This window comes from Photobacterium sp. ABD4_091, from assembly GCF_056160145.1.
The window spans coordinates 2,740,039-3,138,232 of record NZ_JBSWWQ010000001.1 but is presented as its reverse complement, the minus strand read 5'-3'; the positions used below and the strand labels follow the sequence as shown (position 1 = coordinate 3,138,232).

At 47.6% G+C, this 398,194-nt stretch carries 345 protein-coding genes, 7 tRNA genes, 3 pseudogenes and 1 riboswitch (1 of these 356 cut by a window edge); of the genes and pseudogenes, 169 read left to right on the top strand and 186 right to left on the bottom strand.

Annotated elements, in window-relative coordinates:
- Positions 1-115: 115 nt before the first annotated feature.
- Entirely contained in the window at positions 116-442 is a 327-nt protein-coding gene (locus ACXAGQ_RS14385) for an HI1450 family dsDNA-mimic protein (protein ID WP_107298386.1), read from the top strand.
- 72 nt (positions 443-514) lie between these two features.
- Here ACXAGQ_RS14385 and emrD read toward each other — a convergent pair whose 3' ends face one another.
- The 3 genes from emrD to ACXAGQ_RS14370 all read right to left on the bottom strand — a co-directional run bounded on the left by emrD (position 515) and on the right by ACXAGQ_RS14370 (position 3,370).
- Positions 515-1,696, bottom strand: coding sequence for a multidrug efflux MFS transporter EmrD (gene emrD, locus ACXAGQ_RS14380; RefSeq protein ID WP_475254767.1), 1,182 nt, complete (start codon positions 1,694-1,696; stop codon positions 515-517).
- 417 nt (positions 1,697-2,113) lie between these two features.
- Entirely contained in the window at positions 2,114-2,713 is a 600-nt protein-coding gene (locus ACXAGQ_RS14375) for a GTP cyclohydrolase II (RefSeq protein WP_187462193.1), read from the bottom strand.
- 309 nt (positions 2,714-3,022) lie between these two features.
- Complete coding sequence (locus tag ACXAGQ_RS14370) at positions 3,023-3,370, bottom strand: hypothetical protein (protein WP_475254620.1); 348 nt, start codon at positions 3,368-3,370, stop codon at positions 3,023-3,025.
- Between the two features lie 208 nt (positions 3,371-3,578).
- On the opposite strand from ACXAGQ_RS14370, the gene ACXAGQ_RS14365 reads away from it, so the two are divergent.
- Together ACXAGQ_RS14365 and ACXAGQ_RS14360 are read left to right on the top strand one after the other, a co-directional pair.
- Entirely contained in the window at positions 3,579-5,108 is a 1,530-nt protein-coding gene (locus ACXAGQ_RS14365; protein ID WP_475254618.1) for an EAL domain-containing protein, read from the top strand.
- 176 nt (positions 5,109-5,284) lie between these two features.
- Complete coding sequence (locus ACXAGQ_RS14360; RefSeq protein ID WP_475254617.1) at positions 5,285-6,190, top strand: manganese-dependent inorganic pyrophosphatase; 906 nt, start codon at positions 5,285-5,287, stop codon at positions 6,188-6,190.
- Between the two features lie 73 nt (positions 6,191-6,263).
- On the opposite strand, the gene ACXAGQ_RS14355 is transcribed toward ACXAGQ_RS14360, so the two are convergent.
- Both ACXAGQ_RS14355 and cydH read right to left on the bottom strand, forming a co-directional pair.
- Complete coding sequence (locus ACXAGQ_RS14355; RefSeq protein ID WP_475254616.1) at positions 6,264-7,475, bottom strand: patatin-like phospholipase family protein; 1,212 nt, start codon at positions 7,473-7,475, stop codon at positions 6,264-6,266.
- Between the two features lie 101 nt (positions 7,476-7,576).
- Positions 7,577-7,666 carry a cytochrome bd-I oxidase subunit CydH gene (cydH, locus tag ACXAGQ_RS14350; RefSeq protein WP_475254615.1) on the bottom strand — a complete coding sequence of 30 codons (90 nt, stop codon included), beginning with the start codon at positions 7,664-7,666 and terminating at the stop codon, positions 7,577-7,579.
- A gap of 141 nt (positions 7,667-7,807) precedes the next feature.
- Between cydH and ACXAGQ_RS14345 the strand changes: the two genes are divergently transcribed.
- The 6 genes from ACXAGQ_RS14345 to panP all read left to right on the top strand — a co-directional run bounded on the left by ACXAGQ_RS14345 (position 7,808) and on the right by panP (position 14,041).
- Positions 7,808-8,401, top strand: a complete 594-nt coding sequence (locus tag ACXAGQ_RS14345) for a hypothetical protein (protein ID WP_475254614.1) — start codon at positions 7,808-7,810, stop codon at positions 8,399-8,401.
- A gap of 414 nt (positions 8,402-8,815) precedes the next feature.
- Positions 8,816-10,303, top strand: a complete 1,488-nt coding sequence (locus ACXAGQ_RS14340) for a sodium-dependent transporter (protein ID WP_475254613.1) — start codon at positions 8,816-8,818, stop codon at positions 10,301-10,303.
- Positions 10,300-10,395: a MetS family NSS transporter small subunit gene (locus ACXAGQ_RS14335; protein ID WP_475254612.1), complete on the top strand. Its 96-nt coding sequence runs from the start codon at positions 10,300-10,302 to the stop codon at positions 10,393-10,395. The genes ACXAGQ_RS14340 and ACXAGQ_RS14335 overlap by 4 nt, the downstream gene beginning before the upstream one ends.
- Positions 10,396-10,632: 237 nt before the next feature.
- Positions 10,633-11,145, top strand: coding sequence for a hypothetical protein (locus ACXAGQ_RS14330; RefSeq protein WP_475254611.1), 513 nt, complete (start codon positions 10,633-10,635; stop codon positions 11,143-11,145).
- Between the two features lie 160 nt (positions 11,146-11,305).
- A complete protein-coding gene (locus tag ACXAGQ_RS14325; RefSeq protein ID WP_475254609.1) occupies positions 11,306-12,304 on the top strand; it encodes a DUF2860 domain-containing protein in 999 nt (332 codons plus the stop codon).
- Between the two features lie 75 nt (positions 12,305-12,379).
- Positions 12,380-14,041: a pyridoxal-dependent aspartate 1-decarboxylase PanP gene (gene panP / locus ACXAGQ_RS14320; RefSeq protein WP_475254608.1), complete on the top strand. Its 1,662-nt coding sequence runs from the start codon at positions 12,380-12,382 to the stop codon at positions 14,039-14,041.
- Between the two features lie 474 nt (positions 14,042-14,515).
- Here panP and torR read toward each other — a convergent pair whose 3' ends face one another.
- The gene (gene torR, locus ACXAGQ_RS14315; protein WP_475241346.1) at positions 14,516-15,229 is read right to left on the bottom strand and encodes a two-component system response regulator TorR; all 714 of its coding nucleotides are present in this window, start codon (positions 15,227-15,229) and stop codon (positions 14,516-14,518) included.
- A gap of 201 nt (positions 15,230-15,430) precedes the next feature.
- Here torR and torC (ACXAGQ_RS14310) point away from each other — a divergent pair, with 201 nt between their 5' ends.
- The 4 genes from torC (ACXAGQ_RS14310) to ACXAGQ_RS14295 all read left to right on the top strand — a co-directional run bounded on the left by torC (ACXAGQ_RS14310) (position 15,431) and on the right by ACXAGQ_RS14295 (position 20,816).
- The gene (torC, locus tag ACXAGQ_RS14310) at positions 15,431-16,597 is read left to right on the top strand and encodes a pentaheme c-type cytochrome TorC (RefSeq protein WP_475254606.1); all 1,167 of its coding nucleotides are present in this window, start codon (positions 15,431-15,433) and stop codon (positions 16,595-16,597) included.
- Between the two features lie 71 nt (positions 16,598-16,668).
- Positions 16,669-19,200 carry a trimethylamine-N-oxide reductase TorA gene (torA, locus tag ACXAGQ_RS14305; RefSeq protein WP_475254604.1) on the top strand — a complete coding sequence of 844 codons (2,532 nt, stop codon included), beginning with the start codon at positions 16,669-16,671 and terminating at the stop codon, positions 19,198-19,200.
- A gap of 170 nt (positions 19,201-19,370) precedes the next feature.
- Complete coding sequence (gene torD / locus ACXAGQ_RS14300; protein ID WP_475254603.1) at positions 19,371-20,024, top strand: molecular chaperone TorD; 654 nt, start codon at positions 19,371-19,373, stop codon at positions 20,022-20,024.
- Between the two features lie 225 nt (positions 20,025-20,249).
- Complete coding sequence (locus tag ACXAGQ_RS14295) at positions 20,250-20,816, top strand: hypothetical protein (RefSeq protein WP_475254601.1); 567 nt, start codon at positions 20,250-20,252, stop codon at positions 20,814-20,816.
- 82 nt (positions 20,817-20,898) lie between these two features.
- Here ACXAGQ_RS14295 and ACXAGQ_RS14290 read toward each other — a convergent pair whose 3' ends face one another.
- From ACXAGQ_RS14290 to hutW, 5 genes are all read right to left on the bottom strand, one after another.
- Positions 20,899-21,090 (bottom strand): hypothetical protein, encoded by a 192-nt coding sequence (locus tag ACXAGQ_RS14290; protein ID WP_475254600.1) that lies wholly within the window; start codon positions 21,088-21,090, stop codon positions 20,899-20,901.
- Between the two features lie 165 nt (positions 21,091-21,255).
- Complete coding sequence (locus ACXAGQ_RS14285) at positions 21,256-21,651, bottom strand: hypothetical protein (protein ID WP_475254599.1); 396 nt, start codon at positions 21,649-21,651, stop codon at positions 21,256-21,258.
- A 191-nt stretch (positions 21,652-21,842) separates the two neighbouring features.
- Complete coding sequence (gene hutZ / locus ACXAGQ_RS14280) at positions 21,843-22,400, bottom strand: heme utilization protein HutZ (protein ID WP_475254598.1); 558 nt, start codon at positions 22,398-22,400, stop codon at positions 21,843-21,845.
- 21 nt (positions 22,401-22,421) lie between these two features.
- Positions 22,422-22,940 carry a heme utilization cystosolic carrier protein HutX gene (hutX, locus tag ACXAGQ_RS14275; protein ID WP_475254596.1) on the bottom strand — a complete coding sequence of 173 codons (519 nt, stop codon included), beginning with the start codon at positions 22,938-22,940 and terminating at the stop codon, positions 22,422-22,424.
- Between the two features lie 57 nt (positions 22,941-22,997).
- The gene (gene hutW / locus ACXAGQ_RS14270; RefSeq protein ID WP_475254594.1) at positions 22,998-24,383 is read right to left on the bottom strand and encodes a heme anaerobic degradation radical SAM methyltransferase ChuW/HutW; all 1,386 of its coding nucleotides are present in this window, start codon (positions 24,381-24,383) and stop codon (positions 22,998-23,000) included.
- A 358-nt stretch (positions 24,384-24,741) separates the two neighbouring features.
- Here hutW and ACXAGQ_RS14265 point away from each other — a divergent pair, with 358 nt between their 5' ends.
- The 15 genes from ACXAGQ_RS14265 (at position 24,742) to ACXAGQ_RS14195 (ending at position 39,618) form a co-directional block, all read left to right on the top strand.
- Positions 24,742-25,488 (top strand): energy transducer TonB, encoded by a 747-nt coding sequence (locus ACXAGQ_RS14265; protein ID WP_475254593.1) that lies wholly within the window; start codon positions 24,742-24,744, stop codon positions 25,486-25,488.
- 18 nt (positions 25,489-25,506) lie between these two features.
- Positions 25,507-26,181 (top strand): MotA/TolQ/ExbB proton channel family protein, encoded by a 675-nt coding sequence (locus ACXAGQ_RS14260; protein WP_475254592.1) that lies wholly within the window; start codon positions 25,507-25,509, stop codon positions 26,179-26,181.
- Positions 26,178-26,600, top strand: a complete 423-nt coding sequence (locus ACXAGQ_RS14255) for an ExbD/TolR family protein (RefSeq protein WP_475254591.1) — start codon at positions 26,178-26,180, stop codon at positions 26,598-26,600. The genes ACXAGQ_RS14260 and ACXAGQ_RS14255 overlap by 4 nt, the downstream gene beginning before the upstream one ends.
- The gene (locus ACXAGQ_RS14250) at positions 26,597-27,433 is read left to right on the top strand and encodes a heme/hemin ABC transporter substrate-binding protein (protein ID WP_475254590.1); all 837 of its coding nucleotides are present in this window, start codon (positions 26,597-26,599) and stop codon (positions 27,431-27,433) included. The genes ACXAGQ_RS14255 and ACXAGQ_RS14250 overlap by 4 nt, the downstream gene beginning before the upstream one ends.
- A 33-nt stretch (positions 27,434-27,466) precedes the next feature.
- A complete protein-coding gene (locus tag ACXAGQ_RS14245) occupies positions 27,467-28,504 on the top strand; it encodes a FecCD family ABC transporter permease (RefSeq protein WP_475254766.1) in 1,038 nt (345 codons plus the stop codon).
- On the top strand, positions 28,501-29,322 hold the full coding sequence (locus tag ACXAGQ_RS14240; RefSeq protein WP_475254589.1) for a heme ABC transporter ATP-binding protein: 822 nt from the start codon (positions 28,501-28,503) through the stop codon (positions 29,320-29,322). Before ACXAGQ_RS14245 ends, ACXAGQ_RS14240 begins: the two co-directional genes overlap by 4 nt.
- A gap of 381 nt (positions 29,323-29,703) precedes the next feature.
- Entirely contained in the window at positions 29,704-30,708 is a 1,005-nt protein-coding gene (locus ACXAGQ_RS14235; protein ID WP_475254588.1) for a substrate-binding domain-containing protein, read from the top strand.
- A 203-nt stretch (positions 30,709-30,911) separates the two neighbouring features.
- A riboswitch (cyclic di-GMP riboswitch) is annotated at positions 30,912-31,016 on the top strand.
- Positions 31,017-31,140: 124 nt separating this feature from the next.
- Positions 31,141-31,731 carry a TfoX/Sxy family DNA transformation protein gene (locus ACXAGQ_RS14230; RefSeq protein ID WP_475254587.1) on the top strand — a complete coding sequence of 197 codons (591 nt, stop codon included), beginning with the start codon at positions 31,141-31,143 and terminating at the stop codon, positions 31,729-31,731.
- A gap of 219 nt (positions 31,732-31,950) precedes the next feature.
- Complete coding sequence (locus tag ACXAGQ_RS14225; RefSeq protein ID WP_475254586.1) at positions 31,951-32,343, top strand: hypothetical protein; 393 nt, start codon at positions 31,951-31,953, stop codon at positions 32,341-32,343.
- A 140-nt stretch (positions 32,344-32,483) separates the two neighbouring features.
- On the top strand, positions 32,484-33,071 hold the full coding sequence (locus tag ACXAGQ_RS14220) for a carboxymuconolactone decarboxylase family protein (RefSeq protein WP_475254584.1): 588 nt from the start codon (positions 32,484-32,486) through the stop codon (positions 33,069-33,071).
- A gap of 11 nt (positions 33,072-33,082) precedes the next feature.
- Positions 33,083-35,341: a dihydrolipoyl dehydrogenase gene (lpdA, locus tag ACXAGQ_RS14215; protein ID WP_475254582.1), complete on the top strand. Its 2,259-nt coding sequence runs from the start codon at positions 33,083-33,085 to the stop codon at positions 35,339-35,341.
- A gap of 38 nt (positions 35,342-35,379) precedes the next feature.
- Entirely contained in the window at positions 35,380-36,555 is a 1,176-nt protein-coding gene (locus ACXAGQ_RS14210) for an ABC transporter substrate-binding protein (RefSeq protein WP_475254581.1), read from the top strand.
- A 55-nt stretch (positions 36,556-36,610) separates the two neighbouring features.
- Positions 36,611-38,320, top strand: a complete 1,710-nt coding sequence (locus ACXAGQ_RS14205; protein ID WP_475254579.1) for an ABC transporter permease — start codon at positions 36,611-36,613, stop codon at positions 38,318-38,320.
- A 33-nt stretch (positions 38,321-38,353) separates the two neighbouring features.
- Positions 38,354-39,013 carry an ATP-binding cassette domain-containing protein gene (locus ACXAGQ_RS14200; RefSeq protein WP_475254578.1) on the top strand — a complete coding sequence of 220 codons (660 nt, stop codon included), beginning with the start codon at positions 38,354-38,356 and terminating at the stop codon, positions 39,011-39,013.
- Positions 39,007-39,618: a CDP-alcohol phosphatidyltransferase family protein gene (locus ACXAGQ_RS14195; RefSeq protein WP_475254577.1), complete on the top strand. Its 612-nt coding sequence runs from the start codon at positions 39,007-39,009 to the stop codon at positions 39,616-39,618. The genes ACXAGQ_RS14200 and ACXAGQ_RS14195 overlap by 7 nt, the downstream gene beginning before the upstream one ends.
- Positions 39,619-39,743: 125 nt before the next feature.
- Here the strand turns inward: ACXAGQ_RS14195 and melB are convergent, their stop codons facing one another.
- The 5 genes from melB to ACXAGQ_RS14170 form a co-directional block, all read right to left on the bottom strand.
- On the bottom strand, positions 39,744-41,114 hold the full coding sequence (gene melB / locus ACXAGQ_RS14190) for a melibiose:sodium transporter MelB (protein WP_475254576.1): 1,371 nt from the start codon (positions 41,112-41,114) through the stop codon (positions 39,744-39,746).
- Positions 41,115-41,424: 310 nt separating this feature from the next.
- Complete coding sequence (locus ACXAGQ_RS14185) at positions 41,425-43,548, bottom strand: alpha-galactosidase (protein WP_475254574.1); 2,124 nt, start codon at positions 43,546-43,548, stop codon at positions 41,425-41,427.
- A gap of 238 nt (positions 43,549-43,786) precedes the next feature.
- Positions 43,787-43,984, bottom strand: a complete 198-nt coding sequence (locus tag ACXAGQ_RS14180; RefSeq protein WP_475254573.1) for a hypothetical protein — start codon at positions 43,982-43,984, stop codon at positions 43,787-43,789.
- A 46-nt stretch (positions 43,985-44,030) separates the two neighbouring features.
- Positions 44,031-44,777, bottom strand: a complete 747-nt coding sequence (locus ACXAGQ_RS14175) for a MipA/OmpV family protein (protein WP_475254571.1) — start codon at positions 44,775-44,777, stop codon at positions 44,031-44,033.
- 147 nt (positions 44,778-44,924) lie between these two features.
- Positions 44,925-46,058 (bottom strand): ABC transporter ATP-binding protein, encoded by a 1,134-nt coding sequence (locus ACXAGQ_RS14170; RefSeq protein WP_475254569.1) that lies wholly within the window; start codon positions 46,056-46,058, stop codon positions 44,925-44,927.
- Between the two features lie 499 nt (positions 46,059-46,557).
- On the opposite strand from ACXAGQ_RS14170, the gene ACXAGQ_RS14165 reads away from it, so the two are divergent.
- The 10 genes from ACXAGQ_RS14165 (at position 46,558) to ACXAGQ_RS14120 (ending at position 60,360) form a co-directional block, all read left to right on the top strand.
- Entirely contained in the window at positions 46,558-47,484 is a 927-nt protein-coding gene (locus ACXAGQ_RS14165) for a carbohydrate ABC transporter permease (RefSeq protein WP_475254568.1), read from the top strand.
- The gene (locus ACXAGQ_RS14160) at positions 47,484-48,335 is read left to right on the top strand and encodes a carbohydrate ABC transporter permease (protein WP_475254566.1); all 852 of its coding nucleotides are present in this window, start codon (positions 47,484-47,486) and stop codon (positions 48,333-48,335) included. Before ACXAGQ_RS14165 ends, ACXAGQ_RS14160 begins: the two co-directional genes overlap by 1 nt.
- A 36-nt stretch (positions 48,336-48,371) precedes the next feature.
- A complete protein-coding gene (locus ACXAGQ_RS14155) occupies positions 48,372-49,601 on the top strand; it encodes an ABC transporter substrate-binding protein (protein WP_475254564.1) in 1,230 nt (409 codons plus the stop codon).
- 525 nt (positions 49,602-50,126) lie between these two features.
- Positions 50,127-51,410: a carbohydrate porin gene (locus ACXAGQ_RS14150; protein ID WP_475254563.1), complete on the top strand. Its 1,284-nt coding sequence runs from the start codon at positions 50,127-50,129 to the stop codon at positions 51,408-51,410.
- 69 nt (positions 51,411-51,479) lie between these two features.
- Positions 51,480-52,364 (top strand): MalM family protein, encoded by an 885-nt coding sequence (locus ACXAGQ_RS14145; RefSeq protein ID WP_475254562.1) that lies wholly within the window; start codon positions 51,480-51,482, stop codon positions 52,362-52,364.
- 114 nt (positions 52,365-52,478) lie between these two features.
- Positions 52,479-55,595, top strand: a complete 3,117-nt coding sequence (locus ACXAGQ_RS14140) for a beta-galactosidase (protein ID WP_475254561.1) — start codon at positions 52,479-52,481, stop codon at positions 55,593-55,595.
- Positions 55,596-55,961: 366 nt separating this feature from the next.
- Positions 55,962-57,566: a BCCT family transporter gene (locus ACXAGQ_RS14135; RefSeq protein ID WP_475254559.1), complete on the top strand. Its 1,605-nt coding sequence runs from the start codon at positions 55,962-55,964 to the stop codon at positions 57,564-57,566.
- 380 nt (positions 57,567-57,946) lie between these two features.
- On the top strand, positions 57,947-58,768 hold the full coding sequence (locus ACXAGQ_RS14130; protein WP_475254557.1) for a DUF4437 domain-containing protein: 822 nt from the start codon (positions 57,947-57,949) through the stop codon (positions 58,766-58,768).
- Positions 58,769-58,967: 199 nt separating this feature from the next.
- Positions 58,968-59,972 carry a substrate-binding domain-containing protein gene (locus tag ACXAGQ_RS14125; protein WP_475254556.1) on the top strand — a complete coding sequence of 335 codons (1,005 nt, stop codon included), beginning with the start codon at positions 58,968-58,970 and terminating at the stop codon, positions 59,970-59,972.
- Positions 59,973-60,108: 136 nt separating this feature from the next.
- Positions 60,109-60,360 (top strand): DUF2986 domain-containing protein, encoded by a 252-nt coding sequence (locus tag ACXAGQ_RS14120; RefSeq protein WP_475254555.1) that lies wholly within the window; start codon positions 60,109-60,111, stop codon positions 60,358-60,360.
- Positions 60,361-60,382: 22 nt separating this feature from the next.
- Here ACXAGQ_RS14120 and punR read toward each other — a convergent pair whose 3' ends face one another.
- Entirely contained in the window at positions 60,383-61,285 is a 903-nt protein-coding gene (gene punR, locus ACXAGQ_RS14115; RefSeq protein WP_317521880.1) for a DNA-binding transcriptional activator PunR, read from the bottom strand.
- 271 nt (positions 61,286-61,556) lie between these two features.
- Between punR and punC the strand changes: the two genes are divergently transcribed.
- The 10 genes from punC (at position 61,557) to ACXAGQ_RS14065 (ending at position 72,296) form a co-directional block, all read left to right on the top strand.
- Entirely contained in the window at positions 61,557-62,768 is a 1,212-nt protein-coding gene (gene punC / locus ACXAGQ_RS14110) for a purine nucleoside transporter PunC (protein WP_475254554.1), read from the top strand.
- Between the two features lie 283 nt (positions 62,769-63,051).
- Positions 63,052-63,780: an arginine ABC transporter ATP-binding protein ArtP gene (gene artP, locus ACXAGQ_RS14105; protein ID WP_475254552.1), complete on the top strand. Its 729-nt coding sequence runs from the start codon at positions 63,052-63,054 to the stop codon at positions 63,778-63,780.
- 91 nt (positions 63,781-63,871) lie between these two features.
- The gene (locus ACXAGQ_RS14100) at positions 63,872-64,603 is read left to right on the top strand and encodes a lysine/arginine/ornithine ABC transporter substrate-binding protein (RefSeq protein ID WP_475254550.1); all 732 of its coding nucleotides are present in this window, start codon (positions 63,872-63,874) and stop codon (positions 64,601-64,603) included.
- 3 nt (positions 64,604-64,606) lie between these two features.
- Positions 64,607-65,341 (top strand): arginine ABC transporter permease ArtQ, encoded by a 735-nt coding sequence (artQ, locus tag ACXAGQ_RS14095; protein WP_475254548.1) that lies wholly within the window; start codon positions 64,607-64,609, stop codon positions 65,339-65,341.
- Positions 65,338-66,009, top strand: coding sequence for an arginine ABC transporter permease ArtM (gene artM / locus ACXAGQ_RS14090; protein WP_475254547.1), 672 nt, complete (start codon positions 65,338-65,340; stop codon positions 66,007-66,009). The genes artQ and artM overlap by 4 nt, the downstream gene beginning before the upstream one ends.
- Positions 66,010-66,557: 548 nt before the next feature.
- On the top strand, positions 66,558-66,734 hold the full coding sequence (gene torE, locus ACXAGQ_RS14085; protein ID WP_475241425.1) for a trimethylamine N-oxide reductase system protein TorE: 177 nt from the start codon (positions 66,558-66,560) through the stop codon (positions 66,732-66,734).
- A 45-nt stretch (positions 66,735-66,779) separates the two neighbouring features.
- Positions 66,780-67,964, top strand: coding sequence for a pentaheme c-type cytochrome TorC (torC, locus tag ACXAGQ_RS14080; protein ID WP_475254545.1), 1,185 nt, complete (start codon positions 66,780-66,782; stop codon positions 67,962-67,964).
- A gap of 22 nt (positions 67,965-67,986) precedes the next feature.
- A complete protein-coding gene (gene torA / locus ACXAGQ_RS14075) occupies positions 67,987-70,449 on the top strand; it encodes a trimethylamine-N-oxide reductase TorA (RefSeq protein ID WP_475254543.1) in 2,463 nt (820 codons plus the stop codon).
- A 235-nt stretch (positions 70,450-70,684) separates the two neighbouring features.
- Positions 70,685-71,683, top strand: coding sequence for a substrate-binding domain-containing protein (locus tag ACXAGQ_RS14070; RefSeq protein WP_475254542.1), 999 nt, complete (start codon positions 70,685-70,687; stop codon positions 71,681-71,683).
- Positions 71,684-71,702: 19 nt separating this feature from the next.
- The gene (locus tag ACXAGQ_RS14065) at positions 71,703-72,296 is read left to right on the top strand and encodes an HD domain-containing protein (RefSeq protein ID WP_475254541.1); all 594 of its coding nucleotides are present in this window, start codon (positions 71,703-71,705) and stop codon (positions 72,294-72,296) included.
- Positions 72,297-72,462: 166 nt separating this feature from the next.
- On the opposite strand, the gene ACXAGQ_RS14060 is transcribed toward ACXAGQ_RS14065, so the two are convergent.
- The 5 genes from ACXAGQ_RS14060 to ACXAGQ_RS14040 all read right to left on the bottom strand — a co-directional run bounded on the left by ACXAGQ_RS14060 (position 72,463) and on the right by ACXAGQ_RS14040 (position 75,232).
- Positions 72,463-72,771, bottom strand: coding sequence for a hypothetical protein (locus tag ACXAGQ_RS14060; protein WP_107300471.1), 309 nt, complete (start codon positions 72,769-72,771; stop codon positions 72,463-72,465).
- A 434-nt stretch (positions 72,772-73,205) separates the two neighbouring features.
- Positions 73,206-73,952 (bottom strand): DUF481 domain-containing protein, encoded by a 747-nt coding sequence (locus ACXAGQ_RS14055; RefSeq protein ID WP_475254540.1) that lies wholly within the window; start codon positions 73,950-73,952, stop codon positions 73,206-73,208.
- A 240-nt stretch (positions 73,953-74,192) separates the two neighbouring features.
- Positions 74,193-74,339, bottom strand: a complete 147-nt coding sequence (locus tag ACXAGQ_RS14050; RefSeq protein WP_475254539.1) for a DUF3565 domain-containing protein — start codon at positions 74,337-74,339, stop codon at positions 74,193-74,195.
- 9 nt (positions 74,340-74,348) lie between these two features.
- Positions 74,349-74,747: a GFA family protein gene (locus ACXAGQ_RS14045; protein ID WP_475254538.1), complete on the bottom strand. Its 399-nt coding sequence runs from the start codon at positions 74,745-74,747 to the stop codon at positions 74,349-74,351.
- 56 nt (positions 74,748-74,803) lie between these two features.
- The gene (locus ACXAGQ_RS14040) at positions 74,804-75,232 is read right to left on the bottom strand and encodes a VOC family protein (protein WP_475254537.1); all 429 of its coding nucleotides are present in this window, start codon (positions 75,230-75,232) and stop codon (positions 74,804-74,806) included.
- Positions 75,233-75,360: 128 nt separating this feature from the next.
- Between ACXAGQ_RS14040 and ACXAGQ_RS14035 the strand changes: the two genes are divergently transcribed.
- The 3 genes from ACXAGQ_RS14035 to ACXAGQ_RS14025 all read left to right on the top strand — a co-directional run bounded on the left by ACXAGQ_RS14035 (position 75,361) and on the right by ACXAGQ_RS14025 (position 77,881).
- Positions 75,361-75,741: a DUF3316 domain-containing protein gene (locus ACXAGQ_RS14035; protein WP_475254536.1), complete on the top strand. Its 381-nt coding sequence runs from the start codon at positions 75,361-75,363 to the stop codon at positions 75,739-75,741.
- Positions 75,742-75,855: 114 nt separating this feature from the next.
- Entirely contained in the window at positions 75,856-76,536 is a 681-nt protein-coding gene (locus tag ACXAGQ_RS14030) for a heavy metal response regulator transcription factor (RefSeq protein WP_475254535.1), read from the top strand.
- A 10-nt stretch (positions 76,537-76,546) separates the two neighbouring features.
- A complete protein-coding gene (locus ACXAGQ_RS14025) occupies positions 76,547-77,881 on the top strand; it encodes a heavy metal sensor histidine kinase (protein WP_475254534.1) in 1,335 nt (444 codons plus the stop codon).
- A gap of 65 nt (positions 77,882-77,946) precedes the next feature.
- On the opposite strand, the gene ACXAGQ_RS14020 is transcribed toward ACXAGQ_RS14025, so the two are convergent.
- Positions 77,947-79,371 carry a glycoside hydrolase family 1 protein gene (locus tag ACXAGQ_RS14020; protein ID WP_475254533.1) on the bottom strand — a complete coding sequence of 475 codons (1,425 nt, stop codon included), beginning with the start codon at positions 79,369-79,371 and terminating at the stop codon, positions 77,947-77,949.
- 215 nt (positions 79,372-79,586) lie between these two features.
- Between ACXAGQ_RS14020 and ACXAGQ_RS14015 the strand changes: the two genes are divergently transcribed.
- From ACXAGQ_RS14015 to ACXAGQ_RS14005, 3 genes are all read left to right on the top strand, one after another.
- Positions 79,587-80,303: a GntR family transcriptional regulator gene (locus tag ACXAGQ_RS14015; RefSeq protein WP_475254532.1), complete on the top strand. Its 717-nt coding sequence runs from the start codon at positions 79,587-79,589 to the stop codon at positions 80,301-80,303.
- A gap of 581 nt (positions 80,304-80,884) precedes the next feature.
- On the top strand, positions 80,885-82,516 hold the full coding sequence (locus ACXAGQ_RS14010; protein ID WP_475254531.1) for a methyl-accepting chemotaxis protein: 1,632 nt from the start codon (positions 80,885-80,887) through the stop codon (positions 82,514-82,516).
- A gap of 314 nt (positions 82,517-82,830) precedes the next feature.
- The gene (locus tag ACXAGQ_RS14005) at positions 82,831-83,019 is read left to right on the top strand and encodes a hypothetical protein (RefSeq protein ID WP_475254530.1); all 189 of its coding nucleotides are present in this window, start codon (positions 82,831-82,833) and stop codon (positions 83,017-83,019) included.
- 86 nt (positions 83,020-83,105) lie between these two features.
- Here the strand turns inward: ACXAGQ_RS14005 and ACXAGQ_RS14000 are convergent, their stop codons facing one another.
- From ACXAGQ_RS14000 to galE, 6 genes are all read right to left on the bottom strand, one after another.
- Positions 83,106-83,291, bottom strand: a complete 186-nt coding sequence (locus ACXAGQ_RS14000; RefSeq protein WP_475254529.1) for a hypothetical protein — start codon at positions 83,289-83,291, stop codon at positions 83,106-83,108.
- 261 nt (positions 83,292-83,552) lie between these two features.
- On the bottom strand, positions 83,553-84,017 hold the full coding sequence (locus ACXAGQ_RS13995) for a DUF2846 domain-containing protein (protein WP_475254528.1): 465 nt from the start codon (positions 84,015-84,017) through the stop codon (positions 83,553-83,555).
- 410 nt (positions 84,018-84,427) lie between these two features.
- Complete coding sequence (gene galM / locus ACXAGQ_RS13990; protein WP_475254527.1) at positions 84,428-85,495, bottom strand: galactose-1-epimerase; 1,068 nt, start codon at positions 85,493-85,495, stop codon at positions 84,428-84,430.
- A gap of 33 nt (positions 85,496-85,528) precedes the next feature.
- A complete protein-coding gene (gene galK / locus ACXAGQ_RS13985; RefSeq protein ID WP_475254526.1) occupies positions 85,529-86,692 on the bottom strand; it encodes a galactokinase in 1,164 nt (387 codons plus the stop codon).
- Positions 86,693-86,725: 33 nt separating this feature from the next.
- Positions 86,726-87,787 (bottom strand): UDP-glucose--hexose-1-phosphate uridylyltransferase, encoded by a 1,062-nt coding sequence (locus ACXAGQ_RS13980; RefSeq protein ID WP_475254525.1) that lies wholly within the window; start codon positions 87,785-87,787, stop codon positions 86,726-86,728.
- 104 nt (positions 87,788-87,891) lie between these two features.
- Positions 87,892-88,902, bottom strand: a complete 1,011-nt coding sequence (gene galE / locus ACXAGQ_RS13975; protein WP_475254524.1) for a UDP-glucose 4-epimerase GalE — start codon at positions 88,900-88,902, stop codon at positions 87,892-87,894.
- A 383-nt stretch (positions 88,903-89,285) separates the two neighbouring features.
- Between galE and ACXAGQ_RS13970 the strand changes: the two genes are divergently transcribed.
- The 10 genes from ACXAGQ_RS13970 to tusE all read left to right on the top strand — a co-directional run bounded on the left by ACXAGQ_RS13970 (position 89,286) and on the right by tusE (position 102,267).
- Entirely contained in the window at positions 89,286-92,420 is a 3,135-nt protein-coding gene (locus ACXAGQ_RS13970) for a sensor domain-containing protein (protein WP_475254523.1), read from the top strand.
- A gap of 569 nt (positions 92,421-92,989) precedes the next feature.
- Positions 92,990-94,213, top strand: a complete 1,224-nt coding sequence (gene gltS / locus ACXAGQ_RS13965; RefSeq protein WP_475254522.1) for a sodium/glutamate symporter — start codon at positions 92,990-92,992, stop codon at positions 94,211-94,213.
- Positions 94,214-94,426: 213 nt separating this feature from the next.
- Entirely contained in the window at positions 94,427-94,663 is a 237-nt protein-coding gene (locus ACXAGQ_RS13960) for an HP1242/YdcH family protein (RefSeq protein WP_475254521.1), read from the top strand.
- Between the two features lie 334 nt (positions 94,664-94,997).
- Entirely contained in the window at positions 94,998-96,221 is a 1,224-nt protein-coding gene (locus ACXAGQ_RS13955; RefSeq protein WP_475254519.1) for an L-lactate MFS transporter, read from the top strand.
- A gap of 335 nt (positions 96,222-96,556) precedes the next feature.
- A complete protein-coding gene (locus ACXAGQ_RS13950) occupies positions 96,557-97,714 on the top strand; it encodes an amino acid ABC transporter substrate-binding protein (protein WP_475254518.1) in 1,158 nt (385 codons plus the stop codon).
- 85 nt (positions 97,715-97,799) lie between these two features.
- Positions 97,800-98,966: an amino acid ABC transporter permease gene (locus ACXAGQ_RS13945; protein ID WP_475254516.1), complete on the top strand. Its 1,167-nt coding sequence runs from the start codon at positions 97,800-97,802 to the stop codon at positions 98,964-98,966.
- A gap of 11 nt (positions 98,967-98,977) precedes the next feature.
- Positions 98,978-100,075, top strand: coding sequence for an amino acid ABC transporter permease (locus tag ACXAGQ_RS13940; RefSeq protein WP_475254515.1), 1,098 nt, complete (start codon positions 98,978-98,980; stop codon positions 100,073-100,075).
- Positions 100,076-100,195: 120 nt separating this feature from the next.
- Entirely contained in the window at positions 100,196-100,921 is a 726-nt protein-coding gene (locus ACXAGQ_RS13935; protein ID WP_475254764.1) for an amino acid ABC transporter ATP-binding protein, read from the top strand.
- A gap of 235 nt (positions 100,922-101,156) precedes the next feature.
- Complete coding sequence (locus ACXAGQ_RS13930) at positions 101,157-101,822, top strand: Bax inhibitor-1/YccA family protein (RefSeq protein ID WP_475254513.1); 666 nt, start codon at positions 101,157-101,159, stop codon at positions 101,820-101,822.
- Between the two features lie 115 nt (positions 101,823-101,937).
- Positions 101,938-102,267, top strand: a complete 330-nt coding sequence (tusE, locus tag ACXAGQ_RS13925; protein ID WP_475254511.1) for a sulfurtransferase TusE — start codon at positions 101,938-101,940, stop codon at positions 102,265-102,267.
- Between the two features lie 134 nt (positions 102,268-102,401).
- On the opposite strand, the gene yccX is transcribed toward tusE, so the two are convergent.
- Positions 102,402-102,674, bottom strand: coding sequence for an acylphosphatase (yccX, locus tag ACXAGQ_RS13920; protein ID WP_475254510.1), 273 nt, complete (start codon positions 102,672-102,674; stop codon positions 102,402-102,404).
- Between the two features lie 91 nt (positions 102,675-102,765).
- Here yccX and ACXAGQ_RS13915 point away from each other — a divergent pair.
- Positions 102,766-104,162: pseudogene (locus ACXAGQ_RS13915) on the top strand (methyl-accepting chemotaxis protein).
- Positions 104,163-104,286: 124 nt separating this feature from the next.
- Positions 104,287-105,477 carry a class I SAM-dependent methyltransferase gene (locus ACXAGQ_RS13910; RefSeq protein WP_475254509.1) on the top strand — a complete coding sequence of 397 codons (1,191 nt, stop codon included), beginning with the start codon at positions 104,287-104,289 and terminating at the stop codon, positions 105,475-105,477.
- A 92-nt stretch (positions 105,478-105,569) separates the two neighbouring features.
- On the opposite strand, the gene ACXAGQ_RS13905 is transcribed toward ACXAGQ_RS13910, so the two are convergent.
- Positions 105,570-106,331: a sulfite exporter TauE/SafE family protein gene (locus ACXAGQ_RS13905; RefSeq protein WP_475254507.1), complete on the bottom strand. Its 762-nt coding sequence runs from the start codon at positions 106,329-106,331 to the stop codon at positions 105,570-105,572.
- Between the two features lie 202 nt (positions 106,332-106,533).
- Here ACXAGQ_RS13905 and ACXAGQ_RS13900 point away from each other — a divergent pair, with 202 nt between their 5' ends.
- The 4 genes from ACXAGQ_RS13900 (at position 106,534) to ACXAGQ_RS13885 (ending at position 112,152) form a co-directional block, all read left to right on the top strand.
- Positions 106,534-107,205, top strand: a complete 672-nt coding sequence (locus tag ACXAGQ_RS13900; protein ID WP_475254506.1) for a YccT family protein — start codon at positions 106,534-106,536, stop codon at positions 107,203-107,205.
- A 362-nt stretch (positions 107,206-107,567) separates the two neighbouring features.
- Positions 107,568-110,717, top strand: a complete 3,150-nt coding sequence (locus tag ACXAGQ_RS13895) for a chitinase C-terminal domain-containing protein (protein ID WP_475254505.1) — start codon at positions 107,568-107,570, stop codon at positions 110,715-110,717.
- A 532-nt stretch (positions 110,718-111,249) separates the two neighbouring features.
- Positions 111,250-111,897 (top strand): murein L,D-transpeptidase catalytic domain family protein, encoded by a 648-nt coding sequence (locus tag ACXAGQ_RS13890; RefSeq protein ID WP_475254503.1) that lies wholly within the window; start codon positions 111,250-111,252, stop codon positions 111,895-111,897.
- Positions 111,898-111,987: 90 nt separating this feature from the next.
- A complete protein-coding gene (locus ACXAGQ_RS13885; RefSeq protein ID WP_475254502.1) occupies positions 111,988-112,152 on the top strand; it encodes a hypothetical protein in 165 nt (54 codons plus the stop codon).
- A gap of 281 nt (positions 112,153-112,433) precedes the next feature.
- Here ACXAGQ_RS13885 and ald read toward each other — a convergent pair whose 3' ends face one another.
- The 14 genes from ald to ACXAGQ_RS13815 form a co-directional block, all read right to left on the bottom strand.
- Positions 112,434-113,549, bottom strand: a complete 1,116-nt coding sequence (ald, locus tag ACXAGQ_RS13880) for an alanine dehydrogenase (RefSeq protein ID WP_475254501.1) — start codon at positions 113,547-113,549, stop codon at positions 112,434-112,436.
- A 476-nt stretch (positions 113,550-114,025) separates the two neighbouring features.
- Positions 114,026-114,292, bottom strand: coding sequence for a hypothetical protein (locus ACXAGQ_RS13875; RefSeq protein ID WP_475254500.1), 267 nt, complete (start codon positions 114,290-114,292; stop codon positions 114,026-114,028).
- Between the two features lie 85 nt (positions 114,293-114,377).
- The gene (locus tag ACXAGQ_RS13870) at positions 114,378-115,025 is read right to left on the bottom strand and encodes an HAD family hydrolase (protein WP_475254499.1); all 648 of its coding nucleotides are present in this window, start codon (positions 115,023-115,025) and stop codon (positions 114,378-114,380) included.
- 66 nt (positions 115,026-115,091) lie between these two features.
- Positions 115,092-118,049 carry a sensor domain-containing protein gene (locus ACXAGQ_RS13865; protein WP_475254498.1) on the bottom strand — a complete coding sequence of 986 codons (2,958 nt, stop codon included), beginning with the start codon at positions 118,047-118,049 and terminating at the stop codon, positions 115,092-115,094.
- A 260-nt stretch (positions 118,050-118,309) separates the two neighbouring features.
- Positions 118,310-120,241 carry a methyl-accepting chemotaxis protein gene (locus ACXAGQ_RS13860; RefSeq protein ID WP_475254497.1) on the bottom strand — a complete coding sequence of 644 codons (1,932 nt, stop codon included), beginning with the start codon at positions 120,239-120,241 and terminating at the stop codon, positions 118,310-118,312.
- 137 nt (positions 120,242-120,378) lie between these two features.
- A complete protein-coding gene (locus ACXAGQ_RS13855; RefSeq protein WP_475254496.1) occupies positions 120,379-121,260 on the bottom strand; it encodes a LysR substrate-binding domain-containing protein in 882 nt (293 codons plus the stop codon).
- Positions 121,261-121,468: 208 nt separating this feature from the next.
- On the bottom strand, positions 121,469-123,187 hold the full coding sequence (locus ACXAGQ_RS13850) for a putative 2-aminoethylphosphonate ABC transporter permease subunit (RefSeq protein WP_475254495.1): 1,719 nt from the start codon (positions 123,185-123,187) through the stop codon (positions 121,469-121,471).
- Position 123,188: 1 nt separating this feature from the next.
- Positions 123,189-124,211, bottom strand: coding sequence for a putative 2-aminoethylphosphonate ABC transporter ATP-binding protein (locus ACXAGQ_RS13845; protein ID WP_475254494.1), 1,023 nt, complete (start codon positions 124,209-124,211; stop codon positions 123,189-123,191).
- Between the two features lie 124 nt (positions 124,212-124,335).
- A complete protein-coding gene (locus ACXAGQ_RS13840) occupies positions 124,336-125,343 on the bottom strand; it encodes a putative 2-aminoethylphosphonate ABC transporter substrate-binding protein (RefSeq protein WP_475254492.1) in 1,008 nt (335 codons plus the stop codon).
- Between the two features lie 340 nt (positions 125,344-125,683).
- On the bottom strand, positions 125,684-126,487 hold the full coding sequence (locus tag ACXAGQ_RS13835) for a MetQ/NlpA family ABC transporter substrate-binding protein (protein ID WP_475254490.1): 804 nt from the start codon (positions 126,485-126,487) through the stop codon (positions 125,684-125,686).
- Between the two features lie 174 nt (positions 126,488-126,661).
- On the bottom strand, positions 126,662-128,485 hold the full coding sequence (locus ACXAGQ_RS13830) for an ABC transporter ATP-binding protein/permease (protein ID WP_475254488.1): 1,824 nt from the start codon (positions 128,483-128,485) through the stop codon (positions 126,662-126,664).
- 119 nt (positions 128,486-128,604) lie between these two features.
- Complete coding sequence (locus ACXAGQ_RS13825) at positions 128,605-129,282, bottom strand: SDR family oxidoreductase (RefSeq protein WP_475254487.1); 678 nt, start codon at positions 129,280-129,282, stop codon at positions 128,605-128,607.
- 102 nt (positions 129,283-129,384) lie between these two features.
- A complete protein-coding gene (locus tag ACXAGQ_RS13820; RefSeq protein ID WP_475254485.1) occupies positions 129,385-131,001 on the bottom strand; it encodes a sulfatase-like hydrolase/transferase in 1,617 nt (538 codons plus the stop codon).
- A 75-nt stretch (positions 131,002-131,076) separates the two neighbouring features.
- The gene (locus ACXAGQ_RS13815) at positions 131,077-132,852 is read right to left on the bottom strand and encodes a solute:sodium symporter family transporter (protein ID WP_475254483.1); all 1,776 of its coding nucleotides are present in this window, start codon (positions 132,850-132,852) and stop codon (positions 131,077-131,079) included.
- 209 nt (positions 132,853-133,061) lie between these two features.
- Here ACXAGQ_RS13815 and ACXAGQ_RS13810 point away from each other — a divergent pair, with 209 nt between their 5' ends.
- Entirely contained in the window at positions 133,062-133,919 is an 858-nt protein-coding gene (locus tag ACXAGQ_RS13810) for a helix-turn-helix transcriptional regulator (RefSeq protein ID WP_475254482.1), read from the top strand.
- A gap of 19 nt (positions 133,920-133,938) precedes the next feature.
- Here the strand turns inward: ACXAGQ_RS13810 and ACXAGQ_RS13805 are convergent, their stop codons facing one another.
- The 9 genes from ACXAGQ_RS13805 to ACXAGQ_RS13765 all read right to left on the bottom strand — a co-directional run bounded on the left by ACXAGQ_RS13805 (position 133,939) and on the right by ACXAGQ_RS13765 (position 145,756).
- Positions 133,939-134,688, bottom strand: a complete 750-nt coding sequence (locus tag ACXAGQ_RS13805; protein WP_475254480.1) for a helix-turn-helix domain-containing protein — start codon at positions 134,686-134,688, stop codon at positions 133,939-133,941.
- Between the two features lie 146 nt (positions 134,689-134,834).
- Positions 134,835-137,003, bottom strand: a complete 2,169-nt coding sequence (locus ACXAGQ_RS13800) for a glycoside hydrolase family 3 N-terminal domain-containing protein (RefSeq protein ID WP_475254478.1) — start codon at positions 137,001-137,003, stop codon at positions 134,835-134,837.
- 60 nt (positions 137,004-137,063) lie between these two features.
- Positions 137,064-138,485 (bottom strand): MFS transporter, encoded by a 1,422-nt coding sequence (locus ACXAGQ_RS13795; protein ID WP_475254476.1) that lies wholly within the window; start codon positions 138,483-138,485, stop codon positions 137,064-137,066.
- 90 nt (positions 138,486-138,575) lie between these two features.
- The gene (locus tag ACXAGQ_RS13790) at positions 138,576-140,048 is read right to left on the bottom strand and encodes a sulfatase family protein (RefSeq protein ID WP_475254475.1); all 1,473 of its coding nucleotides are present in this window, start codon (positions 140,046-140,048) and stop codon (positions 138,576-138,578) included.
- A 341-nt stretch (positions 140,049-140,389) separates the two neighbouring features.
- A complete protein-coding gene (locus ACXAGQ_RS13785; protein WP_475254473.1) occupies positions 140,390-141,670 on the bottom strand; it encodes a glucose-6-phosphate isomerase in 1,281 nt (426 codons plus the stop codon).
- The gene (manA, locus tag ACXAGQ_RS13780) at positions 141,657-142,874 is read right to left on the bottom strand and encodes a mannose-6-phosphate isomerase, class I (RefSeq protein ID WP_475254471.1); all 1,218 of its coding nucleotides are present in this window, start codon (positions 142,872-142,874) and stop codon (positions 141,657-141,659) included. Before manA ends, ACXAGQ_RS13785 begins: the two co-directional genes overlap by 14 nt.
- A 4-nt stretch (positions 142,875-142,878) precedes the next feature.
- Positions 142,879-144,156 carry a TRAP transporter large permease gene (locus ACXAGQ_RS13775; RefSeq protein WP_475254469.1) on the bottom strand — a complete coding sequence of 426 codons (1,278 nt, stop codon included), beginning with the start codon at positions 144,154-144,156 and terminating at the stop codon, positions 142,879-142,881.
- Between the two features lie 3 nt (positions 144,157-144,159).
- Positions 144,160-144,678, bottom strand: coding sequence for a TRAP transporter small permease (locus ACXAGQ_RS13770; protein ID WP_475254467.1), 519 nt, complete (start codon positions 144,676-144,678; stop codon positions 144,160-144,162).
- 55 nt (positions 144,679-144,733) lie between these two features.
- Positions 144,734-145,756, bottom strand: a complete 1,023-nt coding sequence (locus ACXAGQ_RS13765; protein ID WP_475254465.1) for a TRAP transporter substrate-binding protein — start codon at positions 145,754-145,756, stop codon at positions 144,734-144,736.
- Between the two features lie 354 nt (positions 145,757-146,110).
- Between ACXAGQ_RS13765 and ACXAGQ_RS13760 the strand changes: the two genes are divergently transcribed.
- From ACXAGQ_RS13760 to ACXAGQ_RS13730, 7 genes are all read left to right on the top strand, one after another.
- On the top strand, positions 146,111-147,001 hold the full coding sequence (locus tag ACXAGQ_RS13760; protein WP_475254463.1) for a PfkB family carbohydrate kinase: 891 nt from the start codon (positions 146,111-146,113) through the stop codon (positions 146,999-147,001).
- 14 nt (positions 147,002-147,015) lie between these two features.
- The gene (locus tag ACXAGQ_RS13755; protein ID WP_475254461.1) at positions 147,016-147,891 is read left to right on the top strand and encodes a class II fructose-bisphosphate aldolase; all 876 of its coding nucleotides are present in this window, start codon (positions 147,016-147,018) and stop codon (positions 147,889-147,891) included.
- A gap of 36 nt (positions 147,892-147,927) precedes the next feature.
- A complete protein-coding gene (locus ACXAGQ_RS13750) occupies positions 147,928-149,364 on the top strand; it encodes a lactate racemase domain-containing protein (protein ID WP_475254460.1) in 1,437 nt (478 codons plus the stop codon).
- Positions 149,365-149,445: 81 nt separating this feature from the next.
- Positions 149,446-150,768: a nickel pincer cofactor biosynthesis protein LarC gene (gene larC, locus ACXAGQ_RS13745; RefSeq protein WP_475254458.1), complete on the top strand. Its 1,323-nt coding sequence runs from the start codon at positions 149,446-149,448 to the stop codon at positions 150,766-150,768.
- The gene (larE, locus tag ACXAGQ_RS13740) at positions 150,765-151,571 is read left to right on the top strand and encodes an ATP-dependent sacrificial sulfur transferase LarE (RefSeq protein ID WP_475254457.1); all 807 of its coding nucleotides are present in this window, start codon (positions 150,765-150,767) and stop codon (positions 151,569-151,571) included. Before larC ends, larE begins: the two co-directional genes overlap by 4 nt.
- On the top strand, positions 151,571-152,227 hold the full coding sequence (larB, locus tag ACXAGQ_RS13735) for a nickel pincer cofactor biosynthesis protein LarB (RefSeq protein ID WP_475254455.1): 657 nt from the start codon (positions 151,571-151,573) through the stop codon (positions 152,225-152,227). The genes larE and larB overlap by 1 nt, the downstream gene beginning before the upstream one ends.
- A gap of 184 nt (positions 152,228-152,411) precedes the next feature.
- Complete coding sequence (locus ACXAGQ_RS13730) at positions 152,412-153,302, top strand: PfkB family carbohydrate kinase (RefSeq protein ID WP_475254453.1); 891 nt, start codon at positions 152,412-152,414, stop codon at positions 153,300-153,302.
- Positions 153,303-153,461: 159 nt separating this feature from the next.
- Here ACXAGQ_RS13730 and ACXAGQ_RS13725 read toward each other — a convergent pair whose 3' ends face one another.
- Genes ACXAGQ_RS13725 through ACXAGQ_RS13705 form a run of 5 tightly spaced genes read right to left on the bottom strand, consistent with a single transcriptional unit; the run spans position 153,462 to position 158,003 of the window.
- Positions 153,462-154,091, bottom strand: coding sequence for an ATP-binding cassette domain-containing protein (locus ACXAGQ_RS13725; protein WP_475254451.1), 630 nt, complete (start codon positions 154,089-154,091; stop codon positions 153,462-153,464).
- Complete coding sequence (locus ACXAGQ_RS13720; RefSeq protein WP_475254449.1) at positions 154,075-154,785, bottom strand: ATP-binding cassette domain-containing protein; 711 nt, start codon at positions 154,783-154,785, stop codon at positions 154,075-154,077. The genes ACXAGQ_RS13725 and ACXAGQ_RS13720 overlap by 17 nt, the downstream gene beginning before the upstream one ends.
- Positions 154,785-155,606, bottom strand: coding sequence for an ABC transporter permease (locus ACXAGQ_RS13715; protein WP_475254447.1), 822 nt, complete (start codon positions 155,604-155,606; stop codon positions 154,785-154,787). Before ACXAGQ_RS13715 ends, ACXAGQ_RS13720 begins: the two co-directional genes overlap by 1 nt.
- Positions 155,599-156,576, bottom strand: coding sequence for an ABC transporter permease (locus ACXAGQ_RS13710; protein WP_475254445.1), 978 nt, complete (start codon positions 156,574-156,576; stop codon positions 155,599-155,601). Before ACXAGQ_RS13710 ends, ACXAGQ_RS13715 begins: the two co-directional genes overlap by 8 nt.
- Positions 156,576-158,003 (bottom strand): ABC transporter substrate-binding protein, encoded by a 1,428-nt coding sequence (locus ACXAGQ_RS13705; protein ID WP_475254444.1) that lies wholly within the window; start codon positions 158,001-158,003, stop codon positions 156,576-156,578. Before ACXAGQ_RS13705 ends, ACXAGQ_RS13710 begins: the two co-directional genes overlap by 1 nt.
- Positions 158,004-158,227: 224 nt before the next feature.
- Here ACXAGQ_RS13705 and nikR point away from each other — a divergent pair, with 224 nt between their 5' ends.
- Entirely contained in the window at positions 158,228-158,647 is a 420-nt protein-coding gene (gene nikR / locus ACXAGQ_RS13700; protein ID WP_475254442.1) for a nickel-responsive transcriptional regulator NikR, read from the top strand.
- A gap of 106 nt (positions 158,648-158,753) precedes the next feature.
- Entirely contained in the window at positions 158,754-159,680 is a 927-nt protein-coding gene (locus ACXAGQ_RS13695) for a triose-phosphate isomerase (RefSeq protein WP_475254440.1), read from the top strand.
- Positions 159,681-159,772: 92 nt separating this feature from the next.
- On the opposite strand, the gene ACXAGQ_RS13690 is transcribed toward ACXAGQ_RS13695, so the two are convergent.
- Complete coding sequence (locus ACXAGQ_RS13690; protein WP_475254439.1) at positions 159,773-160,588, bottom strand: sulfite exporter TauE/SafE family protein; 816 nt, start codon at positions 160,586-160,588, stop codon at positions 159,773-159,775.
- A gap of 166 nt (positions 160,589-160,754) precedes the next feature.
- Between ACXAGQ_RS13690 and ACXAGQ_RS13685 the strand changes: the two genes are divergently transcribed.
- The 5 genes from ACXAGQ_RS13685 to ACXAGQ_RS13665 all read left to right on the top strand — a co-directional run bounded on the left by ACXAGQ_RS13685 (position 160,755) and on the right by ACXAGQ_RS13665 (position 163,980).
- Positions 160,755-161,378: a Crp/Fnr family transcriptional regulator gene (locus ACXAGQ_RS13685; protein WP_475254438.1), complete on the top strand. Its 624-nt coding sequence runs from the start codon at positions 160,755-160,757 to the stop codon at positions 161,376-161,378.
- A 7-nt stretch (positions 161,379-161,385) separates the two neighbouring features.
- On the top strand, positions 161,386-161,754 hold the full coding sequence (locus ACXAGQ_RS13680; RefSeq protein WP_475254436.1) for a YidH family protein: 369 nt from the start codon (positions 161,386-161,388) through the stop codon (positions 161,752-161,754).
- Positions 161,751-162,071, top strand: a complete 321-nt coding sequence (locus ACXAGQ_RS13675) for a DUF202 domain-containing protein (protein WP_475254434.1) — start codon at positions 161,751-161,753, stop codon at positions 162,069-162,071. The genes ACXAGQ_RS13680 and ACXAGQ_RS13675 overlap by 4 nt, the downstream gene beginning before the upstream one ends.
- 8 nt (positions 162,072-162,079) lie before the next feature.
- Positions 162,080-163,375 carry an anaerobic sulfatase maturase gene (locus ACXAGQ_RS13670; RefSeq protein WP_475254433.1) on the top strand — a complete coding sequence of 432 codons (1,296 nt, stop codon included), beginning with the start codon at positions 162,080-162,082 and terminating at the stop codon, positions 163,373-163,375.
- A gap of 137 nt (positions 163,376-163,512) precedes the next feature.
- Positions 163,513-163,980, top strand: a complete 468-nt coding sequence (locus tag ACXAGQ_RS13665; protein WP_475254431.1) for a hypothetical protein — start codon at positions 163,513-163,515, stop codon at positions 163,978-163,980.
- A gap of 537 nt (positions 163,981-164,517) precedes the next feature.
- Here the strand turns inward: ACXAGQ_RS13665 and ACXAGQ_RS13660 are convergent.
- From ACXAGQ_RS13660 to ACXAGQ_RS13645, 4 genes are all read right to left on the bottom strand, one after another.
- The gene (locus ACXAGQ_RS13660) at positions 164,518-165,291 is read right to left on the bottom strand and encodes a hypothetical protein (RefSeq protein WP_475254429.1); all 774 of its coding nucleotides are present in this window, start codon (positions 165,289-165,291) and stop codon (positions 164,518-164,520) included.
- 12 nt (positions 165,292-165,303) lie between these two features.
- Entirely contained in the window at positions 165,304-167,325 is a 2,022-nt protein-coding gene (locus ACXAGQ_RS13655; protein WP_475254427.1) for an oxidoreductase, read from the bottom strand.
- A gap of 315 nt (positions 167,326-167,640) precedes the next feature.
- Positions 167,641-168,486, bottom strand: coding sequence for a hypothetical protein (locus ACXAGQ_RS13650; protein WP_475254425.1), 846 nt, complete (start codon positions 168,484-168,486; stop codon positions 167,641-167,643).
- 312 nt (positions 168,487-168,798) lie between these two features.
- A complete protein-coding gene (locus tag ACXAGQ_RS13645) occupies positions 168,799-169,827 on the bottom strand; it encodes a helix-turn-helix domain-containing protein (RefSeq protein ID WP_475254423.1) in 1,029 nt (342 codons plus the stop codon).
- 325 nt (positions 169,828-170,152) lie between these two features.
- Between ACXAGQ_RS13645 and ACXAGQ_RS13640 the strand changes: the two genes are divergently transcribed.
- The 3 genes from ACXAGQ_RS13640 (at position 170,153) to ACXAGQ_RS13630 (ending at position 173,700) form a co-directional block, all read left to right on the top strand.
- On the top strand, positions 170,153-171,526 hold the full coding sequence (locus ACXAGQ_RS13640; protein ID WP_475254421.1) for a serine hydrolase domain-containing protein: 1,374 nt from the start codon (positions 170,153-170,155) through the stop codon (positions 171,524-171,526).
- Between the two features lie 499 nt (positions 171,527-172,025).
- Complete coding sequence (locus tag ACXAGQ_RS13635; protein WP_475254419.1) at positions 172,026-172,829, top strand: hypothetical protein; 804 nt, start codon at positions 172,026-172,028, stop codon at positions 172,827-172,829.
- 331 nt (positions 172,830-173,160) lie between these two features.
- Positions 173,161-173,700, top strand: coding sequence for an acyltransferase (locus ACXAGQ_RS13630; protein WP_475254418.1), 540 nt, complete (start codon positions 173,161-173,163; stop codon positions 173,698-173,700).
- Positions 173,701-174,047: 347 nt separating this feature from the next.
- Here the strand turns inward: ACXAGQ_RS13630 and ACXAGQ_RS13625 are convergent, their stop codons facing one another.
- Genes ACXAGQ_RS13625 through ACXAGQ_RS13615 form a run of 3 tightly spaced genes read right to left on the bottom strand, consistent with a single transcriptional unit; the run spans position 174,048 to position 179,640 of the window.
- Complete coding sequence (locus ACXAGQ_RS13625; RefSeq protein ID WP_475254416.1) at positions 174,048-177,158, bottom strand: efflux RND transporter permease subunit; 3,111 nt, start codon at positions 177,156-177,158, stop codon at positions 174,048-174,050.
- A gap of 4 nt (positions 177,159-177,162) precedes the next feature.
- Entirely contained in the window at positions 177,163-178,242 is a 1,080-nt protein-coding gene (locus ACXAGQ_RS13620; RefSeq protein ID WP_475254414.1) for an efflux RND transporter periplasmic adaptor subunit, read from the bottom strand.
- 48 nt (positions 178,243-178,290) lie between these two features.
- Positions 178,291-179,640: a TolC family outer membrane protein gene (locus ACXAGQ_RS13615; RefSeq protein ID WP_475254412.1), complete on the bottom strand. Its 1,350-nt coding sequence runs from the start codon at positions 179,638-179,640 to the stop codon at positions 178,291-178,293.
- 209 nt (positions 179,641-179,849) lie between these two features.
- Between ACXAGQ_RS13615 and ACXAGQ_RS13610 the strand changes: the two genes are divergently transcribed.
- Complete coding sequence (locus ACXAGQ_RS13610; protein ID WP_475254411.1) at positions 179,850-180,059, top strand: cold-shock protein; 210 nt, start codon at positions 179,850-179,852, stop codon at positions 180,057-180,059.
- A 5-nt stretch (positions 180,060-180,064) separates the two neighbouring features.
- A complete protein-coding gene (locus ACXAGQ_RS13605) occupies positions 180,065-181,069 on the top strand; it encodes a hypothetical protein (RefSeq protein ID WP_475254410.1) in 1,005 nt (334 codons plus the stop codon).
- A 14-nt stretch (positions 181,070-181,083) separates the two neighbouring features.
- Here the strand turns inward: ACXAGQ_RS13605 and ACXAGQ_RS13600 are convergent, their stop codons facing one another.
- Positions 181,084-181,968: a helix-turn-helix transcriptional regulator gene (locus ACXAGQ_RS13600; protein ID WP_475254408.1), complete on the bottom strand. Its 885-nt coding sequence runs from the start codon at positions 181,966-181,968 to the stop codon at positions 181,084-181,086.
- A 389-nt stretch (positions 181,969-182,357) separates the two neighbouring features.
- Here ACXAGQ_RS13600 and ACXAGQ_RS13595 point away from each other — a divergent pair, with 389 nt between their 5' ends.
- The 4 genes from ACXAGQ_RS13595 to ACXAGQ_RS13580 all read left to right on the top strand — a co-directional run bounded on the left by ACXAGQ_RS13595 (position 182,358) and on the right by ACXAGQ_RS13580 (position 188,130).
- Positions 182,358-183,680 (top strand): acetyl-CoA hydrolase/transferase family protein, encoded by a 1,323-nt coding sequence (locus tag ACXAGQ_RS13595; protein WP_475254406.1) that lies wholly within the window; start codon positions 182,358-182,360, stop codon positions 183,678-183,680.
- Position 183,681: 1 nt separating this feature from the next.
- The gene (fadB, locus tag ACXAGQ_RS13590; RefSeq protein WP_475254404.1) at positions 183,682-185,823 is read left to right on the top strand and encodes a fatty acid oxidation complex subunit alpha FadB; all 2,142 of its coding nucleotides are present in this window, start codon (positions 183,682-183,684) and stop codon (positions 185,821-185,823) included.
- 16 nt (positions 185,824-185,839) lie between these two features.
- Entirely contained in the window at positions 185,840-187,003 is a 1,164-nt protein-coding gene (gene fadA / locus ACXAGQ_RS13585; RefSeq protein WP_475254402.1) for an acetyl-CoA C-acyltransferase FadA, read from the top strand.
- Positions 187,004-187,239: 236 nt separating this feature from the next.
- Positions 187,240-188,130: a LysR family transcriptional regulator gene (locus ACXAGQ_RS13580; protein ID WP_475254400.1), complete on the top strand. Its 891-nt coding sequence runs from the start codon at positions 187,240-187,242 to the stop codon at positions 188,128-188,130.
- Positions 188,131-188,137: 7 nt separating this feature from the next.
- On the opposite strand, the gene ACXAGQ_RS13575 is transcribed toward ACXAGQ_RS13580, so the two are convergent.
- Positions 188,138-189,028 (bottom strand): LysR family transcriptional regulator, encoded by an 891-nt coding sequence (locus tag ACXAGQ_RS13575; protein ID WP_475254398.1) that lies wholly within the window; start codon positions 189,026-189,028, stop codon positions 188,138-188,140.
- Between the two features lie 124 nt (positions 189,029-189,152).
- Here ACXAGQ_RS13575 and ACXAGQ_RS13570 point away from each other — a divergent pair, with 124 nt between their 5' ends.
- On the top strand, positions 189,153-190,478 hold the full coding sequence (locus ACXAGQ_RS13570; RefSeq protein WP_475254397.1) for an amidohydrolase: 1,326 nt from the start codon (positions 189,153-189,155) through the stop codon (positions 190,476-190,478).
- 151 nt (positions 190,479-190,629) lie between these two features.
- Here the strand turns inward: ACXAGQ_RS13570 and ACXAGQ_RS13565 are convergent.
- From ACXAGQ_RS13565 to ACXAGQ_RS13525, 9 genes and pseudogenes are all read right to left on the bottom strand, one after another.
- Positions 190,630-191,521 (bottom strand): annotated as a pseudogene (locus tag ACXAGQ_RS13565) (IS1595 family transposase).
- 277 nt (positions 191,522-191,798) lie between these two features.
- A tRNA-Leu gene (locus ACXAGQ_RS13560) sits at positions 191,799-191,885 on the bottom strand.
- Positions 191,886-191,960: 75 nt separating this feature from the next.
- Positions 191,961-192,036, bottom strand: a tRNA-Gly gene (locus ACXAGQ_RS13555).
- Positions 192,037-192,279: 243 nt separating this feature from the next.
- Positions 192,280-193,509 (bottom strand): organoarsenical effux MFS transporter ArsJ, encoded by a 1,230-nt coding sequence (gene arsJ / locus ACXAGQ_RS13550; protein ID WP_475254395.1) that lies wholly within the window; start codon positions 193,507-193,509, stop codon positions 192,280-192,282.
- Positions 193,510-193,603: 94 nt separating this feature from the next.
- Positions 193,604-194,605, bottom strand: coding sequence for an ArsJ-associated glyceraldehyde-3-phosphate dehydrogenase (locus ACXAGQ_RS13545; protein ID WP_107300419.1), 1,002 nt, complete (start codon positions 194,603-194,605; stop codon positions 193,604-193,606).
- A gap of 331 nt (positions 194,606-194,936) precedes the next feature.
- On the bottom strand, positions 194,937-195,431 hold the full coding sequence (locus ACXAGQ_RS13540; RefSeq protein WP_475254393.1) for a phosphatase domain-containing putative toxin: 495 nt from the start codon (positions 195,429-195,431) through the stop codon (positions 194,937-194,939).
- A 53-nt stretch (positions 195,432-195,484) separates the two neighbouring features.
- Complete coding sequence (locus ACXAGQ_RS13535) at positions 195,485-196,246, bottom strand: metalloregulator ArsR/SmtB family transcription factor (RefSeq protein WP_475254392.1); 762 nt, start codon at positions 196,244-196,246, stop codon at positions 195,485-195,487.
- Between the two features lie 137 nt (positions 196,247-196,383).
- Positions 196,384-197,481 (bottom strand): PGAP1-like alpha/beta domain-containing protein, encoded by a 1,098-nt coding sequence (locus ACXAGQ_RS13530; protein WP_475254391.1) that lies wholly within the window; start codon positions 197,479-197,481, stop codon positions 196,384-196,386.
- 250 nt (positions 197,482-197,731) lie between these two features.
- Positions 197,732-199,369 carry a GMC family oxidoreductase gene (locus ACXAGQ_RS13525; RefSeq protein WP_475254389.1) on the bottom strand — a complete coding sequence of 546 codons (1,638 nt, stop codon included), beginning with the start codon at positions 199,367-199,369 and terminating at the stop codon, positions 197,732-197,734.
- 361 nt (positions 199,370-199,730) lie between these two features.
- On the opposite strand from ACXAGQ_RS13525, the gene ACXAGQ_RS13520 reads away from it, so the two are divergent.
- Complete coding sequence (locus ACXAGQ_RS13520) at positions 199,731-199,997, top strand: acyl-CoA-binding protein (protein WP_107348625.1); 267 nt, start codon at positions 199,731-199,733, stop codon at positions 199,995-199,997.
- 182 nt (positions 199,998-200,179) lie between these two features.
- Here ACXAGQ_RS13520 and ACXAGQ_RS13515 read toward each other — a convergent pair whose 3' ends face one another.
- Together ACXAGQ_RS13515 and ACXAGQ_RS13510 are read right to left on the bottom strand one after the other, a co-directional pair.
- Positions 200,180-201,856, bottom strand: coding sequence for a wax ester/triacylglycerol synthase family O-acyltransferase (locus ACXAGQ_RS13515; protein WP_475254387.1), 1,677 nt, complete (start codon positions 201,854-201,856; stop codon positions 200,180-200,182).
- Between the two features lie 132 nt (positions 201,857-201,988).
- Complete coding sequence (locus ACXAGQ_RS13510; RefSeq protein WP_475254386.1) at positions 201,989-202,354, bottom strand: phasin-related domain-containing protein; 366 nt, start codon at positions 202,352-202,354, stop codon at positions 201,989-201,991.
- Positions 202,355-202,682: 328 nt separating this feature from the next.
- Between ACXAGQ_RS13510 and ACXAGQ_RS13505 the strand changes: the two genes are divergently transcribed.
- The 3 genes from ACXAGQ_RS13505 to ACXAGQ_RS13495 all read left to right on the top strand — a co-directional run bounded on the left by ACXAGQ_RS13505 (position 202,683) and on the right by ACXAGQ_RS13495 (position 205,996).
- On the top strand, positions 202,683-204,926 hold the full coding sequence (locus ACXAGQ_RS13505) for an acetyl-CoA hydrolase/transferase C-terminal domain-containing protein (RefSeq protein ID WP_475254385.1): 2,244 nt from the start codon (positions 202,683-202,685) through the stop codon (positions 204,924-204,926).
- A gap of 84 nt (positions 204,927-205,010) precedes the next feature.
- Positions 205,011-205,166, top strand: coding sequence for a hypothetical protein (locus ACXAGQ_RS13500; RefSeq protein ID WP_475254383.1), 156 nt, complete (start codon positions 205,011-205,013; stop codon positions 205,164-205,166).
- Positions 205,167-205,390: 224 nt separating this feature from the next.
- Complete coding sequence (locus ACXAGQ_RS13495) at positions 205,391-205,996, top strand: LysE family transporter (protein WP_475254382.1); 606 nt, start codon at positions 205,391-205,393, stop codon at positions 205,994-205,996.
- A gap of 44 nt (positions 205,997-206,040) precedes the next feature.
- On the opposite strand, the gene ACXAGQ_RS13490 is transcribed toward ACXAGQ_RS13495, so the two are convergent.
- The 11 genes from ACXAGQ_RS13490 to ACXAGQ_RS13440 form a co-directional block, all read right to left on the bottom strand.
- Positions 206,041-206,114, bottom strand: a tRNA-Cys gene (locus tag ACXAGQ_RS13490).
- A gap of 71 nt (positions 206,115-206,185) precedes the next feature.
- Positions 206,186-206,259, bottom strand: a tRNA-Cys gene (locus tag ACXAGQ_RS13485).
- Between the two features lie 71 nt (positions 206,260-206,330).
- Positions 206,331-206,404: transfer RNA gene (locus ACXAGQ_RS13480), tRNA-Cys, on the bottom strand.
- 71 nt (positions 206,405-206,475) lie between these two features.
- Positions 206,476-206,549 (bottom strand) — tRNA-Cys (locus ACXAGQ_RS13475).
- A 72-nt stretch (positions 206,550-206,621) separates the two neighbouring features.
- Positions 206,622-206,695 (bottom strand) — tRNA-Cys (locus ACXAGQ_RS13470).
- A gap of 355 nt (positions 206,696-207,050) precedes the next feature.
- A complete protein-coding gene (locus ACXAGQ_RS13465) occupies positions 207,051-207,683 on the bottom strand; it encodes a bifunctional 4-hydroxy-2-oxoglutarate aldolase/2-dehydro-3-deoxy-phosphogluconate aldolase (protein ID WP_475254380.1) in 633 nt (210 codons plus the stop codon).
- Positions 207,684-207,711: 28 nt separating this feature from the next.
- Positions 207,712-208,605, bottom strand: a complete 894-nt coding sequence (locus ACXAGQ_RS13460; protein WP_475254762.1) for a sugar kinase — start codon at positions 208,603-208,605, stop codon at positions 207,712-207,714.
- Between the two features lie 127 nt (positions 208,606-208,732).
- On the bottom strand, positions 208,733-210,223 hold the full coding sequence (locus ACXAGQ_RS13455; RefSeq protein ID WP_475254379.1) for a sodium:solute symporter family protein: 1,491 nt from the start codon (positions 210,221-210,223) through the stop codon (positions 208,733-208,735).
- 527 nt (positions 210,224-210,750) lie between these two features.
- Positions 210,751-211,143, bottom strand: a complete 393-nt coding sequence (locus ACXAGQ_RS13450) for a RidA family protein (protein ID WP_107299851.1) — start codon at positions 211,141-211,143, stop codon at positions 210,751-210,753.
- A gap of 51 nt (positions 211,144-211,194) precedes the next feature.
- Entirely contained in the window at positions 211,195-212,634 is a 1,440-nt protein-coding gene (locus ACXAGQ_RS13445; protein WP_475254378.1) for an N-acyl-D-amino-acid deacylase family protein, read from the bottom strand.
- Between the two features lie 66 nt (positions 212,635-212,700).
- Complete coding sequence (locus ACXAGQ_RS13440; protein WP_475254377.1) at positions 212,701-213,564, bottom strand: MurR/RpiR family transcriptional regulator; 864 nt, start codon at positions 213,562-213,564, stop codon at positions 212,701-212,703.
- A 173-nt stretch (positions 213,565-213,737) separates the two neighbouring features.
- On the opposite strand from ACXAGQ_RS13440, the gene ACXAGQ_RS13435 reads away from it, so the two are divergent.
- Both ACXAGQ_RS13435 and ACXAGQ_RS13430 read left to right on the top strand, forming a co-directional pair.
- Complete coding sequence (locus tag ACXAGQ_RS13435; RefSeq protein ID WP_475254375.1) at positions 213,738-215,012, top strand: amino acid deaminase; 1,275 nt, start codon at positions 213,738-213,740, stop codon at positions 215,010-215,012.
- Between the two features lie 243 nt (positions 215,013-215,255).
- Positions 215,256-215,456 (top strand): hypothetical protein, encoded by a 201-nt coding sequence (locus tag ACXAGQ_RS13430; protein ID WP_107299847.1) that lies wholly within the window; start codon positions 215,256-215,258, stop codon positions 215,454-215,456.
- A gap of 44 nt (positions 215,457-215,500) precedes the next feature.
- Here ACXAGQ_RS13430 and gloA2 read toward each other — a convergent pair whose 3' ends face one another.
- Entirely contained in the window at positions 215,501-215,884 is a 384-nt protein-coding gene (gene gloA2 / locus ACXAGQ_RS13425) for an SMU1112c/YaeR family gloxylase I-like metalloprotein (protein ID WP_475254374.1), read from the bottom strand.
- Between the two features lie 447 nt (positions 215,885-216,331).
- On the opposite strand from gloA2, the gene brnQ (ACXAGQ_RS13420) reads away from it, so the two are divergent.
- A complete protein-coding gene (gene brnQ / locus ACXAGQ_RS13420) occupies positions 216,332-217,666 on the top strand; it encodes a branched-chain amino acid transport system II carrier protein (protein WP_475254373.1) in 1,335 nt (444 codons plus the stop codon).
- 565 nt (positions 217,667-218,231) lie between these two features.
- Positions 218,232-219,539 carry a branched-chain amino acid transport system II carrier protein gene (gene brnQ, locus ACXAGQ_RS13415; protein WP_475254371.1) on the top strand — a complete coding sequence of 436 codons (1,308 nt, stop codon included), beginning with the start codon at positions 218,232-218,234 and terminating at the stop codon, positions 219,537-219,539.
- Between the two features lie 94 nt (positions 219,540-219,633).
- Here brnQ (ACXAGQ_RS13415) and nrfF read toward each other — a convergent pair whose 3' ends face one another.
- The 6 genes from nrfF to nrfB form a co-directional block, all read right to left on the bottom strand.
- Positions 219,634-220,107 carry a heme lyase NrfEFG subunit NrfF gene (gene nrfF, locus ACXAGQ_RS13410; protein WP_475254370.1) on the bottom strand — a complete coding sequence of 158 codons (474 nt, stop codon included), beginning with the start codon at positions 220,105-220,107 and terminating at the stop codon, positions 219,634-219,636.
- On the bottom strand, positions 220,100-220,645 hold the full coding sequence (locus ACXAGQ_RS13405) for a DsbE family thiol:disulfide interchange protein (protein WP_475254368.1): 546 nt from the start codon (positions 220,643-220,645) through the stop codon (positions 220,100-220,102). The genes nrfF and ACXAGQ_RS13405 overlap by 8 nt, the downstream gene beginning before the upstream one ends.
- Positions 220,646-220,665: 20 nt before the next feature.
- Complete coding sequence (locus tag ACXAGQ_RS13400; protein ID WP_475254367.1) at positions 220,666-222,651, bottom strand: heme lyase CcmF/NrfE family subunit; 1,986 nt, start codon at positions 222,649-222,651, stop codon at positions 220,666-220,668.
- Between the two features lie 65 nt (positions 222,652-222,716).
- On the bottom strand, positions 222,717-223,676 hold the full coding sequence (nrfD, locus tag ACXAGQ_RS13395) for a cytochrome c nitrite reductase subunit NrfD (protein WP_475254366.1): 960 nt from the start codon (positions 223,674-223,676) through the stop codon (positions 222,717-222,719).
- Positions 223,673-224,365: a cytochrome c nitrite reductase Fe-S protein gene (gene nrfC, locus ACXAGQ_RS13390; protein WP_475254364.1), complete on the bottom strand. Its 693-nt coding sequence runs from the start codon at positions 224,363-224,365 to the stop codon at positions 223,673-223,675. The genes nrfD and nrfC overlap by 4 nt, the downstream gene beginning before the upstream one ends.
- Before the next feature lie 10 nt (positions 224,366-224,375).
- Complete coding sequence (gene nrfB, locus ACXAGQ_RS13385) at positions 224,376-224,981, bottom strand: cytochrome c nitrite reductase pentaheme subunit (RefSeq protein ID WP_475254363.1); 606 nt, start codon at positions 224,979-224,981, stop codon at positions 224,376-224,378.
- Positions 224,982-225,532: 551 nt separating this feature from the next.
- Between nrfB and nrfA the strand changes: the two genes are divergently transcribed.
- A complete protein-coding gene (gene nrfA, locus ACXAGQ_RS13380; RefSeq protein WP_475241607.1) occupies positions 225,533-226,978 on the top strand; it encodes an ammonia-forming nitrite reductase cytochrome c552 subunit in 1,446 nt (481 codons plus the stop codon).
- A 106-nt stretch (positions 226,979-227,084) separates the two neighbouring features.
- On the opposite strand, the gene ACXAGQ_RS13375 is transcribed toward nrfA, so the two are convergent.
- Positions 227,085-228,032 (bottom strand): MBL fold metallo-hydrolase, encoded by a 948-nt coding sequence (locus ACXAGQ_RS13375; protein ID WP_475254361.1) that lies wholly within the window; start codon positions 228,030-228,032, stop codon positions 227,085-227,087.
- Between the two features lie 378 nt (positions 228,033-228,410).
- Between ACXAGQ_RS13375 and ACXAGQ_RS13370 the strand changes: the two genes are divergently transcribed.
- From ACXAGQ_RS13370 to ACXAGQ_RS13360, 3 genes are all read left to right on the top strand, one after another.
- A complete protein-coding gene (locus ACXAGQ_RS13370; protein ID WP_475254359.1) occupies positions 228,411-229,301 on the top strand; it encodes a LysR family transcriptional regulator in 891 nt (296 codons plus the stop codon).
- 155 nt (positions 229,302-229,456) lie between these two features.
- The gene (locus ACXAGQ_RS13365) at positions 229,457-230,203 is read left to right on the top strand and encodes an amidohydrolase family protein (protein WP_475254358.1); all 747 of its coding nucleotides are present in this window, start codon (positions 229,457-229,459) and stop codon (positions 230,201-230,203) included.
- The gene (locus ACXAGQ_RS13360) at positions 230,163-230,693 is read left to right on the top strand and encodes an amidohydrolase family protein (RefSeq protein ID WP_475254356.1); all 531 of its coding nucleotides are present in this window, start codon (positions 230,163-230,165) and stop codon (positions 230,691-230,693) included. Before ACXAGQ_RS13365 ends, ACXAGQ_RS13360 begins: the two co-directional genes overlap by 41 nt.
- Positions 230,694-230,831: 138 nt before the next feature.
- Here the strand turns inward: ACXAGQ_RS13360 and ACXAGQ_RS13355 are convergent, their stop codons facing one another.
- The 3 genes from ACXAGQ_RS13355 to amrS form a co-directional block, all read right to left on the bottom strand.
- Positions 230,832-231,500, bottom strand: coding sequence for a TPR domain-containing protein (locus tag ACXAGQ_RS13355; protein ID WP_475254354.1), 669 nt, complete (start codon positions 231,498-231,500; stop codon positions 230,832-230,834).
- A gap of 166 nt (positions 231,501-231,666) precedes the next feature.
- Complete coding sequence (locus tag ACXAGQ_RS13350) at positions 231,667-231,975, bottom strand: glutaredoxin domain-containing protein (protein WP_317521962.1); 309 nt, start codon at positions 231,973-231,975, stop codon at positions 231,667-231,669.
- Between the two features lie 97 nt (positions 231,976-232,072).
- On the bottom strand, positions 232,073-233,158 hold the full coding sequence (gene amrS, locus ACXAGQ_RS13345) for an AmmeMemoRadiSam system radical SAM enzyme (protein ID WP_475254352.1): 1,086 nt from the start codon (positions 233,156-233,158) through the stop codon (positions 232,073-232,075).
- A 139-nt stretch (positions 233,159-233,297) separates the two neighbouring features.
- Between amrS and amrB the strand changes: the two genes are divergently transcribed.
- Both amrB and amrA read left to right on the top strand, forming a co-directional pair.
- A complete protein-coding gene (amrB, locus tag ACXAGQ_RS13340; protein WP_475254351.1) occupies positions 233,298-234,086 on the top strand; it encodes an AmmeMemoRadiSam system protein B in 789 nt (262 codons plus the stop codon).
- Entirely contained in the window at positions 234,055-234,645 is a 591-nt protein-coding gene (gene amrA, locus ACXAGQ_RS13335; protein WP_475254350.1) for an AmmeMemoRadiSam system protein A, read from the top strand. The genes amrB and amrA overlap by 32 nt, the downstream gene beginning before the upstream one ends.
- Positions 234,646-234,822: 177 nt before the next feature.
- On the opposite strand, the gene ACXAGQ_RS13330 is transcribed toward amrA, so the two are convergent.
- The 5 genes from ACXAGQ_RS13330 to ACXAGQ_RS13310 form a co-directional block, all read right to left on the bottom strand.
- A complete protein-coding gene (locus tag ACXAGQ_RS13330; protein WP_475254761.1) occupies positions 234,823-235,923 on the bottom strand; it encodes a DUF3541 domain-containing protein in 1,101 nt (366 codons plus the stop codon).
- Between the two features lie 244 nt (positions 235,924-236,167).
- On the bottom strand, positions 236,168-236,773 hold the full coding sequence (locus ACXAGQ_RS13325) for an alpha-ketoglutarate-dependent dioxygenase AlkB family protein (protein WP_475254349.1): 606 nt from the start codon (positions 236,771-236,773) through the stop codon (positions 236,168-236,170).
- Positions 236,760-237,893 (bottom strand): bifunctional 2-methylcitrate synthase/citrate synthase, encoded by a 1,134-nt coding sequence (gene prpC, locus ACXAGQ_RS13320; protein ID WP_475254348.1) that lies wholly within the window; start codon positions 237,891-237,893, stop codon positions 236,760-236,762. Before prpC ends, ACXAGQ_RS13325 begins: the two co-directional genes overlap by 14 nt.
- Positions 237,894-238,007: 114 nt before the next feature.
- Positions 238,008-239,075 carry an endonuclease/exonuclease/phosphatase family protein gene (locus tag ACXAGQ_RS13315; RefSeq protein ID WP_475254347.1) on the bottom strand — a complete coding sequence of 356 codons (1,068 nt, stop codon included), beginning with the start codon at positions 239,073-239,075 and terminating at the stop codon, positions 238,008-238,010.
- A 168-nt stretch (positions 239,076-239,243) separates the two neighbouring features.
- Complete coding sequence (locus ACXAGQ_RS13310; RefSeq protein WP_475254345.1) at positions 239,244-239,729, bottom strand: hypothetical protein; 486 nt, start codon at positions 239,727-239,729, stop codon at positions 239,244-239,246.
- Between the two features lie 325 nt (positions 239,730-240,054).
- Between ACXAGQ_RS13310 and mobB the strand changes: the two genes are divergently transcribed.
- Positions 240,055-240,570 (top strand): molybdopterin-guanine dinucleotide biosynthesis protein B, encoded by a 516-nt coding sequence (gene mobB, locus ACXAGQ_RS13305; protein ID WP_475254343.1) that lies wholly within the window; start codon positions 240,055-240,057, stop codon positions 240,568-240,570.
- A gap of 23 nt (positions 240,571-240,593) precedes the next feature.
- Here the strand turns inward: mobB and ACXAGQ_RS13300 are convergent, their stop codons facing one another.
- Positions 240,594-241,166 (bottom strand): NAD(P)H-dependent oxidoreductase, encoded by a 573-nt coding sequence (locus ACXAGQ_RS13300; protein ID WP_475254341.1) that lies wholly within the window; start codon positions 241,164-241,166, stop codon positions 240,594-240,596.
- A gap of 64 nt (positions 241,167-241,230) precedes the next feature.
- Positions 241,231-241,605, bottom strand: a complete 375-nt coding sequence (locus ACXAGQ_RS13295) for a MerR family transcriptional regulator (protein WP_475254340.1) — start codon at positions 241,603-241,605, stop codon at positions 241,231-241,233.
- A gap of 161 nt (positions 241,606-241,766) precedes the next feature.
- Here ACXAGQ_RS13295 and ACXAGQ_RS13290 point away from each other — a divergent pair, with 161 nt between their 5' ends.
- Entirely contained in the window at positions 241,767-242,237 is a 471-nt protein-coding gene (locus ACXAGQ_RS13290; RefSeq protein WP_475254338.1) for a DUF302 domain-containing protein, read from the top strand.
- Between the two features lie 18 nt (positions 242,238-242,255).
- Here the strand turns inward: ACXAGQ_RS13290 and ACXAGQ_RS13285 are convergent, their stop codons facing one another.
- From ACXAGQ_RS13285 to ygfM, 7 genes are all read right to left on the bottom strand, one after another.
- Complete coding sequence (locus tag ACXAGQ_RS13285) at positions 242,256-242,678, bottom strand: hypothetical protein (RefSeq protein WP_475254337.1); 423 nt, start codon at positions 242,676-242,678, stop codon at positions 242,256-242,258.
- Between the two features lie 17 nt (positions 242,679-242,695).
- On the bottom strand, positions 242,696-243,874 hold the full coding sequence (locus ACXAGQ_RS13280; RefSeq protein WP_475254336.1) for a serine hydrolase domain-containing protein: 1,179 nt from the start codon (positions 243,872-243,874) through the stop codon (positions 242,696-242,698).
- Positions 243,875-244,177: 303 nt separating this feature from the next.
- Positions 244,178-245,560 (bottom strand): NCS2 family permease, encoded by a 1,383-nt coding sequence (locus ACXAGQ_RS13275; protein ID WP_475241653.1) that lies wholly within the window; start codon positions 245,558-245,560, stop codon positions 244,178-244,180.
- A 307-nt stretch (positions 245,561-245,867) separates the two neighbouring features.
- Positions 245,868-247,184, bottom strand: a complete 1,317-nt coding sequence (gene guaD / locus ACXAGQ_RS13270) for a guanine deaminase (protein WP_475254335.1) — start codon at positions 247,182-247,184, stop codon at positions 245,868-245,870.
- A gap of 89 nt (positions 247,185-247,273) precedes the next feature.
- Positions 247,274-248,680 carry a nucleobase:cation symporter-2 family protein gene (locus ACXAGQ_RS13265; RefSeq protein WP_475254334.1) on the bottom strand — a complete coding sequence of 469 codons (1,407 nt, stop codon included), beginning with the start codon at positions 248,678-248,680 and terminating at the stop codon, positions 247,274-247,276.
- 253 nt (positions 248,681-248,933) lie between these two features.
- Positions 248,934-251,804 carry a molybdopterin-dependent oxidoreductase Mo/Fe-S-binding subunit gene (locus ACXAGQ_RS13260; protein ID WP_475254333.1) on the bottom strand — a complete coding sequence of 957 codons (2,871 nt, stop codon included), beginning with the start codon at positions 251,802-251,804 and terminating at the stop codon, positions 248,934-248,936.
- Between the two features lie 2 nt (positions 251,805-251,806).
- On the bottom strand, positions 251,807-252,601 hold the full coding sequence (gene ygfM, locus ACXAGQ_RS13255; protein WP_475254331.1) for a molybdopterin-dependent oxidoreductase FAD-binding subunit: 795 nt from the start codon (positions 252,599-252,601) through the stop codon (positions 251,807-251,809).
- A 421-nt stretch (positions 252,602-253,022) separates the two neighbouring features.
- Between ygfM and ACXAGQ_RS13250 the strand changes: the two genes are divergently transcribed.
- Positions 253,023-253,583 (top strand): hypothetical protein, encoded by a 561-nt coding sequence (locus ACXAGQ_RS13250; protein WP_475254329.1) that lies wholly within the window; start codon positions 253,023-253,025, stop codon positions 253,581-253,583.
- Between the two features lie 137 nt (positions 253,584-253,720).
- Here the strand turns inward: ACXAGQ_RS13250 and ACXAGQ_RS13245 are convergent, their stop codons facing one another.
- From ACXAGQ_RS13245 to ACXAGQ_RS13225, 5 genes are all read right to left on the bottom strand, one after another.
- A complete protein-coding gene (locus ACXAGQ_RS13245; protein WP_475254327.1) occupies positions 253,721-255,217 on the bottom strand; it encodes a sodium:solute symporter family protein in 1,497 nt (498 codons plus the stop codon).
- Between the two features lie 328 nt (positions 255,218-255,545).
- Entirely contained in the window at positions 255,546-256,007 is a 462-nt protein-coding gene (locus tag ACXAGQ_RS13240) for a hypothetical protein (protein WP_475254326.1), read from the bottom strand.
- A gap of 53 nt (positions 256,008-256,060) precedes the next feature.
- On the bottom strand, positions 256,061-256,516 hold the full coding sequence (locus ACXAGQ_RS13235) for a hypothetical protein (RefSeq protein ID WP_475254324.1): 456 nt from the start codon (positions 256,514-256,516) through the stop codon (positions 256,061-256,063).
- A gap of 166 nt (positions 256,517-256,682) precedes the next feature.
- A complete protein-coding gene (locus ACXAGQ_RS13230; RefSeq protein WP_475254323.1) occupies positions 256,683-256,856 on the bottom strand; it encodes a GNAT family N-acetyltransferase in 174 nt (57 codons plus the stop codon).
- Between the two features lie 11 nt (positions 256,857-256,867).
- The gene (locus ACXAGQ_RS13225) at positions 256,868-257,095 is read right to left on the bottom strand and encodes a hypothetical protein (RefSeq protein ID WP_475254322.1); all 228 of its coding nucleotides are present in this window, start codon (positions 257,093-257,095) and stop codon (positions 256,868-256,870) included.
- Positions 257,096-257,345: 250 nt separating this feature from the next.
- Between ACXAGQ_RS13225 and ACXAGQ_RS13220 the strand changes: the two genes are divergently transcribed.
- Positions 257,346-258,611 carry an SGNH/GDSL hydrolase family protein gene (locus ACXAGQ_RS13220; RefSeq protein WP_475254321.1) on the top strand — a complete coding sequence of 422 codons (1,266 nt, stop codon included), beginning with the start codon at positions 257,346-257,348 and terminating at the stop codon, positions 258,609-258,611.
- A 125-nt stretch (positions 258,612-258,736) separates the two neighbouring features.
- On the opposite strand, the gene ACXAGQ_RS13215 is transcribed toward ACXAGQ_RS13220, so the two are convergent.
- Complete coding sequence (locus tag ACXAGQ_RS13215; RefSeq protein ID WP_475254320.1) at positions 258,737-259,675, bottom strand: hypothetical protein; 939 nt, start codon at positions 259,673-259,675, stop codon at positions 258,737-258,739.
- Positions 259,676-259,719: 44 nt separating this feature from the next.
- Positions 259,720-260,376, bottom strand: a complete 657-nt coding sequence (locus tag ACXAGQ_RS13210) for a hypothetical protein (protein WP_475254319.1) — start codon at positions 260,374-260,376, stop codon at positions 259,720-259,722.
- Positions 260,377-260,657: 281 nt separating this feature from the next.
- Between ACXAGQ_RS13210 and ACXAGQ_RS13205 the strand changes: the two genes are divergently transcribed.
- The gene (locus ACXAGQ_RS13205) at positions 260,658-261,389 is read left to right on the top strand and encodes a prephenate dehydratase domain-containing protein (RefSeq protein ID WP_475241668.1); all 732 of its coding nucleotides are present in this window, start codon (positions 260,658-260,660) and stop codon (positions 261,387-261,389) included.
- Between the two features lie 128 nt (positions 261,390-261,517).
- Here ACXAGQ_RS13205 and ACXAGQ_RS13200 read toward each other — a convergent pair whose 3' ends face one another.
- From ACXAGQ_RS13200 to ACXAGQ_RS13175, 6 genes are all read right to left on the bottom strand, one after another.
- Entirely contained in the window at positions 261,518-262,141 is a 624-nt protein-coding gene (locus tag ACXAGQ_RS13200; RefSeq protein ID WP_475254317.1) for a cytochrome b/b6 domain-containing protein, read from the bottom strand.
- A 3-nt stretch (positions 262,142-262,144) separates the two neighbouring features.
- A complete protein-coding gene (locus ACXAGQ_RS13195; RefSeq protein WP_475254315.1) occupies positions 262,145-263,725 on the bottom strand; it encodes a tetrathionate reductase family octaheme c-type cytochrome in 1,581 nt (526 codons plus the stop codon).
- 479 nt (positions 263,726-264,204) lie between these two features.
- Positions 264,205-264,618 (bottom strand): hypothetical protein, encoded by a 414-nt coding sequence (locus ACXAGQ_RS13190; protein WP_475254313.1) that lies wholly within the window; start codon positions 264,616-264,618, stop codon positions 264,205-264,207.
- A 146-nt stretch (positions 264,619-264,764) separates the two neighbouring features.
- A complete protein-coding gene (locus ACXAGQ_RS13185) occupies positions 264,765-265,529 on the bottom strand; it encodes a hypothetical protein (RefSeq protein ID WP_475254311.1) in 765 nt (254 codons plus the stop codon).
- 140 nt (positions 265,530-265,669) lie between these two features.
- Positions 265,670-266,350: a hypothetical protein gene (locus ACXAGQ_RS13180; RefSeq protein ID WP_475254310.1), complete on the bottom strand. Its 681-nt coding sequence runs from the start codon at positions 266,348-266,350 to the stop codon at positions 265,670-265,672.
- Positions 266,351-266,718: 368 nt separating this feature from the next.
- Positions 266,719-267,216, bottom strand: a complete 498-nt coding sequence (locus ACXAGQ_RS13175; RefSeq protein WP_475254308.1) for a GNAT family N-acetyltransferase — start codon at positions 267,214-267,216, stop codon at positions 266,719-266,721.
- 476 nt (positions 267,217-267,692) lie between these two features.
- Between ACXAGQ_RS13175 and manD the strand changes: the two genes are divergently transcribed.
- Both manD and ACXAGQ_RS13165 read left to right on the top strand, forming a co-directional pair.
- Entirely contained in the window at positions 267,693-268,913 is a 1,221-nt protein-coding gene (gene manD / locus ACXAGQ_RS13170; protein ID WP_475254306.1) for a D-mannonate dehydratase ManD, read from the top strand.
- 106 nt (positions 268,914-269,019) lie between these two features.
- Positions 269,020-270,786 (top strand): sodium:solute symporter family protein, encoded by a 1,767-nt coding sequence (locus ACXAGQ_RS13165; RefSeq protein WP_475254305.1) that lies wholly within the window; start codon positions 269,020-269,022, stop codon positions 270,784-270,786.
- Positions 270,787-270,884: 98 nt separating this feature from the next.
- Here ACXAGQ_RS13165 and ACXAGQ_RS13160 read toward each other — a convergent pair whose 3' ends face one another.
- Positions 270,885-271,892: a LacI family DNA-binding transcriptional regulator gene (locus ACXAGQ_RS13160; RefSeq protein ID WP_475254304.1), complete on the bottom strand. Its 1,008-nt coding sequence runs from the start codon at positions 271,890-271,892 to the stop codon at positions 270,885-270,887.
- 275 nt (positions 271,893-272,167) lie between these two features.
- On the opposite strand from ACXAGQ_RS13160, the gene ACXAGQ_RS13155 reads away from it, so the two are divergent.
- The gene (locus ACXAGQ_RS13155) at positions 272,168-272,350 is read left to right on the top strand and encodes a hypothetical protein (RefSeq protein WP_475254302.1); all 183 of its coding nucleotides are present in this window, start codon (positions 272,168-272,170) and stop codon (positions 272,348-272,350) included.
- A 462-nt stretch (positions 272,351-272,812) separates the two neighbouring features.
- Here ACXAGQ_RS13155 and ACXAGQ_RS13150 read toward each other — a convergent pair whose 3' ends face one another.
- The 6 genes from ACXAGQ_RS13150 to mocA form a co-directional block, all read right to left on the bottom strand.
- Positions 272,813-273,712: an FAD binding domain-containing protein gene (locus tag ACXAGQ_RS13150; RefSeq protein WP_475254301.1), complete on the bottom strand. Its 900-nt coding sequence runs from the start codon at positions 273,710-273,712 to the stop codon at positions 272,813-272,815.
- Positions 273,706-274,176 (bottom strand): (2Fe-2S)-binding protein, encoded by a 471-nt coding sequence (locus ACXAGQ_RS13145; protein WP_475241675.1) that lies wholly within the window; start codon positions 274,174-274,176, stop codon positions 273,706-273,708. The genes ACXAGQ_RS13150 and ACXAGQ_RS13145 overlap by 7 nt, the downstream gene beginning before the upstream one ends.
- Positions 274,166-276,337 (bottom strand): xanthine dehydrogenase family protein molybdopterin-binding subunit, encoded by a 2,172-nt coding sequence (locus ACXAGQ_RS13140; protein WP_475254299.1) that lies wholly within the window; start codon positions 276,335-276,337, stop codon positions 274,166-274,168. Before ACXAGQ_RS13140 ends, ACXAGQ_RS13145 begins: the two co-directional genes overlap by 11 nt.
- A 14-nt stretch (positions 276,338-276,351) precedes the next feature.
- Positions 276,352-277,680 (bottom strand): putative aminohydrolase SsnA, encoded by a 1,329-nt coding sequence (gene ssnA / locus ACXAGQ_RS13135; RefSeq protein WP_475254297.1) that lies wholly within the window; start codon positions 277,678-277,680, stop codon positions 276,352-276,354.
- 14 nt (positions 277,681-277,694) lie between these two features.
- Entirely contained in the window at positions 277,695-280,811 is a 3,117-nt protein-coding gene (gene ygfK, locus ACXAGQ_RS13130) for a putative selenate reductase subunit YgfK (RefSeq protein ID WP_475254295.1), read from the bottom strand.
- 460 nt (positions 280,812-281,271) lie between these two features.
- Complete coding sequence (gene mocA / locus ACXAGQ_RS13125; RefSeq protein WP_475254294.1) at positions 281,272-281,862, bottom strand: molybdenum cofactor cytidylyltransferase; 591 nt, start codon at positions 281,860-281,862, stop codon at positions 281,272-281,274.
- Positions 281,863-281,901: 39 nt separating this feature from the next.
- On the opposite strand from mocA, the gene yqeC reads away from it, so the two are divergent.
- From yqeC to ACXAGQ_RS13105, 4 genes are all read left to right on the top strand, one after another.
- Positions 281,902-282,825, top strand: coding sequence for a selenium cofactor biosynthesis protein YqeC (yqeC, locus tag ACXAGQ_RS13120; protein WP_475254293.1), 924 nt, complete (start codon positions 281,902-281,904; stop codon positions 282,823-282,825).
- Between the two features lie 44 nt (positions 282,826-282,869).
- Positions 282,870-284,468, top strand: a complete 1,599-nt coding sequence (yqeB, locus tag ACXAGQ_RS13115; protein ID WP_475254291.1) for a selenium-dependent molybdenum cofactor biosynthesis protein YqeB — start codon at positions 282,870-282,872, stop codon at positions 284,466-284,468.
- Positions 284,469-284,644: 176 nt separating this feature from the next.
- Positions 284,645-285,091, top strand: a complete 447-nt coding sequence (locus ACXAGQ_RS13110) for a MauE/DoxX family redox-associated membrane protein (protein WP_475254289.1) — start codon at positions 284,645-284,647, stop codon at positions 285,089-285,091.
- A gap of 36 nt (positions 285,092-285,127) precedes the next feature.
- On the top strand, positions 285,128-285,676 hold the full coding sequence (locus tag ACXAGQ_RS13105; protein ID WP_475254288.1) for a rhodanese-like domain-containing protein: 549 nt from the start codon (positions 285,128-285,130) through the stop codon (positions 285,674-285,676).
- A gap of 116 nt (positions 285,677-285,792) precedes the next feature.
- Here ACXAGQ_RS13105 and ACXAGQ_RS13100 read toward each other — a convergent pair whose 3' ends face one another.
- Positions 285,793-287,166 (bottom strand): 8-oxoguanine deaminase, encoded by a 1,374-nt coding sequence (locus ACXAGQ_RS13100; protein ID WP_475254287.1) that lies wholly within the window; start codon positions 287,164-287,166, stop codon positions 285,793-285,795.
- A 581-nt stretch (positions 287,167-287,747) separates the two neighbouring features.
- Here ACXAGQ_RS13100 and ACXAGQ_RS13095 point away from each other — a divergent pair.
- The 4 genes from ACXAGQ_RS13095 (at position 287,748) to ACXAGQ_RS13080 (ending at position 293,448) form a co-directional block, all read left to right on the top strand.
- A complete protein-coding gene (locus tag ACXAGQ_RS13095; RefSeq protein WP_475254286.1) occupies positions 287,748-291,005 on the top strand; it encodes a molybdopterin cofactor-binding domain-containing protein in 3,258 nt (1,085 codons plus the stop codon).
- Positions 291,002-291,490, top strand: coding sequence for a (2Fe-2S)-binding protein (locus ACXAGQ_RS13090; RefSeq protein WP_475254285.1), 489 nt, complete (start codon positions 291,002-291,004; stop codon positions 291,488-291,490). The genes ACXAGQ_RS13095 and ACXAGQ_RS13090 overlap by 4 nt, the downstream gene beginning before the upstream one ends.
- Before the next feature lie 76 nt (positions 291,491-291,566).
- Positions 291,567-292,967 carry a nucleobase:cation symporter-2 family protein gene (locus ACXAGQ_RS13085; RefSeq protein WP_475254283.1) on the top strand — a complete coding sequence of 467 codons (1,401 nt, stop codon included), beginning with the start codon at positions 291,567-291,569 and terminating at the stop codon, positions 292,965-292,967.
- Between the two features lie 250 nt (positions 292,968-293,217).
- Positions 293,218-293,448, top strand: a complete 231-nt coding sequence (locus tag ACXAGQ_RS13080; protein WP_317522002.1) for a hypothetical protein — start codon at positions 293,218-293,220, stop codon at positions 293,446-293,448.
- A 30-nt stretch (positions 293,449-293,478) separates the two neighbouring features.
- Here the strand turns inward: ACXAGQ_RS13080 and ACXAGQ_RS13075 are convergent, their stop codons facing one another.
- Positions 293,479-294,189: a DUF3157 family protein gene (locus tag ACXAGQ_RS13075; RefSeq protein WP_475254281.1), complete on the bottom strand. Its 711-nt coding sequence runs from the start codon at positions 294,187-294,189 to the stop codon at positions 293,479-293,481.
- 68 nt (positions 294,190-294,257) lie between these two features.
- On the bottom strand, positions 294,258-294,884 hold the full coding sequence (locus tag ACXAGQ_RS13070) for an MliC family protein (protein WP_475254280.1): 627 nt from the start codon (positions 294,882-294,884) through the stop codon (positions 294,258-294,260).
- A 214-nt stretch (positions 294,885-295,098) separates the two neighbouring features.
- Here ACXAGQ_RS13070 and ACXAGQ_RS13065 point away from each other — a divergent pair, with 214 nt between their 5' ends.
- Positions 295,099-295,674 (top strand): cytochrome b, encoded by a 576-nt coding sequence (locus ACXAGQ_RS13065; RefSeq protein ID WP_475254279.1) that lies wholly within the window; start codon positions 295,099-295,101, stop codon positions 295,672-295,674.
- Between the two features lie 103 nt (positions 295,675-295,777).
- On the opposite strand, the gene ACXAGQ_RS13060 is transcribed toward ACXAGQ_RS13065, so the two are convergent.
- From ACXAGQ_RS13060 to yddG, 5 genes are all read right to left on the bottom strand, one after another.
- Complete coding sequence (locus tag ACXAGQ_RS13060) at positions 295,778-296,815, bottom strand: nickel/cobalt transporter (protein WP_475254759.1); 1,038 nt, start codon at positions 296,813-296,815, stop codon at positions 295,778-295,780.
- 74 nt (positions 296,816-296,889) lie between these two features.
- A complete protein-coding gene (locus ACXAGQ_RS13055) occupies positions 296,890-297,585 on the bottom strand; it encodes a DUF1007 family protein (RefSeq protein ID WP_475254277.1) in 696 nt (231 codons plus the stop codon).
- Positions 297,586-297,734: 149 nt separating this feature from the next.
- Entirely contained in the window at positions 297,735-298,727 is a 993-nt protein-coding gene (locus ACXAGQ_RS13050) for an arginase family protein (RefSeq protein WP_475254276.1), read from the bottom strand.
- Positions 298,728-298,746: 19 nt separating this feature from the next.
- A complete protein-coding gene (locus ACXAGQ_RS13045; RefSeq protein ID WP_475254757.1) occupies positions 298,747-299,445 on the bottom strand; it encodes an IclR family transcriptional regulator in 699 nt (232 codons plus the stop codon).
- A 280-nt stretch (positions 299,446-299,725) separates the two neighbouring features.
- The gene (gene yddG / locus ACXAGQ_RS13040; RefSeq protein WP_475254274.1) at positions 299,726-300,613 is read right to left on the bottom strand and encodes an aromatic amino acid DMT transporter YddG; all 888 of its coding nucleotides are present in this window, start codon (positions 300,611-300,613) and stop codon (positions 299,726-299,728) included.
- Between the two features lie 422 nt (positions 300,614-301,035).
- On the opposite strand from yddG, the gene ACXAGQ_RS13035 reads away from it, so the two are divergent.
- The 3 genes from ACXAGQ_RS13035 to ACXAGQ_RS13025 all read left to right on the top strand — a co-directional run bounded on the left by ACXAGQ_RS13035 (position 301,036) and on the right by ACXAGQ_RS13025 (position 309,233).
- Positions 301,036-306,051 carry a 2-oxoacid:acceptor oxidoreductase family protein gene (locus tag ACXAGQ_RS13035; protein WP_475254273.1) on the top strand — a complete coding sequence of 1,672 codons (5,016 nt, stop codon included), beginning with the start codon at positions 301,036-301,038 and terminating at the stop codon, positions 306,049-306,051.
- Positions 306,052-306,053: 2 nt separating this feature from the next.
- Entirely contained in the window at positions 306,054-308,822 is a 2,769-nt protein-coding gene (locus ACXAGQ_RS13030; RefSeq protein ID WP_475254272.1) for a sulfide/dihydroorotate dehydrogenase-like FAD/NAD-binding protein, read from the top strand.
- Between the two features lie 192 nt (positions 308,823-309,014).
- The gene (locus ACXAGQ_RS13025; RefSeq protein WP_475241717.1) at positions 309,015-309,233 is read left to right on the top strand and encodes a dodecin; all 219 of its coding nucleotides are present in this window, start codon (positions 309,015-309,017) and stop codon (positions 309,231-309,233) included.
- 341 nt (positions 309,234-309,574) lie between these two features.
- Here ACXAGQ_RS13025 and ACXAGQ_RS13020 read toward each other — a convergent pair whose 3' ends face one another.
- A complete protein-coding gene (locus ACXAGQ_RS13020; RefSeq protein WP_475254271.1) occupies positions 309,575-311,338 on the bottom strand; it encodes a glycerophosphodiester phosphodiesterase in 1,764 nt (587 codons plus the stop codon).
- A gap of 262 nt (positions 311,339-311,600) precedes the next feature.
- Here ACXAGQ_RS13020 and ACXAGQ_RS13015 point away from each other — a divergent pair, with 262 nt between their 5' ends.
- Positions 311,601-312,230, top strand: coding sequence for a DUF1349 domain-containing protein (locus ACXAGQ_RS13015; protein WP_475254270.1), 630 nt, complete (start codon positions 311,601-311,603; stop codon positions 312,228-312,230).
- Between the two features lie 81 nt (positions 312,231-312,311).
- Here ACXAGQ_RS13015 and ACXAGQ_RS13010 read toward each other — a convergent pair whose 3' ends face one another.
- The gene (locus ACXAGQ_RS13010) at positions 312,312-312,704 is read right to left on the bottom strand and encodes a hypothetical protein (protein WP_475254269.1); all 393 of its coding nucleotides are present in this window, start codon (positions 312,702-312,704) and stop codon (positions 312,312-312,314) included.
- Positions 312,705-313,229: 525 nt separating this feature from the next.
- Here ACXAGQ_RS13010 and ACXAGQ_RS13005 point away from each other — a divergent pair.
- Both ACXAGQ_RS13005 and ACXAGQ_RS13000 read left to right on the top strand, forming a co-directional pair.
- The gene (locus ACXAGQ_RS13005; protein ID WP_475254267.1) at positions 313,230-314,342 is read left to right on the top strand and encodes an ankyrin repeat domain-containing protein; all 1,113 of its coding nucleotides are present in this window, start codon (positions 313,230-313,232) and stop codon (positions 314,340-314,342) included.
- Positions 314,342-314,494 carry a hypothetical protein gene (locus ACXAGQ_RS13000; RefSeq protein ID WP_475254265.1) on the top strand — a complete coding sequence of 51 codons (153 nt, stop codon included), beginning with the start codon at positions 314,342-314,344 and terminating at the stop codon, positions 314,492-314,494. The genes ACXAGQ_RS13005 and ACXAGQ_RS13000 overlap by 1 nt, the downstream gene beginning before the upstream one ends.
- Before the next feature lie 560 nt (positions 314,495-315,054).
- Here the strand turns inward: ACXAGQ_RS13000 and ACXAGQ_RS12995 are convergent.
- Positions 315,055-316,326 (bottom strand): transposase-like zinc-binding domain-containing protein, encoded by a 1,272-nt coding sequence (locus tag ACXAGQ_RS12995; RefSeq protein ID WP_475254264.1) that lies wholly within the window; start codon positions 316,324-316,326, stop codon positions 315,055-315,057.
- A gap of 255 nt (positions 316,327-316,581) precedes the next feature.
- Here ACXAGQ_RS12995 and ACXAGQ_RS12990 point away from each other — a divergent pair, with 255 nt between their 5' ends.
- On the top strand, positions 316,582-318,150 hold the full coding sequence (locus ACXAGQ_RS12990; RefSeq protein ID WP_475254262.1) for a bifunctional metallophosphatase/5'-nucleotidase: 1,569 nt from the start codon (positions 316,582-316,584) through the stop codon (positions 318,148-318,150).
- Between the two features lie 212 nt (positions 318,151-318,362).
- On the opposite strand, the gene ACXAGQ_RS12985 is transcribed toward ACXAGQ_RS12990, so the two are convergent.
- Positions 318,363-318,968, bottom strand: coding sequence for a short chain dehydrogenase (locus tag ACXAGQ_RS12985; RefSeq protein ID WP_475254261.1), 606 nt, complete (start codon positions 318,966-318,968; stop codon positions 318,363-318,365).
- A 149-nt stretch (positions 318,969-319,117) separates the two neighbouring features.
- Between ACXAGQ_RS12985 and ACXAGQ_RS12980 the strand changes: the two genes are divergently transcribed.
- Complete coding sequence (locus tag ACXAGQ_RS12980) at positions 319,118-320,002, top strand: LysR family transcriptional regulator (RefSeq protein ID WP_475254259.1); 885 nt, start codon at positions 319,118-319,120, stop codon at positions 320,000-320,002.
- Positions 320,003-320,118: 116 nt separating this feature from the next.
- Here ACXAGQ_RS12980 and arcC read toward each other — a convergent pair whose 3' ends face one another.
- The 5 genes from arcC to ygeW all read right to left on the bottom strand — a co-directional run bounded on the left by arcC (position 320,119) and on the right by ygeW (position 326,821).
- On the bottom strand, positions 320,119-321,036 hold the full coding sequence (gene arcC, locus ACXAGQ_RS12975) for a carbamate kinase (protein ID WP_187462024.1): 918 nt from the start codon (positions 321,034-321,036) through the stop codon (positions 320,119-320,121).
- Positions 321,037-321,097: 61 nt separating this feature from the next.
- A complete protein-coding gene (gene hydA / locus ACXAGQ_RS12970) occupies positions 321,098-322,555 on the bottom strand; it encodes a dihydropyrimidinase (protein WP_475254258.1) in 1,458 nt (485 codons plus the stop codon).
- A gap of 330 nt (positions 322,556-322,885) precedes the next feature.
- Positions 322,886-324,097, bottom strand: a complete 1,212-nt coding sequence (locus ACXAGQ_RS12965; protein ID WP_475254256.1) for a YgeY family selenium metabolism-linked hydrolase — start codon at positions 324,095-324,097, stop codon at positions 322,886-322,888.
- 194 nt (positions 324,098-324,291) lie between these two features.
- Complete coding sequence (dpaL, locus tag ACXAGQ_RS12960; RefSeq protein WP_475254254.1) at positions 324,292-325,494, bottom strand: diaminopropionate ammonia-lyase; 1,203 nt, start codon at positions 325,492-325,494, stop codon at positions 324,292-324,294.
- A gap of 139 nt (positions 325,495-325,633) precedes the next feature.
- The gene (gene ygeW, locus ACXAGQ_RS12955; protein WP_475241740.1) at positions 325,634-326,821 is read right to left on the bottom strand and encodes a knotted carbamoyltransferase YgeW; all 1,188 of its coding nucleotides are present in this window, start codon (positions 326,819-326,821) and stop codon (positions 325,634-325,636) included.
- Positions 326,822-327,425: 604 nt separating this feature from the next.
- Between ygeW and ACXAGQ_RS12950 the strand changes: the two genes are divergently transcribed.
- Positions 327,426-329,150 (top strand): sigma 54-interacting transcriptional regulator, encoded by a 1,725-nt coding sequence (locus tag ACXAGQ_RS12950; RefSeq protein ID WP_475254253.1) that lies wholly within the window; start codon positions 327,426-327,428, stop codon positions 329,148-329,150.
- A gap of 81 nt (positions 329,151-329,231) precedes the next feature.
- On the opposite strand, the gene ACXAGQ_RS12945 is transcribed toward ACXAGQ_RS12950, so the two are convergent.
- Positions 329,232-329,720 carry an RNA-binding S4 domain-containing protein gene (locus ACXAGQ_RS12945; protein ID WP_475254252.1) on the bottom strand — a complete coding sequence of 163 codons (489 nt, stop codon included), beginning with the start codon at positions 329,718-329,720 and terminating at the stop codon, positions 329,232-329,234.
- A 176-nt stretch (positions 329,721-329,896) separates the two neighbouring features.
- On the opposite strand from ACXAGQ_RS12945, the gene ACXAGQ_RS12940 reads away from it, so the two are divergent.
- The 11 genes from ACXAGQ_RS12940 to ACXAGQ_RS12890 all read left to right on the top strand — a co-directional run bounded on the left by ACXAGQ_RS12940 (position 329,897) and on the right by ACXAGQ_RS12890 (position 340,058).
- Positions 329,897-330,388, top strand: a complete 492-nt coding sequence (locus ACXAGQ_RS12940) for an NUDIX hydrolase (RefSeq protein WP_475254250.1) — start codon at positions 329,897-329,899, stop codon at positions 330,386-330,388.
- Positions 330,389-330,544: 156 nt separating this feature from the next.
- On the top strand, positions 330,545-330,700 hold the full coding sequence (locus tag ACXAGQ_RS12935; protein WP_187462028.1) for a hypothetical protein: 156 nt from the start codon (positions 330,545-330,547) through the stop codon (positions 330,698-330,700).
- A 279-nt stretch (positions 330,701-330,979) separates the two neighbouring features.
- Positions 330,980-331,852 (top strand): TPR end-of-group domain-containing protein, encoded by an 873-nt coding sequence (locus ACXAGQ_RS12930; RefSeq protein ID WP_475254248.1) that lies wholly within the window; start codon positions 330,980-330,982, stop codon positions 331,850-331,852.
- A gap of 154 nt (positions 331,853-332,006) precedes the next feature.
- Positions 332,007-333,548, top strand: a complete 1,542-nt coding sequence (locus ACXAGQ_RS12925) for a DEAD/DEAH box helicase (protein ID WP_475254246.1) — start codon at positions 332,007-332,009, stop codon at positions 333,546-333,548.
- A gap of 84 nt (positions 333,549-333,632) precedes the next feature.
- Positions 333,633-334,943 (top strand): rhodanese-like domain-containing protein, encoded by a 1,311-nt coding sequence (locus ACXAGQ_RS12920; RefSeq protein ID WP_475254245.1) that lies wholly within the window; start codon positions 333,633-333,635, stop codon positions 334,941-334,943.
- Between the two features lie 198 nt (positions 334,944-335,141).
- Complete coding sequence (locus tag ACXAGQ_RS12915; RefSeq protein ID WP_475254243.1) at positions 335,142-335,744, top strand: hypothetical protein; 603 nt, start codon at positions 335,142-335,144, stop codon at positions 335,742-335,744.
- Between the two features lie 21 nt (positions 335,745-335,765).
- Positions 335,766-336,653 (top strand): sterol desaturase family protein, encoded by an 888-nt coding sequence (locus ACXAGQ_RS12910; protein ID WP_475254241.1) that lies wholly within the window; start codon positions 335,766-335,768, stop codon positions 336,651-336,653.
- A 6-nt stretch (positions 336,654-336,659) separates the two neighbouring features.
- The gene (locus tag ACXAGQ_RS12905; RefSeq protein WP_475254239.1) at positions 336,660-337,337 is read left to right on the top strand and encodes a response regulator transcription factor; all 678 of its coding nucleotides are present in this window, start codon (positions 336,660-336,662) and stop codon (positions 337,335-337,337) included.
- Entirely contained in the window at positions 337,334-338,629 is a 1,296-nt protein-coding gene (locus ACXAGQ_RS12900; RefSeq protein ID WP_475254237.1) for a sensor histidine kinase, read from the top strand. The genes ACXAGQ_RS12905 and ACXAGQ_RS12900 overlap by 4 nt, the downstream gene beginning before the upstream one ends.
- Before the next feature lie 59 nt (positions 338,630-338,688).
- Positions 338,689-338,841, top strand: coding sequence for a hypothetical protein (locus ACXAGQ_RS12895; protein WP_475254236.1), 153 nt, complete (start codon positions 338,689-338,691; stop codon positions 338,839-338,841).
- Between the two features lie 2 nt (positions 338,842-338,843).
- Positions 338,844-340,058 (top strand): B12-binding domain-containing radical SAM protein, encoded by a 1,215-nt coding sequence (locus tag ACXAGQ_RS12890; RefSeq protein WP_475254234.1) that lies wholly within the window; start codon positions 338,844-338,846, stop codon positions 340,056-340,058.
- 257 nt (positions 340,059-340,315) lie between these two features.
- On the opposite strand, the gene ACXAGQ_RS12885 is transcribed toward ACXAGQ_RS12890, so the two are convergent.
- From ACXAGQ_RS12885 to torS, 3 genes are all read right to left on the bottom strand, one after another.
- Complete coding sequence (locus ACXAGQ_RS12885) at positions 340,316-340,738, bottom strand: hypothetical protein (RefSeq protein ID WP_475254232.1); 423 nt, start codon at positions 340,736-340,738, stop codon at positions 340,316-340,318.
- A gap of 409 nt (positions 340,739-341,147) precedes the next feature.
- Positions 341,148-341,504: a phosphate-starvation-inducible PsiE family protein gene (locus ACXAGQ_RS12880; protein ID WP_475254231.1), complete on the bottom strand. Its 357-nt coding sequence runs from the start codon at positions 341,502-341,504 to the stop codon at positions 341,148-341,150.
- Entirely contained in the window at positions 341,501-344,500 is a 3,000-nt protein-coding gene (torS, locus tag ACXAGQ_RS12875) for a TMAO reductase system sensor histidine kinase/response regulator TorS (RefSeq protein ID WP_475254229.1), read from the bottom strand. The genes ACXAGQ_RS12880 and torS overlap by 4 nt, the downstream gene beginning before the upstream one ends.
- 103 nt (positions 344,501-344,603) lie before the next feature.
- Here torS and torT point away from each other — a divergent pair, with 103 nt between their 5' ends.
- From torT to ACXAGQ_RS12835, 8 genes are all read left to right on the top strand, one after another.
- Entirely contained in the window at positions 344,604-345,674 is a 1,071-nt protein-coding gene (gene torT, locus ACXAGQ_RS12870; protein ID WP_475254228.1) for a TMAO reductase system periplasmic protein TorT, read from the top strand.
- Between the two features lie 292 nt (positions 345,675-345,966).
- Positions 345,967-346,425: a methylglyoxal synthase gene (locus ACXAGQ_RS12865; RefSeq protein WP_475254226.1), complete on the top strand. Its 459-nt coding sequence runs from the start codon at positions 345,967-345,969 to the stop codon at positions 346,423-346,425.
- A 198-nt stretch (positions 346,426-346,623) separates the two neighbouring features.
- Positions 346,624-347,604, top strand: a complete 981-nt coding sequence (locus ACXAGQ_RS12860; protein ID WP_475254225.1) for a zinc-binding dehydrogenase — start codon at positions 346,624-346,626, stop codon at positions 347,602-347,604.
- A 104-nt stretch (positions 347,605-347,708) separates the two neighbouring features.
- Positions 347,709-348,356: a recombinase family protein gene (locus ACXAGQ_RS12855; protein WP_475254224.1), complete on the top strand. Its 648-nt coding sequence runs from the start codon at positions 347,709-347,711 to the stop codon at positions 348,354-348,356.
- Positions 348,353-349,540 carry a multidrug effflux MFS transporter gene (locus tag ACXAGQ_RS12850; RefSeq protein WP_475254223.1) on the top strand — a complete coding sequence of 396 codons (1,188 nt, stop codon included), beginning with the start codon at positions 348,353-348,355 and terminating at the stop codon, positions 349,538-349,540. Before ACXAGQ_RS12855 ends, ACXAGQ_RS12850 begins: the two co-directional genes overlap by 4 nt.
- A gap of 44 nt (positions 349,541-349,584) precedes the next feature.
- The gene (locus ACXAGQ_RS12845; RefSeq protein ID WP_475254222.1) at positions 349,585-350,016 is read left to right on the top strand and encodes an EamA family transporter; all 432 of its coding nucleotides are present in this window, start codon (positions 349,585-349,587) and stop codon (positions 350,014-350,016) included.
- Between the two features lie 165 nt (positions 350,017-350,181).
- Positions 350,182-351,597, top strand: coding sequence for an MATE family efflux transporter (locus tag ACXAGQ_RS12840; RefSeq protein ID WP_475254221.1), 1,416 nt, complete (start codon positions 350,182-350,184; stop codon positions 351,595-351,597).
- A 282-nt stretch (positions 351,598-351,879) separates the two neighbouring features.
- A complete protein-coding gene (locus tag ACXAGQ_RS12835) occupies positions 351,880-353,367 on the top strand; it encodes a ferredoxin reductase family protein (RefSeq protein ID WP_475254220.1) in 1,488 nt (495 codons plus the stop codon).
- 66 nt (positions 353,368-353,433) lie between these two features.
- On the opposite strand, the gene ACXAGQ_RS12830 is transcribed toward ACXAGQ_RS12835, so the two are convergent.
- The gene (locus ACXAGQ_RS12830) at positions 353,434-354,342 is read right to left on the bottom strand and encodes a LysR family transcriptional regulator (protein ID WP_475254218.1); all 909 of its coding nucleotides are present in this window, start codon (positions 354,340-354,342) and stop codon (positions 353,434-353,436) included.
- Between the two features lie 304 nt (positions 354,343-354,646).
- Here ACXAGQ_RS12830 and ACXAGQ_RS12825 point away from each other — a divergent pair, with 304 nt between their 5' ends.
- On the top strand, positions 354,647-355,192 hold the full coding sequence (locus ACXAGQ_RS12825) for a hypothetical protein (protein WP_475254216.1): 546 nt from the start codon (positions 354,647-354,649) through the stop codon (positions 355,190-355,192).
- A 23-nt stretch (positions 355,193-355,215) separates the two neighbouring features.
- Here the strand turns inward: ACXAGQ_RS12825 and ACXAGQ_RS12820 are convergent, their stop codons facing one another.
- On the bottom strand, positions 355,216-356,580 hold the full coding sequence (locus tag ACXAGQ_RS12820; RefSeq protein ID WP_475254215.1) for an MATE family efflux transporter: 1,365 nt from the start codon (positions 356,578-356,580) through the stop codon (positions 355,216-355,218).
- 135 nt (positions 356,581-356,715) lie between these two features.
- A complete protein-coding gene (locus ACXAGQ_RS12815) occupies positions 356,716-357,705 on the bottom strand; it encodes a zinc-dependent alcohol dehydrogenase family protein (protein WP_475254213.1) in 990 nt (329 codons plus the stop codon).
- A gap of 225 nt (positions 357,706-357,930) precedes the next feature.
- Here ACXAGQ_RS12815 and ACXAGQ_RS12810 point away from each other — a divergent pair, with 225 nt between their 5' ends.
- The gene (locus tag ACXAGQ_RS12810; RefSeq protein WP_475254212.1) at positions 357,931-358,806 is read left to right on the top strand and encodes a radical SAM protein; all 876 of its coding nucleotides are present in this window, start codon (positions 357,931-357,933) and stop codon (positions 358,804-358,806) included.
- Between the two features lie 63 nt (positions 358,807-358,869).
- Here the strand turns inward: ACXAGQ_RS12810 and ACXAGQ_RS12805 are convergent, their stop codons facing one another.
- Positions 358,870-359,448, bottom strand: coding sequence for a hypothetical protein (locus tag ACXAGQ_RS12805; RefSeq protein WP_475254210.1), 579 nt, complete (start codon positions 359,446-359,448; stop codon positions 358,870-358,872).
- Between the two features lie 253 nt (positions 359,449-359,701).
- Here ACXAGQ_RS12805 and ACXAGQ_RS12800 point away from each other — a divergent pair, with 253 nt between their 5' ends.
- Positions 359,702-359,941 (top strand): RNA recognition motif domain-containing protein, encoded by a 240-nt coding sequence (locus tag ACXAGQ_RS12800; RefSeq protein WP_475254209.1) that lies wholly within the window; start codon positions 359,702-359,704, stop codon positions 359,939-359,941.
- Positions 359,942-360,015: 74 nt separating this feature from the next.
- On the opposite strand, the gene ACXAGQ_RS12795 is transcribed toward ACXAGQ_RS12800, so the two are convergent.
- The 6 genes from ACXAGQ_RS12795 to helD all read right to left on the bottom strand — a co-directional run bounded on the left by ACXAGQ_RS12795 (position 360,016) and on the right by helD (position 367,049).
- Entirely contained in the window at positions 360,016-360,792 is a 777-nt protein-coding gene (locus ACXAGQ_RS12795; RefSeq protein ID WP_475254208.1) for a ribonuclease H1 domain-containing protein, read from the bottom strand.
- A 107-nt stretch (positions 360,793-360,899) separates the two neighbouring features.
- The gene (locus ACXAGQ_RS12790; protein ID WP_475254206.1) at positions 360,900-361,580 is read right to left on the bottom strand and encodes an ABC transporter ATP-binding protein; all 681 of its coding nucleotides are present in this window, start codon (positions 361,578-361,580) and stop codon (positions 360,900-360,902) included.
- A 10-nt stretch (positions 361,581-361,590) separates the two neighbouring features.
- Complete coding sequence (locus tag ACXAGQ_RS12785; RefSeq protein WP_475254205.1) at positions 361,591-362,820, bottom strand: ABC transporter permease; 1,230 nt, start codon at positions 362,818-362,820, stop codon at positions 361,591-361,593.
- Between the two features lie 12 nt (positions 362,821-362,832).
- Positions 362,833-363,849 (bottom strand): efflux RND transporter periplasmic adaptor subunit, encoded by a 1,017-nt coding sequence (locus ACXAGQ_RS12780; protein WP_475254203.1) that lies wholly within the window; start codon positions 363,847-363,849, stop codon positions 362,833-362,835.
- Positions 363,850-363,955: 106 nt separating this feature from the next.
- A complete protein-coding gene (locus tag ACXAGQ_RS12775) occupies positions 363,956-364,219 on the bottom strand; it encodes a hypothetical protein (RefSeq protein ID WP_475254202.1) in 264 nt (87 codons plus the stop codon).
- Positions 364,220-364,961: 742 nt separating this feature from the next.
- Positions 364,962-367,049: a DNA helicase IV gene (helD, locus tag ACXAGQ_RS12770; protein WP_475254201.1), complete on the bottom strand. Its 2,088-nt coding sequence runs from the start codon at positions 367,047-367,049 to the stop codon at positions 364,962-364,964.
- A gap of 401 nt (positions 367,050-367,450) precedes the next feature.
- Here helD and yccS point away from each other — a divergent pair, with 401 nt between their 5' ends.
- Complete coding sequence (gene yccS / locus ACXAGQ_RS12765) at positions 367,451-369,649, top strand: YccS family putative transporter (RefSeq protein ID WP_475254200.1); 2,199 nt, start codon at positions 367,451-367,453, stop codon at positions 369,647-369,649.
- A 107-nt stretch (positions 369,650-369,756) separates the two neighbouring features.
- On the opposite strand, the gene ACXAGQ_RS12760 is transcribed toward yccS, so the two are convergent.
- The 7 genes from ACXAGQ_RS12760 to ACXAGQ_RS12730 all read right to left on the bottom strand — a co-directional run bounded on the left by ACXAGQ_RS12760 (position 369,757) and on the right by ACXAGQ_RS12730 (position 376,292).
- On the bottom strand, positions 369,757-370,152 hold the full coding sequence (locus tag ACXAGQ_RS12760; protein WP_222550404.1) for a DUF2391 family protein: 396 nt from the start codon (positions 370,150-370,152) through the stop codon (positions 369,757-369,759).
- 93 nt (positions 370,153-370,245) lie between these two features.
- Positions 370,246-370,596: a RidA family protein gene (locus tag ACXAGQ_RS12755; protein WP_475241804.1), complete on the bottom strand. Its 351-nt coding sequence runs from the start codon at positions 370,594-370,596 to the stop codon at positions 370,246-370,248.
- Between the two features lie 208 nt (positions 370,597-370,804).
- Positions 370,805-371,656, bottom strand: coding sequence for a MaoC family dehydratase (locus ACXAGQ_RS12750; protein ID WP_475254198.1), 852 nt, complete (start codon positions 371,654-371,656; stop codon positions 370,805-370,807).
- A gap of 82 nt (positions 371,657-371,738) precedes the next feature.
- A complete protein-coding gene (locus tag ACXAGQ_RS12745) occupies positions 371,739-372,356 on the bottom strand; it encodes a molecular chaperone TorD family protein (protein ID WP_475254197.1) in 618 nt (205 codons plus the stop codon).
- A 93-nt stretch (positions 372,357-372,449) separates the two neighbouring features.
- Positions 372,450-373,226 carry a dimethyl sulfoxide reductase anchor subunit family protein gene (locus ACXAGQ_RS12740; RefSeq protein ID WP_475254195.1) on the bottom strand — a complete coding sequence of 259 codons (777 nt, stop codon included), beginning with the start codon at positions 373,224-373,226 and terminating at the stop codon, positions 372,450-372,452.
- A 3-nt stretch (positions 373,227-373,229) separates the two neighbouring features.
- The gene (locus ACXAGQ_RS12735; protein WP_107300087.1) at positions 373,230-373,847 is read right to left on the bottom strand and encodes a DMSO/selenate family reductase complex B subunit; all 618 of its coding nucleotides are present in this window, start codon (positions 373,845-373,847) and stop codon (positions 373,230-373,232) included.
- Positions 373,848-373,859: 12 nt separating this feature from the next.
- On the bottom strand, positions 373,860-376,292 hold the full coding sequence (locus ACXAGQ_RS12730) for a DMSO/selenate family reductase complex A subunit (RefSeq protein ID WP_475254755.1): 2,433 nt from the start codon (positions 376,290-376,292) through the stop codon (positions 373,860-373,862).
- A gap of 631 nt (positions 376,293-376,923) precedes the next feature.
- On the opposite strand from ACXAGQ_RS12730, the gene ACXAGQ_RS12725 reads away from it, so the two are divergent.
- Positions 376,924-377,562, top strand: a complete 639-nt coding sequence (locus ACXAGQ_RS12725; protein ID WP_475254194.1) for a LysE family translocator — start codon at positions 376,924-376,926, stop codon at positions 377,560-377,562.
- A 127-nt stretch (positions 377,563-377,689) separates the two neighbouring features.
- The gene (locus ACXAGQ_RS12720) at positions 377,690-379,126 is read left to right on the top strand and encodes an IS1182 family transposase (protein ID WP_475251115.1); all 1,437 of its coding nucleotides are present in this window, start codon (positions 377,690-377,692) and stop codon (positions 379,124-379,126) included.
- Between the two features lie 121 nt (positions 379,127-379,247).
- Here ACXAGQ_RS12720 and treC read toward each other — a convergent pair whose 3' ends face one another.
- From treC to treR, 3 genes are all read right to left on the bottom strand, one after another.
- Positions 379,248-380,927: an alpha,alpha-phosphotrehalase gene (treC, locus tag ACXAGQ_RS12715; protein WP_475254192.1), complete on the bottom strand. Its 1,680-nt coding sequence runs from the start codon at positions 380,925-380,927 to the stop codon at positions 379,248-379,250.
- 113 nt (positions 380,928-381,040) lie between these two features.
- Positions 381,041-382,465 carry a PTS trehalose transporter subunit IIBC gene (treB, locus tag ACXAGQ_RS12710; RefSeq protein ID WP_475254191.1) on the bottom strand — a complete coding sequence of 475 codons (1,425 nt, stop codon included), beginning with the start codon at positions 382,463-382,465 and terminating at the stop codon, positions 381,041-381,043.
- 260 nt (positions 382,466-382,725) lie between these two features.
- The gene (gene treR / locus ACXAGQ_RS12705) at positions 382,726-383,670 is read right to left on the bottom strand and encodes a trehalose operon repressor TreR (RefSeq protein ID WP_475254190.1); all 945 of its coding nucleotides are present in this window, start codon (positions 383,668-383,670) and stop codon (positions 382,726-382,728) included.
- A 462-nt stretch (positions 383,671-384,132) separates the two neighbouring features.
- On the opposite strand from treR, the gene ACXAGQ_RS12700 reads away from it, so the two are divergent.
- The 5 genes and pseudogenes from ACXAGQ_RS12700 (at position 384,133) to ACXAGQ_RS12680 (ending at position 388,202) form a co-directional block, all read left to right on the top strand.
- Positions 384,133-385,299, top strand: a complete 1,167-nt coding sequence (locus ACXAGQ_RS12700) for a Card1-like endonuclease domain-containing protein (RefSeq protein WP_475254189.1) — start codon at positions 384,133-384,135, stop codon at positions 385,297-385,299.
- A gap of 348 nt (positions 385,300-385,647) precedes the next feature.
- Positions 385,648-385,944 (top strand): annotated as a pseudogene (locus tag ACXAGQ_RS12695) (isoamylase early set domain-containing protein); the annotation flags it as partial.
- Positions 385,927-387,099, top strand: a complete 1,173-nt coding sequence (locus tag ACXAGQ_RS12690) for an FMN-binding protein (protein ID WP_475254754.1) — start codon at positions 385,927-385,929, stop codon at positions 387,097-387,099. The pseudogene ACXAGQ_RS12695 and the gene ACXAGQ_RS12690, both read left to right, overlap by 18 nt.
- Entirely contained in the window at positions 387,096-387,320 is a 225-nt protein-coding gene (locus tag ACXAGQ_RS12685) for a hypothetical protein (RefSeq protein ID WP_475254188.1), read from the top strand. The genes ACXAGQ_RS12690 and ACXAGQ_RS12685 overlap by 4 nt, the downstream gene beginning before the upstream one ends.
- Positions 387,321-387,329: 9 nt before the next feature.
- Positions 387,330-388,202 (top strand): AraC family transcriptional regulator, encoded by an 873-nt coding sequence (locus tag ACXAGQ_RS12680; RefSeq protein WP_475254187.1) that lies wholly within the window; start codon positions 387,330-387,332, stop codon positions 388,200-388,202.
- Positions 388,203-388,218: 16 nt separating this feature from the next.
- Here ACXAGQ_RS12680 and ACXAGQ_RS12675 read toward each other — a convergent pair whose 3' ends face one another.
- On the bottom strand, positions 388,219-389,157 hold the full coding sequence (locus ACXAGQ_RS12675; RefSeq protein WP_475254186.1) for a LysR substrate-binding domain-containing protein: 939 nt from the start codon (positions 389,155-389,157) through the stop codon (positions 388,219-388,221).
- A gap of 130 nt (positions 389,158-389,287) precedes the next feature.
- Between ACXAGQ_RS12675 and ACXAGQ_RS12670 the strand changes: the two genes are divergently transcribed.
- A complete protein-coding gene (locus ACXAGQ_RS12670; protein ID WP_475254185.1) occupies positions 389,288-389,851 on the top strand; it encodes a sugar O-acetyltransferase in 564 nt (187 codons plus the stop codon).
- Between the two features lie 22 nt (positions 389,852-389,873).
- Positions 389,874-390,428, top strand: a complete 555-nt coding sequence (locus tag ACXAGQ_RS12665; protein ID WP_475254183.1) for a class IV adenylate cyclase — start codon at positions 389,874-389,876, stop codon at positions 390,426-390,428.
- 13 nt (positions 390,429-390,441) lie between these two features.
- Here ACXAGQ_RS12665 and ACXAGQ_RS12660 read toward each other — a convergent pair whose 3' ends face one another.
- The 7 genes from ACXAGQ_RS12660 to ACXAGQ_RS12630 form a co-directional block, all read right to left on the bottom strand.
- Positions 390,442-390,846, bottom strand: coding sequence for a VOC family protein (locus ACXAGQ_RS12660; protein ID WP_475254182.1), 405 nt, complete (start codon positions 390,844-390,846; stop codon positions 390,442-390,444).
- Between the two features lie 92 nt (positions 390,847-390,938).
- Positions 390,939-392,111 (bottom strand): hypothetical protein, encoded by a 1,173-nt coding sequence (locus tag ACXAGQ_RS12655; protein ID WP_475254752.1) that lies wholly within the window; start codon positions 392,109-392,111, stop codon positions 390,939-390,941.
- Between the two features lie 107 nt (positions 392,112-392,218).
- Entirely contained in the window at positions 392,219-392,902 is a 684-nt protein-coding gene (locus ACXAGQ_RS12650) for an ABC transporter ATP-binding protein (RefSeq protein ID WP_475254181.1), read from the bottom strand.
- Between the two features lie 74 nt (positions 392,903-392,976).
- Positions 392,977-394,239, bottom strand: coding sequence for an ABC transporter permease (locus ACXAGQ_RS12645; RefSeq protein ID WP_475254750.1), 1,263 nt, complete (start codon positions 394,237-394,239; stop codon positions 392,977-392,979).
- 13 nt (positions 394,240-394,252) lie between these two features.
- Positions 394,253-395,482, bottom strand: a complete 1,230-nt coding sequence (locus tag ACXAGQ_RS12640) for an ABC transporter permease (protein WP_475254180.1) — start codon at positions 395,480-395,482, stop codon at positions 394,253-394,255.
- Positions 395,483-395,512: 30 nt separating this feature from the next.
- Complete coding sequence (locus tag ACXAGQ_RS12635; protein WP_475254749.1) at positions 395,513-396,208, bottom strand: outer membrane lipoprotein-sorting protein; 696 nt, start codon at positions 396,206-396,208, stop codon at positions 395,513-395,515.
- Between the two features lie 64 nt (positions 396,209-396,272).
- Complete coding sequence (locus tag ACXAGQ_RS12630; RefSeq protein ID WP_475254179.1) at positions 396,273-396,953, bottom strand: TetR/AcrR family transcriptional regulator; 681 nt, start codon at positions 396,951-396,953, stop codon at positions 396,273-396,275.
- A gap of 241 nt (positions 396,954-397,194) precedes the next feature.
- Here ACXAGQ_RS12630 and ACXAGQ_RS12625 point away from each other — a divergent pair, with 241 nt between their 5' ends.
- Together ACXAGQ_RS12625 and ACXAGQ_RS12620 are read left to right on the top strand one after the other, a co-directional pair.
- Positions 397,195-397,467 carry a hypothetical protein gene (locus tag ACXAGQ_RS12625; RefSeq protein ID WP_475254178.1) on the top strand — a complete coding sequence of 91 codons (273 nt, stop codon included), beginning with the start codon at positions 397,195-397,197 and terminating at the stop codon, positions 397,465-397,467.
- An 18-nt stretch (positions 397,468-397,485) separates the two neighbouring features.
- Positions 397,486-397,797, top strand: coding sequence for a hypothetical protein (locus ACXAGQ_RS12620; RefSeq protein WP_475254177.1), 312 nt, complete (start codon positions 397,486-397,488; stop codon positions 397,795-397,797).
- A gap of 100 nt (positions 397,798-397,897) precedes the next feature.
- On the opposite strand, the gene ygjK is transcribed toward ACXAGQ_RS12620, so the two are convergent.
- Positions 397,898-398,194, bottom strand: partial view of an alpha-glucosidase gene (gene ygjK, locus ACXAGQ_RS12615; RefSeq protein ID WP_475254176.1) — the 3' end only. 2,280 nt of this gene lie beyond the right edge of the window; 297 of the gene's 2,577 nt are visible here — the last part of the coding sequence; its start codon lies off the right edge, out of view — the gene reads right to left on this strand; it ends in the stop codon at positions 397,898-397,900.

Genomic DNA, 398,194 nt, shown 5'->3' with positions numbered 1-398,194 from the left:
AACAGGCCTCGAGCTTCCCTTTTTTATTGAGAGCCTTAACTAAAAAGCTGAAACTTGCACCTTGATATTGCTTGGGTATACTTCAGTTTCAATTTACAAATGACAGATAGAGTTCATGGACACACCTAACCTAATTTCTTATGACGACGTTATCGATGCCGCTTACGACATCTTCCTAGAGATGGCAGCTGATAACCTTGAGCCTGCCGACGTCTTGCTGTTCACCATGCAATTCGACGAGCGCGGTGCTGCAGAACTGGTTGAAACGAAAGATGACTGGGCTGAGCACGTAGGCTTTGACGTTGACAAAGAAGTGTATGCCGAAGTGCGTGTTGGTCTGGTCAATGAAGAAAATGACGAGTTGGACGATGTCTTCGCTCGCCTTCTTGTGAGCCGTGATCCTGACAACAAGTTCTGCCACATCTTGTGGAAGCGTGACTAAGTCAGAAGCAAAGTTGAAGATCAAAAAAGGCGGAGCCCATCAATGGGTTCCGCCTTTTTCTTTAATGACAGATTACGCCAGAACCGGGGTATCATGGCGGCTACTATGGCGAACCCACAGTAAGCTAAGCACAACCAGAATAGCCATAACAGTCATTACCGCACCTAGAGTATATTGGTCTTCAGCTCGCATCATAGATGCTGCCAGCGTCGCCAGGCCCGCTCCAAGGTTCTGTAACCCACCCAGTACGGCCCCAGCCGTACCCGCATGATTTGGAAAAGGCTGAATCGCAGCGGTGGTTGCAGCAGGAAATAGCACGCCAGCACCAATGAAATAGACAAATGCACCGCCAATCAACGAGCTCACAGTCACCAAGCCCGCCATACCCGGAATAAAGATAGCCAGCGCACCTGCAATAATTGCTAGCATTCCCAAGTACATCACGCGCGCATTGCCAATCTGCTTGGCCAGTACCGCCGACAACCAAGACCCCGCCAAATAACCAGGCAATGGCAAGATAAACAACAAACTCACCGTTTTTGGATCCAGCTTAAGCACGCTGCCTAGCAACACACCGGCTGCCGCTTCGAACACAGCAATACCCGCGAAAGTCGCAATCAAGCACAGCACATAGCCCTGGAAGCGTCGGTTACCAAGTACATAGCGGTAGCTTACCCAAACACGCTCATTACGGCGGTTTTCTTTCGGTAATGTCTCTGTGAACTTAAACATCATTGCAATCGTCACTAAGGTACCGAAGATCAACAAGAACCAGTAACTCGCCTGCCACTCGAACGTTGAAGATAGGTAGCCGCCCAGCACTGGAGCAAGCAAAGGTGAAAAAATAACCCCCATGCTCACCAGGCTATTGGCTCGGTGAAGTTGCTCACCGTCAAAACAATCCCGGGTGACTGTACGGCACATTGCACCACTACAGCCTGTTCCCATCCCCTGTACAAAGGTGGCGACAAGGAACCACTCAAAGCTCGGTGAAAACAATGCTGCCATCGAGCCTACAAGGAAAATCACCATCCCTACAATAATCACTGGCCTACGCCCGATTCTGTCGGACAAAGGGCCGTAGATAAACTGCGATAAGCCATAAGGGATCAGGTACGCAGCCATCACCGCTTGTAGGTATGCCGATTTAACTGAGAAAAAATCCGCCATCGCCGGAATAGAAGGCACATACATTGTTTGGGTCATTTGACCCACAGCTGCAAGAATGATTATTAGAAATAACAATCTTGCCATGCTTGAAGAAGTTGATTGCTGTTTCACAGCCAATATCCCCGTTACAGAATAATATTTTGAGAAACTACGCCAGCTTTGATGAATTTCATTAACAAATAAAATTTAATGCTATTTTTTGGAGGTGACGCGGAGTATATGCTCGGGTAGTTGACAATTATTAGATTCAACCCCTGATTTGATGATCGGAATATTATAGCTGAACACTAATCTTAGCAAGCAGTTAGCATCCGGTGTAGCACGATAGTTTATTATCAATTGCATTAGAAAAACTAATGCCAAGTTATATGGTTTCGCTAGTCTTTCTGCTTTATTCCAAACAATGACAGAACACCATAACTGCAGCACTTGCATAATTTGGCAAATTTTAAGCAAAAAAAACCCTGCAAAAGCAGGGTTTAGAAATCGTTGATACTTTGATTAATCAAAGTGGAAACGGTGCTTGCCGTGAGCCGCTTTGGTTTTTAGGTAATTTTCATTACCATCTTTAAGGTGTGCCTTGGTGCCCACCACCTCTGTGATCACAATACCCAACGCTTCGAGCTCTCGGATCTTTTTCGGATTATTGGTGATCAAGCGAATTTCTTTCAAGCCTAACGCCGTTAGCATGTATGCCGCTTCAGAGAAATCACGAAGATCATCTCCAAAACCTAGATGATTATTCGCTTCATAGGTATTCATGCCTTGGCTTTGAAGCTCATAGGCATCAATCTTGTTATATAGGCCAATTCCACGACCTTCTTGGCGGAGATACAGCAGTACACCGCCCTGCTCACCCATCTTTTCGATGGTTTCATCCAGCTGTTCGCCACAATCGCAACGTGAAGAATGGAAAACATCGCCCGTTAGGCATTCAGAATGCATACGCACAAGTGGCGGTATAGAGCGCTGATCGGCATTTTGGAAAATCACAGCAACGTGTTCTTTGCCTGACTCTAACCCGTTAAATGAAAGTAGTTCAGCAGGAATATCACTTCTTTGACCGACTTTAAAAGGCACACGGGCCCTTACTTTAACCATGTTGTTCCTAAGTACTTCTACAGTCAAACCAGTAGCAGCAATCAACTCGATACAAGCCTAACGGTTAAGGCTACAGGCTTACTGTTTGACTGATTATTCTTTACACAACACCCAGCGGTGGAATACTCGATAGTAAAGCTATCGCTAAGGCATTACTCTTTGACTCGGGTTGATAGCCCATAATGATATCTAAAATTATCGCACTAAAACAGCGTAAAGGCACAGGTTGCTGGTTATCAGAGCAATATTGGCCTCACCTGATGAGTTATGTTATAACATAACAAGCATAAGGGTAAAACCATAAATTTCCTAAGGATTAGATGAACTAAAGCCATAGAGCGCTTTTAGTTTCCGGCTTTGGAAAAGACTAATCGACATTAAGGTAAAGCACACCACCCCAGCCATAATCATAGACATCCGCAACCAGTCATCGCCCATCATCAGTCTCACGGTAATCATCTCGTATGTCACCATCAGCCATTTGAGCGCGACAAAGCCCAGGCTTAGCGACATCACATAGGGAATCCAACGATGACGAATAAGCAGTAATAAAGGATAAACGAGTAAAATCAAGCAAGGCAACATGGCACCAAAGCGCAAGAAATGCGCTGCAAGTAGCCAAAAACTCACAACAATAGGGAATATCCGAAGTATCATAATACACCTCCCACAAAGAAGTATTATATATACACCTTAAACTGTCAGATATAAAGTTATATCCGCTTATCAAGCAGTTGACGACAAGCTACAACGCGGGTTAATACCAAGGGGCAATTTTTTTCACCAAGCCTATACATTCACCCTGTAATATCTAACTGAGTTATGTTTCAATAGCGGCCTTTTTGACCAACTCATGACTATTTAGATGGACACAACCCTTTGGCTGCGCTGGCGATCCCCTATCCTAGTTTTCGTACTGGGCGCGTTAGCTATTGTCAGTTCATCACAATCAATCAGCCATTTCTTGTTCAAAAACGAAGTGGAAAAGCGGCTTGAAAACATCCATATCTTCTATCAGGAAAGATATATTAATCTTGGCCGAGAGCTCTATGAACTCATTAGTACATTGCAGTTCAACTGCACGCAGCAGGACATTTCCTTACTCCGTGATACCATTGAGGAATCTACTGGCATTCAGCTGCTTGAATTGCAAACTATGCATTCAAATTGCTCTGTCTATGGCAAGAACGTACCATTAATTAAAGACTTCGATGATGACAAGGCTTTTATCGATCATGAAAATGATGATTTTAGCTATAACGTCACTCCTTATCATAACCATCGACTAAAAGTTGATTACCGCTTAGCAGATGCAAATTTAATTCTTATCACCGAGCCTGTTCAGAATGTCTTTACCCAGAGTGAGGTATGCCTAAACTGCACGGCGATGACCTTGAGCCGAGGCGAAAAAGAAATCCAGGTCTACCCTAAGCACCAGGGCAAAGAGTATATTCATATTGCAAGCAAAGGGTTCGGCCCCAACTATGCCTTCAACGTTTACGCCACTGAAAAAGGTGTAACCTATGTGACCGAAAATGACCTTTTCATCACCCAGCTTTTACTTTTCTTTATGTTGCTCTCAGTATGTTTAGCAATCGGCCTGTATCGCACTCCAGAACGCACGTTGAAAGAGATGATCACTTATGGGCTGATGAAGAAAGAATTTATCCCATACTATCAACCGATTATCGATAGCAAAACAGGCACAATGACCTGCTGTGAAGTATTGATCCGCTGGCAGCGATCTGATGGCGAGCTCATCTCACCGAATCAGTTTATTCCAATCGCTGAGCATAATGGCCAAATCAAGTTGCTTACCAACTATATGCTTGAGCAGGTTATCGACCAGTTCGAAGACGAGCTGATTGCAGACAGTGATTTCTATGTCAGCATTAATGTCACACCACAGCAATTGGAAGACGATGAGTTCCTCACCACAACCACCAACTTGCTCAAACAAAGAAATGTGCCAGCCAACCGACTCGCGTTCGAAGTCACAGAACGGATCCCGTTCAGTGATCTCACCAAAGCCAGGCGCATAATCCAGCACCTGACAGATTTTGGTATCTCGATAAAGCTTGACGATGCGGGTACGGGCTACGGTGGCTTTAGCTACCTGCAAAACCTGCCGATTGATACGCTAAAAATCGACAAAATGTTTGTCGATACCATAGGCACGAATGATCTGAAATCCAATATTCTTGATTCCATCATCCTTTTTGCCAAGCATGCTGGGTTAAAAGTTATTGCTGAAGGGGTTGAAACCCAGGCTCAGGTAGACTATTTGCACCAAAGAGACATCCACTTGATGCAAGGCTTCCATTTTGCCCGGCCAATGCCATTCAATGAATTTCGGCAGTATTTACAACAAGATCTGAAGATATCTGACGGCTAATTTAGCTGCGATATTAATCAACCAAACATTTTTTGCGCAACTTCAATTGTTATTTTTGACAGAAACTCTAAAATTGCGCGGTTACATTCCTAAAACACCTGTCATATTGCAGGCTCAGGATACATTAATTAGTCTTGCTGCTTAGAAGCAGTGATTGACGCAGTAAAGGAAATGACATGATTCAAGTAGTTGGTCACAAAAACCCTGATAGCGATAGCATCTGTTCAGCACTTGTTGGTGCGGCTCTTCTTAAAGCTCGTGGCCTTGAAGCTAAGGCTGTTCGTCAAGGTGAAATTAACCGCGAAACTCAGCACATCCTAGAAACCGCAGGCGTAGATCAGCCTGAGATGTGTACTGGCGTAGCTGGCGAGAAAGTTTGGTTGGTTGACTACACTGACTTGGCGCAAGCACCAGACGACATCGCAGAAGCTGAAATCGTAGGTATTGTTGACCACCACCGCCTAGGCGACGTGATGACAGTTAACCCACTTGAAGCATGGATCTGGCCTGTTGGTTGTACTTGTACCATCATGTTCAACCTATTCAAGATGGAAAACACAGAGATCACTCGTGAACTAGCGACACTTATGATGTCTGCAATCCTGAGCGACACTGTTGGTTTTGCTTCTCCAACTTGTACTCAGAAAGACAAAGATGCAGTTGCTGAGCTAGCACCGCTTGCTGGCGTTGAAGATCTAGACCAGTTCATCAAAGATCTATTGATCGCTAAGACTGACATCAAAGGCCTATCTGCTGCTGAGCTAGTAGAGAAAGACCTGAAAGCTTACCCGTTCAAAGAGCGTAACGTTGTTGTTGGCCAGATCGAGCTTGCTACTCTAGAGCAAGTTGAAGACATGATCGCTGACCTTGAAGCTGACCTTCAGCGTCGTTGTGACGAAGAAGGCCTAGCTATGGCAGCGCTAATGCTGACAGACATCACTACCAGCACAACTCGCCTACTTTACAAAGGTGAGTGGAACGAAGTACTGGATACGCACGCTAAAGATGGCATGCTAATGATGGAAAACACGCTAAGCCGCAAGAAACAAGGCTGGCCGTGGCTTCAGACTGTACTGGCTTAATTGCCCGTTAGTCATAAAAAAGGAACGCAGTTGCGTTCCTTTTTTTTGCCTGTAACGTAAAGAAATACTTAGGCTATCGATGCTTAAGCGCCGAAGTCTCATTCAGAATGTCGGCAAAATGAGAAACAAACTCCCGCCCTATCAACTTCCCTTCCCGGTAGTCTATTTCCAAATCATCCTTACTGCTCAGTAACGCACGGCTTCTCAAGCTTTTCTCCGGTGCTATCTGAATGATTTGCAACCCTTCTGGCGGGGAGATCATAAATTCATGGGCATCTTGGTAGGTGGTGTAATAACGGTTGAGCATATCAATCACTTCTAACCGCTTATTGGTACCAGTCAGTGACAGAAACCGCTCTATATTATCTGCAGAGAGCAAGCTCCAACCTCTGCTCTTGCTGGCTGGGTCGGTGCCTCCGGTGGCCTCAGCTTCCTCGCAATGCAATGGCTCCTCTTTATCACGCCAGTTCAGCTTCCAGCTTTCGAACTTGGTGGTGAGTTCACCATGCAGCGCCTTCACTCGATCCAACGACTGATTGAGGCTAAGCCTTTCGATATATTCAGGTAACACTGTCTCCACCTTACCCCGCCAGTCATCAAAACGGCTGGCTCCATCTTGTGGCAGAGCAACAGGCTCGGTTCTAACGACAATAACCAAGTCAGCACCACGCAATTGTGCCTGCCGGACTGGCACAGCTGCACTTACCCCGCCATCAACCCATTCTAAGTCATTAATATTGACAGGCTGATTGTAGATAACAGGAATGGCACAGGATGCCCTCAATACCTCGCACCAGTTTTCCTCGTACATCGGCATATAAATATCTTGCAAGGTATCTTTACGGGTTGCGCAAGCTAATGCTGTCCTGCGTCTCAGTACTTCACGGGCGGTGACAATATCCAACGGGGTAGAACCACGTGGACAGACTTCTTCCAGTGCCCAATCGAGGTTCATAGATTTCTGTTGGCTCAGGTATTTATACAGATTGAAAAATTCATTGTCCGTGGTGTAGTTGACAATGAAGTTATAGCCGAACCGGGGTTGACGGCTGATAAATGAAGAAAGGTTTAAGGCGCCGGCGGAAGTGCCGATGTATAGCTCGAAGGGATCAAAACCGCTTTCCAAAAAAGCATCAAACACGCCAGCTGTGAAAATACCGCGTTGCCCGCCTCCCTGTACAACCAGCGCTATTTTTTTCTTTTTCGCACTCAACAGCTGGCGCGAGAAATTGTTAATTAAAGGTAAATCGAAAGCTTTTAAGCTAAACGGTAAATGATTTGTCATACCCCTGTCTCTCAGACTACAGAATCCATTTCAGGCAGTATACCGTCCTTAGTTTGATAAAACCTTAATCTTGTCTACAATTTTACTGCTGTATTAATAACTTACATAGTAACTGAAACTAGGCCAAAACCCATAATTACAGTCATGGTGATGATTGCAGTTAAGACAGCGAACTTCAAATCAGAATCCATAATAATACCCCTACTCCATCAAGGTGCTTAACAAGTTGTTAACTCTATTTTAGGGAGAGTTCAAGATTCTGGCTAATGAAAAAGCAATAATATACGAAAGCTGTCACACTAAATATTATGTTTGCGCTATTGGATAATGGTATGAAAGCAGGACACTTATTGATATTTTGCACAGGGTTAGTAGCAGCATCGAATGCAGTGGCTGCCAATGCTATCTACGTGACTCCCTATGTTGGATATACTTTTTCTAATTCAATCACTGACGACAATGGGACAAAAATAGAGCCTGAAAACGATCCTCATTACGCTATCAGTATTGAGACAGACCTAGATAAAGGTCGCGTAGGGTTATTTGTTAGCCACCAGCCTACAGACTATGAAACGTTCTCTGGCTCAGGCTCTTTTACCTATGTTCACTTCCAAAGCTCATTGCGTTTTGAGACTTTCCAGCACTTTAACACCTTTGCTGGCGCGAGTGTCGGTACCACGATTGTCGATGCCGATTGGAGCGATCAAGACCTTGTTTTCTCAGGCAGTTTCTTAGGTGGCTTAGAGTACAAAATCAGTCCAAACTTTTCCGTTTTGTTTGAAGGGCGCTGGCTAGTTAACTTGATGGAAAGTGATACCACTACTGTTTGTAACTTACCGGAAGGCAACCAAACATGTAACATTAAAGTGAACTCTGAATGGTTAACCCAATTCCAAACCAACTTAGGTTTCACCTACTCATTCTGATCCCGTTAACTTTCTGCAAACTGGTACTCTACCCAAGTTACCTCAAGGTGCTTGGGTAAAATAATTTCTAGTGTGCATTTCCACTACCCATAGCCCTTTTCACCACCTTAACCTTCGGGTTTTGTAAAATAATATTTCCAACCTGCCTTTTTTGCCCACAGTAGTTGTTTTAACCATCTGAAGAAAGATCACAGTTTTCTTGACTAGCTAAAGAACAAATTCCAAAAACTAACAACTATAAAGCAACCCCTTCGCAACAATAGGCTCTATTGCTTTACATAATAACTCTAGTTAATCTCATTCCATCAGCGTGGTCTTACCTTTCAATTCTCACGCTAAGTATTGATATTAATTGGAATAATTCTCTGACTAATCCTATTTCTATAGTGATTTGCAGTACATAAGGAGATGTATATGAAACGTGAACAATGGGGCTCACGAGCAGGATTTATCCTTGCTGCAGTAGGCTCTGCAATCGGCCTTGGGAACATCTGGCGCTTCCCATATATGGCTTATGAAAATGGTGGTGGCGCCTTTTTTATCCCTTACCTTTTCGCCATGCTCACCGCCGGTATCCCATTTATGATCATGGAGTTCAGTCTTGGTCATAAACTACGTGGTGCCGCACCGAGAGCCTTTTCAAAACTAGGTACAAAATTTGAGTGGCTTGGCTGGTTCCAAGTATTTATTGCAGCCATCATTGCTGTTTACTACGTCGCGATTATCGGCTGGGCTATCTCGTACTTGAGTTATTCGTTCACCCAAAGCTGGGGCTCAGACACCAACGGCTTCTTCTTCGGCGAATACTTGAAGCTGGGTGACAACACACCTAGCCAGCTAGGTAGCCTACAGAGCCATATTGCCATTCCGATGGCTATTGCGTGGGCCATTACATTTGCTGCCGTGTTTACCGGCGTAAAAGGCGGCATTGAGCGCGCCAGTAAAATCATGATGCCACTTCTATTTATCATGGTGCTTGCACTGATTGGTCGCGTGGTCTTCCTTCCTGGTGCTCTTGACGGTTTGAACTACCTGTTCCAGCCAGATTTCAGCAAGATCATGGATGCCAAAGTATGGTCAGCAGCATACGGCCAGATCTTCTTCACCCTGAGTGTCGGCTTTGCCATCATGATTGCTTACTCAAGCTACTTGCCTGAGAAATCGGATATCAACAACAACGCCTTTATGACGGTACTGATCAACTGTGGTTTCTCTATCACGGCTGGTGTATTGATCTTCGGTGTGTTGGGTTACATGGCGCAAGAACAGGCCAAACCGATCACAGAAGTTGTTTCTGCTGGTGTTGGTTTGGCATTCGTGACTATACCGGCAGCAATCAACCTGCTACCGGCTCCGTTTATCCTTGGCCCACTATTTTTCTTGGCCCTGGTTGTAGCAGGCCTTAGCTCGCACATTTCAATCATCGAAGCGGTTACGTCAGCCATCATCGATAAGTTGAAGATCTCGCGTAAGCTTGCTGCCTCTTTGGTATGTGGAACCGGCTTTGTCGTATCGATGGCCTTTGCCACCAATGGCGGCCTGCTGCTCCTAGACTTGGTTGACTACTTCATTAACAACGTTGCACTGCTTGCGAGCTGTTTGGTTGAACTTGTCGTTATCGCATGGTTGTTGAAAGTGTCTGACATCCGTAACTACGTAAACAGCATTTCGGAATTCAGCATCGGTAAATGGTTTGAGATTTGTATCCGCTTCCTAAGCCCTGCAATGCTGGCGGTGATCCTAGGCACAAACCTAGTGAATACCTTCAATGATGGCTACGGCGGTTATGCTACATCAGACCTACTGATGTTGGGCTGGGGCTTGGTTGCAGCTATGTTTGTTGTTGCCGTTATCATCAACCTTTCATCTAAACCACAACTTCAGCAAGAGGCCAAACTATGACCACAGGTGCAATTATTATGATGTTGTTCGGCTTGGGCATTACATGGGGCGGCGCGGCATACTGCATCTCCGTTGCGATGAACAAGCAATAGAAAAACACTGACTAAGACCAAGGGGGCGTTTCGCCTCCTTGGTCTTTGTACCCAGCCAAAAGTAATTATGTTAACGATGATGCATTCTTATAAAGAATTCTTTTCTTTATGGCAATCAGATAGCTACAATCGGAAGTTATGAGATGGCAGCTTAAAAATAACGGCAAGAAAGCCTTACAAGCCATCAGGCCAGATTTATCTGTTGAGCCCAGTAGAAATAAGAATCAAGGATTTGAAATGAAGTTAGCAGCATTAGTACTCTCAACGGCACTCGTCCCATCCTTCGCTTTGGCGTCTACATCCAGTTGCGAAAGTGAAAAGTACCATCAATATATCGACGCTTCGCTCAACTGGTATGAAAACCTCGTCGAGCTAGCCGTAGAAAAAGAACCCGATCTCAAAGAAGTGGGCGATTGGTTCCTAGAAGGGCGTAAACACCATTTCGAGTTAAACCGAGATGCCTTCGATTGGTATCTAACCAACGACAAAGAAAGGCTCGCCCTATCCCAACCTGTTGAGTCTTGGCTAAGCCTCACTCAACAAGATGTTAAAGCGCTCTCTGAGCAAGACTCAAAATTAGGCAAAGCGGCAAAACTGGCCTTCGATGATCGCCAAACTAAGCCTCATCCGCAGAACTATGCACTACGCAGTGCTTTCGCCGAGCTGCTAACCCACCCGGGTAACATTGAAGAGCCACTCAATGCCTATAACCAAAAAATGACGGCGATTGCTGAAATGGAATGTAAGTAATCACCTGGTCGCTGGCTCAATAAAAATTTTATATAAATTGAGCCAGTTTCTTATTTCTTTCAATTGCATACATCGGTTGATTCATACAAGATTAACGGTTTTTTGCTACTGTCAATCCACCTTTTTCACCATGAATCCCTTTGATTAGGAAGGATCCCAAATGACAAACCGGTACGCGAACGCATTCATCGTTCTTCTTCCAGCTGCTTGCTTATCGACTCAAGCGTTAGCCAACCAACCACAGCCTTGGTCTGCAGGCTTCAATGCCGACATATCTATTTTGGCTGGTTATTCTGAAAGCCGTTCTCCTTTCAACACTGATGACAGCACGATCAATGATTACGGCAAAGCAGATAAAGAAAGTGATTTTCTTATCGCCCCGCTAGGCACCATCAGCTATACCAACGAAGCACTCGACAAGCAGGTTTACTTTGGTACCAGCCGTTCAGACTTAGCATTCGGTCGCTTCCATGTTGAACTGGGCTATAAACACAAACTCGAAGACAACGGCACCTTGGTTTTTAGTTATGTCCCGGGCCTTCTGACCAGTGAAACCTGGCAAGACCCTTACTTGCTAAATGAAGCACGTTCAAAGACAGACAGTAAAATTAGAGGCCTGCGTTTTCAATACAACCAGATCCTCGGCAGTAATTTCTCTCTAGAGCTATCTGGCGGTAACCAAGATCTTGATGAGGAAGCCAGCGGAGCCAGCCAGAGCGATCTCACTGATGCTCAGAAGCAATCACTGGATCGCCAATCTGATATCTACTTTGCCCAGCTAAGCCACTTTTTGCCAATTAGCCGCACGCAGGTCATCCGCTCAGCGGTTAGCTATACCCGTAATGACGCACAGGGGTCAGCAATGGCCAGTGATAGCTACGGTGCAGAGCTAGGTGTGGTACAGCGAGTCAATAAAGCCAGTTTTGCATTGACGTTCAGCTATAACTACGTTGACTTTGATTCGCAGAACCCAATCTTCGAACGTACCCAACAAGATGATAAGTGGGGTATGTTCCTCGCCACGCAATATGACGAGCCTATGGGCTGGGAAAACTGGAACTTAGTATCGCTTATAGGCTATAACCAAAGTAACTCTAACATCACTTTTTATGATGAAGAAAGCTTACTATTTACCGTGGGTATGAACTACCGTTTCTAATTTTTTTCGACAGCGGCGGCAAATTGCATTAAATTAACTGCAATTTGCCGAAATAGTTACAAGTTATCAATCGTTATGGCAGTAGTGGATCACAAAAAAGCCGATGCAACCCAAGAGTCGCTGCATCGCATTTTTACAGTGCCGGAAGCACCAGAGTCGACGTTAGGTCGGATCGAAAAAGACATTTCAGAAAACCTCAATGTGTTTTTGCAGACGCATATTGCTGCCCGTGAAAAACCTCTGGCAGAAATCGAGAAGGACTTTTCGTCCGCCGATATCCCAGAGACCCCGAGCTTTGTTTCTGATCATACCCATTTCCTATTGGACAAGTTGGTTGCGCAGTCTGTGCATACCTCTGCCCCGACGTTTATCGGGCATATGACATCAGCCCTGCCCTACTTCTTGATGCCGCTGTCCAAAATCATGATCGGTTTGAACCAGAATCTGGTGAAAATCGAAACCTCCAAAGCGTTTACGCCACTGGAGCGTCAGGTGCTGGGCATGCTTCACAACCTGATTTATAGCGAGCAAGAAGCCTTCTACCAGCAGTGGATGCACAGTGCCAACCATTCGCTCGGGGCTTTCTGCTCAGGCGGTACCATTGCAAACATCACTGCACTTTGGGTTGCGCGCAATAGTGCCCTCAAACCAGACGGTGAGTTCAAAGGTGTCGCACAGGAAGGGCTTTTCAAAGCAATGAAGCATTATGGCTACGAAGACCTCGTGGTACTGGTTTCTGAGCGTGGGCATTACTCACTCAAGAAAGCCGCTGACGTATTGGGCCTGGGCAGAGACTGCTTGATACCTATCAAGACTGACAGCCAAAACCGTGTGCGTGTTGATGAAATGCGCGCCAAGCTAGAAGAGCTCAAGCAAGACAATATCAAAGCCTTTGCGATTGTCGGTGTAGCTGGAACGACAGAGACCGGTAACATCGACCCGCTTGAAGAGCTGGCTGACTTGGCGCAGGAATACGGTTGTCATTTCCATGTCGATGCTGCTTGGGGCGGTGCGACACTGATGTCCAACACCTATCGCCCGCTACTGAAAGGGATCGAGCGTGCTGACTCTGTCACCATTGATGCCCACAAACAGCTGTATGTGCCGATGGGTGCTGGTATGGTCATTTTCAAGAACCCAGCCCTAATGACGGCCATTGAGCACCATGCTGAGTATATTCTGCGTAAGGGCTCCAAAGACTTAGGTAGCCATACTTTGGAAGGCTCAAGGAGCGGTATGGCGATGCTGCTGTACGCCAGCCTCAATATCATCAGCCGCCCAGGCTATGAAATGCTGATCAACACCAGTATCGAGAAGGCCAAGTACTTTGCCTCTTTGATTAATCAAGATCCGGATTTTGAGCTGATTTCAGAGCCCGAGCTGTGCTTGCTGACCTACCGCTATGCCCCGGCTCGAACCCAGGAAGCGCTGCGCTTGGCAGATACCGCTCAACGGGAAGAGCTGTTAGCAGCCCTTGATGATATGACCAAATTCATCCAGAAGCGCCAGCGTGAATCAGGTAAGTCTTTTGTTTCTCGTACCCGTATCACACCAGAGGCATGGGACCGCAGGCTAACAACCGTTTTCCGCGTCGTACTTGCCAACCCACTCACAACGGAGCAGATACTCAAGGAAGTATTGCAAGAGCAAAAAGATATTGCCAAGCAGAGCCTGATCAGTTTCCCTAAAATCAACACACTCACTGACAGTATTCTCAATCAGCAAGTTGCTCTCTAAATTAGCATCATTCAAGTGAGTAAACGGTTAGAAAGCCTGGCAAAAGCCAGGCTTTTTTGCATCAAAAGGCGCGAAAAATGATTTCATATTTCTTCACAGCTTGCTGTAAAAATCATCAATTGCCATAAAATAATTATCACAAAGCAATTAACCGCTTGATAAAACACCTCTAAAGCGCTCAAATTCCAACCAAACAGTCATTTCATCTAAAAGTAATCTCCAATACAGGGCTTTGAAATGACAACAAACCCACCCCACACACGCAACCAAACCTTAACTTTTAGCCATTGAATGCAAAATTAAAAGTGTACGTCTTACTATTGATACTCTTCGGACCGTTCACAACACGCAACAATAATTGATCAAGATCAACAAAAACGCCGATTAAAACGGACAAAATAGGCCGATATCCAGTGGATATCGGCCTATTTATTACAATTTATTTCAGCGGTTCAGTACATCAATGCCGGGTAATTAGTCACCCGCAAACATGTAACCTTCACCGTGTACCGTAACAAAAATCTGCGGGTTTTTCGGGTCAACCTCCATCTTTGAGCGCATACGGCGGATCAGCACATCGATGGTGCGATCATTTGGCGCTTCAACACGGTGGCTGAGCATATTCAAGATACGCTCACGACTCAGGACCACGTTCGGGTGGGAAGAAAATGCCACCAACAACTCGTATTCAGCCTTGGTCAGTTTAACCGGCACACCATTGTGAGTTAGCGCACGCTTATTGATATCAAACTGCCAATCACCAAAGCGAATAATGCTATCTTCCTGCATCTCAACAATGGTTTCATCACGTGCTTTTTCGACAAGGGAGATGCGCCACAGCAGGTTTTTTACCCGAACCAAAAGCTCTCGCAATTCAAAGGGTTTGGTCACGTAATCGTCGGCACCCATCTCTAATCCGACGATACGGTCAATGCTGTCTGTACGCCCTGTCACCAGGATGATGCCGACTTCTGAACGGCTTCTCAGCTCACGTGCCAGCATTAGGCCGTCTTCACCCGGCAGGTTGATATCGAGCATAACCAGATCGATCTTTTCACTGGCCATCACTTCGCGCATCTGGGCGCCGCTTTCGGCCTGACTGACTTTATATCCCTCATTCTCGAAGTACCCAACCAATTTGGTACGGGTAACAATTTCATCCTCTACTACAAGTACGTGATGACTCATTTTTTTCTCTTTATGTCTTATTTACTGTTCTATAAAACGTTAGCACAGGAGGCGGCTATTCACAATTTGTCATAAACCAGCAAATCCTGTTCACCGCCGCCATTAACCTTATTCACATCGTGGAATTAAGATTACCCCATAAAAATTTATACGTCACCGTAGTTTACGGCAGGCATTCATTCTAAATTGGAATCTTCCACTATGAAAAAACTTTGGCAAATGTTGACTAAGCCTAGCAGCAAGTATTCGATTCTTGCGCTGGTCTTGGTTGGTATTGGTATCACTTTGGCGGGCGTTTTGACCGTTCACAAGAGTTTTGAATTCGCTTCAACAACAGAATTCTGTGTTTCTTGCCACACCATGGAACAGAACTACGAAGAATACAAACAAAGCATCCACTTCAAAAATGCCTCTGGTGTTCGTGCCGAGTGTGTAGATTGCCACCAGCCAAAAGATTTCCCAGGTAAGCTAGAACGTAAGCTTGGCGCATGGAAAGACGTATACAACCACTTCATCACCAAGAAGATCGATACCCCTGAGCTTCTGGAAGAACACCGCCTCGAACTGGCAACTGCCGTTTGGGACCGAATGAAGAGCCAGAACTCCAAAACCTGTAAGAGCTGTCACTCTTACGATGCGATGGATCACAGCAAACAGTCTGCTCAAGCTGCATTCGAGATGAACAAAGCAGCCGCTGAAGACATGAACTGTATCGAGTGTCACAAAGGTATTGCCCACGAATTGCCAAACATGGCTGGCGGCTTCCAGAAAGACTTCGAAGAGCTTCAGGCAACGGCTAACTCACAAGGTGCGGTTGCAGAGACCCTGTACTCACTAAGCGAGAAGAATATCTTTGCCGTTGCTGATGCAAACAGCACCGTATCAGGCAGCCTACTTCCAGCTTCTGAAGTTACTGTACTGGAGCGCGACGGTGACATGATGAAAGTGAAGATTGATGGCTGGCTTGAGAAAGAAGGCCGTGGCCGAGTGCTTACAGAATACATGGGCAAACGTGTTTTCAAAGCGACCATTCGTGGCGATGTGAAAGAATCTGAACAGCTTATCGAAGAGCAGACTGATGCATCAACCAACATTGTATGGCAGCACGTTTCTGTTGAAGGCTGGATCACCAAAGATGACATGATTGATGACATCCAACCTATCTGGAACTACGCAGAAGGTATGTACGGTTCGACCTGTACCGCTTGTCACGCAGCCCCAGCACCAGGCCATTTTACTGCAAACGGCTGGATCTCAAGCCTGAACGGCATGAGCGCCTACTACCGTCTAAGCAAAACTGAAGAGCGCACCCTTCTGAAGTACCTTCAGAACCACGGTAGTGATACTGGCGGCGCTGGCGCACATTAATTCCTATTAGCAGAGGGGGGAGTCCACTCCCCCCTCCCAAGCAAAAGAATTCAAATTTAAGGAATTGCTCAATGGCAACTCAAATTCTAAACAAAGGCGTTTCACGCCGCCGCTTCCTTTCTGGCATGGTGGCAGCAAGTGCTGCATCAGTGGTGGGTACAAGCCTACTTGCACCACGTAGCGCCATGGCTGCAACCGACACTAAAGCGACTTTCACTGGTGAAGTGCTTTCTGGCTCCCACTGGGGTGCTTTCCGCGCCAAAGTCGAGAACGGTGTATGGGTTGATACCGTACCGTTCGAAAAAGACAAGCATCCAACCACAATGATCGACGGTGTGCGTGAAGTGGTTTACAACCCTGCACGTGTTAAGTACCCGATGGTTCGCCTAGATTGGCTGAAGCACGGTTATAAGTCAGACACTACACAGCGTGGTGACAACCGCTTCGTTCGTGTGCCTTGGTCTCAGGCTTTGGACTTTTTCTACCATGAAATGGAGCGTGTCCAGAACAACTACGGCCCAAGCGCACTTTACGCCGGCCATACTGGTTGGCAGTCAGTAGGTAAACTGCACTCTGCAGGTACCATGATGATGCGTGCAATCGGCCTGCACGGTACTTTCCTTGCTAAGATGGGTGACTACTCAACAGGTGCGGCGCAGGTGGTACTACCTTACGTTGCCGGTGCAATGGAAGTATACGAGCAGCAGACATCTTGGCCGCTGGTTCTTGAGCACTCAGATACCATCGTAATCTGGGGTTCTGACCCAATTAAGAACCTGCAAGTAGGTTGGTTGGTTCCAGACCATAGCCCATACGCTTACTTTGATAAGCTTGCAGAGAAAGTGAAGAACAACGAAATCAAAGTTATCTACGTTGATCCAGTTGTTTCTGATACCCAAAAATTTGTTGGCGGCGAGCAGGTTAAAGTAAACCCGCAAACTGATGTTCCTTTGATGCTGGCGATTGCGCACACGCTATACACTGAGAACCTATACAACAAAGAATTCCTTGCTGACTACACCACTGGTTTCGACAAATTCCTGCCTTACCTATTGGGCGAGAAAGACGGCACGCCAAAAACACCTGAGTGGGCAGCGAAGATCTGTGGCATTGACGCTGATACTATCCGTGAACTTGCTCGCCAGATGGCTTCAGGCCGTACCCAGATCATCGGTGGCTGGTGTCTACAGCGCATGCAGCACGGTGAGCAATACGCGTGGATGCTGGTTGTTGTTGCCGCTATGCTGGGTCAAATTGGCCTACCAGGTGGTGGCTTCGGCTTCGGCTGGCACTACAACGATGCTGGCTCGGTAACGTCAGCAGGCCCACTGATGTCTGGCTTCAGCGGTGTAACCGGTGTCGACCCAATCCACAACGGCTCATACAAGGGTTACTCTAACTTTATCCCTGTAGCACGTTTCGTAGACTGTATCGAAAACCCAGGCAAAACCATCGACTGGAACGGCCACCCAGTGAAGTTCCCAGAAATGAAAATGGCGATCTTCTGTGGTAACAACCCGTTCCACCACCACCAAGATCGCAACAAGATGATCAAGACCTGGCGTAAGCTGGAAACGGTTGTCTCTGTTGACCACCAGTGGACTGCGACTTGTCGCTTTGCCGATATCGTTCTACCTGCGACGACTACGCATGAGCGTAACGATATCGAGCAGTATGGTAACCACTCCAACGCCGGTATCATTGCCCTGCCGAAAGTGGTAGAGCCAATGTACGAAGCAAAAGATGATTTCGACATCTTCCGCGAACTGTGCCGCCGCTATGATCGTGAAGAAGCCTTTACTGAAGGCAAATCACAGATGGAATGGATTGAACAGTTCTACAACGGTGCCCGCCTGCAAGGCCGTGGTATCGGTGTGCGTATGTCCAACTTCAAGAAGTTCTGGGAAGAAGAAGGCTTCATCGAATTCCCTGCGGGCACTGAGTGGGTTCGTCACGAATCATTCCGTAATGAACCAGACCTAGAGCCACTGGGTACTGCGACAGGTCTTATCGAGATCTACTGTAAGACTATCGCCGACATGAATTACGATGACTGTCAGGGCCACCCAATGTGGTTCGAGAAGACAGAGCGTAGTCACGGTGGTCCTCGTTCAGATAAATTCCCGCTGAACATGCAGAGTACTCACCCGAAACATCGCCTGCACTCGCAGCTATGTTCTTCTACTGAGCACCGTGCAACTTACTCGGTAGCCGACCGTGAGCCGGTATATCTGAGCATTGAAGATGCCAAAGCCCGTGGTATCAAGTCAGGTGATATTGTCCGCGTATTCAACGACCGTGGTGAAGTATTGGCAGGTGCTGTTGTTTCTGAAGACTACATGGCAGGCGTTTGCCGTATCCATGAAGGTGCATGGTACAGCCCGCTAGAAGGCGGTAAGCCAGGTACAATTTGTACTTACGGTGATCCAAACGTACTGACCCAAGATATCGGCTCATCGAAACTTGCTCAGGCAACATCAGCTGCATCTGCACAGGTAGAAATCGAGAAATACACAGGCACAGTACCAGCTGTGACCGGTTTCCATGGCCCAACCGCCGTCACTGACATTAACCCACTATTCCCAGCAATGGATCTAGACTAAGTTAATACCAGCTAATACCCAGTCAGGGGCTTAAGCCCCTGACTGATTTTTACTTTTATAACAGTGTGTTTAAAGAACCTATTCACGTATAATAAATGCACCATTTATTTTATCTGAATATGTTTTTAATACGGTCAGCACAGCACCGTATGCCTTGATTTGGAGTGATCATGAAAGAGTTTATTGCTTTCAACGAACAGCGCGCAGAAATTTATTGGTGGATGTCATCCCTTTTCGCTCGTGAGCTGACCGAGCAGGACATCGAACAATACCGTGGTGGCGATATGGTCACTTTCTTGTCAGGCTTGGCAATGACACCTGAGCTAAAACAGCCAGTGGAAGCCTTCCGCGATGCCCTGAACCGTTTGGAAAGCCGTGAAGACGCCCAACTAGAGCTTGCTGCGGATTTCTGTGGCTTGTTCCTGAGCACACCGAAATCCGGTGCCCTACCCTATGCGTCTATGTATGTCGGCGAAAGCGGCCTGATGAATGACAAGCCCGCGCAAGACATGAACAAGCTGATGGAAGAGTACGGCATAGCCCAGCGCAAAGAGTTTAACGAGCCAGCCGATCACCTGGCTGTCGAGCTCGACTTCATGGGCAACCTAATCATTATGGCTAACCAGCAAGGCTCACAAGAGCAAGCTGAACCGGTTATGCAGGCGCAGCTCGATTTCATCAACACTATGCTGCTTAACTGGCTGCCAGCATTTGCCGCTGAAGCCAAACAGCGAGACCAGTTTGGTTTCTACGCAGCAGCAGCACAAGTGCTCATCGCATTCTGCCATTTGGACGTGCAGTTCCTAAAAGGCGAAGAACAATAAACCTGACTGGCAGTAGCCAGCGACTCAAAAACACTATCTTCATTTGCCGGCACATGGATTGCCGGCTTTTTTATACTTCGCCTTCCATGCAACGCCCACTTTCAAAGGCAGGCTTCTGCTTGTTCAGTTCGTATCCAGCATACATGACACAATACTGACAATCCGCTTTGGGAGCTTTTATACATTGCAGCCATAGCGATGATAACCACCAATAAAGGTTAATTTATGCAAAACAGCAAAACGCGTACCCTGCAACAATCAAATTCAGTATTCAGCCTAATGAAATACGCCCTTCCTTTGATGCTTGTGACTTTGTTCGCATTCAGCCCAGCATCGAAGGCCAGTGATGCTGCAACCGATACGGTTGCTAGCCAGAAAGAAGTGACACACCGTATTAATGCAATCCAGCGTGATTTGACCAGCATCCGCCAGCAAACGCTACAAGCGCACCCAGAGCTGGTCGAGCAGGCAAAAGATTTTGAAGCGGCCTACAAAGAAAAAGCCAAAGAGGTAGGTTACAACCCAGACGAGTTTGTTAGCCAGGCACAAGAGATCCAAGAGAAAGTCCGCAATGCTGAGACCAGCGAAGCAGAGCGCGAAACCTTGATTCAAGAGTTCGCCGCTGCCAAACGCCAACTAGCCGAACAACGCGAGAGTATCCTTGCCGATGAAAAGTTGATGGCAATGCAGGAAAAGCTGCAGGCTGATACATTTGCAGCAATGAAAGCAAACAACCCTGAAACTGAAAGCTTGATCCAAGAGCTTAATGGCCTATTGGAATCTCTTCAGTAATCCAGAGACTTCCCCAGTTATATTCATTGGCAGGTGAACCACGTATTCGTGGCTTCCCTGCCATTTTCATATCTAGCCAAACTTAGCGACCATCTTCATAGTCACTCATGTTAATTCCCATTTCTTCTGCGACTTCCAACCAATAGGGTTCAGCTTCGCAGATGCAGCAGTCACACCAGTTAGCCACACCTTCGTGCATACTTAGCTTTTCACTTGATTCTGACGACTTTTGAACAACTTGAGGGGATTCTGGGTTTTGTGTTTTATCCGACATAGAAAGACTCCTTTTTCACCAACCTGAGTCCCTATTATTATAGTGAACCAAGAACGAAACCACGGACCGCGACTTGCTAACCTGGCCGCAAAACCAAATGTAATACATAAAAAACCCGCTATAAATAGCGGGTTCTCAATCACTTCATTAACGCGTACTGCCTAATTACAGCTCGATCGGCTGGTTCGCCTTTAGCAGCTTCATGCCTTGGATATGCTGGATAAACCATTTTACAATCGCAAGCAATGCTATTATGAGACCTACAAAAGGAATGACCTGCAAAATCTTATGCAGTACAGGGCTGTACACCCAGTACTCTGCCCCGGCAATGATGCCCGTGGTGGTTGCTGCAGTTACTCCTAACACTACAAAGAAGGTGAAGAAATAAAAGAAGGTTCGGATGATGGTGTAGTAATGGCTGTAGCTCAGCTCATCTGTCCCCTTGTTCAGCTTGTAAGCCGAGTAGATAACCGCAATGATGCCTGAAAGCATCAAAGTCAAAGGGGTAAGGAAACTGGCAATATAGGCAAATCGCACTTCGCGGCGTGGATCAGTAGACATGACTTTATCCGTTGATAATTATCTTTATCCTAATTATCACAGGTATTTTTGTGCTATCAAGTTTGGATAATCAAGACGCTGATCACGATCAAGCCTATCCGCTATAGTCTGTTATAGTCACTTATAATGACAGATAAAAAACAGCCTAGATTGAGCGGTCTAGGCTGTTGGAAGGTATAGCTTTTTACAGATTAAAGCTCTTCAGTCGGTTGCGTTACTTCGCTACCGTCTTTGATACGGCGGTGACCTTCTTGGAGGTGAACAAAGTCCACCAAGTCATCACCACCAACCTGGAAGGCTTGGCCGAAACCTTTAACGAAGAGACCTTGAGTCGGCTCGAAACGGAACATTTTGAAATCTTCCAAGCCGCTAAGGCCATCGATGATCTCGCCAAAACGTGACTTCAGCTCTTCTACTGCCGCCAGCCACTTCTCGGTTTCACGCTCTACCACAACCACATTGGCTTCGAACGTAAGGCGTTTGCGTGCATAAATGGTTTTAGACGATGCTTCATCTTCAATCATCATCAAAGAAACCTGTGGGTTTTCCAGCAGGTTACGTGCATGCTTGGCAATTTGGCTGATTAGCACGTAGTAGCCGTCATCCAACAGCGCAAAAGGTGCGTAGCTCACGTTTGGCTTACCGTCAGCATCCACTGTCGCCAACTGGATAGTCTGGCAAGACTGGCGGAATTCTTTAATTTCTGGACCTAGGCGGTTTTGAAGGCGCTCTTGCTTTACAGCATTCATTCTGACTTTCTCCGGATATTATTATTTGAATTTAGTTTTAAGTTCTTGGAATTTTTCAATTTGCTCTGGGAACAGCTGACGTTTCTTGTCGCGTCCCAGGTAAACCTTGAATACACACTCACCGCCTTTCGCGAAGAAGCCGATGAAGTAGCTTTCCTGGCCCATAAATGGCTTGCTTACCAAAGCAATGTCAGTCACAAGGTCGAGGCGCAAGTGGCCATGCAATTCACCCTCTTTACCCATTAGATTGTAGTAACCACGTGCTTCTTTACCTTTAGGGAAAGGCGCTTTTACTTCAAAAATAGATGCCATTGAGTGAACAATGGTAGTAACTGGGCCCCATGCAGGTAGCTGTTCAAGAATTGTTTGGGCATGTTCGCCTGGAAGGGCAACCACTAACTCTTCAGGAAAAGCCATCACAACTTCACCTTCAGTAACACCTAGGGTTTCGGCAATAGCCATGGCATGCAGTTTAGGCTCTGCGGCTAGTTGTTCTGCAACTTGTGCTTTTAGCGATTCAAATGAAATTTTCTCAAACACGATTTTTCTCCAGGTACTTCAATGTACAGGTTTTTAATAAGTTATATTTTGACTCTGTTAAGCTGCGATTTTATTCATCGCATGCTGTTGTAGAACTTGAATCATCGACTGGGCCAAAGTGACAGACCAAAACGTTCCAGCTAACGTCAAGGATAGATACTGGCCTTCCAGTTTGACCAGCCCGTTCTTTTGCCATGCTTCGAACAATGGTTTACACAGGCCAAAAATGTCTTGCTCAAACTTCTGCTGGAAATCCCTTGCAGACAAGAATCCACGGTCAAAACTGGCTTTGATCTCAGCATGCAGCGCTGCCTGCGGGCTAGACCTAGTCATCATGGCAAGCGGAAACTGCTCAGCCTTGATCGCTTCGATATAAGCTTCCAAGGTACGGTGCTGCATAAAACCGAAGCCGCCTACGTTACCGCCCGCACCAGCGCCCAATGGCAGGACTTCGGCTGAGGTTTTCGCAAGGCTGTTATAAATACTGCGCTCTCGGTTATCTCGAGCCCAATGGTTTCCGCTAAGTCGACGTAAATGGTGCTCCGCCATGAAGTTAACACCGTACTCAAACATAGATGCTTTGGTCGGCGTATCAGCAGGCTCAGGCAGGCGCCCTTTCTCAATCATGCCTTTCATTGGTGTGCCACCCATCTCGATCAACTGGTAAAGGTCGACGCCATGAGCTCCACTGTCCAAGAAGTCATTCAAATCTTGCTGCCATACCGCCATATCTTGATAAGGCAAGCCAAACAACAAGTCGATAACGATTGGCGCAGCATTGGTCGCACTCAGAGACTGGATGCGTTCTAACACCGGTTCGCGGTCATCAAGGCGCTTAGCCTTGCGGCGTACCGTTGTGTCAAAGCTTTGTACACCAAAAGAGAAACGATTAAAGCCGCCTTCTAGGGCACCTTCGAACATTTGATCATCGAAGCGGTTAATACGGCCTTCAAGGGTAATTTCGCAATCTGTGGTCAATGGAAAGTGAGCTTTCACCATTTTACCCAGGCGTGTCACTTGCTCTGCCGTTAAGTCGGTTGGCGTACCGCCACCAACATAGACCGCCCGAAACGGGGCTGCTTGTGTCCAAGGCATTGCCGCTTTTGCTTTAAGCTCAACCATCAGTGCATCGAAATAATCATCAATTAGAGACTGGCTGGAAGCATACTGGAAGAAATTACAGTACGTGCAACGCACACGGCAGAATGGAATATGAATATAAAGACATCGACTGTTAGGACTTTCTGGCACAGTCGCTAGCGCCTTGAGCGCTAAACCCTGTCGCTCTTCCTCTGCGATCATTGCCGACATACCACCGGCATGCGCTGAACGCTTATTGGCGAATGCATAGCGAAGTGGGTCAGGCGTGTGCTTTCCTACCACCGCTTCAGTCAGTAGTTCCGGCGCCAACACAGCAGATTGTAATGCTTGTTCTTCAATCATCTACTTTTTCGTCGAGCTAGATACCTAGCCCCTCCTCAACAGGCTGATACCTGTCAGTTTTACTCACTAGAGCAACAGTTCATTGCTGTTTACTTCTAGCACCACGTTGAGCAAACGTGCATGACTACTTTCTTTTGGGCTATGCCCTAGTTATTGAGTGGAATGATAACCACTCTTATTTGCAGGCAATCATAAGCACCCCTAAATAATATTGCAAATGATAATTGATATTATTTAGATTACATGGATAATGATAACCATTCTTGATTCGAAGGGCTAATTGATAAATTACTGTTTATACGATTTATCAATAGTTACAAACACATAAAGCATTATTTTGCATGGTTGGAGTTAAACAGTGAACGCAAAGAGATATGCCATAGCGGGTGTTGTATCAGTACTTGCCCACAGCCTATTGCTTTCCGCTGTGCCTAACAAAATGGTGATGGCGATGCCGGTAGGTACAGACTCAACCAAAGTCTCGCTGAATCTTGTCTCGGCACCGGCTCCTCAGCCAGCTGAACCTGTTGCTGCAGAACCACCACCTCCAGCGCCAATCGAAGCGCCAAAAAAAGTCGTTAAAGAAGACACTGCGGTTAAAAAGTTGGTAAAGAAAAAGCAGCCCGAGCCTAAACCCGAGGTAAAAAAGGTCACTAAAGCTGCACCGAAAAAACCAGTTGAGAAGAAGGCCGAACAAAAGGTCGACAAGAAACCAACACCTGTTCAGAAGCCCGTTGAGAACGATAAGCCTAAAGCTATTGAAGAAGTGGCGAAGACAGCTGCACCTACTCCGGCACAAGCCGCTTCTGGGGTGAACAGTGAGCCTCAGCTCGTGACCAAACCAACCTTCGCCACAAGGCCTAGCCCTGTAAAGTACCCTCGCATTGCTAAGCGTCGCGGTATTGAAGGCCAAGTCTTGGTTGAAATTTGGATTGATGAGTCTGGCAAGCAGGTAAAACAGAATCTATTGAAATCATCGGGCACAGAGATCCTTGATGATGCTGCGCTAGAAGCCATCAAACGCTGGCGGTTTTCATCCCATATTGTTGATGGTCAAGCCATTGCCCATCGCGTACAAGTTCCTGTCCGCTTTAAGCTGGACTAGCAATTATTGGAATCACCCATGGAAATGTTTCACTCCCTACAAAACCAATTTGGCCTAATGACGGCACCCCTGCTGCTGTGTTCAGCACTGACGCTAATGATCCTAATTGAACGATGCATACAGGTGCTGTTATGCACGGGTGTAGGCCGCAGTAAAATTGATGCCATTTTGGCTAAACAAAGCCGTAGCGATGAAGCTGGGCTCGACCAGTTAGCGACATCGCTAAAAGAAAAACGCCCTTTGCTTTTCAAAGGCGTTTCCATGCTCATTTCACACCGTCATTTTGCCAAGCCTTTGCGTGAAGATGCAGCGGGAATATGGCTACAGCAAAAGCGCTCTCAGCTTCGTTCAGGCCTACGCCTATTAAGCCTGATTGGCGTGATCAGCCCTCTACTTGGTCTATTGGGTACCGTTCTTGGCTTGATTGAAATGTTCAAGGGCATTGCGATGAGCTCAGGTTCAGTGACCCCTAACGACCTTGCTGACGGCCTGGGTCTGGCCATGCGCACAACGGCAGCTGGCTTGATCATTGCGCTACCTGCTATCACCGGTTCACAACTACTCGGCTTATGGGCTGATAAAGTCACCGCCAAGCTTGAGCATAGCCTTAACCATTGCAACCTATGGTTAGAAGGTTTAGCTCTTGATGGCAACTACCAGCCAAAAGCCGTACAGTCAGAGGCCACATCATGATCCGAACTCATCAAAGCTTCACTGGCGATGATGAGCTGAAGCCGGATCTAACCCCCCTGCTCGATATCATCTTTATCGTTATGGTGTTTCTTCTTTTGACAGCCAGCGTGAAGCTAGAGTCTTTAGATGTTGAACTGCCGCAAACTGAAACGCAGGTTCTGCAAGAAACAGAATCAGATCCTATTACTGTCAACATTACCGCAACAGCCCCCTACTGGGCGCTGCAAGGCTCAGAAATCGACAGTTGGGATGCCTTCAAGACCGCACTTCTCAAGGAAGTAAAAGCCAATCCTGATAAGCCCGTTGTGATCGGTGCCGATAAGGCAGGCTCGGTTGAAAACATGCTAAAACTTCTCGCTTTTCTTCAACAAAATGAAATCAAGGCGACACAGTTATTAATGGAAGAGGATAAATCATGAAGCGTATTGCTCTGGCTAGCGCATTACTACTCGCTGCTAACTCATCTTATGCCAGTGAGCGCATCATCAGTGCAGGGGCCGCTATCACTGAGCTCATCAATGCAATGGGAGCACAACAGCAACTTGTTGCCGTTGATGTCACCAGTAAAACAATGGCCAATGATGACACGCCGGTACTGGGCTACCACCGCCAGCTTTCAGCCGAAAGCTTGATCGCCCTGAACCCTACTCGTCTGGTTGGTTCAAGTGAGATGGGGCCAAAGACAACCTTGGATCTGATTAAGCAAGCAGGTATCGAAGTGGATGTGGTCAACTCGGGTGAAACCGTCGATGATCTGCTGGCTCGAATTCAGCAAGTGGGTGCATTGACCAACACGGAAAAAGAAGCACGCGTACTTCAAGAGCAAGTGCAGGCAAAAGTGGATACCATCAACCAAAACCTAGCAAAGCACACACACAAGAAGAAAGTCTTGTTCCTGATGATCCACGAAGGTCGCCCAGCCAATGTCTCTGGCCGTAATACCACCGCTGACAGTGTGATTCGTCTTGCAGGTGGCATTAACCCAGCCGCAGGCGCCGTCGAGTCTTACAAGCCAATATCACTCGAATCCATGGTTGAAATGCAGCCTGATATCATCTTGCTAAGCTCTCGCACACTCAGCCAAATTGGCTCTGCTGATGATTTGTTGAAGAAGATGCCTTTGCTTGCTGCAACGCCTGCAGCCCAGAACAAAGCAGTTGTAACCATTGATGGTACAGCGCTTATTGGTGGACTTGGCCTGAAAAGCCTGAGTGAAGCAGAACGCCTGAACCAAGTGTTTTACAACAAATAACCGTTTGCCGTTCATCAAAGCAGTATATTTATGATGCAGTTACAACGAACCCCTGCCAGCATCGTTTTTCCTGTTGGCCTGACATTACTGGTATTGGCTCTCACCTCATCGATTGCGGTGGGCCCAATGAATATCAGTTTTGCTGACAGCTTCAAAGCGCTACTACCTATTCAGCTGGATTTACCAGCTCATATTGAGATCGTTATTCACCAAATACGCCTCCCCCGGACTTTACTGGGCATGGCCATCGGTGCCATTTTGGCACTATGTGGTGCTGTTATGCAGGGGCTATTCCGCAACCCCCTCGCCGATCCTGGTATCATCGGTGTTTCTGGCGGTGCTAGCCTTGGGGCAGCGCTGTCCATTGTGATATTCGCACCTTTGGCAGCAAGCTTTCCGCTATTGCTAACACTGGGGACAGTACCTGTTTTCGCCTTCATTGGCGGTGCCGTCAGTACTTTTTTGGTCTACCAGCTCGGCACAGATAAAAACGGCACATCCGTGACCATTATGTTGCTCGCCGGTGTCGCCATCGGCGCCCTATCAGGCGCTGCGCTTGGCTTAATGAACTATTATGCGGATGACCAAGCCCTGCGTGATTTGTCGTTATGGACAATGGGGTCCCTAGCTGGCGCTACTTGGCCAGGAATTGGCCTTGCCTATATAACCCTGTTCGCCTTGCTGTTCTCTTTTGATCGCAATGCAAACGCGCTAAACGCCTTTTTACTCGGCGAAGCGGAAGCCAAGCACCTTGGGGTGAATGTCCAACGCTTGAAGCGCATGTTGATCTTGCTGTGTGCCGCAGGTGTCGGGATTGCCGTATCGCTAACCGGGGTTATTGGCTTTGTCGGACTTATCGTACCACATATCGGCCGTATGATTTCAGGGCCGAACCATAAAACCTTGTTACCTCTGTCCGCTATGCTTGGCGCTCTGATCTTGCTTGTTGCTGATATGCTTGCCCGTGTTGTGGCTGCGCCAGCAGAGCTGCCTGTCGGTATCATTACCGCCCTATTAGGCGCACCATTCTTCATTTACTTACTGATCAAGCAAAGAGGCAGATTGTCATGAGCCAGCAAGCCAACTCAGCCCAATTACAGGGCGCTAACCGTGACATTGCCATTGAAGCACGTAGCTTGTCACTCAGCCTAGGGGGTAAAAAACTGCTTGATGATTTCTCGCTGCAAATCAAACGTGGTCAATTGACTGCACTGCTAGGCCCTAATGGGGCTGGCAAAAGTACCTTGCTAAAAGTACTGTGCGGTGAAGTCGAAGCAGAAGGTAATGTCGACCTGTTCGGCTACCCCCGGCAGGATTGGCCGCCCGCTCAACTGGCCAAACATCTTGGTGTCCTGCCTCAACACAGCTCATTAACGTTTGCTTTCTCGGCACAGGAAGTCGTTGAGCTTGGTGCACTTCCGCTTGAGTTACCAAATGCCCAGACTAAGCAAATTGCGCATGAAAAGATGGATATGGTCGGTGTGACCGATCTTGCTCCCCGGCTCTATCCAACCATGTCTGGTGGTGAGAAACAACGTGTGCACTTTGCCAGGGTACTCACCCAGCTAAGTCAAGCAGGTGAAAACTGCATACTGATGTTGGATGAACCCACTTCAGCGCTTGACCTTGCCCACCAGCACAACGCTTTGCTTGTTGCTAAGCAAATGGCAGAGGCTGGAGCCGCCGTGATTATCGTTATTCACGACCTTAACCTAGCAGCCCAGTATGCAGACCGGCTTGTTATCATTAACCATGGCAAGATACAAGCCGATGGTACACCGCAGCAGGCACTGACGGCCGAAACCATAGAGTCTGTCTATGGCTGGCCAGTATGCATCACCCAGCACCCCGTCGATGGCTACCCTATTGTCTTGCCGGCAGCGGCCTAGTCAGCTTAACCAAATTGCATAGAAATAATTATCAGCAGGGCTAATTTTTGGTCCTATTGCCTTCCTATCGAGCAAAAAATCGAATGCAAGCAACGAAAAATGCAATTTGAGATAACAAGCATTGCACTCTCGGTCACACTAAGTAAAATGTGAACGCAAGCGATTAAACCATGCAACATGTGCGATATGCATATCATGCATGCAGCAAAAATGTCAGTTCAGAGCCGCCCATTTGAGATGCGGCCTTTTGCCGTTTCTGCTTTTCGTACCCAACAGAACAATGAGCTACTCGAATAGAAGACCGTGACCTAGTTCATTTTTCTGTTGAGTAAATGATTAATTTATAAGGTTCTCTGACCTTTCATTATTAGAAGAATAACTATGGCAACGATTAAAGATGTTGCACGTATGGCTGGTGTATCAACAACCACAGTCTCTCACGTGATAAACAAAACTCGCTTCGTCGCAGAAGCAACCCAAAAGAAAGTGCTGGCTGCGGTAGACGAGTTGAATTACGCACCAAGCGCAGTTGCGCGAAGCCTTAAATGCAACTCAACCAAAACCATTGGCATGCTGGTGACCAAGTCAACCAATCCCTTCTTTGCGGAAGTTGTCCACGGCGTTGAGGAGTTCTGCTACGGAGCAGGCTACACCCTGATCCTGTGTAATACAGAAGGGAACCTGTCTAAACAGCGTGATTACCTACGCATGCTGGCCGAAAAGCGTGTAGATGGCTTGCTTGTTATGTGTTCAGACCTAGATGAGCAGCTTTTGGGCTTGCTAGAGCGCCAGAAAGACACCCCGATGGTGATCATGGACTGGGGCCCAGAGAGCCCGCACACGGATAAAATCCAAGACAACGCCGAGCTTGGTGGCTATGTCGCGACCAAATTCTTTATCGAACATGGTCACAAGGCCATTGGCTGCCTTACTGGACACAGTGAAAAAACCGCTTGTCGCGAACGCCTGAAAGGCTTCCGCAAAGCCATGGGCGAAGCGGGCCTAGAGGTCAATGAGGACTGGATCATCGAAGGTGACTTTGAGTGTGAGTCCGCAGTTGACGCTGCCAAGAATATTATTGCGATGGAAGAGCGCCCCAGCGCGATTTTCTGCTTTAATGACATCATGGCTATGGCGATGATCAGTACCTTCCAGCAAGCAGGCATCAACGTGCCGGAAGATATCTCTATCATTGGCTATGACAATATTGATCTGGCACCTTACTTTTCGCCGCCGCTCACCACGATTCACCAGCCAAAACGCCGCCTAGGCAAGAGTGCAATTGAAATTTTGATGCACCGCGTGAAAAACAAAGAGCACGCCACCCAGGTTTTCGAGATGGTGCCTGAGCTGGTGATCCGCCACTCAGTGAAAAAATTAAACTAAGTAGCCGCCAGCGTTTACTTTTTTAACTTTCAAACGGAGGAATTTTCCTCCGTTTTTTTATATCTATTGCAACGCAGATAAAGTCATTTTGAGACAAAAATATTCCTTCAACAGCAAAATTTAGCGCAAATTTATGGAATCAACATCACACTTCCAAAGTTGCGATCAAGTTCAAAAATATCATCTGGGATATTCTTAAATTGTCACGAACAAGGCAAACCTATCGAAAGATAGGGACGCAAAGCTTCCGGCCTAAGAGTCGTCGGGTTTTATTAACTCAGTCAACTTATGGTAGCGGGGTTGCCGATGGATATAGCAACTAATGTCAAGAAAGTCTTACTTTTTCCTGACAGTGTAATGTATTGATATTTGCTATTCTTCAATCCTCGCTCTGTTGTTAGGTGACCCAAGAAATTTTCACCGAGAAGAAGCATGGACAAACCAATTTTAAAAGAATCTTTACGCCTGTTTAGTTGTTTCGATAACGTTAAGTCACGCTCAATGTTTGGTGGTTTTGGGATTTTTGCGGGTGAAACAATGTTTGCACTCGTAGTAAATGACAAACTCCATCTTCGAGCCAACGCACAAAACGAACAAGACTATAAAAAGGCGGGGCTTAAACCATATATCTATAAAAAACGCGGCTTTCCAGTTGTAACCAAACATTACGCGATACCCGATGAATGGTGGAATGACACTGGCAAGATTATCGAACAAGCCTCTCGCTCTCTTGATGCCGCAAAAGTCGATAAAGAGACCAAAGAAAAAGCATCACCAGATCGAATAAAAGACCTACCAAACCTTCGCCTTGCGAATGAAAGAATGCTTAAGAAAGCAGGTATTTGTTCGGTTGATGAATTAATGGAAGCGGGCTCTATCAATGCCTTTAAAGCATTACAAGATACTCACCAAGGGACTGTGAGCATTGATTTGCTCTGGGCTCTAGAAGGGGCAATTAGCGGGAAACACTGGTCCGTTATTCCAAAAGACAGGCGATCTGAGTTGCTAGCAAAATTAAGCTAGCGAGATAAGTTGCATATATATAAAGAGGCCATTACGGTCTCTTTTTTGTATTTTTTCGACACTTACACGTGTCAATATTCAATCATTTCATTGACAACTTTTTGTCAATTTTCGTTAAAAATTGAATCATCTCACAACGCTGTTTATAAAACGCTCAACACCCTTTTATTGGACACTCACCCTAGTAAAATATGTTTCAAAATAGCACCGGGGGTAATTATGAACTGTTCCAAACCTTTTCCAGGGCAAAGCGATCAAATGTTCAAGGATAAGTTTGGCAAGTGGCCACGAATTATGCGCCTACTTGTTTTGTTCAGCCTGCTTCCTCCTCTTGTCGCTTTTATTCTTGTTCAGAATAACATCACTACATATCAGTCACTTCACAGCTTACTGGTATCTATCGCTAGCTTAAATGCGTTGTTGCTTTTTTGGGGCCTACTGTTAAAAATCAGGGCTCGCAAGTACTGGTATCGCAATTACCACATAGGTAAAACCATGCTGCTGGCCTTCGTGCCTCTAATGGCATGTGGCTATATTGTTCTGACGGAACTCTCTTCAGAGAAAGTGATCACCCAGTCCAAAGCTCAAACTGTACAAATATCGGTCAACTAAACACTTATTTCTGTCCACGAGTGAAATAATTTACTTCCTAGTAAGGTCTTTGTCTCATAACTATCTGATAATTTCGGTAATAATTACCACCGCTATCCTGATAGGCTCACAGTAGCATAACAAAGAGACAAGGGGTCACCGTGCGCATTTCCGCCAAAGAAAACTACTCACTATTTATCAAGCCACTTCTGTGGCTGCAAAAACGCCATTACGGCAAAGTTTTGAATCCCGCTAAGCTGTGGGGTCGCCGCCCTACGTTATTTTGGCTTGTCGCTGGTTTCTTCGGCTACCTGGATCGCCGCTCATCCCCATTAAGCCCTGTGACTCGCTCACTGGTTTGTGTCAGGGTTTCCCAGCTAAACGACTGCGCATTTTGTGTCGATGCCAATGGCATGAAGCTTGCCGAGCGTTGTGATTCTGTCGAGAAAATCAAAGCGCTTGCCAACTGGCAGCAAAGTGAACTCTTCAATGAGCAAGAGCGGGCAGTATTGGGTTATGTAGAAGCGATGACCATCACAGGGCAGCGCGTTACCGATGAAATGCTTTCAGATTTAAAACAATGGTTTGATGAAGATGCTATTGTTGATTTAACCGCGCTGGTTGCATTTCAAAACCTGTCGGCAAAATTTAACACTGCACTTGATGTACCTGAGCAAGGATTTTGTTCACTCCCGATCCAACCTGGTGGACAGCAATCCGCTGATGCCCCTACTCATACGGACAAATAAAGGAGCAAATTATGGACAGAAAAAAACTGCTGGTTGTCAGCGTAGTTGTGTCATTGATTGCTGTTTGGTTTGCATTTGATCTTGGCCAGTACTTTACCCTTGAACAAGCCAAGGCACAGCAAATCGCACTGACTGACACCATCCATGCCAAGCCTTTCCTCTCAAGCATGGTCTACTTTGTTCTTTACATTGTTGTCACCGCACTGTCTTTACCGGGTGCAGCGATTATGACTTTGCTCGGTGCAGCGCTATTCGGTTTCTGGTGGAGCCTACTACTGGTTTCTTTTGCCAGCACGATTGGTGCTACCCTCGCCTTCTTGTTTAGTCGCTTCATCCTGCGTGACTGGGTACAGGCTAAATTCGGCCACCGCCTATCCGCAATTAACCGGGGCATTGAGAAAGACGGTCCGTTTTACCTGTTCACACTGCGTTTAATACCAGTATTCCCGTTTTTCATCGTTAACTTGCTGATGGGTTTGACGCCAATTTCTACCCGCATGTTCTATCTAGTCAGTCAGCTGGGTATGCTAGCCGGTACTGCTGTCTACATTAACGCCGGTACCCAGTTAGGCCAGATAGACAGCCTAAGCGGCATAATCTCTGCGCCCGTATTGGTATCGCTGGCACTACTGGGTATCTTCCCGCTGATCGCCAAATCCGTCATGCAAATTCTCAACAAGCGCCGTGTTTACGCTGAATGGGACAAGCCAAATCATTTTGACCAGAACATGATCGTCATTGGTGCAGGCGCAGGTGGTTTGGTTAGCGCGTATATCGCGGCGGCGGTAAAAGCCAAGGTGACTCTTATTGAGCGCCATAAAATGGGGGGTGACTGCCTCAATACCGGTTGCGTTCCATCCAAAGCCATTATCCGCGCAGCCCACACCATGGCTGAAATAACCCGTGCCAAGGATTTTGGTATCGAGACCGGCGAAGCCAAAGTGGATTTTTCCAAGGTGATGCAACGTGTTCACAACGTAATTGGTAAAATCGAACCCCATGACAGCGTAGAGCGTTACAGCAAACTGGGCGTAAACTGTATCTCTGGTGAAGCGACTATTCTCTCGCCTTGGGAAGTCGAAGTGAACGGTGAACGTATCACGACCCGTAATATCGTGATTGCTACGGGTGCTCACCCGCTGGTACCGGGTATCCCTGGTTTAGATAAAGTTAACTACCTAACTTCAGATTCTATCTGGTCTTTGACTGAACAACCCCAGCGCCTATTAGTACTGGGTGGTGGCCCAATCGGTTGTGAACTGGCGCAAAGCTTCCAGCGCCTAGGCAGCGATGTCACCTTAGTCGAAATGGCTGAACAGCTGCTCATTCGTGAAGATAGTGACGCTGCCGCTTTGGTCAAGTCCAGCCTTGAGCAAGACGGTGTAGACATTAAAGCTGGCCATAAAGCGGTGAAATTCGAACGTGTTACCGATGAGCAAGGTAACGAGCAGCAGCGTGTGTTGTTGGAAACCGCTAACGGTGAGTCACTAACCGTTGAATTTGACGCCGTGATGCTGGCCCTGGGGCGTGTTGCTAATGTACAAGGTTTCGGCCTTGAGAAACTTGGCATTACCACATCTGAACGTGGCACAGTCGAGGTTAATGAATACCTTCAAACCAAGTACCCGAACATCTTTGCCGTTGGCGATGTTGCCGGTCCGTTCCAGTTGACCCATGCTGCCGCTCACCAGGCATGGTACGCAGCTGTGAATGGTTTATTTGGCCAGTTCAAGAAATTCAAAGCTGATTACTCGGTACTACCAGCAGCGACCTATACTTCACCAGAAGTGGCCCGTGTCGGTATTAATGAGAAAGAAGCCAAGCAACAAGGTATTGATTTTGATATTGTTACCTACGGAATTGATGACTTGGACCGGGCGATTACCGACGGTGAGGATCATGGCTTTATCAAAGTGATCACGCCAAAAGGCAAGGACAAAATCCTTGGAGCAACCATTGTTGGCCATAATGCTGGCGAATTACTTGCCGAATTTACCCTTGCAATGCGCCACGGCCTAGGCCTGAACAAGATATTGGGTACCGTCCACCCTTACCCAACAATGAGTGAAGCCGCAAAATACACGGCTGGGGTATGGAAACAAGCCAATGCACCACAAGGGCTGCTTACACTGGTTGAGAAATACCATGGCTGGATGCGCAAAGACGAGCAAGCTGCTGCTAGCGAGCGTGAAGCTGAATCAGCGAGCGCTGTTGAAATAAGCAGGGTTGAAAATAGACACCGTAGAAACAGCACCAAAGCGCAGCAATGAAGGTGCGCTAAGCGAAAAATAGGGATGAGAAAAGGATCATGAAAAAAACACTCCTGGGGCTGGCGCTTGCGCTGGCCTCTGGCCTTAGCACGGCACAAGCAGCTCCCGCACCAGAACAAAACTGGGATGACATCGTTAAACAGGCTGAAGGGCAAACTGTCTATTTCAATGCCTGGGGTGGCAGCCAAGAAATCAATGATTACCTACGCTGGGCAGGTCGCCAGCTACAAGCCCAGTATGGTGTCAGCCTCAAACACGTCAAAGTCGCCGACATCGCTGAAACTACCCAGCGCCTGCTGGCAGAAAAAGCCGCAGGTAAAAACGAAGGCGGCAGTGTTGACCTGGTTTGGATCAATGGTGAAAACTTCCGCTCGATGAAGGAAAGTAACCTGCTGCACGGCCCATTTACCCAGCAACTGCCTAACTGGCAATATGTGGACACTCGCCTGCCAATCGATGAAGACTTCACCGAGCCAACGGTCGGCTTGGAGGCTCCATGGGGCGTCGGCCAGTTAGTCTTTATCCATGACAAAGAAACTCTCAACAACCCGCCGAAGAATTTCGCCGAGCTGCTGAGTTTAGCAAAAGCCTTCCCGGGCAAGGTAAGCTACCCGCAACCACCTGAGTTTCACGGCAGCAGCTTTTTGAAAGCCGCTTTGCTGGAGCTAACCAATGAACCGGATTCACTCTACTCTGCAATTGACAGCCAGAAGGAACGCCAGCGATTTGAGCAGGTAACGGCACCGTTGTGGCAATACCTCGACCAGCTCCACCCTGTTGCCTGGCAACAAGGCAAGCGCTTCCCGTCGGGCACCAGTGAGACTATCCAGCTACTTGATGATCAGCAACTGCTGCTAGCTATTACGTTCAACCCAAACGCCGCCAATGCCGCGATAGAAAATGGTAACTTGGTCGATACGGCGCAAACCTATGCTTTTGAACAAGGTGCATTGTCTAATATCCACTTTTTGGCGATACCCTGGAATGCCCAAGCGAAAGCAGGCGCTCTGGTCACCATCAATTTCTTGATGAGCCCGGAGGCACAAGCACGCAAGGCGGATGCAAAAATCTGGGGGGACCCATCTGTTTTGAAACCAGAATCTCTGGCCAATAGCGGCGCGCACGGCTTTTCATTGTTCAAATCGATTCCTGAGCCACACCCAAGCTGGCTGACCGCCATTGAGCTTGAATGGCAAAAGCGCTACGGCAGCTAAAATTAAAAGGCTAAGCCTAACGGGTGGGAGTTAACTCCCACCCAATGAGTAATTTATGGTTCATCTATTTTTTATTTTCGCCCTTATTCTTTGTTTTTTGCCCCTCTTGCCAGGCATTATCGGGCTGTTACTGCCTTCGCTATCTTGGATCCCGACCTTAGGCTTTGATAGTGTTTCCGTTACGGCATTTATTGATGTAGGTACATGGCCTAACCTTGCCGTATCTATCGCGTTAAGCTTGCTCACAGGGCTTGGCAGCACCGCTCTTGCATTGTTATTTACCTACTCCATTCTCAAGCGCTATTGGGGAACAGCGCGTTGGCAGAAGCTTGAGCGCACACTTTCCCCCATGCTGGCGCTGCCGCATGTTGCCTTTGCAATTGGATTTGCGTTGCTGTTTTCGCCAACTGGCTGGGTTTTCAGGCTTATTGATTTTTTGGGGCTCTCGGATTTTTCGGGGGTAAGCCATCTTCAGAGCAGCCTTATCCAAGATAACTACGGGATCGGGCTTATGTTGGCCCTGGCGATTAAAGAAACGCCTTTCCTGCTGATCATGAGCATTCCTGTCCTCAAACAACTCAACGTGGACCAGCTCAGCAAGGTGTCGGCCAGCTTAGGCTACAGCCATTTTGAAACATGGCGGAAAGTGATCCTGCCACAATGGCTGCCAAAATTGCGCCTATCCCTGTTTGCTGTTGCCGCTTATGGCTTGTCGGTCGTGGATGTCGCATTAATCTTGGGGCCAACACGCCCTTCCACCCTGTCGGTGTTGGTATGGCAATGGTTTAACGACCCCGATCTCCAGCAGCTTCCCCGTGCTGCTGCAAGCGCATGCCTGTTACTTATTATTACCGCAGCCAGCCTGGGTTTTATCCGCTTGATCGAGTGGTTTAGTTTCAAGCTCCAGCGGGGCTGGTTAACCAAAGGGGCAAAAACGACCACAAACACCAAGCTAAAACCTAAGCGCCACCTAGCGTTATACAGCCCGTTCATCGCCATTCCCGTCCTGATCGTCCCGCTGCTGTTTGTATGGTCTTTTGCCCAGCGATGGCGCTTTCCTGACTTGCTGCCGAGCCGCTACAGCGACCGGTTCTGGCAACAAGAGCTGCCAACCTTGGGCGATCTCATGGGTACCAGCCTATCGCTGGCAATCATCTCCAGCACAGTCGCGTTACTATTGGTAATTTCGTGCCTTGAATATCGCCAAAAATACCAGCGAGCTATCCCTGCTTGGCTTATTGCGATACCGCTGGTCACGCCACAACTCTCTCTGCTATTTGGCATCCAGATCGTGACGTACATGATCCCCGGCCAGCACTACTGGCTTTGGGTCGGTTGGAGCCACTTAATCTTTGTCTTCCCGTATATGTACCTAGCCCTAGACGGGGCATGGCGAAGCTATGACGTTCGCCTTGATCAATGCAGTCGGAGCTTAGGTATGAACGCATGGCAAACCTGGTGGCGGGTCAAGCGCCCTCAGGTTCAGCCCGCTATTATATTTGGCCTGGCCATTGGCATCAGTGTCAGCCTTGCGCAATACCTCCCAACCCAAATGCTTGGCGCAGGGCGGATCAGTACAATCACGACAGAAGCTGTTGCCCTTGCCAGCGGCCAGGACCGCAGGGTGATGGCGATATATGGCTTGCTGCAAGGCATATTGCCTTTCGTTTTCTTTACTCTGGCGATAGTAATAAACCGCCTGAGCTATCGCTGGCGGCACTATCGCCAATATTCATTACAAAACACGCATATCCAACAAACCTAATAAACCTAAAAAACTAAGGGAGTACACTCACGGATGACATTATCTGTGAAAAACCTAGCCATCCAGCACGGTGAAAAAGCCCTTTTCTCACCGGTTAGCTTTGATATTCGCCCCGGCGAGGTATTCACCTTGATGGGGCCAAGTGGATGCGGCAAATCAACCTTATTAAGTGCGATTGCCGGGCATCTCGTTGCTGATTTCTCTTGTTCTGGTGACGTAACCCTCAGCGAGGCTAGTGTAATGGCGCTGGCACCAGACCAACGTAAAATCGGCCTGCTATTTCAAGATGATTTACTCTTTCCCCATCTCAGTGTGCTGGAAAACCTCATGTTTGGCATTCCCCGGCACTACAAGGGGAAAGCGCGTATCGAGCATGCTGAGGAGACATTGGCAGCTATTGGCTTATCCCAACTGGCTAGTAAGCAGCCTAATGAGATATCTGGCGGCCAACGTGCAAGAATCAGTTTAATGCGGATGCTGCTATCAGAGCCTAAGGCTGTACTTCTAGACGAGCCATTTAGCAAACTGGATAAAGCCTTGCGCAATGAGTTTCGCCAGTTTGTATTCGATCAAATCCAAAGCCGCCAGATCCCCGCGATCATGGTTACCCATGACCATGATGATATTCCACCACAAGGCCGGGTCTTGGACTGGCCTTGGACAAACGCTGTTCAGGAACAACCAACATGCTAGATAGATACGCGATCAAGGTGATCCGCTGGCCGCTAACGACATTTTCTGCACTACCGGACAAACTCGGTATTACTGCCAACCAAGTAACATTGGCGGGTTTTGTCATTGGATTATTTGCCCTGCCCGCTTTGGCACTGGAAGCTTACCATTGGGCGTTGGGCTTTATTATCGTCAATAGGATCTTTGATGGCCTAGATGGCGCTATCGCCCGACGCCAAGGGATCACCGACTGCGGTGGCTTTCTCGATATCACTTTGGATTTTCTTTTCTATTCCATGGTGCCGTTCGGTTTTGTCTTGGCTAACCCAGACGCCAACGCAGTGGCTGGTGCCTTCCTGATTTTCTCATTTATCGGCACCGGTTCGAGCTTCCTCAGCTTCGCCATCATGGCTGGCAAACGTAACATTGAAAGCCCAGTGTACAAGCAGAAGTCGCTTTACTACATCGGTGGTTTGACCGAAGGAACTGAAACGATTGCCTGTTTTGTGCTGTTCTGCCTGCTCCCTGCCCACTTCGCTACCATTGCTTGGGTATTCGGCACATTGTGCTGGATCACCACAACGACACGTATTTGGGCGGGCTATCAAACCCTGAAAGAGGCTTAACCTCCCTGTTGGTTACGCCCCAAACCAGATAAATACAAGACAAATACGAGGCAAACAAAAACAGCTACCCAAAGGTAGCTGTTTTATTTCGACCTAATCTAGATCCTTGCCTTTCCGGCCAATAATTATGCTTCTACAGGTTGGGCATTCACTGCCGCTGTTTCCACTTCATCCTTATTAAAGCCATCGTGCAGGCGGTAGTAGCGCTGGTAAACAAAGCCACTCACTGCCATCAGGATTGCAGGTAGACCCACCATCATAAAGTGAAGACCCATAATCGTATCTGCAGTCTGCTCTACGTTTGGTACATAACCTACTACTGACAAGCCTACACCAACAATGAAGCCACCAGCTGCACCGGCAAACTTAACCAGCATTGTCTGAACCGAGAAGATCACACTCTCGCTACGGCGGCCAGTTTTGTACTCACCGTAGTCCACTACATCAGCAAGCATTACAGTCTGAAGTGCGTTCGCAATACCCACACCGAACTTGATTGCAGCACCAGCAAGGCCGATAAGGAAAGCGTTGCCAGGGAACATTACGGCCATGACAAGAAGAACGATACAAGACAGAATTGGGAAGCCACACGCCATTTTCCACAGGTGCTTACGAGGCAGTTTAGCTGCGATACGAGGGAACAAGAACACACCAGCGACTTCCGCTGCACCTGCGACCATCATGTAAACAGGGAACAACTCAGGGTTACCCAGTGCGTAAGAGAAGTAGTAGATTGCAAAGCCGCCCACAAGCAGGTTAGCAATCTGGAATGACAGCACGGTACCGATCAACGCTTTAAGCTGGTCGTTCTTACCAATAATAACCAGTACATCTTTGAAGCTGAATTTCTCTGCTGGTTTCGCATTGGCTGGCGCCGCTTTTTCTTTAACGTTACGGGCAATCAGGAATGCACTCATCACGAACAGGACAGCAATCAGCATTGCCACGTTGAAGAAACCGTCACCTTGGTTGCCATCACCCAGCACACCAACAATGTGCAGGCCGTAAGTACCAGTGATAAACCATGCAAGGCTAGCAAACAAACGCGGCCAGACCACCAACTTTTCACGCTCTTGGCGCTCGCTTGATAGCGCAGGGATCATTGACCAGTAAGGGATATCCATAATGGTGTATGTCAGACCCCAAAGGATGTAAGCAGCAGCAGCGTATAGATACAGGGCCGGGCCTTCGAACATATGGGTACTGAACAAGCCAACCAATACGATAGCGTTAAGTAGCGTACCGATGACAATCCATGGGCGGAATTTACCAAACTTAGAACGGGTGTTATCAACAATCACACCCATCATAGGGTCAGTAATTGCATCAAGAATTCGGGCTGCAAGGAAGATAGTACCCACGAAGGCAGCAGACAGGCCGGCTACATCCGTAAAGTAGAACATCAAGAAAATATAGATGGGTGCACACGCGAAATCTTTACCGAGTGCGCCAAGGCCATATGATAACTTGGTTTGTAGTGTGATTTTATCAGACATGTTTTATCCTTCAGTCTGTTCCACACCCCTTCCCTAACTAAAAGGGTGCGTACAGCATTTATTTAATTTTTTTGTATCCGTGAAGCTCTGGGCTCAAAAGGTATATTAAGGATCTACAGAAGGATAACTGTGATCTAAACCCCACCCATGGAAACGTTTCCATGGGTTCCATGAATAGAATGCCAAAGTGCGATTTCGATCACTTAACGCACTGTAGCAGCAAATATTAGCAACATGACATACTGCAAAAGGATAAAAATAATGGGACCTTATCGGTCCCATTATGTTGGTAAGGTCTTACTGACAAAGATTACTCAACAACCATCCAAATTAAAATCGCACTCTCGGCATCAAGAATAGGCATGGCTAACCCGGCCTTCTGACACCATTCCCCGCTCAATGATACCGGCTGTTTCGTCCATGCAGGCTGTTGGTTGACCAAGCCTTCGTGGAAGTTAACTGGGTGATCAATCACAGATATCTTATAGATTTTGCTGGTATTCAATCCTGGTATCCTCAAGGCGCCACTGAGGGAGTTTGTCGGCATTGCCAGCTGAGCAACCATAACTAGTGCCTCGTTGCCATCTTGGCTGATCACCGCCTTAGCTAACTGACCGTCACTGTCATCAACCGGAATACGCACCGATTTACCACTATGAAGGATACGGCGGTACTCTTTGTGCAGCTCGATGTAGCGCTCGAATCCAGCCTTTTCCTCGGCGCCCTCTTTTACTGGGTCTAACTCAATCCCCATATGGCCGAACAGGGCTGTCAGGCCACGGAAGCGGATATCATGGGTACGGCGGGTACTGTGGCAATGGCGCGCACCGATGTGGCTTCCCATTACCTCTGGCGGGAAGAAGTAACTGAAGCCGCGCTGGATCTGCTGCCGCTCCAATGCATCATTGTTATCCGATGTCCAGAAGCGGTGGGTACGCTTAAGTACCTCGTAATCAATTCGGCCGCCACCAGCAGCACACGACTCGATTTCTACCCCAGGATGGCGCTCGCGGATCTTCTCGACCAATTCATAATATCGCATCACCTGGTTGTTACCTGCAGCCCGCCCCTGATGGCCGGGCTGGACAATCTCACGGTTCATGTCCCACTTGATGTAAGCGATGTTAAGGGTAGACAGGAAATGATCAAGCCTTGCCAGTAAGTATGCAAAAGCCTCATCATTTTGCAGGTTTATCGCATACTGGTTGCGACCAGTTGGCTGGTCATAACCCTCGACGGCAAGCAGCCATTCCGGGTGAGTGCGATATAGATCCGAGTCCTTGTTGATCATCTCTGGCTCAAACCACAAGCCGAATTCCATGCCTAGCTCATTCACATGGTTGACGATACCCTCAAGCCCCTCGGGGTACTTAGTTTCATCAAGGTACCAGTCACCCAGGGCAGCTTTATCACCATTGCGCCCTTTAAACCAACCGTCATCAATAATAAAGCGTTCAACACCCATTTTTGCTGACTCTGTCGCCATCTCTTTGATGTAATCAGGATCATGGCCGAAATAGATCCCCTCCCATGTATTTAGGTGGATTGGGCGGGCTTTCTCACTGATTTGCGGTGCTAAAATAGACTCACGTACATGGCCATGGAACTGCTGACTCATCTGATTCAAACCATTCGCACTGTGCGTTGCATACAGAACAGGCGTGGCTAGGCTCTCTCCCGGTTGAAGCGATACCTCACCAGGCAGGTACAACGCCTCTGCCTGGACAACCCGGCGCCCGTCTGCTTTCACATCAACACGCATCCGGTGGTTGCCGCTCCAGGCCAAATGGAAGCCCCAGACATCACCGTCACACTCGCCAAAACCTTTGGTACCTGCAATGAAGGCCGGGTAATGTTCATGTGATGTGCGGCCACGGCGGTTTTCTTGCTGGTAGCCCCCTTGCAACAAAGGCTGGCGTACCTGCTGGAACTCTTTTACCCAGCGGCCATAGTAGGTCAGAAGCTCATTTACGCGCTCTGGCAAAGGAAGCGTATTGGCCAGGCGGTTCACCTGATACTCTCCTTCGCCAATATTGGTCAGAGTCTGCTTGAGTTGGACAACATCGTTGTTATCGACTTCCAGGCTCACTGTTAATGACAGTCCAGCAATTGGGTCTTTGCTTTCTATCTCTAGGCTTCCACCCTCATTTTTAACCGAGCAAATCGTAAAGGCTGGTGACCAATGTTGTCCGTTGCGGTGGCCCTCAAGGGCTGGGCTACCAAACAAGCCCCGAGCCAGCTCAGGGTGCAATGACACAGGCACATCATTATCTAATCGGCCATAAGGCACTGGGCGTTTCAAGGCAATATCTGCCCCTTGGGGTAGCGAAGTTAAAGATTCACCCCAGTAGATCACTTCAGCAACCTCTCCGATCGCAACGATCAATTCAGACTGCCGACCTTTCAGACGAATGATTTGCTTATCCATTGTCATGGTTTCCTATTAAGCATGAAATTTCACCTGATCATAATGAAATACCCAGTAGATACTGTGAGCAAGCCCGCACACTGGAAACGTTTCCATGCATTCAACCAAAACTATCTAGCCATAACGTTGCTTTATGTAAGATAGTGCTTTCAAAAGGAAAGGCGCGTTAATAGAAGCAATATTTGAATTAGGTGAGAATCAAACGGGATCATACGTGACCCCGTAACTAAGCCTGTAACCAAACCTAATAGGTTGAGGAAGCCTTCTTGTCGGCAGCTTCCTTCTTCATTTCGTTACACTCTGTTATCAGGACATGCTTGTGAATGAGCTTGCCATCAATCACACAGGGGGGGCTTGGGATGCCGCCCGTACCAGAACTTCCTCCAGCTTGAACAAAAATGCTAAACAACATGATACCTATCAAACCTAGTAGCTTTTTCATGTTCGGATCCTACAAATGTAAAAAGGCACTTATAAGGATAGAAGACTTAAAAGCGATAAGCCGCCCCGACACTGAGCTTCCACCCGAGATCGTTTTGTACCAGTGGGCTATTACTATCATGGTATTCCAGCTCCAACTTGGACACGCCAAGCACATGACGGCTTATATCATAGAGCGTAGTAAACCCGCCCTTATAAACCCATGTATCATCTGCACTAAATTCCGATAGCCCTGAAGCACTGGCTTCCCTAGCAGAAACACTGTAAATGTGTTCAGACAGTTTATCATCGCGGTAATTCAGCTCGACATAAGGAGCTACTGTCAGCCTATCCAAAGGAGTCTCAAAGGCCCTACCTAAATGCAGTTGAAGCTCATAGCCATTGTGCTTGTCAGTAACATCATGCAAATAAGTCAGCCTGGCACCTACAGTGCCTAAGGTGATCCCTAGCTCCCCGCTGCTATCCCTGTTATCTATGCCGCTTGGAATATCAGTGAAGTCATCAGACACTTCTGACAAGCGTATGTTGCCAGACAGGCCAAACCAAGGTGTCAGGGCCAAGTTGGCCAGGCTACCGTCTATAAAGCCGTAATCACTCTGATGGAAAATATAGGGCTTAACACTGAACTCGCTGCCGTCGCTGGCAAAAACCGACTCCCCTATCGCAGCCCCAGCGCCTAAGAAGGTGTAGTGCTTGTATTTATCCTGAGGTTGAAAGATTTCTTGCGAATAGGCCGCTGCAGATGACACCAAAGCCCCAAAAGCTGTAACCAACAGCACTACTGAGTTATGCATAGCGCTTCTCCTCTTTAGAGATAGAAGAAACGGCCTAGGGTGAATTTATTACAAAAGATGGAGGGAATTTATTACAAATGATGAGTGGAAACAGCACACCAAGTGCCGCTTCCACAAAAAGAACTAATGGCTTCTACCCTGAAAATATCATGCACAAATCTGGGTAGGTACATCAGCATCACTGTACTGACGAATAGAAAGGCCACTTTCGTTGAACAGGTGCAAGTTGTGGTTATCCATATACACCTTCACAGCATTACCGGTAACGACAGGCTCATCGGTCGGTAGATGAATCTTGAAGCCATCGACACCTGCATATTGGCCAAACAAATAGGTACTGTTACCCAACCTTTCAACCACATCAGATTGAAACTTAATACCAATAGTATTTTCCTCACTACTTTGTGGTTTGAGGAAGATGTGTTCAGGACGGATCCCCACTTTCACCGCCTGGCCGACGTCAACTCCGTCAGTATGGGCGGCAATAGAAACAGACTGGCCATCAGGCAAAGTGAGCGTCAGCGATTGTGCCTCTTTCTTCGCTATCATCGCCGGGATGAAATTCATTTTCGGCGAGCCGATAAAACCGGCGACAAACTCATTGGCAGGCTGATAATAAAGCTGCAAAGGTGAACCTACCTGCTCTACCCTGCCTTCACGCAATACCACAATCTTGTCGGCCAGCGTCATCGCCTCGACTTGATCATGGGTCACATACACCATGGTATTCCCCAGCTGTTTGTGCAGCCTGGCAATTTGGATCCGCATTTCGACCCGCAGCTCGGCGTCAAGGTTAGATAGCGGCTCATCGAACAGGAAGACTTCTGGATCGCGGACAATCGCACGGCCTATAGCCACGCGCTGCCGTTGCCCGCCAGATAGCTCCTTTGGCTTGCGTTTAAGCAGGGCTTCAAGCTGGAGGATATCACTGGCATGTTTTACACGCTGCTGGATCACCTGTGGTTTCTCCCCCACCATCTTGAGGCCAAAGCCCATGTTTTCTTCCACTGTCATATGCGGGTAGAGCGCATATGACTGAAACACCATTGCGACACCACGTTCTGAGGGCTCAACGTCATTCATGTTTACCCCGCCTATGCAGATATCGCCTTCAGTAATGTCTTCCAAACCAGCAATGAGCCTGAGAAGGGTAGATTTACCACAACCCGACGGACCAACGAAAACAGTGAACTCGCCATCTTCGATAGTCAGATCAATACCGTGGATAGTTTGTACTTTTCCAAATCGTTTCACTGCGCGATTTAGGGATATACCAGCCATATAATTTCATCCTCTGAGATTACGGGACGTCAGCAAGGCTACTAATCAAACAACTAGAACGTTATTTACGCTACCCGATTGTAACGCCACAGTAAACGTTTCCAGAGAAAAAAGACTCATCTTTTTAACATAGTGTGAGCTGAGTACACCTTGAAGCATTCACATAAGTTAAGAGTGATAGAGCACACAATTCATCTAATATAAACAGGGTATTAGATTGAAAAATCTACATTAAAGACTTATACGCGAGAGAGTTACCACGCTTTAAATTGCCAATAGCATCCAGATCCATGTCACACATTGCGAGCAATATCACGATCATTTATGGAAACGTTTCCTTGATCACGTTTTATTAACACCATTGTCGATATCGTAACCACGCAAATCACTTTGCGTCATCAAACAGCTATCAAAACAACACCTAGAACATACAGAACAACTTGGTAAGCACGTTTACCAATGAACCGAGATCTCTGCATACATGGAATCGGAGCCTAGTATGATTCATTCTTCTTCAGCAGAAGCGACATTAAATAGAACCAGTGACGCTAAACAAAAAAGGAAGCGGGTTATTCCTATTTCTTTAGTACCTTGGGTATTTCTCGCCCCGGCATTGGTGCTTTTTTCTATCTATGTCCTTTACCCCATTATTAATAGTTTCAACCTCAGTTTGTACCAGTGGGATGGTATGGGCGAAAAAGTCTGGGTGGGTTTTGAAAACTACGTAGAGTTATTTGACTCAGAAACCTTTTATACCGCACTGACCAATAATTTGTTGTGGCTGGTTATGTTTATGCTTGCTCCACCAATTGGTCTGGCTATCGCTTTATTTCTGAATCAGGAAGTGAAAGGAATACGTTTGATTAAAGCGTTGTTCTTCTTCCCATTTGTTATATCACAAGTCATTGTCGGTTTAGTCTTTACTTGGTTTTATGACCCTAGCTTGGGCCTATTAAATAGTATCCTTGCCTTTTTCGGTGCAGAGCCTATTGCGCTGTTATCGAGCGATCAATACGTCACCTACGGCATTATTGCTGCAGGGCTATGGCCGCAAATTGCCTATTGCATGATCCTCTACCTCACTGGGCTCAACAACCTTAACCCGGAGCTTATTGAGGCCGCCCGACTTGATAACGCTAAGGGGTTCAAGCTCCTCAGGCACATTATACTGCCTCAGCTATCACCGGCGACATTCATCGCTGTGGTAGTAACGGTGATTGGCGCCCTGCGCTCATTCGACCTGGTTGCCACCATGACAGCTGGCGGCCCATGGGGGAGCTCGACGGTGCTCGCTTACATGATGTATGAGCAGTCAATATTCAACTACCGGATGGGTTACGGTGCCGCCATTGCTGTCGTGCTATTCCTGATCATGGCTATCTATATCGCCTTTTTCTTAACTCGCATGTTAAGGAGTGAGAAATAATGTTTCCGACACCTATTAATAAATCCTCCCGGACCATCAATATTGCCTACCGGGTCGCATTGCCTTTTTCAATAATATTATGGCTATTACCTCTTCTGGCTATATTGCTAACTTCGGTTCGCTCAATAGAAGATATCAACCAAGGAAACTATTGGGGCTGGCCCACCAGCTTTAATTTAATCGAAAACTATCAAATGGTTTTCCAAACCACCGATATGGGGCAATATCTTCTTAGCTCGTTGATTATTACGCTGCCAGCTGTAGCCGGCGCCGTTGCCCTTTCAACACTTGCTGGTTTTGCATTGGCAAAATACAAATTCAAAGGCAGTATTTGGCTACTTGCCATCTTTATTGCGGGTAACTTTGTCCCGTTTCAAATATTGATGATCCCTGTTCGCGACCTCACCATCAGTGCAGGCTTATATGACACCCACCTTGGGTTAATTATTTTCCATGTCGCTTTCCAGACGGGTTTCTGCACCTTGTTTATGCGCAACTTCATCGTCAGCCTTCCCAATGAATTACTTGAGGCAGCGCGCGTTGAAGGCGTCAGCGAGTTCAAGATTTTCTGGTACATCATCTTGCCATTAGTCCGACCTGCCTTGGCAGCGCTATCGGTACTGGTCTTTACCTTCATCTGGAACGACTACTTCTGGGCATTGGTATTGGTGCAAAGCGAAGAGGTACGCCCTGTTACCGCAGGGATCAGCGCTTTGCGTGGCCAATGGTTGGCCTCTTGGAACCTGATCTCCGCAGGTGCCGTACTGGCAGCGCTTCCGCCTGTCGCTTTGTTCTTCGCGATGCAGAAACACTTCATTGCTGGGTTAACCCTAGGCGCGACCAAAGGTTAAACGGAAATACAACTACCCTACTAATAAGGATAAATGATGAAAAAACTACATAAAATCATCACCGCTACCACCCTAGCGATGAGCATGGCATCAACTGCTTTCGCCTCGGAGCTGATTATCAACTCAGATCAAGCCGATCCGGCACCAAAGGCCGTCTTTGACAATATGGTTGCCCAGTTCAAGCAGGAGAATCCGGATATTACCGTTAAATACAACCTGTATGACAAAGAAGCCTATAAAACAACACTGCGTAACTGGTTGGTCACCTCTCCACCCGATGTCGTATTCTGGCATGCTGGTAACCGAATGAAGACTTTTGTCGACCGCGGTTTGCTGGAAGATGTCAGTGACGTGTGGCAAGCCAACAACATGTATGAAGATTTCACCAGTACCATCCCTGCTATGACGGTTGATGACAAGCAATGGGGCGTACCGTTTACCTATTATCAGTGGGGCATTTATTACCGCAAAGATATCTTCGACAAATACGACATCAGCGAACCTAAAACCTGGGAAGAGTTCCTGGCCGCGTCAGAAACGCTGAAACAAAACAACATCGCCCCTATCGCCATCGGGACGAAATACCTCTGGACGGCGGCTGGCTGGTTTGACTATATCAACCTGCGCGTCAATGGGCTGGACTTCCACCTCGATCTAATGGATGGCAAAGTCCCTTACACCGATGAGCGGGTGCGCAATACCTTCAATACTTGGCGTGAGCTGATCGACAAAGGCTACTTCCTGGAAAACCATGCGGGCTACTCTTGGCAGGAAGCCCAACCGTTCTTGTACCGCGGCGAAGCAGCCATGTACTTAATTGGTAATTTCATCACTCCTAACTTCCCAGAGGAGCTAGAAGGTAAAATGGGCTTTATTCAATTCCCAGCCATTAATCCAGAGATTGCAATGGCCGAAGAAGCCCCGATTGATACCATTCACATCCCAAGCAAGGCGAAAAACAAAGACAACGCCCGTAAATTCCTAGCCTTTATTGCACGCGCTGAGAACCAAACCAAAATGAATGAGGCACTGCTTCAGATCCCGACCAACAATAAATCTACGGTCACTGACGATGTGTTCCTCAACAAAGGCATTGCCATGCTAAACAGCGCATCCGGTACGTCACAGTTCTACGACCGCGATACCGATCCGGCGATGGCACAGGAAGGAATGAAAGCGTTCCAGGAGTTCATGGTTCATCCTGACCGCCTGGACCGAATCCTCAAGCGCTTAGAGCGAACCCGTGCTCGTACTTTCGATAAGTAATTGATAGTAGTGAAATCGATACCACTCCAGTAAAAATGCAGTGTTTTGGGTTTTGATTCCATTCAAGGTGTTTCACATATTACTTGAATTCACACCAATAGCTGACGTATTCTGTGACTATTGTGATTCAAAGTGAAACGTTATCCTTGGGTTCCTAACTCAAAACACTCATAGATAGCTTCTTTGCTTGTCTTACCGAGCAATCTGTACGGCTTGGGAAGAAGTTTGTTTCTATTGATCAAAAAGCCCAACCCATTGTTTTGTTGGGCTTTTATTTCCCTTCGCTTATACCCACCCTCGCTTTGCGTAATCGTTTCCGGATTATAAAAACCACTTACTGTGCATTTTTCCATCAAAAACCGCCAAAATACGCCGTTATTGTGAGCTAAATTACAATTTTATTAATTGTTTTGCCTTTAATGAATAAAATACGCCACGGCTCACTGTAAACGTTTCCAGAGCGGTGCTAGGATCGCTCTTGAGTTAGGACCCATACATAAAAAAACAAAATGATGGAGACGTTTCATGAAACAGAAGATGCTAGCAAAAGCAGTCGGCATAGCACTGATAATGGCCCCACTAGCCAGCCAAGCAGCCGTAGAGAATATTCAATATTTTGGCTATGCCAAATGGGGAAATATCTACACAGACAATGACGACCATAATAATGGCAAAGGTGAGCGAAGCGATGTGATCCGCGCCAGTGAAGGTTATGGTAACTACCGTTTGGGTAACGAGCTGAACTGGTGGGAAGCCGGCCTGAAAGCCGATGTGTGGCAAGACGGTGATGCTTATTTCGATACGACCCTCTACCTAGGGAGCGGCGAAAGCTGGGGTGATGTCAGCATCATCCAGATGTGGTCAGCCGGTCATGGGTTAATCGCTTCTCAGCCAAATGCCATTCTTTGGGGTGGTGAACGTTTTTACCGCCGCCATGAAGTCCACATGGTTGATATTAAATACTGGGATACATCGAGCACAGGTATTGGTGTTGAAAACTGGGATCTTGGTTTCGGTAATGGCCATTTTGCCTGGATGGCACCAGATTCAACGTCTGATGGCCGTAGCTTGCATAACATTGACGCCCGAATCAGTGACATTGTAATCAGTGACACCGCTGATCTGACTTTTGGTGTCAACTACGTTTTCACTCAAAACTCTAGCTATGATGAATCAGATATCACCACTTCTGGTGCCATGCTATCAGCGCTTTACCGCCAAGCCTGGGACTACGGTTCAAACACCTTGGCCTTCCAGTATGGTACCGATGCCCTTGCCGGTGGCTTGATGAGTGCTGAAGGTGGCCCAGCGAATGGCAAAGCGACCAAATACAGCACCGGCGTTGACCACGACGGTTACAGCTGGCGAGTGTTCAATCATGGCGATCTGAACATCAGTGAAGACTTCCAGGTTATGTATAACATTGCTTATCAAGACAAAAATCTCGATAACAACAATGGTGATAAATGGTTCAGTGTGGGTGCCCGCCCTCAGTACAGCTGGACAGACTATATGGCAACGGCCCTGGAAGTCGGCTACGAAACAGTCGAAGCACAGAACGGTGCCGGTACCAATGACATGTTCAAAGTCACGGTTGCTCAGATGTTCCAAGCCGGTAAAGGCGTCTGGGCTCGCCCGACACTTCGTGTATTCGCAACGTACTCTGAAACGAATGATGAGTGGCAACGGGAAACTGGTTTAGATTCTGACGGGAATGCGACTCGAAATGCTTACGGCAATGCACAAAGCATAGGTAAAAAGTCGACTGATGAGTTCACCTTTGGCTTCAATATTGAAACTTGGTGGTAATCACCCGCTCTCACAAACCTGACTAAAAATGGTACGGGCCTATTTGGGCCTGTACCCTAAGGACAAAGCATGAAGAAGAAACAGTTGGCGACCATTCTGCTTGGGCTGAGCCTAACCGCTTGCAGCAGTTTTCCAGACACAACACTCAATACCGATCTTAACCAATCGGCATGCTGTGAATCTATTGCTGCGCTATCGATCCAACCGCTGGCATTGGATAGCCAGCAGTATGTCATTCTCGATGGCAACGGCCAGACCCTCCCTCTTGCCTATACAGGCAATGAGGGATCAGGCCGCACGCCTGCCAAGGCTTATGGCCTGCCGCAAACGGCTTCACCTTTCATGCTTTCAGTCAGTGCGCCGATTAAAAACAACCAAGTGTTCGCCCCGGCCATAACCATCTATGACAACCAATGGCAGTTGGTCGAACAATACACGACTGAAGATTTTCATTACTTCACCAGTAGCCTAAGCGGTACCGAGCGCATTGAAGGTAAATTTATCCTCAGCACCCAGCTCAACAACATGGCCTACTTGATGATCCAGCATGATCCCCAGCAAATTGGCAATCAGCTGGAACGTATCCACCCTGAACAGGAATTTGCCGAGTCACAGAACATTATCGGCAGCAAACGTCTTCCACTCTATGCCACCTTGGCACCTGTCGGCGTGGTTGAAATCACCACGCAACAACACTTCGGCAACCCGGTGGTAGACATGCTCTCTAGCTTAACCGCAAAAGAGGCCTCGGCAGCTGCTGTATCAAAAACAGCCCCTGCCAATGAATCAAAGACGGCATCCGCTGACACACACAGCTGGCACTATTTCAAACAGCAAATTGATGAAGCCATGAGCAGCGGAAAACTCAAGCAAGCGGTTGATTGGGCAAACAAAGCCGAATCAGCCGGCCATGAGCAGGCTAAAGATTACCTGCTCGATACCTTGGCCCAATAACAGCCAACCCAAAAAACACAAAGAATAACTAGCCGCAGGGCAACAAGCTATCGCCGTGCGGCACAGCAACTAAAATTTTCAAGATTACGTAAGATCACTATAAGTAGGATAACGATGACGGCATTTTCTAACATTATTCAGCGCCGAGACTGGGAAAACCCTCAGTCAGTGAACATCCATTGTTTGTCTGCGCACAGCCCACTGGCCAGCTTCCGTGACATCGACAGTGCACGAGATGCAAAAAATGCCCAGCGCCAGTCTTTGAACGGCGAATGGAAATTCAAGCTTTTCGATGCCCCGGAGCAAGTGGACGGCGAGTTCGTGACTCCTAGCTTCAATGACCAGGCTTGGGACAATATTCCGGTACCTTCCAACTGGCAGCTGCAAGGCTATGACAAACCGATTTATGCCAACGTCAAATACCCGTTCGAAGTAAACCCGCCTTTCGTCCCGAAAGACAACCCAACAGGCTGCTACCGTACCAGCTTTACGGTAGAAGAAAGCCAACTGGCAGACACCCACCGTATTATCTTCGATGGTGTTAACTCTGCTTTTCATTTGTGGTGTAACGGCCATTGGGTCGGTTACAGCCAGGACAGCCGCCTGCCTGCAGAATTCGACCTTTCCCAGTACCTTGTTGCTGGCGGCAATACCCTTGCAGTGATGGTGATCCGCTGGAGTGACGGCAGCTACCTAGAAGATCAGGATATGTGGTGGCTGAGCGGCATCTTCCGTGATGTCACCCTGCTGGCCAAGCCTTCTCAGTGCATTGAAGACGTCTTTATCACACCGGATCTAGATGCCTGCTACCGTGATGGCACCTTGTCCGTTGTTACCCATATCAATGCCACTGCAGAGCACCAGGTTCAGATCCAACTGTTTGACGGCGAGCAGGCAATCACCGAGCCTGTTATTGACCGCCCTAATAACCGCCGTATCGACGAGCGTGGCAGCTACAACGATGTCGTATTCCAAACTGTGTCGGTACGTGAGCCGAAAAAGTGGAGTGCCGAGGCACCCAACCTATACCGCTGTGTAGTCTCTTTGCTTGATGCCGATGGCAACCATATCGAAAGTGAAGCCTACCAGGTTGGCTTCCGTAAAGTCGAAACCATCGACGGCCAACTTTGCCTCAACGGCAAGCCTCTGCTGATCCGGGGCGTCAACCGCCACGAGCACCACCCAGAGCTTGGCCATGTGATGACAGAAGCAGATATGATCAAAGATATCTGCCTGATGAAGCAGTATAACTTCAATGCGGTGCGTACCGCCCACTACCCTAACCACCCGCGTTGGTACGAGCTGTGTGACGAGTACGGTTTGTATGTGTGTGACGAAGCCAACATCGAAACCCACGGCATGGAGCCGATGAACCGCCTGTCTGCCGACCCGATGTGGGCACATGCTTACATGAGCCGCTATACCCAAATGGTCCAGCGCGACAAGAACCACCCTTCTATTATCATTTGGTCACTAGGCAATGAATCCGGCCATGGCAGCAACCACAACGCCATGTATGCCTGGTCGAAGAACTTTGACCCATCTCGCCCGGTGCAGTATGAGGGCGGCGGCTCAGATACAACCGCAACGGATATCATTGCCCCTATGTATGCCCGTGTGAATACCACTATTGAAGATGAAGCTGTGCCGAAATGGTCAATCAAGAAGTGGGTGTCCCTGCCTAATGAGAACCGCCCATTGATCTTGTGTGAGTATGCCCACGCCATGGGTAACAGCCTCGGCAGCTTCAACAAGTACTGGGACGCTTTCCGTGACTACCCTCGCCTGCAAGGCGGGTTTATCTGGGATTGGGTTGACCAAGGGATCAGCAAGTTTGATGACAAAGGCGATCATTTCTGGGCCTACGGCGGTGATTTTGGCGATACCATCAACGACCGCCAGTTCTGCATCAACGGATTGGTTTTCCCAGACAGAACCCCGCATCCAACGCTGGAAGAAGCCAAACACTGCCAGCGCATGATCACCGTCCAGCTAAATAGCGAAGAGCAATTGGCCAACTGTGTCGCGTATACCCTGACGGTGACCAACGAAAACTTGTTCCGTGCAACCGATAACGAGCGCCTGAAATGGTCTTTGCTTGAAGATGGTCGTGTCATTGCGACTGGCGAGCAGCCACTGGACGTTCCGGCAGATAGTCAAAAGACTCTCTGCATTGATATTGACTTCAAACCTCGTGCCGGTGCGGTTTACCACCTCAATACCGATATCGAGCTACGTGAAACAACACCGTGGGCAGAAGCAGGCCACATTGTAGCCAGTGAACAGTTTGCAGTTACTAACCGCAACTCCCTGGCCTATCCAGCCTTCAACCGAAGCCAAGCGCCTGTTGCTACTGAAAACGAACAAAGCATTTTGATCAGCAGTGACAATGGTATGCACCATTGGTGCTGGAACAAAGGCAGCGGGCTGCTGGAGCAATGGACTATCGAAGGCAAGCCGCAGCTTGTGGCTTCCCCATCAGATAACTTCTTCCGTGCCCCGCTGGATAATGACATTGGTGTAAGTGAAGTTGATTTTGTCGACCCAAATGCCTGGGTATGCCGTTGGGATGCTGCCGGTATCGGCAAATGGGACCGCGAATGTGTAGACTGCCAGGTAAATACCCTTAGCCACCAAGTCGTTGTTACTTCAACGTTTGTATATACCTTCAATGGTAATGTACAGGCGATTACAGTCTGGACTTACACCTTGGACAGCCAAGGCCAAACCAAGCTAGATGTCTCGGTTAAATTAGCTGATGACCTACCGCCTATGCCACGCATTGGCCTAGAGCTAGCTTTGCCACTACAACAAGAACAGCAAGAGCAACAGCACATTGAATGGCGCGGCTTTGGTCCATTTGAAAACTACCCAGACCGGCTATCAGGTGCGCGCTTTGGCCAATACACCGAAACACTGAGCGGCATGCACACCCCATACATCTTCCCGACGGATAATGGTCTGCGCTGTGGCTGTAACTCGCTGTCTATCGGTGGCTTGAATATCTCAGGCGATTTCCAGTTCAGCGTCAGCCGTTACAGCCAGCAGCAATTGGCGGCAGCGAAACACACCAACGAGCTTGAAGCCGAGCAGCAAATCTACCTGCGTGTAGACCACCAGCACATGGGCGTTGGCGGTGATGATTCCTGGAGCCCGAGTGTCCATGAAGAGTTCAAACTCACTGACAAGCAATATGCCTATAGCTTATGCATTGAGCCTCTAAGCGCCTAGCATATAACACCTTAGCCAAACGGCCTCACCACGGTGAGGCCGCATCCCTCCAACGTTAAAATTCGCTAAAGCAAGCTAAGCTCACTCTAGCAGAACAGTTTTTGATGATACTTACCGATGAATGTGATGTTCCCAAGTGTTATTCGAGTACAGTTGGCAAGTGAACGTCTGAACATTTGGCTCAAAAGCCCCTCATTGTGTGATATATTAGTTGGCTTGGGATTAGGTGTAGATACATCGAAGAGGACCCAGAAAAGGTCATGGAAAAGACCCGTCACTCGAATGATATTTGCATACTAATCAGTCGATTAATAGACATGGAGTTGGTCATTACATTCGGGATTCGAATGTACAAGCCTCTAAATTATGGGTTTTAAATCAAATAAATACAGTATAGATTCAACAGATTACCAAGTAGGTCAGGACAACGTAACCAAATGGGGTATGGATGTCCACAACACCGTTTTTACCGTTTCCGCGGGCTTATCCATTCTTTTTATTGTTACACTCTTAATTCTTTCACCAGCAGATTCCAAAGCGGCAATTGATGCCGTGAAGGCAGCCGCTCTCTCGAAGTTTGACTTTGTCTTTATGTGGGGCGCAAACATATTGCTACTGTTTGCCATTGTTATTGCTTTCTCACCTTTGGGTAAAATTCGCCTGGGTGGCGATGACGCTACCACAGATTTTTCGACTCTTTCATGGATCTCCATGCTATTTGCTGCAGGCATGGGCATCGGGCTTATTTTCTGGGGGGTCGCAGAACCAACGGCATTTTTCACTAATTGGTTTGGCACACCACTAAATGTCGAGCCATATACTGCCGAAGCAAGAGAGCTGGCACTAGGCTCTGCAGTCTTCCACTGGGGCTTCCACGCCTGGGCCATTTATGGCATGACTGCTCTCTCATTGGCATACTTTGTATACAACAAAGGGTTGCCTCTATCGATGCGTTCCGTTTTTTACCCACTACTTGGCGACAGGGTTTGGGGAAGAATCGGTGACGTGATTGACGTTTTGGCCGTACTGGTTATTTTGTTCGGCCTTGCTACCTCACTGGGGCTGGGAGGCTCCCAGGCGGCAAGTGGTATCAGCCATGTATTCGGCCTTGAAAACAGCCTATTCCTCCAAATATTGATTATCTTGGTCATTATGGGGCTGGCTATTGTTTCTGTAGTTCGAGGAATGGATGCTGGGGTGAAAGTGTTGAGTAACCTCAATATGATTATCGCCTTCCTGTTCATGGGCTTTCTCGTTGTTTTGAATTTCACCACCACATTTGACTCGCTGTTTACCGCTGTCACTGGTTATGTGAAAAACATTATTCCACTGAGCCAAAGCTCTGGCCGTGAAGATACAACCTGGCTACACGGCTGGACCGTCTTTTACTGGGCCTGGTGGGTCGCCTACGCGCCTTTCTTTGGTATGTTTGTTGCCCGTATTTCAAAAGGCCGCACAATCCGCGAATTTTTGGTCTGTGTTCTGGTTGTCCCTACACTGGTTACCACTGCGTGGATGTCTTTCTTTGGCGGCATCGCCATCGAGCAGGTTATTGACAAAGTTGGCCTACTAGGTGCAGAACAAGGTATTAGTGACGTATCGCTCAGCTTGTTCTACATGCTAGATGCATATTCAATCGGTAATATCCTTTCTCTCATCGCCGTTGCACTGATAGTTGTCTTCTTTGTAACAACCCTAGACTCAGGTTCGATTGTTGTTGATAGCATGACGGCAGGTGGCAAGTTAGAGCTTCCGATCAGGCAAAAAGTCATTTGGGCGGTTATCTCTGCAACCATTGCGATGGTGATGCTGTGGATTGGTGGTACTGACTCCATTCAGGCCCTTCAATCGATTACGATTATTGCAGCCCTACCCTTTACGATCATTCTGATCCTAGGCTGTGTGAGCTTGATGCGAGGCCTATTTACCGAGATTGACCAAACTAAGGCATCTCGTAAAAAATCAGCTTAAATCACAATAAAAGCCCCCCCCTCCATCTGGAGGGGGTTGCTCACCAAGAGCGTCTTGATTTATCGATAGATTCCCAGAACTGTTCGCCCTCTGCCACTTACCCCCTCTCCAACACAAAAACATGCCCCTAGCAACTGGCCAGTTCCCGTTTTAGCAAAGGTACCGCTTTACTAATTATTGATTCATCACTGCTTGATATTTATTGAGTTGTACTGGTGTCATAGGAGCAATCCTGGGTTATTCCAATCCCTACTAAAATATAAAATCTGATTATAGTGTTTCTTGTTAATACTGTTTTCACAGTAAGGCTTCTAATACCATTTACTAGCCATTGTTATAGTTTACCTAAGCAAAACAATACGATGATAACTGGACAAGTTATGAAGTTAGATTTTAAAAAGCCTGTTATTGCTATGGCAGCAGCGCTACTCTCTGTGCAGGCATACACCGCCGAACCCACGTCTAAAGTTGTCGCCACCGATGACATTGAATGGGGATACCTAAACCCATTGCGTGGCGAATTGAGCCCAGGGGCAGCCGATCTATGGGGGGATAGAACAAAAGACACCGCTACCGGTATGTTGGTTCGCTTCCGTAAAGGGTTTGAGTCACCGCCGCATATCCACAACATTACCTATCGTGGCGTGGTAATTGATGGCCTAATGCACAATGATGACCCAACGGCTGAAAAAATGTGGATGCCAACTGGCTCATTCTGGACGCAGCCCGCAGGTGAAGACCACACCACTGCCGCTAACGGCGAGATCAACCTTATCTACTTAGAGATTGATGAAGGCCCCTACCTTGTAAAGCCATCCAAAGAGAAGTTCGACAATGGTGAGCGCCCCTTGAACCTTCACAGGGATAACATTGTATGGTTAACCAACAATGACCTTCACGATATTGAAGCGGAAGGTGTTTTGTCTACCTACGTATGGGGAAGTACCTCAGCAATAGGTGGTTCAATGATAAAACTACCACCAGGCTTTGAAGGCAGTATATCGACCGAGGCCAGTGAGTTCCGTGCAGTTGTGATTGGAGGAGCACTGAGCTACGACTCCAAAGACCTCGAGACCGCAATTGTTCTAGGAGCAGGCAGCTACATCGAATCTACAGATAAGTTTACCCACAACATTTCAAATGTTGGTGATGAGGAGGTAACGCTGTACATCCGCACCGACGCGAAATACAACGTAAAATAACACTGACTCTTGGCTTGAGTGATTCAGCCACCTAGATTCCGAGATTAATGCCTGTTGCTTACTTTATCACCCTACTTAAAGATGAGTAGGGTGATTCAAGTTGCAATAATTAATTCAGCCTATGAAAAAACACTGACAGGGATTTGTTTTATCCTTCCAACCATTGTTTAATGAGCCAGCAGTAAAGAAAGAGGGCTCTATGGCTACCATCAAGGATGTCGCGAAAGAAGCGGGCGTTTCCGTCGCCACGACTTCAAGGGTGATCAACAACGCACCACACACCAGTGAAACGGCAATTAAAGCCGTGAAAGCCGCAATGGCAAAACTCGGATACCGGCCCAATGCCAATGCAAGGGCACTCGTGAGCAAATCGACCAACACCATTGGCGTTTTGGTCAATGATGTCTCTGCCCCCTTCTTCGGTACCATGGTCAAAGCCATCGATACCATCGCTAACCAAAATGAGAAACAGCTCCTTATTGGCAATGGCTACCACGACCCGGTAAAAGAGCGCAATGCCATTAACCTGCTGATCAACAGCCGCTGTGAATCCTTGGTCATTCACAGTAAAGGGTTGGGCGATCAGGAACTCATCGACTTAGCCAACGAAATCCCGGGGCTTGTGGTGATCAACCGCATCGTACCTGATATCGCCTCGCGCTGTATTTCTCTCGATAACCGCAAAGGCTCCTACCTTGCCACCGAGTACCTGATCCGCCATGGCCATAAGCATATTGGTTACTTGTGCTCAAGCCATGACATTGAAGATGCCAGGGACCGCAAGGCTGGCTACCTTGAAGCCCTCAAAGATCATGGCTTGGAGCCTAACGAAGAATACATCGAGTACGGTGAGCCGGATGAGCTTGGCGGTGAATACGCCATGACCAACCTGCTGTCGAAGAACCTGCCTGTCACGGCTGTGGCTACTTATAACGACTACATGGCTGCAGGTTGCTTGTCCGTACTGCATGAAAATAATCTGCGCATTCCAGAGGATATTTCGGTTATCGGCTTTGATGATGGCGATATTGCCCGATACGTCCACCCGAAACTCACTACCATCCGCTACCCTATCCAAGTAATGGCAGAGCAAGCAGCCAAGTTGTCATTGCAATTGGCAAGCGAGAATAAGCAAACCAACCAGGCAAGGCTATATAACCCGACATTGGTTCGCCGCTTATCGGTTGGTAAAGCGTCTCAATAGCGGCCCCAAGGCGCTAACACTACTAACATAGCCATACAAAAGCCCAAGTAACTTAATGCTACTTGGGCCAATCCCCTTCACATTCCCGTCAATTACCCCTAGAATTGCCAGCCAATTTCGATTTGGTATGTTAAGCATGAACCGCAAGAAGAAAATTAACGAAGCGCTGAAGAAAAAGCAGAAGAAAGCAAACGCCAAGTTGCATCGCAGCAACAAGCCGCGCTACATCTCCAAAGCTGAGCGCGCAAAGATGGAAGCAGAAGCCCAGCAGGCTGAGCAACCTGCCGAACAAGCACAAGAAGCAAGCGCAGCCGAAGACAATGCTGAAGCCAGTATCGTTAACACTGAAATCGATGGCGAAAAAGCGGGCGATAAAACCACTGAATAAGCCAGCTTGCTAAGCATCGTGCCTAGCGCATCCATTCGCGATGAAGCTGCTCGCTATCTCCCAGATAATCGAGCAGCCAATCAATCGCCGGGTTCTGGCTCTCTTTATTCCACGCCAAGCAGCATGGGCTGACCGGCGGTTTAACCGCTAACTGTTTCTCTACCAGCTCGCCACTTTCGATAAGCGGCAACGCCTTGTGCTCTGGCACGACACAGATCCCCAGCCCCGACTTCAAACATGACATGGCACTGTGCCAGTTTGGCACCATGATCCGCCGCTGGTTATCCATCAGCCAAGTCACCCGCTTAGGCAGTACCCTTGACGTATCTTCAAGGCATATCGCCGGGTATTCGATGAGCTCTTCCGCCTCAAGCGGATAGTCGGTTTGTGCCAGAGGATGATCAGGGCTAATCACAAAGCGCCACTCCAGCACCCCCATATCGCGATAATCAAAGTGACCACTAACAGGCACTGCCGCCGTTGCACCGATGGCAATATCAGCCCGACCATCAGACAAAGCATCCCATACCCCGTTGAACACTTCCATCGTCAGATGCAGTTCCATATCGGGAAACTGGCGGTAGAAATCACGCACCAGAGTATTTACCCGGCTCTCACGTACGACCGTATCCAATGCTACCGATACACTTTGCGACCAACCATTGGCAACTCGCTGGGTTTGCATTTTTAGCAGTTCCATTTGCTTAAGTAACGCCCTTGCCTCTTCAACAAAGAACTCACCAGCAGGGGTAAGTTGTACCTGGCGATGGAGCCGAACAAACAAATCGACCGCCAAGCGCTCTTCGATAACCCTAACGGTATAGCTAATGGCACTGGGTACTTTGTGCAATTCTTCAGCAGCTGCAGAAAAACTTCCTCTCCTCGCAACCACGTCTATCACTTGTAAATCATTATAAGAAAACATCAGCCCCTTCCTTTTTACCGTTCAGCACTCACATCCAACACAGTCAAAGCTGTTGATTTTTACAGTAATATTGCAACAAGTTGCTATTAATTCGCACCACCTGAACGATATTCAACCCAACACAGTGCACCATAGGTAAAACCATGATGGCGGTTAAAAAACATTCAAATCAAATTTTTTGAAAGTAATGTTTAAATTTTACCGTTTCACAGCACGAAAAACCATGTATAGACTTGCCGCAAAGTACAAAACAGTTAAAGAAATAAAAGCTATGACAAATCAACCTTCAAAAATGACAACCCTGTGGTTTGCATGTTTAAGTATGCTGGGCTTCCTGGCGACAGACATGTACCTCCCTGCTTTCGAAGTTATTCGAGAGGATTTTGATACATCACAATCACTTATCGGCCTGACACTGAGTATTTTCTTGTTGGGTATGGCACTTGGCCAGTTAATTTATGGCCCGCTGTCTGATCGAATTGGTCGTATCAAAGTGCAGATGGGTGGTATGGCACTATTCAGTGTCGCCTCTGTATTCTGTGCCTTTGCCCCAAACGTCGAATTGATGCTGGTAGCCCGTTTTGCACAGGCGCTAGGCGCATGTAGTGCAACAGTTATCTGGCAGGCCGTGGTGGTTGACCGTTACGAAGGCAAGGTCTCTGAGCGTGTTTTCGCCACCATTATGCCGTTGGTTGCGTTGTCCCCAGCTCTTGCTCCACTAGCTGGTGCGATGCTTGAGCACCAGTTCGGCTGGCGTAGTATCTTTGTTGCCCTCGTTGGTTTTGGTGCTGTTTTGTCCATCATGACATTAAAAGAAACTGAAAGTGCCAATTTGGACAAAAAACAAGAAAAAGTCTCAGTGCAATTGCGCCGCGATTATGCCCAGATCCTTAGTTCAAAAAAATTCATTGGTAACATGATTATCTTTGCTGCCTGTTCAGCTGCGTTCTTCGCATACCTTACAGGTTCACCATTTGTGATGGCAGCTATGGGATACTCCGGCGCAGATATCGGCCTGAGCTATGCACCACAGACTGTTGCTTTCATTATCGGTGGTTACGGTTGCCGTACCCTGCTAAACAAATACGACAGCCAGCAACTGCTACCTTGGATCCTAAAGCTGTTCTTTGCCAGCGTAACGGTGATGTTCATGATCTCATTGCAAACTGAGCCAACCACTATCTGGCCGATCCTGGTTCCATTCTGTTTCTTGGCAGTGGCGAACGGTGCTATCTACCCGCTAATCATCAGCAAAGCGCTGGAAGATTTCAAAAACTGTAGTGCAACAGCTGCTGGCCTACTGAACTTCCTGCAAACAATGGTGTGTTTTGCAGCAAGCGGCCTGGTATCAGCCTTTGCGGTATATGGCTTGATTACTGTGACGACAGCAATGTTCATTACAGGGTTTGTCGCGCTAATTGGTTACGCATTTGTGGTTAAAGCCCGCCGCGAAGAAACAGCGGCACTTGCCCAGACTGCATAATTCCATACTGCGCTAAACGCTAAATCTCTAAGGCCACTCTCGTAGTGGCCTTTTTTTGTTTAAATGCTTAAATATTCCACACCGCAAATCCGCACCAATATGCCATTTTCACATCTATCGCTCTAGCCACTTAAATACAGTGATTTAAATGGGGTAAAAGATAAAATTTAGAACATAAATCAAACAAAAATGTAACCTGTGGGATTTTTTATACATTTTTCTTGCATAAGATCTCACTCTGGGTAATATAAACCTCAAGTGACGATTAATGCAGTAAGTCAGCATGAGTATTCAAGTAAAGAGTGTTAATAAATTCTATGGTGATACCCAGGTTCTTCATGATGTTGAATTCACCTGTGGTAAAGGGGAAACCTTGGTATTGCTTGGCCCAAGTGGCGCCGGTAAAAGCTCTTTGCTAAGGGTGCTAAATTTGCTGGAGAACGCTAATAGCGGCCAGCTTCAGGTTGCCAACGAAGCCTACGACTTTTCAAAGTCTGTATGCGAGAAAGAAGCACTGAAACTAAGGCGCAAAGTCGGTATGGTGTTCCAACAATACAACCTATGGCCTCACCTCACGGTAATGGAAAACCTGATTGAAGCGCCGATTAAAGTTGCAGGTATCTCTAAGCAACAAGCCATTGACGAAGCCATGGCTCTTCTCACTCGTTTGCAACTAGCAGACAAAGCTGATGCTTGGCCGTTGCAACTCTCTGGTGGCCAGCAGCAGCGTGTTGCCATTGCCCGCGCACTGATGATGAAGCCTGAAGTGCTGTTGTTTGACGAACCAACGGCCGCACTCGACCCTGAAATTACCAACCAGGTTGTCAAAATCATTAACGACCTGAGTGAAACAGGCATTACCCAAGTTGTGGTGACCCACGAAGTGGACTTTGCCAAGAAAATCGCCAGCCACGTGTTGTACCTTGAAAAAGGTCGCATGGTGGAGCACGGCACCAAAGAGGCTTTCACAACCCCGGCGACCCCTGAGTTCGCTGAATACCTCACGCACTAAATTCAGTTACCGACCCAAGTGACTTGGGTATAAACATATTTCAGCATCACTGCCACGTGATGCTGCAGTTAACGACGCACGGAGTATCGCGATGAAAAAGATTGTATTGGCAACATTGATTGGTTTGGTTTCAGCTAATGCCGCAGCCCAAGAAGAAATTAAGTTTGCGATGGAAGCAACTTACGCCCCATTCGAATTCGTTGATGAGAATAACGAAATCCAGGGCTTTGATGTTGATCTCGCCAATGCACTGTGTGACGTGATTGAAGCTAAGTGTTCTTTCCACAACCAGCCATTTGATAGCCTGATCCCTGCGTTGAAATTCCGTCGTTACGATGCAGCAATCTCGGGTATTGATATTACTGAACAGCGCCAGCAAGTGGTCAACTTTACCGACGCATACTACGACAACTCAGCCGCTTTCGTTGCCCTTGATGGAAAAGTGGCAGACCAAGCTTCGCTTAAAGGCAAGCGTGTTGGTGTTCAGAACGGTTCAACCCACCAGAGCTACCTAACCGAACAACTTGACGGTGTGACCGCAGTACCATACGCCAGCTACCAGGACGCGTTCATCGATATGCAAAATGGCCGTATCGACTCTGTATTCGGTGATACTGCCGTGGTTGCCGAGTGGTTCAAAAAGAACGACAACCTGGTTTATGTGGGTGAGCAGGTGACCAATGCCAAATACTTCGGCAACGGTTTTGGTATCGCCATCAACAAAGACAACCAAGAGCTACTGGATAAGCTAAACACTGCACTGAAAACGGTTAAAGCAAATGGCCAGTACGACGAAATCTTCAACAAGTACTTCGGTGAGTAATTTATGGCGTTCTCAGGTTATGCTCTGACGCTACTTGAGGCTAGCTGGGTCACCATCCAGCTAAGCCTGGCCAGCGTCACTGTAGGATTGGTCTTGGCAGTTCTCTTTGCCAGTGGTGAGATGTCGCGCTTCCGTGCCCTTGCTTGGCCGACAACAGCGCTGGTCACCGTGCTTCGGGGCTTACCTGAAATATTGGTTGTACTGTTTATTTTCTTCGGATCTACGCAAGTACTGTTCTTGCTGACCGGTGATTTCATTGAAGTCAGCCCGTTTCTGTCTGGGGTGATTGCCCTCTCGCTTATCTTTGCTGCCTACGCCTCTCAAACATTGCGAGGCGCTCTCAAAGCTGTTCCTAATGGCCAGCGGGAAGCAGCAAGTGCATTGGGGATCAGCAAGTCACGGGCATTCTTCAAGATTGTACTGCCACAAGCCGTTCGCCACGCCCTACCCGGTCTGACCAACCAATGGCTAGTACTGTTAAAAGATACTGCCTTGGTCTCTCTGATTGGGGTGACCGATTTGCTCAAGCAGGCTCAGCTAACCGCAGCAGCCACCCACGAAAGCTTTACCTGGTATGCCTGCGCGGCAGCTGTGTATTTGGTCATCACCTTGATCACCCAGCGGGTCGTCAAGCAGCTGGACAAAAAATACAGCTTGCAGGATGGCCACTCAACATCGGGCAAATCAGCTAAAGCAAAAGTGACTAAAGCAAATGCATTGGAAGGAGCTAGCGCATGAATGAGCAACACGTTTGGCAACTTCTCGATGGCTTAGTTGTTAGCCTTGAACTGACCGCGGTCTCCTTGTTGGTTGGCTGTACCTTGGCGTTATTGATGACATTGACGCTGATTCTCAAAACGCCAGGCCTGCACTGGCTAAGCCGCGGCCTCATTACCTTGTTTACCGGTACTCCCCTGTTGGTACAGATCTTTTTGATTTACTACGGTCCAGGACAATTTGAGTGGGTACGGGAAAGTATTTTATGGAACTGGCTGAGCCAACCTTGGTTCTGCGCCATGCTTGCCCTAGCGCTTAATACCGCAGCATATAGTACCCAGTTGTTCAAAGGCGCCTTCAATGCTATCCCTTCCGGCCAATGGCAGGCATGCAAAGCATTGGGAATGAATACTAAAGCGACCTTGGGTGTATTGCTGCCGTATGCGATTCGCCGAGCGGTCCCAGCCTATTCCAACGAAGTGATTTTGGTTTTTAAAGGCACCTCGCTGGCCAGTACCATCACCATTATGGATATCATGGGCTATGCTCAGCGGATCAACGCCCAAACCTACGATACCTTAATGGTCTTCAGTGTCGCAGGGGCTTTCTACCTAACAGTCAATGGCATGCTTACCCTGGTTTTCCGTCAGGTTGAGAAGAAAGCCCTCGCTTTCGAGACGGCGAGATAAGATCTGAAACTTCAAATCTTCATTTATTAAAAGCTGGTTCATACCAGCTTTTTTATTCCTCAAACTCACTCCTCAAAATCCCAATCTGTAATAAATCACTTCAAATCAAATCCGCACTGAAACAGTTTTGATATTAATTTTATCGCTATAAACATGAGTATTGGATATGTATGAAATCACCCTTTAATTTACATGGTTAATATTTATATAGATCTAGATCACACTTTATTTCGATCAACTTCTCGGCAAATCAATAAAAAATGCTCTTTCGTCACGTCAATCAGATCAATATCGCAACCAAATTTAAATTAATTTAACAAAATAGAAACACAAAGAGCTATTAATAATTCTTCACAACCACCCATAAATAGTTATATAAAATCGCATCCCATTCATCTTTCCGTTACAGATCAAAAAAGAATTAATAAGGTAAAACCAATAGCTTTTGCCCAATTGAATCACCACGAAAATATATCTTAAGATCCCTTTAAAACATTTGTTAACACTTTTCCTTTTAGCTCAATTAACAAAGTAGAACGGGTAGATATATGAACAATGGAATCAGCACAGCTGCTAAGGATGAAAAGCAGCGTGAGTGGCGTGCTTTCTTTTTCATCACAGTTTTCCTCTTTCCCATCCTCAGTGTTGCCGCCGTCGGTGGCTACGGCTTTTTCGTTTGGATGATGCAGGTCTTCTTCTTGGGGCCTCCAGGCCATATGGGATAAAGCCTAAATAACAACAATCTAATAACCACACATTGAGTACACAACATGAAAGCATTTCTAATTAAAGCTTGGCAGACTTTCTCTCGGCCAAGTGTTCATATCAGCCTCGGGGTATTAACCCTTGGTGGCTTTATCGCAGGGGTTATTTTCTGGGGTGGTTTCAATACCGCGCTTGAGGTGACCAATACCGAAGAATTCTGTATTGGCTGCCACACCATGGAAAATAACGTATACCAAGAGCTACAAGAAACCGTGCACTGGAAAAATACGTCCGGCGTTCGTGCAACCTGCCCTGACTGTCACGTTCCACACAATTGGACTGACAAGATCGCCCGTAAAATGCAAGCCAGCAAAGAAGTGTTCGCCCAAGTATTCGGTGATTTAGACACCAAAGAAAAATTCGAAGAACGCCGCGTTGCTCTGGCCCAGCATGAATGGGATCGATTCTCTGCCAATAAGTCGTTGGAATGTAAAAACTGCCACAACTACGACAGCATGGATTTCGATAACATGCGCCCAACAGCTCGCATCCAAATGAAGCAAGCGGCTGAGCGTGACCAAAGCTGTGTGGATTGCCACAAAGGAATTGCCCACAACCTACCGAAAAACATGGACAGCTCTGGTGGCATGATCGGTGAGCTTGAGCAGCTAGCGTCAAACACCAAGTTCGAAACAGGCCAAGAATATGTCAGCGTACGCCATTTGCCGCTTTACGAAGAAAAAGAGCTAACCACAGAAGCTGGTCTGCTAAACCCTGCATCTTCCGTCAAAGTCATCGATCAATCCGCCGATGCCATCGAAGTAGAAGTCTCTGGCTGGCGCAAAGACAAAGGCTTTGGTCGTGTTATCCAGGAAGATTTCGGTATGAACATCGCCGTCGCTTCCCTGCTGAAAGAGTCTGCCACCAATGATCAGGTTGTCGAGAAATTCGAGCGCAAAGAAGATGACCTCACCGGCCTTCCTTGGCAGCGCGTTACCGCCAAAGTGTGGATGAAAAAAGAAGCCTTGATGGCCGACGTTCAGCCTATCTGGGAGAAAGCAAAACAGTCCTACAACACCAACTGTTCTGTGTGCCACACCCAGCCGGATGAAGCGCACTTTGATGCCAACACCTGGCCAGGCATGTTCAACGGCATGATGGCCTTCGTTAACTTCGATACCGACAGCAAAGCCTTGGTGCTGAAGTACCTACAGAAACACTCATCTGATTTTGCAGATGGCCACCACTAAGCGATTGATGGAGTAATTGACTATGTCTGTAAGCAGAAGACGTTTCCTACAAGGTATGGTAGCGACCAGCGCCGCATCAGTGATTGGCCCTAGCCTGCTAGGTGCAAACAAAGCGATGGCCGCTGAAACCATAGGAACCTGGAAAGTATCAGGCTCTCACTGGGGTGCATTCCGCGCCCATATCTACGGCGGTAAGCTACAAGAAATCAAACCGCTGGAGCTGGATAAGCACCCAACCGAGATGCTTAACGGCATCAAGGGGATCCTTTACAGCCCATCGCGTGTGCGCTACCCGATGGTTCGCCTCGACTGGCTGAAAAAACACAAATACAGTGCCGAGACCCGTGGTAACAACCGTTTTGTCCGCGTTACCTGGGATGAAGCGATTGACCTGTTCTACCGCGAACTGGAGCGTATTCAGAAAGATTACGGCCCATGGGCACTACACGCTGGTCAAACTGGCTGGCGTCAAACCGGCCAGTTCCACAGCTGTGGTAACCACATGCAGCGTGTTGTCGGCATGCACGGTAACTACATCAAAAAAGTCGGTGACTACTCTACCGGTGCCGGCCAAACCATCCTGCCGTATGTATTAGGCTCCACCGAAGTGTATGCGCAGGGTACCTCTTGGTCTGAAATCCTTGAACACAGTGACAATATTGTTCTTTGGGCTAACGATCCGGTGAAAAACCTCCAGGTTGGTTGGAACTGTGAAACTCACGAGTCATTCGCCTATTTGGAGAAACTGAAAGAGAAAGTCGCCAATGGCGAAATCAATGTGCTTTCCGTTGACCCGGTGAAGAACAAAACCCAGCGTTACCTCAACAACGACCATATGTACATCAACCCACAAACTGATGTGGCGTTTATGCTGGGTGTCGCGCATACCCTGTACACCGAAGAGCTTTACGACAAAGACTTCATCAAGATGTACTGTTTGGGCTTTGATGACTTCATCCAGTATGTAATGGGTGAAACCAAAGACAAGATCGAGAAAGACCCAGAATGGGCAGCTGAGATCTGTGGCGTGTCTGCCGATAAGATCCGCGAATTTGCCCGCATGCTGGTTAACGGCCGTACCCAGATGCTATTTGGCTGGTGTATCCAGCGTCAGGAGCACGGCGAGCAACCATACTGGATGGGGGCAGTTATTGCAGCGATGGTCGGTCAAATTGGCCTGCCTGGCGGTGGTATCTCTTACGGCCACCACTACAGCTCAATCGGTGTGCCTTCAACAGGTTTTGCGGCGCCAGGCGGTTTCCCACGTAACCCAGACGAAGGCCAAAAGCCTAAGTGGGATAACAAAGACTTCAACGGCTACAGCAGTACTATTCCGGTTGCACGCTGGATTGACTGTTTGCTCGAGCCAGGCAAGCAAATCCGCTACAACGGTTCAAAAGTGACCCTGCCAGACTACAAGATGATGGTGATCAGTGGCTGTAACCCTTGGCACCACCACCAGGATCGCAACAAGATGAAGAAAGCCTTCAAGGCGCTTCAAACTGTGGTCACCATAGACTTTGCATGGACAGCGAGCTGCCGCTTCTCGGATATCGTACTGCCTGCTTGTACCCAGTGGGAACGTAACGATATCGATGTGTATGGCTCATACAGTGGCCGTGGCTTGATTGCGATGCAAAAGCTGGTTGACCCACTGTTCCAGTCAAAAACTGACTTCGAAATAATGACTGAAGTAGCCCGCCGTTTCGGTCGCCACAAAGAATACACCCGTGGTATGGATGAGATGGAATGGGTTCGCCAGCTTTACAGCGAATGCCGCGACGCCAACAAGGCGAAATTCGACATGCCAGAATTCGATGAGTTCTGGGACAAAGGCTATTTCGATGCCGGTACAGGCAAACCTTGGGTTCGCCATGCCGACTTCCGTGAAGATCCAGAGATCAACCCACTGGGTACGCCATCAGGCTTTATCGAAATCACCAGCCGTAAGATTGACCGCTTTGACTACGAGCACTGCCAGGGCCACCCAATGTGGTTCGAGAAGAGTGAACGTTCGCACGGTGGCCCGGGCTCAGACAGACACCCATACTGGCTGCAGTCTTGCCACCCAGACAAACGCCTGCACTCGCAGATGTGTGAGTCGGAAGACTTCCGTGCCACCTACGCTGTACAAGGCCGTGAGCCGATCTACATCAACCCGAAAGATGCTGCAGCCAAAGGCATTCAGAATGGTGATTTGGTTCGCGTCTACAACGACCGTGGCCAGCTGTTAGCGGGGGCTGTGTTAACAGACAGCTACGCACCGGGCGTAGTTCGTATCGAAGAAGGCGCATGGTATGGTCCTCTAAGTGAGAAAGAAGGCGCGATGGATACCTACGGCGATCCAAACACCCTGACTCAGGATATTCCGTCTTCTGAACTGGCTCAGGCAACCAGTGCCAACACCTGTCTGGTTGAGTTCGAGAAGTTCACAGGCATCGTTCCGCCAGTAACGTCATTCGGCGGGCCGATTGAAGTGAGTTAATTCTCACTGGCAGTAAAATAAACTAAGGGGAGTTGCCAATGGCTACTCCCCTTTTCTTTGTTCATAGTATTGCTTTGTTCATAGCATTTAACTGGTAACGGTTACACCATTCCTTCTTATTGATTTTATTGGCCATGTGCTTTAGTTCTAATTCTTTTTCTGCTTTGTTGTTGCACCTGTTACACAGTCGGTGTTTAATAAGCGCCAAGTATGATTTGAGCTAGGATGTGTAGCCATGGCTACGATTAAGGATGTGGCCAAACTGGCCGGTGTTTCTGTTGCAACGGTATCACGTGTAATCAATAAATCCCCTAAAGCCAGTAAAGCATCGATTTCGTCTGTCACACAGGCGATGAAAGAGCTTGGCTACCGCCCCAATGCCAATGCAAGGGCACTTGTCAGCCAATCCACCAATACCGTCGGTGTGGTGGTCGGCGATGTTTCTGATCCCTTCTTTGGCTCTATGCTCAAAGCTATCGATCAGATCGCGCGGCAAAACGGCAAACAAATTCTTATCGGCAATGGCTATCACAACGCTGTGACCGAAAAAGAAGCCATAGAGCTATTGATTAACAGCCGCTGTGAATCCCTGATCATCCACAGCAAAGGGCTGAGCAACCAAGAGCTGATTGATTTTGCCAATGAGGTACCGGGCATGGTGGTGATCAACCGCTACATACCCGAAATAGCCCATCGCTGTATTGCACTCGATAACCACAAGGGCTCCTACCTGGCAACCGAATACCTGATCAAAAGTGGCCACCAGCAGATCGGCTATGTCTGCTCGAACCACGACATTGAAGATACCGAGCAACGCCGTGCCGGATACCTTGATGCCCTGCGTGCTTATAACCTGCCAACCGATGACAACTACATCGAATACAGCTCACCCGATGAAGCCGGTGGCGAGCATGCGATGACCAACTTGCTTTCCAAAAACCTCCCGATCACCGCTATTGCAGCCTACAACGACAACATGGCTGCTGGTTGTTTATCTGTGCTGGAAGAAAATGGTATTACCCCACCGCAAGATATCTCTCTGATCGGTTTCGATGATGGTATCATCGCTAAATATTTGAGCCCGAAACTGACCACGGTGCGCTACCCGATCAACATCATGGCAGAACAAGCGGCGAACCTTTCGCTCTCTCTCGCCAAAGGTGATGAAAACAAGGCGTGTACCCGGATGTTTGTCCCTACCCTAGTACGCCGCTTGTCCGTCGCTCAAAAGTAAAAAGCAATAAGAGGAATGTATGCTTAATCTCGAAAAACAGTTGGCTTTTATCAATGAACTGGATCGCCTAAAAGCGGTATACCGCAAAACCATGGTCAAGCCTGATAACAACCGCCAGGAAAACAGTGCTGAGCACAGCTGGCACATTGCCCTTATGGCACAAGTCTTAAAAGACTACATTGAAGAGCCAGTGGATGTGAATCGTGCGGTCATGATGCTGCTGATCCATGACATTGTTGAGATAGATGCCGGTGATACTTTTGCTTTCGCTGAGCAGCATGAGCTGGACGGCCAAGAAGAGAAAGAAATCGAAGCGGCCAACCGTTTGTTTGGCCTACTACCAGAAGCACAATTTGTCGAAATGAAAGCATTGTGGATCGAGTTTGAGAAAGCCCAAACCGCTGACGCTCGCTTTGCTAAAGCCATGGATCGCATCTTGCCGCTTATCCAGAACATGTCCAATGAGGGTGGCAGCTGGGTTAAACACACAGTGACCAAGCAGCAGGTGCTTAAGCGTAATGAGTACCTGGAAAAAGTCACACCCAAGCTATGGCAATACGCTTGCGAGCAGATCGACCTTGCAGTAAAGAATGGCTGGCTTGTCGACAACTGATATCGGCATAATAAAGACTTGATGACAAAGGCCGTGGAGATTTGAGCAATCTTCACGGCCTTTTGTTTATACCCATGTAGCTTGAGTAAATTAAGTCACTGACACAGTGTTTACAGGCATGACTTATGAGAAATTCCTTTTCTCTACACTCCATACTGTTATGTGTTTACTTATCTTTGTTGATCAGCGCCGTTTTATAGGCAAGGTTACCTTCTTGATCCATTGCCCTGAACTTCACACTACCAGAACGGTTAGATGCAACAGTCACAAAAGCCCGACCATGTTCATCGGTGGTGAAAGTACCAGAACCTGGAACATTGGTTGTAATTTGCACATTGCTCGCGGGTGATCCGTTTTCGCTGACTTTGACCCATGCTCCCTCGTTTTGCGGAGTCACTCTAAGGTTTAAATCGGCCATCACTGGTGCGCTTAGTAATACAGTTGCTGCGATCATAGTACCTGTAAGCTTAAGCATATCTTTTCTCCTTGAAATATTTTGTTTGGGTTCGGAGTTAATTTAGCTAGAGCATCAAGATAAAGAAACATTAAGAATTAAACATGTCGTTCGAATTATTCGAACATGATTTTTCGCCCTGACATTAGTTTACGATTACGCACAGACCGTTTACCATTGGCACAAATAGCTGGATTTTCTTTGTTATCAGAACAATGCATCACTAAACCACGCATTTAGACAATAATAACTTCTCAACAACTTTATTTCTCTACCCTACATGTTTAAGCTATAGAGCATAAGACATAACAAAGTTATATAAGTCGTTCAATTTCTCAAAACTGATACAAGTTATCGGTAAATTAAGGTAAATAACCGTCAATTAAACGGTATTTTATTGATGTATAGTGAATTTATTTTACACTATTTTATAAAGTTAACCGACGTTATATAAACTAAAAGTCATAGCTTAAACTCACCGTGCTGTATAACTCATCATTGCTCTGAACGGAGGCCACAGTCGAATTGTAGATATATTCTAAATCCAGTTGCAAAGAGACATCTTCCATCAACTGATTTTTGACAAACACTTTCAGGTTGGTCGACGTATTTGCCTCACCGTAGTCGACACCAAGGCGGCCTCCAAGCTCAAACCTGTCGTTGATTTTGGTGTTTGCCTCAACAAAAGCATTCGCTATAACTTCATCTTCGTTCTTTTTGGGGAAATCCGGGTCGAAAGACTGGCGCTGCGAGAATCGGTAACCCGGACCGGCACCAATGTCTAGCTTGCTATCACCCGTATCAATTAACGTTGCACCAAAGCCCGAGGCAATAGTGAGCAGATGGCGGTATGTCGCGAACTGGTCGTGTTCATATTTACTGTTACCGTAAATAAACCACGCATCATTAACGAAATGGCGTAAACCGTAGCTGAGGTTGTACTTATTAGTCCCATCTTCGCCTTCACTCGAGCTGGTATAATAGGTGTAAAATTCACCCTTCTGCTGCCAGTCGTTAAAGTCGTAAGCAAGGCTAGCCCCGAAGTTAACAGACAACGAGCTAGTAGTAGTTTCGGTAAATATAAAGCCCAGTTTGGCATTGCCACTCCAGGGGCCCGACTCTTCATCTTCACCGGCATGCACCACCACAGAGTGAGAGGTAAAAAGAATAACGGATAGCGCTATAACAACCTGCGATTTCATATTCCCCGACAACCTTAAGCAACCAAACTAAACGCCCCATTGTATGAAGCAAAATACTGCAATTGTCAGCGAAATGTTATTAAATTATAAAATATGAGGCAGAAAACACCCGAAAAATCATCATATAAATATCACCCTGCCAGAATATTTAGCTGATGAATTTCTCGCCCTTATATTTGGTTATCCAAATGTGCCCCCTCATCACATTTCCTGCAGTTAAGCAGGTAGCCTTTCATTTTTTCACGCCCAACTTCGGTTATTGGTTATTACCCACGGACGACAAATAAAAGGAGGCTGGTGACGCACATGCTGATTGTGGCCGCATGCTAACTCGGCCACCCAGTGGTTTTCTTCGTCTTTATGATAACCGGTAATCGGTTGGTCCATTACTTGTGCCTATTTTCGATCAGCTGGATGGTTAACACCATCATTAGTCACCACATCACCTAGGTCAAATGGATTGACGCCTTCCAGGCATCCTATGTTATAGCCATATTCTTCAGGGTTTGAGCGTCTCTGATGGTGAGTATATATGCCACACTCAGAACAAAAGTAGTGTTTAGCAGTATGGGTATTGAATTGATAGAGCTTGAGAGTATCTTGCCCTTTGACAATTCGGATACCATCAGGCTTTACCGAACCCACTATCGCCCCTTTACGGCGGCATATGGAGCAATCACAGCGGCGGGGTTTCTCTATCCCATTGGGTAAGCTCAATTCCAATTCAACAGCGCCGCAATGGCAGGTTGCTTTATGCTTGGGTTGGATTTCCGTCTCACCAACTTTTCTAATCATCTTTCTTCCTTGTGCTGTATTACTTATGGTGCATTCCTTGTTGCATAGCTACCGCTCTAGTCGATCACTAAGCTACCATCGTCATTGAATTCCCAGCAGTCACCATAGGCCACTTCCCACAGATACCCGTCCGGGTCAGAGAAATAGCCACTGTAGCCACCCCAAAACACATCTTGTGCCTGCTTCTCGATTTTCCCGCCTGCGTTTTCAGCCAAGCTTAATACCGCATCGACCTCTTGTTTAGAACGAGTATTGTGGGCCAGGGTGATACCGGAGAAACCCTTTTTTACTGCTTTAAAATCAGGTGATACATCCTCGGCCAAGGCGTCCAATGGATAGAGCGCCAAGCATACCCCACCAGTTTTAAAGAAAATGATGCCATCTTCCGGTGTTTTCGATGATGGAAAGCCGAGTTTGGTGTAAAACGCAAACGACGCTTCAAGATCTTGAACGCCTAATGTAATGATACTGATCCGAGGTTCCATAATGTCTCAACTCCTCTAATTTGCACGATTCCCAACATGACAAAATTGTCATGTTAGCGTCCGGTTTTGGTCACCGTCAGTTCGGTATTCTCTATCTCGTAAAGTCAAACACTGAAGAGGACACCACTATGAAATCACTTAAAACTATCGCTGCTGCAACCACACTTGTACTGTTTAGCTTACCATCAATGGCGTCAACTCCGCTGGTTGCTGGTAGCAAATACAGCGTACAAAGCAATGACCGAGTCGTAAGCACTCAAACTTTTGAGACAAAAGAAGCCGCCTACGCTGAAGGCCAACATGTATTGAATGTATTGGAAACCAGCAAGCCTGCTGAACTACACAAAATGCTACGCGTTATGGCGTGGGGCCCGAAAGAAATTTCTAGCCTACGCATCCAAGATAATGGCTATGTCACCGTTGATGAAATGATGGGCTCAGATGGAAATGTCGAATACCGTGCAAACGTCAATGTACGCTTCGAGCACTTCCGCTACGATAATAGCTAATTGGTATTACTTATCCCCCTGAATGTACTTGAAAAGCTGAACGCGCACTATGTAGCATTAAGGGTTGAGGGAACCAACCCTAAAGGGCATGAACAAAAGAGGCTCAAGGTAAAAATGAAGTTACTGCTGATTGAAGATGAACCCAAAACCGGCGAATACCTTCGAAAAGGGCTCACCGAAGCAGGCTATATTGTAGACCTCTCATCAGACGGCGTTGATGGCCTCTACCAGGCCACCAGCGCCAACTATGACCTCATTGTACTGGATGTCATGCTGCCCCAGCTCAATGGCTGGCAAGTGCTAACTACACTGCGAGCCAGTAACATAGAAACACCCGTCATTATGCTGACCGCCAGAGATCAGGTCGAAGACCGGGTGAAAGGCCTCGAACTGGGTGCGGACGATTACATCGTTAAGCCTTTTGCCTTTGTTGAGCTGGTCGCTCGCATTAAAAATACCCTGCGCCGCAAGCAGCCCTCACCTTCTAAAGAACTCGCCCTGGAAGTCGCTAACCTGCATCTCGATTTGCTCAAACGACGCGTATCCCGGGAAGGTGATAGTATCACCCTCACCGCCAAAGAGTTTTCTCTACTTGAACTGTTAATGCGCCGTCAGGGTGAAGTGCTGTCCCGCTCAGAAATTGCCTCTATTGTGTGGGATATGAATTTTGACAGTGATACAAATGTTATTGATGTTGCGGTCAAGCGTCTGCGTGGGAAAATTGACAAAGGCTACGAGCCCAAACTGATCCATACAATCCGTGGAATGGGGTACATGCTAGATGAACAAGGTTAGAAGAAACACTATGTTCAACTCAATGTCATCGAAGCTCATTGTTTCCTTTTTTACCGCCTCTATTATTGTTTTATTTGCATTGAGCGCTACCACACTCTATCACCTCAAGCGTCACTTCTACGCCCAAGATCAGTATACGATTGAGCAAAAATTCAAAACCATCAATATCCTGCAACTGCAAAATGACTTTATTGCCAAATACGGTACTTTCTTTGAATTGGGCGAGAACAAACTTTGGTTAATCGATAACAGCACCAAGGAAGTCATTTATCAAACGGAACCCATTGACCTGCCAGAAGCCTTTTTCCTTAACCGTGATACGCAAGCAGAAGAGTGGCAAGATGGTAATGATCGCTACCGGGCTTTTCGCTTTGCCGTTGAAAAAGAGCGCAATGTTGATGTCATTCTAGGATTAAACATTAATCACCAGCTCATATTCCTCAATAGTTTTACTGAGGTACTTTTCTGGACCACACTATTCGCCAGTATGGTCAGTGGCTTTCTTGGCTGGTTGATTGTTCGAAGAGGTATGCGGCCAGTGAAACATCTCGAAGAGCACATGCAGCAGATCTCTACAGAAAAACTGGACTTGCGCATTGAGCCAGCGCTTTTTCCCAGCGAACTGCAGCAGCTCGTGATTGTCTCGAATGACATGTTGTCTAGGCTAGAGAAAGAGTTCGAGCGGTTATCCGAATACTCCTCTGATATCGCCCACGAGCTCCGTACCCCGATTAGCAATATGATGACCCAAACCCAGGTGATCCTCGCCCACCCGCGTACTACCGAGGAATACCAAGAAAGCCTGATCTCAACCTCGGAAGAACTGAGTCGGTTAACCAAAACCATTACGGACATGCTCTACCTTGCCAAGTCTGAACACAACCTATTGCAAACCGCTAATGAAGATATTGACCTCCAGCCACTGATTGAAGATTTAGCTGAGTACTATGAATTGGCTGGAGATGAGAAAGGTGTGACGATCAACCTATCTGGCTCAGGGGTGGTTCACGGTGATAAAGAAATGCTCAAGCGCGCCCTCGGTAACCTGATATCCAACGCGGTCAGGCACAGTGAGTGTAACGAGGCGATCAATGTCCAAATCAGTGAATTAAACAATACAACCAAGGTTGCAGTCATCAATAAGGGAGATGACATTCCCGCGGAGTATCTACCCTATATCTTCGAACGTTTTTATAGAGTGGATAAAGCGCGCATGCACAGGGCCACTGCCGGCGCGGGGTTAGGATTAGCCATCGCCCGATCAATCGCCAAAATTCATCATGGTGATATTCTGGTACGTTCTGACAATGGCATCACCAGTTTTATATTGTCGGTGCCAAAATAAACCCACGCTAATGCGTGGGCTTGAATAATCAGCAGAGATAAAACTCGCTATGAAGCCAGGTAAGGTTAACCTATCTGCTCACCATTGGACTCAATCACTTTTTGATACCAGTAGAAACTATCTTTTTTATAGCGTTTCAGCTCTTTCTCGCTCTCTTCGTCACGGTCGACATAGATAAAGCCATAGCGCTTGGCATAACCATTTAGCCAGCTGAACAAGTCTTGGCACGACCAAGTGCAGTAGCCGATAACCTCACAGCCATCATCGATAGCATCAGAAATAGCTTCGACATGGCGGCGAAGGAAGTCAATGCGGTAGTCATCATGCACCCTTCCCTCTTCGGTCAGGGTATCGTAGGCACCAAGGCCGTTTTCGCTAATAAGGATTGGCAACTCATAGCGAGAAGTAATACGGCGCAGCGCAACACGCAGACCGTTGGGATCAATCGCCCAGTTCCAGTCTGTCATATCCAGATATTCGTTATCTGCACGGGCAAATAGTTTATCCGTTGGGATATCACTGATTTCTGATACCACCGACACTTGGGATGCATTACCTGTCTGGGCTGTTTTTTGTTTATTCTCTGCGGCAACGAAGGTTGCAGACTGGTAATAGTTCAAGCCCATGAAATCACACACGCCATTAGCCAAAAGCTCTTTGTCACCTGGCTGGAAATCAATATGGATATTCAATTTCTCCAGCCGCTTAAGCGCAATCTTCGGGTAACGCCCCTTCGCATACACATCCATCCAGAACAGGTCTTGCAATTCCTGGGCATCTTCCGCCGCAATGACATCTTCCGGTTTCGCCGATTGGGCATAGGCTGGGCTGTAGGCAAAGCTGGCACCAATTTGGGCATTGATCCCCATCTCGCGGAACTTCTTCACCGCACTGGCATTAGCAAGGTTGGCAATATGGTTGGCATTGATAAAGCGCTGGAAATCAGAGACTTTTGGCGGGTGAATCGCTTGCAGGTAACCTAGGCTGGTAAAGATATTTTGCTCATTTAAGCTGACCCAGTACGGGACTTTGTCACCGTATTCTTCGAACAGTACTTCACAGTAGCGGGTAAAGTCTTCAATGATCTCTCGGCTTTCCCACCCTTGGTATTCTTCTTGTAACGCCTGCGGTAAATCCCAGTGGTAAACCGTCAAAATTGGGGTGATACCATTGGCAATCAGGGTGTCGATAACTTTATGGTAGAACTCGACGCCTTGCGGGTTAACTGTACGTCCGTCAGACATGATTCGAGGCCAAGACACTGAAAAGCGGTAAGCCTGAAGCCCCATTTCTTTCATCAGCGCAATGTCTTCTTCAAAACGGTGGTAGAAGTCTATCGCTACCTCCCCCGTGGTGTTTTTGAAGGTGTTGCCCGGCACTCGAGAGTACACATCCCAGATCGAATCGCCCTTTCCATCTAGGTTTGCAGCCCCTTCAATCTGGTACGCTGCCGATGCACTTCCCCACAAAAAGCTTTCTTGAAAACTCATAACTCACCCTATGAACGAACGCCCCTGTAATCCACCTTAGTGGCCAAGGTAACCGATTTAATGTTTACACCACACTAAACAAAACCATATGGTTTTACAGCCAACAAAAGCCATAAATCAGACCTGAATCACAATAAGTTTTGGATTCAGCGCTGTGCGCAAATCAAAATTAAGGTATTCTGCTCCACAGCCCCCCTGTATGAGTAAAAACAATAATGAGCAAATATAAGGATATCTATCAGCAGCTTAAGACTCGTATTGATTCTGGTCAGTACTGTGCTGCAGAAAAACTCCCTGAGGGAAGAAAACTCGCGGCCGAGTTCGAGTGCAGTGAGATCACCCTCAAAAAAGCGATGGATATACTGGTAAAAGAAGGCATTGTTGTACGAAAAAGAGGCTCGGGGTCATTTATCAAGAGCACGCCGCCTCAACAGCCTGACACTCATTTGCAAGGGACTAAGTTGCGATATAAAGGGACGGGAAAAGAAGTTACGACAGAAGTAAAGATATTTAGGGTTATTGAAGCCAATGCCGATACGGCAGAACTGGTATGCGGAAGCGTTGGTGAACACCTTTTTGAAATCATCAGGGTGAGATCAATCGACGATCAACCCTCCATTATTGAATATACCTATATGCCCGTAGCAGTGGTACCGGGACTCACCTTAGAGCAAGCAGAGGATTCCATTTACGGTTACATCACCGATACCCTTAAGCAAGGGATCCATAGCGCTAACCTGACGATCACCATAGATCAAGCAAACGACCAAGAAAGCCAATGGCTCGCGATTGCTGAAAACGAGCATCTGGTCAATGTTGCCCAACGCGCCTACTTAGACAACGGTCAGCTTTTTGAGCACTCTGTCGCCAAGCACACCTGTGAATCCTTCAAGTTGTCGACCACCTATGTGAAGTCGGTTCAGTTGAGATAACTTTTGCTTTAATCGATAGCGCCTAACGATTCAGGCGCTTGAAGTAACCAATGACTTTAAAAGTAGCCAGAACAAACTTCTTTCCTCGACTCTACACGACAAGCAAAAAATCCCCCCCCGCACAAAAGTCAAATTACAGCGCGGTTCAGTGAATAAAACCCTATTGAGCCCACCTTTATTTTGCGCCGAGCAATAAAAACTCTATATACCCAAGCTACTTCAAGAGGCAGGTTCAGCGAGATTTTTTAAGTTTATAGACAAGGCATTGTTTTGAAGATCTAGTGGCTCTAAATCAAGAAACAATAACGCGGTATAGAAGCTTAAAAACTCGCCCTTCGGGAGGGTGTCAGCCCATTCACTTCTTCGTTGAAGCTTTTTGAAAGGGAATGCCATTCCTGCAAACCTTCGCCTTGTATTGAATGCGCTGACAACCCTCTGAATCCTGCACCTTGAGGTAACTTGGGTATATACGGTTCAGGCTGTATAAATATCAAGCAATTCATGTTGGCATTGCTAGACTCATATAAGTTGAGCTGTAACTTTATAAATTACTTACATTTTGTGGGGACATGGAGGAAACCATGAACGCTCTATCAATTAAGCAACGCTTGATGCTGATCATCCTGATCGCGGTAGTATCCCTCATCTCAGCCACCTTACTTGCGCTCTTTGACAAAAGAGATAGCATGCTCGGTGAACGTAAGCACCAAATTCAAGTCCTTGTCGAGTCTGCTGATACGCTTGTCTCGGCTCTCTATCAGCAAGCGCAACAAGGTGAAATAACCAACCAGGAAGCCCAGCAAAGAGCGATCTCTGCGCTCGATGCCATGCGTTACGGCGACAACGGATACTTTATGGTGTATGACATGAACAGCACCATGGTGCACCACCCTATCAGCCCCGATCTGAATGGGCGGGATCTGTCTGAGCTAAAAGATATCAACGGGGTACGTATAGTCAGTGAGCAAGTTGCCGCAGCGAGGCAAGGCGGGGGGTTTGTGTCTTACCATTGGCAAAAAGCCGGCCCAGATGAAACCCCCTACCCTAAAATCGCCTATTCGCTTCCCTTCGAGCCTTGGGGTTGGGTACTTAACACTGGCTTGTATGTCGATGATGTTGATACTGTTTTTTACCAAAACATGCGAGACTTTGTTGGTTTGATTGCTTTACTGACTAGCGCGCTAATTGTCATCTCTTTCTACATTACCAAAAGCATTACCACGCCACTTTCTCATTTACAGACTTTATTTAAGCAAGCTGAAACTAACTTAGATCTTACCGCTAGGGTATCGACACAGGGTAAAAATGAAATTGCTGACGTCGGCCTTGCTTTCAACAGCCTAATGGCAACTTTTGAACATACATTACAAACGATCCAAAACGGGGCAAAAGCGCTTAACCAAGAAGCCTCTAGGCTGGAAACACTGTCAAACCATATTGTTGTGGCCTCCAACCAGCAGTCAGATGACACAGGCTCAATAGCGGCCTTGATTGAACAATTTAGCCAAAGTATCCATACCATTTCTACTGATGCCGATAAGATTAAATCCTTATCTAATGAAAGCGGTGAACAAGCCGATATAGGGACATCGACGATGCGGCTTGCCATTAACGACCTTGGTGAAATGTCTGAAAAATCAAGATTGTCCAGCGAGGCGGTATCGAACCTTGACCAGCACTCAAAAGAAATCGAAGGCATTGTCAGTGTCATCAATGATGTCGCTGAACAGACTAACTTATTGGCACTGAATGCGGCGATAGAGGCAGCTCGTGCAGGCGAACAAGGACGCGGGTTCGCTGTCGTTGCTGATGAAGTCAGGAACCTTGCTGTGCGCACCTCCGACTCAACGAAGCAAATAGCCACAACCATTCAAGAGCTTCGCTCTGGCATCGAATCAACCGTACACCATATCGAGGAAAGTACATTATCAGTCACGCAGAACATGTCGAAAACCAAGGACGTAGAGAGCAAAGTGAGTGCAATGCATCAAATATCCCAGCGTCTTATGCATTTAGTCGATGAAGTATCATGCTCTTTGCATGAGCAGTCCAGCGCGAACCAAGAACTAGCTGAACGGATACAGCAGATAGCTGAAATGGCCTCGGCCAACCAGCTATCTGCAACGGACGTACAGGAAGCTGCAAAGGGAATGAAAGGTTTGGTCAGTGATTTCCATGGCTCTGTCGATAAGTTCAAGCTGTTTTCCAGCTAAGGTGTTTCCTGGCAAATAATCGCCAAATATAAGCCCTGCATGGCAGGGCTTTAACTTCTATCAAGAAATAAAACTCAAGACACTCTTTTCAGCGGCCTCGCTTTCAACGGCTTAGCTTTCAACACCTGCTACATAGGCGATATAAATAGCAACTATATTGATAGTTCTTCAGTGTTGAACAGGAAGGAGGTGATTGCGGTTGGCTTTGCGAGACACATATTAAATAAAATTATGCATTAATGACCAAGATCAATTTATTGCATATACATTGGTCGTATGTTGTAAACATGTTAAACCAAAAAGGACGTGTATATATGGACCTAATACAAGATCCAAGATGTTATACCGACATCTGCATTGATGGAAAATGGTTCCACCATGACCATTGTACCGATACCGCTTATATGCTTTGGGGCGGAACATCTCCTCATATCCAATTAGACAAAACCCCAAAAACTGAAAGCGAACTCATAGACCTTCTCACCCACGCCAATCGTCGCTAAGGCCAATCCAAGCTGATGACTGAACTTTCCGATAGCTGGTACCCATACTAAGAAGTAAAAGTACCAGCTAGCATACAGTGTTCAGTTTACTGTTTGGTGATGAATCGCTTACCGATGCGAGTAAACGCAAAATAAATTGGTACGTAGATCACAAGCAAAATCAGCGTGTCTACCACAAAATTTAACTCACCTGCTGATAAGAATGCCCCTACCAAAATGTTCTTGAGTGTTATCGCAATGAACACCGACACAAACGTGACGATGAATGTCATGGTGTTTTTCTTCATCTTCAACCAAATACAATTTCGTAAATAATATTCGGGCGATTATACCGTTTGATCAGGATAATCGCATAAAGATAACTTGTAAGCCTCTCTTGCAGGCTGACTACGATAGCTATCCATTCGCTGAAACAACTCCCGCTGGAAAAACGCCTTAATCAATAACCATAAGTAAGTGAAAATAGAAAAAGTGACATCAAGTAAACTCTTCACGACTTGATATCACCTTTAATAATCCGCTGTATTGTGAAATCACACTGAGTTACAAGTACCTTGAACTGCCATTGAAGTTTCAGCTATAGCTTTCTTTCCTGCAACTTCATCGACAACCCTTACGTCAGCACCACCCACAAAAAGCCCCATTTTGATATACTGCTCAATGAAATATAGCTGCCCAGATTCTGCCAATATTTTCAGCTCATTCGGTGAAAACTCAGATTCAGTACTAACAGTATGCTCCTTACCGCCTTCGATTTCTTGGTAAAAGAAAACACCAGGTGCAGTTTCACCAACACATTGGCCATTCACAAATACATCTTTCTTAAGTGCACCGCCAACGGGAGAATTAGCACGGTAAACATAGAGCCCAGCTTTGCCATCAGTAGGCAGCTCAAATTTCTTGGCTTCATTTGACTGCTCGACGTTTGCCGTGGGTACAGATGCACAACCAGATAGAACCGATAAAACAAGCGCACTGAATAATATTTTATTTTTCATTGCTTTCCCTAGCTATTGAATAAAATATAAACTTTACGTTTTCGTACTACTTCAGCAACAACAATATGTCATATTGCGGCCCATTTAACACAAAAAAGCCCGCTCATTTGAGCGGGCAAACCCCAATTTCAACAAATAATATACCCAAGCTACTTCAAGATGCAGGTTCAGCGAGAATTTATAAGCTTATAGACAAGGCATTGTTTTTGAAGATCTAGTGGCTCTAAATCAAGAAACAATAACGCAGCATAGAAGCTTAGAAAACTCGCCCTTCGGGAGGGTGTCAGCACATCCACTCCTTCGTTGAAGCTTTTTAGAAGGGAATGCCTTTCCTGCAAATCTTCGCCTTGCATTGAATACGCTGACAACCCTCTGAATCCTGCACCTTGAGGTAACTTGGGTATAAAACACTAAAACTTAAACCGGTAACCCGTGTAATGGGCATAGACTTTACCGGGACGCAAAATACTGTCTCCAGGCCACTCCGGGTGGTTAGGTGCATCCGGCAGATATTCTGTTTCTAGGCAGAAACCTTGATGAATACCATATTCGCCGGAAACGCCTTTTGTACCCGACAAGAAATTACCGGTATAGAGTTGAACAGCCGGCTTAGTAGTCTGTACCGTCATAGACACTTTCTGATCGGGTGAGACAGCTTTAGCAAAGTCTGCAATACCATCAGTGACGTCCGGTACCATAATGAAAGCATGATCGTAGCCTTTCGCTAATACTTGCTCAGGATCTTTCAGTAAGTCCTGCGCTATCGTTTTCCCATCACGGAAATCAAACCCTGTCTGCTCGACTGATTTCAACTCGCCAGTAGGGATCCCGACATCAGACGTTGGTACAAAGCGATCCGCTTTGATCATCAGTTCATGCTGCAAACAATCTTCGCCTGAGCCTTCACCAGCCAAGTTAAAGTAGGCATGGTTGGTAAAGTTTACCGGGCAAGGCTTATCACAATCAGCCTGGTAGCTAATCGCAACCGTATTATCTGCTGTTAGTTCAAACGTGACTTTGGCTTGCAAAGTACCAGGAAAGCCTTGATCGCCATCTTCTGACAACAGGCTAAATACCAGCTTGGTATCACTCTGATGTTCCAGCGCCCAGCGACGTTTATCATAGCCATCAGGGCCACCGTGCAGGGTATTGCCCGCTTGGTTGGTCGCCACTTGAGTCTTTACATCATCAATCGTGAACTGGCCATTAGCAATACGGTTGGCATAGCGACCGACAGTCGCTCCCAAATAGGCACTTTGCTTTTGGTGATCAGCCATGGTTGAACAGCCAAGTAATACTTCCCTCGCCTCACCATCGACAGGCACGGTACAGCTTAGCCATGTCGCACCTATGTCCATGAAGGTCGCCGTCATGCCTGAATCATTAGTCAGGGTGAACAGGTTTGCAGGGCGGCCATCGCTGGCCGCCTCCATGGTCATGGTTTCGTGTAGCGATATCACCTTATGAGGTAGTGTCATTGTTCATCCTTATATGTGATTTTTCTTCACGGCTCAGGCAATCACGCCTGCACCTGCTTTGGCTTTACACACGTAGATAGTTTCTTTCAGGCCGGTTTCTGCTTCGTATTTTTCGGCAAGAACCGCTTTCACTTCCTCAACCAATGCCGGTGGCACAATCGATACCACACAACCACCGAAGCCACCGCCTGTCATGCGCACCCCACCTTGATCGCCAATCACGGCTTTCACGGTATCAACAATGTAATCAATCTCACGCACTGTGATTTCAAAATCATCACGCATAGAAGCATGAGATTCGGCCATCAACTCACCCATACGCTTGATATCCCCCTTGCTTAGGGCAATCGCAGCTTCTTCAGTACGGTCATTTTCAGTGATCACGTGGCGAGCACGCTTGGCAACCATCTCGTCAAGCTCATCAACGCGGGCGTTGAACTGCTCGATTGTGACATCACGCAGCGCTTTCACCCCAAAAATACGTGCAGCTTCTTCACACTGCTCACGGCGGGTGTTGTACTCGCTATCAACCAAACCACGCTTCTTGTTCGAGTTGATGATAACAACGGCCATATCTTCCGGCATCGATACGGCTTTGGTTTCCAGTGAACGGCAGTCAATCAGCAAGGCGTGGTTTTCTTCACCTTCAGCAGAAATAAGCTGATCCATAATGCCGCAGTTACAACCAACGAATTCGTTTTCTGCTTGCTGGCCGTTAAGCGCGATTTCCTGCTGGCTGATCTCTAGCGCATAAAGGGTTTTAAATGTCTGGCCAATTACCACTTCCAATGCCGCCGAAGAGCTCAAACCCGCGCCTTGAGGCACATTACCGCTAACAGCAATATCTGCACCGGCAAACTCGTAACCACGACCACGTAGGCACTTCACCACACCCTTGATGTAGTTGATCCACATACACTCTTGGTCAAAAGTGATTTCAGAGGCCAGGTCAAACTCTTTGGTTTGGTTGTCGTAGTCAACTGACACAACACGGACGATATTGTCGTCACGTCGTGCGGCCGCCACGACAGCTTGATAGTCAATGGCACATGGCAGTACGAAACCATCATTGTAATCAGTGTGCTCACCGATAAGGTTTACACGGCCCGGCGCTTGGATAAGATGCGTCGCTTCGTAACCCAGCACGGAAGAAAATGAAGTATTAACAGCGTCAATCAGCAGTTGTGTTTTAGACATAATCGGTTCCTATCTTTCTGTATGGGTACGTTGTTATTGTTGGTTTTCACGGTAGTGAACATCGCTTAGGGCACGAAGCCTATCTGCTGCCTGCTCTGCGGTAAGGTCACGCTGGCTTTCTGCTAGCATTTCGTAGCCCACCATGAACTTACGGACGGTGGCTGAGCGCAGTAGCGGCGGATAGAAAATCGCATGAAGCTGCCAATGTTCTGTAGAGGTATCGCCCTCTTTGAAAAATGGTGCGTAATGCCAGCCCATTGAATAAGGGAACGAGCACTTGAACAGATTGTCATAACGGCTAGTCAATTTTTTGATAGCCACGGCCAAATCATCACGCTGTTCGTCGGTCAATTCGCTCATACGACGAATATGGGTTTTCGGCATCAGCATGGTTTCAAATGGCCAGGCAGCCCAGTAAGGAACGACGGCAATCCAATGCTCCGTTTCAACAACGGTACGTGAACCGTCAGCCATTTCGGCTTTGGCGTAATCCACCAGCAAGTTTGTGCCTTGCTCTTGGTAGTAGGCACGTAGGTTTTCATCTTTACTGGCGATCTCGTTTGGCAAAAAGCTATTTGCCCAGATCTGGCCATGTGGGTGAGGCTGAGAGCAGCCCATGGCTGATCCTTTGTTTTCAAAAGCCTGTACCCAAACATACTCTTGACCTAGTTCTTCTATTTGCTCATTCCAGGTATCAATTACCTTGCGAATGGTACCGACTGGTAGCTCAGGCAAGGTTTTACTGTGATCAGGTGAGAAACAAATCACTCGGCTCAAACCGCGGGCACTTTCGCAGCGGAAAAGTGGGTTGTCAGATTCCGGAGCATCCGGTGTATCTGGCGTTAAAGCCGCATGGTCATTGTTAAAGACATAGGTATCGGCGTAGTCAGGGTTTTCGTCGCCTGATACACGGGTATTGGTTGGGCATAAGAAGCACTCACTATCATATGCTTTATCTTCTGCTTCTTCCGGTGTTTCATCTGCCCCCTGCCAAGGACGCTTCGCACGATGAGGTGAAACTAAAATATATTGCCCCGTCAGCGGATTGTAGCGACGGTGTGGGTGATCAACTGGATTAAATTTTTGCTCAGACATTTTCAAAACTCGCCATTACAGTGATACTGCAAACTAAATAAAGGTAGGAGCAGGCAAACTTAGGGGTGAGACGCTACCTACTCCCGAATTCATATCAATGACAACTAGTAGCCATTCGGGTTTTCTGACTGCCAGCGCCATGTATCGGCAGCCATCGCAGTGACATCGAACTTGGCTTCCCAACCCAGCTCTTCACGCGCTTTAGCCGGATCAGCCCAGCACTCGGCAATATCTCCAGGGCGACGCGGGCAAATTTTGTAAGCAACATCGTGGCCACAGGCTTTGCTGAAGGCACCGACCATCTCAAGTACGCTGCTGCCTTTGCCAGTACCCAGGTTGAAGACATGCAAGCCCGCTTTTTCTCCTACCGCTCGCAATGCTGCAATATGGCCATCGGCCAAGTCCATCACGTGAATGTAATCGCGAATACCCGTGCCATCTGGCGTTGGGTAGTCATTACCAAAGACAGATAGGTACTCTCGGCGACCGACAGCTACCTGGGCAATAAACGGCATAAGGTTATTCGGAATACCCTGCGGGTCTTCACCCATAATGCCTGAAGGGTGAGCCCCTACTGGGTTGAAGTAACGCAGTAGCGTGATACTCATTGCCGGCGCGGCAACCTGGATATCGCGCAGGCACTCTTCCACCATGTACTTACTGCGACCATATGGATTGGTCACTTGGCCGGTCGGTGTGGTTTCTTTGATTGGAATTTCTTCCGGATCGCCATAAACCGTTGCCGATGAGCTAAACACCAAACTGTTGACGCCCGCATGCTTCATCGCATCCACCAGCATCAAGGTGCCGTGTACGTTGTTGTCGTAATACTCAAGTGGTTTTTCGACCGACTCCCCGACAGCCTTCAGGCCGGCGAAATGAATTACAGAGCTGATTTCGTGCTCAGAGAAGACTTGATCGAGGATTTCGCGGTCGCGGATATCGCCTTGATAGAAAGTCGGTTTTACACCTGCCAGCGTTTCAACGCGCTCAAGCACGGCTTCTTTACTGTTGCAAAGGTTATCCAAAATGATCGGCTCAAGGCCTGCTTCAATCATTTGTACACAGGTATGGCTTCCGATATAGCCCATACCACCTGTTACTAATACCTTCATCACTCTCTCCCAAATCATTGCCAGTGGCCTTGCTCAACCACCCAAGAAACAGCATCTTGTTCTTAACTGCATGCAAGTTTATCAATAAGCCCAAAACGAATACTGTGATCACTCCCACAGAGTGTAAACGTTTCCACAAATTTCACATTTTAATGGGAATATGACGGCTAAACCAATGCTGTGTTAGGAATAACCACAAGTGGATTGGTGTAAACGATTTACCTTTAGGTGGAGCCAAATAAGCATCAGCGAGCATAATGGTGAGCGGAATCATGCTTTCCAACATAGACACTGTGACGTGTCATACTAATTTGGCTTTTTTGTATGCTGTAGTGGGCATTCAACGACTATACTAACTTAGTTGATGTGCACCCTGGTGAATTATGAAAACGACGATTTTTCGGTTTCTGTTTTTTTTCATTCCTCTCCTGACTATTACGTCGGTTTCGATTTACTACATCTACAGCGAAGACATCAGCCAGCTGAATCATCGTATCCAAGACCGTGAAAACAGCCGCCACCAATCTTCATTGCATATCACGCGTTTGCACTTTGCCCCTATCATCGAAGATCTTCGCTATTTGAGTGAAAAAGCCAAAGAGTTATCGCTAACTCACCATACTATTGAAAGACAACATGAAATTCTTACCTCGACATTTGAACGCTTGTCCTCAACACGCTCCTATTATGATCAAGTGCGCTTAATTAATGATGCTGGGCAAGAGGTTATACGTGTCAACAAAGTAGGCGATGAAACGGTCGCGGTTGCAAAAGCAGATTTGCAAAATAAAAGCCATCGAGGTTACGTCAAAAAAGCGTTAGCCATCCCACCTGGTAGCTTTCATACATCCCAATTCGACCTGAACCAGGAAAATGGCCAAATTGAGCGGCCATACAAACCTATGCTGCGTTTTGTTAGCCACTTCAAAATTAACGGTAAAAGCTGGTTGATCACCCTTAATTATCTCGGGATGGATTACCTCGCAGAGTTGAAAGGGCAATATGGCTGGGATCAGGTTCAAAATTGGCTGGTAAATAGTGATGGCCAATGGCTACTTGGCCCTACAGAGGACAGTGCTTGGCAATTCATGCCTTCTGTCTTCGACCCTGACCAACAGGATTTTAACCACATCTACCCTGGCCTTTGGCAAGACATTCAGGCTAAAGATCATGGTCAGATTCAGATTGATGACTACCTCTATACCTATACCCGATTCTTCTCGGGCACCTCGTTTGATGGTGAAGATATCTTTACCCTGCCTTTCCAGGGTACCGACCTCCCCTGGACCATTATCTCCAAGGTCAATATGAAGGAGGCGGTCACCGAGCTGGCCTTTACCCAACAGCGAATTATTAAGCTCATTATTTTCAGTGGCCTGATCGTCAGCCTCGCTTCCGGCTGTTTAGTGCTCGCTTGGCATTTATCACAACTGCTCCGTGCCCAGCGCAAAATGACGGTCAAGATTGAAGACACCGCTTTGCAGTATGCTACGGTACTTCGCAATGCACCTGATGGGCTCATGACACTCGATCACAATTTGAAGATCATGACTGCCAACAATGCAGCGAAGCAAATCCTCTCCCTGTCCAACAAAGATATAATAGGCAGCAACCTAGCGAGGCTACTGCCCGGAACAGAATCGCGGCGGCAAGTGGAAGCTATTATTGAACAATTGCAGCAACTGCGTGAAAAGACACAGCCCACCATTAAAATTCGTTTGATATTTAACAACCTCAAGACAAAGCATATTGAGATAATCGCTACCGAAACGGTCTATAGTGCAAGCCGTGAAATACTGCTGAATTTAAGAGATGTCACCTACTGGATCGAGCGCGAAGAAAAACTCAAAAGCCTTTCCAGAGCATTAGAGCAGAGCAATGACTCTGTCATCATCACCGACAAAAGAGGTGTGGTCGAGTACGTAAACCGCTCATTTGAAAAGCACAACGGCATCAAGGCGAAAGATATTGTTGGCAAGCAATCACTTGAGTTGCTTAAGAATACACTCAACAACATCAATGATGTAAAGCATGTCCAGAAGCAATTAAAAGAGGGGCATGTTATTGAGAGGGTTATTGCCCATAAGCAAAATGACGAAGAGATCCTTTATGAAGAAAAAACCATCGCCCCGATACGCAATAGCCGCGGGAAGATAAGCCACTATATCTCTACCGGCAAGGACATTACCGAGAGAGTCTTGTTTGAAAACCGGCTCCACCGCCTTGTTCACTACGATTTATTAACTGAATTACCCAATCGTACGTTACTGCAGCAGCAAATCAGTGCCGCGGTGAAATGTAACATGAGTACTGGAGAGAATATCGCGCTGCTATCACTTGATTTGGATTACTTTAAACAGATCAATGACTCCTTGGGACATGCTGTTGGAGACAAAGTAATCCAAACAACAGCCAAGCGTATTCACAGCCTGTTGCGTGAGACTGACTTCCTGGCACGTCTGGGCGGCGATGAGTTCGCTATTTTATTGGTACAGAACGCCAACTTGCAAAATGTCACCAATATCGCAACTCGCATCCTCAAGCGCATTTCACAACCTATGGTCGTGGAAGGCAAAGAGCTATTTTTGACCGTTAGTATCGGTATCAGTTTCTTTCCTGATGACTCTAATGTTGCTGAAAATCTCAGTAAATATGCTGATATCGCCCTTTACCGAGCCAAGGAACAAGGTCGCAATCAGTTTTGCTTCTATACCACCGAAATGGGCGTGGATAGTATTCAGCAAATTCAATTGGAGTCAGAACTAAGGCGGACGATAGGAACAGATCGCTACGAGTTCTTCTACCAACCCAAAGTACATGCCATCAACCATGAGATTTGCGGTGTCGAAGCCTTATTAAGATGGCGAAATGAATATGGTGAACATGAGTCACCTATCAACATTATCCCTATCCTTGAACGTTCAAGCGTAATCATCGAGGCTGGCGAATACCTGATCCAAAAGGCATGCCTCCAGTTGACCGAATGGCAATCTAACGGCATCTACCTCAATTTCGCCATCAACATTTCTGCACAACAATTATTGGGTTCCGACATTGTAGAGACAATCGATAAAGCCATAATCCTCAGCGGGTGCGATCCTTCATACTTAGAAATCGAAATTACCGAGTCGGTGATTATGTCTGATGTCAATACTGCCCTGGACAAGCTGATTAAACTTGAAGCTCTCGGTGTGAGAATAGCTATAGACGACTTTGGCACAGGCTACTCTTCCCTAGCCTACCTAAGTCGCTTCCCTATACATATATTGAAGATCGATCGGGAGTTCATCAAAGATCTCCCTTGGAATAAAGACAATATCGCCATTACCCGCTCAATAGTAGAGCTCGCTCATAACCTAAATATGCAAGTTGTCGCTGAAGGCGTTGAAACGGAATCGCAACGCGACTTTTTAACCAGTATCGGCGTCGAAGAATTTCAGGGCTATCTGTTTGGCCGTCCGCAGCCTGTAATAGAATTTGAAAAGCTGTATTTACAGAGAGGTAAAAGCCTTGTTTAGCTGCTAGCTTTGAGAGAAATCAGCGAAAAAGTTGATCTAACCTGTATTATATACGCTGTTTTATTAGTCACCACATCCAAATACATCAGCCGATAAGGGGAAACGTAGTTGTTGTTATAAAAAAATCAAAAAAAAATCGATAAAAATCGCCTCGATACAAGGATATTTACTGCTAAAGCTATTCATTGATTACGAAACAATCGACAATTTTAGTAGCGTAACAACTTAATCACATAAATTAATGGTTTATATATACCGCTTTTTTCGTATGGATATTCACCTGTTCAACAATAGCCTGCTGATTTTAAAGCATACACGTATATCGGATGAAGCATTTCTTATATATAAAGACTTTTATCAGAAAGCTTACCCCGCCCCAATACTGAGAACATAAAAATAACAAAGCAATCTACTGCATTGTTATTTTGTAAACATGAGCAGCACAATCAAAACATTTACAACCAAAGAACAACCACGGGTCTACACTATTGTAGTTAAAATGGCAATATAGGCAGTGGCCATTTTAGGGGGTAAAATTGACGCCTAAGAAACAACGATAAGACATAATCATGAATTCAGTTATACAAGTAAGCGAACTTGAGTCGTTTCTCACTGCGATTATTGTGCTTTTTCTTGGCTATTTCATTAATAGCAAAGTAAAGGTATTCCGGAAGTACAATATTCCAGAGCCTATTGTTGGCGGATTGATTGTTGCCGTGCTTATTGCAATTTTACATACTCAAGGTGTCGATATTACCTTCCAGCTAAGCCTTAAAGACACACTGATGCAAATGTTCTTTGCGACAGTCGGTTTAGCCGCAAGCTTTAAACTATTGGCTAAAGGTGGCTCAAGAGTTTTCTTATTTCTTGGTATCGCTACACTCTACATCATTATCCAAAACGCTGTAGGTGTTAGCCTAAGTACCATGTTGGGCTTGGATCCTTTACTGGGTTTGATGGTGGGTTCGATTACCCTCTCAGGTGGCCACGGTACCGGCGCGGCATGGTCACAGACATTTGCTGATATGTATGGCTTGCAAACTCTTGAACTGTCCATGGCAGCAGCCACCTTCGGCCTTGTTATGGGTGGTATCATTGGTGGCCCTGTTGCCCAGCGCTTGATCAATAAGTTTTCGCTCAAGTCTGAGTTTGGGGCAGGAGAGAAGCACCATATCGAACACCCTGATCTGGTTACCTACAGCGATAACGAAGAAGACCGTATTACCGCAAAGAACACCATTGAAGTGTTGTTCATCCTGTTGATCTGTGTTGCCGGCGCTGCCCATGTAAAAGAGCTCGTCGATAGCTTTGGCATCAATTGGCTCCGTATACCTGATTTTGTCTATTCACTGTTTATTGGTGTGTTCATCACCAATATCTGTGAAACGACCAAGGTATACAAAATCAACAATGAAACGGTCGATGCATTGGGTACAATTTCATTGTCGCTGTTCTTGGCTATGGCACTAATGAGCCTCCAGTTGTGGGAATTGCTTGGCCTAGCCCTGCCAATGATTGTGATCCTGTCAGTGCAAACTGTCACACTGGCGGCATTTGCCTACTTTGTTACCTTTAGGCTGATGGGAAAAACCTACGACGCTGCCGTTATTGCTGGTGGTCACTGTGGGTTTGGTATGGGAGCAACGCCAACGGCAGTGATGAACATGGGAGCCCTGGTTTCGCGCAATGGCCCATCACCGCAAGCATTCATGGTTGTTCCTATTGTCGGGGCATTCTTTATCGACATTGCTAACCTGATCGTGCTGCAAACCTATATCAGCTTTATCCAATAATCCCCCTTCCAAGCCGGGCCTAAGAGGGTCCGGCTTTGCCGTTCGGCATCTCCCAGCTATTATTAATTTATCGACCTCAATTTTACTAAGAACAACTGTCTTCTCTCGTTTTGGGGTGCGCTTCGTCGGTGGCCACAAGCCTCTGTGGCTTACATTTGAATCTGTGCCTATCGTCCGTATCGGTAGGATTATGAAGAGCGTGGGAGTATCAATATGTTAGGTGAAAATCATGCACTGTTTATCGAGTACCCTGAGCATCAAGATAGAATCAAGGAGCTAAAACAATCCGACCAAGACTTCAAGCAAATGGCTGACCGTTACCACCAGCTAGATCACAAGATTAGAGGCTTAGAAGGTAACAACGTTCCCACAGATGACCACCACTTCACCCAGCTCAAATTAGAACGCGTCCAACTGAAAGACAAAATCTACAGTATCCTTTCACACTGATCCTACCCTATACAATGATGTCGAATATGTTCACTTCACAGCTTTACGCACTGTGGGGTGGACATAAATTCATACTTTCTACATACCATGTCATCCCTACAATAACCCAACATAAGTCATTGAATGTAAAGAAACAACCATGTTAACAGGATATGAATAGCCCAAACAAACCCGGAAATAATTGTAACTGGATATTTCTAGCGGTTTCCAATTCAAAAAATATTGATAGAATCCGCGCAACTTTAATAACAATCAACTTTTGTTAATAAAGACCAATTTTTTTTGAGCACAGTATGAAAGCCATACTGTTTCCCTTGTAGTGACAGAGAAAACAATGACTAAATTCGATAAAGCAAAGCAGATCCTGCTGGCAGGTTTCTGTATCAACCTATGTATGGGCATCCTGTATGCTTGGAGTGTATTCAAGCAAGCACTCGTTCTAGATATGGGCTGGTCTGATGCAGATGCTTCTATGCCATACTCAGTTGCTGTAATCACTTTTGCTCTATCACTATTGGTAGCTGGTGTACTTCAAGACAAAATGGGCCCGCGTAAGATCCTTATCTTGGGTACAGTGCTTGTCGGTTCGGGCATGATCATTTCAAGCTTTGCTACTAGCCCTCTGCTACTGCTTGTCACATTTGGTCTAATGACAGGTGCAGGTATCGGCTTCGGCTACGCATGCCTTGCCCCTTCGGCAATGAAGTGGTTCCACCCTTCTAAGAAAGGCTTGGTAAACGGCCTGATCGCTGCTGGCTTCGGCTTGGCTGCAGTATACCTAGCGCCACTAACATCTCTGCTTATTGATTCATTTGGTATCAGCACTAGCTTCCTGATCCTGGGCGTAGCAATCCTGCTTATCACTGTTCCATTAGCTAGCACTATCACTAACCCACCAGAAGGTTACAAGCCACAGGTTCCTGCTAACTACAAGGCTAAAGCATCTAAGCCAGTAGATATCCAATGGCGTGCAATGCTGAAAACACCTCAGTTCTACTCACTGTGGATCATGTTTGCTCTTGCATCTTCTGCAGGTCTAATGGTGATTGGTAACATCACTCTGATTGCCTCTCAGCAAGCAAACATCACTGAAGCTGCATTCCTAGTTGTTGTTCTATCTATCTTCAACTCAGGCGGCCGTGTGGCTGCAGGTATGCTAGCTGATAAAATTGGTGGCCTACGTACCCTGACAATTGCTTTCATCATGCAGGGTATCAATATGGCACTATTCGCAAGCTTTGACTCAAGCTTCACACTAATGATTGGTGCAGCACTAGCAGGTGTTGGCTACGGTACACTGCTGGCTGTATTCCCTACCCTAACCGCTGAGTTCTACGGCCTGAAAAACTACGGCGCGAACTTCGGTGTGCTATACACTGCATGGGGTGTAAGTGGTTTCATCGGTTCTGCTATCACTGCGATTGCGATGAGTGTTTCAGGTAACTACACCCTTGCATACACCATCTGTGCCGTGATGCTGGGCGTTAACGTTCTGCTATCTGTTATCACTAAGCCTGTTGATGCAGAAGCACTAGAGAAGAAATTGGCTAACGCTTAATCTCCTCTGAGGCTTAGATAAACCTTAGATATAAAAAGCACAGCCTGGCTGTGCTTTTTTTGTTTCCAGCTTCCTCGACCTTGCCACGACTCCAACCGATAACTTTTCTCAAACGTTCACTTCCTCTTGCCGCCAAATGTTAACAACTTATTAACTAGAACTATTTCAAAGTGTTTCTATACTAAATAGTGACACAAAAACAGACAGTTATTTTTTATGGCTAAAGCAAGCGCTTATTAGATAGATAAAACACGGCGTACCCTTTTGGAGATAACTGCTAATAATGACGACAAGAAACGTCAATTTCTCTTAATAAGGAATAACAGGACGTAACTATGAAGCAAACCCTTACCTCTACCTTGGCAGTATCCACTTTTGCTCTCATTCTTGCTGGCTGTGATAGTGGTGGTAGCAGCCAAGACAAAGAGATAATCCAATCGCTACAGAATAAAGTTGAGACCCTGGAGCAGCAGCTTGCCCAAGCTTCGGGAGGAGCAGTTGACGTTGACGGCGGCAGCGACCAACCTGCATCAGCCCCAGGCTCAGATACCCTTGCTCAAATACAGAAACAAGGCTATCTCCAATGCGGTGTGACTACTGGCTTGCCCGGTTTTTCAAACCCTAACGAGAAAGGGGAATGGGAAGGGATTGATGTTGAATTTTGCCAGGCTGTCGCCGCAGCGACGCTCGGTGACAAAACCAAGGTGAAATACATCCCGCTGACCGCCAAAGAACGCTTCACTGCCCTTCAGTCGGGAGAAATCGATCTGTTATCCCGCAATACCACTTGGACGTTACACCGTGATACAGCACTGGGGATCAACTTTGCCGGGGTAAACTACTATGACGGCCAGGGGTTGATGATCAAAAAAGACCTTAAAGTCGAAAGTGCGGGAGAGCTAGATGGGGCAGCAGTCTGTGTTCAGTCCGGTACCACAACCGAGCTTAATCTCGCTGATTTTTTCCGCCACCGCGAAATGCAGTATACCCCAGTTGTCTTCGATACCGCCGCACAAACAGTGAAAGGCTTTGAGGCGGGCCGCTGTGACGTACTGACCACTGACCAATCAGGCTTGTATGCGCTGCGCCTAAACCTACAAGACCCGTCTTCAGCCGTCGTATTACCCGATATCATCTCTAAAGAGCCGCTTGGCCCGGCAGTCCGCCAAGGGGATGACCAATGGTTCAATATCGTGAAATGGACCCTTAATGCGATGATCAATGCCGAAGAGTTGGGCGTGTCTTCCCACAATGTTGATGACATGAAGAATTCTAACGATCCTAATATCCGCCGCTTGATTGGCGCTGATGGACCGAAAGGGAAAGGGCTCGGCCTCAACGACGATTGGTCTTATCAAGTTATCAAGCAAGTAGGTAACTATGGGGAAAGCTTCGAGCGTACCGTAGGTATGAGCTCGCCGCTTGAAATTAAACGGGGGGCAAACGCGCTTTGGAATGATGGTGGTTTCTTATACGCACCACCTATGCGCTAGTACCCATCGCAAATGTTAGCCCATTTGGAGGGGAGCCGTTGCCTCCCCTCCTGCCATGATAATCTTTTACATAGGATGTATTGTTTTGGCAGCGAAGAAAACAAGTCTGTTTTATAACCCTACTTTTCGTGCTCTGCTGTTCCAAGCACTTGCTGCAGCAGCGCTGGCTTATTTTATCTATTCGATAATCAATAATGCCCTGACCAATTTGGATCAGCGCGGTATTGCAACGGGGTTTGGCTTCCTCAGCCAGGAAGCTGGGTTTGGGATCGGGTTGAGCCTAATTGATTACGACGAAACCTACAGTTATGGTCGAACGTTTTTTGTCGGTTTGCTTAATACCGCCCTGGTTTCAGTTTTGGGGATTTTTCTAGCCACTGTATTGGGTTTTGTCATCGGCATTGCCCGGCTTTCATCAAACTGGCTGGTCAGCCGTTTTGCTGCAGTTTATATCGAGACTTTCCGTAACATCCCTTTGCTACTACAAATTTTCTTTTGGTATTTCGCCGTCCTGCAAGCCCTTCCCTCGCCCAGAAACAGCATAAGCCTTGGCGAAAGTGTCTACCTCAATGTCCGAGGACTTTATTTTTCCAAACCCGTTTTTGAACAAAACGCCTACTGGATTGGCATTGCATTGATTACCGCAGTCGTGCTGAGCATCATCTACACCATTCATGCCAAAAGAAAGCAAAAGGTATCTGGTAAGCAATCGCCTATTTTATGGGTCTCATTAAGCCTACTTATCGTGCTCCCCACCATCGCATATTTTGCCAGCGGACAACCTGTCCATATGGAAGCCCCTGTACTCAAAGGGTTCAACTTCAGAGGCGGCATCGGGATCATTCCCGAGCTGGCAGCATTGCTGCTGGCATTGAGTATCTATACCGCTTCATTCATTGCGGAGATTGTCCGAGCCGGGATCAATGCGGTCAGCCACGGTCAAACTGAGGCCGCTTTGTCACTCGGGCTCCCCCAAGGCAAAACCTTACGCTTGGTCGTGATCCCTCAAGCACTGCGGATCATCATCCCTCCCTTGACAAGCCAGTACCTTAACCTGACCAAGAACTCCTCATTGGCAATGGCAATCGGCTATCCCGATCTGGTCTCGGTATTTGCAGGGACAACACTTAACCAAACTGGCCAGGCTATCGAAATCATTGCCATGACCATGGCGGTTTATCTGACTCTAAGCTTACTCACATCATTACTGATGAACATTTATAACCGCAAAGTCGCGCTGGTTGAACGTTAGGAGGAATGGCAATGCATCAACATCAGTTTCGCCCAGACTTGCCTCCCCCTTCAAATACCGTCGGTATTATCGGCTGGTTGCGAAAACACCTGTTTTCAAATGTTATCAATACCTGCCTGACGCTCATTCTTGGCTACCTTGCCATCATGATAGTTTGGAATATTGTTGACTGGGCCTTCCTCAAAGCAGATTGGATTGGAACCACCCGCGATGACTGCCACCGGAATGGCGCTTGCTGGGTGTTTATCTCAGTGCGTTTCGAACAATTCATGTTTGGGTTTTACCCCCAAGAAGAGTTATGGCGCCCTCAATTGTTCTACATCACCCTTGCTATTTTTATTACGCTGCTCGCCTTCGAAAAAACACCCGGGCGAACTTGGATTTGGCTCTTCTTCGTCAACATCTACCCATTCATCATTGCAGGCTTGCTGTACGGTGGCATATTTGGCCTACCCGTCGTTGAAACCCACCTGTGGGGCGGCCTTCTGATCACCTTGATTATTGCGATTGTCGGTATCGTGGTCTCCCTCCCCATCGGTATTGCACTGGCTCTAGGTCGACGCTCGAACATGCCGGTGATCCGAAGCCTCTGTACCGTATACATAGAGATCTGGCGTGGAGTCCCGCTGATCACCGTGTTGTTCATGGCATCTGTCATGCTGCCACTTTTCCTCAATGCCGAAACCGAAACCAACAAACTCTTCAGGGCATTGATCGGTGTGGTGCTGTTCAGTGCGGCTTACATGGCAGAGGTTGTACGTGGCGGCCTGCAGGCCATCCCGTCTGGGCAATATGAAGCGGCTGACGCGCTCGGACTGAGTTATTGGAAGAAAATGTACCTCATCGTACTGCCGCAGGCGCTGAAAATCAGTATTCCAGCCATTGTTAACACCTTTATCGGGCTGTTCAAAGACACCAGCTTGGTGCTCATCATTGGTATGTTCGATGTGCTTGGGATCGGGCAAGCGGCCAACACCGATCCTAGATGGTTGGGCTTTGCCACAGAAAGCTATGTCTTTGTCGCGCTGGTGTTCTGGATATTCTGCTTTGGTATGTCGAGATACAGCATTTACCTTGAAAACAAGCTCCATACCGGCCATAAGCGCTAGGTCATTGAGAGGGATGATATGACAGAAAATACAACGGCCAAAAGAACACCTGAGACCAGTGAAAACGGCAGCTCAGCAAGCCACACCTTGCCAAACCACGCCTCGCCAAACCAGTCAGCCATGATCACCATGGCTGGGGTGAATAAGTGGTACGGCGAATTCCACGTACTGAAAGACATCAACCTTACGGTCAAAAAGGGCGAGAAAATCGTTATCTGCGGCCCTTCCGGCTCGGGGAAGTCAACGCTTATACGTTGTATCAACCGTTTGGAAGAACACCAGCAAGGCCAAATCATTGTGGCGGGCAACGAGTTGACCAACGATCTGAAAAACATCGAGCTGGTTCGGCGCGAGGTGGGCATGTGCTTCCAGCACTTCAATCTCTTTCCCCACCTCACCGTACTGGAAAACTGTACCTTGGCGCCAATCTGGGTCAAAAAAATGCCGCAGAAAGAGGCCGAAAAGATTGCTATGCAATACTTGGAGCGGGTGAAAATCCCTGAGCAAGCCAACAAATACCCCGGCCAACTTTCTGGTGGCCAGCAACAGCGTGTCGCCATCGCCCGCTCTCTGTGTATGACACCCCAGGTTATGCTGTTTGACGAACCCACTTCTGCTCTGGATCCCGAGATGGTCAGGGAGGTGCTTGAAGTCATGGTGGAGCTTGCCAATGAGGGGATGACTATGATCTGTGTAACCCATGAGATGGGCTTTGCCAGGCAGGTGGCCGATAGGGTGATCTTCATGGACATGGGGGAAATTATTGAAGAAAACACCCCGCAAGCGTTCTTCGATAACCCGCAATCAGACAGGACACAACTATTCTTGAACCAAATTCTGCATTAAGTCGTATATTAATCATGACGTTATTGAGACGCACCAACAACGTGCTGTAACATTCATTTACAACTTTGACCACAAAGATAAGGAATTGTTAAGTATCATTCAGGTCATATCGTTACACTGGGTTTATTGTTTGGGGACAGCCGCATTAATTTGACAAACGGCTTGCAATAACGATGAAATGCCCCAATATACATTTACATTAGCAATCACATATCTAACCCTGAGGGGACTATTTATGAACGATCGTATGGTCAATCGTAGCGCAGCTTACGAAAGCGTACTTTCTACGAACAAGGTTCTACGTAACACTTATTTTCTTCTGTCTCTAACGCTTGTATGGTCAGCTGTCGTTGCAGGCTTTGCAATGGCGATGAATATGCCTCACCCAGGTTTGATCATCACATTGGTTGGCTTCTACGGTCTGATGTTCCTGACAGAGAAAAACCGCAACAGCAGCTTAGGTATCGTATTTACCTTCGCACTAACAGGCTTTATGGGCTACACATTGGGGCCAATCCTCAATATGTACATCGGCGCTGGCATGGGCCATGCGATCGTCCCAGCCCTAGGCGGTACAGCACTGACCTTTATGGCGTGTTCAGCATACGCACTAACAACTAAGCGTGACCTGTCTTTCCTAGGCGGCATGCTACTGGCTGGTTTTGTTGCAATCCTAGTTATGGTTGTAGCAAACATCTTCCTACAGATGCCAATGCTATCACTGGCAATCAGCGGTATGTTTGTTCTGTTCTCGTCTGCAGCTATCCTGCTGACTACGCAAAACATTGTGCGCGGCGGTGAAACCAACTACATCTCTGCGACAGTGACGCTGTATGTGTCTATCTACAACCTATTCCTGAGCCTACTGCAAATCCTAGGCATCATGGGTAGCAACGACTAATCACTGTTAGCTGAACTGAGACAAAAAGCGCCGAAAGGCGCTTTTTTTATGGCCTTAACCTTGCAGCCACCCTCGAATATCACTATGCTTTGGCCGTTCTATATGTGAGGCAAACATGCTTGAATTTGAAGGTAAACAAATAGAAACCGATGCCCACGGTTATCTGAAAAACACCGGCGACTGGAGTGAAGCCCTGGTTCCGATGCTGGCTGAAGAAGAAGGTATCACCCTGACAGAAGCCCATTGGGAAGTTGTCCGCTTTGTTCGTGAGTTCTATCAGGAATTCAACACCTCACCAGCGATTAGAATGCTGGTGAAAGCAATGGCGAAAAAATACGGTGAAGAGAAAGGCAGTTCACGCTACCTCTACAAACTTTTCCCGAAAGGTCCTGCAAAGCAGGCAACTAAACTGGCTGGCCTACCAAAACCGGTGAAGTGCATCTAACTATTGCATCGAACCACAGCATCTAACATTGAGTGCGTAGATCGGCAAATCAGTAACGATAGCGCGGGTGGAAGCGACCACTCGCCTATCGCCGCCAGCTACATCCTATTTCTGCCCCAGTATCATAGCCCCAACTACATAATTTCAAAGCCGTCATAATGGCGCCAGTCAATCTGTTCCCATGCTACGCTATCGACGCATGAAGTCCTCGGGCCATTCTCCAACCAAGCAAGCAACTGCTGAACCTGATCTTCTTGCCCGCAAGCCATCACCTCGACACTGCCATCCGGCAAATTTTTGGCGTACCCCGTCAATCCACATTTCAATCCTTCATGCGCTGTATGAAACCTGAACCCAACCCCTTGAACCATACCGGTTATTAGTGCTTTTACGCATATTTGTGACATAGATCACCTCAAGCATCCTACTCTACACACGATAACAATATAATATTACTCGCATAAAAAACGTTCTAAGCTTTTGTTTTTAGAAATTAATATGAAAGAAGTTGCCTTTCGATGGATTGATCGTTACTTAATCCATATCACCCTTCAGGAAAAATTTTACTTATTGTTCCTGCTCCCCATCATCGCCCTTATCAGCGTCGCTACAATATTAGCCGATAGTGCTAGCCAGCAACGTATTGAAATCACGACACAGCAGTTACAAACTACCGCATCCCTTTTCTCTCAGCAGCAAATCAGCCAAGCTGAAGCCCGGAATATTCTTGCCAACACCAACCTGCATATTGGCCAAGGCGACATTACTGCTTATGTCAGCGGGATGAATTACAGCATTTCCTCAGCTCATGCTGAGGGCCTGTTTTCAAACGTCGCGACTAGCCAATGGGCTTTTATGCTGGCGATCCTACTCGTTACCCTCGCGGCGGTTTACTACATCATGACTTTCATTGGTGGTGCGATGTTTACCACCTACAAAGCCTTACAAAGCCTTGCTGACGGTGACTTAACCAACCGCCTCAACTTCTTCCAGGTCCGCGATGAATTCAGTACCATTGCCATCACCATTGATCGCGTCAGCGAGCGTGAGCATCAACTGGTTCAGGCTACTCAGCAAGCGATAGCCTTGATGCAGCAAATCAGCAGCAGCTTACGCCAGCGTAGCGCAGGGAGTGAGCAACTCTCGACATCGCAGCAGCAGCACCTTGATTCTTTGGCTAGTGCTACCGAGGAAATGGCAACGTCCATCCGCGAGGTAGCAACCCATGCACATCAAACCTCCGAGCAAACCCGTGAAGCCCAACAGGTATCAGAGCATGGCCGCGCTCAGGTCAACCAGACTCGCAATGCCATCAGCCACCTTAGTGAATCAACCAAGCAGCAAATGCTGTTGCCGAACTTGATACCAATGCCGCTAAAATCGATGACGTGGTAACCACCATCAACGGTATTTCAGAACAAACGAACCTGCTAGCCTTGAACGCAGCGATCGAGGCAGCCCGTGCAGGTGAGCAGGGCCGGGGTTTTGCGGTCGTAGCTGATGAAGTCCGTACCTTGGCGGGCCGGACGCAAAGCGCAACCGTTGAGATCCAGCAGATGATTGAAGCCTTGCAGCAAAACAGCCAGCAGTTGATGGCTGTAATGAAAAATACGGTTGAGAATGCGCATAACAGCGAAGCCTTGATGGATTCGGTAGACAATGAAATTTCCCAGATCACCGAACGCAACCAGCATATCTCAGACCGCAGTACTGAAATAGCCGCCGCGGCTGAGCAGCAAGGTGCCGTTGCCGATAACATTGCCAACAATGTTGAGCAGGTACGAAGCCAGTCCAATGATATCTGCAGCGCAATCACAGCCTCTGCCAACGAAATCGCTCAGCTCAACAAGCAGGCTGAAGTATTGGAATCCCTGATGCGGGGGCTCAAAGTCTAACCCCTCCCTTCCTGGCAGTGCCGAACCACCGGCACAGCCGCCTTCAATAAGCCATATAAATTTGATTTTATGTGCTTTCGACAACATAATACGCCCCCATTCCTTACTCCATACTGGGCAAGTCATGACAGCTTCAATTTATCTGGTTAAAGGCCGTGAAAAATCTCTTCGCCGCCGCCACCCTTGGGTCTTCTCTCGCGGTATCCAACGTGTTGAAGGTAAACCATCCCTTGGTGAAACCGTTGATATCTTCGACCACAAAGGCGAGTGGTTAGCACGCGGTGCTTTTTCTCCGCAATCTCAGATCCGTGTTCGAGTATGGACCTTTGACCGTAACGAACAAATCAATGTCGATTTCTTCGTCAACCGCTTGAAAGCAGCCCAAGGTCTACGTGATATTCTAGCAGCCCGCGATGGCCTAACCGGCTACCGCCTGATTGCTGCTGAGTCTGATGGCCTGCCTGGTATTACTATCGACCGCTACCAAGACTTCCTCGTGTGCCAGTTGCTAAGTGCAGGTGCCGAAGCGCAAAAAGACGCCTTGGTACAAGCGCTAAACATCTGTTACCCAGAGTGCAGCGTGTATGAGCGCTCTGACGTATCGGTACGTAAAAAAGAAGGGCTTAAACAGCGCACCGGCATTCTTTCAGGTGAAGAGCCTCCTAAGTTTGTTACCATCGAAGAGAACGGCGTGAAAATCAATGTCGATATTGTTGGCGGCCACAAAACCGGTTTCTACCTAGACCAACGCGACAGCCGTGAAGCGGCCGTTAAGTACGTTAACGGTAAACGTGTTTTGAACTGCTTCTGCTACACCGGTGGCTTTGGCCTGTACGCGTTGAAAGGCGGTGCGAGTGAAGTAGTGAATGTGGATGTTTCACAGCCAGCACTAGACACTGCACGCATGAATGCCGAAGCCAATGGCTATCCGCTGGAGAACGCAGAGTTCCTCAATGCCGACGTGTTCAAGCTGCTGCGTGAATACCGTGAACGTGGTGAGCTATTTGATGTAGTGATCATGGACCCGCCCAAGTTTGCTGAGTCTAAGTCCCAGCTAGTCGGTGCATGCCGTGGCTACAAAGACATCAACATGCTAGCTATGCAAATCCTTAAGCCAGGTGGCACATTGCTGACCTACTCTTGTTCAGGCCTGATGGACAACAACTTGTTCCAGAAGATCATTGCCGATGCCGCATTGGATGCCCACCGTGAAGTTCAGTTCATCGAGCGTTTCGGCCAGGCCGCTGACCACCCGCTAGACAGCGCCTATCCAGAAGGTTTCTACCTGAAAGGCTTTGCGTGCCACGTAAAATAATGCGCAGCAATTAACCTGCCTCAGGGTAAATAAAGTGAAAGCCAGCTATCAAGCTGGCTTTTTTCCATCCAGTTTGCCTGTGGCCATACAAGCTAGTCGCTAACCATTGCCGCAATAGAACCACACAACGTCATCAAGAAAAGGAACCACTTAAGTGTTTCAGGCCGTGCAGAGATCGCCATCTTAACCGCCAAATGCGAACCGACCATGGTTCCACCAGCCAGAATGAGCCCAGGCCCCCACAGCACCAAATCTTCGATGACAAACAGCACTAGCGCTACTAAGGTGAATGCCAGTGCACACAGCATTTTTAAGGCGTTCGCTTTAACCAAATCATATCGCAGCGTTCCGGCCAGCGCCGCAAGCAAAACAAAGCCGACGCCCGCCTGGACAAAGCCACCATAAAAGCCTGCCAGCCCTAGCCCCCACCACGAACTTGGGGTATTTCTCACTTTTCTTGGCTCAGTACCTGCCGGAGGAGCAACAATAGACGGGCGGAGTAAAATAACCAACGCCATGGTCAGCATGGTGCCAAGCAGTAATGGTTTTATCCAAGTAGATGGTGCATAGGCAGCGCCAAAAGCCCCCAACAGTCCGCCGATGACAGTGGGAAGCAATATAGGTCCGGTATCCGATGTTTCTAGCTTGCCATGCTTACGAAAGCCCACCAGCGCCGTTAGCCCCTGGACAGCGACACCAACCCGGTTAGTGGCATTCGCCACTTCTGCCGGCATTCCCATTACCATTAGCGCAGGAAGAGTCAAGTTTGAGCCCCCTCCTGCCAGCGTATTGATAATCCCGGCAAGAAAACCAGTGCCAATTAATAAACTGGCATGCAGTAATGACATATCCATTGCAATACTCTATCCATAGCGATTATGTTTTTTGTCTATACGCAATATACCCAATACATTAAACAAAGTGTTATATTTAGTGACGAGTTTATTAGGGCATAAAAACCAGCATTCAGCCCTTATTCAGCTACCTAGCGACAAACTGCTGGGATAATACCGATAACGACAACTTTATTCGGACATTGTTTTTCAAGGAACCGCTATGAAATTTCGTACCGCGCTACTGGCTCTTGCAGCATGCGGCATAAGCTTCTCCTCTCTTGCTGACGTTAAGCTTGATCTCCCTTACCAGGCAGACCTTATTCTGGTCAACGGCGTAGAGCATGACGGCAACGACACGCTAACGCTTCCAAATGGTGTCAACCAATTTGCCTTCACTTATGTTGATTCACTGCGTGAGAATGGCGACGACTACCTGTACAAATCAGACGTTATCATCGTCAAGTTTGACGCCAGCGATGAAGCACTAAAGTTGGAACTGCCTAAACTGCGTACCGCCCAAGACGCGCGTAAATTCAACAAATCGCCTCAGCTATCTTTGGTAGCAGCCAACGGTGATAAAATCGACGTAGAACAAGACAAGCTGATCAAATCTGGCCTTCAGCTAGGTCGCGACTTTGAAAAAGAAATCGCTATCTACAACCAGTCAGGTAAAGCGGCTGCTGTAGCGGCTACCACGACAACCGCAGCGGTTGCTGCAACGGCTGCAGTACCAACCACACTTCCAGCCGCAACACCGTCTGCTAGCTCGCCTAAGCCACCGGTTAGCCCAGAGCAGACACGCAATGTCGCTGAGAACATGCTCAACTACTGGTATGAGCAAGCTGATGAAGCGACTCGTGAACGTTTCAAAGCAAAGATTAACCAAGAGTAAGCGCATTGAAAATAGAAGAGCCTCCGGGCTCTTTTTTTTCAACCAGCTCTAGTCTGACGTTTTTTCATTCAGCCCATCAATCTCCCATCTCTCCCCACAATTATTCCGATTGCCATCGCCTCTTCTAGCCATTCCCCCTAGTTATTGAAGGGTAAATCTTGTAGCAAATTTTAGTTATCGGTGCAAAATAAGACTGTTTAAATTACATGAACAAAGCAACTATTTGCGAGGCACCATGTAATTTGAAACAAAATCACCTGCCTGTAGAGATATTCTTCATATACTTTTTTCACGGCGCAACATAAGACCAACATGCCGTAATCAAATTCAACTAACGCGTATCTACAACAAAGGAATTATCAATGGAACACCCGAAACAAGGACAGGCGATCACTCGAGTCCTCAAGCTCAGTACCCTCGCCGTTTCATGCATGGCGGCAATGAATGCCCATGCAGCGATGGAATGTAAAGATATAGAACCATGGAATAGCGCAACGGCCTATACCGGCGGCGCTCAGGTTCAAGAAGATAACAAGGTCTATAAAGCTAACTGGTGGACAAAAGGCAACGCCCCTTCGGCCCACTCAGGCTCTCATCAGGAGTGGAGCTTTGTGGATGACTGTAGCACCGGAGCCACTAACCAGTTGCCTGTTGTTGCGATAACCTCCCCGGCAGAAAACAGCCAATTCATCGTCGGCAACACAGTGGCTATCAAAGCTGATGCGACTGACCAAGATGGCACAATAGCCAGCGTAGATTTTTATGTCGGCGCTACTAAGCTCGGTAATGCCACCCAGCCCCCTTATGAAATTAACTGGACCGCGGTTAAAGGCAACCAAGTTGTAAAAGCTGTCGTTACCGATGACAAAGGTGCCACTTCTGAGTCAACAGTGGCAATCGTTGTTCAGGAAACAGCCAATGAGCAGCCAACTGTCAGCCTGTCCCTTTCTGCAGCCAGTGTTGAGTTAGGCTCAGCAGTCACCCTCAGCTCAGCTGCAGCCGACAGCGACGGTACTATCGAGAAGGTAGACTTTTTTGCCAACGGCGCATTGGTTGGCACCGCTGCAACCGCTCCATATACATTAGCCTATACCCCAACCCAGTCTGGCAATATCACCTTATTTGCCCGCGCAACTGACAATCTTGGTGCCACCTCGGATTCCAGCTTGGCAACATTGACGGTCAACGGTGGAATAGCGACCCAAAGCTGCCGCCCAGACGGGCTTTACCAAACAGAAGGGGTCAATGTTCCTTACTGTACTATCTACGATGAGCAGGGCCGGGAAATCATGGGCGCCGACCACCCAAGGCGTGTTATCGGCTACTTCACTAGCTGGCGTAGCGGTGATGACCCGCAAGCCTCCTACTTGGTCAATGACATCCCATGGGAGCAGCTCACCCACATCAATTACGCCTTTGTCAGCATTGGCAGTGACGGAAAAGTCAATGTTGGTGACATAGCCGATCCAACTAACCCTGCAACAGGCAAAGAGTGGCCAGGTGTCGAAATCGATCCGACCCTAGGGTTCAAGGGGCACTTTGGTGCACTTGCTACCTACAAGAAGAAACACGATGTCAAAACCCTGATCTCCATCGGCGGCTGGGCGGAAACGGGTGGGCACTTCGGTGCTGACGGCAGCCGTGTTGCAGACGGTGGTTTCTACACCATGACCACCAACGCGGATGGCTCGATCAACCATGCCGGCATTGAGAAGTTCGCAACTTCCGCAGTCGAAATGATGCGCCAGTACCAGTTCGATGGCCTCGATATCGACTATGAATACCCAACATCAATGGCTGGGGCCGGTAATCCGGATGACAAAGCCTTTATGGAGCCCCGCCGTGCTTACCTATGGGCTTCCTACCAAGAGCTGATGAAGGTACTCCGCCACAAACTTGACCAGGCCTCAGCACAAGATGGTATCCACTACATGCTGACCATCGCGGCTCCGTCATCAGGCTACCTACTGCGTGGTATGGAAGACTTTGATGTCACCAAGTACCTCGATTACGTCAATATCATGTCTTATGACCTGCATGGGGCCTGGAACGACCACGTTGGACACAATGCGGCATTGTTCGACACCGGCAAGGACTCTGAGCTGGCGCAATGGAATGTTTATGGCACCGCAGCCTATGGTGGTATTGGCTACCTCAACACCGACTGGGCATACCACTACTTCCGTGGTTCGATGCCTGCAGGCCGGATTAACATCGGGGTACCTTACTATACACGTGGCTGGCAGGGTGTGACAGGCGGTGAAAACGGGCTATGGGGCCGTGCAGCACTTCCTAACCAATCACAGTGCGCACCGGGTACGGGTGAAGGCGAGAAGAACAACTGTGGCCATGGTGCCGTGGGCATCGATAACCTGTGGCATGACAAGAATGCTGCCGGTGACGAGATGGGCGCAGGCTCTAACCCTATGTGGCACGCAATGAACCTTGCACAAGGTATTTTTGGTAGCTATACCGCCGCCTATAACCTAGACCCTATCAACAACCCTGAGCATCAGCTAGTCGGTACGTATACCCGTAACTACGACAGTGTTGCCGTCGCTCCTTGGCTTTGGAATGCCGACAAGAAGGTATTCCTGTCCACGGAAGACAAGGCTTCTATCAATGTCAAAGCCGATTACGTGATTGACAAAGAAATTGGCGGGATCATGTTCTGGGAGTTAGCCGGTGACTATAACTGCTACATCTTTGATGCTAACGGCAACCGTACATCGGTCGATGCGACCGAAAATGCTTGTAAGACCGGCAATGGCGAATACCACATGGGTAGCACCATGACCAAAGCCATCTACGAGAAATTCAAGTCAGCAACACCGTATGGCAACAAAGTAGCAACCGGTGCGATCCCAACAGAAGCCCTGGATATTGCAGTCGATGTATCTGGCTTTAAAGTAGGCGACCAGAACTACCCTATCAATCCGAAAGTCACCTTCACCAACAATACTGGGCAAGATATCCCGGGCGGCACGGAATTCCAGTTCGATATTCCAACATCGGCGCCGGACAACGCCAAGGATCAATCTGGTGGAGGCTTGAAAGTCATCGCTTCAGGCCATAGCCGTGCCAACAACATTGGCGGCCTTGATGGCTTGATGCACCGGGTTGCCTTTACCCTTCCAGCCTGGAAGAGCCTCCCAGCTGGCGGTACCTACGAACTGGATATGGTGTACTACCTACCGATCTCAGGCCCTGCCAACTATAGCGTGAACATCAACGGCAAGGATTACGCGTTTAAGTCCGAGCAGCCAGACCTACCGCTAGGGACTATCGGCAGCGGTAATGGTGGTGGCAATAACGGAGGCGGTGACGGTACGTGTAACACAGCAGGCATCAACACCTACCCTAACTGGCCACAAACCGACTGGGCAGGCAACCCAAGCCATGCCAACCAGGGTGATAAGATTATCCACAACGGCGTGGTTTACCAAGCCAACTGGTGGAGCAGCTCAACACCTGGCAGCGATGGCAGCTGGTCAACAGTGTGTACAATTTAATCATTGAGCTTTGAAAACAATGCGCAGAGTATTTCCTGCGCATTTTTCGTTCAAAACATCATTTATTCAGTGACTTCTTATAGCAAAAAAGCCATTAAATGCCCTTCCACTCAACACCAAGATATTCAACAAAGCTAATAACCGCGCGATAAACCCGCCATCAGGTAAGTAAAAAAATGCGATAAAGCGCTCAATTTTCAACCAAACAGTCAAACAGCTAACATTTCTTTGTTTTCAAAATATGACACGTAGTTTGGCTTTATCAAACAAGGCATTATCATATTGGAAAATGTAACAATGACCAATTTGGCTGATTTTTTCACCTTTGAGACAAAATTTAATATAAAAATGACAATCGCTTTTAATTACTTGTAATCAATTATTTTTTGAGCAAGAAGAAACAATAAAACAGAATTTTTTTGCTTTTTATCACATTCACCTCACGCGAAAACCGATCTTAAATGTCGATTTTTTTGTGTTAAAGTCAGCCTCAACCAATATCAACAACATAATTGAACATTTTACAGGGACAATGAAAAAGCTAACCGTACTATTTGCAATGGCACTATTCGTTTTGCCGTTGCAGGCTACCGCAAGTGTTATATCTAGCCAGCCTTACGCTAAAAAAGAACAAGCGGACATCTTAGTAAAAGATGCCTATAACAAAGCCAAATTAAATGGTGTTATTAACTATCAAGTATTTAAAGAAGCTTACGAGGCTTATTACAATACTAAAGGCCGTAAAAAACCGGTCTTAACAATCATTGATTACAGCCTTCCTTCTACAAAGGAGCGCTTCTTCGTAGTAGACCTACAACAAAACAAGTTGCTCTACCGTACTCTCGTTTCACACGGCGTGAACAGCGGTGGTAAAAATGCGACTAAATTCTCCAACATTGTGAACTCCCGCCAGACATCTCTTGGCACCTTCCTCACCGACACCACCTACTACGGTGGCAATGGTTATTCACTACGCCTTGATGGTTTGACTCCTGGTGTTAACGACAAGGCACGCCAACGCTACATCGTCATCCACGGTGCCGATTACGCTACCCAGTCATTCGTTAACCGCCACGGTTATCTTGGCCGTAGCTGGGGTTGTCCGGCGCTACCACCAGAGCTTTCAAGGGAAATTATCGACACCATTAAAGGCGGCAGCGTTATCTACGCCCACGCGTAAATTCGACATCCCTGTATTATCGATTGAAAAACAGCAGCTTAATTAGGCTGCTGTTTTTTTATTTGGCTATTGGCTATTGGCTATTGGCTATTGGCTATTGGCTATTGGCTATTGGCTATTGGCTATTGGCTATTGGCTATTGGCTATTGGCTATTGGCTATTGGCTATTGGCTATTGGCTATTGGCTATTGGCTATTGGCTATTGGCTATTGGCTATTTAGCCTGTTCTCTAATTATGCGAACATCAATGGCTAAATTGTCATATGTTTTAATTTAAATCTCTGTATTTAATTATTTTTAATTCTTACATTCGTGTCTAAATTAGCAATCAGTAAACACCCCTGAAGATTAATTGCCATCTATAAATAGTGAACAAACTCATTTAATATTTGCTCCTATTCATTAGTAAGTAATTAAATTCAAAGACAAATATAACGCTTTATCTACCGTAGAAATTATCGGATTCTCGCCTCTAAGTATACGCCAGGCAAAAAAAATCCCTGCCTGAGCAGGGATTTGATGTTCGCGAGTGTAGATTAAGCTAGCGCTTTCTCTGGTGCTAGGTATGGAAGATCCAATGCTTCTGACACTTCCTCGCAAGTGATCTGGCCACGGTAAACATTCAAACCGTTCAGCAGGTGCTTGTCTTCTTGCAGCGCTGCTTTGTAGCCTTTGTCCGCCAGCTTAAGGATGTAAGGCAGAGTGACGTTGTTCAGTGCGAAGGTTGATGTACGAGCAACAGCACCTGGCATGTTAGCCACACAGTAGTGAACAACATCATCAACAATGTATGTTGGGTCGCTGTGAGTCGTTGCGTGAGAAGTTTCAACACAGCCGCCTTGGTCGATGGCAACATCGACAATCGCAGCACCTGGCTTCATCTTCTTGATCATTTCAGCTGTTACCAGCTTAGGCGCGGCAGCACCAGCAACCAGTACACCACCTACTACAAGGTCAGCTTCGAGTACGTGTTTCTCAATTGCGTCTTTGGTTGAGTATACACACTGTACAGAACCGCCAAACTGGGCATCAAGCTGGCGTAATACGTCGATATTACGGTCTAGCACAACAACATCAGCACGCAGGCCAACCGCCATTTGCGCTGCGTTTGCACCGACAACACCACCACCAATGATAACAACTTTAGCTGGCTCTACACCTGGTACGCCCGCAAGTAGCATGCCGCGGCCACCGTGTGATTTCTCAAGTGCCTGTGCACCGGCTTGGATTGACATGCGGCCAGCAACTTCGGACATTGGAGCCAATAGTGGTAGGCGGCCTTTGTCATCTGTCACGGTTTCGTATGCAATACACACTGCCTTGCTGTTGACCAGGTCGTGAGTCTGCTCTGGGTCTGGCGCAAGGTGAAGGTAAGTAAATAGAATTTGGCCTTCACGAAGCATTGCACGCTCTACAGCTTGCGGCTCCTTAACCTTTACAATCATCTCTGACTCTGCAAAAACCGCCTCTGCAGTCGGCAGAATCTGGGCACCTGCATCAATGTAGTCCTGATCACTAAAGCCGATACCAGAACCTGCATTGGTCTCAACGTACACCTTATGTCCATGAGCAACAGCTTCGCTTACTGAAGCTGGAACCATACCCACACGGTATTCGTGAACTTTGATTTCCTTAGGTACACCAATAATCATCTTTTGTTTCCTTGCTGCCTCGTTAAAAGATATATACACAATAAAGAAAAAAACCTGGAATGTGTGACCGTTTTTTAACTAATAACCAACAAATCAAACTGGCATTTTATCCCAAACCAGCACAAGAAACTGTTTTTGAGCTTAGTCACACAAGAAAAAACCAACAAATAACAACAAACCAGACCAGTAGACTACCTTTTATCAATTATCCAGTGACTTAAACCGCCAGAACACCATAAAAGCAGTTTTATACGCTAGACTAGCACGAAAAAAGTCTCGTCTTTTTTGTTGCTTTCAAGCACTTAATTAATAAAAAGTGACATCACAACCGCCTCGGGCGACATTTTTCTCTATTTTGTTATCAAGCTCCGCTATTTTCCCTATTGGCATCTGGAAACCACACGCAAAACAAACCCAAAACATACAGGCAACAAAAAAGCCGCTAAAAGCGGCTTTTTTGTGAGCTAAACCAAAAGTTAGTCTTCTAACTCCCAAGGCATATCTGGTAGAGCGTTTAAGTTTTCACTGTATCGTTTCAAATCAAAGCTGCCGCCATTTTTGGCGACATCGAACACTTCGATTGAAAGTGCACACGCAATCATTTGAACCGCTTCCTCCCGCGGTGTACCCGCCATCATCAAGCGCATCAAGGTTTCTTTAACCTTGATAGGGTTCCCTTCTTCTAACTGGTTCTCTACGGTTTGAACTAGCATGTCGCCAGTCATGATATCGTCGTCTTGCATAACAATGCCTACAATTGGGCCAATATATTGGCCGGGGTTTTAAGTCTTTCAATCCTCGGTTATATCATAGGCAATATAACAAGGGTTAGGCGATAAGCCATTTAGCCTGCTGCGCCTGTGCTTCCATCAAGCTGTCATAGCGATAAGGTGTCATTTCCGCGCCAAAAGGATGCAAGTCATTGACCACGACCAGCCTCAGCCCAGCACTATGCGCTGATTGTGCCCCGGTCTGGCTATCTTCAATTGCGACAGCTTGATGCTCAGGTACGCCTAAAGTACGACAAGCCAGTTGGTAGATTTCCGGTGCAGGTTTGTTATGCGTGACATCGTCACCACAAAACACATGATCGAAGAAATGCAGCCAGCCGAGGTGCTCTAAAATCCCCTCGACATAAACCCTCGGTGAGCCGGTTACCACAGCCAGAGGGCGAGAGCCATGGAGAGATTTAATCAAATCAAAAGCGCCCTGTTTAGCCGGGATCCCTCTTTCCATGATTGCTTGGTAAGTCAACCGCTCCATGTCACGAACAACTGTCGGTGTACTATGGGGAATGACAGCAATAGAAGAGAAATGGTTAGCGACTTTCTCCCAAGGAACACCTGCGAAATCAGCCAAAAAATCATGTGCTGAGATATCAATATTCAAGCCCGACAGGTACTGGCTCCAATTCTGAGCATGGAAAATTTCAGAATCGACCAAAGTACCATCAAAATCAAAACAAACTGCCTGCATGGGCCTACTCCACGAACAACAAGACCGCCATCTTACTCAGTTGCCCCCGACAAATCCAAGTCAAGTTTACTTGATTGCCTGCTTAGCCAATGCTTCACCTAGCAACTGCCCCTCAAGGATTGAAATACAGCTCGTAAAAGGAACAGCAGGACTGTAGAAGAAGCCCTGAACAAAGTGGCAATTCATCTCTCGTAAAATATTGAGCTGTTTGCGAGTCTCGACACCTTCGGCAACAACTTGTATCCCCAGCTTATGGCTCAAATCAATGATCAGAGACACCAAAGTCCGGTTGTCCTGCTTATCAATTTCTTCAATAAAGCTACGGTCAATCTTGATGATATTCGGTCTCAGCTCTACCACCGAACTCAATGACGAATAACCGGTACCGAAATCATCAAGGGCAATTTCAATCCCTCTCTGTTTAAACGACGTCAGCAGAGACTGGATATCATTACTTTCACTTGAGGCTGTTGATTCTGTAATTTCGACCACGATAGACTTCAGTGGTAGTCCATAGGATTCAATGGTGTCCCATATCGGGGGCAGCCCATTACTGCTAATAAACTCTTTCACCGACCGGTTAATGCTTATTGTCACATCCGCAAACCCTGCCTGATGAAGCTGCTTCAGATCGCGGCATACCTGATGCAACACAAATGCGCCAAGCGGCCTTATCAAGCCATAGCGCTCTGCAACCGGAATAAATTCAGCAGGTGATATGTTCCCCTCAACCTCATCAGTCCACCTTACCAAGGCTTCAAATCGGCCAATATGACCCGTTTGTGCATCAACAACAGGTTGGTAGTACACCGTCAGCAGCTCATCGGATATCGCTTTTTTCAACCGATCCCGCATTTTTAGCTTTTCTATGTAGTCAGACTGAAGCGCGCTGTCGTACTGGCAAATTCCGTTTCTTCCCTGCCCCTTCATGTTATACATGGCATAGTCAGCATTTTTGAGCAATTCCGTGTGGGTTTCGCCACTCTCCGGGTACGTCGAAATGCCAATACTGACCGTCGTGTTCACCTCTATATCATCAAGCACAAAAGCTTCAGCAACACTATCGACGACTTGTTGTCCCCATATCCTGGCGGCTCCCGACGTTGTTTCCGGTAAAAGGATACAAAACTCATCACCACCATAGCGGCAGATATCATCAGCCACAGGAAACACACCTTTCAGGCAACTGGCAATATGAACCAGCACCTTATCGCCAAAATCATGGCCATATAGATCGTTAAGCGACTTAAAGTCGTCCATATCGATGAACAATAACGAGAACGATTGAGCCCGCTGGTCATCAATCGATGCAATATGCTTTTTCACCCGCTGCACGAAACTACGGCGATTGACCAGGCCAGTCAGCGGATCTTTATAGGCAAAAAACGTCAGCTGCTCTTCTGCTTTTTTCCAGTGGCTTATATCGCGAAAAACGGCCACGTAATTGATGATCTCTTCATTATCATCACGGATCACATTGATCGATATTTCTTCAGGGTAGATCTCTCCATTCTTGCGACGGTTCCAGACCTCCCCCTTCCAGTGCCCATGACGGTTAAGGTTGTGCCAGAGAAACTGATAGTACTTTGCATCATGGATCCCTGATGACAAGATATTCGGTGACAGGCCAAGCAGCTCTTTTTCTCGGTAGCCAGTTGTCTCTTCAAATGCCCGGTTTACCGAAATGATTTTGTTCTCTTTGTCAGTGATCAAAATGCATTCAGATGTGTTATCAAATACAACCTGCGCCCGATCCAATTGGCGCTTGGCTTCGACGGTATGGGTAATATCCCTCTGGATACCCGCCACTTTGGTTGGCTTCCCATTCTCATCGCGAGCAACAATGCTGCCTTTGACAGTTAGCCAGCATTCATTGCCATTAACCGCAATTCGACTGCTCGGTTTCAGCCGAAACTCAAACTGAAATACCGAGGCATGCTGCTGCTGGATAAAACGGTCAAAATAATCGACACCTTCATCCCGGTCCTCTTCAACAATGCAAGATAACCAAATCTCTAAATCATCCCCATCCATCGGTTTCTCACGGCCGAGTAAATGCCAGAACTTGGCGGATGTGGCGAGCTCCCTTCGCTCCAGGTCGAACTCCCAAATCCCCTCATCCACAGAGTTGAAGGTGGTTGACAGCTGGCGGGAAGCTTTATTCAGCTTGGCAGAAATTTGATAAACGTCCGTCACATCGTGGACAGTGCCTCGCATTTCTGTCGCTTTGCTCTGGCTATCACGCAACACTTCTGCGCGCTTGCGCAGGTACTTGATTGAACCATCCCAAAGCTGTACTCGGTGCACCAAATTGTAATTTACTGCGTCACTTTCTATCGAGCGATTAAGCGTATCGAGCACCCATTCGCGGTCTTCGGGGTGGATCAATGCCGACAGCAGCGACAGCGTCGGTAATATCGACTCATCCTTGATGTCATAGATACGGTAGACTTCTTTGCTCCACTCAAAATATTCTTCTTGCAGATTCCAAATCCAGCTGCCGACTTTTGCAACTCGCTGCCCCTCTTCGAGCTGCCACTGCAACTGAGACTGACGCATCAGTAGGGCTTCATAACCGATCTCGTTGCCAAGGTGGGCTAAAAACGTTGAGCAATACTCTTGCAGGGCTTCAACTGCGTGGAAAGGACGTTTGACTAGGCAAGAGAGAACTCCCACCAATTGGTGGTTTCGGGCAAAGAGCGGTATGGCAATATAGGTTTCAGCAGGTTTTCCATACCGTTCTGAATATTGAGGGTATGCCTTATCAAAGCCAGCTAAAATGATCACTGGCTCCCCGCTGTTAACGAGTTTCGCTTCCGGCATTCCCAACAATGTTAAGTAGTAGGCTTCCCCACTTTCGCCCTGAATATAATTCGAGAGGATATGTACGCTTTCACTGTCTTCGCTTATCGATCCGATGAGAACGTTGTCGATAGCAAAAGCTTCATACAAACTTTGGCCAACCGTATCAAAGAGAGCTTTTCCACTAAGTTGGTTAAAGGTATTTATTTTATTGTCATCCATCAGCATTTTCATTATCACCAAGAGCACATATACAGCTCGAATAGTGATAACACTATCATTCACCCGCTGCGGACTTTACCCCATGACAATTTGAGATAAAAGCCATCCAGTGCATTCATAAAAGCGATATAGCAAAACATTGATTAACATCACTCTAATGAAATCCAATCGTTTACATAACATGCGAAATGCGTTGTGTATTCCAATGTCGCATAAACGTATTGGCGGCAGCTCCGTAAAAAGCTACCGCCTAAATCGCCCTACAAAACGAATACGGCAAGCTGTCTCTTTTGTTCTATGGAAAGCTCACTCAAAGCTTGGCTGGCTGAGTGCGTTGCATTTAGCCTGTCTGAAATATCACTCATGGCCGTGTTCACGTAAACCACATGTTCATTGGCCTCGTTGAGGGCTTGGCTTTGCTCATTGGCAGCAGTAGCAATCTCTGTACTCATAGTTACCACCTGGGCGATGACACCATCCAATTCACTCATTTTGGCGTGGCTTGTCTGTGCTAAATGCCGATTATCACCAACCAACTCAACGCTGGTCTCAACAACCTCTTTGACCGATTGTGCCCGACTCTGTAACTCAATGATCATTTCATGGATTTCTTGAGTCAAGCCTTGGGTCTTGCCTGCCAATCCGCGTACTTCGTCAGCCACTACAGCAAACCCTCTACCATGTTCGCCAGCACGTGCTGCTTCGATAGCGGCATTCAGTGCTAATAGATTGGTCTGGCTAGAAATACCATCAATTAAATGAATGATTTCTGCGATCTTTGTACTGGTATCTGACAACTCAATCACCGATGCCGAGCATTCGGCTAATTGTATTTCCATATTCTGGCTAAGCTGCTCGCTATCATTAACATGCACGCTATTTTCGGTGCCAAGAGTCTGGGCTATACCCGCCAATTGTTCGGCATTTCTCGCATGGCAGTCTACTTCAACCGCACTTGCAGATAACTGTGTCATGGAAGCGGAAATACTGGCCACTTCTTGCAGTACATTTGTTGCTGTCGACTCGCACTCCGAGGTATTTTGCGCAAGCACTTGTGCTTTATTTGAAACGTTCTGCCCTATCCCAACCAAGGCTTTGACCATACTAGATAATGATTCAATCGTATTATCGGTATGACTGCACAACTGGCCTAATTCATTACTAAACTGAAGTCTACTGCGGCGGGTCAGATCGCCTTTCGAAAGCGCTGAGATAACGCTTCCCAATAGCTCTAATGGTTTCACAAGCGCCCTTGAAATCACCAAGGCACTGGCGACCGAAACCACTAAGCTCAGCAAAACGACCATCAGCATCAATGAACGAATTTGTTCAACCTGCAGACGACTTGCTTCCGTTGCGTCTGTAGAGGTTGATATCGCAGCGACTTTTAACTCATTGGCGAGGCGACTCAACTGCTCTAAGCTATCTGCCACATTGTACATTGTCGTTTGGTAGCGCTCTGCGGCATGGCGCATCACTGGCAGTTGCTGCTGCCAAACCTCAATATCTTCTTCCACTATTCCCTCTGCAGGGTTATTGGGCAATGTGGCTATCGCCTCTCGCATTTTTGCTAAGCTCGCTTCGATTTGCTGAGCGTTTTCAGGTTGCATAGCGGAAAAATAACGCTCTCTATGCACCAATGCAGATCCGGCTTCGGCATACAGTGTTCGCTGAGCATTCACCCAAAGAGGCGCAAACGAAGCAGGCGTAAAGGCAAATGAAATAGTGACATCAGCATCACGGATAGCCTCGATAAGACCTGGTAGTGCGAGGTAAGCATCATTAAAAGCCCGATGCAGCTCGAAAGCCTGGGAGTAATGCAATGGAATGGTCGACATGATCTGCTCAAACTCAAGCAATACGGGAGCAGAAATCCCCCCAGAGGCAGCCAATGCAGATAAGGGGGAATTCATCTCAGCGGCTATTTGCTCAAACCTTTGCTGAGCAGATTCAAGTTGAGAGGCATCTGACGCTGCTAATTGGTAATGTATCTGTAAGCTATTGAGATGCCCGCTGAGCAGATCAGTTAACTGAGAGCTTTGCGTGGTATCACTGATGGTCTCGGCATGGTGATCTAATTGATTAAACGAGAACTGGCTGATAATAACCAAGACAGAAAAGCAGGCGCTGGCAACAATCGCTGGAAATAAAATAAGATACTTCAAAGAGAAGCGCTGTAAAAATGGGTTCATAGTCATAGAGTGCTGAATAATTTTCAGCGACTTTAAACGCTGAACATGACCAGTCGTTGATAGGAAATTAAGAAAATCTTATCTGATATTTAGCCGAGCTTAATGGCAAAAACTCATTGGTACAAGACATTCCCACCTCACCCTGTGGTAAGGGATATTTGGGTATATAACCAGTCACAAAATAACTGCACCTTTGGCGAGCGCTTACTTTGAGTGATCAAGTAATGCCCTCTTTCCTCGGGCATAGAGCCGGGAACAGCCCTAACAAGCTCCCCTTTTTCCAGCATCCCCTCCGCTAGCAGTGAACGCACCATCAGTAATCCGACATCATGTTTAGCGGCCTGCATTGCCTGCAGTGAATTATTGACCTCAAGGATAACAGTGGGAGGTGATGAAGAAAGGCCATGGTACTCAAGCCAGGAATACCAGTCACTCTCATACCCTTTCACCTGAATAGCAGATAGACCATGTAATTCAGAGCACTCCAGCTTTTGTTTATGCTCATGAAAATAGTCTGGGCTACAGACCAAGTACCAATGTTCATTAAATAGCCGCTCTGACTGGATATTGGCGCTCTCATCGCGGCCATTGGTGATCTCGACATCAACTGAATCACAGGGGTTTCGGGATGGCCAGTCTACCGTCTCGATATCGACCCTGATGAACGGATACTGGCGATAAAATGATGACAAGCGAGGCAATAGCCATTCCTGTGCCAAGCTATTATTTACCCGCATCTTCAGTACCTCGGCTTTTTCTTCGCCTAATATCGAACGGGTTTTATTTTTTAATTGAGAGAGCGCGTGGGATACCACCGGCAAGTATTGTTGACCGGTATGGGTCAGTGTCATTCCAGCACGCCCCCGCTCCAGTAAAGGAAGGTCAAAAAAAGATTCCAGCAATTTAATTTGCTGGCTGACGGCTGCTTGCGTCACGTTAAGCTCTTTTGCCGCCAAGCTGACCGATCTCAGTCTCGCTACAGCTTCAAAAACCACGAGAGCACGTAAAGGCGGTAACATAGGCATCCTTGTCTGTTTATATTGACGCTGACAACCTATAGCAAAAATATATACGGTCAATGCTATCTAGATGAAATATTGATGAATTCACCTTAAATTCCCTCTTTTAGCCGCATTTTCAAAGCATTTTTCACCATAAAAGAAAAACCGCCCCTTTATGCAGGAGGCGGTTATGCTTGTGATACTTCTTGGAGCCGTTAGCTTTTTCCTAGCGGATCTTCCATCGCTGGGTGTGCTTAATCAAGAAATGGCTGACGATTAAGTGGAACACTTTAGCCAGCGCGGCCAATGCCATTATCATAATCGCCATCGCTGCTGCTGAAGCCATCGCCCCAGTATCAGCCATATTCATAACTGCAACACTAGCAACAATATTTTGGGTGGAATACAAGAACACAACCGCGGAAGTCGTGGTCATCGCATTCACGAACATATAAATAAAGACATCGAGAATAGCAGGCATGCACACTGGTACAGAGACTTTCCAGAACGCTTTAAACTGACTGATTTTTAAAGAAGCGGCAACTGCTTCAATTTCCGCTGGCAATTGCTTCAATGCGGTTAAAGATGTCAGGTGACCCACGGTATACAGATGAACAATGGTATTGACGACCAAGATAGTCATGGTGCCGTAGATCATATTCAGCGGGTTGTTAACGTCATTGAAGAAGAAGATATAACCCAAGCCTAGAACCAACCCCGGTACCGCCATCGGCAACATAGCAATAAGGTGGATCAAACTGCGAAGTCGCTGCATGCCACTGGCTTTTTCAACCGCATACGCAATAACGAACGTCAGGACAGTACCGATCCCTGCTGCCAGCAATGCCATTTTGATCGAGTTGTAGAACGGCATCCAACCGTAAACCGTTAAATTTTCAAAATCATAATGACGAAGGGTAATTGCTTTGTTGTACGGCCAGAAGTTTACCAAAGAGCCATAAATCGCCATCCCAATCACAGTCAGGATACAAATTGAAATCAATGCGCACCAAACAAAAGCAGCGCCATCACGCAGCTTATTTGGCTCAGGCTGATAAGGCACAGCGCTGGTCGAAATCATTTGCTGCTGCTTGTTACGCACCCAACGGTCAATAGCAAACGCGACCAATGCTGGGATCAGCAACACCGCACTGGTTACCGCCCCCATTGAGAAGTTTTGCATACCGACAACTTGCTTGTAGATATCCGTCGCCAGCACGTTGTACTGACCACCAATTACTTTGGCGACACCAAAATCACAGACTACCAAGGTAAAAATAACAATCAGTGCCGAAATCAGGCCGTACTTGGCATTAGAAAGCGTAACAACAAAAAACGTTTTCCAGGCTGGAATGCGCAGCACCTTCGCCGCTTCATAGAGGCGGGCATCAGAGTTGGCCAACCCGGTCGAGATCAGGATCATTGCATGGGGAAAGCACCAAAACACCAAACCCAGTACGATACCAATCGGCCCATAAATACTGCTCCCCAGCAACAGCTCCTTAGCGACACCTTGGTTACCAAACAAGTAAATCAGCGCAATACCCGGCAGCAAAGACGGCGTCAGGATCGGCAAATACCCCAGTGCTTTGAACAGTGTCTTGCCCGGCATACAGGTACGGGTTAAGGCAAAGCTATAACCAAAAGCGAGGATGCCAACAACAAGGGTTACCACAACGCCCATTGTCAGGGTGTTTGACAACGATTGGCTGAGGGCTGGCGTATTGAGGTATTGGATGTAGTTAGCAAGGCCAACAAACTCGCCACTGGTATTGTAAAGGCTTTTCAGCAACATACTCAGCAGCGGAAGTACCAGCCCGACAGTCATTAGGCCAATCACCGAACAGAGCAGTACTGCCATCACCCACTGATCACGGCTAAAGCTTTTCAATCCGAGCCGAGACGGCTTGTGTACTCGAGGGGGGGTCATAACTGTTGAGGTCATATTATGCTGCCTCCGCCATGAACAATTGGATCTTATCGCTTTCAAAGCCGACATGAACCCGGCTTCCGATGTGAAGTCCCAGCTGTGAATAGTGGTCGCTAGGGAGATCCACCAGCAAGGTCAGCTCTTCATCCACATAACATGTAGTGCGAACAATCGGCCCCAGGAACTCACAGGCAATAATATTGGCGTTGCTTTCTTGCTGGTGACAGAGGGTGATATTTTCCGGACGTAATGCCGCAGTTTGGCCAATCGTCGGCAGTGTCACTGACTGCAAAATGTGATGGTGTTGCGGGATAAAGTTCATCGAGCCGACAAACCGGGCAACGAACTCAGAAGCTGGGTGGTTATAAATCTCCTGCGGCGTGCCTACTTGTTCAATCACTCCATGATTCATCACCACGATGCGATCGGCCATCGACAGCGCTTCTTCCTGATCATGAGTCACCATAATGGTGGTAATACCCAACTCTGTTTGGATTCGGCGGATTTCACTGCGTAGATGGGTACGGACCTTGGCATCGAGTGCCGATAGTGGCTCATCCAGTAGCAGAAGGCCAGGTTGCAGTACCAAGGCACGTGCCAACGCGACCCGCTGTTGCTGACCACCTGATAGCTGTGAAGGGTATTTATTACCAGAATCAGGAAGATCAATAATTTTTAGCCATTTATGCAGTTGAGCTTTAACGTCTTGTTTAGAAAGCCCCTGCTCTTTCAAGGCAAAGCTGATGTTGTCAGCCACGGTTAGATTAGGGAATAAGGCATAGGATTGGAAAACAATGCCGAAATCACGCTGCTCAGGAGGCAAGAATGTAATGTCTTTATCCGCTTGGACAATCTTACCGCTTGTTGGCAGTTCGAGGCCTGCAATCGCTCTCAGCAACGTCGTTTTGCCACAGCCCGACGGGCCCAAGAAACAGACGAACTCACCTTGTTCAATGGTGAGGGAAATATCATTCAATGCAGTAAATTGATCGAATTTTTTAACGACATTACCAATACTTAAGTAGCTCTGAGCAGACATGGGAAAATAACCTAAAACAAAATAAGGAATGCCAATGGGTACAAAACCTACGGACGATTCAAATGCAGTAAGAAAAAAGAGAAAAGCCAGAGGGCCTAAGCCCCCCAGCCATCACCAAAGGTGATTATTTTTCAGTTTTACCGTCGTAACGTTTTGCCCACTCGGCAAGGATGTTGTCACGGTTAGCTGCTGTCCACGCGAAGTCATTCTCAATCATCAGCGCTTCTGGGTTCTCAGGGAAGTGTTTAACCGGCTTGGCAACACCTGGAATGGCCACTACGGCATAGCCCTTGTTGTATAGCTCATTCGCTTCAAGCGTCGCTGCGAAATCAAGAATTTGCTTAGCACCTTCTGCGTTTTTCGCACCTTTGATTTTCGCTGCGGCTTCCATATCCCAGCCTAGACCTTCTTCAGGGAAGATAAGCTCGATAGGTGCGCCTTGGCTCTTAAGGTTCGCACCGCGGAAGGCAAAAGAGACGCCCATAGTCGTTTCACCGGTTGCAGCTAGCTGACAAGGCGCAGAACCAGAGTGCGTGTAGCGGTCGATGTTCTGGTGCAGCTCATCCATGTACGCCCAGCCTTTATCTTCACCGAACGTTTGCAGCCAAGCTGATACATCAAGGAAGCCAGTACCCGATGAGTTCGGGTTAGGCATAACTACGTGGCCTTTGTATTCAGGCTTGGTTAGATCTTGCCATGTTTTTGGCATTTCAAGACCGTGCTTCTCAGCTTCAACAGTGTTGAAACAGATACCTGCAATCCAAGCGTTCATGCCGATCCAGTGCGGTACTTCGTTAGTATCACGGAAAGCCGGAGACAGAGAAGCCAAGTTTTCTGGTGCATAAGGTTCTAGCATTTTTTCATTGTCCAGCACCATCAGGCTAGTTGCTGCTAGGCCCCAAACCACATCAGCTTGCGGGTTGTCTTTTTCTGCCAGTAGCTTAGCCGTTACAACACCTGTTGAATCACGTACCCAGTTAATTTTTGTGTCTGGGTATTGGGCATTGAATGCACGCTCGTAATCACGCAGCATGTCAGACTCGAATGCGGTGTAAACCGTTACTTCAGATTTCGCCATTACCGCGCTAGAGGCAAGGGCAGCAAGAATACCAACGGCAGCTTTCTTCAACATGTGTTTGTTCCTTCGGTTAGGTGTCATCAATGACAAAAGGGAGTATTTCAAAAGTTGCGGTTACGATAAGTTGGCTTTATTAATCTGAAATGAAAGGGAATAAACTAATTCTTAATTTAGGATTAAGCACAGCTTATGGAAAAGACCATAAATTGAAATGCGCCGATTTATCAATGGTATAGACCACCAAAACCAGCTAAAGCTTACTACTATAAAAATCAAGACTACCGATATTTTTCACCTAATATCTGAATACAAGCTCTAAAAAATAAAAAAACGGAGCCAAAAGGCTCCGGTTTCTATCTTGTGCTCAACAGCAGCTCTGCAAAATGAAATATCGTTAACTCGCAGGCTCAATGGTCCCTTTGAAGGTATCCTGCATGAAGTCCTTGATAGGCTGTGACTGAAAGATGCCTACGATTTTCTGGTAAGTGCTATTCGTTTTATCTTCCTCACGCGCAGCAATAACCATTACCGCAAGCGGCGCATCTTTTGGTTCAAGGAACAGGCCTTGCTCTTTAGGGTTCAGGCCCGCTGACATCACGTAGTTCATCGTAATAGCCGCGGCATCAACATCATCCAAGCTTCTTGGCAATTGCGCTGCCTCAACCTCTATAAACTTCAGCCCTTTCGGATTTTCTGCAATGTCATGCAGCGAAGCGGTAAAGCCAACATCCGGTTTCAGGGTAATTAGCCCTGCCTCTTCCAGCAGCAGCAAACCACGCCCGCCATTGGTTGGGTCGTTTGGAATGGCAACTTGGGCATTCGCTGGTAAATCGTCAAGCGAGCTGTATTTGTTGGAGTAAATGCCCATCCGCATCAGGATCGACTCACCAATTGAGACCAAGTCGCTGTTGTGGCCCTTGTTGAAATTCTGCAAAAACGGCAGATGCTGGTAACTATTCAGCTGGATACTGCCGTCAGCTAGCGCCGCATTCGGCGTGATGTAATCAGAAAACTCCACCACCTCGATATCCAAGCCTTGTTTCTTCGCCTCAACAGCGACGGCTTCAACCACCTGTGCATGCGGCCCTGACGTCGCACCAATTTTAATCACTGACGATTCCTTCTGGTCGCAAGCGGTCAGACCTACCAATGCAACGACTGCAATTATCCATCGATTCAGCTTGGTATATTTCTTCATGGCTCTTCCTTGAGTAAGCATTTCTACTTTTTTACTTAGATGCGTGAGTTCAGACAAGCTAATTTAGACGTCTGAACGTCCATGATATAGCGCCTTATCAATAAATCAAACACTTAATCCACACCTTTATATACCCATATGAAATTTATTATTCCAAATAGAGATATACCTATTCTAACCTCTCATATGCTTGAACTGCAGCTCTACCAGGCGCTGGTAAAGCTCGCTACTTTGCATCAATGCATTATGATTACCGATATCCACCAGCTGCCCCTGATCGAATACCGCAATGTGATCGGCATGTTGAATCGTTGAAAGGCGGTGGGCAATAATCAAGGTTGTTCTTCCCCGCATCAACTCTTCAAGGGCAAGTTGTACGTGGTATTCGCTTTCACTGTCCAGTGCACTGGTTGCCTCATCGAGCAACAAGATCTTCGGATCTTTCAAGATTGCCCTGGCAATCGCAATTCGCTGCCGTTGCCCGCCAGACAACCTGACCCCGCGCTCGCCTAGGAAGCTGTTGTAGCCATCCGGCAAGTTTTGAATAAACTCATGGGCATGGGCTTTCTTGGCCGCCTCAATCACCTGCTCATCGGATGCTTGCGGGTTCCCATAACGGATATTGTGGAACACATCATGGCTGAACAAAGCCGGTTGCTGAGGAACCAGTGCCATTTGCTGGCGTAATTCCCCCGGCTCAAACTGACGGATATCAACTCCGCCCAATATCACCCTGCCTAATTGCGGATCGTAGAAGCGCTGTAAAAGCTCGAACAAAGTCGTCTTGCCCGCACCGGATGGCCCAACTAACGCGAGCACCTTACCTTCTTCGGCTGTAAGCTGTAACTGCTTGATTGCGGATTGATCCGGCCTAGATGGGTAGCAGAACGTCACATCATCAAACTTCACTTCAGCCGAGAGTGATTGGGTCGAGGCAGTGTTTTGACTAGGCGCAACAATGTGGCTGTCGACATGAAGTAATTCAACCAGCCTTTCTGTTGCACCCGCTGCGCGCTGTAATTCCCCCATTACCTCAGAAATCGTTGCCAGCGAAGAAGCCACCATGATGGCATAGAAGACAAACGCCCCGAGATCGCCCGCTGACATCACCCCATTGATGACATCGCTGCCACCAACCCACAGCATCCCGGCGATGGCACTAAACACAATCACTATCACGCCAGAAATCAAAATCGCCCGTTGCTTAACCCTTTGGCGGCCAATATCGAAAGCTTTCTCGACCTCATCTGCAAATGAAGCCCTTTCCTGTTTTTCATGGCTATAACTCTGCACCGTCTTGATATGCTCGATGGCTTCTCCAGCATAGCTGCCCACATCAGCCATTGAATCTTGGCTTTTACGCGACAGCGCCCTTACCCGCCTGCCGTAAATCAAGATCGGAACCAACACAAACGGCACCGATGCTAATACAATTAACGTCAGTTTTATATTGGTAGCAAACAGCATGATAATCGCGCCGGCACACATTAAGGCACTGCGCATCGCCATGGAAAACGACGAGCCGATTATGCTCTGCAACAAGGTGGTGTCAGTGGTGAGGCGCGACATGATCTCGCCGCTGCCATTGGTCTCGAAATAACTCGGGTGTAAAGTGATGACGTGATTGAACACCGCCAGCCGGATATCGGCACTGACCCGCTCCCCGACCGAAGAAACTAAATAGAAGCGGAAGAACGTCCCAATCGAAATAAGCACTGTGACGACAAGGATAAACTGAATGGCATTGGCCAGTTCGGTGGTTGACTGCTGGGAAAAGCCCTCATCAATCAGAATCCGCACCCCGTGACCAACCGATAAGGTGAGCGAGGCGGTAAAGACCAATGCCACCAGCGCGGCCAAAACCCTGCCCCGATAAGGCTGCACAAATTTCACCAACTCCAGCAGGATGCTGAGGCTCTTGCGCTGACCCTTTGGTTTCAATGATTCATCGCGAATATCACGATTTGACGATGCTTGAGTTTGACTAGACGTTTCCATAGGCCTGCCTTTTGCTTTCCCTATAGCTAGCTTATCACTATGCGCACGAAGATTAAGCATCAGATAACTGGTATGAACAAAAAGCCCCTGTAATTCTACAGGGGCTTCTATCAATTGGATTATTCTAGTTCAACCGGCGGCCTAAACACCATTTCATGCATCACCACGTCTTGAGGCAGTTCAAGCAACACGGCAATCGTGTCAGCAACACTTTTCGGGTGCATGTACTGCGGGCGGTCAACGTCTCTGAAATTGGTATCGGCACCACCAGGGAACAAAGAGGTGACTTTGATGCCATGAGGCTGTGCCTCTTTCATCAAAATAGCGCTAAAACCTGCCAGCCCCTGCTTCATGGCGGTATATACACTCATGGTTTCATTCGAGCGCTTAGCAACCGTGCTGAGGACATTGATGATTTGGCCGCTTTTGGAAGGCTTCATCACTTTCAGTGCTTCGCGACTTAACACAGCAGGAGCACGCAGGTTCACCGCATACTGGTAATCAAACTCTTCTAATGTGAATTCATCAATACCGCATTTACGGGAGTTCATCCCGGCATTGTTGATAAGAATATCCAACCCACCCAATAGCTCGACAGCTTTGTCCACCAGCTCAAGGGCTTGCTGGGAATCACTTAGATCGGCTTGCACCACCTGACATCCAGTTAGCTCACTGAGTTCTTCCAACTTTGCCAAGTTACGACCAGTCGCAACGACACTGTGCCCTTTCTCGCACAGCGTCTTGGCCAACTCGTACCCTATACCACTGGTAGCGCCAGTTACTAGTACACGTTTCATTGTATTCCTACTCAACAATCCTTGGTTATAACTAATTGCCAGTCTGTCACATTTGTGGAGATAAAAGAATACGAGAGCATTTAACTGTAACCAGCCTAAACCCTAAACAGGCTTGAGCATTTGCATATCAGCACCGGTATCGTCAGGTAAGTATTCCATATTGTGCAACCGATATGACGCCCAGTAACCTCGCCAGCGAACATCCGAACTCAATACCTTCGCCATTTGTTCGACAAGCTCTGACCGCAAGCTCTCCCCTTGTTCTTCATAGAACTGATTAACCTGTATATCAGCGTCAACATCATACAATTCTTGATAGCCGGTTGAGGCATTATAGCCGTAGAACCATTCCTTCCCAGATAGCTCTAGTCGGATAGCTGCCCCTAAATTCATCCCAACATGCATGCCTGTCTGGAAGATTTGTACCAAAGGATCCCTTTCTTCACCTCTTGCTACTTTCGACAAATCACTTCCTTCCATATGGCTTGGTTTTTCAATACCTGCAAATGCCAACAGTGTCGGGCCAATATCCAATGCCGAACATACCGTTTCTACATTATCAATTACCGGTAAGTTAGCCTTAGGTGGTTTGATATACAGTGGAATCGAAAATATATCAGGCTGAAAATAGACACCTTTGTCGGCCATTCCCAGCCGACCATTCATATCACCATGGTCTGCTGAGAAAACAACGACACAGTCATCCCACACCCCCTCAGACTTCAAATAATCAACTAGGCGACCAACCGCATAATCAATAACCTCGACCTGTAGCAGGTGCCCGGCTATATAGTCGATGACGGTCTCTTCATCGTACATCCCCCAATACTTTCGATATAAAGCATAAATTGGGTTATCCGGCAGAGTGTCATTCTCCTGCAGTTCGGCATAGCTCGCAGGCAAACGAACTGACCGTTTAATCTCAGCATAGCGGGACTCGAATCCACTAGGAATGGAGTAAGGCTGATGTGGGTCGAAGAAATCCAACTGCGCGAAGAAAGGACTATCTGGCTCCTGCCTCTTCGCGGCTTTTATCTGACGGATGGTCAGATCAGCCAAAAACGTCGAATAATGGGCCTCTTTAGGGAAATCTGTACCACCGGCTTGCTCTATCCAACCGCCAAAAGAGTTGGCTGGCGTTTGTTTATCAGCCCTTAATCCCCGTAACTCCCTACGATAACGCGGAGGTTCCACGTTTAATGCATCGAGGTAATCCAGGTAACGATCATCATCGGCAACTGGTGGGCCCCACCGATCCCAAGCATGTAAGTTCTCTCCGAAAGTACGAATGAATTTATCGACCCCGACATGACATTTCCCAGCATGTTTGAGTACATAGCCTTCAGATTTCAGGTAATCCTGGAAAATAACATCATCGACACCCAAATCTACCTGTGAACCACAAGGGGCGCGCTCGCCATTTGTCAAATAAGGAGGATGCATCCCGGTAAACATCGCGGCCCTGGCAGGTCCACACAGAGGGCTCGTGGTATAGGTCCGGTTAAACCGTGTGCCCTCAACCGCAATCAAGTCAATGTTTGGCGTATTAATCACTTTGGAAAGCGGCCTTGTATCAAAATAACAATCTGGCGATATCATATCGACAGTAATGAAAATGATATTGGGCTTTCTGCCCGTTGAATCGACACAATAACTTCCTTGGCGTAACTTCGGGTTAAGGAATTTGTGATTGAGGCTAGTATCCTTAAATAACGACATCTTTTTCTCACACATTACAGGCAATTACATTAAAAAGTTAGGCAAGGAAAACTCCCTGCCTTAATTACACTGAGGCTATACCTCTCTGGCCACGCCGACCGCGGTGGATTTCTTCGATGTGTGGCGGGTTAGGAAACGATGAAGAGCGAAGCACAGCACTGCCACCAGCGATAGCACAGCAATGACTTTACCGGCACTTCCCTGCTCTCCAAGTATGCCAATTTCAGAAAATACGGTGTAAAGCAAAGCCAGCAAGCCAACGATTGCCCAGCTAGCATGAGCGGCATATTTCCACGGCTTGACCTCAACTTGATTGGTATACACTTGCTCATAAGGTTGGGACATAGGTTTGAGGTAACGCACGACCATCATAATGCCGACCATCCATAGGAAATTCAGCCCAACGAGATGTAGCCAATGAACTTGAACAAAGCCTAAATCACCTTTAAGTACAAAGTGGGCGGTATAGAAGGACAGCATCCCAACCGGTAAAGCGATATAGGCCGCCAGTGCCGGAGTACGTTTAGAAACGATGCCGACCAAAATCACGGTTAATATCGGTACATTGATCACCGCCATGATCGTTCTCATCAAGGTATACAGCCCATCAGCCTGCGCAATAAATGGCGCGATGCAAACGCAGATGGCAATAGTAACGGCACCAAAGACTTTACCCATTCTCACGACTTTTAAATCATCTGCTTTAGGGTTGATGATCTGTTTGTATATATCCAAACTAACAAGCGTCGAAAGACTGTTTACACCACTATTGAAAGAGCTCATAACGGCACCGAACAACACTGCACCAAAGAACCCGGTCAACCATGACGGCATAACCTCACGGACTAAAGTTGGGTATGCCATATCCTTCGCCAGAATTGCTTCACCGGCTTCGGTAAAACCTCGGGTAGGTACGGTGATCATCCCTTTTTGGTGCATATGCCACGCAATGATCCCAGGTAAAACCAACATGGCTACCCCCACAACCTTCATTGCCGCTGCAGCCAGTACACCTTTTTGACCTTCAGCTAAGTTTTTTGCCCCCAATGAGCGCTGCACGATTGCCTGATTTGTACACCAATAGAACAAGTTAATTAACAGAATACCTGAGAATAAAGTATGCCAAGGAACGGCCGCACCCTCCCCCACACCAGCCGCAGCCATTCTTTCTGGAGCTTCCGTTATGAGGACATTGAACCCTTCTGCGACACTACTATCGCCCAGTTGGTAAAGCGCCAGAACAGGTACGAGAAATCCACCGAAAAGCAAGCCAACCCCATTGACAGTATCGGATACAGCCACTGCCTTGAGGCCGCCAAATACCGCATAGATACCGCCGACAATGCCAAGCCCGATAACCATGAACCAGGTAGCAGCCGTTCCACTTACACCGAGAATTTCTGCCACACCGAACAGTTTCCCTAAAGTGATGGCGCCTGCGTACAACACAAAAGGCAGGAACCCAATAACAATGGCGTAAATGAAAATAAAAGATGCCACTGAGCGCATCCGCTTACCATAGCGCGCTTCCAAAAACTGAGGAACAGTAGCAACCCCTCCTTTTAAAAACCTAGGTAAGAATACGACAGCCAAAATGATCATGGTTACGGCAGCTACGGTTTCCCACGCCATCACGCTGGCACCACTCGCAAATGCATTACCATTAAGCCCTGTTAGCTGTTCTGCTGATATGTTGGTTAAAAAGAGTGAACCTGCGACTACAAACCAAGGCAAACTCCGCCCCGCTAAAAAATAACCAGTTGATTGTTTGAGGTTTTCTTGTTTTGTTGCTTTGTATGATATCCAAGCAACCAACAAGGTAAATATTATGAACGAGCTCATTGCTATCATGTGAAAACTCTCCATGTAGGTAGCGTTTATTATTTTTATACGCTTTAAAATTCTATCTTTATGTAAAATTCCGCTTTGTTAACATGCGACCAATATTATTGACCGCCATCACAAATATTCTTTACTTCTAAATATCAACTAGGAATATAATTTAATTTCACACATTATTAGATGTAGTTATCGAACCAATCCATGTGAAAAACGAAACTATGAAGAATCAACCTTTGGTTATTACGAAAAATGTGAGCTTTCGCAGCGTTGGCATTCGATCTTTTTGGGATGTGAATGGAGATGAGAACTACATAAATGTGTGGCCACGCGACAGGCGGTTACCTATATCTGATGATACTCTAGTTATTGTTTACACAGAAAAAGGCAATGGAATCATTGATTTAAAAAATGGAGAAAGGATACAGATCCGTGGTAACTGCTTAATATTCCTCGATCCTAAAACCATTAATTGCTACTGGTGTGATGGGCTTATTTGGAAGCTATATTGGATAGAGATTTTTATCGAGCGCACGACTTCAATGGATATCCCTAAACAAAAAGTGATCCAGATCGATAATCATAGGCATTTCGAAATTCAATTCGAAGAACTCAAAGATTCACTTAAAAAGCAAAAAGATACATTCAAGCACTATGCGGCCGCCTTATTTAACAAGATATTTTACGAATGGCTTCTGACTATACACAGTGAACAACGATCTAAATCATACAATAGCGTAATGCTAGTAATAGAAGAAATGCACCATCGACTTTCCGAAAACTGGCAAGTAAAATCTATGGCAGCTTTTATAGGCTGTAGTGAACAGCATTTAAGAAAACTTTTTCTAAATCATACAAGAAGATCACCCAAAGAGTATTATCTTCAATTAAAGCTCGATATCGCATTGGGTGTACTGAAAAGAGGCAATAAATCTGTATCGCAAATTGCTTATGAACTTGGCTTTTCCGACGCTTTTCATTTCAGCAATGTATTCAAAAAACGCTTCGGTTATCCGCCTTCAACTGTTGAACCTATCATGCATACCTCGCAGCAGTTAATTGCTATCGAACATGATTAAGTGCCATGAGGGTTACTTGTTATAAAAATCTTTTTCTTATGGCTTGCAGGTGATTTACCGCATCGCTTTCTTCAATATTAATTGAAGGTGTCCAACACTCAGCAATCGCAAGAACCCCTCGAACCCTGGCATGATATGAAAGTGCAACCGCACTTCGTCTGACACCATTCTCGTTAAACATCAAATCAACGTGACAACCGCCTTCCTTTGCCAGCACTATTTGGTTTGTTTCTTCTTCACGACTGATTATATTGCGGACACCTTTCGCGCCATAACGCCAGGGGGTTTCATTTTCGGCAATTACCGTTGGTGAAAAGGCTTTTCCCACGATATATACAGCATCAACCTCCCCTAACCAGTTGCGTATATAGCCTTCTTTAGCCCACACCCTGCGCTCCTGTATAGGACTAACGCTTTGCTGCAATACCATGCCATTCTTCGAAAACTCATACCACTCTACCGTATAGCCGCACTTCTTACTCAAAGAGGTCATCTCAACCTTCAAGGTATTTTCGAAGCTGACAATATCTTCGTCGTGAATGGCGGTTAACTGCCGTAACGGTTCATAGGTTTTATCTTTATTTCGATAAAGAACTTCCATCTGCAACAAGGTCTCGAGAATCCTCGAAAGCGTCGCTTTAGGAACACCAGATATTTGAAACAGCTGATCCAACGTCAACGGTTTCTTCGCCGTATTTAGGCACTGAAGTACCCAAAACCCCCGAGCACAAGCAGGTGCGGAATAATTATCAGATTCATTAAATTTCATATTTGGAATATATCAAAAATTCAATTTTAAATATACTTTTTAGATGTGACCTATTCGATGTATTTATCAACAACAATTGATTGATTTAGATAAAGTTATCAATTGCCATATAGGTGGCTATGGCAATTGATAGAGAGCGTAAAGTGCTACTTCACAATTAAATCAAAATAACCACGATTCTGTGTCTCCGAACTTCCTCCCACGAACACATCAATACGAGAAGAGGATAAAATTAAGTCACCATCATTGAAAAAATAGCCCAGTTTCTCAGCAGGCAAGTGGAATATCACTTCTTCTGATTGACCGGGTTCGAGCTCAATACGCCTGAAATCTTTCAGCTCTCTGGCTGGGCGTGTTGTCCGAGCAATATTCTGGCGAATATAGCACTGAACAATTTCTGTTGCTTTAACCGCCCCGGTATTCGTCACAGTCACGGCAACCGTTTGGTTGTCTTGTTCTGTCATCACAGGGCTTAGCACGCTAACATCAGAATAAGTAAAACTGGAATATGTCAAACCAAAGCCGAATGGATAGAGGGGCTTGTCGCACTGATCTTTGTAGGGCATATATTCCTGGAACGCACGCATCTTCCCGATAGGTTTTCGAGCATAATAGATAGGTACTTGCCCAGTTGAACGGGGAACTGACATTGGCAACTTACCGCTTGGCGCAGTGTCACCAAATAAAATACGTGCTACCGCCTTACCTGTTTCTGTCCCTGACTGCCATGCATACAAGAGTGCATCAGCATATTGCTCTGTCGCAGGCGAAGGCAAAGGCCGTCCGGTACATTGCACTACAATCAGCGGCTTACCTGTTTGTCCAATCGCAGTGATTAGCTCTTCCTGACCAGCAGGCAGGGCCAGCTCAGCGACATTTCGTGCCTCTCCCGTGCGGCGATGGCTTTCACCAACACAAAGAACCACAATGTCGGCACGATGCGCCTGCTCAACCATTTCATCGCTAAATACCGCGGATTCCGTGATCACCTCGAGTTCCGGTGCAGCTGTCACCACCCCCTCAAAAATAGAAGTCACATCTTCGGCTTTACCGTCTAGACACCAAGAGCCTAAATGCTGTCTCTGTGAATGTGCATGTGGCCCAAGTACCGCTAGCTTCAGCCCTTTTTTAGGCAATGGCAGAACCTGCTCACGGTTTTTAAGCATCACAACACACTGCTCGGCCAATTCCAGCGCTTTATCGACATGCTCCTCAGCGCGCAGTGCTGTTTTGTGCCACTGTTCATCAACATAAGGTCTTTCAAACAGACCCGCGCTGAATTTAGCCGTAAGAACCCGGCTGACGGCATCATCAAGCCTGGCCTCATCAATACGACCAGCATCGAGCAACCGAGCCAAATTTTCATCATAGACTTCAAACGTCATGGCCATATCTACACCAGCATTTAGCCCTTGGGCTGCTGCATCAGCAAGATCTTCAGCCACTCCGAAGTAATCCAAATCAGAGATAGAGCCCCAATCACTGACCACCATGCCATCAAATTGCTGATCCGTTTTTAGCCAACCCTGTAGCAGTTTCTGGCTTCCCGTTACCGGTGTACCACCAAGATCATTGAACCCTGACATCAAGGTAGCAACGCCATTTTCGAGCGCAGCTTTGAACGGCGGCAAATACACATTGTGAAGTGTGTTATCGGTGATTTCAGTCGTATCGTAATCACGCCCACCCTCCGCAGCACCGTATCCCACGAAATGCTTTGCGCAAGCCAACAATGAATCTGGCTCTGAGGCCTCTTTACCCTGAAAACCGCGCACGACAGCTCCTGCAAACTGAGCACTCAAATACGGATCTTCACCACTACTCTCTATCACCCTTCCCCAGCGAGGGTCTCGGACAATGTCCAGCATCGGTGCAAAGGTCCAATGTATGCCAAGCGATGCCGCTTCTGTCGCTACACAACGGTATGCTTCTTCCACCAACCCAGGGTTCCATGATGCAGCCTGTGCCAAAGGTATTGGCAAAACGGTTTGTTGGCCGTAGATAACATCCCGTGCGATGATCAAAGGGATCCCCATTCGGCTTTCTTCAACCGCAGCCCGCTGTATTTCATTAAGCTGAACAGGGTCCACCACTTCAGCTGGCGCATTACCAGCCCAAGCGGTATCAGCCAAAATTCTAGAACCGAAGCGACCTTGCCTTACCGCATCCAAATGTTCTTCACGGCGCTGTTCATAATTGCGCATCGGTGTTTGACAGAGTTGACCGACCTTTTCAGAAACCGTCATACGATTAAGCAAGTCTTCAACACGAGCCGCAATCGGCAAATCAGGGTTTTTATAGTCCAGTGTCATCATAATTATCCTTGTAACATCATGGCGCAATGGGTGGACTCATTGCGCCATTAAGATTGCGATTTAAGCTTCGTTTTTAGCGGTACGGCGAAGTTTTAGCTCAGCCGTAATCTTTTCGAACAACTCAGGGGTGATGTAGTACCAACGCATCGCAATAATCGAGCATGCATGGGCGAACGCTACAGTGAGGAATTTTAAAACTAATATCGTGTTAAGCACGTCATCGGGCTGGACTTCATTTGGCGTGTAGTTAACAGATGCCAATGCATAACCGGTCAACAGGCCAGCCATCGCACTGCTGCACTTAGCGACAAAGGTCATTATTGCTGTAGTCAGGGCATTGGCGTTATTACCTGTTTTATACTCACCGTATTCCACACAGTCTGGAATAAGTACCCACGTCAAGTTCCCGGCAAAAACATTACACGCCATTGAGGTAACCAACAGGCCGAACATCAACCAAACAGGAAGGAAGCCTGCGGTGAAGTAACAGAATACACAGATCAGCAGGCCTGCCCAGCTACCACCGAGGAACATCCCTTTCTTCGAAAACAGTCGGCCTAGCAACGGTAGCGATATAACCATGAGAAATGGAATGAAACTACCTACCCCTTTTAGCATCGGGAATAGTGCTTCGTTCATCATGTAATATTTAAAGAAATAAATAGCGATTGATGTTTCCATCGCAAAACCAAAGATGTTTGTCGCATGAGCGGTAACAAGTGCAATCAATGGCTTGTTAGATTTTACAGTTTCAACAACTTGCTTCGGTGTCACACGTTGTGCTTTTACTTGTTGAGCATATTCCAGCGTATCGCGTTTTTTTGCCCCGTAAGCGCACATCCAAAAGTTTACCGTTACCAAAACACCGAAAATAACACCAGTTACACGCCAGCCATCAAGACCTCCGCCAAACCAGTCAACCATAATCAATGGCAGCGCTGTAGCTACGAAAGTCGCCAAGATCCCCAGCCCTTGTTTCATGGCCACTACCGTTGTCCTTTCATGGTAGTTAGTGGTCATTACCGGCGTGAGCGCATGGTATGGAACATTAATGACGGTTTGTGCCAGCGAATAGGTAATATAAGCCACATAAGCGAATACAACTTTGGAAGTTACCGATAATTCCGGAGCCCAGAACAGAGCCGCAATCGTCAGACCAAGTACTGGTGAACCGAAAATTAGATACGGACGGTAACGTCCCATTTTAGTTCGGGTGGCATCAGAAATCATACCGAACAATGGATCGGTAAACGCATCAATCAAACGGGTAACAAGGAAAATCTTACCGACTGTCAATGGATCAATGCCATACATATCGGTTAGGAAGAACATCAAAAATGTACCAATAAAATGGAACATTAAATTTGAACCAACTCCTCCCATACCATACGCAAAGAGTTCTTTTTTCGATAACGTTGCCAAAAACTTACTTTTGGGTTTTTCTATTACGGCGGGATCTGCCGCTGCTTTTGCTACGGTCATTTTAGACTCCGAAATTCACATTATTGGATTTTTTATTTATTGCTGGGCTGAGTTTTACTCAACCCATATATTTTTGTTCAGAGACCAGAACTACTTTTTTATAATTGTCGGGTGCTTTTGTTTAATTATTTCTATTTGGTCTTCACGCCCAGTCTCTTCCAGCCTTTTAAAATATGCTTGTATATCTTCACATTTAGCATGGTGCGGTCCCCCCTCTTGCATGACTACACGCATGGGATCTTCGGTATTGCCAAACGGTTGAGTTGTCATCATATGGTCATACCATTGCAAGTACCGGTATGCCATATCTTTGGTAACTTCAGGTAATTCATCGGCTAAATTGTATTGCTGATGAGGGTCATTTTTAATGTTGAATAGCATTTCCTGCGGGAATAGATGAAGACCATCATGGTAGGTGCGGATATATATATAGTCACCATGCCTTACACTGCGCTGGCAGACATGGGCACACTGGCTTAACACCAATGATTCGTGCCCCTCTTCTTTTCCTTGAGTAATTGCAGAAGCAAAGCTTTTACCTGTCCATAACGGTAAAGGAGATTTCTCCATCATTTCTGCTAAAGTTGGAGCCCAGTCGATATTGTAATGTAGTGCATTATTTTCAATACCTGATTGCATGCCAGGCCAACGGACAATAAATGGCACGCGGCAGGTGATATTATCAGCGGTGGCATGCTCGCCGAATAATCCAAGTTCGCCAAGATTTTCACCGTGGTCAGAGCTAATCACGATAATGAGATCATCCATTACCCCCTTTGCCTCAAGAGCAGCAAAGATCTTGCCTAGATGTTGATCCATATACCGAATACCGCAATCATACCCATCAATCATTCGGCGGAATCCTGCCATTCCTTCAATCTCACCAGGCTGGCGGGGATATTGCTCATAGGTATTGTTATCCCACATATTAAAGTCTTGAGCTGAATGCGGCCCCGCTTTTTTCCAATATTCAGCCATCTTTTCTTCTGTCATCCATTCAGGCAGAGGATCATCACTGAACGGATTACCAAACTCTTCTGGCGCGCGATATGGCGTATGTGCATCCCAATAGTTAACATGCAGATACCAATCATCCTCATCGCCATTTCGCTCAATCCAATCAAGCACAGTAGGCGTCACTTCTTCTGCGGATTCATGACCAGACCCACCGGTGTTATACATTTCAGTAAAACCGGCATAGTAATGAAATAACGAATGGCGCTCAGGAAATGGACTGACTAACACCGTTCGCATATTGTTCTGTCTGAACAAGGTTGGCAATGCATTATGTTCTACATAACTCTTAAATTTGCGGCTCGCACCCTGCCCCCTAATATCACCAGCCGTACCGCCATGGCTGACGGCACCGTTATGGATCCCCTGCATACCTGTCATCATCGCCGTACGTGATGGAGCACACGGTGCATCGGATGCGTAATAGTTATTAAACCTAACCCCTTGTGCAGCAATTTTATCGATATTAGGGGAAGTATTACGTTGGTATCCATAACAACCTAAATGGTCAGGACGTAGGGTATCAAGATCAAGGTACAACACACGCATAGGGGTTCCTTTATATTTCTTATCAAAGCAGTTAATAAGCGTTATTAGACGGAATATTCACTGATTTCAAATATGTAATCAGTTGTTAAATTCCATATTTAAAATATACCTTATTTGGTATTTAAGTGGAATTGAGCAATTCATGTTCTGTGATCGAACCATTTTAAAATCGCATTTAGTATTAACTTTACTCTTTTAAATAATACTTATCTCAAGGAGCAGGCGGTTTATTACTTTGATTTTCACCCATATTTGGGGTTCTATTTCCTTACAAGAGTTAATTTAAAAAAAGAGCCGGCATTTAGCCGGCTCTTTTCTCACTAATTTCAAATATGAAATATTTAACTCTTCAATATTTTCATCATTTCAGCTTTGTACTGATCTACACCATTTTGATCAAATGGGTTCACACCGGCCATGTAGCCACCAATTGCCACGCTCATCATGAAGAAATACATCACACCACCTAAGTGATACTCATCCAGTTTATCAATAGAGATCTCTAGGTTAGGAACACCACCTTCGGAATGTGCAACCATGCTTGCTTGTTTGATAGAAGCTTGAATATGATTCAAAGATGAACCAGCAAGGAAACCCAAGTTATCCAAATCTTCATCCAGAGTTGGCACAGGCACATCGACTGGTTTATCAATCACATGAAGGACTGTCTCGAAAAGGTTGCGTCGCCCTTCCTGTACCCATTGGCCCAACGAGTGTAGGTCTGTAGAGTAAAGCGCGCTAGCAGGAAACAGGCCTTTGCCATCTTTTCCATCACTTTCGCCAAAGAGCTGCTTAAGCCATTCAGAGAAATACATCATATAAGGTTCATAATTAACAAAAAGCTCAATTTCTTTGCCTTTATGGGTCATGATATTTCGGATAATGGCATATTTAAGTGCAGGGTTGGCTTCTACCTCGTCAGACTCACAAACCGTCATCATCTGTTTTGCGCCGGCAAGTAGAGCATCAATGTCGATACCGGCAACAGCCAAAGGCAACAAACCAACTGGCGTAAATACAGAGAAACGCCCACCTACTTCGTTAGGTAGGTGATACATTGGATAGCCTTGCTCGGCAACGATATCCTTTAATGGGCCACGGAATTTATCCGTTGTGACGATGATACGTTCCTTTGCCCCCTCTTTGCCAAATCGGCGCTCAAGTTCTGCACGCAAGATCCGGAATGTCACTGCGGTTTCAAGTGCAATACCTTCTTTCGCAATAACGTTAATGCAATAGTTCTTATCTGCTAAATACTGCATTACCTCATCTAGGTAACGCGAGCTCAAGTTATGTGCAGTAAATAGAATTTCCGTTTTATGTTGTTTATCAACTGCTGGTTGAAGCGCTTCCATAATCGCTTTATGACCCAAGTATGAGCCACCAATCCCAATACAAACAAACGCATCAAATTGTTGCTGAATGTTTTCAGCTCGTTGCTTGATGTCAGCAACTTCTTCTGAATCAATAGTTTCTGGTAGGCGGATCCAGCCGTGAAAATCGCTCCCGACACCTTCACCTGTCACCAGCTGTTGGTGGGCCAACTTCGCATAAGGAGCTAATTGAATGTATTCATGGCCTTTTACTGCCTGGTTAAGATGTTCAGTATTAATTGATAGCATTTTTTGCTCCATAACTTGCAATATACCCCACACAATTGGTAGAGCTTAATAAAACTTTTCTATTGGCAGGTATGATAAATGTCTCACCCTGACAGTATTTTTTTAAATTTCCTGAAGACCAAACAGATAACTGCTTTTCCGCAACAAAGACCATTGTTAAATAATCTGAATGGTATTCAATCTCGTTATTTTCACTATCGAGATTAAGTTGACTAAAAATAAATGCTTCTGTGCCATTATGTTTATAGCAACCAATATTCGCTTTACCTTTTAACGAAGTAGGTACTAATAGTTGCGGTTTAACTTCACGGTAATCAATCAGGTGATGTACTTCATCAAGATCGACGTGCAGTTTGGTAGGCCCAATGCGTACTACATTGTCAGAGTTCGACATGATCTCGATATTCTGGCCTGCAAGATAGGCATGTGGGATCCCAGCACTTTGATAGATCCCTTGCCCTACAGGCACATTAACGATATTCATCATAAACATGGCAACTAAACCACGATCGAAACCGCTACTATGCTCCAGAACTGCCCTGCAAGCCCAGAATTCCGGTTGCAGTTTGCTAATGTGACCACGTGTGTAGAGCTCTTTGTTCGTATCTATAATTTCAGCGAGTAAATTATTGATATCTGCCTGTGGCATCCGCATCAACAATTCAAAAGCAGCCTGAACGCCAAACAAGCGAAGTTGATCACACAGGTAGCCAAACGAGGAATACGCAGAGAAACGCCTGATTATTGCCTCTGATGACATAAAACCATGTGCTAACCAGCAGGGCGTCAGTGCAACCATCATCTCCGGCTTATCGTTGCGATCACGGTAAGTTCTCTCTGGTGCTGTTCGTTCAATACCAAGTTGGTCCTGCCTTTCGTATCCTTCTTCAGCCTGAGCTTTAGTCGGGTGGACCTGTATCGCCAGCATCTGATTCACATCGAGAATCTTCATCAAAAAAGGAAGTGGGAATTCTCCTTGACGCTCTTCTTGAGCCTGTACCTGCTGATTGGATTTAAGCCAGTCTAGTAATGGCAGCTTCTCAGCATTGATCTCAACCAAAGAAGAATCATCAGGGTGCGCGCATAACCACCATTCGGCATAGGGTTTGGAGTCCAAATTTTCCACCCCAACGAGTGAGGGGATATAAGACTCACCTCCCCAGGCATAATGGCGTGGTTTACCTAATATGGAATAAGTACTCATAACGCTACAGCCACATTGTCGAGAAGAAAGGAACGAATGTAATCAGCAATAACGATACAATCATGCCTAACACTAGAGGAAATGCCCCCTTGAAGACCTGAGGAACTGAGGTATTACTAAGCTGGTTGGCAATAAACAAATTGCCACCAAACGGTGGTGTGACAAAGCCAATACCCAAATTAATGATCATCATAATACCAAACTGATAGACTCCCATTCCGAATTGCTGCAGTAATGGAAATAGCAGTGGCGTCAATATAATGATTGCAGCCAGTGTATCCATAAAACAGCCGACAAACAGAAGGAACAGGTTAATCATCAGCAATGTCATCAACATCGTACTGACGTTATCTGACATCATTCCAGCAATAAGTGCAGGGACATTCTGGGAGGTCAATACTTTGCCAAAGGCTGTAGCAAAGGTCATCAGGAACATTGCAACAACGGTGATCATCGCCGCTGTCGATAGCACTTTGAACGTGTCGCGGATCTTAAGGTCTTTATGGACAAACACCCCAATAATATACGAATAGAAACACGCTACCGCAGCTGACTCCGTTGGCGTAAAGATACCGGAATAAATACCACCAAGAATAATAACAGGTGTCAGGATAGCCCAACGAGCATGCTTAAAGGCGGCGATACGTGTCTTGAAAGTACCTTTCTCACGATGCGCTCCCCAACCATTTAGCTTAGAGATCCACCATGCCGGTACTGCCATCCCAACAGCCAATAAGATACCTGGAATAATGCCAGCCAAGAACATATCGGACACCGAGGTCGCGTACTGGGTCAGAGAGTAAATGATCATCGGGTTACTTGGCGGAATGATAATGGCAATAACACCAGAACACGCTGCCACCCCTGCAGCAAATCCTGGGTTATAACCTTGCTTTATCATGGCCGGAATGGTGATACTTCCCACCGCAGCAACGGTTGCAGGTGCTGAACCGGATAGGCCGCCGAAGATTACGCTTGTCATAATGGTTACGATAGCAAGGCCACCATACATATGACCGAAGAACTCTTCAGATAGGTCCAAAATACGCTGAGCTACACCGCCAGTTGCCATAATGGTTCCAGCTAAAACAAACATTGGTATTGCCAGTAGCGGGAAACTATCAATGGACTGGAAGGTATCTAGCGCCATCTCGAATATTTCAAGTCCGAGCATTTTATTGTAAACAATGAGAATAATACCGATTGCTATTGCAACGGGCACTCTGACCATCACCATGGCGATAAAGCCAAAAATTAACATTAATACCTGTACAGTGGTCATTGCTTACACCTCCTCATGAAGTGCTAGTTCTGTATTTCCAGATTTTCTGTAGTCCATTACGGCAGAAATTATTTTTTGGATAATACGAATACATGTTAGGCCGAAAGCAAAAGGCAACATTGACAGTTGAATCCAATATTCAAACCCTAATGCTTCTGTTTTAGTACCAAGCATTTTATGAAAATCAACGGCCTCTAATGCAGCTTGGGTAAATACAAAAGCAAATATCAAAAACATAATATTGGAAATAACATCCAAACACAGTTTCTTAGTTGCTGAAATATCTTGCGGCCACAAATCAATAATTATATGCCTATTCATTTTTACAGCCCAAGGCACACCAAGAAATACAATAAACAACATCAACATTCTTGCGATTTCATCAGTAAATGCTGACGGCGACATGAACACATATCGGTTCAGTACTTCAATATTTAAAGAGATGGCGATATAACCAAGCATGAGTGAACAAAAGAACTCTTCAAAATGCTGGTCTATTTTTTTTATGATGGTCAGTAACATAACTACCTCTACCATTAGTCACCTGCACTAGCGTGCAGGTGACGTTTTTGCAGAATTACTGTACTGCTGCGGTTTTAATCAACTTGATAAACTTAAGTTCGTCTTCACTCAGGCCGCGTGTAGCTAGAGGCTCAGCAGCTTCAATTGCCGCACGGCGGAATGAATTTAATTCCTCATCGGTTGGTTGAATAACCGTTGCGCCATTGTCTTCAAACGAAGTGAAAGCTACATCAATCGCATCATAATGAAGTTGCTTGGTTGTCATTACTGCTTCGTCAGCAGCTTGCTGAAGCATTGCCTGCTGTTCCTCTGGTAAGCGGTCCCAGAATCGCTTATTAATTACTACAAATGTAGGGTGAGCCTGAAAGTTAAGGTTATTGAACACCTTGGCGACTTCATTCAAAGCAAATGCTTGGGCGGTTACCGGTGGGATAGCTAACCCATCAACAATCCCTGTCTGCAGGGAAGTGTATACCTCTGAAATACCCATTGTGGTTCCAGCTGCACCCCAACTTTCCACAATGCCACGCTCGACCGGGTTTGGAGTTACACGGAATTTCATACCGCCTACATCATCCATGGTTCGAACTTCTTTTCCATTAGTAAGGACACCGCGGAATTCGAATGGTGTTGCATAAAGCAAGCGAAGGTTCTTCTCACCTAGGAATGCTTGTAATTGATCAGCTACTTCGCCGGAAAGCTTACCATCTTGATATAGCAGCTCAATACTTTGTTCAGGGCCATTTAACAGGAAAGGTACATCAAAGGCCTTAAATGCGTCAACGACAGTACCCAAGTTAGCACCTGAAGTTTGAGCGGCATGCACTTGGCTACCAATCTGAGCTTTCTGCAATAACTGAGTATCATTACCTAATGCGCCGCCAAAGCTTGTTTGAACGGTAATCTTGCCATCAGATAACTCTTGTGCTCGTTCCTGAAACGCAATCATTGTCTGAGACATTGGGGTATTTTCTTGCGTTGTATTAGCAATGGTCAAATGTGTGTTCTGAGCAAATGCTGACGTAGATGAGATTGCCATAGTTAGGGCAGCAGCAAGAACAGTTATAGACCTCTTCATAATATATCCTTATCACGTTATTGGAATTAACTAATTATTGGTTTAAATGGCTCATTCAAAATGAACTCTATTTTCTGGCTTCCGTTTTTCTAATTTAAACATTTGCCCACCTTATTTTATCGACCTAGATCACACTAATTACAAATGTGATCTATGTCACCTCGGTTTTGTGATCTTACACATTAACCTAAAAACCATAAGCCATTGAAATAAAGGGAAAAGATTTATTTATAGAGACATTTATCACTATTTTGAAAAGTGAGGTATTGATCAAACAATGGATTTCAGATGACAATGTAATCACTGGTTTGGGTTTCTCTGGCTTCCAGTTAATTTATTTATGAGGAGCTCGTTTTGAATATTTTGTGTATTGGTAATGCCACATGGGATCGTATATTCAATGTGGATCAAATTCCTTCTGAAGCAACAAAGTACTTTTCAACTTCATACCATGAAATTGGTGGTGGAGTAGCAGCAACGGCTGCTGTAGCAATTGCAACTCTCGGGTCTAATGTCTCATTGTTAACCCGTTTAGGTAATGACAATGTAGGACGCGCAATCAAAGAAGATCTTAATAAATGGGGTGTCGATACATCACTTCTCCAGCAATTTAATGACACCAGTTCAAGTAACGCTGTCGTGCATGTAGATCCCGCCGGTGAGCGTCAAATCACTGTTCATAGGGATCCGAATTTACCAGTAAATAGTGACTGGATAACTGAAGAATTGCTCGAGAATATTGATTGTATTTTATGTGACTGTACATGGAGTGAAGGTGCTGAAAAACTGCTAAACCTTGCCAATAACAAAGGGATCCCATCAGTTATTGATGCTGACCTAGGTGGCGAGACCATGGCTAAGTTAGTCAGCTTAGGCACTGATGTTGCTTTCTCATACCCAGCCCTATGTCAGATGACTGGGGAAACAGACATAGAAAAAGCGCTGCTTGCAGCACAGCAAAATACCAACGGCACCGTATATGTGACCAATGGTGAACACGGCTGTTATTGGGTCGAAGACAATATTGTAAAACATGTCTCTGGCTATCGAGTAAATGTTGTTGATACGACGGGGGCCGGAGATGTTTTCCACGGTGCTCTAGCCTTTGCCATTGCCAATAAACTCAAAGGCGAGAACGCTGTTAATTTCGCTAATGCTGTTGCGGCACTGAAATGTACCAAACCTGGGGGCCGAGCCGGTATTCCAGACTACGACCAAGTTATTAACTTTATTAAATCGCATTAAACAGGAATTTATTTATGGCTCTTGTCACATTAAAAGAAGTATTAGCTCACGCGAAAGAAAATAAATATGCCGTTGGCAGTTTTAATGCTGTTGATTTTAATCTTCTTCGTGGCTTAATTGCAGCAGCAGAAGAAGAAAAATCGCCAATTATTATTAATTTAGGCCAAGGTCAATTTCGCCTGACACCACCAGAGTTGCTTGCTCCAACTATGGTAAAAATGGCACAAGAAGCATCAGTACCCGTCGTGCTACACCTTGATCATGGTAAAGATGTCGAAACATGTATTCGTGCACTTCGCCTTGGCTTCTCGTCCATTATGTATGACGGCTCTGCTTTATCATTCGAAGAAAATCTAAAAAACACCCAAGAAGTCATTCGGTTTGCTAAATATTATGACGCATCTGTCGAAGCTGAAATCGGAAAAGTCGGCAATACAGAAACCGGTGATGAAGAAGAAGTTCAAGCAGCTCAAGAGCAAACAGAAGATCAGCTCACCAAACCGGAAGAAGCCAAAGCATTTGCCGAAGGCGCAACGGGTCTTGATGCCCTTGCTGTTGCATTTGGTACCGCTCACGGCCTTTACCACGGTGAACCAAAGCTTGACTTCGACCGCCTAAACGAAATCAACAAAGCTGTTGATGTCCCACTTGTCATGCACGGTGGCTCAGGCTTGGACGACAGCGTCTATCGCGATGCCATTGCCTGTGGCGTATGCAAGATAAATTACTTTACAAACATGTCTCACGATGTCGGTAAGCAAATTCAAGCCATGCTGAATAGCAAAGATGAAGCGTATTACCACGACACTATTCTTTGCTCAATCGAAGCCACTAAGCAGCATGCTGCGCGAATTATGCAAGTCTTTGGTAGCAGCGGCCAAGCGAAATAAACCACTGGGTTAAATAACAATTATATTGAGGAAAATATGAAAACAATTCAATTTGAATATGGCCCAGGTTTTATGGCAGCACAGCTACCCGACTCTGCAGATGTCTTTATTCCTGGTGAAACGGTCAAAGATCCGGAGGCTCTGGCTGACCCTATTTCAGCGACGCGTGACTCGATTCTAAACCCAATTGGTATGCCACCAATCAGCGAGCAGGTTAAACAAGGTTCAAAGGTCGCGATTGTCTTCCCTGACCGAGTGAAAGGCGGCTGCCATGATACTGCACACCGCCGCATCTCTATCCCAATTATTCTGGAAGAGTGCCGTAAGGCCGGGGTTGAGAAAAAAGACATTACCCTGATTTGTAGCAACGGCTTACACCGCAAGAACACTGAGAAAGAACTACGTGAAATCCTAGGCGATGAAGTCTTCAATGCCTTTTACTGGGAAGGCCAAGTGGTTAACCACGACAGTGAAGACTGGGACAACCTTGTTGATCTAGGCCGCAACGAGCATGGCGACAAAGTTGTCATGAACAAAACCGTATTCGAAGCGGATCTTGCGGTCATGATCGGTCATACCCTAGGTAACCCATACGGTGGTTACTCTGGTGGTTACAAACACTGTGCAACTGGTATTACTAACTGGGAATGTATTGCCTCACACCACATTCCACGCGTTATGCACCGTGAAGACTTCACCCCAGTTTCAAGCAAAAGCCTGATGCGCCAGAAATTTGATCAGATTGGCAAGCACATGGAAGAGCGTATGGGTAAAAAGTTCTTTACCTGTGATGCGGTACTGAATACTTTCTCCCAACAAATCTCGGTATACACCGGTGGCTGCGAAGATATTCAACCTCTATGCTTTGCCGATGCCGACAAGCGGACCTATGCCAACTGGGCTGAGAAAAAATACGACATCATGGTCTTCGGTATGCCGCAGAATTTCCACTACGGAAACGGCCACGGCACCAACCCGGTTCTGATGATGCAGGCCATCGGTGCACAGATCATCCGTCATAAACGAGTAATGTCCGATAACTGTGTCGTGATCTGCTCTTCACTGTGTAACGGATATTTCCACGATGAAGAATTCCCTTCATACCGCAAGTTGTTCGAGCTATTCCAAACGGACTACTGCAATACACTGGTTGATATCAACAAGCACATTGAATATATCGCCCGTGACGAGGAAATGATCAAGCAATACCGCTTCAACTACGGTTACCACCCTTTCCATGGTTTCTCGATGACTTCATGTGGCCATATTGCCGAAATGAACACCAAAGCGGTATACATCGTCGGCGCTCAAGAGCCAGGTCTAGCGCGCCAGATGGGCATGAAAACCCGAGCAACTTTTGAAGATGCATTGGCTGATGCAGTCCGTTACACCGGAGCAAACCCTAACATCCTTGCTCTGCCACAAGCATTCACCCGTGCAGCAATGCATTTGGGTAGCAAAGAAGAACTATAACGAAAAACAATATTTTCCTGAGTTTGCCACCGTCCCGGCGGTGGCCTTTTTTCCATCCAGATGACAACGCGTGGGGCAAAAATGCATATTCATCTTGATATAATTGGCGGAATTGCTGGAGACATGTTCTCTGCAGCAATGCTAGATGCGCATCCGCACTTAGAACAACCTCTACTCGACATGCTAAATTCACTGCAGCTTGAAGAGCAAGTGAAGATCACACTGAGCCATGGCGAAGATAAGGGGCTAAATGGTAAACGCTTCAATGTAGAGCTGAAAAATAGTTCACATGACCATGAGCACCATGAGCACCATGAGCACCATGAGCACCATGAGCACCAACATAGTCACGGCGACCACGATCACAACCATCACCATCACCATCACCATCACCATCACCATCACGAGCATGATCATCAGCACGGTCATGATCATCACCATCATCATGACTGGCAGCACATTCGTCGTTACCTTGCGAGCAGCCAACTTGAAGCTGAAGTTAAAGAGACGGCCATAGGTATCTTTAGTTTATTGGCCGCTGCAGAAGCAAAAGTACATAACATGGACATTGAACATGTTCAGTTTCATGAGGTCGGTGCTTGGGATTGCATTGTTGATATCATTTCAGCCGCTTGGCTTATTCATCACAGTAAAGCCACCAGCTGGTCAATATCTTCACTACCTTGGGGCGGCGGCACGGTTAAATGTGCACACGGCATCATTCCCGTTCCGGCACCAGCGACTCTTAACTTGTTAAAAGGGTTTAACTTTGTTGATGATGGCGAAGTTGGTGAACGCATTACACCAACAGGCGCAGCCATTCTAGCCTGGCTATCACCAGAGCAGTCTGTTGCGACTGGGCAATTTCAAATGGCTGGCTATGGTTTCGGCACCAAAAAGCTATCGCAGCGTGCCAATGTCGTTCGAGCAAACTTAATCAAACCCTCTACGTCCCAGCACAAAGAGCAAATTGCCATTATCCAGTGTGATATTGACGATATGACCGGCGAGATGCTTGCCAATGCCAGAGAGTCACTACGTCAACAATCCGGTGTATTGGAAATCACTGAGGCAGTCGCTCACGGCAAAAAGCACCGACTAATAAGCACGTTGACCCTGCTATGCCAACCTCACCACCTCCACGAAGTTATCGAAGCCATTCTCAACCAAACGTCCACTTTGGGGGTTAGGCATTGGCTGTGTGACCGGGTTAGCTTACCTCGCCTTCACCATCAAATTAATCACAAAGATAAAACGTTCAACGTAAAAACCGTCCAGCGTCCAGATGGTAGCCAGACAAGCAAACTAGAAGCCGATCATCTCGATGAGGCGGGCAGCAACTACCACAAAAAGCAACAGCTAAAATACGCCATTGAACATCAAGCTGAGGGAGCCGAGCTATGAACACAGTGAATAAAATACAGGTTTTGCAAGGCATCCTTCAGCAATTTGACAAGGTAACGGTTGCTGTAAGTGGCGGTGTCGATAGCATGACCCTAGCTTATGTGGCCCACCAAACCTTGGGCCAAAAGGCAAAGATGGTCCATGCAACCTCCTCTGCCGTACCAAGTGCTGATACACGCCGTATCCAGAAGTACGCCAAAGAGCAAGGGTGGCAATTGGAGTTGGTTCAAGCCGGTGAGATGCAGGATATGGCTTACCGAAATAACCCTGTCAACCGTTGCTACCATTGCAAGTCAGCGCTGTATTCAACCCTAAAGTCCTTAGATTTTGGCCAGGTGGTGTCCGGGACAAACATGGACGACCTTAGCGATTACAGACCGGGGTTGATTGCCGCAAATGAAAAAGCTATTCGCCACCCATTCGTAGAAGCCGACATCGATAAAGCTACCATTCGTCGAATTGCCCAGCATTATCAATTGGCTGATATTGCCTTTCTACCCGCCTCTCCTTGCCTTGCAAGCCGTGTAGAGACAGGGGTTTTCATCCAGCCAGAGCAACTCGATTTGATTAACCGGGTTGAAACCAGCCTGCGCCAGCAAATTAACGCCGAAAATATCCGCTGCCGATTGCTTGCCCAAAGGTTGGTATTACAAATTGATGAAGATGAACTCAGCACTCTGCACGAAACGCTGATCAATCGCATCATTGCAGATACAGAATCCATGGCCAATGAAGTTGGCCTGACATTACCGGTTGACGTTGCCCCATACAAACGCGGCAGTGCTTTCGTGAGGGTCGCATAATGAACAATATAACAATGGACTTTGAGCGCCGAGCGCGCTGTGGCATAGAAGAAGCGGTTTTCTGTGAAGGTAAAAACGCTGAGCAAATCAACACGATTATCAGGATGGCCAGTGAACAACAGCGTCGGTTGTTGCTGACTAGGCTAAGCCAAGATAAGTTTGAGCTCCTCGCCCCAGCATATCAAGAGCTACTGATGTTTGACCCACTGGGAAGAACAGCCGTACTAGGTGAGCTTGAGCCTCCGAGAAAAGCAGCCAAAGTCGCTATTGTCTCAGGAGGGGCATCAGATGCGGCAGTGTGCAATGAAGTTTCTATCACCCTGCAATATCACGGCATACACTGTGAACGCTACGAAGATATCGGCGTAGCTGCACTATGGCGCCTGACCAACCGGTTAGAAGAAATACAGCAAGCCAATATTATTATTGCCGTTGCCGGAATGGAAGCCGCCTTACCGACCGTATTATCCGGCATGATAGCCAATCCGATTATCGCGGTGCCAACTTCCGTCGGTTACGGCGTCAGCGAAGGTGGCCACCTTGCCCTGAAATCCTGCTTAGGCAGTTGTGCAGCCGGACTAACCACTGTCAACATTGATAATGGCTTCGGTGCAGCCTGTGCTGCAATAAAACTCATCAACCAATTCTGCCGTTAGTCTATAGCCTAACAGCCAATGAGCCCCGCGCATATACCAGGCGCATAGCACCTTCTGGTGTACTGGTTAGGGCCACTTCGGTGGCCCGATTCTTCACCATGTGACTTTCAATACCACTTAAAATACTAATCCGTTACAATAATCAGTAATTTGGTTACCAAACAACAATTAGAAGAAGATTAATTTGAAAACAGTCATTTGCATCGGAAACGCCACTTGGGACCAAACTTTTTCGGTCAGTACATCGCAACTGCAAGCCGCAAAGTCTTACGCTGAAGGGTTCTCAGTCAGCGGCGGGGGCGTCGCGGCTACCGCAGCCGTTGCCATTGCAAACGCGGGAGAGAACGTTGACTTCATCGGTCGCATGGGTATCGATATGGTGGGTCAGCAAATTTCAGATGAGCTCCTTGCCCATGGCGTCAACATTGAGCACTGCCTCAAATACGAGCAAGTCCAGTCATCAATCGCGACCATCATCCTCGACGAACAGCTTTCATCGAAAATATACGTCTACAATGATCCTTCAATGCCCAAAGACACGTCATCACTCTTTGGCATGGATTTATCAAACACCGCCGCTATCGTCGCCGATTTGACATGGCCTGAAGGTGCAAAAGTACTGTTTGAACTGGCTAAACAAAAAGGGATCCCGACGTTCCTTCGAGTCAGCTATTTTGACAACGCACTCATTGAGCTCCTCGAACTCGCTGATTGTTGCGTCTTCAACCACCCTTCATTGCTGGCAATGACCTCGGATATTCAACATAAGCGTGCCCTGAATAAAGCCATTAAGCGTGTTGGCGGCTCTGCCGTGGTTACACTAAGCCAACGTGGTTGTGCTTGGATGCATGAGGGGCACTTTGAAAACCTGCCTGGTCATCAGGTCGAAGTCGCTGACACGACAGGTGCTGGAGACATTTTCATCGGTATATTGGCGATGCAGGTCGGTAAAGGACACGCTTTCGAGCAAGCGATTCTTACCGCCAACCATGTAGCAGCCTTAAGCTGCGAATTCATGGGAGCCAGACAACTTGCCAGCTGTGAAAAAGCCCAAGAAGTGTTGCGCCAATCTTAATAGCCTAGCTAAGTTTCATTTCGCTCAGCCCACATATTGTTGAAGCCCCCCTCTAAGAAAAGCCCCTCGACGAAGTCATCTATTTCGAGGGGCTTTAATATGATTTTGATAAGAAAGCCGTTCAGTTACTCACATTAACACCAGCATTTTCATTCCGAATTAGCCCGCTTTTGGGTGCGCTTTTAGCTGCGCATCTAGGTCAATGTCTTCTGGCCATTCGATTACCCTATCACAGACACTCTTCAGTAATGGGTAGCTGTGAGAAATAACCAATGCCCCTATATTTCTCGTCTTCAGATCCTGCAGTAACACCTGCCATATTTCTTGTTGGGTAATAGCATCGAGCTGCGCCGTGATTTCATCACAAATCAAAAACTCAGTAGAAGGAGCCAATGCCCTGACAATATTTAGCCTTTGCAATTCACCGCCTGACAACTGTTTTGGTAACCGCTCTAACCATTGCGGTTTTACCCGATAGCGAGCCAATACCGACTCTGACACAGAGTAGCTCTCGGCCAAAGACCGAGAGAGGCGCCAACGAGGATTGAACGCGAACTCAGGTGACTGACTGATCCATTGAACCGGCGAACCCGCCTCTTTTCGTTTTAATGGCTGTGACAATACCCCCTGGGATTGCGTAAGTAATCCAGCTAGCACCTGTGCCAACGTTGACTTACCGCAACCGCTTGGACCATATAAACCCACCCGCTCGCCAGGTTGGATGCTGACATCAGGAAAAGATAAACGCTGGTGCCCATATTCAAACGCACCATTACGCAGACTTAGCATAGTGTTCCTCGTTATCATTAAACCAATGTTCTGGTGCGGCCTGCCAAAGAGCATGAGTATAAGGGTGACACCCTTTATCCCAACCTGGCTCAATAGTGACATCATCAACCAGCTGACCGTCTCTGAATACCAATAAGCGATTGACATGCCGAGTAAGCGCTACAATATCATGGCTGATAATAATCATTGCTTGCTGGTTTAACCTTGGTGAGGTCAATAACGACAGCAGTTGTTCGCTTCGCGCATGATCCAAACTTGAAGTCGGTTCATCGGCGACAATGATCTCTTTGCCTTGTACTAGTCCCATAGCTATCAGCGCGCGCTTGGCCATTCCGCCCGATAATTCACCGGGATATTTATGCAATAAAATCTCATCCAATTGGCAGTGGTTAACAACCTTGCGATACTCGTCATCACTGCAAGCGAGCTCTGCTAACTGCCGATCAATGCGTGTCGCCGGGTTAAGACAAGCCGCTGACTGCGGGACCAATGCAATATCCCCGTCGCAGTCAACCGCGCCCTTCATCTCAAACCCCTCAGGGCAATGACCCAGCAATGCATAAGCCAGAATGGTTTTGCCGCTGCCACTTGCACCCACGACCCCGACCTTTTCACCACTTTTCACCGAAAATGTTACGTCATCGAGTAAACCACTTTCACCACAACAGACCGTTAATTGATTAACTGATAGCATTAGTAGCCCTTAATTTGAGAAAGTCGAACACATGCTTGCCCCATGGCTGAAAGCAGCAGCAATACCGCCAGTAGAACCAAGCCAGGGAATACCGCCAACCACCAATTGCCCGATAACATATAACGACTTGCTTCAGACAATAAAATACCGATGGAAGGGGTAGTCGGCTCTAAACCGAAACCAAGAAAGGTGAGTCCTGACACATGAATCAATGCATGCGGGATCATCAGTAAGATGCCAATAAGGCAGTGAGGTAGCAGGAAGGGAAATACATGGTGCCATATGATAGACCACTTTGGCCGGCCGAACTGCCCTGCGAGTAGAACAAACTGGCACATTAACAGCCCACGTTGCTCCTCCACCAGCAAGCGGGTGAGCTTAGGCCAGTGGGTTAGCGCTACAGCCCAAATAACGCCATTCATTCCTCCCCCAAGAGCCAATGTCATAATGATCAGCAACAATAAATGCGGGATGGCCATGAACGTATCGACAATCAGCGACACCCCCCACTCGCAGCGTTGATTAAGGCCTGCGATTACTGTCAGCAACAATGCGATAAGCCCGCTGAGCAGTGCTGAGCCGACGCCGATTTGTATACTGAGTAACAACCCTTTGACGGTTCGTCCCCACATATCCCGCCCCATGACATCCGTGCCAAACCAGTTATCAACCGATGGAGGCATAAGCACCTGATGCAAGTCCACGGCTTGGCTCTGAACTGGCAGTATCGCGCAATAAAATAGGATGCCGATAAAAACAGCAGTAAGAGACGCAATATTCTTTCGTAAACGAGATATGCTCTTTTGTTTGGGTTCAGACATGCGACCTCCCTTCAGGAAGTAATTTGACACTGATGAACCGGGCAATTCCATTCCCAGCAAACACCAAGATCATCGACAACATAGTCACGGCCATCAACAGGGCAATGTCACCATTCAAACCTGCAACAACCATTGTCATTCCAATACCGGGAAAATTAAACACTGTCTCAATAAGCGCTGAACCACCGAGCAATTCCGATAACCCGGCAAATTGCAAAACAATAGCTGGAGTCAACGTATTTCGAAGCAGATGCTGATGATATATAGCCCATCCTGTTTTGCCGTGCATACGGGCATACAATACATGCTCGCTTTCAAGCACCTGAACGGCTTTCTCGCGGGTATGCATTGCGATATGCCCCATGCCTGTTAGCGATAGAACAATGGTAGGCAACACCAAGTAAGGCAGCTGTTCAACCCAACCAATCGAGTCGGGAGAAATGCCAATAGGTGCACCACAACAAACCGGCGCCCATTGCAGCGAAACTCCAAACAAGCTCAGCGCCAGCAAAGCAATCCAAAATGCCGGAGCAGAAGCAGAAACCCAACACAACCCACGGATCAATCGATCAATGGTTCTACCACGGAAAAAAGCAGCCAAAATCCCCGAGCAATAGCCAAGTATCAGCGAGCCGACCCACCCCATAACCATCAGCCTGAGTGTTAGTGGTACCCTCTGTTGTAAGATCTCCAGCACTGGCTGCTGCTGAGAAATCGAATAACCAAGCTCCCCTTGCAGCAAGTGCCAAAACCAATTGCCAAAGCGGGTAGACAGGGATTGGTCGAATCCTAATTGGGCGGAAAACTGCGCCGTATGATCTGCGCTCATCGCAAACAAATTATCACTGGTGTAATAAAGCACGGGATCAACCGGTGAAACAGCCAGCAAACTGAACGTCATGGCTAACACCAAGATAGTAAGTAATAGCAGACGCCATGCAGTAGCAAGGTGTTGAAGTTTATGGCCCATTACTGGCATCTCCATTGCCATTGCTCGATAGTACGGGTGATTGGCCAGCCATGTTGGTGAGGCTCAGGAAGCGGCGAGCCGATATCTAGGCATTCGTTTACCGCGTAAAGGTGGTCAATGTTGACTAGCCAGCTCCATGGCAGATCATCTTCTAACTGTTTGTAGACCGTGTCCCAGTATGGCTGGGCCTCTTGATTATTCGTGGCATGTTTAATCGCATTCAATGATAAATCAACGACTTCATTGCCATAGTAACCGGAGTTATACCACCCTTCGCCAGCATATTCGCTGCCATAAACCAAGAACATTTCGTTGATTGCATGGCTCCCAAACCCCATCAGAACAGGATTCGTCGTCATCGCGTGTCCTATCTGTGTCCAACTTGCTCCACGAACGACGACATTTATGCCTAGCGGCTCAACCATAGAAGCGACGGCAAGCGAGAGTTGCTCTCGAAGACTATCTCCTGCAGGGTAATAGAGGGTAAAGCTTGCTGTCGTTCCTTGTTTTACTCTTATGTTTCGTTGCTTATCCAGCAACCAGCCTGCTTGCTCTAGCTGATGAGATATTTCACCCACGTTAGTCTGTTCACGCTGCTGATTTGCAGGTCCCCACGGCAGACCATCGGCAAGGGAAAATGCTGGTCGACCGTAGCCTTGCAGAACACTTTCAACCAACAACTCACGGTCAATAACCTGATCGACGGCACGACGAATAGCAATATCCGACGTCACGCTGTTACCAGGCTGGTTAGCCGAAGGGGTATTAAAAGGCCAAACGATGCCACGGTTGTCATTCGTCTCAACAGTCAAGAGTTGATAATTTTCAGGAACAAGGCGCGCATATCTTTGCGGAATAGAAGCCAAGTGGATCTGACCACTACGAACCAAAGAAATAAGACTATTTTCGCTGGCAAAGACGATGATCAATCGCTCGACAGCGGGCTTTTTACCGTAATAATAAGGGTTTTGCTCTAAGACGACCTGCTGACCTTTATCCCAACGCACGAACCGGAACGGTCCACTGCCTAGAGGCTTCTGACCATAATTAGGCCCGTAGGCGTGCTTAGGTACGATACCAACAGACGCCAATAAATCTGCAAACCCCAAATCAGGTGAGTCCAAACGAAAACGTAACTTGTATTGATCGTCGACGATTATTTCGCTAATCATGCTCGCATCATGCAACGATAGGCCCTGCTGCAATTGGTTGTATGTAAAGGCAACATCTTCCGAGGTCACTGCAGAACCATCACCAAAACGGGCATCCTCTCTTAGGTCGACAGTCCATTCATGGCGATCATCAGAAACCGAAACATGGCGGGCTAAATCCGGCTGAAGTGCTAAATCATCACCGCGTTTTAACAACGTTGACTGAATCAGGGGATCACCATACCTCCCCCACCCCATCACTGGATCCAGTCCCATTTCAGGCTCATCGCTAAGCCCTAATATCCATTGCTTATTATTTGCAGCATAAATTTGTGTTGAAATAAAAGCGCAAAAAAACACCGCAAAGATCTGTAGGAAATATTTTTTAGACGACATCACATTTTTAATTTTCGGACGGTAAGTACAGTTAACACTATCATCAAATTCGTGTTAACGTGAGTGACACAAATCACACAAACAATAAGAGTGATCTATATCACATGAGCAATTTAAATAAAGAAATTGTCCGATTTTCACTGTCTTTTCCCAAGCAACTTTATCAAGAAATGATGGATACACTAACGGAACGCCAATATGGCTCGCGCTCTGAGTATTTCCGTGATCTCTTTCGTGAAAACCGGACAAATGACGACTGGCGGACGCCAAACAGAAACGTCGTGGGAGTCCTCAGTATCGTCTACAACCACCACCAGCGAGGCCTCAGTGAAAAAATCAATTATCTTCAACATGATAGCCGCACTCAGGTTCAATGTACGACACACGTTCATTTGCAGCACGAGTTGTGCCTAGAAAATACCGTTATCATAGGTAAAAGTACGGATGTCCAAGCACTTGCCAACCAAATATCAGCCCTAAAAGGCGTTGAGCAAGCTCAACTTATACAACACTTAAATCGATAACGCGACTAAAATCACACTATATAAAACAGAGATCAATATCACATACCAATCTTTCAAACACTGATATATTTGATCTACACTCCCTACCAATATGCGAACAAAATAAATGAAAAAGAACATACTTATTAATTTAAAAAGATTTGAAGTTAGCAGGGAAAAAGGTGGCGTTTGTCCATCAGATAACCCTGTTGTATGGATAAAAGACACTATCCAAAGTATTGTTGATACAGGCTGGGGAAAAAATGACAAAATAAACCTATCTGTATTCGTTCCTGATATTCTTCTGCATACAGCAATCGAACAGTTACAATCAAATCCAGATACGGATATCAAAAATATGTCTATCGGTAGCCAAAGCTGCCACCGTGAAGACGTTACTGTCGGGGGAAATTTCGGTGCCTTTACCTCGCACCCTATAGCTGCTACACAAGCAACACTAGGGAGCAAAGCAAGTATCATTGGGCACTGTGAGGAACGCCGCCACCTGAATTTTGTTATCTCCCAATACAGTGGCGCTGAAGAGTTTTGCAGTTACTCCGCAAACAAAGTGGTAAGTACCATTATCAGTGAAAAAGCCTGCTGTGCCCTAGAGCAAAAAATGAAAGCTGTCATCTGCATTGGCGAAACAGCAGAAGAACGCGGTGCGGGTACTGAAGAAGAACAGCTTTCACGAGCTAAAACTTCGCTTGAAAACCAGATCATATCCAGTCTCTCACACATCCCAGCAGAGCAACTGAACAATAATGTGCTGCTAGCTTACGAACCAGTATGGGCTATTGGCCCAGGTAAAACGCCTCCTAACAGTGACTATATTGGTCTTATCACAGACTTTATCAAGCAAACGGTAGAAGCAAACTTCAATACCGTATTACCTGTTGTATATGGCGGCGGTCTAAAAGCAGAAAATGCAGCCATGCTAGCTGATATCAACCAACTTGATGGTGGGCTCATTGCCTTGACCAACTTTACCCAACCGATTGGTTTTCAAGTAGACGAGCTTTCGAAAATACTCTCTATTTATACTGCATCATAATCATTGGCCAACATAGACATCACTAAAAAGCCCCTTCCCATTATTACAAATGGAAAGGGGCTTACTCTTTAGGTGAAGATAGTTTTGAAAACTCAGAACACTGTATACAGTACTAGGCTCACCAAGATAACCAGTAAGGTAATGATATAGGTTGTTTGCTCCGAAATTTTACTCAATAAAGACGCTGCGACAGGTACACCGATAAATGAGCCAACGACAAACCATATTGCCGTATAGATGTCTGCCTGCCCTCCTTTGGCATAACCAAGCGCCGCAAAACCTGATAAAAATAGGGCGAGAACCACAGATGAACCAATAGCTTTCTTGATATCAAGGTTCAAAATATTATTGAGCACAGGAAGTAGCAAAACCCCACCACCGACACCCGTTGAACCTAAAATTGAACCGCAAAACATACCAGAAACGAGTGCCTTTTTATCGCTGTTACTTACAGTCGCAGCCGTATGCTTGCTTTTGGGTGAGGACCTATATTTATGAAATACCGACATTAAAGAACCAACCATCACAACTGTTACCAGAGTTGTAATAATTGACTGCGTGGTCTCCTGGTGTAATGGGTGTTCATTAAAATAAATCACCACCTGAGTCACCAATAGAGTTACAGGTAAAGCGCCGGCAAACAGGATTGAAATTTTCCGCCAAGAGACATTCTTTGCTTTCACATGAACAATAGATGCATTCACTTTGACCAACGCTGATATCAAACTTGCCGTACCCACCGCAAGTACTGGTGGCATGCCACAGAAGAGCTGTAACATTGGGATTAATAATACCCCGCCTCCAACACCTGTTAGCCCCAAACATAATCCAAAAATACTCCCCAAAGCTATTTTTAGCATTAAGGCTTCTGTTGCTAACACACCTACGAAAAGATCTACCATATCCATGATATGTGAACCCCAATAAACAGTTGTAATTATATGCTTGTAAACGCTTTCAATAATAATTACTTTACGGGATCAACAAGCTTAAATTTTATGGTGATGATCATATTTGTTTAGCTAAATATCAGGTAAGGTATCTCTAGTGACTTTTTCAGGCATACTCTTACTGATGGCTATTGATATTCGCAGGCAATTAAAAGATCACATAGACAACATTGACGTTAGCAAAAAGCAAGTCGTATACCATAATGGCTTGCCTGCTAAGGGTTTTTACTATGTAGATCAAGGTTTAGTGGGTTTATACCAAGTTTCTGAAAGCGGGAAAGAATCATTACTAAGGATCTATGGGCCGGGCTCATACTTTGGCTACCGTTCTCTCTTTACCGCACAAAACTACCCATCTACAGCCAGAGCAATGCTAGATAGTGCTTTAATTAGAGTTAATGTAAACGATTTTAAATCTCTCGACACAGTTTCTCCTAATTTGGCCAATTTATTAATGCAGGAAGTGTGCTCTGAATTAGGTGAAGCTGAAAAAAGACTAATGCAATTTAATGCTTTTAGCGCCAAGAAACGTATTCTCGATACAATTTATTATATGTTTCAAACATATCCTGAATATCCTTGGACCTACCGTGAAATAGGTGAATACAGCGGTACTGATACCACAACAGTGATCAGATATTGCAAGACCTTAAAAGACTCAGGAATTCTTGACAAAAGCAGTCGAAAACCGCTTCCGGTAAATCTAGAACAATTAACAAACTACCGAAGAACATTACTGCACAATTAACTTATCTATGAAAAATACAACACTAGATTCCAAAACGGCCTGGCGAAATGAAGGAGAAGCTCCGGACTACCGATTCTCCCTGGCTAACGAACGCACTTACTTAGCTTGGATACGCACCTCCCTTGCACTGCTTGCCGGTGCGATAGGTATCGACCAATTAACACCAGATCTCGCCAATCCTTCTGTCCGAATATTGATTTCCTCATTTTTGTGTCTATGCTCTGGCTTACTGGCTATTTTTGCATACCGTCGCTGGGCACAAAATGAAAAAGCGATGCGGACAAAAACCGCCCTCCACTACACCAGTTTTCTCAAAGTAATCAGTATTATCATGTTATTTCTCACCTCTGTGATAATACTGGTCATCACCCTATGAATAAGGACCCAGGCTTACAACCAGAACGAACCGCGATGTCTTGGCTAAGAACCCAGCTGGTATTATTCGCTCTGGGACTACTATTTTTCAACGTTACCGATCAATATCCTTTCATCCGTCTGTCCTTAGTCGGCCTATTAATGATGTTTTCAGCCATTCTTGGAACAGTGTACTGCCGCTTCCGCTTCACTCAAGTGTTCGAGAATACGATGACAGTTACACGTACGGAGTATTGGGTAAAAAGGTATCTATCATCACTGATTACCCTTATGACAGTCGGTTACCTTATCTACATGTGGACACCAAACAGCAATTAGGATCAACAATGCATCAATCTCTTGGCTGCCATGTAATGGCCAAACCTACAGGCTCAGTCTGCAACATAGATTGTGAATACTGTTTCTACCTTGAAAAAGACAAGCTTTACCCAGACAGGCAGAGTGATTGGCGGATGCCTGACGAAACACTGGACGCTTACATTAAACAGCACATAGAAGCCCAACCCGGCCATGAGGTTCAGTTTACCTGGCAGGGCGGAGAGCCGACTCTCATGGGGTTAGCGTTCTACCAACGGGTTGTAGAGCTTTGCGAAAAGTATGGTCGTAACAAACACATCACTCATGCTTTTCAAACCAATGGCATTTTACTTAACGATAAATGGTGTAAGTTTTTCAAAGAACATAACTTCTTAATTGGAGTATCAATCGACGGGCCACAAGATTTACATGACCATTACCGTGTGACACGGAGCGGCAAAGGGACGCACCACCAGGTCGTCGCAGCTATCGAACTATTAAAACAGTATCAAGTTGATTTCAATACACTTACCGTAATAAATGCACAGAATGTGAAGCATCCATTACGGGTCTACCAATACCTCAAAAGTACCGGCTCAACCTTCTTGCAATTTATTCCTTTGGTAGAGCGCGATAATGCCCAGCAAGGTTTCCCTCAACAAACGCTTGCTAGCCCAGACCAATCTTTTGGTAAAGTCACCAAGTGGTCTGTCGATCCTGAGGAATATGGCCAGTTTTTAACGACCATATTTGATTATTGGATACGTCACGATGTCGGCCAGACCTTCGTTCAGATTTTTGATACAACGCTTGCTAGCTGGTTAGGGCACCCCCCCGGTATTTGTATTTTCTCCAAGCAATGCGGCCATGCTTTTGCGCTGGAAGCCAATGGTGATTTGTACCAGTGCGATCACTATGTATACCCTGAGTACAAGCTCGGCAATATCCATGAAACTTCTATCTCGTCCATGAACCATAGTGAAAGCGCACTTCAGTTCGGGAAGGACAAATTCGACACTCTCAATGACAAATGCCGACAATGTCGATATCTACCAGCTTGTAATGGCGGTTGTCCCAAACAACGATTTGAACGCGGGCCGTCGGGCAAAATTGATCACAACTACCTCTGCCCTGGCTACTTCATGTATTTCAAACATGTTGAAGAACCAATGGCGATCATGGCTGATCTACTGCGACATAACAGGCCAGCGTCTGACATCCAGCGCTACTTGCCACCACTCCCTTCTTCAGCGCAAGGATTGGGGCGAAATGATCCCTGCCCTTGTGGCAGCGGAAAAAAATACAAGAGATGCTGTAGCAAATGATTACAGAGATACTGCCCTAGAGGGATAAACCTAAAGACATGACTCAAACATATCTGGTTAATAACTCACGATAGCCATTATAAGTGGCCTGGGTAAGTATGATAATATCCACACTTCATTTTTTTATGGGGTATGACATGGCCCGTATTACTAAAGAAAAGTGGCAAGAAAATTTTGCTACCTATAATGCGATAATTTTGAAAATCTTTCTTAATGAAGGCTGGGAATACGTGACGTATGATCGCCTGAGCAAAGAGACCGGACTTCGCAAAAGCACCTTACAGGGCTACTACCCATCCAATCAGGATTTTGCTGTAGCCATGGACGGAAAGGTGCTACCGATTATCATGGATCATCTGTCATTCGAGTCCAAAGAGGCACTTATCCAATCTTGGACTGAGTCGCTTGAATCCAAAGAGTTCAAAATGATCATGAAGATGCTCATGATGCACGCTGCTAAGCATGAAAATCAGGGACAAGGCGCATTAGGTGCGAAAGGTCTTCTCAATATCATTCAGCATAAATTACCAAACGAAGACGGCTTAGCGCTTATCCAGCAGCTTTTCGGCTTAACTTTGACTGGATTGCTGGGATTGAACGAATAACAGAAAGTTTTGGATTGCAGGCAACAATCTCGACATATGTTGAGATTGTTTATAAAGATGATCAGGCACAAAAAAGCCCCTATCTCCTTCTCAATAAACTCAATTACTTATGAGATAACACGAAAAAATACTCGGAAAGATTTTAGGGCATTTGGACAGTAAATCGCTTTCAACTTTCTTTACTAAGAAGCTAAACGATCAAATTAAACAGTGCAGTACACCATGTGTCCCCCCGAAATTAAGTAATAAGATGCCGTTCATACTTCATAAGAATTTACTCTGACATGCAACCTGATACCCCCCCAGCTTACTCAATACCTGATCGTTATTTAATTGACCTTACTGTGAGGTGTTAATCATGAGCTTATTGTTCAGAACTGCCATTAAAACATGTAAAAAGAATCACAAGCAATTAGTACGGGGCACAGCAATCTTTTTAATATCAATAAGTTGAAAGGTATAAAAATAGGTGCTTAAATCGTATTTGGAAAGGCATTGCTATAAATGGCAGCGCCAGAGGCACTGCCATTATGTCAATTAAAAATGCAATTTCAGCCCAACGGCAAATCCGTTGTTACCAAAGGCCGTTGGGTTGGCGTATTCGTCTTTCGACTCCCAAATAACCGACGCGTACGGCGAGAACTGCTTGAAGCCTTTATATTCGGTGGTCAGTTCCGCTTCGGCGAACTCAGCTTTGTGGCCAACAGCTTTGGCTAAACTACGGGTTGAGCTTCTAACAAAGTGGAAATGGGCAGCACGAAGGTTGATATCCCAATCCGATGTTTTATAGCCCAACACGAGATCTTTTCGATCGACATCCGACGTTGCGTAGCTGACACGATCCAATTTGCTCGATAAGCCACGGTCAAAGCGATACATGGCAAAGGCATAGAAGCCGTTGCCATGGTTGTACATACCAGCAACGCCTGACTTCAGCATAGAGCGATGACCATCGTCGAACTGATACTTAGCCAGCGGGCCTACAGCCAGTTTCTGGCTAATTGGCACAAAGTACATAAAACCGGGCGCAAAAAATGAATCCACGCTGTTGGCATCGGCCAGATCACCCTCAATAGTAATAAAGCCGTTCTCACGCATGTCTTTCGCCCAGCTGTGATACTCCAGCGTCGTCATCAGCAAGCCAGGACCAACCTTGCCAAAATTACTACCAAATTCCATGTAATCGCGGCTGAAATGCCCGCGATGCTCAGACACAATTTTTAGGTTATGACTCGCAATTGGCTCCTCGCCAAACGCCCATACATTGGTCGTCAGCAGAAGTGCTGCTGAAATTAGCATTTTACTTTTCATCATATTTTCCAATTACAGTGCACGACCGACTTCATAACCTTCCCAGATAGCCGCCATAATAGTGCGGGCCTCTTGGCTATCACCAATGTTAAACACTTCACCTGCGTTAACTTGGTTGGCTATGTCATCAAACAGCTTGCTATTGGCTTTATAACCCATAGCCAGAATGACATGCTCAGCTTCAATACCGTTAGTGTCATCGCCACGACGTACTTCAACGCCCCAATCTGTCACTTTATTCAGCGCAGTACTGGTTAGCACTTCTACCTTTTCTTTAACCAGCAACTCTTTGAGCATCTGGTAATTGGCAAAACAGGTTCCGTGAGGGCCACCGATAATATCGTCAGCGGCATCGATCAAAGTGACCGTTTTGCCTTTCTGAGCAAGCCACAATGCCGTTTCGGCACCAACAAGACCTGCGCCAACAACAGCGACCTTATTACCCGTGATCACATCAGGCTGCATCAATACGTCTTCTGCAATGGCAACATGCGATTTGTCAGCCCCTTCCAACCAAGCCGGAACGGTTGGACGTGAACCCGTCGCAAAGATCACACTGTCAGGCTTCTCGCCGTTGATAACGTCGAGATCCGCGGCGGTATTCATGCGAACATCAACCCCTTTACGAGACATTTCGCCTTCAAACCAGGTGATGAGCTGCGCATCATCATGCTTGAAAGGTGCCTGGCTACCAGGAATAACATTGCCACCCAGCTGGGATGATTTTTCAAACAACACCACATCGTGACCACGGTCAGCTGCGATTCGAGCTGTTTCCATGCCGCCGACACCACCGCCGACAACCACGACTTTCTTCTGTTTGAAAGCTGGGGTCAGTCGGTACTCTTCTTCACGTCCACAAGCTGGGTTAACGGCGCAAGATAGGTTACCCACTTCTGCCATACGGCCCAGACAGCCAAGGTGGCAGGAAAGACATGGGCGTACTTCCTCAAACTTGCCAGCGCGGATCTTGTTGACAACTTCCGGATCAGCCAGAAGAGGACGCCCCATTGAAATACCATCTGTTGCACCTTCATTGACGGCGCGAGCGGCTAAGTCTGGGTTTTCCATACGGCCAGACATAATGACCGGAATGTCAACCACTTCAGAAACCGCTTTACAGTATGGCTTGTACATGCCAGGTTCGAAGTAGTTAGGCGGATGGTTCCAGTACCACGAATCATAGGTACCTGCATCGACGTTCAATGCATCAAAGCCAGCATCTTGCAGGTATTTTGCTGCGCGCAGACCTTCTTCGATATCACGACCGACTTCTTCTGCCAGCTCCCCAGGTAGAATGCCCTGGCCAAAGCCTTTCATGTTGCCTTTGACCGAATAGCGCAAGCTCACAGGGAAATCTTGCCCACAGATAGCTTTAATTCCCTTTACAATTTCTACTGCAAAGCGGTAACGGTTTTCAAAGCTGCCACCGTATTGGTCGGTACGCTTGTTAAAGAATTCCATCGTGAACTGGTCAAGCAAGTAGCCTTCATGAACCGCATGGATTTCAACCCCATCGTATCCCGCCTTTTGCGCGATCGCCGCCGATTCAACAAACTTGCCGATGAAGTACTGCACTTCTTCGGTTGTCAGCTCGCGGTGAGTAATCATCGGATCAAAACGGTTGGGTGCCTGCGATGGCGCAACAGACTTGTCTTCGGGAGTAAAGCCAGGAATGCACGAGCGTCCCCACCCCGCAGTCAGCTGGGCAAAAATTTTCGTGCCATAGGCATGTACGCGCTCAGTAAGCTCTTTAGAGGCTCGGATATATGAGATAGGGTGGATTGTTGGGCACGGAAGAGAAGGCAATGGAAACTGCTCAAGTTCATTTTCCACCATCTGTACACCAGTGATGATTAAACCAACACCACCGCGGGCACGGGCGGTGTAATATTCAATACCACGTTGATTATACGCGCCATCAGAATCGACACACCCTAGGGTCCCCATAGGGGCCATAGAGTAGCGATTTTTGAGTTTGAGCTTACCGATATTCATCGGCTCAAACAAAACGCTATGCTCTTGTCTTAACATTTAAACTGCTCCAGTCTTTTTTGTCGGTGATTTACACACCTACAGAATCTGGTGCGATTACAACAATTTATGAGCATACATTCTTTGCTATGCGCGACCTCCACTTTGCTATTTACGCCAAAAAATGCGGGAATTGATGTGGATCAGATTCCCCCGAAAGCGATACCCTGCCACTGCAGACAGAGCATGGCCTTGCCTGTTTACATAAAAAAAATGTGCCATAAAAGGCACATTTCAACTTTATTAACATCAAAGCAATAAGCCCTTAGAAATATAAAAGGCCCGCAAGATTTATAACGCTAAGCAGTAGCGCTATCACCAATTATATTGCACACCAAATGATACCGATGTCTCTTGGTGAGGGTTGATGTCTATACCAAAGTAATCAAAAGAGAAATAAGAGATATGCGTAAGTTTACCTGTCACGGACCATTTCTTACTATTGCCGATTGGTGAGGTTAATTTTGCTACCCCTTTCAAATATTCTACCTGAGTGTCTTCACTATTGGCGCCGCTAAAGTATTCACTACCCAGCATCAATCTGGCTCCATTAGAAGCGATCTTTCCGCTGATTCTTGGATAGAAGAAAAAACCCTGAAATTCACTCTCGCCCAAATCGCCTAGACCATCTTTGCCCAACTTAGCAGAATAAATGTAGTTTAAAACAGGCGTAAAAGACCATGTGTCCCAATGGTAACCGGCACTCAAGCCGACGGAGCCTAAGCTGTAACCGAACTTTCCTGCCTCTGTGAGACTAATATCACGATCAATCCCATAATAGTTCCACCCGAGCTGAAACGATGGAGTTAATTGCCATTGTTGGCTAAACAGCCCGTTGATCTCAAGTAACTCGCGGCCATAAGGTGTTTTCGCAGGCCCATTATCTGTGCCATTAAGCTTGCCTACAATCGCTTCCATAAACGCAAAATAGGTACTATTTCCTATACGCCCTGCGGTTACCGTGTCAAGGTAGAGGTTTTGACTCGATACTTGATTACTACTTCCACTTTTCGCCGCCGTTCCAGACGTTGACTGAAAAGAAGCTGACGAAGTGGTTACATAATGTTGCCAGTATGAATTGGTATTCAGGTTATTTGCACTGGCATTTGCAGATAGAGAAATTGTAGAGAGAAGAGGAAGAGTCAGTAATAGTTTTTTCATTTCAAACCTAAAGAGTACTTTATCATTAAATTTTATATTTAATGATATACAGCTTGTGTACAGGTTCTATGATCACTCAGCCAATATTATTATGATGACGTAATTAGCAAGACGGTTGGCGCTTAAGGACAAGATTACCGTCTGTTGCATATAAAACTGTCGGCTATTACTTTATTATTTTGAGCCAGCTCAACAATGCTAGAGAAACGCAAACGGCAAAACCCTAGCGGATTTTGCCAAGTATGGATAGGGGGAATATTATTTACAGGCTCTCAAAAACGGTTCAACACAGTGTAATAATCCTGACTTGTATCATACTCCCTCCACCTCGGATTTAATGTTGTGCTTTATTGCCATGGGAGAAACTCCCGTCCACCTTTTGAATGCACGCGAAAAAGTGCTCAAACCAGAAAAGCCGAGTTGGTAGGCTATTTCGGTCATATTCACTTTTCCCGAGTCAAGCAAATGCAATGCTTTTTCGAGCTTATATTTCTCTACGACGCCTCGATAACTGGTATTTTGCAACGCGAGATGACGGTTTAATGTGCGGAGATTCATATTGAGCGCATCAGCAACGGCGCTGCCGTTAATCGCCTCTAGGTTAGGTTGCTTACTAAGGAAATGGTATATCTGTAGAATCAAATCATCTTTCTTCAAACGATCCGCCTCTTCGCGTAATAAATTGACACACGCGAAATGCAGATTTTTGTCACGATGAGTTAAGGGAATATGCAAGAAGCGCTTGGGAATGATCATTTTGCGAATTGGCGAACCTTCAACAATTGTGCAGTCCATCTCGGCTTCTAACTGCGCATTTTCTTCCTCACTGTATCTATGCTCAATCAGACACACATCAAGTGTTACCTTGGTATCATTCAACACTTTTTGAATGATTTTTATCATCACCGCAATAAATAGCGTGATACCTAGATAACTAACCTTAGATTCATGCCCCAACGACTCTGTATCTAGCACCCAAAGTTCGGCGTTGCCTTGACGGTCAAGTTTGTAAACTACTCTCACCGGCGCACTCAGCACTATCACATACTCCTGCAGCACTTGGAACATGCTATCGAGGTTCTCAGCGGTCCAAAGCGCAGTCGAGAAACAGCCAAACGTCAACGGCCCTACAGTGTCCGCAATATGCGTCACCGCCAAGGGGGTCTTGTTCTGCTCATACATTTGATAGAACATGCTCCTCAAGTCTTGTACGTTCGCCCTGTCATCCGTGTTAAAGCGAACGGCCTCAACCAACGACGGTTCACATACCGGCTGTAGCAGTTTTACCCACCCAGAGTGAACCGAAAGCGCCCCGTCGAAAACTGATTTTTTATGATTCATACCACTCATTGACCTACATTTGTGACGCAATATGCTGGTTAACGCTGCCCTAGCCAGCATATTAGCTGTCTTAAAAAGCCAAATGTTGACTTCCATCAACAGAGTTAGCTGTACGCAGTGAAAAGGATTTTCTCCCCCTCGTTAAATCAGATTAGCCATTATGCATCGACATTGTCACCGTTGAGAAGTCGGTGCCCTTTTGTCCCTACATGAGCTTTGTATGGCATCCCCCTACATAATGAATTTTTTTAGTTTAACCACTTTGGTTAAATTGAACGTCCAAAAACAAACTGTACCTATAACATTTATACCCATGGGTAAAACTATGAAAAAATTCGCCTTAAAAACTCTGACTTTTGCACTAGCATCTGCGACGGCTCTAACAGCACAAGCCAATGTTCCTGCTGACCACCCGCTAGCACGATACCTGAACGCTCCAGGTGCCACGGTAAACTTGCCTGTTACCGCGGCTAAAGAATCGTTTGATCTTGATTTCGTTCAAGGCGCGTACGACAGCTTCGAAAGCTTCCACGCTCAAATGGGTGGTGACCATGCGCTTTACTACATGACCAACTTCAGCACTGTCATGCGTACCGACAATGTTAACCCTGCGGCAGAGCAAAAAGTGTTGGCACGTAATATCAATAAAGAGATCGGTAACATCACGGTTAACACTGACAGCGAAGGTGAACTGAAGATGGACGACTACTTCGTTCATCCAACATTCCGTCACCAAGGCGTGATGATGATCCACAAAGGTGAAGTGGTCTACGAAGCATACTCAGGTATGAAACCAACCGACTCACACATCTGGATGTCGTCATCAAAGACACTGACTGGCCTTATCACAGCCATGCTTGCTGAAGAAGGCAAGCTAGACATGAGCGCTTCAACCGCTAAATACGTACCTGAGCTTAAAGGCACAGCATGGGAAAAAGTCACTATTCTGGACTTGGTTAACCATACCGCAGGCCTTGATCACGAAGAAAACAACACTTCGATTCTAGACCCAGAAGGTGTATTCGTTCGCTTCATCAGTTCTGCTCTTGGCACGACTGAACGCTGCGAAACGGGTGAAACATGGCGTGAAGTACTGAAAGATGTACAACCACTAGAAAACGAAAAACCAGGCGACCGTTTCCGTTACTCGTCACTTAACACGCACGTACTGGGTCAGGTGATTCAAAACGTCACCAACAAACGCTGGACTGACGTTGCTGAAGAGCGCATTTGGGGTAAACTGGGTGCACGTATGCCGCTACAGGTTCACCTAACGCCTGACGGCACACCACTAAACCTAGCGATTATCTCGTCTACACTAGAAGATTTCGCTAAGTACGCGACCATGTTCACGCCAAGCTGGGATAAAGTGGCACACGAGCAGGTAGTAACACCATCTCTACTTGAGCGCATTCGCTCAGCAGGTAGCGCGGTCGCGTTTGTAGGCGGCCGTAAAGAAGGCCAGGCAGTGGGCCTATTTGGTGAAAAACCAGTGAAAGGCGCTTACCAGTTCGACTTCATTTTTGAAGACGGCGCAATGTACAAACACGGTAACTCTGGTCAAGGTATCTACGTAGATCCAGAGCGTGACTTTGCCGCGGTTTACTTCGGTGCGACACCGTATGTGCCACCTTACGGTGAGATCAAAGCGCCTGCTTACTTCCGTAAAGTTGCAGAGTTGCTAGACCAAGCAAAATAATCTGAATTTAGATAATTCAACTTTTTAAGGCCTAAACGTTTCACGTTTAGGCCTTTTTTGTCTGTGAAGCTATCGTCAATAGCGATCTGACCGCCTTATCTCGTAAGCTGAGTGGAAATATTTGTAGATGGCACAACTGAGTCAATGATGTAGTTTGCCTGTACAAGATAGCGTTATTGTAACTGCTGACTTCCTGCCAATTTAAGCCTCACTATTCTCATAACACACGCACTGATGGACGTGTCTTGTGACATATATCAAAGATATCCTCATTGTCCTAGTCAGCTAACCGCATGACCTAAAATGCAAAGCGCCTCTCATACATACTTGTTGTAATAACAACAGATTAGATGACAAGGAGTCAAGCTGGCGTAGACCTGTGCAACTACCTCAAAATACGCGACTTGTTATCACTCTATCGGATCAAATAAAAGTCATGCAAGGACGCACCTTTGACCCAGACGGACCAACTTTTGGGGAACAAACACAAGGTGAAACCATGAAAAAAGCAACTCTTACTTCTGCGCTACTATTCGCGCTTACTGGCGCTACAATCGCCGCAGAGCAAGAGCAAGAGAGCGAAGTCATCAACCCTTCGGATCTTACCCGCGTCTACACACAGGCGGCAGTCTTCCTCGATTCAAATGCCGATGTTCGCTTTTCAGGTATGATGACTGGTGCATGGACAGACGATATCCAATTCGCTGGTTTTGCTGAAGGAACATTTGGTAATGATAAAGCAAAAATTGAAGGCAAACATAAGCTTGGTACCGATTACCAAAAAGGCCGTGCACAGTACTTCCAAGTTCACGCGCTAGACAACCACCTAATTCCACGTGTCGGCTTCTCGACAGATTTAATCCACCAAAACGGCGAAGCGGGTACGGCTAAAGATTCTGGTTTAAAAGACACTACCTTGTTCTCAGCGGGTGTCATTGGCCTTATTAACCCTGCCTACACTTTTGGTGCCAAAGTTTTCCCTAACGTCGCTTACACAACCGGTAAAGTTTTTGGTAAAAGCGCTGATGGTTACATGTTGAACATGTTCCTGACTAAAGAAATTGGCGACTCTGGCAGTTTCATCCAGTTCTCTCCTGAATACTTCAAAGCTGAAGGTGATGTGGTATCGATGGAATCAAGCAAACTGAACTTCTTCGTAAGCGCCCCTACTCGTTCAGACCGTACCCAATGGTTGATGACTCGCTTTGAATACGGCTCAGCCGATGTGGTTTTGCCTGACGGAACGGAAATTGATAACGATCCTGAGCTGCGTGTCGAAATCGGCATGAAGTGGTTCTTCTAACCGACCCAATAGATCAGGCAGTGCGGCAAAGACTCACGCTCGAGAAATCACGCGCCCCCGTTGCGCCGCACTCCTATAACGAATCAGGCAGACCGACACCATGAAGCACTCATTTTTGATGACCACTCTGATTATGTTAGGCCTGCTCTGTACGCCTGTTGTTTTTGCTCTTCTGAATCATCACTATTCAGTTACCGAGCCCAGCACAAGGTATGAGCCAAGCCAAACCGATATGAATCATATTTACACATTACTTATAGCGCGCTGATCACCTTCGTACGCCACCACATTGATATTTACTGTTTTTACCAAAAAATCTAACGTGTAAACTATGATGATTAAACAACCTGAATTGATAGATTTTGTCACACTATTTCAGGAAATTATTGCTCATATCAGAAACGACAAAGTGAAAGTTTTCCCACAAGAAAAGCACTGTATCATCACGCTTGTCGAGCAATTAGCTTCGGACATTCTCGATAAGCAAACGATTGAAAAGCAACATATCAATCAAGCTTTTAACTTGGTTGAGCGCTTGTCGACAGTGGTCAATTTACAGCGCTATTCACACTTTAATCAACTCATTAAGCGGGCCCACAGCGTGGCGAAGTACCTGCTAGAGAACAATATGAAAAGTAGTTGTCGTGACGAAGAAAGAATGGCACTGCTATTTTCCTACCTCAAACATAAGCAACTGGTATTACACACAAAACAGCTCATCGAGGGCAACGGCATCCATATTGCCACCGCTTACCGTAAAGGTTTGCTAACCCTGAGTGAAGCAATTGACGCCTACAGAGCGCAGTTAGCCTGCCAGCATCGGCTACAGTTCTTACAGCTACATACCTCGTTCCAACCACACACGACTTAACCTTACCTGGGCGAGCACTATCGATAAAACCGGGCTTAGCAAGCCATCGCAGCAAACGGCATACAGACACAAGCTCCATCACTACCGGTGGAGCTTGTGTTTTATCCGCAGTCCATTAGTGAACGACTAATGGCTTATATTGCGGTTTACTTCAGCCGCCCCCTACTTCACCCCACCAGCAACAGCCATTAGGAACGCTAATCGATCCATGGATGAACCACGTTCACGTGGCCTTAAGGCGTTCCTGCCTTACAGAGCACAGGCTCTTAACGGCGTGACGAAGGCGTTAGCTCCATAAAGAAACGGAGCTCAAAGAGCTCCGTTAACTATAGTTGTAGGCTTAATGGTTACGATTTCACTTTTTCACGCAGTTTCTGGAACACGGCATAGAAGCCCGGCGTCATAATCGAACCCACCGCGAGTACCATCAGCATACCACCTAGCAAGGCTAACCCTGTGGTGTTTTGAGCAATCGCACCCGCACCTTGTGCAAAGGCAAGAGGTAAGATACCAAGGATAAACGACCATGAAGTCATGTTTACCGCTCTAAAGCGCATTTTACCACCTTGGATAGCCGCCTCTTCAATCGGCAGACCTTGCTCCTCGCGCTTGGCCTTGGAAAACTCAACCATCAGAATCGCGTTTTTCGCTGCCAATGAAATCAACAGGATCAAACCGATCTGACCGTAAATCGACAACGCCTGGCCACCCATTAACAATGCGGCATATGTACCCACCGCAGCCGTTGGCGCAACGATAATAATCGCAGCCGGCAGTGCCCATGATTCATACTGGGCCACCAAGAATAGGTAAATAAACACCAAAGCTAGAATCATGGCAATTTGTGCTGTGCCACCGGCTTGTTTCTCTTGGAAGGCCATATTGGTCCATTCGAACGTATAGCCTGCTTCTAACACTTCGCCAGCGATACGCTCCATCGTTTCAATAGCCTGGCCTGATGAGTAGCCCGGTGCAGCATTAAGCTGAATACGCGCTGCTGGTAACATGTTGTAGCTTGTCACCAAATCCGGCTCAAGTGTTGGAGAAATTGTCGCGACCGTTGACAACGGTACTTGCTTGCCCGTGTTTGATGGCACATGAATACGCAGCACATCATCGAGATCATGACGCTGCTCACCTTTCGCCTGAACGAACACGCGGTAGCTGCGACCATTAAGCGCGAAGTCATTGACATAAGATGATGCAAGGTGCGTCGCCATGGCATCATTGATCGCCCCAAGAGTCACTCCCATCTGGCGTGCTTTCTCGCGGTCAATATCAACGTGGTAGTGAGGTACGTTGGCGCGATAAGTGGTCATCGCACGCGTGATCTCTGGCGCCTCATTGGCAGCCGCTACCATAGCGTAAGTCATTTGCGCTAGTTCTTGCGCGTTACGGCCACCCGTATCTTGAAGCATGAACTCAAGTGAGTCACCAGCACCGACACCCGGAATAGCAGGTAACCCCATAGTAAACGTCATCGCCTTGTCGATGCCATGCAATTGACGGTTAAGACGCTGTGCAACCGCTGCCTGAGTATGATCACCGTCTCGTTCAAGACGCTCATCCCAGTGCTTAAGGTTGATAAACATGGTCGCGGCATTCGATGAAACACTCCCCGTTACTGCGTTAAAACCGATTGCACCTGCATAGTCTTCTATCGCCGGGTCTTGATTCAATATTGCTTCCGCTTTACGAATCAGTGCATGGGTACGCTCTTTAGAAGCGTTATCAGGCAAGAACATCGCTAGCGCTAACACGCCTTTGTCTTCTGCTGGAACAAACGCTGTCGGTAGCTTGGTATTCATTGCGACCATCGAACCAATCGCAACAATAAAGGCAACGCCCAACACTAGGCTCTTACGAACCATAAGAGCAACGGCTTTACCATACAGGTTAGTCACTCGGTCAAAAACCCGGTTAAAGGCAACAAACCATTTAGCAGGCTTGCTGTTACGCTTCATTACCATGGCACAAAGTGCCGGCGAGAGAGTTAACGCATTAACCGCTGACAAGACTAGGGCGATACAGATCGTGATAGAGAACTGAGCAAACATTAGCCCCGTGATGCCAGGTAGCAGCGCGACGGGAATAAACACCGCCAACATGACTAGCGTTGATGCAATGATAGGGCCTGTCACTTCTTTCATCGCTTGGATGGTGGCTTCTTTGCTTGACCATTGTGGCTCTTCTTCAAGAATACGCTCGACGTTTTCTACCACTAAGATCGCGTTATCAACCACAATACCGATTGCGAGTATCAGACCAAATAAGGTCACTGTATTGATGCTAAAGCCACCCATCAGCATAAATGCAAAGGTGCCGATCAAAGATACTGGGATCGCAACAACTGGCGCTAACGTTGCGCGTACATTACCCAAGAACAAATAAGTCACTGCGATAACCAGCACGACAGCGACGATCAGTGTTTCGACAATGCTCTTAATTGACGCTTCAACCGCAAGCGTTGTGTCATATGGGATAGAATACGCCATACCTGCTGGCATGATCGATTCAATCTCTTTTAGTACTGACTTAACCGCTTCACCCGTTTCCAATGCGTTGGCATCCGGGTTAGCTTGCATCATTACCAATGCGGCTTCTTGGCCATTGTAGTTTGCATAAGCATCGTAAAACTGACTGCCAATTTCGATATCCGCCACATCAGCCAGGTGAATATGGTTACCATTGGCTAGCGTTTTGACAATCACTTGCTCAAAATCTTGCGCGCTGGTTAAACGGCCTTGAGTGATCAAGTTAAACTGCAGCGCGGCATTCTCGCGGCTCGGTCCTTGACCGATACGCCCTGCAGGTACCACCGCATTTTGTTCACGTATCGCGTTCTTGACTTCCACGGTGCTGACGCCCAGAGCCGCCATGCGATCCATGTCTAGCCAAACACGCATACCGTACGTCGCGCCGATCAAATCACTGGTGGCTAAGCCCGGAATACGTGCAATACGCTCCATAAAGTTGGACTCAACCCAAGAGTTAAGCTCAAGCTCCGACATCGACTGATTTTCTGAATAAAACGCAATCGCAAGCAAGTCATCTGGCGTCGCTTTACGAATACGGATACCACGAGCACGCACCTCAAACGGCAACATATTTTCGGCTACCGCAACTCGGTTCGAAACGTTTACCATCGCCATATCAGAATCGACACTGTTGTCAAAGGTGATATTCAGGAAGTAACGGCCGTCGTTCGTCGAGCGAGATTGCATGTAGACCATTCCATCTACACCATTCACCTCTTCTTCGATCGGGTTTCCGATGACCTCTTTCACCGTTTCAGCGCTCGCCCCAGGCAATACGGCAATCACGCGAACTTGGGGCGGTGTCACACTTGGGTACTCGGCGACCGGCATGATTTTGATCGCGATAAGGCCAATTAAAGTAAGGAATATCGAAATGACAAACGCGAATTTTGGTCGATTAATGAAAAATTGACTTAGCATGGACCTACTCCGCTACCACGACTTGAGCACCTTCCCTAATGCGCTGTAAACCACCGACAATGACTGGCTCTTCCGCTGCCAAACCATCTGTAATAAACACTGTTTGACCGATGCGATCCGTGACCTCCACATCACGTCGCACCGCGACACCCTCTTCAATAGTCATGACATATTGCGCTTTGTAGTCTTGGTGAACCGCTGCATGAGGTACTTTTACGCCGCTAATCGCTTGAGCTGGCGCGAGTCCAACACGTACATACTGGTTAGCAGTCAACTGACCGTGTTCATTATTAAACGTTGCTGCAAGATCAATGGTGCCGCTTTGCGGGTCGATTTTGTTGTCAACGAAAGAAATCACCCCTTCGTTATCTACACCTTCGCCAGCGATCTCTAATGACACCAGCGTCGCCTCTTGGCGAGAGAAATCATGTGTCGCTACGTCACTCTGTTTGAGCGAGAAGCCCGCTTCAATTGGGTGAATTTGCACCAAGTCGGTCAAAGCCCCGAAGTTTGGCCCAACCATATCACCGATAGAAAAACGGCTTTTACCCAGTTTGCCGCTGTAGGGCGCTCTCACTTTGGTTTGCTCTAGGTTATCTTGCTGGACCACTAGGTTTGCTTCGGCTGACACAACGCGATATTTCGCCTTTGCCAACTCAGCAGAGCTAACGTCAAACTGCGCTTGAGAGGCTCCACCGCTTTTTAGCATATTGCTATTTCGTTTGTGGTTTAGCTCGGTCAATGCCAGCGCAGCTTTGGCTTCGCTAACAGACGCTTTTGCAGAATCGAGCGCGGCCTGATATGAAGTAGGATCGATTTCAAACAAGATGTCGCCCTTCTCAACCAAAGCACCATCCTCAAAATTTTTCTTCAGCAAGTAGCCCGTCGTTCTTGGCGTAAGGTTCGCAGACTCAATCGGTTGCATTCGACCTACATAGTAATTAGTTGGGCTGTGTGAATGAGCCTCTGCATTCACGACACTAACAGGCATTGCAGCTGCAGCATTTTGTTGATTGCTTTCATTGGAACCACCACAACCCGATAGCAAAAGGGCAATCGCTGTGTATAAGGGCAATTTTCTCATGAGTTTCTCTTTGTTAAATAATTTGATAGAGCAGATGCGGCCTAGTCACTAGACATCTAGTAAGCTGTTTACCGCCTTCAGATCATGGTCACCTAGCACGCCGGCCAAAAAATGAAGTTGAAAGTTCGCGACCAAGAAATCGATATGCGCAGCAGTTAATTGTTCTCGGGCCGAGTAGAGTTGACGTGTAGAGTCGAGCACATCGACAATCGTGCGACTGCCAATTTCTAACCCTTGTTCTGTCGCCTTCAACGCCGACTCCGCCGATATAACGGCTTGCTGATACGCCCCCTGAGCACTCTTTAACGCCACTAAATCTTTCTCAGCGTCGCGAACCTTGCGAGCCACTTGACGCCAGGTATGGCTTTGCAGCTCTAGTGCCTGCTGGTATTGAATGCTGGCCTGGTCAACGCGGCTGTTGGTTGCCCCTCCACGATAAGCCGGTAACGACATAGCCACGCCAGCAAAAACAGTGGCGTTATTATCTAAATCATGAAATGCGCCTTTTGACTGCTGAGGCTCATTACTGCGCGATTGAGTCGCGAATGCGTAGCGATACTCTGCGACCAAGCCTATGGTAGGCATGTGCCCAGCTTCAGCTAACGCGATTTGCTCGCGAGACAGTTCCACGAGCTGGCGCTGGATCGCCATTTGTTGACTGTGTGCTTGTGCCAGCTCCTGCCAACTGCTGTAGCCGTTAGGCTGTGGAATAGAGACAGCAGATGCCTGCGCGGATAACGGCGCGACGTTCGAATACTCACGACCAGTCAGCTCATACAAATAATCGAGCGCTTTTTCGAATTCATTTTGGGCAAAGATCACCGCCGCCTGTGCCAAGTCGTATTGTGCTTGGGTTTCTTTGACGTCATTTTCAGGCACTAAGCCGTTGCGGTAGCGATGTTTTACTTGAGCTAAGTGCTCGCCAATCGCTTTTTTGGTTGCGTCAACCTGTTTCTGCTTCTCTTGTGCTTTAAGCGCATTAAAGTAGCCACTCACGACACTCATCTGCATATTTGAGAGCGCGAATTCATAGCTAATCGTGCTTAATTCGTGTTGCTGCTCGGCAATCGTATCGGCTTTATTAAGTTGATCATTAAACAGATTTTGGCCAACCGACACAGACACCTCAGCCCCTTGGCCATCTGTTTCAGTCATCGTGGTCCAATCGTTGCGCAGCATGCCATATTGGAGACCAATATCGACTTGGGGACGATATTGCCCCGCGATGATGTCACGCGCTTTGTCCGCGCTTTTAATTTCCAATGCAGCACTGGCAAGGGTGGGGTTATTCTGGAGAGAGTCCAAATAGAGCTGCTGTAAATCGACCGTTTTAGCCAAAGCTGATGGCCCACTAAGTGTCAAAGCGCAGCCGATTGCGCTTAACAATAATCTGTTCATAGTATTACCCATTGGTTTACAGCGTAATAACGTGATTACCTGTGTTGTAGTAGCGCGTTTTTACAGAGTACCAATGGGGAAACATACTGTTAGCGAAACAGGATTTGTTCCAGATCAGCTTTACTCGAGATTGAGGGGGAAAAACGTGGTTGAGATCGGCTTTTTTTGCTATTTAATTTATTACTTATTAATTATGGATCACCATTTGAATGATTGGCCTAAAGGCAAAGGTGTCGTGGTTTAACACCGATAAAAAGTTTGGCTTCGCTGTCCCGGATGTCGTCCCGATTGATGTGCTCATCGATCTATCTAGTATCAATAACCCGCAGCTCGATTTGTCCGTTGGCCAGCGGGTCTTTATTGAGGTAGAACCTCAACAAGATGGTGCATTTCGCGCAACCTCATTGATCCCACTATGAAGATTATGAAGACATCAAACCCTCTACAATATTCAGCGCGAGGCAGGCCGAAACGAACCCCGATAGAGAACTATCAGCGCCATGTCGCCAATCGATACCAATCTTTGCGTCAGCTACGCAAAGCGTTTGATATCGAACTTGAGCAGCGCTATCCCGATCTTAACCAAGCGGCACTCGCTGATATCGCTCAGTTGATCCTTGCTACCGCAGAAGAATATCGCTTGTGGTCAGAGCTCGATAACCGGCTACTTTCAGTCCAGCGGCATCTAAACCCAGCTCAGCAGTTCGCCGCCCAGTCAGCGGCGATTGATGGCTATCTATTGCAGCTAAGAAGTATCTACCAGCTGATCTTCAATCACCGTAATCAGTCTATTTTGCCTAGTGAAGCATTTTGGTACGGCGCGAGTCAGCCGGCTGTCAAGAAGGCCATTAATGAACTGAAAGGGCAATCTGCGGCCGAACAAACGATGACTCTGTATGGAATGACGGTGTGGCTTGAAGTGCAGTGCCGTGGGCAAAGCACATTGTTAGACATTCGGGTATGGCGCACGTTACTCAGAAAAATGCTCAGCCACATCATAGAAAAACGGATTGGCTTAATTTACCCCCTCAGCAACACAATATCCCCAGGAAGGCCCAAGCTACCTCTACCCGTTGAGCTTGTGCGGGCGGAGCAGGCCCTCATCGAGGACTACCAACTACTGAGAGCAGCCTGCCTCGAGCAACAAGTGCTGCCAATGACGCCGCAGCAGCTTTGGCGCAAATACCAGAGTTCAAAAAAGACTAAACTGGGTCGTAAACCGCTTAGCGAAAAGCAGAAAAATCAAAGAGATCTGGACAAACTCGAAAGACAGTTACACCAGCTTGAGCAAGATAGGCCTAATTTGATTGCCATGGAACAAAACCGAGAAGAGAAGCGAGGACGTAAACCCCTTACCTATGAGCAGCGACATCGCAAGCTAATAGAAGAAATTCACGCTTTGAGTGAAAATCTGAACAAGCAAAAATAATCAAATCCTTGGCGCTAAACAGTAACGCGCCTATCAATATTCGAGGGGCTGAAGCCCGTCCACCTTTTGAAAGCACGCGAGAAGGTACTGATATCAGAAAAGCCCAACTGATAGGCAATCTCGGTAATACTGTGGTCAGATTGACTAAGCAGATGCAATGATCGCTCTAGCTTGTACTTTTCCAGCACACTTCGATAAGTGGTTCCTTCGTCGGCTAACCTTCTATTCAATGTCCGTACGCTAAATGACAGCTGTTTCGCAACATCGTCTATCGTTGTGTCACTCAAACTATTCATTTGATTCAGCACACTGTGTATCTGCAAAAAAATGTCCTCCCGGATCACTTTTGCGGTCTGCTTAATGACGATAGGCTTCATGGCAAGGTAGATGTCAGAATTTGCCGTGATGACCGGAGAGTTCAGCACCGCTCTGGGAATGACTATCTTACGGACTGGGGAGCCGGCAATGATCTGGCAGTTCATTATTTGTTCGAAGTGAGCCATATTCTCGGCCGAATAAGGCCAATTATTCAGTCCGACCGTCAATCCCATCTCTTCCTGGCCAGTGGCTTTGTAGATAATCTGCATCAGCACGGCGATAAACAGTGTGACCCCGACATAGGTGACTACCGACTCTTTATTCAGAGGCTCCCTATTGATAACCCAAAGCTCGGCATCTCCCTGATTGTTATAAGAGAGCTTCAAGTGGATTGGGGCCCCGACAGACATTGAGTATTTACTGGCATCATTAATGAGTGTATCGAGATCAGGCGCCGTCCATAGTAACAGCGAAAAGCTTTCAAACGTTAAGGGCTCGACACATCTTGCCGCGACTAAAGAGAAAGAAGGGTCATTACAGTCAAGCACCATCTGGTGGTGGATGCCCCTGACCGATCTCACATCTAAATGCGGGATTTTATTATTCGGTTGCGGGAAATATTTATTCAGCGGAAGTCCGTACTGTTCTGCCGCTTGTTTTATTAATGTCAACCAACCTTGATGTAAATAATATGATTTACTGTTTCTTTCACTATTCACTGACGTCATAATCCTGATTCATAACTTTGAGAAGCTCGTATTATATTACGGCCAAAATATAAACCTCGATATCGAAATTTATAATGATGTGATAGCAATCATACTTTTTTACCCTGTCAGACTTAGCCAATTGGTTGGCGTAAAATGCAAAGACTAGCACGACTATCCCGCTTATGATTCTTGCAACACAAAACGACAACACCCTACAACGACTGTGATATCAAGCAGTCTTATTGATAACGAGGTTTATCATGAGTAATTGGCAACTGGCCTATAATGAAAAGTTGATTTCTGTTGAAGAAGCAGCAAATAAAATCAAATCTAATGACAAAATATGGGCTGGGGGGTTATTAGCTACTCCTTATTTCTTTTTAAAAGAATTAGAAAAGCGTCACACCGAGCTTAACGGTTGTAAACTATACACAGGTTTGCTAACCACTCCATATGACTTTCTAAAACCAGAATATGCACCTCACCTAGAGCACCATAGCTTATTTATGGGGCCTCTTGAGCGCAAAATTCAAAAAGTGGGTAATATTAGTCATACTAATTTCCACTTCTCTCAAATGGGTCAGCTTTTCAGTCACCTACAACACAATGTTGTGGTTGTAGAAATGACACCGCCAAATGAAGATGGCTTCCTGAGCATGGGCGCTTGTGGCGGCGTTGGTACCCCGGACGCACTTAAATATGCGGATACTGTGATTGCTGTTGTTAACAAATTCCAGCCATTCATCGGTGCCGAAGAAAACCTCGTGCATATTGATGACATCACCTGGGTAACTGAAGGCCATCACCCTATTGCCGGTCCTAAGCCGCAAGAACCTTCAGAGCTGGAAATCTCGATTGCCGAACACGTCTTGCCATATGTGAAAGACAACATGACCATTCAGATCGGTATCGGTACGATTTCAAATGCCATGGGTATGGCATTGAAAGGGCACAAAGGCCTAGGCATCCACACTGAGATGTTTACCGAATCGATGATGGAGCTATGTAAGGCTGGCGCTGTTTCCAACGAGCACAAGAACTACAAGCCAAACAAAATCATCACTGCATTTACTGCGGGCTCGCAAGAGTTGATTGATTACGTCCACAATAACCCAGATATCGAAATGGGCAACGTGACCACCGTAGTCAACGCGGTTGAGATTGCTAAAAACGACAACTTTATTTCCATCAATACTTGCATCATGGCTGATCTCACTGGCCAGGTGGCATCAGAAGGGGTTGGCTTTAACCAAATCTCTGGCTCTGGTGGCCAACTTGACTTTGTTCGAGGTGCCGGGATGTCGGATGGCGGCATCAGCATCCTTGTACTGGCATCAACTCACCAAGGCAAGGAAGGTCCTGAGTCAACTATTCGCACCGCTCTGCCTATCGGTACCGCAGTGACGACACCGCGTAATGATGTACAAGTTATTGCCACTGAATACGGTAGCGCCGATCTTCGTGGCCTGAATGTTCCTGAGCGTGTTAAGGCGTTAATTGCCATTGCACACCCAGATTTCCGCGATTCTCTTCGCAATGAAGCTATTGAAGCAGGCCTAATCAAGCCTGGTCAGGAGGTATAATATGTATCAGGGACAAAGTTTCCAGATTGTTGAACACGGCAAGTATGCAGAACTGGTATTCAATGATCAGCAAGACAAAGTCAACACCCTACGCGACAGCGCACTGAAAGAACTAGAAGCCTGTGTCGAGGTACTTGAAGCCGCAAATATTGACGGCCTGGTTATCCGCTCTGACAAGCCGCTATTTAGTGCTGGCGCTGATATCAAAGCGTTCCGTAGCCTTTTTGCCGCAGGCGATGCTGCTATTGAGGACTACCTGACATGGGTTCACGGTATTTACAACCGTATTGAGGATCTTCCTTTCCCGAAAATTGCCATTATTAATGGTGTAGCAGCAGGTGGCGGCGTCGAGCTTTCTATGCTGGCTGAGTACCGCCTAGCAACCACTGATGCAAAAATCAGCTTGCCGGAAGTGAAGCTTGGGATCATGCCTGGCTATGGCGGTACTACCCGACTTCCACGTATTGTCGGCCTAGATACGTCACTGCAGTGGCTTACCACTGGCAAAAACTTCAAGGCTAACAAAGCCCTGGAGCAACGTTTTGTTGACGGTATCCTCGATACAGCGAAAGTGAACGCGGTAGAAGAAGCGATTGCTGTTCTTGATAGCTGTGTGGCCGGTGATCTTGACTGGCAGGCACGCCAAGCAGAGAAAAAGCAGCCATTGACTCTTAGCCAGTATGAGCAAATGATGTCTATCAGCGTTGCTCGTGGCATGGCTTTCAAAGTAGCCGGGAAACAATACCCTGCGCCACATATCATCCTAGATACAGTGGAGAAAGCGGCGACCTTGGGTCGTGATGAAGCCCTAGATTTCGAGCGCAAAGGCATTGCTAAATGTGCGGCATCAGGCGTTGCAGATGCATTGGTATCTGTATTCCTGTCGGATATGCACGTTAAGGCTAAAACTCGCTCGTTCAAGGGTAAGGCTGACAAGACCTCTGAAGTTGGTGTGATCGGTGCTGGTATCATGGGCGGCGGCATTGCTTATGTGTCGGCTGACCGCAACATGGATGTCGTTATGAAAGACATCAACAAAGCCGGTCTTCAGCTTGGCTTGGCAGAGGCAAACAAGCTGCTGTCTAAGCAAGTAGAAAAGGGACGCAAAACTCCTTCTCAAATGGGTGATGTCCTAAACCGCATTCAGCCAACCCTGCACGATGCAGCATTGGAATCTACCGACCTGATCATTGAAGCGGTCGTAGAGAACCCGAAAGTTAAAGAAATCGTACTGGCTGGCCTGGAAGACGCAGCTCCAAATGCCGTTATCGCATCGAACACATCAACCTTGATGATCAGCGGCCTGGCAAAATCGCTTAAGCGCCCAGAAAACTTCTGTGGTATCCATTTCTTCAACCCGGTTCACCGTATGCCATTGGTTGAAGTAATTCGTGGCGAGAAAACCAACGATGAGACAATTGCCAAAGCGGTTGGCTATGTTGAGCAGCTAGGCAAGACACCTATCGTTGTTAATGACTGCGGTGGCTTCCTGGTTAACCGTTGCCTGACGCCTTACATGCTGGCATTCAACCAGCTAGTGCTTGACGGCGGTGATATTGCCATTATTGACAAGACGATGTCTAAAGGCTTTGGCTGGCCGATGGGGCCTGCACATCTTACTGATGTCATTGGCCTGGACACCGCAGAGCACTGCGTTGAGTCTATGGACGCGGCCTTCCCTGGACGTTTGGGCGCGCCTGAAGTCAACCTGTTTAAGATCATGGTTGAGAACCAGCGTCTTGGCCAGAAAAATGGGGCTGGCTTCTACAACTATGTTACTGACCGCCGTGGCCGTGTCAAACCTGCGACAAGCGAAACGGCACTGTCTTTAATTTCCGGCAACCGCAAAGAAGCTCGAGAGTTTGATGCAGACACTATCACCATGCGCCTGATGCTACCGATGATGTTCGAAATTATCCGCTGTTTGGACGAAGGCATTGTCGCATCACCACAAGAAGCTGATATTGCGATGATTTACGGTACGGGCTTCCCTCCATTCCGTGGCGGCCTAGTCTACTACATGGATCAAATCGGTCTACCGAAACTGGTTGAGATTGCCCGTCAGTATGAGCAATTTGGACCGCTGTATGCACTGCCGGAAGGCTTGGTTACTCGTGCCGAAAACGGCGAAACCTTCTACTAATTCCTAGGGGTAAGATATGAAAAATGTAGTTATCGTAGATGCAACACGCACCCCTATGGGTCGCTCCAAAAACGGTGTGTTCCGCCATACCCGTGCTGATGACCTGTCAGCCCACTTGATGAAGGCCATGTTTGAGCGTCAGCCAAACGTCAAGCCTGAGATGGTCGACGATATCATCTGGGGTTGTGTCCAGCAAACAGAAGAACAAGGGGCTAACCTGGCTCGAAATGCTGCGCTGCTGGCTGGTATGCCAGTGACGGTCCCGGCGACAACGGTTAACCGCCTCTGTGGCTCATCGATGGATGCACTGCATATGGCAGCTCGTGCCATCAAAGCAGAAGATGCTGACATTATCCTGGTTGGCGGTGTTGAGCACATGGGTCATGTGCCGATGACCAAGGGGATGAACTTCAACCCGGCGCTGGACAAGCAAATGGCACAAGCCTCTGCATTGATGGGGATGACCGCTGAAGCTCTGGGCAAAATGCACAAAGTAACCCGAGAAGAGCAAGACACACTGGGTGCCCGCTCTCACCAGCTAGCGCACCAGGCAACAGTTGAGGGACGTTTCGCTAACGAGATCGTTCCTACTATGGGCCACGATGCCAACGGTCGCCCAATTCTAGTGAAAACGGATGAAGTTATTCGCCCGGAGACAACCGTGGAGTCTCTGTCTCAACTTCGCCCTGTTTTTGACCCAGTAACCGGCACAGTTACAGCAGGCACATCATCGGCGCTTTCTGACGGAGCATCGTGCCTGTTGGTCATGAGCGAAGAGAAGGCCAAAGAACTTGGCGTGACGCCGCGCGCTCGTATCATTGCTGCAACATCGGCGGGCGTACCTTCAGCCATCATGGGCTACGGTCCGGTTCCTGCTACGCAGAAAGCACTGGCGAAAGCCAACCTAACCATCGATGACATCGACTTTGCTGAAGTTAACGAAGCCTTCGCGGCGCAGGCTATTCCATGCCTGAGAGATCTAGGTCTGTGGGACGTTCGAGAAGAAAAAGTCAACTTGAACGGTGGTGCAATCTCTCTTGGTCACCCACTGGGTTGTTCAGGTGCACGTATCGTCGGCACACTGATGAACATCATGGAAGACAAAGGTGGCCGTTTCGGTCTAGCAACCATGTGTATCGGCATGGGCCAAGGCATTGCGACAATCATTGAGCGGATTTAATCGCAAAAGTGCCGATATAAAATAACTTAAACTTTTACCTACCATCTTGCCCTGCATCTCTCCGGAATGTAGGGCCTTTTTTATCTCCAGACAGACCTCAAGATACTTGGGTATATCGTGCTATCTTATAGGAGTCATCTTCAAGGAAGTCCTGTGAGCAGGTCATCAGACATTAAGCTGTCGATGGTGTATTTTTCTCCCTGATATTTTAAGCATCTGATACTTTGAGATAATAAATGATTTCACTTGAACAAATTCATTCTCTTACTCTCGTTTACGAGCATGGTTCATACAGCGCTGCCGCACGAGCAGCCAATAAAGAGCGCAGCACAATACGCGAACACATCGTCACCTTAGAGGATACGATAGGGGTAGAACTGTTCAACATTGAAGGGCGAAAAGCAAAACCGACCGACGCAGCCCGCAAACTGATATCGCGCGCCACAAACTTAAGCAAGCAAGCGAAAGACTTTGAGCTGACGGCCTTCTCATTACTCGATAACCCACTTGGAGAACTGGTGTTACTCCACGACGATCAAATTCCAGCCGTGCTGCTCGCCAAAGCCATAAAGGCAATCAAATGCCGCTACCCCGGACTGTCCATTCAATGCTCCCCCTCTAGCCGTGAAAACGCCTACCGCTGTATAGAAAGCAGTGAGTGCCACATTGCAGTTATGGCGACAGAAAACAGCCCAAGAACCCTGGCCAGGATTGCTTCCAAATATATTGGTAACTTGCCACTTTGCGGATACGTGCATACCCGATCACCGCTTGCTGGTTTCGAGAGTGTTTCCCTCGATGAGCTGCGGCTAGAGACGCAGTATGAGCTACCAAATACTCGTGAGGGAGACTTGGGCTTTTTCAGGGTGTCCAACATTGTGGAGAAAGTTAGCAATGTCGAGTTAGCCGCCGAGTTATTAGCAGACGGCGGTTGGATTGCCTTGTCTGAAGCCTTGGCCAGGCCGTGGATAATATCCGGCGACTTGAAACCGTTACAGTTAGACGACGCAACGCGTAGCTACCGCCAGGGAGTATGCCTGTTCTTCGGTCTGACCAACAACTCCCGCGAGGAGATCTCTTTCGCGCTTGATGCACTTAATCGTCATGCCGGTGATTACCTAGCCTGACTCGCCATCACTGCAAATAGCGCCGGGCTTTTGACTGGATGATCTCGGCTATGCGGTTTAGTTGCCTGTTCGAGCGATAGTGAATAGGAAGAAAAGCACAGACATTATGGGGTTGTGATTGCACAAACTCATCCAAATTAATCGGTACCAATACCTTTTTTTCCACATAAGGTTGAGCCAGTTCATCAGGCAAAATTGTCCACCCGTCAACTTGCACCATATCGAGCAACATATTAAAACTCGTTACAATTTGTTTTTGTACCGAGATTGGGTATCCCCCCAAGCCGCCCATCGCCGCACTTTCGGTCATATATTGCTTTGCCAACCTGAGATCGTTTACTGACAACTGTTCTTGACCGGCAAGTGGGTGCCTGGCGGAGATATAGGGTCGAAATCGCAAGGTCCCAAGATTGATAAAATCAATCTCCGCCGAGGTCGCGGTCAGGTTTTCACTGGCCATAAGTGCAATATGAGCCTTTCCGCTTTTGATATCTTCGTAAGCGGCTTCTCTTACCCGGCAAAGTAGCTTGACCTGGATATGCGGGTATTCGCTGGCCAGTTCCTCATTAAACGCTTGAAGAAGTTGTGTCGGGATCAAGGGGTCATGATACACAACTAACTCGGTCAACGGGCTGTTATGCAACATCATCATTGTTTCACGAAGATCGTTGGCCTGCTTGGCTAAATGACAAGCACGAGAATAAATACACTTCGCATATTCTGTGGGTATTAGGCGCTTTCCTTCAAGGGTAAACAGCTCTAGCCCGGTTGAATCCTCCAAGGCCATAATATGCTCGCGAACCGTTGTACGTTTTTTTCCTAACAGTTTGCCGGCTTCACTGTAAGACCCTGCCTCAAACACCTCCTTGAAACAATAAATTTGCTCAAGCGTAAACATAACACCCCCAATGAAAGCCTATACCTTACATTATGTATTTTTATGTATTGATAAACAATCTTAAACTGATCTTCGACACCAATACAAATCACAACGTTGAACACGTTTATAAGGTAAAAACGAGATGAATTTGAAGAAAGGTATTACAACATCCTTACTTACCCTATCTTTGGCGATGGCCACATCGGCAAGTGCCTCCTCACCGGAAATGGTCAATTTTGTAAACAGCCAAGCTGACCGCCTGCAAGAAATCTACAAAGACTTACATGCCAACCCTGAACTTGGGTTTATGGAATACCGCACGGCTGGTGTTGTTGCCGACGAGCTAACCAAGCTTGGCTATGAGGTAAAAACAGGAATAGGTAAAACCGGTGTCGTTGGCATTTTAGAAAATGGTCCAGGTCCTGTTGTGATGTTCCGTGCCGATATGGATGCCAACGCGGTAAAAGAAGAAACCGGACTGCCCTACGCCAGTAATGTAAAAGTCACCAACCTCCAGGGCGAAGAAACTTATGTTTCACATATGTGTGGTCACGATGCACACACAACCTGGCTAATTGGTCTGGCAAAAGTGATGGCCGAGATGAAAAACCAATGGCAAGGCACCCTGGTCCTTGTTGGCCAGCCTGCCGAAGAGCCGATTGAAGGGGCTCAGGCCATGGTTCAAGACGGCCTTTATACAACTCACGGCGTGCCTGAGCCGGACTACTTCCTGGCAATGCACACCTTTCCATTCGCAACCGGCACTGTCCTTGCGTCTCCTGGGCGTGTAAGTACCGGCTCTGACCATATCGATATCACTTTTCATGGTGTAGGTGGCCACGGCTCCTCGCCGCACCTGGCGAAGGATCCGGTTCTTATGGCCGGCCAAGCTATTGTCCAGCTGCAAACTGTGGTATCACGCCATATTGATCCAACCGATGTGTCAGTACTTTCCGTGGGCTCGGTTCAGGCTGGGGTAGACAACAACGTTATTCCTGAAGAAGCCACGCTTAAGCTGAAACTGCACTTCTCTGACAGCGATGTGCGTAACACCATGCATGACTCGATCACCAACATCGCCAACAACATCGCGCGCTCTAATGGAGTCTCGGAAGAAAACCTGCCGACAATCACCTATAAGGGCTATGCCGCAGCAATGGTCAACGATCCTGAGTTTACCAAGTTGATCCAGAGCGAGCTGCGCAATGCCGAGTATGTCGACAAAGTGATCCCGCAATTCCAAGCTCCAGCGTCAGATGATGCCACGACACTGGTTGACCATATCCCTGGGGTGAAAGTGGCCTACCTGGCCGTCGGTTCTGCCGAACCTGAGCTGGTTAAGCAAGCCCATAGTGAAGGTAAGCACTTCCCGTTTATGAACCACAACCCAGACTACCGGGTTGATTTAGACGCTATCGCAAAAGGGACCAAAATCGCTTCTGATGTCATTCTAAAAATCATGAAATAATCCTATCTATCGGGGCAATGCAGGGAAGGGACTCCCAGCAGCTTTATCCAACTCGCTCCAAACTAATATAAGGTCCCCACTTACTACGTGATAGATGCCGATAATTGAGCGGACTCTCCATTATCGGCTAAAGCGACTTATATAAACCTGATTACCACCGAGCCTCAGCTAATTTAAGTAAACGTTGAGGCATCGGTGCTGTTTGTATACCTGAATAAATGAGCTGTTCCAACATCTTTTCCATGTTAAACCGCCGATTAAACTTAAAACAGAACTCTGCAAGATAGCGCGGTAGATGCTTCTTATTTATCGCATGGTATGTACCATGCATCGCATTTTTAACATTACTAATCATAGTGTTGACCCACTTGAAATAGGGTAGCTCCACAGTCGGCACCTCCGCCAGTCACAATGGCAAGGTGAAAGCTTTTTGCATCCTCAACACCTCTAAAACAGGCTAAGCCATCTGAAATTGCCAATGACTTAGGCCGCAAGTGCACCTTAGCCCATTTCGTTAACTCCACTTTCCTGAATCCTTCGACAACACTAAATCGCATTCTCATTGGGTGACCTTCTTCATTCAGTGATACTGCTGCAACAAATGGCCGCTTCCCTTTGGCTCCCCGTCCGCGAGCACCTCGTTGCACGCCACCCCAGTAAACATCATCCATTTGGATATACCCATCCAAAGGAGATTCATCATCACGCTCTTTCATGGCCTGCATGAGCTTGTGCTTAAGCCGCCATGCTGCGTTATATGAAACACCCAATTGTCTTGAAAGTTCAAGCGCTGAGATACCATTCTTTTCTTGTGTTATCAGGTAAATGGCCAAGAACCATATTGTTAATGGCAGCTTAGAGTGAGCAAATAGGATTCCAGATATTAATGAAGCTTGATGGTGGCATTTATTGCATTGAAATAGAGCCCTAGAATGCAATTGGCAATACTTATCATAATGACATTTTGGGCAACGGTAGCCAGTCGGCCACCGCATATCAAACAACCGCCGCTGGCATTGTTCTTCTGTACCATAGAGCTTCATAAAGCCATGTATAGAAATACCTTTTTGAAACTGAACCTGATTCTAGCCATGATAATAGCCTCATGAACTGACTTATCATCAGTATAGTTAACAGGGCTGAGTATTAGTGGTAATCAGGTATATAAAAGTACGATATCTCTCTTGCTGTTGTTTTAAGAGTAATAACAGAGACCAAAATATGAACTATTCAAAACCGATAGACTTGGTTGAAAGTTGATTGGAAAAGACACTGAAATCAAAAAAGCCCCAGCATTTCTGCTGAGGCTTTCTATGTAGATGGTGCCCCGGGCCGGACTTGAACCGGCACAGCGCGAACGCCGAGGGATTTTAAATCCCTTGTGTCTACCAATTCCACCACCAGGGCACGCAATTCTTTGCGATGCCGTTTAGTACAGTAAACACCATCTATTCTTACCGCTTAATGCCGTAAGATTTAATTTGGAGCGACACACGAGGTTCGAACTCGTGACCTCAACCTTGGCAAGGTTGCGCTCTACCAACTGAGCTAGTGTCGCATTGCTTCTTGTGGGCTTTGCCCTGAAGACGAGATGTACTTTAACCGATTACAGAAATGAGTCAACGCGTTTTTTTAATGTTTTGATTTGAATGAACAAAACTCGATCAAGAAGAAGAAATATCTCACATTTTTCAACCACTAAATTTGCAGTTCTCTTAGTCTTCTCATACTAAAAAGCCCAGCTCGGTGGCTGGGCTATAAAATGTAAGCGTTTTAGTGATTCAGCGATAACATCGCGTAATCAGGCTTTCGCTTTTTCAGGGTGTGCAGGCAGACGAATTGAGATAATCGTTGTCAGTACCAAGAAGATCACCGATACCCATAAGCAAGCCGCCAAACCCGCATACTGATAAACCAAACCAGACAGTACGGTACCAATCAAACGGCCCATCGCGTTAGCCATGTAGTAGAAGCCGACATCCAGAGAAACACCGTCGTCTTTGGCATAGCTCACAATCAGGTATGAGTGCAGTGAAGAGTTAACCGCAAACACCGCGCCGAAGATCAACAAGCCAACCACGATAGTAAACTCAGGCTGCCAGTTGAACTGCACGCCTAGGGCAACACCCATGGTAATAAGGCTCAGCAAACCGGCCCATCCCATCGCGGCACGACCGTCAGGCACTGTGCCTTTCGATTTACCGGTAATTTTCGGTGCGATGCCCTGAACAAAACCATAGGCTATTACCCAGAGGGCCAGAAAGCCGCCGACCATGGTGTGGTCCCAATCAAACACCTGGCTTAGGTAGATTGGCAAGGCAATTACGAACCAGACATCCCTTGCGCCGAACAGGAACATACGGGCCGCAGAGAGAATGTTGATGCTCTCGCTTTTCGAGAAGATCTGCTTGAACTTGATTTTGTTCTTGGCCTTGCCCATGTCTTTTTCTAGTGACACCAAGCTGAGGATAAGTACCAAAGCCAATACCGCTGCCATAGCTAGAACTGCGCCTTTGAAGCCAACAACGGCCAACAGCAAACCACCGATAAAGAAGCCAGCACCTTTCAGCGCGTTCTTAGAACCGGTCAGGATAGCGATCCACTTGTACAAAGCGCCCTGCTTTTCATCTGGAACCAGGGTTTTGATGGCACTCTTGGCACTCATCTTATTGAGGTCTTTGGCGATACCTGAAACTGCCTGTGCCAACATCACCCAAGGTACAGTCAGGTACGCCGACGGTACCGCTAGCATAACCAGCGCACCGACCTGCATCGCCAAGCCAATATTCATGGTGCGGTTCAGGCCCAGCTTGGCACCCAGCCAGCCACCAATCAAGTTGGTAACGACGCCAAAAAATTCATAGAACAAGAAGAGCGAAGCGATCTGCAGCGAGCTGTAACCCAACTGGTGGAAATGTAAGACGACCAACATGCGCAGTGCGCCGTCAGTAATGGTGAAGTTCCAGTAATTGAATGTCACCAGCATGTACTGACGAACATCTTTGGAGAGGTTGGCAATAGCCGAAATCATGCAATAACTCACTCTACTGTTTGTTGCTGTGTACCACTATATATTACGAAGGCCAGCCCCCAATAACTGGGGCTGGCCATTGGTACGGTGTTGCTTACGCCAAGCCAACCTTACGGATTAGCTCAGAAGTACGGGTTGCGTAACCCATTTCGTTATCGTACCAAGCGTACACTTTCACCATACGGTCGTTCACAACCATGGTTGATAGTGCATCAACGATGGTTGAGCGCTGGTCACCTTTGTAGTCGATAGATACCAGTGGACGGTCTTCGTAGCCCAGAATGCCTGCAAGCTCGTTTTCAGACGCTTCTTTCAATGCAGCGTTAACTTCTTCAGCAGTCACATCGCGGCTTAGGTCAAAGATGATGTCTGTTAGTGACGCATTGGCTAGAGGTACGCGAACCGCGTGGCCATTAATTTTGCCTTCAAGCTCAGGGAAGATATCAATGATCGCTTTCGCAGAACCAGTAGTGGTTGGGATAAGGCTCATACCACATGCACGGGCACGACGAAGATCTTTGTGTGGCGCATCTAGGATAGTTTGCGTGTTTGTCAGATCGTGAATCGTCGTGAATGACGACTGCTCGATACCGAATTTCTCGTGGATAACCTTAACAACAGGGGCAATACAGTTGGTAGTACAAGAAGCCGCTGTGACAATCTTATGCTTGTCAGCATCAAACAGGTAATCGTTCACACCCACTACCACGTTCAACACGCTGTCATCTTTCACTGGTGCAGAAACTACAACACGCTTAACACCCTGTGCTAGGTACTTGTTCAGGTATTCCATTTCACGGTGAACACCGGTCGCTTCCAGTACGACATCACAGCCAGACCAATCTACCGCATCGATATCGCGCTCTTGCGTACAGCGGATCACAGAGTCACCAATCTGCATCGATTGACCATCAGAAGTCACGGCATGATGCCAGCGGCCTTGTACTGAATCGAACTCCATCAAATGAGCTAATGTTTTCGCGTCACCCGCTACATCATTGATTTGAACAAATTCCACTTCTTCCCAATCAAACGCAGCACGCATCGCCAAACGACCAATACGACCAAAACCGTTAATGCCTACTTTGATAGCCATAATCCACTTTCCTTAAACCGTTAACTTGAACATATGATTTAGCATATATATGGTATGCCGCATATACTAGCCAGATCCGAACCGCTTTTCCAGATCTTTTTTCAATTAATTACTACTGTAACTGCCAAGGACACAGCCCGGTGACGTTAGGTACTGAGATAGGCGCTTTTCCTTCGCTTTATGAAGGGTCACAAAGCAAATTATAGTTATGCTATTTCCAAGCTACAGTAACGAGATAACGAAAGAATAACGGAATCTAGGGGATAACTATCAGATACAAAAATGCCCCGCAAAGGCAGGGCATTCTATGAGTAAGGAAAGCCTGACGGGCTTACTTGTACTGCTGGATGTAGTCGATGTGTGGCTGACGCTGGAAAGCACCCGGGCGAAGCGCTTGGATCTTCTCGATCGTTGAGTTCAACTCTGCACCACGAGACAGCATAATGCGTGCGGCAATCAAGCCAGTACGGCCAGAGCCACCCATGCAGTGAACAGCAATCGCATCGCCGTTATCCAACATAGCCTGAGCTGCTTTGTTAGCTTCAGGGAAGTTTGCATCAAACTGAGCACCCGGCGCACAGTCATCCTCGATAGGCAGGTGGAACCAACGCATACCTAGGCCACGGCACTCTTCCGCTAAGGCTTCCAAACCGCCTTCCGGAAGATCTTCTGGTTCAAGGGCTGTTAGTACTGCTGTTGCGCCAGCTTCTTTTAGTTGCACTAGCGAGTCGTGCAGAGAAACTTCTTTGGTACCTGGACATGGAGTCAGTAGCAGCTTGCCGCTATCTTCTAAAGGCAGAGCCCAGAATGGGTGTGTGTTTGACATATTTGCACCTATAAATAAGTAACTTACTTCTAATTAATCTTAAAATAAAAATACTAGCTAACTTTGCTAAAGCCTGGCTTTTTACGCTCTTCACGATGGCTGAGTTTGATCTTTTCGTCATTGATCATGCCCGGATTGCCATTTCTCACTGTAGCAAGGATATGGCGGATCCAAACCGGCAATTGCTTAGCCAAATGATAAAAAATCCACTGCCCTTCCCGCTGAGTCTCCAGCACACCACCGTCACGCAGCAAGGCCAGATGGCGTGAGACTTTAGGCTGGCTCACACCAAGTACATCGACCAGATCGCCTACTGTCAGCGCTTGCTCATCTTCAATCAACATCAAGATACGCAGGCGTAGCGGATCACTAAGCACTTTAAATAGCTCGACGGGGCCAATCACCGAATCGTGCTCTTCACCATTGAGCATCAGAAACAATGCCATGCGACTTTCCAAGCCGTCTAAGGTGTCACGGAAAGGTTGGTCGCCGCTCTGTGGCTTGGGATCTTTGAAGTCCCAGTGAAGCAGTGCATCGGAGTCAGGGAACAAAGCACATTCATTACTGGCCTTGTCACACAGGGTGATCACGGTATCGAAATGCTGTCCTTCGAGATCCGCTGCCGAGCAACTCTGCAAGTTATCGCTATTGATGCCGCGCTCGGCCAATACACGGTATACACGAGGATCTACATCCTCTGGTGCCATCCCTGCACTAACAACTTGGTAATGCTCACCCGCCATATGCCGCATCGCGGCCTCTGCTAACTGAGAGCGGGCTGAGTTTCCGGTACATAAAAATAAGATACGTTTCATGTGACTCGCGGCAATTGGTTAATACACTAATGTATACATATGGAAAGCATTATATATGCTTTCCATTATATGTAAATCCCCTAGTCGCGAATCTAACAGGTCTATTGAGCGAGGTGCCGTCAGAGGAGCTATTAGCGCTACAACGTATTTGCCAGCACCCACTCGCTGACTTTCGCTGCAACTGCAGGATGGTTAAGCAAGTCAAGATGATCAACCCCACCCACAACCCACTTATTTTCTGGCGGGTAATTCAATGCCATCACCCCTTTTGAGCTTTCAGCCAGTGCACTGGACACAGGAACAAGCCCATCCCCCAGCTTGCGGTTGTTCTCATCCTGAATGTTCTTGCCAAGACAAGAGGCAATGGCATAACACTTGACCGTATCAGGCAGAGTCGGACGTTGGATTAACGCAGTTCCCGTAGCTATGTCTTCTTCCGGTTGCTTGAAAGGAATTGTCGCCGCTTGCCAATCTTCGTGGACAATGTAGCCCCGGCTTAGATCCTTACTGCCGCTGCTGCGTATCTCACCCAGCTTTTGCAAGAACTTAAGCTGCGGCGTATTCGCCACTTGTTCATCGATCCAGCAAGCTAGCTTCGCCAGTGGTGCACCATTGTGCGGTGTCCCCAACGTAATAAAGGTACGGAGCACCTGTAGCCACTGTAGCTGGTTGATGCCGGCATAGTAACAGGCACTGCGCGTTACCAAACCGCCCATACTGTGGCCGATGATCACCAGCTCTTTGACCTCACAAGGCCAAGCCTGCAATAGCTTTTCCAGCCTGAAGGCAAACTCTTCACCATTGAGGGAGATATGGTTGCCGGTGTTGTACCACAGGTAGATAGGGGTATAACCCGCATTAATAAACTGCTTACCATGATCGTGGCCTTTTCTTACCCAACCTTTGTCGGCCATACACCAGCCATGAACACACAGTACAATACGGCCAGATGCATCAGATAACTGACGTTCAAGCAGTTCGGCATCATCGCTTAAATGCCGGGTATGATCAGTGAACACCATAGGTATGGCGAAACGGCTGTTTCTCTGCAGTAAATGGTCACCAACTAAACCATTAAAGCTTGCCAGCAAAGCATCCCCTTGAGCTGGCGGCAATCCGTGCTCCAGCAGCTCAACCACTCGTTGTTTGGCAAACTCCGAGTTTTCTATCACTTTGCTAGAAATATCTTCCTTGAGGCTTTTGAGCTTTTCGCTCCATTCGTTTTTAGAAATCATTACTACCTCAAACAAATACCATCTATTTATCTGATATTAAGCATATGGATTAGAATTAACAACCGATTTTAGCAGTGAGAAAAGTGACGGCACTTGAGGGTTATTATTTATACCCGAAGGGTAAATATAAATCATAAGTAACAAAACATAATAGAATAAAAAATTAGAATATTCATACTAACTTTAAAAAACAAAAAAAAGGCACGATAAAATTAAATTTATCGTGCCTCAATTATGAAAGATAACCTATTTATGCCACACAATCTTTCAGCTTGGAAATATTCGTTTCGATGATGGATATATCTTCCAGTATCATGTCAGCCGCTTTCTCACCAATCATAATGGTAGGTGCATTTGTATTCCCCCCCACCAAGGTTGGCATAATCGACGCGTCCACAACACGCAACCCTTTCACCCCATGAACACGCAACCTTTCATCGACCACCGCTTGATCATCATGCCCCATCTTACAGGTGCCAACGGGGTGGTAAATTGACTCTGCCTTGCGCCTGATGAACTCCTCTAGTTGCGAGTCAGTTTGTACTTCCTTACCCGGGAAGACCTCTTTGCCGCGGTAATGATCAAACCCAGCCTGCTTCAATATCTGCCGTGAAAGCTTAATCGCTTTGAGCATGACTTCCATATCTTCAGGATGACTGAGGTAATTCGCGATTATACGGGGTGGCGCTAGCGGGTCTGCACTGGCTAGCCCCAAGCTTCCCCGGCTTTTAGGCCTTAGGTTACACGCATGCAGCGAATAGCCATGCTTCACCGTTTGCCATAAATTCAAACCATGGTTATCCAGATAGCACGGAGAAAAATGGAACTGGACATCCGGTTTATCAAGCTCGGGCGACGTCTTGGCGAAGCCCCCAGCCTCAGCAATATTAGTTGTAAAATTACCCTTTCTAAACAATAGGTAATCGAATATTCCTTTGATTGCCCTCGTTAGGGCAACAGGCGAAAAGCCAACAGAATGGAAAGTACGCTCGCGCGTTACCACCAGCACATCAAGGTGGTCTTGGAGGTTTTTGCCCACTCCGGGAAGATGGTGTTTTACCTCAATACCGTGGGCTTCAAGCTCTTGCTGATCCCCGACACCAGAGAGCATTAGCAGCTGCGGGCTATTGATTGCACCGCCGCTTAAAATGACCTCTTTATTCACCATAACCTGATGCTGCTGGCCACCTTTAAGGTACTCAACCCCTGTTGCTTTACCGTTTTTAATTAATACTTTAGTTGTAGTTGCATCCGTAATAACCGTCAGGTTTGAACGCAGCTCTGCTGGGCGAAGATAAGCGACAGCCGAACTGCAACGCTGGCCATTTTTCTGGGTGACTTGGTAATAGCCGACCCCTTCTTGTTCCTTGCCGTTAAAGTCCGTAGTGATGTCATGCCCTGCTTGTTCAGCTGCCTTCAAAAATGCATCAGATAGCGGGTTATTTATCCGTAAATCAGACACATGCAATGGGCCATTTGCACCATGGTAGTCATCGCCACCACGCTCTTGGGTTTCTGATTTCCTGAAATACGGCAGCACTTCGTCATAGCCCCAGCCTTTGTTTCCCAGCGAAGCCCACTCATCATAGTCACTGGCATGGCCGCGGATATAGCACATCGCATTGGATGAAGAGCTTCCTCCCAGGGTCTTTCCCCTGGGCCAAAACAGTTGGCGGCTTTGCAGGTTCGGTTCCTGGTCGGTGTAGTAGCGCCAGTTCATTTTCTTTGAATGCATCATGCCGATGATGCCCAAAGGAACATGGACAACCGGACTACAGTCTTTTGGGCCAGCCTCAATGAGGCAGACTTTTAAAGAAGGATCAGATGATAGTCTATTTGCAAGCACGCATCCTGCCGAACCCGCCCCTACAATAATGAAGTCATACATAGCTTTCCCTCAATAGAATAATCCTTGTTCAGCCAGCCAATTAATAATTCCAGTCTTTATCATCTATTTTTTGTTTCAATTAATCATAGTGTAGTTTATTTCTGATTGGGCAAATACCTCGCAGATTATGAATTATTTCATCACTAAAAATTAAATAGTGATCCATATTAAACTTTTTGCATTTAATAGGAGACATGACCTCAGACCAGTGCAAATATGTATTGGCTAAAGGAATACAGCATTTTCTGAATTCATTAAACCGAACGGTTTTCTCTTGTCCTTTTACTGGACGAAAAGAGTTTTCATCAATTATCTCGGCACACTGTTTTGTGCTGGCTAGGAACAAGTAAAGGAACACATCATGGCAGATCTAAAAGCGAGTTTTGAACAAGCTCAAGTTGACGTAAAAGCATTGACTAAACGCCCATCTAACGACGAGCTACTAGCACTATACTCACTGTTCAAGCAAGCAACTGACGGTGACGTGAAAGGCAAACGCCCTGGCATGTTTGACTTCAAAGGCGGCGCGAAATACGACGCGTGGGAAAAACTAAAAGGTATGGATGCAGAAACAGCCATGCAGCAGTATGTCGACAAAGTCGGTGAACTGACCGCTGCTTACGCGTAAGCCTCAGACAACTCGCTCCCAACTTTTATGAAAGGTCGCTATGCGGCCTTTTTTGTATCTACACCTACTCTAGCAATGCCTATGTCGAAAAAGCTCATGCCAAAAAAAACCAGAACCACTTTCGCGGTTCTGGCTTTCACAAGGTTAATCGCTCGTGCTAACTAGCTGGCAATCTTGGCTAACTAGCTGGCACTTTTGGCCTTTCTCACCCTCTCTTTGCGAGGTGCAGGACTGATTTCGTCTTGGTTGGTCGCAGGCGTTTCAGGGTCAATATCGACAGTAGCTGATAGCATCTCGGTCAGTTGTGCCAACTGCTTTTCAAGCTCTTCGACTTTGCGCTGCTTTTCCTGATAAAGCTTTTCGAACTCGTCATCTTCCGGCGTTAAAGACTCCTGTGCGGCTTCTACCGCCAGTTCAACAGCCAACGACTCATCATGTTGATAGCCAAGTTGCTCGGCAACGGCCTGCGCCGCCGTTTCCATCACTTCCTGCTCAATCTCGGCAAAGGCATCGCACATGTAGTCGGTGATCACTTCAAAACCCGGTAGCGACTGGTTACACGCCACCAGCGAGAAGTACATGGTGTCGGCATTACTGAAGAAAGTAATGTTCAAAGTCTGGCCCGGCATCAGCAAAGATACTGGGTATTGCTCGCGAACCTTGGCACCCATGAAGTAAAGCTCTTCTTTGGCTCCTGGCACATTAGAGATAAGGAGATTACTGGCTGGCGGTATAAAGTTATTCAAGCCAAATTTACCGCTGAACAGCGAGACACCATTTACCAGCAATGAGTAGTTGATGTAAGCATCTGGCGAAATATTCAGGGCTTCGTTTTTCAGATCCGTTGTCGCATGCTGGATAGACTCAAGGCGCTCAAGTGGAGACAACCCTTGCTTGCCCAGCTCAACATGGCCAATCGACATCTTGTTGCCCGATTTGCCTTCATCCCCTTTCGCGCGCAGGTTGATAGGCATCATCGCTACCAGTGGCTTGCGGATTGGGATCGCACGGTCGTTGAGGTAGCGGTTCAATGCGATGTCACTGATAGTGAACAGGATATCGTTCATCGACGCGCCGGTAATGCGGCTAATGTGTTTGAGCTGCTTGATGGAGAAATGACCAAGACTAACCGCACGACTGCGTTTAGGGCTCTGGTTAAAGGGTGTCTTGGGTGCGGTAAACGGCACTTTCAAATCACAATCAGCAATATTCACCGCTTTCATCGCTAGTTTACTGCCCAATCGGAACATTGATGGGATCAGCGAAATCTGCTTGGTTGCTGCCACAGCTGTTTTCATGACCATGTCAGTTAGGTGCGATTCTTCACGGCGCTGACGGGATGATTTTCTCAAATCACACTGCCAGATTGGCTTGTTGAATGACTCATCAGGCGATGTTGCACAGCTTTGGGTAAAGATCTTCCCAGCACGAACACCGTCTGCCATCGAGTGGTGGATCTTCAGCACTAATGCCACGCGGTTATTTTCAAGCCCGCCAATCACCCACACTTCCCACATCGGGCGGCTGCGATCCAGCACTTGGCTGTGCAAACGGCCAACCACTTGCTGCAACTGCTGCTCGTTCCCCGGGGACGGAAGCATGGTAATACGCAGGTGATCTTCCAAGTTAACGTGGTTTACCGTTGTCCAGCTCGGACGGCCTGTCAGTGACCAGTTAAGCTTCCAGTTAAAGGGTGGTACCATTTCCGGCTGCTGCAGGAAATTGGCATAGAGCTCTTGGGCATAAGTCCCGGCATGCTCTTCTGGCGGCTCTAGAATGACCAAACCAGTAACATGCATTGGGGTTTTTGCCGTTTCAAAGGCAATGAAGCTGAAATCCAGCAGAGACAAACTCGGCATAAATCTAATCCTTTCTTGCGGTGTGGCATGGTCTGACGGGTGAGCATTAGCTCCTGACTTGATACTAGTTGGCGCTAATGCTACCCAATCAAGGTCTGTCCCTTTGCCATTGTCGCTATTGTGTAATTTCCGTTACTTCGACTTTTCAGCCAGCTTTTCCACCATCTCTTGAAGACGGTCCACTTTCTCTTCGAAGTTGCTCATACGATCGCGGTCGATACCGCAAGTCGCGTTGAAGGCATGATTGAATTGTGACTCAGCCTGACCGAACAGACCACGCTTGGTATCTTTAATGCGCTCAACCATTTCAGTTTCCACTTCGCTGCCTTTGGAAACCAAATCTTGGAGTTGCTTGCTCATCATGTGCTGTGCCATACCTACTTGCTCAGTACCTTTGCTGTACGCGCCAAGGCCAGCCCAAATCACAGTACGGACAGAAGACTCACCCATCTGGGTGGCAGATTTTACAGTTCCAATAATTTTCTTAGGGGTAATCATCACTTTATCCTCAATAAATCAGAGAAATATCTTTTTCGATGGTTAAACCCTACCAATTAGAATTAGATCAATCTTTCTAATTCAACCCAGGAATTGGTAAGCAGCTCACACAACGCCTAGCAGGTAAGAATTACGGGTTCCATAGTATGCGTACACATTAACAATGCCGATTGCGCATACACGTGACTGAAGTCCCAAAACCGCACACTAGGCAAATTTTGGGGCTTTTTTGTCCAAAAATAGAGTGAACGCTCTAAGTTCAGACGCAACAATGGGGGGATAACAACTATAAGAACATATATGAATAATATCGAACAAGGAATGCACTATGTCAGTTTTAGAAATCGTAGATTCATCATACCCAAACCCATCCCTTGAACCGTCTGACTCCACAACGAAAGCTCCCGCAAAAGTGATCGCCAAGCCAGACGATCTGGTTGATCAAATCATTGCAACTGTCGGTAAGAACATTGTCCTTGGCGCGCCACTTGCTATCGGTAAGCCTGTTAGCTTTGTGAATGCGCTTTATCAACGAGCAAAGAAAGATCCAAGCATCAATCTACGGATCGAAACCGGGATCACTTTGGAAAAACCGGTAGGTAAAAGCAAAATTGAACGCGGCTTCCTAGAACCGTTCGTTGCTCGTGAGTTTGAAGATGTCCCTGATATTGACTACATCATGGATCTGCGTGCTGGCAAAGTGCCTAGCAACATCACTGTTAGTGAATTCTTCTTCAAAGCCGGTAGCTTTATGAATTCACCACAGCAGCAAAACTACACGTCTACCAACTACACCCATGCTGTTCGTGACTTGCTGGATAAAGGCGTGAACGTCATTGGCCAATTGGTCGCTGCCCGTACTGTGGACGGCGTGACGACTTACAGCCTAAGCAGTAACTCTGATCTGGCACTGGACTTCGCCATCGAAATCGAGAAGCAGAAAGCGCAAGGCCGAAATATCACCATTATCGGCGAAGTAAACAGCAACATGCCTTTCATGCAAAACCATGCTGAAGTGGCGAGCTCTGAGTTCGATTTCATCCTAGATGGCAATAGCCTGCCTGATCACAAAGACTACCAACTGTTCGCTGCGCCGCATGCCAGCATTTCAGCTGAAGACCATATGATCGGCCTCTACTCTAGTGCCTTGATCAAAGATGGCGGTACGCTACAGGTGGGGATTGGCTCCCTAAGTAGTGCCCTCTCCTACAGCGCCCTTGTTCGCCACCAGCAAAACCGCATGTATAACAAAATGCTGTCTGAGCTGAACATCTACGAAAAATTCCCTGTCTGCAAAGAAGTGGGTGATACAGGTGCCTTCGAGAAAGGCCTCTACGGCTGTAGTGAGCTAATGGTCGATGGCTTTGTCCACCTTTACCGTGCCGGTATCCTGAAGCGTGAAGTATTTGAAGACCTAACGATCCAGCGCCTGCTCAACGATGAAATGATCACTCACGAAGTGACGGTAATGACCTTGTTGGCACTGCTTGAGCGTGAAGCGATCTCTGCCGAGCTAACCGAAGCAGACGTTAAGTACCTCAAGCGCTTTGGTATTTTCAACGATAACGTTGAGTTTGTAGACGGTAAATTGAAAACCACCGATGGCACCAGCAAAGCCAATATCCAAGACAAGGATGCCCTTGAGTGGATCACTAAATACGCACTAGGCCAACGCCTGAAAGGCGGTACAGTGATGCACGGTGCTTTCTTCATCGGCCCGAAAGACTTCTACCAAGAGCTAAACAACTTTACCCAGGAAGATCACGACAAGTTCTGCATGACCAGCGTGAACTACGTCAATGACCTGTATGATCACTTCCTTGGCAGCCAGCAACTTAAGCAAGCCCAGCGCCAGCATGCTCGCTTTATGAACTCAGGGATGATGGTCACTCTTGATGGCTCTGTCGTTTCCGATGCGCTGGAGAACGGCCAGGTCGTCAGTGGCGTTGGCGGCCAGTACAACTTCGTCGCTCAGTCCGGCCAGATGCGCGAATCCCGCTCTATCATCAAGATCCGAAGCTGCTCTTTCCGTAACGGTAAGCTACGCTCGAACATCCTGTTCAACTACGGCCATAACACTATTCCGCGCCAGTTGCGTGACATCGTTGTCACCGAATACGGTATTGCTAACTTGCGCAGCAAACCAGACCACGTGGTATACACCGAGCTTATCAAGATTGCTGACTCGCGCTTCCAGCAGCAGCTACTGGAAGAAGCCAAGGCCGCAGGCAAAGTCGCCAAGGATTACCAAATCCCGAAAGAGTATGCCAACAACACGCCAGAAGCGATCCAGGCTTTCTACAAGAAATACACCGACCAAGATATTTTCGGCCCGTTCCCATTTGGTTGTAGCTTCACTGACCAAGAGCTAAAACTAGGTAAAGCCCTGAAGGCACTGAAATCTAAATGTGCCACGCCAACAGGCAAGCTGAAAGCTATCGCACAGTCACTGTCGGCACCTAAGCCTGGCCATGATATTGATATTCTGCTTAAGCGTGTTGGCCTGGATAAACCTGAAAACCTACAAGAAAAAATCACACGCAAACTGGTGATTGCTGAACTTGTGAAGTGATCATCGCGTAAATAAAGGCTGGGCCACTTATGTGGCCCGGCTTTCTTATATAAAAAGCAATCGTTGAGAGAAAAGAGGTGTTCAATGTCGAAGAAAAGCAAGGAAATGGCGCTGTGTCCGTATGCTGCGGTTTGGGGCTGTCCAAAGTGTCCTGTAAAGAGAATCTGCCCAGGGAAGACAACTATTGGCGATCAGCCGATAAAACGTAAGGAAGAAGCAGAAGTCGACGCCGACAAATAAAATGAATCCCCTCCCGGAGGTTGCCCTACCAGCCTCTGGGAGTTATTCATACACTGCTCTCCTTCTGTACTATCTCACCATGACTGTCTCATCCGTTGTAAACCGCTAAAACTCTTATTGTTTCTTCTAGCACATCATTTCCGTTTCTGACTATGATTTAAATAAAACCACCGAAATTCCAACAACCAAATCAAACGCGGTGGGTTAAATAGTGGGGGGTAGTTATGGAAGTGATAAAAGCCATTCTGTTCGGCATTATCTTGTCATTGACTGTCGGGCCAATAGCCATTTTGGTCCTTAATAATGGGATGCATCATGGCTACATGGCAGCCGTTCGCAGTGCTGCCGGTGCAGCGCTGGCTGACTATTGCTATGCGTTGGTGAGCTTCGTGACCGGCAGCCTATTAATCAGCAAACTCGATCAATACCACTACCAAATCATCCTGCTGTCTTCTTGGGTTCTCATTTTCATGGGCTTTTATATGATGTTCAATGCCATGAAAAATACCAAGCTCCTGGCAAGAGTTCATCGTCCATCTAAGAAGCTCGGTTTTCGTTCTGCCTTTTACCTAACACTTGCCAACCCAATAGCTATTATTGCCCTGTCGGCATTTATCGGCCATTCCACCGAGCAGGTAGACTTACTGTTTGCCATGCAACTTGCCGGGGCTGTGTTTGTCGGTAGCTTGATTGTCCAGTGTCTGCTTGCCATTTCTGGCTTTGCATTTAAAGACGATGACAGCATTACCTTCCCGTTTTATTTGCAGTTACTAGGCGGTTTGCTGACTTGCCTATTTGGCGTGAATAACTTTATCGAGCTGGCCGGTTGAAAAACAACAAAAAAGGCCCAGCGTTGCCGCTGGGCCTTAAATGATGGAGGCGCGTCCCGGAGTCGAACCGAGGTCCACGGATTTGCAATCCGCTGCATAGCCACTCTGCCAACGCGCCAAACTGTCACAAGCATACCTACTCGGTAGCTCGCTTGGTTGCTGTTGCCCAATAGGCATCAGAACCGAATATGGAGGCGCGTCCCGGAGTCGAACCGAGGTCCACGGATTTGCAATCCGCTGCATAGCCACTCTGCCAACGCGCCAAATTGTCACAAGCATACCCGCTCGGTAGCTCGCTTGGTTACTGTTGCCCAATAGGCATCAGAACCGAATATGGAGGCGCGTCCCGGAGTCGAACCGAGGTCCACGGATTTGCAATCCGCTGCATAGCCACTCTGCCAACGCGCCAAATTGTCACAAGCATACCCGCTCGGTAGCTTGCTTGGTTACTGTTGCCAACAAGCATCAGAACCAAAATATGGAGGCGCGTCCCGGAGTCGAACCGAGGTCCACGGATTTGCAATCCGCTGCATAGCCACTCTGCCAACGCGCCAAATTGTCACAAGCATACCCGCTCGGTAGCTTGCTTGGTTGCTGCCGCCCAACAGGCATCAGAACCGAAATATGGAGGCGCGTCCCGGAGTCGAACCGAGGTCCACGGATTTGCAATCCGCTGCATAGCCACTCTGCCAACGCGCCATCAATTTTGTTGTTACCGCTGATTTACGGTCAGTGCCGCTGCGGTACGGAGGTGTAATTTACTGATTTTCAGGGATGAGTCAAACAAAAATACACTAACTTGCTTCAACTGGACAATTTCCAACACATCAAGCCAAAAAAACGTCCTGATTCGTATGGAATCCAATCAACTGCCGCTTTGAACACAACTGGCTTAAAGTTCTCCCCTAATTACATGCTCACAAGTTCAGCGCCCTTTTGTGCTATGAGTTTTGAAAAGAAAAAAGTATTGAAAAGAAAAAAGTGTGCTGAAAAAAAAGCCCACCAGTGGTGGGCTTCGTTTCTATTCGCACTTTGTCAGCAGTAAAATCTGTTGTTAGTCACTCACCAACTCAACTGCTTCACGTACCAAACGGCCAATTTCTTCCCAGTCACCATTTTCGATCAGCTTTGGTGCCACCATCCAGGTACCACCACAGCAAATCACGCGATCAATCGCCAGATAATCACGCACGTTTGCCTTGCCGATACCGCCAGTTGGCATAAAGCTAACGTCAACGTATGGCGCCAGTAGTGACTTAACCATATTGATACCGCCTGATGCTTCAGCCGGGAAGAACTTCAAGAAGGTCAGACCCAACTCCAGCGCTTGTTCAACCTGACTAGGACTGTTAACACCCGGCACCATAGGGATCCCCTGCTGCTGGCAGTAACGTACCGTGTTAGGGTTCAGCCCCGGCGCGACAACAAACTCCGAACCGGCCGCCTTAGCGCGATCAACTTGCTCAGCATTGAGTACCGTACCTGCACCAATACACATCTCCGGGTAGGCTTCACGCATCAAACGAATAGCTTCTGCAGCGGCTTCTGTTCGGAAGGTCACCTCGGCAACCGGTAGGCCATTTTCTACAAGCGTTTTCGCCAGAGGCACAGCCTGTGACACATCGTTAATTTGAATAACAGGGATAACTTTGAAGGCTTTTAGTTTCTCAATGATTTGCTGAGACATGTTCCAATGTTCCTATTGATAAATTCTTTTACATTAACTCGTTCATTGCATCAGCCGGGATAATCGCACCGGGATGCTGAATCACTAAAGAGGCCAGCTGGTGTCCTAATTCTGCAGCAGTCGATTCACTACCACCACTCAAACGCCCCGCTAGATAGCCTGCGGCAAATGAATCACCTGCCGCGCAGGTATCAATCACTTTTTCCACTTTGTTGGCTGCGATATAGGATTCTTGCGGCTGTTCGGATTGCAGTTTGCTTACGACCAAGCACGGCTCGCTACCACGTTTGATCACCACTTCCTGGCAACCGAATGACTGGCAACGGTCAACAATGTTTGTCTCTCCCCATACCAAGTGATCGTCGTCTTCGGTGATCAAGGCAATATCGACAAAAGGCAGGACTTGCGAATACCAGTACTGGGCTTGTTTCGAGGTCCAAAGCTGTGGACGGAAATTGTTATCAAACAGTACCTTGCCACCTTTGTCTTTGTGTTTCTCCAACAAGGTAATCAAGGTTGCTTTGGCATCTTCAGCCAAAATTGCCAAGCTGATCCCGCTGATATAAAGGGCATCGAAGTCATGGCTTTCGATAGCTTGTTCTAGTGGCGACGTGCCACTGGCAAAGTAGAACTTGGCTGCACTATCGTTGCGCCAATAATGGAAATGACGCTCGCCATTCGGCTCGGTCTCCACCAGATAAAGGCCCGGTAGTTTATTTTCCAGCTTGCGAACCATAGAGGTATCGATATTTTCGTGTTGCCAGGCATTGAGCATATCCTGGCTGATATTGTCGATACCCAAAGCCGTAGCATAACTGACAGCGATATCACGGCTAGTGCCCAGACGAGACAGGTAAAGCGCTGTATTTAACGTATCACCGCCAAAAGTCCGTTGTAGCGGTTGGCCACTGAGCTCAACCATGCACTCACCAAAAAAAGCAATTTTCACACTGCCACCTTTCTAATTATTCGAACTGTATTTAAAGCGTAACTGAAGATGCAGGCCTTACATCACAACAAAGGCCTGCATTTTGACGAGTTTTAGAAGATTATTTTGCGGTAGCCGGCTGAGCGTCGATACCTTGCTCTTCAGGCTTTTCCATCGCTGCACGCTCGGCGTCAAGGATAGCCTTCGCCTCTTCCTTAGACACTGCGTTGGCAGGAGTAACTAGGCTCACAACCACACCGGCAACCAAGGCTGTAGTGACTGATGGAATGACCGGGTTACCCCAGAATGCCGTCCAGTCAGCATTGAACATGATAGAGAAAGACGCTGCCGATGCACCTGCCAAGGTAGCCAGTGCACCCTGCCAGTTGTAGCGGCCCCAGAAGCGACCCAGCATACCGCACACGAACATGCCAGACATCACTGTAGAAATCATCTTGGTGATGTAGCTGATAATGTCATTCGACGTCAGGGCGAACAGCAGTGCCAAACCGATACAGATAACCAGTGCGATACGCGAGTAAGTAACCATCTTGTCTTTTGATGGCACTTTGCCCGTAAACATGATGTAGATATCACGCAGCAGGATAGAGACACCGGCAATTGCATCCGAACTTGCACTCGACATCGTCGCTGACAGACCAGCAATCAGAACAATCATGCCGATACCCACTGGCAGCACTGTTGCAGCAACGTATGGGAACGCAAAGTTAGCGTTGTTCAGCTCAGGGTTAATCGCATGTGCTGACATACCGATAACCGCTGGAATGATAGAGAAGAACAGGTACAGTACACCCGACATCACGAACGAGCGGCGGATAGTCGATACGTCTTTACCCGAGTAGATACGCTGGCGGAAAGAAGGGGTTGCCAAGATACCCACACCAACAACCAGTGCCAGAGAGATACCTGGGATCATGCCCAGTTTTTCCAAGCCAAGGAAGCTGACAGACGCAGGTTCCATCGCAGCATACAGGTTATCAAGCCCACCGATGTGGTTGACCGACAGAACAGCCATCAGGATGAAACCAGCAAAAAGGATAACGGCCTGAATTGTATCGGTCCAAACGACTGCGGTGTAACCACCAATCACTACGTAGATAGTAAAGGCAGCCGCGATGATCAACTTGGCGGTATTCAGTTCAATATCTGCAATCCAGGCCAGGTACATACCACCACCTAGGATGTGCGCGCCCAACCAACCGATGGAGGCGGTAAAGATCAGGATACCCACGACATTTTTGACAACCTTGTTGGCACCGACATAGTAAGACAGCTCTTCACTCATCGTCATGAAGTTCAGCTTACGCACTGGAGCAAACCAGTAAGCGAGCAGCAGGATACCGAGTGCGCCACCAATACCGTATAGTGCACCTGCCCAGCCGTTGGCATAACCGAAGCCAACCGCACCCATGCTCGAACCTGTACCCACCATGGTGGCTACCGTGGTACCCAGTACCAAGAATAGCGGAAGACCACGACCTCCAAGTAGAAAGTCTTCGCCAGATTTCTGGTTACGCGATACAAACCATCCTAACCAGATTAAAAAAACCACATACGCACCGAATCCGGTGAGAAAGAGTGTACTGTTCATCCCATACCTCTTATAATCCGAATACCAGCCGGCACAAATATTTATCTGCTCAGCAAGAATAAAAAATCTCAGATACAAGGCACTTGATTGAAGATTTATTCGTATCCATCAAAATCAAGTAACACAGTAGATGTGATTTTTTAACTTGCCCTCCGGGAGCGTACCAGTGACCTAATACCTGCATCAAATTGTTTCGATTTAGAGCCACTATATCTTCAACAATTTGTCTTGCTCTTAAATCACTGGCTAGCTCTGAGCCGACAAATATTTGTGCCGGCTGGTATATGCTTTTATTTGCTTGGGGATAGTCTCTTCACTTACTACCCCATGAGTTACTGAGTCATTTCAGTATTTTGCTTTTTTCAGGTTGGTACTTTGCCAACCTTTTTTCTTTGGCCTTTCGGCTCTAATTCTTTATATCTAGCTGTAATAGCCCGCCAACTTCCGTTGTGGCATCGCTTGTCAATTAGGCTTCTGCTAGCCCCGCGGCTTTATTGTTTTTGCGGGGCCCGAAGATAATGCCTGAATTAACGGCGATCTTCGCGGTAGCACGTCACATCCACTTCAACTTTTACGTCAACGACCAAGTCACATACCATGCAGATACGCGCAGGTGGGTGCTCGCCGAAGAACTCTTTGAACACTTTGTTGAATGACTGAAAGTAACGAGAGTCAGTCAGTACCACTTTCACGTGAACCACGTCTTCAAGGCCGTAGCCCGCTTCTTCCATAATGTCGACACAGTTCTGAATCGCCAGGCGAGACTGATCAACAATGCCACCTTCAACCACTTCGCCGTCTGTCATTGGTGTTTGACCAGAGACATACAGGAAACCACCCGCCTGAGTTGCACGTGCAAAAGGTAGGTGCTGACCGCCGGTGCCTGTACCGCCTTCAATGCCGTAGCGTGTGATAGTCATAATTTCTTTCTCCAACGTTGTGTTACTTAGTTCAATTTGCTGTCCCAGGGTTTAGTCCTGGTGACGGTATAAGAAACGACCATGGCGGTTATTACTCACCTGACCGTTTTGATAACTGATGCAGCCATTGACCATGACTACGTCAATCCCTTTCGCTGCTGCAATCGGATTTTCGAAACTTGCAACATCGATAATGGTGTTCGGGTCAAACATCACGATATCGGCATAAGCCCCTTCGCGAATTTCCCCTCTGTCTTTGAGGCAGTAGCGCTTGGCTGACATGCCTGTCATTTTGTGAATCGCCTGTCCCAGAGAAAACAGCTGGCGTTCACGGCTGTAGTAGCCCAATACCCGTGGAAATGATCCCCACAAGCGCGGGTGTGGGTGTGGATCATTCGGCAGGCCATCTGAACCCACCATGGTTAGTCGGTATTTCAGTACCCGCTCAACATCGGCTTCGTCCATGCAGTGATATACCGCGCCTGCTGGCTGAAGTTGCTTGGCCGCCTCCATCAGAGGCAGTCCCATATCTTCAGCAATTTGCTTGAGCATCTTGCCTGCATGCTCGGGATAGCTGTCGGACCAGGTGATGAAAATATCTATCTCGTCGGTAACCTGCTTGAGGTCGAGCGTCGATGAACTCGCCGAATACGGGTAGCAATCGCAAGCTACGTCTTGGTGCTTGGCATTTTTCTCCATCAGGTTGAGCACTTCGACAGTTCGCCCCCAGTTACCCGCACCTGCACATTTGAGGTGCGAAATTACAACAGGTACCTTGCCATGTTTACCCGTGGCAAAAGCTTCTTCCATAGCTTCGAGGATCTGCTCGAACTCGGTACGCATATGAGTGGTATAAATGCCGTCAAACGCTGCAAGCTCTTCGGCAAGCGCCATCACTTCTTCTGTCGGCGCATCTTTTGCTGAGGCATAGGCCAAACCAGAGCTCAAACCCAATGCACCCTGCTCCATCGCTGCGTGCAGTTTGGCTTTCATCGCTGCAATTTCTTCACTGGATGCGGCACAGTACAGATCATCCATCTCGTTATTGCGCAATGTGGTATGGCCCACCAGCGCAGCAACATTGACAGCTGGCTCTGCCGCCGTGACCGCCTCGGCATATGAAGCGAATGTTGGGTATTTGAAATCTTGCTGCTTGCCCAGCAGGTTCATCGGATCCGGCGGATCACCCGCCAGCGTTGCCGGAGAAGCACTGATCCCACAGTTACCAACAATCACGCTGGTGACACCCTGGCTGATCTTCGGCAAACAATCGGGATAACGGATCACATTGGTATCATCATGGGTGTGCACATCAATAAAGCCCGGCGCTAATGCCTTGCCATGACCATCGATGATTTGTGTTGCTTCGCACCCAGCCAGATCCCCTATAGCTGCAATACGATCCCCTGTAATAGCTACATCGGCGTTGTAAGGCTCACTACCCGAGCCATCAACTACTTGAACATTTCGGAAAACGGTATCGAACTGCATGAAACTTCCTTCTTTATGACGCTAATTCTGCACAACCGTTAAGCCGAACTGTTCGCTTAGGTTGTGTTAATCGCCGAGAGGCTGTCTATCCTCTCCACCACGATGACTGTCTAGTGCCAGCTTCAAGCGGCGCAGCTTATCGCGGGTCCGGCGTTTGTGGCTCAAGGCCAACTCTGTCGACAGCACATCTATCAACGCCATCATGGCGTAGCGTGATGCAGACGGTTTGTAGATAAAATCGGTCTCTTTGGTGACCACCGGAAGAACCAAATCACTGACCTCTGCCAGCGGTGACTCTTTAGGCGTAATCGCTATCACCTTCAAGCCGTATTGCTTGGCAATCGATGCCGGCTCAACCACTTCTGGCGTGTAACCCGTTGCGGAAATTACCACCATCACATCATTGGCATCGGCAGTTGAAGCTACCATCCTTGCCAACAGGCCATCGTTGTAGGCCGTTACCGGGTAGCCCAGGCGGAACAAGCGAAACTGCAGTTCCTGCGACAACATGGTTGAGCCACCGCCCATACCTATGGCCAAAATCTGTCGGGCGTTCTGCAGCATATCTACTGCAGTAGCCACATCCTGCTCATCGACAACCTTGCGGTTAATGTTGATCACATTCTTGATCGACTCATAAACCCCTTGGATCCCCGACTGATCTGGCGACTCATGGATAAATCGCTGACCGATTGCCAATGACTGGGCTAATTTCAGCTTCAGATCACGGACATTCTTGCAGCCAACCGCTTTGGCAAATCGGGTAATGGTTGCTTCACTCACTCCGGCTTCTTCTGCCATTTGAGTAATGCTGTAACCCGATGCAGCGGCCAAATCATCAATCACCAGCATGGCAACTTTCTTCTCGGCATCCCGCAGTTGCGAGAAGCGCTCAGTAATTCTTGAAACAATATCGACTTCGATAGTCACGGCTTTCACCTTTCTCTCGACAGGGCAAATAGTAATTTCAGGGCAGGTTCAAAACAGTGAGAAACAGCACAAATCGCTCAGTAATGTTTGATACTTTCTAACACCGATAATATTATCACCACGCTAAAACGCAGTAATAACAAGCCCTGAGAGCTATGTTAGGAGAATAATAAATGACCCAAGCAAATAAAAAGCATGTTAGTAAATACCAAGATATTCATCACAAAAAATTTCCCGTAGGTACTAAAGGGATATGGGCGGATGAAAAAACGGAGGGAAAATACAGCCTAATTAACGAAGAAATCAGCCTGCCTGCTGCCGTTATCAAGCAACAGTCGATTGATAACAACCTAAACTGGATGCAACAGTTTGCAGAACACCACAACGTCAAACTGTCACCGCACGGCAAGACAACCATGACACCCGCGTTCTTCGAGCAGCAGCTTGAAGCTGGCGCTTGGGGACTGACAGTCGCCACGGCCCCACATGCCGAAGTGGCAGCGGCAGCCGGAGCCAAGCAGATCATGATGGCCAACCAATTGGTGGGTAAAGCCAATATGGCAATCATCAAGCGCCTTTTATCCCAGCATGACGTGACATTCTACTGCTGTGTCGATTCTAAGGAGAATGCCGAGCAACTGTCTGCGTTCTTCGCAGGCACCGGTGTGACTGTGCATGCACTGATCGAATTTGGTGTGGAAGGTGGTCGCTGTGGTTGCCGCTCACCGAAGCAAGTGATCGAGCTAGCGCAATATATCGATGGCTTGGAAGGCATTCGTTTGGCTGGTGTTGAAGTTTACGAAGGGGTGATCCACGGTGACAATGCCGAACAAGCTATCCGTGACTTCCTGGCAACGACTGTACAAACGGTTGAGCAGCTCAAAGAAGATGGGTTAATCCAGTTGGATAGCCCTATTGTGACCGGTGCCGGCTCGGCTTGGTATGACGTCGTGGCTGAAAGCTTCGCCAAGTGCCAGCACCTACTGGCGATTATCCGCCCGGGCTGTTACCTCATCCACGATACCGGGATCTACCAGGATGCCCAAAATAATGTCATGGCAAGGGCGCAAGCTAACCAAGGCTATGCCTGTGATTTGGGTGGCGATCTTGAATCGGCGCTGGAAGTATGGGCGTATGTGATTTCCCGCCCAGAGCCAAACAAAGCGGTGATTGGCCTAGGCAAGCGTGATGTGGCGTTTGATGCCGGCCTACCTATCCCAGAGCGCGGCTACCGCAATGGCGAAGAGATTGAAGTAAATGGCTTGGAAGCCACAGCAATCATGGATCAGCACACTTTCGTTACGGTACCTGAAGGCCACGATTTACGTGTCGGTGATGTGATTGCGTTTTCCACCTCTCACCCATGCCTGACATTTGATAAGTGGAAATACATCTGTATTGCCGATGAAGAGTTCCAGATCTCAAAGCTCGTAGAGACATACTTCTAACCGGTGGCAGACCTTTCTATATAATCGCCAGGCTAATTAACCACCAGGCTACTTTACCCTCAGAGCGGCGATTATAAATCAGGCAGCAATACGCGTATTGCTGCCTATTCATTCACGCGCACAACATAACCAACTAAAACCCTGTTTTTTATAAGGTTTACATTTAAAAATCCTTTGCCAGATACAATGAGATGTGTATTATCCCTATATCATTTCACGTGCCACAAAGGATTAGGCCTGTTTATGAATTTCACTTATCTCATTGAAGGTACGCTCTTTGGTTTGATCGTACTGCTTCTCGGCTTGGCAGGCGGTTCTTTTTTTACCATGGCGACAGCCAAACCCACCAACGAAAATAGCCTGGTTGAATCACGCATCGAGTTCGGGTTCTATGGGGTGGCCAGTTTGGTGTTTGCAGGTTTGCTAACCGGTATCCTCAGTTAACACTCCTTCCCTCTCGCATAGATGGGCTTTTAAGACAATCACCCTTAAGCTTGATATAGCTCCAGCGGCAACCCGTCCGGATCTTGAAAAAAGGTAAATGCCTTACCTGTATATTCATCGATCCGGATTGGCTCCACTTCTACCCCGCGCGAAATCAAATAGTCCGTTACCGCTTCTACTGAATCAACAACAAAAGCAAGATGGCGCAGCCCCCTCGCCTCAGGAAAACTTGGCCTTTCAGGCGGGCAAGGAAACGAAAACAGCTCGATCTGGCTTTTATCAGGCAACTGCAAATCTAGCTTCCATGAATCCCTTGCTTCACGGTAGTGCTCAGCCAAAACGGTCAAGCCAAGAATATCAACATAGAATGCCCTCGAACGCTGATAATCAGAGCAAATTATCGCAGCATGATGAATACCTTTTAACATAACCAACCCTTTAATATTCAGTACATTAAGTTATATAACGTCACTATCTCATCCCATCGCTGGTAAGGCAACGAAACCCGCCCCAACAACAGTGAATACATCCACCACAAAGAATAAAAGCAGAATTTTTTACCCATCATCTGTTTACACGCCAGTTTTTTATTTATATGTTATTAGCGACTTCGATATTAATGTTCAGGAAAACGCCTTGTTGAATCTAAACCAACAATCAACTTGCCAGCTTTCAGTTTGCAAGCCTGCGAAAGCAACAGGCGGAACGTTTGTATCTCGCGAAATTATTGCTGCTATTCTAGTGATTATTAACTAGGCTGACGGCTATTACCCGTCAGCCAGGCTGACGGGGAGCAATGTAATACCTACCTGTTTTTCTTCAGCCTTTCTGACGGTCCATAACAAAAACTGATGTATATCAGAGGACTTGTCCGAATGACTAAACACAACACCGTAGCCATTGGCTTAATGACTTTTGCGATGTTTCTCGGCGCAGGAAATATCATCTTTCCACCGTTTCTCGGTCTGCAAGCCGGTACCCAGTATTTACCCGCTATGCTCGGTTTCCTTATTACCGCGGTTGGACTACCAGCCCTGACATTGATAGTGCTGGGCCGTCTAAGCCATAGCCAACAACTTACTGCCGCCTTGCCAAAGCCGATGGCTACTGGCTTTTGGGTATTGCTATTTACTGCCATCGGCCCAGCATTTGGTATGCCCCGGGCTGTGACCGTTGCCTATGAAATGGGCATTGCACCATTTACCCAACACAATCTGTTACTGCCTTTTTCGCTGGTATTTGTCGCCGTTACCCTGCTACTCGCTTTCCAACGAGGAAAGTTAGTTGATTACATCGGCAAGGTGATGACACCGCTGTTGGTATTACTTCTCACCGTGTTAGCCGTCGCGGCTTTCATTACCCCAATCAGCCCAATGACACTCCCAACCGGGGACTACCAGCATCAAGCCGTTACCCAAGGGCTGATCCAGGGGTACATGACCATGGATGCCATCGCAGCGGTTGGATTTGGCTGGGTGATCATTAAAACGATTCAGGCTAAAAGTGTGAGTCCGGGCAATAGCGAGAACTCACGCCACGCCTTATTTAAAAGTACCGTGAAAGTTACTCTTATCTACGCTGTACTGATGTCAGCCTGCTATCTTGCCATGGGGTATGTTGGCGCAACCTCTTCTGCTGTTGCTGGCAATGCGACTAACGGCGGTGAAATTTTAACTATGTATGTCGCTAACCTGTTTGGCATCTATGGCCAGTACCTACTTGCCGTTATCATTGTGATGGCTTGCCTGACGACAACCGTCGGCCTGACTAATGCCTGTGCCGAATACTACCAGCAAACATTCAATGCCCCTTTTTCTGCCACAGCAATTATCGTTTGTGCCCTGACAGGCTTGCTTGCCAACTTCGGCCTTGATCAGATCCTAACGATCAGCCTACCTGTCATCTTAGTACTGTGCCCAGTTGCGATTGCGTTAGTTATCACCGCACTAATGGTGAAAAAATCGCCATACCAGCGTTATATCTTTGTCGCTACCGTCTCGGTCACACTGGTTTTCGGCACCGTAGATACCCTGCATATTCTCGGTTTGATCCCTGCACAATGGGAGGCAATGCTGGTTGATTACATGCCGCTTTACACTGCCCATGCAAGCTGGTTCCTACCCTGTTTGACGACGCTACTTTTCAGCATTTTGGCGAATGCATCGCTTTCACAGCGAAGAAAAGCGGCAGTCTCAATATCTGCAAAATAGTAGCTATAATCCTCAATTATGCCGCAAAAAAACAACAAAACCGCCCCTTTTTTTACAAGGGGCGGTTTCTATAATTTGATATTTAGTCCTTTGGATAACTTAAGCCAGGCCGAGATAACAACAAGACTGAAGCAAAATGAAACTTCGATAACTAGTACAAACTAAGAATAAGTGAGAAGTGATAAACGAATAAATAAGTAGAGTATTCAGCCATCAACCAGAATGATGACTTTTTTTACTTTTGCTGTTTACAGCTCAAAAAAATGCTTATATGTTGTATACCCAAGTGACATCACGTTGCTAAGACATTTTTGTTGTTTCGCACTAGGAAAGCTCAATGCTAACGCTTATCTCTCAAACCGCTGCTAATAACGTTCTGGCTCGTGCCAAGCGTGCGGTTGTGCGTGCAACACAATCTGTCGTCTCTGTCGTCGTCCTAGTCATCGTTATCTAGGCTGACGGCTGTTTCCGTCAGCCAGGCTGACGGAGAATCAAAATATCATCGTATCTATCTTCCCAGCCCCTGACGGTCCCAAGAATTAAAAGCAAACACAGGGCTCGTCCAATGAAAACTAACGATACACTTGCCATCGGGCTGATGACCTTCGCCATGTTTCTCGGCGCAGGAAACATCATTTTTCCGCCTTTCCTCGGCTTAGAAGCCGGTACTCAGCTACTGCCTGCCATGGCTGGGTTTCTGATCACCGCTGTCGGGCTGCCCGCTCTGACCCTGATTGTTTTCGGCCGCCTTAGCGACAGCAAGCAGCTAACCAAGCCATTGCCAAACTGGCTGGCTACAGTGATTTGGGTCGCCCTACTGACAGCTGTTGGCCCGGCATTCAGCATGCCTCGTGCCGTCACCGTTGCCTATGAGATGGGGATCAACCCGTTTGTCGATAGCGACCAGCTACCACTTTTTTCTCTTATCTTTTGTAGCTTGACCCTGCTTCTGGCTTTTCAACCAGGGAAACTGGTTGATTATATTGGTAAAGTCTTGACGCCACTGTTAATCATCATGCTTTGCACACTGGCAATTACCGCTGTGATCAACCCATTGTCCGCACCACTCGCGCCTCAGGGTGAATATATTGATTTCGCTTTCACACAAGGCCTAGTACAAGGCTACATGACCATGGATGCTATTGCTGCAGTCGGCTTTGGCTGGGTGATCATCAAAGCGATTAACAGCAAAGGTGTAACCGACAAAAAAGCGGTAGGAAAATCGACGTTCAAAGTCGCTCTGATTTACATTTTGTTGATGGGCGCGTGCTATTTGGCAATGGGTTATGTCGGCGCAACATCCAGCCCTATTGCCCACGAGGCAACCAATGGTGGTGAACTACTCAGCCTCTATGTCGCCCACCATTTTGGCGAGTATGGGCAACTACTGCTGGCAGCCATTATTATCATGGCCTGCCTGACAACCACCGTTGGTTTGACCAACGCCTGCACCGAATATTACCAGCAGACCTTTGCAGTTCCTTTCCGTCGCACGGCTACGATTGTTGTTCTACTAACCGGGCTTATCGCCAATATTGGTCTCGACCAAATTTTAGCCCTGAGCCTACCCGCGATCCTGGTACTTTGCCCCGTTGCGATCGCTTTGATCCTTTGCGCCTTGTTCTACCCAGAACAAGAAAAGTACCGCAACACCTACATTGCAGCTATTACTGTCGCTTTAATCTTCGGCAGCATAGATGCCGCCAGTATTCTTGATACTGTACCTGCGGCACTCGATAACAGCTTCAAAACATGGCTGCCGCTGTACTCGGCCAATGCTAGTTGGTTGCTGCCTTGTGCGCTGGTTCTGCTTGCCCGTACTTTGAAATTACCGTGTAAAAGGCAACAAGTTGTGGAAAGCCAAAACACCTAAACACTTAAACACCTAAGCACTGGCAAAAAAGGGAAAATACAGAGGCTCGCTTCCGTATTTTCCCTTTCTTTACCAAGAGCCCCAAATTACCGCCCTATCCGCTCGATTTCTGTTGACGGCGAATTGTTAGCCATATAATCGAGCCGAATATTGCCAGCAGTAAGAAGGGTCCCCCCCACAGCAGATAGGTTTGCGTGTTCAAACGTGGTTTGTATAACACGAAGTCACCAAACCGCGAGGTCATATACTCAATGATGGCTTCGTCACTCTGACCAGCATTGACCATCTGGTACACCTTAAGGCGAAGGTCTTTCGCCACCGGTGAGTTCGATTCAATCAGGTTCTGGTTTTGGCACTGAGGGCAGCGCAATTTACGTGACAGCTCAATAGCCCGGCGCTGCTCGGCAGAAGAGCGGAACTGGAATGTCTCAACAGACTCGACCAAAGCCGAGTCAGCAGCCACAAAGATCTGATCACTTTGAGCCATCGCAGGCATACTGACAACAAGCACGCTCATAACAGCAGCCAACATGAAGTGTTTTAGCCGATTAAATACATCCCTATCCATTCGTTTGTTCTTCCTGTTGCAGCAGCTTGATGACTGGAACAAACTCTCGCTGCCAGACATGTTCATCCAACGCCCCTAAATAGCGGTAACGGATAGTACCAGTGCTATCGACTATATAACTTTCCGGCGTTCCATACACACCGAGATCCAATGCAAACGCACCTTTAGGATCATACAAAACAGCCTTGTAAGGATTGCCACTTTGGTTCAACTCACGTATTGCTGCCTGTCGGTTATCACGGTAATTGAGCCCAATAATCGACATGTCTTGTTGCTGAGCCAACTGCAACAAGAATGCATGTTCACTTTTACACACAGCGCACCATGAGGCCCACACGTTCAGTAGCTGCAGCTTACCAGTTAATAATGTTTCATCCGCTGTGCCAGCAGTATCTAATCGCTGCAAGCTAAAAGCTGGTAGCGGTTTGTTTTCAAGCTTTGGGGCATGACCTTCTTGGGTGAACATCATCGACAAACTGATGATGACCAGAATCACGACCACCGCGCCTAACGGAAGATAACGGCTAGTTTTTCTCATCTCTTTACACCATCACTCTATTACTTCCAAAGCACGATAGTTTCTATCTTCTTGGGTTGCTGCAGCTTATGCGACACCCGTTTGCTGGCCAGGCTAGCCACAGCGATGGCCCCGCCGATCATCATCAAGATACTGCCCAGCCATAACCATCGAACATACGGCTTGTATTGGATCCGAACTGCATAATCCGTACGGTTAAGCTTCTCTCCCAAGGTGATATAGATATCACCATGCCAGAACCATTTAATACCCGGCTCACTCATATTCATGGTGCGCACTGTGTAATGGCGACGTTCAGGGCGAATAGTTGCGATGAATGCATCATCTTTGGTTACGGTGATCTGCGCTTGTTCGGCGGTATAGTTAGGGCCAACTAACAGGTCTGTCTGCTGATAGGTAAAGTGATATTCACCCAGAGAAACCGCATCTCCCGGCCCCATCTTGCTGCTGATTTCTTCGTCATAAAAGCTCACCAATGTCGCACCAATGATGGTTGCCGAAACGCCAATATGGGCAATAACCATCGCCGCTTGCTTCCATACAATGCCACTCATACCTTTCGCCCGGCGGACTCGGATACGCATGTACATAGCCTGCAAAGCACACAGGGCTATCCAGATAGCGGTGATAAACGCCAAGCATACCGTGATGTTTACCCCACGCTCAAACATCACAGACAATGCCACCCCCAGCACAATAGACACTGACATTGGCGCCAGAGAGCGGGTAATCACATCTTCCAATCCCACCTTGTGCCAGCGGATCACGACGCCCAGTCCCATAAACAGGAACAACACAAAGCTCATCGGCACAAACATCGCGTTGAAATAAGGCGCACCGACAGAAATATTGCCCAAACCCATCGCTTGGAACACCAGCGGGTAGAAAGTACCAAGCATCACAGTCAGCATGGATACTGCAAACAAGCTGTTCCCCACCATGAACATCGCTTCTTTCGATAAAAACCCGAATTTGGCAGCAACAAAGTATCGGCCAGAACGCACGGCAAACAACGACAAGGCAACAATAAGGATTAGGCCTAGCATCGCCAGCAGCGTCACACCACGAGTCGGGTCAACGGCAAAAGCGTGAACAGATGTCAGCACACCCGAACGAACAATGAAGGTGCCCAGTAAGCTAAGGGAAAAGGTGAAGATCGCCAGCAACAAGCTCCAGCCAGACAGGGCCTTGCGGTATTCGGTGATCATCAAAGAATGGATCAGCGCAGTGCCCGTCAGCCATGGCATCAGCGATGCATTCTCTATAGGATCCCAGAACCACCAGCCTCCCCAGCCGAGTTCATAATATGCCCACCAGGAACCCAACGCGATGCCGCCGGTGAGGAATACCCAAGCTGCCAAGGTCCAGGGGCGGCTCCATTTAGCCCATTCTACTTTTCCATGATCTTTGCCGTGTTCACAGGTCAAAGCCGCAATGGCAAAAGCAAAGCTGACGGCAAAACCCACATAGCCTAAATACAGCATTGGCGGATGGAAGATCAGCCCAACATCCTGCAGCATCGGGTTCAAATCACGTCCTTCGAGCGGTGTCGGGAACAAGCGCTCAAACGGGTTAGACGTCAGCAAAACGAACAAGCTGAACAACATAACCAACCCAGACAGGGTAACCAGCACCCGCGTAATAAAAGCCTCATTCAGTTTTCGGCATGCCCTTGCAACCAATGCGGCCCAAAGGCTTAAAGAGAACAACCAAAATAAAAATGATCCTTCATGTCCCCCCCACACCGCGGCGAGCTTGAAGAATATGGGTAATTGGGTATTGGAGTGATGGGCAACATAGGCAACCGAAAAATCATCCAGCGCAAAACTCGCGCCGAGCAAGATAATCGAGAGACCGATAAAACCAAAGGCGCCATAACTTAATGGCCAAGCATAGCGAGTAAGGTATGAATCCTTTTTGACTAATCCTACAACCGGGACAGTTACACCGAGCAAGGCAAACACCATACCGAGGATTAACGAGAAATGTCCAACTTCAGGGAGCATCTATTTTCCTTGTTACTAAATCGCCACAGCGCTAACTGTGGCGATTCTATCTTTGTTACATCAACCTATAAGGTCGTCATTTGTCCAGCATACAGCACAAACGTACGCAGCATCAGTACACCGATCAAACTTAGGGTCGTCACGAGCATAATAAAGGCTTTGTTGTGTTTAACCCCTGAAGGGCTCACAGCGTTAAGGCCTAATGGCACCAACATACCGATGCCAATCACACCATACCAGAACCAGCTCGCCCAGAAGCCACCACCGATAGCGGCAATCGCAGCTACCTGACTTTGGCCACCACCGAAGTACAAACCTGAGAAGAAGGCGAAAATCACAAACAACTCAAACATTACCACTGGACGCTCGAACTTATGCACCCAGCTGACACTGGCACTATTCGCCGATTCCTTGAAGAACACCACGCCAAACAGCAAGCATGCGGCAGCTCCCGATGACAAGCTAGAGAACAAGAACAAGATAGGCAATACCGGGTTATTCAGCATTGGATAGGTTTGCAACGCTGACAGTAGGAAGCCGGTGTAGGCCGCCAGTACCAAAGCCAAGAAGCCAAGGAACAACTCAATGCTGTTTTCGAAGCGCTCTATTACCTTCATGACCTTGCCAACAATTGGCAACTTTTCACCCAGCAATTCCAGCAGCTCGTTCTTGTAGATAATAGCTAGCCAAGCAAACAGAACCACCAGGTAAACCTGGAACAACACCACACCCATCGACATCACCGAGTTCGGGTTGTAGAAAATCATGATTTTCCAGAATGACCAAGGCTTGGTCAGGTGGAAGATCAGAATCAACAACCCCACGATGATCCCGAACGGGGCCAGAATCGCTGTCGCCTTGATAATACCGTTACTGGCCGGGTAGCCTTCGATCACCTTACGTTTAAGGTAGATAGCAATCATTACCGCACCAGCTGACATCCCTGCCAAGAACAGGTAGACCGCAATGATCCAGTCCCAGACCAACGAGTCAAAATAAAAGGCATCTGCAAATGTCGTACTCATCCTTTTATCTCCCCTTTTCCATGTGGCACCTTGTACATCTTAGGCGCAGTGCCGAGCTCGACTTTTTGGCGATAAACCGGCTTCTCAGTGATCAATTGACTGATTTCGCTATTTGGATCATTCAAATCACCAAATGTCAGTGCCTTAGTCGGACATGACTCAACACAAGCAGGTTGTTTGCCTTCCTTGAGATTGGTTTCACGGCAGAAGTCACACTTATCCGCAGATTTAGTTTCAGGATGGAAGAAACGCACCTGATAAGGACAAGCCGCTAGGCAGTAACCACAACCGACACACTTGAAGTTATCGACGGCAACAATACCGGTGTCATCGTCCTTGAAGGCCGCCCCAGTCGGGCAGACATGGACACAAGGTGCGTTTTCACAATGCTGACAAGAGATACGGGTAAATTGGTAGTCAACATCTGGGTATTCGCCCTGTGGTTCACTGCGGACAATTTCCAGTCGTGATACCCCTTCAGGCACATTATTGACTTCGCGACAGGCATCGGTACAGGCGGTACAACCGATACAAAGCGTCTCGTCATGGACCATACCATAGCGCTTCACGCCATCTTCCATGGTTGCCGCTAATGTCTTACGACCGCCAACGAGGTTAGAGGCTGCCACCCCTGTAGTGAAGATAACTGCCCCGGCACCAGCCAGGAAGTTACGTCTTGAACACGTCATAAACTCTCCCCTACTTTTTTGCTTTTGTCTGATCGGAATGGCAATCGACGCAAAGCTTGATTTTCGGCTTTCTCTCGATACCTTTCATCGGATCAGATGTTGGGTGGATGTTATGGCAAGAAGCACATGAGAGATCCAGCGCATGGACATCGTGGGTCCAGTTCGCTTCGCGTAAATTCTCAGGCTCATGACAGTTCACACACGTTTCGTTTTGCTGGGTGATCCAGGCAACATCAGCTGCTGGCTTTTCAATGCCGGCAACAGACTGAGCTGGAGCAAACTTGGTCACCTCTTTTGCGCCATTGCGGTGATCTTTGCCTACATTGCTGTGGCAATCCACGCAGGTCACATCACGGTTAGTGTGCGGGTTAATGGCGGTGCTGTGTGCACCTTTAAGTACGTGTTCATCATCCTTGTGACATTGGGTACAGGCGTAGTCCCGATCACGGATGAATTCAACGACATGTCTGCCGGACTCCGAAGTGGTTACAGAAGGATTGGCTGCTGTGGCTTCTGTGCTTTGGGAGTCTGCGGCAACATTGATTGAGAAACCCCAAATACACATAGCGACAAACAATGTCAGCATGCTATTCAGGGCTACTTTATGATTGCCCATTTTTCACCTTTTCATCTTCCACAATTACTTTTTTATTTAAATCAAAAAGTAACCGGTGCTGATAATACAAATCAGGCACAAACGTGCCCCTTGATTTCTGCAATTAATAATCCATTGCACTTGAAATCAATTCTTATTTGCATCATTTTTAAGCCACAACGCTCAACAAGCTTATTAAACTATATTTCAAGATGTGAAAATATGCGACAAATAACAAATAACGTAAAAGTGGTATTGAACATGAACTTTTACTGATTTAGATCAATCCCAGAATCCATGCTAAAATGTTGTTTTAAAATGATATTACAGCGCAGAACCCACACCAACCCAAAGGGTTATGTAAATACCCACAAAGGGGTATATAGGTAAATTATTAATCTACCTCGCGTTATTCACTTTTCCCTTTTGATCCAAGACAAAAAAGAAAACGCTTTTATCTCGGGTTTTCTCCTTTCTGATATTCTTATTTAGAACTCTAATTCTGTTTGCATCGAAAAGCCGCATTCACAACGCTTGGCTCTATTTACAACAAGAATTATGGAGTGCACATCGTGAGTAATAAATGGACGAGAAATACTGCCGCTGTTGCAGCATTACTGTCTGCAATATTTCTTTCTGGCAATGCGTTAGCAAACGAAGAACAACCTGCTGAAAAAGAAAGAATTGAGGCGCGAAACGAAGCTTTTGCAGCGGCCCATGCAGACCAGTACAAAACCTGGGAAGCAACCAAAGAAAGCGATCATATCGAAGATGCCCTTGAAGGTGACCCGAACATGGTTATCCTCTGGGCTGGCTACGGCTTTGCCAAAGACTATAACAAAGCCCGTGGTCACTACTACGCCCTAACCGATGTACGTGAAACCCTACGTACCGGTGGCCCTCAGGATGCCAACTCGGGCCCAATGCCGATGGCATGTTGGAGCTGTAAGAGCCCTGACGTTGCTCGTGTGATTGACGAGCGCGGTGAAGATGGCTATTTCGAAGGCAAGTGGGCACGCTTGGGCTCTGAAATCAGCAACACCATCGGCTGTGCCGACTGCCACAACACCAACAGTGAAGATTTCAAACAAGGCAAACCAGCCTTGGCTTTGTCGCGCCCATACGCAGCCCGTGCGATGGAAGCCATCGACAAGAAATTTGAGGATGGTTCTCGCCTAGACCAGCAAGCGCAAGTTTGTGGTCAGTGCCACGTTGAATACTACTTCCAGAAGCAAAGCCACAACTCAGTCAAGTTCCCATGGGACATGGGTACGGGTGTTGACGAAATGGAAGTGTACTTCGACAATATCGGCTTCAGTGATTGGACCCACGGTCTGTCTAAAGCACCGATGATCAAAGCGCAGCATCCAGAGTATGAAACATGGCGCGATGGTATCCACGGTAAGAACAACGTGACCTGTATTGACTGTCACATGCCGAAAGTACAGAACGAAGACGGTGTCGTGTTCACTGATCACAAGATCGGTAACCCATTCGACCGTTTCGAAGATACATGTGCTAACTGTCACACCCAAGACAAAGAAACCCTACAGGGCATCGTTTCTACCCGTAAAGCTCAGGTGCTAGAGATGAAACTTCGCGCTGAGAAGCAAATCGTTGCCGCTCACTTCGAAGCGAAAGCTGCTTGGGATGCAGGTGCGACTGAAGAAGAAATGAAACCAATCCTGACCGATATCCGTCACGCCCAATGGCGCTGGGACTACGCGATTGCTTCTCACGGTGTTCACATGCACGCACCGGAAGTTGCCCTACGCGTTCTGGGTACGGCACTGGATAAAGCCGCTGATGCCCGTGCTAAAGTAGTTCGCCTACTGGCAACCAAAGGCATTACCGATCCAGTTGAAATCCCTGACATCTCTACCAAGCTGAAAGCCCAGCAGGCACTTGGCATGGATATGGATGCAATGAACCAAGAAAAAGAAGACTTCCTAAATACTGTTGTGCCTAAGTGGGAAGAAGAAGCCAAAGTTCGTGAAGCGAGCTACGACGAGAAATAACTGAGCAGCTTTAGTTATTAACTCATGAGCTTTTAACTCAATAACTAAAACGCCCCGATTAATATCGGGGCGTTTTTTATATCATACCCTGATTGTTCCCACTAAATCAGTACACATCCAAATCCTGAGCCATAACATATTTACCTTGGTAATACTGGCTGAATTCATTGTCTACTGAAGTAGCACTAGTACCGAAATAAAGCACATGGTTAAGTACCATCAGCTGAGGCTTTATGATATCGCCTATTTTGGCCAAATCCTTAGTCGATGTATGAGCCAGCTGGTGGTATTTCTGCCAATCCAGTGTGCGCTTGGCGAGCCCTTCCATGCTGTACACTTCATGGATCAGTATGTCGGCCCCCTTGTAGTTTTCGATAACTTTTTCGTCATAGGTGGTATCACCTGAAACAACGATCACCCTATCAGGAGTCGTAAAGCGGTAACCCAAAGCGTAGCCATCTGGCCAATCACCATGGCGTGCGTTGAAGGCTTCAACGGTAACATTATCATCCTTATACACTACTCCCGGCTCGCGAATAATCGTGGTGTTTACCTTATATCCATCTGGGTTTGCAGGTTGAGCGCCATTCATGCGATGAACAATATCTTTATCAAAAGCCTTTAAGGTGTTGTTTACCAAAAAATTGGTGTTCGGCGGACCATATAGATTTAATGGCTCTTTACGCCCTAATACCCACGGCGTCAGAATAATATCGGCGATCCCCATGGTATGGTCCGAGTCCAAATGGGTAAGAAAAGCAGTTTTTATGAATGTTGGGCGTAGTGTATTACCCGGAAAGCCCTCAAAGCCTTTTTGCCTAGCTGCATCAATTTGTCGGGCCACCCCTGGACCAAAGTCAACCAGATACACTTCACCATTAACCACAATCGCCACCGATTGACCTGAATGGTTTGCGTCATTGAACGGTGTACCGGTACCAAGCATAACAACCTGCGTTGTCTTGGACGGAGCAATCGCTTGAGCAAATGCCCCCCAGCTCAAGCACAACATAATTAGCATTAGACTGGCACGAGAAAGAATTGATAGCCGCATAAGTTCAAACACCCTTTTAGTTAACATGTTAAACAAATTATTAACACACTAACTAAGAGAATGTCCAATTCGTGTTTTCTCTCTTAAAAATGTGTACGGCGCTCAATTTCTGTTATCTGGTACTTTTATAATTTAAATATTGAGAGCAACATCAAAAATAGATGGGAAAAATAAGTGCCACTTGAACTATTGTCATGCCACATCAAGATAAAAACTTTTGTATGGTGTTTTTAAATTTAAAGGTGAGAGCATTTTATATGTAACAATATTGGCGATATATAAACTGAATAATTATATCTGCTCAAAATAAAGTTTCGTATTAAGCATTTTTTAACTGCCCCATTATATTTACATGAAGGTAACTGTCTAGAGAGCTCAATGGTCAACCCAAACATAGAACACCTGCACTACTTTACCACTGTCGTCGAGACGGGATCATTTACTGCAGCCGGTCGTAAGATAGGCCGCGATCGCAGTTCTATCGGCCAAGCCATTGCCAACCTTGAGATTGACCTTGGGGTAAAGCTGTTCCATCGAAATGGCCGGAACATTTCCCTCACCGACGAAGGGGAAAACTTGTACGGCAGGGCAAGGACTTTGGTACAAAATTACCAATCATTTTGCCAGCTCAGCCAGAATGTTGCCCATCGCATTGAATCATCCCTTGTCATCGGGGTGGACTTTCTTACCACCTTTGATGAGATCGGCCATATTGACCAAGCCCTATCCAGCCAGTTTCCCGGGCTAGCCGTGCAATGGCAGAACCACCCAACCAACAACCTTGACAGCTTGCTGGAACAAGGTGTGATTGATATCGCCATACGCCTCTACCAAAACCGGGATCTTCCAGAAGACTTCCACCCCAAGCATATTGATAACGTCACAATGTGCAGCGTACTCAACCAAGAGGCTTCATCACAGCTGAACGCCTCGGGGCTAAGCAATGTCCGCTTTCACTCCGAGCTACGTAAACTACCATTCGTGAGCTATCCTGGCCTCGGTATTGTCCTGCGTACCGACAGGTTTGAGCTGGTGCAGCAGGCCTTTTCCCCACAGTCCGCGTTAGCCATCATTCGCCAAAAACCATCATGGGGCATTTTCCCCCAAAAACTGCTCTCAAGCCAAGACAACACCTACCAGGTATTTAGCATCGATACCGACGCACCGCTATATGCAGGAAGAATCGCGGTATGGCATCACAATCAGAGTTTTGGCAAAGCGAAGCAATGGTTAATTTCAGAGCTTGCCACCCTCCTATCTCAGCGGTAGTGATCTTTCACTCAGGTCACTCCCATAACTTTATAATGTCCTTGAGGGGGAACCGCCCCCGCTAAGCGCCCTGCAGCGATTCAAAGGCACCAAGTCTGTTTGCCGAGGCCAGCGACTCTCCTATTACTGTCTATTCTGCTGCAGGCATCATCACCATGTCCGACGCTATCGACCAAGCCAATGCGGTTGCAGTCCAAGACGGTAAAATTCTCGCTGTCGGTGAAAAACAATCCATCTTAGCCAGATACCAAAACACCGACGGCTTTAGCCATAACACCGACTACGCAGAGATGACCCTGACCCCGGGCTTAGTCGAGCCCCATTCGCACATTTGGCTATTTGCCCTGGTGGCCAATACCCATCTGATCACACCTGCTGATTGGAGCTTGCCTTGGGGGGATGTAAAAGGCCATGCGTACGAAACCGGCCTATATGCTGCTGCCCCTTTGATGTTCTCATTGATAGCCACCCCGGAAAAGTTTGCTGAAGGCATGACGCGGGCGAATCAATACCTGCAGGCAGGTGGTATCACTACAGTTGTGGATCCGGGCATGATGATGCCAGATGACATGACCAAAGCCATGATTGATATCATGGAGCAACAACCGATGTTGGATTACTTCATGATCCCGGCAGGCAACACGGTTTATGACAAAATGGGCGGCGATGCCGAAGCAGCATTTGAAGCTGTTGAAAAACGGGTGAGCGATCCTTCCCTAAACAGCGAATATGTCCGCTGGCTACCCAACCAAGTCAAGCTATTTGCCGATGGGGCTGCCTATGCCCAGCTAATGATGATGAAAGACGGATATACCGATGGCCATAAGGGAGCGTGCTACGAAGTTGGGAGCCAACTTTTCGGTGAAGCCCTTCTACCTTCATGTTTTAGGCGATCAATATAGCCTCTATGGAATTGGTACAGAGCGTGCACAATACACCTCAAGAGGGCGCTCTTTCCTTGATGCTGGTGCCAAACTGTCTTTCCACTCCGATGCCCCAATGGCACCGGGTCGACCACTGGCATTGGCCTGGACAGCGGTAAACCGAACTGGGCTCAGTGGCAAAACGCTGGGTGAGTCTGAAAAATTGACGATGGAAGAGTCGATGCGAGCAATCACTATCGATGCAGCCTATGCCGCACGTCTTGAAGACAACATTGGCAGTATCGATATTGGCAAAAATGCCAACTTTGCAGTGCTGGCCGAGCACCCTTATAAGGTAGAAAAAGAAAACCCGTCTGCCATCAAAGACATTGAGGTCGTCGCGACTGTGTTTAATGGGTCCCCGATTGCTATCGAAAAGGCAGCGCCGGGGCTTGTGATGAACCAAAGCAACCTCAATAAGATGATGCTGATTTCACGTTATGACGGCGCCCACGGCGGGGGGGGATAGCTGCGAAGCCTCGAAAATCTAGGGCCTTCACTCATGCGCCCTCAATGTGGCCAACCGAAGTCTGGCGCTGGTCTGGGGTAATGGTTAATGTCATTGGTGTATTAGGCTTTATTATCGCGTTAGTCACTTGGTTTCAGCCTACAGAAAGCTCTTAGCCCGATTGATGGCATTGATCACTTCGACCCTATCTAAATCAGTCCGTTCGGTATCCAGTACTCGCTGCCAGGTATCAATGGCTCTTTGGTAACGGGCACTGAGGAAATAGTCGGACGCAAGCAGCATAAGGGCGGAGATATTGTTTTCGTCCAACTCCAACGCCCGGTCAAGCCAAGCCTTGCTTTGCGCGGTGAAGTGCTGCTTTTCCTGATAGTAACTAGCCGTCGCCATGGCCGAGTAAATATTGGATTGCGGCTCTGGGGCTAATCTCTGTGCGTAGAGGAATGCAGTACCTGCATTTTCAAACTCGCTGCTGTACATATACGCATTGCCCAGCGCGTACCACAGTTCTCCGTTTTGGGTGTCTTCACGCAGTTTGTCTTGGATCTCCTCGATACGCTGTTGGTTCAGCTCCGAAGCGCTCATCAACATATCTTCAGGCAGTGGTTGCGGGGCTTCTGGACGCTTAACGGTATTCTTCGGCTCATGCCCCAAGAAGGCGTAGCTGGTGACTGAAACTACGGCGAGTACTCCAATAATCATCAGCGAGAAAGGCGTTACCTTGCGATTGTAGCGGTAAGAATGGGCAATAATCAGAGCGGATGCGATGACTAACAATAGCAGGAAGGACAATCCTTGGTAATTCAGCATTCCAGAAATCCATATAACGTAGTTGAAATACCAGTTTACCAGAGCCTGTTATTAGCGCCTGAAAAGAATGCAGGATATTTAGCCTAGATCAAACCAAAAAAGGCAACGCCAATGCGCTGCCTTTCGATGCATTCTTTAACAAGCCAAGGTGACTAGATTATTGAACTTAAAGCTCAAAATCACCAAATGCGTCTTTCTCTACCTGACGAGCAAGGAAAGCAACCAAGTCATCGTGGCCACCAATGTACTGACCATCCAAAATGATTTGCGGAACAGTACGGACAACATTACCAGTCTGCTGCTCGATAAAATCAACCATTGTGGTTTTAGGCAGATCCGTACCCAGCACCAAAGTGGTGTACTCGGTGCCGCGCTCATCCAAGATAGCTTTTGCTTTTACGCAAAACGGGCAGTTCGGCTGGGTGATCACTAGGTTCTGGTAGCTAGCAAGTTGCTCCATCGTCATATCAGACATGATTACTTTCTCATTCAGGTGTTTTAATAATGGGTAAGATATCGAATTGCCTGTACCGATGACAAGCCTAGATCCAATCTAAAGCACCTATATTCTTTCACCCGCTGGCTATTTGCACAGGGATCCGCCGCCGACCAAAGGCTTTTTCAATCGGCTTAAACCGGCCAGCCAGTTGATAACCACAGTGATGGCACTGCCCTTGGCTGGTTAAGTGGCAATCACCTAATTGATACCAGTTACGGGAGAGGACGTTTTTACCACATCCAGGGCAATAGGTACTGTCACCCTTCTCATCGAAGATATTGCCAACATAGGCATAATGCAGGCCATTGGCAATAGCGATATCACGTGCTCGTTTCACTGTCTCGGGCGGTGTCCGTTCCTTGTCGAGCATTTTAAAATCAGGGTGGAAAGCACTGAAATGGATCGGGACATCCGGCCCCAAGTTATCGTGCACCCAGCGAGTGAGCGCATCGATTTCTTGCGGGCTGTCATTTTCATCGGGGATCAACAAAGTCGTGATTTCAAACCATACATCTGTTTCATGCTTTAGATAGAGCAAGGTATCGAGCACCGGTGCGAGATGACCGCTACAGATTTTGTGGTAGAAGCGCTCAGTAAATGCCTTTAGATCTATATTGGCAGCGTCCATATGGCGATAAAACTCAACCCTAGGTTTATCGCAAATGTACCCAGCACTGACTGCCACACTGTTAATTCCCATTTCCCGACAAGCCTGTGCGGCATCGACCGCATATTCCATAAAGATCACCGGATCGTTATAGGTAAAGGCTATGCTGTCACAACCATAACGTTTCGCGGCCTGTGCGAGTTGCTCCGGCATCGCTGACGATCCCAAGGTATCTATCTGGCGGGACTTACTGATATTCCAATTCTGGCAAAATTTACACCCTAGGTTACAACCGGCGGTTCCGAAAGACAGTACCGAGCTGCCAGGGTAAAAATGATTGAGTGGTTTTTTCTCGATAGGATCAATACAAAAGCCACTGGAGCGACCATAACTGGTTAAAACGATTTCTCCCTCATGAGCCTGCCTAACAAAGCATGCTCCGCGCTTACCATCCCGAAGCCGGCATTGGCGCGGGCAAAGATCACACACTACCCTACCATCATCGAGTCGATGCCAATATTTTGTGGGATAAAATTCAGGAGGTTGGCGCATGATAGACCCTTCATGGTTATCTTTTTGAACTGAACACATTGATGTTGCTCTGATTTCTGGCACCTTGAGATCAATAAGGCATTTTTATTCCTATACTTAAGATTAGTCCAGTTTTTAAGACTTTATCGGTAGGTACCCTATGAATACGCGTCCACCAGCCGTGGCTGGCCGGTTCTATTCTCACTCAGCTCAACACCTGAAAAGCCAGATGGATGAATGGCTTAAGTCCACTCAACACCACACGCCTATCCGTGCCTTAATCGTTCCTCATGCAGGGTACGTTTTTTCAGGCCGTGTTGCCGCCGATGCTTACCGTTACCTACTTCCTGAGGCCGACCGCATCCGCCGGGTGATCCTTATCGGTCCCAGCCACCGTCACTATTTCCAAGGCTGTGCCATCCCCGCAGCAGACTATTTCGAGACCCCGCTAGGTAAAATCAAAATTGACACACAATTTGTTGAAAAGCTGAAGGAAATAGATGATATTGAAGTATCGGATCAGGTTCACGCCCTAGAGCACAGCCTCGAAGTGCAATTGCCTTTCCTGCAGTCATGTTTACATGACTTCACCCTGTTACCGCTCTTAACCAGTAATGTAAATCCGGCACATGTCGCCAAGCTTATTGATGCCCTTTGGCAGGGTGATGACTGTCTACTTGTTATCAGCAGTGATCTAAGCCATTTCCACACCTATTCGGAAGCCCAGCGTATTGATAGCCAAACCTGCAACATGATTGAAAACTACAAGCCGACTCTCGTTCCAGAACAAGCTTGTGGCTCAACCGGCATAAATACATTGCTATTGCTAGCCAAACAAAGGGGATACACACTTACACGTAGAACATTAATAAATTCCGGTGACACAGACGCCGGAGATAAGGAGAGAGTCGTAGGATATGTCAGCTATCTCGTTTCAGAACCTCAATAAAGGTGAGCTAACCCAACTGTTAGATGTGGCTCGCGATGCCATTCGCGGTCATTTTTCTGATGATCTTCCCCAACCTCCCCGACTTGATTTATATGGCAAGAAATTGCTCCAGCCAGGCGCTTGCTTTGTTACCCTAACGGTTAATGGCGAACTTCAGGGCTGCCTGGGTACAACTGTGGCCCACTCTCCTCTGGTCATGGAAGTACACAACAAAGCCCGTGCGAGCGCTTACCAAGATCGCCGTTTCATGCCGCTGGTCGAAGAGCAACTCGACGGATTAGTGGTCGAAGTTTCGGTTCTGACCCAGCCGGAAGATCTCGATGTCGACTCAGAGCAAGCGCTCATCGACTACCTAGATAACAACAAGGTCGGCGTGATCCTTTCGGATAACCACCAACAAGCACTATTTTTACCGCAAGTCTGGGAAAAACTGCCCAAGCCAGAAGATTTTATCCGCCAGCTGAAACTCAAAGCCGGCTGGAACAGTGTGTACTGGTCACCATCGATGAAAGTACAAACCTTTGCTGTGAACAGTATCAGCGGTAAGTATCACTATTAGGTTCTGGGCTATGGGCTATGGGCTATGGGCTATGGGCTATGGGCTATGGGCTATGGGCTATGGGCTATGGGCTATGGGCTATGGGCTATCAAAGATTTGATTTTCAGACCTAACCTAAATGCAAACGCCCCTGTAAAAAAGGGGCGCTGCTTTGAACTATTTATCTGCCTTTAGGTTTTACTTCGTTATCAACCCATAGGGCTTGCCGGTGAAAATTTCAGGCTGTCTCTGAATAGTTGGCACGGCATGGGCACCCTGCCAATCAAGTAGCATGATAGCAAGGACATTGCGGTGTTCGCCATCTAGCAGATCGGTGCTGCCATTCACTGCCGGTATAATACCCGCCTGACGGTTAAGCGAGCGCTGTATCGCCTTGCGGGTCTTTTCGACCACAGGATCGTCCTCCAAGCCAGCTAGCAAGAAGTTGATCCCCACTTCGGCAATCACATCTTCCTTTGAGCGAGAGATAATGGTATCAATATTGGCGCGGTAGTAGTCATAGATCCATTGGTGATCCGACTCTTTGACCGGATGTTGATAATAGCCTGTGTCGGCAAAGATTATGTGGGTCAGGCCATAAACCTTGTTCATGAACTGTTGATCCGTCAGCTGATCGTCTTGACTGTCAGGGTATGTTTCTTTGAACGCAGCGGTAAAGTCCTCAACCACATCCTGCTCGCCTAACTGACGCAACCAATACACCTGATTGGCTAATTGAGCCGCCCATGCTCTGATCATTTCAGGATCAGTCGCATAGTCTTTAAAATCATAGCGGCGAATAACCTCGCGAAGCTTGGCGTCTTCTCGGTGCTTCAAGCCATACTCATTCGCCCGCGCCATCGATCCCAACAGATCAACGCCAAGGTAAAAATATTCCGGCTTATCTTTGGTCGCTTCGTAACGTAAATCGCTGCGAACATCTTCTTTGTAGTCATAACGAGCAAGGCGTTGTGCCGAGTACGCTTCAATTTGCCCGGGTGTATGGACTTCAGTAGCAAAGTAATTCAAACGGCTGGCAACACGGGCCATATCTGACCATATCGCCGCTTGGTATTTAGGATCTTGGGTCTGGCGGTACATACGCAGGCCATAGTGGCCCATTTTGAAAGCAGGAAGGGTAAAGAGTTGGCTTTCATAGGTCTGGCGGATCCGCTCAGCGTCTTGCTCAAAACTGGCTTGTTCAGCGCTCGACGTGGTATTGCTGCCGTTGGCATTGAGGGTCAGCCCTTGCTCGGCTGCTGACTGGACATCCGCCCAAACAACCGAAGAAGAAACCATTGCCCCGACCACCAGCGAAGGCAAGATTCTCCGTTGAAATACCTGCTGTAAATTACTGCTTCCCCGTCCCATTGAAGACTCCCTGCTCATTCCGCTAAACATTTAGCCAGAACGCTAGCAAAGCCTTGAATCTATTACGTCAGAAAACTGTAAAATTATGCTTGCAGATGTGATCGAGATAACAATAGCAAAAAAGACCTTGCCCTATGGGAATATCGACATTGGCCACAAGAATACCCCCTCATCATTCCATAATTTCACGAAAGGTTAAGTTGATACGAGGGGTGTCGACCCGCTGTGTTTTCGGTACCGCATGTTGCCAGTACGTTTGCAGGTCTCCGGCCATCACTAAGAGCGAACCATGGTTTAGCTGATATTCTTGCTTGTCCTTGCTTTGCTTGTGCCGCAGCACAAAGCGCCGTGTTGCGCCAAGACTAACTGAAGCGATCACGGGCTGCTCACCAAGTTCAGGCTCGTTGTCTTGATGCCAGCCCATCGAATCTTTTCCATTGCGATACAGGTTTGCCAAAACGGAATTAAAATTTCTGCCAAGTAGGTCATTGAGCTGCTGGCGAATGATCTGCAAGGTCGGTGTCCACGGATCGGGCTGCATCGTCAAACCTGAATAGGAATAGACTGCCTCGCCGCACCAAGCCTGCAACCTGGGTTGCCACACCTCCTTGCCGAACATCATAATTTTTTTCTGCTGCCAATTGAGTTCATCTTCAAGTCGCTCATAGCACTTATCTGCAACAGAAGGCTCGAGAAAATGCGGGTTCCAGTACACCCTACCCTGCGGCAAATCCTGCCAATAGCCATTATGGGTAGCGCTCTTGCTAATGACGCTCATCAATAGGTATCCATTCTTGGTGATCTGGGCCGATGTAATCTGCACTCGGCCTAATGATCCGGTTGTGATCGCGCTGTTCAAACACATGCGCAGCCCAACCGGTAACGCGGCTCATGACGAAAATCGGGGTAAACAGCTTGGTCGGTATGCCCATAAAATGATAAGCCGATGCATGGAAGAAATCAGCATTGCAGAACAGGTTCTTTTCACGCTTCATGACTTCTTCTACCCTAACGGAAATATCATAGAGCACCGGATCACTGGCATCTTTCGCCAGCTTTTCAGACCAAACCTTAATAAGGGCATTTCGGGGATCAGATTCGCGGTAGATGGCATGGCCGAAGCCCATGATTTTTTCTTTTTTCTCCAACATCTCCAGAATGCCGGATTCCGACTCATCTGCTGTCTGCCATCGCTCAATCATATCCATGGCTGCCTCGTTAGCACCACCATGTAGCGGCCCCCTCAAGGTACCAATCGCGGCACATACACAGGAATAGATATCCGACAAGGTTGAAGCACACACCCTTGCAGCAAACGTCGAAGCATTGAATTCATGCTCGGCGTACAAGGTCAGCGAGCAATGCATGACTTGTTTGTGCAAATCAGGTGGCGTTTCACCAGTGAGCATTTTCAGAAAATAACCCGCAATACTGTCTTGGTCGCAATAAGTTTCTATCTTTACCCCATGATGGCTATAGCGGTACCAGTAGCAAATAATGGCGGGCAGCAGAGCCAATAAGCGGTCGGCTTTGTCGTACTCTTCGGTAAAGCCGTGCTCCTGCTCGAGGTTGCCCAGCATCGAGCAGCCTGTTCGCATCACATCCATAGGATGGGCATCAGCAGGGATCTGCTCCAACACTAGCTTCAGGGCAAGGGGCAAACCACGGTAGGAAACTAACTTGGTTTTATAGGCGGCAAGTTCAGCCCGGGTGGGGAGTTTACCTTTGAGCAGCAGGTAAGCGACCTCTTCAAACTCGGCATGCTGTGCCAGGTCAGAAATGTCGTAGCCGCGATAGGTCAAGCCGGTACCGGTTTTACCTACCGTACACAGTGCCGTGCTACCAGCAGTTTGTCCGCGTAAACCTTCACCGCCAAGCGGTTTGAGCGAATCAGGCATGGTGCTCCTCCCTGTCGAATCAAGGTTAATACCCAAATACAGTCACTTTGTTATATTCAAAAGCCTAGGTCAGGAAACACCATAAAACCACTCGCACAGTACGAATAAAGCTCTTTATTTCAGCGCGATATCTACCCATACCAAACGGTGGTCAGAGCCAGCCTGAGCTCGCTCCCGCCCGCGTTCATCGGTAATCAAGCGGCGTAGCGGATCTTTCTTGTCAGGCCAAAATACCCCGCTTTGAAGTACATCTAGGTTGGCCGATGGCAGCACATAATCAAGGCGCAAGCCCGATATGTGCGTCCACTCACTCGGCCGTCCACGGCGTTGTTGCCATGGCCTTAGAAAACGTGCCCCCAAGCTTTTTGGCGTCATCCGGCCTGAGGACACGGAGCGATGGATCCTTGGGTGCAATAACAGATCGCGGATAGCTTTTTTCATTCCATCACCGTCAGCCATGTCGGCATTGAGATCCCCCAGCACCACAAAACGGCTATCAGGCAACAACCCGCCCTGATTACCATTATCATCAATAAGGTAGTCTGTATTGTCGATAATGCTTCTTAGCAACACCAGTTCATCATGGTTGCGGCGGGCATTGCGCTTTTCATGCCCGTCAAAAACTGGCGGTGTTGGATGGCAGCACACCAGGTAAATAGCCTGGCCTTCAACCTCTACCGGTACTACAACATGGTTTTTTGAAGATAAACGAAGCTCTTTTTCTGCCCCCTCCGAGTAGTAGCCTTCTGGCATCTGGTGACCCGGCAAGTCTTTCCATACCAGTTTTTGCCAACTTCTGATGTCTTTCTCGGCAATGGGGAAGCGCGACAGGATCACAAAGCTGAAGTGACCATGGTGCTCGCCAAATCCCTGGGCATCGTTGGGCAAGGTGATCTTCCCATCACCATCCAGATCATTGGCCATTGCCATGCCGGTATTTGAAGGCGGGCAATAGCGGTAAGGGTAAGATACGGCTGGCTGGCCGTGCTGTGAAACGGCCAAGTAATGCTGGCAGAATCGCTCAAGCGCACCATCATCGCCCCCCTCACCGGGATGATCGAATTCACACAGCATCAGTACGTCGGGGGCGGCACACTGGATGATAGCGGCTAGTTTTGCAAAGCGCTCGTGGCGGGGTTGTTCCAGCTGGCCCAATATCGCGCCGGGGGTTGGGTCTGACATTGAGATATTGAACACTGCAAAACGTACGCTTGGTGGCAAAGGGCGCGAAGGGGATTGATCAAATGAAGAGGTCTGCAAGAGGATCACTCACGGCTAAAAAGGATAAATCAGTATACCCACTTCTGATAAACCACTCACCAGAAATGGGTCACTAACTTAATGAAATCACTACTCTGTCAGCTGAGTGATTGCCTTTCTTATTTGCTTGGCATCTGATTCGGCGCGATGCTGCACAGGACCAAGTTCAGCCATGATCTGCTGGAAGTGTGCCCTATCGATGCCGTTTTCCTGCAACAGCCACAGGCCAACCTCTGTCAGGGTAAACGAAGGCCGCATATGGGCTGCATGATATAAGCGCCCAAGCCAGAATAGATCCCACTGGCTGTCACAGAAAACAAGTTCGTATTTTCCTAGGACAGCATTGAGGTGCTGGCACACATCCACGACTTGAATTCCTTCATTGTGAAGCTTCTGGCGTGAAATTTGATGGATCTCTTGCTCTGCGTAGTCATCCCAATGTTGCCATGGATCACCAGCCGTTAACGGATTGATAAGTAGACTGTTCGCAGAACCGTCTGGTAGCGAGTATCCTACCTCAATCGGGTAAGATTGCCCGGAAAGACCGGATGCTTCAAAATCCAATGTTGCCCACATTGCACTCTCCCTGATGCGATTATGAGTACTTACCATCAATACCACGACTTCCTGTCAAAAAACTGTATGGTAAGCGATTAAGGCATTTGAACACCTTACTTAAAGGTAATAGCAGATGCCTGCGATGTACTCAATAAATGTAGTAGGAAACATGATGTTGTTGGAGAAAAAACTCAATATCCTCAATTTTGATACAGTGTTTGAAACACTAGCGGGCATATTCCATTGCACCCTAACCAAATGGTTTTAAAGCGCAAACAGGTTTGTTCAAGACAACGCATTGAATTACACTCAGGATATTATTTTTAAGCATTTCAAAATCAAAATGGCACCAATTATTGGCTTTGCGGGGTACAGTGGCTCAGGCAAAACGACCCTTCTTGAACATATCATTCCACTCTTGAAATCAGAAGGTTTGCGCATTGGCCTAGTCAAGCACAGCCACCACAACATTGACCCAGACAAGCCCGGAAAAGACAGTTACCGCCTGCGCCATGCCGGCTGTAGTCAGACACTGCTGGCGACCAAAGCCCGGCACATGCTGTACTTTGAATACCCAGAGCCAGAACGGGAAGAACCACAATTAGAAGAGTGCCTCGCCCAGCTCGACCACAGCCAGTTAGATATCGTGCTGGTTGAAGGGTTTCGTGATGAGCCGATTGCAAAAATTGAAATACATCGCCCAAGCTACGGTAAGCCGCTTTTTTACCCGCAAGATAAAAACATCATTGCCTTTGCCAGCGATGAACCTGCGCCTGAAGGATGCCCACTTCCCTACTTGGATTTGAACACCCCGCAAAACGTAGCTGACTTTATCGTAAAGTGGTTACAGAGCTCTTAAGCAGGAGCTCTTAAGCAAGAACTTTATAGCTGAGCCGCCCGCTTGGATACAGAATCAAACCATGATTTTCGGCGCTCTTCACTGGCATTCAATATCGGCCCGAAGTAAACCGATGATTGATTTTTGATACCAGTGAAACTGAGTACCGTATGCTTAAGCTGTTTGTAGATAGGGTTGCCTTGCACGAACTTATACCAAAATGGCGGGGTATCGAGGGTAAAGATCAGCTCTGATGTACGGCCACTCAGCAATTTCTCAGGTATTGATTTGCCCGCTTGGTATTTAAAGGCAAAGCCCGGCAGGAAACTCCGATCGATAACCCCTTTGAATTTGGCTGGCACCGTGCCCCACCAAACCGGGCTGACAATCACGATATGCTCAGCCCAAGTCACCCACTGCTGGAAATCTTTCAGGTCGTCCTCTAGGGTAAGCTTCTTGTCATATCCTTGCTGCAAGTTCATTTCAAACGACATATCAGCAATATTCACTTGCTTAATCTCATGCTTGTCACCTGCGGTATTGGCATAGTGCTCAGCCAATGAGCGACATAAACTCTCCTGTTTCGGGTTAGCATTTATCACCAGAACTTTTTTCATCACACTGCCTCCATTTTTGTGCTGGAGGCATCTTAAACCCTGCCCCTAGGGGCAGAGTCAATATCTAGATTAGCTGTTTGGGTTCCTTCGATTGAGTCTTGCTCTCACACTGTTTTATTGCCTGGTGATATTCCCTTATCCGTGCGTTCAGTACCTCGAGAGATTTAATCTGCGCCGCTATATTCTGTTGCTTCTCTTCCAGGATACATAGCGCCTTTGACCAGTTGAATCCCTGTTCTTCATCAATCAGCGGGAGCAACTCAGAGAGGTGGACACCAAGAGACTGGGCATCTTTGATCATTTGAATAAACTTAATATCGGCCTCGGAAAATACCCGATAGCTACCTGCCCTTGCGACCTTCAACAACCCCATTGACTCATACAACCGTATCGCCCGCACCGAAGCCCCTGACCGTTTTGCTGCTTCACCTATGTACATGGCTTACCTTCCTGCTCATTGGCACCTCCTTTTGCCGCATTTGCTAAATTAAGCCCGCGTAGCTATCTTCTTATACAAGAAACCCTGCTTCTATACGAAAAATCACGCATCTATACAAGAAGTCGCGCTCTAGAAACTGTCTGTCAATAATGGGTGGGTTAATGATAATCAAACGCTTGGCTATTATCTTTTTCATTTTTGTTCATTTGCCCGTATCAGCAGACAGTGGGTTAGTTCAAATCCAAAGTCCCCATTCAGTTCCAGAAACTGTCGAAAATCTAAAACAGGTGCTGGACGAAAAAGGCATGACGCTTTTTGCCCATGTCCCGCACAGCCAGTCAGCAAAAGACGTTGGTATCAGCCTTCGCCCTACTGAGCTGCTCATTTTCGGCAACCCCAAAGTCGGATCTATCCTGATGGAGTGCCAACAAACCACGGCAATCGACCTGCCACAAAAAGCCTTGGTGATGCAGAACAGCGACAATGAGGTTTGGGTGATCTATAACGACCCAGCCTATCTCGCCGACCGCCATCACATTGAGGGAAAAGTCGCTAAATGCGACGCTACGATCGAGAAAGTGAGCAAAGCACTGAATGCCATTGTTACAACTGCAGTAAAACAATCGCAATAAAATAGCCGTGCTGGTTACTTACACTTTTCTCTCGATATACCACTCACCGTTGCATGGGGCATTGGTGACCTTCCAGCCACCATCAATACGGTCTTTATCCGCTGCCCCGGTAAAACGGTAGCCCCAGCGAGGACTGTCAGTGTAGAGTTCAAGCTCGCCCTCCGCCGAAATCCAGCCACGAAGTAAGGTGTTGTTATACACCAGTCTGATAGTGACCGCTCCATTCTCTATCGAGCCAACCACGCGTGTCGGTGAGCATATTTTATCGCCACTGACATCGAACCTTTCCCCTTCCCATTGCCCATCGAAAGCATCCGAGGCCGTAAAAGCCGGGCTATCTGGTATTGCCGCGTTGATCGGCTGCCTCTCCTTGCCGCCAAATTGGTATAGCATCACTGCAATTGCGCAGGCAGAAATACCAATAACCATTATTTTCTTCATAGCTATCCTTAAAGTATTCATCCCTTAATATGTGGTATATATTTCGCTGTACTCACTCCCATCGACGGCAAGATATAGTTCACGATTAATTCAAATAGGTAATCTTCGTCCTGGTGGATATAGGCACCGGACGTCATGGTAATCACTAACTTCATTTCCGGTACGATAAACATTTCCTGTCCCCCAGCCCCACGCATTCCTGCAATGGTCAGCGGCTGCCCATCAACGGTGATCAGTGGGAACCACCAATTATGCCCGTAGGCAATAGTCTTTTTCTGCCAAAAACGCCCTTTAGGTTCCAAACTGTCTTTTGCCCATTGTGGTGAAAAAATCCGTTTGCCTTCCCACATCCCGTTATTGAGATACAGTTGACCCAGCTTGGCTAAATCACGCGTGCGCAAATACAAGCCCGATGAGCCTAGGTAATCCCCTGTTACCTCATGGGCAAACCAGTCATAATGGGTGATCCCCAGCGGATTGAACAATGCCTGCTCGGTATATTTCCTCAGACTCATGCCCGTTACCTTCTCTACAACGCCACCAAGCAGTACACTCATCGCACCTTGGTACACATACACTTCACCGGGTGGGTGGGCGATCTTTTTATCAAAGATGTATTGGTAAGGGTCTTGCGACAACCACATTCCCATCGCATCACTGGGGTAGGCACCCCACTCTTCCCAATCCAGCCCGCTGTTGAAGTCCAAGGCATTTCTCAGTGTGATCTGCTGTTTCTGTTTAGCATCTTGAATGTCTTGATTCGGAAAGTAGTCAAACAACGGCGTGTCTTTGTCTGATATTGCGCCGGTGTAGAGCAAGTTACCGATTAAGGTAGATGTGACGGTCTTGGTCACCGAGCGCATTTGGTGATACGTATCAGGTGCCGGAGGAAAATACTTGGGCATCGGCGTGCCATCGGGTGAGTGCTGTACCGGATAATACTGTTCAAACACCAAGTGGCCGTTTCGGGCAATCAAGAGAGACTGGACTTTCTTTGTTTTCTTTAGCGAGACCTGATCATGTAGATCCAACAACACCTCGGGGTCAAAGCCTTCTTCTTCAGGAAGCTTGGTCGTCCAGTCATTCAGCCCTGATGCTTGTTTTGATGTTTGCGTCCAGCTAAACCCTTCCATATCTGCTTTAGGCGGATTGAGTAGCACCCAGGCAACAGTCAATATCGGGAGCGTGGCACACAAAAAGATAATCCATTTATAGGGTCGATCATTTCCTTCCACCGAATTCATGCTCCATCATCATAAACGAAATTTAAGCGCGGTGAAGAGAAAATAAATTAGAGGCAACAAACTGAAAAGTCGTCTTTTTTACAATTGCTTATACCGTTGTTATTGATTAAGCAAGTTGCGAGTCACCTAACAAAAACGCCTCTCATTTTTCAATGAGAGGCGCAATATTTGGTGTATGAAAGTTTTAGTGCATGAATGGTTTGGTAATTGATTGTTTAATCAGAGTTCAGTACCACCACTCATTGATAGAGGGCTTTAAATCGCCCAGCCACCTGCGTAGAACGCCACCAGCACAATGGCAATGATCACGGTACCGGCATTCAGGCGCTTCGCTTCACCAGAAATCACACGGCCAATCACCAAAGAGCCAAAGCCCAGCATAATACCGGTAACGATATTACCTGTTAGTACGATAAATACCGCACACACAAGACCAGATAGCGCATCAACAGAGTCAGCCATATCCAGCTTGCTAACATTGCTCATCATTAGCAGACCAACATACATCAGTGCTGGTGCGGTAGCGTAAGCGGGTACCAAGTAGCTGATAGGTGACAAGAACAGTAGCAACAAGAACAAGCCACCGACGACTGTCGCTGTCAGGCCAGTTTTACCGCCAGCTGCCGTACCCGCTGCTGATTCAATGTATACCGCCGCAGGTGCACCACCAACGAAGCCCGCGAAGATACTACTGACTGAGTCAGAAGTCAGCGCTTTACCGCCATCGATGATCTGGCCGTCTTTATCAAGCAGGTTTGCCTGACCAGCCACCGCGCGGATAGTACCGGTTGCATCGAAAATTGCGGTCATTACCAACGCCAATACACTTGGGATCACGATTGGGTTTAGTGCCCCCATGATATCCATGGTGCCCAGTAGCGACTCACCTTCAGCGCCGAACGATGGCATCGCAAACAAGCCCTGGTAAGTCACTTTCGGGTCGAAGATCAAACCAAAGATAGAAATAGCCACAATGACCAGCAAGATACCGCCCGGCACACGGCGCTTTTCAAGGCCGAAGATAGCTGCCAAACCGACGATAGACATGATCACTGGCAGTGATGTGAACTCACCCAAGGCAACAGGCAGACCTTCATGCGGGTTCTGTACCACAAGGCCAACACCGTTAGCTGCGATCAACAGCAAGAACAGACCGATACCGATACCCGTACCATGGGCAATACCAAATGGCAGGTTGGTAAGTATCCACTGACGTACACCGGTCACGGTAATACCAGTAAATACCACACCCATCAGGAATACCGCACCCAATGCAACCGGAATGCTGATCCCCTGCCCCAGTACTAGGCTAAATGCGGTAAAGGCGGTAAGTGATATGGCACAACCAATGGCCATCGGCAGGTTGGCCCAAAGACCCATCAAAAGTGAACCGAACGCTGCAACCAAACAGGTCGCGATAAACACTGCGCCTTGATTGAACCCTGCGGCACCCAGCATACTCGGCACAACGATAACGGAGTAAACCATTGCTAGGAAAGTCGTCAAACCGGCGACCACTTCCTGTTTGACACTACTGCCACGCTGGGAGATTTTAAAATACCCATCCAACCCACTCTTACGGGGTGTGTCTTCTGCTACAACTGTAGATTCATGATGAATCGAACTATTTTCAGACATGATGTGATTCCTTGTAAAATTTAGCGTCAGGCTCGCAGCCTGATCACCTTAAAAAACGTTGAGCTTCCTCTCAACCCGCCCCGTCGCAATCGATTGCTTTTTTGGGGCTGTGACTTGTCTGTCACGTTAAAAATGTTGCTGACTTTTATCGACACAACCCCAGTTAACAGAACCCATCATTTCCCTAAATGGAATATCCCTAGAGTGAAAAACCGGGGCTGGGCAAGGTAAATTGGCGGCGATTATACGCTTTGCTCACCCTGCATTGTCAAAAACTTATTTTCCGGCGAAACCGTTTGCGTAAAATTTAACCGCGCTCGTACACTAATCGACCGTCCACATAGGTTCGGTAAATGCTCCGGTCGTCGCCCAAGGTCATCAGCATGAACAATTTCTCAGACAGATCTTTCGAGCTGTCGTAGCGAAGTTGCTGCAATGGCGTCGAGCATGGATCGATAATGACGAAATCTGCCTCTTTACCTACCTCAAAGTTACCAATCAGGTGATCTAATGAAAGAGACTTCGCACCGCCTAAGGTGGCGAGGTAAAACGCCTCAAAGGCCGACAAACGGTGCTGTTGCAACTGCATGATTTTATATGCTTCATTCAGCGTCTGAAGCATATTGAAGGTTGTCCCAGCACCAATATCGGTACCCATACCGACTTTCACCTTGCGCTTCCAAGCTTCCTGCAGCTTGAACAAACCACTGCCTAGGTAGAGGTTCGAGGTTGGGCAGAACGCCACTGCTGAGTCGGTTTCATGCAGGCAGTCCCACTCTTCATCTTCAAGGTGGATACAATGGGCGAAGACACTCTTCGGCCCGGTCAAACCGTGGTGGTGATAAACATCAAGGTAGCCATCCTGCTCAGGGTAAAGCTCTTTCACCCAAGCGATTTCATTCTTGTTTTCACACAGATGGGTGTGTACATAGGTATCTGGGTATTCTTCCTTGAGTTTTCCCGCCATGGCGAGCTGCTCAGGCGTGGAAGTCGGTGCAAAACGCGGAGTAATTGCATATAGCAAACGGCCACGTTTATGCCAGCGCTCAATCAATTCTTTGGTTTGGTTGTAGCCAATTTCCGGTGTATCCAGCAGGTATTCAGGCGCATTGCGATCCATCATCACCTTACCGGCGATCATCCGCATGTTGATCTTCTCGGCCTCTTCAAACAAGGCATCAACTGACTCTGGATGGACTGTACCGAAGACCAATGCAGTCGTGGTACCGTTACGCAGTAGCTGCTTGATAAAGAAAGTCGACATTTCACGGGAGTAGTCTTTGTCTTTATACCTGGCTTCCGTTGGGAAGGTGTAGTTGTTCAGCCACTCCAGCAGTTGCTCACCATAGGCGCCAACCATTTCGGCCTGTGGGTAGTGGATATGGGTATCGATAAACCCTGGCATCACAATCTTGCCTGGATAACTGCGGATCCTCACTGTCGGCGGGATTTGATCTTTGCCCTCTTCCCATTCGCCAACCCATTCAATACGGCCGTTGTCGACTAGCATCAAACCATCTTCAATAAAGCGAATGTTCTGCTCTATCTCCTCAGGCTTGTCGACAACCTTGGCAATATCCAATATCGACGCTCTAATTGCTTTCACTGATTGGGTATATTCCATGATTACCTCTTATCTTTTCTGGCTGGACAGTGGTAGGATTCACCGTGTTTTCCAGCGCTGTCATTTTTCAAATTCTTTCTGTTATGGGTTTAAACCTGTTGCTCGCGCGATTGCATCGCCTCTTCCTCGGCCAACGCTTTTTCACACGCCTCACATTCTTTAATTTGTTCTTTCAGTGCTTCGCGTTTTTCTTTAGCGCTTTCCGCTTCATCTGCACGGTTGATACCCAGAACTATGTTCAGGCCAAGAGCAACCAATGAGCCGGTTGTGATACCCGAGCCAAGGATGACACGCATTGAATCTGGCATATAAGTCAGGATCTCAGGACGAACAGTCACCGCCATGCCCGAAGCCACACCGACAGCGATGATTAGCATATTGCGTTTGGTAAAATTAATTCGTGACAGGATGCCAATCCCTGCAGAGATGATCATTGCGAACATCACAAGTCCAGCACCGCCAAGTACCGGAGAAGGAATAGTAACCACAATACCGCCCAGTTTCGGGAACATACCAGCAATGAGCATGATCACACCGGTAACAGCGACAACATGGCGGCTGGCCACACCAGTTATCGATACAATACCAACATTCTGGCTGAATGATGAGAACGGGGTTGCGCCAAATACCGACGCCAGCGCACTACCAATACCGTCACACAAGATCCCTTTCGATAGCTTTTTCCCTGTTAATTTGGTGTGGGTCGCATCACTCAGTGCAAGAAAGTCACCGGTCGATTCCATAATGGTCACCAAATAGGCTATGGACATGCCAATGATGCCACTGACAGTAAAGCTCAATCCGAAAGGTAATACCTCAGGCAAAGAAAAGAACTTCGCTTCATGTGCAGGAGTAAAGTCAACTACTCCCATAAATATAGCCACTATGTAACCAACCATCATACCGATCACGATAGCTGCTGCGGAAATCAGCCCCTTGCCGAGTTGTGACAAGACAATAACCACCACTAACACCAATAAGCCGAGCATCAGGTTATTGATGTGGCCGTAGCCCTCCTGGCCGACAAAGCCACCAGCAAACCAGTCAACGGAAACAGGTAAAATTGTCAGACCAATTAACACCACCACGGTACCGGATACCACAGGAGGGAACAGTTTGCGAATTTGCGGCATAAACCGACTACCGATAATCATCACCAAGGAGCCAATCAAAGACGCGCCGAACACGCCGGAGATCCCTGAGTCCAAGCCGATTGAGATAGAGATAGCAACGAAGGTAAAGCTGGTTCCCATCACCACAGGAAGCCGGATCCCAACCGGGCCAACCCCTTTACACTGGATGATGGTTACTACACCCGAGACCATTAGGGCGGCGTTGACCAAAATCACCATTTGGTCGGTGGGTAATCCGATTGCACTACCGACCACCAAAGGCACGGCGATAATCGCTCCCATTGCGGCCAGCATGTGTTGAAGAGCTAAGAGAATTGAGGCGCCCACAGGGGGCTTGTCTTCCACGTTGTACAGTAGTTTCATTTCTGTTCCATCCGAAATCTTTAAATCGATAACCTAGCCAGAAACTCCAGGGCCCTTTACACCAAGCTCAACAGAGCTTGTGCCTGCCTACCCGCTTACTATCATGACTACCCAGTGTTAGATTCAGTTGCTGAGACAGTCGATACCAGCCAAGTCATGACGGCGTAATTGCCAAAACACCAGCCCGGAAAACCGGAGCCGAAAAACAAAACGGCCATTTCCCATCCCCTGGAAATGACCGCTTGCGCATTAGTTACAGCTTATTCAGACCTTGCAAAATCTTCTCTGGGGTGAAGTGCCAATCACGCAACCAGACACCACATGCATCATGAATTGCACTGGCGATGGCAGGGGCAGCACCGTTAACCCCAATTTCAGATATCGATTTCGCACCGTAAGGGCCAACCGGATCATCACTTGGTACCAACACCGCTTTGAAGTCGCGTGGAATATCACCGATCTTCGGTGCACCGTAGCTCTTCAGATCGCGGGTAACAGGCACGCCGTTGTCATCGTAAATCAGCTCTTCATACAAGCTGTGGCCGATAGCACGCATGCTGGCACCGTAAATCTGGCCAAGAGCCAAATCAGGGTTAACCGGCGTACCACAATCGAGCAGGGCATGGAACTTATCCAGGCGGATTTCACCCGTACGGGTATTGACCGCCACTTCGGCGAAGTTAGCGCCATAAGGGAAGGCAAACTCTGGCGTAATAAAGCAGCCTGAAGCCAGTAACTGCCCCCACCCTGTGCCGCTTTCTGCTTTGTGGGCGATATCGAAGTAGCTCACCTCGCCTTTCTTACCTTTCACCAAACCTGGAGCGACAATCTCTACGTCTTCCACTGGCTCTTCGAGCATTTCAGCACCGCATTTAAGGATCTTGTCGCGCATCGCTTCGGCAGCACGCTTGGCGGCATTGCCTGAGAAGCAGGTACCCGATGAGGCATAAGCCCCTTTATCGAATGGGGCGTGGTCGGTATCACCAGAGTGAACGGTAATTTCGTCCATCGGGCAACACAGCACTTCTGCGGTCAGCTTGCTGATCACCGTATCCAAACCAGTACCGATATCGGCACCACCGGAATGAACAATGAAAGTACCGTCAGAGGCCATCTTGATACGGCAGTTGGCTTGGTCGATATCTGGAATACCGGATTTCTGCTGGATAATCGCCACACCGCGGCCAACTTTCCACTCGCCTTCAGCGTGTTTCGGACTATCCCACTCAATCAGCTTGCGGCCTTCGCGCAGGATTGGCTCCAATGCACAGCTGTGTACTTTCGGAGCGCTGGTTGGCATCTTGCCTTCACCAATAGCGGCTAAGATCTTCAGCTCCTGACCTTCAACAACACGGTTCTTCTCAACCATATCCAAGTGGTCGATACCCAACTCTTCTGCCATTTCAGCCATGGCCATCGTTAGGGCAAAGTTCCCCTTCGGCGCGCCGTAGCCTTGATAAGCCCCGGTAGGACAAATGTTTGAGTAGTAAGTGGTAACCCTGAAATCGACGTTGTCACATGGGTACAGTGGCAGTGACAATGCAGGGCCATTTGAAGGGACAGTCAGTGCGTGGTTACCGTAAGGGCCGGTATTGGCACGGAAGTCCATATCAATCGCAGTCAGTGTACCGTCTTTCTTCGCACCAAGTTTCACCGTCACTTTAGCCACGTGGCGGGTTGAGTTACAGATGAACTCCTCTTCACGGGTATGATGGAAGTAGACCGGACGGCCTGTGGTCCAAGTTGCCCACGCACACACATCTTCCAGCAAGATATCTTGCTTCGAGCCATAACCGCCGCCCACACGCTCTTTGACGATATGGACTTTGTTCTGCTTCACACCCAATATCTTGGCAACCTGACGGCGTACGTGCCAAGGCACCTGTGTCGAATCGTGCATTACGATACGATCACCATCCATGTAGCTGTAGCAAATATGGGTTTCAACCGGCAGCTGCTGTACCTGCTTGGACTCGTAAGTACGCTCAATAATCACATCCGCTTCAGCAAAGCCTTTGTCCAAATCACCGATATGGCCACGGACACTGGCGGCAATGTTCTTGCGAGGGAAGCAACCAATCGGGAAGTTAACAATCAGTTTGCCTTCACGCGGATCGGCATTGCGGTTCTGCTCTTCCAAGTCATCCGGCGCACCAACACCGTACTCGATAGGTTCGTTGTGAATAATCGGCGCATTGGCAGCCATCGCCTCGTCAATGCTCATCACTGGCTCAAGCACATCGTACTCGACATCGATGAGTTTCAATGCCTGCTCGGCAATCTCTACTGACTCGGCAACAACAGCAGCAACACGGTCGCCGACATGACGCATTTTCTGACCGAACATACGACGGTCTAGCGGTGATGGCTCTGGAGCACTCTGACCACCTGGGGTGTAAGGGATATCTGGGCAGTTTTCATGAGTGATCACCGAGACCACACCAGGCAGTGCTTCGGCTTTGGATACATCCAGATGTTTGATCCACGCATGGGCGTGTGGGCTACGTAGCACCTTGATGACACAAGCATTGGCAGGAATGCGGTCTTCGACATAGCACGGCTTGGCCTGAACCATTTTGGCCGAATCAATCTTCGGACAGTTCTTACCGACTACCGCCAGATCATCACGGAACTCAGGGGCAAACTGCTGGGTATAGTCAGGATCGTTAAGACGCTTCACCGCCAATTCAACCACTTCGTAGAACTGCTGGTAACCCGCATCACGGCTGAATAAGCCTGATAGCGCGTCATTAATTTCATCACGATTTGGCTGAGGAATACGCTCAAGCAATTCGGTTAAGATAAGTGCCAATGCCGGATCGTTGTAGCCTGATTGCACCACACCGACATCGATCATCGCCTGCTGAACCAAGCTTAGCTGATTCCACTCACCAAGAGCTTCAGCAGTTTTGATTTCTGCGCCTTCAAGCTGGGCGGCGATCAACAATGAAGCATTGATCAGTTCACCATTGAACAGGATCACGTCCGATCCGGCGAAGCCCCAACTATCATCACTGTTTCGCACCGAGTGATAGCCCATAGAGTGCAGCAATGTCTGTACATTTTCACCAAGACGACATTCCAAAGATTGAGGGCGGCCATTTAAGGTAAATTGAATCGTCATGATTATGCTTCCTCTACCAAGTGCTGACATTCAGCCATCAAATCCGTGATCACCACACCTGCGATATATCGCTTATACTCCACACTGCCGCGAATATCGGCTTCCGGATAGATCGCATCAGCCACCGCTTGCTCAAGCAGCTCCCCTTTAAGATCTTGTGCTTCCACATCACGCAGGCGAACCGGACGGGCTGCACCGTCATGCAAAGGAGAAACACCATCAAGGGCAATCACCTTGTTGCCTTGTTTATCGATAGATACTGCCGCAGTCACAATGGCTAACCCTGCTGCCGAGCGGGCAATGTTGTAACCAATACAGGTAAGATTTCTATCTGGAATAATGATAATTGCGATGAGTTCACGCTCTTCACTGTTGATGTAATCTTCTACATCCACTTCCAAGCCATTTGCCAGCTTCAGTTTCGCCCTTAGTGCAATCAAGCTAGGCACAAGCAAAGCTTCTGGTTGGCGAGCCGCAATTTCACCACCCAAAGTGGCCTGGTTGCGGACATGGCGGGAATAGATAAAGGCCGCAGATTGTTTCAACGCCACTGGCACTAACTCGTGGTCAATCAGTTGCTGAATGTGGCACATCGCACCAATGTGTAGGCTGTCACCTTGCTGCTCAACCTTGGAGAGGTTCAGCTTACCCAGAGAGATAGCAACCGTTTTATCCGTTTTAGTTGGCGCTGCATTGATTTTGGATCCGCCTGCAAACCAGATGGCATCACTGCCATGCTGCTGCTTGAATTCAAGTGCCTGAGCAGGGGTATCAGGCGTTAGATATTGTTCAATCATGTTAATTGCCTTTTCGCATTCTCATTGTTATTCCTGCATCATGCGTTCGGCCGAGAGGCTTTTACGGAACGTTATTGATGTCTTGAATATCTAAAAGGCAACAAACACGCCAAACTGCTGAAACTGGTCAGCTGAGGCAAGGATTCGTGAGCACAGTCCGAAATTTCAGTAAAAATGCGATCAGCGTCGGGACACATATCACTTTTTTTAAACCGGATAAATATCTAGATTATCAAGTAGATAATAACGGTTATCACTAAGCTCAGAGGTGATATCAAAATAATATCAGGGGGCTATCAAAATGATATGGGTGGGAATGATAGTTCCTTTGAGGGTATATCTGACAAAACTAATATCGAACATTCTATGTGGCAAACTATAATTGTACTACATATCAAACTGTCTATAGTTTGGGGCTGTTATGTTGTTTAGTACTTATCGTATTCAATCAGTCTTAGTAAGTTGTATTCTTTCTTTATTGTTGTTTGGTTGCAGTTCATCTGATGAAGATGAAAGTGTTGACGTTGTTGCCAATGATCCTGTCAATGAAGCTGGGCCAGAGCCCACTGCAGTCGCTGTAACTCAAAGCCTTCTTCCACCCAAAGGTAAAAAAGGATCCCTTTCATATCCAATCTTCTTATTGGAAAATTTAGACTTCTTCAGAGAAGATCTTCATTACGAAAACCCAGCCCAGTTTACAATGTTTTATAACGGGGGCTGGGAGTTTTATGCCGACCGAATTGCTAACTATCGCCAAACAAGCGCAGATGACGGTGTGACATGGGTATTATGGTTAAGGGCTTCTTTTTACGGTGAACGCGATTGCAGCGGGCCTATATTGTACGCAGAAAACTACCGTTTATATTCAATTGGCTATAACGAAGATGAAAGAAACATCAAAATTACAGGCCATGATATCAAGTTCCCTCAAAAAGCCGCTCAAATACAATGTATAAGGTATTATCAGGAGTGGGTTCGCTAGGATAAAGTTAATTAAAACAGGTATAGATTTAAGAGTATTAAAATATAAAAGGGCAGATAATTTATCTGCCCTTTTATCAGCTAACCAGAAAGCAGGCCATGAAGCCTGCTTTCTAATATACATTTCAGATTTTATACTCAAGAGTGTTTCGTTGTATGGTGGCCTGTTTCCTTCGAATCAGTGACCGCTTCACTCTCCTGCTCAAATCGGTAGTCTGCGATAGGCTGTGTATTTGGATACAAAGAGCTAAACAAGAAATACCCGACCGCACTTAGCAGCAAGCCGAGGAAGATACCATCTAACCCGAAGAAGTTTACCCACCCATATTTCACAGCCAAAATGCCCAAGGTACCAAGCAACAATGATACCCATGTCCCCTGCTTACTGCCTTTCTGGTAGTAATGGCCAAGTAAATATGGAACTAACGTCCCTCCAGCACGAAGGCTAAATGAGAACATCAAAATTGAAATAATGGCGCCGGTATTGAGCACAGCAACTGCAATCGAGAAAAGACCAATCGCAAGTATGGTCAATCGCGCCACTTTCAACAGTGTTGCCTGATCTGCATCGGGATTGACGTAAACCTTGTAAATATCATTGGCAAAGATAGAACCTGCCCCCAGCAAATCAGACGAAGCTGACGACATGGTTGCAGATGAAATACCTGCAAATAACAATCCAACCAAAACCGGTGGCATTACTTGTACAGCCAATGTAGGAAGCGCGTAGCGGGCACCGTTTTCCACAATAGCTGAGCCGTCGATCATCCCAAGATCAACCATGGTTCGGGCAATAATCCCAAGCGCTGCTGGGATCATGGCAAATGCAAAAAACACCAATGCCGTGAGCAAGCTGCCCACCAATGCCGTCCGGCCATTTTTCGCTGCATACAAACGCTGGGTAACTTCCTGACCACAAATGAAAGAAGCGGCATAAATTAATATGAGGCTAACAATAGTGGGTACCCCGATCCCTTGGGTAAAAGACAATCTCTCGGAACTGGTATTGGCAACGACAACATTCCAACCGCCGACGAGGTCAAGAGAGAATGGCACGACAGCAAGCATACCGAATACAATCATCAACATCTGGGTAAAATCGGTTAACGAAACCGACCATAATCCACCCAGCATGGAATAAATGATTACAACGCAAGAGATAACAATAACCGAAGTTGTATAATCCCAGTCCATGATGACCGACAAAATGACCCCAGACGCAATAAACTGCACTGCGGTTAAACCAATCAAGGGCAGTATCATAATTACCGAAGTAAAAAGCGCCGACGGTTTGTCATATCTCTTACGGAAAAACTCAGGAATGGTTTTAACCATTGCCCGCCTGAGCATTGGTGCAACCAGGGCAATAATAGTAAAGGTTACCCCCATCGTCGCGACATACCACAACGCAGAGAAGCCCCAATCACCATAAGCCTTTTCGACTACCCCCAACGACGAACCTCCACCGATTTCAGTCGCTGCCAATGTACCTGCAATCAGAAAGGGACCAAGCCTTCTTCCTGCTACGAGGAAATCCTCCGAATCACCAATCTTCTTCGATGAATAAATACCTATTCCAATGAGAAAAAACAAATAGCCCACTACAATCATTAAAACTACTGTATTACCTGCCATAAAAGTACTCCTTACTTTTTGAAGCAACAGAACTGTTAATTACTACCTGTAAAGCCTTTCTGTACATCCCCTCACAGCAAGTTCTATTCCGATAAAGCAAAGATGATAACGATTACAATTTTATAAGCTTCTTTATTAAATTACTGGTAGTAAATGTCAAAAAGGCATTGATTAAACGGAGAAAAAATCGAATGAAAAAGTGCTTTCAATCTAAGCATTATTCACTTTCATTGATAGTACTATCATATTGATAACTTCAGGGCATGAACGTTCAAGAGAAATAAAGTTAACTTTTTTTCTGGAGGTTTTGTTAGATATGCCATCTAGCTCATCTGATTCGAATCTTACCTATCTCATTGCTACGACTGTATAAATACTTAGGGTAAAAAACCCAATATATATCTGAATTATCAGAGTCTTCAGCTATCCATAACTCAATTTCTCCTAAATTTATAACAATACGTAATGTGTTCATTTTTTCTGGCCGAGTTCTATTTGTCGTAATATAACTTTGCTTTTTCAATGCGCTTATCAACTTCTGCTCATCAACATCCATAGAAGAGCTTATAATAAAACTGTATTCATCCAAGTGCTCTGACACTTCATTTCTAATCATATGTCTCATTATGAACAATGAAAAAAAACTGATAAACATAAATAAAAACAATACAATCATGAAGTGATTTTTAAGTTGCCACTTCATAAATAAAAATGTAATAAATATTGCAATAATACATATTGGAATAATTCCAAGCACAAACATATACCATACATCAAATACATCTTTCATACAAAACCTACTTACACAGCCCGCTTGAAAGTCTATTAATAGCAAACTTAAACTTACAGCTCCAAAAAATAGTCAGAGTTCAAATTTACTGCTTGAATAAGATAGCCTGAATCTGTACGCATTAAAGTAAATGTAAAAAGGCCACCACCTTTTTCAAACTGAGCTTGAACTATGAATATAGCCACGTCACTGCTACCGGTCTTAGTCGTTACAGAGGAAGTTGACTTAATGAAGGTTGGTTCTTCGAATGATTTTAGTGCACCTAGCTTTGAAAGGTAATTTATTACTTTGAGACCTTGTTCACTTTGAATGTTTTCTTTTCCTTCAGCAGTAAATAAATGCTCAAAGTTAGCTACATCCCAGGTAGCTATTAAGGGAACACTCTTTTCAAGAAATGGGGTAACTTCTGCTTTAACTTGGTGAGTTTCATGTGCAGCCCAATAGAACATCCCCCCAATAAGAAATATACAAACAAATACAATTACTCCCAAAACCTTAAGTATTTTCAACAGGTACTCTCCTTGTACGAAAAACAACTTGATTCATTGAATGGCCTAGCACCATATCAACAACATAAAACCAGAAAATCGCCACTATACAACCTATTGAGTATTTAAAGTGTGTGATAAGTATAGTTTTTACATCTTTTTGTCCTAAACACTAGAATCTTAACTCTCATGCTATCTTCTTTTGTAATATATGCCGTTTAAACGAGCCATAGTAACCCTTAAGAGTCGCTACCTCCTCATAGCCTTGTTTCTTGTAGAAATTTAAAGCCTGAAAGCTAAAGGTATCAAGCGTTGAGGCGACGCACCCTCGCTTTTGGGCTTCATCTTCAGCAGCGCCCAATACCCTAGCACCTAAGTTCTGCCTCTGAGTTTGTCGTCAACCCACAAATATTCGACATGTAACCAATTGCCGCAAGTATTCCCTTTTAAACCTGCCACTATTTCTTCATTTTCACCCTTAAGATAGACAGAAATAGGCTTGAGAGTTTTTTCAACAAATTGAAAATTATAATCCCTTATTCCGGTAATTATTTTTTCATCATCCTCTTTTCGAGGTTTTTCTGTGATTATTAATTCCATCATTTTTCTTAAATCAAACCGCCAACATAAATCGGGCTTTGTATTACTTCCAAATAGCCTTATTGATAAAATCATTTTTCAATATATGTTTATAAAGCGATCCTTATACCAAGTTAATACATTTCAAAAACAAAGCCATTGATATAAAACTATTCACAGGCAAAATACCGCTTCCAATACACTCACCAACAATTACTCTATTAATCATATGGTTAATAGCGCTAACTTCATTAACAAGAAGAAAAATACAATGAATAAATTATTACTTACTCTGTTATTGCCTTTCGCAACATACGCTACAGATACAATCGCTTCAGATACAGCAACATCTAACCAACTTACCCCCGAGGCTATTACTTCATTCCAAGTCAGCAGTGTTCAGGCTAACCAAACTTATACTTATGTCCGCTGCTGGTACCGGCCTCATTATAATCATGACGATCCGGCAACTACCTGGGAGTGGGCACTGGATGAAAACGGCGACTACTTCACTCTAGACGGATATTGGTGGTCATCGGTGTCATATAAAAATATGTTCTATACCGATGCTAACCAAGAGAAAATTATCGAGCGCTGTAAGGCAACACTCGACGTTGATCATAAAACGGCTGATATGAGCTACTATGCCGCTGATAACCGAATGTCTTATAACCACTCGATTTGGTTCAATGATCCCGTTTTCCAGCCACAGACTATCAACAAAATGGTTGCCTTTGGTGATAGCCTGTCTGATACCGGCAATATTTTTAACGCCTCACAATGGCTATTCCCTAACCCTAATTCTTGGTTTTTGGGTCGTTTCTCCAATGGATTGGTATGGACAGAATACTTAGCTCGCGACAAAAACATTCCGCTTTATAACTGGGCAGTCGGTGGTGCTGCCGGCACCAATCAGTATATAGCGCTGACCGGTGTATATGATCAGGTCACCTCTTATCTGACCTATATGAAAATGGCGCAAAACTATCAGCCTGAGCGTACCCTGTTTACCTTGGAGTTCGGCCTGAACGACTTCATGAACTACAACCGTGAAGTCTCTGAAGTCAAAGCAGACTTCAGTAGCGCGCTTATTCGCCTGACAGACGCTGGTGCGCAAAATATCATGCTGTTTACCCTACCGGATGCCACCAAGGCGCCGCAGTTTAAATACTCGACCCAAGATGAGATTGAAAAAGTCCGGGCTAAAATTCAACTATTCAATGTCTATATCCGCGAACAGGCTCAGCTCTATCAAGACAAAGGGATCAACGTCGCGCTGGTCGATGCCGCGCAGATGTTCAACGATATAACCACAGCGCCAAAAGCCCATGGTTTTGAGAATGCCAAAGACGCATGCCTTAATATCAACCGCAGCAGCGCAATGGATTACCTTTACAGCCACAGCCTAACCAATGATTGTGCCTATCATGGCTCTGACAAGTATGTATTCTGGGGGGTCACCCACCCAACCACGGCAACGCACAAATACATCGCTGACAAGATCCTGGCTGGGGTTATCAATCAATACGATTTTTAACTACGGTTTATATTTCTGCGTTAGCTATCTAAACGACAAGTAAAAAGCCACCTTCTGAAGAAGGTGGCTTTGCATTAGCTTTAACTCTTTTTTGCTTATGACATATTGCTACTTATCACGTACTTCTATTTGGCAGCGAGAAACTCTTTCGCCTGCTGCAACCGCAGCCTATCGGCATCCCCTTCACCAGCAACATCAATCAGCATTTGATAATATTGCCCAGCTTTGTCTTTATCTCCAGCCATCTCCGCTGAACGGGCTGCGCCATAGAGGCTGTTAAAGCGATTCTTACTTCGGATCAAGGCTATGACATATTCATCCAATGCTTGTTGATACATTTCCATTTCCCAAAGCATATCGGCCAGCAACTCTCTGGCCGGTATGATTTCGCCAGGTGTCACAGGATGTTTTTCAGTAGTCGCCTCTAAATCGGCAGCACTTTGCATGGTCTGCAATCCTTGTTCACGATCGCCTTGTTGGAATTGATGCCAGGCCAACGCAGACAGGCGCTGAATTTCAACCTGCTTGGCCCAATAGGCCGAGTTTTGTTCGGCTTGAGCCTTCAACTCATCCAGCCTTTTCAGCGCTTTCTCGGCGCCTTGCTTATCACCCGTTCGGGCTGCCCCTAGTGCATTGGCAAAATGAGTAATGGCCTCCATAGCCGGATAGTTATCCCATGGATAACTGCTGGGCGTTTTAGGCACTAGCTCTGCTGCAGCGGACCATTGCTGTCTTTCAAGTGCATACCGGGCCGGCACAGCGGCCAGCGTATAGGCCGACGCAACATGCGGCTGAATCGGTGCATCGAGCCCTTGAATAGTTTCGACTACTTCCAGTGCTTTCGCGTCCTGTGCCTGTTGAAGGTATGAATAGGCCAAGTAATCAAATGCATGGAGGTAATGAAGAGAGAGCTTATCACCCGCCGGATGTTTCTTGGCAGCTTCGGCCGAGCGGATATTCATGGTGATTGATTCTGGCCATAGGCCAAGTCGGGTAAAAATATGCGTTGGCATATGCAAAGCATGAGGAATGGATGGGGCAATATCCCCATAACTGCGAGCCACATCTAATGCTTTGGGCGCCAATTCGGGATAATCATAGGCATGAATTATGTAGTGATGCCCCCCCCCGGATGTTCAGGGATCTTTTCCAACACCGTGGCTGCTGTCTCGCCTGCCTTTTTTTGTATTACATAGCTTTTATCATCCGGTGAAGCCGTCGCCAAATGGGCCAGTGCATAGAAGGCAGTTGCTTCAGGATCATCCGGAAACGACTCCATCACTTTTTTCCACCCTTGCTCGAAAGCAGTGAGGTTAGCGGCTTCTTTGGTATTGCGGCCCTGAGCATAATAACTTTCAACCGCCGCAATATAGGCAAGCTCCCGCGGAGTTTTATCTCCTTTGCTAGCGGCTAATTCAAGCATTGCCTGGCCTTTAGCAAATTCATCTTCATCAGGCGGATCAGACCAAAGGGGATGTATCATTGACATTGCCACTCCCCAATAAGCCATGGCGCAATCAGGGTCACTTTTGATGACGTCTTCGAACGTTGCCTGAGCACCGACGTAGGTCATGTGGTGCAGCAAAGCCAGCCCTTTATCCAGCATTGGCTGGCTGTCTGAATTGCAAGAGGTAGGAAATTGAACGGTGCCTAGTTTTTCCTTGTCATCGGAGTGGGATGCCGCGTGAGCACTCTGGCCAAGGAATGTTGAGCTGATAAATATGGCCGCCATCAATCGCAGGCCATGCCGACTATTCATACTCATATTCTTACTCCAGAACATAGGTAAGATTTACGAAAGTATAGGTAAAAAACCTGCTCAGTGATGATTCAAAGGACGAATTATCTCTTTGCCGACAACATGGTGTTTTATTTAGATATGATAACCTCCAACAACGTGGCCAAATTTTTTGGGCTACTACAACCTTCTCTTACCATTTCCTATCAACTGCTCAGACCTTATTTAGTGATAAGGTTAATAAAATCAAACCAATGAAATTGTCATACTAAACGGTTCACACTCCACATACTGTAAAGGAAATACGGATGTTAAAACCGCTTGGGATCGCCCTAACCGCTTCTACCCTTCTATTATCAAATCTTGCTTTTGCCGGAGAGCATGTTTTCGCGCAGGCATCAAAAGGCAGCTTCAACGATGCGGCTATCACTAAACTGTTTGAACAACAGCCAGCGCTAAGTGCGGCCGTGACGTTTGCGGGGACGCCAAGCAACACCTTCAAGCAATCTATTGAACATGATGCCCTTGCTTTCAGCGCGGTAGAGAACAGCACCATTGAAGGCCGTTTGGTGCAAGCCACGGTGGAGGCTTTTCAGCAATACCGTTTAGTTGAAGCCAAGGCATTCATTACTACGCCGATTGAAATGTGTGTATTAATGAACCACCAAGATGTCACCAACGATACGGCGATTACCACCATTGCCTCCCACCCTGCTGCCTTGAAACAGATCGACAGCTGGAAAAATAGCTTCGAGCCTAAAGAGCTAGCAATCCCCGAAGGTACGGCAGCGGCAGCCCAGAAGGTTGCGAACCAAGAATTGCCGTCCGGTACAGCAGCGATTGGTGCCTGCGTACTGAGTAACGTCTACACCAACCTGAAAGTAGTCGAGCAAGGCGTACAGGATAACAAGAACAACAAAACCTCGTTCTTGCTGATGGACGTTGAGCCACGTGAAGAAAAAATCAGTGAAGCGCAAGCGCGCAAAGAGCTAACCGCAGCCATTGAGGCCGGCAAGAAACTGGCGAAAGCTGAGCAGTAGTGAGTTTGATAGGCTCCCATGGAAAACACGGGTGTCGTTATCCATTCGCATCTCAAGGCTAACTAATTGATAAATATTAAGTGTTGATGGCGATATCAGGGTGATATCGCCATGGTTTTAGGAATCAATTACACCGTCTTCTTGGTTGGCTGAGTGACTTCTTTATTGCCTTGTTCCTGGGGCTCTTCATAACCGGTGATCATGGTCCTGATGTGACTCAGAGGAGTTGGCCCTGTGGTTGTCATATAGACATGTACAATTAAGAAAATCAGGATCAAAAATGCAGTGGCCAGGTGCACGTTTGATAGCGTGGACAACGAGAACACTTCGAGCCCAAAGGGATAAGCAAGTAACAATAAGCCCGAGAGCCAAATGACAGGCGCCAATAGCAACTTGAAACCCAAGTAAGAGAAACGCTGTAACGGGTTGTGTTTGCGCTCCGGTGTCGCTTTATAGGGGTGAGGTTTGCCGAAGAAGATATCCTTACTGTAATAACGAATGACGGCCATCAGCTTCTCCGTAGTTGGGATGTATTGCCGCCACTCCCCTGTGGTGAAATGCCAGAAAATGGCAAACAGCCAAAGAATGATCAAGGCAAGTGCCCCCACCTCATGCCAAAGCAGTGCTTGCTCGAAACCCAGCCAGCTAAAAAAGCCGTGGATTTCAAACCCTGTTACTAACATGGCCAACATCAGCAAGCTTTGCGACCAATGCCAGAAACGCTCAAACCGTTTATAAATCATCTGACGCATAACTCACTCCTTGTCTTTTTTGTTGGGGACGAACACTCGCAACTGAGCATGAATGCACACGACCCCGAATACTATCACCACCAACCACCGAAGGAAGGGCTCCCCTCTGAAGGTGTGGGATTGACCGGGAATATGGAAGCCCGCCAATTTAGTCATTCGGCCATCCGGGTTATGGCAAGCCTGGCACTCCAGCGCTTTTTCAGCAGGGGCAACCATATGGGTGATTGGGAAGTGGTATTCGGTATTGATGAAATCAAGCTCACCACTAAAGGTTTCACCACTAGCTTCCATCCCTGCCTGTGCTGAGGCATCCCAGTCGTAGCTTTTCCAGTATGCGGCTTTGTCTTTACCGAATAGATGCGGTGTAACCATGATTTGGGTTTCGCTATCGTAGGGCTGTATGCCTTTCATCACCTTGAATGGCCAGATACGGGAATCGTCATCACCACAACGTCCTTGCGGGGTCGTTAACGCAATAATGCCGGCCTCATTAGGTATGACTTTCTCACCGACAACGGTGTAGTCAATATCGCCGTTGAAACACACATACTCTGGTACGACATTCATTTTCCAGATAAAGTCACCTTTTTTCGGGGTATAGGTTACGTTGCCCCATTGGTCTTTGGTGACTGGACGGCTCTTGTCACCTGCGGTTGACCAGTCCCAAAAAGTCTTGGTAGCTTTTTCACGGGCGAACTCGGGAATATGGCAAGTCTGGCAAGCGATGTTGTCAACGTGTTGGTTGAGGCGAATGGCATTTCGGGAGCCTTTATGCGGCTCGATACCATGGCAGGATTCGCAGCTTGCCCGGCTAAAATCACTGTGGCCGGGAATATCGATACCTGAGGTATCTTTCGCAAGCATCGCGTAGCGCGAGCCCTTGGTTTGGTGATTGCTCGTGGTATGGCAGTCTTGGCAGTTGAGGTTCGCGCCCTCTTCCGATAAATGGACATCCAGCTCTGGTGACGCACTAAACAGAGTTGAGTCCATATCTCCATGTTTTACCGAGTCCCCGCCTCCACCGAAAAAGTGGCAGGCACCACAATTTTCTATATCTGGGGTGGCAACACTTTGGGCGGCCATTGCTAAATCAACCGCAGGTAACATCTTGCCAGAGCCTTTCGGCCACTCCTTGTCGACATAGTTGGGGTGGCCGGCATCGGTCGGGAACTTGCGGTACTGCCCAGATTGCTCGTGGCAGATCAGGCAGTCGATACTTTCCTGCTTGGTGAAGTCAAAGCTATCATCCTTCCAGCCATAACCGGCATGGCAACTGGTACAGCGTGGTTCATTGGAAGCGGTAGCAATACAGAAGTTATTGACGACGTTTGTTTTACCGTACATGGCATCACTACCCGTTTTGCCATGTTGCCAGGTCCAGTGTGTGGACTGTTGTAATTGCTCTCCAGCTTCGGTGTGACAATCCAGACAGGCTTTAGTGACTTGCTCTGCACGCTCAAAAGGACCATGCAGTTGTTCAAAGTTGGTGTGATCGGCGGTCGAGGCAATAATTTGAAGAGGCAGAACCAAAATAGCTGCAACGCAAACAGCCCGACACCATATCGAGAATGTAATCCTATCCATTGTAGCGCCTCCTTACATTAGCTGTTACTTAATTAAGTGATCGCTAATGCTAGAATGCCAATACAATTGAAAGCAGATTTGTCCCACATCAAAAAAGTCGTTCAAAAAATGCACAACTTATGTGTTGGGTCACATTCTCTTATCATCCAGGGGCTGTGTCGTAACTTTTTCTCCTATCACACAAACAATGTGTTAGGTGTGTTGAGCTATTTCAGATCGTAACCGTGGTATTTTTGCGCTATAAGTGATTTGGTGTGACGATTGGTATGGTGTGACGATTGGTACGTAACTCATTTTTGGACATTTCTGAGTCAGTTATATTACTAAATTAGAATGTTATTGATTATGTCTGGTATGGAAAGGTAACGCCCGCTTAAGTGGTGAGCAACGCAATACGATGTTTCCGCACACCACCTTAATCACTAAAATCAACACATGGTAAAAATGCCACGCGTTGCGAATCCGTCTTGAAGCGTTTGTTATATAGATTTTTTATGACGCAATACTGAGATAACAAGTATCCCAAGACTCACGGCAATAATAGCCCCAATATGGAAATTACCTACTAAATTTGTCGATAGAGGATCAAAGGAAGAAATATTCAATCCGGCCTTCTCTCCAAACTTCACTGCGATATCCCCAAGCTGTATCAACTGCTCTTGACCTGCAATTAAGGCAAGATGATTACCATAGCAGAAAAACCAATACGCGATGAGGATTGCAATTGGTTCTTTGATAGAGCGAGTGGCTTTATCGCTGCCCACTACAAACCCTGATATAGCAAGAGTAACCGCGCTAAAGTAACCCCAAACTTTATCCACTTGATCATATTGAACTTGATAAATTTGAATTGCTTCCATTGCTAGCTTTACTTCATCCATGATTTCTACCATCACTATCTCCAATCTACATAACGCGCTAAGTAGTGAGCAACGCTACCACGAAACTTAACCATACCACCGTAAACACAAAACCCAACGATGGAACGAAAAATGCCATGCGTTGAGAATCTGTCTTAAACGCTTTGTTAAGGCTATGTTTACTCGATAGCAGTTGCTACAGCCTGTTGTGCCATTGTGCCTAAACGAGACCTTTCACTATCATTGACCCCAAGCCAGTTTGGAATCAAAGCTCCTTGGGATGCAAAATGCTCAACGTGCACTATCGTAATTGCACCATCCGTATATGCAACATCATTGATCCAGCGCCATTCACCACCTCTGGCACTTTTAAATAATTTAAATGCCTCTCTCACATAGTTTTGTTTAGTTCCCAAACCAAACATTAGTATAAGCTTCGTCTCATAAGGTAATTCAGACAAAAATTCTTTTGTACAATTCTGGGCTATGGAATGACCAAAGCTTGTTGCTACAAATTTGTCTAGCATTCCACCACCCGAGCCTTTCCATTTGTTAGTTTTGAAATCGTACCTTTCAACTGTGCACCTAACCAATGAGCCAAAATGGAAATTGCCTGTTTTGTTAGCGATTAACTTATCCACTTCACGCTTTATCAGCTCATTATCCTCTAGTTTTGGAATCAGCCCAACGTGAGCCATTATTTTTCCGACATTAAGCCTACTGCCTTTATACGCGATTTCATCGTGGTGAATACTAGCTAAAGCACCTGCTTGCGTGGGACCTTTAGAAAAGCCTAATACAACAACTTTCGGCTTCCGGCTACCCCAAGTTAATGGATTCGCCGTAATCCGCCAGCCATCTCGCTCTTCTTTAGTTACATCGAATTTAATGTCGCACTGTGAGTAACAATTATCACATTTAACTCTTCCATGCTCTGGTAGCATATTCATTATTTCCTCAGATAAACTTGATAAGTAGCCCTAACGCCTGCAATAAGGTGTGCCCCACTGAACCAGCAAAGTGCACCGAACTTCATACCAAAACCGCCGAGTGTAACGCATCACCTTGATTGCCTTGTTAGGCATTAATAATCAGGTAGTTGGATTCTCTTAATCTGTGTTGCTGGTGTATTTACAGGTAAACAGATCTCAACACCACCACCAGATTGCCCAAATAATGGAGCAACTGTACCTATATTGATCGTTGTACCAGCAGAAAGTCTATATCTAAACACATAGCTTGCTGGTAATGGTATTGGAAGAGCAAATCGACCTACGGCACCAAGCCCAGTATCAGCATGAGCGAGTTCCCTATCAGTTGTGATATATGTTCCTTGATTTAGTTCACCTTGAACAAAACGACGATCAACCGGAGAACAGACATAACGTAAAAATTCAGTAGCAGCCTGAAGTTGAACTGAAATTATAAGGGGGAAAGGACCAGAGGTACCAGCATATGCACTTGAAACATTAGCCTGACGTAAGGCTGATGCAGCCGTATTTCGATTATGGCTACATTTTAGCGATTCATAAAAACTAAAAGCTTTCCTTTGTGTAGTTATAGGTAATAAATTCCCACGGACTAGGTCATCAATGCAGTAGAATGTTTTATCTGTATATAAAGGAAGCGCAGTACCATCATGTAATACAGCTAAGTACCCATTAAGAGTCTTTACAATATAGAACCCCATTCCAGTGGCATGTTGCTGATGTAACCCGTCCATATTATTCTTTACTAATTGCATTAAGGGTTTGGGATCTTGCATTTGAAGTCTTCATATACGTTTAACAGGTAAACTAACTATAGATGCCAAATTCTGCCACAACTAATGAATCACTGAATGCCTAACAGCTTTATATATTGAAACTTTCTTTTTATCACATCAACATTACACTAAGCACAGCGTAATAAATCTTTGAATATATTCGATTTAATTGTTCATTTCTGTGTGATATGTTGAATTTTTCAACATATCACTATCTCCTATATCAAAAGACCCTGATAAGACCTAAGACTTGCCGATACTTTAGGATTAGAAAAAGTAAGCTATTGCACTACTTGATCCACTCTATTGATACATTTAACTAAAATAGAATGGGGCATAAATTTGGTAGCCCGACTGACATGTATGCCTCAACTCACCGCCCTAGATATCGACAATTTTGAGCATTGGTAGCTCATACGGTACTCTTTCTCAGACTGGTCAATGAGCTCAAACTTTGATTTTTGGTATAACTCAATCGCTGCGGTGTTAAGTTTATACACTGTCAAGATGAGCTCGTTTTCAATTCTTGAATCAAGTACAGATTTTGCTTTTTGAAGCATGATGCTTCCAAGTGATCTCCCCCTGAATGCTTGCGACACATACATCTGTACAACTTCTAGCGACCTACCATCCTCCCGAGACAATAGCCCGCATAAACCCACGAGCTTTTCACCGATGAAAGCACCTATCATCGCTCCTTGCTCACTTTCCTCTTCCAGCAACGTTTGAAAGTAAAGTTTATTTAACTCAGACTGCTCTTTAAAGCTTGCCCCGTAGAGCTCTGGGTGCAACTGAAGACTCTCCAGCCTCAGCACTCTATACGAACTACTATCGTTTTTACCAAGTAACCTGCAACTTACCTGCATAATCGTTCCCTTAAATTCAACTCTTAGCTTATTCAGCAGCATTACAGATGGTCAGAATATCTACATAAGGAAAACTAAGTCAAACTCAATGGATTCTGTAAGTAAAGTTGTGAGCTCTAAACCATAAAGGGGCAAAAACGAGTTAGCAGCCCAACAAAAAAAGTACCTAGCGGCCCCAACAGAATCAAATATCAAAATTACAAGTGAGAAAATTAAACCGTTACATTCTTAATCGCTGCTCGCCCCATCGGGTTAAGAGATTAAACCAAACTTGAACAGTATTCGCCTTTTCCACCCTCTTCATTTCCACTGCGCCTTCATCGGATCCACAAGATCATTTCAAAAATGTCGTTTAGATCTCACTTACCAGTTTGACTTTTACCCATATGATCGTAGAACATAACTAGTAAACCGATTTACCAAACCGATTTACTGGAGCGTTCACCAAGTGGCGCTTCCCCGATTTACGGAGATCAATGATGAAAATTGAAGACATAAAAGTGTATGTAACCAACCCTGGCCGCAACTTTGTTACGGTCAAAGTGATCACTGACGAGGGGGTCTATGGTCTCGGGGACGCTACTGTAAATGGCCGTGAGATGGCTGTGGCCAGCTATTTAGAGGAGCATGTGAGACCTTGTTTGATCGGGCGTGATCCTCACCAGATTGAAGACATTTGGCAGTACCTCTACATGGGTGTGTACTGGCGTCGAGGTCCTATTACCATGGCTGCCATCGCAGCAATTGATATGGCTCTTTGGGACATTAAAGGTAAAGTTGCGAACCTTCCAGTTTACCAACTTCTGGGTGGTAAATGCCGAACAGGTGTTACGCTTTATGCCCACGCAAACGGCGAAACCATTGAAGATACGCTCGATATTGCAGAAAAGTATATTGAACAGGGCTTTAAGGCGATCCGACTACAGACGGCGATCCCCGGCCTTAGCGAGACCTACGGCGTGCTAGGTGATCGTAAAGATTACTTTGAGCTACAGGGAAACCGTCCACTGCCGCCAGAGCAGGAATGGTCAACCCCTAAGTATTTTGAACTGGTGCCAGAGCTATTTGCCAAAGCGAAAGAGCGTTTCGGTAACCGCGCCCAGTTCTGCCACGATGTCCACAGCCGCTTGACGCCGATTGAATCAGCGAAACTTGGCAAGATGCTTGAACCCTATAACCTATTGTTCCTAGAAGATGCCTCAATCGCTGAGAACCAAGATAATTACAAGTTAATTCGCCACCACACCACAACGCCTCTGGCACTCGGTGAGACCTACAATACCATCTGGGATTGTAAAGACTTGATCCAAAACCAGCTGATTGACTATATCCGTGCGGCGGCCACTCACGCAGGCGGGATCACTGGTATGAAGAAAATCGCTGACTTTGCTGCTATCTACAATGTTCGCACCGCTCCACACGGTGCACCTGACTTGTCGCCTATCTGTTTTGCGGCACATATGCACCTCAATATTTCAACGCACAACTACGGCGTCCAGGAGTTTGTTGGCTTTGGTAACGAGGCTTCACAGAAGATCTTCAAGCACGAGATGAAACTCGAAAACGGCATGATCATAGTCAGCGATGCGCCAGGACTTGGGGTTGAATTCGATGAAGAAGAAGCGGCCAAACATGAATACAAACGTTCATACCTACCAGTGAGCCGTCTGGAAGATGGCACTCTGTGGCACTGGTAATACCTGCATTTATCTAAGTGAAACAACTGACTTGTTAATTGATCTGCCTGCCGGATAGCAGGCAGAAAATTAGCCCTGACTGTACCCCATTAGGAAAGTTAGACAGATGATATATGAATACCTTGTGATCCTCGGCTATTTTGCCCTGATTGTTGGCATTGGCTTTGCGTTTAAACGACTCGCTAACCGTTCTACCAGTGACTACTTCCGAGGCGGCGGTAAGATGCTGTGGTGGATGGTAGGCTCAACCGCCTTTATGACCCAGTTTTCGGCCTGGACCTTTACCGGCGCTGCAGGTAAGGCGTTCAACGATGGTTTTACCGTTACTATGGTCTTCCTGGCCAACGCCATCGCCTACTTTGTCGGCTACCTCTACTTCTCGCACCGTTTCCGCCAAATGCGGGTCGATACTCCGACTGAAGGTGTACGCCGTCGCTTCGGCAGCCACAACGAGAAGTTCTTCTCTTGGACCCTGATTATCTTCAGCTTTATAAATGCTGGGGTTTCGCTAAATGCCCTCGGTGTCTTTGCCAGTGCAGTTTTCAACTCAGACCTCCATACCACTATCGTATTGACGGGGCTAGCAGTGCTATTAGTCTCGGTGATTTCCGGGGCTTGGGGTGTCGTTGCCTCAGACTTTATCCAAACTTTGGTGGTCGCGATTGTCTCTGTCGCGTGTGCAATTGTGGCACTGATTGCTGTGGGAGGCCCTTCGACCATAGTGACCGAGTTCCCGACAAGTTTTGTGATGGGCCCTGAGATGAACTACCCATTGCTGCTGGTGTGTGCTTTCTTTTTCTTTGTGGTGAAACAGCTGCAAAGCATCAACAACATGCAGGACTCCTATCGCTTCCTAAACGCCAAGGACTCCTCTCATGCCCGTAAAGCCGCGCTACTGGCAACGGTACTGATGGGCCTTGGTAGTATCATCTGGTTTATTCCACCATGGGCTGCAGCAATCCTCTACCCTGACGCCACTGCTGAGTATCCGCAACTGGGTGCAAAAGCTGCAGATGCGGTCTACCTTGTGATCGCGAAGAATACCATGCCTGTCGGTACTGTCGGTCTGCTGTTAGCCGGCCTGTTTGCTGCCACGATGTCGACGATGGACTCGGCGCTAAACCGTAACTCTGGTATTTTTGTCCGCAGCCTCTACCAGCCATATTTTGGTAAAGGTAAACAGATGAGCGATACCCACTTATTGCATGTCGGTAAGGTGATGAGTATGGCGAGCGGTATTTTTGTTATCTTCGTGGCACTGTTCTTTAGCTCGCTGAAAGATATGAGTTTGTTCGAGCTGATGATGTCGGTTTCTACCATGTTGCAGGTACCGCTGCTGATCCCGCTCTTCTTCGGTATGCTAATCAAGCGTACGCCTAGCTGGGCACCATGGGCGACTGTCTTGGTAGGTATGGTTGTCTCCTGGATGATGAGCAACGTGATCAGCGCTGACATGATTGCCGGTTGGTTCGGTATTGAGGAGCTAACCCGCCGTGAAGCCAGCGAGATCCGAATTGCCGCAACGATTGCAGCACACCTGTTGATCACTTCAAGCTTCTTTATCGGTTCTTCACTGTTCTACCGCGAAGAGAAAGATGCGATAAAACAAGAAACCGAAGACTTCTTTACGGATATAGAGACGCCAATCGTTTCAGAAAAAGGCTATGACCAAGTGGATGCTGAACAGCGCCATAAGTTGGGCTCGATGGTCATGACGATGGGGATCGGTCTATTGGCAATGATGCTGATCCCTAACCCGCTATGGGGAAGAATGGTCTTCTTGCTCTGTGCCTTGGCTGTGTTTTCTATTGGCTGGATGCTAAAACGAAAATCGTTGCAGCAAACTGATGGAGCCACTGTAACTCAGAGCTAAATCAAAGCTGTCATTTCACATACCAAAATTAAGGTCACCTGGAGATAGGTGACCTATTTTATTTTTGCCGAAGTTACTGTTGTTGCGTTATCCGCAACTCATATCGCACAAGTTGACTGCCGCCCGATGAACTCACAAGCCACAACTTTATGTTCCGGACTGTCTAGCTGACCTTTTATTGCCTGAATAGCAAGTTTGGCCGTCTCATGCCCTATTTGGTAGGAATCCTGCTTGATGACCGAAACGGGTACTTTGAAAAGTTCAACCATAGGGATCTCGTCAAAACCGATGATCGAAACCTGCTGTGGTATAGCAATATCAGCGTTGTGGTAAGCCTTCAACAAGTCAGTCGTAATCGCCAAATGCTGACTGAATATCGCTGTCGGCGGGTTATCTGTTTGCAGTAACTCTACCGGGTCTTTAACAAAGCCGCTCTCGCGTTGCCAAAAATGCAGTAGTGTTTCGTCGGCTTCGATTCCATGCTTATCCAGCGCATCAAGATATCCTTGGTATCGCTCGCGACGCGAATAACTGTTGGTAAATTCCTGCGCCATAAAACAGATACGCTTATGACCCAGCTTAATCAAATGCTCCGTCGCCTGAAATGCAGCATTTTGGTAATCCGAAGTAACGATATGACTTCTGCAGTTAGGGTACTCGAGTTGAAACTGAACCACAGGCATTCCTGCCCCCATCAGTTCATTAATCAGTTCGGAGTTGTGACCTGAAGATGTAATGATTATACCGTCAACACAAAGCTGTTTCAGAGACTGTAGCGCCCCCTTTTCGGCAGCAGCATCGAAATCACTGTTATAGATCAAAACATTATAATTATGCTTCTTACAGTAGTCATCGATCCCCCGCAATACCCGGCTGGTGTTGTAACCAGTGATATCACGCACCACCACGCCTATGGTGTGGGTTTTCTCGGCTTTCAAGCTACGTGCGATAGGGTTAGGCACATAGTTCAACTCAGCAATAGAGGCCTTAATCTTTTGCTTGGTCTCTTCTGACATATGGCTGTAACGGCCATTAAGATATTGTGACACAGTGCTTTTAGACACTCCCGCATGGGTCGCAACATCGACTATGCGTACCTTCTTCATACAATACTCGAGTCATTTTCGGGTGTAATTTACTGCGCTACATCATAGCTAAGCCCCTAAATGAGCACAAGTAAATCGGTTTACAAAGATGGCCATTTATCTTTTTAGCGAACTCACGGGAAGTGACAATATGATAATAGAAAAACGACTCAATTCCTGTTGGAGAGTATATGGGCCAGCCTAAAACTGACTGACTAGGGGGGAGATCTAAACTATGCTTTTTGCTGTGTAAGGTTATGAATAATAGCTGTAAAACAATTGCATAGGGAGCCTGTATGAAACGTCTACTTTTGACATTATCGCTTACTGTTGCGTCTAGTCTACCTGCAACGATAGCACAAAATGTGGAAATCGCGCAAAAACACCAGCTAGATGGTTTTTTGAGTAGCTATTGCTTAGATATGGTTGGACAGGGCGAAAATGCTACCATTGATAAACCACTACAGTCTCATACGTGATATAGCTACCGTGGTGATTTAGGTATCGATCAAGTGTTTGACTCAACGAAACTCGCCCAAAACCAGTTTTACCTCCCCCATTTTGATCTGTGTGCAGAATTCAGTGAGCTCTCAATTGGTGCTCAAGTTAACTTAAATAAATGTAATGAAAGTGAGCTACAGCAGATTGAGATAACGAACGAGGGCTTAATTCGCCCAATAGTAAATCGTAACTTATGCCTAACCTCTGGACTCACTACAAAGCGGGGTCGAGGTGGCACATCCGATCACCAAATAAAAACGTTAACCTTACAACAATGCAGTGCTGAAAGAGCCCACTTTCAAGAATGGTCTGGTCGTAAAAATGAATAACACAACAAGGAAAAGGCAAAATCGAGTTAGCAGCCCAACCAAAAAAAGGGGCCTAGCGGCCCCGAACCAAAAGGTAAACAAAAATACTTACAAGAAGGGAGATGTTAACTGTCAGCAGCGGGATAACTGCTGAAGCCAACGAGTGAGTAGATTAAGCGATGCTTGCTGACGATAAGCTGACGTAGAACGCTGATCATCTATCGGTCGGATGATTTCGCGGTAACAGCCGACGACCTGGGCAACAAAGCTAGGGTTGGCCAGTGTTTCCAAAGATTGGCCGATAACCAAGGATTCCAGCTCGCGGCTGCGGACGACCGTTGGACCAACCGCACCAAAAGCAACCCGCCACTCTTCAAGCACGGGGGCTTTCTTGGGGTAGCGTTTGATACGGGCCAACCCAGCCACCGATAACTTGCTAAGGGCATTGGCAGCCCGCGTGCCGACCTTGTGGTAGAACTCTTCAGGCAGGTCATGCTGCGGGATCACAATATGGCTGAGCATTTCATCAGGCTTGAGGGCGGTCACCCTAGGCGCCAAGATGAAATCTTCCAATGGCATTTCTCTCTGTCCGCGTATCGATGACAGCACCACACGGGCATCAAGCACATACAAGGCAGGCAAAGAGTCAGCCGCTGGAGAAGCGTTACAGATATTGCCAGCTAGCGTGGCGCGGTTACGCAGTGCGGGCGCAGCTATTTTGGCAACACTCTGGCAAAGTACCGACGGTACCAACGGGTGCTGCTCGATATCCGCCAACACGACACCAGCCCCAATGTATAAAGCTTGCTCTTGACTGCTTTGCTCGCTGTGAACAGGCTTTCCAGGCGCAATATATTGCAGCTCTTCAATGGCATCGACGAACAGCACATCTTGCTCGAACCTTGGTGACATCCCTGCCCTGACGCCATGCTGTACCATCAAGTCCGTGCCGCCGGAAAATACTGTCAGCTTGCCCATCGACAGGGTATCCAATGCCTGCGCCAACGTTTCAGGCCGATAGACATTTACCATAAGCCTTCTCCTTTCTTGGCAGCAATCTTGGCTGCTTCGACTATCATGCCGTAACCAGTACAGCGACATAAGTTGCCGGATATCGCAGTGCGGATAACCTGCTCGGTTGGGTTAGGGTCGACTTCTAGCAAGGCATAGAGTGCCAACACCATACCTGGTGTGCAGAAGCCGCACTGTACACCTTTGGCCTCGAGCAACGCGTTGATCACACACTGGCCTTTTTCGGTCTGGCGCAATCCTTCCAAGGTCATCACATCACCGCCCTGTACCTGGCCGATAGGCATCATACAGGCGTTGACCAAGCGATTGTTGAACAGCACAGAGCACGCTCCGCACTCCCCTTCGCCGCAGCCTTCTTTGGTTGCGGTATGGTTCATGGTTCCGCGCAGGGTATGGAGCAAAGACTGCATTGGATCAACGTCGACAACGACAAGGTGACTGTTGAGATAAAATTCAATCTTCATACTTCAGCGCTCCCTTAGCCAAAGCCTCACATATCTTTTCCGGGGTTGCAGGAATGGACGACAAAGGCACACCAATGGCATTTTCAACTGCTGCGACAAAGGCTGCAGCCCCGCCGTTGTGGGTCAATTCACCACCACCTTTAGCTCCGTTCGGACCATAAGGGTATGGGTTGTCGACAAGATCGCTACCGATAGCCGGTACATCCAGTGCTGTTGGGATCACATAATCTGCCATTGAACGCTGGGCAAACACGCCATCTTGGGTCATCTCCAGCTTCTCGCAACTGCCATACCCTAGCGCCTGTACTAAACCGCCTTCGATCTGACCCCTGAATATGGTGCCATCGATAGCCTTGCCGATATCATACACCGCCCAGGCTCCGGAAATTTCCGCCTCGCCTGTCGCCATATCGACTTCAACCTCGACCACGTTAACGCCATAGCTGGTCGCCTGATAGGCATTGCCCTGGTAGGTATTTTGATCCCACTGATGATAATCAGGCTTACAGTAAACCTCTTCCAACTCCTGTTTTTCACCGGCAATCCATGATTTTTTCAGCTTTTTCGCTGCCTTTTCGAGGATATAACCAACGATCAAAATCGAACGAGAAGCAACTGTAGGGCCAGAATCTGGCACAATCCCAGTATCCGGCACGGCTATTTGGATATCATCCAGTGGCTTTTCAAGGGTATCTGCCACAATCTTGCGGAACGTCAGGCTCAAGCCTTGGCCGATATCAGTATTGGAAGCCAATATCTGGACCTTGTCTTCAGTATCCTTGAGCAGTTTGACCTTGGCTCTGACTAAGGTATCTTCCAAATCACCGGCAAAGCCACATCCATGCTGGAATACCGCAAGGCCGATCCCCTTACGTTTGCCCAAAAGATCGGTTTGGTTTTGGGCTTGGTTTAGATTTGGCAGGTTAAATTCGACGAATTTACGTTGATAGTCCGACATATCCAGCACTTTTTGCAGCATCTCGTCGAGAACCAAATCACCGAAAATTTCCGCTCCGGTCAAAGAGTGGGAATCAGAGGTAAGGAAGTGCTGCTGCTTGAACGCAACCGGATCGACTCCCAGCTTCTTGGCCACATGGTGGATATGGGTCTCCATACAGAAACAGTTCTGTGGCGAGCCAAAGCCACGAAATGCGCCAGTCGGCACCGTATTGGTCGCCCACGCATGGCCTTCAACCCTGACATTAGGAATGTCGTAAACATTGGTGGCAGTCGTGATTGAGCGCTGTAGCACAATGCCGGACAGGCTCAGGTAGGCACCGGCGTTGACATCGAACTTGATATCCATAGCAACTATCTTGCCATCGGCATCGATACCGGTTTTATAGTGAAAAGTGACAGGGTGACGCTTCGAGGTGGTCGCGATATCTTCCCCGCGCTCGAAAATGATTCGAATTGGCTTTTGCAGCTTCTCAACTGCGACTGCCAAGGGCGCTGCCAGCACATCAGGAAAGTCTTCCTTACCGCCGAATCCACCGCCGGTAGGACACTGGATTGCCCTAACATTGTCATGACCCAGCACAACAGCCATGGTGTGGTGGACATACCAAGGGCATTGCATCGACCCTTCCAGCACCACTTTGCCATCTTGTGGGTAGCAAACGGCACCTTGAGTCTCGAGATAGATATGCTCTTGATAGCCGGTCGAGCAGGTCTCTTCTATGATGGTAACTGCCTTGGCAAAACCTGCGTCGATATCCCCTTTGTGCAGCATATGGGTATCAAGCACGTTGTCATCGGCATGGATCGCGCCGTCTTTCAGCGCTTTGGATTGTTCAATCGTATAGGCAGGTTCCAGTGGCGCGTATTCGATGGCGATCTCGCCAAGCAGTTCGTCAACGACATCAGGATCAGGCCCGACAACCAAGAAGATCACCTGACCGACAAACCGTACTTCTTGCTCAGCGAAGGCTGGCCAGTCGATCTCAACGATCGGCAAAACATTTTGTCCAGGGACGTCATCTGCGCCGAAAATATGGTAGCCGTCAGGCAAGGTTGGAAGTGTTACCGATTTGATCCGCCCGCGAGGGCAAGAAGAGCGGTAAAACCGCCCTTCCAATAGTCCCTCGTAATGGCGATCGGCAATATATTTCGCAGCTCCTGTGGCTTCCTCCCACTTAAAGTGCGTATTTACCGTATCCATAACGGGTTCTCACATTAGTCCAATTTATCCATGGTTTGCCATAAACGCATCGCCACCTTGCGTGCCTCAGCGTAAATTGGAGCCACATCGAATGGGAACTCACGGTTTTCGTAAACGAAGCGACCTTCAACCACTACGCTGTTGACGTTACCGGCATTGAAACCAAAGGCGATATGGCCTGCTAGGTTATCTGCCACCAACGGTGTCGGGCTGGTGTAATCCAGTATGGTCAGATCAGCCTTGTTGCCGGCGTCTAGGCGACCGAATTTCGCACCAAAGTTACGGGCAAGAATTTCGTTACCGTTCCACAGGTGGCGCAGGAAGCTGTCTGGCCACAATGGGCCGCCCGCATCACGATGCTTGAAGAAGGCGAACTTGAGCTCTTCGAACATGTCTGCACCGATGCCATCAGTACCTAGTGCAACGTTCTGGAAGCGGGTCAGCTTGTCGTTGTAGCCCACGTTGTTGTTCATATTCGAACGGGCATTGTGGACCAAGAAACCGTTTTTGGCATTCAGGATGGCGATATCCTTTTCCGATAGAAACAAGCCGTGTGCCAACAGCGTTTTCTCGTTGATCAAGCCGAAGCTGTCCAAGCGCTCAACAATGTCCTGGCTGTAGTGATGGTGACTATGAGTCACATCGTAGCGATCTTCGGCTACATGAACATGGATCCCACGCCCGGTTGCCTGTACCGCTTCGGCCATCATCGACAACCCGTCATTGGTCACCGTAAACGGTGCGTGGGCACCGATATGGGCTTCTACCAAGTAAGGCTCTTCGCCGTTTTCCTTGGCACGGTCGATCAACTGGGCAAACGCGATGTTCTCTTCGACGCCAGCTACCATCTCTTTCATGCCGTGGTTACGGTCCGTGGTCTCGAAACAGGTCATGCCGCGCAGACCAGCTTTGAGGAACCCTTTACGCAGGGTATTGAGCGAGCCGGCGATGTAGTTCGGCGAGGCATGGTGGTCAATCACCGATGAACACCCGCACTTGATAGCTTCCAGCGAGCAGATCAAGCCGCTGTAGTACAAGGCTTCTTCGTCCAGCGCCCTGTCCATCCGCCACCACAGGTTCTTCAGTATCGAGATGAAGTCAGGACTTGGCTTGATATCAGCCATGATCCCGCGCGCCAACCCAGAGTAGAAGTGGTTGTGAGAGCAGACAATACCCGGCATCACCATTTTGCCCTTCATGTCTTTGACTTGGGCATCTGGGTAGTTGGCGGCCAAATTGGCACCAACTTCCTTGATTTTGTCGCCATCGATAACAATATCGACGCCTTCTTTGATCAGTGCAGGCTCAAACTGCACGGCTGTTGCGTTTCTGAGTACTAACATTCCCTGGCTCCTCACTAAACTTCTACTTTGCCAAGCAGGTAGCTGTGGTTAGCCATGACATAGTTAATAATCGTCGCTTCATCAGCGAGCGACTCTGGCATGTCCACATTGCCCTGCTCATTAATACGGAAGGAATAAATCTCACTGTGACTGCGTACCAGTACTTCATCACCTTCGACGAAGAAACCGGCATTGGTGCTGTTGGTAAAGTCTTCACGCAGGTTGAACAGCGTGAACTTGTCTTTGTACGGCTTGCTATCCCATGGGCAGAACTGGGCACAGTTACCACACTCGTTACAGTACGCATCAAGGTGTAGCGTCTGGAACTGGTCACGGAAGCCCGGAATTGGCAGCGAAATGTTGGCACGGTTCGGACAGACATCCACACACTTGCTACAGATGTAAGAACATTCCAGACAACGTTTTGCTTCCTGCTCGATGAACTCTTCGCGGTCGGCTTCTTCCAGCTTGTTGGCTTCAATCAGCTTGACCTGGATATCACCCTTACGGGCATATACCGCTTCTACTTTCACATCGGATTTTGCTTCAAGCTGCTCATCGGCCTGTGCTTCGCGGGCCAAGATAGTGGTTGCCGCCTTACGGCCTCCTGAAATGGCCGATACGATTGATGATGGACCCGTGTGGGCATCACCCATCAAGAACACATTCTCAACCGCCGTCTCACAGCTTTCACGGTCAACAACCGGCCAGCCGTCTTCACCCATTGGGATACCCATACGGGACAAGACATCGCAGTTGGACTGCTCACCAACAGCCGTGATCAAGGCATCAACCTTAAGATCAACAGTCATGTCTGTTGCAACTGGGCGGCGGCGGCCTTTCTCATCCGGTTCACCCAACTCCATCACACGGGCGGTCAGCTTGCCATCGGCATCGAACTGCTCAGGGTTGGTCAGGAACATGAACTGAACACCATCTTCCACTGCTTCTTCGTACTCTTCCTTGTAGGCTGGCATTTCTGCGATAGTACGGCGGTACAGGATGGTGACTTTCTCAACGCCATCAACTTTCAATGCGGCACGGGCGCTATCCATTGCGGTGTTACCGGCACCGACAACCACAACATGCTTGCCGAGCTTGAGCTCTTCGCCATCATTGAAGCTGCGCAGGAATTCCAGTGACTTGTAGATGTTGGTGTTATCACCCGCCAGTGAAATCGGATTGCCTTTGTCAGCACCTATACCCAAACAGACATACTTGAAGCCGCTCTGCTTAAGCACATCGATGGTTAGGTCTGGGTTGCAGCCGTATTCGATATTCACGCCGTGATCCCGAACAAACTGGATGTCGTGCTCAATCGCTTCGGCAGGAATACGGAACTGAGGAATAATGTTCTTCACTACCCCGCCAGCGTTTTTCTCTTTCTCAAACACTGTCACAGGGTGACCGGCACGTGCCATAAAGAAAGCCGCAGACAAACCGGCAGGACCTGCACCAATCACCGCCACAGGGTGCTTGGCTGTGTCTAGGCTTGGCTCATGCCACTTGGCTTTGTATTCATCCCAACCTTTGGCCAGTGCGATTTTCTTCATTTCACGGATGTTCAACGCACCTTCATAGTCACGGCGGGTACAGTTGTACTGGCATTGGTGATCACAAATATGGCCGGTGATAGAAGGCAAGGCGTTACGTGCATATATCACTTCCAGCGCTTCGGTGTACTTGTGCTCGCCCATCAGGCGGATGTACTCAGGAATGTCCTGGCTGATCGGACAAGCTGTGACACAAGGGGCAACATAGCAGTCTGTTAGCGGCACTGCTTTCTTCACGCTGATTTCTTCTGGGCCACGCCACTCTTTCTGGACGTAGTCGGCATCAAGCGATTTCGCAGCTAGCGCTTCAAGCTTGACCAAATCCACCTTGCCCATGCCCCACTCATCGCTGCCTTCTAACTCTTTGGCGCAATCTGACAAGCGAAGGTAACCACCGGGCTTGAGTAGATCCGTTGCCATGGTGATAGGACGGATACCCGCCTCGAAGATCTCTTTGATATTGAATTTGCTCGCACCGCCCGAGTAAGAGATAGGCAATGTGCCGTTGAATTCACGAGAGAGCTCCAACGCGACATTGATTGATAGCGGGAACAGAGCACGGCCAGACATATACATTTCTTTGTCAGGCAAACGGCCTTTCTTGTTGATAGTCCCCAAGGTGTTGGTCAGCTTGACACCGAAGCCAATGCCCTTTTCTTTACCCAAATCAACCAAGCGGTGCAGCATGGCTTTGGCATCATTGATTTGCAGGTCGTGGCTGAAGGACTCTTCGCTCAATGCCACATAGTCAAAGCCTGCATTGTCGAGGATGCCGCGTACCCGCTCGAAGCCCAATAGGGTTGGGTTCAGTTTAACGAAGGTATTGATACCCTTGTCTTCAATCATGTAACGACAGATAGCTTCGATTTCATGCGGAGGACAACCGTGCATGGTTGATAGGGTAACACCACGGGTCAGCTGGGCTGGGATCTCGTCGACCAACGCATTCAGGCGATCGACTCTTTCTTCTAGCTGATATTCGCGGATGAACTCAGGATCCTGGATAAAGGCTTTCAGCTCGCTGATGTAGGCGTGGAAACTTGGGTGCTCGCTGGAATCGAGCATATCGTGAATGTATTTCTGCATCGGCGGGGTTTGGATCCCTGACAGATCGTAACCGACACTCATGTTAAAGATGAAAGATTTTGCTTCGCCATCGGTTCTTGGCGCGAACACTTCTTCTAGCAAGTGAAGGGCAATCCACGCCTTGAGGTATTCGTCGTAGGCTTTTAGCAGGGTGAATTCTGTCGACCATTCTGTGTTGAAACACTCATCTTCAGCATCGATACACGGTTTGGCGATCTCCAACTGATCAAGCTTCTGGACGGTTTTAAGCTCCATGAAGCGGCCACCCGCCAGCCAAGAGGTAATGATGTTCTGAGCTAACTGGGTGTGAGGACCAGCCGCAGGACCAACAGGGGTTTCACAATACTCTCCCCAAACCGCCAGTGATTCTTTGCTCGCTTTGCGGTAGAACTGCTTCTCTGGAATACCGAAGATAGATTTGCTCTGCTTGTATTCACTAAACATTCGGTTAAGTAGCTCACCGAACGGAACGGGGCGCATGATATCTCCCATGATAGATCTCCTTGATGCTTTTCTTGTTCTTCTAGGCACATTTATATGCGCAATGTGTAGGGCTAAATAAGCTAAACACATAAGAGCAACTACTGAGCCAAACTTTTTCAGCACCATCAAAACCGGTGGATTTATTAATGAATTTCGTGAGCAAAGTCGAAAGTTGACCGCATTTTGTGACCGGTGACAAATACCCGAATTTATTTAAAACAAGAAAATAGCTGTTAAAAAAAAGAAATCATCAAACAATAAAACACCTCAAATGAGGATGATTATTGATTAGGAAAGAATTGCTATCATATTAATAAAAAGCTATCAGTTTGATATCAACTATTATGATAGATATTACCTGCCATGAGAAAATAAACATCTGATAAAAATAAAATGAAAAATGTGAGATAAATGTAATCTCGATATCAGATTGATAATAAGCCTATTATCAACTATCAAGTTGATAGCACTATTGTGACACTGCACACAACTCTTCATAAGCTTGCGGTGTGTCGACATCTAAATAAATTTCCTCGCAATCCAACCCCAAATATTTCACCGGATAGCGGAAGATAATCTTCTTCATCGACGAGTGAATATTGGCATTGAGCACCATGCTCTTCAAACGGCAGGGGATCAACACCGGATGACCGGGCCTTACGGCAGTACCAGGGAAGACGGTACAGCCGCCTCTCTCAAACCATACATCACGGAAGATATGCGGCGGCACACAAGGCATATCACCATGGGTAATAAAGAAAAAATCGCTCTCTACATGCCGGACTCCCTGCTGGATAGAGCTAAACATGCCTGCCTTGTAATCTTCGTTGACCACTATCTTTACTCTTGGATCATTTTTATATTTTTCAATAAGTTCTGCGCCACGATAGCCAACAACCAAAATTACCCGGCGGCAAAATGAGAGCGCATTTTCGATACTTGCATCAAGGATTGTGTACTGCTGGTAAGGTAGCATGAGTTTCCAGTCCCCCATCCTTGAAGACAGGCCTGCAGCAGGCATTACGCAGTCTAAGCGTTCGGGACGTAACGATTTATCCATCACTGAACATACTCCTTTAATGATAATTATGGTGGTCGTATGGTTAATAACACACAGACACGATTAATAGAGCAAACTCCAGACCAGTTTATCCTGTCAGAGTTATACCAATACCATTTAACTGCTGAAACTAACCCGTTGTTTATTACTCTAGTCGGTGGAGGCGGAAAAACATCAGCCGCCTTTTGGTTAGCTAGAAAATTCAAGCAATGGGGCCATGCGGTCTGTCTCACTACCACTACAAAAATGTATTTACCCGATGCAGATCAGGCTGACTATATTCTTCCTATAGATGCCATGTACTGCAATAAAAAAGAAAATGAAAAAAGAATAAAAGTACGTAATGATGCTTTAACACAAGATGCTTTTTGTTTTTATGATCCCACAATCACTTTTTGCTACAAATCGTTATTAACAGACCACTTGAAAACAGCAAGGTTGAAAGTATCTGGCTTATCTGAAAAAGAGATAAAAAAACTCGAAAATGACTTCCCCTTCACAGTTTTTATTATTGAAGGCGACGGCTCGCGTTCATTGCCAATAAAAGCCCCTCACGGGCATGAGCCTTGCATTCCGAGTTACTCGGATATGGTGATTGGTGTCACCGGCGCAGAGGCTATCAACCATAAGGCGATACCTGAACGCATCCACCGCTGGCCGGCTTTTTCAGCCCTAACACAGTGCCAACCCGGTGATGTGATTGATGCCGACGTATTACAACCGCTGATTTCTCACCCGCTGGGGTTATTCAAATCAAGCCCAAGAACAGCGAAACAGGTGTGGCTGATAAACAAAATGGATAAAGCCAATGATACCCAAGCAGTGAGCCAGATAGCAGAAGAGGTGCTGGTGAACAGCCCACAACTCGATACGGTTTGGCTGGCAGAAATGCAGACGGAAGCACCAATCAAGAAAGTCATTTTGAAGGAACAAGTAGCTAATGCCACTGAGTCATGCCACTGAATCATAGCAGCTACCTGACTTCGTCAGTACAGAGGTCATAGAACATGAATATCTTTGCCAAGGCAGCCCAACTCGAACAAGACAACGTCCCTTTTGCCCTTGCCAATATCATTGAAACCCGCGGCTCGGCCCCGCGCCATTCCGGCCAGATGATCGTCAAAGCCGATGGCAGCATCATCGGTACTGTGGGTGGCGGCATGATCGAACGGTACGTTATCGAACAAGCCTTGGAAGCCCTACAAGAAAGGAAACCCCGCGTCGTCAAAGGCCGGATGACCCGCAACGGCCCGGATGCTATGGGCATGGACTGCGGCGGTGCAATGACAGTGTTTGTCGATGTCTATGGCCTGCGCCCGAGCTTGATCCTCATCGGCGCTGGCCACGTCAACCGAGCTGTTGCCCAAGCAGCCCATGTACTGGGTTTCGATATCTCGGTAGCCGATGCGTATGCCGATAGCCTAGCTGAAGAATACTTCCCATTGGGTACCAAACGCCTGCTCGGCGATACCATGGAAGCGGCCATCGACCAGCTTGATATCAACAAAGACAGCTATGTGGTGATTGCCACCAACCACCAAGACCAAGATGCGATTTCCAAAGTGGTCGATTGCGAAACCCGCTATACCGGCCTGATGGCTAGCCGCCGCAAGGTACAAACCCTGTTTACCCACCTGCGCCAAAGCGGGGTGGATGAAGTCAGGATCCAGAATATCCATTCCCCAATCGGCTTCAATATCGGTGCCGAAACCCCTGAAGAAATCGCCATCAGTATCATGGCGGAAATTCTCAAGGTGAAACATGAATCGGCTGGCGGCCAAATGAAAGATGACACCCGCCTAAACCAGAACAAACTGGTGTTGGTTCGGGGTGCTGGGGATATGGCCACCGGTGTTGCTGTCCGCCTGTTCAATGCCGGCTACAAAGTCGTTATGACGGATATTGCCAAGCCCACCATGATCCGCTGCAGCGTGTCATTCGGCCAGTGCCTGTATGGCGAACCGGTTGAAGTGGAGGGGATCACCGCCTGCAAAGCCAATAACAAAGATGAAGTGTTCGACATTCTTGACCGCAACCAGATCCCGGTTGTGGTCGATGAAGATTGCAGCTACGCAGGTACGCTGAAGCCAACCTTCCTCGTTGATGCCATTTTGGCCAAGCACAATGTCGGCACCCAGAAAGACATGGCCCCCGTCACTATTGCTCTCGGTCCAGGTTTTACCGCAGGCAAAGACTGCGATGCGGTGATCGAAACCAACCGTGGCCACCATTTGGGACGGGTTATCTACCAAGGTGCGACAGAGCCAAATACCGGGGTACCGGGCAACATTGCCGGCTATACCCACCAGCGGGTATTACGAGCCCCATGCGCCGGCGTCATGCACAGCCACGTCAAACTGGGCGACATTGTCGCTGAGGGGGATGTGATTGCCCACATCGGTGATAGTCCTGTCGTAGCGCCTCTTGGCGGTATGGTACGCGGATTACTGAACAACGGCCTCACCGTTCGCGAAGGCTTCAAGATTGGCGATATCGACCCACGCGGCGAGGAAGCGGACTACACCACGGTGTCTGACAAGGCGCGGGCGATAGGCGGCAGTGTGCTCGAAGCCATGTTACACCTGGAGCAACACAGAATGAGTTAAACCAACTCCCCCCAACCGCTTCTAATAGGGTAATTCGAAGCGGTGGTGGGACAGATACAGTCAGGCTTGAGGGATTCAAGCCTGACAAATTTACCAGCCTAGATTTCCCCCACCAGCATTCGCTGTTTATGAGGCTAACCGACAGGCTGGGTATTACGACAGGAAGAGATCAAATTATGAAAACTAGAGGCTATTTCCATCATTTTGTTACCTCCTTTGTACTGATGTGCGCTGCAGCACTTACTGTCAAAGGCTTCTTCTTACCTGAACACACCGGATTGCTGCTCAGCGATACCGGTATCGTCCCAGCTATGTATGTCGAGCCCATTGCTTTCGCCATCCCATTGGCGCTCGGTATCAGTGCCCTCACGGCTTACTTGGGCATTACCACCCTACTCCCTGTTGTTGCAGGCTTCGGTATCCACATTGCCCTGTCGGGTCTGGCGCTATATCAAGGCTTACATTTTGATTGCGGTTGCTACCTGCCTGGCTCAGTGCAATCAGACGTCTATAGCACTTTAGAGCCTCAGTTTCTCATCATGCTGCTCGTGCTTCTCGTTTCAGCAGCGCTTTATTACTTCAACAATTTGGCTACCCACCGGCCTGTCACACCGGCCGTGTGATGGGGCGTAATAGCTATTTTTCATAAGGATACGATCATGATAATGAACAAAGCCGGGCGCAGTTTTTGGCTCAATCTTTTTATTCTTGCCAGTGCATTGCTAATCCTGCCGTTTAGTGCGAATGCTGCCTTGTTTGGCGGCAAGTTCAAAGCCGAGGTTGAAACCGAGCAAGTCGCGATCAAGCTCCATAACGATACCCTTGCCGGCGGCTACCAGCTTATCGACACCAACGGGCTTAAGACAATGATCGAGCAAGATAGCAATGTGATGATTGTCGACGCCATGCCGTTCAAAGACAGCTACAAGAAAGAGCATATCCCTAGCGCCAAACAGTTCGAGTTCCCTATTCCGGATATGCCTGAATGGGACGCTGCCTTAACCGACCAGCAATCTATCGAGGACTTCAGCAAGCTTTTAGGCGAAGACAAAGATAAAACCTTGGTCTTTTACTGCGGGTTCGTGAAATGTGGTCGTAGCCATAACGCAGCAGCTTGGGCAGTGAAACTGGGTTACACCAATGTCTACCGTTACCCTGGCGGTATCTTTGCGTGGAAAGGTGCAGGCTTTAAAACCAGTTCTCTATAGAACCAGTTCACTTTAGATCTGTTCACTAGAACTGCTAACTAAAATCCATTAACAGCAAAACTAAAAGGCTGAATCTTAATTAGGATTCAGCCTTTCCATTTAGATGGAAGCTTGTCTTATTGGGCCTTCATAGCCAAGCGTTTAGCCGCCGCACTATGGCGTGCCATCAGATCATCGAGATCAACACCTTGTACACGGCCATCCACTACCCGCCACTTACCAGCGACCATTACCTTATCGGCCTGTTGAGCGCCACAAAGCAATAAGGCGGCTAATGGGTCATGGCTGCCGGAGAAACGGATATCGTTAAGCTTGAACATCGCGATATCAGCCTGCATCCCCGCTTCAATCTTACCGATATCATTGCGCCCCATCGCAGCCGCCGAACCTGCGGTTGCCCAGCGCAGGGCATCATAATGTGTCACCTCGGCAGAGCCATAACGCAAGCGCTGCAGGTACATGGCCATACGTACTTCAGCAATCATATTGGAACCGTCATTGGACGCAGAGCCATCAACACCGAGCCCAACTTTGGCACCGGCTGCTTCTAGCTCTTTATTACGACATATCCCCGAGGCCAGCATCATATTCGATGTTGGGCAGTGGCAGATCCCCACCTGTGCCTGCCCGAGCCGACGTATTTCCTCGTCATTGAAGTGAATACCGTGGGCCAGCCAAGTCCTTTCGTGAAGCCAACCGACTTCTTCAAGGTAATCCACCGGACGATATCCAAACCGCTCAAGACAGAAATGCTCTTCATCCTTGGTTTCGCATAAATGAGTATGCAGCATCACCCCATGCTGGCGGGCTATCTTTGCGGTCTCTTTCATCAGCTCGGTCGTCACTGAGAATGGCGAGCAAGGTGCCAGTGCAACCTGCACCATGGCGCCGTCATCCGCTTGGTGGTATTCACGGATCAGACGCAGGCTATCGTCAATAATCGCGTCTTCGTGCTGAATGGTATGTTGCGGTGGCAAGCCTCCCTGCTCTTCCCCCAGGCTCATCGAACCACGGGTGAGTATCGCCCGGATACCCAGTTGCTGCGCTGCATCAACCTGGATATCGATGGCATTTTCCAGCCCGAGTGGCAATAGGTAATGATGGTCTGAGGCGGTGGTGCAGCCTGACATCATCATCTCGACCAAAGCCAGCTCGGTCGCCACCCGCATCATCTCCTCATCCAGCCCCGCCCAGACCGGATAGAGGCTTTTGAGCCAGAGGAACAATTCTTTGTTGAGCGCACCGGGGTAAGCGCGAGTCAGTGTTTGATAAAAATGATGGTGGGCATTGATAAGCCCTGGGGTGACAACATGCTGACTGGCATCAACAGTAACGTCTATCGGTGCGGAAGGCCGCTCACCTAGAGCGAGGGTTTCGAGAATTCGGTTACCTTGAATAACGATACCGCCTTGCGCATTTTGCTTTGCACCATCATCTTTCATGGTGGCGGTAAAAATTGCGAGAGGATCTTTAATCCACGTTGTTTCCATCCATAGTTTTCCTTAGCCTTCGCAACCATTTCAGGGGAGAAGGACTTTGTTTAAGTTGTTATTGAACACAAAAAACATCTTTGAAAAATCGTCTTTATATTGCCGCTTTACTCATTCAAAGAACAAGCAAAGGCAATGCAAAGACGTTACCAATTCCACGAAACGCCTCCAAGATACTGATAAATCAATACTCCCAAGCTATCAAACTTGACCCAAGCAGCTCTCATTACCAAATTGAGACTATCAAAATGATACCTCTGGCAAATAAATGAAAATAAGTCTTATTTATCAACACAATAAAGAAATCTGATTTTTGATGCCCCTCTCAGCGAGCAACAAGTTGCTCACTAACACGACAAACTTTCCCCCTTGAGTTCACACTTTTGCCTGACAAATCAGACATGCGCTTTTTTGTGGCCTGATTAATGCCTTTATAGCTGGGTCGAAGTCACTATGAAATATCGCTAATTCACTATCAATTTCGCGTAATTTCGTAGTTTGTCATCCTCGATGCAGCAATTTATTTAGCACATTGTTTGTCATTGGTAGATCGTCGTCGCCAATGTAAGAGGGAGTGTTTAATGACGCGTTTCAATCACGTAGGCCACAGCCTACCCCGCGTAGACGGCCAAGCCAAAGTAACCGGTACGGCCATATATGGAGATGATATTACAATGCCCGGCATGCTGTATGGTGTGTGTCGCTATACCGATATCCCGGCGGGCAAAATCCTTGGCATAGACACATCTGAAGCTGACGCCATCGAAGGCGTAGTACGGATAGCCACATTCAAAGATATCCCCGGAGACCCTGCAACAGGGGTTATCATTCGAGATTACCACCCGATATGTGATGAACTGGTTCGCTACAGCGGCGATGTTGTTGCTATCGTTGCCGCTGAAAGTTATGAAGCGGCTTGCCTGGCAGCCGATAAAATCAAAATCGACTACCAGCCCTTTACCCCAATCGGCAATGTGCATGACGCACTGGCCGATGGTGCACGCCTGATCCACCCCGAAACCGGCTCCAATGTCGTCAACCGCCACCATACCGACAAAGGTGACGCCGAAACAGCCATTGCCAATGCCGATATCGTACTTGAGCATACGTATCAGGTCGGCTTCCAGGAACACGCCTATATTGAGCCGGAATCTGTCACGGCCTATATCGATCCCACCTCGCGTGACTTAGTGATCACCGGCTCGATTCAGAACCCCCATCGGGTTCGCGGCTTTGTTGCCAGTTTCATGGCCATCGACCAAGCCAAGGTCAATGTGAAACGTTCGGTTATGGGCGGCTCATTCGGTGGGAAAGATGACGGTATTGACCACCTCTCTTGCCGAGCGGCATTGCTCGCTTCTATCACCGGTCGGCCGGTGAAATTTTCCTATACCCGCGAGCAGTCAATCATCGAAAGCACCAAGCGCCATCCCTATTATATGAACTACAAGGTCGGGGTCAGCAAGGACGGCAAGATCCAAGGCATGAAGGTCGATATTCTGGCCGATGCTGGTGCCTATGCCGCCTGTACCCCTTTCGTCACATGGCGCTCAGTGGTTCAGGCAGCTGGTCCCTATGATATCGAGCACGTTCGGGTCGATATCAAAGGCGTTTACACCAACAACAGTATGTCCGGTGCGATGCGGGGGTTTGGCTCACCGCAAATTATCTTTGCCAATGAATCCTTGATGGATGAGATAGCCAAAGCCTGCGAGCTAGACCCGGTTCAGGTCAGGGAGCGTAACGCCCTGCGTCAGGGCAGCCGAAGTATTACCAATCAGGTATTTGATAACCACAATGTCTCAGCGATTGAGGTGCTGGACAAGGCGACCCAGCGCAGTGAGTTCCAGGCCAAGCGAGAGCACTATGCCGAGTTGAATGCCAAGCCCGACCATATCAAATACGGCATCGGCCTGGCGTTAAGTTATCGTGGGTGCTCGATGGGGGCTGAAGGGGTTGATACCTCCAGTGCCTTGGTAACCGTCAACAGCGACGGTAGCGTCAATGTCTCGACCGGTGTGTGTGAGAACGGCCAAGGGCTGCAAACTACCATGGCAACGATTGCCGCCGAAGTACTCGGCTTACCGGTAACCAAAGTCACATTTATCGAGCCACCTACCTCCCTGATTGCTGATGGCGGCCCAACTGTCGCATCAAGGGCGACCGTTACCGGTGGCAACGCAGTCAAAGACGGTGCCGAGCAAATCAAGCAGCGCATTTTCGAGGTGATCAAAGAGCAGCTATGTGTTACCAGCCTCGATGACACCCTCTGGGCCCATGGCGAAATCTGTAACCGCCACGCACCAGATAAATCCATCAGCTTTGCCGAAGCGGCCAATGCCACCAAATGGGCGGGGGTTAACTTGGCAGCCTACGGATGGTTCGACCAACCGGCAATCCACTGGGATGAAGAAAAAGGCACTGGCTCACCTTATTTCACCTGGGTGTACGGCTGCCAAATCGTCGACCTGAAAGTTGATACCAGTACCGGTAAAATCAACCTTCTCGATATTACTGCTGTCCACGATGTCGGCCAAGTTATCAACCAAATTGGTTATGAAGGGCAAGTCGCCGGCGGGATCGCCCAAGGTGTCGGCCTTGGCATGCTGGAAGACTACAACATCGAGCACGGCCAAGTGAAATCGGAAAACCTCGACAGCTACTTGCTGCCAACGATTAAAGACATTCCTTCGCTTTCTATCCACGCGGTGGAAAATATCGACAATGGCGGGCCTTTTGGTGCCAAGAGTATCGGCGAACCTGCTGCAGAGCTTGCCGCCGCGGCAATTACCAATGCGGTCGCCTTTGCTACCGGGACACGCCATCGCCAACTGCCGCTCACCCTCGAACAGGTTGTGCTGGGCTATAACCTCAAAAAGCCAGCCCGCCAAAGTGAATTGCTCCATGCCTCAGCCGAGAAAAAGCAGACCCTCCGGCTCAATGGCTTCTCGGTGAAAAATCCAGGGTCACTGGCAGCGGCGCTTGAGTTGCTAGCTGACGGCAGTGCCATGCCTTTGGCTGGCGGTACTGATGTGATTGTCCAAGGCCGGTTACAGAACGAACCTCGCACCTTGGTCAACATTGCCAAACTGCCAGAGCTTTGCCAGATAGAGCGCTGCGGTAACGAGTGGCATATCGGCTCGGGAGTGTGTTTCAACCACCTAACCGAACACCCAGACATTAAGCAGCTCTACCCCTTGCTGGCTGAGGCGTGCCATACCATAGGCTCGCACCAAATCCGCAACCGGGCTACCGTTGGGGGCAACATCGTCAACGCGGCGCCATGCGCTGATTCCGTTCCGCCACTGGTTATCTACGATGCCAAAGTAGTACTAAAAAATAAGGCAGGGATGAGAGAACTGCCAATCAGCGAGTTCATCACTGGCGGCTACCGCACCGAGCTACAGCCCGGAGAGTTGCTGACCAAAGTGATCTTGCCAATACCGTCCTCAAAGACTGGCTGCATCCAGCAATACCGTCAGCTCGGCAGGCGTAATGCACTGAATATCACTCGCTTGAGCCTCAGCTGCCTGATGGAGCGAGATGACAGCGGGGTGATAACCCACTGCCGTTTGGTGGACGGTGCACTATTTAGCAAACCGCAACGACTACAACCGGTTGAACAAACCCTGCTCGGCCACCCCTTAAACAACGAGAACATCGAGAAAGCCTGCCAAGAGCTCGAAGCGATGATCGACAAGGCCATTGGTGGCCGTTGGTCTGCCGCCTACAAACAACCGGTTTATCTCAATATGTTCCGTGATCTTATGAACGATATTCGATATCAGCAGTTCCATCAGCCACTACAAGGTCAGCCACTACAAGGAGAAGTGCAATGAGCCTGCTTGCTGAAAACCTGATCCCATTGTCACTCTGCGTTAACGGTCGCCCTTACCAGTTGTCTGTCACAGGCAACACCCGCTTGCTTGACTTGCTTCGCCAAGATCTCGGGCTAACGGGAACCAAAGAAGGCTGTGCCGTAGGCGAATGTGGCGCCTGCACCGTTGTGATGGATAGCGAGGCTGTATGTTCGTGCATGATCTTGGCCGCCCAATGCCAAGACAGCCAAATCGTGACCATCGAAGGGCTAAAGGACGACCCATTAGCCCAGCAACTACAGCAATCCTTTATCAAGCGTGGCGGAGTGCAATGTGGCTTTTGCACTCCCGGCGTCCTGATGAGTACCTGGGCCTTGCTGAAGAAATATCAACGCCCAAGCCAACAGAAGGTCTTGGATGCCTTAGAGGGCAACCTGTGCCGCTGTACGGGCTATCAACCCATCCTGAATGCCATCAATGCTGTCATTGAAGACATCACCCCGTAAGTCTTTCTCCCCTGCCTAATCAGCAGGGGAGCTTTTTTATCCAAGATTACGTGTACTTGTATATAAGGATTGAACAATGCAGTTACTCTACCAACTCAATGAGAAGCCCCCCAAGGGGGTCACCTTCTTCCTCGCCCTGCAACATATGCTGGCCTCCATCGGGGGTATCGTCGCGGTACCCTTGATTGTCGGTGGCGCGATTGGCCTGCCCGAGCCGGATATCGTCACCCTTATCAGCGCCTCCCTGTTTGTCTCTGGCCTTGCCACCATCGTCCAGTGCCTCGGCGTTGGCCCGGTTGGGATCAGGCTGCCGGTGGTGATGGGATCCAGCTTTGCCTTTCTCGGTGCCCTGATCGCCATCGGCAAGACTGAAGGCATGTCGACCATCCTCGGGGCTGCTTTCGTCGGTTCATTTTTTGTCATCCTCGCCAGCTTTTACATGGATCAGATCCGCAAGCTGTTCCCCAATCTGGTCAGCGGCGTCGTGGTTACCCTGATCGGCCTGACTATCCTCCCTGTCGCAATGAACTGGATAGGAGACGCCCCTCCCGGTGATCCCAGCTTTGCCTCACTGCCCAAAGTGTTCCTGGCTGCGGCCTCTCTCGCTGTCGTCATCGGCGTGTCGGTGTTCTGCCGGGGCGCGATTGCCGCCTCGGCTATCGTCATCGGCTTGGCCGCGGGGTATGTCATGGCAATTCCGCTAGGCATGGTTGACCTGACCCAGCTCTACGAAGCCAACTGGGTGGCGGCTCCTGAACCCCTAAAATACGGCCTGACCTTCTCGCTCCCGGCGATTATTAGCATTACCTTGGTGTACCTCGTGGTGGTTGCCGAAGCCACCGGGGATTTCATGGCGCTGGGCAGCAACTGCCATGTCGAAGTGTCCGGGAAAGATCTCAAGCGCGGTTTGCTGGGTGACGGCCTTGGCAGTACCTTCGGTGCCATGTTCTCTGCCATGCCGGTGGCGAGCTTTAGCCAGAATGTCGGGATCGTTGGGATCAGTGGTGTCGCCAGTCGCTATGTGGTCGCGCTGACTGGCTGCTTGCTCGTAGCGGGAGGCCTATTCCCCAAACTGGCGGCATTGGCGGTTACTGTTCCTAAACCCGTACTTGGCGGCGTCGGCTTCGTCATGTTCGGCATGATTGCCTATGCCGGGATCCGAATGTTGCTAAAAGCCGCCGATTCACGCCGTAATGCACTGGTAGTTTGTGTGGGGCTCGCATCAGGAATGGCCGTCACCCTCGAGCCAAACTTGCTCCAGCACTTTCCTGATTCGCTAAAAACAGTTTTCCACTCAGGGATCACCACAGGCACCTTGGCCACTATCGTACTGAACCAGTTGCTTCCCAAGAGTAAAAAAAGCACCGAACATGCCCAAATAACAGCGAAAAGCATTTTAATCAAACCGGATAAACGCGCTGCACGTTTAGTGGCTGCAAAAGCGCGCCGTGCCGAACAACTTGCTGCCTCAAAGTAGCTAACAGCCTGCTTTTAACGTTAATTGGTTAACAATAGGCTCTCGAACAGTGCAATATCTAGCGCATTGACAGGGAGCCTTTCTTTAAAGTCTCAAACCATCCACCTTAATATAAAACAAACTGCATTATATTGGTGTATTGAAAACATCCTGTCATAAAGCCTGCCTACAATCCCCATGCTCATTTAGCCAAGTGATTTGAATCTCTTGGAAAATCCCTACAACGAAGAATTAACTTGATAAGAAAGACATGAAAAGTTCTGCGGATGCACTCAAGGCGGCAATCACGACGATTTACCAAACATTTCCTAATTTGAGTTATCGCCCAAGGCCTGATGACGTAAAACTACTAGCGGCGTACATGAAGAGCCAGAATAGCGATTACCCTAGCCAATTGGATACCTTGCTGGAAGTGGAGAATGTGCACATCGAGTTGGCGCTAACCAAATACCACAACATCAATAAAGCGAGCTTAAACTAAATCGAACATTAAGGTAGGCCGTGGAGTCACTCACCAGCGCTCAACGGTTGTAATGTCAGTTTCTAGAAAGTAATGCTCTTGCTTGGGCACGGTAAATGTCAGGATCTTTCCTTCCCGCTCTGTACCCGGCCGGAAATAGGTTTCAGGCATGCGCTTGATAGACGTCCAGACCACATGGTTATCGCGCTTGAGCACCTCCCCTTTGTCATTGCGTAAAATCGTGGCCACTTCAACGAGGATCACCGAATCGGTTCCTTCATTTCGCAACGAAACAGGGATCGTCAACCTCCCATCCTGATAGCTGGCTGGTCGAGCGACCATGACAACCCCACTGCGCTGATACTCACCGACCAAACGTCCGGTATCTGGCGCGACCAAATCACCGTTTGTTGATGAAGCTTTAACACCTGAAGCAGTCGCTGGCGCTGTAGATCTCCCAGCTGTACTTACTTTATCCGCTGTAGCTGCTGTATCCGTTGCAATTGCAGTGCTTGTAACCACAGTAGTACCTGTTGCTAGGTTATTCCCGCCTGCGCTGGTGGTTGGTGTTGCTGATGGCTTTACCGGCGCACTACTTGCGGGCTCTGGTGTGACAAAGCGCCATGTGTTGTCTTCTAGCAGAAGAACTTCCCGGCCGTCAGGCAAAGTCGCTATCATTGAGCCAGCTTGGACAAACTGGATAAACCCAAACAAAAGGCTGGCTATCGCCACCTTGATTATGACTTGCTGAGCTGAGCGCATAACTCTTTCCCCCAAACGTACTTCCACTACTTCTTTTATGCTCTTTTATTAATAGGCTTCCTTGCTCATTATTTGCCTACTTGGCATTCAAACGAGCTATCAAACCATTGAATATTTATCTCACCTTGGTGTTCACCATACTCCACATTTTGTCCCGTGTACTTGATCCCACTCGCCATGGGCTCAGCCAAGGCGATCACCTGATCATTGCCTTGGGTTAATACCAAGCTTGCGGGATCGGTTTGGTTATAAAAAACAGCAGTAAAGGGCTTGCTACTGTCACCGCAATCGAGAGAAATACTGTCCGGTACTTCTAGCTGACCGCTAATAATTTGCAATTCGACAATCCGGCTTTTGTAGGAAAACTCGGTACAATCACGAACATCACTGGCCTTCCAGCAATCATTGCGTCCTTTAATCCAACCTCGTTGCATCGCCTTTTGTAGCTTAACGTCTTCTGCTGGCAACTGTGTGATAGCATTATCGAAAACTTGCTGCATTTGCTTGTCCAAAGCAGCCAGTTCTTCATCTTGGCAAATTAAGGTCTCCACCTCACCCTCTGCTTTCGAACAATCAAATGCGGGTTCACCGGCCACACTAATTGGTACCAGTAGACACGACGCTCCCAAGATCAAAAAAATTTTGTTCCAATACGGTATGTTCACAAAACCTCCACAGTGCAAGTCTTTCTCCATAAGCGCTCAATAAAGTATTAACCCGTCAGCCCTGTTATGTTTTTTCATCTTTGAGCCTGACACCTAAAAGAGCTAAAGAAATATTATCAACACTAATTAACATTAATTATCGATGATATAGCTTGTCGCGATTTTGCAATTTCATAGTATAAGCCGGGCTCAATACCCATTTGCATGCAACGAAAATAAACAATAACTCATGGAAAGCCCCACTATGGATAAAAAAAGATTCAACCCTGTCAGTATTTTCCTACACTGGCTGACTCTTTGTTTTCTCATTGCCATTTTCGCCTCGGTGGAGGTGGCGATTAGCTTTGAGCGAGGCTCAGCGGCCCGCAACCTATTCAGCAACATTCACTTTTATCTGGGCGCTGCTCTTTTTGTTATTACCCTTTGTCGCCTAATGGTAAAAGTGAGAAGCCATAAACCTGCCACTCACCCAACACCAAGCTCGATGCAAAGACGAATTACCCTGCTCGTCCATCTCGCTTTGTATGCGTTAATGCTGCTGATCCCTATTGCAGGGGTGGCTCTACTGAACAGTACAGGCAAACCGCTAATGCTATTCGGCCAAGCAATACCGCCCCTAATTGAAACAAACCGGGCAGTCAGTGCGACTATTCGTGAACGTCATGCTTTGCTGGGTTTTACTCTTCTGACCTTAATTACCGTCCATACTGCAGCGGCACTGTTCCATCACTGCGTGATTAAAGACAACACCCTTGCCCGCATGATGCCGCGCGCAAAAACGACAGCGGCCCAGCCAAAGGCTGAGCCGACAATCGATTAATCAACGAAATGATATATCAAAAAGAATAATAAAAACGTCACCTGGCTAGGCGACAGGCCCCACAAGAGTGGGGCCAAATTATTCAAAATTATTACCCAACATATTATCCCAATAAGACAGGCGATAACCCTGTGCTCTGAGTGCTAGCAAGCAATAAGCCCAATAGAATTAATAGTACGCCACCGAACAGCTGCAAACTGTATCCAGCCCATAACAAACCGGTTTTAGGTTCAGACTCACCGGATTGCCCATTCCCTTGCTGCAGGTAACGATGAACAATACGTTTACCCGATAGGGTCAATAGAGCCAGTGCAGAAGTCGTCAACGCCGTTCCCAGCGACATCACCAGCGCACTGACTACACCCATCCAGTAAAGGCCAACCATATTAGCGAACAGCAATACCATAATGGCACCGGTACACGGGCGCAGGCCAATACTCAAAATCACCCCCACGTACTCACGCAAAGTCTTGGCATTGTCGACTTCCTCTGGCGAGGCGATATGGCGATGCCCGCAACCACATTCAGCACCATGTCCGTGATGATGGTGATGGTCATGGTGGTCATGGTGGTCATGGTGGTTATGGTGGTCATGGTGGTCATGGTGGTCATGGTGGTCATGGTGGTCATGGTGGTGACTACAGGCCAATTGTTGTTTCTTGGCAACACTTTGGCGAAAACGCTTAATTGCCCGCCAGCAGATCATCACACCGAGTACACTGACCAGCGCGCTACTCATGGTCATGAACTTCACTGCCTGTGAGCTCACTTCACGCATGGATGCATTAAAGCCCCATAGCAGTACACTCACCAAGGCCACAGCCACTAATGCCTGGCAGATAGCCGACACCAGCGTCAATATCAGGCTTGTTTTTACCTTAGTCGGCTGAGTGGCTAAGTAAGTCGTTACTATCACTTTGCCATGGCCTGGGCCAAGGGCGTGAAGTGTTCCGTACAAAAAGCTGAAACCAGCCAAGTAGCCTCCTGATACCAACGGGTTCTCTTTGGCATCATAGAGTAAATCAGCCAGTTGGTTGTTCACTGCTCTCTGCCATTCGATACTTTTCAACACCATGCTCGGCCATGCCAGCCAAAGTTGGTAGGCACCAAACAAAAAGGCTATCGCCAGCACGGACAACATCAGCCACTTCTGGCTTAATACATGACTGGAAGCGGCCTTCACGCTAGTCGATGGCTCGCTGTGTTTATGCTGTGTCATTCCTTGGCGTCCTTATTTGATTCGTTTGGTTGGCAATGAAAGCGAACGGACTGGGTAAATAGCTGGCCCAGTGCATTGTCAGGGTCGGCATCGGCAGGCAGCGACATGGCATAACTCATCTGCTCTGGCGTTGGGTTAGGCTGAATCATCTCAAGCTCGCAGTAGTCAGCCAAATCACCAGCAAGAATGACATCCCCCTTAGATAGCCATGACATATCTACGTAGTAACTTGGTTCAAAAATCAATAGCTTGAGCGAGTCCTCGGTCACTGGCTTCGGCTTGGAAAGCGGCAACTCGAAAGTAAGCACTAACCGCGCACGATCTCGGGTGAGCTTGCCATAGCGGGCGAGCTGGTATTTGATAGGCTCTTCACCGTCATAGAAGTAGGTGAAGTAGTGCTCTGACAACATGTTATCAAGCACCATTGCGGTCACTTTGGTGAAAGTTTGCTGCTCCATCTCCGGCGATGTGTCTTCGCCATCAAGCATGTATGCAGAGGTCATAGGATCAAAAGACCAAACCATGCGAAAGCCGGTGATCATGCCATCATTGCCATCGACATAGGTTTTCATCTCGATCCAGGAGTGTGGATGCGCTGTGGCAAACAGCGGAGAAATCAGTAAAGAGAGACCGAGTACAGCCCGCTTCATTGCGGTTAACATTCGGTTGTTTGCCCTTTTGCGGTAAAACATCAAAAGCCCTGTGTTATGGGTTATTCTAACTAATAAATGTTATAATATAACATTTAGTGTTTGCGCTACCACCTTTTTACCCCATAAACAAAAAGGCTTCCAACACTGGAAGCCGATTTTTAACGCTTTTCGAACCTAAACCATTAAGTTCATCGTGCCTTAAGCACATGGTGTAGCAGCGAAACAGCCAATCGCGCCGTTTGGCTCTGGTAGTCATACTCAGGATTCAGACCCGCAATATCCACCAGCCTCACTTTGTTGCTCGCCATTGCTTGGCTGATCACCATCTCAACCACCGCCAAATTGACACCAAACACCCGCGATAAGCTCACTCCCCCAGCAATTGCCGATGAAAACACCGATAAATCGATACTTAGGTGGATATGGTCAACTTGCTCAAGATACTTGGCCACCATCGCCTGGATCCGCTTGCGGTTTTTCATCTTCATTTCACTATCGAGCAGCCATTGTGCTCCCAGCTCATTGGCGTAAGCCAAGGTAGCCTGCGAATTGATATGATCGCACATACCCAACCCGAGATAACGGAAAGTTCGGTTGTTGGCATGGCAAAATGCCGCGACACTATGGAATGCAGAGCCGGACTTTACCGCTAAGGAACGCCTTAACTGGAAGTTTGCATCGATATTGATAATCCCAATCCGGTTTCCTTCTAGGAAAGGGAGGATATGGCTTTCTTCACCTGAGCTGTCGTTACCCGCTTGATTAACGGTATCTGACAGTGCCTGATAACTCCCGATAGCAACCTCATGGCCACCGCCTAGCATCACTGGCAAATGGCCAAGCTTAAGCATGCTGCACAGCTTGGCATACTGGGCAGAACGCATGGTATCGAACTCGTCTTCCTTCACGCCAAAATAGCTTTGCGCTTCGATAACCCCCGCATCATAAATAGGCAAAGCGCCTGAATATGGGGTTCTCGTTAACATCTGCCTAATGGCGTCTGGCCCTTCTTTGGCACCGGTGTAGATATCATAGTCACTCAAGCTCAAGTCACTGGCCAGCCCGAGGATCACGGCCCCGGCTTTGCGCTGTTCAGCATAAGGCTCAATCATAGCCTTGGGATGCGTATTGACGGGGTGACCTAGGAAGGAAAATGGAAACCAACGTTTTACATCCAGCATGATTGCTCCTTATGGGGAATTACAAATCCGGTGGCAATACCCTCGCCGCCTGGAGGACTGAGAAAATAATCGCGTTCTTACTCTTTTGAACCCGCTCTTGCGGTGCCATCACACTCACCGCCCCGACAATTTTGTTGCCGGTAAATACCGGGGCACTCACCCCTGAGACACCTACGTCATACTCCGAGGTACTGATGGCATACCCGTCTTTTTTTATTTGCGCCAAGTCTTGTAACCAGTGGCTAATATCATCCGGCTCAGTGATCCCGAAATGGTGCAGCGTCGCCATGATCCTTTGTTCGGGAAGATGGGCCAGAATCACTTTGGCCGATGCGCCACGGATCAACGGCTGGCTCTGGCCTTCCTCATATGCACAACGTAATGCATGGGGGCTGTCCACCCGGGCGGTACACAGGGCGCGAAAGCCGACCGGTACCAAGTAGGCGGCCATTTCACCAGTTTGCTGCTGGACCCGCTTGAGAACCTGGTGCACTCCGCTTGAAAGCGGTGAAAACTGCTGGAAATTACGCAGCAGTTGTAGTGCCGCCGGACCTATGCTGTAACAGCTCTGTCTTGGGCTTTCCTCAATCAGGTTCCAGTTCTTGAGGATTACCAAATAGCGATAAACACTACTTTGCGGCATGCCTGTCTGTTCACTTAATGCCTGTGCTGTAACAGGTTCATTAGCTGACGCAATATGCATCAGTACCTGCAGCATCTTTTCATTGGCATTCAATTTATATTTATCTGATTTCAAAGCATTTCCTGTCGGTTTTATCTGGTTAGGCGACACGTTCAGTAGCTCCCATCGCGCCGACCCCTCTATTTACGCGGATCACCCACTGCGGTTCAACCAAGATTCTCACAATGTGGTAATTACTATGATATAGGAACCCAGCATTCCCACAATTTGATAATTTTATGATGACTACAAATAGTTGGTAAAAAAAGCGCCGACCTAATGGCCGGCGCTTTCAAAAGCTATATATGCTTTTTTGTTACGTCTTCTTGCGAGTCAGATACCAGCAGCTCAGCGAAGCCAGCGTTACCATCACCACACCTTGCCAGAACGTCGTCCCTAAGCTGATCCCGAAAATCATCGCGGAGAAGAATGCTGATAGGATGGGTGTGAAATAAGACAGCGTCGCGAGCAATACCATGTTGCCGCCAATAATGGCGATGTTCCACAACCCGTAGCCCCCCGCCATTGCAATGGCCGCCAGCGCCAAATTCAACACGGCTTCACTGCTCCAAACCATCGGTGGCTGATCGGTGAGAAAGTATTTCACCCATAGGGCTATTGCCGTAGCAATGAAAAACCAGGCAATCGCATTCTGGCCGTTGGCCAAGCGTTTGGTGATATTGCAGTAGATAGCCCAAATAAAAGCGCCGCTGAATGCCAAGGTATAACTGACCGGGTTGGTCGCCACATTGGCAGCCAAGCGAGTGAGTGATACCCCTTGTTCACCGCTTACTGTCCATGCCACGCCAAAAAAAGCCATCGCCATGGCGGGATATAATAGCTTGCTCACTTTTTGCCGGCTCACTACCACCGCCAGCATGACAGTCAACGCAGGCCAAAGGTAATTGATGACGCTCATTTCAACAGTCTGCACCCTGTCGTTAGCCATACCCAACGCCAAGGCCAAACACATCTCGTAACTGACGAACAACCCGCCGCCGATGAGCAAATAGCGAGGTGAAAATCGGCTGAGCCTCGGCGCACCGACAACCACCACCAGCAGCACCGAGCTCAGGGTATAAATCATTGCCGCGCCGCCTACCGGGCCTAACTGCTCGGCAACGTTTCTGATAAAGGCAACGATAGTGCTCCACAGCAAGATAGCGACACATCCAGCCAGGGTATATTTGTGCTGAGAAAACAAAGAAAAACCACCACAATAAAACATAGAAAGCGGCTAGGTTATCAAGCTTTTGCCGCTGACGGTTAGCCTATTTTGTTATCGATTCTCACTTAGTATAAACACCTATAAAAACCATGGTTTTTGTGTTTAATTTGTGACCGTCTGAGCAATGCTGCAAATGCAACTAGTGTAGCATTTGGGAAGTATACCCAAGTGCCTTCAATTCGTTGAAATAAATAGCTAGAGGTCACTTGGGTATACATAGCATCAGTTGGTCAAATCATGAGCTATCACTTGTTGTATGTGATTTTTCACCAAAATGCTCTGGTTGATAAGGTGCAAAAAACGGCGCATAAGCCGGGAAGTATTTTGGTGAGGAAGTAAAAAAATCGACCCATAGGAAGTCGACCAAATAATAATCACATACCAAGGAGCTATGTCGTATGTCTACACTGACACAAAGGAGCAATACGTCCCAGGGCACACCAACTTACCCAGGCCAATCAACCGTAATACATGGAAATGGTGCCGTCGCGCATGTCATGGATTACGTTTGTGGCGGTGTCATTGGATACCCCATTACCCCCTCGACTGAAATCTCAGAATTATACGAAGCATTCAGGGCGCAAGGTGGTTGCAATGTATGGGGACAGCACCCCTTCTTCTTCGAACCCGAAGGTGAACACTCAGCACAAAGTGGTGCACTCGGCGCGGCTCTGACCGGCGGGAAATATATCTCAAATGCCTCCTCAAGCCAGGGGATCTTGTATGGCTTGGAATCACATTACGTTACCGTAGGTAAGAAAGCCGCAGGCTTCGTCCTTCACGTGGCGGCTCGCTCTGTCTCGCGCCATTCACTGAATGTCATGGCCGGGCATGATGATGTGTACGCTTTGCTTTCTGCTGGTTACACCACCCTATTTGCCAGCAACGCACAGGAAGCGGCTGACCTTGCGGCGATTTCATACCGTGTTAGTGCGCAATCGCTGATCCCGGTTGCCAATACCATGGATGGTTTTGCCACCAGCCATATTCAGAGCGAAGTGAAACTTCCCGAGCCAGAGTTACTGAAGCAGTACCTCGGCGACCCAACTGACCGCATCCCTGCACCAACCGAAGCCCAGCGTATGCTCTACGGTGCCAAAGGGCGTGTTTGGCAGCTCAATCAATTCATCGATAAATTCCAAGACCAATTCTGGCCTGAAAAGCTAAATGATCTGAAAGGCTATATTGCCAGCAACAGCGAAGCGATTGAGAAAGATGGTGAAGGCCAGTTTATTGAATCAACAAAAGCCTTCTTGCCTGATGGCCTACACAAAAAATGGCAGCGTGCGTGGCTAAACGCTTACGAGAAAGATTCCCGTCAGCGCGTACCAGCCTTGATGGATACCCATAACCCAGGCTTGACCGGCGGGGTGCAGAACCAGCCAGATTACCAGGCAGGTATTGTCGACCACCGCAGCCACTTCCAGAATGACGTGCCGATGTTTATCGAGCAGGCCATGAAGGAATATGGCGAGCTGACCGGCCGCATCTACGAGCCGGTTATGGACTTCATGTGCGACGATGCCAACTATGTCATTGTCGGTCTAGGCTCTGTTACGGATGATGCTGAAGCCGTTGCCACCCACCTGCGCAAACAGGGCCAAAAAGTCGGTGTCATTTCTATCAAGCAGCTTCATCCATTCCCTGAAGCGCAAATCGTCGAGAAGCTTGCCGGTAAAATGGCAGTGACCGTGCTTGAGCGCTGTGATGAAACCCGCTTGACGGCTCGTATCTCGCGCGCCTTGTTCAAGGCACAAGAAAACGTTCATAGCCCAAGGCACAAGGGGATCCCTGCCCTGCAGCATATTCCAACCATCAGCACCGGTATTTTCGGGCTTGGCGGCCATGACCTGCAGCCTAAGCACTTGATTGCCGCGTTCGATAATATGCGCGAGGAAAATACCAAGCCGTTCTTCTACCTCGGCAGCCAGTTCTTCGATGCCAAAGCCACCGGTGAGCTAAAAGAAATCCAAGACCGCCTTCGTGCCGCCTACCCAGATACCGAATTGATGGCACTGGAAACCGGCGAAAACCCTAACCTGCTGCCTGAATCTGCCCTACGGGTGCGTTTCCACTCGGTGGGTGGTTACGGCACCATTGCCACCGGAAAACTGCTGACTGATATCTTGTCCGGCGCATTGGGGCTGCACTCGAAATCCATGCCGAAATACGGCTCGGAGAAAAGTGGTGCACCGACTAACTTCTTTATTACTCTGTCTCCAGAGCCAATCAAGATCACCAACGCCGAACTACAGCAAGTTGAAATCGTCCTGTCGCCAGACCACAAGGTGTTCATGCACACCAACCCACTGGCAGGGTTGACTCCTAACGGTACATTCATCCTGCAAACCCACCACGAGCCTGAGCAGGTATGGCAGGAAATTCCAGCCAGCGCCCGCCAGTATATTCGTGAAAACAACATCAACTTCTACATTGTCGATGCCTTCAAGGTCGCCCGTGAGCAAGCACCATCGGCGGATCTTGAAATCAGGATGATGGGTATCGCCTTTATCGGCGCGCTTTGCGGCCACGCGACCCAAGTCACCCAGGGGGCTGACGAAGCCTTGATGTTAGAGCGCATTACCCAGCAGATCGCCAAGAAGTTCGGCGCCAAAGGCGAGAAAGTGGTTGCCAGTAACATGGCGGTGATCCGTGAAGGGATCCACGCGACTAAGCAGGTTTGTTACGCAGATTTCAGCGATGCCGATATTGAAGCAACTGCAACATTAATCACAGAAGCACCTAAGCAAAAACAAGCCAGCTGTGGACTGTTCGATCCGTCTTATTTCAGCAATATCGCTGGTAAGCACTACGCCGATGGCTCTATTGGCGAGGCGCCGGTCATTCCGGGTTCGGGCATGTTCATGCCACCAGCGAGCGCGATCACTAAAGATAAAGGCCTATTCAGACTTAATGCGCCTAAGTTCGACGCAGATAAGTGTACTGGCTGTATGGAATGTACCATTGCCTGTCCTGACGGTGCGATCCCGAATGCGGTGCATGAGCTACACGATATCCTGTATGTAGCTATCGACAAACTCAATATCCCGCCAGCACAGCGTGATGGCCTGAAGGCGAAAATGCCGCCGATTTTGGATGCAGTTCGCCAGTACTACCGCACCGCGCCGAAGAATGAATCACTGCCGCTGCACCAAGTGGTTGCTAAAGTGGCCGATACCATGTCCTTCGACGAGCCGGGTGTGAGCCAGCAGATAGCTGGGATTTGCGTCGCGCTGGAATCACTGCCAGTTAGCCGCACCAAGCCTTTCTTTGATGCGATGGAAAAAGCGGTTCCGGGCAGCGGTGGCTTGTTCTCGGTTGCTATCGACCCGAGCAAGTGTAGTGGCTGTATGGAATGTGTGGATGTATGTGGCCCGAACGCGCTACAGAAAGTCCGCCAGACCACAGAAATGAACCAGCAGATGCACGAGCTGTTCCATACCTTGGCAGAAATGCCAAATACCCCAGCCCGCTTCCTGCAACAAGGCGTCACCGATGCCAGCGAATCCAAGCGCCTATTGCTTGACCGCAGCAACTACTACGCCATGAGCTCAGGCCACGGTGCGTGCCGTGGTTGTGGCGAGGTCACCGCGTTGCGCCTGGTTACCTCTATCAACCGTGCCTTGCAGCAGCAACGCTACCAGTCACACATCGCCAGCCTTGAAAACGTGATTGAGAAGCTGGAAGACAAGCACCAATCATTGGCGGTTATCGATGCAGAACACGTCCGTACCGAGCGTATTGCCCGTACTCTCCAAGTATTGGAAAAACGCCTGTACCACTTCGAATACGGACCAACCGGCAATGGGCCATCCGATGCGCTGATCGCCAACGCCACAGGTTGTAGTAGTGTTTACGCTTCGACCTTCCCGGCTAACCCATATAATGACCCATGGGTGAACAGCTTGTTCCAAGATACCCCAGCGGTTGCCAAAGGCTTGTTTGAAGGGGAAGCGGCCAACCAGCTAGAGCAGTTCAAGGCACTTCGTACCGCCAAGCTAGAGCTTGAAGATATGTACGATACCGAAGTCCATGACCGCCAGCTTCGCTACCTGGAATGGAGCCACTTGTCAGATCAAGAACTCGGCCTATTACCGACCGTATTCAGTATCGGCGGTGACGGCGCGACCTATGACATCGGCTTTGGTGCCCTGTCCCGTTTGCTATCAACCAGTACGCCTATCAAAGTCTTCGTGCTTAATACCGGTAGCTACTCCAACACCGGCGGACAGGCATCGACCGCCAGCTTTACCGCGCAGGATTCCGACCTCAGCCGCTTCGGCAGTGCCCACAGCGGTAAGCAGGAATCACGCAAAGAGCTAGGTATCATCGCGACCTTCCACCCGAAAGTCATGGTGGTACAAACCTCTACTGCTTTGCAGGGCCACTTCATGGCGAATTTGATGGAATACTTGAACTATCAAGACGCCCCAGCGCTGTTTGATGTTTACACCCCATGTATGGGTGAGCACGGTATTGCCGATGACGCCAGCACCCGCCACTCTCGCCTAGCAGTCGAAAGCCGCATGAGCCCAGTGTTCGTTCATGACCCACGCAAGGGCGAGACACTGTCTGAGCGCTTCTCTATCGAAGGCAACCCCGAGCTGCAACATGACTGGGCAACCCATACCATTAGCTACATCGACAGCGACGGTATGACCCAGTTGAAACAAGTGCCGTTTACGCCGGCTGATTTCTCACTCTATGAAGGTCGCTTCAAGAAACACTTCAATCCAGTGTCTGACGAGCAGCACGCGGTTGAGATAGCTGAGTTTGTGGCAATGAGTGCCGAAGAGCGTAATGGCAAGGTACCGTTCATTTGGGCAACCGATAAACAGCAGCACCTGATCAGGCTAAGTGTCTCCAGCTCGATTGTCGCCCTGACCGAAGAGCGGTTACGCAACTGGCATATGCTGCAGTACTTGAGCGGCCAGCACATCACCAACATCGACCAGCAATACCAGCGTCAGATCGATGAGTGGAAACAGCGTTACCACACCGCGATAGACAGCAACGAGCAAACTATCGAAACCATTGCCAATGGCTTGGCTGAGCTGGCTATGACTGCTTCGCCCAATGTGGCCAATAGCATCCCGGTCACCCAGATAGAAAGCAGTTCAACTGCAACGCAGGCTTCTACTAGCAATCAAGGGGACTTGCCGCTCGTCGCTATCAACGAGGACGAAAAAGGCCAGTGTACCGACTGCAAAACCTGCTACCAGCAATTGAGCGAGCTGTTCGAGAAAACCACCATTGTTGAAAACGGTGAAGCCAAGGTCATCAGCCAGGTGATCCCTAATGCACTAGACACTGTCGAGCTCAGCGACGAGCTGATCAAGCGTGCCTCACGCATTGCTGATGAGTGTGATGCAGAAATCATCCACTTCAACGCGCCTGCATCGGTGGAGGTGTAGTCATGAGTGATGTAATTTCCCGTCCAATCTCGCAAGCTCAACGGGAGCTGATGCTAAAGCGCATGGAGCAAAACCCACAGCGCTTCCAGCAGATGGTGATCGAGGAGAGCATGCAGCTTATCCGCGACACGCTCAAGCAAGGCAAGCTGTCGGCTGAGTTTACCGACAAGCTCTGGCATTTATTGCTGGCAAACAACGAACTCAGTGTCGCCTTGCAGCGTTACTTGTGGCGTATTCCGCTCAAGCAAAAGCGTGCTTTTGTGCAGGCGCTGGATACCCATCTGTCTGAACGTTACCCGATGTTCAAAGGGCTGTCTGCTGGATGGCCCGGTAGCAACAACATACCGCCTTACGTGCGCCCTGCCGAGGAGCGCCGCAAGGACTTTGACTTGGTTAGTCAGGGCTATCTCGGTTACATGGGGCTGGGCTACAGCCTGCGTGAAGTCGAGATGTTCGTGTGGCTCGAAGTGATCCGAGACAAACAGTGTGAAGACCGCCCATGTGAAATCGGCGTGCCGAAATGCGATCGCGACGGCAACCCCGCTGAAGAAAACGACGGCGGCTGCCCGGTTAAGATCCACATTCCTCAGGTACTCAACCTGATGGGTGAAGGCCGTTTCAGAGACGCTTTCGAGCTGATCCGCGATGCCAACCCACTGCCGAATGTTACCGGCCGGGTTTGCCCCCAAGAGCTGCAATGCCAGGGGGTGTGTACCCACAATGACAGGCCAATCGAAATCGGCCAGTTGGAGTGGTTCCTGCCCCAGCGTGAGCGCGAACTTTCCAACGGTGAGCCACCAAAACCGGCTGATATCAATCCTTGGGTTGCGGCGACCAAGCCACCGGTTGCGATTGTCGGCTCTGGACCTTCGGGGCTAATCAATGCCTATTTGCTTGCCAAAGAAGGCTACCCAGTTACCGTGTTCGAGGCATTCCATGTCTTGGGCGGGGTACTGAGATACGGTATCCCTGAGTTCCGCCTGCCTAACCAGTTGGTGGACGATGTAGTCGAGAAAATCAAAGCGCTCGGCGGCCGCTTTGTCACCAACTACATAGTAGGTAAAACCGCAACGCTTGAAGACCTTAAGCGCGCTGGCTTCACGCGCATTTTTGTCGGTACTGGTGCGGGCTTACCGCGCTTTATGAATGTTACGGGTGAGCATTTGCTGAACATCATGTCAGCCAATGAATTCCTAACCCGTGTCAATCTGATGCACGCCAATGAGCCTGACTACGAAACGCCAATGCCGGATATGGAAGGCAAGGAAGTGATGATCATCGGCGGTGGTAACACTGCGATGGATGCTGCCAGAACGGCCTGCCGTTTGGGTGCCAACGTCACCATTGTCTACCGCCGTACCCAGCAGGAAATGCCAGCACGTGTCGAAGAGCTTCACCATGCGCTCGAAGAAGGGATCCAGCTTAAGGAGCTCCGCTCGCCTTGCGAGTTCCACGGAGACAAAAACCATGTTCTGGCCAGTGCCAAGCTAGATGTAATGGCGCTGGGCGAGCCTGATGCATCAGGCCGTAGGCGTCCACAGTCTACCGGTGAGTTTGAGCTGATGAAGGTCGACTTTGCCATTATGGCCTTGGGTAACAGCTCTAACCCGATCGTCAAAGACGCCAACCCTGACTTGAACACCTCCAAGTGGGGTACGCTGCTGCTCAACAAGGGCTCGCAAGAGACCTCGCTCAGCGGCGTATACAGTGGCGGTGATGCTACCCGTGGTGGTTCTACGGCTATCAAGGCTGCGGGTGATGGTCAGGCTGCGGCAAGGGAGATCATGGGGCAAGTCGATTTCAACGCCAAGGAAGTCGAAGGACTCGTCGCACAAGCTTGTCACTATACAGGACTAGGCCAAACGCCAGCTAAAATCGTCAAACGTCGTCAATTAACCGAGGAAATTGTCGAATTCACCATTACCTCTCCACTGATTGCCCGCTCAGCCAAGGCTGGCCAGTTTGTCAGGGTACTAGCAGATGAAAAAGGTGAATTGATCCCGTTAACTCTGGCCGATTGGGACGCCGAAGCCGGCACTATCGAACTGGTGATCCAAGGGCTGGGTACCAGCTCCAAGCTGATCAACCAAATGCAAGAAGGTGATTGCTTCGAGGCTATTGCCGGCCCATTGGGACAAGCAAGCCATGTAGTGAAACACCCTGATAACCAGAGTGTCATCTTTACCGCTGGTGGTGTGGGTCTGCCTGCTGTGCACCCTATCATGCGCGCCCACCTGGAAATCGGTAATAAGGTTACCCTGATCTCCGGTTTCAGAAGCAAAACTCATAGCTTCTGGACGAAAGAAGGCGACAAAGTCGAGAATCTTCGAGCAGCCTACCCTGAACTGCTGGAGGTGGTTTACGCCAGTAATGACGGTACGCTCGGCATCGAAGGCTTCGTGACTAACCCGCTGGAAGATCGCTTGGTACAGCACAGGGAAGCCAATGATCCTGATTCTGACCAAACCATAGCAGAAGTCATCACCATCGGTCCGCCTATGATGATGCGCGCAGTCAGCGATCAGACTCTGGGCTACCAAGTCCCTTGTGTGGCCAGCCTCAACTCCATCATGGTGGATGCCACCGGCATGTGCGGTGCCTGTATGGTACCGGTGATGGAAGACGGCAAACTGGTGCGTAAACACGCCTGTATCGATGGCCCGGAAATCAACAGCCATGTCATCGACTGGGACAAGTTCTTGCCAAGGTTTAACCAGTTTAAACCGCAAGAGCGCCAGAGCCAGATAGCGCACAAGCTGATAGAAGAGTAAATTAATAACAAAGTAAGTCCCAATAGCTCGATAATACGCAAAGGCCTCACTACAAAGTGGGGCCTTTTTCTTTTCCAACTCACCACACCATTCCTATACAAACTCTTCAAAAGGTAGAACAAGAGTAAGCAATAAAACCGACTACACTTAATCCACATTGATACCAATCTGGATAAGTATCAGGAGACTATTATGAGTGGCTCGAATCATCACACTTACAAGAAAATGGAGTTGGTTGGATCATCACCCGATGGTATTGAAGATGCCATCAACAATGCCATCGCCCGAGCTAATGAAACCGTTAAAAATATGCGTTGGTTCGAAGTTGTCGAAACCCGTGGCCATATTGAAGATGGCAAAGTGGCCCACTGGCAGGTGACTATAAAAATCGGATTTACGTTAGAAGAGTAAACTTTTTTTTCGTGCAAAACTAAACTTAAGGCACTAAATTTAAAAGCTTTTATGGGGTTTATAAAATATAAAACCCAATAAAAGATATATCAAATCCAAGCTACAGCTCTTGCCTACCTACCTTTTTCGTAACATTATCCGTGTCGAAAGTTGATTGTTAAATCCAAATCAATGATTGCTAATTGTGTTTATCACCGACTTTAGATAAGCGACTGTCTGGGGAGGTTAACTCCCCTTTTTTTAACGCTAGCCTCATTGAGACATCAGTTTCTGTTACTACATTAAACAGTCGGGGCATTGATATGTTTGCGCCCCTTTTTTTGCGAGTACCAGCCTTATATTCAAAATAATAGCCAATGCCTTAGGGTACGCAGTGCCCGCTCGGAAAAATCCATCTCTTCGATGCTCTTCTTGGCTTCCAACGCAAGCTTGGGCTCATCGGTAATAATGCCGTCAACACCGAGCAGAAATAAGCGCTGCATAGCTGCTGCATTATTAATAGTCCACGCCAAGACTTCTTGCTCACGCTGCTGAATTTCGATAATCCGCCACGCATCGAGCCATTGGTCACTCACCATCAGCATATCGACTTCTCGCTCTAGATCCGATTGGCCAACACTGGCCGCATAGATAAGTGCATAACGCAGGTTCTCTGGCCGCTTAGTTTCCATCTTGTTCATCAGCCTTGCCAGTAACTCATTATCTAGACTCGATACAATCATGGCTTGCTGGTAATTCGGCAACAGCTCAGCCATTGCCAGTGCAAGATCAAAGCTACGGTTGTAGCGCTTCAGTTCAATATTGAATTCAATGTCGTCGGCATAGTCATTGAGTAAATTTGCTAACAAAGGCGGCGGTGTTTGGTTTCTTGCCTGATAAGCCGAGACAATCTCAGCGTAGCTGACATTCTCCACCACCAGATGAGAACCCAGCATACGACCCAAGTCACGGTCGTGGAACACCACCACTTGCCCGTCTTTGGTGATCTGTACATCGATTTCAGTACTTTGGATCCCCAATGAAATCGCATACTGAATACCTGCTTCGCTATTCTCCGGGTGTGCAAAGCCACCACCGCGATGAGCAGTGACATAGCCCGAAGTATTGGTTTGTAAGTGGCCAACGAAATGGCGCACATCGGAGTAACCATTAAACGAAGCAAACACAATAAACACCGCCATGACGGAGCTAAGCAAAATACGGCGCTGTGTGCTCTGCATTAGCCCGGCGAAACGCTCTTCTTCATTGACGAGCTTAAGGCGCTTGGTCTGAAGTCGTAATACGTAATATTGGCAGCTTGCATAGATAAACCTGTCGACAAAGCTCAGTAGAAAGCCAACCCCAATCAACAAGATCGTTGCCACCATAATCCACGGATAGCGCTCAGGATCATAAGTCGCCCAGTGAAGTATCGGCTCAAGCACAAACAAAATGCCCTTGGCGATCATCGCAATGATCACTACCCTGCCAAGCAACCATGCGATATGGCCCAGTAAGATATGCAGGTAAATCCCCTGGCTTAAGCGTTGGGCTTGTTTGAACAGCTTCCACTGGGAGCAGTTTTGAAACAGGCTGAGCGGTAATGCCAGCCACCAGCTCGCCCAATAGCGAAGTACCAACAGTACTATCGGCAGGGTGATCAACACTAACAGCCCCACCGCAAGCCACAATGAGCTCATCTGGTGGCTGAGGTAGTAATTGATATCCCAGTCATTGAGCATCAGCCCGTAGATCCAGCGCCCGCACCACACCAAGGTGGAAAGCAATAAACTAATCCCTAGCGATTGGGCAAGCAGAACCTTAGCCACCCGAAAACTGCGCTGCAGGAGCAGTCCGAACGTATCCAATATCGAGCGTTTGCCCAAGTCATGCTGAGCCAACAAGATACTAATGGTTGAGTGTTCGACAAAAAACGCGAAGCTCAGCTGGGTAATAAACCAGAGGCTGAGCAGAAATCCTGCAGGCGAGAGAAAGAAAGCCAGTAGCTCCTGATTGGCAATCGCACTCACCCCGTGAAGGGACATCAATTTAGAGGTGACCCATATATCCAGCGGGACAAACAAGGTCAGCAGTGCACAGCGCACAAAGAGAAAACTGGTCAGCATCTGAAAACCACTGGTTCTTAGACGGTGCCATATGAAATAAAGAATATGCCGACCACGATGGAAAATTGCGCTAATCAAGTGTTGTTTCGCCAAAATTGTTATTTAGTTCTGGCGGTATGATAGCACCAGAGTTAACTGGACGCTCATCGAAGCTAAGTGATGGCAAGCATTGGTACAGGACAAGGGCTCCCACTGGCTTACAGAAGGAAATGCATATAATCTTGTATTTTCACGAAATCCTGAAATCTAGCAGAGAAAAATCATGGTCGATTTTACTAATGGCAAGTGGACATTTGAGCCAAAGCATTTTGAAGTAACCCCAGAATCAGTCTCAATCACTACAGAGCCTGAAACCGACTTCTGGCAACGTTCATATTATGGTTTCCGCAATGACAATGCGCCTGCATTACAGATTGAATCCGGTGATAACTTCACTTTCACCACCAAAGTCAGTTTTGATTACCAAGCTCAATTTGATCAATGCGGATTAATCATTTATCTCGATAGTGAAAACTGGTTCAAGGCATCCATCGAGTATGAAAATGAAGAGTTTTCAAGGCTGGGAAGCGTAGTGACAAACTTGGGCTATTCGGATTGGGCAACATCAGACATTCCTCTACCTAATGTAATTTGGTACCGCTTGAGCCGCCGTGGCCCTGACTTTTTAATTGAATCCTCGCTAGATGGTAAGATTTTCAAGCAAATGCGTATTTTCCATTTGCACAAACTCGGTGAAACCACATCTGAAATGGGTAAATGCAACCCACCGCTTCCTGCGAACAATACGGTTAGTTTCGGCCTTTACGCTTGTAGTCCGTTGAAATCTTCATTTACCGCTAAATTTACCGATATGAGTGTAGAGCCGTGTAAGTGGTTGGCACATCCTGTGTGATTATTATCATTGAATCAGATGCGTTTACTTGATTAGCAGGAGCTTAATCGCTCCTGCATCAATTTGTTTGAGAGATAACCGTCATACGCTTCGAAAATCTTGTATTAGCGTAGGCGTTTTTGCAAAAAAGAATTTGCTGAACCGGGATTTATACTGCCATCCAAGCGCGAGCAGTCGCTTGGCCAAGCCTTTATTCTCAATAGTGGCGACTTCAATGCCATTATAGTGATAAGGATGTTCCCGGATGTAATCAATAAAAGCGGTCAACACCCCCTGTCCCCTTACCGCAGTGGCAAAGCGAACAGATACAATAGAGAACCGTTGGCTCCCTACTGGACAGCGAACCAAACAGTAACCTAATTCATTTTGGATGGTTTCCGAAAACTCTGGAAATGGCCGAGCTTGATTCTTTTGCGATAAGTAATCGTATTCCGCACAAAGGTATTTCAGAAGTCGTTGGGCATTCTGGTTCATGGGCAGCGCCTTATTTTGATCTTCTTCGGTAATAAAAGTCTAATTGATCATGCTTATCAACTAAACCCACATAGGCCTTTAAAATGGGGTAAACATTTAAGTATTCAAATTGCCTCTTTTTAGCTTTTTCGTAATAGTTTGAAAAATTCAATGACTCAATTTTTCAATATAGCCATTGCACTTATTCCGACTATATTTATCTAAAGAAATACATCAGTACACCCGCCAAAGCCAACCCTAAATTAAATCATTGAATGTTAATGATTTAATTGAAAAACAAAGTCATTAACCTTTAGTTTCCTCGAGGTTAAATTCTAGTTTATGGCATCTAAATAGTATTTGAGCAAAACTATAACCGTGATTTGGACAAAGTATGCATCAACATTAAAAGGTGATTACTACTTTCATTTTCACAATGAAGCAAAAGGTTAAATAAAATATTTCCCCTTTAATTTATTAATTATCGAAATTAAGCCAATAATCTTTTGAAATATTCAGCTTAAAGTCAGTTCGAGGATATATTTAATGAAGTTAGTAAAACGCACTCTAGCATCAGCACTAGCGATCGGTTGTTTGTCTTTTTCTCTCCCTGCATTGTCTTCAGGAGCAGAAGCAGTAAACGCAAAAAATACGGCAACAGGCGCACTTTACCAACCTATCGTTGAAAAAGATGTCTATCGTAACCTGACACCATTGCACCTTGCTGTTGTCGAAGGTGATATCGAAAAGGCGAAGAAATTGCTTGCCAAAGGTGCCGATGTAAACGCTTTGGATCCATTAATGGGTAATGCCCCTATTCACTTTGCCGCTCAAGCCCATAATGTCAACATGTTGAAAATGCTGGTTGAACATGGGGCATTCGTGAACCTTCAGTCTGTACGGCTCGGCGCATCGCCGCTGATGCTAGCGGTATGGTACCGCAATATCGAGGGAGTCGAATACCTCCTAAGCCTGCCAGACACCGACACCTCCTTGGTGGCAGCGTTTGGTATGTCGGCCAAAGATTTCAATGACTTTGGTCCAAACCCTGACGATAAAGCAGCCATCGCTGATATTGCGAAAATTAATCAGCTGTTCGATGAACGTGCTGCCCGATTAAATAACCAAGCTGAAAGTGAGAGCGCAATCTTCACCGCCCTAGTTCTCGATACGGAATCGAGCGATGAGGAGAAGCTGGCAAACATTCAGGCACTCATCAAAGGCGGGGCTGAGGTAAACACAATTTCACCTGTCCTCAAAGTAGGCAGCGATTTCCATACGGCTTTACTCGTCGCTGCTAGGAATGGTAACTATGACATTGCCAAGGCTTTGCTAGAAGCCGGTGCAGACCAAACCATTCCGGGTAACTATATGGCAGCTATCCCGTTGCACAAAGCGGCTTATTTTGGCCGAGCCGACATGCTGACACTGCTGTCTCAATATGAGGGCTTCAAAGAAGTATTGGATGCTATGGGCCCGAATAACGGCTATACCCCACTTCATGATGCAATTTGGCATGGCTACACTGAGGCAGCCAAAGTATTAATTGATGCTGGAGCAGATACCACCATTGTTGCTTTTGACGGGTTAACACCAAAAGCATTGGCCGAGCAGTTTGGCTATACCGATATTGTTGAGTTGTTAGAGGCAGGCAAGTAATGGCCAATACTGAACTCGAAGCGATCATCAAACAGCTCTTTACAGCTTTTGATCGGTTAGATGATGACAGTTACTTTCTGCCGTACATCAGCGAACAATGCCACTTTTCATTCCATGGAGAGATCTTTGATGGCATAGATGGGTTTAAATAATGGATGGCAGGAAACAGGGCAACATATGAGCCAGGCTCGTTGTATCACCATCCTTATGGCTTCGAATATACAGAGATGGCTGATAACCGGTATCAAATTGACTTCATGCTGGATTTCAAGGCCCGCTCCTTAAAGGGGGAAACGTTCAAGAATACCGTTAAGGAACGGTGGGTGGTCGATTCAAGTAATACCCGGTTCGAGATTATCTCGTATATTGTCGAGCCCACAGTATAGGGAATGAAAGAGTTATTCCCTTAGTCTTAAAAAACAAAAAACAGCAACCCAAGCAATTGGATTGCTGTTTTGATTTATATAGTTAAAGTGAAGCATCGACAAAAATCACTTCACCATGATGAAGCCATCAACCGAACACTCAATAAATGAGCTAATCGTCACCACTGCGCCTTTGTGATTTACAGTTCGCAACTACGGCTCATACCTTGCTGACTCATTCGTGCTTCGAAGTTCGTTAGCAAAGCTTCATTTCTCGTCACAGTAGGGCATTGTTTGGCTTGCATTTTTTATAAGAATAGTCTGAAGAGCAGATCATAGCCTATACACTAAAGCGTTTGGTTAAACTGTGTTGCTAAACATTGTAATAGTGCGTTGACTCTTAATGGCGATGAATATTTAAAGGTGTCCATCCAGCCTTGTTGATTCAGCTCATTAATGAATTGGTGACAAGGAGAGAGTGTTGCTTTCGCAATATCAGCAAGGGGGATATCAGGAACCAAAGCAGAAACAGCATACTCATGATTACCATTGCTAAATTGATACCAGCGATTTTGCCACCACCCAAGGGTTCTTGCTTCGGTGAACTGTCCTATCTCATGCTCATTTCTTCCTGAGACATAGTAAACCGCACACTCACCTGCTTTTACTTGATCAGCAAACTGTGTCATACAAGCACCGCGTAGAAATACTTCATGATAAAGATAATGATGACCTTTCTTTTTACCATGCCCAAGAGTGTTAAGGGTACGCCAGTGAGCGTGTGCAGCTAAAACCGGCTTGCACATAGACTCTCCTTTCGCTTGCAAAGAGCTTGGACCAAAATTTAGCTGGTCAAACTGCGGCCGTTCCCAAAATACCTGGCTACGTTTCTCTGCAAGCTCCATCGCCTGACAATTGGGTGTAAGATTATGATCTACTGACTCATACGGAGTCTGTGTATATTCATAAAGACTGTCCGATGGAAGCAAAAAAGGACACCAAGTACTAGTCAGTAGAATGACTTTTCCAGTATCCACATCGCAACTACAAAGCAACCACAGTTTATTTTGAGCTCCTAGAGCCTTCCCTTTGTAAGGTACAGTCCAAGCATAAGTTGCCACACGCTGAGCAGATTCCAAGTCATAACGCTCTTGCTGCTTTAGGTTACTAAATTGTGTTAACAGACGATCGAGTTGATTGCGTTTGAGTGGGGATTCCGTCAGATATTGAAGCCAACAGTTACTGTTTTCAAGGCTTAGCTCAAGTTTGGCTAAAACTGATTTAAGTTCCGTCTTAGGTGTCCAACGCGAATAAGTTGTTAAACAGTCTTTACACCTAAAACGTGTTTTTCCATTGGCTGAAATACCAAAGCGGGTCCTAGCTGTACTGGCACAGTTGGGGCAAATAGATGCTGTTAATTTGCCAAGGGTTTCTGCTCTTTTAGCCCATATCTTAGTGAAGCCATCACTATCTAGCACCGGGGGATAAGATCCGCATTTCTTACAATAAAAGGCTCGAAACCCTAGTCGATAAACGGGGCCGGTAAACTCTTTAGCTTTGATGATACCAAAGTTATCACAGAAGTTATTTTTGCAGACGTTTAAATCAACTAGTTCCATAACAGCATCAACAAAAAGTGTATTTTCTTATTTTATCGTTTGCGCAAACGCTTTTAACGTGACATTGGTCACAACTTAAGGTTTGTTTGATGAGTAAATTGCGCTCCAAATTCAATTACGGCAAAGGTTGGTCTCCGATGAACAGCCCCCCGTAGTTGTTGAGCCAAACTAGCAGCGTTCGCAGGCAAATGAGGCATTTGCCTTCTTTACCAAGAACGCGCTTAATTTTTAGTACTCTTATACCAAGGCACTACCATGAACCTAAAACAAATCACTCAATCTTTGGCTGCTTTAGGCTTAGGCTTGAGCGTCAGCTTCCCTACCCTCGCAGAAATCAAGGAAGTGACTCTTCTGCATACCAACGATATCGAAAGTGTGTACCAACCAATCGATGCGTTTTGGGATGAAAGCATGGAAGGTATCGGTGGTATTGCTCACCTTGCAACTTTGATTGAGCAAGAGCGTGATAAAGCTACTGCTGAAGGTAGTACATACTTTCAAGTAGATGCCGGTGACATCTTTACTGGCTCTTTGACAAAGCGTAGCTTTGGTCGCTTAGCTTTTGATTTATATGATGTAATGGGTTACGACGTAATTACTTTAGGTAACCATGAGTTCGAATACGGTTGGGAACGCCTTCGTGAAGTCATGCCTCGTGCAAGCTATCCAGTGCTATGTGCAAACATTTTTTATGAAGGTACAGATATTACACTCGCTCAGCCATACACAATCATCGAACGTGATGGTATTAAAATGGGTGTCATTGGTGTAATGGGTATTGACGCATACTACAACACAATGTGGGAAGGTAACCGTCGTGGCCTAGAAGTTCGAGATCCTATCGAGGTCACTCAGCACTATATTGACTTTTTGAAAGATGAAGTCGACTTCACTGTTATCCTCACTCACCAGAACCTGACTGCACCAATGCAGAGCGATAAACAAGTCGACGAGGAAGTTCAGCGTGGTATTGAAGAAGACTACGAAATGGCAGGTAAGCTACGCGGAGCTGACATCATCATTGGCGGTCACTCAGATAACGGTCTTTGGGAGCCCGTGGTACATCCTAAAACTGGCACGATTATCGGTATGACATTTGGTCAGGGGATGCACCTAGGCCACATGAAGCTGTTAGTGGATACAGAGAATGGCGGCGTAAAACTTGAAAAAGGAAAGTTAATTACCGTCAACGCAGATAAGATCCCAGCACACCCTCGTGCAGAAGAAATGATAAATGAAGCTCGTGATGCAAACCCAGATCTTTCTGAAGTCATTGCTGAGCTTGATGACACAGCAGCGCGTCGCTACGTTCGTGAATCTCGCATCGGTAACTTACTAACAGATGTTATTCGTGAAGCAGGCGAAGCTGATATTGCAATGCTAAGTTCAGGTAGTATTCGTGTCGATTTTAATCAAGGGCCGATAACGGTTGAGCAAGCAATGAATGCTTTTCCATTCACTGATAAGCTAACCGTTGTAGAGTTAACTGGCGAGAACCTAAAAGAGCTATTGGAATACAGCTACACACTACCGTATGGATTAGCTCAGTTCTCAGGCATCAAAACCACGTATGATATGTCTAAGCCGGAAAATAAGCGTCTAGTTACTCTGGAAGTGAACGGTAAAGCAGTTAAAGACACTGATAAGTATCGTGTAGCAACATACTCATTTGCTGCTAGTGGCGGTGATGGTTACACCGTTTTCTCCAAAGGCAAAGTACTTAAGGAGGAAGGGCTAGTAATGGATATTATTATTGATGGTCTACGCGAACGTAAAGATATTGTTGTACCTCAGCTTGGCCGTCAAATAGATATCAGTAAGTAATCCTACCTCTGCTGATAATAATTAATGCTAAAGCCAGCTGATTTTACAGCTGGCTTTTTTAATTGGCCTAAATCAACTGATTTAAGATACAACTTTAACGCCACTAAGGTTCTGGTTTATATCAAATCGACAGATATGGCATGAACCACAAAAAGCAAAAGTAGCAAACCTAATGAACTAGCGATTTTGTAATAGAAGTGACCACTTAGGCATTACGCATCGACAAAAATCACTTCACCATTGATGAAACCATCAACCGAACGCTCAAAAGCCTTGCCGACTAGCTTACCCGGTACCGGTTCAAACCCTGGCATCATCTCGCCGTACACATCCCATGCTTCAGCAAGGACGGTCGGGTTAACCACATTGATCCGCGTGTTACGTGGCATTTCATAGGCAACGCATTTGACGAAAGTATCTATCGCGCCACTTGTGGTAGCATCGGCGATAGCGTAGGGAATTGGCTTCACATTCAAAATACCGCTGATTAAGGTGAAAGAGCCGCCATCAGCAATGTATTTCTGGCCAATCCGCACTAGGTTAATTTGCCCCATCATTTTGCTCATGACAGTGGTCATCCACTGCGCTTCAGTCATCTCGGCAAACGTCGCATATTCACAGTAACCGACCGTATTGACCACCGCATCAAAGTGGCCGACTTTTTCATAGAGAGCCTCAATGGATTTTTCATCGGTAATATCGACGATATGGTCAACATCACCAGAGCGCCCCGCCGTGATCACCTTGTGGTTGCCTAAGCCTGACAATGCAGCTTGACCCATTTTGCCCAGTGCACCAATTAGAATGACAGTTTTCATATTTCTCTCCAGCCTTTGGATTTATTCGATGGAGAGACTTTAACGAACCACTAAAACAACCTGAAACAATATGATTTTGTAAGTGATACAAGCCAAACTTGTTATTTGGTACAATATCAACCAAAGTAGCTTTTGCAGCAAGGTGAAGTGTGAGCAGGTTAGATCGGTTAGACATAAAGCAATTGAGGGTTTTCCAAGCACTGATACGTGAAGAGAACGCTTCTAAAGCCGCGAGCCAATTAGGGCTAACCCAACAAGCGGTCAGCGAGCACCTGAAAAAGCTCAGAGATATGTTCGATGACAGGTTATTCGTCAGGAAAACCAATGGCTTTGTTCCCACACCATTTGCCGAAGAACTCGCCATCAAGGTCGATAAGCTGCTGATTGACTTCAATGCACTAATGGCAACCAGCTATTTTGTACCTGAAAAGGCCAAGGGGACGTTCGTGATATCGGCAACGGACTATGCCCAGCAGGTGATCTTACCCCGTTTGATTGCCAAGCTAAGGGTACAGGCCCCCAAGCTGAAGTTAATTGTCAGGGATTTCGAAATAGACACACTCCATGAGCTGATGGAAAATGGCAAGGTCAACTTAGCTATCGCCTTTCCTGATTACATTCCTGAAAGCTACCGGGTTTTAAAGCTATTTGAAGAGCACCATGTCTGCGTAACCTCATCAAAGTCATCCATCGCAGGGAAAAAGCCATCCTTAGCCGAAGTGGCGGAATTCCCGACCATCATCGCCTCGCCATCTAGGCCGAATTTCAAAGGCTCTATCGATGATTGGTTTTCACAGTTTGGTTTGAAACGAAACGTTGTAGTCTCTGCGCCCTGCTTCTCTATTGTGCCTATGTATCTGGAAACAACAGACTCCATTGCTTTCTTACCGTCGCGAGCAATACAAGGGCTGGATGTGGTCACTATTCCGCTCGAGCAGTCCCCTGATAGCTTTGATGTCATTGCGGCGTGGCACCCCCGCTACCATGATGACCCGTTACAGCAGTGGGTTGTGTCATTGCTCGAGATTGAGTAATCGATAGCTAACAACGCAAAAAACAGCAACCTAATAGCTAGATTGCTGTTTTTATTAAGCGGATTAATCAATTCGCATTAACGCAGCTCATACCTAGGCGCTAATACAGCTAACACTTAAGCGCTAACGCATGTCCCGGCTTTTTCGGCCAATACATCCAGCCCTTCTTCCAAGGCGCCGATGTAGGCCCTGCCACCAAACTGGGCAAAGTCAGCGGCGGCTTCCACTTTCGGCCCCATTGAACCGGCTGGGAACTGGTATTCGCTCAACTGCGCGGGGGTTGCTGCGCGAAGGGCACGTTGGTTCTCGGTACCCCAATCTAGATAGACCGCATCGGCATCGGTTAAGATCAGCAGCTTGTCAGCGTTAAGCTGCTTGGCGAGCAAGGTCGCAGCCAGATCTTTGTCGATCACCCCTTCTACCCCGGTATAACCGTAGTCGGTTTTACGCACAGGGATCCCGCCGCCACCACAGCAGATCACGATTTCACCCGCGCCCAACAGGGTCTCGATTGATTTCTTGTCAATGATGTTCAGCGGTTTTGGCGACGGTACGACCCGGCGGACAAACTCACCATCACGCTTCATGGTCCAGTTGTTGGCTTCGGCCAAAATACCAGCTTCTTCTTCGTTGTAGACGGGGCCAACGAACTTGGTTGGGTCAAGCATACTCGGATCGTTCGGATCAACTTCGATACGGGTCAGCAAACTAGAGACTTCTGTATCCGGCATCAGGTTTTGCAGCTCTTGGGCCAGCATATAGCCAATCATGCCTTCACTTTCAGCGCCCAAAACATCGAGCGGGTATGGTTGAACCTTGTCATAAGCTAAGTTCTGAAGTGCTAACAAACCGACCTGCGGCCCATTGCCATGGACAATCGCCACTTGGTACTCCTTGGCAATCTCAGCAATGGCTTTGGCGGCAATCTTGATATTGGCAAGCTGGTTGGTAAAACTTGGCGCATCGCCACGACGCAACAGTGCATTTCCCCCTAAGGCGACGACAGCAGTACTCTTCTTGGTTGGGGTGTTCATAATTACTCCTTGAATTATCCTTGTTGTTTTGGGGCTATTACCCCTACCCGTCCGTTACGGCTCACAGCGCACTGGCATCGAACGGTTTGCGGCGAATAAAGCGGCCATTCCCAGCTTTCCCCGTAAATTCGCCATTACACGCTACAACGTCCCCTCGGCTGATGGTCATCACTGGCAAGCCCTGGGTTTGGATATCTTCAAACGGGGTGTAGTCTGCGTTGTCGTGTAGTAATTCGTGTTTGATTGAGACTTCTTGCTCTGGGTCGAACAGCACTAAGTCAGCATCAGATCCTGCTTGCAAAGCGCCTTTTTGCGGATAAAGGCCAAACAACTTAGCAGGCAGGTAACTGGTCAGCTCAACAAAACGGCTTGGGCTCAGCCGCCCTTTCATCACGCCTTCAGAGAACAGTAATGGCATTCGGGTCTCGACGCCAGGCATCCCGTTAGGGCAAGCACTGAAATTGTCTTTGCCGCGCTGTTTTTGCTCATGGTAGGTGAACGAGCAATGGTCGGTAGCCACTGTATCAATACTGCCATCCACCAGCCCGAGCCAGAGCTTCTCGCGCTCTACCGCTGGTCGAAGTGGTGGGCTTAGAATGAACTTAAGCGCGTCTTCCCGCTCATAGCAGCTATCATCCAACATCAAATATTGCGGACAGGTTTCCACCCAAACCGGTTGATGGTTATCGCGGGCTAGGCGGGCATAATCTAAGCCAAGTCCATTCGAGAGGTGGACAATATACAGCGGCGCATCACCGGCGAGCTTGGCGAGATTTATCATCCGGGCAATAGCCTCGGCTTCGCACTCCAGCGGGCGGCTTACCGCGTGATATTTAGGTGCGGTCTTGCCCTGCTCAAGCAGCTGGGTACGACGCAAGGCAATAGCAGCATCGTTCTCGGGGTGCACGGTAGCCAATGCGCCGACTTGTTTCAGCTGGATCAGCGCCTTGAGCACTTCTTCATCATCGAGCTTGTAACCGTAGGTTAGGTACAACTTGAAGCTGGATATCCCCTTTTCTTCCACCATCGAGGCCATTTCAGCGAGGATGTCGTCATTTACGTGCTGGATAACTCCATGGAAGCTATAGTCGATAACTGCGGTTTCCTTGGCGTATTGCTGGTAGACATTCAACTGGTGGTGAAGGCTGCAGCCTTTGGGGCCAAAGCCCATATGGTCAACAACCGTAGTGGTGCCGCCACAGGCTGCTGAGCGGGTGCCGGAGAAGAAATCATCGCAACTACGCGCGATACCGACATCGATATTGAAATGGGTATGGACATCAATTCCACCCGGCATCACATACAATCCCGCCGCCTCGATAATTTCGCACTGCTTGGGAATGATGTGAATTTCAGGGGCTATGTCGGCGATCTTGCCGTCAACGATAAGAATATCGGCTTTTTGAGCCTGCAGGTGATCAACCACTATCCCCTGGCGGATCAACATTGTCCCCGGACGGGGCTGGGTCAGGATCGCCGCTTGGTTTTCTGATGTTTTTTTCGACGCCGCGGAAAACATACTTTATTCCTTCTCTGCCTAAGAATTCATATACCCAAATCACGTCAAGGTATAAAAAGAATGCTGTTTCGTTTGCCCGCCAGAATTCGGAACTAAAACTTAGAGACTTAAGCTTTGAGACTTAAGCTTTGAGGCTTCAGATTAAACGGACAAAAGAAACAGAACACATCTGCCTAAATATCCAAAATGCCTCAAAACTCGGAGGCAAAAAGAAATCCATCCTGGGAGGGATATGTGGCCAACGTTAGGCAGAGCGGTCGGCGCCCCCAGGACGGAAAAGGGTGGACAGGCAAGGCACAGAGAGCATAGTGCCCTACCCGTCACGTTTTATTACTTCTTCAACTCTTTCAGGTACATCTGAGGGATAACAGCGTACATCGCTGCACAAGTGACAAGGTGATCTTTCCAAGTCTTCTCGTTTGGCGCGTGTGCTTCAGGCTCTTTACCAGGACCAAAGCCGATCACAGGGATACCGTATCGGCCCATGATAGATACGCCATTGGTTGAGAAGGTCCACTTATCAACAGTTGGTTTCTTGTCGAACAGTAGCTCGTAAGAGGCTTCCAGAGTCTTGGTGGCAACGTGCTCTTCATCAATTTTCCAAGCTGGGAAGTAACACTCAGTTGGGTAAACCAATCCGGTATAGGCAGGACGGTCGTAGTTGTACATAGACACTTTGCCGCCAAATTTCTTAACCGCTTCAAGCTCTTCGATTTCCTTGATAGCGCCTTCCCACGTTTCGCCCCAAGTCAGACGGCGGTCGATAGATACTGCACAGCTATCAGCAACCGCACAGCGGCTTGGTGACGTAAAGAAGACTTCAGAAACAGTTAGCGTACCTTTGCCAAGGAACGGGTCGTCGCCAAGGTTAGAAGCCAGCTTCTCGATATCGCCTAGGATGTGGCCCATTTTGAAGATGGCGTTATCGCCGCGCTCAGGCGCTGAGCCATGACAGCTGACACCGGAGACATCAACACGGATTTCCATACGGCCACGCTGACCACGGTAGATCTGGCAATCGGTAGGTTCTGTTGAGACAACAAACTCAGGGCGGATATTGCTTTCCTGGATGATGTACTGCCAGCAAAGACCGTCACAGTCTTCTTCCTGAACGGTACCGGTTACTAGCAGGGTGTATTCATCTTCAAGGCCTAGATCTTTGATGATCTTACCGGCGTAAACCATAGACGCCATGCCGCCTTCCTGATCCGAAGCACCACGGCCACCGATCACTTCGTCATCTTCCATACCTTCGTATGGATCGAAGCTCCAGTTGTCCATGTTACCGACACCAACGGTATCAATGTGTGCATCCATCGCGATTAGGTGAGGCCCGTGACCAATCCAGCCCAGTACGTTGCCCATTGGGTCGATTTCTACTTTGTCAAAACCGACTTTTTCCATTTCTTCTTTGATGCGCAGTACCACTTTTTCTTCGTCACAGCTTTCACTTGGAATCGCAATCATGTCACGAAGAAAACGGGTCATGTCCGCTTTGTAGTCTTGGGCTTTTTCCAGTACTTGGGCAAATGGGATGTTCATTATAATTCTCCTTGAACCGGGCGGTGGTCATCACACCCGGTATGATCGATTTTCATGGCACCCTGCCTATTGATGACACCAACAAGGCACTAAAATTAAAATTCTTTATTCATATATATTTTTTGAGCATTTAAGTGGTGCTAGTTAGCTCAGGTATTGTGCTAACTAGCCCAAATAATGGGTCAAAAACAGGTTCAAATAGTTTGGTGTTTACCGCCCCACACGACTTCGCGGTAATGGACTGGGTCTGTATCCCCTTCGGTATTAATCAGCAGTACCACTGAGTCTTTGTTGAGGCCCATTTTTTCCATCAACTTGTCTTTCTCTGGATGGAAATGAACGGCTGCCAGCAAACCAGCACCTACTGCACCTGACTCACCCGATACCACCCTTGGGTCTTCACCCAATGGATTACCGAGGACACGCATACCAAGTGCTGCAACACTGTCTTGGCACGAAACAAACTGGGTAGAACAATCGCGTAGGACCGGCCAGCCAATTGGATTAGGCTCGCCACACGCTAGGCCAACCATGATGGTGGCAAGATCGCCATCCACATTGATCATTTCGCCTTTTTCGCTGATACCTGAGCGGTAAATACAATCGGCTTGGTCCGGCTCAACAACCACAGAATGCAGTTTGTCAGGGCCGTATTGCTCACAGAGGTAGCCCAGCACGCCGCCGGCCATCGCGCCGACACCGGCCTGTAGGAACACGTGAGTCGGGCGTTCAACAGCCATTGCTTTCATTTGATCGACAGCTTCCGCCGCCATAGTGGTGTAACCCTGCATGATCCAGGTAGGGATTTCGGTGTAGCCTTCCCAAGCGGTGTCCTGCACTACTTTCCAACCGTTCTCGTCGGCTGTTTTGATCGCAAGGCGCACGGTATCGTCATAGTTCATGTCGGTGACAATACATTCGGCCCCCAAGGAACGGATGTTGTTGACGCGCTCGTCAGCCGCGCCTTTTGGCATATAGACCACAGCGTTCTGGCCGAGTTTGTTGGCAGCCCATGCAACACCACGGCCGTGGTTGCCATCGGTGGCGGTCGCAAAGGTCATTTTTTCTGTGATGTCGTTTTTCAGCTTGTCGAAATCAAACGCATTGATATCGAGCTTGAACTCATCACACAGCAGGCGGGCAATCGCATAGGCGCCACCCAGCATTTTGAATGCGTTCAAATCGAAGCGGTAGGCTTCGTCTTTGACTAAGATTTTGCCCACACCGATTGCTTTGGCCAGGCAGTCAAGAGAATGTAATGGTGTCGGCTGGTAGCCTTCCACAGCTTGGTGGAAAGAGCGGGCTTTTTCCGCTTCAGCGGCGGTAAATAGTGGAGATAGCTGACCGTTATAGTGGCGGTTATCGGCGATCTCCATTTTAAGAGTGAACGTAGACACGACCAGACCTCATAAAATAAGAGAAAGAAAAAGGCGGGGGTCTGAAATAACCCAAGGATATAACTCCCCCGCTAATGGGCTAGCATGCCCAAGCATAAAGATACAGATAGATCGACTAGGGGTTCGATGCAGTCAGCGGTTATTTAACACGCTTCTTCGCATCATCCAGTAGCTCTTGCAGAATATGCCCAGGCTCCTGGTATTTACGGTTTAGTATCATTGCCGCAATAATGTATGGCTTCCAGCTCGCTTCCTTGTAAGTCGCGATACGGTATTTCTCAAATACCGACTCTTCCACTTCACCTTCTTCACACGATACGCCAGTGATGTCCGCTGGTAGGCAGTGCATGTAAAGTGCTTCGCCACCTTTGGTCAGCTTCATCATTTCTTCGGTACAGTGCCAGTCTTTGTGGTTGGCATTCTGACCCAGGCATTCTTTTTCCAACGCTTTCAGGCCATCATGGTCATTAGCACGCAGCAGTTCGGTACGACGACCCATCACTTGGTAAGGTGCCCAAGACTTCGGATAAACGATATCTGCGTCTTTGAATGCTTCTTCCATGCTGGCAACCTGAGTGAAGCTACCGCCAGAGGCCTCCGCGTTCTTGCGAGCTTCTTCGACCACTTCAGGGATCAGGTCGTAGCCTTCTGGGTGAGCCAGCGTGACATCCATGCCGAAGCGGGTCATCAAGCCGATGATGCCTTGAGGCACTGACAATGGCTTGCCGTAGCTTGGCGAGTAAGCCCAAGTCATCGCAATTTTCTTGCCTTTCAGCTTGTCCAAGCCACCGAAGTGCTCTTCCAACCATGCCAAGTCAGCCATAGACTGGGTTGGGTGGTCGATATCACACTGCAGGTTTACCAGAGCAGGACGGTGAGGAAGCACGCCTTCTTTAACACCGTCATCCAGCGCTTCACCTACTTCACGCATGTAAGCATTACCTGCGCCTAGGTACATGTCATCGCGGATACCAATGGCATCGGCACAGAATGAAATCATGTTGGCCGTTTCACGGACTGTTTCGCCATGGGCAATTTGTGATTTGCCTTCATCCAAATCCTGCTGGGCAAGGCCTAGCATGTTGATCGCTGAAGCGTAAGAGAAACGGGTACGGGTTGAGTTGTCACGGAACAGGGAGATCCCGAGGCCGTTGTTGAATACGTTGGTAGCAATGTTTTCCTGGCGCATTGATTTTAGGGCTTGGGCTGTTTTCAGTACACGCTCAAGCTCTTCCGGGGTTTGCTCCCAGGTCAACAGAAAGTCTTTGTCGTGCAGTTCAGATTTAAGCTCATTAATTTCCTTGATCAGTTCGTTGATGCTCTTCATGTTTTTCTTCCCGGTTTCAATTGTTATACGTCTCTGGCAGCGCTTTTCTTCACGGGCCAGTCGCTTAATGGGTAATGACAGCCTTCAGCATTGCTCAATCAGCGATCATTCATTTGGTTTTTGATTTAAGGCACTGAGATTGCTTATAAGAACGGTACGTTCAAGCAGTGTTCTTGTAATGCTTCAGGCTTAAACTAAGGGTTAACAAAGATAAATATTTCGGAACTTAATTCAGTACAATCAACAACTGTGCCAACATTGAAATTCAAGATTTATATTTATCATTACGCCTTGGAAAGCCGCGTAAATACTGGGATGAAAGATTTAGGTGTATCGTTTCCGCATAATAAAAAGAGAGGCAATTGAAATACCCGCTATCACTGAGGTATCAACCCGCTAGACCAAAATGATAGTGATAAAAAAGGGGGATTATCATATTGATATTCCCATGTGACATTGCTAGCAAATTATTCCATTGCAAAATTTTCTATTGAAAAACCCTGACACATATCAAACAGCATAAAGCGGTTTTTCTTTATGTTAATTCCGTCATTAAAGGAATAAGCCAGTCAATATGCTGAACACACCAAGACCCTCAGAGTTAATGCAATTGCAACCAACGATCCTCCGCTTCACCCAGATGCTGTCTGCGGTGTTGAAGATCGATGCCGAAGTCGTCGATGCCGATTTGGTTCGGATTGCAGGCACGGGTCCCTACAGTAAGTTTTTTGGGAAAAAGCTGAATACTAGCTCAAGGATATTTAGATATATCCTTGAGACAAATGAAGAAAAAGTTGTCGTCAAATCTCGCACCGATCCTTTATGCGAAGGGTGTACTAACAAAAACGGTTGCCGTGAAATGGCATTTCTGGGTGTGCCGATCATGATCGAAGATCGCTGCTTGGGAGTAATCAGCCTTGTCGCGTTTACCGAAGAGTCGCGTGAAAGAATCAAGGAAAATGTTCAACTTTTCTCAGACTACATTAAACACATCGCCCAAATTGTGGTGTCTAAAGTTGTCGAGAAAAACAGTAACAGTGAAGGTCTCGATGAGGTGTTTACTAATCTTATTGAAAACATGGACCAAGGCGTATTAGTCCTCGATGAAAACAATCGGGTAAAATATGGTAACCAGCCAGCACTTAACAACCTGAATATAACTCAGGAGGGGCTACATACCCTCGAAATTAATATTCAGCCGCTGTCGCTTCACAACAATGAAATGAAAGGCCACCAGCAGCATATTATTTCGCTGGGAGGACGGCAGGAATTATTAGTCGGGCAGTTTTATAATGCCCACGGCCACCAATTATTTCTGATGGCTTACCACCAACCCAATAGCGCCTTGATGATCCCTGATCATGAACCCCAGTTCGCCACCGTTATCGGCGAATGTACCAAGATGCGCCAGTTGAAAAAGCTCCTCACCCGTATTGCCAGCAGCCCGTCCAGCGTGCTGATTAATGGTGAAAGCGGTACCGGTAAAGAAGTTATCGCCAATGCTGTCCATAACCTAAGCGATCGCAGTAATTACCCGTTTATTGCTATCAACTGTGCCGCGATTCCTGATCAGCTGCTGGAAAGTGAGCTGTTCGGTTATGTCAAAGGAGCCTTTACCGGTGCGTCTACCAAGGGCAAAACCGGTCTTATCCAGGCTGCCAACAAAGGTACCCTGTTCCTCGATGAAATCGGCGATATGTCAATGACACTGCAAGCCAAGTTGTTGCGTGTACTGGAAGAGCGGGAAGTGATGCCAATTGGCTCGAACAAATCCGTCCCGGTGGATATCCGCATCATTTCGGCAACCAACCGAAATTTCCAGGAAATGATCGCCACCAACAAATTCCGTGAGGACTTGTATTACCGCCTTAACGTTATCCCTATTCACCTGCCACCGCTGAAAGAACGAGAGGGGGATATCGCGCTGCTGATCAATTACTTCCTCGAGCACCACACCCAGAAAATAGGGGTGACCTATCCGGGGATCAGTGCTGAAGCCATGCGCCGCCTCAATGCCTACCATTGGCCGGGGAACGTTCGAGAGCTGAGCAACTTAGTGGAATACCTCGTCAATGTCGTGCCTGAAGGCGACCAGATTGACGTCGACTTGCTGCCCCCGTACTTTGAGCAAACACCTGAGGCCGCCAGTCCACAGGAAGTCTTGAGCGACGATTGCGCTATGAGCTTGGAGGAAATGGAGAAGATCCGAATTGAAGAGGCCATTTCACGGCTTGGCAACCGCAAAATGGTCGCCGAAGAGCTAGGGATAGGGATTGCCACCCTATACCGCAAGATTAAGAAGTACGGGCTGAGCAACCACAGGGTCTGATACCCGCAGATACCCCTGCTCCCTCTTAAAACCTGCTTCCCTTTAAAAAATGGCCGCGACATTGTCGCGGCCTTTCTATTGTTAGAAGCTAATTGGCTTACGGCCTGTTGCTTTATCTGCTGGACCTTTGGCTGCTGGCTTGCCTGAGCCACCTTTCTTAGCTTTATTGGCTTTATTGGCTTTATTACCTTGGGGGCGGCCTCCTTGAGAGCCGGCTTTGGCACCCTGCCCTTTACCCTTCGCCGCTTTTGATGCTGACTTAGAGCGAGGTGCTGGCTTTGGCTCAGCCGCTTTCTTAGGTTTTTCTACCACCTCAGTCACTGGCTGGTCGCAAAGCACTAGGTAGAACTCATTGTTGAACTCAATGACATCACCGTCGTACACCTTGCGGCGTTTTCGTTGCTCCAGCTCGCCGTTGACCGCGACATAGCCTTCGGCAATCGCGAATTTGGCTTCACCGCCACCACTTACGGCGTTGGCAATTTTCAACACCTTATAAAGCTCAATAGGTTGGGCACTCACCTCAACGCCAAGGGCTTCAACTTCATATTCTTCGTGTTCTTCAGACATTTTTCTAACCAGTGGTGACTTAAATTATTTAACTTGCGTCATAATTTTAACCCAATCACACTTGGCATTCACGGGTTTGGGCCTATCAGCGAGAAATAAAAGGTTCAAGTACAAGGCTATTGCTTAGTTTGGTATAGTTCGCCACTCGATTCTTCTGCCGATGCCCAGGTTTCACTATGTACTGCCCCTCTTGCGGACAAGCCTCTCTCGCTCAAACCGATATCAAAGCGTTTCGTTGTGAGCACTGCCCATTCACCTATTTCCACAATACCGCATCGGCTGTTCTGGCGATTATCTGCTGTGGTGATGAAGTCTTGGTGGCAGAACGAGGGCGCGATCCCGGTAAAGGCATGCTGGATTTCCCTGGTGGGTTTGTCGATTATGATGAATCGCTAGAGCAAGCCCTTTGCCGCGAACTGCAAGAAGAACTAGGCTTTCAGCCTACCGCTTTTCGCTATATCGGCTCAGCATCCAACACCTACAACTACCGCGAAATCGAATACAAAACCTGTGATGCTTTCTTTCACATCACGCTTGATAGCAAGCCAAAAATGCAGGCAAATGATGATGTTGCCGCTATTTATTGGGTAAAGCGCGACGACATCACTGCGAATGAATTCGCTTTTGATTCTGCCAGAAACGCATTGAAATTACTGGGTATAGATTAACGGCAATTTGGTCGTTCTACGCCTACAAGGGCGAGGAAAGTGTGAACTACGCCTCCTTACTCCTCCTTAAAATAATTAATCAGGGATGATGGTTTTTTAACCAAATCAAGACAGGATGTATGTCGTAAACAACATGATGACTTGAGGGTAAACGTCATGCTGACTTTTAATAAAGATTATGTTTTTTCAAACAACGCAGAAACCAGCTTCGAAGAAGCCAACCGTGTTAGTTGCCAGCAAGAAGCCGACAAAGAGCTGAAGCGTAAGGCAATGTTGGCTAGCGTACAAAAAGAAGGTGGTTTGGAAGACTGATATCAAGTGCAACGTCTCTAAGACTTTTGCCTGGTATGAAGACCAGTCCTAATTCGACGTCTCTCCAGCGCTGGTGGTAACCAAGTTTTTGGCCGCCAACCAATATCTTCCTGTGCCTCGTTGTTAGTAAGCAATCAACTTTCTCAGGCCATCAGCGCTTTTCACAATCTCCTTCAAGCCTCACTCGCAAGGCTTTAGCACTTCAACTTTGTCGTAAATTCAACCATTAACTAGTATTCCCTTATGACCTTCGCACACAGCGACTTTAGGGAAGTGGCCATGTCTTTATCATTATCTCTATTATCCTTACTCCTGCGCACCTTACTTCTCATCATGACTCTAATGGTGCCATCCCTTGCGCTGTCAGAAACACAAGCTGACGAAGAAGGCATATTGGAGCGACCGCTGATAGAGCGCTACGTATTGGACGAGCTCAAGGCCCTGCGCACAGACCAGCAAGATCTCGAACGGCGCTTAGTGCTGGAAATCACCGACCGGGAACTGGCCGTGGCAGACAAATCGATGAACTATGCCAATGTCACTGTCACCTACTTCTTCTACTTCATCGCTGGTGCCGCTTCGCTATTTGCCTTTGTGGGTTGGCAGTCCCTTCGGGAGCTGCGTGATAACACCAAGAAAGCCGCCGACCAACAACTCCAGTCAATTGCTGATCAGTACGAGAAGAAATTCCAGCGCCTCGAGCAAGACCTCAAACGCAAAACCCGCATTATTGCCCAGAACAACAAAGAGATTGAAACCATCAACGAGATCCACAATTTGTGGCTCCGTTCGCAGGGCTTGCAGACCCCAGAGCAAAAAATCGAAGTCTATGACGACATATTGAAGATCCGCCCCGGTGACCTAGAAGCACTGATCTACAAAGCCGATGCCGTGATTGAAATCCGCGAATTTCACTGGGGGCTAAGCCTGTGCAACCGGGTACTTGAACTCGACCCAAATAATGCCCATGCACTTTATCAGCGTGCCTGTGCTTATGCTTGCTTGGGTTCAGAAGAGTTGGCGATCAATGATTTAGAGCAAGCAGTCAGCGGAAGCGCTTCGTTACGAGAATTAGCAGCGGAAGATCCTGACTTTGAGTCCCTGCACGGCAATGAGCGGTTTGAAATTTTAATTGACCCCAATGACCCCTGATACTCCCCTGCCGGCCTTCACAATCCAGCACCTTGAGATAACTTAGGTATAGGATAATCTGAAAGATTAGGACTTTTCCCGATCCTGCTGTAAGCTAGCCCGCTTGCTGCCTGTGTGAGGCAGATCATACTTTTCATCCGACTGAGAATTTTCTATGAGTTTTGCCTCTTTGGGCCTGTGTACCCCAATCCTTGAAGCTGTTGCCAACCAAGGCTACGAAACCCCGTCTCCTATTCAGGCGCAGGCGATCCCTGCTGTTCTGGAAGGCCGGGATGTCATGGCTGCGGCACAGACAGGTACAGGCAAAACTGCGGGTTTTACCCTGCCAATTCTAGAGCGCCTATCCAAAGGGCCTGTCGTTCGTGCTAACCAAGTACGAGCACTTGTCTTGACGCCAACCCGCGAACTTGCGGCCCAGGTCGGTGAAAACGTAGCAACCTATTCCAAGAAGCTTCCGCTAAGCTCTGCGGTTGTTTTCGGCGGGGTGAAGATCAACCCGCAAATGATGCGCATGCGCAAGGGTGCCGACGTACTGGTCGCAACGCCTGGCCGCTTGTTAGACCTTATCGGCCAGAACGCTGTTAAGTTCAACCAGCTTGAAGTACTGGTTCTGGATGAAGCCGACCGCATGTTGGATATGGGTTTTATCCGTGACATTAAAAAGATCCTAGCGCTGCTTCCTGCCAAGCGTCAGAACCTGCTGTTCTCAGCGACCTTCTCGGAAGAAATCCGTGAACTGGCTCGCGAGCTGACCAACAACCCAGTAGAGATCTCGGTAACACCGCGCAACAGTACAGCCAAAACTGTACAGCAGTGGATTTACCCAACGGACAAGAAGAAAAAGCCAGCGCTGCTTACCAAGCTTATCCAAGAGAAAAAGTGGCAGCAGGCGCTTGTCTTTACCCGTACCAAGCATGGTGCAAACCGCCTAGCGAAATACCTTGAAGAGCGTGATATTACCGCAGCCGCTATCCACGGTAACAAGAGCCAAGGTGCCCGCACCAAAGCACTGGCAAACTTCAAAACCGGCGAGATCCGTATTTTGGTAGCAACTGACATCGCTGCCCGTGGTATTGATATTGACCAGTTGCCGCAAGTAGTTAACTTCGACCTACCAAATGTAGCTGAAGACTATGTTCACCGTATCGGCCGTACCGGTCGCGCAGGCGCTGAAGGCCACGCGGTGTCGCTGGTATGTGCAGATGAAGTCAAAGAGCTAAATGCCATTGAACAATTGATTCAACAGCACCTAGAGCGTAAAGATGTGGTGGGTTTCGTTCCAACCAACGCGCTACCGAACTCTTTGCCGATCAAGCCGCTTAAAGCGAAAAAGCCAAAGAAACCGAAGAAGCCAAAAGAAGCGGCAGAAAACCGTACTGAAGAACGCACTGAAAAGCGCAGCGACAACCGTAGCCAACAAAAACGCAACTCAGGCCCACGCAAAGGCAATGCACCTAAACAAGGTGACAACAAACCTCGTAATGCTGACGGCCAGCAGCGCAAGCGTAATGGCAACGGCAACGGCAACGGCAACGGCAACGGCAACGGCAACGGCAACGGCAACGGCAACGGCAACGGCAAAAGCTATCGTAACAGCGATGTGAAACCAAGAGGCCAAAAACCAGCCCAACGAGGCCGCAAGCCTAATAGCAAAAATGTGAGCCGCTCGAAAAATACCGCAGCACAAGCAAGCTAAGCCGAAAGAACATTACTCATATCAATAAAATAGCGAGCCAGCATCATATAATGCTGGCTCTTCTTTTTATGCTAGGTAATGTCAATGAAAATAACAAAGTGGGCACTGCTTTCTTCTGCAGCCGTAATGAGCCCCCAACTTATGGCGGCAACTTTTGATCAGTTAGCCGCCGATAATAACCAAAACTTTCAAATCATCGACTGTCGATCGAGCAATCACTACAACGGCTGGCCCGAAGCCAACCAGACACGCGGCGGCCACTTCCCTGGTGCTATTAATTTCGATGCCGACTGGCTATCGACGCTTCGCCCCCAGGTTGTCCGGGCTGAACTTGAAAACCGCGGTATCGACCTCACCAAACCGACTTATCTCTATTGCCAGCCTGAAAAAGCAGAAATTTTGCACGATCAGCTTAACAGCCTAGGCAATAACAATATCCAGCTTATCGACCAAGCTGTTAGTGATTATTCCGGCCAGTTGAGCGCCCTTGAAAACTACCAGCAGCTTGTACCCGCAAAATGGCTCAACGGGCTGATTAATGGCGAAGACATACTTCACCCACCAGCAAAAGGCTTCAAAGTGGTTGAAGTCGCGTGGGGACCGCCAACCAAATACCTTGCCGCCCATATTCCTTCGGCGCTTTACCTCAACACCAATATGATTGAGTCTGAGCCTTGGTGGAACCGTGTCGATGACAGCAAACTGGCAGAAGCCATCAAAGGACTAGGTATCGCCCACGATACCACCGTCATCCTCTATGGCCGCGACAACACCGCCGCAGCCCGTGTCGCAAACCTGATGATGTATGCAGGTGTGGATGATGTTCGCCTGCTAAACGGCGGCTGGCAGTCCTGGGTCAATGCAGGCCTATCAACCCAGCCTCTGCGCAACCACGCCAAGCCTGTCGATTTTGGCCGCACGATTCCGGCTAATCCGCAGTACATCATTGATGTTCCTGAGGCCCGTGAAGTCCTGGCCGATCCAGAACATCAATCACTGGTCAGTATCCGCAGCTGGGCGGAATATGTTGGTGAGACGAGTGGTTACCGCTACATCGAGCCAAAAGGCCGCATCAAAGGCTCAAAATGGGGCCACGCAGGCTCTGATGCTTACCATCTGGAAGACTTCCGTAACCCGGATGACACCATGATCAGCCCGAATATCATGACTGACTTCTGGAAAGATTGGGGCATTAATGCATCGCAAACAGTCTCGTTCTACTGCGGTACCGGCTGGCGAGCCTCCGAGGTCTTCTTCTACGCCCATGTGATGGGCTGGAAAGACATCAGCGTTTATGACGGTGGCTGGTTTGAATGGAGCGGGGATCCTAGCAACCCGACCGAAACCGGCGACATTTCAAATGCGCCAAAGTCTGCGTTCTATAACGAGAAGTAACAAGGCAAGCAATAGCAAAACGGAAAGACGACAGAATCCATTTTGTGATACCCAATCACTAAAAGGATCTAGCCCTATGGGTTCAGATCCTTTTTTATCCACTTTATCCGTTGGTGTTTAGGCAGTAACCTTTTGTTAACCACCTCCTGCTTATTCTCCCCTCACGCTATGACACAGTGAATAAAGGATGGAGATAAGATGAAACTATTCACTTCAATACTGACAACTGCAGCCATTACCGGCACAGTGTGGGGGCTCGTTGTGCACCAGCCGGCAATGGCTGACACGACTAAGATGAATCAGCTACCACAGCTCCAGGCACCACAACTCAAGGAAACAAAAACATCCGCTAGTGCTTCATCAGGTGAGAAACAGAAGGAAATATCTCAACAATATTTGGATGGTATAACCAAAACCCTGCCACTGGAAACCATAGGCACATTGTGGGCCGACTTCGAGCGCATGATCGTTGAGCAAAACAAGCTGCCCGAAAACTGGGACACAATCATTGTCCTGTATCAGAATCTCAACAGCGACTTTACCGAAGCGACAGTCACCATCGGCTTCCCAAGCACAAATAATTCCGCAACAGATAATTCAGCAACAAATAACTTGGTGGCCCTTCCTGCGATTGAAAAAGCGCAGCCACTACTGAAGAGAGGAAAGTACTCTGAATCTGAGCTCATTGATGCTTGGCAGCAAATCAATTTTCAGCGGCAGGTCGACGCTTTGGTTGAGATCCATTATCTCAACCCACAAGGAGAACCGGAGTCCAGCCAATTGTCTGTCTACTATAAATAACGAGCGCCCAGGAGATATGTCATGGATTTTATGTCTCAAGTTTTTTCTGAAACAACCATCATCTTCACCGAGAGCTGGGTGGACAATAACTTCGTCATTATTGCCGCTGCACTCTTCTTGATAGAACTGGTCCGCTATGCCTTCAAAAAGAAACTCAGCTGGAATATGTTGGGTGACAGTGCAACCAACTTTGTGACGCTTTTTTTCCTGTTGGTCACTGTCTTTATCGTGGGCTTAGCCTATGTTGCCGCCTTTGTCTTCGCGTATGAACATTTCAGCCTTACCCAGTTGCCCATTACAGGTTGGACAATATTGGGCTGTCTGATCCTGGCTGATTTGGCCTACTACTGGGAGCACCGTTTTTTGCACAGCAACGGCCTTGCTTGGGGGACGCACTCTGTCCATCACAGCTCGCCGTACTTTAATATTTCGGTGGCCTACCGCTTTGGACCACTCGACTGGTTTTTCCCGTTCTTCTTCCACCTTCCCTTGATTCTGCTGGGCTTCAATCCATTTGTAGTGCTGATGTGTGAAACCTTCGTCCAACTGTTCCAGACTCTGCTGCATACTGAAACGGTAAGAAAGCTCCCGCGACCGATTGAAGCTATCTTCAATACACCATCGCATCACAGGGTTCATCACGCGACCAATAAGCAGTATCTGGATAAGAACTACGCGGGAATACTGATCATCTGGGATCGTATGTTTGGCACCTTTGCCCGTGAGGAAGAAGAGGTCAAATACGGGGTTTACCCACGGATAAATTCTGTTAATCCGTTTAAAGTATACTTCCACGGTTATGCGAAACTGATTCAACAGATGTGGCATGCACCTAGTTGGCGCTATCGATTGCTACTTCTGATCAAACCGCCTATCTGGGCATGGAAGCAAGAACAACAAAGGAAATAAGTCTCTATGAGTATCAACGCCCTGCTAATCGAAGACGACAAAGATTTGGCCGAAGCCATCAGTGACTACATGGAACTGGACGGCTTCGAGTTTGACTTTGCCTACAATGGAGCAGCCGGGCTGAATCTGGCGCTTGCCAATACCTATGACATCATACTCACCGATATAAACATGCCGAAAATGGATGGTATCGACGTGTGTAAATCGCTCAGAGAGCAAGGCATCAGCACCCCTGTGCTGATGCTCACTGCGAGAGATACCCTCGATGATAAAGTGACGGGTTTTGCTGCAGGCTCCGATGACTATCTAGTCAAGCCTTTCGCCATGGAAGAGCTCAAAGTTCGCCTTCTTGCTCTTATTCGTCGTGCTCAGGGTAGCGTTGCTTCACTGACAGTGGCAGATCTAACAATTGATTTGGATAAGCATCAGGCAACACGCGCCGGACAAGTGCTAAAACTCCCTCCTGTATGCTGGAAGATGCTGGTTTGCCTAGTGTGCAACAGCCCAAATGTCGTCAGCAAGGCAAAGTTAGAGCAAGAAGTCTGGGGAGATGACCTGCCAAACGCAGACAGCTTCAAGGTGCACTTGTTTAAGCTTCGTCAGTCTATTGATGCGCCGTTTGACAACAAGCTCATCCACACAGTCCATGGCGTTGGAGTGGCGATAAGAGAGGGCGATGCATGACCCGAGTCAGCATAAAGCGAGACATTTATCTCTACCTTTTTGGCATAGTGATCAGTCTCACCGCTATTTACGGCTTAATGATCATGCAAAGCTATCATATCGGGCTGAATGAATCGGCCAAGTATGGTTTTCTGTATGAGCTAAAAGTGGCAGAAAGCGAATACCTCAAATCCGGACAACTTCCTCAGTCACCAAGCAATACGCTTCAGGTTTATCGCGACTTCAATCAAATCCCACAGAAGTTTCTCACCGCGTTTGACTGGAGTACCTTTGCTAACGACGCGATTTATGAACAATACCTCCCTGCTGAAAAGGCGGGAACAGGTGAATATCTGTATGCAGCTACTCATTATATCCCCAGCATCGACATCACTTTGTACGTCGTTTCCCAATATGATGAAGCCATTTACCTCGAGTTGTTCGAACTCAGCCCTCCTGATTCAGTCAGCCAATTCAATTCTGCCTTTTTATTGATTGGCGGCTTGTTACTCTTGGTCTTTATTACCATTCGCTTGCTGATCCATCGCCTGACCAAGCCCATTCTGGTGCTATCCCAATGGTCGGAAACGCTGGATTTGAGCCAGACCGATAAACTGAAACGCTTTCGCTATCGTGAGGTGGATTTGCTTGCCAATCAACTGGTCGAGAGCGTCCGCAGTGAGCGGGACGCCATTGAGCGCGAAGAGTTTTTTCTAAGAGCTGCCAGTCACGAGCTGAGAACACCGGTATCTATCATCTCTGCTAGCAGTGAAATGCTTGAGCGATTGTCTGAGTCCATGCCTCGGGGTGGCCAAAGAGCAGTTGCTCGCATAAAGCGCTCTGTCGCCACCATGCAAACACTCATCACCACATTACTGTGGATGAGCCGAAATACTCAAACCGAACTTGAAACCAGCGATATAGATATCAATCGCATCGCCAATGAAGTGATTGAAAGCCACCGCTTCCTGGTTGAAAGCAAGGATGTCACCGTTGATTTTGCAGCTGATTCCAAGCCCATACAAACACAGGCTCCACCAGCATTGATTCATATTGTGCTGACAAACCTTATTCGCAACGCTTTTCAGCACAGTGCCTGTGGCACTATCACCATCTCGTTGTCGGAGAAGCACATCGAAGTAACCAATCCGGTGGAGCCAGCAGAATCCGAAGACCCAAGTCTCACAGAATCATCGTTTGGTATCGGGTTGGTGTTGCTTGAAAAGGTGTGTCGCAACCAAGGTTGGCATTTCACGCATCAGCAGCAAAACGGGACCTATCTCGCCCGTGTAGACATGGTTTCTACAAGGTAACCAAAAGTTAACCTCTCCTCTTTTATCCTTGTTCCCAAGTTAATCAGCTGGAGTCAATCATGGGAACTTGGATATTAGAAACACTGCTTTGGGCGATAGTAACCGTAGCCGTTTGTGTCGCCATCTGGGGCGTCACCCTACCCAATATCCTCATTGCATTGGGTATCTCTGTCGGTATCTCTCTGTTGCTTGGAAACAGTTGGAGGAGCTAATCATGAAAATCTATCTAATCAAAGCTTCCGCTGGTAGTGATTACTCCAAATACAAAGCCTCGACTGGAGGACCGCCGCAAAATATTTTCGCAGCCGCTGCTGCCACCCCGAGATGGTATGAGCTCGACATGGTCGATGAAACCATCGGAGCTCAAGCTCAGCTTGATATTGATGCCGGATTGGTTGTGATATTTATGTCGACCCCAGATGCATACAGAGCCTACGACCTCGCCACTGAATACAGAAAACAAGGGAAACATGTCGTTTTAGGCGGCCTACATACTCTGTTTAACCAACAAGAGGCAGCTCGCTATGCTGATAGTTTGATCCTCGGTGAAGTTGAAAACTATTGGACTCAACTGCTCACCGATGCAGAATTTGGGACGCTAAAGCCAGTTTATGAAAGCTCTGAGCCTGTCGAGTTGAGTGATCTCAACCCTTACCCCACCGATATCATTCATCCATCAGTGTATAACTACACGTGGTCGGTAGTGGTCACTCGTGGATGTCCGTATAAGTGTAACTTTTGTTTGGTACCTCGGTTTTTCAACAAGTTCAAACAGCGACCTATTGAGAATATCGTGAGTGAGCTTAAACATCTGAAGTCCTTAGGCATCGAATGGGTAGAGTTGCATTCCGATAATCTCACCCACGATAGAGAATATACGATGGCTCTATTTAGGGCGATTGAACCGCTGAAGATGAGCTTCTACGGCGAAACAACAGTCCTGATCGCCCGTGACAAAGAGTTATTGGCTACCGCCGCCGAGGCCGGATTCAAAGCGGTGCTGCTAGGAATCGAAACCCCTTCAGAAGATGCCTTGAAAGCGCAAAAGAAAGGCTTCGTAAAGCCCTCAAAAATGAAGCAGTATATCGCTGAAATCAAACGTCATGGCATTGAGGTATGGGGAGATTTCTTGTTTGGCTTTGATGAACATGACACATCGATTTTCGAGCAAACCCAGCGATTTATCAAAGACATCAAGGTTGATAAAGTCATCCCCCATTACATGATCCCGTTTCCAGGTTCAGAGACCTTCCGTCAATTGGAAAAGGAAGGGCGGATCCTGACAACGGATTGGTCAAAGTACGATGGTAGCCACCCGGTCTACCAGCCCAAGCAAATGACTGTGAACGAGCTGGAAAATGGCATCTACTGGGTATGGAAAAAGAATGCGAGCCTGAAAGAGAGAATAACGGCTTGGTTCAACTACTAATTAGTCAGTGCACGAACTACAACCTGTGAGCACCTATTGGTGACAAATTTAGGTTGTAGTTCACGCTGTAACACTTTATTGGACAGAACTAAGTCAGTTATATTACTAAATTAGAATGTTATGGATTAGGTTTGCTATAGCAAAGTAGCTCTGTTACGGTGGTGAGCTACGCAATACAAAAAGCCACCGCATACCACCTTAAATAGTTAGAACAACGCATTTCAAATGATGTTCACCCGATTTAGTAACTTGTAAAGTTATAGTTTTACGCAATAAAGTAAAGCTACATTTTTTGGGCGAGTTTCTACGCCACCAGCTGAATCAGTTTTGCCACGCCCATCTGGTTTCGCCCGAGCATGATTTCCTGCATCTGAGTTATAACCGCGTGGAGCAACGTGTTCGTGACTGTGAGCACCTAGCATATCTGCTTGAAAACTACCTGGATTACGTTCACCGTCAGGATCGATATTACTTCCACTTCGATCAATACCTCGGATAAACCGGCCATGAGCTGCTTTATACTCTTTCCAACCTTCCGCCGGACAAGATTTACTATCAAAAGCGACTACAGCACCGCTGGGTACAGAAACTATATTTGGTATTTTAGTTATACCACCCCAGATCCAAAAAATAACTGCGGTTCCAATTGCTGCCGCTATTCCAGTTAATATCTCTTTCATGCTTGCTCCTTAGCTAAACATACCAGCTTTATATTTTTGATGTTGGCTGGTTTCAAAGTAATCCTGCGTAATAATACGAAGGTACGAGATAGCATCTGTTTGTTCTGTGTGATATGTAGAAATATTCAACATATCGCCACCTTTTATATCAAAATGCGGTATAAAGCATAAGTAGGTATGAGATAGGATAAGCAATTCCACAAAATCATTAGCTTAGATAGAGATAAATCTAGGTGGCAGTTTTCTTATTGAAAAGGTGCTAGCAAGCTTTGGGGCATTTCTGAGTTACGAATTTTGTTCAATTTATTTTGTTCAATTTACAAAGCATCAAGTCATCGAAATACACCAAATCTCGTCTAGATGGCTGTCCAGCCTTACTGGATTCAATGATTAGCGCACGGCACGTAGTTTACTTAGTGGAATCGGCGTTAACTTCTTGCTTTCTATTATCAACAATCACTATCACACCAGAAGTTAGCCCTAGAGCGAACATTATAGCCCCCAAAGAAAACGCTTCTACTGCCTCAATCTTAGTGAAATCAAGCACAATAATTTTCCGGGCGACTGCCATCAATACAGTGACAACAAAAAGCTTTAAAGGGAACTCATACTCCTTGAGATAGATGCGAGTATTGACAAAAATTTCAATTGCGACAAGGACGACGTGGAAAGCTGCAAACGTCTCGAAGATGTCACTAATATCAAGCAAAAACAAAAGCTCAGAAGTTAAGTCGCTCCAGAAGAGGTAATCAAGATGCAGCCTCAATCACCTGCAAAGGTGTTGTTAAGCGCCGCCAACGACGCCTGATACACCACTTCTAGCGTATTGGCCGCTTCGGCTTCAACGACGCCTTCTTTTGCTGATTTCTCGATTTCCAAGCACACTTGATGCAACTGGCGAAGGCCCATGGTGCCGGCCGCCCCCTTGAGGTTATGGGATAGGCTCGCAACCTGCGCCAAATCACCGCTCTGCATAGCCGGCAGTAGTTTATCCATGGTTTGCTGCGATGAGTCTGCAAAAAGAACAATCATCTTTTCGACCATGGCTTGGCCCAGTACCTGAAGATCACTGCCCAGTACTGATTCATCTAAAACCGGCATGTTTTCTGCCATATTTCCTGCCATTACTGTCTCTACCTCGCTGTCGATCTCATTATCTCGGTTTTCATCTCGATTTTTATCTCGGCTCTGGTCGCTAGGCTGCTGTTCTAACCTGTTTTCAGCCCCCATGCCACCTACCCGCTCTGCCCCGCCCAGGATCGAATTCAAAACATCGACCAACTGGTGTTCGACCAATGGCTTGGGCAAGAATCCGGCAAACCCAGCAGCCAGATATTGCTCTACGTCTTCATTAAACACATGGGCAGAGAAGGCAACAAACGGCGTTTCTTCCATTGCCTGTGCATCATTACCTGCACTTTTTAGCTGTTTAAGCTCCCCAAGCAAAGTCACGCCATCGGTATCTGGCAGGTTGATATCAAGCAATACGATATCAAAGTCATGCTCGGCGTAGACTTCCCTCGCCTGCTGACCGTCTTCGGCAACCAGCGTCTGATGTCCCAAGCGGCGCAAGAAGCCCTCAGCGACCAAACTGTTAACCGGGTTATCTTCCACCAGCAGTATCTTCGCTGCCGGTATACCAGCAGCCGTATCAACACTCGTAGTCTCGGTATACTCTCCGGGCTCTAGGGTCAGGGTAAACCAGAAACAGCTTCCTTCACCCGGTGCGGAAACAAGCCCAATTTCACCGCCCATGGCTTCGACAATACGCTTGCTGATGGCTAGACCTAGCCCAGTCCCTCCCACCGCCTGGCGGCCTTCGCTGGACTGGTGGAAAGCGGTAAACATCATTTCCTGCTCATGCAGCGGGATACCAACACCGGTATCTTCCACCTCAATATGCAAACGGGACGGATCATGGGCCGATGCCGATACCAGCACGGTAACCTGGCCATCTTCGGTAAACTTGATGGCATTGCCGACTAAATTGGCAAGAACTTGGCGGATACGAGTCGCATCCCCTACCCAATATTCGGCAACGCTGTCATCAATGTCGGTAACCAAGCTAACGTGCTTTGACTGTGCCCTGCCTGCAAACAGGCTGTAGACATCTTTAACCAAGGTATGCAGCGAGAAATTCGCAGGCCGGATATCCAAGTGGTCCGCTTCGATTTTCGAGTAGTCCAGTACATCATTGAGGATATCAAGCAGAGTTTCGCCACTGCGGTTTATGACCTTCAGATATTCCGATTGCTTTTCATTCAGCCCCGTATCGGCCAGCAAGGAGGCAGTCCCTAGCACACCATTCATCGGGGTACGGATTTCATGGCTCATGGTCGCGAGGAAGGCAGATTTAGCCCGGTTGGCTCGCTCTGCTTCAGCCCGAGCCTTGGCATGGTTGTTGACTTCTTTATTGAGTTTTTCGTTGGTTTTTTCTAGCTGGCTAGTTCGCTCGGCGACCAGCTGCTCTAGGCTGTTTTTGTGTTGTTGGAGCTCATAACGAATTTTCGACTCTACCTGTGCCAACCTATGGCGCTCATAAGCGGTATCGCGGGCGACCATGATTGCCCTGCCCATCTGCGCCAGCTCGTCATCGCCTTGGGTTGTCAGACGGATTTCCAAATCACCGCGCGCCAGTGCCATCAGCGCCTTGCTGTAATCATTGATGCGGCGGATCACCCGCGCATACACATAGCGCCACATAATCAGCACCAGTGCGACCATCCCAAGAGCAGAAATCGCGATCAGGCTGTTACGCGCGACATTCAGCGTTTCATCTACTTGTTTTACGGCTTGTTGGGTACCGATATTGGCTGCCTGAATAATGCCATCAACGGTTTGGTTCAGCTGCTGGAACAACACCAAGTTTTGCTGCTCCATTCGCTCAACGTCTTGATTTGCATAAATCAGTGCTTCCATGTCGGAGAAAAACTCACCATCGTTATCTAGCGCTTTCACCTGCTCGAGAAGTTGCTCCGAGCGGCTAGGGTCTTCAACCGACTTCACCCGCTGCTGAATAACGCCAACGGCATATTCGAATCTGTCCCTTAATGTGTTGAGTTCACTGATGGTGCTGATCTGCTCGCTGTCATCGAGCATGTTGATCACTTGAAGAGAAAGAAACCTCAGTTCAAATAACCGCTCGCTCAAATCCATGTCGACTTCAACCAAGCTATCAAGGGCATTAAATACCGCCTCTTTATTACCCTTTTCCACTAGGTCATAAATACGGGATACATTCGCGACAGCAATCGTATTGGCATTGGACACCTGTGACTGTGACAGCTCATCAATTTGCTTGGTCGCTGCTGTCATGGTGTTATTTAACACCTTAACTTGCTCGCTAAGCTCAATTTTCCTTCCCACCAACATACCCAACATAGCGAGGTTATTGACGATGTTCTCGACGTCAGTCACCAGTTGCTGCATCAGCTCGGGCTCGAAAGCATATTGGTCAAGAGACTCAAGGCTGTTGTTCAAAGCCCGGATATGCAGTGTCAGCGATTTCCCCTGCTGCTCACGCTCTTTTTCATCTTTAGATTTAGCCAACACCTGAGCATTAAAGATAATACGGGTACTTAAATCCGACAGCTGCCGCGCTTCAACCAGAGCAGGCACTGCTGCATTGATCACGGTGCGCTCTGTCTTGGCAACCAGGGAGAAACCGGCAACACCAATCACTACAGCGATGATCATCAGGCCAGCCATCATAGAAAAAGCAATCAGCAGTTTCTGGCCAATGCTACTGGGGGTTAAATTCATATATAAAAAAAACACCTATAAAAATGCTATTATACCAATCTAGATAAGTAATTGGTTATTAACCACAACAATGTCCTGCACTGATTGGCTAAGACGGTTGAACATGATAAAAAAAATAACGATAACACTTCTGGCTCTCGCCGGGTTGAGCCAAGCTGCCTATGCGGTGGACATTATCGCCTATACCCCGCCTTTCGAGGCGAATAAACAAGCGGCAAATATTCAGTACCAACCATTGGAGAAGGCTACCCAGCCTTGGAAGCTTTGTGCGGTTTACCCTCACCTCAAAGACTCCTACTGGCTATCCGTCAACTACGGCATGGTTGAACATGCCCAAAGACTCGGTGTCGAGCTTAAAGTACTGGAAGCTGGCGGCTACCCGAATCTCGAAAAACAGCAAAGCCAGCTTGCCGACTGCAAAACTTGGAATGCCGATGCCATTATCCTAGGCACTGTCGATAGCCTCGCCTACGAAAACATCTTGACCCAACTAACGGATGACATCCCGGTATTTGCAACCATCAACTACCTTGATACCAGTAACCAAGACAGCCATAACAATGTCATCGCCAGGGTCGGTGTTGACTGGTACCAAATGGGTTTCCAAACCGGCAAGTTCCTCGCCAAGCGCCACCCCAAAGGCAGCGGCACGATCAACGTTGCCTTGTTGCCTGGCCCGCAAAAGCGGGGCGGAACCAAACCGGTGGTGCAAGGCTTTTATGATGCAACGGAAAATAGCGATATCAATATTGTCACCACGATGTGGGCAGATCACAGCAAGGAATTACAACGCAATTTGATCCAGCAACTGCTAGCGACCGAGCAGCATTTCGACTATATCGTCGGTGGTGCTGTTGCGGCAGAAGTCGCGATCAGTGAGCTCCGGGCCAACCACCTGAACGGTGAGACCAAAATATTATCGACTTACCTCAGTCATGGTGTTTACCGCGGCCTACTGCGCGGCAAGATCCTCTTTGCACCAACCGATAAAATGGCCCAGCAAGCCATGCTATCTGTTGATCAAGCAGTCAGGTATCTGGAAGGCAAGCCTTTGAAGAAAGATCTGGCTCCTATCCTTGCCGTGCTAACACCAGAGAACCTGGACAGCGATGCTATTGCCGAGTCGCTTTCCCCAGCGGAATTTCGCCCGGTTTTTCGAGTGGAAGCCCCCTGACATTGTTACTCAAGTTGTTGCATTAGTAATCGTGGGCCAGCGCAGGCTGGCCCCACTTCGTAGAATTCTGTTATCTAACCAATGAATTGGAAAGATTTCTTTGTACTTCCTCTGCAAGCTCTGGTACTTATACTTGATGCCTCGAAATTGAGTTGCACCTGCTTTGACCTCGCCAAGTGCAATCCATTACATATGGCGATATAGATATACAGATAACACCACACGGTTGTCACATTTAGAACATAAACTCTGTGCGACAGCTGTTGTCAATTTTGTCTCTGTGGAGTAATAGATGCACGTAACAACCCGAACAATGGAAGAAACCAAACATATCGCGCTTGTCGCCCACGATAACTGCAAAACCCACCTGCTACGCTGGGTGAACGAACATAAAGACAAGTTAAAAAATCATGTCTTGTATGCCACTGGCACAACAGGTCATATGATTGCGCGGGAATCGGGTCTTGAAGTGAACTGTCTACTAAGCGGCCCTATGGGTGGCGATCAGCAGCTTGGTGCTCTGATTTCCGAAGGCAAAATCGATATGATGATTTTCTTCTGGGATCCACTTAATGCGGTACCGCACGACCCGGATGTAAAAGCCCTGCTTCGTATCTCGGCAGTATGGAATATCCCGGTTGCCACCAACCGTGCCAGTGCGAACTTTATGATTTCATCACCAAGGCTGGCAGAGAAAGTAGAAATTGAAATTCCAGATTACGATGCCTACCTGACTGAACGCCTAGGCTAATCAGACAGCAAAAACTCGAAATACAAAAAACGCCTCTTACTCAAGAGGCGTTTTTATTTTAACCATACCCTCGCGATACCGCGCTTCATAAAGATCTTCCGGCCCTTTCAATCAGCCAAAAATAATAAATTTGGTTTAAGGTTAATGAGTAGAAAGTAAAAAGCATAAATAAAATAATCAGAAGCGTAGTGGTGGCCAATGAAAGCATGGAAATTGAACCAGCCGGAAGGTATCGACCAATTGGTACTGACAACGGCAACCCAACCGACCCCTTCAAGCGAAGATGTCTGCATCCAAGTAGAAGCCGTCGGCCTGAACCCTATCGACTACAAGCTTGCCCACTGGGGTTATGCCACCTGGGATTACCCGCAGATCATCGGGCTTGATATTGCCGGTACAATAACCAAAGTCGGCGCAGGCGTTCACCATTTCCAACCGGGGGATCGGGTGATGGCATTCCTTGATCCCCGAGATGGCGGAGGGTTTGCCCAGGTTGCCAAGGCTAAAGCTTATGCCGTCAGCCGCTTGCCCGACAATGTCAGCTTTACCCAAGCTGCGGCACTACCCTGTGCCGGTTACTCGGCCTGGATTGCCATCCACGATAAACTTCGCCTCGAAGCAGGCCAGAGCATCGCTATCACCGGTGCCGGAGGCGGCGTGGGCGGCTTTGCTACCCAACTGGCTAAGCTTGCCGGTGCTACCGTCTATGCCATTGCGGACGGGCAGCATCATCAACGCCTTCTTTCCTATGGTGCGGATGAAGTGATTGACCCACATACTGAAAACATTGCCATGCGGCTCATCGAATATACCGAGGACAAACTGGTACACGGCGTTATCGACTGTGTATCGGCCAAGTCTGGCAGTACGATGAGTGCCCTGGTTCGCTACAACGGCCATATCGTGATGATTGCCGATCAGTTCAATCAAGTACCGCTACTAGCAACAACCAAAGCCCTTAGCCTCCATGAAGTTGCCCTGCACGGCACCTATTCCCATGGTCATATCGAGCACATCCATCACCTTGCTGATATCGGCAACCAGCTAGCAAACTTGGTGGGCGAAGGAAAACTCGACCCCATGGTCGACCATGCCTATCGCTTCGACCAGCTTCCCGAAGCTCTCAAGCACCTGAATGAACAGCAACATAGCGGCAAATTAGTCATGCAAGTAAGCTGAGCCTCAACAATGAATAGAGCCCTTATAGGTTCTATTCATTGTGTTTATGAACCACTCAATGTATATTTATGAGCCATTACATCAAGTGAGCTAATTTTTGCTTTATGGCGAAATATATCTATTCACGATTCTCTCCCAGAAATACTGAACATCAGCAACAGATTGACGCTTTGCTGGCTGCTGAGCCAAACGCTGAACAGGTACAGGATCGTGTGCGCGGTGATGTCGAGCCAATGGCAAGAGAAGGCTTTCGCCACTTGTTCGACACTCTCACTGAAGACGATGTGGTATGGGTTTGGTGGCTAACCGCTTTCAGCCATGACTTCAATAGGGTTCAAGCCACTGTCTCGGCCCTTCTCGAAAAAGGGGTCACGTTAAATACGCTCTCTGAGCCACTGGCGTTTGAACCCAGCTCAGAATCAAGTCGCGTGCTGCTTTCACTTCTAAGCGGTTATGGCAATGTGCAAACCCGCAAAAGGCTGCTGGCAGCCGAACACAGCCGTAAAGCGATGAAGGATAACCCTGAGCTATGGCAGCAGAAATTCCGTGGCCGCCCTGCCGACCGTGAAAAACACCAAGAAATTGCCGCCATGTTGCTTGAAGGCCACAAGTTGCAGCATGTTGCCGACACTTGTGATGTCAGCATTTCCACCGTCAAGCGGGTGAAAAGTAAATTAAGCCAGTTCGATGATGAAGGCGCATTGCGTACCCGGCATACTTGTAAACGCCACAAGGATAACAATCAGTCATGACCGACCGTAATTTCTGGAAAGCCCTCGGGCTAGTATGCCTGATCATCAGTGTCGGCCAGTTGAGCATGGGTTTGGTCTTTCCTTCCTTGCCTTGGATTGCCAAAGACTTTGATATTTCACTCGACCAGGCACAGCTTTTGGTCAGCATCTACCTCCTTGGCTTTGGCCCATCGCAGTTCCTTTATGGCCCGATATCTGATGCTCTGGGACGTAAAAAAGTCTTGATGACAGGGTTGCTGATTGCCCTATCCGGCCTTGTCATGATCATTACCCTGAGTGATTCCTTTACCGGTATGGTAATGGGTCGCTTTCTTCAAGGATTAGGCACAGGTTGCTGCGCAGTTCTTGCAAGGGCTTCGACCCGCGACCGGTTCAGCGGTGCTGAACTACCGCTAGCCATGTCCTATATCGCCATGGCTGCCTCCCTGACACCCCTGATGGCACCGGTGCTTGGTGGTTTTATTAACTTCCACTTCGGCTGGACCATGGTTTTCACCTCCCTGCTGGGCTATGTCACCCTTGTCTGGCTGGTGATCGCTTTGCGTTTCAAGGAAACCGTGGCGCAAACCTCGAAAGTGCCATCACCGAAAAAGATGGCCCAGCAGTATTGGCAACTGCTCACCTCGAGCTATTTCATGAGTTTTGCCAGTATCGGTTGGCTTAACTTCAGCCTGATGATCACGACGGTTTCTGTCATGCCTTTCATCATGCAGAACCAAATCGGTATGACTTCCGACGAATACGCGATGTGGGCGCTGATCCCGGCGCTGGGTATGCTGGTTGGTACCACCCTGACCAACCGAGTCCGGCCGAAAATCGGCACCCAAAAAATGCTGTTCTTCACCCCAGTACTACATAGCTTTGCAGCACTGTGGCTGTTTTTTTGCCCGGTTGAGCCGCTGTACCTAATGCTGGGCCAATTTTTGATGATCCTGGGGAACGGGATTGCCTTGCCTTGCTCACAGGCTATGGTGATGCAGCCTTACAAGAAACAAGCTGGCGCGGCTGCGGCTATGTCGGGCGGCGGGCAGATGATCGCCTCGTCGATTTTCAGTATGGGATTGGTGAAGCTAGGCCTTAGCCAGCCATGGCATTTATCTATCGTCATTGTGGTGTTCGCCTTGATCACCCTGAGCAATATTGTCCGCGGCTTCAAGGTAGAACCGCAGGTGCAAACTGCTTAGCCCAAAACATAAATTCACAACCACTCTAGATTAAAGAGAAAAACATGTTGCAAACATCTTGGCTATTTTGGGCTATCTTGTCCGCAGTTTTCGCTTCTTTGACTGCGATTCTCACCAAACTGGGCGTCAGCAATATCAACTCGGATTTCGCTACGTTTATCCGTACCTGCGTCATTTTAGTCATGGTTGGCGGTATTGCTTTCTTTACCAAGCAATTCCAATCGCTCGATGCCATATCCACCAAAGGCTTGGTGTTCTTGGTGCTATCCGGATTGGCAACCGGAGCCTCATGGCTTTGTTACTTCCGTGCCATGAGCTATGGTCAAGCTTCGCAGGTCGCACCGGTCGATAAACTCAGTGTGGTACTGGTTGCTGTATTTGGTGTGCTGTTCCTAAGCGAAAACCTCAGCTCAGTAAACTGGATGGGTGTTGCACTCATTACCCTTGGCGTTATCTTGGTGGCTTGGCAAGGTTAGTCCTTTACGGCCAACTGCCAACAAACAACAACCACTTACATATCCAGCCTTGCACTTTATGCACAGGCTGGATATATTCCCCCCGCCTCGAAAGGCACACCCTAAAATGCACACCTGCCATCCTGCTTCCACTGGTGCATTTATATAGGTGTTATCTATTACCCCATGCAAAATCAAACCGTAAATCGTGCTCAACCAAGCACGTCACTTTTTTCCCGTTTTACCCGTGAGTCCGGCTCGTTATTACACCTGTCGATTCCAATTATTATGACCCAGCTTGCCACTCAGGCGATGGGCTTTGTCGATACCACCATGGCAGGCCAGGTCAGTGCCGCCGACCTAGCTGCTATCGCATTGGGCACCAGCCTGTGGCTACCTGTTTCGCTGCTACTTCGCGGTATCATTATGGCGCTGACCCCAGTGGTGGCATTCCACCGTGGTGCCAACAAGCTCGACAAAGTACGTATCGAGTTTATCCAGATGATCTGGGTTGCTGCGCTGGTCAGCAGTTTGCTCATTGTCTACCTGTCGCAGGGAGGCAATATCCTCAGTGCCATCGGTGTTGCGCCAGAGATCATTCCGATTGCGGGTGACTATGTGCTCGCCCTCGCTTTCGGTGTACCGGGGATCGCGCTGTTCTACACCCTAAATGGCTTCTGCGAAGGAATGAACAATACCCGTGCACCTATGCTGGTTTCGGTAATCGGGCTATTGATGAACATTCCAATCAACTATGTACTGATTTACGGTAAGTTTGGTTTCCCTGCCCTTGGTGCTGTCGGCTGTGGCTGGGCAACCAGTATCGTCTACTGGGTAATGTCCGGGCTGTTGTACTCTTATATCAAGGGTCACCACCACTACAAGAAAATCATCCACTTCGCGGATATCAAACCTCGGGTTAATGATTGCCTGCACCTGCTAAAACTGGGTGTGCCTATCGGTATGAATATCGCAGTATGCGGCAGCATCTTTGCGGTTATCGCCTTGCTGATTGGCCGTATCGGTGCCGAAAATGTTGCTGCGGCGCAGATTGCCCTCAATATTTCCAGCATGACCTACATGATCCCGATGAGCCTGTCTTTCGGAATCACTATCCGTGTCGGCCATGCGCTTGGGGCTAAAAACCAACAAGGTGCCAAAGAGCGCAGCCTATTCGGCATTACTGTTGCCGGCTTGCTATCTCTGGTATCTATCAGTTTCTTCCTGCTATTCCCTGATTGGATCATCCGTTTGTACACCACCGATCCTGTCGTGAGTGCCACCGCTGCGACGCTACTGATCTATACCGCGGTATACCAGTTCAGCGACGCACTGCAAACCTCTGCCAATGGTGCGCTTCGCGGATATAAAGATACCAAGATCCCGATGATCCTGGCGATCACTGCCTACTGGGGACTGGCACTGCCTTTGGGCATGGTGATGGGTCTGACAGATATGGTCGTTCCGGCCATGGGTGAAACCGGCTTCTGGGTGGGTATTGTTACCGGCCTGACCGTTGCGGCAATGTTTATGCTGCTGCGACTGCGCTATGTGATTCGTAGCCAGACTGCTGATAATTGCCATCAACCACAAACTGCCTAATTAGCAGCAAGCTAGTGATGCAATGCCTTCCTCTAATGCCATCTTACCGATGATTTAGTGGAAGGCTACACACCCTGCCTGAACACGCTTTACACACCTTTACTTATATTGGCACCCCGTTACATTCAGCGCAGTAATATATAAGCTCAACGGAGCTTATATACCCAAGTGACCTCAAGCTGCAGGATTCAGAGCCTCATCAATGTGGTCAGTTCAAGGAAAATAACCGAATGGAATAGCCAGCCTATTTCGAGGTTGTTTGACACAGAAATGGGCATATTGATGAGCTCCCAAAGGGCGAGTTTACTTGGCCGCTATGCTGTGTTGGCGATTTTTGATTTAGAACCACTAGAACTACAAATCACCGCCTTGCCTATCAACCAAGTAAATATCGCTGAACCTAGCACCTTGAAGTTACTTGGGTATATTATGAAAAAACTCTATATCACCTCGATAGGACTTGTCTTCCTATGTGCCCTAATCTGGCTAGGGGCTGAGCCTAACTTGCTCGATAACGCCACCTTTATGCAATGGCGAAGCTCTCTTATCCAGCTAACAGGGATCATCTCAACATTACTATTAACGCTGGTCATGGTACTTGCCTTGCGCCTGCCATTTGTTGAGCGACTGACTTCCGGCCTCGATAAATCGTACCGCTTGCATAAATGGCTCGGTATTTACGCCGTCGTATTTGGTGCCATTCACTGGCTGCTTGCTATCGTTCCAAAGCAATTGGTTCGTTACGGCCTAATGGAGCGAGGATCAAAGCCAAACGCTTCGATTGACCCAGGTTCTTTCTACGCCACCATTCACAGCCTCCGAGGAGGCGCAGAATCCATTGGTGAATGGACGCTTTACCTATTTATCGCACTGACCTTGGTTGCGCTTTTTGCCCCGATCAAATACAAACGGTTCAAGTTTATCCATAAGCTGATGGCTGTGGCTTTTCTGTTTATTGCCTATCATTCGGTGGTATTACTGAAGCACGCGTATTGGGATAACCTAATCACCCCTATCGTCATTGGTACCGTAACAATAGGGGTAATCAGCGCCCTATTCAGCCTCTTCGGCCTCATTGGTAAACGGCAGCAATACCAAGGAACCATCAAAGGCTTTCACTTTGATGAGCTGAATAACACCACCTTTATCGATATCAACGTGCCAAAATGGCCCGGCCACAGCTCAGGGCAGTTTGCTTTTTTAACCCTAGCCGGAGAAGAGCCGCACCCATTTACTATTACTGCGGCAGGCTGCAGCAAAGGCAATAACCAAGAAAATAGAACAAGTGTCCAATTCTTAGTAAAAGCCTTGGGTGACTTCACCTCGACGATCCACCAACGATTGGAAATAGGCGAGAAGGTAACAGTGGAAGGCCCCTATGGGCACTTTGATTTCAATGACAACAAGCCACAAATCTGGGTTGCTGGAGGCATTGGCTGCGCGGCATTCAAAGCAAGATTAGAAGAGTTGAAACAGCTCGACAGCCCTGAGCCGATCCTTTTCTATTACTGTACCGAAAACCCATCACCACAGCTTATTCGGGACTTAGAATCAGCAACCTATGGGACCAATGTTGAGTTTCATGTCATCGATAATCGATTGAACCGATTTTTGACTGTCGCTGACATTAAACAGCGTGCTAACAATCTGCAAAACAGCAGTGTTTGGTTTTGTGGCCCTTCGGCATTTGGTAACGCGATAACACGGCAGCTAAAAGAGTTGCAATTTGATATGAAGCACTTCCATACAGAGCTGTTTAATTTTCGCTAGCCCGCAGGCAAGCTAAGTAAAGGTAAAGGTAAAGGTAAAGGTAAAGGTAATTAGAGCGCCTTTGCCCTAGCAGCCCAACTCGAGATCCCAATAAGGTGGTGCGCCGAAGTGCTGGGCGAAATAGTCGACAAATGCCCGCACTTTTGGCGCAAGTAGCCGCGAACTTGGGTATATAGCCCAAAGCGCCGCTTCATCCACCAGCGGATAGTCTTCGAGTACTTGAACCAATTCACCGCGTTTTAGGTGCTCGTAGGCAATCCAGGTCGCGCACATCGCAATGCCCATCCCATTCACGCTGGCATCACGTACTGCTTCTCCATGGTCAACCCTGATATTGCCTTTAACCTTGATGTTCTGCACACCATCTGGGGTAGCAAAACGCCAGCCTTCGAGTCCAGCATGGTTAATGCACAAATGATTTTTGAGATCCTGCGGCGAGGAAGGCTTGCCGTAAGCAGAAATATAGTCCGGCGAGGCGCACATGATGCGCTTATCAACGGCCAGCTTACGTGCGATCAAAGTCGAGTCCTGCAGCTCGGCATTTCTGATAGCGACATCAAAGCCACCTTCTACCAGATCAATAATCGAGTCAGTCAGGCGGATATCGACCGAAAGTTCAGGATATTGGGCTAAAAACCCTTTAAGTGCCGGGATAAGATGCATTCTGCCAAATGAGGCCGGTGCGGTAATACGCAGTGTACCCTGCGGCAGCCCCCCTGCCGCACTTCCCACAGAGGCCCGAGCTGCATCGACACTTTGCAGTACTTCTTCAGCATGGGGAAGAAATGCCATGCCTTCTTCAGTCAGTGACACCTTTCGGGTGGTACGATGAACCAACCGTGCCCCCAGGCTCTCTTCAAGCTTGCTGATGTGCATACTGGCAACCGGAGGGGACAAGCCGAGCTCCTGCCCAGCCTGACTGATATTATGGGTAGAGGCCACCCTAACAAAAAGCCTCAGGTGTTCAATATTCATTGCAAATCGCCAAAGGTTTGAAGTTTTATAAGTTTATCGCAAGAATCAACCTTCATGGAAGCGAGCAAAGCGACGATCTCACCTTGGCTATTTCTCATTTGTAAGCCACTTCCAATTTTTGATGATTTTTCCTTATTCTCACAATATGCGACTAATTCCCTGAGAATCTCACTTTCGCAACATGTGAAAATAACAATCCTTCCTATTATTATTTTTTCCAGCTCTTCATAAACAAGAAGAATTATTAATATCAAGAAATTTATTATTTTTCATACTGTTAAAAAATAACCATTAGGTGCAAAGGATGCAGTTCAAAAACATAAATACGCTAATCATTACTTCATTAATGGTGCTCGTATTAATACCATCAGCTTATAGTGCAGAGTATGAATTTAAATTTGGTGGGTGGAGTTATCACGGCGAATCATACGCAGCAGATACCTATGAATATAATGAAGAGCATAATGGTATTGGTCTAGAGGTATTTTTTCCTACAAGTACATCATTTACCCCTGTTGCCGGGGCATGGACAATGACAGACTCCTTTAGCCAAAGAATGGTTCAAGTTGGTGCCGGTATAAGGTATGAGCCTGAGCTGTTTCGTGATCGGGTCAGTGCACAGTTAATGGTTGTCGTAGAGCGACGAGGATTTAACTATGTCGATCGAAGTACTGGCCAGTCTGATGGGATTTACATGGATACCAACGTTATTGCTATTCCATACATTCAAGTCAAACCATTTCCGAAGTTTGGGTTGGCTGCAGACTTTATCTATATTCCAAGGTTTGATGATCTCGATGTTGAGACCTATTTCTTTCGCTTGAGCTTAAGTAACTCGATATTAAAATAACGAATCACTATTGCTCAGAAAATTTAGTTGGCAATAATATGGTTATTTAACGTAACAGGATTAGGGCTTTGTATCGACAATGTTTTCCAAACGAGAACACAAGCCATAGCCCCCGCCAACACATTGGCAATTGCGGCTGCAAAAACGATATAGCTCACACTGCCACTTATTACCCCGAGCCCAATCGCTGGTACAAACAATACAAATAACCGAATACATGTCACCAGCAACGCTCGCTTTGCCAACCCTAGCGCATTGAAGGCTGAAACTACCACCATGCAAAGCCCTAGTGGCCCATAGCTAAATGGCAACACGACCAAAGCAACTTCAAACCACGATTGGATGTTGGCCTGCTGGCTAAGCAGCGGGATCACCATGGGAGAAACCAACACCAGCAGGCAAGCAACCACCAAATGAAACAGCACTAAGAACTTGGCTGTCGTCAGCAATAAATCTGATATTTGATCCCAACGGCCTGCTCCGAGGTAGCGACCAATCAATGGAGGAACAGACATGGTCAATGCCAGGGTAAAGACAATCGCAAAACTTTCGAAACGGATTAGCAAGCTCCAGAAAGCCAATGTGTCAGTGCCGTTTTTGGCAATAAGCAACATGACCAAGAATGCACTGACTGCAGGTAAGATCTGGTTTGCCGTGGTCATTACCGCTGTACTGGCTAATTCGCGCAATACGCGCCATGCAGTACCATTGAAATTGAAAGGCAAAAACCAAGCTTTACCTCTGGCTTTTACGTACATATAGATCGCTGTACTGCCATAACCCAATGTGGTCGCCATGGCTGCCCCTGCGATCCCCATATCCAATGTAAACATCAGTAGCGGGTCGAGCACTAAGTTGATCAGACTGGCGATAACAAACATAGTTCCTGTCATTTTGCTGTCACCGTATGAGCGGTAGACACATGTTGCCAAATACAACGCGGCAACGGCAAATGCACTCAGCAGCCATACTGGCCAGTAATTGTTGAAAAGCCCCTGAAGAATATTCGCTTGCTCGAGTGACGTATCATCAGCAATATAAACTGATACAGCCGCATCCCGGAAAAACCAGAAAGATACACAGACTAACGCAATCAACGACAGGCCAAAAATGACAGATACGGTTGCTACCAGGGCGGCTTTTTCCCTTCGCTTTGCTCCCAAAGCCCTGGCTATGATCGATGTTGCCGCGACACCAACGCCTACCTGAAACCCGACAAACACAGTCTGAAAGGGCAGCGTCATACCATGCACCGCCAGTTCATTGAGCCCAAGCAGCCCGATAAATACCGAGTCCACCAACTGAACCAACATAATGGCAAACAACCCAAGGGTTAGGGGAAGCGTCCTGCTTATGATTAATTTCAGAGTCGGTGTGACAGACAACATATCTGCGGCCTCTTTCTGCGGAAAAGATAAAATACGGAAAAGAAAAGGCTCCCCTTATGGCGAGCCTTTCACAGTAATTGATATATGAGCTGTTAAATATAAGCGGCTAAAGAATAGCAACTTAACAATGCAGCCTTAGGCGATATCAATCATCACCTTGCCCATCGCCTGGCCACTCGCTAGGCGGTTATGGGCATCGGCCACTTCGCTTAGCGCAAAACGCTGGCTATCCAGAACAGGTTTTAGCTCTCCGGCTTCGGCAATTTTCGCCAAGGCTTCCAAGATTTTACCGTGCTCTTCACGGCCCTTGTTATGGATCATCGGGATCAGCATAAAGACAACGTGCAGTGATAACCCTTTCATGTGAACCATCGACAAATCCAGCTCAAGGAATGACAAGGTTGTAGCAATCTGACCGTTAAGCTTTGCAGCTTCAATTGAATTGTTGAGGTTGGCACCGCCTACTGCATCGAAAATCACATCGAAGCCTTCACCATCGGTATGCTTAACCACATAGTCAGCAACCGACTCTGCTTTGAAATCAATCGCTGTCGCACCTAGGCTTGCAATCAACTCAGCCTGCTCACCGGCACTACCTGTACCGTAGACATCAGCGCCGAAGTGACGGGCAAGTTGAACAGCCACGTGACCGACACCACCAGCGGCACCGTGCACCAATACTTTCTGCCCTTGCGCGATACCTGCTCGCTGGAGGCCTTCAAAAGCAGTAATGCCCACCAAAGGTAGCGCAGCAGCTTCAGTCATCGACAAGTTCTTTGGTTTGTGGGCAACCAGATTGGCATCCGCCAGAATATACTCAGCTAGCGTACCCGGCAGATCGCCCAGACCACCTGCACAACCGAAAACTTCATCGCCAACCTGATATTCAGTGACACCTTCTCCAACAGCTTCCACAACGCCGGCAAAGTCCATCCCCAAGACAGCAGGTGCTTGCGGTGAAAACGGCAGGCCCTCACCCATTTCACGGATCATCATGTCGATGGTATTGACGCTGGTTGAAGCAATACGCACCAAAACATGCCCTGCTTTAACTTGAGGCTTAGCCAATTCAGCTTGCTCGAAACCTTCAACACCACCAAATTCACGAATAACCATTGCTTTCATGGGAACAACCTCTTTATTGAATGCGTAATAGATGGTGATAAGTATATTCGGCACTGGGCAAATGATAATTCCGCTTCATAGCGAATGAGTTTTAAGATTTTCTTAATAATCCCGCCATTATTAATTTTGCATTAAGACTGATTTCACAGCTGGGCGAATTATCAATGTCTTCTCCCCCCGCTAGAATGCACCACATCAATTCCGATTCGTTTCAAGGAGTGCCTTATGCACTACGAAGGTAAAATTTATCGCCCTTGGATGGAGGCCGAGAGCGTATTAATCCAAACCACGCTGGGTTGCAGTAACAACCAATGTACCTTCTGTACCATGTTCGACGATAAGCGGTTCAAGGTCAGGGATATTGAAGGTATCTTCCGTGATATAGAGGAAGCCCGCCGGATCTACCCACACGTAGAATCAATATTCCTTGTTGACGGTAATGTGATGGCAATCCGGACTGAAATGCTGCTCAAGATTTTGGACAAAATCAAAGCGACATTCCCGGAGATCAAGAACATCTCGCTCTACTCTGGCTTCAATGATTTCCGCCGCAAGAGTATCAGCGAGTTAAAAGAGATGAAATCAGCGGGCCTGAGCATGGCGTATTCCGGCTTGGAGTCTGGTGATCCTGTGGTGCTTGAGAAGATCAAGAAGCGTATGACCCGAGAGCATGCTATCGAAGGCATGGAGATGGCACGAGAGGCGGATATCAAGGTGCTGGCGTCATTCATCTTCGGGCTCGGAGGCAAGGAGCGCTCGGTTGAGCATGCGGTTAACACTACCAGCTTGCTCAATATCATGCAGCCGGATGCGATAGCGCCAATGGCACTGGCGGTACAACCCGGCTCGGAGCTTGAAAGGGAGATCCACCGTGGTAAATTTACCCTGCCGACTCCGCTGCAAATATTGGAAGAAGAGAAGTACCTGCTGGAGAATTTGGAAGATTTCCCATGCTACTACTGGGGCGACCACGGCAACAACATCTCACCGATGCGTGGGATGCTGCCAGCAGCAAAGCAACCATTCTTGGATAAAATAAACCAAGATATTGCCCATAACCCAATTACCAAGCAAAACGTGATTCAGACATTTGCCTGGTAACTTTATAATTTCTAGCCGCGAGTTCCATTCCAATGGAACTCGCGGTTTTGCTCTTTCATATGTTCAGTAATGTTTTTGCACTTGCTTCATAAGAATGACGGAACCCACTAATGTACAGTCATGTCCCATTATATTTAATCCGAGCCCCGTTGATTCCCCATCAAAGCCAATGTAATAACCACCAGGTGCTATTGCTGACCCCTCATCAATATCATTGTCATAGCGCTCTTCACCAAGATCACCTTTTTCACGCATCACTCTGATTTCTTCACCGGCGGTTTGAATAGTACTTTCATTATCTTCTTCAAGCCAACCGTCAACAGAGCTAGTTACAAGGACCTCAACTTGATCCACTAACTCTTGCTCCTCTTCGTTGAAGGTGTTCAAAGAGCAACGAGCAAAGAGCTTTAAAGGCCCATTCGTTGCCAACGTAACCTCTTCCCCATCATCAAGATGAACAAAGTAAGGTAATGAACAGTTTTTAAGTACCTTAGAGACACCATTAACCGTACAGCCATTGCTATAATCATGATATTTATCAAATTTCTCAAAACTATTATTAAAAGCAGCTGCAGAAAAAGAAACCATAGATAAAGATAAGAGCAACGCTAAATGTCTTATGTTAGATAGTTTATATCTCATGCTATTACTCCAAGATGTCTATTTAATTGTATTTATCTGATTTCGTCTTTTCATAATAAGCCAGAATATTTCTGCTTATTTTAAAATCACAAAGTTTCTTTTTAACAAGGTACTAATCTTTAAAATTAACCATATTAAAAATAAGTAAATACATTATTCTGGGCATTTTCACTAAAATAATGTAATCATTTCTTGGTTTACATCAGCATACCTGCGACAATCCGCACGTAACTTATAATCCAGATGGATAATTATGAAACTTTTAGTTCGTAACCTAGCTCGTACCACAGCAGAGCATGAAATTCGTGCACTATTTTCAACCCATGGTGCTGTTGCAGAGTGTACGCTTGTACTAGACCAAGAAACAGGCAAGTCGAAAGGGTTCGCATTTGTTGAAATGCCAAATGACGATGAAGCAAAAGCAGCCGTTGCCGCCCTTAACCTGACCAGTTTCGCTAAGAGCAAGATCAGAGTTAAGAGAGCTGAAAGCTAATTCGGCGCCTATTTCTGAACAGCCAGCGTGTGTGAACCCCACGCTGGCTTTTTTCTTTATGGAGCAAACGCTGACTAGCCTGCCCGCAAGGCGAGGATTTTTGATATATCAGAGGTTTCTCGGTACAAGCTCAAGCCTTCTTCCTGTGCATCAATCGCGACTATCGACATCCGGTCAGCCAACTCATTCCCCTCGATGCCAACGTGCCCATTCACATGGTGAATCACCACTGCCTTTTCAATCTCTTGGTAAAGTGCATACATTGATTTGATCAGGTCGAGGTTTTTAATTTCACCACCAGATTTCACCCACCCTTTCGCTTTCCAGCCTTTTGCCCATTGGGTAATACACTGTATCGCATAGGTAGAATCACAATAAATTGCAACGGTATAACCCTTGGCCAGTTTCTCTTTGGCGATCAAAAAAGCCTGATTAAGGCCATTTAACTCTGCGGTATTATTGGTACCCAGTGATTGATAGATGCCATACCACAATTCGGTCAGAGCATTGCTTTCATAAACCGCGAGCCCTGAACCGGCTTCGCCAGGATTGGGATCACTGGCACCATCTGTGAAAATCTTAATTTCAAAAGGCATGTCATCAATTTGAGCTTGGGTAAGCGGTGCTTTCTTAGGTTTACTTGCCTTAGTGGCCGTTTTAATGCTGCCTAGCTTCTTGGCGTCTTTCCCGCCGGAATTCTGGTTGCCAAATGCGCTCTCTGCTTCTTCTTGTGTTGGGAATGACTTGTATTTGGCACCTGCAAATTTATCAACTTGTGCTTTACACTCAGCCCAGGACGTAAAAATCCCCGTTTTCCGACCTTTCCAAACGACATAATACTTTTTAGCCAAGCCAATGATCTCCTTAACAAGATTCTCGAATAGTAATTGTGCGAACAACACAAAGTATATTTCATCGAGAACCTTACATCGACACTCCATATGGCCGTTTAGTCAAATCAGAGTATCTGGCCATCCTTCATCTCTATCTGACGCTGTGCCCGTCCCGCTTTTTCTAGATCATGCGTCACCATAACGACCGTTACACCTTCATTATTGAGCTTTTCAATAATCTGCATGATCTCATCGCCTGTTCTCTGATCTAAGTTACCCGTCGGCTCATCCGCGAGCAAAAGGTAGGGAGAGCCAACCAAGGCCCGCGCAATCGCCACCCTTTGCCGCTCACCGCCGGATAGCTCATGGGGCTTGTGCAAGCCCCGTTTCGATAACCCGACCTTGCCCAAGGCTTCATTTACCTTGCTTTCGCGCTGCTGCCTCGAGAGTTTGCGGTATAACAGAGGCAACTCTATGTTTTCACAAACGTTGAATTGCGGCAGCAAATGGAAAGCCTGGAAAACGAAGCCAATTTGAAAATTTCGGACGTGGGAAAGAGCAAAATCAGACAGGGCATCGACCCGAGTACCATTGAGTACATACCGCCCAGTCGAAGGTGTATCGAGGCAACCAATAATCTGCAACAAGGTTGATTTTCCTGACCCTGAGGTACCTGTGATCGCGATGTATTCCCCTGAGTGAATATCCAAAGAAATTGACCGCAGGGCAACGACATCACTACTACCCATGGCATATACACGGCTAACGGTATCCAGTTGGACCAATGACGACATGTTATCTCCCATAGAGTCCTCCTTATTCCCGTTTCAATGCCCGTATAGGGTCAAGGCGGGAGGCAACCAAGGCAGGATAGAGCCCTGACAATAGCCCCACCAAGCACGCTGATCCTAAAGCTAGAACAATGGCATCTAACGTGATCATCACAGGGAAGTCACGCACTTTTGCCACCACAAACACCAGCACCGCACCCAATGCCAAGCCAGACAGACCGCCAAGGGTCGTCAGGCACGTTGCCTCAATCATAAACTGATTACGGATGTCTTTATGGGTGGCTCCAACAGCGCGCCGCAGGCCAATTTCTTCCGTTCGCTCACGAACCGCCACCAGCATCACATTCATAATACTGATCCCTCCTACAACAAGAGACACAGCAGCAACTGCGGCTAGCCAAAAGGTCATGGAGCGGGTTGCATCTGCCATGCTCTCCTGCAGCTCGGTTAAATCATTGATAACGAAATCATCAGGCTTATGCGCAGGTAACCGGTGTTGTTGGCGTAAAAGTTGTTGGATATGAGCAATGCTCTCGCCGATTTTACTTTGGTCAGCGATGCGGATATGGGCGTAATGAATGCTACCCGGGCGAGTTTGGCTCAAGCCGATAATACGCAGTTTAGCCGTCGACAGAGGGATCAGCACTCGGTCATCTTGATCAAACCCACCGGGTGACTGCCCTTTTCGATTCAACACACCGACAACTTTAAATGGGGTTTTACCGATCCGGATTGTTTTACCGATGGCACTCTCACCCTTGAACAGGGCTTTTTCTACACTCACACCCAGCACCGCAACTTTTTTGGCGCGGCTCTCTTCATAGTCGTTAAACATCCGGCCTTTGGCGATTTCCCACTTTCTCAATGATAAATAGTCTTGAGTCGTACCATGTATCTGGCTGATCCAATTTCGCGCCCCATATATAACCCGCCCTTCGGCATACACAGATGGAGACGTAGCCACAACATTAGGGACAGTATTTCGTATTGCAATGACATCTTCGATTGTGAGCGTCGATGAGTTCCCCTCCATCTGCACTCCCCCGCTTTGCATTGCATCGGGTTCGATAAACAGCAAGTCGGCCCCCAGGCTTTCGACTTGCTGTAAAACTTGGTGCTGGCTACCGGCACCGACACCAATAACGGTTACCACCGCAGTAACACCAATCATAATGCCCAAGATAGTCAGGGCACTGCGAAGCCGGTGGCGGTAGATAATTCTCAGGGCATTCGTTAAATACAACCAATAACTCATAGCAACCAAAACCTAATTTTCATTCAGCGTCGCTGGCTTTGAAGTCATTGACTCCTCAATGCGTGAAGTGTAACTGGCATTGGTTGTCTCAGATGTCTCATCAGTGGCAATCTCAACCACCGCTGTCATCCCCGGCAATAACGGATCCCCATTGTTTTCTACTGACAACACAACAGTGTAAGTAACAACATTGTCAACGACTAAAGGCGCAACCCGAATTTGTTCAACCTTGGCGGTAAAGCGCTGGTCGCCATATGCCGGCACAGTAAATTCGGCTTCTTGCCCAGTACGGATCTGGCCTATATCTGCTTCATCTATCCTTGCGTGTATCTCCATTTCATCCAGGGTATGAGCTATCTTGAATAACCTCGGTGCTTCAAGGCTGGCAGCGACGGTTTGACCACTCATCACCTCTCGTGACAAAACAATCCCATCGATAGGGGCAAGGATTTCTGTTCGGGACAGTGTGACTTTAGCCTCTTCTAGCTCAGCCTGGTGACTGATAACAACGGCCTTGGCTTGCTCCAATTCCGCCTCTGCCACCCAAACATTCGTCTCTGCTTCTTCCAAGCTATTTTCTGATACTGCCTTGCGCTTGTTCAGGGTCTTGATCCGCTTCAAAGAGCGTACCGCTTGGCGCAAAGACGCTTTCTTCATTGCCACCAAGGCTTTTGCGTTAAGCAATGCCGCTTCTGCTTGGCGAATTTGCGCTTCAAAGAACTTAGGGTCTATCTTGGCAATCGGCTGCCCTTTCTGAACAACATCATTAAAATCAACCAATAACTCAATTATGGTGCCTGACACTTCAGAACCAACTTCGACTTCACCGACAGGTTTCAGTGTCCCCGATGCAACCACCAGGTAGTCGTGCTCATAGGCAGGCACATGCTCAGACAAATGCTCAGACATAGGCGCTTCATCTTGCTCAGAGATAACCGAAGGGGAATATTCGACCTCTTCATAGGAATCATTGCACGCTAGAAGCAAAGGGATGATAAGAAAAGTGCGATACCAGTAAGAAGAAAACATCAAAGATATAACTCCAAATGACAAGTCATATAATTTCTACAGTCCATATGGGTAAAATAAAGCGAGCCAGCGGCAGCTCAAGTAGCTACCGCTAGCTTAAATTTAATTAACTACCATATGCCTTGTAATAACATTTCTTGGAGCTGTACTTCTTGGAGCCGTAGTATTTCTTGCTCGATTTACAGACTTTCTTAGGCTTCTTGGCTTTTTTCTTGTATGTCTTCTTGTACTCTTTTTTGTACTTGTAGTCATACTTGTATTCTGACTTATAGTCATGTTTGTAATAGGATTTAGAATTGTATGCGTGAGCACCTGTTGATGCGGCTGCCAGTGCAAAAGCAGTGAAAATGCCAACTAATTTAATATTCATTGGGATAGTATCCTAAATAACTATAACCGATGTTACTCCTGTAAGGGTGTGTCTATTCCCTTAGGCACGGTAATATTTATAGGTAGACGCTGAAAAATACGCAAAGAAATATGGCAAATAGCAATCCCAACATTGAGACCACCAATTAAAAAACCATAAATTACAACACCTTAAATACACACAGCAAAATAAAGAATAATAAATCAATAAAATAAATCTATTTCAGGCCATCATAACCATAAAGTATTAACCATAAAACAACATCAATTACCAAATAAAAACCTGACTAAGCATAAGGTATTAACCAAAAGGACAGGAGCATAAAAACAAAAATAGGACAAGTTCTCACGAGACAGAATTAATATAACTTTTTTATCATCATTTAATAAGCATCATTATTTATTTTGATAAGAAACAATCATTAAACACATTAAAATGACAAAATAATCTTTAAAGTACAAATATGTCAGACAGTCTCATGATACGTCTAACAAGATAGATATAGAACAATAATGAGAATAAATAGCTAATATCGTTCAATTTAAAGTTATCACCTTCCAATTAGACTTACCGTTAGGTGCTATGAAATGCTAATTAGTGTGGGTAGGCCAACGACTTAAATACATATCATTCGTAACAGAAAAAACACTTCAGTAACAGTGAAGCCAGCTCTTAGTCTGCAAAAATAAAGGCCAACTCAAAGAGCTGGCCTACTTAGTTATTCCTGAATAGAGATGACAGGTTATTTCTGCTTCGTTTTCACCCGCTTGATCTTGTTCATCACCGGATACCCGTCATCAATCAGTTCATTAACGAACGTTGAGGGCTTTTCAGGCTCGGCACACACCCAGACATGCTTCTTAGCTCGGGTAAGGGCAACATAGAACAGGCGGCGCTCTTCGGCATCGGTAAAGCTTTCGCCTCGCGCCTGAAGGCAAGCTGCCAAGCCAGTATCGCGGTCTGGCGCTGGGAATACACCACGGTTCACATCAAGCACAAACACAAAGTCGGCTTCTCGGCCTTTACTGGCATGGCAGGTCATAAAGTTAATGCCTAGGTGCGGCCATTTTTCCTGCCATTGCTTGAGCTTCTCAGGGCGCTGGTTATTGTTGCGCCCCAGCAGCAAGGTGGTCACTTCGCCTTTTTGCTGCGAGGCAAGTTGCGCCAATTCCTGATCAATCAAATCCTGGCACAGCAAGGTCACCGCTTTTCGCTTCTGTTTCTTGAAACTGGTGAGATCTTTTTTCAGCTGGTTCGGGTTCTGCTGAATAAAGGCATTGGCGACTTCACCAATCATGCTGTTAAAGCGATACGTAGTATCTAGCTCAGTAATGTGGCTAGCACCGAAGCGCTGCTCGAAACCGGTCGTCAGGTTCACATCTGCACCCGCGAAGCGATAGATTGCCTGCCAGTCATCACCCACAGCAAACAAGGTTGGCCTGTTGTCTTTCTCACTGGCATGGCAAAGCGCTTCGATAAGCGCCAAACGGTGCGGGGAGATATCTTGGTATTCGTCAACCATGACAAACTGCCACGGCGGCGTGAACTTGCCCTCTTTGACGTATTCCGTTGCCCTTTGGATCATGGTATTGAAGTCAATCTGCTTGTTGGCTTTTAGGTACTGCTCATACGCACGGTAACAAGGCCACAACAGAGCCAGCTCACTTTTCATCCGGGCACGAGCCGATTCATTCTCGTGCTTTTCAATACTTTCAACCAACTGTGACTTGTTCGCGCCACGCTGGCCGATCAATTCTATATGTCGCCATACCCAAGCTGCCAGCTGTTCGCTCTTGGCCTGCTTTTCCATTGAGTTTTCAGCTTTGAAGCCAGGAATACGCCATTGGGTCAGGTGTTTCTGCCAGCGTTTGGCAGACGCGGCGGTTTCCCATTGCTCGGTCAGCACCTGCGCAATCCATTTGGCACGTTCCTTCTCATCCAGAGTGACAGGGGATACACTCGGCATCTCGCTCTCTACCGCCTTGATGATTTGGGTGCCCAAGCTGTGGAAGGTCGCCACCTTTATCCGGTCGCTGACTTTCGCCGCCAAGCGCTCACTCATCTCTTCAGCGGCTTTGCGGCCAAAGGCCAGCATCAGGATTTCTTCTGGCTGGCATTGCTGGTTAGCAATCAAGTAGGCGGCACGGGCGACCAATACGCTGGTTTTACCGGTACCAGCACCAGCCAGTACCAAGTTATGGTCTTGGTTGATCAAGACAGCTTCACGCTGTGAAGGGTTCAACGGCGAGGATTCAAACTTATCGAACCACGATGACCACTTCTCGGTTTCTTTTTCCAGCCATTGGCTATTGGCTTCTTCCACCCACTCTTCGTTGCCTTCAAGCCAAGGCTCGACCTTCTCGAACGCCAATGGACGGAAAGATCCTGCCAGTTCACGGGTCAGCCCAGTCGAAGCCAAAGCGTTCTCAAGATAACGGTACAGTTGGCGGTGGGACGATTCGCGCAGATAGCCCTCTGCTTCGGCATAACTATCAATACGCCCGAGCATTTCTGGCAGCAGCTTATCAAGCTTTTCTACTCGGCCTTGTGCCCAGTTACGGTAAGCTTCAAGCAACATATTGGCAAACGCCTTACATTGCTGCCAAGGCAAACCATGTACCGTCCAGCAATATTCCTGATCAGCAGAGGTCAGTTCAAAACTACCCCATAACACGCCGCGATGAACATCTATCGCGCCATCCCATTCATCAAAGGGAATTTCTTCTGTTTCTGTCTGGCTATCAAGCACCAAACAATTGTCACCAAGAGCAATACTGCAATAATCACCTTGGGCGAGCCATTGGGCCAACCACCCTGCTGTCAAACGCATTCTGTCACCAACACTCAACTTACTTCTGCTACTACGCTAGCTTTTGCGCGCGTTATTAGACATTGTGTAGCCTATTAACGAAAAAACGACTTGGACTTAGAGTACCAAGTTCTATAGATATACCCTAGCGTCCAAAAAATCTTTTGCGTAAAATTTCTGCCAAAAATTAAGGTGTTCAGGCCTTTAAAGGCGAAATTTCCAGTGTTTTGACGGGTATTTATACAAGCTGAGGTTTAAGTTCGCGGCTGTTGATCACTGATGGATATAGTGCTTTCCTCGAACAAAATTTAAGCGAGGAACAGCAATACGCACTTCATAACAGTATTTTTTATAGGGATTTATACCGCTTGAGAACTGAAGTTTGCTATCTTTAGCGCTTCACTAGGAAGACCATAAAAACAATGACAAATAGCCGCTTACAATTGACCTTGCGTCGTTACTGGGCAAACGACCGGATTAACTACAGCATACGTGTGCTTATCGCCCTCGTTGGGGTTGCTCTCCCCTGTTGGTATCTAGAAGCTACTTCTGAAGTCACTCCTTTAGTACTGGGGATCATTGCCTCGGCACTGGCTGAAACCGATGATAATTTAACCGGACGCATCAAAGCCTTAATTACTACTTTGCTTTGTTTTGTTCTGGCTTCTTTCTCTATAGAGATCTTGTTCCCCTACCCGCCGCTATTTGCTATCGGGCTATTTACCTCCACCTTTGGTTTTATCATGCTGGGCTCAATGGGGGCGCGATACGCTAGCATCGCTTTTGCTTCATTGCTACTAGCGGTTTACACAATGCTGGGAGCCGATCAAAGCACGAATTTATGGTACCAGCCGATGCTGCTGCTCGGTGGCGCAACTTGGTATGGCCTGCTGTCACTGAGCTGGCAGATTTTGTGGCCTAACCAACCGGTTCAGCAAAGCCTGTCAAAAGTCTTTACCGAGCTAGCCTGCTACCTCGATAGCAAAAGCCAACTCTTCGAACCTGTTGCTGATTTAGTTCCACAACCACTCAGGCTGCAAGCGGCAACCAAGAATGCCAAAGTGGTTAGTGCGTTAAATGATGCCAAGGCGACCTTGCTCCACCGTGCCCGCCGCGGCCACCCAAATGAAACCGGCGATAAATTCCTCAAGATCTATTTCTTGGTGCAGGATATCCACGAGCGTGCCAGCTCTTCCCACTACCGCTACCAAGACTTGGCTGCGGAATTCCAGCGCAGTGATGTCCTGTTCCGTTTCCAGCGCTTGCTTACCCAGCAAGCCAAAGCCTGCCGTGAAATCTCCCACGCCTTGGCGATGGGAAAACCTTATAGCCATGGTATCGAAAGCGTCAAAGCCTTGGATGAACTGCAAGAATCTTTGCTATACCTTAAAGCCCAAAATGCCCCTCGGCGCCGGGTGTTCATCAACCAGCTGGAGTACCTGTTCAACAACCTTGCCACGGTAGAACGCCAGCTATCGAACGTCAGCAACCCGGATGTCTCGACCACAGACAGCACCCGTGATAATGAGCTATCAGATAACGAAGCGCGCAGCATGAAAGAGCGCTGGCAGCGTATCCGTGCCCAGCTTGACCCAAGCTCGATGCTTTTCCGTCATGCATTGCGAATGGCAATTGCCCTTACCGTGGGTTACGGCATCATTCTCGGCCTCGATTTAGAGCGCGGATACTGGATATTGCTGACCACCCTCTTTGTCTGCCAGCCTAACTATAGTGCAACCCGACAAAGGCTAAAACAGCGTGTCATTGGCACCTTGGCCGGTTTGCTGATTGGTATGCCATTGCTGTACCTGTTCCCTGGACAGGAAGGCCAACTAGTATTGATGGTGTTCACCGGTGTGATGTTCTTTGCCTTCCGTACCGCCAACTATGGCGTGGCCACCATGTTTATCACCTTGTTGGTGCTGTTTTGCTTCAACCAGCTTGGCGAAGGCTTTGCAGTCGTATTGCCTCGTCTCGGTGATACGCTGCTGGGCTGCTTGCTTGCGGTATTGGCGGTGAGCTTTATCTTGCCGGATTGGCAAGCCCGTCGACTGCACAAAGTAATGGCAACCGCAGTCGAAACCAACCGAGACTACCTGGCGCAAATTATTGGTCAGTATCGAATTGGTAAGAAAGACAGCTTGAATTACCGCATTGCCCGCCGTGATGCCCACAATACCGATGCCCAGCTCAGTACGGCGATCAGCAACATGCTGCTGGAGCCCGGGCGCTACCGCATGGCAACAGATGAGAGCTTCCGCTTCCTGACACTCAACCACGCCATGCTAAGTTATATCTCAGCGCTCGGAGCCCACCGTACCCAATTGGAAGATGAAAGTACGCACCACTTGGTCTCGCAAGCCCATCGGCAAATCCACCAGCATTTGGACTGCTTGGCGGCTCAGTTGGCAGGCAACCACTGTGCCCAGGCACCGGAATCGGATAGCGAGCTGGATCAGCGCCTATCGCTATGGCGCGATGAGGATTCAACCTCTGCCCGGATGGTACTGCAGCAATTGCACCTGATCCAACGCATGCTGCCTGAGCTTCACTCACTGGCCAACAAGCTGGCAGCGAGGACGAACGAGTCGTCTCAGGCTGACAATGAAAAAGCCGCGTAAATAGTAATAAATTAACCCTAAATTGCGGGGTATAGATAAGCGCCATCACTAACTGCTATCATCTACGACAGTGTTTGTGATGGCGTTTTTGTTATTCCTTATCAAAACTATTCTTTATCGAAGCTGTCGACAACGATAGCCCCCATCGAGGCTGGCATGGCGATAACAATAATACGTTTGAACGATGTCACTGGGTCTGACAGCAAGGGAAGCTTATCCAATGCGAGCAAGATGAGAGAAACCACTATAGCGGTAATGAGGTAGGCGATAACAATACGAAAGACAAAACCTGCCAGCCGGTGCTTTACGTTACCCTGGAAGACACTTTCGTAGGTAAAGACACCTAAGAAGAACACCGCTAGGCAAAACAGCATGACCAAATTTGGCGTGGGTAAGGTTTCACCTAGCCGCCATGCTTCTTCTGAAAAGGAAATAGGGACAGCAAGGGCAAATGCGCCGACACACACTTGGCTTGCGTCCTCCATATTAAAATTTAACATGATGTTATCCAGCAAAAATACCGTACAACACCATCATGGCTCATTGCATAACAAAAAGATAAATTTGTTTCTGCGCCAAGCGCTAAGTAATAAGAATTAACCAGCAGCCGCCACAAACGCCATCTCAACCAAGAGGTTCGGATCAGCTAGCTCGACTTTGACACAAGCCCTACTTGGTGCGCAGCCTTCTGGCAGCCACGCTTCCCAAGCGGTATTCAACGCATCGAAATTGGCAAAATCGGTGACGTAGATAGTCACAGACAACAGTCGGGATTTATCACTGCCAACACTGGCCAGCATCTCTTCGGCCTGGGCAAAAATCTGGTTAACCTGACCGGTCATATCGGCGCTGGTATCTTGCTCTGCCACTTCGACAAAATGGGCAATGCCATTGAAAACCGTTACATCTGACCAACGCTTGGTCGGGTTAATACGCTGAATATCCATGCTACTTTCCTTTGATACCCAAAGTTTGGCACTTGGGTTTATTGATTGTTAGGACGATATAATAGCGAAAAATCGTCTTGGCAGAATCTGCTAACTCACTCAGAAACGTAACTATTTATAAATGCCAAGTTATAAGTAACGAGTTATAAGTCCCAGGTTATATTTGCCAAGCTGCGCGGCTAATACACTGATTCAAAATTCGAGAAACTTAACGGTACTGCGCCTCTACCAAAGGCTTGCCTTCACTATTGATTAGCCTTAGCTCACCTTCCCCCTCCTTCCCTTCGCAAATCTCCAATTCTGCCGTTGAAGGCAAAAACGCCGGGCGACGGAAGATAAACTCAGCGTGACTAATTGGGGATTCAATCGCAGCAAACATCCGAGCAACTGAGTACATGCCGTGGATGATCGGTGCCTTAAAGCCAAATGGCTTTGCGGTTAGCCAATGAAGATGAATAGGATTGTAATCCCCGGAGACAGCTGCATACCTTCTTGCCATCTTAGGTGTCAGCGCTAACGTTTCCAGTTTCGTCCAAGCTGGCGATTGTTCATCAACATCATCTGATGAATCGGTTGGTTTTTTCCGGTTATTAGAGGCTGGCGGATTGCCTCGCAACAGGCAGCGGCTGCGATAACTCGCCTGATAAGTGCCATCTAGGGCAAAACGCCCCTCAAGCTCAAACTCCAAGCCTTTGTCTGTTTGAATGCATTCAATAACACCCAGCGTGAAATCGTAACCCTTGCCGATTTGCAATGGTGTTTGCTGATGGAAGCTGACATGGGTATGGATCATTCCCAGAAGTTTAAGAGAAACGGATGGATGGGTAAGGAGCAGTAACTGTGCAGGTTGAGTAGCCACAAATAGATAAGGAAGAAAAAGCTTATCTTGCGGCAAACCACAGCAAAGGTTGTAGCGATTGACACTATCTTTATTAAAAGTAAAACCATCGATAGCCACGGTTATCGATGGCAAAGGCTCGCATCCCTTTTTCAGCATAGCCTTGGCCAATAACGACACTGAAGACGGTAGCTGGTTTTGCTTGATACGAATCGTTGTCACACGCTGTTCCTTTCGTTGTGGCGTAAAGTAAAAAACCGAGCTTAGCCCGGTTTTTACATCATATTATTTTATCCAAGTCATCTTACTTGAATAATGGCTTCTCAGCTGGCGATAGCTCCAGCTCTTCAACTAAAGAAGTGAGATATAAATGCGCAACCTTAGCAAGACTCGGATAGAACGGCGAAATCCCTTCTACCTGCTGCATAACTTCAAGGTAGCGGAATGCCCAAGGCAACAGATGTTGCTCCAGCAGTTCAGCGCTGGCATCAAACTTTTCGGATTCCAACAACTGGGCAAAAGCCAATAGCATCAAACCAAATTGATCATCTGGCTCTCGCATTTGGGTATCGAGCGCTATGCCACTGCTCGCCAGAAAGCGGCGATATTCAACGGTAGACTCTCCCATCACAATACTTTCTCTATCGAGATAAACAGAACCCCACGGTGGCGCTGGCATTTCGCCAAGCCCTTCAAATAACGCGCTAAACTCTTGGGCTAACGCTTCATGCTTTTCTTCATGCCTAGCTTCATCTTGAACCTCTGCAATCATCGCTTGGACAAGGGTTTGAACCTTATCTTGATACTGGGGTTCGAAATGCTCAGGAAGATCGGTAAGTGCCGGAAGAATTGCTTCAGCTGAAGGATGGGAAGGCGAGTAATAAAACAGAAAGCCTAGGATCCTAGGTACAAGGGTGATCATCAATTTTTACCTTGCGGTTGTCATCAGTAACACTAATCTCTATTTGTCACTGCCCACTTACCCATTAAAGAAGTGGGCAGTAAAAGCATCAGCTTACATCGGGATTGCCCAAAGATTATAGAAGGCAACGCGGCCAATCAGCTCACCAACAAGCATGACACCTGCACCGGCAATCAACAATGGCTTTGCTGCGCCTTTCTGGCTGAAGATACCACAGCCAATCAGTACAGCAACCAGCAGTGCGACAGCTTGTGCACCCCATAGGCCATACTGGTTTACAGCCAATTCAGGTGCAGCCTGAGTAACAAAGCCAATGTAATCAGGCTTCGCCGCCAGGGAAACCAAAGCACCGACAGCCAAGGTCGCAAAACCCAGCTTGTGAGCGCCCAGCATCAAGGCGAACGCACCACCAGCAACCAGCACCGTCAGCCACATCTGCAGTGAAGTATGGGCAGTATCCCAACTTGCCACTGTTGCCAACTGGTATACCTGCGGGATAGACCAAGCGAATAGCAAACCCGTTAATACTGTCGCTTTGTTCGCCAGCTTATACAGAGACGCTTTCTCCGGCATGAAACTCAGCACGACGGTTGCCACCGCGCACGCCATAAACACACCACTCAAGATGATCTCGTTGCTCATTGGCGAACGGCCTAAGCCGAACAGCAGGTTGAACGCACGTAGCGGTTGCCCCATATGCAAGCCACCGATTGCCGAACCAACCAACAGCAAAACTGCCGCAACAATATTGGCTGTTTTCAGCTGCACATCACTGATTTGCTTGGTGGTGAAAGCCAACAGTGACAATAGGAAGATCCCCACTGCAGCCTGGCCGAATACCGTGAAAAAGACTAATGGTAATTCATGCATGGCTTAGATCTCCTCTGGGTTCAGTACAGCGCCTGTCGAATCCCCTGTCGGGCGCGAATCAGCATGAGCTTTAACAACCAAGTTAGGTTTGGTCATTGATGGGTTTGGCAGCGGTGCAATGGCATTCTGCTGGCCGTAACGCTCACGCAGTACCTGAATTTCATCAAAATCCAACGCACGCTGTGGGCACGAATCGACACAAACTGGCTTTTTGCCTTCGGCAACACGCTCAAAACAGCCGTCACACTTAGACATGACTTTTTTCTCGGCATCGAACTGCGGCGCGCCATAAGGACAGCGCATTTCACAGTAGCGGCAGCCTACACAGGCATCTTGATTAACCACGACCAGGCCGTCTTCCTTACGTTTGTGCATCGCACCGGTTGGGCAACCTGCCACGCAAGTTGGCTCATCACAGTGGTTACAAGAAATAGACAAGTAGTAGTTGAATACATCTTGTGTCCAGGTATTGCCGTCTTTCTTCCAAATACCGCCACCGTACTCATAGACACGGCGGAATTTAGGACCGATATCCTGATCCTTCTCGTCCTTACAACTTACCGAACAGGTTTTACAGCCAGTACACTTCGCTGAGTCTACGAAAAAACCGTATTGCTTCATTTGTTATTCTCCTTAGACTCGCTCAATTTCAACAAGGTTTGTATGCTGCGGGTTACCTTTCGCCAACGCCGTCGCTCTCATTGTGGTCAGTGTATTGATACAACCACCCACATCGACACCGGCCTTGTTCTTCTGTGCCCATGCCCCTTCAGGGATAGCAACTGTGCCAGGAATAATGCGGGCAGTGACTTTTACCGGCATACGCAAACGGCCACGATCGTTGAATACCTCAACCTGATCACCGTGCTTGATACCACGCTGCATCGCATCGATTTCGTTCATCCACACGGTATCTGGCGCGACTTCTTTCAAGTGCGCAACCGACGCATAGGTTGAGTGGGTATGGCCTTTGGTATGGAATCCTGTTAGCTGCAGAGGGTATTTCTTCAGTGTCTCGTGATCTTCAATACCTTCTACCGCAGGGTGGTAAACCGGGATCGGAGAAATATCATCGCCTTCCAGCATCGGGCGCTCTTGGGCAAGTTCAGCTAGCGCTTCAGAGTAAATTTCAATCTTGCCCGATGGCGTTTTCAGCGGGTTCGCTTCTGGGTTGTCGCGGAAATCTTTCAGGGCGATATGCTCGCTTGAATCTGCCAGGCGGCGATCGACCACGCCCATGCCGTCGGTCTCGGCAAACGTTGGCAGCGCAGGGTTATTCTTGCGAACCTGGCCGTAGGCATGCTCAAGCCACTGCTCGTAGGTACGGCCTTCGGTGTAAGCTTCCTTGAGGCCCATTTTCTCGGCGACTTCTGCCAGTACATCGTATACACGGCGGTTTTCCCACATCGGCTCAATCGCCTGCTGTACACGCACCATGTAGTGGTAAGCACCTGACTGGTATGAATTATTGATCAGATCATCCGTTTCCATGGTCGACACATCCGGTAGCAGAAGATCGGCATAGCGTGCGGTCGGTGTCATGTGGTTATCCCACACCAGGTTGAACTCAAGTTTTGACTCATCCGCCAGAATTTCATGGGTACGGTTAAGATCAGAGTGCTGGTTGCCGGCTACGTTACTGGCGTAGTTCCACAGGAATTTGATGTCGGTAGACAGTTTTTCAACACCACGAACATGATCAGCTTTCGCCGTCATTTCCGAGCCGCGCACAATGGCATCTGTCCATAGGAAACATGGGATCGACGCTTTAACCGGGTTTGGCAATGCCAAGCCAGATAGTACGTAAGGAACACTACCGCCCCAAGTACCAACATTGGTACCATGGCGACCGAAATGGCCAGTCATAATAGGTAGCATCATGATTGCGCGAGAAGCCTGCTCACCGGTTTGGGTACGCTGAACACCCCAGCCTTGGGAGATCCATGCCGCTTTTGCCCCGGCAATTTCGCGTGCAAGCTGCTTAATACGTACCGCAGGGATACCTGTTAGTTCACTCGCCCATTCAGGGGTTTTCTCAACCTGATCGGCACCCAAGCCAAGAATATATGACTTGTAAGAGCTGTTCTCCGGTGCACTTTCAGGCAGGGTAGACTCATCCCAGCCCACAGCGAAGCGATTGAGCATCTCCTCATCAACCAGATCTTCTTTGATCAGGGTATGGCCTAGCGCAGCAACTAACGCAGCATCAGTACCTGGTCGGATTGGCAACCACTCGCTGGCAAACGCTGTCACACTGTCGGTGCGGCGCGGATCAATCAAGATCACCTTGGCATTGCTCTGCTCAAGGGCATGGTAGATCTCAGCAATCTGGCCACCACCAGACATACGTGTTTCAGCCAGGTTCTGGCCAAACATCACAACAAGATCAGAGTTTTTGATTTCCGAAAACAGTGTCTGCTGCTCTGTACCGTAGATGTTGCCCGCCTGACCAAAGACATAAGGCTGGATAGCATTCATCTGCGCTTCAGAATAAGTGTTGTGTGAACCAAGGAAACCACCCGCCACGTTCAACAAGCGACGACAGGTATTTGGCCCTTGTAGGTTACCGCCGGTTAGGCCTGAACCGTAGTTGTAATACACCGCTTCATTGCCATACGTCTCGATAACACGAGAAAGCTCTTTGGCAAGGATTGTCGTGGCTTCATCCCAGCTAATACGCTTGAATTTACCTTCGCCACGTTTGCCGACACGCTTCATTGGGTACTTCAAACGGTCAGGGTTGTAGGCACGAAAACGTGCAGAACGACCGCGCAAGCAAGGACGGATTTGGTGCTGGCCGAAAATCGCCTCATCAACGCCATCTTCAGGAGAAATTTTTACCGCTACGCCATCACGTACATGAACTTTAAAAGGACAGCGGCTGCCGCAATTTACCAAGCAAGCACTGTACTTGATGGTCTCTTCGCCGGCAGGTGCCGCCTCAGTCGCAGACGCTTTAAACGGGAGGGTCATTGAGCTTGCTGCAGCCGCTGCGCCAGTTACCGCTGCAGACTGCTTCATAAACTTCCGCCTACTGACTAGGTAAGACTGAATTTTGTTGGTGATAGTCATTAATAATGCCTCTTTGTAATTTGTAGGCACTATTAACCAATTAGTGGTAGCTAAATATGATCTCTATCAACCTGATTATGGCTCACTATTAAAGAATGTAACACAGTATTAACGGAGTATGAAAATTAAAACTTATCATTTATAAACAGAAACTTAAGATGAAAACACAAATGATAATTATTATTAAATATTACCTTTATATTAACCTTAAGTAGAAACCTGTTTGTTTATCGCTTTTTTCATATTGAAAACACGATTTTCCAGCCTAATTTCCATTAGAAAACTGATTTTTCATATAAAACCATTAGCAATGATTTTGCCCCATCTTCAGTAAAAAACGCCGCAATCACACACTTAGTTACACTGAGCAACATTCCGATAAACGATAGGTATTCCTCTCAATCCCCCTCTTAACCTTGTGCAGAGAGACGACAACAGCCATTGGGTTAATAGATCTTGCAGCCATCGGCGCTATGAGTGCTACTACCGACCTCTTCAGCAGAACAAACATTCAACAAAATACCAACAAAGCAAATAAACAAACTAAAAAATACAGTCAACACGTTTAAATCGACCACAAAAAGAACTAGAATCCAGCACCTTGTAAATCAAACGCCGAATTACCATGATTGATCTAACTGTATTACCCGTATATTTAACTGCTGTCATCGCCCTACTCCTTATCCCTGGCCCAGATATGCTGCTTATTGCCAGCTCTAGCCTAAGCTATGGAAAAAAAGTGGGAGTTTTTGCCAGCTTGGGTAATGCAACCTCTGGATTGATCCTTACCCTTTTGGCAGCCATGGGTGTATCAGCTCTTATTGCGATGAATCCTATTGCCTTGCAGGTACTTCGTTTGTTAGGTGGTGCTTACCTATTGAAAATGGGCTGGGATTGTATGCGCACCCAGCCTTCTGATACGCCAGAAGTCGAGCAAAGCAACAGTGTCGCTAAAACGCTTTACCGCCGCGCGGTGATCAGCAATTTGCTTAACCCGAAAGCACTGATTTTCTTTGTCTTGTTCCTACCGCAATTTGTATCAACACAAGTTACGGCAACATCTGGCGAGCAAATGCTGGTACTTGGCCTGCTTCTTAACGTCCTTGGCCTGCTATTCAACCTGTTTTTGGTTACCATGATTGGCAGCCTAGGCCAACCACTTCTAAAGAACGAAAAGTTCCGCACCAACCAGCACAAATTCATGGGTTTGATCTTTTTTGTATTGGCCATTTGGTTGCTGGCCTCGCAGGTACCTGCTGTTTAAGTTGCCTGCAAACATATACACAAGAAAAAGGGCATCTCTCGAGATGCCCTTCAGACTGATGACAAAGGTCTGGCTTTTAAGCTAGGCCTTTGATCTAATAGAGATATCGAAATATGGATATCTCGACATGTTAAAAGAACCCTCACCCCAACAGTACGAACTCGAAATGGTCACAATGGAACAGCTGGTTCCGAAGCATCATCTCGTACGTAAAATCGACCAAGTTATAGATTTCGAATTTATTAGAGACGAAGTCGCTCACCTATATTGCCAAGACAATGGCCGGCCTCCTGTTGACCCCGTCCGCTTGTTTAAAATCATCCTGCTGGGCTACATCTTTGGCATCAAGAGCGAGCGTCAGCTAGTCAAAGAAATCGAGGTCAATGTGGCCTATCGGTGGTTCCTTCGCATGTCACTGACAGAGAAAGTTATCCATGCCTCGACGCTCAGCCAAAACCGCATCCGCCGCTTCAACGGGACGGATATTTTTGAACGCATCTTTACCAATATCGTACTCCAGGCCATGGATAAAGGGCTCGTCGCCGGGAATGAATTATTCACCGACAGCACCCACCTCAAAGCCAATGCTAACAAGAAGAAATTTACCAATGAACAGCAAGCTGTCCGCACCAGTGCCTACCTTGAGATGCTCAACGAAGATGTGGCCAAGGAGCGGGAAGCCGAAGGGAAAAAACCTTTAGCTGAGCGAAAATCAGAGCCTAAGCTCAAAAATACCAAAGTGAGCACGACTGATTCTGAAAGCGGCTTTATGACGCGGGATAACAAGCCGCAAGGGTTCTTTTACCTTGACCACCGCACCGTCGATGGCATGCATGGGATTATCGTCGATACCTATGCGACCGCAGGTAACGTCAATGACTCCCAGCCTTATATCAATCGGCTAGACTACACGCTCAACCAGTTCAACCTGAATCCTATAGCCGTAGGCCTTGATGCTGGATACTTCACGGCTCCTGTTGCTGAGAGCCTTGAACGAAGAGAAATCCTTGGCCTCTTTGGTTACCGTAGGCCGCCTCGCACCCAGAATGCTATCAAGAAGAAGCACTTTATCTATAACAAAGAAACAGACACTTACCTGTGCCCAAATGGCCAGGAACTTATCTATAAAACCACGTCAAGAGAAGGCTACAGAGAATACCACTCGGCCCCCAAGGAGTGTGAGCTCTGCTCGATGAGAAATGACTGCACCCAAAGCAAAACAATGAAGAAGGTGATAACCCGGCATATCTACGCGGAGGCTGTGGAACGAGCAAACAAAATACGGCTGACACCTTATGGTAAAAGGACCTATCGGCGAAGGGGAGAAACGGTAGAAAGAAGCTTCGCAGATGCGAAACAGCATCATGGTCACCGATATGCACGGTTCCGGGGGTTGAACAAGGTGCAGATGCAATGTTGGTTGGCCGCTGCTGCTCAAAATATCAAGAAGATGGCCTTGGTGCTGGGCTGCTTACAGAAAATAGGCCTTATAAACGCTCTAATTAGGTTAATACGAGTCAATATCAGGCGAGAAGAGCAAAGGAGCCTCCAACCGAGCTGGTAGGTAAAAAAATCGCGATCGCGGCCGCTCTCTAAAAAGAACCCCACTTAAAAAGTGGGGTTCGTCAGCAATCTGAAGGGCATCTCTCGAGATGCCCTTTTTTCAAACTACTTTTAAGCTCTAATTACTTGGCAACCAAGATAATCCGAGTTTCATACGGTTTCAGCGTGAAACGGTTTTCCTGTGCTACCTTCATTGATTCGGCATAGTTTGACAGCAAGCACTCACCACTTGCGACATCCAATCCTTCCGGCAGATCACACTCGACGTCTTCGCCGTAGTAGTTGTTCACACACAACAAGATCTGGCTGTCTGATTCGCGCTTGTAACAGAAGATACGATCGTGCTCTGGCATCAAATCGGTGTAATCACCTTCAGTGATCACGGCCACTTCTTTACGCAACTGAATCAACTGACGGTAGAAATGGAATACGGAGTTCTCATCTTCAACCGCAGCTTTGGCATTGATTTGCGGGTAGTTCTCTGCTACTTCTAGCCAAGGCGCAGCCTTAGAGAAACCCGCATATTCACTGTCATCCCACTGCATCGGGGTACGGGAATTATCACGGGATTTCTGCGCCAGGATCGCGATCATCTCATCATGGCCCACACCCTGCTGGTTCACCATGATGTCGTACATGTTGGTGCTTTCAACATCGCGGTATTGCTCAATCGAGGTGTAGCCCGGGTTAGTCATGCCGATCTCTTCACCTTGGAAGATATACGGGGTGCCCTGCATCATATGGACCGATGCACCCAGCATCTTGGCAGATTCCACACGGTAATTCACATCATCACCCAAACGGCTGACTACACGTGGCTGGTCATGGTTACACCAGAACAGTGCGCCCCACCCTTTGCCATTTAAGCCTAACTGCCAGTGGTTGAAGATGGATTTGAGCTGATGGAAATCAAACGGTGCTTTGGTCCACTTCTCGCCATTAGGGTAATCCACTTTCAAGTGGTGGAAGTTGAACACCATCGATAGCTCTTTGCCATCGAGTGATGAGTATTGCTGGCAATGGTCAAGTGTGGTCGAAGACATCTCGCCGACTGTCACAGAGCCATACTTCTGGAACACGGCTTCACTGATTTCCTGCAGGTATTCATGCACACGTGGGCCATCAGTATAAAAACGACGACCATCGCCAATGTCGTCATTCGGGAAATCTTGCTGCTTGGAAATCAAGTTGATCACATCCAGACGGAAGCCATCGACGCCTTTCTCGGCCCAGAAGCTGATCACTTCTTTGACCTCTTCACGAACCTTCGGGTTTTCCCAGTTCAGATCAGCCTGCTCTTTGGCAAACAGGTGCAAGTAATATTGCCCAGTGGCTTCGTCCAGTGCCCAGGCATTGCCACCGAATTTCGACTGCCAATTGGTTGGCTCAGCGCCATCTACCGGATTTTTCCAGATGTAGTAATCACGGTATGGGCTGTTCTTGTCACCCAGCGCTGACTGGAACCAAGCATGCTCGGTTGAAGTATGGTTAACGACAATATCCATGACTATTTTGATACCGCGCTGGTGCGCTTGAGCCAGCAATTGATCAAAATCGGTCATGGTGCCGAATTCTGGGTTGATATTGTAGTAGTCGGAAATATCGTAGCCGTTATCAATCATTGGCGAGCTATACACCGGCGTTAGCCAAATCGCATCAACACCCAAAGTCTTTAGGTAGTCTAGCTTGGCAATGATCCCTTGAATATCACCGGTTCCCTTGCTACCACTGTCACAGAAGCTTTTTGGATAAATCTGGTAAATCGTAGCGGTACGCCACCATTCAAGTTGCTCTTTCAACATAATAACCTGCACACTTAAAAAATCAGAAAAAGGTAGCTGGCCTTAAAAATCAATCGGCCAGCTACAAATCACACAGGGCTTTCGCCATTGCCTAACAATTGCCTAGTAATTACCTAGGCCGTTGCTTCACTCAGTTCACCTTTCGCTTCGGCGCGCTTGTACATGAACAAGGTCAGTGCCATCGGAACCACTACGGCAACAAGCATTGCGATGAAATACACCAGCCAGTACTGCGGCTGAATGGAAAGGATGCCCGGCAAGCCGCCAACACCGATACCGTTCGCCATGACACCTGCGCTACCACAAATTGCCGCTGCGATCGCCGAACCAATCATTGCGCTCAGCATCGGGAACTTGTATTTCAGGTTGATACCGTACATCGCAGGCTCTGTGACACCCAGGTAAGCCGAGATAGCAGCCGGTACCGAAATTTCACGCTCATTCGCTTTCTTGCTGATAATGATGATGCCAACAACCGCTGAAGCCTGAGCAATGTTAGATAGGGCAATCAAAGGCCAAATTGGGGTACCACCCATCGACTGCATTAGCTGTAGGTCAACGGCGTTAGTGGTGTGGTGAATACCTGTAATTACCAGTGGAGCATAGAGGAAACCGAAGATCATCGCCCCGAAGATAGCAAAGTCACCCGTCATCGCTGCCTGTGCCGCGTAACCCACACCATCGCCAAGCATACGGCCAAATGGACCGATGAATGCGTGGGCCAGAATGACCGCTGTAATGATTGAGACAAACGGCACAATCACCAAGTATAGGTATGCTGGAATGATTTTTTTCAAGTTGGTTTCAATCAATGCCAAGGCAATACCGGCTAACATGGCAGGGATAACCTGAGCCTGGTAACCGACCTTTTCAATGGTGAATAGGCCAAAGTCCCACACTTCCGGCAATTGCTGGCCTATCAAATAGGCATTCATCAACTGCGGTGATACTAATGTCACACCAAGAACAATACCTAGGATTGGGGTACCGCCCAATTTCTTAACAGTAGACCAACACACACCGACCGGTAGGAAGAAGAAGATTGCTTCGCCAATCAACCATAGGAAAGAGTGGACAGTTGCCCAGAACTGGCTGATTTCAGTCAGGGTTTGGCCATCGAACATCTTGATGTCGCCGATGACATTACGGAAACCGAGGATCAAACCACCGGTAATAATCGCAGGAAGCAATGGGACAAAGATTTCAGCAAGATGGGAAATCCCTCGCTCCAGCAAGCTCATGTTATGACGGGCTGCAACTTTAGCTTCGTCCTTGCTGGCACCTGACTGACCGGTATATTCATTCAGTGCTTTATACACCTGATCAACTTCGGTACCGATCACTACCTGAAACTGGCCTGCATTGGTAAAACAGCCTTTTACCATGCCCAGTTTTTCAATTTCCTTAATTTGCGCCTTGTCTGTGTCTGCCAGTACAAAACGTAAACGGGTCAGGCAGTGGCTGACGCTTGCAATGTTGTCCTTTCCGCCGATTAACTCGACCAAACGCTCTATCTGCTGTTGGTTAATCTTACTCATGCCGATTGTCCATCGTTATAAAAATAGGAATGTGTTGGGTTGTCTGTCTTTGTTCACTTCTAAGTAAATGGGAATGTTCCCACTTGATGTAACAAATAGTGTCAGATCTACCGACCGATGAAAATGGGAACATTCCCATTTCGTGAATCAGTTCACAACCTACATCTTGAGATAGCTTAGGTATAGCTTGATATCAATTCAGTGATCCAGATCTTGCTTGATATTGAATGAGGTTTTGATTGGAGCGTTAATGCAGCCTTTTAGTATGAAGCTTGCTGAATGAGATGGGTCACTTCTTGCTGGCCAGAAAGCTGTTTGATCAACAACTGCGCAGAGACTCTACCGGCTTCAAAATACCCCGGGTCGATACTGAACGTATTAGGGAACAAGAAAGACAGCAGATCCGTTGCCCCTACCCCTGAGACCTGAATATCAGTACGGCCAAGCTCCTGCAGGCGTTTGGCAACGCCCATTGCCAAGGTATCACTGGCGCAGACAATTGCTTCTGTGCCCTCGCCGAGTACCTGATCGGTAATGTGGTAGGCACTGTCGTAGCTCAATTGCCCAGTCTGGTAACTCGGCGTAATGCCTAGCTTGCGGCAGCTGTCGAGGTAAGCATTGAGGCGGAGCAAACCTGTGGTACGGTCTGACTCATCGACACCGATATAGCTGATAGCCTTTTTGCCATTAGCAACCAACTTGTCCATGGCAAGGGCAATCAACCCTTGGTGGTCGTAATCGACCGAAGAAATGGCATCAGTATCTGTCGCGATTACTACCGCTTTGTGGCCTAGCTTTTCGATGCTAGTGAGATCGCAACCCGAGAAACCAAACACAATCACGCCATCGACATTGCGCTTTTGCAACACAGCTAAATGCTCGTTGGTCTTTTCGGCGCTGAATTGGCTTTCCATGATCACTGCGTCGTAGCCCGCTTTGTAGATGACATCGAGAATACCGCTGACCGCTTTATTCTCCGACGGTGAATCCAGTCGTGACAGAATGATCCCGACAACCTTAGCACTGCCTCCCCGCATTGCCTGAGCAGACTTGGAGGGTACATAACCGGACTCGCGGATCACCTGCTCGACTTTTTCTCTGGTCGCAGGCTTAACTTTTGGATCATTGGTTAGTACACGGGAAACCGTTGATTTGCCAACACCGGCCAGTTTGGCAATGTCTAAGATGGTAAGTTTCTGGGTCATAATCATTCTGGTTATTAGTTTCACTACCTATTGTCACTGAGAACGGGATAATTTCAATCATTTTCCTCACGCAAAACAGCAGGCTGCTGTAAGAGGCATAATTTTCTTCCAGAAAATCTCCTACTGGTGGAACAAAACTTCATTTTTCCTGACAAACCCTTACACAGCTCAGACATTTCTTTGAATTTAATCATCTAGGTTATTAGGAAAAGAGCTCTGTGATTAAGAAGAGCTTGGCTAGACGAAATAGCCCTGTAATTGGAAAAGGTTCGCCAAAAAGAGCTATACCCACATATTTTATATGCATAAGCAACAGTATGACTTGATTTTATTGAACACTGTCCGCATATATTAAGAATGATAAATAAAAAGCGCCACTGACTGACTAAGTAGCTGGACCAACTTTTTGTACCCCACTATCGATGAGCCAGCACAGTCACAGAAAAACGCCTAAGGAAAATTATGATTACACATGTTGGCATTATTGATCAGGATCCCGTAAGGCTGATCACTCCCCTTCTCGACCACGGTGTGCCTGCTGATAAGATGATTTTTATCGGCACAGAATCACAGCAAGAGCAATATGACCGTCTGGCGTCTATCCTGTTACCTCGTAATATCGAGGCAGAATTTTTCATCATCCCAGACTCCATCAACATCACCCGCATTCGCGCTCGCATTATCGAGCTGGCAGAAAAACTCAAAGCCGCCCAAACCGACGTCTGGTTCAATGCCAGTTGTGGCCTCCGCCACCGCCTACTATCCGCTTATGAAGTATTCCGCACCTACCACTGGCCTATCTATGTGATTGAACCGTTCAGCGATGAAATGTGCTGGCTATACCCGGCTGATCGTGAACAACAGCAAGTCGAAGATCGCATTCAACTGACCGATTACCTCACTATTTTCGGTGCCCGTTGTGAACTTCCAGAAAGCCTAGTACCCGAAGAGCTCAACGAGCAGCTTTGGGATTTGGGACAACGCTGGGCCAGTTCTGCCCTTGAACTGGGCCCTGGCCTTGCCACTCTTAACTACTTGGCGACCACTTGCCGCAAAGAGCAAAAGCTTGATGTGGCACTGAGTGAGAAGCAGCAAGGCTACAAAGAGCTGGGCATGTTGCTCAACGACCTTGAAGAAACAGGCCTTGCGACCTATCACAATGGCATTTTGACCTTCAAACATGAGGAAGCCCGCCGGTTTGCTAATGGCGAATGGCTAGAGAACCTAGTCCACAGCACCGTACGTGCGATTCAAAGTGATCTACCAACCATTCAAGATCACTCTTTGGGTGTGCAGGTATACCGCCAGATTGGCGATCGTGAAGTACGAAACGAGCTTGATGTTGCTACCGTCGTGAACAACAAGCTCCATATTATCGAATGTAAAACCAAGGGCATGCGTGACGACGGTGACGATACCCTGTACAAGCTGGAATCGCTGCGGGATTTACTCGGCGGCCTTCAGGCCCGTGCCATGCTGGTGAGCTTCCGCCCACTGCGTCATCACGATGTAGTCCGCGCCCAAGACCTTGGCCTTGCGATTATCGGCCCGGATCAACTAGGCGATCTGCAGACCCACCTGCATAACTGGTTCAAAGATGCCGGTGGCCAGAGCCACAATATCGCCTAATTGAAGTAGGCACTTATCTCAACGAATTTAAGGGGGAACATATGTTTCCCCTTTTCTTTTGGCTTTATAGCCGCAAAAGGGGCTTTTCATGATGAGCGAGCCACGACTCCAAACCTTTACCCACCTAAGTAAGTCTTTGTTTACAGGCTCCATCATGCCGGCATAACGCGCACTATTATAAGACAGACATGCTCCTTCTTGGTGCAGAAAATCATGCTCTCGTACCAACTATCAAGAAAATGCTGCGAAGTGGGCGCAAAAAGCCGCCAAACCACCATTTATAACTCATTGATTAATGGCATTTAATTTGCTTGATGTTATTCATTAGCTTTAATTCAAGGAGTGATGATGATTAAAAAGCGCTTTTTTAAGACCAAAGATGAAGTGGAAGTAACCTTCGAGTGGCCGAAAGGCGAACAAACCACAGAATCCGTGGCGGTATCGGGTGATTTTACCCAGTGGCAGGCTACCCCGATGAAGCTCAACAAGAAGAAGGTCTTCAGCCTGAAACTACGCCTGCCCAAAGATGAGCAATATCAATTCCGCTATCTGATCAATGGCTCTGAGTGGCAAAACGACCCAAGTGCCGATGACTACATCCACTCACAAACCCAGTTCTTCGACAGCATCCTCACCAGTGACGAACAGCTTATCGAAGTTACTCCCCTGCTCTATCAGATCGTAACAGCTATTGAGAGCAGTTCAGGTCCAGAAACAACACAAACCGCCAGCAAGTGGGTCAGCTTCGGCAATGGTGTCGGTTACGGTGGCGAACTTACCGTTGGCGCTGTTTTTAGCCCTGAAGGTAATATAGAGACTATCGCCTTACTGAGTTCGAAAGAGACAACTTCTTATTTTGCCAAAGTAGCCGAACAGAAGCTTCCCGAATCATTGCTCGAGCAGAATATCAAAACAGCGCTAACGGCCGATGCAGTAACCGGTGCAACCCTGACTTCGGAAGCCTACATCCAGGCAATAAACCAAGCATCCGATCCTGTTCGCATGGCGCTTTTTGGCTACCAGTTCAGCGAAGCAAAACCTGCCTGGCAATATATAAAATGGCTCGATGCCGCAGCGTTGGTGTTCTTCATTGCCGCTGTCTGGGTTAACCGTACCCGCTCTGAGCATAAGGCCAAAATAAATGCGGCCTTGCTGGCTGGCTCTACCCTGATATTTGGTTTCTACTCTGCTTCACTCTACTCGGCTTCCACCATGGGGAGCTTGGTTTTAGGGACATGGGTCAGCGGTGTCGCCAGTTACACCCCGTTTATTCTTCTGGTGCTCAGTATCGGCTATATCCTTTACTATAACCGTAACGTGTACTGCCAAAGCCTGTGCCCATTTGGCGCCGTGCAGCAGTGCCTAGCCAAGGTGGGTAAGGCAAAGGCATCACCTGTGCGCCAATCGTTTTTTATCTGGTTCCCTCGTTTTTTGCTACTCGCCACGCTTTGTTTTGGTGCCTACTACCGAAACCCTGCTGCTTTCGTCTACGAGCCGTTCGGTATCGCCTTTGGCATGATTGGCGGCATGTACCTGTTTATCCTCACTGTGATGATCCTCCTAACATCGCTAATCGTTCGTCGTCCGTGGTGCCAAAGCTTGTGTCCGATCAATACCTTGACCGACTTTGTCATATTCAATAAACACTGGTTCAAACAGCTGGCTAAGCCAAAGCGTGCCAAACAGAAGCACAGTCCAGAGACATCGGGCAAGAGTATCCCGGTAAGGAATATACCTGTAGGCAAGGATAAAGCAGAAACTCTATCTTCAGCTCAAAAGCAAACAGGAGAAGCCCGATGAGACAGCGTATTTCGCTTCTTTTTTACTGCTTGGCCTCTGTGGTTATCATGCTGCAAATCGGCTCGAGCCTAATGGCATTAAACGTTCAGGAGCACCAACATGCGGTGCTGCACTCAGTGTCTCGCCAAGCCGACTCGCAAACCAATGTTGTTGAACAAAGCACCACACCGAAAGTTGATTTCCAGCAGATGGCAAAAGATCTGACGCAAGAAAAGTACTAGAAGAAAAAAATGACGACCAAGAGTATCCCCCTGGAACGGCTGAAACGAGATGTGAATCTGATCAACCCGTTCATCAACAAGATTTCAGAACTCTATTCAGTGAGGGGGCTAGAAACCGTTTCCCGGCCGCACCGCCTGAACTTTAGTGCATTAATCTACATCACAGAAGGGCAAGGCTTGCACTACGTCGAGCATCAGCAACACCGGCTGCGGACCGGCTCTATGTTGGTATTGGGCAAGAATCAGATCCACGCTTTTGCCAAGGAACGCTCTGTCGATGGTTATGTGCTGTCGTTTGATTGCAGCCTCCTATCAAACGGAAGTAACGACCCTTACTTTGATCTACTGCTTTCCGCAATGGTCCACATCAACTGCGTACACCATGCCGACGAAGATATCGGGCCGCTTTTCAGCGCGATAGTCAATGAATTCGAATCGACGTCCGAGTTCAAAGACGAAATTATTCGTAACTTGATCCGCTCAATCATTCTCAAAGCGGTTGTCCCCAGCTACCAGCACCAGAATCAATCATCCCAACGCATCGGCAACAACGACTACTACAGACTGAAGAAATATATCGATGAACATTTTCAGGGCAGGCCAACCTCTGGCGACATCGCGCTGGCTTTGGGCAAAAGCATCAAGCAATTGGATAAGCTAGCCAAAGATCATGCCGGTCTTAGCGTTAAAGAGCTGGTTGATGAAAGAGTACTGGTTGAAGCCAAACGCCTACTGGCCTTCAGCAAGTATTCGATTTCCGATATTGCAGACCGGCTTGGCTTCAATGAAGCGACTAACATGACGAAGTTCTTTAAGCGCCAGACTAATGTCAACCCAAAGGACTTCAGGCAACTGTGCAAAATAGGGCTACACCAAAAATAGCCCTGAAATAAAATTGCTACTCGCTGAACTGATTAATAATCAGCTCCCTGAGCCATTTATGGCTTGGATCGCTGTCGAACTGTTTGTTCCACAGCAAGAACTGGCCACCAGGCTCGAGGTCAAGCGGTAAGCGCTTAACCACGATATCGCCGCTGTCGGCAAATTCCCGCACACACTCATAAGGGTATGTGGTGAGTAAGTCACTCTTTTCACACATCCTCACTGCGCTAGCAATGTCCGACATGTTTACCGCATTATCGAGCTTGAGGCGCTTTGACTCTAGCACTTCATGAAGCAACCAAGTATTCACTCCGCCAGTGACCACCTGAATATGGCGGTATTTTAAAAACGTTTCTAGGCTCCACTCTTCCTGCAGAGCGGGATGGCCTTTGCGCATCACACAAGAGGATGCATCCCGCAATAATTCTACATAACTCAGCGAGTCTGGAATCGTCTGAACATGGGTTTTCGCCCGGCCATCCCACTCGAAAATACCGATGCCAAAGTCCACTTCCCTTCTTTGCAGACGCTGGATACTATTTTCATTCCAATCACGGCTGTTGATACTGATATTCGGTGCTTTGGCTAGCGCTTCAGGTAAAAAGCGCGGATAAATGGTCGAGTAAGCCGTTTCAATCAAGTCGATATTGAATGAACGGGTGCTGCTTTCCGGCTCGAACCGCTCGGGATCGCTGAGCTGATCAACCTGTAGCAAAATCTGTTGCAGCTTGGTTTCCAGAGACAAGGCTTTCGGTGTCGGCAGCAAACCTTTAGATTCCCGTTCAAATAATGGATCATCAAACACTTGGCGCAACTTTGTTAGCTGTTTGCTCACCGCAGACTGCGACAAATAGAGCTTATCGGCAGCACGGCTGACACTGCGCTCCTGCAGTAACACATACAGGCAAATCAACAGATTCATATCATTTTTTAGCAAGCGGGATAAATCGATCATGATATTCCTTTGATTCAACTGCCTAATGAAAAGATGTCACTTCTAATCATATCATGGTGCCGCTATAGTGCTTGCTAGAATCTACTAAGGGCTATTCAACCGGCCCACTTTAAAACAGATTGGAAAGACAATGACCGAATTCGAAAAAATGCTTGCTGGTGATGACTTTGACGGCGGCGACCAAGGGATTAATGAGATTCGTAATAATGCAGCGCATCTATTGATGACCCTTAACCAAACCATTGATGATACCCAGCGCAGCGAACTACTGAGTCAACTGATGGGTAACATGCCGGCCTCAAGTATCATTCGTTCTCCTTTCCACTGCGAATTCGGTAAAACCATCTTCATAGGCGAACAGACATTCCTCAATATGAATGTCACCATGCTGGACGGCGCAAAGATCACCATAGGTAACAATGTGCTGATCGGCCCGAATACCCAATTCTACTGCGCAAGCCACTCGCTTGATTATCGAGAGCGCCGCAAGTGGGCGACTATCTGCAAGCCTATTACTGTTGAAGATGATGTGTGGATTGGTGGTAACGTCGTGATTAACCAAGGTGTGACTATCGGTGCCCGTTCAGTGATTGCCGCCAACTCAGTGGTCAACTCAGACGTACCGCCAGATACCCTCTTTGGCGGAACACCTGCCAAACTAATCCGCCGTATTCATGAAAATGAACAAAACTAAATCACGCACCTGGTAAGCAGACATGAGTAGTGAACACTTCAAAGGAAAATATGAAGTCGAGTTGAAGTACCGTGTGGAAGCAAAAACTGAGTTTTTACAGGTACTCAGTTCGCTCTCCCATGAAGTCATGTTGCTCGATAATACAGAGACCGATTGGTACTTCGACACTCCAGAACATTCACTGGCTGCCCAAAATAAGAGTGTGTCTATCCGAGAAATGGAGCCGTCTGGCATCAAGTTATGGATAGTCAAAGGACCTGAGGCTGACCGTTGCGAAGCCACCAATATTACCGATACAAAAGCCGGTAAAAGCATGCTGGCGACCATGGGCTATGAGCCGTATTTGGTTATGAAAAAAGTGCGCAGCATTTACTTTGTCGGCCAATACCACATTACCTTGGATTTCCTCGAAGGAATCGGCCACTTTGCAGAATTCGCTATCATGACTGATGATGAAACGCTCCTTGCAAGGTATAAAATCGAGCTTGAACAACTGGCTAGTCAGTTTGGGCTAACGGACGAGGATCTTGAGCACCGCTCATACCGGACGCTTTATCAGATGCAATCAACACTCTAGCCAAATATGTTTGCTACAACTTCGGCTTAAGCTCCACCACATTCCCTTCGGGATCTTGGATATAGAGCGAACGGCCAAACCCTTCTGCGCCATAACGTTCGGCAAAGCCTTGGCAAGGAATGTTGTGTTGGGATAAGAACGAAAGCAGCGCTTGTTCCGAAACAGGCGCTATCTGCAAGCAAAAATGATCGAGGTTACGGCCATCTTGGCTGGGTGGCTTACCGCCTAACTGGCCAAGCTGGCTGTCAACGCTGACTAAGTCAATCAACGCACTACCCGCCCGCAATTGTACCAACCCCATCTCCTTGGGCAGTTCGCGCTCTAGCTTTGCACCAAGGAGCTGACAATAAAAATGCAGCATGTCAGGCAATTTGGTGGTTCTGAGCACCACATGGTCAATCCCTTCTAGTTTAATCATCTCCGCTCCCGTTACCCTGTCATCGATATCAACACGCACTCATAATTAAAACCAATTACTTCTAACATTCTACTTTATCAGTGTGGTATCGCTTAAAAATTCCAGCGAATCTGGGCAAATAGCAAGGTGCTGGCAGTTTCACCGAACAAGCTATTGCCGCTGCCATCAAAACGCTGGATAACCCCAAGCAATTGCCAATCATCCGCCAGCGAATAGCTGTTACTGGCGCCGACAAAATATGACCCATCATCATAATAGGAGGCAGAGAGCGTCAGGCGGCTAAGAGGGGTAACATCCAGGCTCACATCAGCATATGCCGTCCAGCGGGTAAAGCTTAGGGTTCTGGCTGTCAGCGGCAAGTTCAAAAAGGCGACCGCATTTTGTGGGTCTTGCGGGTTGGAAATATACAGCACTGCACCACGGGCTATCCAGTTGCGCTTGCCGCCGAAGCTGTAATCCGTTTCGAGGGTGGCGACCGCTGTGTGTTCAAGCTCCTCTCTCTGCCATTGATCTTTGGTTGGTTCAAACCAAGTGAGCTCCCCCCTGACACCTGCGCCTTGTACATCACCGGCAAAACCTGCCCCGACGACACTATCCAACAGCGATTTTCCGGCCAGCAATTGATAATCCCACCCCTTGTGATTAAACAGGTAGCGCCCTGCATAGCTGTTCAAATCGCTGTCGGAGTTGGGGTTAACGACCACATCGACCGAGCTGGCAAAGCCAAGCTTGCGGCTAACCATAACGGCATCGCTGCCTGCCCGCTCTTCATAATCAAAGTCATAGATAGAATAGGAATTGAAAATATCATTCGGGTTCCACAGAGTGGCCATTGCCCAGTTTATGCGAAAACGGCCGCCCCGAACCTGCCAGTCATCGCGCTGCCAATTGACGTACAGGCGATCAAACTGGCTATTACCGACCACGCCTTTCTTATCCAGCCAGTTTGTCGACAAGTCCATATACCCGGTATCTATCGCCACCAGATCGCCATAGCCGGGAAGCTCTGCCGTATCGCCAAACAATAAGCGGTTACGCATCCCGGCATTGAAACGCAGTTGTTCATTAAAGCGATATTCGAAGTTGAAGCGCTGATGAATAAGGTGGTCAAGACCGTTCGAGCCACCGTCTGGCAGTGTTCCGGTAGCCATGTACTTCACATAGCCATTGAGATCCCAGTCTTTTTCGGGTTCTAAACCTGGGATCTGGGCGTTCGCCACCGGAACAATTGCGACTGAAGCAATTGCGATCAGAGCCAAAACGATCGGTGCAATCGTGATAGGAGCAATAACTCCCAGCCAAGCCGCTATAGAAGCCAACTGTAGTAACCCTGTTTTACGCCTGGCTGTAACCACTCCCTTTTGTATCCCGCTCACTGGCGACGATCCTCTTTGAGTTGTCCATCTTCAAACACGATCACCCGCTTAGCCCTCTTGATCACTCTAGGATCATGGGTTGAGAAAATAAAGGTGGTACCTTCCTTCTCATTGAGCTGCTGCATAATATCCAGCAGCTCAGAGGTACTCTGGGCATCAAGGTTCGCCGTCGGCTCATCGGCCATCACAAACCGAGGTCGGGGAGCGAGCGCCCGAGCGACCGCGACCCGCTGTTGTTGGCCACCTGAGAGTTTGGCCGGGCGCTTGTGCTGTTGGCCTTCCAGCCCCACTTGGGTTAATAGCTCACCCGCACGTTGTCGGCAGGTGGTTTCATCATGCCCTTGCAGCTGCATCACGAACTCGACATTTTCCAGCGCGGTCAGTACCGGTAGCAAGCTGTAATCTTGGAAGATAAAGCCGATATGATCGCGGCGGAAAGCAATGAGCGCCTTTTCATCCAGTTGGCAAATATCGCAGTTATCAATAAGAACACTGCCTGAACTTGGGCTATCGATGCCGCCAATCATATTGAGCAAGGTTGTTTTTCCTGAACCGGAAGGCCCCATGATCGCGACAAACTCCCCCTGTTCGACTGTAAGATCGAGATCTTTAACCGCGTGAACAGGAAAGTCACTATCCGGATTATAGGTTTTGCACAGCTGGTTTATTGAAATAGTCATCCGTTTCTCTCTTTTGGCCCGTCGGCCGTCTATCAAGGCTTATCCGTCAGTGCTTTTCTATTAATGCTTTTCCATCAATGCTTGTCAGCCATGGCATCAACAGGCCGCTGCTTAAGGATTTGACGCGCAGGATAAAGCGCCGCCAACAAGCTTGCGGCAACAACCGTGAAGAAAATCATTTGGTATTCGGCGAAGGTGACATGGGGAAAAAGCAAAGTATCGACGCCAAACGCCCCCAAGCCTTCAGCCATCGCTCCAAGCGGGATACCGGTGTACTGCAACACGCTGATAAGCATCAGGCTCGCAAGCAGGCCAAGGCCCGCACCTGTGATCCCAAGCCATGCGGTTTCAAGCATGATCAGCAAAAACACTCGGTGCTTTTGCATCCCAACCGCCATCAGCACACCGAACTCGCGGGTTCGCTCAAAAACTGACATCAACATGATGTTGACGATACCAAAGCCCATCGCCACGACAAAAATGCCGAGCATGATGGCATTACTGAGCCCCTGCTGGTTGATAATAGAAGCCAGCATAGGTTGCACCTGCTGCCAGTCTCGAACTTGGTTTCCACCAGCTGGAGCATCACTTTTATTAAGGCCATCACCTGCCTTGGGTAGCACAAGTGCATCACTTAGCTGCTTTGCTAGCCCCATGGCGGCATCATCGCTTTCAAGCAGTACCGCCACTTCATGGGCACCTTCAATACCAGCCAGAGCTGTGAGATCAGCCCGGCGAACAAACACATTTCCATCATCAAAACTGGTTGATGGGGTTTTGAATATGCCCCGTACTCTGAAAGCTGCCCCGCTAACATCGCCAGCAGCATCGGTGAAGGTTAGTACTACCTTGGAGCCAATACGGAGTTTAAGTCGGGATGCTGTTTTCTCGGAAACCAGTACCGGATTGCGCCCCTCATCGCTTAACCACTCACCTTGGGTAATGTTGTCGGCCAGCGGGGTCACCGTCGATTCGGCGTCCGTATCAATACCATTAATGCGGACACCGCGGTTACTGCGCGCTGACGCCACCATGCCATCGGCAACAAACCGGGCGGACCAGCCTTTCAACCCGGGAAGTGCCGAGACGGCCTTCTCGACCTCAGGTAAATCAACAATGGTGTGCTTGATATCAGGGTCATCAAGATACAGTGCATTCTGAATTTGAATATGGCTGGTCTGCCAGGCAATGGCATTATGGATCATGCTGCCGTACATACCAGACAAAAAACCCATCATGGCAACGACACCCATCAGGCCAAACACCATGGCGCCAAGCATGATCCCGGTGCGTAATTTATTGCGCCAAAGATTACGCCACGCTAATTTGAATAGCATATCTGTTCGCAAATCAGTTCGCATGGCCACCTCCCTTCAGCGCATTGACGACGTCCAAGCGGCGAATTCGCCACATCGGGTAAATCAGGCAAACCACCAGCAGCACCATAACAATGAGCATTTGATCAAACATCAACAAAGGATCTAACGCCATAGGTAAAATCGGGTCCCACCCCATTTCCAATACTAGCTCTGCGGTCTCACCCGTCAGTGTGATTGGGTTGAAATAAAACCACACCAATATAGGCAGGGTGATCACCATACCCATCACAACCCCAAGCAAGCCAATCATCAAGGATTCCAGCCCAATCAGGGTGATGATTTTGCGTTTTAGCATACCGGTTGCCAGCATGACGCCAAATTCACGCTGGCGCTCCAGGGTCATCATCAACAAGGTGGCAAACAAGCCAAAACCCACAACGCCATAAAGCAGGTACATGATGAAAATGCCGCCGGCCTTGTCCATCAGAATTTGCTGAGCCATTTCCGGTGCCAGGTCTTGCCAATCCCGCACATTGACCTTGTCGCCGTAAGCTTGTTTGAGCTGAGCCTCCGTCGCGTTTAATTGGCTAAGCGGCTTGATATCCAATACCCATGCCGTTACCTGCTGTTCAGTACTGTAAAGGGTTTGAGCGAGTGCGATTGGCATATACACCAGCTGGTTATCGAGCTGGGCAACGGGGAAATCCAAGATCCCTTTGACCCGGTAAAGCCCTGCTGCGGTCTGCCCCCGGTACCCCTGGCCATAGAGGATCAGCTCATCCCCAACCTCCAAGCCAAAATAGCGGGCAACACCTTCGCCGATCAGCACTTGCTGATCGTCGGGTGATAAAAAATCCCCACTCGCCAAACGATTGGAGATGTTGGAATAACTGTCTTCGGCCATGGTATCTACCCCGAGTACCATCACGCCTTTTGACTTATCCCCAGACGCCGCTAAAGCAAACGACTCAATACGTGGTAAGACTCGGTTAACAGCCGGATTTGATAACACAGGCTCTAGAAAAGCCTGATCCATCGGCAGCAGGTCATCAATGCTATTGCTTTCGGCAAACTCTGGGTGCTGCAACTGGGTAAGCCCAGTGTAAAAGCGCGCGGCGTTCTCGATATTATTGGCATACGTCCCTTCCTGCAGGCTGCGCATGAACAACGACAGAGCTAACGTCAAAGCCAAGGCAGAAGCCGTCAGGATAGTACGCCGCTTCTGCCGCCAGATATTTCGCCAAGCTAATTTCAGTAACATGATCCTTCCTTGCTAACCTGCTCCCAGCCCTTAATCACGCAGCGACTTCATCTGGCTTTGCGAGAAGAAACTTTCTTTAATCGGGAAGTTAAACTGGGCTTGGTGGATAATGATCTCGGTTTTATTGCCCGGTTTATCCGCCGGGATCATTTCCATCCTAGAGGCAACCTGACGCCCACCCATATATTTCACATCGTAAGTGTTCATGGTATTGATCAGATCATCGAATTCGTCATAGAACTCAACTTTGCGTTGCAGGTAGGTCTTCTTGGAGACCCATAGCCGAACCTTGCTCCAGACTACCGGCGCATTAGGCTTAGCAATGGCATCTATCACCCAGCTGGCGTCATTATCAAACACTTCGTTACCCACCATTTTATGGGTGTAATCCACCACAATGGATGACTGGTTGATCAAATCATCATTGGTAAAGTCTGAGCCCATCCAAGACTGGCCCAACATTGAAGGGGCAATCTTTACTACCCGCTCGATACTCGGTAGCCAATTCCACATTTCGCGGTAACGTTTAAGCGACGCGCTACCTTTGTCTTTGACTGGCGCGGTCACCAACACCAAGGATAAATCTTGCCCTTTAGTCCAGCTTTTCATGCTCATGGTGCGGGTCCAGTCTGGGCGCACAATACGCATGGTGGCTTCGGTGTAACTGGAGTCACCGCGCATTTGCTGATCTGACTTTCTGACTATCGATGTTGCCGACTCTGCCATCGCCCAAGCAGGGAGGCAGACTAAAATAACCAACAAAACCTTAAGTAATTGCATCAACCTCTCCTTATTCTGTAAACCATGCGCGCAGTAGTTCATCATTGATCAAAGGCATACTGCCTGGCTTCGCCCCAACCATCCTTTCCAGAATCTGTTGTGCCGCTTTTACTTCTATAAAAACTTCATCAAGCAGATCTGACATTTGGTCGGTATTTAGCATCTTACGGGTGAGCTCTTCCGAAAAGCCGTTAAGTACGCTAACCATCAACCTGGCGGTAACAGTGGTAGGAGGCGCATCAAAAACCTTTTCTTCATTTCCCTGACGCAAAATGACTTCGTAATAGCCTGCGAGCAAAGCACTGACTTTTTGCATGAAGTTATGTTTTAGCTGGAGGTTTTCATCCATATTGATGATCTTAAAGAAGCCCAGCATGATTTCTTTCTGGCCAACTTCCCATTGGTTAGTCCGTCGCAGCAGGGTTTCCCACTTGGTCAAGGCATCGAGGTTGGGGTCATCCACCAAACCACCAATAACTTGGCGGTATTGTCCCAGCATGTCTTCACTCCACGCCTCCAATACCGCTTGCTTGGAGTCGAAATGATGGTAGAAGGCTCCTTTGGACACTCCTACATGGCCAATAAGATCATTGACCGAGGTGTTGGCGTAGCCCTTTGAAAAAAACAATTCATTGGCTGCGGCAATGAATTCAGCTCGCCGCTCTTGCGGTGATTTTACCACTCTTGACATCGTACTCTCTCAACCTGACCGACCGACGGTCGGTATGTTTAAAAGATATGCTCTCTTGCCATTTTGCTCAAGTGTCGAGGTCTATTTTTCGCCCACGATTTGTTACAAAGCTTGTACCCTTTACATAGCTTTGCACTTCACTCCAACATATTGACCTTGGGTAATTTAAAATGATGTCAGTGACTTATCTCAGTCTTAACCCAATAACAAAGCCATATCTTCATTGCCCGGAATTTATCCCATGAAACCAATCAGACCTAACCTGACCAATTACGACGTAACTCGTCTACTTGAAAGACATCTAGCTGAAATGGAGGGAAGAATGTGGCGCAGAATGATCGCGATGATTGTTTTGGTCGCGGGTTTATTTTCCGGTGTGAATTACCTTATCTATACTGATCTGAAGCAGCTTTCTACCGACGCGATTCGCTACTCCATCGAAACCAAGCATCACCTTCTTTTGATTGAAAGTGTGATAAGTGAAGAAGGTGGTAATACAACAATGTCAGGGTAAGTAGTCTGAGAGGTTTACATGACATTCAAACAAGCAAGTATCGCAGCACTTATGCTATCTGCCAGTTCACTCGCTTTTGCTGATATCCGTATCGTCGATACCCAATCAGGAAGCTGGGTGAAAGTCACCGAAAATGGCAAACCCGCCGCCAATGCGAGAGTCAGTGTTAGCAATCCGGCCAACCGGGGAAAAGTCTATAAAACCAATGAGCATGGTGAAGTCTATATTCCATTGTATACCCGTACCTCTAGCACTCTCACCTATTCAATACTGACTGAGGAGCAGAATGAGTATACTCGGCGCAGCCTCCATACTAATAGTTTTGATTAATCCATCACTTGTAAAATCAGTAGCTTGTACAACGAATAGTTCCAATGAAGAAGCCAGCTCAATGAGCTGGCTTTTACTTTATCTGCTATCAGGCGCAAGACTAATTTTTGAAGAACTCACGGTATAGCATATACATATGGGCTGCACTCCATGAGAAGTTCGACGCCCCTTGTACCGCACCGGTTTCAGGGTTGTAGTTCTCTCGAATCGCACCGTCTTCGGTCATCCCTTCGGCATTGGCAAATAGTTCATTGGCCATATGAACTGCCTCTGCACCATAACCATATTGCTCCATGGCACGGACACCAAAGTAGAACTGGTCTAGCCATACCCGGCCACGCCAGTATATATCAGCATGGTAAGCCGGGTTGGTTTGCGAAGCCGTCGATAGCGATAT

Bases quoted from the DNA above. Each gene is read 5' to 3' on its own strand.
- ACXAGQ_RS14385 (WP_107298386.1), top strand. From the start codon at position 116: ATGGACACACCTAACCTAATTTCTTATGACGACGTTATCGATGCCGCT.
- emrD (WP_475254767.1), bottom strand. From the start codon at position 1,696: ATGGCAAGATTGTTATTTCTAATAATCATTCTTGCAGCTGTGGGTCAA.
- ACXAGQ_RS14375 (WP_187462193.1), bottom strand. From the start codon at position 2,713: ATGGTTAAAGTAAGGGCCCGTGTGCCTTTTAAAGTCGGTCAAAGAAGT.
- ACXAGQ_RS14370 (WP_475254620.1), bottom strand. From the start codon at position 3,370: ATGATACTTCGGATATTCCCTATTGTTGTGAGTTTTTGGCTACTTGCA.
- ACXAGQ_RS14365 (WP_475254618.1), top strand. From the start codon at position 3,579: ATGGACACAACCCTTTGGCTGCGCTGGCGATCCCCTATCCTAGTTTTC.
- ACXAGQ_RS14360 (WP_475254617.1), top strand. From the start codon at position 5,285: ATGATTCAAGTAGTTGGTCACAAAAACCCTGATAGCGATAGCATCTGT.
- ACXAGQ_RS14355 (WP_475254616.1), bottom strand. From the start codon at position 7,475: ATGACAAATCATTTACCGTTTAGCTTAAAAGCTTTCGATTTACCTTTA.
- cydH (WP_475254615.1), bottom strand. From the start codon at position 7,666: ATGGATTCTGATTTGAAGTTCGCTGTCTTAACTGCAATCATCACCATG.
- ACXAGQ_RS14345 (WP_475254614.1), top strand. From the start codon at position 7,808: ATGAAAGCAGGACACTTATTGATATTTTGCACAGGGTTAGTAGCAGCA.
- ACXAGQ_RS14340 (WP_475254613.1), top strand. From the start codon at position 8,816: ATGAAACGTGAACAATGGGGCTCACGAGCAGGATTTATCCTTGCTGCA.
- ACXAGQ_RS14335 (WP_475254612.1), top strand. From the start codon at position 10,300: ATGACCACAGGTGCAATTATTATGATGTTGTTCGGCTTGGGCATTACA.
- ACXAGQ_RS14330 (WP_475254611.1), top strand. From the start codon at position 10,633: ATGAAGTTAGCAGCATTAGTACTCTCAACGGCACTCGTCCCATCCTTC.
- ACXAGQ_RS14325 (WP_475254609.1), top strand. From the start codon at position 11,306: ATGACAAACCGGTACGCGAACGCATTCATCGTTCTTCTTCCAGCTGCT.
- panP (WP_475254608.1), top strand. From the start codon at position 12,380: ATGGCAGTAGTGGATCACAAAAAAGCCGATGCAACCCAAGAGTCGCTG.
- torR (WP_475241346.1), bottom strand. From the start codon at position 15,229: ATGAGTCATCACGTACTTGTAGTAGAGGATGAAATTGTTACCCGTACC.
- torC (WP_475254606.1), top strand. From the start codon at position 15,431: ATGAAAAAACTTTGGCAAATGTTGACTAAGCCTAGCAGCAAGTATTCG.
- torA (WP_475254604.1), top strand. From the start codon at position 16,669: ATGGCAACTCAAATTCTAAACAAAGGCGTTTCACGCCGCCGCTTCCTT.
- torD (WP_475254603.1), top strand. From the start codon at position 19,371: ATGAAAGAGTTTATTGCTTTCAACGAACAGCGCGCAGAAATTTATTGG.
- ACXAGQ_RS14295 (WP_475254601.1), top strand. From the start codon at position 20,250: ATGCAAAACAGCAAAACGCGTACCCTGCAACAATCAAATTCAGTATTC.
- ACXAGQ_RS14290 (WP_475254600.1), bottom strand. From the start codon at position 21,090: ATGTCGGATAAAACACAAAACCCAGAATCCCCTCAAGTTGTTCAAAAG.
- ACXAGQ_RS14285 (WP_475254599.1), bottom strand. From the start codon at position 21,651: ATGTCTACTGATCCACGCCGCGAAGTGCGATTTGCCTATATTGCCAGT.
- hutZ (WP_475254598.1), bottom strand. From the start codon at position 22,400: ATGAATGCTGTAAAGCAAGAGCGCCTTCAAAACCGCCTAGGTCCAGAA.
- hutW (WP_475254594.1), bottom strand. From the start codon at position 24,383: ATGATTGAAGAACAAGCATTACAATCTGCTGTGTTGGCGCCGGAACTA.
- ACXAGQ_RS14260 (WP_475254592.1), top strand. From the start codon at position 25,507: ATGGAAATGTTTCACTCCCTACAAAACCAATTTGGCCTAATGACGGCA.
- ACXAGQ_RS14255 (WP_475254591.1), top strand. From the start codon at position 26,178: ATGATCCGAACTCATCAAAGCTTCACTGGCGATGATGAGCTGAAGCCG.
- ACXAGQ_RS14250 (WP_475254590.1), top strand. From the start codon at position 26,597: ATGAAGCGTATTGCTCTGGCTAGCGCATTACTACTCGCTGCTAACTCA.
- ACXAGQ_RS14245 (WP_475254766.1), top strand. From the start codon at position 27,467: ATGCAGTTACAACGAACCCCTGCCAGCATCGTTTTTCCTGTTGGCCTG.
- ACXAGQ_RS14240 (WP_475254589.1), top strand. From the start codon at position 28,501: ATGAGCCAGCAAGCCAACTCAGCCCAATTACAGGGCGCTAACCGTGAC.
- ACXAGQ_RS14235 (WP_475254588.1), top strand. From the start codon at position 29,704: ATGGCAACGATTAAAGATGTTGCACGTATGGCTGGTGTATCAACAACC.
- ACXAGQ_RS14230 (WP_475254587.1), top strand. From the start codon at position 31,141: ATGGACAAACCAATTTTAAAAGAATCTTTACGCCTGTTTAGTTGTTTC.
- ACXAGQ_RS14225 (WP_475254586.1), top strand. From the start codon at position 31,951: ATGAACTGTTCCAAACCTTTTCCAGGGCAAAGCGATCAAATGTTCAAG.
- lpdA (WP_475254582.1), top strand. From the start codon at position 33,083: ATGGACAGAAAAAAACTGCTGGTTGTCAGCGTAGTTGTGTCATTGATT.
- ACXAGQ_RS14210 (WP_475254581.1), top strand. From the start codon at position 35,380: ATGAAAAAAACACTCCTGGGGCTGGCGCTTGCGCTGGCCTCTGGCCTT.
- ACXAGQ_RS14205 (WP_475254579.1), top strand. From the start codon at position 36,611: ATGGTTCATCTATTTTTTATTTTCGCCCTTATTCTTTGTTTTTTGCCC.
- ACXAGQ_RS14200 (WP_475254578.1), top strand. From the start codon at position 38,354: ATGACATTATCTGTGAAAAACCTAGCCATCCAGCACGGTGAAAAAGCC.
- ACXAGQ_RS14195 (WP_475254577.1), top strand. From the start codon at position 39,007: ATGCTAGATAGATACGCGATCAAGGTGATCCGCTGGCCGCTAACGACA.
- melB (WP_475254576.1), bottom strand. From the start codon at position 41,114: ATGTCTGATAAAATCACACTACAAACCAAGTTATCATATGGCCTTGGC.
- ACXAGQ_RS14185 (WP_475254574.1), bottom strand. From the start codon at position 43,548: ATGACAATGGATAAGCAAATCATTCGTCTGAAAGGTCGGCAGTCTGAA.
- ACXAGQ_RS14180 (WP_475254573.1), bottom strand. From the start codon at position 43,984: ATGAAAAAGCTACTAGGTTTGATAGGTATCATGTTGTTTAGCATTTTT.
- ACXAGQ_RS14175 (WP_475254571.1), bottom strand. From the start codon at position 44,777: ATGCATAACTCAGTAGTGCTGTTGGTTACAGCTTTTGGGGCTTTGGTG.
- ACXAGQ_RS14170 (WP_475254569.1), bottom strand. From the start codon at position 46,058: ATGGCTGGTATATCCCTAAATCGCGCAGTGAAACGATTTGGAAAAGTA.
- ACXAGQ_RS14165 (WP_475254568.1), top strand. From the start codon at position 46,558: ATGATTCATTCTTCTTCAGCAGAAGCGACATTAAATAGAACCAGTGAC.
- ACXAGQ_RS14160 (WP_475254566.1), top strand. From the start codon at position 47,484: ATGTTTCCGACACCTATTAATAAATCCTCCCGGACCATCAATATTGCC.
- ACXAGQ_RS14155 (WP_475254564.1), top strand. From the start codon at position 48,372: ATGAAAAAACTACATAAAATCATCACCGCTACCACCCTAGCGATGAGC.
- ACXAGQ_RS14150 (WP_475254563.1), top strand. From the start codon at position 50,127: ATGAAACAGAAGATGCTAGCAAAAGCAGTCGGCATAGCACTGATAATG.
- ACXAGQ_RS14145 (WP_475254562.1), top strand. From the start codon at position 51,480: ATGAAGAAGAAACAGTTGGCGACCATTCTGCTTGGGCTGAGCCTAACC.
- ACXAGQ_RS14140 (WP_475254561.1), top strand. From the start codon at position 52,479: ATGACGGCATTTTCTAACATTATTCAGCGCCGAGACTGGGAAAACCCT.
- ACXAGQ_RS14135 (WP_475254559.1), top strand. From the start codon at position 55,962: ATGGGTTTTAAATCAAATAAATACAGTATAGATTCAACAGATTACCAA.
- ACXAGQ_RS14130 (WP_475254557.1), top strand. From the start codon at position 57,947: ATGAAGTTAGATTTTAAAAAGCCTGTTATTGCTATGGCAGCAGCGCTA.
- ACXAGQ_RS14125 (WP_475254556.1), top strand. From the start codon at position 58,968: ATGGCTACCATCAAGGATGTCGCGAAAGAAGCGGGCGTTTCCGTCGCC.
- ACXAGQ_RS14120 (WP_475254555.1), top strand. From the start codon at position 60,109: ATGAACCGCAAGAAGAAAATTAACGAAGCGCTGAAGAAAAAGCAGAAG.
- punR (WP_317521880.1), bottom strand. From the start codon at position 61,285: ATGTTTTCTTATAATGATTTACAAGTGATAGACGTGGTTGCGAGGAGA.
- punC (WP_475254554.1), top strand. From the start codon at position 61,557: ATGACAAATCAACCTTCAAAAATGACAACCCTGTGGTTTGCATGTTTA.
- artP (WP_475254552.1), top strand. From the start codon at position 63,052: ATGAGTATTCAAGTAAAGAGTGTTAATAAATTCTATGGTGATACCCAG.
- ACXAGQ_RS14100 (WP_475254550.1), top strand. From the start codon at position 63,872: ATGAAAAAGATTGTATTGGCAACATTGATTGGTTTGGTTTCAGCTAAT.
- artQ (WP_475254548.1), top strand. From the start codon at position 64,607: ATGGCGTTCTCAGGTTATGCTCTGACGCTACTTGAGGCTAGCTGGGTC.
- artM (WP_475254547.1), top strand. From the start codon at position 65,338: ATGAATGAGCAACACGTTTGGCAACTTCTCGATGGCTTAGTTGTTAGC.
- torE (WP_475241425.1), top strand. From the start codon at position 66,558: ATGAACAATGGAATCAGCACAGCTGCTAAGGATGAAAAGCAGCGTGAG.
- torC (WP_475254545.1), top strand. From the start codon at position 66,780: ATGAAAGCATTTCTAATTAAAGCTTGGCAGACTTTCTCTCGGCCAAGT.
- torA (WP_475254543.1), top strand. From the start codon at position 67,987: ATGTCTGTAAGCAGAAGACGTTTCCTACAAGGTATGGTAGCGACCAGC.
- ACXAGQ_RS14070 (WP_475254542.1), top strand. From the start codon at position 70,685: ATGGCTACGATTAAGGATGTGGCCAAACTGGCCGGTGTTTCTGTTGCA.
- ACXAGQ_RS14065 (WP_475254541.1), top strand. From the start codon at position 71,703: ATGCTTAATCTCGAAAAACAGTTGGCTTTTATCAATGAACTGGATCGC.
- ACXAGQ_RS14060 (WP_107300471.1), bottom strand. From the start codon at position 72,771: ATGCTTAAGCTTACAGGTACTATGATCGCAGCAACTGTATTACTAAGC.
- ACXAGQ_RS14055 (WP_475254540.1), bottom strand. From the start codon at position 73,952: ATGAAATCGCAGGTTGTTATAGCGCTATCCGTTATTCTTTTTACCTCT.
- ACXAGQ_RS14050 (WP_475254539.1), bottom strand. From the start codon at position 74,339: ATGGACCAACCGATTACCGGTTATCATAAAGACGAAGAAAACCACTGG.
- ACXAGQ_RS14045 (WP_475254538.1), bottom strand. From the start codon at position 74,747: ATGATTAGAAAAGTTGGTGAGACGGAAATCCAACCCAAGCATAAAGCA.
- ACXAGQ_RS14040 (WP_475254537.1), bottom strand. From the start codon at position 75,232: ATGGAACCTCGGATCAGTATCATTACATTAGGCGTTCAAGATCTTGAA.
- ACXAGQ_RS14035 (WP_475254536.1), top strand. From the start codon at position 75,361: ATGAAATCACTTAAAACTATCGCTGCTGCAACCACACTTGTACTGTTT.
- ACXAGQ_RS14030 (WP_475254535.1), top strand. From the start codon at position 75,856: ATGAAGTTACTGCTGATTGAAGATGAACCCAAAACCGGCGAATACCTT.
- ACXAGQ_RS14025 (WP_475254534.1), top strand. From the start codon at position 76,547: ATGTTCAACTCAATGTCATCGAAGCTCATTGTTTCCTTTTTTACCGCC.
- ACXAGQ_RS14020 (WP_475254533.1), bottom strand. From the start codon at position 79,371: ATGAGTTTTCAAGAAAGCTTTTTGTGGGGAAGTGCATCGGCAGCGTAC.
- ACXAGQ_RS14015 (WP_475254532.1), top strand. From the start codon at position 79,587: ATGAGCAAATATAAGGATATCTATCAGCAGCTTAAGACTCGTATTGAT.
- ACXAGQ_RS14010 (WP_475254531.1), top strand. From the start codon at position 80,885: ATGAACGCTCTATCAATTAAGCAACGCTTGATGCTGATCATCCTGATC.
- ACXAGQ_RS14005 (WP_475254530.1), top strand. From the start codon at position 82,831: ATGGACCTAATACAAGATCCAAGATGTTATACCGACATCTGCATTGAT.
- ACXAGQ_RS14000 (WP_475254529.1), bottom strand. From the start codon at position 83,291: ATGACATTCATCGTCACGTTTGTGTCGGTGTTCATTGCGATAACACTC.
- ACXAGQ_RS13995 (WP_475254528.1), bottom strand. From the start codon at position 84,017: ATGAAAAATAAAATATTATTCAGTGCGCTTGTTTTATCGGTTCTATCT.
- galM (WP_475254527.1), bottom strand. From the start codon at position 85,495: ATGACACTACCTCATAAGGTGATATCGCTACACGAAACCATGACCATG.
- galK (WP_475254526.1), bottom strand. From the start codon at position 86,692: ATGTCTAAAACACAACTGCTGATTGACGCTGTTAATACTTCATTTTCT.
- ACXAGQ_RS13980 (WP_475254525.1), bottom strand. From the start codon at position 87,787: ATGTCTGAGCAAAAATTTAATCCAGTTGATCACCCACACCGTCGCTAC.
- galE (WP_475254524.1), bottom strand. From the start codon at position 88,902: ATGAAGGTATTAGTAACAGGTGGTATGGGCTATATCGGAAGCCATACC.
- ACXAGQ_RS13970 (WP_475254523.1), top strand. From the start codon at position 89,286: ATGAAAACGACGATTTTTCGGTTTCTGTTTTTTTTCATTCCTCTCCTG.
- gltS (WP_475254522.1), top strand. From the start codon at position 92,990: ATGAATTCAGTTATACAAGTAAGCGAACTTGAGTCGTTTCTCACTGCG.
- ACXAGQ_RS13960 (WP_475254521.1), top strand. From the start codon at position 94,427: ATGTTAGGTGAAAATCATGCACTGTTTATCGAGTACCCTGAGCATCAA.
- ACXAGQ_RS13955 (WP_475254519.1), top strand. From the start codon at position 94,998: ATGACTAAATTCGATAAAGCAAAGCAGATCCTGCTGGCAGGTTTCTGT.
- ACXAGQ_RS13950 (WP_475254518.1), top strand. From the start codon at position 96,557: ATGAAGCAAACCCTTACCTCTACCTTGGCAGTATCCACTTTTGCTCTC.
- ACXAGQ_RS13940 (WP_475254515.1), top strand. From the start codon at position 98,978: ATGCATCAACATCAGTTTCGCCCAGACTTGCCTCCCCCTTCAAATACC.
- ACXAGQ_RS13935 (WP_475254764.1), top strand. From the start codon at position 100,196: ATGATCACCATGGCTGGGGTGAATAAGTGGTACGGCGAATTCCACGTA.
- ACXAGQ_RS13930 (WP_475254513.1), top strand. From the start codon at position 101,157: ATGAACGATCGTATGGTCAATCGTAGCGCAGCTTACGAAAGCGTACTT.
- tusE (WP_475254511.1), top strand. From the start codon at position 101,938: ATGCTTGAATTTGAAGGTAAACAAATAGAAACCGATGCCCACGGTTAT.
- yccX (WP_475254510.1), bottom strand. From the start codon at position 102,674: ATGTCACAAATATGCGTAAAAGCACTAATAACCGGTATGGTTCAAGGG.
- ACXAGQ_RS13910 (WP_475254509.1), top strand. From the start codon at position 104,287: ATGACAGCTTCAATTTATCTGGTTAAAGGCCGTGAAAAATCTCTTCGC.
- ACXAGQ_RS13905 (WP_475254507.1), bottom strand. From the start codon at position 106,331: ATGGATATGTCATTACTGCATGCCAGTTTATTAATTGGCACTGGTTTT.
- ACXAGQ_RS13900 (WP_475254506.1), top strand. From the start codon at position 106,534: ATGAAATTTCGTACCGCGCTACTGGCTCTTGCAGCATGCGGCATAAGC.
- ACXAGQ_RS13895 (WP_475254505.1), top strand. From the start codon at position 107,568: ATGGAACACCCGAAACAAGGACAGGCGATCACTCGAGTCCTCAAGCTC.
- ACXAGQ_RS13890 (WP_475254503.1), top strand. From the start codon at position 111,250: ATGAAAAAGCTAACCGTACTATTTGCAATGGCACTATTCGTTTTGCCG.
- ald (WP_475254501.1), bottom strand. From the start codon at position 113,549: ATGATTATTGGTGTACCTAAGGAAATCAAAGTTCACGAATACCGTGTG.
- ACXAGQ_RS13875 (WP_475254500.1), bottom strand. From the start codon at position 114,292: ATGCAAGACGACGATATCATGACTGGCGACATGCTAGTTCAAACCGTA.
- ACXAGQ_RS13870 (WP_475254499.1), bottom strand. From the start codon at position 115,025: ATGCAGGCAGTTTGTTTTGATTTTGATGGTACTTTGGTCGATTCTGAA.
- ACXAGQ_RS13865 (WP_475254498.1), bottom strand. From the start codon at position 118,049: ATGGATGACAATAAAATAAATACCTTTAACCAACTTAGTGGAAAAGCT.
- ACXAGQ_RS13860 (WP_475254497.1), bottom strand. From the start codon at position 120,241: ATGAACCCATTTTTACAGCGCTTCTCTTTGAAGTATCTTATTTTATTT.
- ACXAGQ_RS13855 (WP_475254496.1), bottom strand. From the start codon at position 121,260: ATGTTACCGCCTTTACGTGCTCTCGTGGTTTTTGAAGCTGTAGCGAGA.
- ACXAGQ_RS13850 (WP_475254495.1), bottom strand. From the start codon at position 123,187: ATGACCTCAACAGTTATGACCCCCCCTCGAGTACACAAGCCGTCTCGG.
- ACXAGQ_RS13845 (WP_475254494.1), bottom strand. From the start codon at position 124,211: ATGTCTGCTCAGAGCTACTTAAGTATTGGTAATGTCGTTAAAAAATTC.
- ACXAGQ_RS13840 (WP_475254492.1), bottom strand. From the start codon at position 125,343: ATGTTGAAGAAAGCTGCCGTTGGTATTCTTGCTGCCCTTGCCTCTAGC.
- ACXAGQ_RS13835 (WP_475254490.1), bottom strand. From the start codon at position 126,487: ATGAAGAAATATACCAAGCTGAATCGATGGATAATTGCAGTCGTTGCA.
- ACXAGQ_RS13830 (WP_475254488.1), bottom strand. From the start codon at position 128,485: ATGGAAACGTCTAGTCAAACTCAAGCATCGTCAAATCGTGATATTCGC.
- ACXAGQ_RS13825 (WP_475254487.1), bottom strand. From the start codon at position 129,282: ATGAAACGTGTACTAGTAACTGGCGCTACCAGTGGTATAGGGTACGAG.
- ACXAGQ_RS13820 (WP_475254485.1), bottom strand. From the start codon at position 131,001: ATGTCGTTATTTAAGGATACTAGCCTCAATCACAAATTCCTTAACCCG.
- ACXAGQ_RS13815 (WP_475254483.1), bottom strand. From the start codon at position 132,852: ATGATAGCAATGAGCTCGTTCATAATATTTACCTTGTTGGTTGCTTGG.
- ACXAGQ_RS13810 (WP_475254482.1), top strand. From the start codon at position 133,062: ATGAAGAATCAACCTTTGGTTATTACGAAAAATGTGAGCTTTCGCAGC.
- ACXAGQ_RS13805 (WP_475254480.1), bottom strand. From the start codon at position 134,688: ATGAAATTTAATGAATCTGATAATTATTCCGCACCTGCTTGTGCTCGG.
- ACXAGQ_RS13800 (WP_475254478.1), bottom strand. From the start codon at position 137,003: ATGATGACACTGGACTATAAAAACCCTGATTTGCCGATTGCGGCTCGT.
- ACXAGQ_RS13795 (WP_475254476.1), bottom strand. From the start codon at position 138,485: ATGACCGTAGCAAAAGCAGCGGCAGATCCCGCCGTAATAGAAAAACCC.
- ACXAGQ_RS13790 (WP_475254475.1), bottom strand. From the start codon at position 140,048: ATGCGTGTGTTGTACCTTGATCTTGATACCCTACGTCCTGACCATTTA.
- ACXAGQ_RS13785 (WP_475254473.1), bottom strand. From the start codon at position 141,670: ATGCTATCAATTAATACTGAACATCTTAACCAGGCAGTAAAAGGCCAT.
- manA (WP_475254471.1), bottom strand. From the start codon at position 142,874: ATGAGTACTTATTCCATATTAGGTAAACCACGCCATTATGCCTGGGGA.
- ACXAGQ_RS13775 (WP_475254469.1), bottom strand. From the start codon at position 144,156: ATGACCACTGTACAGGTATTAATGTTAATTTTTGGCTTTATCGCCATG.
- ACXAGQ_RS13770 (WP_475254467.1), bottom strand. From the start codon at position 144,678: ATGTTACTGACCATCATAAAAAAAATAGACCAGCATTTTGAAGAGTTC.
- ACXAGQ_RS13765 (WP_475254465.1), bottom strand. From the start codon at position 145,756: ATGAAGAGGTCTATAACTGTTCTTGCTGCTGCCCTAACTATGGCAATC.
- ACXAGQ_RS13755 (WP_475254461.1), top strand. From the start codon at position 147,016: ATGGCTCTTGTCACATTAAAAGAAGTATTAGCTCACGCGAAAGAAAAT.
- ACXAGQ_RS13750 (WP_475254460.1), top strand. From the start codon at position 147,928: ATGAAAACAATTCAATTTGAATATGGCCCAGGTTTTATGGCAGCACAG.
- larC (WP_475254458.1), top strand. From the start codon at position 149,446: ATGCATATTCATCTTGATATAATTGGCGGAATTGCTGGAGACATGTTC.
- larE (WP_475254457.1), top strand. From the start codon at position 150,765: ATGAACACAGTGAATAAAATACAGGTTTTGCAAGGCATCCTTCAGCAA.
- larB (WP_475254455.1), top strand. From the start codon at position 151,571: ATGAACAATATAACAATGGACTTTGAGCGCCGAGCGCGCTGTGGCATA.
- ACXAGQ_RS13725 (WP_475254451.1), bottom strand. From the start codon at position 154,091: ATGCTAAGTCTGCGTAATGGTGCGTTTGAATATGGGCACCAGCGTTTA.
- ACXAGQ_RS13720 (WP_475254449.1), bottom strand. From the start codon at position 154,785: ATGCTATCAGTTAATCAATTAACGGTCTGTTGTGGTGAAAGTGGTTTA.
- ACXAGQ_RS13715 (WP_475254447.1), bottom strand. From the start codon at position 155,606: ATGTCTGAACCCAAACAAAAGAGCATATCTCGTTTACGAAAGAATATT.
- ACXAGQ_RS13710 (WP_475254445.1), bottom strand. From the start codon at position 156,576: ATGGGCCATAAACTTCAACACCTTGCTACTGCATGGCGTCTGCTATTA.
- ACXAGQ_RS13705 (WP_475254444.1), bottom strand. From the start codon at position 158,003: ATGGGACTGGATCCAGTGATGGGGTGGGGGAGGTATGGTGATCCCCTG.
- nikR (WP_475254442.1), top strand. From the start codon at position 158,228: ATGAGCAATTTAAATAAAGAAATTGTCCGATTTTCACTGTCTTTTCCC.
- ACXAGQ_RS13695 (WP_475254440.1), top strand. From the start codon at position 158,754: ATGAAAAAGAACATACTTATTAATTTAAAAAGATTTGAAGTTAGCAGG.
- ACXAGQ_RS13690 (WP_475254439.1), bottom strand. From the start codon at position 160,588: ATGGATATGGTAGATCTTTTCGTAGGTGTGTTAGCAACAGAAGCCTTA.
- ACXAGQ_RS13685 (WP_475254438.1), top strand. From the start codon at position 160,755: ATGGCTATTGATATTCGCAGGCAATTAAAAGATCACATAGACAACATT.
- ACXAGQ_RS13680 (WP_475254436.1), top strand. From the start codon at position 161,386: ATGAAAAATACAACACTAGATTCCAAAACGGCCTGGCGAAATGAAGGA.
- ACXAGQ_RS13675 (WP_475254434.1), top strand. From the start codon at position 161,751: ATGAATAAGGACCCAGGCTTACAACCAGAACGAACCGCGATGTCTTGG.
- ACXAGQ_RS13670 (WP_475254433.1), top strand. From the start codon at position 162,080: ATGCATCAATCTCTTGGCTGCCATGTAATGGCCAAACCTACAGGCTCA.
- ACXAGQ_RS13665 (WP_475254431.1), top strand. From the start codon at position 163,513: ATGGCCCGTATTACTAAAGAAAAGTGGCAAGAAAATTTTGCTACCTAT.
- ACXAGQ_RS13660 (WP_475254429.1), bottom strand. From the start codon at position 165,291: ATGAAAAGTAAAATGCTAATTTCAGCAGCACTTCTGCTGACGACCAAT.
- ACXAGQ_RS13655 (WP_475254427.1), bottom strand. From the start codon at position 167,325: ATGTTAAGACAAGAGCATAGCGTTTTGTTTGAGCCGATGAATATCGGT.
- ACXAGQ_RS13650 (WP_475254425.1), bottom strand. From the start codon at position 168,486: ATGAAAAAACTATTACTGACTCTTCCTCTTCTCTCTACAATTTCTCTA.
- ACXAGQ_RS13645 (WP_475254423.1), bottom strand. From the start codon at position 169,827: ATGAATCATAAAAAATCAGTTTTCGACGGGGCGCTTTCGGTTCACTCT.
- ACXAGQ_RS13640 (WP_475254421.1), top strand. From the start codon at position 170,153: ATGAAAAAATTCGCCTTAAAAACTCTGACTTTTGCACTAGCATCTGCG.
- ACXAGQ_RS13635 (WP_475254419.1), top strand. From the start codon at position 172,026: ATGAAAAAAGCAACTCTTACTTCTGCGCTACTATTCGCGCTTACTGGC.
- ACXAGQ_RS13630 (WP_475254418.1), top strand. From the start codon at position 173,161: ATGATGATTAAACAACCTGAATTGATAGATTTTGTCACACTATTTCAG.
- ACXAGQ_RS13625 (WP_475254416.1), bottom strand. From the start codon at position 177,158: ATGCTAAGTCAATTTTTCATTAATCGACCAAAATTCGCGTTTGTCATT.
- ACXAGQ_RS13620 (WP_475254414.1), bottom strand. From the start codon at position 178,242: ATGAGAAAATTGCCCTTATACACAGCGATTGCCCTTTTGCTATCGGGT.
- ACXAGQ_RS13615 (WP_475254412.1), bottom strand. From the start codon at position 179,640: ATGAACAGATTATTGTTAAGCGCAATCGGCTGCGCTTTGACACTTAGT.
- ACXAGQ_RS13610 (WP_475254411.1), top strand. From the start codon at position 179,850: ATGATTGGCCTAAAGGCAAAGGTGTCGTGGTTTAACACCGATAAAAAG.
- ACXAGQ_RS13605 (WP_475254410.1), top strand. From the start codon at position 180,065: ATGAAGACATCAAACCCTCTACAATATTCAGCGCGAGGCAGGCCGAAA.
- ACXAGQ_RS13595 (WP_475254406.1), top strand. From the start codon at position 182,358: ATGAGTAATTGGCAACTGGCCTATAATGAAAAGTTGATTTCTGTTGAA.
- fadB (WP_475254404.1), top strand. From the start codon at position 183,682: ATGTATCAGGGACAAAGTTTCCAGATTGTTGAACACGGCAAGTATGCA.
- fadA (WP_475254402.1), top strand. From the start codon at position 185,840: ATGAAAAATGTAGTTATCGTAGATGCAACACGCACCCCTATGGGTCGC.
- ACXAGQ_RS13580 (WP_475254400.1), top strand. From the start codon at position 187,240: ATGATTTCACTTGAACAAATTCATTCTCTTACTCTCGTTTACGAGCAT.
- ACXAGQ_RS13575 (WP_475254398.1), bottom strand. From the start codon at position 189,028: ATGTTTACGCTTGAGCAAATTTATTGTTTCAAGGAGGTGTTTGAGGCA.
- ACXAGQ_RS13570 (WP_475254397.1), top strand. From the start codon at position 189,153: ATGAATTTGAAGAAAGGTATTACAACATCCTTACTTACCCTATCTTTG.
- arsJ (WP_475254395.1), bottom strand. From the start codon at position 193,509: ATGATTTCGGCTATTGCCAACCTCTCCAAAGATGTTCGTCAGTACATG.
- ACXAGQ_RS13545 (WP_107300419.1), bottom strand. From the start codon at position 194,605: ATGGCTATCAAAGTAGGCATTAACGGTTTTGGTCGTATTGGTCGTTTG.
- ACXAGQ_RS13540 (WP_475254393.1), bottom strand. From the start codon at position 195,431: ATGTCAAACACACACCCATTCTGGGCTCTGCCTTTAGAAGATAGCGGC.
- ACXAGQ_RS13535 (WP_475254392.1), bottom strand. From the start codon at position 196,246: ATGAAACGTATCTTATTTTTATGTACCGGAAACTCAGCCCGCTCTCAG.
- ACXAGQ_RS13530 (WP_475254391.1), bottom strand. From the start codon at position 197,481: ATGATTTCTAAAAACGAATGGAGCGAAAAGCTCAAAAGCCTCAAGGAA.
- ACXAGQ_RS13525 (WP_475254389.1), bottom strand. From the start codon at position 199,369: ATGTATGACTTCATTATTGTAGGGGCGGGTTCGGCAGGATGCGTGCTT.
- ACXAGQ_RS13520 (WP_107348625.1), top strand. From the start codon at position 199,731: ATGGCAGATCTAAAAGCGAGTTTTGAACAAGCTCAAGTTGACGTAAAA.
- ACXAGQ_RS13515 (WP_475254387.1), bottom strand. From the start codon at position 201,856: ATGCCGAGTTTGTCTCTGCTGGATTTCAGCTTCATTGCCTTTGAAACG.
- ACXAGQ_RS13510 (WP_475254386.1), bottom strand. From the start codon at position 202,354: ATGATTACCCCTAAGAAAATTATTGGAACTGTAAAATCTGCCACCCAG.
- ACXAGQ_RS13505 (WP_475254385.1), top strand. From the start codon at position 202,683: ATGTCAGTTTTAGAAATCGTAGATTCATCATACCCAAACCCATCCCTT.
- ACXAGQ_RS13500 (WP_475254383.1), top strand. From the start codon at position 205,011: ATGTCGAAGAAAAGCAAGGAAATGGCGCTGTGTCCGTATGCTGCGGTT.
- ACXAGQ_RS13495 (WP_475254382.1), top strand. From the start codon at position 205,391: ATGGAAGTGATAAAAGCCATTCTGTTCGGCATTATCTTGTCATTGACT.
- ACXAGQ_RS13465 (WP_475254380.1), bottom strand. From the start codon at position 207,683: ATGTCTCAGCAAATCATTGAGAAACTAAAAGCCTTCAAAGTTATCCCT.
- ACXAGQ_RS13460 (WP_475254762.1), bottom strand. From the start codon at position 208,605: ATGGTTGAGCTCAGTGGCCAACCGCTACAACGGACTTTTGGCGGTGAT.
- ACXAGQ_RS13455 (WP_475254379.1), bottom strand. From the start codon at position 210,223: ATGAACAGTACACTCTTTCTCACCGGATTCGGTGCGTATGTGGTTTTT.
- ACXAGQ_RS13450 (WP_107299851.1), bottom strand. From the start codon at position 211,143: ATGACTATCACACGCTACGGCATTGAAGGCGGTACAGGCACCGGCGGT.
- ACXAGQ_RS13445 (WP_475254378.1), bottom strand. From the start codon at position 212,634: ATGCAGTTCGATACCGTTTTCCGAAATGTTCAAGTAGTTGATGGCTCG.
- ACXAGQ_RS13435 (WP_475254375.1), top strand. From the start codon at position 213,738: ATGACCCAAGCAAATAAAAAGCATGTTAGTAAATACCAAGATATTCAT.
- ACXAGQ_RS13430 (WP_107299847.1), top strand. From the start codon at position 215,256: ATGAATTTCACTTATCTCATTGAAGGTACGCTCTTTGGTTTGATCGTA.
- gloA2 (WP_475254374.1), bottom strand. From the start codon at position 215,884: ATGTTAAAAGGTATTCATCATGCTGCGATAATTTGCTCTGATTATCAG.
- brnQ (WP_475254373.1), top strand. From the start codon at position 216,332: ATGACTAAACACAACACCGTAGCCATTGGCTTAATGACTTTTGCGATG.
- brnQ (WP_475254371.1), top strand. From the start codon at position 218,232: ATGAAAACTAACGATACACTTGCCATCGGGCTGATGACCTTCGCCATG.
- nrfF (WP_475254370.1), bottom strand. From the start codon at position 220,107: ATGGATAGGGATGTATTTAATCGGCTAAAACACTTCATGTTGGCTGCT.
- ACXAGQ_RS13405 (WP_475254368.1), bottom strand. From the start codon at position 220,645: ATGAGAAAAACTAGCCGTTATCTTCCGTTAGGCGCGGTGGTCGTGATT.
- ACXAGQ_RS13400 (WP_475254367.1), bottom strand. From the start codon at position 222,651: ATGCTCCCTGAAGTTGGACATTTCTCGTTAATCCTCGGTATGGTGTTT.
- nrfD (WP_475254366.1), bottom strand. From the start codon at position 223,676: ATGAGTACGACATTTGCAGATGCCTTTTATTTTGACTCGTTGGTCTGG.
- nrfC (WP_475254364.1), bottom strand. From the start codon at position 224,365: ATGACGTGTTCAAGACGTAACTTCCTGGCTGGTGCCGGGGCAGTTATC.
- nrfB (WP_475254363.1), bottom strand. From the start codon at position 224,981: ATGGGCAATCATAAAGTAGCCCTGAATAGCATGCTGACATTGTTTGTC.
- ACXAGQ_RS13375 (WP_475254361.1), bottom strand. From the start codon at position 228,032: ATGCGGCTATCAATTCTTTCTCGTGCCAGTCTAATGCTAATTATGTTG.
- ACXAGQ_RS13370 (WP_475254359.1), top strand. From the start codon at position 228,411: ATGGTCAACCCAAACATAGAACACCTGCACTACTTTACCACTGTCGTC.
- ACXAGQ_RS13365 (WP_475254358.1), top strand. From the start codon at position 229,457: ATGTCCGACGCTATCGACCAAGCCAATGCGGTTGCAGTCCAAGACGGT.
- ACXAGQ_RS13355 (WP_475254354.1), bottom strand. From the start codon at position 231,500: ATGCTGAATTACCAAGGATTGTCCTTCCTGCTATTGTTAGTCATCGCA.
- ACXAGQ_RS13350 (WP_317521962.1), bottom strand. From the start codon at position 231,975: ATGTCTGATATGACGATGGAGCAACTTGCTAGCTACCAGAACCTAGTG.
- amrS (WP_475254352.1), bottom strand. From the start codon at position 233,158: ATGCGCCAACCTCCTGAATTTTATCCCACAAAATATTGGCATCGACTC.
- amrB (WP_475254351.1), top strand. From the start codon at position 233,298: ATGAATACGCGTCCACCAGCCGTGGCTGGCCGGTTCTATTCTCACTCA.
- amrA (WP_475254350.1), top strand. From the start codon at position 234,055: ATGTCAGCTATCTCGTTTCAGAACCTCAATAAAGGTGAGCTAACCCAA.
- ACXAGQ_RS13330 (WP_475254761.1), bottom strand. From the start codon at position 235,923: ATGGTTTCTTCTTCGGTTGTTTGGGCGGATGTCCAGTCAGCAGCCGAG.
- ACXAGQ_RS13325 (WP_475254349.1), bottom strand. From the start codon at position 236,773: ATGAGCGTCATTAGCAAGAGCGCTACCCATAATGGCTATTGGCAGGAT.
- prpC (WP_475254348.1), bottom strand. From the start codon at position 237,893: ATGCCTGATTCGCTCAAACCGCTTGGCGGTGAAGGTTTACGCGGACAA.
- ACXAGQ_RS13315 (WP_475254347.1), bottom strand. From the start codon at position 239,075: ATGTCAGACCCAACCCCCGGCGCGATATTGGGCCAGCTGGAACAACCC.
- ACXAGQ_RS13310 (WP_475254345.1), bottom strand. From the start codon at position 239,729: ATGTGGGCAACATTGGATTTTGAAGCATCCGGTCTTTCCGGGCAATCT.
- mobB (WP_475254343.1), top strand. From the start codon at position 240,055: ATGGCACCAATTATTGGCTTTGCGGGGTACAGTGGCTCAGGCAAAACG.
- ACXAGQ_RS13300 (WP_475254341.1), bottom strand. From the start codon at position 241,166: ATGAAAAAAGTTCTGGTGATAAATGCTAACCCGAAACAGGAGAGTTTA.
- ACXAGQ_RS13295 (WP_475254340.1), bottom strand. From the start codon at position 241,605: ATGTACATAGGTGAAGCAGCAAAACGGTCAGGGGCTTCGGTGCGGGCG.
- ACXAGQ_RS13290 (WP_475254338.1), top strand. From the start codon at position 241,767: ATGATAATCAAACGCTTGGCTATTATCTTTTTCATTTTTGTTCATTTG.
- ACXAGQ_RS13285 (WP_475254337.1), bottom strand. From the start codon at position 242,678: ATGAAGAAAATAATGGTTATTGGTATTTCTGCCTGCGCAATTGCAGTG.
- ACXAGQ_RS13275 (WP_475241653.1), bottom strand. From the start codon at position 245,560: ATGTCTGAAAATAGTTCGATTCATCATGAATCTACAGTTGTAGCAGAA.
- guaD (WP_475254335.1), bottom strand. From the start codon at position 247,184: ATGGAATATACCCAATCAGTGAAAGCAATTAGAGCGTCGATATTGGAT.
- ACXAGQ_RS13265 (WP_475254334.1), bottom strand. From the start codon at position 248,680: ATGAAACTACTGTACAACGTGGAAGACAAGCCCCCTGTGGGCGCCTCA.
- ACXAGQ_RS13260 (WP_475254333.1), bottom strand. From the start codon at position 251,804: ATGACGATTCAATTTACCTTAAATGGCCGCCCTCAATCTTTGGAATGT.
- ygfM (WP_475254331.1), bottom strand. From the start codon at position 252,601: ATGATTGAACAATATCTAACGCCTGATACCCCTGCTCAGGCACTTGAA.
- ACXAGQ_RS13250 (WP_475254329.1), top strand. From the start codon at position 253,023: ATGTTGTTTAGTACTTATCGTATTCAATCAGTCTTAGTAAGTTGTATT.
- ACXAGQ_RS13245 (WP_475254327.1), bottom strand. From the start codon at position 255,217: ATGGCAGGTAATACAGTAGTTTTAATGATTGTAGTGGGCTATTTGTTT.
- ACXAGQ_RS13240 (WP_475254326.1), bottom strand. From the start codon at position 256,007: ATGAAAGATGTATTTGATGTATGGTATATGTTTGTGCTTGGAATTATT.
- ACXAGQ_RS13225 (WP_475254322.1), bottom strand. From the start codon at position 257,095: ATGGAATTAATAATCACAGAAAAACCTCGAAAAGAGGATGATGAAAAA.
- ACXAGQ_RS13220 (WP_475254321.1), top strand. From the start codon at position 257,346: ATGAATAAATTATTACTTACTCTGTTATTGCCTTTCGCAACATACGCT.
- ACXAGQ_RS13210 (WP_475254319.1), bottom strand. From the start codon at position 260,376: ATGAGTATGAATAGTCGGCATGGCCTGCGATTGATGGCGGCCATATTT.
- ACXAGQ_RS13205 (WP_475241668.1), top strand. From the start codon at position 260,658: ATGTTAAAACCGCTTGGGATCGCCCTAACCGCTTCTACCCTTCTATTA.
- ACXAGQ_RS13200 (WP_475254317.1), bottom strand. From the start codon at position 262,141: ATGCGTCAGATGATTTATAAACGGTTTGAGCGTTTCTGGCATTGGTCG.
- ACXAGQ_RS13195 (WP_475254315.1), bottom strand. From the start codon at position 263,725: ATGGATAGGATTACATTCTCGATATGGTGTCGGGCTGTTTGCGTTGCA.
- ACXAGQ_RS13190 (WP_475254313.1), bottom strand. From the start codon at position 264,618: ATGGTAGAAATCATGGATGAAGTAAAGCTAGCAATGGAAGCAATTCAA.
- ACXAGQ_RS13185 (WP_475254311.1), bottom strand. From the start codon at position 265,529: ATGCTACCAGAGCATGGAAGAGTTAAATGTGATAATTGTTACTCACAG.
- ACXAGQ_RS13180 (WP_475254310.1), bottom strand. From the start codon at position 266,350: ATGCAAGATCCCAAACCCTTAATGCAATTAGTAAAGAATAATATGGAC.
- ACXAGQ_RS13175 (WP_475254308.1), bottom strand. From the start codon at position 267,216: ATGCAGGTAAGTTGCAGGTTACTTGGTAAAAACGATAGTAGTTCGTAT.
- manD (WP_475254306.1), top strand. From the start codon at position 267,693: ATGATGAAAATTGAAGACATAAAAGTGTATGTAACCAACCCTGGCCGC.
- ACXAGQ_RS13165 (WP_475254305.1), top strand. From the start codon at position 269,020: ATGATATATGAATACCTTGTGATCCTCGGCTATTTTGCCCTGATTGTT.
- ACXAGQ_RS13160 (WP_475254304.1), bottom strand. From the start codon at position 271,892: ATGAAGAAGGTACGCATAGTCGATGTTGCGACCCATGCGGGAGTGTCT.
- ACXAGQ_RS13155 (WP_475254302.1), top strand. From the start codon at position 272,168: ATGAAACGTCTACTTTTGACATTATCGCTTACTGTTGCGTCTAGTCTA.
- ACXAGQ_RS13150 (WP_475254301.1), bottom strand. From the start codon at position 273,712: ATGGTAAATGTCTATCGGCCTGAAACGTTGGCGCAGGCATTGGATACC.
- ACXAGQ_RS13145 (WP_475241675.1), bottom strand. From the start codon at position 274,176: ATGAAGATTGAATTTTATCTCAACAGTCACCTTGTCGTTGTCGACGTT.
- ACXAGQ_RS13140 (WP_475254299.1), bottom strand. From the start codon at position 276,337: ATGGATACGGTAAATACGCACTTTAAGTGGGAGGAAGCCACAGGAGCT.
- ssnA (WP_475254297.1), bottom strand. From the start codon at position 277,680: ATGTTAGTACTCAGAAACGCAACAGCCGTGCAGTTTGAGCCTGCACTG.
- ygfK (WP_475254295.1), bottom strand. From the start codon at position 280,811: ATGGGAGATATCATGCGCCCCGTTCCGTTCGGTGAGCTACTTAACCGA.
- mocA (WP_475254294.1), bottom strand. From the start codon at position 281,862: ATGGATAAATCGTTACGTCCCGAACGCTTAGACTGCGTAATGCCTGCT.
- yqeC (WP_475254293.1), top strand. From the start codon at position 281,902: ATGGTTAATAACACACAGACACGATTAATAGAGCAAACTCCAGACCAG.
- yqeB (WP_475254291.1), top strand. From the start codon at position 282,870: ATGAATATCTTTGCCAAGGCAGCCCAACTCGAACAAGACAACGTCCCT.
- ACXAGQ_RS13110 (WP_475254289.1), top strand. From the start codon at position 284,645: ATGAAAACTAGAGGCTATTTCCATCATTTTGTTACCTCCTTTGTACTG.
- ACXAGQ_RS13105 (WP_475254288.1), top strand. From the start codon at position 285,128: ATGATAATGAACAAAGCCGGGCGCAGTTTTTGGCTCAATCTTTTTATT.
- ACXAGQ_RS13100 (WP_475254287.1), bottom strand. From the start codon at position 287,166: ATGGAAACAACGTGGATTAAAGATCCTCTCGCAATTTTTACCGCCACC.
- ACXAGQ_RS13095 (WP_475254286.1), top strand. From the start codon at position 287,748: ATGACGCGTTTCAATCACGTAGGCCACAGCCTACCCCGCGTAGACGGC.
- ACXAGQ_RS13090 (WP_475254285.1), top strand. From the start codon at position 291,002: ATGAGCCTGCTTGCTGAAAACCTGATCCCATTGTCACTCTGCGTTAAC.
- ACXAGQ_RS13085 (WP_475254283.1), top strand. From the start codon at position 291,567: ATGCAGTTACTCTACCAACTCAATGAGAAGCCCCCCAAGGGGGTCACC.
- ACXAGQ_RS13080 (WP_317522002.1), top strand. From the start codon at position 293,218: ATGAAAAGTTCTGCGGATGCACTCAAGGCGGCAATCACGACGATTTAC.
- ACXAGQ_RS13075 (WP_475254281.1), bottom strand. From the start codon at position 294,189: ATGCGCTCAGCTCAGCAAGTCATAATCAAGGTGGCGATAGCCAGCCTT.
- ACXAGQ_RS13070 (WP_475254280.1), bottom strand. From the start codon at position 294,884: ATGGAGAAAGACTTGCACTGTGGAGGTTTTGTGAACATACCGTATTGG.
- ACXAGQ_RS13065 (WP_475254279.1), top strand. From the start codon at position 295,099: ATGGATAAAAAAAGATTCAACCCTGTCAGTATTTTCCTACACTGGCTG.
- ACXAGQ_RS13060 (WP_475254759.1), bottom strand. From the start codon at position 296,815: ATGTTGTCCGTGCTGGCGATAGCCTTTTTGTTTGGTGCCTACCAACTT.
- ACXAGQ_RS13055 (WP_475254277.1), bottom strand. From the start codon at position 297,585: ATGTTTTACCGCAAAAGGGCAAACAACCGAATGTTAACCGCAATGAAG.
- ACXAGQ_RS13050 (WP_475254276.1), bottom strand. From the start codon at position 298,727: ATGCTGGATGTAAAACGTTGGTTTCCATTTTCCTTCCTAGGTCACCCC.
- ACXAGQ_RS13045 (WP_475254757.1), bottom strand. From the start codon at position 299,445: ATGCTGCAGGTACTGATGCATATTGCGTCAGCTAATGAACCTGTTACA.
- ACXAGQ_RS13035 (WP_475254273.1), top strand. From the start codon at position 301,036: ATGTCTACACTGACACAAAGGAGCAATACGTCCCAGGGCACACCAACT.
- ACXAGQ_RS13030 (WP_475254272.1), top strand. From the start codon at position 306,054: ATGAGTGATGTAATTTCCCGTCCAATCTCGCAAGCTCAACGGGAGCTG.
- ACXAGQ_RS13025 (WP_475241717.1), top strand. From the start codon at position 309,015: ATGAGTGGCTCGAATCATCACACTTACAAGAAAATGGAGTTGGTTGGA.
- ACXAGQ_RS13020 (WP_475254271.1), bottom strand. From the start codon at position 311,338: ATGCTGACCAGTTTTCTCTTTGTGCGCTGTGCACTGCTGACCTTGTTT.
- ACXAGQ_RS13015 (WP_475254270.1), top strand. From the start codon at position 311,601: ATGGTCGATTTTACTAATGGCAAGTGGACATTTGAGCCAAAGCATTTT.
- ACXAGQ_RS13010 (WP_475254269.1), bottom strand. From the start codon at position 312,704: ATGAACCAGAATGCCCAACGACTTCTGAAATACCTTTGTGCGGAATAC.
- ACXAGQ_RS13005 (WP_475254267.1), top strand. From the start codon at position 313,230: ATGAAGTTAGTAAAACGCACTCTAGCATCAGCACTAGCGATCGGTTGT.
- ACXAGQ_RS13000 (WP_475254265.1), top strand. From the start codon at position 314,342: ATGGCCAATACTGAACTCGAAGCGATCATCAAACAGCTCTTTACAGCT.
- ACXAGQ_RS12995 (WP_475254264.1), bottom strand. From the start codon at position 316,326: ATGGAACTAGTTGATTTAAACGTCTGCAAAAATAACTTCTGTGATAAC.
- ACXAGQ_RS12990 (WP_475254262.1), top strand. From the start codon at position 316,582: ATGAACCTAAAACAAATCACTCAATCTTTGGCTGCTTTAGGCTTAGGC.
- ACXAGQ_RS12985 (WP_475254261.1), bottom strand. From the start codon at position 318,968: ATGAAAACTGTCATTCTAATTGGTGCACTGGGCAAAATGGGTCAAGCT.
- arcC (WP_187462024.1), bottom strand. From the start codon at position 321,036: ATGAACACCCCAACCAAGAAGAGTACTGCTGTCGTCGCCTTAGGGGGA.
- hydA (WP_475254258.1), bottom strand. From the start codon at position 322,555: ATGTTTTCCGCGGCGTCGAAAAAAACATCAGAAAACCAAGCGGCGATC.
- ACXAGQ_RS12965 (WP_475254256.1), bottom strand. From the start codon at position 324,097: ATGAACATCCCATTTGCCCAAGTACTGGAAAAAGCCCAAGACTACAAA.
- ygeW (WP_475241740.1), bottom strand. From the start codon at position 326,821: ATGAAGAGCATCAACGAACTGATCAAGGAAATTAATGAGCTTAAATCT.
- ACXAGQ_RS12950 (WP_475254253.1), top strand. From the start codon at position 327,426: ATGCAATTGCAACCAACGATCCTCCGCTTCACCCAGATGCTGTCTGCG.
- ACXAGQ_RS12945 (WP_475254252.1), bottom strand. From the start codon at position 329,720: ATGTCTGAAGAACACGAAGAATATGAAGTTGAAGCCCTTGGCGTTGAG.
- ACXAGQ_RS12940 (WP_475254250.1), top strand. From the start codon at position 329,897: ATGTACTGCCCCTCTTGCGGACAAGCCTCTCTCGCTCAAACCGATATC.
- ACXAGQ_RS12935 (WP_187462028.1), top strand. From the start codon at position 330,545: ATGCTGACTTTTAATAAAGATTATGTTTTTTCAAACAACGCAGAAACC.
- ACXAGQ_RS12930 (WP_475254248.1), top strand. From the start codon at position 330,980: ATGTCTTTATCATTATCTCTATTATCCTTACTCCTGCGCACCTTACTT.
- ACXAGQ_RS12925 (WP_475254246.1), top strand. From the start codon at position 332,007: ATGAGTTTTGCCTCTTTGGGCCTGTGTACCCCAATCCTTGAAGCTGTT.
- ACXAGQ_RS12920 (WP_475254245.1), top strand. From the start codon at position 333,633: ATGAAAATAACAAAGTGGGCACTGCTTTCTTCTGCAGCCGTAATGAGC.
- ACXAGQ_RS12915 (WP_475254243.1), top strand. From the start codon at position 335,142: ATGAAACTATTCACTTCAATACTGACAACTGCAGCCATTACCGGCACA.
- ACXAGQ_RS12910 (WP_475254241.1), top strand. From the start codon at position 335,766: ATGGATTTTATGTCTCAAGTTTTTTCTGAAACAACCATCATCTTCACC.
- ACXAGQ_RS12905 (WP_475254239.1), top strand. From the start codon at position 336,660: ATGAGTATCAACGCCCTGCTAATCGAAGACGACAAAGATTTGGCCGAA.
- ACXAGQ_RS12900 (WP_475254237.1), top strand. From the start codon at position 337,334: ATGACCCGAGTCAGCATAAAGCGAGACATTTATCTCTACCTTTTTGGC.
- ACXAGQ_RS12895 (WP_475254236.1), top strand. From the start codon at position 338,689: ATGGGAACTTGGATATTAGAAACACTGCTTTGGGCGATAGTAACCGTA.
- ACXAGQ_RS12890 (WP_475254234.1), top strand. From the start codon at position 338,844: ATGAAAATCTATCTAATCAAAGCTTCCGCTGGTAGTGATTACTCCAAA.
- ACXAGQ_RS12885 (WP_475254232.1), bottom strand. From the start codon at position 340,738: ATGAAAGAGATATTAACTGGAATAGCGGCAGCAATTGGAACCGCAGTT.
- torS (WP_475254229.1), bottom strand. From the start codon at position 344,500: ATGAATTTAACCCCCAGTAGCATTGGCCAGAAACTGCTGATTGCTTTT.
- torT (WP_475254228.1), top strand. From the start codon at position 344,604: ATGATAAAAAAAATAACGATAACACTTCTGGCTCTCGCCGGGTTGAGC.
- ACXAGQ_RS12865 (WP_475254226.1), top strand. From the start codon at position 345,967: ATGCACGTAACAACCCGAACAATGGAAGAAACCAAACATATCGCGCTT.
- ACXAGQ_RS12860 (WP_475254225.1), top strand. From the start codon at position 346,624: ATGAAAGCATGGAAATTGAACCAGCCGGAAGGTATCGACCAATTGGTA.
- ACXAGQ_RS12855 (WP_475254224.1), top strand. From the start codon at position 347,709: ATGGCGAAATATATCTATTCACGATTCTCTCCCAGAAATACTGAACAT.
- ACXAGQ_RS12850 (WP_475254223.1), top strand. From the start codon at position 348,353: ATGACCGACCGTAATTTCTGGAAAGCCCTCGGGCTAGTATGCCTGATC.
- ACXAGQ_RS12845 (WP_475254222.1), top strand. From the start codon at position 349,585: ATGTTGCAAACATCTTGGCTATTTTGGGCTATCTTGTCCGCAGTTTTC.
- ACXAGQ_RS12840 (WP_475254221.1), top strand. From the start codon at position 350,182: ATGCAAAATCAAACCGTAAATCGTGCTCAACCAAGCACGTCACTTTTT.
- ACXAGQ_RS12835 (WP_475254220.1), top strand. From the start codon at position 351,880: ATGAGCTCCCAAAGGGCGAGTTTACTTGGCCGCTATGCTGTGTTGGCG.
- ACXAGQ_RS12830 (WP_475254218.1), bottom strand. From the start codon at position 354,342: ATGAATATTGAACACCTGAGGCTTTTTGTTAGGGTGGCCTCTACCCAT.
- ACXAGQ_RS12825 (WP_475254216.1), top strand. From the start codon at position 354,647: ATGCAGTTCAAAAACATAAATACGCTAATCATTACTTCATTAATGGTG.
- ACXAGQ_RS12820 (WP_475254215.1), bottom strand. From the start codon at position 356,580: ATGTTGTCTGTCACACCGACTCTGAAATTAATCATAAGCAGGACGCTT.
- ACXAGQ_RS12815 (WP_475254213.1), bottom strand. From the start codon at position 357,705: ATGAAAGCAATGGTTATTCGTGAATTTGGTGGTGTTGAAGGTTTCGAG.
- ACXAGQ_RS12810 (WP_475254212.1), top strand. From the start codon at position 357,931: ATGCACTACGAAGGTAAAATTTATCGCCCTTGGATGGAGGCCGAGAGC.
- ACXAGQ_RS12805 (WP_475254210.1), bottom strand. From the start codon at position 359,448: ATGAGATATAAACTATCTAACATAAGACATTTAGCGTTGCTCTTATCT.
- ACXAGQ_RS12800 (WP_475254209.1), top strand. From the start codon at position 359,702: ATGAAACTTTTAGTTCGTAACCTAGCTCGTACCACAGCAGAGCATGAA.
- ACXAGQ_RS12790 (WP_475254206.1), bottom strand. From the start codon at position 361,580: ATGGGAGATAACATGTCGTCATTGGTCCAACTGGATACCGTTAGCCGT.
- ACXAGQ_RS12785 (WP_475254205.1), bottom strand. From the start codon at position 362,820: ATGAGTTATTGGTTGTATTTAACGAATGCCCTGAGAATTATCTACCGC.
- ACXAGQ_RS12780 (WP_475254203.1), bottom strand. From the start codon at position 363,849: ATGTTTTCTTCTTACTGGTATCGCACTTTTCTTATCATCCCTTTGCTT.
- ACXAGQ_RS12775 (WP_475254202.1), bottom strand. From the start codon at position 364,219: ATGAATATTAAATTAGTTGGCATTTTCACTGCTTTTGCACTGGCAGCC.
- helD (WP_475254201.1), bottom strand. From the start codon at position 367,049: ATGCGTTTGACAGCAGGGTGGTTGGCCCAATGGCTCGCCCAAGGTGAT.
- yccS (WP_475254200.1), top strand. From the start codon at position 367,451: ATGACAAATAGCCGCTTACAATTGACCTTGCGTCGTTACTGGGCAAAC.
- ACXAGQ_RS12755 (WP_475241804.1), bottom strand. From the start codon at position 370,596: ATGGATATTCAGCGTATTAACCCGACCAAGCGTTGGTCAGATGTAACG.
- ACXAGQ_RS12745 (WP_475254197.1), bottom strand. From the start codon at position 372,356: ATGATCACCCTTGTACCTAGGATCCTAGGCTTTCTGTTTTATTACTCG.
- ACXAGQ_RS12740 (WP_475254195.1), bottom strand. From the start codon at position 373,226: ATGCATGAATTACCATTAGTCTTTTTCACGGTATTCGGCCAGGCTGCA.
- ACXAGQ_RS12735 (WP_107300087.1), bottom strand. From the start codon at position 373,847: ATGAAGCAATACGGTTTTTTCGTAGACTCAGCGAAGTGTACTGGCTGT.
- ACXAGQ_RS12725 (WP_475254194.1), top strand. From the start codon at position 376,924: ATGATTGATCTAACTGTATTACCCGTATATTTAACTGCTGTCATCGCC.
- ACXAGQ_RS12720 (WP_475251115.1), top strand. From the start codon at position 377,690: ATGTTAAAAGAACCCTCACCCCAACAGTACGAACTCGAAATGGTCACA.
- treC (WP_475254192.1), bottom strand. From the start codon at position 380,927: ATGTTGAAAGAGCAACTTGAATGGTGGCGTACCGCTACGATTTACCAG.
- treB (WP_475254191.1), bottom strand. From the start codon at position 382,465: ATGAGTAAGATTAACCAACAGCAGATAGAGCGTTTGGTCGAGTTAATC.
- treR (WP_475254190.1), bottom strand. From the start codon at position 383,670: ATGACCCAGAAACTTACCATCTTAGACATTGCCAAACTGGCCGGTGTT.
- ACXAGQ_RS12700 (WP_475254189.1), top strand. From the start codon at position 384,133: ATGATTACACATGTTGGCATTATTGATCAGGATCCCGTAAGGCTGATC.
- ACXAGQ_RS12685 (WP_475254188.1), top strand. From the start codon at position 387,096: ATGAGACAGCGTATTTCGCTTCTTTTTTACTGCTTGGCCTCTGTGGTT.
- ACXAGQ_RS12680 (WP_475254187.1), top strand. From the start codon at position 387,330: ATGACGACCAAGAGTATCCCCCTGGAACGGCTGAAACGAGATGTGAAT.
- ACXAGQ_RS12675 (WP_475254186.1), bottom strand. From the start codon at position 389,157: ATGATCGATTTATCCCGCTTGCTAAAAAATGATATGAATCTGTTGATT.
- ACXAGQ_RS12670 (WP_475254185.1), top strand. From the start codon at position 389,288: ATGACCGAATTCGAAAAAATGCTTGCTGGTGATGACTTTGACGGCGGC.
- ACXAGQ_RS12665 (WP_475254183.1), top strand. From the start codon at position 389,874: ATGAGTAGTGAACACTTCAAAGGAAAATATGAAGTCGAGTTGAAGTAC.
- ACXAGQ_RS12660 (WP_475254182.1), bottom strand. From the start codon at position 390,846: ATGATTAAACTAGAAGGGATTGACCATGTGGTGCTCAGAACCACCAAA.
- ACXAGQ_RS12650 (WP_475254181.1), bottom strand. From the start codon at position 392,902: ATGACTATTTCAATAAACCAGCTGTGCAAAACCTATAATCCGGATAGT.
- ACXAGQ_RS12645 (WP_475254750.1), bottom strand. From the start codon at position 394,239: ATGCTATTCAAATTAGCGTGGCGTAATCTTTGGCGCAATAAATTACGC.
- ACXAGQ_RS12640 (WP_475254180.1), bottom strand. From the start codon at position 395,482: ATGTTACTGAAATTAGCTTGGCGAAATATCTGGCGGCAGAAGCGGCGT.
- ACXAGQ_RS12635 (WP_475254749.1), bottom strand. From the start codon at position 396,208: ATGGCAGAGTCGGCAACATCGATAGTCAGAAAGTCAGATCAGCAAATG.
- ACXAGQ_RS12630 (WP_475254179.1), bottom strand. From the start codon at position 396,953: ATGTCAAGAGTGGTAAAATCACCGCAAGAGCGGCGAGCTGAATTCATT.
- ACXAGQ_RS12625 (WP_475254178.1), top strand. From the start codon at position 397,195: ATGAAACCAATCAGACCTAACCTGACCAATTACGACGTAACTCGTCTA.
- ACXAGQ_RS12620 (WP_475254177.1), top strand. From the start codon at position 397,486: ATGACATTCAAACAAGCAAGTATCGCAGCACTTATGCTATCTGCCAGT.